The organism is Flavobacterium sp. AC105, from assembly GCF_979258495.1.
On record NZ_OZ409860.1, the window covers coordinates 3,517,329 to 3,978,701 of the forward strand.

The 461,373-nt window shown below is 33.2% G+C and carries 390 protein-coding genes and 4 pseudogenes (2 of these 394 running past the window's edge); 209 read left to right on the plus strand and 185 right to left on the minus strand.

The features are described from left to right. The 6 genes from ACZ0AH_RS14370 to ACZ0AH_RS14395 form a co-directional block, all read left to right on the plus strand. A protein-coding gene (locus ACZ0AH_RS14370) for a hypothetical protein (protein ID WP_463476482.1) crosses the window boundary here: on the plus strand, positions 1–111 show its end. 213 nt of this gene lie to the left of the window's left edge; the window shows 111 of its 324 coding nt (coding positions 214–324); its start codon lies beyond the left edge, outside the window; its stop codon occupies positions 109–111. Between the two features lies 1 nt (position 112). Next, positions 113–559 carry a hypothetical protein gene (locus ACZ0AH_RS14375; RefSeq protein ID WP_463476483.1) on the plus strand — a complete coding sequence of 149 codons (447 nt, stop codon included), beginning with the start codon at positions 113–115 and terminating at the stop codon, positions 557–559. A gap of 77 nt (positions 560–636) precedes the next feature. Beyond that, positions 637–1,428, plus strand: coding sequence for an arylamine N-acetyltransferase family protein (locus tag ACZ0AH_RS14380; protein ID WP_463476484.1), 792 nt, complete (start codon positions 637–639; stop codon positions 1,426–1,428). Between the two features lie 280 nt (positions 1,429–1,708). Further along, on the plus strand, positions 1,709–2,527 hold the full coding sequence (kdsA, locus tag ACZ0AH_RS14385; protein WP_072971167.1) for a 3-deoxy-8-phosphooctulonate synthase: 819 nt from the start codon (positions 1,709–1,711) through the stop codon (positions 2,525–2,527). Between the two features lie 17 nt (positions 2,528–2,544). Next, positions 2,545–3,450 carry a hypothetical protein gene (locus ACZ0AH_RS14390; protein WP_463476485.1) on the plus strand — a complete coding sequence of 302 codons (906 nt, stop codon included), beginning with the start codon at positions 2,545–2,547 and terminating at the stop codon, positions 3,448–3,450. Positions 3,451–3,663: 213 nt separating this feature from the next. After that, positions 3,664–4,347: a YiiX family permuted papain-like enzyme gene (locus ACZ0AH_RS14395; protein ID WP_463476486.1), complete on the plus strand. Its 684-nt coding sequence runs from the start codon at positions 3,664–3,666 to the stop codon at positions 4,345–4,347. Positions 4,348–4,464: 117 nt separating this feature from the next. Here ACZ0AH_RS14395 and ACZ0AH_RS14400 read toward each other — a convergent pair whose 3' ends face one another. The 13 genes from ACZ0AH_RS14400 to dnaK all read right to left on the minus strand — a co-directional run bounded on the left by ACZ0AH_RS14400 (position 4,465) and on the right by dnaK (position 27,502). Continuing rightward, positions 4,465–5,856, minus strand: a complete 1,392-nt coding sequence (locus ACZ0AH_RS14400) for a M20/M25/M40 family metallo-hydrolase (protein WP_463476487.1) — start codon at positions 5,854–5,856, stop codon at positions 4,465–4,467. Positions 5,857–5,950: 94 nt separating this feature from the next. Beyond that, positions 5,951–7,876: a discoidin domain-containing protein gene (locus tag ACZ0AH_RS14405; protein WP_463476488.1), complete on the minus strand. Its 1,926-nt coding sequence runs from the start codon at positions 7,874–7,876 to the stop codon at positions 5,951–5,953. A gap of 48 nt (positions 7,877–7,924) precedes the next feature. Beyond that, positions 7,925–8,710 carry a glycerophosphodiester phosphodiesterase family protein gene (locus ACZ0AH_RS14410; RefSeq protein WP_463476489.1) on the minus strand — a complete coding sequence of 262 codons (786 nt, stop codon included), beginning with the start codon at positions 8,708–8,710 and terminating at the stop codon, positions 7,925–7,927. Positions 8,711–8,785: 75 nt separating this feature from the next. Continuing rightward, the gene (bglX, locus tag ACZ0AH_RS14415; RefSeq protein WP_463476490.1) at positions 8,786–11,086 is read right to left on the minus strand and encodes a beta-glucosidase BglX; all 2,301 of its coding nucleotides are present in this window, start codon (positions 11,084–11,086) and stop codon (positions 8,786–8,788) included. 10 nt (positions 11,087–11,096) lie between these two features. Then, positions 11,097–11,810: a carboxylesterase family protein gene (locus ACZ0AH_RS14420; protein WP_463476491.1), complete on the minus strand. Its 714-nt coding sequence runs from the start codon at positions 11,808–11,810 to the stop codon at positions 11,097–11,099. Between the two features lie 10 nt (positions 11,811–11,820). After that, positions 11,821–13,191, minus strand: a complete 1,371-nt coding sequence (locus ACZ0AH_RS14425; protein ID WP_463476492.1) for a glucoamylase family protein — start codon at positions 13,189–13,191, stop codon at positions 11,821–11,823. A 69-nt stretch (positions 13,192–13,260) separates the two neighbouring features. Beyond that, entirely contained in the window at positions 13,261–14,721 is a 1,461-nt protein-coding gene (locus ACZ0AH_RS14430; RefSeq protein ID WP_463476493.1) for a RagB/SusD family nutrient uptake outer membrane protein, read from the minus strand. Positions 14,722–14,725: 4 nt separating this feature from the next. Next, positions 14,726–17,728 (minus strand): SusC/RagA family TonB-linked outer membrane protein, encoded by a 3,003-nt coding sequence (locus ACZ0AH_RS14435; protein WP_463476494.1) that lies wholly within the window; start codon positions 17,726–17,728, stop codon positions 14,726–14,728. 255 nt (positions 17,729–17,983) lie between these two features. Beyond that, positions 17,984–20,728 (minus strand): helix-turn-helix and ligand-binding sensor domain-containing protein, encoded by a 2,745-nt coding sequence (locus ACZ0AH_RS14440; protein ID WP_463476495.1) that lies wholly within the window; start codon positions 20,726–20,728, stop codon positions 17,984–17,986. Positions 20,729–20,827: 99 nt separating this feature from the next. Then, a complete protein-coding gene (locus tag ACZ0AH_RS14445) occupies positions 20,828–22,012 on the minus strand; it encodes an acetate/propionate family kinase (RefSeq protein ID WP_463476496.1) in 1,185 nt (394 codons plus the stop codon). A 142-nt stretch (positions 22,013–22,154) separates the two neighbouring features. Further along, positions 22,155–24,248, minus strand: a complete 2,094-nt coding sequence (gene pta / locus ACZ0AH_RS14450) for a phosphate acetyltransferase (protein WP_463476497.1) — start codon at positions 24,246–24,248, stop codon at positions 22,155–22,157. 62 nt (positions 24,249–24,310) lie between these two features. Then, positions 24,311–25,381 carry a magnesium/cobalt transporter CorA gene (gene corA / locus ACZ0AH_RS14455; protein WP_463476498.1) on the minus strand — a complete coding sequence of 357 codons (1,071 nt, stop codon included), beginning with the start codon at positions 25,379–25,381 and terminating at the stop codon, positions 24,311–24,313. A gap of 237 nt (positions 25,382–25,618) precedes the next feature. Continuing rightward, positions 25,619–27,502, minus strand: coding sequence for a molecular chaperone DnaK (gene dnaK, locus ACZ0AH_RS14460; RefSeq protein WP_042564297.1), 1,884 nt, complete (start codon positions 27,500–27,502; stop codon positions 25,619–25,621). 374 nt (positions 27,503–27,876) lie between these two features. Here dnaK and ACZ0AH_RS14465 point away from each other — a divergent pair, with 374 nt between their 5' ends. From ACZ0AH_RS14465 to ACZ0AH_RS14515, 11 genes are all read left to right on the plus strand, one after another. After that, positions 27,877–29,142 (plus strand): Na+/H+ antiporter, encoded by a 1,266-nt coding sequence (locus ACZ0AH_RS14465; RefSeq protein ID WP_463476499.1) that lies wholly within the window; start codon positions 27,877–27,879, stop codon positions 29,140–29,142. 367 nt (positions 29,143–29,509) lie between these two features. Beyond that, complete coding sequence (locus ACZ0AH_RS14470) at positions 29,510–29,980, plus strand: hypothetical protein (protein ID WP_463476500.1); 471 nt, start codon at positions 29,510–29,512, stop codon at positions 29,978–29,980. 13 nt (positions 29,981–29,993) lie between these two features. Next, complete coding sequence (locus ACZ0AH_RS14475; protein WP_463476501.1) at positions 29,994–30,584, plus strand: hypothetical protein; 591 nt, start codon at positions 29,994–29,996, stop codon at positions 30,582–30,584. Positions 30,585–30,904: 320 nt separating this feature from the next. Continuing rightward, positions 30,905–31,342 (plus strand): acyl-CoA thioesterase, encoded by a 438-nt coding sequence (locus ACZ0AH_RS14480; protein ID WP_463476502.1) that lies wholly within the window; start codon positions 30,905–30,907, stop codon positions 31,340–31,342. Positions 31,343–31,446: 104 nt separating this feature from the next. Further along, positions 31,447–32,298, plus strand: coding sequence for a mechanosensitive ion channel family protein (locus tag ACZ0AH_RS14485; RefSeq protein ID WP_463476503.1), 852 nt, complete (start codon positions 31,447–31,449; stop codon positions 32,296–32,298). A gap of 164 nt (positions 32,299–32,462) precedes the next feature. Beyond that, a complete protein-coding gene (locus ACZ0AH_RS14490) occupies positions 32,463–33,455 on the plus strand; it encodes an alpha/beta fold hydrolase (RefSeq protein WP_463476504.1) in 993 nt (330 codons plus the stop codon). 111 nt (positions 33,456–33,566) lie between these two features. After that, a complete protein-coding gene (locus tag ACZ0AH_RS14495; protein ID WP_463476505.1) occupies positions 33,567–33,956 on the plus strand; it encodes a DUF1398 domain-containing protein in 390 nt (129 codons plus the stop codon). 35 nt (positions 33,957–33,991) lie between these two features. Continuing rightward, positions 33,992–34,855, plus strand: coding sequence for a ThuA domain-containing protein (locus ACZ0AH_RS14500; RefSeq protein WP_463476506.1), 864 nt, complete (start codon positions 33,992–33,994; stop codon positions 34,853–34,855). A 2-nt stretch (positions 34,856–34,857) separates the two neighbouring features. Beyond that, positions 34,858–35,700: a sulfurtransferase gene (locus tag ACZ0AH_RS14505; RefSeq protein WP_463476507.1), complete on the plus strand. Its 843-nt coding sequence runs from the start codon at positions 34,858–34,860 to the stop codon at positions 35,698–35,700. A 59-nt stretch (positions 35,701–35,759) separates the two neighbouring features. After that, positions 35,760–37,001, plus strand: coding sequence for an ABC transporter ATP-binding protein (locus ACZ0AH_RS14510; protein WP_463476508.1), 1,242 nt, complete (start codon positions 35,760–35,762; stop codon positions 36,999–37,001). A 9-nt stretch (positions 37,002–37,010) separates the two neighbouring features. Next, positions 37,011–37,625 (plus strand): hypothetical protein, encoded by a 615-nt coding sequence (locus ACZ0AH_RS14515; protein ID WP_463476509.1) that lies wholly within the window; start codon positions 37,011–37,013, stop codon positions 37,623–37,625. A 126-nt stretch (positions 37,626–37,751) separates the two neighbouring features. Here the strand turns inward: ACZ0AH_RS14515 and ACZ0AH_RS14520 are convergent, their stop codons facing one another. Beyond that, positions 37,752–38,792 (minus strand): RluA family pseudouridine synthase, encoded by a 1,041-nt coding sequence (locus ACZ0AH_RS14520; RefSeq protein ID WP_463476511.1) that lies wholly within the window; start codon positions 38,790–38,792, stop codon positions 37,752–37,754. Next, positions 38,782–39,405 (minus strand): PASTA domain-containing protein, encoded by a 624-nt coding sequence (locus ACZ0AH_RS14525; RefSeq protein WP_463476512.1) that lies wholly within the window; start codon positions 39,403–39,405, stop codon positions 38,782–38,784. Before ACZ0AH_RS14525 ends, ACZ0AH_RS14520 begins: the two co-directional genes overlap by 11 nt. 652 nt (positions 39,406–40,057) lie before the next feature. Here ACZ0AH_RS14525 and ACZ0AH_RS14530 point away from each other — a divergent pair. The 4 genes from ACZ0AH_RS14530 to ACZ0AH_RS14545 all read left to right on the plus strand — a co-directional run bounded on the left by ACZ0AH_RS14530 (position 40,058) and on the right by ACZ0AH_RS14545 (position 43,293). Then, positions 40,058–41,029, plus strand: a complete 972-nt coding sequence (locus ACZ0AH_RS14530; RefSeq protein ID WP_463476513.1) for a D-alanine--D-alanine ligase — start codon at positions 40,058–40,060, stop codon at positions 41,027–41,029. A 236-nt stretch (positions 41,030–41,265) separates the two neighbouring features. Beyond that, a complete protein-coding gene (locus ACZ0AH_RS14535; RefSeq protein ID WP_463476514.1) occupies positions 41,266–41,958 on the plus strand; it encodes a DUF421 domain-containing protein in 693 nt (230 codons plus the stop codon). A 126-nt stretch (positions 41,959–42,084) separates the two neighbouring features. Then, complete coding sequence (coaD, locus tag ACZ0AH_RS14540) at positions 42,085–42,543, plus strand: pantetheine-phosphate adenylyltransferase (RefSeq protein ID WP_463476515.1); 459 nt, start codon at positions 42,085–42,087, stop codon at positions 42,541–42,543. Between the two features lie 171 nt (positions 42,544–42,714). After that, on the plus strand, positions 42,715–43,293 hold the full coding sequence (locus tag ACZ0AH_RS14545; RefSeq protein WP_463476517.1) for a PhnA domain-containing protein: 579 nt from the start codon (positions 42,715–42,717) through the stop codon (positions 43,291–43,293). A 195-nt stretch (positions 43,294–43,488) separates the two neighbouring features. Here the strand turns inward: ACZ0AH_RS14545 and ACZ0AH_RS14550 are convergent, their stop codons facing one another. Further along, entirely contained in the window at positions 43,489–43,938 is a 450-nt protein-coding gene (locus ACZ0AH_RS14550) for a hypothetical protein (RefSeq protein WP_463476518.1), read from the minus strand. A 350-nt stretch (positions 43,939–44,288) separates the two neighbouring features. Beyond that, positions 44,289–45,638: a DEAD/DEAH box helicase gene (locus tag ACZ0AH_RS14555; RefSeq protein ID WP_463476519.1), complete on the minus strand. Its 1,350-nt coding sequence runs from the start codon at positions 45,636–45,638 to the stop codon at positions 44,289–44,291. A 245-nt stretch (positions 45,639–45,883) separates the two neighbouring features. Between ACZ0AH_RS14555 and ACZ0AH_RS14560 the strand changes: the two genes are divergently transcribed. The 4 genes from ACZ0AH_RS14560 to ACZ0AH_RS14575 all read left to right on the plus strand — a co-directional run bounded on the left by ACZ0AH_RS14560 (position 45,884) and on the right by ACZ0AH_RS14575 (position 49,126). Continuing rightward, entirely contained in the window at positions 45,884–47,611 is a 1,728-nt protein-coding gene (locus ACZ0AH_RS14560; protein ID WP_463476520.1) for a M14 family metallopeptidase, read from the plus strand. A gap of 165 nt (positions 47,612–47,776) precedes the next feature. Further along, positions 47,777–48,121 carry a cyclic-phosphate processing receiver domain-containing protein gene (locus ACZ0AH_RS14565; RefSeq protein WP_463476521.1) on the plus strand — a complete coding sequence of 115 codons (345 nt, stop codon included), beginning with the start codon at positions 47,777–47,779 and terminating at the stop codon, positions 48,119–48,121. 33 nt (positions 48,122–48,154) lie between these two features. Then, positions 48,155–48,757 (plus strand): hypothetical protein, encoded by a 603-nt coding sequence (locus ACZ0AH_RS14570; protein ID WP_463476522.1) that lies wholly within the window; start codon positions 48,155–48,157, stop codon positions 48,755–48,757. Between the two features lie 18 nt (positions 48,758–48,775). Further along, the gene (locus ACZ0AH_RS14575) at positions 48,776–49,126 is read left to right on the plus strand and encodes a hypothetical protein (protein ID WP_463476523.1); all 351 of its coding nucleotides are present in this window, start codon (positions 48,776–48,778) and stop codon (positions 49,124–49,126) included. A 194-nt stretch (positions 49,127–49,320) separates the two neighbouring features. Here the strand turns inward: ACZ0AH_RS14575 and ACZ0AH_RS14580 are convergent, their stop codons facing one another. Next, a complete protein-coding gene (locus tag ACZ0AH_RS14580) occupies positions 49,321–49,923 on the minus strand; it encodes an NUDIX hydrolase (RefSeq protein WP_463476524.1) in 603 nt (200 codons plus the stop codon). A gap of 7 nt (positions 49,924–49,930) precedes the next feature. Between ACZ0AH_RS14580 and pyrE the strand changes: the two genes are divergently transcribed. From pyrE to ACZ0AH_RS14595, 3 genes are all read left to right on the plus strand, one after another. Next, entirely contained in the window at positions 49,931–50,578 is a 648-nt protein-coding gene (gene pyrE, locus ACZ0AH_RS14585) for an orotate phosphoribosyltransferase (RefSeq protein WP_463476525.1), read from the plus strand. 193 nt (positions 50,579–50,771) lie between these two features. Then, positions 50,772–51,164 carry an SRPBCC family protein gene (locus ACZ0AH_RS14590; protein ID WP_463476526.1) on the plus strand — a complete coding sequence of 131 codons (393 nt, stop codon included), beginning with the start codon at positions 50,772–50,774 and terminating at the stop codon, positions 51,162–51,164. A 257-nt stretch (positions 51,165–51,421) separates the two neighbouring features. Then, positions 51,422–52,078, plus strand: a complete 657-nt coding sequence (locus ACZ0AH_RS14595; protein WP_463476527.1) for a hypothetical protein — start codon at positions 51,422–51,424, stop codon at positions 52,076–52,078. Between the two features lie 170 nt (positions 52,079–52,248). On the opposite strand, the gene ACZ0AH_RS14600 is transcribed toward ACZ0AH_RS14595, so the two are convergent. Then, complete coding sequence (locus ACZ0AH_RS14600) at positions 52,249–52,986, minus strand: biotin--[acetyl-CoA-carboxylase] ligase (protein ID WP_463476528.1); 738 nt, start codon at positions 52,984–52,986, stop codon at positions 52,249–52,251. A gap of 93 nt (positions 52,987–53,079) precedes the next feature. On the opposite strand from ACZ0AH_RS14600, the gene rsfS reads away from it, so the two are divergent. From rsfS to ACZ0AH_RS14635, 7 genes are all read left to right on the plus strand, one after another. After that, the gene (gene rsfS / locus ACZ0AH_RS14605) at positions 53,080–53,451 is read left to right on the plus strand and encodes a ribosome silencing factor (RefSeq protein WP_042564267.1); all 372 of its coding nucleotides are present in this window, start codon (positions 53,080–53,082) and stop codon (positions 53,449–53,451) included. Between the two features lie 15 nt (positions 53,452–53,466). Further along, entirely contained in the window at positions 53,467–55,392 is a 1,926-nt protein-coding gene (ftsH, locus tag ACZ0AH_RS14610; protein ID WP_463476529.1) for an ATP-dependent zinc metalloprotease FtsH, read from the plus strand. A 115-nt stretch (positions 55,393–55,507) separates the two neighbouring features. After that, a complete protein-coding gene (locus tag ACZ0AH_RS14615) occupies positions 55,508–56,113 on the plus strand; it encodes a lactate utilization protein B/C (protein ID WP_463476530.1) in 606 nt (201 codons plus the stop codon). 1 nt (position 56,114) lies between these two features. After that, positions 56,115–57,005 (plus strand): phosphatidate cytidylyltransferase, encoded by an 891-nt coding sequence (locus ACZ0AH_RS14620; RefSeq protein ID WP_463476531.1) that lies wholly within the window; start codon positions 56,115–56,117, stop codon positions 57,003–57,005. After that, entirely contained in the window at positions 56,995–57,648 is a 654-nt protein-coding gene (locus ACZ0AH_RS14625; protein ID WP_463476532.1) for a phosphatidylserine decarboxylase family protein, read from the plus strand. The genes ACZ0AH_RS14620 and ACZ0AH_RS14625 overlap by 11 nt, the downstream gene beginning before the upstream one ends. Then, entirely contained in the window at positions 57,649–57,918 is a 270-nt protein-coding gene (locus ACZ0AH_RS14630; RefSeq protein ID WP_463476533.1) for an acyl-CoA-binding protein, read from the plus strand. A gap of 8 nt (positions 57,919–57,926) precedes the next feature. Continuing rightward, positions 57,927–58,706: a superoxide dismutase gene (locus tag ACZ0AH_RS14635; protein ID WP_463476534.1), complete on the plus strand. Its 780-nt coding sequence runs from the start codon at positions 57,927–57,929 to the stop codon at positions 58,704–58,706. 101 nt (positions 58,707–58,807) lie between these two features. Here the strand turns inward: ACZ0AH_RS14635 and ACZ0AH_RS14640 are convergent, their stop codons facing one another. Further along, positions 58,808–60,679 carry an alpha-amylase family glycosyl hydrolase gene (locus tag ACZ0AH_RS14640; protein ID WP_463476535.1) on the minus strand — a complete coding sequence of 624 codons (1,872 nt, stop codon included), beginning with the start codon at positions 60,677–60,679 and terminating at the stop codon, positions 58,808–58,810. 388 nt (positions 60,680–61,067) lie between these two features. Between ACZ0AH_RS14640 and ACZ0AH_RS14645 the strand changes: the two genes are divergently transcribed. The 7 genes from ACZ0AH_RS14645 (at position 61,068) to ACZ0AH_RS14675 (ending at position 70,658) form a co-directional block, all read left to right on the plus strand. Beyond that, a complete protein-coding gene (locus tag ACZ0AH_RS14645) occupies positions 61,068–62,741 on the plus strand; it encodes an OstA-like protein (protein ID WP_463476536.1) in 1,674 nt (557 codons plus the stop codon). 162 nt (positions 62,742–62,903) lie between these two features. After that, positions 62,904–64,097: an aspartate aminotransferase family protein gene (locus ACZ0AH_RS14650; RefSeq protein ID WP_463476537.1), complete on the plus strand. Its 1,194-nt coding sequence runs from the start codon at positions 62,904–62,906 to the stop codon at positions 64,095–64,097. Positions 64,098–64,392: 295 nt separating this feature from the next. Then, positions 64,393–65,790 carry a tetratricopeptide repeat protein gene (locus ACZ0AH_RS14655; protein ID WP_463476538.1) on the plus strand — a complete coding sequence of 466 codons (1,398 nt, stop codon included), beginning with the start codon at positions 64,393–64,395 and terminating at the stop codon, positions 65,788–65,790. Next, positions 65,790–66,539 (plus strand): shikimate dehydrogenase family protein, encoded by a 750-nt coding sequence (locus ACZ0AH_RS14660; protein WP_463476539.1) that lies wholly within the window; start codon positions 65,790–65,792, stop codon positions 66,537–66,539. The genes ACZ0AH_RS14655 and ACZ0AH_RS14660 overlap by 1 nt, the downstream gene beginning before the upstream one ends. Positions 66,540–66,604: 65 nt before the next feature. Next, complete coding sequence (locus tag ACZ0AH_RS14665) at positions 66,605–67,354, plus strand: lipid A phosphoethanolamine transferase (protein WP_463476540.1); 750 nt, start codon at positions 66,605–66,607, stop codon at positions 67,352–67,354. A 304-nt stretch (positions 67,355–67,658) separates the two neighbouring features. Next, positions 67,659–69,650, plus strand: a complete 1,992-nt coding sequence (locus ACZ0AH_RS14670) for a DUF349 domain-containing protein (RefSeq protein ID WP_463476541.1) — start codon at positions 67,659–67,661, stop codon at positions 69,648–69,650. A gap of 588 nt (positions 69,651–70,238) precedes the next feature. Beyond that, entirely contained in the window at positions 70,239–70,658 is a 420-nt protein-coding gene (locus ACZ0AH_RS14675; RefSeq protein WP_463476542.1) for an OsmC family protein, read from the plus strand. Positions 70,659–70,722: 64 nt separating this feature from the next. Here the strand turns inward: ACZ0AH_RS14675 and ACZ0AH_RS14680 are convergent, their stop codons facing one another. Both ACZ0AH_RS14680 and gyrA read right to left on the minus strand, forming a co-directional pair. Beyond that, positions 70,723–71,994, minus strand: coding sequence for a tetratricopeptide repeat protein (locus ACZ0AH_RS14680; protein ID WP_463476543.1), 1,272 nt, complete (start codon positions 71,992–71,994; stop codon positions 70,723–70,725). 49 nt (positions 71,995–72,043) lie between these two features. After that, positions 72,044–74,686: a DNA gyrase subunit A gene (gyrA, locus tag ACZ0AH_RS14685; RefSeq protein WP_463476545.1), complete on the minus strand. Its 2,643-nt coding sequence runs from the start codon at positions 74,684–74,686 to the stop codon at positions 72,044–72,046. Positions 74,687–74,943: 257 nt separating this feature from the next. On the opposite strand from gyrA, the gene ACZ0AH_RS14690 reads away from it, so the two are divergent. The 3 genes from ACZ0AH_RS14690 to ACZ0AH_RS14700 all read left to right on the plus strand — a co-directional run bounded on the left by ACZ0AH_RS14690 (position 74,944) and on the right by ACZ0AH_RS14700 (position 79,617). After that, on the plus strand, positions 74,944–77,490 hold the full coding sequence (locus tag ACZ0AH_RS14690; RefSeq protein WP_463476546.1) for an ATP-dependent Clp protease ATP-binding subunit: 2,547 nt from the start codon (positions 74,944–74,946) through the stop codon (positions 77,488–77,490). A gap of 141 nt (positions 77,491–77,631) precedes the next feature. Next, positions 77,632–79,005: a 30S ribosomal protein S6--L-glutamate ligase gene (gene rimK, locus ACZ0AH_RS14695; protein WP_463476547.1), complete on the plus strand. Its 1,374-nt coding sequence runs from the start codon at positions 77,632–77,634 to the stop codon at positions 79,003–79,005. Positions 79,006–79,098: 93 nt separating this feature from the next. Then, positions 79,099–79,617, plus strand: coding sequence for a DUF421 domain-containing protein (locus tag ACZ0AH_RS14700; RefSeq protein ID WP_463476548.1), 519 nt, complete (start codon positions 79,099–79,101; stop codon positions 79,615–79,617). Between the two features lie 85 nt (positions 79,618–79,702). Here ACZ0AH_RS14700 and ACZ0AH_RS14705 read toward each other — a convergent pair whose 3' ends face one another. The 4 genes from ACZ0AH_RS14705 to hutH form a co-directional block, all read right to left on the minus strand. After that, the gene (locus ACZ0AH_RS14705) at positions 79,703–80,335 is read right to left on the minus strand and encodes a hypothetical protein (protein WP_463476549.1); all 633 of its coding nucleotides are present in this window, start codon (positions 80,333–80,335) and stop codon (positions 79,703–79,705) included. Positions 80,336–80,565: 230 nt separating this feature from the next. Next, positions 80,566–81,900, minus strand: coding sequence for an anion permease (locus ACZ0AH_RS14710; protein ID WP_463476550.1), 1,335 nt, complete (start codon positions 81,898–81,900; stop codon positions 80,566–80,568). A 32-nt stretch (positions 81,901–81,932) separates the two neighbouring features. After that, positions 81,933–82,577, minus strand: coding sequence for a DUF47 domain-containing protein (locus ACZ0AH_RS14715; protein WP_160374816.1), 645 nt, complete (start codon positions 82,575–82,577; stop codon positions 81,933–81,935). Positions 82,578–82,625: 48 nt separating this feature from the next. Further along, a complete protein-coding gene (gene hutH, locus ACZ0AH_RS14720; protein WP_463476551.1) occupies positions 82,626–84,140 on the minus strand; it encodes a histidine ammonia-lyase in 1,515 nt (504 codons plus the stop codon). Between the two features lie 649 nt (positions 84,141–84,789). Here hutH and thrA point away from each other — a divergent pair. The 6 genes from thrA to ACZ0AH_RS14750 all read left to right on the plus strand — a co-directional run bounded on the left by thrA (position 84,790) and on the right by ACZ0AH_RS14750 (position 92,027). Beyond that, positions 84,790–87,237: a bifunctional aspartate kinase/homoserine dehydrogenase I gene (thrA, locus tag ACZ0AH_RS14725; protein ID WP_463476552.1), complete on the plus strand. Its 2,448-nt coding sequence runs from the start codon at positions 84,790–84,792 to the stop codon at positions 87,235–87,237. Positions 87,238–87,386: 149 nt separating this feature from the next. Further along, positions 87,387–88,322 carry a homoserine kinase gene (locus tag ACZ0AH_RS14730; RefSeq protein ID WP_463476553.1) on the plus strand — a complete coding sequence of 312 codons (936 nt, stop codon included), beginning with the start codon at positions 87,387–87,389 and terminating at the stop codon, positions 88,320–88,322. A gap of 318 nt (positions 88,323–88,640) precedes the next feature. Continuing rightward, on the plus strand, positions 88,641–89,930 hold the full coding sequence (gene thrC / locus ACZ0AH_RS14735; protein ID WP_463476554.1) for a threonine synthase: 1,290 nt from the start codon (positions 88,641–88,643) through the stop codon (positions 89,928–89,930). A gap of 260 nt (positions 89,931–90,190) precedes the next feature. Then, positions 90,191–90,490, plus strand: a complete 300-nt coding sequence (locus ACZ0AH_RS14740; RefSeq protein WP_463476555.1) for a hypothetical protein — start codon at positions 90,191–90,193, stop codon at positions 90,488–90,490. 231 nt (positions 90,491–90,721) lie between these two features. After that, complete coding sequence (locus tag ACZ0AH_RS14745; protein WP_463476556.1) at positions 90,722–91,297, plus strand: hypothetical protein; 576 nt, start codon at positions 90,722–90,724, stop codon at positions 91,295–91,297. A 76-nt stretch (positions 91,298–91,373) separates the two neighbouring features. Continuing rightward, the gene (locus ACZ0AH_RS14750) at positions 91,374–92,027 is read left to right on the plus strand and encodes a hypothetical protein (RefSeq protein ID WP_463476557.1); all 654 of its coding nucleotides are present in this window, start codon (positions 91,374–91,376) and stop codon (positions 92,025–92,027) included. Positions 92,028–92,123: 96 nt separating this feature from the next. Here ACZ0AH_RS14750 and ACZ0AH_RS14755 read toward each other — a convergent pair whose 3' ends face one another. Beyond that, a complete protein-coding gene (locus ACZ0AH_RS14755; protein WP_463476558.1) occupies positions 92,124–92,519 on the minus strand; it encodes a helix-turn-helix domain-containing protein in 396 nt (131 codons plus the stop codon). A 247-nt stretch (positions 92,520–92,766) separates the two neighbouring features. Between ACZ0AH_RS14755 and ACZ0AH_RS14760 the strand changes: the two genes are divergently transcribed. Next, positions 92,767–93,315 (plus strand): HutD family protein, encoded by a 549-nt coding sequence (locus ACZ0AH_RS14760; protein WP_463476559.1) that lies wholly within the window; start codon positions 92,767–92,769, stop codon positions 93,313–93,315. 191 nt (positions 93,316–93,506) lie between these two features. Here ACZ0AH_RS14760 and ACZ0AH_RS14765 read toward each other — a convergent pair whose 3' ends face one another. From ACZ0AH_RS14765 to ACZ0AH_RS14775, 3 genes are all read right to left on the minus strand, one after another. Beyond that, complete coding sequence (locus ACZ0AH_RS14765; RefSeq protein WP_463476560.1) at positions 93,507–93,890, minus strand: DUF3037 domain-containing protein; 384 nt, start codon at positions 93,888–93,890, stop codon at positions 93,507–93,509. Further along, positions 93,880–94,662, minus strand: coding sequence for a HipA family kinase (locus ACZ0AH_RS14770; RefSeq protein WP_463476561.1), 783 nt, complete (start codon positions 94,660–94,662; stop codon positions 93,880–93,882). The genes ACZ0AH_RS14765 and ACZ0AH_RS14770 overlap by 11 nt, the downstream gene beginning before the upstream one ends. Before the next feature lie 377 nt (positions 94,663–95,039). Beyond that, positions 95,040–95,888 (minus strand): NAD(P)H-hydrate dehydratase, encoded by an 849-nt coding sequence (locus ACZ0AH_RS14775; protein ID WP_463476562.1) that lies wholly within the window; start codon positions 95,886–95,888, stop codon positions 95,040–95,042. A 391-nt stretch (positions 95,889–96,279) separates the two neighbouring features. On the opposite strand from ACZ0AH_RS14775, the gene gcvT reads away from it, so the two are divergent. From gcvT to ACZ0AH_RS14805, 6 genes are all read left to right on the plus strand, one after another. Further along, on the plus strand, positions 96,280–97,362 hold the full coding sequence (gcvT, locus tag ACZ0AH_RS14780; RefSeq protein WP_463476563.1) for a glycine cleavage system aminomethyltransferase GcvT: 1,083 nt from the start codon (positions 96,280–96,282) through the stop codon (positions 97,360–97,362). A gap of 235 nt (positions 97,363–97,597) precedes the next feature. Further along, positions 97,598–99,628 carry a S41 family peptidase gene (locus ACZ0AH_RS14785; RefSeq protein WP_463476564.1) on the plus strand — a complete coding sequence of 677 codons (2,031 nt, stop codon included), beginning with the start codon at positions 97,598–97,600 and terminating at the stop codon, positions 99,626–99,628. Positions 99,629–99,913: 285 nt separating this feature from the next. Continuing rightward, positions 99,914–100,627, plus strand: coding sequence for a YebC/PmpR family DNA-binding transcriptional regulator (locus ACZ0AH_RS14790; protein WP_059118580.1), 714 nt, complete (start codon positions 99,914–99,916; stop codon positions 100,625–100,627). A gap of 228 nt (positions 100,628–100,855) precedes the next feature. Then, on the plus strand, positions 100,856–101,227 hold the full coding sequence (locus ACZ0AH_RS14795) for a hypothetical protein (RefSeq protein WP_463476565.1): 372 nt from the start codon (positions 100,856–100,858) through the stop codon (positions 101,225–101,227). 22 nt (positions 101,228–101,249) lie between these two features. Then, complete coding sequence (locus ACZ0AH_RS14800) at positions 101,250–101,759, plus strand: hypothetical protein (RefSeq protein ID WP_463476566.1); 510 nt, start codon at positions 101,250–101,252, stop codon at positions 101,757–101,759. A gap of 10 nt (positions 101,760–101,769) precedes the next feature. Next, positions 101,770–102,201 (plus strand): SMI1/KNR4 family protein, encoded by a 432-nt coding sequence (locus tag ACZ0AH_RS14805; RefSeq protein ID WP_463476567.1) that lies wholly within the window; start codon positions 101,770–101,772, stop codon positions 102,199–102,201. Positions 102,202–102,332: 131 nt separating this feature from the next. On the opposite strand, the gene ACZ0AH_RS14810 is transcribed toward ACZ0AH_RS14805, so the two are convergent. Continuing rightward, complete coding sequence (locus ACZ0AH_RS14810; protein ID WP_463476568.1) at positions 102,333–103,091, minus strand: hypothetical protein; 759 nt, start codon at positions 103,089–103,091, stop codon at positions 102,333–102,335. 430 nt (positions 103,092–103,521) lie between these two features. Here ACZ0AH_RS14810 and ACZ0AH_RS14815 point away from each other — a divergent pair, with 430 nt between their 5' ends. After that, positions 103,522–103,716: a hypothetical protein gene (locus ACZ0AH_RS14815; RefSeq protein WP_463476569.1), complete on the plus strand. Its 195-nt coding sequence runs from the start codon at positions 103,522–103,524 to the stop codon at positions 103,714–103,716. A gap of 124 nt (positions 103,717–103,840) precedes the next feature. On the opposite strand, the gene ACZ0AH_RS14820 is transcribed toward ACZ0AH_RS14815, so the two are convergent. From ACZ0AH_RS14820 to ACZ0AH_RS14835, 4 genes are all read right to left on the minus strand, one after another. After that, the gene (locus ACZ0AH_RS14820; protein ID WP_463476570.1) at positions 103,841–104,755 is read right to left on the minus strand and encodes a LamG domain-containing protein; all 915 of its coding nucleotides are present in this window, start codon (positions 104,753–104,755) and stop codon (positions 103,841–103,843) included. A 406-nt stretch (positions 104,756–105,161) separates the two neighbouring features. Beyond that, on the minus strand, positions 105,162–106,040 hold the full coding sequence (locus ACZ0AH_RS14825; protein ID WP_463476571.1) for a LamG domain-containing protein: 879 nt from the start codon (positions 106,038–106,040) through the stop codon (positions 105,162–105,164). A 303-nt stretch (positions 106,041–106,343) separates the two neighbouring features. Beyond that, positions 106,344–107,384, minus strand: a complete 1,041-nt coding sequence (locus ACZ0AH_RS14830) for a PLP-dependent cysteine synthase family protein (RefSeq protein ID WP_463476572.1) — start codon at positions 107,382–107,384, stop codon at positions 106,344–106,346. Between the two features lie 70 nt (positions 107,385–107,454). Further along, complete coding sequence (locus ACZ0AH_RS14835; RefSeq protein WP_463476573.1) at positions 107,455–109,515, minus strand: S9 family peptidase; 2,061 nt, start codon at positions 109,513–109,515, stop codon at positions 107,455–107,457. 142 nt (positions 109,516–109,657) lie between these two features. On the opposite strand from ACZ0AH_RS14835, the gene ACZ0AH_RS14840 reads away from it, so the two are divergent. After that, positions 109,658–109,978: a YbaB/EbfC family nucleoid-associated protein gene (locus ACZ0AH_RS14840; protein WP_463476574.1), complete on the plus strand. Its 321-nt coding sequence runs from the start codon at positions 109,658–109,660 to the stop codon at positions 109,976–109,978. Positions 109,979–110,062: 84 nt separating this feature from the next. Here ACZ0AH_RS14840 and ACZ0AH_RS14845 read toward each other — a convergent pair whose 3' ends face one another. Then, positions 110,063–111,082: a threonine aldolase family protein gene (locus ACZ0AH_RS14845; RefSeq protein ID WP_463476575.1), complete on the minus strand. Its 1,020-nt coding sequence runs from the start codon at positions 111,080–111,082 to the stop codon at positions 110,063–110,065. A 361-nt stretch (positions 111,083–111,443) separates the two neighbouring features. Between ACZ0AH_RS14845 and prfB the strand changes: the two genes are divergently transcribed. From prfB to lpxD, 3 genes are all read left to right on the plus strand, one after another. Further along, a protein-coding gene (gene prfB, locus ACZ0AH_RS14850) for a peptide chain release factor 2 (RefSeq protein ID WP_463476576.1) occupies positions 111,444–112,542 on the plus strand; the annotation gives its coding sequence in 2 pieces (ribosomal slippage) (positions 111,444–111,506 and positions 111,508–112,542; 1,098 coding nt in all). A 116-nt stretch (positions 112,543–112,658) separates the two neighbouring features. Next, the gene (msrB, locus tag ACZ0AH_RS14855) at positions 112,659–113,105 is read left to right on the plus strand and encodes a peptide-methionine (R)-S-oxide reductase MsrB (RefSeq protein ID WP_463476577.1); all 447 of its coding nucleotides are present in this window, start codon (positions 112,659–112,661) and stop codon (positions 113,103–113,105) included. Positions 113,106–113,748: 643 nt separating this feature from the next. Then, complete coding sequence (lpxD, locus tag ACZ0AH_RS14860) at positions 113,749–114,747, plus strand: UDP-3-O-(3-hydroxymyristoyl)glucosamine N-acyltransferase (RefSeq protein ID WP_463476578.1); 999 nt, start codon at positions 113,749–113,751, stop codon at positions 114,745–114,747. 74 nt (positions 114,748–114,821) lie between these two features. Here the strand turns inward: lpxD and ACZ0AH_RS14865 are convergent, their stop codons facing one another. The 4 genes from ACZ0AH_RS14865 to ACZ0AH_RS14880 all read right to left on the minus strand — a co-directional run bounded on the left by ACZ0AH_RS14865 (position 114,822) and on the right by ACZ0AH_RS14880 (position 116,489). Next, positions 114,822–115,028, minus strand: coding sequence for a hypothetical protein (locus ACZ0AH_RS14865; protein WP_463476579.1), 207 nt, complete (start codon positions 115,026–115,028; stop codon positions 114,822–114,824). Between the two features lie 31 nt (positions 115,029–115,059). Next, a complete protein-coding gene (locus tag ACZ0AH_RS14870; protein WP_463476580.1) occupies positions 115,060–115,368 on the minus strand; it encodes a DUF3817 domain-containing protein in 309 nt (102 codons plus the stop codon). A gap of 4 nt (positions 115,369–115,372) precedes the next feature. Then, positions 115,373–115,831, minus strand: coding sequence for a hypothetical protein (locus ACZ0AH_RS14875; RefSeq protein WP_463476581.1), 459 nt, complete (start codon positions 115,829–115,831; stop codon positions 115,373–115,375). Positions 115,832–115,898: 67 nt separating this feature from the next. Continuing rightward, positions 115,899–116,489, minus strand: coding sequence for a TetR/AcrR family transcriptional regulator (locus tag ACZ0AH_RS14880; RefSeq protein WP_463476582.1), 591 nt, complete (start codon positions 116,487–116,489; stop codon positions 115,899–115,901). A gap of 351 nt (positions 116,490–116,840) precedes the next feature. Here ACZ0AH_RS14880 and ACZ0AH_RS14885 point away from each other — a divergent pair, with 351 nt between their 5' ends. The 5 genes and pseudogenes from ACZ0AH_RS14885 to hemN all read left to right on the plus strand — a co-directional run bounded on the left by ACZ0AH_RS14885 (position 116,841) and on the right by hemN (position 121,545). Continuing rightward, positions 116,841–118,469, plus strand: a complete 1,629-nt coding sequence (locus tag ACZ0AH_RS14885; RefSeq protein WP_463476583.1) for an acyl-CoA carboxylase subunit beta — start codon at positions 116,841–116,843, stop codon at positions 118,467–118,469. Positions 118,470–118,588: 119 nt separating this feature from the next. Then, positions 118,589–119,011: a DoxX family protein gene (locus tag ACZ0AH_RS14890; protein ID WP_463476584.1), complete on the plus strand. Its 423-nt coding sequence runs from the start codon at positions 118,589–118,591 to the stop codon at positions 119,009–119,011. Between the two features lie 121 nt (positions 119,012–119,132). Further along, positions 119,133–119,480, plus strand: coding sequence for a hypothetical protein (locus ACZ0AH_RS14895; RefSeq protein WP_463476585.1), 348 nt, complete (start codon positions 119,133–119,135; stop codon positions 119,478–119,480). Between the two features lie 105 nt (positions 119,481–119,585). After that, positions 119,586–120,056 (plus strand): hypothetical protein, encoded by a 471-nt coding sequence (locus tag ACZ0AH_RS14900; protein WP_463476586.1) that lies wholly within the window; start codon positions 119,586–119,588, stop codon positions 120,054–120,056. 125 nt (positions 120,057–120,181) lie between these two features. Then, positions 120,182–121,545, plus strand: a pseudogene (hemN, locus tag ACZ0AH_RS14905) (oxygen-independent coproporphyrinogen III oxidase). On the opposite strand, the gene ACZ0AH_RS14910 reads toward hemN, so the two are convergent. From ACZ0AH_RS14910 to ACZ0AH_RS14945, 8 genes are all read right to left on the minus strand, one after another. After that, positions 121,542–122,243 carry a sulfite exporter TauE/SafE family protein gene (locus ACZ0AH_RS14910; protein ID WP_463476587.1) on the minus strand — a complete coding sequence of 234 codons (702 nt, stop codon included), beginning with the start codon at positions 122,241–122,243 and terminating at the stop codon, positions 121,542–121,544. The pseudogene hemN and the gene ACZ0AH_RS14910 overlap by 4 nt on opposite strands. Positions 122,244–122,722: 479 nt before the next feature. Next, entirely contained in the window at positions 122,723–123,172 is a 450-nt protein-coding gene (locus ACZ0AH_RS14915; protein ID WP_463476588.1) for a FixH family protein, read from the minus strand. An 11-nt stretch (positions 123,173–123,183) separates the two neighbouring features. Then, positions 123,184–124,602, minus strand: a complete 1,419-nt coding sequence (gene ccoG / locus ACZ0AH_RS14920) for a cytochrome c oxidase accessory protein CcoG (protein ID WP_463476589.1) — start codon at positions 124,600–124,602, stop codon at positions 123,184–123,186. Positions 124,603–124,607: 5 nt separating this feature from the next. After that, positions 124,608–125,549 (minus strand): cbb3-type cytochrome c oxidase N-terminal domain-containing protein, encoded by a 942-nt coding sequence (locus ACZ0AH_RS14925; RefSeq protein WP_463476590.1) that lies wholly within the window; start codon positions 125,547–125,549, stop codon positions 124,608–124,610. A gap of 18 nt (positions 125,550–125,567) precedes the next feature. Next, positions 125,568–125,744, minus strand: a complete 177-nt coding sequence (locus tag ACZ0AH_RS14930) for a CcoQ/FixQ family Cbb3-type cytochrome c oxidase assembly chaperone (protein ID WP_463476591.1) — start codon at positions 125,742–125,744, stop codon at positions 125,568–125,570. Between the two features lie 7 nt (positions 125,745–125,751). Then, positions 125,752–127,938 (minus strand): cytochrome-c oxidase, cbb3-type subunit I, encoded by a 2,187-nt coding sequence (gene ccoN / locus ACZ0AH_RS14935; RefSeq protein WP_463476592.1) that lies wholly within the window; start codon positions 127,936–127,938, stop codon positions 125,752–125,754. A gap of 3 nt (positions 127,939–127,941) precedes the next feature. Beyond that, positions 127,942–128,133: a cbb3-type cytochrome oxidase assembly protein CcoS gene (gene ccoS / locus ACZ0AH_RS14940; protein WP_463476593.1), complete on the minus strand. Its 192-nt coding sequence runs from the start codon at positions 128,131–128,133 to the stop codon at positions 127,942–127,944. Positions 128,134–128,245: 112 nt separating this feature from the next. Beyond that, positions 128,246–130,633: a heavy metal translocating P-type ATPase gene (locus ACZ0AH_RS14945; protein ID WP_463476594.1), complete on the minus strand. Its 2,388-nt coding sequence runs from the start codon at positions 130,631–130,633 to the stop codon at positions 128,246–128,248. 204 nt (positions 130,634–130,837) lie between these two features. Between ACZ0AH_RS14945 and ACZ0AH_RS14950 the strand changes: the two are divergent. After that, positions 130,838–131,519: pseudogene (locus ACZ0AH_RS14950) on the plus strand (Crp/Fnr family transcriptional regulator). Here the strand turns inward: ACZ0AH_RS14950 and mazG are convergent. From mazG to def, 3 genes are all read right to left on the minus strand, one after another. Continuing rightward, positions 131,520–132,290, minus strand: a complete 771-nt coding sequence (mazG, locus tag ACZ0AH_RS14955) for a nucleoside triphosphate pyrophosphohydrolase (RefSeq protein WP_463476595.1) — start codon at positions 132,288–132,290, stop codon at positions 131,520–131,522. Between the two features lie 101 nt (positions 132,291–132,391). Further along, complete coding sequence (locus tag ACZ0AH_RS14960) at positions 132,392–132,877, minus strand: DUF5606 family protein (RefSeq protein ID WP_463476596.1); 486 nt, start codon at positions 132,875–132,877, stop codon at positions 132,392–132,394. A 67-nt stretch (positions 132,878–132,944) separates the two neighbouring features. Further along, positions 132,945–133,535, minus strand: coding sequence for a peptide deformylase (gene def, locus ACZ0AH_RS14965; protein WP_463476597.1), 591 nt, complete (start codon positions 133,533–133,535; stop codon positions 132,945–132,947). Positions 133,536–133,735: 200 nt separating this feature from the next. Between def and ACZ0AH_RS14970 the strand changes: the two genes are divergently transcribed. Next, on the plus strand, positions 133,736–135,958 hold the full coding sequence (locus ACZ0AH_RS14970) for an FUSC family protein (protein WP_463476598.1): 2,223 nt from the start codon (positions 133,736–133,738) through the stop codon (positions 135,956–135,958). Positions 135,959–135,994: 36 nt separating this feature from the next. Here the strand turns inward: ACZ0AH_RS14970 and ACZ0AH_RS14975 are convergent, their stop codons facing one another. The 3 genes from ACZ0AH_RS14975 to ACZ0AH_RS14985 form a co-directional block, all read right to left on the minus strand. Beyond that, on the minus strand, positions 135,995–137,491 hold the full coding sequence (locus ACZ0AH_RS14975; protein ID WP_463476599.1) for a malate:quinone oxidoreductase: 1,497 nt from the start codon (positions 137,489–137,491) through the stop codon (positions 135,995–135,997). Between the two features lie 122 nt (positions 137,492–137,613). After that, positions 137,614–138,030: a Holliday junction resolvase RuvX gene (gene ruvX, locus ACZ0AH_RS14980; RefSeq protein WP_089352364.1), complete on the minus strand. Its 417-nt coding sequence runs from the start codon at positions 138,028–138,030 to the stop codon at positions 137,614–137,616. A 131-nt stretch (positions 138,031–138,161) separates the two neighbouring features. Next, a complete protein-coding gene (locus ACZ0AH_RS14985; protein ID WP_463476600.1) occupies positions 138,162–138,395 on the minus strand; it encodes a hypothetical protein in 234 nt (77 codons plus the stop codon). Positions 138,396–138,753: 358 nt separating this feature from the next. Between ACZ0AH_RS14985 and ACZ0AH_RS14990 the strand changes: the two genes are divergently transcribed. The 3 genes from ACZ0AH_RS14990 (at position 138,754) to ACZ0AH_RS15000 (ending at position 141,520) form a co-directional block, all read left to right on the plus strand. Continuing rightward, the gene (locus ACZ0AH_RS14990) at positions 138,754–139,569 is read left to right on the plus strand and encodes a 2,3,4,5-tetrahydropyridine-2,6-dicarboxylate N-succinyltransferase (protein WP_026982140.1); all 816 of its coding nucleotides are present in this window, start codon (positions 138,754–138,756) and stop codon (positions 139,567–139,569) included. Positions 139,570–139,676: 107 nt separating this feature from the next. After that, the gene (locus ACZ0AH_RS14995) at positions 139,677–140,753 is read left to right on the plus strand and encodes a glycosyltransferase family 9 protein (protein WP_463476601.1); all 1,077 of its coding nucleotides are present in this window, start codon (positions 139,677–139,679) and stop codon (positions 140,751–140,753) included. Beyond that, positions 140,750–141,520 carry a glycosyltransferase family 2 protein gene (locus ACZ0AH_RS15000; protein ID WP_463476602.1) on the plus strand — a complete coding sequence of 257 codons (771 nt, stop codon included), beginning with the start codon at positions 140,750–140,752 and terminating at the stop codon, positions 141,518–141,520. Before ACZ0AH_RS14995 ends, ACZ0AH_RS15000 begins: the two co-directional genes overlap by 4 nt. Here the strand turns inward: ACZ0AH_RS15000 and ACZ0AH_RS15005 are convergent. Next, positions 141,517–142,287: a Kdo domain containing protein gene (locus ACZ0AH_RS15005; protein WP_463476603.1), complete on the minus strand. Its 771-nt coding sequence runs from the start codon at positions 142,285–142,287 to the stop codon at positions 141,517–141,519. The genes ACZ0AH_RS15000 and ACZ0AH_RS15005 overlap by 4 nt on opposite strands. Positions 142,288–142,366: 79 nt before the next feature. Here ACZ0AH_RS15005 and ACZ0AH_RS15010 point away from each other — a divergent pair, with 79 nt between their 5' ends. Beyond that, positions 142,367–143,443 carry a glycosyltransferase family 4 protein gene (locus ACZ0AH_RS15010; RefSeq protein WP_463476604.1) on the plus strand — a complete coding sequence of 359 codons (1,077 nt, stop codon included), beginning with the start codon at positions 142,367–142,369 and terminating at the stop codon, positions 143,441–143,443. Here the strand turns inward: ACZ0AH_RS15010 and ACZ0AH_RS15015 are convergent. Then, entirely contained in the window at positions 143,440–144,324 is an 885-nt protein-coding gene (locus ACZ0AH_RS15015; RefSeq protein WP_463476605.1) for a hypothetical protein, read from the minus strand. The genes ACZ0AH_RS15010 and ACZ0AH_RS15015 overlap by 4 nt on opposite strands. Before the next feature lie 566 nt (positions 144,325–144,890). On the opposite strand from ACZ0AH_RS15015, the gene glf reads away from it, so the two are divergent. The 3 genes from glf to ACZ0AH_RS15030 are packed head-to-tail and all read left to right on the plus strand — an operon-like array spanning position 144,891 to position 147,323. Further along, positions 144,891–146,003 carry a UDP-galactopyranose mutase gene (gene glf / locus ACZ0AH_RS15020; protein WP_463476606.1) on the plus strand — a complete coding sequence of 371 codons (1,113 nt, stop codon included), beginning with the start codon at positions 144,891–144,893 and terminating at the stop codon, positions 146,001–146,003. Next, positions 145,996–146,760: a DUF4422 domain-containing protein gene (locus ACZ0AH_RS15025; RefSeq protein ID WP_463476607.1), complete on the plus strand. Its 765-nt coding sequence runs from the start codon at positions 145,996–145,998 to the stop codon at positions 146,758–146,760. The genes glf and ACZ0AH_RS15025 overlap by 8 nt, the downstream gene beginning before the upstream one ends. 2 nt (positions 146,761–146,762) lie before the next feature. Continuing rightward, positions 146,763–147,323, plus strand: coding sequence for an L-threonylcarbamoyladenylate synthase (locus ACZ0AH_RS15030; protein WP_463476608.1), 561 nt, complete (start codon positions 146,763–146,765; stop codon positions 147,321–147,323). 200 nt (positions 147,324–147,523) lie between these two features. Here ACZ0AH_RS15030 and ACZ0AH_RS15035 read toward each other — a convergent pair whose 3' ends face one another. Further along, complete coding sequence (locus ACZ0AH_RS15035; RefSeq protein WP_463476609.1) at positions 147,524–148,648, minus strand: cysteine desulfurase family protein; 1,125 nt, start codon at positions 148,646–148,648, stop codon at positions 147,524–147,526. 86 nt (positions 148,649–148,734) lie between these two features. Between ACZ0AH_RS15035 and ACZ0AH_RS15040 the strand changes: the two genes are divergently transcribed. After that, on the plus strand, positions 148,735–149,706 hold the full coding sequence (locus ACZ0AH_RS15040; protein WP_463476610.1) for a hypothetical protein: 972 nt from the start codon (positions 148,735–148,737) through the stop codon (positions 149,704–149,706). Positions 149,707–149,852: 146 nt separating this feature from the next. Here the strand turns inward: ACZ0AH_RS15040 and ACZ0AH_RS15045 are convergent, their stop codons facing one another. Next, the gene (locus tag ACZ0AH_RS15045) at positions 149,853–150,404 is read right to left on the minus strand and encodes a Smr/MutS family protein (protein WP_463476611.1); all 552 of its coding nucleotides are present in this window, start codon (positions 150,402–150,404) and stop codon (positions 149,853–149,855) included. After that, positions 150,394–150,579 carry a hypothetical protein gene (locus tag ACZ0AH_RS15050; protein ID WP_463476612.1) on the minus strand — a complete coding sequence of 62 codons (186 nt, stop codon included), beginning with the start codon at positions 150,577–150,579 and terminating at the stop codon, positions 150,394–150,396. The genes ACZ0AH_RS15045 and ACZ0AH_RS15050 overlap by 11 nt, the downstream gene beginning before the upstream one ends. Before the next feature lie 106 nt (positions 150,580–150,685). Between ACZ0AH_RS15050 and ACZ0AH_RS15055 the strand changes: the two genes are divergently transcribed. Further along, a complete protein-coding gene (locus tag ACZ0AH_RS15055) occupies positions 150,686–150,970 on the plus strand; it encodes a DUF2752 domain-containing protein (protein WP_463476613.1) in 285 nt (94 codons plus the stop codon). Between the two features lie 24 nt (positions 150,971–150,994). On the opposite strand, the gene ACZ0AH_RS15060 is transcribed toward ACZ0AH_RS15055, so the two are convergent. Further along, positions 150,995–151,696 (minus strand): DUF1003 domain-containing protein, encoded by a 702-nt coding sequence (locus ACZ0AH_RS15060; RefSeq protein WP_463476614.1) that lies wholly within the window; start codon positions 151,694–151,696, stop codon positions 150,995–150,997. Positions 151,697–151,885: 189 nt separating this feature from the next. Between ACZ0AH_RS15060 and epsC the strand changes: the two genes are divergently transcribed. The 4 genes from epsC to ACZ0AH_RS15080 all read left to right on the plus strand — a co-directional run bounded on the left by epsC (position 151,886) and on the right by ACZ0AH_RS15080 (position 155,229). Then, the gene (gene epsC / locus ACZ0AH_RS15065; protein ID WP_463476615.1) at positions 151,886–152,677 is read left to right on the plus strand and encodes a serine O-acetyltransferase EpsC; all 792 of its coding nucleotides are present in this window, start codon (positions 151,886–151,888) and stop codon (positions 152,675–152,677) included. 1 nt (position 152,678) lies between these two features. Further along, on the plus strand, positions 152,679–153,566 hold the full coding sequence (gene cysM, locus ACZ0AH_RS15070; protein ID WP_463476616.1) for a cysteine synthase CysM: 888 nt from the start codon (positions 152,679–152,681) through the stop codon (positions 153,564–153,566). Positions 153,567–153,723: 157 nt separating this feature from the next. Further along, the gene (locus tag ACZ0AH_RS15075; RefSeq protein ID WP_463476617.1) at positions 153,724–154,710 is read left to right on the plus strand and encodes an aldo/keto reductase; all 987 of its coding nucleotides are present in this window, start codon (positions 153,724–153,726) and stop codon (positions 154,708–154,710) included. A 117-nt stretch (positions 154,711–154,827) separates the two neighbouring features. Further along, positions 154,828–155,229 (plus strand): hypothetical protein, encoded by a 402-nt coding sequence (locus ACZ0AH_RS15080; RefSeq protein ID WP_463476618.1) that lies wholly within the window; start codon positions 154,828–154,830, stop codon positions 155,227–155,229. 47 nt (positions 155,230–155,276) lie between these two features. Here ACZ0AH_RS15080 and ACZ0AH_RS15085 read toward each other — a convergent pair whose 3' ends face one another. Beyond that, positions 155,277–156,326, minus strand: a complete 1,050-nt coding sequence (locus ACZ0AH_RS15085; protein WP_463476619.1) for a sensor histidine kinase — start codon at positions 156,324–156,326, stop codon at positions 155,277–155,279. A 158-nt stretch (positions 156,327–156,484) separates the two neighbouring features. On the opposite strand from ACZ0AH_RS15085, the gene rlmD reads away from it, so the two are divergent. The 3 genes from rlmD to ACZ0AH_RS15100 are packed head-to-tail and all read left to right on the plus strand — an operon-like array spanning position 156,485 to position 159,273. Beyond that, positions 156,485–157,897 carry a 23S rRNA (uracil(1939)-C(5))-methyltransferase RlmD gene (gene rlmD, locus ACZ0AH_RS15090; RefSeq protein WP_463476620.1) on the plus strand — a complete coding sequence of 471 codons (1,413 nt, stop codon included), beginning with the start codon at positions 156,485–156,487 and terminating at the stop codon, positions 157,895–157,897. A gap of 13 nt (positions 157,898–157,910) precedes the next feature. Continuing rightward, positions 157,911–158,480: a DUF6452 family protein gene (locus ACZ0AH_RS15095; RefSeq protein ID WP_463476621.1), complete on the plus strand. Its 570-nt coding sequence runs from the start codon at positions 157,911–157,913 to the stop codon at positions 158,478–158,480. Continuing rightward, the gene (locus ACZ0AH_RS15100; protein WP_463476622.1) at positions 158,452–159,273 is read left to right on the plus strand and encodes a DUF6048 family protein; all 822 of its coding nucleotides are present in this window, start codon (positions 158,452–158,454) and stop codon (positions 159,271–159,273) included. Before ACZ0AH_RS15095 ends, ACZ0AH_RS15100 begins: the two co-directional genes overlap by 29 nt. A 92-nt stretch (positions 159,274–159,365) precedes the next feature. On the opposite strand, the gene ACZ0AH_RS15105 is transcribed toward ACZ0AH_RS15100, so the two are convergent. The 3 genes from ACZ0AH_RS15105 to ACZ0AH_RS15115 all read right to left on the minus strand — a co-directional run bounded on the left by ACZ0AH_RS15105 (position 159,366) and on the right by ACZ0AH_RS15115 (position 161,923). Then, positions 159,366–160,058 carry an aspartate/glutamate racemase family protein gene (locus tag ACZ0AH_RS15105; protein WP_463476623.1) on the minus strand — a complete coding sequence of 231 codons (693 nt, stop codon included), beginning with the start codon at positions 160,056–160,058 and terminating at the stop codon, positions 159,366–159,368. A gap of 266 nt (positions 160,059–160,324) precedes the next feature. Then, a complete protein-coding gene (locus tag ACZ0AH_RS15110; protein WP_463476624.1) occupies positions 160,325–160,561 on the minus strand; it encodes a hypothetical protein in 237 nt (78 codons plus the stop codon). Positions 160,562–160,759: 198 nt separating this feature from the next. Next, on the minus strand, positions 160,760–161,923 hold the full coding sequence (locus ACZ0AH_RS15115) for a THUMP domain-containing class I SAM-dependent RNA methyltransferase (RefSeq protein WP_463476625.1): 1,164 nt from the start codon (positions 161,921–161,923) through the stop codon (positions 160,760–160,762). Between the two features lie 134 nt (positions 161,924–162,057). On the opposite strand from ACZ0AH_RS15115, the gene ACZ0AH_RS15120 reads away from it, so the two are divergent. Both ACZ0AH_RS15120 and ACZ0AH_RS15125 read left to right on the plus strand, forming a co-directional pair. Continuing rightward, complete coding sequence (locus tag ACZ0AH_RS15120; protein ID WP_463476626.1) at positions 162,058–162,822, plus strand: class I SAM-dependent methyltransferase; 765 nt, start codon at positions 162,058–162,060, stop codon at positions 162,820–162,822. Positions 162,823–162,918: 96 nt separating this feature from the next. Next, on the plus strand, positions 162,919–163,587 hold the full coding sequence (locus tag ACZ0AH_RS15125) for a ZIP family metal transporter (RefSeq protein ID WP_463476627.1): 669 nt from the start codon (positions 162,919–162,921) through the stop codon (positions 163,585–163,587). 426 nt (positions 163,588–164,013) lie between these two features. Here the strand turns inward: ACZ0AH_RS15125 and ACZ0AH_RS15130 are convergent, their stop codons facing one another. Continuing rightward, on the minus strand, positions 164,014–166,401 hold the full coding sequence (locus ACZ0AH_RS15130) for a TonB-dependent receptor (protein ID WP_463476628.1): 2,388 nt from the start codon (positions 166,399–166,401) through the stop codon (positions 164,014–164,016). Between the two features lie 154 nt (positions 166,402–166,555). Continuing rightward, the gene (locus tag ACZ0AH_RS15135) at positions 166,556–167,701 is read right to left on the minus strand and encodes a helix-turn-helix domain-containing protein (RefSeq protein WP_463476629.1); all 1,146 of its coding nucleotides are present in this window, start codon (positions 167,699–167,701) and stop codon (positions 166,556–166,558) included. Positions 167,702–167,861: 160 nt separating this feature from the next. Between ACZ0AH_RS15135 and murQ the strand changes: the two genes are divergently transcribed. The 10 genes from murQ (at position 167,862) to ACZ0AH_RS15185 (ending at position 174,253) form a co-directional block, all read left to right on the plus strand. Continuing rightward, positions 167,862–168,674: an N-acetylmuramic acid 6-phosphate etherase gene (gene murQ, locus ACZ0AH_RS15140; protein WP_115847656.1), complete on the plus strand. Its 813-nt coding sequence runs from the start codon at positions 167,862–167,864 to the stop codon at positions 168,672–168,674. 272 nt (positions 168,675–168,946) lie between these two features. Then, a complete protein-coding gene (locus ACZ0AH_RS15145) occupies positions 168,947–169,168 on the plus strand; it encodes a DUF6095 family protein (RefSeq protein ID WP_316634153.1) in 222 nt (73 codons plus the stop codon). A 27-nt stretch (positions 169,169–169,195) separates the two neighbouring features. Next, complete coding sequence (locus tag ACZ0AH_RS15150; protein ID WP_463476630.1) at positions 169,196–169,426, plus strand: hypothetical protein; 231 nt, start codon at positions 169,196–169,198, stop codon at positions 169,424–169,426. Then, the gene (locus ACZ0AH_RS15155; RefSeq protein WP_463476631.1) at positions 169,411–169,728 is read left to right on the plus strand and encodes a type II toxin-antitoxin system RelE/ParE family toxin; all 318 of its coding nucleotides are present in this window, start codon (positions 169,411–169,413) and stop codon (positions 169,726–169,728) included. Before ACZ0AH_RS15150 ends, ACZ0AH_RS15155 begins: the two co-directional genes overlap by 16 nt. After that, the gene (locus ACZ0AH_RS15160; RefSeq protein ID WP_463476632.1) at positions 169,716–170,288 is read left to right on the plus strand and encodes a pentapeptide repeat-containing protein; all 573 of its coding nucleotides are present in this window, start codon (positions 169,716–169,718) and stop codon (positions 170,286–170,288) included. The genes ACZ0AH_RS15155 and ACZ0AH_RS15160 overlap by 13 nt, the downstream gene beginning before the upstream one ends. Before the next feature lie 90 nt (positions 170,289–170,378). Continuing rightward, positions 170,379–170,954, plus strand: a complete 576-nt coding sequence (locus ACZ0AH_RS15165; protein ID WP_463476633.1) for a DUF1572 family protein — start codon at positions 170,379–170,381, stop codon at positions 170,952–170,954. Continuing rightward, the gene (locus tag ACZ0AH_RS15170; protein WP_463476634.1) at positions 170,951–171,136 is read left to right on the plus strand and encodes a hypothetical protein; all 186 of its coding nucleotides are present in this window, start codon (positions 170,951–170,953) and stop codon (positions 171,134–171,136) included. The genes ACZ0AH_RS15165 and ACZ0AH_RS15170 overlap by 4 nt, the downstream gene beginning before the upstream one ends. Positions 171,137–171,239: 103 nt before the next feature. Further along, entirely contained in the window at positions 171,240–171,611 is a 372-nt protein-coding gene (locus ACZ0AH_RS15175) for a DNA topoisomerase IV (RefSeq protein WP_463476635.1), read from the plus strand. A 93-nt stretch (positions 171,612–171,704) separates the two neighbouring features. Next, positions 171,705–173,624 carry a DUF294 nucleotidyltransferase-like domain-containing protein gene (locus ACZ0AH_RS15180; RefSeq protein WP_463476636.1) on the plus strand — a complete coding sequence of 640 codons (1,920 nt, stop codon included), beginning with the start codon at positions 171,705–171,707 and terminating at the stop codon, positions 173,622–173,624. A 2-nt stretch (positions 173,625–173,626) separates the two neighbouring features. Continuing rightward, complete coding sequence (locus tag ACZ0AH_RS15185) at positions 173,627–174,253, plus strand: 3'-5' exonuclease (protein WP_463476637.1); 627 nt, start codon at positions 173,627–173,629, stop codon at positions 174,251–174,253. Positions 174,254–174,260: 7 nt separating this feature from the next. Here the strand turns inward: ACZ0AH_RS15185 and ACZ0AH_RS15190 are convergent, their stop codons facing one another. The 10 genes from ACZ0AH_RS15190 to ychF all read right to left on the minus strand — a co-directional run bounded on the left by ACZ0AH_RS15190 (position 174,261) and on the right by ychF (position 186,915). Further along, entirely contained in the window at positions 174,261–174,593 is a 333-nt protein-coding gene (locus ACZ0AH_RS15190) for a peptidase associated/transthyretin-like domain-containing protein (protein WP_463476638.1), read from the minus strand. A gap of 176 nt (positions 174,594–174,769) precedes the next feature. Continuing rightward, entirely contained in the window at positions 174,770–177,490 is a 2,721-nt protein-coding gene (locus ACZ0AH_RS15195) for a DNA gyrase/topoisomerase IV subunit A (RefSeq protein WP_463476639.1), read from the minus strand. A gap of 73 nt (positions 177,491–177,563) precedes the next feature. Beyond that, complete coding sequence (locus ACZ0AH_RS15200) at positions 177,564–178,751, minus strand: hypothetical protein (RefSeq protein WP_463476640.1); 1,188 nt, start codon at positions 178,749–178,751, stop codon at positions 177,564–177,566. Positions 178,752–178,755: 4 nt separating this feature from the next. Beyond that, positions 178,756–180,624, minus strand: coding sequence for a DNA topoisomerase IV subunit B (locus tag ACZ0AH_RS15205; protein ID WP_463476641.1), 1,869 nt, complete (start codon positions 180,622–180,624; stop codon positions 178,756–178,758). A gap of 162 nt (positions 180,625–180,786) precedes the next feature. Beyond that, positions 180,787–181,962 (minus strand): nicotinate phosphoribosyltransferase, encoded by a 1,176-nt coding sequence (gene pncB, locus ACZ0AH_RS15210; protein ID WP_463476642.1) that lies wholly within the window; start codon positions 181,960–181,962, stop codon positions 180,787–180,789. Between the two features lie 97 nt (positions 181,963–182,059). Then, positions 182,060–183,040, minus strand: coding sequence for a transglutaminase domain-containing protein (locus ACZ0AH_RS15215; protein ID WP_463476643.1), 981 nt, complete (start codon positions 183,038–183,040; stop codon positions 182,060–182,062). Positions 183,041–183,043: 3 nt separating this feature from the next. Continuing rightward, the gene (locus ACZ0AH_RS15220; protein ID WP_463476644.1) at positions 183,044–183,568 is read right to left on the minus strand and encodes an NADPH-dependent FMN reductase; all 525 of its coding nucleotides are present in this window, start codon (positions 183,566–183,568) and stop codon (positions 183,044–183,046) included. Next, a complete protein-coding gene (locus ACZ0AH_RS15225; protein ID WP_463476645.1) occupies positions 183,565–184,524 on the minus strand; it encodes a YihY/virulence factor BrkB family protein in 960 nt (319 codons plus the stop codon). Before ACZ0AH_RS15225 ends, ACZ0AH_RS15220 begins: the two co-directional genes overlap by 4 nt. A 292-nt stretch (positions 184,525–184,816) precedes the next feature. Next, entirely contained in the window at positions 184,817–185,494 is a 678-nt protein-coding gene (locus tag ACZ0AH_RS15230; protein ID WP_463476646.1) for a TIGR02117 family protein, read from the minus strand. Between the two features lie 326 nt (positions 185,495–185,820). After that, entirely contained in the window at positions 185,821–186,915 is a 1,095-nt protein-coding gene (ychF, locus tag ACZ0AH_RS15235; protein WP_463476647.1) for a redox-regulated ATPase YchF, read from the minus strand. A 317-nt stretch (positions 186,916–187,232) separates the two neighbouring features. Here ychF and ACZ0AH_RS15240 point away from each other — a divergent pair, with 317 nt between their 5' ends. Beyond that, on the plus strand, positions 187,233–189,899 hold the full coding sequence (locus tag ACZ0AH_RS15240) for a TonB-dependent receptor (protein ID WP_463476648.1): 2,667 nt from the start codon (positions 187,233–187,235) through the stop codon (positions 189,897–189,899). A gap of 186 nt (positions 189,900–190,085) precedes the next feature. Here the strand turns inward: ACZ0AH_RS15240 and ACZ0AH_RS15245 are convergent, their stop codons facing one another. Continuing rightward, positions 190,086–191,249, minus strand: coding sequence for a peptidase associated/transthyretin-like domain-containing protein (locus ACZ0AH_RS15245; RefSeq protein ID WP_463476649.1), 1,164 nt, complete (start codon positions 191,247–191,249; stop codon positions 190,086–190,088). 180 nt (positions 191,250–191,429) lie between these two features. Continuing rightward, positions 191,430–191,780, minus strand: coding sequence for a 4Fe-4S dicluster domain-containing protein (locus tag ACZ0AH_RS15250; protein WP_463476650.1), 351 nt, complete (start codon positions 191,778–191,780; stop codon positions 191,430–191,432). A gap of 150 nt (positions 191,781–191,930) precedes the next feature. Here ACZ0AH_RS15250 and ACZ0AH_RS15255 point away from each other — a divergent pair, with 150 nt between their 5' ends. From ACZ0AH_RS15255 to ACZ0AH_RS15280, 6 genes are all read left to right on the plus strand, one after another. Further along, on the plus strand, positions 191,931–193,004 hold the full coding sequence (locus ACZ0AH_RS15255; protein WP_463476651.1) for an acyl-CoA reductase: 1,074 nt from the start codon (positions 191,931–191,933) through the stop codon (positions 193,002–193,004). Positions 193,005–193,097: 93 nt separating this feature from the next. Beyond that, positions 193,098–194,168 (plus strand): 3-phosphoserine/phosphohydroxythreonine transaminase, encoded by a 1,071-nt coding sequence (gene serC, locus ACZ0AH_RS15260; RefSeq protein ID WP_463476652.1) that lies wholly within the window; start codon positions 193,098–193,100, stop codon positions 194,166–194,168. Positions 194,169–194,281: 113 nt separating this feature from the next. Further along, positions 194,282–195,232 carry a D-2-hydroxyacid dehydrogenase gene (locus ACZ0AH_RS15265; protein WP_463476653.1) on the plus strand — a complete coding sequence of 317 codons (951 nt, stop codon included), beginning with the start codon at positions 194,282–194,284 and terminating at the stop codon, positions 195,230–195,232. Between the two features lie 99 nt (positions 195,233–195,331). Continuing rightward, positions 195,332–195,895, plus strand: coding sequence for a hypothetical protein (locus ACZ0AH_RS15270; RefSeq protein WP_463476654.1), 564 nt, complete (start codon positions 195,332–195,334; stop codon positions 195,893–195,895). 194 nt (positions 195,896–196,089) lie between these two features. Next, positions 196,090–196,530 (plus strand): DUF6146 family protein, encoded by a 441-nt coding sequence (locus ACZ0AH_RS15275; RefSeq protein WP_463476655.1) that lies wholly within the window; start codon positions 196,090–196,092, stop codon positions 196,528–196,530. A 33-nt stretch (positions 196,531–196,563) separates the two neighbouring features. After that, the gene (locus tag ACZ0AH_RS15280; RefSeq protein ID WP_463476656.1) at positions 196,564–196,866 is read left to right on the plus strand and encodes a DUF6787 family protein; all 303 of its coding nucleotides are present in this window, start codon (positions 196,564–196,566) and stop codon (positions 196,864–196,866) included. Here ACZ0AH_RS15280 and ACZ0AH_RS15285 read toward each other — a convergent pair. After that, complete coding sequence (locus tag ACZ0AH_RS15285; protein WP_463476657.1) at positions 196,863–197,168, minus strand: hypothetical protein; 306 nt, start codon at positions 197,166–197,168, stop codon at positions 196,863–196,865. The genes ACZ0AH_RS15280 and ACZ0AH_RS15285 overlap by 4 nt on opposite strands. 270 nt (positions 197,169–197,438) lie before the next feature. On the opposite strand from ACZ0AH_RS15285, the gene ACZ0AH_RS15290 reads away from it, so the two are divergent. From ACZ0AH_RS15290 to ACZ0AH_RS15325, 8 genes are all read left to right on the plus strand, one after another. Further along, positions 197,439–198,107: an ABC transporter ATP-binding protein gene (locus ACZ0AH_RS15290; protein WP_463476658.1), complete on the plus strand. Its 669-nt coding sequence runs from the start codon at positions 197,439–197,441 to the stop codon at positions 198,105–198,107. Positions 198,108–198,226: 119 nt separating this feature from the next. Then, positions 198,227–198,991 carry a TIGR02757 family protein gene (locus tag ACZ0AH_RS15295; RefSeq protein ID WP_463476659.1) on the plus strand — a complete coding sequence of 255 codons (765 nt, stop codon included), beginning with the start codon at positions 198,227–198,229 and terminating at the stop codon, positions 198,989–198,991. 71 nt (positions 198,992–199,062) lie between these two features. After that, a complete protein-coding gene (locus ACZ0AH_RS15300) occupies positions 199,063–200,124 on the plus strand; it encodes a HEAT repeat domain-containing protein (RefSeq protein ID WP_463476660.1) in 1,062 nt (353 codons plus the stop codon). After that, on the plus strand, positions 200,121–201,557 hold the full coding sequence (locus tag ACZ0AH_RS15305; protein WP_463476661.1) for a glycosyltransferase family 2 protein: 1,437 nt from the start codon (positions 200,121–200,123) through the stop codon (positions 201,555–201,557). Before ACZ0AH_RS15300 ends, ACZ0AH_RS15305 begins: the two co-directional genes overlap by 4 nt. A gap of 130 nt (positions 201,558–201,687) precedes the next feature. Then, entirely contained in the window at positions 201,688–202,827 is a 1,140-nt protein-coding gene (locus ACZ0AH_RS15310; RefSeq protein ID WP_463476662.1) for a YaiO family outer membrane beta-barrel protein, read from the plus strand. A gap of 8 nt (positions 202,828–202,835) precedes the next feature. Continuing rightward, entirely contained in the window at positions 202,836–205,043 is a 2,208-nt protein-coding gene (locus tag ACZ0AH_RS15315; protein ID WP_463476663.1) for a DUF4838 domain-containing protein, read from the plus strand. A 9-nt stretch (positions 205,044–205,052) separates the two neighbouring features. Further along, entirely contained in the window at positions 205,053–205,421 is a 369-nt protein-coding gene (locus tag ACZ0AH_RS15320) for a response regulator transcription factor (RefSeq protein ID WP_463476664.1), read from the plus strand. 110 nt (positions 205,422–205,531) lie between these two features. Continuing rightward, positions 205,532–206,884 (plus strand): DEAD/DEAH box helicase, encoded by a 1,353-nt coding sequence (locus ACZ0AH_RS15325; RefSeq protein ID WP_463476665.1) that lies wholly within the window; start codon positions 205,532–205,534, stop codon positions 206,882–206,884. A gap of 195 nt (positions 206,885–207,079) precedes the next feature. Here ACZ0AH_RS15325 and ACZ0AH_RS15330 read toward each other — a convergent pair whose 3' ends face one another. After that, on the minus strand, positions 207,080–208,192 hold the full coding sequence (locus ACZ0AH_RS15330; RefSeq protein ID WP_463476666.1) for a lactonase family protein: 1,113 nt from the start codon (positions 208,190–208,192) through the stop codon (positions 207,080–207,082). Positions 208,193–208,465: 273 nt separating this feature from the next. Between ACZ0AH_RS15330 and ACZ0AH_RS15335 the strand changes: the two genes are divergently transcribed. The 4 genes from ACZ0AH_RS15335 to ACZ0AH_RS15350 all read left to right on the plus strand — a co-directional run bounded on the left by ACZ0AH_RS15335 (position 208,466) and on the right by ACZ0AH_RS15350 (position 212,923). Beyond that, entirely contained in the window at positions 208,466–210,394 is a 1,929-nt protein-coding gene (locus ACZ0AH_RS15335) for a BatA domain-containing protein (protein ID WP_463476667.1), read from the plus strand. Positions 210,395–210,472: 78 nt separating this feature from the next. After that, entirely contained in the window at positions 210,473–211,729 is a 1,257-nt protein-coding gene (locus ACZ0AH_RS15340) for a dihydroorotase (RefSeq protein WP_463476668.1), read from the plus strand. 5 nt (positions 211,730–211,734) lie between these two features. Beyond that, positions 211,735–212,061: a hypothetical protein gene (locus ACZ0AH_RS15345; protein WP_463476669.1), complete on the plus strand. Its 327-nt coding sequence runs from the start codon at positions 211,735–211,737 to the stop codon at positions 212,059–212,061. 217 nt (positions 212,062–212,278) lie between these two features. Then, positions 212,279–212,923 carry an alpha/beta hydrolase gene (locus ACZ0AH_RS15350; protein ID WP_463476670.1) on the plus strand — a complete coding sequence of 215 codons (645 nt, stop codon included), beginning with the start codon at positions 212,279–212,281 and terminating at the stop codon, positions 212,921–212,923. A gap of 73 nt (positions 212,924–212,996) precedes the next feature. On the opposite strand, the gene ACZ0AH_RS15355 is transcribed toward ACZ0AH_RS15350, so the two are convergent. The 3 genes from ACZ0AH_RS15355 to ACZ0AH_RS15365 are packed head-to-tail and all read right to left on the minus strand — an operon-like array spanning position 212,997 to position 214,740. After that, positions 212,997–213,419 carry a hypothetical protein gene (locus ACZ0AH_RS15355; RefSeq protein WP_463476671.1) on the minus strand — a complete coding sequence of 141 codons (423 nt, stop codon included), beginning with the start codon at positions 213,417–213,419 and terminating at the stop codon, positions 212,997–212,999. 40 nt (positions 213,420–213,459) lie between these two features. Then, on the minus strand, positions 213,460–213,963 hold the full coding sequence (locus ACZ0AH_RS15360) for a hypothetical protein (RefSeq protein ID WP_463476672.1): 504 nt from the start codon (positions 213,961–213,963) through the stop codon (positions 213,460–213,462). 12 nt (positions 213,964–213,975) lie between these two features. Further along, the gene (locus ACZ0AH_RS15365; RefSeq protein WP_463476673.1) at positions 213,976–214,740 is read right to left on the minus strand and encodes an MBL fold metallo-hydrolase; all 765 of its coding nucleotides are present in this window, start codon (positions 214,738–214,740) and stop codon (positions 213,976–213,978) included. A gap of 90 nt (positions 214,741–214,830) precedes the next feature. On the opposite strand from ACZ0AH_RS15365, the gene ACZ0AH_RS15370 reads away from it, so the two are divergent. Then, positions 214,831–216,291, plus strand: coding sequence for a TonB-dependent receptor (locus tag ACZ0AH_RS15370; RefSeq protein ID WP_463476674.1), 1,461 nt, complete (start codon positions 214,831–214,833; stop codon positions 216,289–216,291). Positions 216,292–216,563: 272 nt separating this feature from the next. Here ACZ0AH_RS15370 and bcp read toward each other — a convergent pair whose 3' ends face one another. Next, the gene (bcp, locus tag ACZ0AH_RS15375) at positions 216,564–217,016 is read right to left on the minus strand and encodes a thioredoxin-dependent thiol peroxidase (protein ID WP_463476675.1); all 453 of its coding nucleotides are present in this window, start codon (positions 217,014–217,016) and stop codon (positions 216,564–216,566) included. Positions 217,017–217,459: 443 nt separating this feature from the next. Here bcp and ACZ0AH_RS15380 point away from each other — a divergent pair, with 443 nt between their 5' ends. Beyond that, positions 217,460–218,116 carry an endonuclease III domain-containing protein gene (locus ACZ0AH_RS15380; RefSeq protein WP_463476676.1) on the plus strand — a complete coding sequence of 219 codons (657 nt, stop codon included), beginning with the start codon at positions 217,460–217,462 and terminating at the stop codon, positions 218,114–218,116. A gap of 31 nt (positions 218,117–218,147) precedes the next feature. Here the strand turns inward: ACZ0AH_RS15380 and ACZ0AH_RS15385 are convergent, their stop codons facing one another. From ACZ0AH_RS15385 to ACZ0AH_RS15425, 9 genes are all read right to left on the minus strand, one after another. Next, entirely contained in the window at positions 218,148–219,212 is a 1,065-nt protein-coding gene (locus tag ACZ0AH_RS15385; protein ID WP_463476677.1) for a tetratricopeptide repeat protein, read from the minus strand. Positions 219,213–219,790: 578 nt separating this feature from the next. After that, entirely contained in the window at positions 219,791–219,934 is a 144-nt protein-coding gene (locus ACZ0AH_RS15390; protein ID WP_463476678.1) for a hypothetical protein, read from the minus strand. 51 nt (positions 219,935–219,985) lie between these two features. Then, positions 219,986–220,570: an RNA polymerase sigma factor gene (locus ACZ0AH_RS15395; RefSeq protein WP_463476679.1), complete on the minus strand. Its 585-nt coding sequence runs from the start codon at positions 220,568–220,570 to the stop codon at positions 219,986–219,988. A 331-nt stretch (positions 220,571–220,901) separates the two neighbouring features. Then, on the minus strand, positions 220,902–221,660 hold the full coding sequence (locus tag ACZ0AH_RS15400; protein ID WP_463476680.1) for a glycoside hydrolase family 16 protein: 759 nt from the start codon (positions 221,658–221,660) through the stop codon (positions 220,902–220,904). Between the two features lie 83 nt (positions 221,661–221,743). Further along, on the minus strand, positions 221,744–223,402 hold the full coding sequence (locus ACZ0AH_RS15405) for a family 16 glycosylhydrolase (protein ID WP_463476681.1): 1,659 nt from the start codon (positions 223,400–223,402) through the stop codon (positions 221,744–221,746). Between the two features lie 57 nt (positions 223,403–223,459). Then, entirely contained in the window at positions 223,460–225,061 is a 1,602-nt protein-coding gene (locus tag ACZ0AH_RS15410; protein WP_463476682.1) for a hypothetical protein, read from the minus strand. 12 nt (positions 225,062–225,073) lie between these two features. Continuing rightward, a complete protein-coding gene (locus tag ACZ0AH_RS15415) occupies positions 225,074–226,567 on the minus strand; it encodes a RagB/SusD family nutrient uptake outer membrane protein (RefSeq protein WP_463476683.1) in 1,494 nt (497 codons plus the stop codon). An 11-nt stretch (positions 226,568–226,578) separates the two neighbouring features. Beyond that, the gene (locus ACZ0AH_RS15420) at positions 226,579–229,617 is read right to left on the minus strand and encodes a SusC/RagA family TonB-linked outer membrane protein (protein ID WP_463476684.1); all 3,039 of its coding nucleotides are present in this window, start codon (positions 229,615–229,617) and stop codon (positions 226,579–226,581) included. A 240-nt stretch (positions 229,618–229,857) separates the two neighbouring features. Continuing rightward, entirely contained in the window at positions 229,858–232,659 is a 2,802-nt protein-coding gene (locus ACZ0AH_RS15425) for a triple tyrosine motif-containing protein (RefSeq protein WP_463476685.1), read from the minus strand. A 112-nt stretch (positions 232,660–232,771) separates the two neighbouring features. Here ACZ0AH_RS15425 and ACZ0AH_RS15430 point away from each other — a divergent pair, with 112 nt between their 5' ends. After that, positions 232,772–232,933, plus strand: a complete 162-nt coding sequence (locus ACZ0AH_RS15430; protein ID WP_463476686.1) for a hypothetical protein — start codon at positions 232,772–232,774, stop codon at positions 232,931–232,933. A 93-nt stretch (positions 232,934–233,026) separates the two neighbouring features. Continuing rightward, positions 233,027–235,822 (plus strand): excinuclease ABC subunit UvrA, encoded by a 2,796-nt coding sequence (uvrA, locus tag ACZ0AH_RS15435; RefSeq protein ID WP_463476687.1) that lies wholly within the window; start codon positions 233,027–233,029, stop codon positions 235,820–235,822. 144 nt (positions 235,823–235,966) lie between these two features. Here the strand turns inward: uvrA and ACZ0AH_RS15440 are convergent, their stop codons facing one another. The 6 genes from ACZ0AH_RS15440 to ACZ0AH_RS15465 form a co-directional block, all read right to left on the minus strand. Further along, a complete protein-coding gene (locus tag ACZ0AH_RS15440) occupies positions 235,967–236,308 on the minus strand; it encodes a hypothetical protein (protein WP_463476688.1) in 342 nt (113 codons plus the stop codon). A 183-nt stretch (positions 236,309–236,491) separates the two neighbouring features. Beyond that, on the minus strand, positions 236,492–238,144 hold the full coding sequence (locus tag ACZ0AH_RS15445) for a mechanosensitive ion channel family protein (RefSeq protein WP_463476689.1): 1,653 nt from the start codon (positions 238,142–238,144) through the stop codon (positions 236,492–236,494). Positions 238,145–238,239: 95 nt separating this feature from the next. Continuing rightward, complete coding sequence (locus ACZ0AH_RS15450) at positions 238,240–239,709, minus strand: oligosaccharide flippase family protein (RefSeq protein WP_463476690.1); 1,470 nt, start codon at positions 239,707–239,709, stop codon at positions 238,240–238,242. A gap of 46 nt (positions 239,710–239,755) precedes the next feature. Then, entirely contained in the window at positions 239,756–241,045 is a 1,290-nt protein-coding gene (locus tag ACZ0AH_RS15455; protein ID WP_463476691.1) for a glycosyltransferase family 4 protein, read from the minus strand. Between the two features lie 465 nt (positions 241,046–241,510). Further along, the gene (locus ACZ0AH_RS15460) at positions 241,511–243,958 is read right to left on the minus strand and encodes a YfhO family protein (protein ID WP_463476692.1); all 2,448 of its coding nucleotides are present in this window, start codon (positions 243,956–243,958) and stop codon (positions 241,511–241,513) included. Positions 243,959–244,009: 51 nt separating this feature from the next. Continuing rightward, positions 244,010–244,342, minus strand: coding sequence for a DUF4834 family protein (locus ACZ0AH_RS15465; RefSeq protein ID WP_463476693.1), 333 nt, complete (start codon positions 244,340–244,342; stop codon positions 244,010–244,012). Positions 244,343–244,430: 88 nt separating this feature from the next. Here ACZ0AH_RS15465 and ACZ0AH_RS15470 point away from each other — a divergent pair, with 88 nt between their 5' ends. Beyond that, a complete protein-coding gene (locus ACZ0AH_RS15470; protein ID WP_463476694.1) occupies positions 244,431–245,408 on the plus strand; it encodes a transporter in 978 nt (325 codons plus the stop codon). 46 nt (positions 245,409–245,454) lie between these two features. Further along, the gene (locus ACZ0AH_RS15475; protein WP_463476695.1) at positions 245,455–246,573 is read left to right on the plus strand and encodes a GTP cyclohydrolase; all 1,119 of its coding nucleotides are present in this window, start codon (positions 245,455–245,457) and stop codon (positions 246,571–246,573) included. A gap of 285 nt (positions 246,574–246,858) precedes the next feature. Here ACZ0AH_RS15475 and ACZ0AH_RS15480 read toward each other — a convergent pair whose 3' ends face one another. Then, positions 246,859–247,341 (minus strand): hypothetical protein, encoded by a 483-nt coding sequence (locus ACZ0AH_RS15480; RefSeq protein ID WP_463476696.1) that lies wholly within the window; start codon positions 247,339–247,341, stop codon positions 246,859–246,861. A gap of 121 nt (positions 247,342–247,462) precedes the next feature. Further along, positions 247,463–248,725, minus strand: a complete 1,263-nt coding sequence (locus ACZ0AH_RS15485) for an aminotransferase class I/II-fold pyridoxal phosphate-dependent enzyme (protein ID WP_463476697.1) — start codon at positions 248,723–248,725, stop codon at positions 247,463–247,465. Between the two features lie 288 nt (positions 248,726–249,013). Here ACZ0AH_RS15485 and ACZ0AH_RS15490 point away from each other — a divergent pair, with 288 nt between their 5' ends. Continuing rightward, the gene (locus ACZ0AH_RS15490) at positions 249,014–249,796 is read left to right on the plus strand and encodes an NYN domain-containing protein (protein WP_463476698.1); all 783 of its coding nucleotides are present in this window, start codon (positions 249,014–249,016) and stop codon (positions 249,794–249,796) included. Between the two features lie 33 nt (positions 249,797–249,829). Further along, positions 249,830–251,341 (plus strand): FMN-binding glutamate synthase family protein, encoded by a 1,512-nt coding sequence (locus ACZ0AH_RS15495; protein ID WP_463476699.1) that lies wholly within the window; start codon positions 249,830–249,832, stop codon positions 251,339–251,341. A gap of 53 nt (positions 251,342–251,394) precedes the next feature. Here ACZ0AH_RS15495 and ACZ0AH_RS15500 read toward each other — a convergent pair whose 3' ends face one another. From ACZ0AH_RS15500 to ACZ0AH_RS15515, 4 genes are all read right to left on the minus strand, one after another. Beyond that, positions 251,395–251,829 carry a hypothetical protein gene (locus ACZ0AH_RS15500; protein ID WP_463476700.1) on the minus strand — a complete coding sequence of 145 codons (435 nt, stop codon included), beginning with the start codon at positions 251,827–251,829 and terminating at the stop codon, positions 251,395–251,397. 206 nt (positions 251,830–252,035) lie between these two features. Then, positions 252,036–252,440 (minus strand): hypothetical protein, encoded by a 405-nt coding sequence (locus tag ACZ0AH_RS15505; RefSeq protein ID WP_463476701.1) that lies wholly within the window; start codon positions 252,438–252,440, stop codon positions 252,036–252,038. A 6-nt stretch (positions 252,441–252,446) separates the two neighbouring features. Continuing rightward, on the minus strand, positions 252,447–253,634 hold the full coding sequence (locus ACZ0AH_RS15510) for a glycoside hydrolase family 88 protein (RefSeq protein WP_463476702.1): 1,188 nt from the start codon (positions 253,632–253,634) through the stop codon (positions 252,447–252,449). A 222-nt stretch (positions 253,635–253,856) separates the two neighbouring features. After that, the gene (locus tag ACZ0AH_RS15515) at positions 253,857–254,459 is read right to left on the minus strand and encodes a transposase (RefSeq protein WP_463476703.1); all 603 of its coding nucleotides are present in this window, start codon (positions 254,457–254,459) and stop codon (positions 253,857–253,859) included. Positions 254,460–254,680: 221 nt separating this feature from the next. Here ACZ0AH_RS15515 and ACZ0AH_RS15520 point away from each other — a divergent pair, with 221 nt between their 5' ends. Further along, positions 254,681–254,992, plus strand: coding sequence for a ribosomal maturation YjgA family protein (locus ACZ0AH_RS15520; RefSeq protein WP_463476704.1), 312 nt, complete (start codon positions 254,681–254,683; stop codon positions 254,990–254,992). A 77-nt stretch (positions 254,993–255,069) separates the two neighbouring features. Here ACZ0AH_RS15520 and ACZ0AH_RS15525 read toward each other — a convergent pair whose 3' ends face one another. After that, on the minus strand, positions 255,070–256,848 hold the full coding sequence (locus ACZ0AH_RS15525; RefSeq protein WP_463476705.1) for an ABC transporter ATP-binding protein: 1,779 nt from the start codon (positions 256,846–256,848) through the stop codon (positions 255,070–255,072). Between the two features lie 84 nt (positions 256,849–256,932). Here ACZ0AH_RS15525 and ACZ0AH_RS15530 point away from each other — a divergent pair, with 84 nt between their 5' ends. From ACZ0AH_RS15530 to ACZ0AH_RS15545, 4 genes and pseudogenes are all read left to right on the plus strand, one after another. Beyond that, complete coding sequence (locus ACZ0AH_RS15530) at positions 256,933–257,511, plus strand: non-canonical purine NTP diphosphatase (protein ID WP_463476706.1); 579 nt, start codon at positions 256,933–256,935, stop codon at positions 257,509–257,511. Between the two features lie 204 nt (positions 257,512–257,715). Then, positions 257,716–259,645: pseudogene (locus ACZ0AH_RS15535) on the plus strand (DEAD/DEAH box helicase). Between the two features lie 249 nt (positions 259,646–259,894). Beyond that, positions 259,895–260,668, plus strand: coding sequence for a carboxypeptidase-like regulatory domain-containing protein (locus tag ACZ0AH_RS15540; RefSeq protein WP_463476707.1), 774 nt, complete (start codon positions 259,895–259,897; stop codon positions 260,666–260,668). 203 nt (positions 260,669–260,871) lie between these two features. Further along, the gene (locus ACZ0AH_RS15545; protein WP_463476708.1) at positions 260,872–262,182 is read left to right on the plus strand and encodes a TIGR00341 family protein; all 1,311 of its coding nucleotides are present in this window, start codon (positions 260,872–260,874) and stop codon (positions 262,180–262,182) included. Between the two features lie 254 nt (positions 262,183–262,436). Here the strand turns inward: ACZ0AH_RS15545 and ACZ0AH_RS15550 are convergent, their stop codons facing one another. After that, complete coding sequence (locus ACZ0AH_RS15550; RefSeq protein WP_463476709.1) at positions 262,437–263,897, minus strand: aminoacyl-histidine dipeptidase; 1,461 nt, start codon at positions 263,895–263,897, stop codon at positions 262,437–262,439. A 263-nt stretch (positions 263,898–264,160) separates the two neighbouring features. Here ACZ0AH_RS15550 and ACZ0AH_RS15555 point away from each other — a divergent pair, with 263 nt between their 5' ends. From ACZ0AH_RS15555 to ACZ0AH_RS15565, 3 genes are all read left to right on the plus strand, one after another. Next, complete coding sequence (locus ACZ0AH_RS15555; protein WP_463476710.1) at positions 264,161–265,222, plus strand: DUF3810 domain-containing protein; 1,062 nt, start codon at positions 264,161–264,163, stop codon at positions 265,220–265,222. A 147-nt stretch (positions 265,223–265,369) separates the two neighbouring features. Beyond that, entirely contained in the window at positions 265,370–265,864 is a 495-nt protein-coding gene (locus ACZ0AH_RS15560) for an RNA polymerase sigma factor (protein WP_068843197.1), read from the plus strand. An 8-nt stretch (positions 265,865–265,872) separates the two neighbouring features. Beyond that, the gene (locus ACZ0AH_RS15565; protein ID WP_463476711.1) at positions 265,873–266,505 is read left to right on the plus strand and encodes a hypothetical protein; all 633 of its coding nucleotides are present in this window, start codon (positions 265,873–265,875) and stop codon (positions 266,503–266,505) included. An 86-nt stretch (positions 266,506–266,591) separates the two neighbouring features. On the opposite strand, the gene ACZ0AH_RS15570 is transcribed toward ACZ0AH_RS15565, so the two are convergent. Then, positions 266,592–267,422 carry a lysophospholipid acyltransferase family protein gene (locus ACZ0AH_RS15570; RefSeq protein WP_463476712.1) on the minus strand — a complete coding sequence of 277 codons (831 nt, stop codon included), beginning with the start codon at positions 267,420–267,422 and terminating at the stop codon, positions 266,592–266,594. A 134-nt stretch (positions 267,423–267,556) separates the two neighbouring features. Then, on the minus strand, positions 267,557–268,198 hold the full coding sequence (locus tag ACZ0AH_RS15575) for an NUDIX hydrolase (protein ID WP_463476713.1): 642 nt from the start codon (positions 268,196–268,198) through the stop codon (positions 267,557–267,559). Between the two features lie 133 nt (positions 268,199–268,331). Between ACZ0AH_RS15575 and ACZ0AH_RS15580 the strand changes: the two genes are divergently transcribed. Next, positions 268,332–268,769 (plus strand): DUF4268 domain-containing protein, encoded by a 438-nt coding sequence (locus ACZ0AH_RS15580; protein ID WP_463476714.1) that lies wholly within the window; start codon positions 268,332–268,334, stop codon positions 268,767–268,769. A gap of 109 nt (positions 268,770–268,878) precedes the next feature. On the opposite strand, the gene ACZ0AH_RS15585 is transcribed toward ACZ0AH_RS15580, so the two are convergent. Genes ACZ0AH_RS15585 through mnmA form a run of 5 tightly spaced genes read right to left on the minus strand, consistent with a single transcriptional unit; the run spans position 268,879 to position 273,586 of the window. Continuing rightward, complete coding sequence (locus tag ACZ0AH_RS15585; RefSeq protein ID WP_463476715.1) at positions 268,879–269,304, minus strand: hypothetical protein; 426 nt, start codon at positions 269,302–269,304, stop codon at positions 268,879–268,881. Positions 269,305–269,358: 54 nt separating this feature from the next. Next, the gene (locus tag ACZ0AH_RS15590; RefSeq protein WP_463476716.1) at positions 269,359–269,769 is read right to left on the minus strand and encodes a hypothetical protein; all 411 of its coding nucleotides are present in this window, start codon (positions 269,767–269,769) and stop codon (positions 269,359–269,361) included. A gap of 20 nt (positions 269,770–269,789) precedes the next feature. Then, positions 269,790–270,734: an NAD(P)H-dependent flavin oxidoreductase gene (locus ACZ0AH_RS15595; RefSeq protein ID WP_463476717.1), complete on the minus strand. Its 945-nt coding sequence runs from the start codon at positions 270,732–270,734 to the stop codon at positions 269,790–269,792. 12 nt (positions 270,735–270,746) lie between these two features. Then, positions 270,747–272,354, minus strand: a complete 1,608-nt coding sequence (locus ACZ0AH_RS15600; protein ID WP_463476718.1) for a S8 family serine peptidase — start codon at positions 272,352–272,354, stop codon at positions 270,747–270,749. 44 nt (positions 272,355–272,398) lie between these two features. After that, entirely contained in the window at positions 272,399–273,586 is a 1,188-nt protein-coding gene (gene mnmA / locus ACZ0AH_RS15605; RefSeq protein ID WP_463476719.1) for a tRNA 2-thiouridine(34) synthase MnmA, read from the minus strand. Positions 273,587–273,728: 142 nt separating this feature from the next. Here mnmA and ACZ0AH_RS15610 point away from each other — a divergent pair, with 142 nt between their 5' ends. After that, a complete protein-coding gene (locus tag ACZ0AH_RS15610; RefSeq protein WP_463476720.1) occupies positions 273,729–275,606 on the plus strand; it encodes a PEP/pyruvate-binding domain-containing protein in 1,878 nt (625 codons plus the stop codon). 133 nt (positions 275,607–275,739) lie between these two features. Here ACZ0AH_RS15610 and ACZ0AH_RS15615 read toward each other — a convergent pair whose 3' ends face one another. The 18 genes from ACZ0AH_RS15615 to ACZ0AH_RS15700 form a co-directional block, all read right to left on the minus strand. Next, complete coding sequence (locus tag ACZ0AH_RS15615; protein ID WP_463476721.1) at positions 275,740–276,297, minus strand: DUF4956 domain-containing protein; 558 nt, start codon at positions 276,295–276,297, stop codon at positions 275,740–275,742. Between the two features lie 125 nt (positions 276,298–276,422). Then, a complete protein-coding gene (locus ACZ0AH_RS15620; RefSeq protein WP_463476722.1) occupies positions 276,423–277,139 on the minus strand; it encodes a toxin-antitoxin system YwqK family antitoxin in 717 nt (238 codons plus the stop codon). A gap of 92 nt (positions 277,140–277,231) precedes the next feature. After that, complete coding sequence (gene yidC, locus ACZ0AH_RS15625; RefSeq protein ID WP_463476723.1) at positions 277,232–279,139, minus strand: membrane protein insertase YidC; 1,908 nt, start codon at positions 279,137–279,139, stop codon at positions 277,232–277,234. A 79-nt stretch (positions 279,140–279,218) separates the two neighbouring features. Next, positions 279,219–280,832: a CTP synthase gene (locus ACZ0AH_RS15630; protein ID WP_463476724.1), complete on the minus strand. Its 1,614-nt coding sequence runs from the start codon at positions 280,830–280,832 to the stop codon at positions 279,219–279,221. A 411-nt stretch (positions 280,833–281,243) separates the two neighbouring features. Further along, the gene (locus tag ACZ0AH_RS15635) at positions 281,244–281,480 is read right to left on the minus strand and encodes a DUF3820 family protein (RefSeq protein ID WP_463476725.1); all 237 of its coding nucleotides are present in this window, start codon (positions 281,478–281,480) and stop codon (positions 281,244–281,246) included. Positions 281,481–281,699: 219 nt separating this feature from the next. After that, positions 281,700–283,628: a glucosamine-6-phosphate deaminase gene (nagB, locus tag ACZ0AH_RS15640; protein WP_463476726.1), complete on the minus strand. Its 1,929-nt coding sequence runs from the start codon at positions 283,626–283,628 to the stop codon at positions 281,700–281,702. Between the two features lie 459 nt (positions 283,629–284,087). Next, positions 284,088–285,464, minus strand: coding sequence for a Gfo/Idh/MocA family protein (locus ACZ0AH_RS15645; RefSeq protein ID WP_463476727.1), 1,377 nt, complete (start codon positions 285,462–285,464; stop codon positions 284,088–284,090). Between the two features lie 56 nt (positions 285,465–285,520). Beyond that, on the minus strand, positions 285,521–286,618 hold the full coding sequence (locus tag ACZ0AH_RS15650) for an acyltransferase family protein (protein WP_463476728.1): 1,098 nt from the start codon (positions 286,616–286,618) through the stop codon (positions 285,521–285,523). A 190-nt stretch (positions 286,619–286,808) separates the two neighbouring features. Then, on the minus strand, positions 286,809–287,681 hold the full coding sequence (locus ACZ0AH_RS15655) for a PKD domain-containing protein (protein WP_463476729.1): 873 nt from the start codon (positions 287,679–287,681) through the stop codon (positions 286,809–286,811). A gap of 26 nt (positions 287,682–287,707) precedes the next feature. Continuing rightward, a complete protein-coding gene (locus ACZ0AH_RS15660) occupies positions 287,708–289,069 on the minus strand; it encodes a DUF4832 domain-containing protein (RefSeq protein ID WP_463476730.1) in 1,362 nt (453 codons plus the stop codon). A gap of 69 nt (positions 289,070–289,138) precedes the next feature. Further along, positions 289,139–290,611 carry a RagB/SusD family nutrient uptake outer membrane protein gene (locus ACZ0AH_RS15665; RefSeq protein ID WP_463476731.1) on the minus strand — a complete coding sequence of 491 codons (1,473 nt, stop codon included), beginning with the start codon at positions 290,609–290,611 and terminating at the stop codon, positions 289,139–289,141. 10 nt (positions 290,612–290,621) lie between these two features. Beyond that, positions 290,622–293,873, minus strand: coding sequence for a SusC/RagA family TonB-linked outer membrane protein (locus ACZ0AH_RS15670; protein ID WP_463476732.1), 3,252 nt, complete (start codon positions 293,871–293,873; stop codon positions 290,622–290,624). A gap of 627 nt (positions 293,874–294,500) precedes the next feature. Beyond that, positions 294,501–295,883 carry a phosphoglucosamine mutase gene (glmM, locus tag ACZ0AH_RS15675; RefSeq protein WP_463476733.1) on the minus strand — a complete coding sequence of 461 codons (1,383 nt, stop codon included), beginning with the start codon at positions 295,881–295,883 and terminating at the stop codon, positions 294,501–294,503. Between the two features lie 362 nt (positions 295,884–296,245). After that, positions 296,246–298,174 (minus strand): glucosamine-6-phosphate deaminase, encoded by a 1,929-nt coding sequence (gene nagB, locus ACZ0AH_RS15680; protein WP_463476734.1) that lies wholly within the window; start codon positions 298,172–298,174, stop codon positions 296,246–296,248. 607 nt (positions 298,175–298,781) lie between these two features. After that, on the minus strand, positions 298,782–300,155 hold the full coding sequence (locus ACZ0AH_RS15685) for a sugar MFS transporter (protein WP_463476735.1): 1,374 nt from the start codon (positions 300,153–300,155) through the stop codon (positions 298,782–298,784). 50 nt (positions 300,156–300,205) lie between these two features. Next, complete coding sequence (locus tag ACZ0AH_RS15690; RefSeq protein WP_463476736.1) at positions 300,206–301,132, minus strand: NAD-dependent epimerase/dehydratase family protein; 927 nt, start codon at positions 301,130–301,132, stop codon at positions 300,206–300,208. A gap of 5 nt (positions 301,133–301,137) precedes the next feature. Next, positions 301,138–302,241 carry a phosphotransferase enzyme family protein gene (locus tag ACZ0AH_RS15695; RefSeq protein WP_463476737.1) on the minus strand — a complete coding sequence of 368 codons (1,104 nt, stop codon included), beginning with the start codon at positions 302,239–302,241 and terminating at the stop codon, positions 301,138–301,140. Position 302,242: 1 nt separating this feature from the next. Further along, positions 302,243–303,151: a sugar phosphate nucleotidyltransferase gene (locus ACZ0AH_RS15700; RefSeq protein ID WP_463476738.1), complete on the minus strand. Its 909-nt coding sequence runs from the start codon at positions 303,149–303,151 to the stop codon at positions 302,243–302,245. A 318-nt stretch (positions 303,152–303,469) separates the two neighbouring features. Here ACZ0AH_RS15700 and ACZ0AH_RS15705 point away from each other — a divergent pair, with 318 nt between their 5' ends. Continuing rightward, entirely contained in the window at positions 303,470–304,510 is a 1,041-nt protein-coding gene (locus ACZ0AH_RS15705; protein ID WP_463476739.1) for a LacI family DNA-binding transcriptional regulator, read from the plus strand. 577 nt (positions 304,511–305,087) lie between these two features. Here the strand turns inward: ACZ0AH_RS15705 and ACZ0AH_RS15710 are convergent. From ACZ0AH_RS15710 to guaA, 6 genes are all read right to left on the minus strand, one after another. Further along, a complete protein-coding gene (locus tag ACZ0AH_RS15710; protein WP_463476740.1) occupies positions 305,088–305,723 on the minus strand; it encodes a carbohydrate-binding family 9-like protein in 636 nt (211 codons plus the stop codon). 77 nt (positions 305,724–305,800) lie between these two features. Then, positions 305,801–307,660 carry a T9SS type A sorting domain-containing protein gene (locus ACZ0AH_RS15715; protein WP_463476741.1) on the minus strand — a complete coding sequence of 620 codons (1,860 nt, stop codon included), beginning with the start codon at positions 307,658–307,660 and terminating at the stop codon, positions 305,801–305,803. A gap of 534 nt (positions 307,661–308,194) precedes the next feature. After that, complete coding sequence (locus tag ACZ0AH_RS15720) at positions 308,195–308,596, minus strand: OsmC family protein (protein WP_463476742.1); 402 nt, start codon at positions 308,594–308,596, stop codon at positions 308,195–308,197. Then, the gene (locus ACZ0AH_RS15725; protein ID WP_463476743.1) at positions 308,596–310,695 is read right to left on the minus strand and encodes a PBP1 and LysM peptidoglycan-binding domain-containing protein; all 2,100 of its coding nucleotides are present in this window, start codon (positions 310,693–310,695) and stop codon (positions 308,596–308,598) included. The genes ACZ0AH_RS15720 and ACZ0AH_RS15725 overlap by 1 nt, the downstream gene beginning before the upstream one ends. Before the next feature lie 95 nt (positions 310,696–310,790). Then, positions 310,791–312,707, minus strand: coding sequence for a LysM peptidoglycan-binding domain-containing protein (locus ACZ0AH_RS15730; protein WP_463476744.1), 1,917 nt, complete (start codon positions 312,705–312,707; stop codon positions 310,791–310,793). A 61-nt stretch (positions 312,708–312,768) separates the two neighbouring features. Then, the gene (gene guaA, locus ACZ0AH_RS15735; RefSeq protein ID WP_412041782.1) at positions 312,769–314,298 is read right to left on the minus strand and encodes a glutamine-hydrolyzing GMP synthase; all 1,530 of its coding nucleotides are present in this window, start codon (positions 314,296–314,298) and stop codon (positions 312,769–312,771) included. Positions 314,299–314,575: 277 nt separating this feature from the next. Between guaA and ACZ0AH_RS15740 the strand changes: the two genes are divergently transcribed. Together ACZ0AH_RS15740 and ACZ0AH_RS15745 are read left to right on the plus strand one after the other, a co-directional pair. Beyond that, positions 314,576–315,103: a hypothetical protein gene (locus ACZ0AH_RS15740; RefSeq protein WP_463476745.1), complete on the plus strand. Its 528-nt coding sequence runs from the start codon at positions 314,576–314,578 to the stop codon at positions 315,101–315,103. 442 nt (positions 315,104–315,545) lie between these two features. After that, entirely contained in the window at positions 315,546–317,282 is a 1,737-nt protein-coding gene (locus tag ACZ0AH_RS15745; RefSeq protein WP_463476746.1) for a thiamine pyrophosphate-dependent enzyme, read from the plus strand. A gap of 84 nt (positions 317,283–317,366) precedes the next feature. Here ACZ0AH_RS15745 and ACZ0AH_RS15750 read toward each other — a convergent pair whose 3' ends face one another. Further along, on the minus strand, positions 317,367–318,083 hold the full coding sequence (locus ACZ0AH_RS15750) for a hypothetical protein (protein ID WP_463476747.1): 717 nt from the start codon (positions 318,081–318,083) through the stop codon (positions 317,367–317,369). A 472-nt stretch (positions 318,084–318,555) separates the two neighbouring features. On the opposite strand from ACZ0AH_RS15750, the gene ACZ0AH_RS15755 reads away from it, so the two are divergent. From ACZ0AH_RS15755 to ACZ0AH_RS15835, 17 genes are all read left to right on the plus strand, one after another. Continuing rightward, positions 318,556–319,683, plus strand: coding sequence for a sialate O-acetylesterase (locus ACZ0AH_RS15755; protein ID WP_463476748.1), 1,128 nt, complete (start codon positions 318,556–318,558; stop codon positions 319,681–319,683). 221 nt (positions 319,684–319,904) lie between these two features. Next, positions 319,905–320,786 carry a sialate O-acetylesterase gene (locus ACZ0AH_RS15760; protein WP_463476749.1) on the plus strand — a complete coding sequence of 294 codons (882 nt, stop codon included), beginning with the start codon at positions 319,905–319,907 and terminating at the stop codon, positions 320,784–320,786. A gap of 73 nt (positions 320,787–320,859) precedes the next feature. Beyond that, complete coding sequence (locus ACZ0AH_RS15765; RefSeq protein ID WP_463476750.1) at positions 320,860–321,783, plus strand: DnaJ C-terminal domain-containing protein; 924 nt, start codon at positions 320,860–320,862, stop codon at positions 321,781–321,783. Beyond that, positions 321,776–322,081 (plus strand): chaperone modulator CbpM, encoded by a 306-nt coding sequence (locus ACZ0AH_RS15770; protein WP_463476751.1) that lies wholly within the window; start codon positions 321,776–321,778, stop codon positions 322,079–322,081. Before ACZ0AH_RS15765 ends, ACZ0AH_RS15770 begins: the two co-directional genes overlap by 8 nt. A gap of 153 nt (positions 322,082–322,234) precedes the next feature. Further along, entirely contained in the window at positions 322,235–322,618 is a 384-nt protein-coding gene (locus tag ACZ0AH_RS15775) for a RidA family protein (RefSeq protein ID WP_463476752.1), read from the plus strand. Between the two features lie 172 nt (positions 322,619–322,790). After that, entirely contained in the window at positions 322,791–324,050 is a 1,260-nt protein-coding gene (locus ACZ0AH_RS15780) for a voltage-gated chloride channel family protein (RefSeq protein ID WP_463476753.1), read from the plus strand. A 374-nt stretch (positions 324,051–324,424) separates the two neighbouring features. Beyond that, the gene (locus ACZ0AH_RS15785) at positions 324,425–325,429 is read left to right on the plus strand and encodes a DHH family phosphoesterase (protein WP_463476754.1); all 1,005 of its coding nucleotides are present in this window, start codon (positions 324,425–324,427) and stop codon (positions 325,427–325,429) included. 6 nt (positions 325,430–325,435) lie between these two features. After that, entirely contained in the window at positions 325,436–326,122 is a 687-nt protein-coding gene (gldI, locus tag ACZ0AH_RS15790; RefSeq protein WP_463476755.1) for a gliding motility-associated peptidyl-prolyl isomerase GldI, read from the plus strand. Between the two features lie 15 nt (positions 326,123–326,137). After that, on the plus strand, positions 326,138–327,214 hold the full coding sequence (locus ACZ0AH_RS15795; RefSeq protein WP_463476756.1) for a peptidylprolyl isomerase: 1,077 nt from the start codon (positions 326,138–326,140) through the stop codon (positions 327,212–327,214). A gap of 40 nt (positions 327,215–327,254) precedes the next feature. After that, positions 327,255–328,385, plus strand: a complete 1,131-nt coding sequence (locus tag ACZ0AH_RS15800; protein ID WP_463476757.1) for a peptidylprolyl isomerase — start codon at positions 327,255–327,257, stop codon at positions 328,383–328,385. Between the two features lie 227 nt (positions 328,386–328,612). Further along, a complete protein-coding gene (locus ACZ0AH_RS15805; protein ID WP_463476758.1) occupies positions 328,613–329,509 on the plus strand; it encodes an EamA family transporter in 897 nt (298 codons plus the stop codon). 87 nt (positions 329,510–329,596) lie between these two features. Next, positions 329,597–329,953, plus strand: coding sequence for a DoxX family protein (locus ACZ0AH_RS15810; protein WP_463476759.1), 357 nt, complete (start codon positions 329,597–329,599; stop codon positions 329,951–329,953). Positions 329,954–329,983: 30 nt separating this feature from the next. Continuing rightward, positions 329,984–330,691: an aquaporin Z gene (gene aqpZ, locus ACZ0AH_RS15815; protein WP_463476760.1), complete on the plus strand. Its 708-nt coding sequence runs from the start codon at positions 329,984–329,986 to the stop codon at positions 330,689–330,691. A 40-nt stretch (positions 330,692–330,731) separates the two neighbouring features. Continuing rightward, positions 330,732–330,974: a GlsB/YeaQ/YmgE family stress response membrane protein gene (locus ACZ0AH_RS15820; RefSeq protein ID WP_463476761.1), complete on the plus strand. Its 243-nt coding sequence runs from the start codon at positions 330,732–330,734 to the stop codon at positions 330,972–330,974. A gap of 143 nt (positions 330,975–331,117) precedes the next feature. Further along, positions 331,118–331,945: a sterol desaturase family protein gene (locus ACZ0AH_RS15825; protein ID WP_463476762.1), complete on the plus strand. Its 828-nt coding sequence runs from the start codon at positions 331,118–331,120 to the stop codon at positions 331,943–331,945. A gap of 119 nt (positions 331,946–332,064) precedes the next feature. Further along, positions 332,065–332,343: a DUF2805 domain-containing protein gene (locus ACZ0AH_RS15830; RefSeq protein WP_213297686.1), complete on the plus strand. Its 279-nt coding sequence runs from the start codon at positions 332,065–332,067 to the stop codon at positions 332,341–332,343. A 101-nt stretch (positions 332,344–332,444) separates the two neighbouring features. Further along, complete coding sequence (locus ACZ0AH_RS15835) at positions 332,445–334,304, plus strand: M61 family metallopeptidase (RefSeq protein ID WP_463476763.1); 1,860 nt, start codon at positions 332,445–332,447, stop codon at positions 334,302–334,304. 210 nt (positions 334,305–334,514) lie between these two features. Here ACZ0AH_RS15835 and ACZ0AH_RS15840 read toward each other — a convergent pair whose 3' ends face one another. Both ACZ0AH_RS15840 and ACZ0AH_RS15845 read right to left on the minus strand, forming a co-directional pair. Then, positions 334,515–334,958 carry a hypothetical protein gene (locus tag ACZ0AH_RS15840; protein ID WP_463476764.1) on the minus strand — a complete coding sequence of 148 codons (444 nt, stop codon included), beginning with the start codon at positions 334,956–334,958 and terminating at the stop codon, positions 334,515–334,517. Positions 334,959–335,218: 260 nt separating this feature from the next. Further along, positions 335,219–337,561 carry a GH92 family glycosyl hydrolase gene (locus ACZ0AH_RS15845; RefSeq protein WP_463476765.1) on the minus strand — a complete coding sequence of 781 codons (2,343 nt, stop codon included), beginning with the start codon at positions 337,559–337,561 and terminating at the stop codon, positions 335,219–335,221. 176 nt (positions 337,562–337,737) lie between these two features. On the opposite strand from ACZ0AH_RS15845, the gene ACZ0AH_RS15850 reads away from it, so the two are divergent. Next, entirely contained in the window at positions 337,738–338,361 is a 624-nt protein-coding gene (locus ACZ0AH_RS15850) for a M949_RS01915 family surface polysaccharide biosynthesis protein (protein WP_463476766.1), read from the plus strand. 241 nt (positions 338,362–338,602) lie between these two features. On the opposite strand, the gene ACZ0AH_RS15855 is transcribed toward ACZ0AH_RS15850, so the two are convergent. The 4 genes from ACZ0AH_RS15855 to ACZ0AH_RS15870 all read right to left on the minus strand — a co-directional run bounded on the left by ACZ0AH_RS15855 (position 338,603) and on the right by ACZ0AH_RS15870 (position 343,673). Then, positions 338,603–339,205: a GNAT family N-acetyltransferase gene (locus ACZ0AH_RS15855; RefSeq protein WP_463476767.1), complete on the minus strand. Its 603-nt coding sequence runs from the start codon at positions 339,203–339,205 to the stop codon at positions 338,603–338,605. Between the two features lie 368 nt (positions 339,206–339,573). Further along, complete coding sequence (locus ACZ0AH_RS15860; RefSeq protein WP_463476768.1) at positions 339,574–339,930, minus strand: hypothetical protein; 357 nt, start codon at positions 339,928–339,930, stop codon at positions 339,574–339,576. 82 nt (positions 339,931–340,012) lie between these two features. Next, positions 340,013–341,191, minus strand: coding sequence for an AIR synthase related protein (locus ACZ0AH_RS15865; protein ID WP_463476769.1), 1,179 nt, complete (start codon positions 341,189–341,191; stop codon positions 340,013–340,015). 292 nt (positions 341,192–341,483) lie between these two features. Further along, positions 341,484–343,673 carry a glutamine synthetase III family protein gene (locus tag ACZ0AH_RS15870; RefSeq protein WP_463476770.1) on the minus strand — a complete coding sequence of 730 codons (2,190 nt, stop codon included), beginning with the start codon at positions 343,671–343,673 and terminating at the stop codon, positions 341,484–341,486. Positions 343,674–344,098: 425 nt separating this feature from the next. Here ACZ0AH_RS15870 and ACZ0AH_RS15875 point away from each other — a divergent pair, with 425 nt between their 5' ends. Together ACZ0AH_RS15875 and ACZ0AH_RS15880 are read left to right on the plus strand one after the other, a co-directional pair. Then, on the plus strand, positions 344,099–345,112 hold the full coding sequence (locus ACZ0AH_RS15875) for a glutamine synthetase beta-grasp domain-containing protein (RefSeq protein ID WP_463476771.1): 1,014 nt from the start codon (positions 344,099–344,101) through the stop codon (positions 345,110–345,112). A gap of 303 nt (positions 345,113–345,415) precedes the next feature. Beyond that, the gene (locus ACZ0AH_RS15880) at positions 345,416–346,384 is read left to right on the plus strand and encodes a TerC family protein (protein WP_463478114.1); all 969 of its coding nucleotides are present in this window, start codon (positions 345,416–345,418) and stop codon (positions 346,382–346,384) included. Between the two features lie 74 nt (positions 346,385–346,458). Here the strand turns inward: ACZ0AH_RS15880 and ACZ0AH_RS15885 are convergent, their stop codons facing one another. The 4 genes from ACZ0AH_RS15885 to ACZ0AH_RS15900 form a co-directional block, all read right to left on the minus strand. Beyond that, complete coding sequence (locus ACZ0AH_RS15885; protein WP_463476772.1) at positions 346,459–346,980, minus strand: hypothetical protein; 522 nt, start codon at positions 346,978–346,980, stop codon at positions 346,459–346,461. Between the two features lie 103 nt (positions 346,981–347,083). Next, positions 347,084–347,953, minus strand: a complete 870-nt coding sequence (locus ACZ0AH_RS15890) for an alpha/beta hydrolase (protein WP_463476773.1) — start codon at positions 347,951–347,953, stop codon at positions 347,084–347,086. A 371-nt stretch (positions 347,954–348,324) separates the two neighbouring features. Continuing rightward, positions 348,325–350,361 (minus strand): M13 family metallopeptidase, encoded by a 2,037-nt coding sequence (locus ACZ0AH_RS15895; RefSeq protein WP_463476774.1) that lies wholly within the window; start codon positions 350,359–350,361, stop codon positions 348,325–348,327. Between the two features lie 216 nt (positions 350,362–350,577). Further along, complete coding sequence (locus ACZ0AH_RS15900; protein WP_463476775.1) at positions 350,578–351,450, minus strand: AraC family transcriptional regulator; 873 nt, start codon at positions 351,448–351,450, stop codon at positions 350,578–350,580. A gap of 448 nt (positions 351,451–351,898) precedes the next feature. On the opposite strand from ACZ0AH_RS15900, the gene ACZ0AH_RS15905 reads away from it, so the two are divergent. The 4 genes from ACZ0AH_RS15905 (at position 351,899) to ACZ0AH_RS15920 (ending at position 354,947) form a co-directional block, all read left to right on the plus strand. Beyond that, on the plus strand, positions 351,899–352,312 hold the full coding sequence (locus ACZ0AH_RS15905; protein WP_463476776.1) for a T9SS type A sorting domain-containing protein: 414 nt from the start codon (positions 351,899–351,901) through the stop codon (positions 352,310–352,312). A 540-nt stretch (positions 352,313–352,852) separates the two neighbouring features. Continuing rightward, positions 352,853–353,257, plus strand: coding sequence for a T9SS type A sorting domain-containing protein (locus ACZ0AH_RS15910; RefSeq protein WP_463476777.1), 405 nt, complete (start codon positions 352,853–352,855; stop codon positions 353,255–353,257). A 524-nt stretch (positions 353,258–353,781) separates the two neighbouring features. After that, positions 353,782–354,186, plus strand: a complete 405-nt coding sequence (locus ACZ0AH_RS15915; protein WP_463476778.1) for a T9SS type A sorting domain-containing protein — start codon at positions 353,782–353,784, stop codon at positions 354,184–354,186. A 374-nt stretch (positions 354,187–354,560) separates the two neighbouring features. Then, on the plus strand, positions 354,561–354,947 hold the full coding sequence (locus tag ACZ0AH_RS15920; protein ID WP_463476779.1) for a secretion protein: 387 nt from the start codon (positions 354,561–354,563) through the stop codon (positions 354,945–354,947). A 300-nt stretch (positions 354,948–355,247) separates the two neighbouring features. Here the strand turns inward: ACZ0AH_RS15920 and ACZ0AH_RS15925 are convergent, their stop codons facing one another. Next, the gene (locus tag ACZ0AH_RS15925) at positions 355,248–355,661 is read right to left on the minus strand and encodes a helix-turn-helix domain-containing protein (protein ID WP_463476780.1); all 414 of its coding nucleotides are present in this window, start codon (positions 355,659–355,661) and stop codon (positions 355,248–355,250) included. A gap of 193 nt (positions 355,662–355,854) precedes the next feature. On the opposite strand from ACZ0AH_RS15925, the gene ACZ0AH_RS15930 reads away from it, so the two are divergent. After that, positions 355,855–356,178: a hypothetical protein gene (locus ACZ0AH_RS15930; protein ID WP_463476781.1), complete on the plus strand. Its 324-nt coding sequence runs from the start codon at positions 355,855–355,857 to the stop codon at positions 356,176–356,178. 166 nt (positions 356,179–356,344) lie between these two features. Beyond that, positions 356,345–356,860, plus strand: coding sequence for a hypothetical protein (locus ACZ0AH_RS15935; protein ID WP_463476782.1), 516 nt, complete (start codon positions 356,345–356,347; stop codon positions 356,858–356,860). A gap of 147 nt (positions 356,861–357,007) precedes the next feature. Here the strand turns inward: ACZ0AH_RS15935 and ACZ0AH_RS15940 are convergent, their stop codons facing one another. The 4 genes from ACZ0AH_RS15940 to ACZ0AH_RS15955 all read right to left on the minus strand — a co-directional run bounded on the left by ACZ0AH_RS15940 (position 357,008) and on the right by ACZ0AH_RS15955 (position 362,929). Next, positions 357,008–357,484 carry a hypothetical protein gene (locus tag ACZ0AH_RS15940; protein ID WP_463476783.1) on the minus strand — a complete coding sequence of 159 codons (477 nt, stop codon included), beginning with the start codon at positions 357,482–357,484 and terminating at the stop codon, positions 357,008–357,010. Positions 357,485–357,633: 149 nt separating this feature from the next. After that, positions 357,634–358,776: a DUF3800 domain-containing protein gene (locus ACZ0AH_RS15945; protein ID WP_463476784.1), complete on the minus strand. Its 1,143-nt coding sequence runs from the start codon at positions 358,774–358,776 to the stop codon at positions 357,634–357,636. Between the two features lie 179 nt (positions 358,777–358,955). Next, positions 358,956–359,276, minus strand: a complete 321-nt coding sequence (locus ACZ0AH_RS15950) for a hypothetical protein (protein WP_463476785.1) — start codon at positions 359,274–359,276, stop codon at positions 358,956–358,958. A gap of 212 nt (positions 359,277–359,488) precedes the next feature. Next, positions 359,489–362,929 (minus strand): methylmalonyl-CoA mutase family protein, encoded by a 3,441-nt coding sequence (locus ACZ0AH_RS15955; protein ID WP_463476786.1) that lies wholly within the window; start codon positions 362,927–362,929, stop codon positions 359,489–359,491. 315 nt (positions 362,930–363,244) lie between these two features. Between ACZ0AH_RS15955 and ACZ0AH_RS15960 the strand changes: the two genes are divergently transcribed. The 6 genes from ACZ0AH_RS15960 (at position 363,245) to purU (ending at position 368,539) form a co-directional block, all read left to right on the plus strand. After that, complete coding sequence (locus ACZ0AH_RS15960) at positions 363,245–364,855, plus strand: L,D-transpeptidase family protein (RefSeq protein ID WP_463476787.1); 1,611 nt, start codon at positions 363,245–363,247, stop codon at positions 364,853–364,855. A 182-nt stretch (positions 364,856–365,037) separates the two neighbouring features. Beyond that, positions 365,038–365,370 (plus strand): hypothetical protein, encoded by a 333-nt coding sequence (locus ACZ0AH_RS15965; protein ID WP_463476788.1) that lies wholly within the window; start codon positions 365,038–365,040, stop codon positions 365,368–365,370. Between the two features lie 156 nt (positions 365,371–365,526). After that, on the plus strand, positions 365,527–365,949 hold the full coding sequence (locus ACZ0AH_RS15970) for a cytochrome c oxidase assembly factor Coa1 family protein (RefSeq protein ID WP_463476789.1): 423 nt from the start codon (positions 365,527–365,529) through the stop codon (positions 365,947–365,949). Positions 365,950–365,953: 4 nt separating this feature from the next. Further along, on the plus strand, positions 365,954–366,511 hold the full coding sequence (locus tag ACZ0AH_RS15975; protein ID WP_463476790.1) for a hypothetical protein: 558 nt from the start codon (positions 365,954–365,956) through the stop codon (positions 366,509–366,511). 352 nt (positions 366,512–366,863) lie between these two features. Continuing rightward, on the plus strand, positions 366,864–367,583 hold the full coding sequence (locus ACZ0AH_RS15980) for a DUF4197 domain-containing protein (RefSeq protein ID WP_463476791.1): 720 nt from the start codon (positions 366,864–366,866) through the stop codon (positions 367,581–367,583). 101 nt (positions 367,584–367,684) lie between these two features. Then, entirely contained in the window at positions 367,685–368,539 is an 855-nt protein-coding gene (gene purU / locus ACZ0AH_RS15985) for a formyltetrahydrofolate deformylase (RefSeq protein ID WP_463476792.1), read from the plus strand. Positions 368,540–368,940: 401 nt separating this feature from the next. Here purU and ACZ0AH_RS15990 read toward each other — a convergent pair whose 3' ends face one another. Then, positions 368,941–370,434: a catalase gene (locus ACZ0AH_RS15990; RefSeq protein WP_463476793.1), complete on the minus strand. Its 1,494-nt coding sequence runs from the start codon at positions 370,432–370,434 to the stop codon at positions 368,941–368,943. A 601-nt stretch (positions 370,435–371,035) separates the two neighbouring features. On the opposite strand from ACZ0AH_RS15990, the gene ACZ0AH_RS15995 reads away from it, so the two are divergent. Further along, entirely contained in the window at positions 371,036–372,046 is a 1,011-nt protein-coding gene (locus ACZ0AH_RS15995; RefSeq protein WP_463476794.1) for an aldo/keto reductase, read from the plus strand. Positions 372,047–372,138: 92 nt separating this feature from the next. Further along, a complete protein-coding gene (locus ACZ0AH_RS16000; protein WP_463476795.1) occupies positions 372,139–373,059 on the plus strand; it encodes a helix-turn-helix domain-containing protein in 921 nt (306 codons plus the stop codon). Between the two features lie 163 nt (positions 373,060–373,222). Here ACZ0AH_RS16000 and ACZ0AH_RS16005 read toward each other — a convergent pair whose 3' ends face one another. Together ACZ0AH_RS16005 and pyrF are read right to left on the minus strand one after the other, a co-directional pair. Then, positions 373,223–374,023 carry an ABC transporter substrate-binding protein gene (locus tag ACZ0AH_RS16005; RefSeq protein ID WP_463476796.1) on the minus strand — a complete coding sequence of 267 codons (801 nt, stop codon included), beginning with the start codon at positions 374,021–374,023 and terminating at the stop codon, positions 373,223–373,225. Positions 374,024–374,223: 200 nt separating this feature from the next. Next, the gene (pyrF, locus tag ACZ0AH_RS16010) at positions 374,224–375,066 is read right to left on the minus strand and encodes an orotidine-5'-phosphate decarboxylase (RefSeq protein ID WP_463476797.1); all 843 of its coding nucleotides are present in this window, start codon (positions 375,064–375,066) and stop codon (positions 374,224–374,226) included. A 262-nt stretch (positions 375,067–375,328) separates the two neighbouring features. Here pyrF and ACZ0AH_RS16015 point away from each other — a divergent pair, with 262 nt between their 5' ends. From ACZ0AH_RS16015 to ACZ0AH_RS16065, 11 genes are all read left to right on the plus strand, one after another. Next, positions 375,329–375,802, plus strand: coding sequence for a Dps family protein (locus ACZ0AH_RS16015; RefSeq protein ID WP_463476798.1), 474 nt, complete (start codon positions 375,329–375,331; stop codon positions 375,800–375,802). Positions 375,803–375,909: 107 nt separating this feature from the next. Further along, complete coding sequence (locus ACZ0AH_RS16020; protein WP_463476799.1) at positions 375,910–376,095, plus strand: CsbD family protein; 186 nt, start codon at positions 375,910–375,912, stop codon at positions 376,093–376,095. A gap of 158 nt (positions 376,096–376,253) precedes the next feature. Next, on the plus strand, positions 376,254–376,805 hold the full coding sequence (locus ACZ0AH_RS16025; protein ID WP_463476800.1) for a helix-turn-helix domain-containing protein: 552 nt from the start codon (positions 376,254–376,256) through the stop codon (positions 376,803–376,805). 21 nt (positions 376,806–376,826) lie between these two features. Further along, positions 376,827–377,276, plus strand: a complete 450-nt coding sequence (locus ACZ0AH_RS16030) for a response regulator (protein ID WP_463476801.1) — start codon at positions 376,827–376,829, stop codon at positions 377,274–377,276. 12 nt (positions 377,277–377,288) lie between these two features. Beyond that, positions 377,289–379,073: a sensor histidine kinase gene (locus tag ACZ0AH_RS16035; protein ID WP_463476802.1), complete on the plus strand. Its 1,785-nt coding sequence runs from the start codon at positions 377,289–377,291 to the stop codon at positions 379,071–379,073. A 336-nt stretch (positions 379,074–379,409) separates the two neighbouring features. After that, positions 379,410–379,910 (plus strand): DUF4142 domain-containing protein, encoded by a 501-nt coding sequence (locus tag ACZ0AH_RS16040; protein WP_463476803.1) that lies wholly within the window; start codon positions 379,410–379,412, stop codon positions 379,908–379,910. Positions 379,911–379,949: 39 nt separating this feature from the next. Continuing rightward, positions 379,950–380,597 (plus strand): porin family protein, encoded by a 648-nt coding sequence (locus ACZ0AH_RS16045; protein ID WP_463476804.1) that lies wholly within the window; start codon positions 379,950–379,952, stop codon positions 380,595–380,597. Positions 380,598–380,635: 38 nt separating this feature from the next. Then, a complete protein-coding gene (locus tag ACZ0AH_RS16050; protein ID WP_463476805.1) occupies positions 380,636–380,788 on the plus strand; it encodes a lmo0937 family membrane protein in 153 nt (50 codons plus the stop codon). A gap of 51 nt (positions 380,789–380,839) precedes the next feature. Further along, entirely contained in the window at positions 380,840–381,136 is a 297-nt protein-coding gene (locus ACZ0AH_RS16055) for a YtxH domain-containing protein (RefSeq protein WP_463476806.1), read from the plus strand. 34 nt (positions 381,137–381,170) lie between these two features. Beyond that, positions 381,171–381,560 (plus strand): hypothetical protein, encoded by a 390-nt coding sequence (locus tag ACZ0AH_RS16060; protein WP_463476807.1) that lies wholly within the window; start codon positions 381,171–381,173, stop codon positions 381,558–381,560. Between the two features lie 24 nt (positions 381,561–381,584). Next, positions 381,585–381,953, plus strand: a complete 369-nt coding sequence (locus tag ACZ0AH_RS16065; protein WP_463476808.1) for a hypothetical protein — start codon at positions 381,585–381,587, stop codon at positions 381,951–381,953. A gap of 747 nt (positions 381,954–382,700) precedes the next feature. Here ACZ0AH_RS16065 and prfA read toward each other — a convergent pair. Further along, a complete protein-coding gene (gene prfA, locus ACZ0AH_RS16070) occupies positions 382,701–383,777 on the minus strand; it encodes a peptide chain release factor 1 (RefSeq protein WP_026981929.1) in 1,077 nt (358 codons plus the stop codon). Positions 383,778–384,252: 475 nt separating this feature from the next. Between prfA and ACZ0AH_RS16075 the strand changes: the two genes are divergently transcribed. From ACZ0AH_RS16075 to ACZ0AH_RS16090, 4 genes are all read left to right on the plus strand, one after another. After that, positions 384,253–384,912, plus strand: coding sequence for a hypothetical protein (locus ACZ0AH_RS16075; RefSeq protein WP_463476809.1), 660 nt, complete (start codon positions 384,253–384,255; stop codon positions 384,910–384,912). Between the two features lie 213 nt (positions 384,913–385,125). Beyond that, positions 385,126–386,499 (plus strand): hypothetical protein, encoded by a 1,374-nt coding sequence (locus tag ACZ0AH_RS16080; RefSeq protein ID WP_463476810.1) that lies wholly within the window; start codon positions 385,126–385,128, stop codon positions 386,497–386,499. Between the two features lie 306 nt (positions 386,500–386,805). Then, on the plus strand, positions 386,806–387,174 hold the full coding sequence (locus ACZ0AH_RS16085) for a hypothetical protein (protein WP_463476811.1): 369 nt from the start codon (positions 386,806–386,808) through the stop codon (positions 387,172–387,174). 234 nt (positions 387,175–387,408) lie between these two features. After that, a complete protein-coding gene (locus ACZ0AH_RS16090; RefSeq protein ID WP_463476812.1) occupies positions 387,409–387,783 on the plus strand; it encodes a superinfection immunity protein in 375 nt (124 codons plus the stop codon). Between the two features lie 65 nt (positions 387,784–387,848). Here the strand turns inward: ACZ0AH_RS16090 and ACZ0AH_RS16095 are convergent, their stop codons facing one another. The 3 genes from ACZ0AH_RS16095 to ACZ0AH_RS16105 all read right to left on the minus strand — a co-directional run bounded on the left by ACZ0AH_RS16095 (position 387,849) and on the right by ACZ0AH_RS16105 (position 390,409). Beyond that, entirely contained in the window at positions 387,849–388,433 is a 585-nt protein-coding gene (locus ACZ0AH_RS16095; protein ID WP_463476813.1) for a hypothetical protein, read from the minus strand. Positions 388,434–388,437: 4 nt separating this feature from the next. Continuing rightward, entirely contained in the window at positions 388,438–389,886 is a 1,449-nt protein-coding gene (locus tag ACZ0AH_RS16100; RefSeq protein ID WP_463476814.1) for a hypothetical protein, read from the minus strand. 190 nt (positions 389,887–390,076) lie between these two features. Beyond that, complete coding sequence (locus tag ACZ0AH_RS16105) at positions 390,077–390,409, minus strand: hypothetical protein (RefSeq protein WP_463476815.1); 333 nt, start codon at positions 390,407–390,409, stop codon at positions 390,077–390,079. A gap of 201 nt (positions 390,410–390,610) precedes the next feature. On the opposite strand from ACZ0AH_RS16105, the gene ACZ0AH_RS16110 reads away from it, so the two are divergent. The 8 genes from ACZ0AH_RS16110 (at position 390,611) to ACZ0AH_RS16145 (ending at position 399,161) form a co-directional block, all read left to right on the plus strand. Beyond that, complete coding sequence (locus ACZ0AH_RS16110; RefSeq protein ID WP_463476816.1) at positions 390,611–391,408, plus strand: PhzF family phenazine biosynthesis protein; 798 nt, start codon at positions 390,611–390,613, stop codon at positions 391,406–391,408. A gap of 72 nt (positions 391,409–391,480) precedes the next feature. Next, on the plus strand, positions 391,481–392,041 hold the full coding sequence (locus ACZ0AH_RS16115) for a YdcF family protein (RefSeq protein ID WP_463476817.1): 561 nt from the start codon (positions 391,481–391,483) through the stop codon (positions 392,039–392,041). 386 nt (positions 392,042–392,427) lie between these two features. After that, entirely contained in the window at positions 392,428–393,456 is a 1,029-nt protein-coding gene (locus tag ACZ0AH_RS16120) for a hypothetical protein (protein ID WP_463476818.1), read from the plus strand. A gap of 7 nt (positions 393,457–393,463) precedes the next feature. Beyond that, positions 393,464–394,384 carry a hypothetical protein gene (locus tag ACZ0AH_RS16125; RefSeq protein ID WP_463476819.1) on the plus strand — a complete coding sequence of 307 codons (921 nt, stop codon included), beginning with the start codon at positions 393,464–393,466 and terminating at the stop codon, positions 394,382–394,384. Continuing rightward, a complete protein-coding gene (locus tag ACZ0AH_RS16130) occupies positions 394,385–395,620 on the plus strand; it encodes a hypothetical protein (protein ID WP_463476820.1) in 1,236 nt (411 codons plus the stop codon). Further along, on the plus strand, positions 395,613–395,867 hold the full coding sequence (locus ACZ0AH_RS16135; protein WP_463476821.1) for a hypothetical protein: 255 nt from the start codon (positions 395,613–395,615) through the stop codon (positions 395,865–395,867). The genes ACZ0AH_RS16130 and ACZ0AH_RS16135 overlap by 8 nt, the downstream gene beginning before the upstream one ends. Positions 395,868–396,076: 209 nt before the next feature. Then, positions 396,077–398,380, plus strand: a complete 2,304-nt coding sequence (locus ACZ0AH_RS16140) for a DNA topoisomerase 3 (RefSeq protein ID WP_463476822.1) — start codon at positions 396,077–396,079, stop codon at positions 398,378–398,380. A 304-nt stretch (positions 398,381–398,684) separates the two neighbouring features. Beyond that, entirely contained in the window at positions 398,685–399,161 is a 477-nt protein-coding gene (locus ACZ0AH_RS16145) for a DUF6265 family protein (RefSeq protein WP_463476823.1), read from the plus strand. A 470-nt stretch (positions 399,162–399,631) separates the two neighbouring features. Here the strand turns inward: ACZ0AH_RS16145 and ACZ0AH_RS16150 are convergent, their stop codons facing one another. Continuing rightward, entirely contained in the window at positions 399,632–400,792 is a 1,161-nt protein-coding gene (locus ACZ0AH_RS16150) for an MFS transporter (protein WP_463476824.1), read from the minus strand. 197 nt (positions 400,793–400,989) lie between these two features. Here ACZ0AH_RS16150 and ACZ0AH_RS16155 point away from each other — a divergent pair, with 197 nt between their 5' ends. The 4 genes and pseudogenes from ACZ0AH_RS16155 to ACZ0AH_RS16170 all read left to right on the plus strand — a co-directional run bounded on the left by ACZ0AH_RS16155 (position 400,990) and on the right by ACZ0AH_RS16170 (position 409,185). Beyond that, on the plus strand, positions 400,990–401,715 hold the full coding sequence (locus ACZ0AH_RS16155) for a hypothetical protein (RefSeq protein WP_463476825.1): 726 nt from the start codon (positions 400,990–400,992) through the stop codon (positions 401,713–401,715). Between the two features lie 246 nt (positions 401,716–401,961). Then, a pseudogene (locus ACZ0AH_RS16160) lies at positions 401,962–404,215 on the plus strand (TonB-dependent siderophore receptor). Between the two features lie 219 nt (positions 404,216–404,434). Beyond that, a complete protein-coding gene (locus ACZ0AH_RS16165; RefSeq protein WP_463476826.1) occupies positions 404,435–405,754 on the plus strand; it encodes an APC family permease in 1,320 nt (439 codons plus the stop codon). Between the two features lie 515 nt (positions 405,755–406,269). Then, positions 406,270–409,185: a S8 family serine peptidase gene (locus ACZ0AH_RS16170; protein ID WP_463476827.1), complete on the plus strand. Its 2,916-nt coding sequence runs from the start codon at positions 406,270–406,272 to the stop codon at positions 409,183–409,185. A gap of 85 nt (positions 409,186–409,270) precedes the next feature. On the opposite strand, the gene ACZ0AH_RS16175 is transcribed toward ACZ0AH_RS16170, so the two are convergent. Further along, positions 409,271–411,907, minus strand: a complete 2,637-nt coding sequence (locus tag ACZ0AH_RS16175) for a valine--tRNA ligase (RefSeq protein WP_463476828.1) — start codon at positions 411,905–411,907, stop codon at positions 409,271–409,273. 272 nt (positions 411,908–412,179) lie between these two features. Between ACZ0AH_RS16175 and ACZ0AH_RS16180 the strand changes: the two genes are divergently transcribed. After that, the gene (locus ACZ0AH_RS16180; protein WP_463476829.1) at positions 412,180–412,560 is read left to right on the plus strand and encodes a DUF1573 domain-containing protein; all 381 of its coding nucleotides are present in this window, start codon (positions 412,180–412,182) and stop codon (positions 412,558–412,560) included. A gap of 128 nt (positions 412,561–412,688) precedes the next feature. On the opposite strand, the gene ACZ0AH_RS16185 is transcribed toward ACZ0AH_RS16180, so the two are convergent. From ACZ0AH_RS16185 to ACZ0AH_RS16205, 5 genes are all read right to left on the minus strand, one after another. Beyond that, positions 412,689–413,171, minus strand: coding sequence for a hypothetical protein (locus ACZ0AH_RS16185; RefSeq protein ID WP_463476830.1), 483 nt, complete (start codon positions 413,169–413,171; stop codon positions 412,689–412,691). A gap of 98 nt (positions 413,172–413,269) precedes the next feature. Then, the gene (locus ACZ0AH_RS16190; protein ID WP_463476831.1) at positions 413,270–415,369 is read right to left on the minus strand and encodes an OmpA family protein; all 2,100 of its coding nucleotides are present in this window, start codon (positions 415,367–415,369) and stop codon (positions 413,270–413,272) included. A 10-nt stretch (positions 415,370–415,379) separates the two neighbouring features. Further along, positions 415,380–416,315 carry a PorP/SprF family type IX secretion system membrane protein gene (locus tag ACZ0AH_RS16195; protein ID WP_463476832.1) on the minus strand — a complete coding sequence of 312 codons (936 nt, stop codon included), beginning with the start codon at positions 416,313–416,315 and terminating at the stop codon, positions 415,380–415,382. Between the two features lie 32 nt (positions 416,316–416,347). After that, positions 416,348–418,978, minus strand: coding sequence for a T9SS type B sorting domain-containing protein (locus ACZ0AH_RS16200; RefSeq protein ID WP_463476833.1), 2,631 nt, complete (start codon positions 418,976–418,978; stop codon positions 416,348–416,350). Positions 418,979–419,139: 161 nt separating this feature from the next. Further along, the gene (locus ACZ0AH_RS16205) at positions 419,140–420,465 is read right to left on the minus strand and encodes a PDZ domain-containing protein (protein WP_463476834.1); all 1,326 of its coding nucleotides are present in this window, start codon (positions 420,463–420,465) and stop codon (positions 419,140–419,142) included. A gap of 122 nt (positions 420,466–420,587) precedes the next feature. Between ACZ0AH_RS16205 and ACZ0AH_RS16210 the strand changes: the two genes are divergently transcribed. The 6 genes from ACZ0AH_RS16210 to lgt all read left to right on the plus strand — a co-directional run bounded on the left by ACZ0AH_RS16210 (position 420,588) and on the right by lgt (position 432,441). Further along, on the plus strand, positions 420,588–421,784 hold the full coding sequence (locus tag ACZ0AH_RS16210; protein WP_463476835.1) for a pyridoxal phosphate-dependent aminotransferase: 1,197 nt from the start codon (positions 420,588–420,590) through the stop codon (positions 421,782–421,784). 332 nt (positions 421,785–422,116) lie between these two features. Beyond that, on the plus strand, positions 422,117–428,653 hold the full coding sequence (locus ACZ0AH_RS16215) for a T9SS type A sorting domain-containing protein (RefSeq protein WP_463476836.1): 6,537 nt from the start codon (positions 422,117–422,119) through the stop codon (positions 428,651–428,653). A gap of 239 nt (positions 428,654–428,892) precedes the next feature. Then, complete coding sequence (gene folE, locus ACZ0AH_RS16220) at positions 428,893–429,564, plus strand: GTP cyclohydrolase I FolE (RefSeq protein WP_463476837.1); 672 nt, start codon at positions 428,893–428,895, stop codon at positions 429,562–429,564. A 141-nt stretch (positions 429,565–429,705) separates the two neighbouring features. Beyond that, complete coding sequence (cysS, locus tag ACZ0AH_RS16225; protein ID WP_463476838.1) at positions 429,706–431,184, plus strand: cysteine--tRNA ligase; 1,479 nt, start codon at positions 429,706–429,708, stop codon at positions 431,182–431,184. 19 nt (positions 431,185–431,203) lie between these two features. Then, positions 431,204–431,443, plus strand: a complete 240-nt coding sequence (gene yidD, locus ACZ0AH_RS16230) for a membrane protein insertion efficiency factor YidD (protein WP_463476839.1) — start codon at positions 431,204–431,206, stop codon at positions 431,441–431,443. A gap of 65 nt (positions 431,444–431,508) precedes the next feature. Beyond that, complete coding sequence (lgt, locus tag ACZ0AH_RS16235; protein WP_463476840.1) at positions 431,509–432,441, plus strand: prolipoprotein diacylglyceryl transferase; 933 nt, start codon at positions 431,509–431,511, stop codon at positions 432,439–432,441. A gap of 663 nt (positions 432,442–433,104) precedes the next feature. On the opposite strand, the gene secDF is transcribed toward lgt, so the two are convergent. From secDF to ACZ0AH_RS16285, 10 genes are all read right to left on the minus strand, one after another. Continuing rightward, complete coding sequence (gene secDF, locus ACZ0AH_RS16240; RefSeq protein WP_463476841.1) at positions 433,105–436,074, minus strand: protein translocase subunit SecDF; 2,970 nt, start codon at positions 436,072–436,074, stop codon at positions 433,105–433,107. Between the two features lie 227 nt (positions 436,075–436,301). Continuing rightward, positions 436,302–437,237 (minus strand): malate dehydrogenase, encoded by a 936-nt coding sequence (gene mdh, locus ACZ0AH_RS16245; RefSeq protein ID WP_463476842.1) that lies wholly within the window; start codon positions 437,235–437,237, stop codon positions 436,302–436,304. A 101-nt stretch (positions 437,238–437,338) separates the two neighbouring features. Further along, positions 437,339–439,279, minus strand: a complete 1,941-nt coding sequence (gene gyrB / locus ACZ0AH_RS16250) for a DNA topoisomerase (ATP-hydrolyzing) subunit B (protein WP_463476843.1) — start codon at positions 439,277–439,279, stop codon at positions 437,339–437,341. A 300-nt stretch (positions 439,280–439,579) separates the two neighbouring features. Next, on the minus strand, positions 439,580–442,315 hold the full coding sequence (locus ACZ0AH_RS16255; RefSeq protein ID WP_463476844.1) for a M16 family metallopeptidase: 2,736 nt from the start codon (positions 442,313–442,315) through the stop codon (positions 439,580–439,582). A 242-nt stretch (positions 442,316–442,557) separates the two neighbouring features. Continuing rightward, a complete protein-coding gene (gene asnB / locus ACZ0AH_RS16260; RefSeq protein ID WP_463476845.1) occupies positions 442,558–444,174 on the minus strand; it encodes an asparagine synthase B in 1,617 nt (538 codons plus the stop codon). 306 nt (positions 444,175–444,480) lie between these two features. Continuing rightward, positions 444,481–446,157 carry an asparagine synthase B gene (gene asnB, locus ACZ0AH_RS16265; protein ID WP_463476846.1) on the minus strand — a complete coding sequence of 559 codons (1,677 nt, stop codon included), beginning with the start codon at positions 446,155–446,157 and terminating at the stop codon, positions 444,481–444,483. Between the two features lie 719 nt (positions 446,158–446,876). Beyond that, positions 446,877–447,326, minus strand: a complete 450-nt coding sequence (locus tag ACZ0AH_RS16270) for a hypothetical protein (protein ID WP_463476847.1) — start codon at positions 447,324–447,326, stop codon at positions 446,877–446,879. Positions 447,327–447,494: 168 nt separating this feature from the next. Then, entirely contained in the window at positions 447,495–449,246 is a 1,752-nt protein-coding gene (locus tag ACZ0AH_RS16275; protein WP_463476848.1) for a TonB-dependent receptor, read from the minus strand. 118 nt (positions 449,247–449,364) lie between these two features. Then, positions 449,365–450,228, minus strand: coding sequence for a PhzF family phenazine biosynthesis protein (locus ACZ0AH_RS16280; RefSeq protein ID WP_463476849.1), 864 nt, complete (start codon positions 450,226–450,228; stop codon positions 449,365–449,367). Between the two features lie 108 nt (positions 450,229–450,336). Next, on the minus strand, positions 450,337–453,351 hold the full coding sequence (locus ACZ0AH_RS16285) for a tetratricopeptide repeat protein (RefSeq protein ID WP_463476850.1): 3,015 nt from the start codon (positions 453,349–453,351) through the stop codon (positions 450,337–450,339). A 310-nt stretch (positions 453,352–453,661) separates the two neighbouring features. Here ACZ0AH_RS16285 and ACZ0AH_RS16290 point away from each other — a divergent pair, with 310 nt between their 5' ends. Both ACZ0AH_RS16290 and ACZ0AH_RS16295 read left to right on the plus strand, forming a co-directional pair. Continuing rightward, positions 453,662–454,345, plus strand: coding sequence for a cell division ATP-binding protein FtsE (locus ACZ0AH_RS16290; RefSeq protein ID WP_463476851.1), 684 nt, complete (start codon positions 453,662–453,664; stop codon positions 454,343–454,345). Further along, on the plus strand, positions 454,345–455,208 hold the full coding sequence (locus ACZ0AH_RS16295) for a glycosyltransferase family 2 protein (protein ID WP_463476852.1): 864 nt from the start codon (positions 454,345–454,347) through the stop codon (positions 455,206–455,208). Before ACZ0AH_RS16290 ends, ACZ0AH_RS16295 begins: the two co-directional genes overlap by 1 nt. A gap of 115 nt (positions 455,209–455,323) precedes the next feature. On the opposite strand, the gene ACZ0AH_RS16300 is transcribed toward ACZ0AH_RS16295, so the two are convergent. The 3 genes from ACZ0AH_RS16300 to ACZ0AH_RS16310 are packed head-to-tail and all read right to left on the minus strand — an operon-like array spanning position 455,324 to position 457,912. After that, positions 455,324–456,415 carry a glycosyltransferase family 4 protein gene (locus ACZ0AH_RS16300; RefSeq protein ID WP_463476853.1) on the minus strand — a complete coding sequence of 364 codons (1,092 nt, stop codon included), beginning with the start codon at positions 456,413–456,415 and terminating at the stop codon, positions 455,324–455,326. Further along, positions 456,412–456,816, minus strand: coding sequence for a sugar 3,4-ketoisomerase (locus ACZ0AH_RS16305; protein ID WP_463476854.1), 405 nt, complete (start codon positions 456,814–456,816; stop codon positions 456,412–456,414). The genes ACZ0AH_RS16300 and ACZ0AH_RS16305 overlap by 4 nt, the downstream gene beginning before the upstream one ends. A 4-nt stretch (positions 456,817–456,820) precedes the next feature. Then, positions 456,821–457,912, minus strand: a complete 1,092-nt coding sequence (locus ACZ0AH_RS16310; RefSeq protein ID WP_463476855.1) for a glycosyltransferase — start codon at positions 457,910–457,912, stop codon at positions 456,821–456,823. Between the two features lie 165 nt (positions 457,913–458,077). Here ACZ0AH_RS16310 and ACZ0AH_RS16315 point away from each other — a divergent pair, with 165 nt between their 5' ends. After that, positions 458,078–458,767 (plus strand): glycosyltransferase, encoded by a 690-nt coding sequence (locus ACZ0AH_RS16315; RefSeq protein WP_463476856.1) that lies wholly within the window; start codon positions 458,078–458,080, stop codon positions 458,765–458,767. A 336-nt stretch (positions 458,768–459,103) separates the two neighbouring features. Here the strand turns inward: ACZ0AH_RS16315 and ACZ0AH_RS16320 are convergent, their stop codons facing one another. The 4 genes in view from ACZ0AH_RS16320 to ACZ0AH_RS16335 are tightly spaced (at most 3 nt apart) and all read right to left on the minus strand, a layout consistent with a single transcriptional unit that may run on beyond the window. Then, a complete protein-coding gene (locus ACZ0AH_RS16320; protein ID WP_463476857.1) occupies positions 459,104–459,850 on the minus strand; it encodes an acyltransferase in 747 nt (248 codons plus the stop codon). Then, on the minus strand, positions 459,837–460,376 hold the full coding sequence (locus ACZ0AH_RS16325; protein ID WP_463476858.1) for a hypothetical protein: 540 nt from the start codon (positions 460,374–460,376) through the stop codon (positions 459,837–459,839). The genes ACZ0AH_RS16320 and ACZ0AH_RS16325 overlap by 14 nt, the downstream gene beginning before the upstream one ends. After that, on the minus strand, positions 460,327–461,337 hold the full coding sequence (locus ACZ0AH_RS16330; RefSeq protein ID WP_463476859.1) for an oligosaccharide flippase family protein: 1,011 nt from the start codon (positions 461,335–461,337) through the stop codon (positions 460,327–460,329). The genes ACZ0AH_RS16325 and ACZ0AH_RS16330 overlap by 50 nt, the downstream gene beginning before the upstream one ends. A 3-nt stretch (positions 461,338–461,340) precedes the next feature. Next, positions 461,341–461,373, minus strand: partial view of a DegT/DnrJ/EryC1/StrS family aminotransferase gene (locus ACZ0AH_RS16335; protein WP_463476860.1) — the 3' end only. The gene runs 1,110 nt beyond the window's last position; only the last 33 of its 1,143 coding nucleotides appear in the window; its start codon lies beyond the right edge, outside the window — the gene reads right to left on this strand; it ends in the stop codon at positions 461,341–461,343.

The following is a 461,373-nucleotide window of genomic DNA, read 5'->3' on the forward strand; positions in this document are numbered from 1 at the left end:
ATGGGAATATTGGGAATAATTGCATTTTCTTTGCTTTTTACTGTAATACTTATTATAGTTATAATTGCACAATACTTCATAAAAAGATCTTACGAAAAAACTCAAAAATAGTATGATCCAAACAAAAACAGCTTTTATATTTTTTGCACTTTTATCGCTAATTCTATTTCCTTATTACATTATATATCTCAATTCAGATATTTTATCTTCAATAGTTCCTGGCTGGAACACCAATATTGTTGGTATTCGAGTAGTTTCAAACTTAATCAAATTTATAATTCTGGGTGTTGTTAGTTTTTATTATTGGAAACTTTCTAAAAATACTGAAAAGGTAGATTTAAAGAAATTTACAATTCATTTATCGCTAACACTTCCAGCTGTTTTTGCTGCAAATTTTAATGTATATAAATTTGTCGAACTGAATTTATATAATTCTGAAAGTTTTTTGTCTCAAATTCAGATGGTAATTTATATTACTACTTTTATCAATATTCTATTTTTTATCGGACAGGTTTTCTTTGGGATTTTTTATGTAAGAATCAATCGCTCGCGTCAGTGAAAAATAAGTTAAATTATCTCTTTCCTTACATAAATGCCTTAATTTTGATTGTATTGATATAATACAAAAAAATTAAAATGGAACAATTAAAAAACAATCATAAAATTAAAGCTTCAAGTTTTGATTTACAGCAATATTTAAAGAGAATTAATTTTGAGGGAGAAATTCAATTGAATTTAAAAGGGATCAAAAAATTGATGCAAAGCCAGATATTTAATGTGCCTTTTGAAAATATTGATGTACAGGCAGGTAAAGCTATTTCCTTAATTGGTGATGATATTGTAAACCAAATTGTCACTAAAAATCGTGGTGGTTATTGCTATCAAATTAACGGTATTTTTTCGTTAATGCTTCAGGAAATTGGTCTTCCGCATTATTATATTGCCGTTCGGCCTTTGGTTAATCCTGATCCTAATGCTAAAACTCACCTGGCAATAATTGCTAACATCGAAAACGAAGAATATCTGATTGATTTGGGGTTTGGCGGAAATAGTATTAGAGAACCTTTAAAACTGAGCGAAATTGGTAGTGAGATTCAACATGATTGGGACACTTTTACTTTGGTAAAAACAGAAGAAAATGAGTTTTTATTGCAAATCCTGATCGGAAAAGAATGGATTAATTTATATTCGTTTGATTTGAATCCTCAAAGATGGATCGATTTTAAACCTGCCAATTATTATAATTACTCCAATCCGGATTCGGTTTTTACCCAAAAATTAATTGTGGTTTTGCAAAATCCGTCAGGTAAAAAAATATTATCAAAAAATTCGTTAAAATCTGTAGCAAACGGTATTGCCGAAATTATCTCTTTTGAGGATAATCAACTGGATACTATTTTGAAAACAGAATTTAATTTGAAGGTATAATTTGAAGTTTTTTGAGGAGATATTCCTCATGAAATTCATAATTCCACTACAGTTTTAGCCCTGATAGTAACGGAAATCCTTTTTTGAGAAAGCCTGTTTTTTCTGGCTTTTGCAGAGCGACCAACGGAAGCTCCTGCAAAGGTCAGAAAAAAAAGGATTTGGAGAAAAAGATTGTAGCGGACAGGAGTCCCGATAGCAATCGGGATTCTTAAAAAAAACTTAAATCTTAATCTGCTATTCATAAATCATGACTACCTTTGCACTGTCAAAAAATCATATTATGAACATACAACATATTCCACAAATTAAGCATACTGATAGTGGTAATTTCTTTTTGCTGGCGGGACCTTGCGCTATTGAAGGAGAAGAAATGGCTCTCAGAATTGCTGAAAAATTAGTTGGTATTACCGACAAACTTCAGATTCCTTATGTATTTAAAGGATCATTTAAAAAAGCAAACCGTTCCAGAATTGATAGTTTCTCTGGAATTGGTGATGAAAAAGCATTAAAAATTTTAAGAAAGGTTTCTGAAACTTTTCACGTTCCAACTGTAACGGATATTCATACAAATGAAGATGCTGATATGGCAGCGCAATATGTAGATGTTTTGCAAATTCCTGCTTTTCTTGTGCGTCAGACTGACCTTGTTGTCGCTGCTGCAAATACCGGAAAAGTGGTAAACCTGAAAAAAGGACAATTTATGAGTCCGGAAAGCATGAAACATGCTGTTCAAAAAGTGTTAGATTGTCATAACGAGAATGTTATGGTTACAGATCGTGGTACTATGTTTGGCTACCAGGACATGATTGTTGATTTTAGAGGTATTCCTACTATGCAGCAATATGCTTCTACGGTTCTGGATGTTACGCACTCGCTGCAACAACCTAACCAAACTGCCGGTGTTACGGGCGGAAGACCTGATATGATTGAAACTGTTGCCAAAGCGGGTATTGCTGTGGGTGTTGACGGTATTTTTATCGAAACTCATTTTGACCCTGCTAATGCAAAAAGTGATGGTGCTAATATGCTTCATTTAGACTATTTTGAAGGTTTAATGACGAAGTTGGTTGCCATTAGAAAAACAGTTAATTCATTCTAATTTTTAATACTAATTCATTGAAAAAAAATATTTTACTTTTCTTCTTTTTGTGTTTTTCAATACACACTTTTGCCCAGGAAGAAATAGCAGTAGAAAGATACACAGCACATAATAAAGGTAAATTTTTTGTTTCCTGGGGAGGAAACAGAGACAGTTATACAAAATCTGATGTAAATTTCAGAGGAAAAGATTACAACTTTACAGTAGCAGACATGAAAGCGCATGATAAGCCAAAAGGATATCATATTGATTATATAAATCCTGCAAACATGACAATTCCGCAAACTAATTTTAGAATGGGGTATTTCATTAACGATCATTACAGCGTTTCTATTGGTTGGGATCACATGAAATATGTGATGACTCAAAATCAAACGGCTAATGTTACGGGTTATATTAATTTACCTGCTGATCAGGCCGGATCTATTTACAACGGAGATTATAATAATAGACCTGTAGATATGTCTCAAGGTGGTGCTATTGAAGGTGGTTATGATAAAGGTGTTACTAATCCAAATGGTACTGCTTTTTTAATGTACGAACATACAGATGGTTTGAACTATATTAATACTGAGGTTTCCAGACATGACGATATTTCGAAATTGTTTGGTTTGCCAAATACAGATAAAGTTCAGATTAACTTAACTGAAGGTTTAGGAGCCGGAGTTTTATACCCAAAAACAAATACAACTTTATTAGGAATGGAACGTCATGATGATTTTCACGTTTCTGGTTTTGGTGTATCTGCAAAAGCAGGGATTAACTTTACTTTCTTCAAGTATTTTTATTTGCAAGGAGAACTAAAAGGCGGTTACATCGACATGAAAGATATTAGAACTACGGTAAGCAATGATGATAAAGCGACTCAACACTTTTTATTCTTTCAAAGAATTATTGCTGTGGGTGGAATTTTCAGAATCTAATATTTCTTAAAAATATATTTAAAAATAGCTATCATTTAGGTGGCTATTTTTTTTGCCCTTTATTTGCTGGAATTAATTATTTGCCCACGGATTTTACGGATTAAACTGGTTTTCGCAGATTCTTTTTTTTGCAAATATGCGGTTATTAAAAAAATCTGTGGCAATCTGTTAAACCAGTTAAATCCGTGGGCTATTTTTATTTAAATTTAAACCATGAAAAAGACTAAATATTTATTTCCGGTTGTTACGTTTCTGTTGAGCTTTTGTTGTGCGTTGTTTGTGGCTGTAAAGGTTTTTCCGAACAATCCGTTTTCGAATACAAAAACAAAACAGGAAACTGCTTTATTAGATAAAATTCAGGATGCTGATATGATTTTTCAAACTTCAGAATCCAGTCAATGTGAAGCAGTTCGGATTGCGACTAATTCTAAATTTTCTCATTGCGGAATTATCTATAAAATAAATGGAAACTGGTTTGTCTTTGAAGCTGTTCAGCCAGTAAGACTGACTCCGTTAAACGATTGGATCAATCATGGAAGAGATCATAAATTTGTCGTGAAAAGATTGAAAAATGCAGCTACGGTTTTAAATCCTGCGACACTTCAAAAAATGAAAGATTACAGTCAGCAATTTATGGGCAAAGAATATGATGCTTATTTTGAATGGGATGATACCCGAATTTATTGTTCTGAATTAATCTGGAAAATATATAAAAACGGAGCTAATATAGAATTGTCTAAATTGAAACAATTGAAAGATTTTAATTTAAGTGATGCAAGGGTTCAGAAAATAATAAAAGAAAGATATGGAGATAATGTTCCGCTTGACGAGAAAGTTGTTGCGCCTTCTGATCTTGTTGATTCTGATTTATTAAAAACGGTGATCGATACTTATTAATTTATTGCCCACGGATTTTACGGATTGAACGGATTTACACAGATATGTTTAAATAAAAAAGCGATGAGTAATTTTAATTTTACTCATCGCTTTTTTAATATTTGCTTTTTTTATAACTTAGTTCGTCGCTGTTGGAAGAACAATTCCGTTTTGATCTATTAAATAGATTAATGATGTCATTGTTGCAGCTCCAAGTTCTAATTCTCTTTTATTAATAGCATCAAATTTATCATTTGCCGCATGGTGGTAATCGAAATAACGTTGTGAGTCTGGCATTAAACCTGCTTTAACGATCGTTTTAGACGTGATATGCTCAATATCTGAACCGCTATGCCCTTTTATAAAACTGTTAACGAAATAAGGTTCAAAAAAGTCTTTGTATCCTTGTATTTTTTTAACGTTTGCATCATCAGCTTCTAAAGTAAATCCTCTTGGTGTAAATCCGCCTGAATCGCTTTCCAGTGCAAAAATATGATTTTCGTTATTTTGTTTTGAAACTTCTTCATATTTAGCTCCGCCTTTTCCGCCGTTTTCTTCATTCATGAATAAAACCACACGAATTGTGTTTTTTGGTTTATAGTTTAAGTTTTTAAGAATACGAACGACTTCCATACTTTGCACAACTCCTGCCCCATCATCGTGCGAACCATCAGCTAAATCCCAGGAATCTAAATGACCTCCAACCACAATAATGTTTTCCGGAGTTACCGTTCCTTTCAATTCTCCAATTACGTTGTGTGATAATACGTCTGGTAATGTTTCGCAGGATTGTTTAAAATAAAATTTTAATGTTGGATTATTTTTCAATACTTTACTCAATAATTCGGCTCCATTTGTACTGATCGCAGCAGCCGGAATGTATTGTTCTTTTGGCAAATCGCCATAACTTTGATTTCCTGCATGCGGAAAATCATCCAGACGTAAGTTCAAGGAACGAACAATTGCGCCAACTGCACCAAGTTTAGCGGCTTCTTGTGCACCACTTCGTCTTTGATCTCCTGCTTCAGAATAAGAATCAAAAGTTCCAACATTTTCAGGATTCATGGGTCTGTTGTAAAATACAATTTTGCCTTTTACTTTATCCCCTAATTCTTTCAGTTCCTGAATACTTTTAACTTCAATAACCTCAGCTGTAATTCCAGTTTTAGGTGTTGCAACTGATGCGCCTAAAGCGCAAATTGGCACAACAGTTTTTACTTTTCCATCTAAAATATAAGCGGTTTCTTTTTCGCCACGAACCCAATGCGGAACCATAACATCCTGCAAATATACTTTGTCCAGTCCTAATGTTTCTAATTGTCTTTTGGTATATTGTACCGCTTCTTCAGCAGTTGCAGAACCTGATAAACGGCTCCCGATATCGTTAGACAAATATTCTAACCAGGTATAACATTTCGCCTCGGTCAGGGCTTTTTTGTAAAATAATTTAATGTTTTTTTCATCGTTTGACTGCGCAAAAGATGTAAATCCGTTTAAGGCTAAAAGAGTTAACAGAATCGTTTTTTTCATGGTTTTTTTATAGCATTTGGGTTGTCCTGCAAAGGAACAAAATTCTTTAGAACTGCGATAGATTTTTTGTAACCTTTTCTGAAATAAATCAGAATTATTTTACCTCTTTTAACTTGTTCTTTGCACCAATTCCGTTCTCATTAAACGCTTCAATTGTAAAGTAATATTTTGTTCCTTTATCCAGCCCTCTAAAATCATACGAACTTTCGTCATATACCATTATGCTGTTGTATAATTTATCCGGGGCAATTCCGTAATAAATATTATAACCAATTGCATCAGCCTGTTTTTTCCATGAAATCATGGCATTACGTGAATCCTTTGCATTTCTTGCCACTTTGAAATCTGAAACCGGTTTTGGTTTTTCCAATAATCCATTTCCGAAAATTCTAAAATCAGAAATCGCAAATAATCCGGAAGCATTGTGAATGTTTACCATTCTGACAAAACGTGCTTTTATTGATTTGGTCAATTCAACATAATCATGCGGAACATCTTTTGCATTTTGAGATTTATCAACTACCAAAGTCCAGTTTACAGCATCATCAGACATGAAAATTTTATATTGGTAATAAATATCCATCGCCTTGTTGTATTGCGTTGCTTTGTGATCTGCATAATTAATCTGTAATGCTTTTATTTCCATTTGTCTGCCTAAATCAAGCTGCAGCCATTCTCCGGGTTTATCTGTTTTTGCAGACCAATAGGTTTGGATATTCTCATCTGTCAAATTTGATGAATTGTAACAAAATTTCTCATAGACTTTTTTTCCGCCATTATCCATTCTGTGGGTTTCAACTTCCATACATTCTTCAGATGAAGAAACAGTAACGGGTTTTTTATACGAAAGCAGCATCCATCCGGAAGAAGCTCCTTTTTCCTGATTGCGTTCTGCTGTTGGCAATACTATCGGAAAATCTCCGTAAGATGTTATCGAATACATGACATCATCTTTATCAAATCCGGCAGGAAACATATCGATACGACGTTCGAAACGGTCTTTTATAGATATTTTACAAGTTCCTGTATTCCAGTAATTGCCGTAATTATCGGCAAAAGTATTTCCGTGTCCGGCACCAATTACAAATCCGCCCGGTTTATACGACATTGGATTATGCTTTTGATACACAAAAGGCCCTAATGGATTATCTCCAACATGAACACCATTTGCATACCCTTTAAATTCAGTTGCAGGCGCTCCGTATTGCATATAATATTTTCCGTTGTGTTTGGTCATCCAAGCTCCTTCAATAAAATTTCCCCAAGGCGCTGGTTCCATATCATTATTGGGTCCAAAACGTTCCCAACCATGATTTGCCGGATCTAAAATAGCTACTTCTTTTATCTGACCGTACGGACGTTGAATATCTTCAACTTCTGTGGCTTGGTATAATTTTTCATAATCGGCCTGATTTCCTTTTGGAAGCCATGTATTGTAATCTACCTCAACACCAACAAGAGGCAATTTTCCGCTGGAACCGTAATACATATATACTTTTTTGTCATCATCCTGAAAAATCGCAGGATCCCAGGTTGGAAGCATTGCCTTATCTACATGTCGCAGCCATTGACCTGATTTTGGATCGGCAGTTTTCCAGATTGGATGATCTCTATTCCAGGTTGAACCCACATAAAACAACGTATCATTTACCACCCATGCAGCTGGTGCACACTGGTCGTCATCCGCAGGTTTTCTTTGAAAACTTCCGTAAACAAATTTCCAGTCAGACATGTCTTTACTCCAAAAAAATCCAGCCTGATTGGTTGCAAATAAATAATATTCGCCTTTAAAAGTAATGATAACCGGATCTGCACTTGAACGGCGGGATTCAGGGATTCCGTTATGATTGAGTGTTGTATAATTGTATCCAATATTAATGGGATTACAATATGTTGTAGCCGGTTTATTGGGATCAAACCATTCCGTTTTTCCGGGAACTTTAGTTTTTTGTGCCCATGTATTACACACAACAAAAAGCAGCAAAAAGGCTACTAAAAACAGTTTATATATATTTTTCATAATATCATTTTTCATTTATAAACAAGATTTATTTTAAAAACTAAAAGGCTATTTTTTATTCTTTATTCTCTCTTTTAGTAATTCAGGTTCATTGGTTGTGATGTAATCAAAATTATTTCCAATAATCCAATCCATCACCTCAGCATCATTAACCGTCCAGACGTTTAGCGTGATATTGTTGTCTTTTGCGATTTTTATCCATTCAGGATGTTTTTGAAAAACCGAATAATGGTAATCAACGCCCGTAATATGATCTAATTTTACCTCATCCGGAGACTTATTGCCTTCCAGATATTGTAAAGAAGTTTTAGTGTCAACTTCTCTAATTTGTTTTAGGATTTCATAATCAAAACTGATGTACGAAGTTATTTTATCTGCTTTAAGCTTCTTTATCGTTTCAACCGTTTTTAGGGCTGTTTTTTTTCCTCTTTCTTTACTTATTTCTGAAGGTTTTATTTCACAAACCAAAAGAGTGTGTTTGTTATTTTTTTTGCCTTCTGTAATATACTCGTATAAGGTTGGCAGCTTCTCTCCGTTTGAAAGTTTAAACTTTATAAGGTCAGCATAATTTGTTTCTTCGATTAGCAATTTGTTATAATGCGCATCGTGATTAATGACAAGCGAATCATCAGCTGTTCTCCAAACATCAAATTCTGAACCGGCCAATTTTAAATCAATCGCATGTCTAATAGAGGCGATTGAATTTTCAGGGAGATTATTTTTCTTCCAGGCTCCGCGATGTGCTACAACAGCATTTTTTTCAACATGACAAGAAGAGAAAATAACTAGAGGTATTATAAAAATAAATGCACGAAATGTTTTAATTGTATTCATTTTATAGAAATTAAAAGTTATAAAAAAGCCCTTCGTCAACCAATTACGAAGGGCTAATTACAATAAATAAACCAACTATTTAGTTAATTCAAAACTAACTTTCTTGTCTGCATTTGAATTTCCGCCAACGAAAACATCAAACTGTCCAGGTTCTGCTACGAATTGTAAATCAGAATTATAAAATTTTAAATCTTCAACTGTGATATCAAATGACACAGTTTGTTTCTCTCCTTTTTTAAGTGTTATTTTTTGGAAATTTTTCAATTCTCTAACTGGTCTTGTTACGGATCCAACTAAATCTCTAATGTATAACTGAACGGTTTCTTTACCGTCATAATTTCCTGTATTGGCAACATCAACAGTAACTTTTAATTTTCCGCTGAAATTCATTTTATCAGCTGAAATTTTCACATTTGAATATTCAAAAGAAGTATAGCTTAATCCGAAACCAAATGGAAATAATGGCTCATTTCTTTCGTCGATATAATTAGATCTGAATTTTTCAAATTTACCTTCTGTGTTAGAAAGTGGTCTTCCTGTATTTTTGTGTGCGTAATAAATTGGTAATTGTCCAACGCTTCTTGGGAAAGTTGAAGTCAATTTTCCTGAAGGATTTACATCTCCAAATAATACATCTGCAATTGCATAACCTGCTTCACTACCTGCAAACCAAACGTTTAAAATAGCCGGAACAGTTTCATTTTCAGCTTTTATCACTAACGGACGACCATCAAATAATACTAAAACAACTGGTTTTCCTGTTTTTAATAACGCATTTAATAAGTCTTTCTGAGCTTGTGGAATTTCTAAATTTGTACGGCTGCTGGATTCTCCACTCATTTCAGCAGATTCTCCAAGTGCAGCAACAATTACATCAGATTGGTTTGCCACTTTCAAAGCTTCTGCCAATAATTCTTCTTTTGAACGACCATCGCGGTGTAAGGTTTTACCAAACATTGTTGCGTTAGTTTCAAAAGTTTCGTCGTAATCTAAGTTGCTTCCTTTTGCATATAACACTTTCGTGGAAGTTCCTGCAACTTCTTTAATTCCTGCTAATAATGACGTAGCATTTTCCATTTTTGTAGCTACACTCCAGGTTCCCGGCATGTTTTCTTTGGCATCAGCCAATGGTCCGATTAAAGCAATTGTTCCTGATTTTTTAAGCGGCAATACCTGATTTTGATTTTTTAATAAAACCAATGATTGAGCCGAAATTGATCTGGCTTCTTTTCTGCTATTTGCTGTAAAAATTTCTGTTTTTGCTCTGTTTTCATCACAATATTTGTACGGATCCTGGAACAATCCTAAATCGTATTTTGCTTCTAAAATAAGTTTAACAGCATTATCAATTGTTTCGATTGTTACTTTTTTCTCGTCAAGAGATTTTTTCAAGGTTCCTAAGAAACCTTCACCAACCATATCCATTTCAACACCTGCATTTAATGATAAAGCCGAAACTGCCTGTAAATCGCCCATTCCGTGTTCGATCATTTCAGGAATTCCGGTAAAGTCAGTTACCACAAAACCTTTAAAACCCCATTGTTTTCTTAAAACATCTGTCATTAACCATTTATTTCCAGTTGCAGGAATTCCGTCAATTTCATTGAAAGAAGCCATAACCGAACCAACTCCTGCATCAACAGCAGCTTTGTAAGGAGGAAAATAATCATTAAACATTCGGATGTGACTCATATCTACCGTATTGTAATCACGTCCTGCTTCCGGCGCTCCGTATAAGGCAAAGTGTTTTACACATGCCATAATCGAATTATTTTTCGAAAGATCGTGTTGTTGGTAACCATTTACCATTGCTTTTGCAATCTGGCTTCCTAAATACGGATCTTCTCCTGAACCTTCAGAAACTCTTCCCCAACGAGGATCACGAGAAACATCAACCATTGGAGAAAATGTCCAGTTGATTCCGTCCGCACTTGCTTCCTGAGCAGCGATTTGCGCACTTCTTTCGATTAACGCCATATCCCACGTACAAGATAATCCTAACGGAATTGGGAATGTTGTTTCGTAACCGTGAATGACATCCATACCAAAAAGCAATGGAATTTTTAAGCGGCTTTTTTCTACAGCAATCTTTTGTACCTCTTTAATTTTTTGAACAGATTTAATATTGAATAAACCTCCTACCTTACCTTCAGCAATATTTTTAGCCACATTAGAGCTATTTGCCTGACCTGTAGTAATATCTCCAGAAGTTGGCAAATTAAGCTGCCCTAATTTTTCATCTAACGTCATTTTCGACATTAATTCTGCTACAAACTCTGATTTTGGTTTAATTTTTACTGTGTTTTTAGTGGTCTTTTTTTGAGCATAACCCAAAACAGCGCATCCTAAAAAAAGTAAGACTAATTTGTTTTTCATTCTACTGTATTTATTTGTTCGTATTCTCTTTATTCTGTTTAAACATCCAGTCATAAATTTCAGGATTGTCATAAACTCTTGTCCAGCTATCGTGGCCTGCATCATCAAAAATGGTCAACTGAACATCCTTTGCATTGCATTTTTTTAATTCTTTGTAAATGGTAATCGCATAATCAACTTTTACAACATCGTCTAATAATCCGTGAAAAATCCGGGTTGGAATAGTCGCAATTTTACACGCACTTTCTAACTCAATCAAATCAACAAAACCCGAAATTGGCACTATGGCCGCAAACTTATCCGGATATGAAAGTGCTAAATTCCATGCTGCCCAGCCTCCTGAACTTAAACCTGTAACATATATTCTGTTGGGATCTATTTTGTTCTCTTTTTGAACTTTTAAAATCAATTCGTTAATAGATTCGATATCCCAATTTTCATCTTCTTTGCATTGCGGAGCCAAAACGTAAGCATCTAAGGCATGTGTTTTAAGATATTTTAAAGGGCCGTGAATTTTTACTTTTTCAATGTCTGTCCCTTTTTCTCCATCACCCGAAATAAAAACTATTAATGGCTTTTTCTCTTTTAGATTTGCCGGTTTATGCAATGCATATCCTAATTCATGTTTTACCATGACCACGGTTTTTATTGTTCCTGTTGTTTCGCTTTGAGCAAAACAAAGTGAAGAAAATAAAAGAATTAATAGCGTTATTTTATATTTCATTTATTGAATATTAGAATCCGTATTTTCCTGATTTAAATCCAAGTTTCACTAAACCTTGTTTTACTTCTGGAGCATTCATGAATAATTTCCATAATAAACCTGTGCGATAATTTTCGATCATAACTACTTCCGGTCCCTGATCGATTGCCAAATAGCGTTTTGCTACCCAATTATTATTCTGCAAACTTAAAGCATCATAAAAACCTGCATTACCCCAAGTTTCTTTTTTATGATTATCGTATAAATTACGTATTACGGCCATCGATTCTTTTGGTGTATACACAATTGAACTTATTGCAGCCGTTGGCGAAATAACGCCCTGATCGTTGCTTGGCATATGGGCATTATATCCTATTGATCCGTCTGGATTTCTGGAATAAGATGCTGTTAATCCCCAGTAATCCGGTCCGTAACCTTTCTTTGCATTTTCTATACAATATTCATAATTGATTTTGGTCTGATTTACATTCAAATCCCAATAGTTAGCATATTTATCTGTTAACTGAGTTGGATCAAGTCCTACATAAGAATAATGCGCCCAAAATAATGGTCCGCCAAATTCTTCTGCTCCGTTGTGTTTTAAAATTAACGGAATATTGTATTTTGTTTTTGTTGAAACAATTCCACCGCTTCTCGCCCAGCCTTCGTGATACGCTTTTGCATCAATTGCATGCGTTGGCGAAGATGCTGCCATTACATATGTAATCAAACATTCGTTGTATCCTTCAAGCGGAAAATTCATTTGCCAGTCGTATGTTGGCGACCAGTGCCAATATAAAACATTTTTATTATTGGTAAACCATTTCCATTCAACGCCTTTCCAAAGTGCATCATATTTTTGAGCAACCACTTTTTCTTTTTCAGAACCATCTTTAAGATATTCACGAACTGTAATCATTCCCGCAACCAAAAATGAAGTTTCGACTAAATCTCCACCATTATCCTTGGTTCCAAAAGGCTTTACTTTTCCTGTATTTCCGTCAATCCAATGTGACCATGCTCCGTGAAAACGATCAGCTTTGCCTAAAAAATCTGCAATTTTGTTTAGTCTTTCAACACCTTGATCTTTTGTTATATATCCTTGAGACATTCCTGAAACAAGAGCCATTAATCCAAAACCAGAACCTCCTGTTGTTACAATATTCGAATCATTTTCAGGATAAACTCCATCCGGATGATACCTTTCTCTTGCCAATCCTGAATTAGGTTCAGCATAATCCCAGAAATACTTAAAGGTTTGTTTTTGCACTACATCCAAAAGCTGCTCGTCTGTTAATTTTGCAGCAGAAGTATTTTCCGCAACTTCACCTTTTGATTTATCGGCATTCGAACCACAACCAAAAAAAGTAAAAACTAGTAATAAAACTGAAATTCTAATCATTATAAAAAATTTAAACTATTAATAAAATCACTCCTTTCTTACTTGAAAGGAGTGATTTTGAAATCTTAATTAATAACCACCAGGATTTTGTTGTGAAAGTCCTGCTGCTTGTTGCATAAAAGAAGATGGAATTGGAAACAATTCATGTTTTCCTACTACAAAAGTTTTACCATCAGCTTTCATAGCCGCTTCAGCTTGTCCAGTTCTAATAAGGTCAAACCATCTGTCATGTTCAAATGCAAGTTCTACTCTTCTTTCTTTCCAGATTGCAACTTTGATATCTGCCTGAGATGAGAAAGTAGTATTTGGTAAACCAGCTCTGTTTCTAACCTGATTTAATAAAGGAATAGCTGTAGATGTTTGTCCTAATTCATTCAATGCTTCTGCTTTCATTAATAAAACTTCAGCATATCTTAAATATCTAAGGTTTGTATCTGTAAATTCAACATTATAGAAAGCTGATGAATATGCTTTATAATTGTATCTTGGATTACTTACTGTTGAAGGTACTTCTCTACCGTCGTACAATGTTGTACCTCTAAAAATAATTGTTGCATTTTTTCTGACATCTCCTGCTTCATAAGCATTAGCCAGGCCTTCAGTTGGTGTATTAAAACCCCAACCCCAGCCTCCTGCGCCTCTTGGTGCCTGAGAAACAGTATAATTTCCGATTCCGAATCCTGGTGAAGAAGTTGTACCTACTCCATTAATTTCAAAAATTGATTCATCGCCAAATTCTCCTTCTTTTTTAAATTGTAAAGAATAATCTGAAACTAGAGAATAGCCTGTTACTTTATCACAGTTATCAACAACTTTTTGCCAGTTTTTTTGATATAAATATACTTTCGCTAATAGGGCGTAAGCTGACCCTTGAGAAACTCTTACTTTATCTGCGCCAGTATAAGTCGATTTTAGCGGCAACAACTGTGCTGCATCATTTAAATCACTTTCTATAAAAGCATAAACTTCTGCCGGTGTTTTACGAGTTAATTGCATAATTCTATCCGCATCATTTCCAGGAATTGGCAAATGATCTACAATTGGCACTCCTCCATATCCTTTTACCAGGGTAAAATACATGAAAGCTCTTAAAAACTTTGATTCTCCTTCTAATCTTGTTTTCAATGCAGGTGTTACTTTATCTAATTTTGGTAACATTGCCAACGCCTGATTACATCTGTTTATTCCAGCATAATTATAATCCCATATACTTTGAAATGAAGGTGTTGAGGCGTTATAAGTCAAGGCATCGATAACATCCTTATCAGTACCAGTATCTCCCGGATCTGAACCTTTATCTGCATCATCAGAAATGATACTAGTAACTGCGTTCCAGGCAAACGAAGACATGTCCCAATTTAAAAATATATTGTAAATCCCGTCTACCATTTTTGTTGCCTGCTCATCGGTATTAATTAGTTCCGGATCAGCAGGAATAGATGAAGTTTGGTCCACATCTAAAAAATCATCTGAACATCCAGACACAAACAATGCTGAAAGTACAAATAGTGATATATATAATCTTTTCATAATATTAAAATTTTAAATTAGCCCCAATAACAAATGTTCTTAATGTTGGATAAGCATCCAACTCAACTCCTTGAGTTCCCGTAACCAATTCTCCATCTCCTAAAACCTGAGGTGAAAATCCTGAGAATTTTTGAGTAATAAATGGGTTCATCGCATTTATATAAATTCTACAATAGCTGATAAAACCTTCTTCTTGAAGTGGTAATTTGTACCCTAAAGTAATGTTATTAATTCTAAAGAAATCTGCAGATTCCAAATAGTAAGTAGAAGCTACAGGAACTTGATTAAATGGTGCTGGATTTGTTGCCGTAGTGTTAGCTGGTGTCCAGAAATTAGTAGCCAGAGAAGCTTCTATGTTTTCACCATAAAAACGTTGTGCTTTTTTACCATTATAAACTTTTGCACCCCCAGTACCATAACCATCAACAGAAAAATCAATGTTTTTATAGTTTAATCCTAATGTAACTCCGTAATTATTTGTTGGTAATACTGAACCTACATATTTTCTGTCTTTAGTTTGATCTAAAGCATTTTGCGGAACTTTTGTTCCCGCAGCATTGTAGTATAACATTTGTCCATTTGCAGGATCTACACCGGCATATTCGTACATATAAAAACTACCCAACGATCTACCTACTGATGTATTATCCAGTATTTTTGTAGTTTGCCCATTTCCTAATGAGCCGCCGTTGGTTGTGGCTAATACAACATTTTTAAGACTTGTAAGTTCGTTTTTGTTGTGTGAAAAATTTCCTCCAACCCAGTAACTTAAATTATCAGTAATTTTATCATCCCAGCGTAATGCAATTTCATATCCTTTATTAGAAACTTCACCTACATGAGTTGGTGATTCTTTTGTAATTCCAGAAGTTGAATAAGGTTTAACGTTCAAAATTGTATTTGTTGTATTTTTATCATACACATCAAAAGATCCTTTTAATCTATTAGCCAATAATTCAATATCAAAACCTACAGAAGTTTCTTCTACAATTTCCCAGCTTAAATTAGGGTCAATTTGTGAATTAATTGTTATACCTGAACCTCCGTTATAATCTAACCCGGAAGTAAATGATTGGGTATTAAGAGGCACATCCTGATTTCCTAATTTACCCCATGAACCTCTTAATTTAAATAAATCTAAACCTTTAATATCTGATAAAAAGCTTTCTTTAGTTACAATCCATCCTAAACCAACTGACGGGAATGTTCCCCAACGTTTATCTTTAGCAAATTGAGATGATCCATCACGTCTTACGGTACCAGTAAGTAAATATCTATCCATCAACTTATATTGAAAACGTCCAAAATAAGATGCTAATCTTCTTTGATTAAGTGCCTCATCTTTATAACCAGTTACGGTAGAAGCAACGTTAACACCTTCTAAAGACCAATAATTAGAGTTTGGATCTACATTTTTTCTATCAATCGTTAATTTTTCTCTCGTACCTTGCACGTTAGCCTCAATACCAGCAGTAACTTCGATATCATGAATTTCTCCAAAAACTTTATTATAAGTTAAATAATTTGATAAATTCCAATTAAAATATTCATCTCTGCTTCTTGTCAATGTATTCTTATTCAAACTATTCGTATCATAACCTGATTCTACTCTTGTAGGGTCAGCTGCTAGCCAAAGAGCTAAATTATCTACATAATTATATTGTTTGTAAGTATAAAATTCTCCATTGAACTGTGACGTAAATTTTAATGATTTAATGATATCATAATCCAATTTTAATCCACCTTGCAATGTCACGCTTTTTTGTTGTTCATTATTATAATCTAAAGCAACTACAGGATTACCAACTGAATTAAAAGAATCTCCGCTTTCAGATACAACTCCATTTGATTCGAATGGAACACCATATTTTCCGTCCGGAAAACGTACAGGAACTAGTGGAGATTGTCTATATGCAGAAGTAAATGCGCTTAAAGGTTTAGGCGTGTTTTTTATAGAACTCACACTGAAATTTTGAGTTAATCTTAGTTTATCCGAAATTTTGAATTCGTTATTATTTCTAAATGTAGTACGTCCATAATCTGTACCATTCAAAATTCCTTTTTCTTCATAATTACCAGCACTTAAAAAGTATTTGATATTTTCTGAAGACCCTGAAATCGAAATATTATTTTGGGTGTAACTCCCTGTTCTTGTTATTTCATCAAACCAATCCGTATTGTAAGGTTGATTTTGAGAAAATCTTCCTGCAGGAAATTGACTTATAGAAGCCGCATTACTATACTGAACATATTGATCAGCATTTGCCATTTTAACTTTTTTAAGAGGCGTTCTAAAACCTGCATAACTATCAATATCAACAGTCATTTTTCCTTTTCCTGCTTTGGTCGTAATCATGATTACGCCATTCGCTCCTCTTGTACCATAAATAGCAAGAGCAGAAGCATCTTTAAGAATTTCATATGAAGTAATATCATTAGTATTGATATTATTGATGTTATCAGTTGGCATACCGTCAACTACATATAAAGGATTTCTACCTCCTAATGCTGTTCCAACACCTCTAATTACTACCGAAGGTTTACTTCCCGGTGCATCAGACGTAGATACCTGAACCCCTGCAGCTTTACCTTGTATTGCCTGGGAGGCATTCATTACTTTCATTTTTGTAATTTCTTCTGACTTAATTGAGCTAATAGCAGAAGTATTATCGACTTTCTTTCTGGTTCCGTAACCAATAACGACTACTTCTTTCAAAGCAGTATCACCTGCTTCTTTTAATGTAATTGTCATAGGAGCAGCAGTTGCCGGCACAGAAACTGCGTCAAAACCTAACATTGAGATTTTTATAATCTCTCCCTCTTTGGCATTAATTGTAAAATTTCCGTCGAAATCAGCATCAGCAGATGTTCGGGATTGTGGAGCACTAATAACTGCTCCGGGAACTCCCATTCCGCTACTGTCTACTACTTTTCCTTTAATTGCTTGTCCAGACATATAAGCTGGAAGAAGCAAGAGCGCTAAAAAGCTAAAAATAAAATTTTTCATACAGTTTGTAATCGTTTAAGTTAGTGCGACCAAATTAAACAATTACAACGTTGTAGTACATCAATCACTACTACTACACGGCTACATCATTATGTTAAAAAACTTACATATACTAATGATTATCAGCACGATAAATGTTAATAATTATTCATTAACATAACATTATGATGTAGTAATGATGTATTGAAATTATATAAAATCAAACCTGAAAAGATATAAAAAGATATAAAATATGCAAAAAAATACCTACAAATATTATAAGGCTAACAAAAATTTAGAAAGATTATCGTCCTGAGAGAGATTTAGCTTCTTTCTTAAACGATATCGGTGTAGTTCTACACCTCGAAAAGAGATATTCATCATTGGAGCAATTTCCTTCGAAGAAAGGTTCATTTTAAGATAAATGCATAATTTTATATCTTTTGGAGTAAGATTTGGAAACTTCTTAGAAAGATTAATAATAAACTCATTATGAATTTGATTCAGATTGGTTTCAAAGGTTTCCCATTCGTGTTTATTCACTTCATTTATCTTAATTGCTTTTTTGATTTCGCTTTTAAGTTTATTGAAATCTTTTTCGGAATCCAGAATACTCTGAATGTTTTCAATCATTTCACTTTGTTTTGCAATTGACAATGATTTCCCGGCAACTTCAGATGATTTAGTCTGCAGTTCAAGTTCGAGAATATGTTTTTCGTATTCCTGGATGTTCAATTCATTCTCGGCTTTTAATTCCATTTCAAGAATTTCACGCTGATGTTTTAATTCTTCTGACTGCAATCTTAATTTTTGCAAATAGCGAAGTTTATTCCATTTATAATAGAAAAACAATACTGCGCCTACAATTAAAATATAAAGCAAAATCATCCAAAAAGAAAAATACCAGGGTTCAGTAACTTTAAAATCAAAACTGGATACTTTTTCATAATTTGCGCCATCATGTTTATATATGCTAACTGAATGATTGCCACTGCTTAAATTGTTTAATACAACTAATCCATTAGAAATTGGAACAAAATCTGTGCTGTTATTAAGTCTGTAAAATAGATTAGGTTTGCTGGCGCCATAAATTCCAGAAATCACATTAATTTTTAATTCTGTATTGTATTTAATTTTAGATTCAGCCGGAACAAGGCTTCCCTCATTAAAGGCTTCAACCTTCACATCTGATTTTTGTTTATTTTCATATTTTAATTGAAGCGAAATAAATCCATCATCAAGATTTAAGAGATAATGATTTTGAGTTTTAAAGATTCTTATATTATCATTAATAAGCTTTCCTTTATAGTATTTCTCCTGAATAATATTCCATAAAAATTTATTTCCATTAGCATATATGTGATACAAAATTCCATTTTGCAGTACTATAAAATGGTCCTCATCAATTGAAACTACATCTGTAATATTTTTAAAATTGGTATTAAACAATTCATTTTCTTCCAGTTTATTGGTAAGAGAATTATAAGTGTACCATGAATTGTTAATTAGAAAAAGAATTTCACTTCTGAATTCAAAAATCTTAACTCCAAAATCATTTTTTATTTTGCTTTGCTGCGTAATATTTTCAACTTTTTTGGTTTTATAGTCGTCGGTAAATAAAACGCGGTACAAACCACGATAATTATCTGCGGCCCAAATTTCATTTTTTTTGTTCTGAGCTACATATTTTATTGGTTTTGAAAGATCCTGAATAACTTTATAATGTGTTAAATCTGAGGGATTATCGTAAACCAAAACACCACTGTAAGTCGATTGAAAATAGGTATTATTAATACTGCTTTTTGATAAATTCCAGCCTCCGCTTATCGTATTGATTTTAGCCAAAGAACCATTTTCATAAGAAAAAGTTCCGTCGTTATGACCTATAATATATTGATTATCAATTTTTGTAATATTCCAGCCTTGCCCCTGAGTATTGGGCATCATGGTAAATTTACCCGAATAAAACTCATAAATACCGTGATTAGAAGCAATCAAATATCCTTTATTTGTTGTTGCAACAGCATAAACAGATCCTAGAATTCCGGAATTATCATAGAAAAATGATATTGGAGAATTTACTTCAACATGTGCAATACCATTATCCAAACCAAGCCATAAATCATTTTCATTGTCAACACCAATACTTAAAACAGAATTATTCATCAAGACATTATTCCTGTCGATGTTTTTATAGGTATTTGTATTAAAATCATAAATAAAAACGCCTCTGTTTCCTGTTCCTACAACCAATTTATTTTTTTTAATAAATTTTGCTATATTGATTGTGGCTGCTTTAAAAGTTTCATTTAAAGGATTATTCCAGGATTTTAAACCTCCGTTTTCAACAATAAAAATCCCTTTTTTCTGAGTGAATATATACGTCTTGTTTTGATACTTTTCAATCGAATGAACTACGGTCTTTTTTAAAACATCCCAACCTTTTGGGTTCGTTATTTTTGAACCATTCATTTTGAAAACGCCTTTTTCGACAGAAGCAACGTAAAGATTGTTATCGACTACAAAACAATAAGAGATTAAAAATGGGAATTTGATCTTTTTAATCTGTTTTCCATCATAAATAAAAACATCATTAAAAGACTGAAAATATAATGCACCATTAAACCTGAAAATTTTCCAGATTTCTTCGTTATCCTTTTCATCAAATAAACGTAGATTTTTGGTAATTGAAACATAATGCATCTTGCCATTTTTCCTGTACCAGTAACCAAATTCCTTATAAGAACCGGAATAAATTTTATCACCTTCGATTAAAATTGATCTGATAATGGTTTTATTTGGTAAACTATATTTCTCCCAAACAACACCATCGTATCGCAATAAATAATGATTATTAGCAAAATACATGGCATTATCATTTCCCTGAACGACATTCCAAATTTGATTATCTCCCTGATAATCAGATTTATTATAATTTTCAACAAATGGAAGTAATTCTTGTGCCTGAATTTGAAAAGCAATGAAAAAGAAAAAGAATGTTTTTAGAAGTATCGATCTCAAAGTATGATATTTTATATTCAAAGATACTGACAAAAATTTAATTTCTAAACGTAAAAAAGCCTCTCAATTGAAAGGCTTTCTATAGATGTAATGTCAGAATTAGTGGTGAAGCAAATGATAAACCTGATTTGCAATTTCATATTCTTCATCTGTTGGTACAACCAAAACCTTCGTTTTCGAATCTGGTTTATTAATTTCCCTAATTTCTTTAGAGCGAACCTGATTTTTCTCATCGTCTATTTCAATTCCAAAATAATCCATATCAGTACAAACTAATTTGCGCATATAAGATGAATTTTCGCCAATTCCGGCGGTAAAAACAATAGCATCAAGACCGTTTAAAACTGCCGTATAAGAACCAATGTATTTTTTAATTCTGTAAGCATTCATCAATAATGCCAATTGACACTCTTTATTTCCTTTTGCAGCTTCTGATTCTATATCTCTTAAATCGCTATAACCTGTAAGGCCAAGCATTCCGCTTTGTTTCAATAAAATTGAATTTACGTCATCTGCTGAATATCCAAGGTTTTTAATCATATAAAAAATCACAGACTGATCAATATCTCCTGCGCGGGTTCCCATAAGTAATCCGTTTGCCGGCGAAAAACCCATTGTATGATCGATACTTTTTCCGTCTTTTACAGCGGTCATACTACATCCATTTCCGAGATGAATCGTGATTATTTTAGAACTTTTTTCTAAATAAGCTATTGCTTTTTCAGAAACATATTTGTGACTAGTTCCGTGAAAACCATAAACGCGTACTTTATTCTCTGTTAAAAGATAATTTGGAATCGCATATTTATAAGCCTCAACCGGAATTGTCTGATGAAAAGCAGTATCAAAAACAGCCACTTGTTTTGCATCTGAAAAAATTTCTTCGGCAACATTTATTCCCACTAAATGTGCAGGATTATGCAAAGGCGCCAATTCTGAAAGCTCTTTTATTTTTTCTTTAACCTCATCCGTAATAATAGTTGTATCAGAGAAATAACTTCCGCCATGAACCACGCGATGTCCGACAGCCGTAATTTCTGAAGTCGATTTTATAACTCCTTTTTCCGAATCTAAAAGCATTTCGGCTACTTTTTGCAAACCTACTTTATGTGTCGGAATTGGTAATATTTCTTCAATTGAATTTGAAGGTGTTTTGAATGATACATTCGAAGTTTCTAAACCAATTCTGTCAATCATGCCGGAACAAATTACTTCGTTTGTTGGCATAACCATTAATTGATATTTTATTGATGAACTTCCTGAATTTATAATTAATATTTTCATTTTTTTAAAGTTGCTAAGGTACTAAGTCTCTAAGTTGCTGAGTTTTTTTTAATTTATTTTATAGAAACGTTAATTTGAACGCGGATTAAAACGGATTTGATATAATCAATTAATAATTTATAATTCACAATTAATAATTAATTTAAAGTCCCTGCGCCTGAATCGCGGTAATTACAACTGTATTTATAATATCGTCTACCGTACAGCCTCGGCTTAAATCATTTACAGGTTTGTTTAAACCTTGTAACATTGGGCCAATTGCCAGAGCTCCGGTTTCTCTTTGTACAGCTTTATAGGTATTATTTCCCGTATTTAAATCCGGAAAAATAAGCACACTCGCCTGCCCTGCAACTTCAGAATCGGGCATTTTGCTTTTTCCTACTGCACGATCTACTGCGGCATCATATTGAATTGGGCCTTCAATTTTTAAATCGGGACGTTTTTGTTTTACAATTTCTGTTGCAGTTCTTACCTTATCTACTTCATCACCTTTTCCTGATGCTCCGGAAGAATAGGAAAGCATTGCAATTTTAGGCTCAATTCCGAAAGCTGAACTTGATTCTGCAGATGAAATAGCGATTTCTGCCAATTGTTCTGCAGTTGGATTTGGATTAATCGCACAATCGCCAAAAACCGAAACACGATCTTCGAGACACATAAAAAATACAGATGAAACTACAGATGAATTTGGTTTAGTTTTGATGAATTGTAAGGCGGGTAAAATCGTATGCTGCGTTGTATGAGCAGCTCCGGAAACCATTCCGTCAGCGTGACCTTTATACACCATCATTGTGCCAAAATACGAGACATCTTCCATTAAATCCTTTGCCATTGTAATACTTACATTTTTGGCTTTTCGAAGCTCATAATACGTATTTGCATAATCTTCGTAAAGTTCAGATTCTATTGGATTGATGATGTTAACTTTCGAAAAATCAAAAGTAATTCCAAGCTCCGTAACTTTACTTTCGATTTGTTTTTTATCTCCAATAATCGAAATATCAACCACATCCATATCCAATAATCTTGAAGTGGCGATGATAATTCGATCATCATTTCCTTCAGGCAAAACGATATGTTTACGATGCTGTTTGGCTCTTTTTACCATATTGTACTGGAACATTTTTGGCGTCATTCCTTCCGGCACAAAAGTGATTAATCTTTCGGATAATGCATCATTGTCAACATATTTTTCGAACGTACTTATCGAAGTTTCAATTTTATGGGTATTATTGGCATAGATTTTAGATTTTATAGCGCCAATTTTATTGGTAATATGATACGTTCCGCCATCAACAGCAATGATGGGTACGATGGCCGAAAGTCCTTCAATAAGTTTTAAAATACTTTCTTCCGGAACAATATTTCCGGTTAAAATGATGCCTGAAATTGTTGGATAATTAACAGATTCATTTGCCTGCAAAGCACCTAAAATAATATCAGAGCGATCTCCGGGCGTAATTACAAGCGCATTATCATTTAAGTGAACAAGATAATTGTGTAACTGCATGGCACCAACGCTAAAGTGTCCGATTTCATTATTGAGATAATTTTCTCCAAATAAAACCTTCGCATCCAATTCGTTAACAATTTCCTGCATGGTTGGATTATTCAAACTAGAAATTATCGGAATGGTATTAATCAAAACATTGCCTGGTAAACTTTTCTGCAATCCTTGTGTTACTAATTCTATATTTTCCGGCTGTACTTTATTGGCAAAAACCGATAAAACTTCGACCTCTTTTACTTTAAAGGAATCGTAAACCAAGTAAAGACTGTCTACCAATTCTTCTAAGGTTTTCCCAACTCCTGAACCAATAATAATAGTTGGAATTCCGAGGTTTTTTGCTATCAAAACATTCAAATCCAGTTCAATTGAAGTTCCTTCTCCGGTAAAACTTGTTCCTTCTACCAAAACAAAATCAAAACGCTCTTCAAGCTTTTTATATTTCTCAATAATCAAGTCTAAAACCTCTCCTATTTTACCTTTATTTTTCTTCTTGATCAGTTTGCTTTTTGTAATGGCAAACGCATCTTCAAACTTAATATCAAGATTAAAATACGATAAAACTGTTTCAATATGATTGTCTAATTCTCCATCAACAAAATCTTCTACAATTGGCCTAAAATAACCAACTTTAGCCGTTTTACCAATCAAAATACTCATCAAACCAAGTGTAACAATTGATTTTCCGCTATTTTGATCGCTGGTGGCTATATATATCGCTTTACTCATAATTTATGTTTTGAAAGTAAACAAATGTACTTTAAATCGTAATTTTTAATGGGAAGCAAACGTTAAAACCAACGTCTCTTCTTGAAATAAATAATCAGGGCAATTACCAATAAAATCATGCCGCCCATGGTAATAAAATAACCATTTTTTGCATGAAGTTCCGGCATGTATTCGAAATTCATTCCGTAAACGCCAACAATAAAAGTAAGCGGAATAAATATTGCCGAAATAATCGTCAGGGTTTTCATAATCTCATTCATTTTTCGGCTTTGTTCCGAGAAATAAAAATTAGAAGCGCTTTCTAATGAACTCATATCCGAATCGATTTGTTCTAAAAGTTCCAGACTTTTTTGATGCAATCTAATAAAGAAACTAAACGTCTCTTTCTGGATTCCATTATAAGTATCATCATCTTTAATAGTTTTTAAATAATACAGCGAATCGCGAAGCGGAATAATAGAACGTTTTAAAAAATTAAAATTATCACGGTGATTTTCAATTTTTTCCAAAATAACAGGATCAGCTCCTTTTTTCGTCAAATTGATTAATTCTTCAATTTTTTCTTCTTCATCTTCAATCGTAATGTAAAAATTCTCCATTACGGCATCTAATAACAAATACAGCAAATAATCTACTTTTTTAGTTCGAACAATTCCTGCATGCGTGCGAAGGCGTTCCCGAATATGAGTAAAAAAATCGCTTCGTTTTTCCTGAAATGAAATTAAAATTCCATCTTTCAAAATAAAACTAATTTGCTCTACACTAACACTGTCTGAAACTTCAGAAGGCAAAAGAGATTTGATATTAAAGAACAGAACATTTTGCTGTTCTTCCAGTTTAGTTCTTTTTGTAGTGTTTAAAATATCTGCTAAAAGAAAATCATCTAAGTTAAAATGAGTCCCAATAGTTTTTATTAAATCAATATTGTTTAATCCGTGAATATTCAGCCAGTTGTTTTTTGTATAATCAATACAACTATTTAATGATTCTACTCTAAACTTCTCATATTCAACAACGTCATTGTTATCATATGTAAAAAGCTGCATTTCCGTTTTGTGCGGTTTTTGTGTGCCGGTATATTCTAAAGTGGTATGTTGAAGCTTGCGGCCTTTCTTGTATTTTATCTTTCTCATTCAAAAATGATTTATATAGTAATATTACAAAAAAGAATCTGAATGGGAAATGACAATTGTCATTTTGATAAAAAGATTTATAAAATACGATTGTTTTATTTGTAATATTTTTACTATAATTAATTAAACCCGACAGGTTTTAAAAACCTGTCGGGTTTAATTTCAACAACGCAAAAATAACCCACAAAAAAACCGGACTATTTCTAGTCCGGTTTTTTATTATAATTTAAAGAAGAATTATTTTACTTCTTCGAATTCAACGTCTTCAACATTGTCACCTTGCGATTGCTCTTGTTGTGGAGCTGCTTGTTGACCTTGATCACCTTGAGCATACATAGCTTCTGTAGCTGTTTTCCAAGCTGCATTGATGTTGTCAAGAGCCGTTTGAATAGCTGGAATATCTTGAGATTGGTGTGCCATTCTCAATTCAGTTAAAGCGTACTCTACAGCAACTTTGTGGTCGTCAGCAAGTTTGCTTCCTAACTCTTTCAATTGACTTTCTGTTTGGAAAATCATGCTGTCAGCTTCGTTTAATTTCTCAGCTCTTTCTTTAGCTATTTTATCAGCGTCAGCGTTAGCTTCAGCATCTTTTTTCATTTTTTCGATTTCTTCAGCTGTTAATCCAGAAGAAGCTTCGATACGGATATCGTGAGATTTTCCTGTTCCTTTATCAGTTGCAGAAACTTTGATGATACCATTTGCATCGATATCAAAAGTAACCTCGATTTGAGGAACTCCTCTTGGTGCTGGTGGAATACCATCTAAGTGGAAACGACCGATAGTTTTGTTATCAGCAGCCATCGCTCTTTCTCCTTGCAATACGTGAATTTCAACAGATGGTTGAGAATCAGCAGCAGTAGAGAAAACTTGTGATTTTTTTGTTGGAATAGTTGTGTTAGACTCAATTAATTTAGTCAATACACCACCCATAGTTTCGATACCTAAAGAAAGAGGTGTTACGTCAAGTAACAATACATCTTTTACATCTCCAGATAAAACTCCACCTTGAATAGCAGCTCCAATAGCAACAACCTCATCAGGGTTAACGCCTTTAGATGCTTTTTTACCAAAGAATTTTTCAACTTCGTCAGCAATTCTTGGCATACGAGTAGAACCTCCAACAAGGATAACTTCGTCGATATCAGATGTAGATAAACCTGCATCTTTTAATGCTTTAGCAACTGGCTCCATAGAACGTTTTACTAAAGTATCAGATAATTGCTCAAATTTAGCTCTAGATAATTTTTTTACTAAGTGTTTTGGTCCTGAAGCTGTAGCCGTTACGTAAGGTAAGTTGATTTCAGTTTCAGCAGAAGATGATAATTCAATCTTAGCTTTCTCTGCAGCTTCTTTCAAACGTTGCAATGACATTGGATCTAAACGTAAATCAATTCCTTCTTCAGATTTGAATTCGTCAGCTAACCAGTCAATAATAACCTGGTCAAAATCATCACCACCTAAGTGAGTATCACCATTTGTAGACAATACTTCAAATACACCGTCTCCTAATTCAAGAACAGAGATATCAAAAGTACCTCCACCTAAATCGTAAACAGCAATTTTTTGATCAGTTCCTTTTTTATCTAATCCGTAAGCAAGTGCAGCAGCAGTTGGCTCGTTGATGATACGCATAACTTTAAGACCAGCAATTTCACCAGCTTCTTTAGTAGCCTGACGTTGTGCATCGTTAAAGTAAGCAGGAACAGTAATAACCGCTTCAGTTACAGTTTGACCTAAATAGTCTTCGGCAGTTTTTTTCATTTTTTGAAGTGTCATTGCAGACAACTCCTGAGCAGTGTATAAACGACCGTCAATATCCACACGTGGTGTATTGTTGTCACCTTTTACAACACTGTAAGGAACTCTTTTTGCCTCTTCCTGAGTCTCAGCAAAAGTGTGTCCCATAAAACGTTTAATAGAAGCAATCGTTTTTGTAGGATTCGTTACTGCTTGTCTTTTTGCAGGATCACCCACTTTAATTTCTCCACCTTCAACAAAAGCGATGATAGATGGCGTTGTTCTTTTTCCTTCTGCGTTAGGAATAACAACTGCTTCGTTACCTTCCATTACAGAAACACAAGAGTTCGTCGTACCTAAGTCAATTCCGATTATTTTACCCATTTTTTATATATTTAATTTTTGATATACATTTTAATAACTCAGGTGGCATAAGTCAACATTTATGCCAATATAAAAAACCAAAGTAAATTGTCAGTTTTACTGTCGGCACTATAAAAATCATCTGACAACATGACATTTTCAAAACCTGACAATCGTGGCATATCAGTACTTTACGTGTCATTATCAGGAGCTGTTTCCTGCTGTCCTTCCAATCTTTTGTGCCGCCGCGGCGGACACAAAAGGATTTTCCCTCCCATCAGGGCTAGGGCAACTGTTTCCAAAAGAAATTCATCTTAATCTAACGGTTTTATGTCTTTCTTTATTTTCAGTTAAGCCCGAAATACTTAAATTAGCATCTTTCTAAACCCTTTTTAATGGAAAACTACAGCATCATTATCTTTATACTCGCCATCGTGATCGGACTTTCTGCCTTTGCCGAAAAAGCAAAATTACCGTATCCGATACTTTTAGTTATTGTTGGAATTGCAATTGGTTTTATTCCCACAATGACCGAAATAGAGATAAATCCCGAAATTATTTTCCTGATATTTCTTCCTCCATTATTATATGATGCTTCTTTTAATATTTCACCCAAACATTTCAAAACCAATATCAGTACAATAAGCACTTTGGCAATTCCATTGGTTTTTCTAACCACATTCTGGATTGCTGTAGTTTCGCATTATTTAATTCCGGGAATGAGCTGGTCATTATCTTTTGTACTCGGATCCATACTTTCGGCTACAGATGCAGTTGCAGCGGTAAGCATCACAAAAGGCCTCGGAATACCCAAAAAAACCATTACCATACTCGAAGGCGAAAGTTTGATTAACGATGCTTCTGCTTTGGTTGCATATCGTTTTGCAGTCGCAGCAGTAATGGGGTCAGCATTTATCATCTGGAAAGCAACACTGCAATTTGTACTATTATTAGGCGGCGGATTTCTGGTTGGTTTTATAATGGCAAAAATTTTAGCATTCATTCTCGAAAGAGTCAAAAAAAATGTAAACGTAACCGTTAGTTTCATGTTATTAATGCCTTTTGTAACGTATCTGGTTGCAGAACATCTTCATGTTTCCGGAGTAATTGCAGTTGTATTTTTAGGTTTGGCTATTTCGCGTTTCAGTAATAAAATCTTTCCCGAAAACTTAAAAAACAATTCAAAAAATCTTTGGGACGTTATTATTTTTATCCTAAACGGACTCATCTTTATCCTAATCGGACTCAATTTCAGATACATACTTAAAGATATCGACAACGATATGATTTTACCTTATATAGGTTACGCGGTTATTATAACCATTGTCGCATTATTAACGCGAATGGTAAGGATCTTTTTTCAGAAAACTAACCTGCAGAAAAAATTTCTGAGCCCTAAAACAAAAGGACGAAAAGTAAGCGAACATGCACTGCTCGATACCAAAAACAGTTTTATAATCAGCTGGTCGGGAATGCGCGGAATTGTTTCTTTGGCAATCGCCCTCGGTTTACCCAAATTACTTCCGGATGGAACGCCTTTTCCAGAACGAAATTCCATCATATTTATTTCTGTCGCCGTTGTACTTTTAACCTTAATCGGACAAGGATTAACACTTCCGTGGATTGTAAAAAAATTAGATCTTAAAAAAGAAGAAGAATAATCAGGAGCTGTTTCCTGCTGTCCTCCCAAATCTTTTGTGTCCGCCGCGGCGGACACAAAAGGATTTTCCTTCCCATCAGGGCTAGGGCACTCGTTTTCATTAAATTATTTAGGTATAAATATTTTGGAATAACATATTTATAGAAAATTAGAATTAATCCATCACATGCCATTGGGCCAAAATATTCAATTGTATCGTACAAATATGTCGCTCCGCTGGAGCTCAAACGTCACTCATGCTAAAAATTGCTATAAATATAACGCTCCTACAGAGCTTAATCATAATTTGCTTCTATAATACAGATCTATTTATCAATGATAAAAATTTAATTTATATTCGTTGATCAAAACCAAGAAAATAAAAAAACATGGACCAGGAATTAGAAAGTAAATTTGACGAATTTGACAAACCAGAAATTATCAGAAGAAAACTTCTTCCATGGTGGATTAAAACCTTCTGTTGGATTTTTATGATTATGGGAATTTGCGGTTTAGGCGCAATACCTTTTAGCTTTTTTACATCGAATACAAACTTATCTATTTACGGTTTTTCAAGCAATACAGCACTTTCCGGAATTGGCATTTTCATAATTGCTATTATAACATTTAAAGCATACACCGGTTATTTACTTTGGTTCGAAAAACCCAATGCAATCTCAATTGGTAAAATTGATGCAATTGTTGGTATTGTAATTTGTGTGGCTTCTATGTTTGTTCTGCCGTTTATTAATGATGCAAATGAACATTTTTCGTTGCGATTAGAACTTATATTACTGATTCCATATTATTTGAAATTAAATAAAATCGAATACGAATGGGATAATCTGGAAACCATTTAAATCACTCGAAAAAATGACAAAATTTATATCGCTGTTTTTCTTATTCTTTTCCATAACATTATTTGCCCAAAAAGACCATTTCAATAAAAAAATCACTAAAGTAAAAGGCGACTTAAACAAAGACGGTTTAATAGATTATGTACAGGTTTTGCAAGATACTTTAAGCGACACAGCGCCTTATAAACTCGAAATTTATTTTGCTGATGCCAACGGAAAATTCAAACAAATACTTTCATCAGTAAAAGCGATAGATCCGGCTTTTCCTCAAGGCAAAAACGGTTATAACAGCGGAAATGCTTTCTCTGAAATCACGATCTCTAAAGGAATTCTAAGCATTAATAATGAACTTTTACGCGGTCATTATGAACATAAATTCAGATTTCAGAATGGAAACTTTGAACTCATTGGTTTCTCTGAAGTTTATTCTGACGGACAAGGAACTATGGGAACAATCGATTTTAATCTCTCGACCGGAATCCGAATCAAAAAAACTGAACCTTATGGCGAAGATGATTTTCCGGTAACGAATACCAAAAAGAAAATAGTCTTAAAACCGTTGCCAAAACTACAGGATTTTGCGCCTTTCAAAACAGATTATTATTAAAATAAATCTGTTGGGATAATTTAAAGTGTAATTAAACACTTAGAAACCTAGATATTATTTTGAGTAAAAGATTATGAAAAGAAACTCGTTTCTCACACATAGTCCCAATAGTTATCATTTTAAACACAAATTGCACGAATTTGCGCTAAATTAGTGGCAATTAGTGAAGTAAGTTTGTGTTTGTTTTTTGTTTTTGTTAATGCAAGTGAAACGACTTTATTCATTTTATAAGCTATGTTTCTATGTGTTAAAAAATTATTGCATCCAACGGTTTAAAATTTTATTTGTAATTTCGATTTTCATAAAATTATAAATAAAAAATGGCTTCATTTATCAAAGAATTATCTTTTCGCTGGTCTGATCTTGACCCAAATTTTCACGTTCGTCATAGTGCTTATTACGATTTTGGCGCACAGCATCGTATCGAAATCCTTGAAGAATTAGGCTTAACTTTAAAAGTGATGCAAACGCAAGGTTTTGGACCTGTTTTATTTAGGGAAGAATGTATTTTTAGAAAAGAATTAAAACTTTCAGATAAAATTTTTCTTCATACCAAAACTTCAAAAATGAAAGCCGATGCTTCGCGCTGGTCCATTATTCACGAATTTAGACGAGAAGATGATACACTTTGTGCCGTAATCACGGTAGACGGTGCCTGGATGGACACAAAATTGCGCAAATTAGCGTCTCCAACTCCTGAAATTGCTATTGAAGCTTTGAGTATTTTCCCAAAAAGCGATGATTTCGTTGGGCTGTAATTCAAAATAAATGAGGTATTTTAGAATTTAATTTGAGAAAAGTAAACGGTCATTGGTTAATTGAATCTGTTATTTCACATTAAATAAAAAAAATTATAATACGTATGATCAACTTCTCAAATGACTTCAGAATCGTTATCATTATCGCTATAATTGCCTTTACAACATTTGTTTTGGGCGCTGTGACCAAAAAGATGCTTCGCTATTTTTTGTATCGCAAATTAACAGATAAAGAATATGATGCAACCGGATTACGGTTTTTAAAACATTTGATTATAACCGTAATTTATATTTTAGGATTTGCTTTTGCATTGATACAAATTCCTGAATTCAAGATTATTGGTCATTCGTTTTTAGCCGGAGCCGGAGTAATTTCGTTAGTTGCTGGTTTGGCTTCTCAACAAGCATTAAGCAATATTGTCAGCGGAATTTTTCTGGTCATTTTTAAACCTTTCCGTATCAACGATAAAATCACCATTAACAATTTTATTGGAACAGTTGAAGATATTAATCTGAGACAAGTTGTGTTGAAAGACGCCGAAAACAACCGAATTATCATCCCAAATTCAGTAATAAGCAATCAGATTATCGTGAACACGAATATGCACGATACCAAATGCTGCAAGATTATCGAAATCGGGATTGGATATAAATCTAATGTCGAAAAAGCATTAGAAATTATGCAGGATGAAATCGCCAAACATCCTATGTTTATTGATACGAGAACAGCAGAAAGCAAAAAACAAAAAACACCTTTGGTCGTTGCCAGAGTTGTTGCATTGGCAGATTCAAGCGTAAATTTAAAAGCGTGGGCGTGGGCAAAAAATTCAACAGATGGTTTTGTGATGTATTGTGATTTACTGCAAAGCATCAAAAAACGTTTTGACGAAAATAACATTGACATCCCGTATCCGCAAAGAGTAATTACAATAAAAAAAGATAACGCTGATTCCTGAAAAATAAAGCAAAAAATAAAAAAATCCGCAAAATACGTTTAATCCACAAAATCCGCGGGCAATTGTTTACTATATTTTTTCTGATAAATTTAAGACTATAATTTTTGCATTTCAAAATGCATAACGGTAAATTTATAGTTCTTTAATCTAAAATCTTTCAGAAAATGAAAATAACAAAGCTCCTAATCCTGCTACTTCCTGTTTTTTGTTTTTCGCAAGAAGGAAAAATAAAAGATCTTGATATTAATTTAACGAATTACGAATATCCTTTTCCTGTAAAATTTATAGAATTCAGCAATCAGCGCCAGCTTTTAAAAATGGCGTACATGGATATTAAACCTGATAATTACAACAATAAAAATATTGTTTTGCTTCACGGAAAAAACTTCAATGGTGCTTATTGGGAAACTACCATAAAAGCATTGACAAAAGAAGGTTTCAGAGTAATTGTTCCCGATCAGATTGGTTTTGGAAAATCAACAAAACCGGAAAATTTTCAATATACATTTCAGCAATTGGCTGAGAATACCAAAAAATTATTAGATCATTTAGGAATTCAGAAAACAACAATTCTCGGGCATTCTATGGGCGGAATGTTAGCCACAAGATTTGCGTTAATGTACCCCGAAACAACAGAAAAATTAGTGCTCGAAAACCCAATTGGTTTAGAAGACTGGAAACTCGTTGTGCCATACAAACCAGTTGATTGGTGGTACGAATCTGAATTAAAACAAAATTACGAAGCCATCAAAAAATATCAAATGGCGAATTATTATGATGGAAAATGGAATGCTGATTTCCAAAAATGGGCTGAACTTGGTGCCGGCTGGACAACAGCTCCAAATTATGACAGAGTTGCCTGGAATTCGGCACTTTTATATGACATGATTTTTACGCAGCCTGTTTTATATGAATTTAAAAACATCAAAAGCCCAACACTTTTAATCATCGGAACAAGAGATAAAACAGCTTTAGGAAAACAACTTGCAGCTCCCGAAGTTCAAAAAACTATGGGAAATTATCTGGAACTCGGCAAAAAAACGCAAAAAGCAATTCAAAATTCAAAATTAGTTGAAGTTCCAAACACAGGACATTTGCCGCATATAGAATCTTTCGATCAATTTATAAAACCATTAATCGTATTTTTGAAACAATAAAAATTATTTTTTTCACCACGAATTCACGAATTTTATTCATAGATTATTTTAATAAATTCGTGAATTCGTGGCGAAAAAACTTTACTTACTAATCTAAAAACTCTAAATACTATGTTTACAATCGAACAAATAAAGGAAGCACATGCTAAGGTAAAAAGCGGTGCTGATTTTCCAAATTATATACAAGACCTGATTATTTTGGGCGTAAAAGGATACGACACTTTCGTACATGACGGCCATGTTGAATATTATGGCGTAAACAATTATAACGTGACTTCTGATGAAAAATACGATGAAATAAAAGTGGCACCAATTGTCAATAAAGAACGTTTTATTGAATTTTTAGTCATGCATCAAAGTGGAGAAACGGATTATTTAACGTTTTGTAATCACGCTGCACAATGCGGAATTGCGAAATGGAGAGTTGATATTATCGAAATGACCTGTACCTATTATGACCAAGCAGCTAATGAAATATTAATCGAAAAAATCCCTGATTAATCCCAAAAAACTAACTAACCAAAAAACCACTATAAATGTCAATTTTCAATCAAAAAACGAATTCTATTACATTAAAGAGTATTCTGATTTTGTTTTTTTTAGCTTGTTTCTTAGGATATTCTCAAGATAAAAAACACAAATCAAAGTTTAAAGTCATTGCTTTTTATACGGCAAAAAACGATCAGGCACATATTAGTTTCGTTCATGAAGCCAATAAATGGTTTCCAAAAATAGCGCAGGAAAATCATTTTGAATATGATTCAACCAGCAATTGGGATAATTTAAACGCAAAATTTTTAGCAAAATATCAGGTTGTTTTATTTTTAGATACAAGACCAGAAACACCAAGCCAGCGAGAAGCTTTTCAGAAATATATGGAAAATGGCGGCGGCTGGATGGGATTCCATTTTTCAGCTTTTGCTTTAAACAATTCTGATTATCCTCAAAACTGGGATTGGTATCATAATACGTTTTTAGGTTCAGGAGAATATGGCAGCAATACATGGCGACCAACATCGGCCGTTTTGCGAGTTGAAAACCAACATCCTGTTACAAAAAATATTCCTAAAACATTTTCATCAGCACCAAACGAATGGTACAGATGGAGCAATGATCTGACGAAAAATCCGGATATAAAAATTCTTTTAGCGATTGACGAATCAAGTTTCCCATTAGGAACCGGGCCAAAACCGCATGAAATTTGGCATAGCGGTTATTATCCGGTCGTTTGGACGAATAAAAACTACAAAATGGTGTATGTAAATATGGGTCATAATGATATTGATTATGAACATGGAACTAATAAAACGCTGTCGTACACTTTTGAAAATAAAGTAGAAAGCCAGGTAATCCTGAATGGATTGCTTTGGTTAGGAAATTCTGAAAAAATAAAAAAATAAAAATGTCAAAACTTTCTCCAATCATAAATCCAGAAGCACTTTTAAAATTAAAAGATTCGATGATTTTAATTGATGCCAGAGCCGGAATTAATGCCGAAGAAAATTATAAAAACGAACATTTAAAAGGTGCTCGTTTTGTCGATTTGAATCGAGATTTGGCAACTGTAGAAACTGATCCTGCAAACGGAGGAAGACATCCTTTGCCTTCGTTTGAGAAGTTTTCTCAAGTGCTTTCAAAACTCGGAATTTCTCCTGAAAGTCATATTATAATTTATGATGATAAAAACGGATCAAACGCTGCTGCCAGATTCTGGTGGATGTTACGCGCAATTGGTCACGAAAAAGTTCAGGTTTTAAACGGAGGTTTGCAAGCGGCGATAAAAATTGGTTTTCCGATAAGTTCAGAAACTGAGCATTTTAAACCAGCTGAAAAGTATCCGGTTTCTGAATGGAAATTGGCTTTGGCCGATATTGAAGAAGTTGAAAAAGCCCGAAACAGCAACCACAATATAGTAATTGACGTAAGGGATAAAAATCGTTTTGACGGACTTACAGAACCACTGGATTTAATTGCAGGACATATTCCGGGAGCCATAAATGTTCCGTTTAGCGAAAATTTAAATGAAGAAGGCTTTTATAAATCGGCTGAGGTTTTAGCAGAAAAATATTCGGAAATAATAGGCAATAAAAATCCTGAAAATATAATCATTCATTGCGGTTCAGGCGTTACAGCTTGTCACACTTTGCTTGCAATGGATTATGCCGGAATTGAAATCCCGAAACTATATGTAGGATCCTGGAGCGAATGGTCCAGAAACGATCGCGAAATGGCGACAAAACAGTAAAATTAAACATATAGAAACATAGAAGAATAGAGATAACGGTTTAAAATAGAAATACAAAAATGCAGCATTGGGATATACTTTTATCGAATCAGGTAAACAAAAAAGCTTTTATTGATACTTTACTTTCCGGCGAAGCCAAAGGAGAATTAGCCATTTTTAACAATCAAAAAGGAATTCTGTTTTCTGACATTGCTATCGAAAAATTCATCGAAAAAGAATATCAATATGACATTGTAGAAGCTTCTCCGGAATCGCACAGACAATTGCGTACTTTTTCGTCTGGCGAACGTAAAAAAGAATTCCTGAAATACTGCATCAACCAAAATCCTGATTTTATAATTTTCGATAATCCTTTCGATCATTTAGATCAGGCTTCGCGTGTCATTTTAGTAGAGTCCTTAAAAGATTTAACGGATGAAATCGCGATTATTCAAATCGTAAATCGTGTGGTCGACTTATTGTATTTTGTTGAAAATAAAGCCCAAATCAGAGATAATTCTTTTGAATTACATCCCATTTCAAAAACCGAAAATCATTTTAAAACCTTAAATTCATCAGGAATTCCAAAGGCTTTAGAACCGCATTCCTTTCACGAAAGTGTACTAATAAAAATGAATAATGTTTCGGTAAGTTATGATGATCGCAAAATCGTCGACAACATTTCATGGACGATAAAACAAGGCGAATTCTGGCAATTAATTGGACCAAATGGTGCCGGAAAAAGTACCATTCTTTCTTTAATTACAGGAGATAATCCAAAAGGTTTTGGTCAGGATTTATTTTTATTCGGAAGAAAAAAAGGAAGCGGAGAAAGCGTTTGGGATATCAAAAAACAAATTGGAATCTTCACGACTTCTATGACGGATTTATTTCAGAAAGGACACACTTTAGAACAAATGATCCTTTCTGGTTTCTTTGATTCCATCGGATTGTATAACGAACCAAGCAATTTGCAAAAACAAACCGTTGCACAATGGCTTGAAGTTATCGAGATGAGTTCTTTGGCTAAAAAACGTTTTATCGATCTTTCTATCGGTCAGCAAAGAGTTGCGCTGATTGTTCGCGCCGTTCTAAAACATCCGCCTTTATTGATTCTGGACGAACCTGTAGAAGGTCTGGACGACGAAAATGTAGATTTGGTCATTCAGCTTATCAATACCATAAAGCAAGAAACAAACGTGAGTATTTTATACGTTTCGCATCGTATCGAACCTGGCCTCGCTCCTACTTCTGTATTTGAACTTTTACCAAATCCATCAGGATCAATTGGCAATATTAAATACCATTCGGAGTTAAATTAAAAAATGAAAATGAAAATTAAATATATTACATTATTAGTTTTAGTGCTAATAATGATCTCGTGTTCAGGCACAATTTCAACTTCCAATAAGGAATACAAAATAACGAAAATCGGTCAATTAAAATCAGATTGGATTTCGAACCCAAAAGAATGGTTTCTGCAAAAAGATACGTTAACAGGAACTGGAGGTCCAATGCATTGGGGCGTTATCGAATCTAAAAAAATGCTTCCAAAAAATTACGAAATCAATTTTAAAGTAAACATGACCAAAGAATCTTTATTTGAGGTTATGCTTAATATAGATAATGAGAAATACATCAGGACATATTTGTATCAAATTGATCAAAATATCGTAATCGGAAACGGAACATATAATAAAGGAAGTGACGAATATGGCAAACGCGGCGGGCCAAGTTTATTTACCAAACCTATGAAATTAGAAAATAATAAATGGTACGCGATAAAAATCCGGGTTAGAAATAACCAATTATATTTCTCGGTAAATAACGAAACTACATTAGAATGTTCGCTCGAAAAAAGCAATCTGAGCCAACAAGGAAAATTAGGGTTTATAACAAATGGAGAAGCAAAAATAATAGACTTAACGATTAAAACTATTAAATAAAATAAGATTCATTTGAACTGAATTAAAACATAAATTCCACTAATTTACACGAAAATTAATCCGTGTAAATTAGTGGAATTCGTTATATAAAAAATTATCTAATTTTCTAATTGACAAATTATCTAATTAATTCTCATCTTCCATATTATGCGACTTTCCGTAGTTGCGCCATTTTTCGATACAATCCTGAAAATCCTGCGGAAGTTCCGTATCAAAACGCATCATTTCGCCCGTTGTTGGATGCACAAAACCAAGCGTTTTAGCATGCAGCGCCTGACGTGGCAAAGCCTTAAAACAATTCTCTATAAATTGTTTGTATTTTGTAAACGTAGTTCCTTTCAAAATCAAATGACCACCGTAACGTTCATCATTAAACAACGGATGACCAATATGTTTCATGTGCGCACGAATCTGGTGCGTTCTTCCGGTTTCTAATTTACAGGAAATCAAAGTTACATAACCAAAACGTTCCAAAACTTTATAATGTGTAATCGCAGGTTTCCCAATTTCAGGATCAGCAAAAACCGCCATTTGCATGCGATCTTTTAAATGTCTGGCAAGGTTTCCTTCAATCGTTCCTTCTTCCTCGGCAACATTTCCCCAAACAAGAGCAATATATTCACGTTCAGAAGTTTTAGCTTCAAATTGTTTCGCCAAATGCGTCATTGCCGCTTCCGTTTTGGCCACAACCAAAAGTCCGGATGTATCCTTATCGATTCTATGAACCAATCCCGGGCGTTCGCTGCTGTTCATAGGCAAATTATCAAAATGATGCGCCAAAGCATTTACCAACGTTCCGGTATAATTTCCGTGACCCGGATGCACAACCATTCCCGGTTCTTTATTAATCAACAAAAGTGCATCATCTTCATACACAATATTCAACGGAAGATCTTCCGGAAGAATATGATTTTCAAAGGGCGGATACGTCAACATAACCGTCACGACATCAAACGGTTTAACCTTATAATTTGATTTTACGGGAATATCATTTACAAAAATATTTCCTTCAGTAGCGGCGTTCTGAATTTTATTTCGCGTCGCATTCTGAATTAAATTCATTAAATATTTGTCAATACGCAAAAGCGCCTGACCTTTAGGGACTTCAAACCTGAAATGCTCGAATAATTCGTCTTCCAGATCTAAATTTTCATTATTATTGTTCATCTTTTGGGGTTTCAGTAGTTGGCGCAGCTAAACTGTCTGTCGCCTGACTTTCATCTACATAAGTTGCTTTTCCGTCACCTAAAACCAAGTCGATTTTAGAAGCTTTCAGCACGCGGTCACCTACTTTTAAGTTTCTGCCTTTATAACGCATTTCCAAAACCATGTCTTTTCCAAGGTTCGGAATATAAGTAATCGTTCCTTGTTCAAGCCCTAAAGCCTTCAAAGTCGGAACCGCTTCACGATACGTTTTCTCAATTAAATCAGGAATTCTAACAGATGAAAATCCTGATGCATTAATTTTAATATATATTTTTCTTCCCACTTTTACCTTCGTTCCCGGCAACGGATCTTGCTCAACAACACTGTATTTAGGGAATTCACTTCTGTAATCAACACTATCCAAAAGCACGTAATCCAAGTCTAATTCATCTAATTTTGCTTCAACCTGCTCTTCAGTCAGTTTAGCTAAATTCGGAACAGCAATTTCATGACCGTGATCAGTCGTAAAAGTCAGCCAATGCATAAACAAATAACCTAAAACGGCAATAATAGCAATCGCTCCTAATACTTGTAAAAAAAACACTCGGCTAGTTAAATACTTACGTAAACTCATAAATTTATTTTTAGTTGTGGCAAAGATAAAGCTATTTCGTTTCAAAAAAAATGATAATTTTGTTTTAAGCAAGAAACTAAGCTGATTGTCATCCTGAGCGAAGTCGAAGGAAGATTTTTGGAATATGGAATTTAATTTTTCAGGAGCTATTTCCCGCTTTCGGCTATAGCTTTTTTAGCGCGATGAAAAATCGCCCAAAAAAAGGATACTGCCTCTATCGGGGCTAGGGATTTAGGTTTCATAAGAAGATTTTTTTTTAAAACACCATTTTGTCATCCCGAGGAACGAGGGATCTACGTAAGCAGTTCGACAAAGATTGGCGATTTTGATTGTGGAGTTTCTTGTGGAGATCCCTCATTCCTCGGGATGACAAACTGAAGGAAGTTCAATTGTCAGACTGAACGACGCTCAACTGTCAAACTGAATGAAGTTCAACTATCAGACTGAGCGAAGTTCAATTGTCAGACTGAATGAAGTTCAATTGTCAGACTGAGCGAAGTCGAAGTCCCGCAAAGTGATTTAGCATACGGGACTTCGACTTCGCTCAGTCTGACAAGCAAAAACGAATAAAAAAATTCGGGAAAATTCGAGGAATTCGTGGCAAAAAAAACGATTAAACAAATACACAAAATAAACGATTAAACAACATAAAATGAAAAACATAGCCATTATCATGGGCGGATATTCAAGCGAATATAAAATCTCTCTCATCTCAGGAAACGTCGTGTACCAATATTTAGATAAAACAAAATACAACGGATTCCGTATTCATATTTTCAAAGAAAAATGGGTTTATGTAGACGAAAAAGATGCTGAATTTCCAATTGATAAAAATGATTTCTCAGTTACTGTAAGCGAACAAAAAATCACTTTTGACTGTGTTTTCAATGCCATTCACGGAACTCCGGGCGAAGACGGATTAATGCAGGCTTATTTTGAATTGTTAGGCATTCCGCAATCATCCTGTGATTATTACCAATCAGCACTTACGTTCAACAAACGTGATTTATTATCGGTTTTAAAACCATACGGAATCAAAACGGCAATTTCATATTACCTTAATAAAGGTGATGTAATTAATACAGACGAAATCGTTAAAAAAGTAGGTTTGCCATGTTTCGTAAAACCAAACAAAGCCGGTTCAAGCTTCGGAATTTCAAAAGTAAAAACCGCTAACGAACTTCCAATTGCGATTGAAGTAGCCTATAAAGAAGACAACGAAATCATCATCGAAAGTTTCCTTGACGGAACTGAAGTTTCTGTGGGAGTAATTAATTATCAGGGAAAAGTTATCGTTTTACCAATTACAGAAATTGTTTCAGACAATGATTTCTTTGATTATGAAGCAAAATACGAAGGAAAATCACAAGAAATCACACCAGCCAGAATCTCTGACGAATTAACACAAAAAGTGAGTGAAGTTGCAAAACGCGCTTATGAAGTCCTGAAAATGAAAGGTTTTTCAAGAAGCGAATTCATTATCGTAGACAACGAACCGTATATGCTTGAAATGAACACCATTCCGGGATTAACAACCGAAAGTTTGATTCCGCAACAAGCCAAAGCAGCCGGAATATCCCTTGAAGATTTATTCACTAATGCTATTGAGTTAGCGCTCGTTTAAGACACTAAGGTTCTGAGATTCTAAGTTACTAAGATCTCAGAACCTTATTTTTTGAAGTCATAATTCATCATCTTGTCATTTCGACGGAGGAGAAATCACATAAAATGAAGACACACAGTTCGTCGCTATCTGGATGTGATTTCTCCTCCGTCGAAATGACAAAAAACTCACAATCTTAGCTCCTAAAAGAAAACCTTAGTAACTTAGAACCTTAGCAACTCAGAACCTCAAAAAAAATGAAAGAAATCTTCGAATGGAATAGAGTTTTTTACAATGATTTGCCACAAAATTTTGCTTTGGAAGTCATTTTTCGTTCCACTGTGATGTTTGTCATTTTATTGTTAACATTGAAATTAGCCGGAAAAAGAGGTGTTAAACAATTGTCTATTTTCGAAACCGTAATCATTATTGCATTAGGTTCAGCGGCCGGAGATCCTATGTTTTATGAAGATGTAGGTATTGTTCCTGCAGCGATTGTTTTTACCGTAATTATCATCTTATATCGATCTGTAACCTGGTTAACCGGAAAAAGCAAAAAATTCGAAGAATTTATAGAAGGCAAAACCGAATGTTTAATAAATGACGGAAAATTTTCTATTGCAACATTCAAAAAAGAAAGTCTGGCGCAAGATGAATTTTTCTCAGAACTTCGCATTAAATCAATCGAACATTTAGGTCAGGTAAAACACGCCTTTATAGAAACCAGCGGAGAAATAAGTGTATTTTTCTACGAAGATAAAGATGTAAAATATGGTTTGCCAATTTTGCCGGGCTTGTTTAATGACAAAAGCAAAATCATAAAAAATAATGGGATTCACGCCTGCACTTTTTGCGGCCATACCGAAGAACAAAAATCAGGAATGGCAAAATGCGAAGTCTGCCAAAAAGATGAATGGGTTCCTGCAATAAAAACCCTTAGAATAACGTAAAAAAATAAATTCCAATTCCAATAGTTATTGGGATAAATTCCAAATTCCAAAAGCTTCAAAACATTTTAATTTATTAAAATAAAACTTTGAACCTTTGCAACTTTGAACCTCTGAACCTTAAAAAAAATGAGAAAAGCCATATTCCCCGGATCATTTGATCCCATTACACTTGGTCACGAAGATATTATCAAAAGAGGAATTTCACTTTTTGATGAAATCGTAATCGCAATTGGTGTCAATGCCGAAAAAAAATACATGTTTTCACTCGAAGAAAGAAAACGTTTCATCGAAGAAACCTTCAAAGACGAACCTAAAATTTCGGTTATCACTTATGAAGGTCTAACCATAGATTTAGCTAAAAAATTAAAAGCCAATTTTATTTTAAGAGGCTTGCGTAATCCAGCCGATTTCGAATTTGAAAAAGCAATTGCACACACCAACAGACGCCTTTCTAAAATTGAAACTGTCTTTTTATTGACCGCTGCCAAAACTTCTTATATCAGCTCAAGTATTGTTCGCGATGTATTGCGAAATGGCGGCGAGTATGAAATGCTAGTTCCGGATGCGGTTCGGGTGCAAAAATAATCGCAAACAAAGTCATTGCGAGGAACGAAGCAGCCACACTAACAAAAAGCAAACGTGACAAACTACGTGAGATTGCTTCGTTCCTCGCAAAAACTAAAATCCGCCTCAAAACATAAACTTGCAAGCGAAGCAAATTATAAGTAATTTCGCATTTTTAAAACAAACCAAATAATGAGCATCGAAAGAGAATTAAACAAACGCAGCGGATCTAAATGTGAGCTTTGTGGCGCCGAAGAAAACCTAAAAGTATACCAAGTATTGCCAACTCAAAAAGGCGGACTTGACGAAAGTATTTTAGCGTGTAATACCTGTATTGACCAAATTGAAAATCCTGATAACGCAGATTTAAATCACTGGAGATGCCTTAACGACAGTATGTGGAACGAAAATGTTGCCGTACAAGTTGTTGCGTGGAGAATGTTAAGCCGCTTGCGTGCTGCAGGCTGGCCACAGGAATTGCTTAATATGATGTATTTAGACGAAGATACGCTTACATGGGCACAAGCAACAGGCGAAGGAGAAGATGATGAAAACAAACTTGTTCACCGCGATAGCAATGGTGTCGTTTTAGAACACGGAGATTCGGTAGTTTTAATTAAAGATCTAAAAGTAAAAGGATCAAGCATGGTTGCCAAACAAGGAACTGCTGTGCGTAACATTCGTTTAGATCATGAAAATGCCGAATATATTGAAGGAAAAGTAGACGGTCAGCAAATTGTAATTATCACGCAGTACGTGAAGAAAATATAGTTTTTTTTGAGGTCCAAAGGTTCAGAGAGGCAAAGTGACAAAGGTTTTTTTAGCTTCTAAGATTTTTAATTTTTGTGTAATTTTTGAACTTTGACAAAGATTTCAGCCCAACAAACCTGAAACAAAGAAAACCTGAAACAAAAAAAAGGCTATTCAAAATCTGAATAGCCTTTTTTAATGCTTATTTAAAGTAAATTATTTTTGGAATAATTTATTAATCTGATCTTTTACAAATGGCTCAGAAACACTACTTGTAGCTGCAGAAGCTTCTTTAGTCGAAACCATGAACTGAACTGTTGCTTTCTCAGGAATAACACTTCCTGTGTAGTGCAGCCAGATAAAATTGTTAGGCAATTCTAATTTGATATCATACAAAGGATTTGCTGTAAACCCATTCATGATGATACTATAAAGACTTGCGTAATCATTATTAACATTTTTAAATGTAAATTTTCTCATTGGAGAAGCAGACTCATCATCATTTTGAATACTTGTATAATATACAGTATATTCATCTCCAATTTTTTGAATGTAGTTGTTATTTACTTTTCCTAATTTCTCAACTGGTACAGTCTCAAGAACCTTAATTTGTGCAAAAGACACAAAACTAAACAACAAAACGGCAATCGTAATAATTCTTTTCATAACTAATTTGGGGTTTACTATTTACGACTACAATAAACGCAGAATTTATGATAAATTAAAGTCTTAATCATTAATTTATTAACACTAAAGCTAAATTGTTGTTTACAATTCTCTAAAAGTCAAAACAATAACAATATAAAACATTGAAATTCAACAAAATAAACTCCATTTAAATACTGATATTCACGAATAAAACAACCAAAATTCAGTATTATAGAAGGGTATTATTACACAAAAAACAGAAAAATTTTACTACAAATTTCCGTTTTAAACTTCAGTTCAGTTCTATAATTTAGTATCAATTTTCACCAAAAAAAGCTGAAAGTAAAAGTTGAGGTATAAAAAAAACCTTATTTCTCCTCCTCTTTCTTTACCACTTTGCGGGCAACTTCAATTTTAAATCTCTTGCCTTTCATTTTTTCGTCTTTGATATTCTTAAGCAAATCTTTTACTTTATTGTATTTTACGGCTGCAAACGAAATAAAATCTTTAACCTCAATTAAACCTAAATCCCCTTTTTCCAGTTTCCCTTTTTGAGAAAAGAATCCAACGATATCAATTTTATTTAGTTTAGTTTTCTTCCCGCCACTAATATAAATGGTTTGATATTCTGGTGGTTTTGGTAAAGTTGTTGCATTTTCGACATTTAAAACATCCATGCCATAATCAATATAATCGAGTTGTTTTTCACTTTCGTGGATGATAATATACGCCGTTCCGGTGGCTTGCATACGTGCCGTACGACCATTTCTATGTGTAAATTCATCTTCTTTAAGAGGCAAATGATAATGAATTACGTGTTTCATTTCCGGAATATCCAATCCACGCGCCGCTAAATCGGTTGTGATTAAATAACTCACGCTTCCGTTTCTAAACTGAATCAAAGCACGTTCGCGTTCGTCCTGATCCATTCCGCCATGATAATAAGTTGCGTAAATTCCTTTTTCATTTAAGGTATCACTAATACGTTCTGCGGCATCACGGTGATTACAAAATATAATAGCCGATTCTGATTTCAACGAACAAATCAGGTTGAATAAACTTCCCAATTTATCTTTGGAAGGCGAAACAACCATTTTCATCGAAAGATTTGCTTTTTCTTCTTCCTCCGGAATAAAATCTAAAATGGTTGGATTAACAACTCTCGTGTATCTTGGAATTTCAATATCTGAAGTAGCCGAAACCAAAACCCTCTTATTTAATTTGGTTAATTTTCCAATAATAAAAGACATTTGCTCATGAAAACCCAATTGCAATGATTTATCAAATTCATCCAAAATTAAGGTCTGAATTTTATCTAAACGGAAAGTTCCTCTTTCAATATGATCCGCAATTCTTCCCGGAGTTCCAATTAAAACTGCTGGTGGATTGCTTAAATTTTTGATTTCAGTATCAATCGAGTGTCCGCCGTAGCAAATATTTACTTTATAATCGGTTCCCATTTTTTTCCAAACCTGCTCGATCTGCAATCCTAATTCGCGCGAAGGCACTAAAATTAAACATTGAACCGAAAGAATTTCAGGCTGCAATAATTCTAAAACTGGTAATAAAAATGCTAATGTTTTTCCTGATCCTGTTGGAGAAAGCAATAAAACATTATTATCGTTTAAAATAGCATCCTGCGCTACTTCTTGCATTTCGTTCAGGCTCTCAATACCTAAATTCGAAAGTATGTTATTGGAATGGTGTTTTTTATTCATTTTGCAAAAGTAATTAAAAGGTTTCAAGTTTCAGGTTTTCTTTGTTTCAAGTTTTACTCGCAATGTTTGCGAAAATTTTCTTTCACGCAGATTTTGCAGATTCAAGCAGATTAAAAAATGGATGTTTTTTATATCTAAATAAAAATCTGCAAAATCTGCATGAAACTAATAACCACAAAGTTCATGAACTTGAAACCTCAAACAAATAAAACTTTATATTTGATTTTTCTATTAAAACTTAAATCATGAAACTTTTAACCATTTTCATTTCACTCTTTACCATCACCATTTTCGCTCAAAACAATAAAAAATACGATACTTTTTTTGAAAAAGGAAATGGAAATCAATCCGCTTCGTACGAAGAAACTATAAAGTATTACAAGCTTTTAGCGAATGATTTTCCAACGATTCAAATCAAGGAAATGGGTTTGACAGATTCCGGAGAACCTTTGCATATGGTGGTTTATAATCCTGAAAAGGAATTTGATTTTGATAAAATTCAGAAAAACAAAGCGGTTCTTTTTATCAATAACGGAATTCACGCCGGAGAACCTGACGGAATCGACGCAACAATGCAATTCTACAGGGATTTAGCAATTGGAAAACTAAAAACGCCTAAAAATACGGTTTTGGTTACGATTCCGGTTTATAATATTGGCGGTGCCTTAAACCGAAATTCGACTACAAGAGCCAATCAGGATGGTCCGGAAATTTACGGTTTTAGGGGAAATGCCAGAAACTATGATTTAAATCGTGATTTAATGAAATCCGATACCCGAAACACAAAGAGTTTTGTTGAAATTTTTCAGAAGATCAATGCCGATGTTTTTATGGATAATCACGTAAGTAATGGTTCTGATTATCAATATAAATTGACATATATAATGACTCAGCATAATAAGTTAGGAACCGTTTTGGGCGATTTTATGAATACCGAAATGATGCCGGCTTTGGTCAAGGATTTACAACAAAAGAAAATCGAAACCACGCCTTATGTAGATTCTTTTAAAGATACGCCGGACAAAGGTTTTGGCCAGTTTGTAGATAGTCCGCGCTATACAACGGGCTATACTTCGCTGTTTAACACGATTGGTTTTGTGGTTGAAACACATATGTTGAAAAAATATGCTGAACGTGTAAAAATGACGTATGAATACACAAAATCCGTTTTAGATTTTACCGATGCGAATTACTTAAAAATCAAAGAACTGCGAGTTAAAAACCTGGAGCAATATCAGCCTAAAAAGCCATACACTTTGCAATGGGAACTGGACAGTACAAAAGCAACTACTTTTTCGTTCTTGGGATATGAAGCCGGTTACAAAAAAAGCGAAGCCACAACCGGAAATCGTTTGTATTATGACCGAAGCAAACCATACAAAAAAGAGGTTCCGTATATCAAAGAATTCAAATCGCTAAAAGACGTTGTTATTCCTTCTGCTTATATCATTCCGAGAGGGTATTGGAATATTATTGAGCTGCTGAAGAACAATAATATTACTTTTTCTCAACTTAAAAATGATACAATTATTGAAGTTGAAAGTTATAAAATTGCCAATTTCAAAACGGTTTCAAATGCTTACGAAGGACATTATTTACATTACAATACAACCGTAAATTCTAAAGTTATAAAAATGGCTTTTGCCAAAGGCGATTATCTGGTTCCAACAAATCAAAAAGGTGTAAAATACTTAGTTGAAGCTTTTGAACCGGAAGGTGTTGATTCGTTTTTTAATTGGAATTTCTTTGATCCTGTTTTACAGCAAAAAGAACATTACTCAGAATATATTTTTGAAGATACGGCTGCGAAATTGCTAAAAGAAAATCCAACTTTAAAAGCTGAACTAGAAGCCAAAAAACAATCTGACGCAGAATTCGCTAAAAATCCTGATGCGCAATTAAACTGGATTTACAAACATTCGGTTTATTATGAAAAGGCGCATTTGCAATATCCTGTTTATCGTATTTTGTAGTTTATTTAACCGCAATTTTTTTAACGCAAAGCGAAGTTTTTTATTTTACTTTGAATGCTTTGTCCGGACCTTAGGATCGCAAAGCTTTACGTATAGAACTTTGTCAAAGTTTAAAACTTTGACAAAGTTAAATTAGATTCAAAATACATTTTTACATTACAAATTATGGCATATAAACTTTTTCTGGACGACATTCGAGATGTAAATATGGTTTACAAAAAGCTTACTAACGAGGATTTCGTTGTGGTTAGAAATTTTCATGATTTTAAAAACGTAATTCTTGAAAAAGGGCTTCCGGAACTAATTAGTTTTGATAATGATTTAGGATTAGATGAAAATGACATTGTCGCCGAAGATGGTTACGCCGCTGCAAAATGGCTAGTTTATGAATCCGGATTTGATTTAGAAAATCTAAAATTTAATGTACATTCCGCAAATCCGGTTGCAGCGCAGCAAATTCAGGGATTATTAGACAATTATATTAAACATTTGAAAAGTTTGAACAAATAATTTTTAAACCTAAATCATAAAAATTACCAAATTATGAAGAAACTTTTATTGCCTTTTTTGATGCTGCTTTTTTCGAATTTATCATTTGGACAAAAATTAATTTCGGGTGAATACGACTCCGGAATGAAACTTTCGTATGATGCGTCTTCTAATATGCTGACCGGTTATTTTGAAAGTTATACTGGTTTGGATGAAGAAACACAAAATCCTAAGTTTTCCTGTATTTTTTATATCGAAGGAAAAGCAACCGGAAAGAAATTCTCGATAAAAACCTATTATCCGGAAGACAAAAAAGACGATATTATTTCGGGAACAATTGAAATATTAGATCCTAAAACCATAAAAATCAAACTTCCCGAAGAACACGGAGGTTGCTGGAATGTACAGCATTTTGCTGATCAACCCGAAGAATTTGGCTTAGAGAAAAAAACAAATTGGACGCAAATTAGATATATCGACAAACCAAAATCTTATTTTTATAAAGACCAATCAAATGCTAATCAAACGAAAATATATTTACTTAAAGGCGATATTATTTGTGTTGATAAAATAGAAAACGGAAAAGCTTTTTGTTCTTATTTTGGAAAAAAAATAACGAAAGGCTGGATTAATATTAGTGATTTGAATAAACTTTAAAAATCAATATCGATGTCAATGATCAAGATTCTAAAACCAATATTGATTTCAATAATTCAAATTGTTGTATTAATAATCATTCATGATGTTTTTTATCATTTTTATCCAATACAACATAGATCGGTTGCATTTGGATTGACTATTTTTTATACTGGAATTGTTTTTATAGTATCAATTTTGAGTTTTAATTTTTATCTGGAATTTTTCGAAAAGAATATTTATTTGATTGGATTTTCTCTTTTGATTCTTGTTAGTATTTTTCCGTTAGAAGCACTTGACGAAAGACCTTTGAGAGGTTTGTTTTTAATTTTGCTTGCTACATGCGGATTTTTATCTTCTATATTACTGGCGCGAGCGCAATGTCATTAAATTAGGCTTTTAAAAAATAAAATTGCAAATCAAATCCGTTTTTATCCGCGTTTTTACGAAGTAAATCTGTTTTATCCGCGTCAAAATTAGACGCTGATTTTACTGATTCGCTAAAGTGAAAACGCTGATAAAAACGGATTTTTCTAATTACTTTCTTAATTAAAGATTGAGATTGCTATTAATTTTTGAAATTGTTATTTCAATTGATTCTCTTCTTCAAACAACAATTTAATATTTTCGTAAGAGTTTTTTAGGGCTTCCTTGATTTGTTCTGGATTTAACCAGGCAACTTTTTCGATTCCTTCTTCGATTTGACCGTGTGGAGTTCCTTCAAAATCAGATTGCATTTCGAACCAATGCGTGATTTTGAGTTTATATTTTCCGTTGCGTTTAAAAACGTGATAGGTTTTTTGGAGTTTATCTGTAATTCGGAGTTTACCAACGCCGGTTTCTTCCTCGACTTCGCGCATTGCGGTATCCTCGATCTCCTCGCCTTTCTCGATTCCGCCCTTTGGCAAGTCCCATTTTCCGTTTCTGAAGATAAATAAAACTTCTCCTTTTTTATTGTATACAAAGCCTCCACCCGCTTTACTTACAGGAATTTTAGCTTTTAGCGTTTTCATAATTTCCTTTTCATCAGGATGATATAAATATGCCTTTTGAATTTTATTTTGAAAAATTTTCACTATAAGCTGCTCGATATCAATACTCTCTAACAAGAATAATTGAAAATTAGTCTCTCTTGAGATTTCATTTGTCAAAAAAAGTGGTTTGTCGTTCACAAAAACTTTATACATTTGTACTATGATTTTTAATAAAGATACTGCCGAAAAAACAGCCGAATTGCTTTTGCAAATAAATGCAATTAAATTGAATCCAGAAAATCCTTTTACATGGGCTTCTGGCTGGAAATCTCCTATTTATTGTGATAATAGGTTAATTCTTTCATTTCCGATCATCCGAAACTACGTTCGTGATGAGTTCGCGAAAAATATTGAGAAACAATTTGGGAAACCAGATGTCATCGCCGGTGTTGCTACCGGAGCTATTGGAATTGGGATTCTTGTTGCCGAAAGCCTTGGATTGCCGTTTGTATATGTGCGTCCGGAAGCGAAAAAACACGGAAGACAAAACCAGGTTGAAGGTTTTTTGCAAAAAGGCCAAAATGTGGTTGTCGTTGAAGATTTGATTAGCACAGGAAACAGCAGTTTATTGGCTGTGGAAGCTTTACGCAATGAAGGTGCTAATATTAAAGGAATGGCGGCGATTTTTACCTATGGTTTTGGCGTTGCCGAAGAGAATTTTAAAAATGCTAATATCGATTTGTTTACGTTAAGTAATTACGAAAATTTATTGGATTTAGCGGTTCAAAAACAATATATCACCGAAGATCAACAGTCGACTTTGCAGGAATGGAGCGAAGAACCATCGACATGGATGCAGGAGGAATAATTTTAGATTTTAGAAAAATCGCTACGATCTTTTTTTTGGAATTTGGTCCCGAAGCTTCGGGATAAAAATTGGAAGTTTATTAAGATTCAGCGTTGCGAACTTTTTATTCATAAAGATTTACAATCAAAAATCAAAAAAACCTTGCGCTCTTTGCGGTAAAAAACAATTATTAGATACTATAAAAAAATAAAATATGAACTTAGAAAGTCCAAAAGTTACTGTTCAGAAATCAGCTCAGGATTTATTTGATTTGTTGGCTGATGTTAAGAATTTCGAGAAATTAATGCCGGATAATATTGCTAAATTTGAAGTAACTGGCGAAGATGCTTTTATTTTTGGATTAAAAGGTATGCCGGAAATAAAACTAAAAATGAAGGAGAAAACAGCACCAAACAAAATCGTTTTGGGAGCTGCTAGTGATAAACTTCCGTTTACTTTGGTTTCAAACATTGATAGTGTTTCAGATTCATCAAGTGAAGTACAACTTTTATTTGAAGGAGAATTCAATGCAATGATGGCGATGATGATCAAAGGACCAATTAGCAAATTTATTGAAACGTTAGCAACTAATATGACTAAATTATAATTGTGAATTATTAATTATTAATTGTTAATTCGTGATTTACATAAAATTTAAGCCTGATTTAATTATCGGGCTTTTTTTTTGACTTGCCACAAAGGCACAAAGACGCGAAGAAAAATAAAACTTTGTGACTTTGTGCCTTAGTGCCTTCGTGGCAAATCCCCGCAATTCATCCATAAAAAACTACAGTTCAGAACTATAAATTATTCTGCCTTAAATTATTAATCGAAGTTTGATCCATAAAACTAAAACAAACCAAAATGGAAACAACTATTAAGATTTTAATTTATATCCACGCATTTTTTGGCGGAATTGGATTAATTACCGGAATTGGAAGTATCATGGTCAAAAAAGGCGGATTATTACACAAGAGAATGGGAAACTTATTTTCTATTGGTATGATTACGAGTTCTCTTATTTCTGTTCCGATTTGCTGGATGCCAAATCATCAGAATATCTTTTTATTTCTAATAGGTTTATTTACCATTTATCTGGTTATTTCAGGAAATAGAGCTTTAAATTTTAAACGCAAATTGAAAGCTGATTTTATGGATAAATTAATTTCAGGAAGTATGTTGTTGTTTTCGGTTATAATGATCGGAATCGGATTATATTGCCAATTCAATACTATTGGAAATGGTATTTTATTTACCTTTTTTGGAGGTTTTGGATTTTATATGACATTTAAGGATTTTGTTTTCTTTAAAAATTTATCAGAATCCAATAATCCATGGCTTTCTAAACATATCGGAAAAATGATTGGAGCTTTAATTGCATCAATAACAGCTTTTATCGTTGCCGGAATTGGCCTTGGGAATGTTATTGCCTGGATGTTGCCTTCTGTTTTAGGAACATGCTACATTATTTATTGGAATAGAAAAATTACTCCAAAAACAGAAAAATTAATAAAAACTTAAAATTAGTTTTGGAAAAATGGCACGCGGATTTTACAGAATAAACGGATTTATGCGGATTATCTTAGTTTAGCAATCATTTTAAGCTGGGAATCTGCAGCAAAAAACAGATATTATCAGAACAGGTTAGACGCATTGCCGTGCGCCTCTACATAAAAACCTAAGAACCTTCTTCAATAAAGCATTTGAACTTCTTTGATATCAAATTCTGAAACCGAATCATCTTCTAGTAAAATTTGTATTTTTCCGATAGGTGAAACGCCCTGAATGATTCCCATGAAGTTTTGGGATGTTTCGGAGTTGAGGTTTTTAAATGGCATTGGAACTCCTTTTCGGAATAAAGAGTTGTAATATTTTTTCCAAAGACGATCAGATTCCGTTTCCCATAATCCGATTTTATGCTTCATTTTTTCGACGATTAAAGCCGGAAAAAGATCTTTATCAAAAGTACTTCCTGAAATTACTGCCAGCGAAGATGCATTAGGCAATTCGTCAAAATTTGTCTGATTGACATTAAGTCCTAATCCGACAACTGACACAATCCTGCCATCGCTTTTTATGGTATTTTCGATAAGTATGCCACCAATCTTTTTATTGTATGACATAATGTCGTTTGGCCATTTTATACTTAAATCACGAATTTCTAATGATTTTAATACCTCGATTACGGCCAGTGAAACTATAATGCTCAGGTTAAAAACCTGTACATTATCAAATACAAAATCCTTTACCAAAACACTCATAATTAAGTTTTTACCTGACTCTGACTGCCATTTCGAGCCCATTTGCCCCTTGCCTTTTGTCTGATTTTCAGCCGTTACCACCGTAAAATTATCAAGTTCATCCTGGCTTGACAATGATTTTAGGAAATCATTTGTAGAATCTATGGCATCGAGTTTGATTAGTTTCATCTAAGTAATTTAAATAACTTAATTTAATATTTTGTTAAGGTTCAAAAATAATCACAAAATTTGGTAACTTTACAAATTCATATAAAATAATTCATGGCGAAAAAGACGATTAATAATGATGTTCTATTGGCGAACATAATCAAAGGGATTGAAGAAGTAAAAGGAAATGATATCGATATTCTTGACTTAAGAGAAATAGACACGGCTGTTTGTGACTATTTTGTCATTTGCAACGGAAATTCAAATACCCAAGTTAACGCCATTGTAAACTCAATTCAAAAAACAGTATCCAAAGACCTAAAAGATAAACCGTGGCACGTAGAAGGAACCGATAACGCTGAATGGGTTCTGATGGATTATGTGCATATTGTGGTACATGTTTTCCAGAAACACATTCGTGAATACTATAATATCGAAAGCCTTTGGGGTGACGCCAAAATAACTACAATCGAAAACAAATACTAAAGAAAATTTCTTCTAATGGCTAAAGATAATAATCCAAATCCGAGTAAATTTAAAATAAGTCCTTGGTTAATATATACCGCAATACTTTTAGTTTTTTTATTTATAAGTTTTGCAACCGGAGGATCAAACTTAAGCGAACCTGCTCAATTAACCTCTTCTAAATTCAATGTTTTATTAGAAAAAGGTCAGATTGAAAAAGTTATCGTGTACAATAAAGCTGAAGCTGAAGTATATTTAACTGCTGCAGCTCTTAAAGATCCTGCCAATAAAAAAGTGTCTAAAGATATTTTTGAAAGAGCTAATAAAGGTCCTCATTATACTTTAGAAATTGGTAACGATCAAATTTTTCAAACTAAATTAGAAAAAGCAGTTGGCGAAGGAAAATTGAAAGATTTTAACTTTCTTCAAAAAAATAACTGGACTGATATCTTAGTTAGTTTGCTTCCTATTATCATCATTATTGGTGTATGGATTTTCATTATGCGTAAAATGTCAGGCGGCGCAGGTGGCGGTGGCGGACAAATTTTTAATATTGGAAAATCTAAAGCTAAATTGTTTGATGAGAAAACGGATATCAAAACTACTTTTAAAGATGTAGCAGGTTTAGAAGGTGCAAAAGAAGAAATACAAGAAATTGTAGAATTTCTTAAAAACCCTGAAAAATATACAAATCTTGGTGGTAAAATTCCAAAAGGCGCCTTACTGGTAGGACCTCCGGGAACTGGTAAAACATTACTGGCAAAAGCAGTTGCAGGAGAAGCTCAGGTTCCTTTCTTTTCATTATCAGGTTCTGATTTTGTTGAGATGTTTGTAGGAGTTGGTGCTTCACGTGTTCGTGACTTATTTAAACAAGCTAAAGAAAAATCTCCTGCTATTATCTTTATCGACGAGATTGACGCTGTTGGTAGAGCAAGAGGAAAAAGCAATATGTCAGGCGGAAATGACGAGAGAGAAAATACTTTGAACCAATTATTGACAGAAATGGACGGTTTTGGTACAAACTCTAACGTAATTGTTCTGGCTGCAACAAACAGAGCTGATGTGCTTGATAAAGCGTTAATGCGTGCTGGTCGTTTTGACAGACAAATTTTTGTTGACTTACCGGACATTCGCGAAAGAGCTGAAATCTTTAAAGTTCACTTAGCTCCTATTAAAAAAATCGAAGGTCTTGACTTAGATTTCTTAGCGAAACAAACTCCGGGATTCTCTGGTGCTGATATTGCTAACGTTTGTAACGAAGCTGCCTTAATTGCTGCGCGTAACAATAAAACAGCCGTAGACAGACAAGATTTCCTTGATGCTGTTGACAGAATCATTGGTGGTCTTGAAAAGAAAAATAAAATCATTACTCCGGAAGAAAAAAGAGCAATCGCTATTCACGAAGCTGGTCACGCGACTGTAAGCTGGATGTTAGAGCATGCTGCACCGCTTATTAAAGTAACTATTGTACCTCGTGGACAAAGTTTAGGAGCGGCTTGGTATTTACCTGAAGAAAGACAAATCGTAAGAACAGATCAAATGTTAGACGAAATGTGCGCAACTATGGGCGGAAGAGCTGCTGAAAAAGTAACTTTTGACAGAATTTCGACTGGTGCATTAAGTGATTTAGAAAAAGTAACACGTCAGGCTCGTGCTATGGTAACGATTTACGGTTTGAATGATAAAATCGGAAATGTTACGTATTATGATTCAAGCGGACAAAGCGAATACAATTTCTCTAAACCATATTCTGATGAAACTGCTAAAGTAATTGACAAAGAAATTTCAGAATTAATTGAAGGTCAATACCAAAGAGCGATTCAGATTTTACAAGAAAACAAAGACAAGCTAAATCAATTGGCTGACATCTTAATTGAAAAAGAAGTTATTTTTAAAGATGACTTAGAAACTATTTTCGGAAAACGTACTTTTGACAAAAATCTGGAAGAAGTGGTTTCGTAAATAATACAATAAATATGTAATATTTTTTAAAATCTTAATTCAAAACAGCCTTTTGAATTAAGATTTTTTTATCTTTGAACGTTTTCAATTAACATGTAAAGTATTTCATATAAAAATGAATTTTTTCAAAAAAATATTTGGTTCCAGCGATTCTGCTTCTGATGAAGAAAATGAAAGTGAATATGCGGGCAATTCTATTCAGGATAGTCATTTGTCTATAGACGAAAGGTTCATTTTTAATTTTAAGAAAAATGGCGGTAAATTTTTGTATTGTGAAAACAAACAGGAAGTGGCCGAACAATTTGAAAATATCTTAGAAGAAAACGACTGGTTTGAAAGTGAAGTTTTATGTTACGAACCAGGGCTTTTTCATTTATTAGAAGAAAACAAACTAATTTATACCGCACCTGTAAGACCAAAATTTTTATTGGCAAGCTGCGAAAATTTAATTGCAGATGAAGGATCAATTTTATTCTCATCCAAACAAATTAGACAAAATAAACCAAACGAATTACCCGCAAATATTGTTATAATAGCAACCACAAGTCAAATTTTATCTATAAAAAGTGATGGTTTGAGCGCTATTAAACGCAAATACGAAAGAGATTACCCAACTAACATTACCACAATAAAATATTTCGAAAAAGCAAAGGAAGAAGATTTTACGCAATACGGAAGCGTTGCCAAAAACCTTTATTTATTGCTCTTAGAGGACCTTTAAGATGAATGAAACACTCAAGAGGACCATTTCTGGTGCTGTTTATATTGCTTTATTATTAACTGCAATTTTGTTTTCTACCGAAAGCTTTATTATTCTTTTTGGCATTTTTCTTGTTATTACAATTTACGAATTCAGCAGTTTAGTAAATCTTAATAAAGTGTTTTCAATTCTGTTTGGAATTGCGTTATATGCGTCGACAATATTAGTCAGCAATTATAACCAGCAAACTGCTTCATTTTTAAACCATACCTTCAACTCAAATTTAAGCTTAAACGTCAATATTCAACAGTTGGATCTTGTACTTCTTGCTGTTACTATTGTTGTATCTATTAAATGTATTTTGTTTTTATTTTACGATTCCATTCAAAAAATAAGCACTTCTTCAAAATACTTATACCTTTTAGGATATGTAACATTGCCTTTTATCTTTATAATCAAAATTTCATTTGGTACCAATGATTACAATCCAAAAATTATTCTTGGCTTATTTATCCTGATCTGGACCAATGATACTTTTGCTTATCTGGTTGGTAAATCTATAGGAAAACATAAATTATTTGAACGTGTTTCTCCTAAAAAAACGATCGAAGGATTTCTTGGCGGAGTTGTTTTTGCAGCTTTTGCCGGTTTTTTAATTTCAAAATTATACATACAGCCCAATCCTGAATTTAGCAGTAAATCTATTTTAATATGGACAATTATTGCTTTAATTGTAAGCATTTTTGGAACAATTGGAGACTTGATTGAATCAAAATTTAAACGAATTGCCGGCGTAAAAGACAGTGGTTCAATAATGCCGGGACACGGAGGTATTTTAGATCGATTAGATAGTGTTATATTTGTAGCACCAATTATATTTTTATTTTATCAAATTTTATATTATGTTTCATAAAGAAGGAGGACCATCCATTTTACTAGGTACTGTTTTTGCAGTTGCTGTGCTTTTAATTGCTGACAAATTCATTGATATCACCTGGCTAAGAATGCTGGTACAAATTGCCGGCGTAGTAGTTTTGATTATCATTTTGCAATTTTTTAGAAATCCTAAAAGAATCGCAATCAGAAACAACGATCACATTCTTGCTCCGGTTGACGGAAAAGTGGTGGTTATTGAAGAAGTTTATGAAGGTGAATTTTTTAAAGACAAACGTTTACAGGTTTCTATTTTTATGTCGCCAATAAACGTTCACGTAACGCGTTATGCAATGGACGGAATTATAAAATTCAGCAAATACCATCCTGGTAAATTTTTAGTTGCATGGCATCCAAAAGCAAGCGAAGAAAACGAAAGAACAACTGTTGTGATTGAAAATGAAACTTTTGGACAGATATTATACAGACAAATTGCTGGTGCATTAGCACGCAGAATTGTAAATTATGCCCAAGAAGGAATGCAGGTTGTTCAGGGAACTGATGCAGGTTTTATAAAATTTGGTTCAAGAGTAGATTTATTTTTACCTTTAGGTACTCCAATTAATGTGGTATTGAACCAAAAAGCAATTGGCGGAAAAACAATCATTGCTACAAAAGCTTAAATGACCAAAAAAGATTTAGATACTCGTTTTTTAGAGGCTGTAGAAATTGCTTTGAAAATGACTCAGGCCTCGCTGCCACAAGATGTGCAGTTAAGGCTTTATGCCTATTATAAACAAGCAACCTTTGGGACCGCAGTCTATAATCAATCTGAAAATTTTGATCTGCGAGATGCGTTCAAAACAAATGCCTGGATGCAAATAAGCCATATCTCTATTGATGAGGCTAAAGAAAGTTATATTGAAATCATAAATTCACTAACATTAAAATAACATACGTTATGAAGAAAAACATTGTTCGATTCAGCATTTTGACTTCATTTTTAGTATTATTTTCTTGTAATGATAATAAGCTAACTGAAGTTGTAGAAGTCCCGTTACCAACAAAAGAAGAAAAAATAACTATTGGCTCGCCAGATGATGTAAAAGCCGATCAGGGCTCTTTTGGCCTTACAAAACTTCCTTTTGCCTACGATGCGCTTTCTCCCGGTATACGATCACTTACGATGGAAACGCATTATTCTAAACACTATTTAACGTATACCAATAATTTTAATAAAGAAATTGTGTCTACTGAATTTGAAAATATCCCTATTGAAGATATCCTGAAAAAATTGGATCTCAATAATGCAAAACTTCGTCAAAATTCAGGTGGATATTACAACCATACGCTTTATTTCAACACTTTAACACCTAAAGAACAAACTCCAAAAGATACTTTGGCAAGTTCTATTGATAAAGAATTTGGTTCTTTTAATAACCTTACCAAACAATTTAAAAGCGAAGCTACCAAACAATTTGGTTCAGGCTGGGTTTGGCTTTTAGTTGATAAGGTTGGGAAACTGCAAATTAGCACCACCGATAATCAGGATAATCCATTAATGAAAAACGCATTGATTCCAGGGACTCCAATTTTAGGAATCGATTTATGGGAACATGCTTATTATTTAGATTATCAAAACAGAAAAGGCAGTTATATCGATGCTTTTTACGAACATATTAATTGGGAAAAAGTAAACGAAAATTATGTTGAGGCTTTAAAGAAAGTCAAAAAAGTATAAAACAAAAAAGCTAATACAAATTAAGTATCAGCTTTTTTAGTTTTAGATGTTTGTTACGCTTCGCTAAACCTGTCAGGTTTGCATCGAGAACTGAACAATCATTACTTCAATTGATAAATAAACGACTCTGAAGGCATTATTTTAATTCTTGCCACTCCTGCTCCATTATTTACTTTTAACTCAACTGAATTCTTTTTATACAATTGATCTGTCAATTGATATTCACCATCTTTTAAATTCCATTTTGAAATAATATCAGCAGGGATTTTCAAATCAAATTCGCTTGTTTTTTCGGAAGAAAAATTAGTCACAATAACTAATTTTTGATTTTCTGACCAACGCACATAAGAATAAATTAATTCATCATAACCTTGATTGTTCTGACGGTTTACAGATTGAATTTCCTGAAAACTTCCCATCAAAGCTGAACTGTTAATCGAAAAATTTAATACTCGTTTGTAAAAATCACGCAGGTGTTTCTCTGATTCCGAAAGTTTTCCTCCATCAAATTTTCCCTCATTCATCCAGCGTTGATGATTTGGAACTCCGATATAATCAAAAATTGAAGTTCTGGAATGTGTTCCAAAACCTGCATTTTCTTTTCCGGCCTCTCCCACTTCTTGTCCAAAATAAACCATTGTAGGCGAAGTGCTGATTGTAGTTGAAACCACCATTAAAGGTTTTCCTCTTTCCGGCGTTCCTGCAAATTCAGGACTTGCCAAACGCTGCTCATCATGATTATCTAAAAAATGAAGCATATGATGTTCAATGTCAGCCATTCCTTTTTGAATATCTGATAATCCGTCAGGCGAAGATTTTCCTTTAATAATATCTTTCAGCTTATCGTATGTCTCTACTTTATCATATAAATAATCCATTTTTCCTAAACGGATATAATTGCGATATTCATTTGGGTTGTAAACTTCTGCCAATAAAAAAGCGTTTGGATTTTTCATTTTAATGGCTGAATTCATATAACTCCAAAATTCATACGGAACCATTTCGGCCATATCATAACGAAAACCATCAACACCTTTTGCTGTCCAGTATAAAGCAATCGATTTAAACTTTTTCCAGGAATCCGGAACGTCTTTATCCTGCCAAAATGCAAAATGTTCGACATACGATTTCTGATCAAATCCAGCCGGAAGTTCAGGAAAATCTTTAGAACCATCCGGACGAATTCCGTAATTTACTTTTACGGTTTCGTACCAGTCATTCTGATCCGGTTTTACTTTACGAGAACCATTTCCTGTCCATTTTGCCGGATTTTCATCAAATAAGCCATCAATCATTGGATTTTTTTCTCCGTTTAACGGAATATCTCCATCCGGAATTTCAAAATGAACTTTCGGAATATAATAGAAATTATTATTTCTGCTGTATTCTACATTTACATCATCATCGGCACCAAAATCCCTAACACCTTCAGGATTGCTTTTTCCTTCGTATTTACGGGCAATATGATTGGGAACAATATCTATAATTAGTTTTAAACCGGCTTTGTGTGTACGTGCAATTAAGGCTTCAAATTCCTGCAATCTATTCGCCGGATTTACCGCCAAATCAGGATTTACATTATAATAATCTTTTACGGCATAAGGCGATCCGGCTCGGCCTTTTACCACTTCAGGATCATCATTTGAGATTCCGTAAGCGGTATAATCGTGAACCAAAGCATGATGCGGAACTCCGGTATACCAAATATATGTAACGCCTAAATCTTTAATTTCATGAAGTGCTTTGTCTGTGAAATCATTAAATTTTCCTACTCCGTTTTCTTCAATTGTTCCCCAGGGTTTGTTGGTTGTATTTTTATTGCCAAATAAACGTGTAAAAACCTGATAAACGACAATTTTCTTATCAGTAGAAACTTCTTCTTTTGCTGTATTCATTTTTAAATCTTTTGTTTTACATGCTGAAAACAGCAATGTTGCGGCCATTCCTGCAACAAAAATTCTTTTATTTATCATATTCATTTTTATAAACTGTTTCGTATAAAAGAAAATCCAATATTTTAAATTTCATATTGGCTTATTTTATAATAAACAGAAACCATTTTCTAAATTTAGGCTAATTTTTAAAACTCAAAAGAAACAAAAATCATTTTACCATAATTCAATTTCAAAAACATAAACTACAACGTAATAGTTATCTATTTTGTTGGTAACTTAAAAAAGGTTCAAAGTTGCAGAGGTTCATAGGAACAAAGACTTTTTAGACCAATTTAAATTCAGAAATGGGAAAAACCTTTGAACCTTTGTAACTCTGAACCTCTGTACCTTTATAAAAATTATAATTTAATCCTAATATCCGTAAAGGTTCTAACCTTTTTCATAAATTTGACAAAAATTTAATCAATTGAAGAAATCACTCTTTTTCATATACTCTTGTTTGCTTTTACTAAGTGTACAATTTATTTTTGCGCAGGCACCAAAAAAAATTATCATTGAAAATGCCGATGATTCTCAGGTAAATGAAGAATTAATTCCCGGCGGTTTGTTATTAAGCGGAAATGTAAAAATAAACCATGATGGTGTTGTACTGACTTGTAATAAAGCTTATTTTTTTCAAAAAGAAAATTATTTAAAAGCCTTTGGAAATGTACAATTGGTGCAAGGTGATACTTTATATTTAAATAGTAAATATGCCGAATATAGCGGAAATGAAAAAAAAGCTTTTGCGACAGGAAATGCAGTAATGACTTCTCCGGACGCCACTTTACAAACAGATACTATTAATTTTGACCGAAATATTCAGCAGGTTTTTTACAACACAAAAGGTACAATCGTTAATAAGGATAATACGCTGGTAAGTAAATCCGGAAGGTATTTTGTGGCAAAGAAAAAGTTTCAGTTTTTGACGGAAGTAACGCTGACGAATCCTAAATATGTTGTGAAATCAAATCATTTAGATTATTACAGCAATTCCGGCCACACTTATTTACTCGGGCCATCAACCATAACGAGCAAAGCCAATTATATTTATACCGAAAAAGGTTTTTATGATACCAAGAAAAACCTCGCACATTTTCTGAGGAAATCTTATATAAAATACGACGACCGACTCATAGAAGGCGATAGTTTATATTATGATCGAAATATTGAATTTGCATCGGCAACACGAAATGTAAAAATCACTGATTCAATCAATCGCGGTATTGTAAAAGGGCATTATGCTGAGGTTTACAAACTAAAAGATTCTATGTTTGTGACCAAAAGAGCGGTTGCGATTAACCTGGTAGAAAATGATTCGGTTTACATTCATGGAAAAAAATTAATGGTTACCGGAAAAGAAGGCGAACGTATTTTGAGAGCATATAATAATGTTCGTTTCTTTAAAATTGACATGAGCGGAAAATGTGATTCGATTCATTCGAATTCTAAAACCGCTTTGACAAAATTGATTGGAAATCCGATTTTATGGAATGGCGATAATCAAATTACGGGCGATGTCATGCATTTAATTGGTGATAATAATACCAAAAAACTAGATTCGTTAAAAGTCCTCAATAATACTTTTCTCGTCTCCCGGGATACACTCGGAACCGGTTATAATCAGGTAAAAGGACTCAATTTATTCGGAAAATTCAAAGAAGGAAAACTTCATGATGTCGATGTTATTAAAAATACCGAGGTGATTTATTACATGCGGAATGACGCGAATGAACTCATCGGAATCAATAAAAATGTGAGCAGTAAAATCAACCTTATTTTAGAAAATAATGCCGTAGAAACCATCACGTTCTTCAATAAAGTAGACGGAGATATTTATCCCGAAGCTGATTTACCAGAAAATGCCCGTAAATTAAGAGGTTTAGTCTGGCGCGGTGACGAACGAATAAAATCGAAAGATGATATTTTTACCGCAGAAGAAAATGAAATGAATGATAAATTAATCCAGGAAGGAAAAGACGATGAAGCGAAGGATAAAGATGTCCCGATGAAAGTGAGGAAAGAAACTTTAGATTACGATAAAAAGAAACCCATAGCTAATCCTTCTTCGGCTAAAGCCAAAACAAAAGCTAAGAAGTAGTTTTTAGTCACAGTTATAGTTTCAGTCCAAAGCTTTGTGAACTTTGCGTATCCCGATAGCTATCGGGATTGGGAACTTTGCGCTAAAAATAAAACCGAAATTTTCAGTTCCAAAACCTGAACTATAAATCTTAGAAGCTTAGCAACTTAGAACCTCAAAAAAATGAATCCAGATTTTATAAAATATCAGGCACAAACCTCTCCTTATCCTTTAGGAATGGAAGTTTCGCATGCCATTGGCTCTTATATTTACGATACAAACGATAAAAAATATTTAGATTTTGTTGCCGGAGTTTCGGCTTGTACACTCGGACATCAACATCCAAGAGTAAATCAAGCGATTAAAGATCAGTTAGATAAATATTCGCATGTCATGGTTTATGGCGAATATTCGCAAAGTCCGGCCGTTCAATATTGCAAATTATTAGCTTCTCTCCTGCCGGAATCTTTAAATAAAACTTATTTGGTAAATTCAGGAACAGAAGCTATCGAAGGTGCTTTGAAATTAGCAAAAAGAACAACAGGCCGCAGTCAGCTTATTTCGTGTCATAATGCATATCATGGCAACACAATGGGTTCGATGAGTGTTATGGGTTTTGAAGAACGCAAACAAGCGTTTCGTCCTTTGCTTCCGGATGTTGATTTTATCACATTTAATAATGAAGCAGATTTACAAAAAATAACCACCAGAACAGCTGCCATACTTTTAGAAACCATTCAGGGTGGCGCAGGATTTATTCAACCTGAAAATAATTATCTGCAAAAAGTCCGTAAACGCTGCGATGAGGTTGGGGCAATGATGATTGTCGACGAGATTCAGCCTGGATTTGGCAGAACCGGAAAACTTTTCGGGTTTCAAAATTATGATGTTGTTCCCGATATTGTGGTTATGGGAAAAGGAATGGGCGGCGGAATGCCAGTGGGAGCTTTTACCGCTGCTGCTGAAAAAATGGACCTTTTGACCGAAAATCCAAAGTTAGGACATATAACCACTTTTGGTGGGCATCCTGTCATTGCGTCAGCTTGTTTAGCGACTTTGCAGGAATTAACTGAAACTAACCTGATGCAGGAAGCTTTAGACAAGGAAAAACTATTAAGATCGCTTTTGGTACATCCTTTGATAAAAGAAGTTAGAGGAAAAGGACTGATGCTGGCCGCGATGACCGAGACTGCCGAGATAACCAATCAGGTTATTTTAAACTGTCAGGACAAAGGGCTTATTTTATTCTGGCTGCTTTTTGAAGGCTGTGCGATACGAATAACACCACCATTAACCATTTCTGAAGAAGAGATAAAAGAAGGCTGTGCCATAATTTTAAGTGTTATGGATGAAATACTAAAACAAAGCAAAAATTAGAAACAAATTCAATTATATACTATCTTTGTCATTTTCAAAGAGATATCAATCTTAAAAAGCTTTAAAATAAGTTTGATAAAAATGTATGATGAAATATCCGGAGATAGATTCCGGGTTAAAAGTAAAATTTAAAATAATAATCAAAGTAATCTCCCTTTTAGGAGATTATAGCTAAAACAGAATCGAAATTCTGTCCATATTGTTAATTAAATTGTTCAAAACAATTAATTCTCTTTCCACTCACAAGAATATGGTTGCCTAAATTTATAACAGGCTAATTTCAAATAAAGACAGTATGCAATTAAGCAACGAAGAAGAAGATTATAACCTATCCCTATCCAAATTTGAGTCTATGTTAAAAACTAACAAAGTACTCTTTTTTGATTCTGAAGAATTTGAAGAAATTATTCTTCATTATTTAGATATAGGTAAGGCTAATTTAGCAAAAAAGGCCTTAAAACTTGCATTAGACCAGCACCCAAAATCTACGGGCTTAAAATTAGTACAAGTAGAAATGTTGGTTTATGATGACAAACTTGAAATCGCTGAAAAGCTTTTGAATGAGTTGTATGCAATTGAACCTAATAACGAGGAAATTTACATCCAGAAAGCCAATATTTGTTCTAAGAGAGACCAACACGAAAAAGCGGTAGAATTACTTAAAATTGCCTTGCAATATACAGATGACTACGCTGATGTGTACAACTTGATTGGAATGGAATATCTATTTATGGATAACCTTGAGATGGCAAAAGACAGTTTTATCAAATGTCTTGAAGAAGATTTAGAAGATCAATCTGCCTTATATAACGTGGTTTATTGTTTTGAATTTTTAGATCAAAACCAGGAAGCCATTGTTTATCTTAACGATTATATCAATAAAAACCCATACAGCGAAATCGCCTGGCATCAGCTTGGCCGTTTGCACTATGGCGTAAAAGAATATGAAAATGCTATTCGTGCCTTCGATTATGCAACCCTGATCGACGATGAGTTTTTAGGTGCTTTTATGGAAAAAGCGAAAGCTTATGAACGCCTGAAAAAATACAACGAAGCAATTGAGAGCTACAACCGCACCATCGAATTAGACGATGCAACTTCATACGCTTTATTGCGTATTGGAAAATGCTACGAAAAACTGGGAAACTCAGTAAAAGCTCTTCAATATTACAATCAAACTGTACATGAAGATCCGCTTTTAGACAAAGGTTGGATTGCGATTACCGATTTTCACGTTCGCCAGAAAAACTTTCAAAAAGCATTATTTTTTGTCAATAAAGCATTAGCAATCGACAATCAAAATCGTTTGTACTGGAAGCGTTATGCAACGATCAATAAACAAATGAACTTTTTTGAAGAAGCTGAATTTGGTTATAGAAAAGCAGTAGAATTTGGCGATTATGCCTTAGATACCTGGTTATTTTGGGTTGATATTCTTCAGTTTTTAGGCGAATTCGATAGTGCTATCCAGACATTATTGCAAGCTTCAGAATATTTTCCGGAAGAAAATGAAATCGAATATCGTTTGGCCGGATTATACTTTATGGTTCAGGACAATACAAAAGCTAAATTCCATTTAAGCAACGGATTACGTTTAAACTTTGATAATTACATTTTGATCGAAGATTTATTTCCGGTAGTCTGGACAAAGAAAACTGTTAGAAATTATATAGAAAAACATAGAAAACAATAATGATTGATATTTTAAGAAGGCGTTTTGGCTTATTGGGCCGTAATATTAGTTACTCTTTTTCTAAAGGATATTTTACTGAAAAATTTAGCGATGAAGTTTTTGCCGGCAACAGCTACGAAAATTTCGATATTGCTGAAATAAATCATTTGACAGGTTTGCTTAAAAACAATCCTGATTTAAAAGGTTTAAATGTTACAATTCCGTACAAAGAGCAAGTAATTCCTTTCTTAGATAAATTATCAAAAAAAGCAGCTTTAATTGGTGCTGTAAACACGATTAAATTTACCAAAAATGGAAAATTGAAAGGATACAACACCGATTATTATGGCTTTAAAAAATCATTAAAACCATTATTAGAGCCACATCATAAAAAAGCATTAATTCTGGGTACTGGCGGCGCATCAAAAGGTGTTGCTTTTGCACTTGAAGAACTTGATATTCCGTATACTTTTGTTTCAAGAGAAGCCAAAGAAAACATTATCGATTACAACTTAATAAATGCTACTACTTTTGATAATTTTCAAATTATAATCAATTGTACGCCAGTAGGAACAAGTCCAAATATTGAAGCTTGCCCAGACCTGCCATATGAGTTTTTCACAGAGAAACATATCGCCTACGATTTAATTTATAATCCGGCAGAAACCCAATTTTTAAAAAACGCTAAAGAAAAAGGCGCCGTGATAAAAAATGGATATGATATGCTTATTTTTCAAGCAGAAAAAGCGTGGAAAATCTGGAACAAATAAAATTCTTTGACAAGTAAATTCTGAATCTAATTTTCGTAACTTAGACTATTCATTAATAGCTAGTTATGAAAATAAAATTACTATTTTTTATACTAAATTTATTCTGCTGCTTCATTCAGGCTCAAGACACAATTAAGGCCGATAAAAATCCTTATACTGAGGCACGATATCATTATTACCTAAAAACGATTTTACTTTTTAATGAGTATTTAGATACTGACACCGGATCGTTTAACACGACCCAACTTCGGTTTTTGCATCCTATTGCCAATAAAGCCTGGAATCTTAGGGTCGATCTTCCTTTAATATCTACAAATACAAATTCAATAAACAAAACAGGCTTAGGCGATATAGGTGTTGGTATAAGTTATATTCCGTACTTAGAAGAAAAAAATGGAGGAATTGCTTTTCGTGCACGCGTCATATCAAATTCAGCTGTTGATCCTGCTCTTGGAACGGGAAAATGGGTCTTTGCTCCTGCCGTCTTTTATGGAAAATATTTAAAAAGAGAAAAACTGTTATGGATTTCTTCTTTAGAAAATCAAATTAGTTTTGCCGGCTCTGACAATCGAAACGATTTAAATATCACGGCCTTAGAGAATTATTTCATGTACATCATCGGAAAAAACTGGATCGCGGCTGATGCTGCTTTCAGATATAATGCCACGAATAAAGGATTCCCTAATAATGCATTCTTAGAATTTGGAAGACGAATTACAAAAAATGATATGGCTTATATTCATCCAAGTGTCGCTTTTGGAAATCATAAAACCTATAATTTTGGTATTGAAGTCGGAATGCTTATTTTGTTTTGATTCTTAATTTTCTATATCAAAATCTTATCCTGTAAATTTATTTGAATGTAATTAAATTGAAGAAAAAATAAATCTCTTACAATTGAAATACATATTCTCAGACATTTCTCTTAAAAGAGTATTTATTTCAAATTTGAATTTACTTCAAAAGAAATAACAAAAAAAGCGATATCATATTCCGAAATAACCATAAAAAATAAGAATTTCATCGTAAAATAGCGTATAAACAAACGATTTATTTTGTATTTAGAAACACCTTTACTATCTTTCGCTCTGATTAAAACAAAAACCTTATACATTTAAAATGTTAGAAGAAAAGAATGATAACCTGCAAGAAGCAGACGGAAAATTAGAAATCGAAATTAACGATTCTACACAGGAAAATGCAATTGAAACACCGGAGACAGAAACAGCTGCTGAAAATTTAACTTCAGAAACTGAAACTGAGGTAGAAAATACCGCTGAAACTGAAGAAACCGATCATCAAATTGCGTTAGATGCGATAACAAATTCGAACGCCGAAGAAAGTGAAGATGAAACCCTAAAAGAGCGTCATGACATTCCTATGCAGGATTATGACACTTTTACGCTGGATGCCCTTGTTGATGAATTGAAAAAATTGGTCAACGATGATAAAGCAATGACTGTAAAGGATCATATCGAAGAAATTAAAAAAGCGTTTTTATTACAATACAACCATCTTTTAGAGGAGAAAAAAGAAGAATTTAATGCTTCTAAAGAAGATCCGAACGAAGAATTCGAATATCATTCTCCATTAAAATCTAAATTTGATGAATATTATAATGTTTTTAGAGAGAAAAGAAATGCTCATTTTAAACATTTACAAACCAATCTAAAATCGAATTTAGATAATCGACTTGCTATAGTTGAGGAACTAAAAGAACTGATAAATCCGCAGGAAAACATAAAAGATACGCTTAAACATTTTAATGATTTAAGAGAAAGATGGAAAAATGCAGGAGCAATTCCAAAAGACAAATACAATCACGTTTGGAATAATTACCACTTTCATGTAGAGAATTTCTATGATTATCTGCACTTAGATCGTGAAGCAAGAGATTTAGATTTCAAATACAATTTAGAACAAAAGCAAAAAATAATTGCTCGTGTTGAAGAATTGGTAAATGAAACTGATATCAGCAAAGCATTTCGTGAATTACAAGATTTACATAGAATCTGGAAAGAAGATATTGGACCTGTTTCTAAAGAACACCGTGATGTGATCTGGAATAAATTTAGTGAACTGACTAAAAAAATTCATGACAAAAGAGAAGTTTTATTCGAAAGCCAAAGAGCAAACGAGCAGGCTAATCTTGAAGCTAAAAAAGAAATCATTGCTAAAATAGAAGTCTTAGGTACTGAAAAAGTTAATTCTCACTCACAATGGCTGGTTCAGATCCAGAAAGTAGAAGCGCTTAGAAATGAGTTTTTCGCTGCCGGAAAAGTCCCATCAGATGTAAACGAAGAAACATGGGCTGCATTTAAAACTGCTGTTAGAAACTTTAATTCTTTTAAAAATTCATTTTATAAAGACATTAAAAAAGATCAGAACGACAATTTAAACAAAAAAATGGCTCTTGTTGCAAAAGCAAAAGAGTTACAAGAAAGCACAGATTTTGGTGCTACAACTCCTGTAATGAAGCAAATTCAGGAAGAATGGAAACAAATTGGTCACGTTCCTAAAAAATATTCGGATAAAATCTGGAAAGAATTTAAAGATGCCTGTAACCATTATTTTGATAAGTTAAAAGAACATAAATCTGAAGAAAATGGCGATGAGGTTGCTGCTTTTGATAACAAAAAAGCATATCTGGACATTTTGAGAGCTTACCAATTGACCGGTGATCACAAAACGGATCTTGATGCTATAAAACAACATATTGAAACCTGGAAAGGTTTTGGAAAAGTGCCTTTTTCAAGACGCCATATCGAAGGAAAATTCAATAAAATTTTAGATGCTCTTTTTGAAAAATTAAGTTTGAGCAAAAAAGAAACCGAAATGATGCGTTTCTCTAACCGAATTGATTCTTTATCAGAAAGTAATGACACTCGTAAATTAGATAACGAAAAGATTTTCTTAATGCGCAAAATTGAGGAAGTTCAAAACGAAATATTCCAATTAGAGAATAATATTCAGTTTTTTACGAATACAAAAAATGCTAAAAAAGAGAATTCAATTGTTCTTGAAGTCCGTAAAAACATTGCAATACACAAGGAAAGTCTTGAAGTTTGGAAAGACAAATTGAAACAATTACGTAATTTAGGCCAGGAATAAACTTAAGTTATATAAAATAATTAAAGGAGTAATGATATTTTCATTGCTCCTTTTTTGTTTAAGTTCATTTTACCGCAAAGCACGCAAAGTTTTTTAGTTTGAAGTTTTTATAACACTAAGTTCGCAAAGCTTTGTGTTGATGCAGATCTTTTTCAAAGTTTTAAAATCCGATCAAGATCTGTAGACAATTGTTGACAGACGATCTTGTCATGCCGAGGAACGAGGGATCTTCGCAAGAAGCCCGGTAAGCAAAATCGCCAATCTTTGTGGAGCTAAAAACGGAGATCCCTCGTTCCTCGGCATGACAAGATTGTCAATTATAGTTGCCACAAAGAACAAAGCTTTGCGAACTTTGTGTTTTCTAACCTTAATACAAATAAAACCTTAGCGCACTTTGCTTTAAAATTAATATTTCTAATAGCAACGGGCTTCGACTCCGCTAAGCCTGAGAAACCTTGAAATTTTAAACCTCAAACAAAAGAATATCAATGTGAAACTTAACATTCTATTTAAATTCCATAAAACTATTCTGTAAATTATTGATTATATTTGAGTATCAAAAGATTATAAACCTTAATATTTTATAAAATGAAATTTACAAGAAAAGCAAATGCCAACTGGCAAGGAACCGGTATGGAAGGAAAAGGAACTATTAGTACACAAAGTACAACATTAGATAAAGCTCAATTATCATTTAAAACCAGATTTGCAGACGGAGTTGGAACAAATCCGGAAGAACTTGTTGCTGCAGCACATTCGGGTTGTTTTACGATGCAATTAAGTTTTTTATTAAACGAAGCAGGTTTTACTGCTGAAGATTTAAATACAGAAGCAACCGTTACTTTTGAAGACGGAACAATTACTTTAATTCATTTGGATTTAAAAGGAAAAGTTCCTTCAATCTCTGCAGAAGAATTTGAGAAAACTGCGGCAAAAGCTAAAGAAATCTGTCCGATTTCTAAACTTTTAAACACAACAATTACATTATCAGCTACTTTGGTGAGCTAATAAATTTCAGGCATAAAAAAAATCCCGCTTTAGGCGGGATTTTTTTATATAAATCAAAGAATGATTAGTTCATGGTAGCTTTTAACGCTTTTGCTTCTGCAGTCATTTCAAGTGCTTTGTAAACACCTAATAATGTTTTAGCAACATCTTCGTTTTTAGGATCTAATTCATTCGCTTTTTTAAGGTAAGGAATCACTCCTTTAAAAACGCTTTCTCTTTGTGCTTTCAATACATCGTAACGTTTCATATCTTTTGCAGAAGTACCCAATTTATTCATTTCATCAATGATTGGTTTCTCTGCTTCTAATTTTAACGCTGCAAGATTAAGGTAAGCATTTGTATAGTTTGGATTGATTTCAATCGCTTTCAAATAATATTTTTCAGCATCAGCAGGATTTTTAGCATTAGCGCTAATTACTCCTAGGTTGAAGATTAAATCAGCATTATTTGGATCTTTTTCCAAAGCTTCACCTACTAATTTTTTATAAGTGTCAAAATCTTTAGTTTCGAGATACAAATTAGCCTCAGAAAGAATTAAAGATGTATCATCCGGATTCGTTTTTCTTGCGTCAGCGATTGCTTTTTTAGCATCTTCTGTACGTCCTTTTTGCATTAGGATTAAAGCTAAGTTTTTGTAGATTTCACCTCTTTTAGAAGGAATAGCTTCTGTTTTAGGTTTTTCGTGAGTTCCTAATTTTACAGCTAAATCTCTTTCGCTTGCAGTATTAAAACCATCTTCGCTACCTGATGCTTTGTTTAAAGCGGTGTAAGAAGTTCCTTTTCCTGAGTAATTTAATTTTTTTAATTCTTCATACATTGGCAACGCAGCATCGTAATCCTGAGAGTTTACTGCTGTAGAAGCTGCATAGTATAAATTGATAGTATCTTTTTTATCTAATAAATAAGCATCATACAATTTTTTTGCTCCATCTGCGTGTTTACCTGATTGTGTATCAGCAATTGCCGAGTTAATCAATTTTCCTTTAATTTCAGTAATTGAAGCTGCTGCCTGAGTTGAATATTTAAGTTTTCCAGACGCTTTTTCAACATCAATTAACTTTTTATAGCTTTCAGCTGCAAGAGATAAGTTTTTACTTTCTTCTACTTTTTTGTTTGCTAAATCTAAGAAAGCATTTCCTTGTACAAAATAGTATTGAGCCTGTTCAACATCTTTGGCATTTACTACCAAATTTTCTGCATCTTTTAATATTGTAATTGCTCCTTGAGCATCTCCGCTTTTTAAAGCTTTTTCAGCGCTTTTAATCTGATCTTTTTGAGCAAAAGTAGCTACTGAAATCAATAAAGCTGACGCTAGTATTACATACTTACTTTTCATAATATTCAATTTGTGTATTTAATTTTAATTATTCCTGTGTTAAATTTTACTATTCTTCAGATTCTTCTTCTTCAGAATCATCTTCATCTTCAATTACTTCGTCAGAATCATCATCTTCGTCTTCTTCGACAGTACCATCATCTTCAAGAACTTCTAAATCCGGTTTAACTCTTTCGATAACCGATTCGATAACATTTCCGTCTTCGTCAACTACAACTTCTGCAACGTCATCTTTCATAACTTTTGTAACAGCAGCAATAGAATCCTTACCTTTTAGGTTAATTAAACGAACACCTTGCGTTGCACGACCCATTACACGTAAATCTTCAATAGCCATTCTAATTGTTAATCCGGATTTGTTGATAATCATTAAATCATCAGCATCTGTTACAGCATTAATCGAAATAAGTTTTCCTGTTTTCTCCGTGATATTAAGTGTTTTTACACCTTTTCCTCCACGGTTTGTAATTCTGTATACATCTTCACCATCGTCGTCAACTAATTTAGTACGTTTACCGTATCCGTTTTCAGTTACAACTAAAATTTGCGAATCGTTTACATTTTCTTTGTCAACAGTAACCATACCAATTACTTCATCAGTATCATCTTTTAAGGTAATTCCGCGAACTCCTGAAGCCGTTCTTCCCATCGGACGTGTTTTGGTTTCTTCAAAACGAACCAATTTACCAGACTTCACAGCAAGGATAATTTGACTTTCTCCGTTGGTTAATTTTGCTTCAAGTAATTCATCACCTTCTTTAATCGTAATGGCAGCAACACCATTTACTCTTGGTTTAGAATATTTCTCAAGAGAAGTTTTCTTAACCTGACCTTGTTTTGTTACCATTACAAGGTTATGACTGTTGATATAATCTTTGTCTTTTAAATCTTGTGTACAAATGAAAGCTTTTACTTTATCATCGCTTTCAATGTTTACTAAGTTCTGAATTGCTCTACCTTTTGCGGTTTTACTTCCTTCCGGAATTTCGTAAACACGCATCCAGAAACATTTTCCTTTTTGGGTAAAGAACATCATATATTGGTGATTGGTCGCAACAAACATATGTTCAAGGAAATCCTGATCTCTTGTTCCGGCACTTTTTTGTCCAACTCCACCTCTATTTTGAGTTTTGTATTCGGTTAAGTTTGTACGTTTGATATAACCAGCGTGCGAAATTGTAATAACCACATTTTCATCGGCAATTAAATCTTCGATACTTACATCCCCACCAGAATATTCAATTTGAGAACGACGCGCATCTCCGTATTTCTCACGGATTTCTTCCAGTTCTTCTTTGATTAAGTTCGTTCTTAAATCAACATCTGCTAATAAAGCTTTCAAATGCTCAATTAACTTCATTAATTCGTCATATTCAGCTCTTAACTTATCTTGTTCCAGACCTGTTAACTGACGCAAACGCATTTCTACAATTGCACGCGCCTGAATATCAGATAAATTAAATCTTTCAATTAATTTCTCACGAGCTTCTTCTGTGTTTTTAGAACCTCTGATTAAGGCAATTACTTCATCAATATTATCAGAAGCAATAATTAAACCTTCTAAAATATGTGCTCTTTCTTCTGCTTTACGCAATTCAAAACGAGTTCTTCTAACTACAACATCATGACGGTGCTCAATAAAATAGTGAATCATATCTTTTAGATTCAACATTTGTGGGCGTCCTTTTACAAGTGCAATATTATTTACACTAAAAGAGGATTGTAATGAAGTGAACTTATATAAGGTATTCAAAACTACGTTTGGTGTAGCATCACGTTTCAGGATATAAACGATACGCATACCGTTTCTGTCAGATTCGTCACGAATATTCGCAATACCTTCAATTTTTTTATCGTTAACCAAATCAGCCGTACGTTTGATCATTTCGGCTTTGTTAACCTGATATGGAATTTCGGTAACAATAATACATTCTCTTCCGTCAACTTCTTCAAAACCAACTTTTGCACGCATTACAATACGTCCTCTTCCGGTTTTAAAAGCTTCACGAACTCCTTCATAACCATATATTATACCGCCTGTTGGAAAATCAGGAGCTTTAATATAGGTCATTAATTCGTCTATTTCAATATCATTATTATCAAGGTACGCTAAAGTACCGTTGATAACTTCTGTTAAATTGTGTGGAGGCATATTTGTAGCCATACCTACAGCGATTCCTGTTGCTCCATTAATCAATAAAGTAGGAACTCTGGTTGGCATTACTTTTGGCTCATATAAGGTATCGTCAAAGTTCAATTGAAAATCAACTGTTTCTTTTTCGATGTCTGCCATAATATCTTCAGAGATTTTACGCATTCTGGCCTCAGTATAACGCATTGCTGCCGGACTGTCACCATCAACAGATCCAAAGTTACCCTGACCGTCCACTAATAAATATCGCATACTCCATTCCTGAGCCATACGTACCATTGCATCATAAACAGAGGTATCTCCGTGTGGGTGATACTTACCAAGAACCTCCCCTACGATTCTCGCAGATTTTTTGTGGGCAGATCTTGAGGTTACTCCTAAATCATACATTCCGTAAAGAACTCTTCGATGCACTGGTTTCAAGCCATCTCTAACATCAGGAAGTGCACGCGATACGATTACTGACATCGAATAATCGATGTAAGCTGATTTCATTTCATCTTCTATGTTAATAGGAATTAACTTTTCTCCTTCAGACATAAGTTGTTATATTAAATAATTATATTAGTTTCAAAGCGTGCCAAGATACGTTTTTTTGAAATTTTTTCACCTATTTACTTACACTTATTTCAATGATTTATTAACAACTTTATTTGATCTTTTAGTTAATAAATTAAGCGTATTTTAACGCTTTTATTGTTATTTTTTTTGTCTCTTAGCTGTCAGGAGTTCCTTAAGGGTATGGTTTTTGTTTTTCAAACACTAATTCACTAAATTTACAATACCAATTATATATTATGGATGATAATTTTTCACCAAGAGTAAAAGATGTTATTACATACAGTAAAGAGGAAGCCTTACGCTTAGGCCACGACTTTATTGGTACTGAACATCTCATGCTAGGCATTTTAAGGGATGGAAACGGAAAAGCTATTCATATTCTTAATAACCTTGCAGTCGATCTAGATCATTTACGCAGGAAGGTAGAAATACTGAGTCCCGCCAATCAAAGCGTTGAAGTAAATGCTGAAAAGAAAAATCTTCATCTTACCCGACAGGCAGAAAGAGCCCTGAAGACAACATTTCTTGAAGCTAAAGTATTTCAAAGCTCGTCGATTAGCACGGCGCACTTGCTTTTATGCATCTTACGAAACGAAAACGATCCAACAACCAAGCTGTTGAATAAACTAAAAATAGATTATGACATAGCTAAAGAACAATATTTAAATATGACTCCAAACGAAGAAGAATTCTTAGAAAACTTGCCAAGAAACGAATCGTATAATGACGATTCAGGACAAGATGACAGTCTTAAAGAAAGTAGTTTTAACAATCCAGCCAATAAGTCAAACAAAAAATCAAAGACTCCGGTTTTAGATAATTTTGGGAGAGATTTAACAGAAATGGCCGAAGAAGGAAAACTAGATCCGGTAGTAGGACGCGAAAAAGAAATTGAACGTGTTTCGCAAATCCTAAGCCGTAGAAAAAAGAACAACCCGCTACTTATTGGAGAGCCCGGAGTTGGTAAGTCTGCTATTGCAGAAGGACTTGCACTTCGCATTATCCAAAAGAAAGTATCCCGTATTCTTTTCCACAAACGTGTCGTAACGCTTGATCTGGCTAGTTTAGTAGCCGGAACAAAATACCGCGGTCAGTTTGAAGAAAGAATGAAAGCCGTAATGAACGAGCTTGAAAAAAATGATGATATTATTCTTTTTATTGATGAAATTCACACTATTGTAGGCGCTGGCGGAGCAACAGGTTCTCTTGATGCTTCAAACATGTTCAAACCTGCTTTAGCAAGAGGCGAAATCCAATGTATTGGTGCTACAACTCTTGACGAATACAGACAATATATTGAGAAAGACGGAGCTCTTGAAAGACGTTTCCAGAAAGTAATTGTTGAACCAACTTCTGTTGAAGAAACAATTGCAATCTTAAATAACGTAAAAGACAAATACGAAGATCACCACAATGTAACCTATACGCAGGAAGCAATTGAAGCTTGTGTTAAATTAACAAACAGATATATGTCTGAGCGTTTCTTACCGGACAAAGCTATCGATGCTCTTGACGAAGCAGGATCTCGCGTACACATTACTAATATTGATGTTCCTAAACAAATTCTTGATTTAGAACGTCAGTTAGAAGAAGTTCGCGAAAACAAAAATATGGTAGTCAAAAAACAAAAATATGAAGAGGCTGCCAAACTTCGTGACGATGAAAAACGTATCGAAAAAGATCTTGCAATTGCACAAGAACAATGGGAAGAAGATTCTAAAAACAACAGAATTGAAGTTACAGAAGATAATGTAGCCGACGTTGTTTCGATGATGACCGGAATTCCTGTAAACAGAATTGCTCAAACAGAAAGTAACAAACTGGCTAAATTACCTGAATTAATTCAGAACAAAGTAATTGGCCAAAACGAAGCAGTTTTAAAAATTGCCCGTTCTATTCAACGTAACAGAGCCGGACTTAAGGATCCAAACAAACCAATTGGTTCGTTTATTTTCTTAGGTCAGACAGGAGTTGGTAAAACACAATTAGCGAAAGTTTTAGCAAAAGAATTATTCGATTCTGAAGATGCGTTAATCCGTATCGACATGAGCGAATACATGGAGAAATTTGCCATTTCTCGTTTAGTTGGAGCGCCTCCGGGATATGTAGGATATGAAGAAGGTGGTCAATTGACTGAAAAAGTGCGTAGAAAACCATATTGTGTTGTCCTTTTGGATGAGATCGAAAAAGCGCATCCGGATGTATTTAATATGATGCTACAGGTTCTTGACGATGGTTATTTGACAGATAGTTTAGGTCGCAAAATCGACTTTAAAAACACTATCATTATTATGACATCAAATGTTGGAGCACGTCAATTAAAAGATTTTGGACAAGGTGTAGGATTTGGAACTGCTGCAAAAGTGGCTCAAGCCGATGAAAACTCAAAAAGCATTATCGAAAATGCATTGAAAAAAACCTTTGCTCCTGAATTCTTAAACAGAATTGATGATGTAATCGTATTCAACGCATTAGAAAAAGGTGATATTGATTTGATTATCGAAATCGAACTTGCAAAACTTTATTCACGTATTGCAGATTTAGGATACAAATTAAACCTTACTGATAAAGCAAAAGCATTTATTGCTGAAAAAGGCTTTGACAGACAATTTGGAGCAAGACCTCTAAAAAGAGCGATCCAGAAATATGTTGAAGATTTATTGGCAGAAGAAATCATAACTTCGAAAATACATTCAGGTGATGAAATCTTAATGGATCTTAAAGATGACTCTCAGGAACTTTCAGTAGAAATACATAAAGCCGAAGAGCCGACTAATCAATAAATTAGTTTAAATTTATAACAAAATTAAAATACCCGTTACGTTTTCATAACATAACGGGTATTTTTTTTATATAATTTACTATCTTTAGTAAAAGCAAATAGCTATTTTTGACTATTAAATTCTTATAATATAAAACAACGTATGCTTCAAAACAAAGTCATTTTAGGTAGCGAAGAATGGTGCTCATTTCCAGAACTAGGAATCCCAACAATCAAGGCTCGTGTGGATTCTGGCGCTAAAACTTCGGCAATGCACGCCATAAACATAGCTCCTTTTATAAAAAATGATGCCAATTGGGTAAAATTTGATATTAATCCAATTCAGAATAATATTAAGACCATCATTCATTGCGAAGCTCCGTTGGTTGATAAACGAATCGTAAAAAGCTCAAGCGGTTTCAGGGAACATCGTTATGTAATCCAGACCAGCATTAAACTTGGCGAAATAAAATGGCCAATCGAAATGACTTTGACGAATCGTGACTCAATGGGTTTTCGTATGCTTTTGGGGCGCGAAGCCATGAGCGGTCGCGTACTGGTTGATCCTGAAGAAAAATACATGTTAGGACAGCCATCGCCTGAAACCTTAAAAGAATTATACCAAAACTCTGAAAAAGCAACTTCTGGTTTACGAATTGGACTTTTGGCCAGTAATCCTGAATTGTACAGCAATAAAAGAATTATGGAAGCGGGCGAAATGCGTGGCCATGAAATGCATTTTTTGAATATCAAAGAATGTTATATGAAATTAGATGCTAAAACCCCAGAAATTCATTATCGCGGCGGAAAAATATTAAATCAGTTTGATGCTATAATTCCTCGTATCAGACCAAGTATTACCTTTTACGGATGTGCTTTAACGCGTCAGTTTGAAGCTTTGAAGGTTTTCGTTTTAAATTCGGCTACAGCCATAACGCAATCACGTGATAAATTATATTCATTACAATTGCTTTTGAATAGCGGAATTGATATTCCGACAACCGGATTTGCGAATTCTCCTCTTGATACAGACAATTTAATTAAGATGGTTGGAGGTTCGCCTTTAATTGTAAAATTATTGGAAGGAACACAAGGAAAAGGAGTCGTTTTGGCCGAAACAAAAAAAGCTGCAGAAAGTGTTATCAATGCTTTTAAAAGTTTAAATGCCAATATTCTTGTTCAGGAATTTATCAAAGAAGCCAACGGAAAAGACATTCGCTGTTTTGTAATTGACGGAAAAGTGGTTGCCGCAATTCAGCGTGAAGCAATGCCGGGAGAATTCAGAGCTAACATTCACCTTGGCGGAACTGCATCAGTAATAAAAGTGACTGCCGAAGAGAAAAAAATAGCGATAAAAGCCGCAAAAGCAATGGACTTAAAAGTAGCCGGAGTTGATATTATTCGTTCTTCAAAAGGTCCATTATTGTTAGAAGTGAACTCTTCTCCGGGACTTGAAGGAATCGAAGGCGCTACAAACAAAGATGTTGCCGGAGAAATGATTAAAGCGATTGAAAAGAATTTCAAAATAATTAGTTAGTTCATTCTAACTTAATAATCCATATCTAATTTAGCAGCTTTGTCAAAGTTTTAAACTTGACAAAGCTTTTTTTAAATTTAAACCCTAAAAAAAATGGCGCTATATTCCTATCTAGACATTCTTTTAAGAAGTGTCGCTGTCTATTTTTTCATGACAATTGCCCTGAGAATTTTCGGCAAAAAAGAACTTTCCCAATTAAATACTGCCGATATTATTCTGATATTATTAATTAGTAATTCTGTTCAGAATGCAATGGTTGGTCCTGACACCAGTCTTTCAGGAGGTTTAGTTGCAGCTTTGGTTTTATTTGTAATCAATTTTGTGATCAAAAAACTAACACACAAATACAAAATATTAAACGATTTACTATTAGATAAACCGGAGATTTTAATTCATGATGGAAAATTAGACTTTGACGCCCTGAGCAAATTAGACATTTCACACGACGAATTAAAAGAAGCTATGCGTGAGCATGGTTTGGAACATTTTACTGATGTAAAGCTTTGTATGTTAGAAATTGATGGTACAATCAGTGTTATTTCAGAAGATAAAAACCATCTGAAACAAACACATTACAAACGAAAACACAATCATAAGAATTTAAGAAAATAGTTTTTCTTAAATTTCAATAAAAAAATCCAAATTCCAATCGAGTCAAATCTTTTGGAATTTGGATTTTTTTTATTGGAATTTCACCTTATCTTCTTGCACTAATTCTGGAAGGAAGATTTGATACTTTTTTAAAGATCCAAAACAAACACCATACTTGCAATAAAACCGTTAGTATTAAAATAGGATAACATCCTATAAATTTCAATGTTTTTTCGAACAAATAAAAATAGCCGTTTACAATTGCGGTTTGTGTTAACTCATAAGATTCAAGTTCATAAGCAAACCACGTGAGCAAACTTCCTGCAACAGCGATAATCACAGTAAATAGTATCGGAAAAGTTGCTGCTTTGACTGGTGTAAGTTTTTCTTCTTTTCGTTTAAAACCCAATTGTCTAAACTGCTCCATAAAAGAGATTTCAGCTTCTTTTGTAGTTTCAGCATCTTTAAAATCAATAGTAACATAACTTGTTCCGGTAATATTTTTTATACCAAACGTAATATGCGAATCGCTTCCGGGTTTAAACTTATAGGCAAAAACTTCCTTAATTTTTACAATAGATTCAAAGCGCGAAGTATTTAACAAACCTTTGTCAATTCCTTCAATACTTAGATCAGCAATTTCCTTTTTAATATTTCCAATTATATATTTTGAATACACTAAAACTACATTGTCTTTTTCTCCATTTAAGATTAGTGGTTTTTTAAAAATTGCTTCCATTTACTTAATCTTTACTAATTATTGTTTATAGATTTATCTTCAATATTTTTTGCAAAGATCTGTTTATACAATTGTAAAATCAGCCCGTAAAAATTTTAAAACTTTTATCTAAGGACATTTTTTTTAAGTAATATTAAAAAACAAAAAAGCTGGTTTCAATAAAGAAACCAGCCTTTTTTATGTCGATAAAATGTGATCAAAACCTCTCACATTTCACAAAAATCATTTTACTAGGAAATAAAAACGCTCAATATAAAATAAACTAATCCTGCTAATATTGCTGAAATCGGAATCGTTAATATCCAAGCCCAGATCAAACTTACAGTTACTCCCCAACGAACGGCAGAAACACGTTTCGTTAATCCAACCCCAATGATAGAACCTGTAATCGTATGTGTTGTACTTACCGGAATTTTTAAATGTTCTGTAAAATAAAGCGTTAAAGCACCAGCAGTTTCAGCAGCAACACCTTCAAATGAAGTTACTTTTGTGATTTTAGAACCCATTGTTTTCACAATTTTCCATCCACCACTTAAAGTTCCTGCAGCAATAGCAGAATAACACGCTAACGGAATCCATCCCGGCATTACTCCTTTTACGCCCATATCATCATTTGGCAAAACAACATCTAACCAGGAAGCCATGTGAACACCTGGATTTGTGTGAATATATACCGCTACAGCAGCAGCAATAATACCCATTACTTTTTGAGAATCGTTACCTCCGTGACCTAAACTAAAAGCCGCAGAAGATAATAATTGCATTTTTTTCAAAGCAGCATCTGCCTGATGAAGATTCAAACTGCTGAATATCAAACAAAATAAACTAACTGTTAAGATAATAAAAGCAACTAAAAACCATTTAATATTATGCGGATCAAAAGCTACACTCCAAAAATGAGAATCAAATCTGGGTTTGTCAATTTCTGAATATGGAACCATTAAACTGCTAACAACCCAAACTGTAGCAATCATTAAAGCAACAGTAAATATTTTAGGAAAAATACTTTTACGAGAAGCGTTTAACAGCCAAATCGAAATTAAATACGAAGCAAGTGCTCCCAGCAATGGCGCTAAAACAATGAAAGCGATAATGATAATAACTCCCGAGGGCATTCCGCCATCTTTTCCGGCTTTGTACCAACTTACGATTTCATACCAATAATGAGTAGCTCCATCTTCGCCAATATAACCTGAAAAACCGTGTACAGCAATTGCGTGAGCTACAGCAGCTCCTGCAAAACCACCAATCAAAGTATGTGATGAACTTGAAGGAATTCCTAACCACCAAGTCAATAAATTCCAACAAATTGCAGCGATAACACCGGCAAGAATAACAACCAGGTTAATCTCCATAGTATGCGCTGTTTTTGCAACAGTATCCGCAACACCAAATCCGAAGACCCAATACGCCAGAAAGTTAAAAAATGCTGCCCAAAGAACGGCCTGAAAAGGCGTTAATACCTTTGTAGCAACAACGGTAGCTATAGCATTTGCCGCATCGTGAAAACCATTGATGTAATCAAAAATTAAAGCTAATACTATAATAATTATAAGTAGCGTCATAAAATTATAACTTCAGAATGAAATAAATTGAATTAAGAATGTTTTACAGAAATAGATTCCAGTATGTTCGCAACACTCTTACATTTGTCTGTTGCTGATTCTAAAACAGATAACACTTCTTTATATTTAATAATATTTTTAGCGTCTGTTTCGTTTTCAAAAATTTCAAAAACTGCTTTATTATAAACGTTATCAGATTTGTTTTCCAGTTTATTAATTCTGGCACAAGCATCCTTAATAACATTCATGTTTTTTAAATTACTCAATTCTTTTACCGCACTATCAATATTCTGACAAGCTTCAAGATTGATTTCTGTCATTTTTCTGATCGATTTTGTAATCTTATCAACCTGATATAATCTCATTCTGCTTGCTGCACCATGAAGGTAATCAGCAACGTTATCTATAGACGTAATTAATGTGTGAATATCCTCTCTATCAAACGGAGTAATGAAGTTTCTGCTCAATTCAAGATTGGTCTGACGGGTAATGTCTTCTCCTCTTTGCTCTAATTCGTCAATTTTTTGAAAAAGAACTTCTCTTTCTTTCAATGGAAGATTTACAGCTTCGTGTAAATTAGAAGCTAATTCAATTAAATTGCTTGAAGCTTCTTCAAAAAGTGGAAAGAATTTCTTGTCTTTCGGCACTAAAAATTGGAAAATACTGTTTATTGACATTTTTATATTTTTGATAGTGCAAAATTACTTCAATAATATTCTACAATGTTAAGCCATTGTTAACAAATCGTTTTCTATTTGGAAACTGTCCAGAAACGAAACTGTGTTTTCAATATCATAATGAAGAATTCTGTCTTCCTTAACCAAAGGCACAACTTCTCTGTAACTGCTCAAAAACATCTCAATAAAATCACTTGATTTCAAAGGCTCTCTATAAGCGATTGCCTGAGAAGCATTTAACAATTCAATTGCCAGAATTCGCTCTAAATTATCCATAACTCTCAGCGCTTTTGTTGCTCCGTTTGCGCCCATACTTACGTGATCTTCCTGTCCGTTACTTGATACAATACTGTCCACACTTGATGGCGTCGCCAATTGTTTGTTTTGACTTGCAATGCTTGCAGCGGTATATTGCGGAATCATAAATCCTGAATTTAATCCCGGATTATCAACCAAAAATGCCGGAAGATTACGCAATCCTGAAATTAACTGATACGTTCTTCTTTCAGAAATACTTCCTAATTCAGCCAAAGCAATTGCCATAAAATCTAAGGCTAAGGCCAAAGGCTGACCGTGGAAATTTCCTCCGGAGATTATCTGATCTGCTTCAATAAATATATTGGGATTATCGGTAACAGAGTTAATTTCGGTTTTGAATACTTTTCGAACATAATCAATCGCATCTTTTGAAGCACCGTGAACCTGAGGCATACATCGGAAAGAATACGGATCCTGAACGTGTTTTTTCTCTTGTTCAATGATTTCACTTCCTTCTAAAAATTCATTAATGCGTTGTGCCGTAACAATCTGACCTTTATGAGGGCGAATAAAATGAATCAATTCGTTGAAAGGTTCGATTCTTCCGTCAAAACCTTCTAATGAAATAGTTCCTATTAAATCTGCTAAATACGAATATTTATAAGCTTTTATTAAAATATGAGCTCCATAAGCACTCATAAATTGAGTTCCGTTTAACAATGCCAAACCTTCTTTTGACTGTAAAACGATTGGTTCCCATCCAAAATGTTTCAAAACTTCGGCAGAAGCTACTTTTTTTCCTTCAAACAAAACTTCTCCTTCTCCTAATAAAGGCAAAGATAAATGTGCCAATGGCGCTAAATCTCCAGAAGCTCCAAGTGATCCTTGTGTATATATTATAGGTAAAATATCATTGTTGTAAAAATCAACTAAGCGGTTTACCGTTTGCAATTGAATTCCTGAATATCCGTAACTTAAAGACTGAATTTTAAGAAACAGCATTAATTTTACAATTTCGGCAGGAACTTCTTCGCCTGTTCCGCAAGCGTGTGACTTTACCAGGTTTTCCTGAAGTTTTGATAAGTTTTCGTTCGAGATTTTTACACTATAAAGTGATCCAAAACCAGTATTTATCCCGTAAATAGGTTCTGAATGTGTCGCCATCTTTTTATCTAAATAATCACGGCATTTCTGAACGTTTACTTTTGCTTCTTCCGATAATTCAAGTGTTTTTTGATTAACGATTATTTCCTGTAAAGCTTCTAAAGTTAAGGTTTCAGTACTTATATAATGGATCTCTCTCATGTTGTTTGTAATTTAAGACGTCAAAATTCAGCAAATCAATATTAAAAAGCAACATTTGTTCATAATAATTAAAATTTAAACAATTTAAATTCTTCCGTTTTATCTATTTCATAATCCGAATCAGGCAAAATCCAGTCGTTTAGGTTCATTTAAAAAGAGTTTATTTTTTAAGATTTGAAGATTTAAGCAAAAAAGTAATTCCTAGTTATCATATAGATTAATAGTGTGTATTTACTACTATTTTTATTTAAAATCAGATCATTAACTTTCATCAACCACAATAAAAACAAGCCTAAATATACGAATACATCAATTTAAGAGATTCAAAGCTGACAAAAACTCAATATTAAATTCCTAAGATTTAAATTATTAAAATATTCGTAAAAAGAAAATTTGAGTTTTTAACTTTTAGAAAAAACTGTACTTTTGAAAAATCAAAAATGAAAAGTAACAGCGCAAAATATCAATCTACAATGATAGCTCAAACAAGAGTTACAATTGCTGCTACAACTATTTCTACTACAACAACTACTACCCCTTAGGGGTATACATTTTACATATAATCCTGGTTATCTATACTTTTTTCTAAAAGAAGAAAGGCATTGGATACATAAAAATATTTGCATAAAAAGAAAAAAAAATCATCAAAATGAAAGTATTAAAATTTGGCGGAACTTCGGTTGCCAATGCACAAAATATAAAACTCGTTCTCGAAATAGTCAATCAAAATTCTAAACAAGATAAATTAGTTGTAGTTGTTTCTGCTTTAAGCAAAGTGACGGATTTATTGCAATTAGCTGCTTCAAAAGCCGCTGCAAACGATGAAAGTTTTAGGGATATCGTTGCCGAAATCGAGAAAAAACACCTTGATACCTTAAAAGAACTTATTCCGGTTAGCGAACAAAGCAGCTTATTAAGCCACGTAAAAAGAATCATCAACCATTTAGAAACTTTATTGGATGGCTGTTTTCTATTGGGCGAATTATCTCCAAGAACTGCTGACACTATTTTAAGTTTTGGAGAATTGCTTTCGTCTTATATTATTGCTCAGGCGTACCAGCAAATTGATAAAAATGTTGCTTATAAAGACAGTCGCGAATTAATTAAAACCAATAATAATTTTGGTAAAGCGGTTGTAAATTTTGAAGTTTCAAATAATTTGATTCAGGAATATTTTACCGAAAATCAATTCAGAATCAATATTTTGCCTGGTTTTATTTCTCAGACTCTTGACGGAATTACAACAACTTTAGGCCGTGGAGGTTCTGATTATACTGCTGCAATTATTGCGGGAGCGCTTGATGCAACACAATTAGAAATTTGGACTGACGTAAACGGAATGTTTACTGCAAATCCTAAAATTGTAAAACAAGCACAGCCAATTGCAAATATTTCCTATCAGGAAGCGATGGAATTGTCGCATTTTGGTGCGAAAGTGTTGTATCCGCCAACAATTCAGCCGGTTTTAAGAAAAAATATTCCAATTTTAATCAAAAACACTTTTGAGCCTGAAGCCGAAGGAACTTTGATTTCTGATCAGGTCTCGTCTAAAAATTCGGTTGTAAAAGGAATCAGTCATATCGATAATATTTCGCTTTTAACACTAGAAGGTCCCGGAATGATTGGAGTTGCAGGTTCATCAAGACGTTTGTTTGAAGTATTATCTCAGGAAAAAATCAATGTTATTTTTATTACTCAGGCTTCTTCTGAACATTCAATTTGTATCGGAATTTTAAATTCAGATGCAGATAATGCAGAAGCTGCAATCAATAAAGCTTTTGAAGTTGAAATTCTTCAAAATAAAATCGATCCATGTATTGTCGAAAAAGACCTTTGCATTATTGCTTTGGTTGGAGAAAACATGAAAAACCATCAGGGTTTAAGCGGAAGAATGTTTAGTACTTTAGGAAAAAATAACGTAAACATTCGTGCCATTGCGCAAGGTGCATCTGAACGTAATATTTCGACTGTTATCAACGAAAGAGACGTTAAAAAAGCCTTGAATACATTACACGAAAACTTCTTTGAAGAAAACACCAAACAATTGAACTTGTTTGTAATGGGTGTTGGAAATGTGGGCGAAAAATTCATCGAGCAAATTCACAATCAGAAGAAATTCTTAAAAGATAATTTGAAGATTAATGTTCGCGTAATCGCTTTGTCAAACTCCAGAAAAATGCTTTTTGACGAGGACGGAATCTCATTAAAAGAATGGCAGGCAGATTTAGATAAAGGTGAACCGGCAAACAAAGAAGCTTTTATCGAACGTGCCAAAGAAATGAATTTACGTAACAGTATTTTTGTTGATATTACAGCAAATGCAACAGTTTCTGAAACTTACGAACAGTTTCTGAAACAAAGTATTGCCGTTGTAACTTGCAATAAAATTGCGTGTTCATCTGCGTATGACAATTACAAAAAATTAAAAAACTTATCACGTCAATATAATGCCCCATTTTTATTTGAAACCAATGTTGGTGCGGGATTGCCTATTATTGATACGGTAAAAAACTTAATTGCCTCTGGTGATAAAGTGCATAAAATTCAGGCTGTTTTATCAGGAAGTTTAAACTTCATTTTCAATAATTTTGATGAGAACAATTCTTTCCACGATGTTGTAAAAGAAGCCGGAGTTCAGGGATTTACAGAACCAGATCCAAAAATCGACCTTAGCGGAATAGACGTTGCCCGCAAAATCCTGATTTTAATTCGCGAAAGCGGTTACGAAATGGATATTGACGCCATCGAAAACGAATCGTTCCTTCCTGCCGATTGTTTGGCAACAACCAACAACGAAGATTTCTTTGCCTCATTAACAAAACATGCAGCGCATTTTGAAGCTATTTATAAAGAAGCATTAAGCAAAGATTCAAGATTGAAATACGTTGCACAATTCGAAAACGGAAAAGCAAGCGTTGGCCTTCAATTCATTCCAAAAGATCACCCGTTTTACAATCTTGAAGGAAAAGACAATATCGTACTTTTCTACACAGATCGTTACGTAGATCAGCCGTTATTGATAAAAGGCGCCGGAGCCGGAGCAGCAGTAACTGCCTCAGGAATTTTTGCGGATGTAATTCGAATTGGAAATATCTAATGAGGTACAAAGGCTCAAAGGTGCAAAGGGACAAAGCAAAGAACCTTTGAACCTAACGACCTTTGCCCCTTTGAACCTTAAAATAAAAAAATATTAAGTAGCAAAAACCTCTGCACCTTTGAGCCTTTGCCACTTTGAACCTATAACAAATGACACAAATTAAACTATTTTGCCCGGCAACTATTGCGAATCTTTCGTGCGGATTTGACGTACTTGGACTTTGCTTAGACAATGCGGGCGATGAAATGATTGTTCGGAAAGTAGAACAAAAAGGAGTTCGCATTACTAAAATTGTGGGTGCCGATTTGCCTTTGGAAACTGATAAAAATGTTTCGGGCGTTGCGGCTGTCGCAATGTTAGAAGCTTATGAAAGCCATTTTAATCCGATTGATTTTGGATTTGAAATCGAAATCTACAAACACATCAAAGCCGGAAGCGGAATTGGAAGCAGCGCCGCAAGTTCTGCCGGAGCGGTTTTCGGGATAAACGAATTATTAGGAAAACCGTATTCCCGTAAAGATTTGGTGCAATTTGCGATGCAAGGCGAAAAATTAGCCAGCGGAAACGCTCATGCTGACAACGTTGCCCCTGCCCTTTTGGGAGGTTTTACTTTGGTAAGAAGTTACGCTCCGCTTGATATTATCAGAATTGATAGTCCGGAAGAATTGTTCGCAACGGTTGTTCATCCTCAAATTGAGTTGAAAACATCTGATGCGCGTTCGGTATTAAAACAAACCGTTTCCCTAAAAAGCGCGATTATGCAATGGGGAAATGTGGGCGGATTAATCGCCGGACTATATACCAAAGATTACGATTTGATTGGAAGATCGCTTCATGACGAAATCGTAGAACCTTTAAGAAGCGTTTTGATTCCGGGATTTGATTTGATCAAACAAACGGCGCTAGAAAACGGCGCTTTAGGTTCCGGAATTTCAGGTTCTGGTCCGTCGATTTTTGCTTTAAGCAGAGGAAAAAATACCGCAGACCAAATTGCCAAAGCCATGAGCGATGTTTACAAAAAAATGAATTTGCCGTATGAAATTCACGTTTCGAAAATTAATCCGGATGGAGTTAGAATTCTTTGAAAGAATTAAAAATTTATAATTAAAAATTAAAAATTATACGCCACGCTTGTCAGACTGAGCGAAGTCGAAGTCCGCGCAAAGTATAGCACGAACAGTTTGTCATTTCGACGAAGGAGAAATCACACGAGTGAAGACACACAGTTGGCGAATACTGGATGCGATTTCTCCTCCGTCGAAATGACAAAAAAGACGCAAATAATATAATTATTGGAATTTGGTCCCGAAGCCTCGGGATAAAAATTGGAATTTGATCTTAAGAAAAGTCTATTTTCTATACTCTATTCTCTTTTTTCTAAAATCTAAAATAAAAAGTAAAAAATGAAATACTATAGTTTAAACCATAATGCTCCGGAAGTTTCTTTTAAAGAAGCCGTAATTCAAGGATTAGCGAGTGATAAAGGATTATATTTCCCTCAAAATATTACGCCATTAAATCCTGCATTTTTTAATGTAATCGAAAATCTGACTCATAACGATATTGCTTTTGATGTGATTCAGCAATTTGTGGGCGATGAAATTCCTGAGGACAATTTAAGAGAAATTATAAAAGAGACTTTATCTTTTGATTTTCCGGTTGTTGAGGTTGAAAACGGAATCTATTCGTTAGAATTATTTCACGGACCTACAATGGCTTTTAAAGACGTTGGAGCGCGGTTTATGTCCCGTTGTTTGGCCTATTTTAATAAAGACAAAAAAGACAGTAAAAATACCGTTTTGGTAGCCACTTCCGGAGATACAGGCGGAGCTGTTGCAAGCGGATTTCTTGGTGTTGACGGCGTTGATGTCGTGATTTTATATCCGTCAGGAAAAGTGAGCGATATTCAGGAAAAACAACTGACGACTTTAGGAAAAAACATTAAAGCACTTGAAGTGGATGGCGTTTTTGATGATTGTCAGGATATGGTTAAAAAAGCGTTTTTAGATGAAAGTCTTGCACACAAAAACCTGACTTCGGCGAATTCTATCAATATTGCACGTTGGCTGCCACAAATGTTCTATTTCTTCTTTGCTTACAAAGCGTTGAAAAGCCAAAACAAACCATTGGTTTTCTCTTGTCCAAGCGGGAATTTCGGGAATATTTGCGCCGGAATTATGGCAAAGAAATTAGGTTTGCCAATTGAACATTTTGTTGCGTCTACAAACGTAAACGATACGGTACCAAGATTTTTAGAAAACGGAAAATACGACCCAAAACCTTCTAAAGCCACTATTTCTAACGCTATGGACGTTGGAAACCCAAGTAACTTTATTAGAATTCAGGAATTATACAACAATGATTTAAAAGCTTTCGAAAAAGATTTCTCTTCTTATAGTTATACGGATGAAGAAACTTTAGAAGCTTTAAAAAACATTTATAAAGTTGACGGTTACATCGCAGAACCACACGGCGCTGTGGGTTATTTAGGTTTGAAAAAAGAACTGCAAAAGCATGAGAATGCGATTGGAGTTTTCTTAGAAACGGCTCATCCTATTAAATTCCTTGATGTTGTTGAACCTGCTTTAGGAATTACATTACCGATTCCAACACAAATTGAAAGTGTAATTAATGAGGAAAAAGTGAGCGTGAAGATTAAGACTTATGAGGAATTGAAGAGTTTCTTGGGGTAAAAAACATATACAAAGATATTTGAGCGAGTAAAAAAAATTACTCGCTTTTTTTATTGCATAACCCCTAATAAATATTTCAACTACGGAAATCAGTAAAAATTAGCAATTAAAAATACTTATATTTGAAAATAAGAAAACGAAACAAACATTTGCTTATCTACCCGATTTTAGATGTACATGCGAAAGTTTGTTTCGAATATAAATGATTTATAGCGTATTATCACACGAAACTTTAATTGAGAACTACTAAAAAAAATATTATGGAACAAAATATCAAGAGTAAAATCAATTTCCATTTGGAAGGTCACGGAAAGCCTTTCTCTAGTACTGAAGACTACGAAACTTTGAAAAGGTTCTTTTTTATAGATGAGGATTCAAAATATGAAACTGAAATAAATGAAGTTATCGTTGACGATGAAAAGTACGAAATTGTTAATATTAAATTAAGCATTTTGAAAGAAACCGCAGATTCACATTTGAAGTATGGAATAGACTTATCGTTGGAAGGAAATCCTATGCCGTATAATTTTAGAGTTTCTGTATATGTAAAGAAGAAATAACGCGATATAACAGCAGTTTGGCGAGATTGGGGTTTTAGGCTGAATTTAAAGATGGTTTTGTATTTGGAAAATTAGTGCTTAACCGAAACATAAATCTTAATTTAGTCCCCACTAACGTGAGCGTCTCGCTCGTGAACATAAAGAAATTCAAAAACCAATTAGAGCGGACTCAACTAAGGCGCTCGCGCTAGATAAGCAATTTCCTAATATGAAATAAACTTTTTATTTTTTATGATTAATCAACTAGAAACAATAACTTATTTTCCATTTGATGCTGAAATATGGGGAACAATATCAGATTGGATAATGATCTTTGTTACAGCTTTCACTGCACTATATCTTGTAAAAACTTTTAGACAACAAAATACCGCATTAAAAATGGAAAGATATAGATTTTCAATATCTATTCTCCCTTCATTTTCTGCAAAAATTAGGTTATTAGAGCCTTTCATTCAATTAGGTAAAGAAGATATGATTAAGGTAAATCTGGAAATTAAAGTCGAGAATCACAGAGCTTTAATGGAAAAAATTGAAGTTGAATTAAGTCATAACATAACTCCTGAGAATTTGCATCGACCATTCAGAGGTAATCGTTGGATGGAAGCAGGTTCTTTGTGGAATGTACCTTTTACTTTTTCTGAACAAGAAAAAATAGGAGATGGATTTCTTCTGCCAGTATCTCCTTCAATTTATGTATATTTTCAAGATATCGAACACAGGAAATTTAAGCAATTAATTCATCTTAGAACAAAACCTGAGTTAGAATTATATGTACATCCTCCAGAAGAACTGATAGAAAAAGAATAGATAATTTATCCTTCAGCTTAACGCTAGAAGAAAGAAACTCTCAACAGCAAATAAACCATAAAACCATACCTAAACAATGTTTGAAAAAATACCATCTTTAAAGGATTTTATAATCTATTTTATTCCTGGAGTTTTAACATCTTATTTTGGCTTATTCATTTTTGAACACGATTTCAAATCTGCAGTAATAAAAACAGAAGAAATTTCAAAAGATAACACATTGACATTTATTGGAATTGTTTTTTCTTTTTTGATTGGTTTTATGTTATCTCAAATTCAAATAATTTTAGTAAATAGATTACTTCGAAAAAGATTAAAAAAAATGAGGACTATCAAAAAATCATTTGAAAAGGAACTAGCCAAAGAAACTTTAATTACAAAAGTTATTGAATTTTTCAATTTACCTTCAAATGATAGAAATTCAATAGAAAAAGATAATTTAATTGTGTTCTCCTGTCTTAATGTAATAAAAATAAAAGGATCAGCCGAAACGAATTTCTTTTTGGATAGAATGAGTAATCTTTCATCATTTGCATCTGCATCTTTTATTCCTATAGTTTTGGGTTCATACTGTATGTTGCTGAAATTTAACTTATCAGATTGTCAACGAATAATAATGTTGTTTATCGAAAGTATTTATCTAATTATAATTCTCAGAAAAATAATCATCAACTACCGTGATGATTGGTTCAAAAATATTTATCGTCAGTTTTTAATTCTAGTTAATTGAAAAATAACCCCGCTCGGAACACAAAAAAACAAAATTCATAGAATAAAAAAGAGATCTAAAAAGATCTCTTTTTTATTAATATATGTTTAAAAACGTTTATTTCCCATTCAATAATTTCTCCAAATACTCAACTTTATCTTTTTCAGCTTGCACCAAACGTTCGTAAAGTTCAACTACTTTATCTAAAGGATTAAAAGTGCAATTAAAATTACCTGTAGTAGTTGAAAGCGTACCGTTATCTTGAATAGTATTTCCAATAATATTAAAAACCGCTTCTTCCGAAAAGTTTTTAATTGCTTCAACTGAAACTTCCAGAGCTTTTGCTATCTCAATTAGTTTTTGCTCGTCTACAGTTTCGCTGTTTTCAATAGCCGAAATCGTCTGCTGACTTATTCCTAAAGCCTGTGCCAGTGCTTCCTGTTTCATATCTTTAAGCTCTCTGATACGGCTTATATTTCTGCCGATATGTTTTGGTTTTATTGCTGTACTCATAATTCAAAGATATTTAAAATTCTCAAACGAAAATAAATTTCAGTAAAAAACAAACTGTTTTTGTAAGATACTATTTTCATAATTAATATAAATTGGCAAATTCGGCTTTAGCTAAAAAACACAAATCATTTGGCTAAAGCCATTTTGTAATGTAATTTTGTTTCCCTTACTTGTGCAAACGTCCCGTTCGTGAACGCAGGGAGAAAAACTTACCAAATCCCAACATTCATTTTAAAATATTCAATAAATGAACATAAGTCTTTTGCCTAAAAAAGATACCAAAGTTTCTATTTGGAGCGGTGGATTAACATATGAATATATGATCTATCCGGAAACTGCAAATTATAGCGATAGAGATTTTGTATTCAGAATAAGCAGTGCTACAATAGAGAAAGTACCTTCGGAGTTTACCAAATTTAAAGGCTTTTACCGATATCTGGTTATGCTTGATAATTGCTTAGATATTGAGGTTAACAAAGAAAAAAAAGTATATGAGAAATATGAAATCATGGAATTTAATTCGGATGATGAGGTGACTTCTTATACAAAAGGTATTGATTTTAATTGGATGGTTTCTGAAAAAACAGGCCATCACCAACTAAAAATAACGAATGGTGATCAGAATTTTAATGAGCAAATGATAATTTTATTTTCTTTAGCTACAACCGTTATTAAAATTAATGAGAAACCATACGATCTAAATCCTTATGATTTATTAGTCATTGAAAATCCAAAAAAGGAAAATATAATGCTTCATTTTTCTAATGAATGTCTTTGTGGAATATTGGATTTTTAATTCGATCATTACTGATTTTACCGCAGAGATTTGCTAAGTTTTTTTTAATCGCGCAAAGACGCAAAGACGCATAGAAAAATAATTAAACAAAACTTTGCGACTTTGCGACTTTGCGCGATTTTTTAAACAATTATGAAGTCGGTCTACAGAAAACCTTTGGACCTTTGTTACTTTGCCTCTTTGAACCTCCTTTAAAGAACTAATTCTTCAAATAAACGCTGAATTGTTTTTTCTAAATCCTGACATAATCCTGAATGTGGTCTTGAGGTTTGTATCGCTGAACTTCGAATTGCTGTTAACCAACGAAAACGTTCCGGAATTTCCATTGTGCCAATTGGTCCGCCATCTTTGTCTCCGGCTGCGATTTTTTTTAATGCTGTTATGTTGCAGTGCAATTGTTCAATATCAAAATCGTTTGAAAGAACTGCAACTTTCGCATCGTCAATATGGGCTAATACTTTTATAAACTTCGCTTTTTTGCAAAATAAAATGATTCCGATATTTAGGAATTCTTCGCGCTCCACTCTTGGTACTACGCGAATTACGGCATACTCATATAAGTGACTATCTTGCATTGTGGGCTTGGTTTACGAAGATTTCGGAATTTAATAATCTAGTTTGCAAAAATTGTAAATATACGTTTCGCAACGCTTCGGGAGTTTCATCTGTATCCTCCCAATGCAGCCATTCTTCTGGAATTGTGTTTACAATATCTTCAAGAATTTCTGGTGTTAAAAGTGTTTTATATTCGGCGTCAACTTCTTTTAAAAGTGCGGCTTGCGGCAATAAAACGTGATCTTTTATTAACGCGAACGGGCTTTTGGCATGTTGTTCCCAATTGTTCCATGAATGATGAAAATACAAACACGCGCCGTGATCGATCAGCCATAATTCCTTATGCCAAATCAACATATTGGTGTTTCTAAAAGTACGATCGACATTTGTAATGTAGGCGTCTAACCAAACAATTTGCGATGCTAATTTGGCACCAACCGTGGTTACAACGGGATCGAAAGTTATGGCACCCGATAAAAAATGAAGCGCTAAATTTAATCCCTGGCTTCCTTGCAGTAAATCCTGAATTTCTTCGTCGCCTTCGCTTCTTCCAAATGCTTCATCAAGATTGGCAAAAACCAATTCCGGAAGCTGCAATTTTAAAGCTTTTGCTATTTGTCCGCCCACTAATTCGGCAATCAGCGCTTTTACGCCATGTCCGGCTCCTTTAAATTTTAAGACATATTTAAAATCGTCGTCGGCTTCTGCCAAAGCGGGTAAAGAACCGCCTTCGCGCAAAGGTGTTATATATCGCGTAACATTTACGGTTCTGAGATCGAAATTGTTTTTCATATTTATAAAATGAAATACAAACTTACTAATTTAGATGGTTAGATTTTTAGAGTTGCCTAGACTTCTTAATTTTTTGCTTGTTTAACGTAAGGTGCGCAAAGTTTGCTATAGCCTGATCAAAATTTCAATTTAAAAATTCCAAATTCCAATTATCGTCATTTTTGTCATCCTAAGCGAAGTCGAAGGCGTGCCAATTGGAACGTGGGCTTCGACTTCGCTCAGCCTGACATTAAGACTTGGTTAAAAACAATGACTAATTTTATATAAACTTTAGTCTATAAACAAAAGTCTATAAGCAAATTTTATGAGTTTGTGTCCTAATTAATTGCCACATTTTCTAATTATCTAATTGCCACATTTTCTAATTGTCACATTTTCTAAGCTTCCAATTCCAAAAAAGCTTTTCCCAGATTTTCTATAATATCTGATGCTATAAAGGACTGATATCCTGTTTGTGGCAATGCAATATCTGCGGTTAATCCGTGAAGGAAGACGCCTAATTTTGCGGCATATTTGGGTTCATAACCCTGAGCGAGAAAACTTGTTATGATTCCGGTTAAGGTGTCTCCGCTTCCGGCGGTTGCGAGTGCGGCGTTTCCGGTTGTGTTTTCGTAGATTTCGGTTTGGTTGATAATGTAGGTTGGCGCGCCTTTCATGACGATTATCACTTTATATTTTTGAGAAAATGCAATTGTTTTTTGAAATTTTTCGGATTCTGAATTCCATTTGCCTATTAAGCGTTCGAGTTCTTTGGGATGAGGTGTCAAAATGGTGTTTTCGGGAACTAACTCTAACCAGGTTTGGTTTTGTGATAAGATATTCAGCGCGTCGGCATCGAGAACTAATGGTGTTTTATTGATTCTTAAAAATTCGAATAGTGCTTTTTGTGTGCCTAACTCCTGCCCGATTCCTGGTCCGATGCCAATGGCTTGCGGAATTATCGGCAAATGTATATTGGTGATAAAATTGGCGTTTTCATCGGTTACGACCATAACTTCGGGAATAGTGATTTGCAGGATTTGATATCCGCATTTTGGTGTAAATGTGGTTACGAGTCCGCAGCCTGATTTTAAACAGGATTTTGATGCGAGAACGGCGGCTCCTATTTTGCCGTAACTTCCGGCAATAATTACAGCATGTCCTTGCAATCCTTTGTGTGTATGAGGATTTACGGGTTTGTAAAATTTTAGTATATCTTCTTTTGTGATTAAAAACGGGTCTTTCATTTGGCGTATTTTCTATTGTATTATTTTAAATTTTTGATTGCTTTTGGATTGTGGATGGTTGTAACGCGGATAAAACGGATTTACTTCGTAAAGACGCGGATAAAAACGGATTTTTTAATTTCACAATGCCCTAAATTCTACCTTAATTTTAAGTAAGAAGAAAAAAATCAATGACTTAAAGTTACATAAATTTCGAATAAAAGAGTGCTTCTTTTGACCGTAAATTCCTAGCCCTGATAGGAGCGGTATCCTTTTGGTTTTTTCTTTAAAAACAAAAAGATATAGCGGATAGCAGGAAATAGCTCCTGATTATTGCGAAATTTATAATTTAGACTGTCATTTTTAGATATTTTTTGAATAAATTTGCGACACAATTTTATAAAACAACACAATGAAAAATACTGCGCTTACGCACATACATGAGAGTTTGGGAGCGAAAATGCTACCGTTTGCTGGTTATAATATGCCTATTACTTATGAAGGAATTAACGCTGAACACGAGACGGTTCGTACTGGTGTGGGTGTTTTTGACGTTTCTCATATGGGCGAATTTTTGTTGACGGGTCCAAATGCTTTGGCTTTGATTCAGAAAGTGACTTCGAATGATGCTTCGACTTTGACTATTGGAAGAGCGCAATATTCTTGTTTACCAAATAATGATGGCGGAATTGTAGACGATTTGATTGTTTATAAAATGAAAGATGAGCAATATTTACTGGTTGTAAATGCTTCGAATATTGAGAAAGACTGGAACTGGATTTCGGCTCAAAATGATTTGGGTGTTGAGATGAAAAACCTTTCTGATGATTATTCTTTATTGGCAATTCAGGGTCCAAAAGCGGTTGAAGCAATGCAGCCTTTGTCTTCTATAGATTTAGCTGCGATTCCGTATTACCATTTTGAAGTGGCTGATTTTGCGGGAATTGAGCACGTAATTATCTCTGCTACAGGCTATACGGGTTCTGGAGGATTTGAAATTTATTGCAAAAACAGCGAAGTTGAACAGGTTTGGAACAAGGTTTTTGAGGCTGGCGCTGCTTTTGGGATTAAACCTATTGGATTGGCTGCTCGTGATACTTTGCGTCTGGAAATGGGTTTCTGTTTGTACGGAAATGATATTAATGACACAACTTCTCCGCTTGAAGCTGGTTTGGGCTGGATTACGAAATTCAATAAAGATTTTACCAATTCTGAAGGTTTGAAAAAACAAAAGGAAGAAGGTGTTTCTAAAAAATTAGTGGCTTTTGAAATGCAGGAACGTGCTGTGCCAAGACATGATTACGAAATTGTTGATGCAGAAGGTGCGATAATTGGTGTTGTAACTTCTGGAACGATGTCGCCTTCTATGAATAAAGGAATTGGTCTGGGATATGTTACGGTTGCAAATAGCGCTGTTGACAATGACATTTTTATCAGAATCAGAAAAAATGATGTTCCGGCTAAAGTGGTAAAATTACCTTTTTATAAGAAATAGTTTTAAGATATAAATTGATAGAAAATGCGTTACTCAAAAAGTAGCGCATTTTTTTTGCCACAAATTCACGAATTATTATCAAACAAATTCGTGAATTCGTGGCTTTTTTTTCTGCACAAAGCGTCTGTGATAATTTGTTAAAATAAATCACTTTGATGTAAGAAATTTTAGAAAAATTGTAACTTTTTATCAAAAAATAAAATGTAATTTTAATGTAAACGATGAGTTTATATCTATGAAAAAAATATTAGTAGTATTTCTGTTCACTACCAGTTTTCTATTTAGTCAAAATAGCGACCCTGCATGCGAAATAGTAAACAAAATAAATGCCCTTATTCAAGCCGAACATATACGCCCAAAACCGGTAGATGATAGTTTGTCTATTTTTGTTTTTGATAATCTTATCAATGAATTAGATCCTTCCCGAAATATCTTTTTGAAGACGGAATACGACGATATGGCGAATAAATACCGCACGAATTTAGACGATTTAATTCTGGAAGATGATTGCCGTTTTCTGACTGATATTTCTTCTACGTATAAAAATGCTCTTTTGAGAACGAAATCTGTTCTGGAAAAAATTGATGCCGGAAATATTGATTATACTATAAAAGATACGATTCGGTTTTATAAAAAAGCATTTCCTTTTTATCTTAAAAAAGAGGGGTTGGAAAAAGCCTGGACGAAAAAACTTCGTTATCAGATTTTAGATGAAGTTGCGGAAACGAGTGATAATCTGGATTCGCTTAAAGCGAATTTTAAATCGATAGAATCTGCTTCTAAAAAAATGATTTTATCTAATGAAATCTGCCGAATAAACACGCTTTTGGAAACTAAATTGAAACAGGAAGAAAACTTCTATAATTTTTTCTGTACGTATTTCGATCCGCATACGGCTTATTTTAGCGATGATTCTAAAAATAGTTTTGTGGCTTCGTTATCTAAGGAACATTTATCATTGGGAATGAGCGTGAATCTAAATGAGAAAAACGAAATTATTATTGATGAAATCGACCCAAATGGCCCTGCTTATAAAACGGGACAAATTAAAAAAGGCGATCAGATTGTTTCGATATCCAACCAAAAAGAGACTTTGCAGGTTTCGTGTTCTTCGTTAGAATCTATTTCGACGATGATTTTATCAGAATCTAATAAAAGTATTACGCTTACGCTGAAACGGAATTCGGGTAAAAGTTTTGATGTTTATATTGAGAAACAAGTCATGAAAGATGAAGATAATTCGGTTTTTAGTTTCATTATTGGAAAGGATAGTAAAATTGGATATATTAAGATTCCGAGTTTCTACGCTGATTTAGACGGAAATAGCCGAAAAGGCTGTGCCGATGATGTTGCGCGCGAAGTTATAAAACTGGAACGTGATAATATAAAAGGTCTTGTTATTGATTTGATTGATAACGGCGGCGGATCGATGGAAGAAGCGATTAAACTGGCCGGAATGTTTATTGATTATGGTCCGATTTCGATTGTTGTCGATAATAAACAAGGAACTTCTGTTATTAATGATCCTTATAAAGGTTTGATTTATAAAGGTCCAATTGTGATTTTGGTGAATAGTAATACGGCTTCGGCAAGTGAATTTTTTTCGGCCATTTTGCAAGATTATAACCGCGCTTTGTTATTAGGAAGTACAACGCTCGGAAAAGCTACAATGCAAACGATTCTTTCGCTTGACGAAAATAAAAATACTGACTTTTTAAAAATCACTATTAATAAGTTTTACAGGGTTACGGGAAAAAGCCACCAATTTGTTGGCGTAACTCCTGATGTTGTACTGCCTGAATTTTATGAAGGTGTTTATCAAAAAGAAAGTGATTTCCCTACGGCGATTAAAAACGATAGTATTCAGCCGTTTTTAAAATACAGACCTTATGTAAAAAGAGTTCTTATTGATAAACTGGCAAAAAATAGTTCGGCAAGATTGGCCAATAACTCCTATTTTAATGATATCAAAAAGATTAATTTGAAAATTGATCAATTAGTAAATAAGCCAAAAGCAGAGATTCCGATGACTTTAGACGCTGTTTTTAAACAGAAAAAAAACGTGAATTCTCTTTGGACAGAAATCAATACTTTTAACAATGAGAATAATCCGCTGGATGTTTATAATTCTACGGTAAATCAGTTTCTATTGGGCGTTTATCCAAATGAAAAGACGATAAATCAATATCAGATCGATAATCTAAAAACAAATCCGTACCTGAATGAAGCGGTAAATGTCATCAATGAATTTAATGCAGCGAAGTAAAGTTTTTTGTTTCACGTTTCATGTTTCACGTTTCAGGTTAACCGTAAATGCGTGAAGTTTTGTCATTTTATGACGAGATTGTCGGTTATAATGGCGATAATTTGAGTTGGAATTTGGATTTTTTTTATTGGAATTTTTCAATAAAACCAATCTTCTTTTGCACCAAAGTTAAGCAAACCTGAAACCTGAAACTTCAAACTTGAAACAATTGAAAAAAGAATAGAATTGATTTTGCAAAAATAAGGAATAACCGTATTTTTGCATCACAAAAATAAAAAATCAGTAATGGGAAGAGCGTTCGAATTTAGAAAAGGAAGAAAAATGAAACGTTGGTCAGCAATGGCTAAAACATTTACCCGAATTGGTAAAGATATCGTTATGGCGGTTAAAGAAGGCGGCCCTAACCCAGATGCCAATTCTAGATTAAGAGCTGTAATACAAAACGCGAAAGCGGCTAACATGCCTAAGGACAATGTGGAGCGCGCGATAAAAAATGCAAGTAATAAGGATACTGCCAATTATAAAGAAATTTTGTTTGAAGGTTATGCGCCTCACGGAATTGCGATTTTGATTGAAACTGCATCTGATAATAATAACAGAACCGTTGCGAATATTCGCAGCTACTTTAACAAATGTAATGGTACAATGGGAACTCAAGGTTCTGTTGAGTTTATGTTTGATCATACTTGTAATTTTAGAATTGCAAAAGGTAATCTTGATCCTGAAGAACTGGAATTAGAACTTATTGATTTTGGTGCCGAAGAGGTTTTTGAAGATGAAGACGGAATCTTAATCTATGCTCCTTTTGGAAGCTTTGGTGCTTTGCAAAAAGAATTAGAAAACAGAGGTCTTGAAATTTTATCTTCTGGTTTTGAACGTATTCCGCAAATCACTAAAGAGCTTACTGAAGCTCAAATTGCTGACGTTGAAAAACTAATCGAAAAAATCGAAGAAGATGATGACGTTATGAACGTTTATCATACCATGCAAGAAGCATAATATTTTTTTTATATAAAACGAAAGCTCTGAATTTTTCAGGGCTTTTTTATTTGCTTAAATCGTGAAAAAAGACAACAAAGGCTTAATTCTTTAACTATTGAAGAATTTGAAAAAGTAAAAAACGATCAAAAAAAATCAACTTTTAGAGGTAATCTTTTACAACAAGAATTAGATTCTATTTATTTAGAAAACAAAAAGAAATAAAGAGAAATAAACAAAAATCGAATTATGAATAAAATTCACCTTGTAAAAAAAATACAATTAGGCGAAAATAGTTTTGCTGCTCAAAATCTTTATTCGAAATTAAGTTTTAGTTTTTATTGTGAAAAAGGCGGCATTAAACATCAGGTAATTTTATCATTTGAGACTTCTTTTTTTCTGAATGACATAATCGAAAACGGGCAAATAACTATTGATACTTTAGTAAAACATCAGGTTAATAAACTTGAAAATCTGAAAAATCTGGAAGAACGTTATTTATACCGATATCAATTATTAGAACCTAAAGACTGTAATAATACTTATCTAATAATTTTTGGCATTGATGAATATCGGGAATATTGGAGTTTTAATATTTATGGTGTATTCAAAATTGAGTAACTTACAAATTGAAAGAAGATAAATGCGATTAATAGAAGACTTTTATTGTACTGAATATGAAATACAGGGCAATGGAAATGAGAAATTGCTTTCAGCGGGAATTTGCAAAATTAAAAGTGAATTGGTCAGACCGGAAATTTCTCTTCTGCTAAATGGAAATAAAATTAGGTTTAACTATCATTTTAATGAAATATTAAAAGAAAATCCATTTACTCAGGAAGAATTATTTTTTTTCGGAAAAGTATATAATGTTAAGCTAATAACTAATAAAGTATTTCCATCGAGATTGACTACGGATAACTCTTTTATAAATAAATTATATGATTTACCCGCCAATATTGTTTTGTTTGAAGATACAGAATCAAATAAAAATTATTTATTAATAGAGTTTCGCCGTTGGCAATATGATTATCAGCCAAGGGGTGCCGGAGAAGATAGTTTAGGAGAAGATATAAGCTACATTCATGGGATATGGGAAGATCCGTTGTTGACAGATGAAATAATGGCAAAAATTAAGATGACAGATAAATAAAAATGAGAAGATGAGAAAGTTAACATTAAGCGATAGGTTTTTATCACATCAATACATGAGAATTGAAAATGAAGTTGGCATCAAAATACCTCATACTATTAAAGATTTTATTTCCGAATATGCTGATTTGTCTGTAAAGGAAAATAAGTTTAGAAATAATGATGGAAAGTTATTTATAATTTCACAATTTATAAATTATAGAATGATGTATGATTTTACCAAAGAATTCAAGGAAGAAAACTTAGGAAAAAAACTGCCGTTTGCTATAGATAATGGAGGTTGGGTATTTTGTATATTATTTGATGAAGAATCTATGGATAAAATCTTTTTATATCAAATGGAAATGGAGTGGAAAACAAAAAATGATGCTTTTGAATTAGTTGCCAATAGCTTTGAAGAATTTATAAATGGCTTACAAGAGGAAACTGTCAACGATCTCTAGAAATTATCAATTTATAAAACCCCGACCGCAGAAGTGTCTATTGATACAAATTTATAATTTATCAAAAGCCTTCTGACTAATTCAAAAGGCTATTATTTATAACAATATTTCAACTTCTAAAATTGATTATTTCAAATCTCCTTACTCCCTTTTTTATCCACATAATTTACGCCTATTCCTCCCAACATATAAACTTTATTCAATTCTTCTTTTGTCTCAATAATAATATCTTGCAAAAGAATATTTCCTTTTACGGAATTACTATCAAAAGGTATTGTTTTGGATAAATAATAATCGCGGCTTTGAATATTAATCTCCAAGGTTTTAGCGTTTTTTAAAACAATTACCGGAATAGAAAATTCACCTGTTTTTGGATCTACTTTTACTGAATTTGGCAAATTATTAATGTTAATCATTAAGTTCGAATAGGTTTTAGAATCTAAAGGTTTATTGGTTTTACTATCTAATAATTTTCCCTGAACTAGTATCGAAATTTCTTCTTTAAAATTTTGATTATAAGCAATTTTACCCACTATATGATTATTGAGTTTCGGACTATTTATTTCCGTTTCCACCGGCACTTTTTCTTGTGCAACCACACTCGATGTTAGTAAAACCGAAGCTGCAATTGCAGCATATTTAAGGTTATTGATTTTAGAGATTTCATTGTATTCGAATTCTTCTTGTAATTGCGTTGTTTTTAGTCGGGCACAAATATTTTTGTCATTAGATTCTACAATAAATCTGGCGATTTCAGCATTTGATTTTTTACTTAAATCGATTACGTTTTTAGCACAAGAATCACAAAATGAACCTTTTGAATTTGGAATCATTTTATCAAAATTTTCAGAACAGGGAGTTGCTATTTCTAAGGTGAATTTCTTTTTCATACTATATATTTTTAAGTTAAAATCATTCAAAAAATGATTACTAATTATATAGAGTACATTTTGAATAAAAAGGTTGGGAAGTAATTTCTTTTTTTTTTTTAAAATCTAAAATTGAGATGTTTTTTATATAATATTTGAAAGAAATTTACTTCAATTAAAATAAACTATTATATTTGCGCGTCTCAAGTTTAATTTTAAATAAATATATTATGCAAACATCTAAATACACAAAATTCGCCGTAATTATTCTGGTCATTTTATTTGTTGTGATTAGCGTTATAAGTTAAGAACATACCTATCAGAAATAAACAAAGCGCTGTAGATTCAGCGCTTTTGTTGTTTTTAACGATTTTAAACTAGTGTGAAAAATAAGTAAATTTCATAGTAACAATTATATTTGTGCTAACTTGAATAAGCAAAAAAATAATTTATGAAAACATCTAAACACATCAAATTTGCCGTTGTTACTATGGTAATTCTGTTTGTTGCTATTAGCACAATAAGCTGTAGTACACATACATACACTTCAGGCAATTCAAATAAAATCCCTCCGGGTCAGGCTAAAAAAATGTCCGGCAGCAAAAGCGCCAAAGCTTATGCACCAGGACAACAAAAAAAGCATTAGAAAACAAAAAAGCCTTTTGAAAAATCATTTTCATAAGGCTTTTTTTCACTGTTCCAAAAATTTAATGCTTACTAAACAAGGTAAAAAACTAACTAATTATTTTATATTAACCAGATCTTAATTTTTATTTTGAAGTTATTTTTTTTGATGGGTTATTCGTTATTTTCAATAAATAAGTTCCTTCCGGAAGATTATTTATACTCATTAAATTATTTCCTATTATTTTTTGTCCTTGCGAATAAACCTCAACATTCTTAGAAATTTCATTTATATCAGCTGTCGCAATAATAGTATTTGATGGTGCAGATTTTGTTGCTGCTTTTACTTTAGCAGTTTTTGTAGTTTTGGCAACCGCAACAGTTTCTGGTGCTGCAATAATTGCGGGTTTAGAACTGTCGTAAAGTTCTATGATTTGTTCGTCTGTCAGGGCAACATCATATATCTTTAAATCGTCTATATCTGCATTGATGCCAATAGTAGTATTGATTTCTCCTAATCTAAAAATATTTCCTTTGGTAGAACGTGTAATTCCGTTTACAGATTTCAATAATTTCCCGTCAAGGTATATTTTAGAAACTTTTCCATTATATGTTATCGCGTAATTGTACCAAACCTCTTTTGCAATTGGCGTTGATACAATAACATCGTTCGTGGCACCCCAGCCTGCTAAATTAAGATCTGAATGAGAAGAATTTGTGCCTTGCTGCAATAAACCACAATATTGTGCATTATATGCTGTTCCGTAACCCCAAATGTAATTTGCTGCAGAAATGTCGTTTAATTTAACCCAAATACTTACTGTCCTCGCACTATTTCCCTGAGGAAGATTGGTTATAATCGCTTCCATACCTTTCTTAACCAGTCTTTGTGCACTATTTATAACTCCATTTCTGTCAGGAACAAAATTTTCTGTGCCCATAAACGAAGTTGTATTTTTAGTATTAACCAAACTTTCATTAAAATTAAATTCCTGAATAGGACTCTGAGCATTAGCATTTAAATAACTTACAAACATTAATGTGAGTAGAAATTTTTTCATAATAATAGATTTAGGACATTAAAACATGGTGTCATTTTAACATTGCTAAACTATATTTTTAAGCATTTGGTCGAAAATTTTTTCGATAACTAACCTAAATAATCGTTTAAATAACCAAAATTGATGATTTTAAACGCTCAATTGTATTTATTTATACTTTTAATAATATTATTAAAAGTATAAATTTACTTCAATGAAACACATACATTCTTACGTATAAATACGGTATTTGTAATTAAAATACAAAAATCAACATTCGCCCATAAACCAAAATATTCAGAAATTAAATCATATAAAATCTATAGATTTACAAACAATTCGAAAAAAAAACTCCATTCGCAAAAACGAATGAAGTTTCATATTTTTAAAAGCAACAATGTTAACGGTTATTCATAAAAGGCAATTTTTAATTTTGACCGTTTGTTATTTTCAATAAATAAGTTCCTTCTGGTAAGTCGGTAATATTTGAAGCATTGGTTCCAATTATTTTTTTTCCCTGAGAGAAAATTTCCACCTTTTTTGCAACTGCTATATTTGCAGTTGGTACTGGGGTTGTATTTCTTATATCAGTTTTTACTTCTGTATTGCCTTTTTTTACTACTGCTTTTTCTGCAACCACAGGAGCTAAAGGTTTAGAACTGGTATAAGATTCCATAACCTGCTCATCTGTCATTGCAACATTATATATTTTAAGGTCGTCTATATCAGCATTAATCCCAACATTGGCATTCATTTGTCCCAATCTTAAAATATATCCTTTTGTTAAGCGGGTAATTCCGCCCAATGATTTTAATAATTCACCATTACGATATATTTTAGAAGTTGTTCCATCATAAGTTACACTATATTGATACCAAATGGCTTTTGCAAGCGGAACTGATACTACTACATCATTTGCAGCACCAAAACCTGTCAGACTTAAATCAGAATTGGCTCCTGCTGCACCTTGCTGCGTCAAACCAAAATATTGTGCATTTGCCGGACTTCCATATCCAAAAATATAATTTGCTGAAGCAATGGTATTAAATTTTACCCAAATCGATATTGATCTTGGTTTATTATCTTGCGGAAGATCGCCTACAACAGTCTGCAAAGCCTTATTGGTAAGTCGTAAAGCGCCATTGGCAACTCCCATTCTGTCAGGTACAAAAATAGAGGTTCCTAAAAAGGAAATTGTTTTATCGATATTACTCATGTTTCCATTAAAATTGAATTCCTGAACAGGATTTTGAGCATTCGCATTAAAAAAACTTACAAACATTAATGTCAGTAACAATTTATTCATATTGACAGATTTTAGGGTATTTAAAACGGTATTCATGTAATAATAGCAGGTAAGTTAAATAATCAAAACTGATGGTTTTAAATTCTTAATTAAATTTATTTATTCATCCATTAATTTTGTTAAAACTATAAATTTAATTCAACTTTACAAAACAGTATTTAAGTATTAATACGGTATTCTCATAAAATTCACACTCTGTAGCACTAAAAAACATTTATAATAGGTATTTGTAAATGCATTTTTACAAAAAAAAACTCCATTTGCTAAAAACAAATGGAGTTGTATATTTTTAAAAAGCAGTTACTACTTTACAAATTCAATTTTTTGAACTTCTTCTTCATTGACACTGTCAAAGAATCCTTGTTCGTTCATCCAGTCATCACTAAATACTTTACTCATATAACGAGAACCGTGATCCGGGAAAATAGCTATTATATTGCTTTCTTTTGTAAATTCTCCTTCTTCTGCATATTGTTTAATTGCCTGCATTACAGCTCCTGAAGTGTAACCTACAAACAAACCTTCTTTTCTGGTGATTTCTCTTGCGGAGTGGGCACTTTCTTCATCGGTTACTTTCATGAATTTATCGATAATATCAAAATCTGTAGCTGACGGAATTAAGTTTTTACCTAATCCTTCAATACGATATGGATAAATTTCTTTGTTATCGAATTCTCTTGTTTCGTGATATTTCTTTAAAACTGATCCAAAAGCATCAACACCTAAGATTCTAATATTTGGATTTTGTTCTTTTAAGAATTTTGCCGTTCCTGAAATCGTTCCTCCAGTTCCGCTACATGCAATAAGATGCGTAATTTGTCCTTTTGTCTGTTCCCAAATTTCAGGACCTGTAGAGTTGTAGTGGGCATCAATATTTAGCTGGTTAAAATATTGATTGATATATACTGAGCCTTTTGTTTCTTCGTGCAAACGTTTGGCTACGTTATAGTATGATCTTTCATCATCTGCTGAAACGTGCGCCGGACAAACATATACTTTTGCGCCTAAACTCCTCAGCATGTCAATTTTATCTTTCGATGATTTTGAACTTACAGCCAAAATGCAATTGTAGCCTTTGATAATGCTTACCATTGCCAGACTAAAACCTGTATTACCTGATGTAGTTTCTATAATGGTATCACCTGGAGATAAGATTCCTTTTTTCTCGGCTTCTTCAATAATATATAACGCTATTCTATCTTTTGAGGAATGTCCTGGATTAAAAGCTTCTACCTTTGCATAGAAATTTCCTTCTAACTCTTCGGTAATTTTATTTAGCTTAATAAGTGGGGTATTACCTATTAACTCTAAAACATTATTATAAGCGTTTATTTCTTCTTTCATAAAAAAATAGTTAATCAAAGGTATTTTTAAATAACCCTGATAGGTTGCAAATTTAACAAAAAATTTCTAATTAGCTTTTAATTTTCTCTAAATCTAATAAAAAACTAAATTCCTTTGCTAAGTCTTTCAAAGCCTCAAAACGTCCTGAAGCTCCACCATGTCCGGCATCCATATTGATATCTAAAAACAATAAATTATTATTTGTTTTTACATCTCTCAATTTGGCTACCCATTTAGCTGGCTCCCAATATTGTACCTGCGAATCATGCAATCCTGTAGATACATACATGTTAGGATAATTTTGCGCTTTTACATTATCGTACGGTGAATACGATAACATATAATCGTAATATTTTTTATTATTTGGGTTTCCCCATTCGTCATATTCTCCTGTTGTAAGCGGGATGCTGTCATCCAGCATTGTTGTAATAACATCTACAAAAGGTACCTGTGCGATGACTCCGTTATATAATTCAGGCGCTTCATTTACGATAACACCCATCAAAAGTCCTCCGGCAGATCCTCCTTCTGCATATAAATGTTCAGGAGATGTATATTTTTCGTTAATTACAAATTTAGAGCAATCGATGAAATCTGTAAAGGTATTTTTCTTTTTTAACAGTTTTCCATCTTCATACCATTGCCTTCCTAAATCCTCTCCTCCTCTAATATGTGCAATGGCGTAAACAAAACCGCGGTCTAACAGCGAAAGTCTTGTCGATGAAAAATAAGTATCCATAGTAATTCCATATGAACCATAGGCATAAAGCAGTAACGGATTCTTGCCATTTTTCTGTAAGCCTTTTCTGTAAATCATAGAAATTGGCACTTTTATTCCATCAGTTGCAGTTGCCCAAACGCGTTCTTCAACGTAATTATTTTTATCAAATTTTCCGCCTAAAACCTGTTGTTCTTTTAAGATTTCTTTGGTCTTGGTTGTCATATTAAAATCAATTACAGACGATGGCGTTGCAAGCGATTGATAACTGTAACGCAAAACATCTGTGTCAAAATCAATATTTGTTGTGGTGTAAGCATTGTAGGTTTCGCTGCCAAAAGGCAAATAATAATCCGGCTCGCCATTCCACGGCATAATTCTGATATGATTCAATCCGTTTGATCTTTCTTCAACCACTAAATAGTTTCTGAAGATTTCGATATCTTCCAACAAAACATCTTCGCGATGCGGAATAACATCAACCCAATTTTTCTTTCCTGTTTTATTTTCAGGCGTTTTCATCAGTTTAAAGTTCGTCGCCTTGTCTTTGTTCGTTAAAATATAAAACGAGTCTTCGTAATGCGAAATACTGTATTCTAAACCACGAACACGAGGCTGAAACACCACAAATTCTCCGTCCGGATTATCAGAGTTTAGAATTCTGTATTCAGTCGTTAATGTGCTTCCTGAACCTATTACAATATATTTTCTTGATTTTTCTTTGCTTATCGAAACATTAAAAGTATCATCTATTTCATTAAAAACCAAAATATCAGCTGCAGAATCGGTATTTAATTTATGTCTGAAAACTTTATCAGCTCTTAACGTAACTTCATCTTGTTTGGTATAAAAAACAGTTTTATTGTCATTTGCCCAAACCGATCCTCCTGTGGCATTTTCGATTTTATCTGATAAAATTTCTCCGGTTTCTAAATTTTTAAACTGAATGGTGTAAATTCTTCTTCCAACAATATCAACTCCAAAACTTGCAAATTTGTTATCCGGACTGATGCTCAAACCTCCTAATTTAAAATAAGCATGTCCTTTTGCCAATTCATTACAATTGAACAAAATTTCTTCTTCTGCCGAAAGGCTTGCTTTTTTTCTGGAAAATATCGGGTAATCCTGTCCGGTTTCAAAACGGGTGATATAATAATATCCATTATAAAAATAAGGAACAGATGAATCATCTTCCTTAATTCTGCCTTTCATTTCTTCATATAAAGATTCCTGCAGTTTTTTTGTATGCTCAGTCATACTCTCATAATACGAGTTTTCCTGATTTAAATAATCGATAACTTCAGGGTTTTCGCGGTCGTTAAGCCAGAAATAGTTATCAATCCGGGCTTCTTTATGTTTTTTAAGTGTTTTTGGAATTACTTTGGCTTTTGGAGCCATTATATCGTTTTGCATTGATTAAGCATTAGTTTTTAAATACGAAGGAGCAAAAATACTACAAACCCAACAGAACCAAATTATTTTTTTCATAAAATATTCTATTGATTTAATACAGCAATATACTAATTTTGTCTGAAATAATTTAAAAATCAACAAAATGGATTTAATGGGAATGATGGGCAAACTTAAAGAAACCCAACAAAAAATTGAAGATACAAAAAAGCGTTTGGATACCGTTTTAATCGACGAACAAAGTGCTGATGGATTATTAAAAGTAACATTAACGGCTAATAGAAAAGTAACATCAATTTCTATTGACGATTCTTTATTAGAAGACAAAGAACAACTTGAAGATTACTTAATTGTAACCCTGAATAAAGCGATTGAAAAAGCAACAAACGTAAACGAAAGAGAACTTGACGCCGTTGCAAAAATGGATATGCCAATGATTCCGGGAATGGATGATCTTTTTAAGTAAAAGTTTAATTTGTTTCAAGTTTCAGGTTTCAAGTTATACATCGCGTAAACTTGAAACCTGAAACAAAATAAACTGAAACAAATTTTAGAATTTCGTAAGCGTTTCAATTACATACGTATGCATTACTTCCTTATAATCTAAATGCATTACGATTCTTAGCTTATTGTGTCCTAATGAACTGATTAAAATGTTTTTTAGTTTTAATTTTTCTATTAAAAGCTGGTCGCTGTAACCTTCTGCCAATGAGAAAATCAAAATATTGGTTTCTACAGGTTCTATGGCAGAAACCCAGGGTTTTGTGCTTAAAATTGCGGCAATTTCTTTTGCTCTTCGGTGATCTTCGGCTAATCTTTCGATGTTGTGTGCCAAAGCATATAATCCGGCTGCAGCCAAATAACCAACCTGACGCATTCCGCCGCCTAATATCTTTCTGATTCTCAACGCCCTGTGAATATCTGCTTTACTTCCTAACAAAACAGAACCTATTGGAGCGCCTAATCCTTTTGATAAACAAACCGAAATAGTATCGAAAATAGCTCCAAATTCTTTCGGGTTTTGTCTTTTGGCAACCAATGCATTCCAAATTCTGGCTCCATCAAGGTGGAATTTCAAATTATTGGCATCACAAACCTTTTTTATCTCTTTTAAATCTTCTAATTCATAACAAGCGCCGCCGCCTTTATTGGTCGTGTTTTCGACACAAACCAAACTCGTTAACGGACTATGATAAAACTCAGGATCGTTAATTGCTGCTGCAACCTGAGACGCCGTTATCATACCGCGGTTTCCGTCTAATAAACAGCATGAAACGCCGCTGTTAAACGAAACTCCTCCTCCTTCATAATGATAAACGTGTGCGTATTTATCGGCAATTAATTGTTCTCCGGGTTGTGTATGTAATTTTATAGCAGCTTGGTTGGCCATGGTTCCTGATGGAAAAAAAAGTCCTGCCTCCATACCAAAAAATTCTGCTACTCTGGTCTCTAGTTCGATAACTGTAGGATCTTGTTTGTATACATCGTCGCCAACTTGGGCGTTAAACATATACTGCAACATTTCGTATGTAGGTTTGGTAATGGTATCGCTAATTAAATTTATTTCCATATAAAACTTATATCTTTTTGGATAGCAAAATTACGTATTACAGTTTGTTATTAATCGCAAGTTTTAATAAATTTTAACTTGCAGACTACTTCTGAACCAAATTAACGCAATATTTCTAAAAAACATATAAAACTACTATTAATAAATCTAATTTCGACCAACGATTTTAAAAACTATTGGGTTTACCGAAAAAAATCGTATTCCTATAATTATTGAATCGTATTGACTTCGTATATTCTTTTTTTCTTCTGTTAAAATTATTTCTGTTATCTAAAAACTATATCTTATTTTTGTAGCAGAAAATTACGCTTATGAACTTTATGAGCCTAATATTTAAAAACATAAAAACTACTATTAATTTATGACAACTACCGAACAAATAAAAGGTATTGTGGAGCGCCTTGGTGCGTTGAGGAGGTATCTTTGACGTTGATGCCAAACTAATTGAAATTGCCAACGAAGAAGAAAAAACCTTCGCACCCGACTTCTGGAATAATGCAAAAGAAGCCGAAGTGATTGTAAAAAACCTTCGAAACAAGAAAAAATGGATCGAAGATTACAACAAAGCCATCGAACTTACTGATGAATTGCAATTAGCGTATGATTTTTATAAAGAAGGAGAACTTTCTGCAGAAGAATTAGACGAACATTACAATACTACTCAGGCTCATATCGAAAACATCGAATTCAAAAACATGCTTTCTGATGAAGGCGACAGTTTAAGCGCTGTTATTCAGATTACTGCCGGAGCCGGCGGAACTGAAAGCTGCGACTGGGCCGGAATGCTGATGCGTATGTACATGATGTGGGGCGAAAGTTATGGCTACAAAATAAAAGAACTAAACTTTCAGGAAGGTGAGGTTGCCGGAATTAAAACGGTCACTTTAGAGTTTGAAGGAGATTATTCGTTTGGATATTTAAAAGGAGAAAACGGCGTACACAGATTAGTCCGAATTTCGCCTTTTGACAGTAATGCCAAACGTCATACTTCGTTTGTATCTGTTTATGTTTATCCGCTTGTTGATGATAGTATCGAAATTGACATTAATCCTGCCGATATCGAAATTACAACTTCTCGTTCCAGCGGAGCCGGAGGACAAAACGTAAATAAGGTTGAAACCAAAGTGCAATTGGTACACAAACCAACCGGAATTCAGATTCAATGTTCTGAAACGCGATCTCAACAAGACAACAGACAACGCGCCATGCAAATGTTACGTTCTCAATTGTATGAAATCGAGTTAAAAAAGCAACAAGCGCAACGTGCTGATATCGAAGCCGGAAAAATGAAAATCGAATGGGGTTCGCAAATACGTAATTATGTAATGCAGCCGTATAAATTAGTAAAAGATGTTCGTACAGGCTATGAAACCAGTGATGTTGATGGCGTTATGAACGGAAATATCGATCCTTTCCTAAAAGCATTTTTAATGATGATGGGACAAAAAGAAGAGGAATAATTTTTAGTATTAAGTCTCAGTTTACAGTCTCAGTTAAACTGTATAAACTGTAAACTGAGACTGAGACTGAATACCGTAAACTGAGACTGCAAACTGTAAACTAAAAAAATAAAGTTATGATCAAATGGGCAGATATTATTCGTTATACCAATAAAGGAAATCCAATTCCTGAAAAAAGAGTTGAAAAAACAGCCGAAGAATGGAAACAAATCTTAACGCCTGAAGAATTTCAGGTAACGCGTTTAAAAGGAACTGAAAGATCTTTTAGCTCTGAACTTTGCAGTCTTTTTGATCCCGGAATTTATGAGTGCAAATGTTGCGGAACTTTACTTTTTGATGCTTCCGAAAAATTTGAATCCGGAACGGGATGGCCTTCTTTTACACAGCCTTTAAAAGAAAATGCAATTGCTTATCATGCAGATAAATCATACGGAATGATTCGTGTTGAGGTAGTTTGCAATACTTGTGATGCACATTTAGGACACGTTTTTCCTGACGGACCTGAACCAAGCGGTTTGCGTTATTGCATTAATGCGATTTCATTATCTAAAATAAAGGAATAGCATTTCAGACACAAGAGATTACGTTTTAAAACAATTTAATAGTAAGCGATTTATTTTTGAGAAAAAATGAATCGCTTTTTTTGTCTGTTATTTTTAAAATACAACATTTGTATTTATCCTGCGTTAATATATTTTATAAGATATAACGCACTAAAATAAATTTGCATTCAAAATAAATTTTCAAATATTTAAAAACAGCTTATTGATTGTCAATCATTTGCTAATATTTTTCTGTTTTCGATAATTCCAAATCCGAATTTCATCTTTTTATATTGAATCCTTAAAAAATCAAAAATATTATGCACGCCTAATAAAATCAATAGTTTTAAAACGAAAGGTGCTGCCAGACTTTTTATTTCAAATCAGAAAATATGTTATATAAGAAGAAAATATTACTTTTTTGAATAAAGTTACCTGAAAATCAAAAGCTTATAAAACACAAAAAATGCCATTAATCAAATTTTTAAACTTTAGACAGAAATTCAAAAAGTAGCAATATTTTAATAGGTTTTATGTTAATTTTGTAATATTTAAATTGTTATTTTAAACACTACATAAAAAAGTTCAAAATAAGATTAGGTAATTTAAATCTAATTGATTTTATTTGGCAAAAAAATAACCCTAAGTTAATTAAATTTACTCAATGAAATCCTATTCAATTCAAGAAATCAATGAAGTTATAAATGGCGTAATTTACGGCACTACTTCACAAAGTATAACTGCGACAGAGCAATTAGAAAAAGCCACAACTTCAGAAATTTCATTTATAGGAAATAAAAAATATGAAAAATTTTGGTCGGCTTCAAATGCAGCAGTTGCAATAGTTAACGAAGATATCTCGATAGAACCAGGTGAAAATCGTGCTTTTATTAAAGTAAAAAACGCTGATTTGGCAATGTCTCAAATTTTAGCTCTTTTTGCCCCTCCTACTCCTATATTTCACAATCATATTCACAGAACGGCAGTTATTGATGAAACAGCCATTATTGGCGAAGGCGCAAGAATTGGTGCCGGCTGTTATATTGGTCCTAAAGTTGAAATTGGCGCGAATGCAACTATTTATCCAAATGTGACTATTCTGGACGAATGTACGATTGGTAAAAACACAATCATTTGGTCAGGAACAGTTGTTCGTGAGCGTTGTCATATTGGAAGTGATTGTATTATTCACCCAAATGCAACAATTGGAGCTGATGGTTTTGGATTCCGTCCATGCAGTGAAAAAGGTTTGGTGAAAATTCCACAAATTGGGAATGTAATTATCGGAAACGGTGTTGAAATTGGCGCAAATACTTGTGTAGACCGCGGAAAATTCAGTTCAACAGTTCTTGGCGATGGCTGCAAAATTGACAATTTAGTTCAAATTGGACATAATAGTAAATTGGGTAAATTTTGTATTATGGCCGGAAATAGTGGTTTAGCCGGATCTGTAACTTTAGGAAACGGAGTTATCATTGGCGGAAGCGCTTCTATTAAAGATCATACAACTATTGGCGACGGAGCTGTTGTAGGAGCTGGTTCTGGTGTAACTGGTGATGTTCCTGCTGGAAAAACAATGTTAGGTTATCCTGCAGTTGAAGCTCGTGATGCCTTAAAACAATGGGCGATTCTAAAAAGAATGGTTTGTGATTCTAAAAAATAATCAAATATTTAAAATATAAAAAAAACAGAAGTTTAGCTTCTGTTTTTTTTTGCGCATTTCGTAATTGAAACTTTCTATAAAGCTTCACATTCAAAACCAATAATTTTCATCAGGATAATTACTTCCTTCATAATATTATTATCCGACTCAAATCGTAAAATATTATCACAATCTTCAAGGTCAAAATTCCATTTTGCTTTTGGAAATAACTGATTCAGTTTTGGAGCAATACGCTTTACTTTCGAAAGAGAATTGACATTTGTTTTAAATACTAAAACCATTCTAAATTCTTTTTGAGTTATTTATTTTCAGTTACGCCTTTATTTTACTTAAGATCTTAGCATCAATATAAAAAGTTCCAAACGGAATAATACAAGCCAAAAGCACTCTCCAGGTTGTATCTCTAAACTTCCAGTTTTGTTCTACACCTACGCTTAACGTGTTAAAAATAAAAAGCAAAAATAAGGCGCCATGAATAGTTCCCACAGGTCTTGTTAGAAATGGCATTCCAAAAATATATTTTAAAGGAACTGCAATAATAAGCAAAGTCAAAAGTGAAATTCCTTCTAAAAAACCAATAATTCGTAATCTTCCGGTATTTGTTTCAAGTAAATGTTTCATAGTTTTATCTAAAGTAAGGTCTGTTTGCAAGAGGTGAAAATGGCCACGGAATGGCTATAAAAATGACAATTAAAGCGAGAGAAAACCAAAAAAGAATGGTTTTGAATTTATCACGATCATTCTGTTTTCTTTTGGCTAAAGCCGAACCAATCGTAATTAAAATAATTGCTGTTAACATTAACAGAATATGGATTATGCCAAAAAAAGCGATCTCCGTATTTTGGATACCTTCTTTAAAATTTTTCCAAAAGTATTTTACTATCGGACTTTGCGCATAAATCAGAATTCCAAAAATTAATTGGATATGAGCAATAGTTGCTGTCCAATGCCGGACTAAATTATCTGTTTTACTAAAAGGCAATTGTAAAGAATAACCTTTATAAGCCCGAAAAATGGAATAAAATAAACTGATTAAAACGAGCCATCTCAGGTAAGAATGGCAAAATAGAAGTGATTGGTACATTGTTTTTGATTTAGACAATGCAAATATATTCAAAAACATACTAATTAGTATGTTTTTGAATATTATTTTATTTCAGGGAATTCAAGTAATTCCTAAACTCCTTTAAATAAACAAAATAACATGAATTATCATCTTGAAGTTTTCCAAAATTACGTATTCCCCAATATCCTGACATGATAAAAAAAGCAACCTGTTTTCCGTCGACGTCTTTTCGGACTAATCTTAAATTTTGGGCATTTAAAATTCCTTTTTCAATCGTCATCATCCATTCATTTACAAGTTCAGACAAAACTTTACTAAACTGATTGTTCCAAGGTGTCATTTCCTGAGTTAAATTTCCAACAGGGCAACCATATTTTACCTGCAAAAAAGGATCATCGAGCAATAAATAAGAAATCATATTGTAAAAATCTTCAATTGGATTTTGCGAATTTTCTATCGGATTTATAAAACTTCCCATCATTGTAGGTTTCAAAATCTCTTCAATAATAGCAACTCCCATTTCGTCCTTATTTTTAAAATGGTAATAAAAAGCGCCTTTTGTAACCTGTGTAGTCGCAATAATATCGTCGATACTTGTCGTTTGATATCCTTTTGAATAAATTAATTCAAATGCTTTATTAAGAATTGTAAGCCTTGTGTTTGCTGCTTTTGACATAAAAGATACTAATTGGTATGAAATTACAAATTAAGGCAAAATAAATGAGTTACATCTAAAATTTCAAATAGTAACAAATCCATTCTATTAAAAAAATAAATGAAGATAATTTGAGTATAATATTTTAACACATAGAATTATCGAATTAAAAAAGGGTTTTCACTTACATTGACAAACATAGTTATGTGTGAGAAACGAGTTTCTTTTGATTTACTTTTTTAAACACATAAAATCTATGTTTCTATGTGTTTAATTAAATTTGACATACACGCCAACGGATTAATTTATTATGCCAGTTTCAATTGATTTTGTAAATTAGCCAACACTATTTTGTAAAAACATCAATTTCTTATGGATTTAAACTTCAATAAAAACGAAGATCACAATAAACTGTTACTTTCTGATTTAAAACAAAAATTTGCCAAAGTAAAATTAGGCGGAGGAGAAAAACGTATTGCCAAATTACATGCCGAAGGTAAAATGACGGCGCGTGAACGCATTAATTATTTATTGGATGAAAATTCGAAAAATATTGAAATTGGAGGTTTTGTTGGTGAAGGAATGTACGCTGAACATGGCGGTTGTCCGTCTGGCGGAGTGGTTATCAAAATAGGTTATATCAAAGGCAAACAATGTATTGTTGTGGCCAATGATGCTACCGTAAAAGCCGGCGCCTGGTTCCCAATTACGGGAAAGAAAAACCTTCGTGCACAGGAAATCGCGATGGAAAACCGAATTCCAATTATTTATTTAGTAGATAGTGCGGGTGTTTATTTGCCGCTTCAGGATGAAATTTTCCCTGACAAGGAACATTTTGGGCGTATTTTCAGGAATAATGCCCAAATGAGCAGTATGGGAATTACACAAATTTCAGCAGTAATGGGCAGTTGTGTTGCCGGTGGAGCTTATTTGCCAATCATGAGCGACGAAGCTTTGATTGTTGATAAAACCGGAAGTATTTTTCTTGCCGGAAGCTATTTGGTAAAAGCAGCTATTGGCGAAACTATTGATAATGAGACTTTAGGCGGTGCAACAACACATTGCGAAATTTCAGGTGTGACCGATTATAAAGCTAAAGATGATAAAGATGCTTTAGACAAAATTAAAAATATTATAGACAAAATAGGCGATTATGATAAAGCGGGCTTTAGCCGAATCAAAGCCGAAAAACCAACTTTAGAACCTAAAGACATTTACGGAATTTTACCAAAAGCCCGAAATGAGCAATATGATATGATGGAAATCATCAATCGTTTGGTCGATAATTCAGAATTTGAAGCGTATAAAGATGGTTATGGTCAAACGATAATTACCGGTTATGCCAGAATCGATGGCTGGGCGGTTGGTATTGTTGCCAACCAGAGAAAAGTAGTAAAAACCAAAAAAGGCGAAATGCAGTTTGGCGGTGTTATTTATTCGGATAGTGCTGACAAAGCCACGCGTTTTATTGCCAATTGCAATCAAAAGAAAATTCCATTGGTTTTTCTGCAAGATGTTACCGGTTTCATGGTTGGATCAAAATCTGAACAAGGCGGAATCATAAAAGACGGTGCAAAAATGGTAAATGCCGTAAGTAATTCGGTTGTACCGAAATTTACAGTAATTGTTGGAAATTCATACGGAGCAGGAAATTATGCCATGTGTGGAAAGGCATATGACCCAAGATTAATTTTTGCCTGGCCAAGCGCAGAACTTGCCGTTATGGGCGGAACTCAAGCCGCAAAAGTATTGGCACAAATTGAAGCTTCTTCGCTTAAAGCGAAAGGGGAAATCGTAGACGAAGCCAAAGAAGCAGAGTTATTTGCCAAAATAAAAGCACGTTACGACGAACAAACTTCGCCTTATTATGCTGCTTCAAGATTATGGACAGATGCTATTATTGATCCGTTAGATACCAGAACCTGGATCTCAATGGGAATCGAAGCTGCAAATCATGCACCAATTCAGAAACCATTTAATTTAGGGGTAATTCAAGTCTAGATTTCATAATTCATTAAAATTGTTAAATAAATAACAAAAATCTCATTTTAAAGCACTTACAAATACATATATCATTAAAAATTAGTAACTTAGTATGTAATTTTTAATCACGTACTATTATGGAAAATGTAAAAAGCTTAAATAAATGGGCAAATGCGCACACTTATTTACCAGTAGATTTAGTTCGTATTGTTTTGGGTGTTTTTTTATTTATGAAAGGAATTTCGTTTGTAACCAACATTCAATATTTGCATGATTTAATTTCTCCAATTGACCAGTTTGGAGGCGGAATGTTTCTTTTACATTATATCGCGCCGGCACACATGATTGGAGGTATTATGATCGTTTTTGGGCTACTGACCCGCTGGGCAATTGCAGCTCAATTACCAATATTGTTTGGTGCAGTTCTCGTAAATTTTATGGGACATATGCACTCAGAAAGCTTAATTCTCGCAATATTTGTATTATTAATGTGCATTTTCTTTTTATTTTATGGAGGTGGAAAACATTCAGCTGATTATTATTTCAAAATGCAACAATAACTTTCTTTTATCCTCAACATTTTAAAGATAGCGTTGAGGATAAAACAATAGCATCTTATTGGAACGTTAATTATTGCCTCAAAATTTCTTTAATTGTCATTTATGAATTAAATTCGCCACCATGAATTGGATTCGTAAAGCCATTATTTTTGTATCACTTTTGATCATCGCTTTTTTTGCTGCTCAGGCAAACGAATTTGGTGTACAAAAAATTGAAAATCAAAAAACGGATACCACTTTCTCTATCGATAGTGCTGATTCACTAGCTTTTATACAACCTCAGGCAAGCTATCAATTTGTTGCCACTGCAAAAACCAGCTATCCAATTTTAACCAAATGGTTTGAATCTTTGTTGGAAGTTATACCACAGCATCAAACCGAACAATCTGTATCAAACTTTGCAAATCAATTTGCAAGTCATCGTAAAAAAGTCTTATTACTGCTCTACCCTTTCCATAATTTTTGGTAGATAAATCAATGAAATCCTAGTCTGAAGATTTATTTCTTCTAAACAATAAACTGTTTTCATCCGGAAACTGTTTACTATTTCATATAATTTATCAATTAAAACAAAATGGATACAAGTGTAACTATTATTGGTATTGTGATTGCGATCATAGTAGCCATTCCCGTATATTTTTCTGCACGAACGAGCGCTGCAAACAAATCAAAAATTTTAAACATAAAAAAGAAATTCAATCCTGCACATCCGGAAGATTTTGATCTGACTGAATCTCAAAGCAACAAAACGCTGACGATAGATCAAAAAAACCGAAAATTTATAGTAATGAATTTCAATCCAAAACAACAAGAATCAACATTTGTAGATTTAAAAAGTGTTTCTTCTTGCAAATTAGTTTTGACTTCAGACGGAAATTCAGATACAATTTTAAAAATTGATTTCGAATTTCAGGAAAAAGAAACAGCCAACAAAATCATAATTCCGTTTTATGATTTTGATGACGATCGTATCAAACAAATCAGTGCGTATCAAGATCACTTATTTGCAAAAAAATGGCTTAAAATCATTCAGGATTCTATTTAGTGTTAGTTATTTTAATTCACGGAAGAGGCTCATTTTGAGTCTCTTTTTTTGTTATATACATGATATTTGTCATTTTATATCCTGATGTGAAAATCTAATTTTGAGTAAAATTAAATCTTCATTCTATGAAAATATCACTGACTCAGAAATACAATGTTCCCGGACCAAGATACACAAGCTATCCAACAGTTCCGTATTGGGAACAAAACAGTTTTACGGAGCAAAAATGGGTCGGATCTTTTCAGAAAGCTTTTTCAGAAAGCAATTCACAAAACGGAATTAGTTTATACATTCATTTGCCTTTCTGCGAAAGCATGTGCACTTTTTGTGGCTGTAACAAACGCATCACTAAAAATCATTCGGTTGAAGAAACTTACATTCAGGCATTATTAAAAGAATGGAGTTTATATTGTAAATTATTATCGGAAAAACCATTTATAAAAGAAATTCATTTGGGTGGCGGAACTCCAACATTTTTTTCGAAAAACAATTTAGAACACCTGATCAATGGTATTTTTAGTTTTGCCAATAAAGCCGAACATTATGAATTTAGTTTTGAAGGTCATCCTAACAATACTACTTATGAGCAGCTTCAAAAATTATACGAATTAGGCTTTCGCCGAGTAAGTTTTGGCGTTCAGGATTATGCTGAAAAAGTACAAAAAGCAATTCATAGAATTCAGCCTTTTCACAATGTTGCAAAAGTTACTTTTTGGGCAAAAGAAATTGGATATACATCAATAGGACATGATATCATTTTTGGTTTGCCTTATCAAAACTTAGAAGATGTAGTTGATACTGTCGAAAAACAAACTCTCTTAAACCAGACCGATTAGCATTTTACAGTTATGCGCATGTCCCGTGGATAAAAGGAAACGGACAACGCGGGTTTAATGAAGAAAACCTTCCTAAAGATGCTGAAAAAAGACAACTTTATGAAGTAGGGAAACAAATGCTTTCTAAAAATGGTTATCACGAAATTGGAATGGATCATTTTGCTTTGGAGTCTGATAGTTTGTACAAAGCTTCACAACATAAACAATTACATCGAAACTTCATGGGTTACAGTGCTTCAAAAACGCAGCTTATGATTGGTTTAGGTGTTTCTTCTATTAGTGATAGCTGGTACAGTTTTGCTCAAAACACAAAGAATTTAGAAGATTATTACCAATTATTAGAATGGAATAAACTGCCTGTTGTAAAAGGACATATTTTAACCGATGAAGATTTAATTATCAGAAAACATATTTTGAACCTAACCTGCGAACTTGAAACTTCCTGGACAAAAGAATCGCTTTATTTTAAAGAACTTCCGAGTGTTTTATTAGATTTGAAAGAACTGGAAAACGATCAATTGGTTGTAATCGAAGAAAATAAAATTACCATTACAGAAGCCGGAAGGCCTTTTGTTCGTAATATTTGTATGGCTTTTGATTTACATTTAAAAAGAAAATCACCGGAAACTAATTTGTTCTCGATGACTGTTTAATGGCAATTAGGGGCTTCCTGTACAAACAAACTCATATTTGATGGGGAAATATACGGAATCCCTAAACCTAAACCTCTCAGAATAAACAAAACTCCAATAATTACAGCTACATACGGAATTGCTTTTTGAATTTTATTTCTAAACGGAAGTTTTATTAATGAATTAACATATACCACAACTGTCATTAAAGGCACGGTTCCTAAACCGAATAAAATCATATAGAAAACCCCAAAGCTGGCACTTTGCATGGCGACTGCTCCAAATAAAGCGATGTAAACCATTCCGCACGGAAGAAAACCATTTAATAACCCAATTGTATAAAGTGATTTATAACTCTTGTTTTTAAATTGATTTCCTAAACTTGATTTTATTCCTGAAATAACTTTGTAAACCGGTTTTGAAAAGTTATATTTTGAAAAAACTTTCTCCGGAATCAAAACTACAAGAATCATGGCTAGACCAATGAAAACAGACATTTTTTGCTGTAATCCTGCGAGGAAAAAACCTCTGCCTAATAGGCCGAAAATTAATCCAATTGTAGCATAAGCTGACAATCGGCCTAAATGATAGGTTATAATTTGGGTTACTTTTTTAGCTTCGTTTTGGCGATCTACAGGCAACATCATAGCAATTGGACCGCACATTCCTATGCAGTGAAAACTACTTATAAGACCTAATATAAAAGCGGAGTATAACATTTGCTTTTTATTTTTTGTACAACTCCCGATAGCTATCAGGATAAATGGATTAAAAATGATTTTTAATTCAATAAGTGTAATATGTAGTCCCTACGGGACAAAAATGGGCAGATGAATTCTATTTTCTACCGACATTTAACTCCTAACGGAGTATATTATAGGGATTAAACATTTTATGTAATATAATGTCATTAAACTATATCTCGTGGAGAGTACATGTTGGTAAAACAACAACACACTCGTTTTGTCCCATAAGGACTATATGTTTTTTATAATAATCAAATTAACATGGTGTAGCCCTTCGGGCATTTTTTCCACTGCTGCTTGTTTTTTTTACCGACATTTAAATCCTAACGGATTATATTATAGAAATTAATCATTTTATATAAATGCTAACAAAGTATATCTCGTAGAGATTAAATGTCGGTAGAAAAAATAAATACATCTGACCATTTTGTCCCGTAGGGACTACACAATCATTAATTCACATAAATTACTTCTTTCGACAAATAGCTTTTGCCATCATATTGCCATTCCATATTGACATCCCAACGTCCTTTTACTAATTTGTTTTTAGGAACTAATAAAGACGAATTTATCAAGGTGATTTGTGTATCAAAATCAAATTTCTTGTTTGAAGGTCTGTATAATAATACATTTCCTTTAATTTTTTCACTTTCAAATGTTTTTGGAAAAGTAATCCTTACACCTTCTTCTGTATAGGTTACTGAAGGTTTTTGCTGTAGATCATGCGCATTTTGAATGCGTGCCATTTCTTCCTGAAAATGCGAATCGTGTTTATAGTATTCTTCTACAACTAAGTCATTATCGTACTTACTATTCGATTGCACTTCAAAAACAAAATATAAAATGAATGTCATAAAAAGCGCAAATGCAATTACAATTCCGGTTCCCCAATTAATTTTCATGGTATTTTCTTTTAATTAAAACTTCGTGGTCCTAAAAAGTTTGTTGTAGTAGATTCGAGTAACTCTTTGCCATTATAAACCCCAATTTCAACTTTGGTTTTATCACTTTCTAAAAGCACTTTTTCTATTTCTATGAATAAGGTTCCTTGCGAAATCCCTTCTTTCTTAACTTTAAAATGTTCCTTACCTACATTCTTAATTTGCCCTTTTTGATTAATTAATTCAAAATGAATGTCATTGTAATCTTTCATAGTTTTATTGACAATTTTATACGTATAAACATTGCTGATTCTATCACCTTTGTGCTCAAAAAGCTGTCCTGGCAATCTTAGAATTACGGCTTGAACATTTGTCCGTAAAAACAGCATTCCGATAAAAACACTTAATAAAATAAATAAAACTGCTGTGTAACCTTTCATTCGGGTTGTGAATTTGAAAGGTTCTTTTTTAGCGATTTCATCCTCAGATGCATAACGAATTAGTCCTTTTGGCAAACCAACTGTTTCCATTATAGTATCGCATTCATCGATGCAAGCGGTGCAATTGGTGCATTCTAATTGTGTTCCGTTTCTAATATCAATTCCCATTGGACAAACATGTACACATTGATGACAATCGATACAATCCCCTTTTCCCGTTGTTTCCCTATCTTCTTTTTTATTGAATTTAGCACGTCCTGTTTCTTTTTCTCCACGTACAAAATCATAAGCTACATTAATGGATTTATTGTCTAAAAGTACGCCTTGCAATCTTCCGTAAGGACAGGCAATTATACAGACTTGTTCACGAAACCAAACAAAAACAAAATAAAAAACTCCTGTAAAAATAAGCAGTGCTGTAAAATTACTCGCTTGCTGAAAAGGTCCTTGTTCTACCATTAAAAGCAAAGCATCGCTTCCTACCAAATAAGCTAGAAAAACATTTGCGATACCAAAAGAAATCAAGAAAAAAACAACCCATTTGATTCCTCTTTTTCTAATTTTTTCGGCGTTCCATTCCATTCTTGCCAATCGCGACTGAGCGCCGCGATCACCATCAATCCAATATTCTATTCGGCGGAAAACCATTTCCAGAAAAATAGTCTGTGGACAAATCCATCCACAAAAAATCCTTCCAAAAACAACCGTAAACAAAATTATAAAGACAATACCAACAAGCATTGATATTACAAAAAGATAGAAATCCTGTGGCCAAAACGGGAATCCAAAAATATTGAAACGACGTTCCATAACATTGAACATCATAAATTGATTTCCGTTTACTTTTATAAACGGATTTGCAATTAAAATAGCCAATAAAACATAACTAACTATTTTTCGATATTCATAGAACTTACCAGACGGTTTTTTGGGGAAAATAAATTTTCGATTACCGCCTTCATCAATAGTTCCGATGGTATCCCTAAAAGCTTCGTCTGGTAAATTTGACATGATTATTATTTTTTAACTTCGGTATTATCTGCTGTTTTATTCTCTGCTGCATCTTTTTTAGGAGCACTTTCGTCTACCCAAATTTCACCTTCTGCAGCTTTAGGTTCTTTTGGATTACTGCCTTGTAGAGACAAAATATAACTGGCCACTTTTTGAATTTCTTTTGGTTTTAAACCATTGGTTTTCCAGGATACCATTCCTTTTCCGTCACGTCCTCCGTTTGTAATCGTGTGAAAAACATTTTTGATTCCTCCGCCCAAAATCCAATGATCATCGGTTAAGTTTGGTCCAATTTGTCCTCCGGCATCAGCTCTGTGGCAGGCAGCACAATTTGTTGTAAAAATTTCTTTACCCACTGCCAGATTCTCAGGATCAGTTAATAAAACAACTGATTTCTCATCCATTAAATCCGGAGCTGTTTTTAGATATTCTTCTACATCAATTTTTGCCTGCGCCATTTCGATCTTCAATTCAGATTCCTGATCATTTCCTCCAAAAACTTCATAACGGGCAAAATAAATTATTCCAAAAACAATTCCGATATAAAATAAATATACCCACCAAGGCGGTAAATTATTATCAAGTTCCTTAATTCCGTCATAATCATGATCCATTAACAAATCGCCTTCATTTTCGATAGGCTGTGTTTTGGTTAATTTCTGCATTAGGTCTTTGTACCAGGTGCTTTCAGTTAAACTCAGACTATTTTCGTGTTCTAATTTTGCTTTTTCTTCCGGAGACATTAATTGATACATGACACGATTAACGGCACTCATTGTAATTTCGATAGCAATCAAAACAAAAAGGAAGACAAACAAAAAGACAGAAACCATTGGGTATTTTATAAAAGCAGGTCTGTCACCTGAATCAATAAAGTATTCCATCAAAGCAAAAACGACAAAGAAAATCAGCGGTATTCTTAAATATACTGGGAAAAATTTTTTCATTTTAAATATCTTTTGAAATTATACTATTCCTTCATCTAAAGGAATTTCACTCATTTCCTGAATTTTTTCTTTTTTATAGGAGAATACCCAAAAGCCTAGACCTACAAAAAAGAAGAAAAATATTAAGAGAGAAAGAATCGGGTAAATTTCTATACCCGATATATTCTCCATATTGTGTTTTATTTGTTCAAACATGATGTTGTTATTTAGAAGTATTTTTCACTTTGATATCAGTTCCAAGTCTTTGTATATAAGCAATCAGGGCAACAATTTCTCTTTCATTCATAGGAACAAATTTTTCGCCTTTTGCAGCTGCTTTTTTCTTACTGTCCTCATAACTTTTTACATAATCAGGATCATTTTCTAAGCTTTTTTCTATTGCAAGAGCTTGGGTTCTTAATGCTTTTTGCGCATTTGCAACTTCAGCTTCAGAATAGGGAACTCCAAGTGAAACCATGATTTGCATTTTCTTTTGCGTTAATGAAACATCCATCGCTTTATTATCAAAAAGCCATTTGTAACCTGGCATGATTGAACCTGCAGAAATACTTTGCGGATTCCAAAAGTGATTAAAATGCCAGTTGTCATTATACTTTCCTCCTACTCTTAATAAATCAGGACCGGTACGTTTTGATCCCCAAAGAAAAGGATGATCGTAAACAAATTCCCCAGCTTTTGATTGTGGTCCGTAACGTTCTACTTCACTTCTAAAAGGACGGACTGATTGGGAGTGACAGCCTACACAACCTTCTCTAATATATAAATCACGACCTTCGAGTTCTAAGGGAGAATAGGGTTTAACACTTGAAATGGTTGGAATATTAGATTTTACCATAATTGTTGGTACTATTTGAATAATACCTCCAATTAAAATCGCAACTGTTGCCAAAATGGTTAACTGAATTGGTTTTCTTTCTAACCAGGAATGGAATTTTTCTCCGCTAATTCTACTGCTGCTAATTCGCTGTAAAGCCGGAGCCTGAGCCAATTCATCTTCAATGGTATCACCTGCTTTAATGGTCATAATGATATTATAAACCAAAGTCAGCATTCCAATTAAATACAAAGTACCTCCAATGGCTCTCATCCAATATAATGGCATAATTGCAGTAACGGTTTCAAGAAAATTTCCGTAGGTTAAAGTTCCGTCAGGATTAAACTGTTTCCACATAGAAGCCTGTTGAAAACCTGCCACATACATTGGCAACGCGTATAAAATAATTCCTAAAGTACCAATCCAGAAATGGAAATTGGCGAGTTTATTTGAGAATAATTTACTTTTTGTCATTCTTGGAATCAACCAATAAATAATACCAAACGACATAAATCCGTTCCAGGCCAAAGCACCAACGTGTACGTGTGCAATAATCCAGTCTGTATAGTGTGCAATCGCATTTACATTTTTAAAAGAAAGCATTGGTCCTTCAAAAGTTGCCATTCCGTAACCTGTAATTGCAACTACAAAGAATTTCAAAACCGGCTCTTCACGAACTTTGTCCCAGGCTCCTCTTAAAGTCAGTAACCCATTGATCATACCTCCCCAGGACGGAGCGATAAGCATTACTGAAAACGCTACACCTAAATTTTGTGCCCAGCTTGGTAAAGCTGAATACAATAAATGGTGTGGTCCTGCCCAGATATAAATAAATATTAAAGACCAAAAGTGGATAATCGATAAACGATATGAATATATAGGTCGGTTGGCAACTTTTGGAATAAAATAATACATTAAACCTAAAAACGGAGTGGTCAAGAAGAATGCAACCGCATTGTGTCCATACCACCATTGCACCAATGCATCCTGAACTCCTGCGTAAACAGAATAGCTTTTAAGTGCTGAAACCGGAATTTCTATATTATTAAAAATGTGTAAAACAGCTACAGTAACAAATGTTGCTAAGTAAAACCATATTGCTACATATAAATGACGTTCTCTACGACGCAACATTGTACCAATCATATTGATCCCCATTACAACCCAAATAAGTGCAATAGCAATATCTATTGGCCATTCAAGTTCAGCATATTCTTTTGATGAGGTATAACCAAGAGGGAGTGTAATAGCTGCTGCAACAATAATAAGCTGCCAGCCCCAAAAATGCAAGTTGCTTAAAAAATCACTAAACATTCTGGCTTTTAGCAATCGCTGCAGCGAATAATACATACCTGCAAAAAATGCGTTCCCTACGAAGGCAAAAATAACCGCATTAGTATGCAAAGGCCTTAATCGGCCGTAACTAAGCCATGAAATCCCATCTGTCATATTGGGAAAAAGGTACATAACCGCTAAGGTTAGCCCCACTAACATACCAACTACTCCAAAAAGGATGGTGGCATAAATGAATTTTTTTACAATTTTGTTGTCGTAATAAAACTGTTCCATTTCCATAATTTATACTTGTTTTTCTTCGGTTGGTGAAATATTGTTTTGAGGAGTAATTTTGGTCTCATCATCAAAAAGCATTCTGACAGACGGTGTATAATCATCATCGTACTGTCCTGATTTGACCGCAATGATAAAAGCAATAAAGAAACCGATTGCAATGAAAATACTTACTGTAATTAGTAGATAAATAACACTCATACCTTAAATTTATGTTAACAAAATTAGCAGGTTACAGGCGTATAAAATATGATAATTATCATGTGGTAGGGAATGATAAATGTAAGAAAAATATGCGTAGTTTTATTTATAATTAATTTAAATTACTCTTGCTGAAATAGTTAGACATTAAAGTCACAAAGCTTACAATTGTAATTGTACTTAAAGGCATAATGATGGCCGCAATTAACGGAAGCAAATTTCCGGTAACTGCAAAAGAAAGTCCTGCTATATTATAAAGGAGGGATAAAACAAAACTCATTTTGATTATCGCAATTGATTTATGAGATAATTTTAAAAAATAATTTAGTCTTGAAAATTCGCTTGCATCTAAAATTGCATCGCAAGCGGGAGAAAAAACGTTGACGTTTTCAGAAATTGAAATTCCAACATTACTTTGTGCCAAAGCTCCGGCATCATTTAAACCATCGCCAACCATCATCACATTTTGCCCGTTTTCCTGAAGTTTTTTAATGAAATCGAGCTTTTGTTCCGGTTTTTGATTAAAAACGAGTTCTGTATTTTTGGGTAATATGGATTCAAGATTAATTCTTTCGCCATCATTATCTCCGGAAAGTACTTTTATCTGATAGCTTTTACTTAAGGTGAAAAACAACTTTTCTAGTCCTTCGCGATATTGATTCTGAAAAGTAAATTTGCCATAATAGACATCATTAATTTTTATATGAAGTGCTGTTTTTTCAATTTCGGATACATCCGAAACAGATGTCCCAACAAATTCAGCAGAACCTATTTTAATAGTTGTATTTTCTATTGAAGCCTGAATTCCTTTTCCGGTTATTTCCTGAAATTCATCAATTTTAATTTTCTTTGATATTGGTAAAAAGTCATATAACATCCTGCTTAATGGATGATTTGATGCCCGAAGTACATTTTTTATTACATTATAATTTTCATCAGAAAGTATATTTCCTTTGTAAACAATAGTCGCTTTTTTATGCGTTGTAATCGTTCCTGTTTTATCAAAAACTATGGTATCTACTTTTGCTAACTGCTCAATTACCAATGCATTTTTGAGATATAGTTTCTGTTTTCCCATTATTCTCAAAATATTACCAAAGGTAAATGGCGCCGTAAGTGCGAGTGCGCAAGGACAGGCAACAATCAAAACTGCCGTAAAAACATTAAAAGCGGTATTGGCATCGATAAATATCCAATACGCAAAACCTGCAAAAGCAATGAGTAATAATATAGGTGTAAAATAGCGGCTAATCTTATCGGTTATTGTTTTGTGTTTTTGAAATACTTTTTTCTGAAATATCTCATTACTCCACAATTGCGTCAGATAACTTTGTGATACGGAATGCAAAACTTCCATTTCGACTACTTTACCAATTTGTTTTCCTCCGGCAAATACTTTGTCGCCTGATTTTTTTGTGATCGGAACTGCTTCTCCTGTTACAAAACTATAATCAATTTCGGCACTTTCACTAATAAGAATTCCATCAACTGGAATCAATTCCTGATTTCTGATTAATAGTCTGTTGCCTTTTAAAATATCATAAACAGGAACACTTTCCTCTGATGCATCTGAGTTTATTCGGGTAACGGCAATTGGAAAATAGGATTTAAAATCTCTTTCGAAACTTAAAAAACTATAGGTTTTAATTTGGAACATTTTTCCGAGCAGCATAAAGAAAACCAAACCGGTTAAACTATCAAAAAAGCCTGATCCGTAATTCATTACAATATCAAAAGTACTGCGAATAAACATCACGATAATTCCTAAAGCAATTGGAATATCAATATTCAGCATTCCGGATCTGATACTTTTATAAGCCGAAACATAATAACCGCTTGCCGAATATAAAAAACTTGGCAAGGCTAAGACAAAAATCAGAATCCTAAAAAATGGTTTGTAATTATCCAGCCAAAACTCCTTTATTTCAAAATATTCCGGAAATGACAATAGCATAATATTTCCAAAACAAAAAAAAGCGACACCCAATTTATAGGTTAAACTTCTGTCTACATTTCTTTTGCCGGTTTCGTAATTTTCGAGACTTATATAAGGTTCATAGCCAATAGAACTTAGCATATAAACAATTGTTTTAAGAGAAACTACATCTGAATTGAAGGTAATTCGAACTCTTTTTTCGGGAAAATTAACTTGTGAAATACTGATTCCCGGTTGAATTCTATTCAGGTTTTCAAGAATCCAAATACAGGAACTACAATGAATGTGAGGAATGTTTAATGATATAATGGCGGTATTCCCTTCCTGAAATTCTAATAATTTTGACAGAATTGCTTCATTTTCCAGAAAGTCATATTTACCTTTTATATCTTGTGGAGTGGCACCCGGGGATTTTTCAAAATCATAATAACAGGTTAAATCATGAAGACTAAAAATTTCATAAACCGTTTTGCAACCGTTACAACAAAACTTTTTTTCATCAAAATTGATCTCTTCATTTTTAGCAATGGTTAACCCACAATGAAAACAACTTTGCCCACTCATAAATTTGTTTTTTTAATCGAACAAATATGGAAATAACATGAGATTATAAAAATGATATTTATCATATTATAATGACAGCCGTAATCTAAATTTACTGAATTAAAACAGGCAAATGACAACTATGGCTTTTTTCTGTACTTTTTTAGCGATTTATAGCACCTTGAAACGCTAATATTGGTTAATTTTGCAGTAAATATTTTTGCTATGAATAAATGTGATCAATGCATCGTACGACAACTTACTTCGCTAAAAGCGCTGAATAAGGATGAAGTCATAAAATTGGCGAATAGCAAATCTACCTACAAAATAAAAAAAGGTGAATCGATTTTTGAAGAAGGCGAAATTACCAATGGTGTTTTTTGTGTGAAAGACGGCGTTGGAAAACTCTCTAAACTTAGTGCAAACGGAAAAGACCAGATTATTAAACTGGTAAAATCAGGCGAACTGTTAGGACAGCGTTCTATGATTAGCAATGAACCTGCTAATTTATCTGCAAAAGCAGTCGCTGATATGGAAGTTTGTTTTATTCCGAAATCTGAAATTTTAAACTTCTTTAATAACAACAACCAATTCTTCGATGAATTTAATGCAATCTGTTTGCGAAGATTTAAAAGAATCTGAAAACGATAAAATTGCATTGGTTCAAAAAACGGTAAAACAGCGATTGGCTGAAACTTTGCTGTATTTGCACGATTCTTTTGGTGAAAATACGGATCGAACTTTAAAAGTTCAGCTTACACGAGAAGAATTAGCGGGTATGATTGGTACGGCTACAGAAAGCTGCATCCGGTTATTATCAGATTTTAATAAACTGGATTTAATAGAATTGATTGGTAAAAAAATTGTTCTTAAAAACGTAAAGGCATTAAAAAAATTAGCCGAATAATTATAGTTTTTTCGCTTCATTCCAGAATATATCCATTTCTGCCAAAGTCATATCCATTAAAGGTTTTCCTAATTCACCGGCTTTACTTTCCAGATATTGAAAACGTTTGATAAACTTTTTATTCGTGCGTTCTAAAGCATCTTCTGGATTTACATTTAAAAATCGGGCGTAATTGATCATCGAAAATAAAACATCGCCAAATTCAGCTTCTATTTTATCCTGATTTCCAGAATTTACTTCTACTTGCAATTCTTCGAGTTCTTCCTGCACTTTATCCCAAACCTGATGCGGTTCTTCCCAATCAAAACCAACACCTTTTACTTTATCCTGAATTCGGCTTGCTTTTACCAAAGCCGGCAAACTTTTAGGAACACCTTCTAAAACAGATTTTTTACCTTCTTTAAGTTTTAGTTTTTCCCAGTTTTGTTTTACTTCTTCTTCATCTTTCACCACAGTATCACTGTAAATATGCGGATGACGATGAATTAATTTTTCGCAAATTTCATTACAAACATCTGCAATATCAAAATCATTGGTTTCGCTGCCTATTTTGGCATAAAAAACAATGTGCAAAAGCAAATCTCCCAATTCCTTTTTAACTTCGTTGAGGTCATTGTCTAAAATGGCGTCTCCTAATTCGTAAGTTTCTTCAATGGTTAAATGTCTTAGCGTTTGCAGGGTTTGCTTTTTATCCCAAGGACATTGCTCACGAAGTTCATCCATAATTATCAATAATCTTTCGAAGGCTTTAAGCTGAAGTTCTTTGCTCATTTTTTGAAGTTTTTTTGGTTGTCACCGAAGTGTAAAAGTAAAAAATCCTGTCAAGAAAAACATCTCAACAGGATTAATATATTTGAATATAGAAAAAATTACTATTCTTCTTTTTTAGCTTTTGCTTTTTTAGCAGCCGGAGCTTTCTTAGGTTTTTCTTCAACAACTGGAGTTTCTTCCGGAGCTTCTTCAGCAGCCGGAGCTAAATCTGTAACTAAACCTTTTGCCTGAAGTGAATTATACCAGCTTAATACTTTTTTAATATCAGAAGGATATACTCTTTCTTCATCATAATCAGGTAAAATTTCTTTAAAATAAGCTGCTAAAGTAGCGTTATCTTCTTTATGCGAAATAGCTTGTCCTTTGTTTTCTTTAGCTGCAATACGCTGCATAACTTCAGTCAACGGTTTTTCGCCATCGTACGTATAAATTGAAATTTCTGATAATAAACTTACATTACTTTTTAAGTTTACTGTGATTTTTTTTCCATCTAATAATGATTCTGCCACAAAACCTGTACGAGTTTGTACTTTCAATACATATAAACCTGGTTTCCCAGAAATGGCTAAAATTTTCTCTAAATTCATGTTTATTAAAATTAGTATTAAGAATTTGATTTATTATATTTTGTTGATTCTAAATATTTTAGAATACTTATCTCCCTTTTTTAGCCGCAGCAAATTTCATTCTGTATTCCTGAAAAGTTTTACCCTCAGTAATATTTTTCAATTTCTTCTGAATCAAACGCTTTTTTAATGAAGATATTTTGTCTGTAAACAAAACGCCTTCGATATGATCGTATTCATGCTGAATAACTCTTGCAATCAAACCATCAAAAACTTCCGTTTTCATTACAAAATCCTCTTCACAATATTCGATCGTAACGGTTGGTTTTCTATAAACATCTTCGCGAACGTCCGGAATACTCAAACAACCTTCGTTAAAACTCCACTCCTCACCTTCTTCTTTAACAATTTTAGCATTGATAAAAGTTTTCTTAAATCCTTTTAAATCCTTTTGTTCATCTGATGGCAAATCTTCGTCATCGCTAAAAGGAGTCGTATCAATAACAAACAAACGAATTGCTATGCCTACCTGCGGTGCAGCAAGTCCAACACCGTAAGCATTGTACATGGTTTCATACATGTTTGCTATTGTTTCTTTTAAGTTTGGATAATCTGGCGTAACTGCCACACCCACTTTTCTTAAAACAGGATCCCCATATCCCACAATTGGTAAAATCATTTGTATTATTTTAATGTATTATCTACTGAAAACCCTGAATTTAGTTCCTCCTAAATCAGGTCGCAAAAATAGTAAAAAATAGTCAATGAATAATTCTAAAGCTATATTATGTGCATTTTTTGCTCACTACTTAAAATCTCATCCATAATTATGCCAAAATAATTCGTACAATTCTTACCTTTGCTGGTAAACCAACCCATATGTTTGATCGAGTCTCGAAATTTACCAACAGCACCTCTTTTTTAAATGCCTCAAAAGTAACCATTGCTTCTGTTGTTCCTGTTATAATTTTGAACTTTCTTGGGCATTTCGAAATTGGTTTTACAATTGCTTTAGGGGCTTTTTATACCTATCCGAGTGATATTCCGAGTACTTTAAGTCATAAAATTAAAGGATTAATTGTTGCTTCCTTTATTGTTTCAGGCGTTAATTTATTAGTAAACCTCGCTTATCCGTTTCCGTATTTATTTTATCCTTTTTTGGGGTTTTTATTATTTATATGTTCGATGATTTCAGTTTACGGACAACGGGCAACTTTGGTTTCTTTTTCTGCATTATTATCGATTTCACTTTCTTTTGGTCATTTGCATGAAGGAATGGAAGCTTTTGAATATTCCGGTTTTATTTTTATTGGCGGTATTTTATATTTAATTGTATCTGTAATATTTCATTTTGTACAACCTTATAAATATGTCGAATTACAAATTGCCGATGGTATCAAATTAACGGCAAAATACCTGAAATTAAGAGGTGATTTATGGAGTCCGGAAGCCAACCGACAAGCTATAATCGAAAAACAACTCGCCGTTCAGGTTGATTTAAATTTGATTCATGAAGATTTAAGAAAAGTTTTGATCGGAAACCAAAATAGTTCTGCAGCTACAAGTCAAAACCGAAAAATGCTTTTGGTTTTTATTACGCTGGTCGAAATTCAGGAATTGGCTTTATATACTTCGTTCGATCATAGTAAACTTCACGAAAAATTTGCCAGACATCCGGAAGTCCTTCGAACGTATCAAAATGTAGCTTATAAACTGGCTTCGACTTTAAAAAAACTTTCTAAAAACGTGCATCATATTGCTGTTTATGTAGACAAAAATGATTTGAAAAATGAACTTGACGCTCTGGAATTTGCCATTTTTGATTATGAAAAAAATTTAGGAAAAGAAGAAGCTGCCGAAGGTGTTTTGATGTTGACCAATATGCTGAAATATGCTAAAAATCAAGTTGGGAAAATCAAAATTATTCAGCGTGCTTTTTCACTTGCCATGCAATCTTATAAACTGAAAGATAAAGACAAAGAGCTGGAAAAGTTTTTAACGCCACAATATTATCCGTTACGTACTTTAATAGAAAACTTAAGTTTTTCGTCCTCAATTTTCAGGCATTCATTGCGCTTAACAATTACGATATTATTGGGTTTATGCATTGGAAATTTTCTGCCTTTTCAAAACTCTTATTGGATTTTACTGACCATAGTCGTAATCATGCGTCCGGGTTATGGCTTAACAAAAGAACGATCGTACAATAGAATTTTCGGAACTATTTTAGGCGGAGTTATCGCTTTCGGAATTGTTTCTTTGGTTCAGAATCATGTTGCTCTAAGTATATTTTCTATTGTTTGTATGCTTTTGGGAATTTCATTTACACAAATCAATTATAAAATCAGTGCGACATTTGTAACGATGTATGTCGTTTTTATTTACGGAATTCTGACGCCAAATGTTGTTGAGGTTATTCAGTTTAGAATTTTAGATTCGCTTGCCGGAGCAATTTTGGCTTTTTTGGCCAATCAGTTTTTATGGCCTGCGTGGGAATTTATCAATACGCCCATTCATATTGAAAATTCGATTCGCGCCAATAGAAATTATCTTAAGGAAATAGCTGATTTTTATAATAAAAAAGGAGAAGTTCCAACGTCTTACAGATTGGCGAGAAAACAATCTTTTGTCGAAATTGGGAATTTAATGACGTCATTTCAACGCATGATGCAAGAACCAAAATCGAAACAAAAAACGCTGCCAATAGTAAATAAATTAGTGGTTTTAAATCATTCTTTACTTTCTGCTTTGGCATCATTATCAACTTATATTCAGTCTCATCAAACAACATCAGCCTCAGATTCATTTAATTATATCATCAAAACAATATTATCAAATCTGGATAATGCCATTTCTATATCCAGAAATGAAACTATTATTACGGATACTTTTTTTGATAAGGAAGATGTGACTTTGCAATTTGAAGAACTCAAAAGAAGAAATTTTGCCCGTTTAGCAACAGATGACGAATTGGATAAAGAAACCCGTCAGGCAAAAATGCAGGAAGCTTCAATGGTTATTGAGCAGCTAATCTGGATGAGTAATCTGGCAGAAAAAATTCTGAAAAACACGAAAGATTTTAAAGCAACAAATCCAGATTAATTCATCTGGATTTGTCGTTTACTATATAAAATGAGCTTAGTTATTTAATTTTAAAACTTCAGAAGTATGTTTTCTAAGTTCTGCCAAAAGCTCTGGTTTATCATTTAAAGTCTGACCGTAAGAAGGAATCATATTTTTCATTTTTGCTTCCCATTCCGGTGTTTTAATCTGATTGGTAAAACATCTGCTAATCAAATCAATCATAATCGCAACTGCAGTAGATGCTCCCGGAGAAGCTCCTAATAAAACTGCTAAAGTTCCGTCGTGTGTATTGATAACTTCTGTACCAAACTCTAAAACCCCGCCTTCTTTTTCATCTTTTTTAATTACCTGAACACGTTGTCCGGCTCTTTCCAGTTTCCAGTCTTTAGAACGTGCTGTTGGCAAATATTCACGAAGTGCATTCATTCTGTCTTTTGGAGATTGACGAACTTGCTCGATCAAATATTTTGTTAATGGAATATTATGGAATCCCGCTGATAACATCGGAATCAAATTATTTGCTTTTATAGATAATGGTAAATCTAAGTAAGAACCATTTTTTAGGAAACGTGTAGAAAATCCTGCGAAAGGTCCAAAAAGTAATGCTTTTTCGCCATCGATTACACGAGTATCAATATGCGGAACTGACATTGGAGGTGCTCCAACACTTGCTTTTCCGTAAACTTTTGCCTGGTGTTTCGCAATAACTTCCGGGTTTGTACATTTTAACCATTGTCCGCTTACCGGAAAACCGCCGTAACCATTTCCTTCAGGAACATTTGCTTTTTCTAACAATGGCAATGAACCGCCACCAGCACCAATAAATACGAATTTAGGATATGCTTTTCTTTTTTGACCCGTTGCCAAATCCGTAATTTTAATTCTCCATGATTTATCTTCGCGCTGTCTTAATTTGGTTACTTCATGGTTAAAGAATAAAGAAACGCCGTCAAGTTTTTCAAGATAATTAAACATGCTTCTGGTTAAAGCCCCAAAATTAACATCGGTACCAATTTCCATGTGGGTTGCTGCCAATTTTTCGGTAGCGTCCCTTCCCTCCATAACAAGCGGCATCCATTCTTTTAGTTTCTCAAAATCAGTACTGAATTCCATTTGAGAAAAAATTGGATTACGCTGTAAAGCTTCGAATCTCTTTTTAAGATATTCTACATTTTTTTCTCCCCATACAAAACTCATATGAGGGACACTTTTAATAAAATTATCCGGAGATGGTATCTTCTTTTGTTCTACTAAATACGACCAGAACTGTCGCGAAATCTCAAACGATTCTGCTATGCTTATTGCTTTTTTAGGATCAATACTTCCATCAGCCTTTTCCGGAGTGTAATTTAGCTCACAAAAAGCGGAGTGCCCTGTTCCGGCATTATTCCATGCGTCAGAGCTTTCGGCTGCAGCAACATCAAGTCTTTCGTAAATTTCAATTTTTATATCAGGTTGCAGCTCTTTTAAGATTAATCCAAGAGTTGCACTCATAATTCCAGCTCCAATAAGCACTACTTCACTATTGGAACGTATTGTATTGTCAGGCATAACAGTAATTTGTTTTTAAAGTGCAAAGGTACTTTTTTAATTGCAAAAAAAAACTAATTTTTACATGATAAAAGTTATGTTTTTCTAAAAAAAAGCAGGAATTGTGATAAATAAAAAAAAATCTAAAATCTTTTAGAAGAAAGATAATCCTGAAGCATTATAGTAGCCGAAATTTCGTCAATCAAACCTTTGTTTTGACGTTGTTTTTTACTTAGTCCGCTATCGATCATGGTTTGAAAAGCCATTTTTGAAGTAAATCGTTCATCAACGCGAACCACTTTCATATCCGGAAAAATATTCGAAAAATGAGTAACAAATCCCTTAACAATTGAAGCACTTTCAGAAGGCTGTCCATTCATTTGTTTCGGTTCGCCAATTAAAACTGCCTCGACTTTTTCTTTTGCGAAATAATCTTTCAAAAAATCAATTACAGTATTTGTTGGAATCGTCGTTAAACCAGATGCAATAATCTGCATTTCGTCAGTAACAGCAATTCCGGTGCGTTTTTGTCCGTAGTCTATGGAGAGAATTCTTGGCATTTTTGAATTTTTATTCAAAGGTAAAAGGAAAATTCACAAACCTAAACAGAATCTCTATATTTTATGAATCAAAATAATAAAATATACATTGCTTTTGAACTTATTAAACATGAACAGGATCTTCATTAAAACTAATCTTCGTATTTAGAAATTTCTTTTTCTAAAATTTCATCAACTTCATCTAACGTATATAATTTCGTATTGCCACTTTTTAATTTCTCATATGCTTTTTGCACTTTTCTTTTATCCTTCTCAAAATCAGAATCTTCATAAATAATTTTCAATTCATCAGAAGAAAATGAACTTAAAATCTTTAATAATTCATCTTTAATCTCAGGCACAAATTCTAATCTCATCACTTCCATAATATAACATTTTATAACACAAATATAAACTTTTACATAAGTAATTTCTGATATAAAATTTAATAAAGTCCTATATTGATATAAAAAAATCCGCTTTGAGAATTAAGGTTTTTTTAATTTCAAACTATCATTGTGAAATGTGAATCGAAATCAATTAGGAGTAAATTACAAATTTGATTTTTGTCGTATTATGATATTAAAAAAACTTTTAGAGTAAATTTAATCTTCATTTTATCAATATAAAGAAGCATTTTTATTTATCAAATTAAAAACAAAAAGTTAAATCTGTAACATTTTACAAAGGTTTTACTTTTTTGCTTTTGCTCAAATACGCTATCTTTGCCAAAAATTAAAACTTATGAATTCTTTACAGACTATAATTGAACAAGCTTGGGAAAACAGAGCTTTATTACAAGAAACTACTACAACTGATGCTATTAGAGAAGTTATCGAATTGGTTGATGCAGGAAAATTACGTTGCGCTGAACCAGTTGGTGACAAATGGCAGGTAAACGAATGGGTTAAGAAAGCGGTTGTAATGTATTTTCCAATTCAAAAAATGGAAACATGGGAATCTGGTATTTTCGAATATCACGATAAAATGTTGCTAAAAAGAGGTTATGCTGAAAAAGGAATTCGTGTAGTGCCAAATGCTGTAGCACGTTACGGAGCTTACATTTCGAGCGGAGTTATTTTGATGCCAAGTTATGTAAACATTGGTGCATATGTAGACGAAGGAACGATGGTTGACACTTGGGCAACTGTTGGTAGCTGTGCGCAAATTGGTAAAAACGTTCACTTAAGCGGTGGTGTTGGTATTGGTGGTGTTTTAGAGCCTTTGCAAGCTGCTCCGGTAATTATCGAAGATGGTGCTTTTATTGGTTCCCGTTGTATTGTTGTAGAAGGAGTTCATGTTGGTAAAGAAGCTGTTCTTGGCGCTAACGTTTGTTTGACTGCTTCAACAAAAATCATTGATGTAACTGGCGATGAGCCTGTTGAAATGAAAGGTTTTGTTCCTGCCCGTTCTGTTGTGATTCCTGGAAGTTATACCAAAAAATTCGCAGCCGGAGAATTTCAGGTTCCATGTGCCTTGATTATTGGTACTCGTAAACCATCTACAGATTTAAAAACGTCATTAAATAATGCACTTCGTGAATACGATGTTGCTGTTTAATATATTTAAATAAACGAAATTAAAAAATCCAAATTCCAATCTTATCAATTGGAATTTGGATTTTTTTTGCTTCAATTTGTATCTTATAAAAAGATTCCGCTTTCTCTATGAAGATACTTGTAATTCAGCAAAAAATGATTGGCGACGTTTTGGTCAGCAGTATAATATGCAATAATTTGCGTGCTGCTTATCCGGATGCTCAAATAGATTATTTGGTTTACGCCTCGACAACTCCCGTTTTAGAAGGGAATTCAAGTATTGATAATGTTATTTTATTCGAAGAAAAACATCGAAAAAGCAAGAAAGAATTATTAAATCTTGGTTTGCAAATCCGAAAAGAAAAGTACGATATATTAATCGATGCGTATTCAAAATTAGAAAGCTGGATTTTGGTTTTATTAAGCAATGCCAAACGAAAAATCTCGTATAAAAAACCCGGAAGAACCTTTTTATATACTGATAATGTTCCGTTTGAACCTTTCCCGAAAACTAATTTAGGTTTAGCCATCGAAAGACGACTTTCGTTATTAGAACCTTTAGATCTAAAAATAAAAACAGATCCAATTCCGAAATTATTTGTTTCTGAAAAAGAAAATCAGGAAGCCATTGCACTTTTTGAAAAACATAATGTTCGAAAAGATCGAAAAACGGTTATGATCAGTCTTTTGGGAAGTGAAAAACTAAAAACATATCCTTTAGAATTCATGTCTAAAATTGTGGATTATGTTGCTGACAATGCTGACGTAAATATTCTTTTCAATTATTTTCCGAAACAAAATGAAGAGGCAAAAACTGTTCTCAATCACTGCAAACCTTCAACTCAGGAAAAAATATATTTTGATTTATTAGGCGGGGATTTACGTTCTTTTATTGGTTTAGTCAATCAATGCGATTTGATTATTGGCAATGACGGCGGCGCAATTAATATGGCGAAAGCACTTGAAAAACCTTCGTTTATTATTTTTTCTCCCTGGATAGAAAAGAAAATCTGGGCCACTTTTGAAGACGGAATTCATCATCTTTCGGTTCATTTAAAAGATTATCGTTCGGATTTGTTTGAAGGTAAAACCGAAAAAATGCTCAAAAAAGAATCTTTATCTTTATATCAGGAATTTAAACCTGAATTTTTCAAGGATAAAATCGAGTCGTTTCTAGATCAAAATCTTAGTACTTCGGCCAAATGATTTTAGCAGAAAAACAGCTTTTAACGGCGTTGGTAATCACCTATAATGAAGAGCAAAATATAAAAATTGTTCTCGATGATTTGGCTTTTGCCGATGAAATTATCGTGGTTGATTCTTTCAGTTCAGACAAAACTTTTGAAATTGCTTCTTCTTTCAAAAATGTAAAAGTTGTTCAGCGCATTTTTGACAATTTTGCAGCTCAACGTAATTATGCTTTAAGTTTAGCATCAAATTCATGGATTCTTTTTCTGGATGCAGATGAAAGAATAACACCGGAATTGCAACAGGAAATTAGCTCTGTCATCAATCAAAAAAATAGTGCTTCGGCGTATTTTATGCGTCGTAATTTTATGTTCGAGAATAAAAAATTACGCTTTAGCGGATGGCAGACTGATAAAATTATTCGCCTTTTCAGAAAAGAAACTGCCAGTTATAATATCAAGAAAATCGTTCATGAAAAATTAATCGTAAACGGAAAAATCGGAAAACTAAACAACAGGCTTTTTCATTATTCGTATTCGAATTATGAAGATTATAAGCAAAAAATGATTTTTTACGGGCAATTAAAAGCTCAGGAAGAAATCCTGAAGAAAACAACTCCCAATTTTTTTCATTTTTACATTCGTCCTGTTTACCAATTTTTAAATCAATATATTGTTCGTTTTGGTTTTCTTGACGGAAAAAAAGGAATTATAATTTGTTATTTAAATGCTTTGAGCGTTGCCGTACGTTTTCAGGAACTTAAAAAAATCAAAGCCAAAAACTAAGCTTTTTTCCAGAACTTAAGTTTCTTTTTAAGCCTTTTCTTTTTTGCAAATGCTTCCTGAAAATCAGAAGTTGCCTGCCACATTTTTGCAGCAATTTCAGCTTCTGTTTTCGAGGTGTAAAACTTTGAATATTCGTTGCTCATTACATCAATCATTCCTTTTTGAGGCGTTAAGCGACTAAAGTTGTTCATGCGCTGCTCAAAACTCATTGCATCATGAAAATTCATTCGGTTTAAATCGACCAAAAAGAATTCATATTTATGGTCAGCAACGTTTTTAATTAAAGTATTTCCCGGAGAATGATCCAGAAACTCCACTCCTTTTTCGTGCAAATCAAAAGTAAATTTTGTAAATTGTCTTAGAATATTGTCGTGATCCGGATAATCAGGAATTTCAACTAACTCGCGATATGTTAATGCTGTTACTAAATGTTCGCTGGCATAATAGCTGTCTTTTAATCCCACTAAATTAAAATTCTCCAGAAATGCAATTGGTTCCGGCGTTCCAATTCCTTTTTCTAATAAAAGAGTAGCATATTCAAACGAACGTCTGGCTTTAGATTTTCTAAAATATTTGTAAGCAATTTTGTTTACGATATTCGGAATTTTAAATGATTTAATATTGATTGTCTTTCCGTTAAGATCAAACAGTTTAATCTTATTACGATCTCCATTTCCAAATAATTCTCCAGAAGAATTAAACGTTTTAATTTTGTCAAGAATTGACACCGTACTATTTTCGAAAATGGGATTTACTTTAAAATTCATCAGTTGATTTTTATAACCAACAAAAATACACATACAATTTAAGACTTCAAATTAATATTGTATTTTCGTAAAAAAAAGAATGTCGCATCAAAAAAGTGTTTTTTTAGAAACTCATAATATAAACAACAGGGCAAGTGGTCTGGGAACTTTTAATTATGAATTAATTAAAGGATTGTCTGCATTAGATTTTAATGGTTTAGAATTAACTTTAAATAGCTCAAAACCAGAGCTTCTTAAAGACGAATTTAAAGATAAATTCAAGTACCATAAATACAGCAGCCTTTCGAGACATCCGTTGTTTAGAATTCGAAAAAAATACGATTTATGGCATTCTGTAAACCAAAATATTAAGGTTGAACCTTTTCGTACCAATAAATATTTGCTTACAGTTCATGATATTCACTTTGTTGAAGAAGTTTCTGCAGACAAAGACCATAGACTAAACAAGCTTTTTAAGGCAAAACTAGAAAGAGCTACTGCAATTACTTACATCTCAGAATTTGCAAAAAAACATACGCACGAACATTTTGATGTACCAAATGTTCCGGAATATGTTATTTATAACGGAAACCCGATTTCGACACTTTTAGATACTTCAAATTTTAAAAGTATTATTCCGACAGACAAACCTTTTTTTTATACGATTGGAGATTTTATTGAAAGAAAAAATTACGGTTCAATTATTCTTATGATGAAACTAATAAAAGATTTCAACTTAATTATTTCCGGAAATAACAATAAAAAATACGGTGAAGAAATCAGAAAATTAATTGATGATAACGGTTTGGGCAATCAGGTTTTTTTAACCGGAAAAATATCTGATGAAGGAAAACAGTTTTACATGAAAAACTGTACCGCCTTTCTTTTCCCGTCAATTCGTGAAGGCTTTGGGCTTCCGCCAATTGAAGCGATGAGTTTTGGCAAACCTGTATTTTTATCCGATAAAACTTCATTGCCTGAAATTGGAGGCGACGTTTCTAATTACTGGACTAATTTTGATCCGGAGTATATGAAAAATGTTCTTTATGACGGATTAAATCATTTTGATGCCAATAAAAACGAGTTAGAAACTCTTTTGAAAAAAAGAGCTGCAAGTTTCGATTGGAAAATTGCAGCTGCTCATTATTTAGATGTCTATAAACAAATTCTGTTTTAAGGCTTAATCTTTTTTTTCATAAGAAATTTAAACCATTGTCCAAAATTCTTTCTTAACAAAAAGAATTTTCCAACATTAATTTTATTCGTTAATTTAAAATTGCTTAATAATTCCTGAAGAGATTTTCCTTCCATGAATTCTACTGTTTTCCAATGCATTGGCTCTAAATAGAAAAAACCACGAATGTCTTTATAATTAGAAGCCGAAACGGAATCCCATTTGCTCATAAATTCAGTTTTATTGATCTCGTCATTATGACCCCAATTATCCAATTTTTGAACCAAATCTTCTCTTGATCGGGACAAACAATCGTGTAAAGCAACAGAATCTGTGTAAATAGAACGGCATTTAGCGTGTCTTCCTACTTTATAATTTGGATAGTTTGTTGCAATCATAAACTTGTCCAGTTTATCGACATACAAAACGCCCTGATCTACATATTTATACAAATTAATTTTAAAACCACAGATCTGAACCAGTTTATCCTGAGGATTTACCAAAAGATCATTTTTTGATTTTAGAAAAGAAACGAACTTGCCAAAGTCATAAAAATATTCATCAGAATCGAGTTGAATCAACCAGTTTCCAATTCCCATTTTATGAGCAAGCATTTTACGCTCTCTAATTTCGCATTCCATTGCAGTTAGCTCCGGAATATAGAATTCTTCCTCAAATAAGACGATTTTTTTTTGAACATCAAATTCTTCAATCCATTTAAAAAAGTCCTCTTTAATTTCTATAGTCTGGCCTTTCCATGTCTTTCTATTACTGTCAATTGCTAAAAATATGGTATCTGCCTCCTTATAAACGGTGGGAATCGCATTTTTTAACAATTCGTAATCATATGAAACTAAATATCCTACCTGTATCTTTCCTGTCATCAAATTCATTATAAAATTCGCCGCAATTTAGTATTTTATCTCTATTTATGTTAAAAAAAACTTAATTTTTATTTTAGTACATTTTAGACGCAAAATTCTTCCAATAATTGTTTTTTTATTCTTTTACCCATAAGATGTTGAGGATTGTTTGCTGTAAGATTGGCTTTTTGATTGTTAATTTACAAATTCCGTTAAGAAATATAATCTAAAACAATCAAAAGTGCAATTTTGAAGTAGCGTTAATATGTAAATTATACTTTTTTTAATTCTATTCTTTTGGATGATAGTCAATTTTGATCCTAAAAAAGATTTCAAAAAGTTACTGCTTTTTTATCGATATCAAAGCCAAAATTCTGTCAAAAAAGGTCAACAATAAAAACCATTTTGTTTCAGGTTTTTCTGTTTATCAATAGCAAAAAAATATCAAAATCTTATTTTTGTTAAATAGAAGTTTTTTAGGAATTCTAATCAAAAACGATACCAGATACTTCAACTTGTATTTTTTCTGTCATTGATGCTTTTGTATAATTTATTGCAATTTACTAATTAATATCTATTTTTACGCCATGAAAAAGCAATATGATTATTTAATAATTGGGTCAGGACTCTTTGGAAGTGTGTTCGCTCATGAGGCTAAAAAAGCAGGAAAAAAATGTCTGGTAATTGATAAAAGAGATCATACCGGAGGAAATGTATATTGCGAAAATATCGAAGGAATTAATGTTCATAAATATGGTGCACACATCTTTCATACGAACGATAAAGGGTTGTGGGACTATGTAAATCAATTTGTTGAATTTAATCATTTTACCAATTCTCCGATGGCATTGGCAAAAGGAAAATTATACAATTTGCCTTTTAATATGAATACTTTTTATCAGCTTTGGGGCACAATTACGCCTGCAGAAGCTAAAGCCAAAATTGAAGAACAAGTTGCCATTTACGGCGTAGAAAACCCGCAAAACTTAGAAGAACAAGCTTTAAGTCTTGTTGGAAAAGATATATACGATAACTTTATTAAAGAATATACCGAAAAACAATGGGGAAGAAAAGCCACTGAATTACCGGCTTTTATCATAAAAAGACTTCCGGTTAGGTTTACATTCGATAATAATTATTTTAATGATACGTATCAGGGAATCCCGATTGGTGGATATAACAAACTGATTGAAGGGCTGCTAGAAGGAATCGAAGTGGTAATAAACACGGATTATTTTTCGGAAAGGGAAAAATTTAATGAACTTGCTGACAAGATCGTTTATTCTGGTAAAATTGATGAATATTTCGATTATAAATTAGGTGTTTTAGAATACAGATCGCTTCATTTTGAGAATGAAGTTCTGGATACAGACAATTTTCAGGGAAATGCTGTCGTTAATTATAATGATGCCGGTTATGATTTTACAAGAATAATCGAACACAAGCATTTTGAGTTTGGAAAACAAAACAAAACGGTTATTACAAAGGAATATCCGCAGGAATGGAATCCGTCAAACGAAGCTTTTTATCCTATCAATGACGATAAAAACCAGGCATTGTTTGAAGAATATAAGAAACTATCTTTACAGGAAGAAAATGTAATATTTGGAGGAAGATTATCAGAATACAAATATTATGACATGCATCAGGTAATTGCTATGGCTTTAACAAGAACTAAAAAAGAATTTAAAAATGATTAAAATTTTTGTGGTTACCCATAAAGAAGATCCTTTATTAGCAAATGAAGTACTTGTCCCTATTCAGGTTGGAACAAATGAGCCTATTACAGCAGCTATTTTAAGAGATAATACGCTTGATAATATAGCAGCAAAAAATGGCAATTATTGCGAACTAACGGCAGCATACTGGATTTGGAAAAATGAAAAAGATGCAGATTATGTTGGTATTTGCCATTATAGAAGGTATTTGAATTTTTACAACGACTGGTACAATTTAAAACCGTCTTCGCAGAAAAAAATCAAAACTGAGGATTTTAAAAACACCAAATTATACAATGCCCCTTCTGAAGAATTAGAAAAAAAAATCGCTTCTGTTCTTTCAGAATATGATGTCATTATGTGCAAACCATACACATTTAAAGACACCACTTTGACCAAAAATTACTGCGACGATCACCGTCCGGAAGATTGGGATTTGACTAAAAAAACAATTCTGGAAAAATATCCGGAATATAAAGATAGTATTGTTTCGTTTTTAGATGAAGGAACAACGTTTCATATTGGGAATATGATGATTTCTTCAAAAGAAAAATTTGATGCTTATTATACGTGGCTGTTTTCGATTCTTTTTGAACTTGAATCCCGAATTACAATTCCTGAAGATGCGTATCAGGCCAGAATTTTTGGTTTTATATCAGAAAGACTGATTAACCTTTATATGTATCACAACAAATTTAAAATTAAAGGAGTTCCATCCTATAAAATAATAGATTTATAACAATGAACGAAGAAATAATCAACGCTTACGAAGTCATCAAAGAAGGCGGAATCATTCTCTATCCTACTGATACTGTGTGGGGAATTGGCTGCGATGCTACAAATCCCGAAGCTGTTGCCAAAATATATAAATTGAAACAGCGTGCCGAAACACAAAGTATGATTGTATTGATGAACGGCGAAAAAATGATGTACAATGTATTCAAAAACATTCCTGAAGTAGCCTGGCAGATTTTGGATTTATCTGAAAAACCAACAACTTTGATTTTAGACGAGCCCAGAAATGTGGCTAAAAACATTATTGCAGCCGATAATTCGCTTGGAGTTCGTATCGTAAAAGAACCTTTTTGTTTCAAATTATTAGAAAGAATGAAAAAGCCTTTGGTTTCGACTTCGGCTAATATTTCGGGACAGCCAACTCCAATTGCTTTCAAGGATATTAATCCTGAAATCATTAAAGGAGTTGATTATGTAGTGAAATTAAATCAGGATAAAGTTGCCGGAAAACCTTCGACAATTATCAAATTAACGAATGATTCTCAGGTGAAAGTAATACGTAAATAATTATAAATTATTAATTGTAAATTATTAATGCCTCAACTTATCTAAAAAGAACTTAGAAACTCAGAATCTTAGCAGCTTTCAAAATTGACTTCGACTTCGCTCAATCTGACAAAAGATTTAAATGTCTTTCTGAGCGAAGTCGAAGAATCTTCAAGAAAAAAACTTAGAAACTTAGAATCTTAGCAACTTTCAAATCTCTTTTAAACCGTCTTTAAAGACTCAATTAACCAATCGATATCTTCTTTTGTGTTGTAATGACTAAATGAAATTCGGAGATTTGGTAATTTTAAATCAGTCTCCGATAACATTTCTTTCAGCACATGCGATGGTTTTATACTTCCGGACTGACATGCGCTTCCTCTTGAAACTGCAATTCCTTTCATATCTAAACTAAACAAAAGCATGGAAGTTTTATCTGATGAAAACGGCAGGATTATATTAATGATATTGTAAAAATCATCTTTTTTTCCGTTGATTCTGAAACCAGGAAAATAAATTTCTAATTGCTCAATCAAATACATTTTTAAGTCTGAAATGTATGTTCTTTCAAGATCTAAATTCTCGTATGAAAGAGACAAAGCTTTTGCCATTCCGGCAATTTGATGTACAGCTTCTGTTCCAGCGCGAAGTCCTTTTTCTTGTTCTCCACCAAAAATCAAAGGCTGTAAACCAGAATTTTTTCGGATAAAAGCAAAACCAACTCCTTTTGGTCCGTGAAATTTATGCGCACTTGCTACAATAAAATCAACTGAAGTCTTTTGCAGATCGATTTCTGTTTTCCCAACAGATTGTACAGTATCTGAATGAAACAGCACATTATATTGCTTGCAGATAACACCAACTCTGTCGAGGTTCAGAATAGTTCCGGTTTCGTTGTTTACGTGCATCAAACTAACGATTGTCTTTTTTTCTTCGGATAATAAATTCGATAAGTGAGTTAAATCGATAGTTCCGTCAGGGCTAATATTAACATAATCAACCTGAATATTATAATCAGATTGTAATGCTAAAACAGCGTATAAAACCGCATGATGTTCGATTTTTGAAGTAATGATTCGCTCGACTTTTAGATCTTCAACAGCTGAACGCAGAATCCAGTTATCAGCTTCAGTTCCACCGGATGTAAAAATAATTTCCTGTGCAGTACAATTTAAATGCTTTGCAATGCTTTTTCTTGAAAGTTCTAAAATTGTTTTTCCATTGCGCCCAAAGCTATGCGTAGAAGACGGATTACCAAAATCTTCTGTCATAACTTTAGTCATTTCCTGAATAACTTCAGGGCGCATTGCGGTTGTAGAGGCGTTATCGAGATATACTTTTTTCATTGCTGCAAAGTTATGAAATATCAATTGTCAAATCTTGAATATCATTTGCCAAATTTTTCACTATTTTTGACCCAAATAAAATTACGATGAAAAAATATGCATGCCTTATAGTATTTGCACTTTTATTAAACGGTTGCGATGATGGCGATTTAACAGTAGACAAAATAGAATTTGAAGACGTTAATTCTACGGCTTGCGATGCCACTACAAATACTTTGATTTATAAACTTAAAGACCAGGAATCATTATTATTGCAATTGGCTCCAAACAGCCTTATAAATGATCCAACAGCTTCAGATACATTAGAATATCCTATTGATAATGACAGTCAGTTTCGCGTCGTTTACAGAGCTTATGACGGCAAAGTGGCTACAACAAATATCTGCGGAACTATCCCGCCTAAAACACCTAATGTAACAGAAGAATGGCTGGGAACAGATGGAATAATCCAGATTGTTACGTCACAAATTACTTCGGCGCCAGATCCTACAACCGGAAGTACAAGAATTACAGGTTATAATCACAATATTGTTTTTAAAAACATCACCTTTCTAAAACCTTCCGGGCCACAGACTCAGGAAGAATATGTTTTTGGAGATTATAATGTTACGGTTGCTGCGCCTAATTTTACTTTTTCTTCAGAAGATGCGCATCAATGTGATCCAAAACAGGTTTACAATTACAATACATCGTTCTCATTAACGGTTGAAAATCTTGATCCAAGTCTATTGGTAAATACGCCAACTCCGGCAGGACAACCAAGAACAGGCAATATTACTGCTACAACAAATAATGTTGTTTATCGTACCTTTATTGGTACATTGACTCCTGATTATTTTTGTGAGTTACCCGTACCTACAAACCCGGCCATTAAGGATGTATGGAATGGTGTGAACACAGACAAAGCTCCGGCAGCGACAATTGAAGTTTCTACAGAGGTCTCAGCTAATATCGTAATCCATACAATTGTCCTGAAAAATGTAACGCTTAAAAAAGGAAACAGCACCTTTCGTTTAGGAAACAATTTCCTTTTAGGAAAAATAAAAAAAGCAATATAAACTGCATCGAAAAGACTTTAAAAATTTATTTTTAATTCTTACAAAAAACGTCCGTTTTTCTAAGCTGATTGAAGTACAAAATCAGAAAGAAAAACGGACGTTTTTTTGTGCGTTATAATGATCAGTTTCCGACCTGAAAAATAGTTTTATTTTGTGTTTTGCCTAAAATAAACTTCGGTTGCTCCCAAGCCATATTTTTGATAATTGGCATCCTGAAAATCTACTCCGTCGTAACGGCCCAATAAAAAATCAAGTTCAGCTTTTAAAATTCCTTCACCAACTCCGTGAATAAAAACAATTTTAGGAATGCGGTTTCTGATCGCAAATTCAATGTGTCTTTTTGCTGTTTCAGTCTGCAAAGTCAGAATATCATAATTTGACATTCCGCGTTTATTGGGAACCAGTTTTTCGATATGCAAATCAAATTCCGGAGCCGAAATTTCTCGCTTATCTTTCTTTTCTTTTACAAAACTTCTTGCTTTTGGTTCTTCTTTCTCTTTAGTAACCGTATCTAAATCTATTCTTTTAATAGAATTCATTAAATTACTGGAATCCTGAATTTTAATCAATTCATTGACAAAAAATGTCATCACGAATCCTTCTTCAGTTTCAATCAAAACTTCATTGTTTTTTACTGAAACTACTGTTCCGTTTATGGCTTCGTCCAGGACAGAAACCTTGTCTCCTTTATTCAACATCCTGTTCCTCTTTATCTTGATTTTTACTTGGTGTTTTTGCACTCAGCTGCATCATTCCATACATGAAAACTGCAATTGCAATTACCATAATATAGATATTTTTTTCTGCTGAAACCTGCTCATATAACGCAATCGAAATGGCAAGAATCATGATTATAATTTTAAATGCTTTCATGTTTTAAAGTATAAGATTTCAAAAGTATGAAACTTTAAAATAGCAGTTCCCTACTCTTGAAATGTTATTCGGTATTTTTTTTGTAAAATTGTAAAAAATAACTGCTTTGAATTTAGAGAAATATATGATCCCGTGCCTCTTCAAAACCTTCTTCGGAGTTGAGTGTTTGGGCTGTGGTTTTCAGCGTGCTTTATTCTTACTTTTTAAAGGCGAATTTTCAGCAGCTTTTCAAATGTATCCGGCGGTATTTTCTACCCTTTTATTCTTTGTTTTTGTTGCCTTATTTTTTTTGGATAAATCCAGAAATTATAAAAAAATAGTTTGGAATGTTGCGCTCCTAAATCTCGTTTTTATGCTTGGCGGATATTACTACAAACATTTTTATCTTTAAATTTTAGACTCGAAATTACCTCAATTATTTCTTAATCTGGTTCAGAATATCATTCATCATTTCGATTTGCACTTTCTGAATTTCGATTAATTCCTGTTGCTGATGCATGATCAAATGATCAATTTTATCGTGGATCATTCTGATTTCTAATTCTGATTTCAGGTTAATCATATAATCTTTTTTGGCACGATTTCGATCTTTTTCTTCCTGACGATTTTGGCTCATCATAATTACCGGAGCCTGCAATGCAGCAATACAAGACAGGATTAAATTAAGTAAAATAAACGGATACGGATCAAAACCTTTGTTGACCAAAATATAAACATTTGCGCTAATCCAGATAACAATAAACAGTAAAAATGAAATAATAAAAGTCCAGCTTCCGCCGAAATCAGCAACATTATCAGCAATTTTTTGACCAAAACTTCTGATTTCTTCTTCGTCTTCGACAATGTTAACTATCGATTTATCTTCTTTTAAAGATTCTATTACACTTTTTTCAAGATCAGAAAGTGTCCCAATTTCTGCAGATAAATAGTTCGAAACATATTTTTGACGGTAATCATTTAACTCTTTAACGGCAATAAAGTCACTATCACAAAAAGAAGGATGATCCTTAACTATCAATCCTAAAATTGGATCATGAATGGATTTTCCTGAAACTTTCTCTTTTGCAGGAAAAGACAGATTAGAAATAGCGCTTTTAAAAGTTTGATCATTTTTCATTTTTATAAATTTTACGGGCTAATTTACGCATTTAACTTCTTAAGAATCATATAAAATACAAGCAAATATGTTTCCTTTTTTTATCACAAATAGAATTCTCAAAACAAAATTTCTTTAGACATTTCGTGCCCTTATTTACAAAAAACGCCTTACTTTTAACGTTTTAAAAATTCAATCAATTTTACAATTGTGACTAAAGATACTATCATACAAAATATCAAAGCTTTAAAAAGCCATTCGAATATAAATTACGGAATCAAGACCAAAACCGAAGATTTTACCGAGAAGCTTTTTTATACCTTATTTGATTCAAATGCGCCTTTAGACCAAAGTATCGACGAACTTGAAATCAGGTTTAAGGAAATCGCTGTTTTAGCCTGCAAAAAACCTGAAAATTTATGCGAATCAATTTGGGACAGATATCTGGAAAAACTTCCGGGAGTTTTGGAAAAGCTAAATCAGGATGCCGAATATATTCTGGAAAATGATCCTGCATCAAACAGTATTGACGAAGTTTATTTGGGTTATCCCGGTTTTTTTGCCATTGCCATTTATAGATTAAGCCACGAATTATATCTTCTGGATTTATTATTATTCTCCAGATTAATGAGTGAATATGCGCATCGAATTACCGGAACAGATATTCACGCCGGCGCCCATATTGCATCACCTTTTTTTATTGATCACGCAACGGGAATCGTAATTGGTGAAACTACGGTAATCGAAAAACATGTAAAAATTTATCAGGGCGTTACGCTTGGAGCATTGAGCGTGAGCAAGGAAATGAAAAACGCAAAACGTCATCCTACGGTAGAAAAAAATGTTTGCATTTATGCGAATGCTACTATTTTGGGAGGCGAAACTACTATTGGCAAAAATAGTATTATTGGAGGAAATGCCTGGGTAACCAAGTCGATTCCCGCAGATTCTATCGTATTGAATACCACTACAACTGAAGTTAAAATAAAAGAAAAAAAATAAAATGGGTCCACAGAAATTGCTAAACCTAATTGGAAATACACCATTGATGGAAACAGTCAATCTGGTTAAAAATAAAAACGTAAAACTTTTACTGAAACTGGAAGGAAATAATCCTGGCGGAAGCGTAAAAGACAGAGCGGCATATAACATGATTGCATCGGCTCTTGAAAGAGGCGAAATTAAGAAAGGTGATAAACTGATCGAAGCTACAAGCGGTAATACGGGAATCGCTCTTGCCATGATTGCACAATTGTTTCAAATTGAGATCGAATTGGTTTTACCGGAAGATTCTACAAAAGAACGAACTCAAACGATGCGCGCATATGGCGCTACAGTGATTTTAACGCCTGCTAGTGAAGGAATTATTGGTTCGCGCGACTATGCCGACAAAAAAGTGGCTGAAGGCGGTTATATCATGCTAAATCAGTTTGCGAATGACGACAACTGGAAAGCACATTATAAAACCACAGGCCCTGAAATATGGAATGATACTGATGGAACTGTAACGCATTTCGTTTCGGCAATGGGAACAACGGGAACGATCATTGGAACTTCGACTTATTTGAAAGAAAAAAATCCTGCCATTCAAATTGTGGGCGCACAGCCAAGCGACGGATCTCAAATTCCGGGAATTCGTAAATGGCCGCAGGAATATTTGCCTAAAATTTTTGATGCTTCAAAAGTTGACACTATCGTTGATGTAAGCGAGGAAGAAGCCAGAAAAATGACAAAAAGATTAGCGCTTGAAGAAGGCGTTTTTGCCGGAATGAGCAGCGGAGGCTCTGTTGCCGTTGCCTTAAAAATTGCCGAAAAATTAGAATCAGGAGTTATTGTAGCCGTGATCTGCGATCGCGGTGACAGATATTTGTCTTCGGATTTATTTGACTAAGGAAGGTCCAAAGATACTGAGATCCTGAGTTGCTAAGATTATAAGTTTTTGCTTTGAGTGTAAAATCTTAGTATTGAATGTTAGTATCTTAGAATCTTAGCCTCTTTAAAAAAAACTTAGAAACTCAGAATCTCAGCAACTTAGAACCTTAAAAAAAATGAGCTACAGAAAACTAGGAAAAACAAACTTTAATATATCTGAAATCTCACTTGGCACCTGGCAGGTTGGAGGAAAATGGGGATCTGCTTTTGATAATAAAACGGCAGACGAACTTTTGAATACTGCAATAGACAACGGCGTGAATTTTATTGATACTGCCGATGTTTATGAAAACGGATTAAGCGAAACTGCTGTTGGGCGCGTTGTTCGTTCGCGATCTGAACGTGTTTATGTGGCTACAAAATGCGGGCGTTTTATTAATCCGCATGTTAGTGAAGGCTATCAGCCAAAAGTGCTTCAGAAATTTGTTGAAGACAGTTTAAAACGAATGGGATTAGAAACTTTGGATTTAATTCAATTGCACTGTCCGCCATCAGAAGTTTTTTACCGACCTGAAATTTTCGAAATGTTTGATCGTTTAAAAGATCAGGGCAAAATTTTGAATCTCGGCGTAAGCGTAGAAAAAGTTGAAGAAGGTTTAAAAGCAATCGAATATTCGAATGTTACGACGGTTCAGATTATCTTTAATTTGTTTCGTCAGCGTCCGTCGCAATTATTTTTCTCAGAAGCCAGAAAGAAGGATATTGGGATCATTGCAAGAGTTCCTTTGGCAAGCGGACTTTTAACGGGTAAATTTGATGCAAAAACTACTTTTGAAGCAGATGATCATCGTAATTTTAATCGTAACGGAGACGCTTTTGATAAAGGTGAAACTTTCTCAGGAATTGATTATGATTTAGGATTGGAAGCCGTTGAAAAACTAAAAGCATTATTTCCTGAAACTACAAACCTTGCTCCTATTGCTTTGCAATGGATTTTGAGTTTTCAGGATATTAGCTGTATTATTCCCGGAGCTTCGACTAAGAATCATGTATTGTCAAATTTATCGGTTTATGATTTGCCAAAATTGACGCCTGAAAAAATTTCGGCAATGAACAAAATTTACGAAGAATATATAAAACCAGCTGTTCATCAGCTTTGGTAGATTTTTTTAAGGTTCTGAGATTCTGAGATGCTAAGTTTCTGAGTTTTTTCTGATTCTTACGCAACCATTTGCGATTCATTCCATCTAATAATAAAATTAACTTTTTAATCACTAACCATGAATAAAATTACTTTTATTATTCTCGCCTTTTGTTTGGCGTTTACTTCATGTTCCAGCGATGAGAATAACGTAAAGGATAAAGAATATGATTCTAAGGAATTAGAAAAAATGTATCAGGAGATTATTACAGCTTCTTTAGTCAATTCAGAATCATGTACAGATTCAAAAAATTGGGATTTTACTGCTATTGGCACGAAATCATGTGGAGGTGTTGCGGATTTTATTGCTTATTCTAAAAAAATAGATAAAGCTGCATTTCTCGCTAAAGTAAAAGTTTACTCAGATGCACAAACAGCATTTAACATAAAATGGAATATATTTTCGACCTGTAATATTTTATTACCTCCAACAAGTATTGAATGTGTCGACGGAAAACCCAGACTAATTTATAATCGCTAACTATATTATAACTCGTTTTATTTTTATCTTTAAAAAAAGCAAATAAACTATAACTCAAACTCAATTTTGAATTCGGCGCCTCTATTTTTACCTTCACTAGAGGCGCTTAATCTACCTCTGTTTCTTTCGATGATTTTTTTGCACAAATACAATCCAATTCCTGTTGACGATTCGTTTGCAGTTCCTAATCGTCCCATTTTGGTGAATTTCTTAAACAATTCATCAATCTGAGTTTTATCAAAACCAATTCCTTTATCTGCAACGGTAATAACTAAAGCTGTATCTTCTCTATAGATTCTCATTTTAATTTCACTATCAAAATAAGAGAATTTCACGGCATTGCTTATCAAATTTACCAAAACCTGAATCAGCAGACCTTCATCAATTTTAAGCATCGCAGTCTCGACTTCGACATTTAGGCTCAAATTAATATTCTTATCTATTAATCGCTGCTCAACCTGCTCATTAATATAAGGCAAAATCGCAGAAAAAATAACTTTTTTTGCTTCCTGATTTACTCTTACGACCTGATCTTGTTCTTTTAATAGTTTGATGAAATTTTCGATGTATCGGAATTGCAAATTGGTCGATTCACAAATTAAATCGGCTAAATGCTTAACGGAATCTGATGTGTCTTCGCTAATAATTAGTTGCGCTAAACCTTGGGGATTTCCGGCAAAATTTTTCAAATCGTGCGAAAGCATATAAATCAAATCCTGTTTTTCGTTTATAAAACTTTCCGATTCATAAATAGATTCCTGGATATTGCACATTAACAAACCGGCTTCGTCAGTATATTCTGTCGGTAAAACAGATAATTTTCTGCCATTTCTATAATCATCTAATGATTTTGACGCCAAAACGATGGGTTTTATCAATTCTTTTAAGACCAAAAGTGTGAATATTGTCGCCAATAACGTCATAATTAAGGCGAAAATCAAAACTGAAACAGGCGAAATATCATGATCGTAATAAAGTACAAAACATAAAATCCCTATTAATGGTATATGAATACCTATAAAAGCTACAAAAAGAAATTTAGACGTATAACTTTTCTTTAAAAAGCTAATTTTTGAAAGATTATGATACAACTTCATAAAAAAATAACAATACTCTAGGTTAAAAATGCAGCATTTGGGGTTATTGCTGAAACAAAGTTAGCTTTTAAAGTCAATTAAACTATTAAATTGAAAAATTTGATAAAATATTTTAAAAATTAAATTTATAAAAGTTTACAAACCCTTATTTTTGCGCTATGGGAAGAAAAAATACAGACAAAGTTGTCTTTCATCAAATTCAGGTTCTTGATGCCGGAGCAAAAGGAGTATCAGTAGCAAAGGCGCCTGACGGAAAAGTAATCTTTATTCCGAATGTGGTTCCGGGTGATGTAGTTGACGTACAAACTTTCAAAAAGAGAAAGGCCTATTATGAAGGCAAAGCAGTAAAATTTCATGAATTTTCAGAACATCGCATAGAACCTATTTGCGAGCATTTTGGAGTTTGTGGAGGTTGTAAATGGCAAAATATGAAATACAGCCAACAGTTGTATTACAAACAAAATGAAGTAAAAAATCATTTGCAGCGTATAGGAAAAGTTGAACTTCCTGAATTTGAAACTATTCTGGGTTCAGAAAAACAATTTTTCTACAGAAATAAAATGGAGTTTTCGTTTTCTAACGCTCGTTGGTTAACCGAAAAAGAAATTGAAAGCACAGAAGATTTAGGAAACAGAAATGCATTAGGATTTCATATTCCGAAAATGTGGGATAAAATCCTTGACATTCAAAAATGTTATTTGCAGGAAGATCCTTCAAACGCGATCAGAAACGAAATTAGGGATTTTGCCAATGAACATAATTTAGCATTCTTTAATCCAAGAGAACAATCCGGTTTATTGAGAACCTTCATGATTCGTACAGCTTCAACTGGCGAAATAATGGTTTTGATTCAGTTTTACGAAAATGACAAAAAAAATCGTGAATTGATTTTAGATCATTTATACGAGAAATTTCCGCAGATTACATCATTACAATATGTTGTAAACTCAAAACAAAACGATACCATTTACGATCAGAATATCAAACTATATAAAGGCAGAGATTATATCCTGGAAGAAATGGAAGGTTTGAAATTTAGTATTAATGCTAAATCTTTTTATCAAACCAATTCGGATCAGGCATATGAATTATACAAAATAACACGCGATTTTGCCGGACTTTCCGGTAACGAAACCGTTTATGATTTATATACCGGAACTGGAACTATTGCGCAATTTGTTTCTAAAAAAGCAAAAAAAGTAATTGGTGTAGAAAGTGTTCCAGAAGCCATTTTAGACGCTAAAGCAAATGCAGAACGCAATAATATTACGAATTGTGAGTTTTTTGTTGGAGACATGAAAGTCGTATTTAACGAAAGTTTCATTGCACAACACGGAAAACCTGATGTTATCATTACAGATCCGCCAAGAGATGGTATGCACAAAGATGTTATTGATCAAATCTTGAAAATTGCTCCTGAAAAAGTAGTTTATGTAAGTTGTAATTCGGCAACACAAGCGAGAGATTTAGCTTTAATGGATGAAAAATACAAAGTAACACGTGTTCGTCCGGTTGATATGTTTCCGCAGACACACCATGTCGAAAATGTTGTACTTTTAGAACTTCGATAACACAAAATTATAAATGAAAAAAATAATCTCTCTTTTATTACTCTTTACTTTTGGTTTATCAGGCTGTGAGAAAGATGATATTTGCGATCCAACTACGGCAACTACGCCTCGATTGGTAATATCGTTTTATGATATTGCTAATGCAACGCTGCCTAAAAAAGTAACCGATTTGAAAGTAGTAGGAAAAGATGACAAAGGTAATGATCTGCCTACAGGAATTATTTTTAACGAAAGCGGCACTGATACAAACAAATATTTTGCAAATGGCACGACCATTTCGATTCCTTTAAAAACAAACGATACCGCTACAACTTATAGTTTTATTTTTAATGCATCGAGCACGGATCCTGCTTTAACAAATACGGATGTATTACGATTTAATTATAAACATCAGGATAGTTATGTTTCAAGGGCTTGTGGTTTTAAAACTACTTTTACTCTGGATCCGATATCGAATATTGATCCAATATCAAATCCTTTTATTTTAAGTCCGGGAACAGATGGAGCCTGGATGCGAGTAGTTAATGTAACAGAATATAACATTGAATCTGAAAATGAAACACACATTGAAGTATATTTTTAGTTTTTGCTTATTGTTTTCAATGTTTTTAGCTCAGGCTCAAGACACACCGACTACTACTGAAACAAAAGAAATTGTTCAGCCAAAGCCAAAAACAAAAACTGAGAAACCGGCTATTCAGGAAACTAAAACCGATAGTGTCCCTAAAACAGATCGTTATGGTTTGCGTGTTGGTGTAGATTTATACAAACTAACCCGTGGTTTTTATGATAAAGATTATAAAGGTGTAGAATTTGTTGGAGATTTCCGTTTAACGAAAAAATATTATCTGGCTGCCGAACTTGGTTTTGAAGACAAAACTACAGACGATGACAGATTAAACTCAACTGCAACGGGCACGTATATTAAAGGAGGTTTTGATTATAATACATATCAAAACTGGCTTGATATGGAGAACCTGATTACGATAGGATTACGTGGAGGATTTAGTGCTTTTAGCCAACAATTAAACAGCTATAAAATTTATAACGCAAATCCGTATTGGGGAGAACAGCCGGCAATTATAAAAGATCAAAAATACGATGGACTTACAGCAGGATGGCTAGAAGTTGCAGCGGGCATTAAAGCAGAAGTGTTTAATAACGTATTTGTAGGTTTTGGTGTTCAGCTAAAACTTTTGGTTATGAACAATAAACCAAGTGGTTTTGACAATCTTTATATTCCCGGTTTTAACAGAACTTACGACGGAAGTTTTGGAGTTGGTTTCAATTATACCGTTTCTTACTTTATCCCTTTGTACAAGAAAAAAGTAATTATACCGGAAACAACTAAAAAAGAAGCTGCTAAAAAGAAATAGTTTCAAATATTTAAATAAAAAAAGCCACGAATTCACGAATTAAAACTAATAATTCAGGAATTCGTGGCTTTTAATTTTTATGTTTTATGTTTTTAAGACAATTGAAATTCAACTGCGGCTTTAGAATGTATCAGAGTCGTATCAAAAATAGGAACAGCAACATCTCCGGGCAAAATCACCAACGGAATTTCGGTACAACCTAAAATTATTCCTTCGGCACCGTTTTGAATCAATTGATTTGCAATTTGTAAATAACGTTTTTTAGTTTCATCGGTTACAATTCCTCTTCCAAGTTCTTCAAAAATTGTGGTGTGAATAAAATCTTTATCATCTTCATTCTCCGGAATTATAGCTTCAATTCCCTGTGCCAGAAGTTTGTCTTTAAAAAAATCAAGTTCCATTGTAAACTTAGTTCCTAACAAACCTACTTTTTGAAGATTTTGTTTTTTAATTTCCTTAGCCGTTTCTGCCGCAATATGAATGATTGGCAAATCGATTGCTTCTTCAAGTCGGTCAGCAATTAAATGCATGGTATTCGCACACAAAATAATGGCTTCTGCTCCACCCTGTTTTAAAAACTCACAACCTTTTAAAAGCATTTTAAAAGTCGAATCCCAATCATTGGCTTCGTTATTTCTTTTTATATCAGCATAATTAAAAGAATAAATCAAGCATTCTGAGAAATTTAAATCGCCCATTTTCTCATTTATTCCCTGATTTATAAGTTTGTAATAATCAGCCGTAGAAACCCAGCTAATTCCGCCTATAAGTCCAATTATCTTCATAAATAACTATTTAATAATCTAATTATTTTTTAACGCAGAGAACGCAATCCCGATAGCTATCGGGATTCGCAGAGTTCACTAAGATTTAAGTTGTGTTTCACAATCTAAGTCCGCAAAGCTTTGTGAATTTTGTGTTTCCTCGGATTTTAGAATAGATCCATTTAAGCAAATTTACGCAGATAATTATCTAAATTTTAATCTGCTTAGATCTGCTCAATCTGCGTGAAAAAAAATCTTTATAATCCTTTAATCTGTGGCTAAGTAAATTATCCAATTTCTCTAATTCCTTTTATAAAAATCCATTTCATAAAAAGCTTTTCTCCGTCTTTGGTTTTTACCGCCTGAAATTTAGGCGAAATTAAAGTTGCCACAATAAAAGACGTCATCGGAATCCAAAGTCCTGTTAATTGTGTGTAAGTTGCAACGATGTATCGTCCTAAAATAAACAGAATCGCGAAACATCCTAATTGGTATAAAAAAGCTCTTACTTGTAGTTTTGACATTTTTTTTAGAGTTTCTAAGGTTCTGAGATGCTAAGATTCTAAGTTTTTTTCTTTTAGAACTTAGCTTCCTGAACCTTAAATTATTATTTTTAAAAATTGCTGAGATGCTAAGTTTCTAAGATGCTAAGTCTTTACATCATATAAGTAATTAAGCAAGCTAAAAAACTTAGCATCTTAGTATCTTAGAAACTCAGAACCTTATTCAGAGACCTGAAACTTCGTTCTCTTACTTCCTTCGTACATTTCGTATTTCACCAAACGTGCTTCAAGGCTAGCATTGAAAAGTTTGATTTTTCTTGAAGGTTTTAAACCCACAAATTTCAAGGCTTCAAGATTTGCTGTAATAAACCAGGCGTTTGTTCCCGGATAGCTTTTCTTTAAAGTATCTCCAATATTTTTATAGAATTCTTCCATATGAATGTCTAAACGTTCATCATATGGGGGATTAAAAACCATGTGAAGCTTTCCTTCTACTGCTTTTTCAGTATCAAAAAAGTTTTCTTCCTGAACGGTAATATAATCTTCTAAATTAGCATTTCTAACATTGTCTTTAGCTTTGTTTACTGCACTTGGCGCTTTATCAAAACCTTTTATTGTATAATGAAATTCTTTTGTTTTTTTCATCAGACTGTTTACTATCTGTTCGAACAAATCATTATCCCAGTCTTTCCATTTTTCAAAAGCAAATTCTTTACGGTTAATATTTGCCGGAATATTGCAGGCAATCATCGCCGCTTCGGCCAGAAAAGTTCCGGATCCGCACATTGGGTCCAAAAAGTGACTTTGACCTTCCCAACCTGATAATAATAAAATTCCTGCTGCCAAAACCTCGTTAATAGGCGCAATATTAGTTGCCGTTCTGTAACCACGCTGATGCAGTGAATTTCCTGAAGTATCCAACGCTACAGAAACCTGATCTTTATCAATATGAACGTTGATTCTTAAATCCGGAAAAGCCTTGTCGATACTTGGGCGTTGTCCCGTTCTCTCTCTAAACTGGTCAACAATAGCATCTTTACATTTTTGAGAAACAAACTCAGAGTGGTTAAAATAAGTTGAATGCACGGTTGCATCAATAACAAAAGTCTGGTTTGCATTTAGCAATTTAGACCAGTTTACACCTGAGATTCCTTTATATAATGCTTGTTCATTATTGGCCCTGAATGAGTAAATAGGTTTTAAAACCTTAAGAGCCGTACGCAATGATAAATTAGCTTTGTACATAAAACCTTTATCACCTTTAAAGCTCACCATTCGCACTCCTTTTTCTACATCCTGAGCACCAAGATCACGCAATTCTTTTTCTAATATTTCTTCAAAACCAAAAAAACATTTGGCAATCATTCTAAAATTTTCTTCCATCTTTATTTTTGTTTAAAAAAACAACTCCGATCGCATACACACATCCGAATTATTCAGGTATCGCCACGAAATAGTTATTTTTCGGCAAAAATACACTAAATTTGCGGTACTTTGAATTAATTGAAATAGAATAAATGTCTGAAGCACCAAACTCATCAACACCAAATCAGGAGCGTAACACCGAAAACTGGTTCACTTCATGGTTTGATACTCCGTATTATCACATTCTTTATAAAGACCGAAATTACCGAGAAGCACAGATTTTTATGGATAATCTTACACATTATCTAAACTTGCCTGAAAAAGCCAAAGTATTGGATTTAGCTTGCGGAAAAGGCCGTCATTCTATTTATTTAAACCAACTGGGATTTAATGTCTTAGGTGCTGATTTATCTGAAAACAGTATCGCCGAAGCCAGCAAAAACAGCAACGAAACCCTTCATTTTAAGGTACACGATATGCGTGAACCTTTTGAAGAAAAATTTGATGCCATTTTTAATTTGTTTACCAGTTTTGGCTATTTCGAAAGTGAACAGGATAATCTTACAACCTTAAAAGCAATCAAAGAAAGTTTATCTGAATATGGTTTTGCCGTGATTGATTTCATGAATGTGGCAAACGTAATCGAAACATTAGTTCCTGAAGAAGTAAAAACCGTTGAAGGAATTGATTTTAAAATTAAAAGATATCTGGAAAACGGACATATTTTTAAAGAAATAGATTTTGAAGATCAAGGTCGAAAGTATCATTTTACCGAAAAAGTAAAAGCCTTAACCTTAAAAGATTTTGAAGAATTAATGGCCGAAGCCGGAATTTTTCTGTTAGATATTTTTGGGGATTATAAACTTAAAAAGTTTCATAAAACCGAAAGCGAACGATTAATCATGATTTTTAAATAGGTTTAATTGGTAAACCGTTTTATTGTTTAACCTTTCAACCGGATTAAGCAAACACAACGATTAAACAATTCAACAACAAAAACGATTAAACAAAAAATGAACTATCTTTTACCCTTATTTTCTGTACTTTTAGGATATATTGTGGCTTTGTTTTTAAAACCTCAAAACAAAACCAATTTAAAATTATTACTCGCTTTTAGCGGTTCATTTTTATTATCGTTAACCGTAATGCATTTGCTGCCGGAGGTTTACGAATCGCACAATCATAATATAGGTTTGTTTATAATGGTCGGGATTTTATTCCAGATTGTGTTGGAATTCTTCTCAAAAGGTGCAGAACACGGACACGTTCACGGACATGCGCAAATGTCTCAAATTCCGTGGTTATTATTTATAAGTCTTTGTATTCATGCCTTTTTAGAGGGTTTCCCCGTTAGCCATCATCATGATTTAGCCGTTGGGATCGCGATTCATCATTTGCCAATTGCCGTGATTTTAACCACTTTTTTTATTAATGCAAATCTGGATAAAAAAGCCATTTTTGCCTTCATGATTACCTTTGCAATTATGACGCCGTTAGGCACAATTGCATCCGAATATTTATCTTTTTTAAACGATTATTACACCGAAATAACCGCTGTTGTAATTGGTATTTTATTCCATATTTCGTCGACTATTATTTTTGAAAGCAGCGAAGGACATAAATTCAATATTGCAAAAGTTTCTATGATTGTATTAGGAATTTTATTGGCATTCTTTATATAATTTATAATTATTAGGGCGTGATTATATCCCGATGTCATAAGTTAAGAGAAAATCTATAATGTCAGGTGAATAGATGTCTCACAAAAAATCGAAGATTTTGTCATTTCGACGCAGGAGAAATCTCCGTAAGTAACTCCGCAACGCAAATCCAATCTATGTCGAGCTTTTCGCGGAGATTTCTCCTGCGTCGAAATGACAATATTGTGTTTAAACTTTTTGCCTTAGCGCCTTAGCGAGATTAATTCATTTTCTAAAAAGCTTAACTTAATGACATTGGCTCCTAGCCCTCACGTAAACCAAGAAATTCTCTTATTCAAAAAATACCTAACAGGTTTTAAAACCTGTCAGGATATATTTTTATTTAACTTGTATTGAAAATTAAATTTTACAATTATCTAATTTTCTAATTGACAAATTATCTAATCATTAATTCCCCGTTCTCTTTCTTTCATCCTGATTTCCAAAATTACGTTCCTTCACATTGATTTTTTTATTTCCAAAATTATAAACCACAGACAAGCGCACGAATCTATTGCTTTCATTATTGCTATAAACCTGTTTAACACCATTTACAACCGAAGTAAAATCTTTTAAATAAGAAGTATTAAAGATATCATTGGCCAAAAACGCAATTTGCATCGTTTTATTAAACAAATCCTGCTTGAATCCTATATCAAAACTAGACGCATAACCTACCTCATACAAACCACTTTTAAAAGGCGTAGTATACGAAAAATCAATTTGCAGTATTGTTGTTTTGCCTAATACAAAAGTATTGTTTGTAGAAAAATCAATTTGTAAACTGTTAGATGGTGTTGCATTGATATTTTTAATAAAATCGGTTTTTGCACCTAAAAAATACAATGAATTTTCACTCTGCCACCATTCAGCCAAACTTGCCGAATATGTTTCTCCAATACCGTAATTTAAACTTTTAAAATAATTATCACGTGTTATAATCTGTGTATTTGTTTCCGGGTTTGAAGTAAATAAAACACCGTAACCATTTGTAACCACATTTAAGAAAACACTTGTTCTCAAGATTTCTTTATAAGAATGAGCAAACTCAAAATTATCGCTAAAAGAAGGTTTCAAAAACGGATTTCCTTCTGAATAACTATTACTGCTGATGTAAATACGGAACGGATTCAGCAAATCAAAACGGGGTCTGTTGATTCTTTTTCCATAATTCAGACTAAAAGTATTATTTTCATTTTTCTTGTAAGAAGCATAAAATGTTGGAAATAATTTCAAATAATTATTTTCTGTCTCTTGGTTTAACGTTTCCGAAAATCCATTTGTTTTGGTGTTTTCAAGACGCAATCCCAATTGAAAATTCCATTTTTCATTGATTTTTTTATCTGCATTAATATAAACTGCCTGATTATTTTCCGTGTATTTAAATCTGTTCGATTGGTTAGGATCTAATTCCGGAGTTCCTGAAATCGTATTGTAATAAACCACATCACTATTGCTGTTTGTAAAACTCATTTTAGCGCCATAAGATAAATTTAAAGCCTGAAGCGGATGTTCCATATCAGCCTTGAAACTCCAGTTGTCAATATCCTGATTCGAAATATTTCTTCCGGCTTGATTCACATCCACAAAACTTCCATCTGATAAATAGTTGTTTGCGATAAACTCACGATCAAATTTTGAATTGTAATTAAAGTAATCCACATCAAAAGATAATTTTCGGTTTAGCGTATCCAGTTTGGTAATCAAATGTGCATTATAAGTTTGATTGCCCGATTCTCTGTTGGCAAAACTATTATTGGTCGTATAATTTTGCAATTGATTTTGTGTGTTGTATTTATTAATTAAAATATCAGATTGAAAATCCGGATTATTCCTGTCATTTACAAATTGAAAACCAATTGTTGTTTTTTCTGAAAAATCATAATCCAAAGCTAATTTTCCTGATAGGTTTTCATTTTTTACTTTTGTTCTCGCATTCATGCTCGAAAGTCCGTCTTCAAAATACACATCCGAAACTTCGTCTACATTTTTATAGCCTGTTTTTCCGTTAACGCTTGCAGAAAAACGAAACTTATTTTTGCTGTAAAAGAAATTATCCCTTAAAGTAAAAATGCCATATTTATTTTGATCGTAAGAAGCCGTAGTCGTGTTTTTCCAGGAATCACGAGTTCCTTTTTTCATAATAATATTAATCAATCCGCCAGTTCCTTCAGCTTCATATTTCGCAGGCGGATTGCTTATAATCTCGATATTTTTGATATCAGCCGCAGAAATTGATTTCAGAAAATTATTCAATTCTTCGCCGGTTAATTCGATAATTCTTCCGTCGATCATCACTCTCGAAGTTCCTTTTCCTAATATATTGATCGTGTTATTTTGTACCACAACGCCAGGCGCGGTGTTAATGGCGCTCAAAGCATCACCGCCAACATTGGTAACATTATTTTCCAGATTATAAACCAAGCGGTCTGTTTTCTGTTCGATTGTTTTCTTTTTAGTCTGAACAACAACTTCTACCAAATTTGTTGCGTCTTCTTTCAGGATTATTGTCCCCAGATCAGTATCATTTTCTATTGTAATCTCTTTTTCATAATCTGTAAATCCCAAAAGACTGATTCCAATTTTATACGATCCTTTTTTAAGATTGATTTCAAAAGAACCATCTTGTTTAGTAGTAGTTCCGTCAATAATTTTTCCTTCTGAATTTAATATGGAAACATCTGCCCATTCTAAAGCAGCTGTTTCGCTAACTGTTTTTCCTTTTAATTTTAATGTCGATTGCGCTAAACAAAATAATGGCAATACTAAAAAGATAAGGAGGTTTGCTTTTTTCATGATTTCTGGTTTTTAAACTTGTTCGATTAATTTGAAGCAAAGTTGCCATAGAAATTCTCAGGATTCGACCGACAAAAAAAGTCGAACCAATTTCTGATCAGGAAATTGGTTCGACTTTATAAGGCATGAAGTACGACTTTTTACAAACCGTTAATTATGAAGCGTTTCGGTAAGCTGTAGGCGTAAGATTCGTATGTTTTTTAAAAGAAGTATTAAACGAAGATTTCGAGTTAAAACCTACTTCGTACAAGATTTCTAAAACAGTTAAATCTTTTTTTGAAGGGTTTTTTAAAATATCCATTGCTTTTTGAATGCGATATTCATTTACAAAATCAAAAAAATGCTGATTCATATGATGGTTAATCAAAATGGATAAATCACGTACCGGAGAATTAAATTGATTGGCGAGGTCCTGAATCGTAAGCGAAGGATCAAGATAAGGTTCCTTTTCTGCCATATAATTTTTTAATGCCGAAATTTGTGCAGCAATAACGGTATCTTCGACATTTATTGTTTCAGTTACGTCCTCGTTTTCTTTAGAAAGAAACTCTTTTGTTAATTGTAATTTCGAATTGATCCCTCTAAAAAGTTCCGGATGATTCAACGCTTTCATGACAAACCAGCATATTACACACAAAGCCATAATTACCATAAAAACATTTCCCCACAGAAAAGTATCTCGCGAAGCCGTGTAACGCAATAAATTTTTTGAAGCCGTAATAGAATGCATCACTAAAAAAACGCAGTTCATCTGAAAAAGCCATTTGTAGGTAGAAGTACTGGGATTGGTGTAATTTTCGAGATAAATTATTTTGTATTTTTTTAAAATTAAAAATATACTGATAATATAAAACCAATATTGAAATTCGATCAAAATCTGAAAAAAATAAATTTCAAACATTGTACTGAAATTATCTATAAAGTATTGTTTTTCAGCACCCGATTTCAAATAAATTCTTGGCATAAAAACCAGATTTACAATTATAAAAGGAAGTGTATATATTAAATGCTTCCATTTTAATCGAAAATCAGAATAACAAACCGCCAAGACATACAAATAAATCAAAGGCATTTCGAGCAAACACATTGTGCTTCTAAAAAACTCAATATTCATATATTCCAAAGGAAATGAATACGCTAAAAGTCCACTGAAATCAATTGCCGAAAAAATAATAAAGCAGGCAAATAGTCTGTTGGCTAATTTATTTTCCGTTTTTACTGTGAGTAAAAAAATTGCCAGTAATAACGAAACAAAAACAGCGATACGTGCAACGCTATCCAAGAAGCCTAATTTATCCATTCGTTTTTTTGATTATTCAACAAATATAATATTTTAGTTCATTTAACAAGAATTGAAATGAACAGGAATAAAAAGAAATTAAATCTTTATCTGTTTGCTTTTCAAATTTCGGGATTGCAATAAAAAAGAGTAATTTTGGGCAAGACCAATTATACGAAAAATGACGTTTACAAAAACCACAGAACAAGCATCAAAATACGAACATTTAGAAAAAATGTCAGTTCATGAATTGCTTACCAATATCAATAATGAAGACAAAACTGTTCCGAATGCAGTTGAAAAAGCGATACCACAAATTGAAGCTTTAGTAGCTCAGGTTGTTGCCAAACTAAAACTAGGCGGACGAATATTTTATATCGGAGCCGGAACTTCAGGGCGTTTAGGCGTTGTTGATGCTTCAGAATGTCCTCCTACTTTTGGAGTTCCTTTTGATCTGGTTAACGGAATTATTGCCGGTGGCGACACTGCAATTCGTCGCGCGGTAGAAAATGCCGAAGACAATGCAACACAAGCCTGGATCGATTTGCAAGCGAATAATATAGGTGCAAATGATGTCGTTATTGGTATCGCAGCCTCAGGAACCACTCCGTATGTTATTGGCGGTTTAGAAACCTGCAATCAAAATAATATCCTTACGGGATGTATTACTAATAATGCGGGAAGTCCGTTGGCATTAACAGCTCAATTTCCTGTTGAAGTTGTTGTAGGTCCGGAATTCGTTACCGGAAGTTCAAGAATGAAAGCTGGAACAGCGCAGAAATTGGTTCTGAATATGATTTCGACTGCAGCAATGATTCAGCTTGGAAAGGTAAAAGGAAACAAAATGGTCGATATGCAATTGAGTAATATTAAATTGGTCGATCGCGGTGTAAAAATGATTATGGGAGAAATTCCTGTTTCGTATGAAGAGGCATCAGAATTATTGAAAAAATATGGCAGCGTTAGAAATGCTGTTGATAATTATAATAAGTAAAAAGTTTTTTTTTGTGAAATGTAAGATGTGCTTAACTGTTTGATTTTTAAAGCAAAGTCACAAAGCTTTGATTGAAAACAAGTTTTTTAAGATCGCAAAGCAGCCACCATTTTGTCATCCCGAGGAATGAGGGATCTCGGCAAGTAGCTCGACAAAGATGGGCGAATTACTATACGAAGTTTCTTGTGGAGATCCTTCCTCCGTCAGGATGACAAAATGCGTATAAGAAAACCTGAAACTAAAAAAACCTGAAACTTGAAACAAAAATAAAAATGGCAACAAATAAAGAATTATTAGGAAAAGGGATTAAATATTTAACGGGTTCATTGCCTTTATTGTTTATAGGACCTTCACTGATCTATAATGCTTTTATGAACCAACATACAAACTGGCATTATCTGGTTTTAGGAATCGGGATTGTGGCTTGTTTGAGTGCTATGTTTTTGATTTTTTATGGATTGAAAACTATTATGAAAGGTTTGTTTAATGACTAATTTGTATCTTTACTAAAATTCACAATCATGGATATTCAAGCAGAATTAAACTGGATTCATCAGGAAATTGATAAGGTAAAAGATCCTTCTTTTGTAGAGAAATTAAAACATCTTTTGCAATCAATCAACAATTCTACAGTTGACTCAGACGCAGCTTATAATTTAGATATTGAAAATGCCTTAGAAAATATCAAAAAAGGTAATTTTTATACTGAAGATCAAGCAAAAGAAATTGCGAAAAAATGGGGAAGAAAATAATTTGGTCAAGCGATGCTCTAGATCAATTAGAAGACATACATTTTTACATTTTTTTTGAAAGTAAATCAATTACAATTGCAGATAAAGTAGTTAACACAATTTTTGACAGCACAGAAATACTCAAAACACAACCAGAAATATATAAATTCGACAAACAAAAGGCCAATAATGATGGTACTTTTAGAGTTTATACTGCTTATGATTATGCTATTTCTTACCAAATAACAAGCAACGAGATTATTTATATTCTTCGAGTACGTCACAACGCTCGAAAATCAAAAAAACATTCATGGAAAGCCTAATTCACATTCAGAAAACATTCGACAAAGTCGTTTATATTGACAAAAAAATAAACAATCGGGAGTTTGAGGATTGTGTTTTTAAAAACTGTGATTTTTCTAATAGTAATTTCGCTTACAACACTTTTTTAGACTGCGAATTTGTCGATTGCAATTTGTCAATGACGAGTTTATTTAGCACAAGCTTGAAGAATGTTACCTTCAAAAACTGCAAACTTCTTGGAATTGCTTTTAACGAATGTGATGATTTTTTATTTCAGGTTTATTTCGAAGAATGTACTTTGGATTACGCCATTTTTTCGAATAAAAAAATGCCTAAAACCAAGTTTATCAATTGTTCTGTGAGAGAAGTTACTTTTATAGGGACTAATTTAACCAGCTCGGTTTTTGATAATTGCAATCTCGAAGGTTCCATTTTTAATGATACACAATTGGCTTCAGTAAATTTTAAAACTGCCTATAATTATAAAATTGATCCGGAATTTAATCCGATGAGAAAAGCGCAGTTTTCGAATGACGGAATTGTGGGTCTTTTAGATAAATATGATATTAAAATTGTATAACTAAAGATAAAGCCACGAATTAAAATTTAATCGTTCCATATGAAGAATAAAATTCGTGAATTCGTGGCGAAAAAACTCTAAAAATTAATTATGAAATCTAATGAATCTTATTTAGAAAGCGTTAAAAAACAATTTTTATATTATAAAATGCTGGGCGAAAAATCCATTGATCAATTAGAACCGGAACAGCTTTTTATTTCTATAAATGAAGACACAAATAGCATTGCAACGATTATCAAACACATTTCGGGGAATATGTTATCGCGCTGGACAGATTTTTTAACTTCTGATGGGGAAAAAGAATGGCGTAATCGCGATGCTGAATTTGAAAATGACTTACAATCTAAAGAAGAAGTTTTAGACATTTGGAACAAAGGCTGGAATTGCTTTCTTGATGCATTGAATAGTCTAAAACCAGAACAACTTTCAGACATTATTTATATTCGGAATGAAGGTCATACGGTTATTGAGGCTATAAATCGTCAATTGGCGCATTATCCGTACCACGTTGGTCAAATTGTTTTTTATGCCAAACAATTGAAAAACAGCAGTTGGAATAGTTTATCGATTCCGAGAAATAAATCCGGAAATTACAATGCCGAAAAGTTTGCCAAGGAAAAAGAAATTAAGAACTTTACCGATGATGAACTAAAGAGATTAAAATGATAGAATTTCATGCTGATTTAGGCGGACTTGGCTGGTGGATCCTGATTAAATTTTGTCAAACAAAATTATCTGACGAACAAGCCGATGAAAACAGAAGACGAAATTTATTTTTCCTGAGTTTTCTTAATATCATTTTAGCCTTAATTGTAATGATATTTCTTGTTTATCCGAAACATTTCTAGCCCTGATTGCAATGGAAATCCTTTTTGTTTTTTTCTTTAAAAAATAAAAAGATTGAAATGGAAAGCAGGAAACAGCTCCTAAAAAATAAACTTAAATTTAAAAATGAAAAAAATTATATTCCTTTTACCGTTAATCACATTATTCTCCTGTTATGATGCGGAACACAATTGCAAAGACTTTAAAACCGGGAAATTCAAATTTGAGTTTGAAGTAAATGGCGTAAAAAAAACAACCCTTTTTGAACGTAAAGACAATATCGAAATTGAAACTTTTGAAGGTAAAACAGATACTTCTACAATACGCTGGGTAAGCGATTGCGAGTATGTTTTGCAAAAGAAACACCCAAAAAACATGGCTGAAGAAAAAGCTATCAGCATGAAAATTTTAACGACTTCTAAAAATTCTTATACTTTTGAATTTGGAATGGTAGGTTCTGATCAAAAACAACGCGGAACGGTATATAAAGTTGAATAAACAGACTATTAATTCTGCCAGAAAGGCACAAAGACGCATTTTTTTATATCTTAGTGTCTTTGTGCCTTTCTGGCAAAACGCAAATCTAATCTAATGAAAAATACGATTTCGCAAAGAGTTGCTGACTTTTTAAAAAACTTCCCTCCTTTTAGTTTTTTACATCAAAAGGATTTAGAAAAATTATCGGAACAAATTTCTATTGTTTACAAAGATAAAGATGCTGTTATATTTGCTGAAAACGATAAAACACACGATTCTTTTTATGTGGTTCATAAAGGTGCCGTTGCTTTAAAAAAGAGCCCCAAAAATACTGTTTTGGATATGTGTGACGAAGGTGATATTTTTGGATTGCGTCCGCTTTTGGCACAGGAAAACTATATTATGGAAGCCGTTGCTTATGAAGAAACTATTTTATACGCGATTCCGATAGCGGTTTTTAAACCTTATGCGCTTGAAAACAGGGCTGTTGGTAATTTTTTGATTGAAAGTTACGCTTCAAATACCCGAAATCCGTATTCTGATATTCATAAAGATAAATTATATGGCGATGATTTAATGCATGAAACATCGCATTCTCATAAAGATTCATTCGATTTACAACCTATAAAATATTCTAAGAAAATTGTGACGTGCAGTCCGTCAACTACTGCAAGGGATATTGCCAAAATCATGAATAAAAAGAAAGTTGGCGCGATATTAATAGTTGATGAAATGCTGCCAATTGGTATTATTACCGATAAAGATTTGCGTAATAAAATTGTTACCGGCGATTTTTCGATCATGACAACAGCGGAAACTATTATGACCAAACCGGTTATTACTTATCCTAAAAAGATGACGGTGACGGAGGCGCAAATGGCAATGATGAAAAGTAATATCAGCCATTTATGCCTAACTAAAGACGGAACTATAAATACTAAAGCGGTTGGGATTTTATCGAAACATGACGTAATGGTCGCCCTGGGAAATAATCCTGCTGTTTTAATAAAAGCTTTAAAAAGAGCTAAAAAGGTTAAAGAAATCAAACCTATCAGAGCGAGAATTATGCAATTATTGCAAGGATATTTAGACCAAAATATTCCGATGACTTTGATTGCTAAAATCATAACGGAGCTTAACGAAGCTTGTACGAGCCGTGTTATCGAAATGTCGATAGAAAAAATGAGCAGTCCACCGCCTGTAAAATTTGCCTGGCTGGCTTTAGGAAGTCAGGGAAGAAGCGAGCAAATGCTGCATACGGACCAGGATAATGCGATTGTTTATGAAAATGTATCTGAAGTTTTTAGAGATGAAACCAGAATCTATTTTCTAAAATTTGCCGGTCTTGTTAATAAAGGTCTTTTTGAAATTGGCTATGATTATTGTCCGGCCGAAATGATGGCTTCGAACCCAAAATGGTGTATGAGTCTGGATGAATGGAAAAATCAGGTGCATCACTGGATTACAAATCCGGGTAAAAACGAGGTTTTATTATCTTTTATTTTCTTTGATTATAGTGTAACTTATGGTGATACTGAAATTGCCAGTGAACTATCTGATTCTATTTTTGAAAACGTAAAAGCGAACCCTATTTTTTATGTTCATTTAGTGAGCGGTGCTTTGCAAAGTCCTTCTCCAACTGGGTTTTTCAGGCAATTTTTAGTCGAACAAGACGGAGCCAACAAAGACAATTTTGATATTAAAAGACGTGCTTTAATGCCATTAACAGATGCTGCCAGAGTTTTAATTTTGTCACATTCCGTAAAATCGATTAGCAATACTGCAGAACGATTCGAAAAATTAGCCGAATTAGAACCTAATAACAGGGAATTGTATTTATCGTGTTCGTATTCGTTTAAGGCTTTGTTGAAATTTAGAACCAAACAAGGTCTTTTGCACAATGATTCCGGACAATTTATTGCGTTGGAATCTTTATCTAAAATGGAAAAAATCAAGTTGAAAAGAACTTTTAAAACTATTAAGGAACTTCAGGAATTGATTAGTGTAAGATTTAATGTTTCAAATGTGGTATAACTATGGGTTTATTTAATTTTTGGAAGAAAGAAGAAAATCTTTTCGATGAGAATATCAGTATTGAAAAAACTCGTTTTGTTGTTTTAGACACTGAAACTACTGGTTTCGATTATGAAAATGACCGAATTTTGTGCATTGGCGCATTGGTTTTACAAAATGGAATTATTGCGATTCAGGATAGTTTTGAAGTTTATATTGAACAGGATCATTACGATAAATCGACCGCTCAGATTCATGGCATTTTGAAAGCTTTTATAATTCAACGCCCGAGCGAATTAGAAGCTTTAGAACAATTCTTAACTTTTTTAGGAGATTCGGTAATTATTGCACATCATACTGTTTTTGATGTTACGATGATTAATAAAGCGTTAGAAAGAAATGGTTTGCCGGAATTGAAAAACAAACGATTAGACACGGCAATTTTATATAAAAAGACCTTAATAAAGTCTCATTTATTTGAACGAAAAGATCATTACACTTTAGATGATCTCGCCGATAAATTTGATATTTCTAAAAAAGACCGTCATACTGCATTGGGAGACGCCTATATTACAGCGATTGCTTTTTTGAAAATTGTAAAAAAACTGAAAGAGAAAAAAGAAGTCAATCTGAATTCTTTGTTTAAGTAAACAGGATTCAATTTTTAATAAAATCACTTTCTTTTGTAAACAAATACAATCTATTGTATTTCAAGCTTTTTTGTGAAAATTTCCCGAGAGAATCTGCTTTGCGATATATTATTTTGGTGAGATATCCTTCTTTTTGTAAGATCATTTTACACATTGTATTTGAACTTACTTCCAAACAAAAATATCCTGTGCTGTCTGTTTGGGTTTTATTTCCATTAATAACTACATGAACATTCTGAATCGGTTTTTCGGTATCATAATCATATACATGTCCGTTAAATTCATTGGTATTAGTGCAGCTGCAAAATAGTAATAGTATAAAAATTAGTTTATTTTTCATGCTTCTCCTTTAATTTGTAATTCTTTAGCTGAAACAAATTTAGGTTGGCAATCTTCAATAAAAAGTCTACTATAAATTATAAAAACATAACTATAGGGCTTTTAACTAAATAAAAACATACATATTTATAAGTAATAAAAAAAGCGCTAAGAATATCTTAGCGCTTTGGTTTTATATTAATCCAGAACCAAACCTATTTGACCATCGTCATCTAATTCTGTTTCAACCGGATCATCTTCTGACAATTCTGGTTTTTCCGGAACTTCCTCAACCGGCTCTTCATAAGGCAACGGATCTAGTAAATTAACTTGCTTTAATTTCTCTGTTGTCAATTGATTTCCTAAAGCTTTAAATCCTTTTACAGCAATAAAATCCTCAACATCTATATGTAAATCTTCTTTTTGAACTCCTTTTACTTTTGCAAAAACCAATTGTGCCACCGGACGATAATCTGTTGATACAATTTCTAATTGCGAATTTGGATGTTCTGTAATAAAACTTTCCTCTTTTCCTTCATTTTCAACCAGAAAACGTTTCAAATAATAACGCTCTTTTTCTCCGTCATAATAAATCGCCGAAATTGGTTTCTTTGGATTCCATTTTTCCAAAATAATCATATCTTCATCAAAATGAGTCGATAACTCCGGAATAATAACTTTCAATTTACCGCTTTGGTTTATGATTAAGATTTTATCACTTGGTTTAAATTCTCCTAATAATTCTCCTCTTGCATCGACATTTAGACGTTTTACGGTGTCATCAAACCAAACTTTTCTTGGTAATAAAGTCGAAATTCCTTTTTCTTTTAATTCAATTTTCTTGATTGGATATTTCGTAACTAAATTTCCTTTTGAAGCACGTCCTTTAATCGCTAATTTGGCAAAATCAATATCGAATTTCAATTTTTTAATTGTTCCAACCTGGCGCAATAAAATCGTGATTACCTCAGCTTCTCCATTCGGATTATGTGAAAAATAAACAACTTGTGAACCGGCAGTTTCATTCGTTAAATCATACGGTTTATCACGCGTTACGCCCGAAACATTGAAACGTTTGATATAAGATGGACCTGATTTTCCGTCACGGTACATCATGTTGTAAATCGTACGCTTATCGCTCTTATCAAAAATAGCAACGTGAATAATATCTTTTCCAACGAACGTTTTGGCATCTACTTTTGTTACCAGCATTTTTCCGTCACGGAGAAATACAATAACATCATCAATATCAGAACAATCGGTAAGATATTCGTCTTTTTTAAGTGAAGTTCCAACAAAACCTTCTTCGCGGTTTACGTACAGTTTTGTGTTTCTTAAAACTACTTTTGTAGCTTCAACATTATCAAAAACACGAAGTTCTGTCTGGCGTTCACGGCCTTTTCCGTATTTCTCTTTTAATTTGGTAAAATAAGCAATCGCAAAATCGGTTAAATGTTCCAGATTATGCTCGACCTCTTTCATTTCGTCTTCTAACTTAGCGATAAAATCATCGGCTTTATCAGAGTCAAAACGCGTAATACGAATCATCGGAATTTGAGTCAATCGTTGCAAATCATCATCTGTAATTTCTCTAACGAATGATTTTTTGAAAGGCTCAAATCGGTCATATAAATATTTATAAAGCGATTCTCTATCAGAATATAATTTGAAATCAATGTACATTTCTTCACGAATGAAGATCTTCTCTAAAGTAGAGAAATGCCATTTATTTTTTAATTCTTCTAATTGAATTTCTAATTCCTGACGCAATAAATCTACTGTTCTGTGTGTCGAAATTTTCAACATTTCAGAAACTCCGATAAACAATGGTTTGTTATCTTCAATCACACAACCTAAAGGTGCTACAGAAGTTTCGCAAGCTGTAAAAGCAAACAATGCATCAATAGTTTTATCTGGAGAAACTCCAGGAAACAAATGGATTAAAATCTCAACATCGGCAGCAGTATTGTCTTCAATTTTCTTGATTTTGATTTTACCTTTATCATTGGCTTTCAAAATACTGTCAATCAAAGTTGTTGTATTGGTCGAAAACGGAATTTGCGTAATCACCAATGTATTCTTATCTAATTGACCAATTTTAGCACGCACGCGTACACGTCCGCCACGAAGTCCATCATTATAATTAGACACATCGGCAATACCTTGTGTCATGAAATCAGGATATAATGTAAAGGCTTTTCCTTTTAAAATCTTGATCGAAGCATCAATTAACTCATTGAAATTGTGAGGCAGCACTTTAGTCGAAAGACCAACTGCAATTCCCTCTGCTCCCTGCGCCAATAGCAACGGAAACTTTACCGGAAGATTGTTTGGTTCTGCACGACGACCATCGTAAGAAATACCCCAATCGGTGATTTTTGGAGAATACAAAACCTCCAAAGCAAATTTAGATAAACGTGCCTCAATGTAACGAGAAGCCGCAGCTCCGTCGCCTGTTAAAATATTTCCCCAGTTTCCCTGGCAGTCAATTAATAAATCTTTCTGGCCAATTTGAACCATAGCATCACCAATACTTGCATCTCCGTGTGGGTGATACTGCATGGTGTGACCTACAACATTGGCAACTTTATTATAACGACCGTCATCCAACTCTTTTAAAGAGTGCATAATACGACGCTGAACGGGTTTAAAACCATCTTCAATCGCCGGAACCGCACGTTCAAGAATTACATAAGAAGCATAATCCAAAAACCAGTCTTTGTACATTCCGGTTACTTTCGTAATAACGTCTTCTCCTTCTTCTTCCTGATTTTCGTAAAAATGCTGTCCTTCAAATTGTTTAGCATCTACGTCGATAATTTCATCGTCTCCTTCCTGATTTTCGTCAAGCGGATTTTCATCTGAATTAGTATCGTCTTCGTTGTTTGGAATGATGTTATCGTCTTCTTCGTCTTTCATTTATTTATATTCGAAAATTATAAATTGTATTTTTGTTTTGATAAAATTTGATTTTACTCAAGTTTAGTCTTTTTTAATTCGAATTGTATTGATCTAAAACTGTGTTTTTCAAAATAAAGGGTTTTAATTCTTCATAACTAAAAAAAGCATTCATTTCTCCAGATTCTAAACCAATCAACTCATCCGGCGTATAAGAAAAAACAATTCCTGTGGGCAAAATATAAAAACTATCGGTCATTACTATTTTATCCCCTAATACTTCATTGGCAAAGTATTCTTTAATTCTACTTTCATATAAAGCGATAAAATTTTTATCCTTTGTGTTTATTATATTTCCTATAGCGATACCTAATCCCGTTTTTACATCATAATTATGATATTCTGTGCGAATAAAACCATGTGCTCCTCCCGTATAACGGTATGAAAAATTAGAAACAGCGTAAACATTAGAGTCTATAAAAATTGGTAATACAACGGTCAAATTCTCAGAGCTAAAATTCTCATCATCATTTTTTGATTTTTCAACCTTAAAACTATGCTTCCATTTTTTATAATTCTTAATGCTTACAGAATCTGTATTTAAATACTTTAATTTTGTTTCGAGCATATCAAAACCTGCATCATTTGAAAGAATTTCAGCAAAAAAATTATAATCTCTCGATGGCGTGAATTCACTTGGTGCTTCTTCTTTTTTAAAGGCCTCTCTGGAATCAAATAGTGTATAATCTATTTCATCATAACATTTGTATGTTGGAAATGTTTTACTTGGATATATTTTAAAACTCTTTTTACCCAATAAAATTTCTATATACATTTCTTCTGTTGACAGCTTAAACAATTTAAGCTTACATGCTGCTTTATTATCATCAATACTATCAATGGTTGCCGTATAATAATCCTGCTTTTTATCCTTAGTAAAATAGCAGTTAAATATATCTTCTGCTCCATCGATATAAACAGTTGCCGTTTTTGAGTATCCTCCGTATTCGATTTCTAATTTGTTCGAAAGATGCAGCTGTATCTTTTTATTATCATTTATTGTTCCTTCAAAAGAATATATAAATGGACTTTCTAACTTTAATGTATCCTGGTCTATTACAACAGTATTTTCATTTATCTTGTAAATTAAACTATCGCTATTTTTCTCAATTTTAATTTCACTTACAGGCTTAGGAGCAATTACTGATTTGTTATCATCACTTTTTGACTGACACGAAAAAAACAACACCATTATCAATAAACTCAGAATAGTTTTTCTCATAAATTTAAACTTCTTCAACCGCATCCAACTCCACCTTCAAATTCTTGATAATAAACTCTTGTCTGTCCGGCGTATTTTTTCCCATATAAAAAGACAACAATTGCTCAATCGAAGTGTTTTTATCCATCATAATTGGGTCAAGGCGAATCGTTTCTCCAATGAAGTTTTTAAACTCATCCGGCGAAATCTCTCCCAAACCTTTAAATCGGGTGATTTCCGGTTTTGGTTTTAATTTTTCGATCGCATCTCTTCTTTCTTCGTCTGAATAACAATAGATGGTTTCTTTTTTATTTCGAACCCTGAAAAGCGGTGTCTGCAAAATATATAAATGTCCTTCTTTAATTAATTCAGGAAAGAATTGCAAAAAGAAAGTAATCAACAACAAACGAATGTGCATTCCGTCGACATCGGCATCAGTTGCGATTACGATGTTGTTGTATCTTAATTTTTCTAAACCATCTTCGATATCTAATGCGGCTTGCAGTAAATTGAATTCTTCATTTTCATAGACGATTTTCTTCGTCATTCCATAGGAATTCAACGGTTTACCACGCAAACTAAAAACGGCTTGTGTATTTACGTCGCGTGACTTTGTAATCGATCCGGAAGCCGAATCTCCCTCGGTAATAAAAAGCGTACTTTCTAAGTTTCTAGGGTTTTTGGTATCAGGAAGATGCGCGCGGCAATCTCTTAATTTTTTATTATGAAGATTCGCTTTCTTAGCACGATCTGTTGCCAGTTTTCTAATTCCTGATAATTCTTTTCTTTCGCGTTCGGCTTGCAGAATTTTACGTAATAAAGCTTCTGCAGTTGGCGGGTTTTTATGTAAATAATTATCAAGTTTGTTTTTGATAAAATCATTTACAAAAGTACGAACTGAAACCGGCGGCGTTCCGTCATCAGAACCCATATCTGTAGAACCTAATTTGGTTTTGGTCTGAGACTCAAAAACCGGTTCCATAACCTTAATACTAATCGCACTTACAATCGATTTACGAACATCAGAGGCTTCGAAATTTTTATTGTAAAACTCACGAATGGTTTTCACAATTGCTTCTCTGTAAGCCGCTAAGTGCGTTCCTCCTTGTGTGGTGTTCTGACCGTTTACAAATGAGTGATATTCTTCGCTATATTGTGTTTTACTGTGCGTTAAAGCGATTTCGATATCATGATCTTTTAAGTGAATAATTGGATATTCAAGATCTTCTGCACTAATTGTTTCTTCTAATAAATCACGAAGACCATTTTCTGAAATATATTTTTCGCCATTAAAAATAATTGTCAAACCATTGTTTAGGTAACAATAGTTTTTAACCATTTTAATGACATATTCCATACGGAATTTGTAATTTTTAAAAATAGTTTCATCTGGCGTAAAAGTTACTTTTGTTCCTTTTCGCTTTGTTGTTTCAACTATATCTTCTTCTAAAACCAAATTTCCTGCAGAAAATTCAGCTCCTTTTTGTTTATCATCTCGAACAGATTCTACCCTGAAATAGTTTGAAAGTGCATTAACGGCTTTTGTTCCGACACCATTTAAACCTACTGATTTCTGGAAAGCTTTAGAATCGTACTTTCCTCCTGTATTCATTTTTGAAACTACATCGACTACTTTTCCTAACGGAATTCCACGTCCGTAATCACGAACTGAAACCGTTTTGTCTTTGATAGTCACCTCAATAGTTTTTCCCGAGCCCATTACGAACTCATCGATACAGTTGTCTAAAACCTCTTTTAGAAGAATATAAATACCATCATCCGGCGAAGATCCGTCTCCCAATTTTCCGATATACATTCCGGGACGCATACGGATATGTTCTTTCCAATCGAGTGATCGAATATTATCTTCGGTATATTGATTTTGCTCAAGCATAAAGTAAATTGGATTTTTGGCTAATGTACCATTTATAGCTAAAAAATAAAAGCGTATTTCTTTTTTGTTATGAATAATAACACCTTTGAATCCTATTTAAATTGATTTTAAAAAAATATGACCGTTAAAAATATAAAAAAACAGTTCTAAAACAAAAAATTACTATTTGATTCCCAGCACTTCTTTGGCTAAAGCAATCATTTCGGGCGTTCCCGTATTTTTATTTTTTTCGTCAGAAAGTTTTACAACTCCTTGCCAATGTATATTATCCGGTTTTGTATCCGTAAGTTTTATAACCATATTCATTGCCGGAAGACCAACATCATTGGTAAAATTAGTTCCGATACCAAATGACATTTTGATTTTGTCTTTACAAAAGTCGGCTATGATTTTTACTTTGTCAAAATTGAGTGAATCTGAGAAAACTATGGCTTTAGATTTTGGGTCAATTCCCATTTTGGTATAATGAGCAATCACTTTTTGGGCAAACTCAACCGGATCACCGCTATCATGTCGAACTCCATCAAAAAGTTTGGAGTATTTTTTATCAAATTGATTAAAGAAAACTTCTGTCGTATAAGTATCTGTTAAAGCAATTCCGAGGTCGCCGCCGTAAACTTGTGTCCAATGTTCGAGACTTATTGAATTCGCCATTTTAAAACCGTATTGCGCGGCATGAAACATAAACCATTCATGCGCATGCGTTCCCAAAGGACGTTTATTATTGACCATTGCAAAATGGACATTACTGGTTCCGATAAAACTTTGACCTCCAAAAGTTCGTAAAGTTTCATTTACCAAAACATGGACATCATAAGAATGACGGCGTCTGGTTCCGAACTCTAAAACCGAAACTCCCAGTTTATTGTAATTATCAATTTTATTTTTGGTGAGTTCTTTTATTGCTTCATCGTTTAAACGAATTAAAAGATTTGATTTATAAAAAAGTTCCGAAATCAAGGCCATCAGCGGCACTTCCCATAAAATAGTACGGTACCAAAAACCTTCAACCGTAACTTTTATTTCTGAACCTTCCTGCGTAATCTGAACTTCTGACGGATCATAACTATATCCTTGCAAAAAATCTAAATAAGTGGGATCGAGATAAGGACAATAATGCGATAAATAATTCTTTTCATCTTTTGTCAAACGTAAATCAGCCATTGCATCTACAGATCGCCTAAGCAGATCCGCAAATCCTGGCGGAAAAACATGTTTTCCACGATTGATAAAACCATAACGCACTTTTGCCTTTGGAAAAAGTCTTATTACGGCATGCTGCATCGTAAATTTATAGAAATCATTATCTAAAATAGATTTCAGGAAAGTCGTTTCCATACCCTGGCTGCTATAATTATTTTAATCCTTGATTGCTAAAGATACGGCAATTCGATAAAATAAGAAAATGATAAAAGTCAACTTTGTAGAACAATTCTTATTTCGGAATTATTTTAAATGAAGCAATGCTATTTCCATTCAGAAAAAAAGTAATATAACCGCCTAAGTTTTTATTATAAGTCACTTGAAACTCCAAACCACCTTTTTTTTCTTTTGGTTCTTCCACTTTTACGGGTTGATTTCTTTTAGTCAGATAAAAAAGCTGATCTGATTTTGAAATATTTTTTATCAAAAATTTGATTTTATCGCCATTTTTAACTTCGACAATACCAGATTTTGGTGCGATGATTTTATTATTTCCCTCGATGGTTTTATTATAAATTAAAGGTCCATCCAAAAAATCATCTTTATCTAATTTATCACTCAGATAAGTTCCCGAATCCGGAAAATGTTTGGCGAAAAAGTAATCAGGATCTGCATCAAAGTATATGCTTGTAAATTCTTTTACCAAAGCTCCTTTTCGGTCATCATAATAGCCTTGTCCCCACGTAACATCAATTAATCGCCATTTTCCGTCTATTAAAACGGTATTCCAGGCATGATTTGATGTTGTATTTTTTCTGCCAATATCAACTAATCGTGTTTTGGAATCGCCCCGAATTATTTCTGATTTTAGTCCCACTAATGAAGCCAAATTATGAAACAAAATTGTATATCCTTCGCAAACTGCTTTATGGGATTTAAATGCTTTCTCAAGGATTTTATCATTCAACTGTTGAATTTTCTGCTGTTTTTCAGACTGTGTTCTGTAGGAGAAACTTTTGGGTGGTGAAGGATTTAGATATTCAGGCAAATCATAATCAACGTTAAAGGCAATCCAACTGTAGATTGCTCTTGCCTTATCATAATCAGAACTAAAATCTTTTTGAATTTTCTCTGCTAATTCTTCTGTTGTATCAAATTGTTTTGGATATTTTAAAACAATCTTATCGACGGCATTATACTTTTGTGAGTACGATAATTGCAGAAAAATAACATTCAGAAAAAGGAATATAAAAACGAACTTTTTTATTGACATGGATTAAAAACAAGATTTAATAATATCCTTCAGTTCTTTATCTAACTCTGCATTTGATATTTTATTTTCCTCTAAATCAAAATTTGCATTAAAAGCAGGCAATGAAAAACTAGCTTTTATATCAGCTCCGTATCTTGGCAACGCATTGCGTCCAATCTCTAAAACAGAAGCTCCTCCTCTTGAACCAGGAGAAGTTGCCAATAATAACATTGGTTTTTGCTGAAAAACTTCTTTCGTAATTCGGGAACTCCAATCGAAAATATTTTTAAATGCTGTAGAATAGTTATTATTATTTTCGGCTAAAGAAACAACCAAAATATCTGCGCTTGCAATTTTAGCCAAAAATGCTTTTGCGAGTTCATGCTGACCGATTTCTTTTTCAAGATCAACGCTGAATAATGGCATTGCATAATCATTTAAATCTAAAATTTCAATTGCGGCATTTTCGAATAAACTTGCGGCATATGTGGCAAATTGTTTATTGATAGAATGCTGGCTGTTACTTCCTCCAAAGGCGACTATTTTCATGGTTTCTCTTTTTGTAATGTTTCTTCTATTGGTTCTTTTTTTGGCTGGTCAATTTCATAAATCTCTTTTGCTATTTCTACAGAATATTCGTTTGGATATATTTTCCCTCCATACGATTTAGCATAGACTTTTGTAAATTCTGCTCCAAAATACAGAATTATTGCCGAATAATAAACCCAAACCAAAATAATAATTACAGAACCTGCCGCACCATAAACTGAGGCAACTGTAGAACTCCCTAAATAAAAACCGATGGCAAATTTACCAATCATAAAAAGTACAGCTGTAACTCCTGAACCAATAAAAGCATCTTTCCATTTTATTTTTCCGTCTGGTAATGTTCTGAAAATTATAGCAAAAAGAGTTGTAATACTCGCCAGCACAATAAGTATATTAACCACATAGAATAAATAAACGGTACTCTCCGGAAAATATACTTTTAAACGCGAACTAAGCAAGTCTAAAGTTGTACTTATAAAAAGGCTGACCAACATTAAAAATCCAACCGAGGCAATCATAGAGAATGACATTAATCGGTTCTGAATAAATTTCTTAATCCCTTTGTCTGGTTTTGCACGCAATCCCCAAATAAAATTTATAGAGCTTTGTATTTCAGCAAAAACTCCAGACGCACCAATCAATAACATTACGATTCCGAATACGGTTGCAAAAACATTATCGCCGGATAACTGTACATTTTTTATAGCTTCCTGAATTTGACTTGCTGCGCCATTCCCTACCAAACCATTAATTTGTCCGTATAATTCTCCTGTTACCGCTTCTTCTCCAAAAAAGAAACCACAAATTGTAATGACAATAATCAATAAAGGCGGTAAGGCAAATATGGTATAATAAGCCAATGCTGCGCTTAGTTTAATTGCATTATCATCGTTAAATTCTAAAAAAGTGTTTTTTAGAAGAAACCAGGTTTTGGAGAATATATTTTTAATTTTCACGATATTTCAGTTTTTTAGATATGCTCTCAAATTTACGGATTTATAAAAAAATTAGATTCTTGTTTTTTGGAGGAATCTTATATTTTTTCCATGTTATTAAAATTATTTTTTTGATTTTAATGCGTAGGCCCTACGGGACATTTTCTGGGGATTTATTCTTTTTTCTACCAACATTTAACTCCTAACGGAGTATTCATTTGTAGATATATCTCATAGAGATTAAATGTCGGTAGGAAAAAACATCTATATCCTCAATTTTGTCCCGTAGGGACTACATAATTATAAACCAAGTTTATTGATAATGACAAAAAATCCCTTTATCATAAACCGTCCACAAACTCGCTTTTTGGTTCGCGGCTTTTAGGGCGCAATTTGCCCAGGTATTACAGGTGTAAAACAAACTATAACTTCCTTTGGCTTCGTAAAAAGCATCTTTTTTTCCGTAACTATAACCTTGAATCCACTCTGGATTTGTTGGATTATTAAAACTTTCTGAAATATAAGACACTAACTTTTGATAGTTTTCTTTTGAAATTATAATGCGTTTACAATTTTCACCTTCGGATAATTGTTTAAAAAATGTAGTATGCATTGCAGATGAACTTACTCCGAAAGCTGCTTTTAAAGCCGTACTCGCTTTTAAGTCTGACCATTGTGGTGTATGCAGATAAAAACCTTTATCGCCCCAGCCAAAAGCTACAAATTTCATTATACTATCTTTTGATTGTGTCTGACTGAATTGAATTTCTTTTCGCCAATCCTTAATTTCGTTTGTAATTGGAACTACAATATCAGTATGAACTCCGTTTGAAAGAATATAAATCGGAATGCCGTCTTTTTCATCAACTTTTGCAATATCTGAATTGACGGTAATTTTAGAAATCAGATAAACTGATATTATATACAAAATAAGAAAAGTAACAATTCCGAGGATAGTCCAGCCTAGAAATTTGAAGGTTGTTTTTAGCATTGGTTTAAATTAGTTTTAGGTTATTATAAAAGTGCTTTTTTGTAGTAACCAATTTTTGAGCCAAAAAAATAATGGAACGCATATGATACGGATTCGCTTATGCGAAAGCGCGGATTTACACGGATTTTTTTTATGCTTTGTTATTTTTTTTCACGCAGATTGAGCAGATTTATTTTCTTTTTTGTCGCCCTGAGCGAAGTCGAAGGACCCAACGGGCTTCGACTTCGCTCAGCCTGGCAACCAAAATATTGAAACATAAAAAAACTGCTGAATTTCTCCAGCAGCTCTTGGTTCTATTTTCTTGATTCTATTATCTCAAAAAAAAATTAAACGTTAAAACGGAAATGCATTACATCACCATCTTTTACGATATATTCTTTTCCTTCAACTTTGAATTTTCCTGCTTCTTTTGCTTTTGCTTCTGAACCGTACTGAACGTAATCTTCGTATGAAATAACTTCTGCACGAATAAATCCTTTTTCAAAATCAGTGTGGATAACTCCGGCTGCCTGAGGCGCTGTAGCTCCAATGTTGATGGTCCATGCACGAACTTCTTTTACACCAGCGGTAAAATAAGTTTGTTGTTTAAGTAATTTGTAAGCTGCACGAATTAAAACTGATGCTCCAGGCTCTGTTAATCCCATATCTTCAAGGAAAACCTGACGTTCTTCGTAGCTTTCTAATTCTGTAATATCTGCCTCTGCTCCTACTGAAAGAATAATAACTTCAGCATCTTCGTCTTTTACCAATTCACGAACCTGATCTACATATTTATTTCCGTTTACAGCTGAATTTTCATCAACATTACAAACATATAATACTGGTTTTGCAGTAATTAATTGAAAAGATTCCATTAAAACTTCTTCGTCATTACCTTGAGGAATAATAGTACGAGCCGATTTCGCCTGCAATAATGATTCTCTGATTCGGTCTAAAAGTGCTTTTTCTGTCTGCGCTTCTTTGTTTCCGGTTTTAGCGGCACGATTTACTTTTTCCAAACGTTTTTCAACCGTTTCTAAATCTTTTAACTGCAATTCGATATCAATCGTTTCTTTGTCACGAATTGGGTTTACATTTCCGTCAACGTGAACAATATTATCATTATCAAAACAACGTAAAACGTGAATAATAGCATTACACTCTCTAATGTTTCCTAAAAATTGGTTTCCAAGACCTTCACCTTTACTTGCACCTTTTACCAAACCAGCGATATCAACAATATCAACTGTTGCCATTTGTACACGCTCTGGTTTTACCAATTCTTCTAATTTGTTGATTCTTGGATCCGGAACGTTTACAACACCAATATTAGGTTCGATTGTACAAAACGGAAAGTTCGCACTTTGCGCTTTTGCATTAGATAAACAATTAAATAATGTTGATTTTCCAACATTTGGTAATCCTACAATTCCTGCTTTCATCTGTTGTTTCTATTTATTTTTTATGTAATCCTGAATCTCTCAGGTTTTACCATTAAATCTTCTACCTTAATATATAAGTGATTCGTTTAACGGATTATAATTTAATTTTTAAAATTTTGTTTCTGCCAAAATGATATTTTTTGGCTTTAAAATTTTGCAAATATAAGATTTAATAGCTCGTAAGTGAAGTAAAAATGACGATTAATGTTTTTTAAAGGTTTCTCTTAAAAAAATTTAAACTTTTTATTAAGTTTTTGTTAAAAAATACTACTTTTATCAGAATTCAAAACAAACATTAAACCAAAATCAACCAAACCATGAAAAAGATTGTATTATTATTACTACTATTAAATTCGGTCATACTTTTTGCCCAAAAAGAAGTATCCGGTATTGTAAAAGACAAAACCGGAACTCCTTTGCCAGGCGTTAATATCCTTGAAAAAGGAACAACAAACGGAGTTTCTACAGATTATGAAGGAGGTTACAGTATAAAAGTAAAAGAAGGCGCAACATTAGTTTTTAGTTATGTTGGTTATTCTACAATAGAAAAAAAAGCTACAAGTGATAAAATCGAAGTTACATTAGACGAAAGCGGCGGACAAATTTTGAATGATGTTGTCGTTGTAGGTTCCAGAAATGCCAAAAGAACCGTTGTAAATTCGGCCGTGCCAATTGATGTTATTAATGTTAAAGATGTTACGACACAAAGTGGAAAACTGGAAATTAATGAATTACTGCAATATGTTGCCCCATCCTTTAATGCCAATAAACAATCCGGTTCTGATGGTGCAGATCACGTAGATCCTGCTTCTTTAAGAGGAATGGGTCCTGATCAGACTTTGGTTTTGATTAACGGAAAAAGAAGACATCAATCGTCTCTTATCAATTTATTTGGAACTCGCGGACGTGGAAATACAGGAACCGATTTAAATGCAATTCCGGCTGCGTCTATTAAAAGAATTGAGATTTTAAGAGATGGTGCTGCTGCACAATATGGTTCTGATGCTATTGCCGGCGTTATTAATATTGTTACCAATGATAATGTAGGCGAATTAAACGGAGCTGTAACGTACGGTGTTTTTAATACAAACGCAAAAGGGGATTTTTTACCCGGTACTCCAAATACTGACGGTTTTAGATTAGACCAAAAAGGAAACGGAAATTCATACGGAAAAGACAAATCTTTTGACGGTGGTTCTGTAAAAGTAGCTGCAAATTATGGTGTTGCTGTTGGATCAAAAGGTGGTTATGCCAATTTTACGGGAGAATTTATAAACAAAGATAAAACGCTTCGACCAAGTTATGATTTTAGAAAAGGTTTTGGTGATGCACAAATTAAAGGATTGAATTTCTTCGGAAACTTTGCTGTTCCAATTGCTGATAAAACTGAATTATATGCTTTTGGAGGAACAAATTTCAGAGACACAGATGCTTACGCTTTTACAAGAAATGATGGTGAAAGAGTGGTAGAATCGGTTTATCCTGGTGGATATACGCCTAGAATTACATCAAAAATAAATGACAATTCTATCGCTGCAGGAATTAGAACGGAAACTTCCGGCGGATGGAAAATGGATTTGAGCAATACCTTCGGAAAAAATAAATTCCATTACAATATAAAAGGAACAATCAATGCTTCTCTTGAAGAAAAATCTCCACACGAATTTGATGCCGGAGGACACAGTTTGCTTCAAAACACAACCAATTTTGATATTTCTAAAAACTACGGTTCAGTTCTTAAAGGTTTAAATATTGCTTTTGGAACAGAATTCAGAGTTGAAAAATTCGAAATTTTTGCCGGTGAAGAAGGTTCTTATACTACTTATGATACAAACGGACAGCCAATTACAGATCCTACAACGCAAAGTGCACCAACAATTCCTAATCCAGATTATGATCCTACAGATCCTACTTCATCACCAACTATTGCAAGACCAGGAAGTTCTCAGGGATTCCCGGGATATAGTCCTGCAAACGAAGTAAACGAAAGCCGTACAAATTTCTCTTTATATACTGATGCTGAATTAGATGTTACTGATGCTTTCATGGTAAGCGGTGCGGTTCGTTTTGAAAATTACAGCGATTTTGGAAGTACTGTAAACGGAAAATTAGCGTCAAGACTTAAAATCACAGATCACATTAATGCCAGAGGATCTATTAGTACAGGTTTCCGTGCACCATCTTTGGCTCAGGTTTATTATAATTTGCGTTTCACCAATTTTAATTCAAGCGGTGCAACTGAAGTGTTATTAGCTCCAAATGACAGCCCTGTTACAAGAGCTTTTGGAATTCAGAAATTAAACGAAGAAAAAGCCGTGAATGCTTCATTAGGTTTGACCGGAACTTTTGGAGATTTCACCGCAACAGTTGACGGATATTATATTAAAGTAAAAGATCGTATCGTTCTTACCGGATATTTTGATGCAAGCGCTTTAAACCTTGGCGTTTCTGAAGCACAGTTTTTTGCTAACGGAGTTGATACAAGTACACATGGTTTGGACTTAGTTTTTGCATGGAAAAAAGCATATGATTTCGGAAATATCGGAGTAACTTTAGTTGGAAACATTAACGATATGAAAATTGATAATGTAAAAAATGGTTCTCTTGATGCTGATACTTTCTTCGGAAAACGTGAAAAAGCATTTTTGCTGGCTTCTGCACCAGACAGCAAATTTGGTTTGAATTTTAATTATTCTAAAAATAAATTTGATGCCGGTTTAGCTTTCACCCGTTTTAGCAAAGTAGTTTTGGTAGATTATGCTGACGAAGATGATGTTTATAACCCAAGATTAATAACTGATTTAACATTAGGTTATAAAATAACTAAAAACTTAAAACTAAGTCTTGGAAGCAATAACTTATTCAATGTATATCCAACAAAACAAGACGAACAAGGAAATACAGAAGCCGGAGGATATTGGGATGCTGTACAAATGGGTTTCAGCGGAGCTTATTACTATGCAAGAATCGGATTTACTTTCTAAATAATTTAAAGTCTTTCTTTTGTCTTCCTGAGCGAAGTCGAAGGATTGTGCAAATACAAATTTCATCTAACAAACGGGACTTCGACTTCGCTCAGCCTGACAGATGAGAATACAAAACAAAAAAATCCTGAGTTTCAAGCTCAGGATTTTTTATAGACATTACATCTCAAAATTAACAATTAACAATTATAACTTATATTCTAACGAACTTATAATTGCTTTTTCTTCGTCAGTTGCTGTAAATCCTGAAATATCCCAGTAATTGGTTAGAATTTTATTTTGTTTATTAAACAGTGTTTTTTCTTTGAAAACATCGCTTTCTCTATAGGTAAAATTTTGTCTGTTGAAATTGGTCGTCACAAAACTATTCCGAACCTGAATATTTTTGACTTTATCTTTTAAAGCGACATCATAGGTAATTTCTTCATTTGAACTCTGTAAATAATAATCCTGAGCATCTAATCTGTAACCTACTTTTATAAATGATCTTGTAACATTTTTGGCTCCTATTGCTAATTTTTCTTCAATTTTATCTGAATTTCCCTGAGTGACATCAAAAGTAAATTCTATAATCAGCTTTTTTTCCGGATCGTAAATAATTTCAAAATTGTCAAGTTCTTTTTTAGATTTATCTACCGGACTTATGGTCATCACATAATAATCAACATTTTTGTCATGCCTTTTTATAACATAGTCATATTGTTTTTTGGCCTTTGGATCACAAACATGCTGGAAATACTTGAGATTAGAATAGTTTTCCATAATCTTATTCAAATTATATCCCACTAAATCGGGACTTACATCTGTTTCTAACAAACCGTAAGATCTATTTTGTTCGACTAATAATGTTGTCGCTGCAGTTTTTTTATTGGGAGCAAACTGAAAATTTACAAGTCCGTCATTATAATAAGAATATTTATTATCGAGCATAAAAAATTCTCTTACATACACTTTTAGTCGATAAGACGTGGCTAATTTTTGTCTGGAATTAGAAACAATTTTCTGAAGTGTTTTTTGCGGAGCTTCTTTAGAAACAATAATTTCATCTAGTTTATTGTTCTTATTTTTAAGGTAAACTACAAACTCATTTTCTTTTAAAACTGTCCATCGAAGTGTCAAATTCTCATAATTCATTTCAGAAACCTGAACGTTCGAACCGCCATTCAGCATAAAAGTCACTTTACCATCTTCATTGCTTAATAAAACCTGCTTGGTTTTCATAATCAGCACCGTTGCATTTTCTATAGGCAATTGCGTTTCTATATCTTTTACAACAATAGAATATTCTGTCTTTTGAGCAAAAACACTTACATTAATGAACAAAACCAATAAAAGTATAAGTCTTTTCATAGGCTATTGGTAAAATTTCAACTAAAGTATTAAATTATTATTAATAAATTAAATTTTACACCATAAAATGTTAAATACTGACACAATATACAACGTAAAGAATCAGAGAAAAGTTAAATGAAAAAAAAATCCTGAGTAATCAAACTCAGGATTTTATATATTTAAATGTTAAATACTTATTTATTCGCCATGTAAAAACGCCTGTCTATTCAACAAGGTTTCTTCATCTTCGACGTGATTATCATCTGGTACACAACAATCTACAGGACATACAGCAGCACATTGAGGTTCATCATGAAACCCTTTACACTCTGTACATTTTCCCGGAACGATATAATATACTTCGTCAGAAATTGGAGTTTGAGCATCATCTGCATCAACTTCAGTCCCGTCAGGTAAAATTATTTTTCCCGAAAGTCTGGTTCCATCTTTATATCTCCAATCATCAGCGCCTTCATAAATTGCTGTATTTGGGCACTCTGGTTCACAAGCCCCACAGTTTATGCATTCGTCAGTAATAATTATTGCCATTTGTTTTTAGTCTTAAAGTTAAAAGTCTTAAGGTTACAAGCCAAACAAACAAAAGACATTTTTCTTTTGACCTGATGACTTTTGACTTTCGACTTATTTATGCTTATTTTTGTGCAAAATTACAATCAAAACTCTTCATAAACAAACATTATGACATTAGAAACAAAAAAAAGTATTTTTGTTGAATTAGGAAAATTTTTAAAACAATTTTCTGAAAAGGATACAATTAAAAAATCGGATGTTTTACATAACGATTTATTTTTTGATGATTTCGAAAAACTGATACATTTATCACAATCTCATAATGGCTGGTATACGCCTGAACAAGTGTATTTTGCAATTAAATCATGGGCAGATGCGCTGACTGAAGAAAACATTGATAAATGGCTTTCAAAATATTCAGCTGATTTTTCTCAGAATAACAGAAAAGAAAAAACTGTTGCTTTAATATTAGCAGGAAATATTCCGTTAGTGGGTTTTCATGACTTTTTATCCGTATTAATTACCGGCAATAAAGCCTTAATAAAAACTTCGTCTAACGATCAGCATTTGTTGCCATTTTTGGCCAAATATTTAATTGCTGTTGATGAAAGCTTAAAAGATAAGATCACTTTCGTGGAAGGCAAACTGGAAAATTTTGATACCGTAATCGCCACCGGAAGCAATAATACAGCCCGTTATTTCGAATATTATTTTAAAGACAAACCTTCGATCATTCGAAAAAACAGAAATTCGGCTGCCGTTTTAAACGGAAAAGAAACCAAAGAAGAATTAGAAGCTTTGGGCGAAGATATTTTTAGATATTTTGGATTGGGATGCCGCAATGTTTCGAAACTTTTTGTTCCGAAAGACTATTCGTTCGTTGCTTTTTTTGAAACTATTTTTAAATATCAGGACGTTATTCATTACGAGAAATACGCTAATAATTACGATTATAATAAAGCCGTATTTTTAATGAGTAATTTCAAATTATTGGATAATGGCTTTTTGACCCTAAAAGAAGATCCAAGCTACGCCTCGCCTATTTCGAGTGTTTTTTACGAATTCTACGAAAATATCGAAGATTTGCAAATGCGTCTTCAGGCTGATGCTGAACAAATTCAGTGCATCGTGAGCAATGATTTAATCGAAAATAGTATCCCATTTGGACAGACTCAAAATCCTCAATTGTGGGATTATGCAGATAACATAGATACTATAACGTTTTTGTTAACAACAAAGTAAAAATATGTTTAATTATTTCGAATAATTTATCGCTTTTTCAGCTCCTATTGCCGAAATTTGCGTCTTTAAAATTTTCGACTATTAACAAAAACCATGAAAAAACACAACTACAGCGCAGGACCAAGTATTTTACCTCAGGAAGTTTTTGAGAAAGCATCAAAAGCAGTTTTAAACTTTAACGATTCAGGATTATCGATTCTTGAAATCTCCCACCGAAGCAAAGATTTCGTTGCAGTTATGGATGAAGCCCGTTCCCTTGCTTTAGAATTATTAGGACTTCAGGGAAAAGGATATCAAGCCTTATTTTTGCAAGGTGGTGCAAGTACTGCATTCTTGATGGCTCCTTATAATTTAATGAAAGAAAACGGAAAAGCTGCGTATTTAGATTCAGGAACCTGGGCAACTGCCGCTATAAAAGAAGCAAAATATTTTGGAGAAACTGTTGTTGTAGCTTCTTCAAAAGAAGAAAATTACAACCATATTCCAAAAGGTTATACCATACCAAGTGATGCTGATTATTTTCACTGTACAAGTAACAATACCATTTTTGGAACTCAAATGAAAGAATTCCCAACAACAAATGTACCTGTTGTTTGCGATATGAGTTCTGATATTTTTTCCCGCAATTTAGATTTTTCTAAATTTGATTTAATCTACGCCGGTGCTCAAAAAAATATGGGCCCTGCCGGAACAACTCTTGTTGTTATTAAAGAAGAAATCTTAGAGAAAAACGGAAGAACGATCCCAAGTATGTTAGATTATGCTAAACATATTAAAGCAGAAAGTATGTATAATACGCCGCCTGTTTTTGCTGTTTACGTTTCGTTATTGACCTTACAATGGATTAAAGAAAAAGGCGGAATTGCTGCTGTTGAGAAATTAAACGACGCAAAAGCTGATTTACTTTATACTGAAATCGACAGAAACCCATTATTTAAAGGTGCTGCAGCGGTTGAAGATCGTTCTAAAATGAATGTGACTTTCTTATTAAACAATGCTGATCATACAGAAACGTTTGACGCATTATGGAAAGCTGCAGGAATTTCAGGATTGCCAGGACACCGTTCTGTGGGTGGTTACAGAGCTTCTATTTACAATGCTATGCCTATCGAAAGTGTTCAGGTATTGGTTGATGTAATGAAAGCTTTGGAAACAAAGATTTAAAAATTATAATATTGAATGATTTAAAGATTTTCTTTAGCAATCATTCTATTTATTCAAAATCCAGATTGAATATTTAAATAATTAAATTTTTCAATCTTTAAATATCAAAAAAAATGAAAGTATTAGCAAATGACGGAATTTCTAAAAGTGGAATTCTTGCTTTAGAAAAAGGTGGATTTGAAGTTATAACTACAAAAGTAGCTCAGGAACAAGTAGCTAATTTTGTGAATGAAAATAATGTAGACGTAGTTTTAGTGCGTAGCGCAACTAAAGTTCGTAAAGATATTATCGATGCTTGCCCGGGACTTAAAATTATTGGCCGTGGTGGTGTTGGTATGGATAATATTGATGTTGATTATGCTAAAAGCAAAGGAATTCACGTAATTAATACGCCGGCTTCATCATCAGAATCTGTTGCTGAACTGGTATTTGGACACTTATTTTCTGGTGTTCGTTTCTTACATGATTCTAACAGAAATATGCCTCTTGAAGGAGATTCAAACTTTGACGGTTTGAAAAAAGCATATGCAAACGGAGTTGAATTAAGAGGAAAAACTTTAGGAATTGTTGGTATTGGACGTATCGGGCAAGCTACTGCAAAAATGGCGCTTGGTTTAGGTATGAAAGTGATCGCTGCAGATAGTTTTATTCCGAAAGTAGATATTAAAGTGGAATTTTTTGATGGGCAGTCAATTACTACAACAATCGAATCTCAATCATTAGAATCTTTATTTAAAGAAGCTGATTTCATTACATTACACGTTCCTGCTCAGGATGGTTACATCATTGGTGAGAAAGAATTTGAAATCATGAAAGATGGTGTAGGAATCGTAAACTGTGCTCGTGGCGGTGTTATCGATGAAGTGGCTTTAGTTAAAGCTTTAGATTCTGGAAAAGTTGCTTTTGCAGGTTTAGACGTTTTTGAAAGCGAACCAAAACCAGAAATGGCAATCTTGATGCATACTAAAATTTCACTGACTCCGCACATTGGAGCTGCAACTAACGAAGCACAGGACAGAATTGGAACAGAATTGGCTTCACAAATTATTACTTTGTTGAGCTAAGTAAATAAAAAAAGAGTAACTTTAGAGGGATTTATTACAAATTTGTAGTAAATCCCTTTCTTTTTGTGTAAATTTGTCGTCTAATTTAAATCTAAGATTATGTTTGAACAATTAACCCAATTAGTGCAGCAATACGGAGGTAGCGCTGTGGTAAATAACGCTGCTGTCCCAAATGAACATAATGAAGCCGTGATAAGCGAAACAAGCAATTCTATATTTGCAGGATTGCAAAAAATTGCTTCAGAAGGCGGTGGTGAACAGCTTGCCAGTTTATTTAGCGGCAAATCTTCTATAGACAGTTCTAATCCTGTTGTGCAGCAAATTACACAACAATTAACAGGAAGTCTTGGAGAAAAATTTGGATTAAGCAGCGGTGCAGCTTCCGGAGTTGCAGCAAGCATGATTCCGCAAATTTTAAGTTCTCTTGTAACCAAAGCAAAAGATCCAAACGATAGCAGTTTCAACATTACAGATATCATAAGTTCCATTTCCGGGAATGGCGGACAAGCATCCGGAATTATGGATACGATTTCTAAATACGGAATGCAATTTGGCTTAGACCAAAACGCTGACGGAAAAGTAGATGTAGCCGATGTTCTTGTAGTAACCAAAACCAAAGGCGGAATTGCCGGATTTATTGGAAAATTGTTTGGAAGCAAGTAAATAAGGTTCTAAGTTGCTAAGACTCTAAGTTTCTAAGTTTTTTTTTAGCAGCTTTAATAAATATTAAAAGCCGTTTGCTTTATGTAAACGGCTTTATTATTGTCGAATATAAGTCTCAGAAACATAGATTCTCAGAACTTTACAGTTTGTTTTAAAAAAAATATTTTGTAACTTTAAAGGTGAAAATAAAAGTCATGAAAAAATGTTTCTGCATATTAATCCTTTTGTTTACAATAATAGCTTGTTCTACTGCATCAAAAAACAGTAGTGCAATAAATCCTGTTGCTGCGCCAAAAGTTGCTGTAAATGATACAGTAAGAATTGCAAACGATTCCCTGGAATATGAAGTGATTATTATTGATAACGGTTTTAGCACCTGGTTAAATACAAGAGCGCTTCCCAGAAATTATTACGGACTAAACTATCTTGAAACTAAAAATCAGTTTTACGTAACCGAATGGAACATCAGAGCTTCGCAGCCACAACGTTACAACCCAAATTTATATGAAATGCAAATTGATTACAGCCCGTTTATTCATTACGGATACGAAGTAAATTACCTTATTTATAACTATATGATTTATTTTCAAAATACATACAAACAAAAGCTTGGGGGATATGTTCCTAACCGATAATCTTGTTATATTTGTAATCGTTATAAATAGATAATGAATAAACTAAAAGAGCGTTGGGGCATTACCTCAAATCTACAAGCCATAATTATAATTGTTGTTTTTGCCATCACCGGATCGGCATCTGCATGGCTGTCTAAACCTTTTTGTGTGTTTTTAGGCATCACCAAAGAAGATTTTGGCGGATGGTTTACTTTAATCCGTTTATTGATTATTTTTCCAATTTATCAGGTTTTATTGGTGGCTATAGGAACTGTTTTTGGACAATTTCGATTCTTTTGGAATTTTGAAAAGAAAATGCTCAAAAATATGGGACTTGGTTTCCTGTTTAAAGATTAGATTTCCTTATTACTTTTTTGAAAATAATACGTGTAAATCCACGTAAGTGTAAATGACGGAATTATATCCGTAAAAGGCAATACTTCTTCAACAAAGGTTAAAATACTGGCCACTCTCCCCACTCTTCCTTTATACATTCTGGTCATTATAAAAGCTGCAACCGGCGCCCAGATTACATCTGAGAATTCTCCCAAAAACGGAATCGTAAAGGATATCATTCCAATTCCATCCAGCAGCAAACCCAAAAGGAGTTTTCTGGTTCTGTCATCTTCGTTTATTACTTTCACTTCCTGCATTTTCATTTCAATTTAGATATTATTCGAATTTATAAAGAATTGATTAAAAGAAACTTATTTCTTAGCTTAAATTTCTTTCTTAATTTCCATATCAATAAATATACCGATTTGAATTTTAGATTTTAGACTTAAGATTTTAGATGCACTATTGTCCTCCTGAGCGAAGTCGAAGGATTAATCACAACGTTTGGAATTTCAGATTTAAATCTCGGAATTTTAAAAAATTGTAATTTGATTCTAATCAGAATCTTTGTTTCTTTGTAAAAACAGTTTCAAATGATACACGCAAAAAATATACATAAATTCTACGACCAGCTTGAAGTTTTAAAAGGAGTTGATTTACATATTAAAAAAGGCGAAATTGTTTCGATTGTTGGCGCTTCCGGTGCCGGAAAAACAACATTATTGCAAATTTTAGGAACGCTTGATAAACCTTCAAAATCAGAAACAGAAACTTCATTGACCATAAATGGAGAAAATATTCTGAGTTTTAATGATAAAGCCTTATCAAAATTCAGAAATTTAAATTTAGGTTTCATATTTCAGTTTCATCAGCTTTTACCTGAATTTACCGCTCTGGAAAATGTTTGTATTCCTGCTTATATTGCCGGTAAAAAACCAGCTGAAACAGAAGCCGAAGCTAAAAAATTATTGACTTATTTAGGACTTTCCCATAGAATCAATCATAAACCAAACGAACTTTCGGGCGGAGAACAACAGCGTGTTGCCGTTGCCAGAGCTTTAATCAATAAACCGGATGTTATTTTTGCCGATGAACCTTCAGGAAATCTCGACACACATTCTGCCGAAAATTTACACCAATTGTTTTTCCAGCTTCGCGATGAATTCGGTCAGACTTTTGTAATTGTAACGCATAATGAAGAATTGGCCAATATGGCGGATAGAAAGCTGGTAATGGTCGATGGATTAATTAGTACTAATTAGGAGCTATTTCCTGCTGTTCCTTCCAAACGAAGTTCACTGAACTCCGATTAAAATAAATATAAAGGATTTTCCCTCCCGTCAGGATTATGGCACTCGAATAATAAGAACATTCATTTAAAATGAACCAAAAAGAACTCAAAGACTTCCTTGACGAAAAAGTCATTCAATATAATAATCAGGATTTTATCGAAAGTGATCCCGTACAGATTCCGCATTTGTTTTCTCAAAAAGAAGATATTGAAATTGCCGGTTTTTTAAGCGCTACAATTGCATGGGGAAACCGTAAAATGATTATCAAAAACTCACATCAAATGATGGAATTAATGGGAAATACGCCTTATGATTTTGTCATGTCGCATTCTGATGAGGATTTAGAACGATTAGAAAATTTTGTCCATCGTACTTTCAACGGAAAAGATTTTGGCGGTTTCATAAAAGGATTACAGCATATTTATAAAAATCATAATGGTCTGGAAGCTGTCTTTTCTAAAAATCAAGAAAATAATAGTTTGCAAAAAAGCATTCACGAATTCAAAAAGTTATTTTTCGAAATCGATCATTTGCCACGAACCCAAAAGCACATTTCAGATCCTTTGAATAATTCGGCAGCAAAAAGAATTAATATGTATTTGCGATGGATGGTTCGTCAGGATGCAAAAGGCGTAGATTTGGGAATCTGGAAAACCATTTCTCCTGCATTATTATCGTGTCCGTTAGATGTACATTCTGGAAATGTTGCCCGAAAATTAGGCATTCTTACCCGAAAACAAAATGACGGAAAAGCTTTGGCCGAATTAGATTTAAAACTTCGAGAAATGGATGCAGAAGATCCTGTAAAATACGATTTTGCACTTTTTGGATTGGGTGTTTTTGAAGGATTTTAGCTACAAAAAATAAAAATACATTTAGCTTTTCTCCTTTTATTTTCGTAATTTTACCATATAAAAGCCTTTGTATGGAACATTATATAGGAGATTTAAAATATTATGTAATTCCGTCATTTTTAATTATAGCGCTGTCTTTAGCCGTACTTTTAATACTAAACAGAGTCTATTATCAATACAATTTGCCTTATAGACATCGTATTATTCGCAAATCCGAAAAGTTTTTAACTGAAATTACGTTATCAAAACCAGATAAAAATACCTTAAAATACAAAATAGCAAAATTCAAATCTGAAATCCCGATACATCGTTCCTGGTGCAAAGAAATGCTCATTGATGACATGATCAGGATGAAAAGCAATTTGAAAGGAAAAACGGCCAAAAACATTCTTGTTATTTACAAACAGCTGAATTTAAATCATTATTCGGCCAGATTAATTCGTGACTTTAGAAAATATAAAAAATACGAAGGCATCTATCATTTTCAGGCTTTGGGATACAAACCCGGAGTTTCGCTTATAAAAAAATACTTATTTCATCCCAACAAAATAATTCGTTCAAACGCTAATATTGCTTATTTGGCGTTAACTAAAGGAGATTGGCAGGCCATTGACAAACTTCCAATTAAAATTTCCATCATTACAACAATAAAAGTGATGGACGTATTGCATGCAGAAAAAATACCAATGCCTCCGGAAATAGACCTTTGGATAGCATCTAAAAGTCCGACAATTTTGAAATTGGCCGTTATGACAATGGTTTTTTATAATTACAGAAACAAAGCCGCCGAAATAATAAAACTGCTGCACCATGAAGATAAAGCCTTAAAAATTGATATTATAATTGCCATTCGGGATCTTTATTTAGATGAAGCCGAAGATGAATTACTGTCTTTATTCTACAGCGAAAGCATCGAAATTCAATTAAAAATGCTAGAAGCGCTTGCCGTAATTGGTTCTGAGAAAACAATTGAATTTTTAAAATCCGAAATTGCTAAACAGGAATTCAAAGATCTAAAACTTCAAATGGTTTGTTCTTTAAACAGTCTGGATCCGGATGCTTTGGATTTCTTAGGAACGCAAGATGCAGACACTCAAAAAATGATTAATCACACTAGAAAATTACAATTATGATGCACGATTTTCTATCTTACCTTATTCGTGTTTATGATGTTTTTATAGCGATCTTTTCGTTGGGCTATCTGTTGTTTTATGTTATGCTTTCGATTTTATCTTATTGGGCCATTATAAAACATTTAAAATATCAGAAATATTTAGAAGAAGAAGTTTTAATTCGTTCGAATCATATTCTGGGCGTTTCAATCGTTGCTCCCGCTTTTAATGAAGGGGTAAATATTGTCTACAATCTAAAATCATTACTTTCGTTAACCTACCCGAAATATGAAATTATCATTGTAAACGACGGAAGCACCGATGATACTTTAGAGAAATTAATCGCCGAATTTAGCCTGGTCAAAATCGACTTTTATTATCAGGAAAAAATCATCACACAACCAGTTCGCGGACATTATAAATCTACAAATCCGGTATATTCTAAATTACTTATCGTCGATAAAGTAAACGGAAAAAGCAAAGCTGATGCCTCAAATGCCGGCATAAATTCATCGCAATATCCGTTGTTTTTATGTACCGATGTTGATTGTATTTTAAAAAGAGACACCATCTTAAAACTCGCAAAACCATTTATGGAAAACGAAACCCGCATTATTGCAAGCGGCGCCGGAATCAGGATTTCGAATTCGTGCGATATAAAAGAAGGTTTTTTGCATAAAGTTCATTATCCAAAAGAATGGTATCCGCGGTTTCAGGAATTAGAATATGTGCGTTCTTTTTTATTTGGAAGAATGGCCTGGAGTCAAATAAACGGCTTGCTTTTGGTTTCTGGCGGACTCGGAATGTTTGATAAGGATATTGTTATAAAAGCCGGTGGATATTGGCATCAGTCTTTGGGCGAAGACATGGAACTTATTACCCGAATGCGAAAATACATGTACGATACAAACGAAAAATTCCTGATTAAATATATTCCTGAATCGCTTTGCTGGACAGAAGTACCAAGTACGAGAGAAATATTTTTGCGACAGCGCATTCGTTGGGCAAGAGGATTGATTCAAACGCTTTATTTACATCGAAAAATGTTTTTAAATCCGAAATACGGACAAACAGCATTTTTAGTTTTGCCGTTCTTTTTCAGTTTTGAATTTCTGGTGCCAATTATTGAGTCTATTGGAATTATCACTTTAATTTCAAGCTTTATTTTTGGATTAATAGATTTTCAATATCTGTTGATTGTAAGTGCTTTTGTATACTTATTTTATCTCTCAATAACCATTATATCCATTTTTATTGATGAAATATTATATAAAAGTTATGCCAATTATAAAGAACTCATTACACTTATTGGCATGGCTATTATTGAGCCTTTTGTGTTTCATCCCATAACGGTTTATGCTTCATTAAAAGGATATTGGCAATTTTTTACAAAAAAAGAACAAAAATGGGGCGTTATGGTTCGTAAAGGTTTTGATACACCAAATAAAAAATAATTTGATGATGAATTACGCTAAAACTTTAAATATAGCCAAATTAATTTTCTGCTTTTTTATATGCTGCAATCAAAATATAAAAGCGCAAAAAATAGATACTGATAGTCTTTTAAATGTTGTAATTAAAGACATGAAAAATATCCGGCCCAATTACAAACTTAATATTGAGAGATCATTATTAGGCAAAAAACTGGCGCCTGAGTATCTCGATTTTTATTTGGTTTTAGGCCGTAATTATGATTTAACCAAAGTAAAAGACAGCGCCAGATATTATTATAATTATGTAATTGATAAAAATCCAAGATACGAAGACGCTTTTCTATATCTGATCAATATGGATTTAGAGGATAAAAACTACGATGAAGCGCTAACTTTAACCCATAAAGCCATTGCATTATATCCGGATAACAAAACGTTCCGGCTTAAGAGAATTGCGATTTATGCACTTCAAAACGACACGCAAAATGAGGCAAAATATCTTAAATCTATCAGGGCCAAATTTCCGCATGATGCCGATATTGAGCAGCGTCTTTTTGCCTTATATTCCCAAACAAATATCGACAGGATTGGCGCATATTATAACGTAACAGCAATTGATCGCAAGGGTGTTGGTCCGTGGCATTTGGCGAGTGTCGATTATATGCGGCAGCGCACATGGGGAAGTTTGATTGGAAGGGTGAGTTATGCTAAACGTCTTTCGTCTAGTTTAGTACAAGCGAGCGGTCTTCAGTTTGAAGTGGAATCTTACCTTTTTGCCAAAAAAAATAATTATTCGTATCTTGATATCGCTTACAGCCAGGATGATGCTTTTCCGGAATGGAGATTGGGATATTCTTATTTTCATAATTTTAGTAAAGGATGGGAAGCTGATTTAGGAGTACGTTATATTAAAATGCAGGATAACAGCGATTTAAAAACATTAAATATCGGACTCGGAAAATACTTTGGATCGTATTGGATTAATTTGAGGTCTTATATTCAAAAAGACAGTCCTTCATTTACGCTGACATCCCGATATTATTACAAAACAAAATTTGATTATGTAACCTTAATTGCAGGTTACGGAACTTCGCCGGACGACAGAACAAGATCTGCAGAATACAATACCAGAATGTCTTTAAGATCGTATAGAATTAGTGGCGGATTTTATAAATTGATAAAAAACCATTATATTTTTGGAGTTCTCATAACGGATAATGAACAGGAATATACGGCAGATAAATTTCAAACCGAATTGGATTTTGCCTTTTTACTTCAGTATAAATTTTAAAAAATAACATGAAAAAAAAGCAATCCATATATTTTCAACTTCTCTTTTTTCTCTTGTTTAGCTTCAATATGATGGCACAATCTGAAATTATTATATCCGATAAAAACAACATAATTGCGAGTTCTGAAAGTACTCAGGAAGCTGCAAAAATCCTAAAGACTTATTTGGATAAAGCTTTTTCGAAATCCTTTCAGATTGAATCAAAAAGTAAAAACATCTCATCTGAAATAGTTTTAGAAATTTCAAATACGGAAAAACTAAAACCAAATGAATTTATCATTAAATCCGATTCAAAATCGATTTATTTAATGGCGCCAAATCAAAAATACCTGCGTTATGCCGTTTATACTTTATTGGAGATTTGGGAGTTTAGAAAATTCACTGCTTCAGAAACATATATTCCTAAAATAACGCAGCTTTCATTTGCACAAAATTCCAAAAAATTATACCAGCCTTCGTTTGATTACAGAGCTTTATTTTATCCTGATTGTTATGATGAATCTTTTAGGGATTGGCACAAACTCGATTGGCAGGTTGATGATTTTGCCAATTGGGGACATTCTTTTAGCACTTTGGTTCCTGCAAAAGAATATTTTAAAAGTAATCCAAAACTTTTTGCTTTATATCAAGGCGAACGAAATACAGAATCTTTGTGCATGACAAATGACACTGTCGTGGATTTAGTCGAGAAAAAAATGACCCAAATTATTGCCAAAAATCCCAATGCGCAATTTTATTCGGTAAGCCAAAACGACGATGTTGTGTATTGTGAATGTGCCGAATGCCGAAAATTAAACGAGAAATATGGCGGTCCGCAAGGCTCTTTATATTATTTTCTGAATAAAATTGCGGCTCATTTTCCGAAAACAAAAATTACAACTCTCGCCTATCTTCACACGTTTAAACCTCCGGTAAATTTAAAAATAGCGCCTAATATTTACACTATTTTTTGTCCGATTGAATTAAACCGGGGAAAAGCAATTACGCCACAAAATGCATCTTCATTTGTAAAAATACTCGGAAACTGGAGCGCAACTTCGCCCCATTTATTTCTTTGGGATTACACCGTGCAGTTTTCTAATTATATGTCGCCTTTTCCAAATTTGGAAGCTTTTCAGAGCAATTATAAACTCTTTCAAAAAAACAAGGTAAAAGGATTATTTGTACAGGGATATGCAGATATTCCCGGAGATTTATCTGAATTGAGGCAATATCTTTTGGCTAAATTATTATGGAATACAGATATTGATATTGAAGCCGTAAAAGCAGATTTTCTTAGAGGATTTTACGGAAAAGCAGCGCCATTTGTAAATGATTATTTAAATCTTTTAGCAGAATATCAAACCAAAAGCAATGCGAATTTAGATATTTATTCTGGTCCGGTTCAAGCCCGAAATACTTTTCTAACGCCTGAAGCGATGAATCAATACGATCAATTATTAGAGAAAGCTTCTGATGCTATTGAAAATGATCCGGTTTTAAATTTACGGGTTCAAAAATTACGTTTGGCATTGGAATATGTGTTTTTTGAACAATCGAAATTTTACGGGAAAAACCAACACGGAATGTTTGTCGTAAATAATAAAGGTGAAAAAGAAGTTCGAGAAGGTTTGACCGAAAGAGTCCTGAAATTTACAAAATCCTGTAATAATCTGGGAATTTATGAGTTAAGTGAAGACGGGCTTTCTCCGGATAATTATTATAAGGAATGGCTGGAAATCTGCAAAAACACAACCACGCATTTAGGAGAAGATTTGAAGGTGAATTTTATAACAGAACCTTCGAGTGATTTTAAAGGAAAAGGAAGTTATAGTCTGGTCGATGGAAACAGAGGTTACAAAGATTTTAATATAAACTGGATTGGCTGGTATGAAAACAATGCGGAAATTGAGATTGAAACGAAAAATACAGATTTTAATACTTTAAAAATAAATTTTCTGAATGATCAGCGGCATTGGATTTTTTTTCCAAAGAAAATAAAAATCTACGGCTTTAAGGATCAGAAATGGAAACTTTTGCAAGAGAAAAATTGTGATCTTTTAACAGAAAGCTATGAAAATACAACAAAATCATGGGAATTTTTAGATACAGACTTCCCTAGTTTTGTCAGGATAAAAGTTGTCGTAGAAAACCAAACAGAATTGCCGGTTTGGAGAAAACGAAAAAATAAAAAACCAATGGTAATGCTGGATGAAATTGAATTATATAAAAAATAAAAATGGCAAATGAACACCAGTGACAAAAAAATCATGATCATCGATAATGATGAAATGACGATTGAGATTCTAAAATTCATTCTTAAAAAAGAAGGTTATAAAATAAGTATAGCAAAAAATGGTATTAATGCCATAGACAGAATGCCAACCATTATGCCTGATCTGGTTATTACAACGATAATTATTCCGCTAAAATCCGGACTGGAAATTATCAGTCATATTAAAGAAAATTATAAAGATATTCGCGTTATTGCGCTTTCATCACTTGGCGAAGAAGAAAATACGGTTGAAGAAGCGTTTGAATTAGGCGTTGATGATTTTATTGCAAAACCCTTTAACCCAAACGAACTTTTATTGCGAATAAAACGATTATTATAGCATTTCGAGTGTTGTTTTTGAGAAAAACGAATACCTAATTCTAGCGTAATTTATAAGAAACACCAATTTTTCAGCTATTTATAGCTATCTTTGCACAAAATTTAATGCAAATGAGCACTTTCGAAAAATTCAATCTTCCAAAATCACTACAAAAAGCAATCGACGAATTAGGATTTGTTACGCCTACTCCTATTCAGGAAAAATCCTTTTCAGTGATTATGTCTGGACGAGATATGATGGGAATTGCGCAAACCGGTACCGGTAAAACATTTGCCTATTTATTGCCTCTTTTAAAATTATACAAATTTACACCTACCAATACACCTAAAATTGTAATTCTGGTTCCAACTCGTGAATTAGTCGTTCAGGTTGTTGAAGAAATCGAGAAATTAACCAAATACATGTCTGTTAAAACACTTGGCATTTTTGGTGGGGTAAACATCAATACACAAAAAAAAGCGGTTTACGAAGGAGTTGACGTTCTGGTTGGAACCCCTGGTAGAACAATGGATTTAGCGCTTGATGCTGTAATTCGTTTTGATGAAACTCAAAAATTAGTTATTGATGAGTTTGATGAAATGCTAAATTTGGGTTTCCGTACGCAATTAACAGCACTTTTGGCAATGATGAAAGCCAAACGTCAAAACATATTATTCTCTGCAACAATGACCGATGAAGTTGATGCAGTTTTGAATGACTTTTTTGATTTTCCGGAAGAAGTTACACTTGCCGCTTCAGGAACTCCGCTTGAAAATATTACTCAAATTACTTATAATGTTCCAAACTTTAATACAAAAGTAAATCTGTTAAAACATTTATTAGAAACAAACGAAAGCATGGAACGTGTTTTGGTTTTTGTGAATAATAAAAAGATTTCGGACATGCTTCACACCAGAATCGAAGAAAATTTTGAAGGTCAGTTTGGAGTAATTCACTCCAATAAATCTCAAAATTACCGTTTGAGCACCATGGCAGAATTCCAGGAAGGAAATCTTCGTGGTTTGATTACGACAGATATTATGGCGAGAGGTTTGGATATTTCGAACATCTCTCACGTTATCAACTTTGAGCTTCCCGAATTTCCTGAATTATACATGCACAGAATTGGTCGTACAGGTCGTGCAGATGCTACAGGAACTGCAATAAGTTTTATCACGCCACGTGAAGAAGAATTTAAAGTAGAAGTAGAAGTTTTAATGAATCAGGAACTTGAAATTGCTGAATTTCCTGAAGAAGTTGAAGTTTCATCAAAATTAATCGAGCCTGAAAAAGACAAACAGCCTATTAAGTTTTTAATGAAAAAGCAAACCCTAAAAGGTGACGGTGCTTTTCATGAAAAAGATAAAAAGAATAAAAAAGTAAACCTTGGAGGACCTTCTAAAACCAAGAAAAAAACCCACGGCTCTGTCAATCGAAACATGTTAAAAACGAGAGACAAGAAGAGAAAAGATAAGAATAAATAGTTTTTTTTAAGGCTCAAAGGTTCAGAGGAACAAAGGTTCAGAGGAACAAAGGTTCAAAGTATAAAAGAAGGCTCAAAAATGTAGAATTAAGTTTAATAACTTGAATACATTTTTGAGCCTTCTTTTTATCTTATAAACTTTTGTCTATATAAAAAACTTTGAGCCTATGTTGCTTTGTTCCTATGCATCTTTAAACTAAATTTTCGTAAAAACCAATCCAACCGGTGAACACAATTCGATTCTTTTTGTGGTATCAGTAAGTTTTCCAGTCGTTTTATCTCTTTTAAAAATAACAATGTCATTGGTGTATTGATGTCCAACTAAAAGATAATTTCCTGTTGGGTCAATGGCAAAATCTCTTGGGCCTTTTCCTAAAGTACTTACTTGTTCTACCAATTCAATTTTTCCGTTTTTAAGGATTTTATAAACTGAAATATTATTAGCATCCACACGATCAGTTACATATAAAAAGTTTCCGTCAGGCGAAATTTTTATAGCTGCCGCACCAGTTCCTCCTTTAAAATCTTTTGCAAGAATACTGGTTTCTGCAATTAGTTTTAAACTTCCTGATTTATCATAACTAAAAGTCGTTAAAGTAGCATCTAATTCCTGAATCAAATACACAAATTTACCGTCTTTACTGAATGTTAAATGTCTCGGGCCGCTTCCTGCTTTTACATCTACGCTACCTTTTAAAGTCAGCATTTCATTCTTAGAATTTGGATTGTATTTATAAATAAAAACCTTATCCAGGCCTAAATCATTAGACAGCACAAACTTTTTATCCGGCGAAAAACAAACCATATGAACGTGTGCTTTTTCCTGACGCGCTACATTTGGTCCTTTTCCTTCATGCTGAATTATTTGTTGTACAGGCGTAATACTTCCGTTTGGGCTTTTCTTGAAAACAACAAGACTTCCGCCTGAATAATTCGCCACGATAACATTTTTATCGTCGTTAATCAGGTGACAAGGATCGGCTCCTAAAGCATCATTTTTATTTAAAAAAGTAACTTTTCCTGATTTTGCATTATATCCAAAAGCACTTACCGTACTTTGAGTCCCGTTTTCGTTTACGGCATAAATAAATTTATTATCGGCAGAAACGGATAAATAACTTGGGCTCACCACATTTTCAGAAGAATTCTTGAATTTAAAATCACCAGAATTAGCATCGAATTCATAAACGTAAATTCCTTTACTCTGACAAGTATTGGTATAAGTTCCTATCAATAAATTAAATTTATTCTGGGCCTGAGAAGTTGTAAAAGCTAAAGCTGAAAAAAGCAGCATATATAATCTTTTCATAAGTTTAAAATGTTTTTTGAATCTGCTAAAATACTCAATATTATCAATAGAAATTAAAAATTTTGTTACAAATGAATTGCCAATAGTTACATTTTTCAAACCTATTTTCAGTAATATTTAAACCATATAAGTGATATAAGTTCATTTAATTTTGCCTAACTGCAATCTTACTTATAATCTCTTACATTACTTATTTGGTTTGACTAAAAATTTGTATTTTTGACCAGCATCTTCACGAAAAATCAAACGTAGTGAAGTAAACCCGAACTCATAATGCATTTTAAACAACCCGAAATTCTATACTTTCTGTTTTTATTGATTGTTCCAATTTTGGTTCATTTATTCCAATTACGTCGATTTAAAACTTCTTATTTTACGAATGTTCGTTTCTTAAAAGAACTTGTTGTTCAGACTCGTAAAAGCTCAAAAATTAAAAAAAGATTATTATTGGCAACACGTTTATTGTTGCTGACGTGTATTATTTTAGCTTTTGCACAGCCTTTTTTTGAAGCTAAAGACAGCAAAAATGCATCCAATGAAATGTATATCATTTTAGACAATTCATTTAGTATGCAGGCCAAAGGAAAAAAAGGGGAATTACTAAAACGTGCCGTTCAGGAATTATTAGAAAATACTCCGGAAACCGCTCCGTTTTCATTATTAACCAACACCGAAAATTACTGGAATACCGACATAAAATCATCAAAAAGCGCTTTACAAAACCTAAATTATAGTGCAACCCCATTTGAACTTTCGTCTATTATAGCAAAGATAAAAGCACATAAATCGGCACATAAAAAAGATATTGTTGTTATTACAGATGCTGTTGGTTTAACACAGAAAGATGTTGCAACTATTGATGCTGAAGAGAAACCTTATTTTATAATTCCGGAAGCTGAACAAAAAAATAACATTGCAATTGACAGCGTTTTCATCAATCAGACTTTAGAAAATTTTTACGAAATAAGTGTCAATTTATCAGCTTACGGAGATGATTTAAAACCAACTTCGATGGCATTGTACAATCAGAATAAACTAATTGCAAAAACAATTATCAATTTCGAAAACAAGAAAAAGAAAATCAATTTTACGATTCCAAAAGAAGCTTTTCACGGATATGTTTCTATTGAAGACAATGGTTTAACGTATGATAATAAGCTCTATTTTAGTATTTCGAAAACCAAAAAAACGAATGTTATCAGTATTGGAGAACCTGAAAAAAGCAATTTTTTATCCAGAATTTATACTCCCGCAGAATTTAATTATAACAATTATTCTATTAGCAGTTTAGATTATAATAGTTTAGAAAAACAAAACACCATTATTTTAAATGAATTGATTGAGATTCCGCAAGCTTTGCAAACTACTTTAAAAGCATTTGTATCAAAAGGTGGAAATTTAGTTCTAATTCCTTCTGAAAAGGCTTCAATTACAAATCTGAATACTTTTTTAGCCAATTTTGGTCAGCTTCAATTTAAAAATATTGAAAATAAAAGTAAGCAAATTACCAAAATAAATTTCGATCATCCTTTATTTTCGGGTGTTTTCGAGAATAAAATAACGAATTTTCAATATCCAAAAACAACTAATTCATTCATTATTTCAAGTCCATATCCTGCGGTTTTATCTTATGAAGATCAAAGTGTATTTGTAACTATGATTCAGAATCCGGTTTCTGGAATAACTGTTTTTTCTGCACCAATAAATGCAGAAAATTCAAACTTTCAGCAATCGCCTTTAATAGTGCCGTTGTTTTACAAAATGGCACAAAACAACCAAAAAACAGGCGTAAATGCATTAACAATTGGCAATAATAAACCCTATTTTGTAGATGCTTTATTAACTAAAGATGCTATTCTGGAAGTAAAAGGAAATGAAGATTCATTTATTCCGATTCAGCAAATATTGAATAATAAAGTAAAATTAACCTTCAATGATTTTCCTGAAACAGCAGGAAATTATAGTGTTTTTGATAAAAAGGAATGGGTTGAAAATCTGAGTTTCAATTACAAACGCAGCGAAAGCGATCTAAGTCAGGTTAATACCAGCGTAGTTTCTGATTTTAAAACGGCCGATACGATTTCGACCATTTTTAATACGCTACAAACTGAACGAACTGACAGTCAAATTTGGAAATGGTTTGTTATCTTTGCGCTGTTATTTTTAGCATTAGAAATGGCAATAATCAAGTTTGTAAAGTAAAGGTTAGTTTGCTTTAGAGCATCTTACTTTTTACAAAAATCATTTTACGATTTAAGTACAAAATAAATTTATCTACATATGAAAATAATCATCAGAAGCGCCAAAATTATCGATTCAAAAAGTCCGTTTCACAACCAGACTGTTGATCTTTTAATTGCAGATGGTTTAATTGAAAAAATAGGAACTTCAATTCTTGATATCGATGATTCAACCGAAGTAAAATTTGATAATCTGCATCTTTCTCAAGGCTGGTTCGACAGCAGTGTTTCGCTTGGAGAACCAGGTTACGAAGACAGGGAAACCATTGCAAACGGATTGAATGTTGCGGCAAAAAGCGGTTTTACCGCAATTGCCTTACAGCCCAACTCCTACCCTGTTATCGACAATCAATCGCAGGTAAATTTTGTAAAAAATAAAGCAAATGGTTTTGCAACCGAACTTTTCCCAATTGGAGCTTTAACCAAAGCCAGCGAAGGAAAAGATATGGCAGAATTGTTTGATATGAAAAAATCCGGAGCAATCGCTTTTGGAGATTATAATAAAAGTATCGATAATGCCAATTTGTTAAAAATCGCTTTGCAATACGTACAGGATTTTGACGGTTTGGTAATTGCTTATTCGCAAGATCCCAATATAAAAGGAAATGGTGTTGCAAATGAAGGAATCGTTTCAACCAGATTAGGTTTAAAAGGAATTCCAAATTTAGCAGAAGAACTACAAGTAGCGAGAAACTTATTTTTATTAGAATACACGGGAGGAAAACTACACATTCCGACCATTTCTACTGCAAAATCTGTCGAATTAATTAAAGAAGCAAAAGCAAAAGGATTACAAGTAACCTGCAGTGTTTCAGTCCATCATTTGGTTCTTACCGACGAAAAATTAGAAGGTTTTGATACCAGATACAAAATTACACCACCTTTACGAACTAATGATGATAGAAAAGCTCTTCTAAATGCTGTTTTAGACGGAACTATCGATATGATTACTTCAGACCATAATCCAATTGATATTGAATTCAAAAAAATGGAATTTGATACAGCAAAAAACGGAACAATTGGTCTGGAAAGTGCTTTTGGAGCTTTATCAACTATTTTTCCCTTAGAGATTGTAATTGACCAACTAACATCAGGAAAAGCTGTTTTTGGAATCGAAGAGAATTCAATTGCCGAAGGTTCAAAAGCTAATTTTACTTTCTTTAATCCTGAAGGAAAATCGACTTTTACAAAAGAAAATATTCTTTCAAAATCTAAAAATTCTGCTTTTTTAGGAACCGAAATTAAAGGTTCTGTTTACGGAATTTTAAATCAAAATAAACTTGTTATATCTAAATAATTAAAATGAATAATTCAATAGAAGAGGGAAAATCAATCGCAATTACCAGTTATATTTTAATCATTGGTGTTTTGATTGCGATGTCGATGAACTCTGAAAATAAAAATAGTTTTGCTTCTTTTCACATCCGTCAGGCTTTAGGATTGTCTTTGACTTTTATTTCTTTCGGAGCCATTATCAGTAATTTCGACAGCTTTATGATCACTTTTCCAATGTGGATTTGTATTTCAATTTTATGGACTTATGGTATTTTTAGTGCTATTCAGGGACAGACAAGACCAATTCCGTTACTTGGAGCGCTTTTCCAAAAATGGTTTAAATCGATTGGATAAAAGTTTAAATTCCAAATTTTTTATCCCGAAGCTTCGGGACCAAATTTCAAAAAAAAGAAATCCGTTAATTTGCGTATTAATTTTGAACACGGATGACGCAGATTAGCAAGCAAAAACGCAGATAAAACAGATTTTCAGCCTATAAATCTTTGTCAAAGTTTGAAACTTTGACAAAGTTGAAAAATTCATAATTCATAATTTACAATTCACAATTAAAATGAATCTATCTTTAGAATATAAAATACAAGAGCCTAAAGTAATTTTAGATAAAAATCCTGTTTTGCTTTTATTACACGGATATGGCAGCAACGAAGCTGATTTATTTTCTTTTGCTTCTGAACTTCCTGATAATTATTATATCATTTCTGCGCGTGCGCCTTATGATTTACAATATGGAGCGTATGCTTGGTATGCGATAAATTTTGACGCGGATCAGAATAAATTTTCGGATAACGAACAAGCAAAAACTTCACGTGATTTAATTGCAAAATTCATAGATGAATTGATAGCAAATTATCCAATTGATTCAAATAATGTGACTTTGATTGGCTTTAGTCAGGGTTCTATTTTAAGTTATTCGGTTGCACTTTCTTATCCTGAAAAAATTCAGAGAGTTGTGGCAATGAGTGGTTATTTTAATGAAGAAATCATCAAGGAAGGTTACGAGAATAATGACTTTAAAAACTTAAAAATATTCGCTTCTCACGGAACGGTCGATCAGGTGATTCCGATTGACTGGGCCAGAAAAACGCCTGCAATTTTGGAAAAACTAAATATCCCGATTACTTATAAAGAATATCCTGTTGGACATGGCGTTGCTCCGCAGAATTTCTTTGATTTTAAGAATTGGCTTTCAGTATAAAGAGTAAAAATTGAGATGTAAAATGGCAAAACCAGAATACATCTCACTTTTCTATTTTTTACTTTTTACTTAATTATTCTCCTGTATAAATAATCTTCTCCCCTTTTTTCAGAACATAACCTTTCCAGGGAATTAATTGCAAATCGCCTTTAATCCAGGCTTCGCCTTCATGTTTTCTTTCTAAAAGAATCGATTCTTTTTGAGTATCCAGAAAAAGTTCTGCTTTGTTTCCATCAAAAATTACGTATGCAGCTGTTGTATATGTTTTTCCATCATCTGTATGAGATAATTTTGTTCCTTCAAAAATGCGAATACATTCTTTTTTAAGCGAAGACCAACTATAACCTGCGGAAGCTTTGCAGCCATGAGTATCTGTATCAGCTCCCACAACTATTTTTTTTGTTTCTTGTTTTGTAGTTTTATTTTCCTGAGATACTTTTTGGGCACAAGAAAATGACAGACTAATAATAACTGAAAATAAAAATACTTTTTTCATAATCCTAAATTTAATATTACAAATATAGGATTATTCTTTCTTATTTTTGATATAACCAAGTCTGATTTACTTCGAAAGTAATTTTTTCATCCTGATCAACAAAGTATTTCAATAACACTTCTCCCCATAATTCTCCGTTGCTGTAATCTGCAATGATCCATCTGTGGTTTAAGATCTTGATTTTGTTGATGATAAATTTGTTTGGTCCAATTTTATCTTGTCCTGTATAAGGATTTCCGTTTGGATTTGCATTTAGATCCAATAATTTTTCGGTTACAACCGGAATCAATTTTTCGTATAAAATTACTTTTCCTCCAGAAGCGCTGTTGTCGAAGTAATTTTGCGCATTTTCGTCATGTTCTAAAGAAAAATAGTCTGCATCTGCCAATTTTGTTGACACTAAATTAATACTGTCTCTTAGCTTTTTAGTAGTTTTATCGTATCTGTCCTGCTCAAATTTTACTTCACGACTATAAAACATATAAGTAAAAACATTCATTAATATCGCAAGGATAAAAAGATAAAGCATTAAGGATTTTTTCATTTTGTAGTATAATTAAATTGTAATTTGTAAGTTATCGTATGCCAGAAAAACATTTTTCGGCAATTGTTTCTGCACTTCTTCATGAAAGCCTAAAACGTGGCTAATGTGCGTTAAATAAGCTACTTCGGGCTTGACCAGATTTATAAAATCCAGTGCTTCCTGCAGATTGAAGTGTGTGTCGTGCGGTTCTACACGCAAAGCATTCACAACTAAAACTTTAAGATTTTTTAGTTTTTCAACTTCGACTTCGTCAATAGTTTTTACATCGGTTAAATAGGCAAAATCATCAATACGATAACCAAAAACCTGCAAATCGCCGTGCATGACATTTACCGGAATTGCCATTTTATCTCCAATGGCAAAAGGTTTGTCGTTGATTACTTCGATAGTTTTAACGCTTGGCGCGCCGGGATATTTATTGACTGTCTCGAAAACATAATCAAAACGACGTTTTAGATTGTCAATTACACGCTGGTGTGCATAAACAGGAATCTCGCCTTGTCTGAAATTAAACGGACGAATATCATCTAAACCTGCGGTGTGATCAGCATGTTCGTGTGTAAACAAAATGGCATCGAGCCGCCTGCATCCGCAAGAAAGCATTTGCTGCCTGAAATCAGGTCCGCAATCGATAACGTAAGAATGCTCATCCCACGTGATCCAGATGGACACACGGAGCCTTTTGTCCTTAGCATCAGTGCTTTTGCAAACGGGATGATCGACCCCGATAATCGGGATACCCTGGGAAGTACCTGTACCTAAAAAATAGACCTTCAATTGAACTTAATTTTTTTACAAAAATAGGATTATTTCTCTTTCATTAGAAGCCTAATTTGCTAACTTTGTAACAAATCTATTTAAAATAAAATGGGTACAGAAATAAAACTCAAAGGTGACAAGGTCATCGAACAGATTCCTTCTATAAAAGACAAAGCGTTACGCATTAATTTAAACGAGAATATTTACGGAACATTTGCTGAAATTGGTGCTGGACAAGAGACTGTTAGGCATTTTTTTAGATCCGGAGGTTCATCGGGAACAATTGCAAAAGCAATGTCTGCCTATGACAAAGATTTTAGTGATGCCGTTTACGGAATTGAAAGTGATGGTCGTTATGTAACCGAAGAACGACTGAAAAAAATGTTAACTCTGGAAGGCCAAATTATCGAAGAACGATTAAGCAGAGAGAAACATCCTACCAAACTTTTCTTTAGTTACGCTAATACGGTTGCAACTATAGATTTTGCCAAACAATTTAAAGGTCACGGCTGGGTTGGAATTCGGTACCAAATTGAACCTGACGAAGCTTATAACGAAATTATCCTTCACATTCGTTTTAAAGAAACTGATGCACGACTTCAACAAGAGACACTGGGAATTTTAGGTGTAAACTTAATTTACGGTGCTTTTTACAAATACAACGATCCGAAACGATTACTTCGTTATTTATACGATCACTTAGATAAAGACCAACTCGAAATTGATACTATTAACTTCTCAGGACCTCGTTTTGCTGATGTTGATAACCGTTTAATGAGTTTACAGCTGGTTAAAAACGGAATGACTGATGCCGTAATGTTTAACCCTGAAGGAAAAAATATTCTGCCTGCTGCCATTTTATACAAAAAGAACCTTCTTGCCTTAAGAGGAAGTTTTCGTCCGGTTACGAAAGTAAATATGGATATGTATGAGAAATCATTGAAGATGTTTCTTGAAGAAAATAAGGTTGAAAAAGACAATACTTTGGTTGTTTTTGAAATTACACTTTCGAATTTACGTTCGGATGGTGAAATTGATGAACGCGATTTTATGGACAGAGCCGAATTGCTATGTTCGTTGGGTCAGACCGTAATGATTTCGAATTTTCAGGAATATTATAAAGTGGTTGAATATTTTGCTAATTATACCAAAGCCAGAATGGGATTGGCAATGGGCGTAAACAATTTAGTTGATATTTTTGATGAGAAATACTATCGCCATTTAAGTGGTGGAATTCTGGAAGCATTTGGAAAATTATTCTACAGAGATATGAAAGTTTTCTTGTATCCGATGTTAGATGATAATGGCGTTTTGATGAATTCGAACAACTTAAAAGTGCATCCAAGAATGAAAGAATTGTACAAATTCTTTAAATTCAACGGAAAAGTAGTTGATATTGCTGATTATGATCCGAATAATCTGGAGGTTTTCTCTCGCGAGGTTTTAAAAATGATCAATCAGGGAAAACCAGGCTGGGAACCTATGCTTCCGTCCGGTATTGCCGAAATTATAAAAGAACACCATCTTTTTGGCTATCATCCGCAGAAAGAATTAGAACAGAATGCTTAACATAAAAAATCCCAAAAAAGAAAGTTTTCTTTTTTGGGATTTTTTTTTTAAATGTTTGTTTCAGGTTTCAGGTTTGTTTTGTTTCAGGTTTACTTTAATCTTTGTAGAGTAATGGGTGCAATTTCCAAGTCGAAGTATATGATGCCCTTCGACTTCGCTCAGGGTGACAATTGTTTCGTTTAATCTTTGTCAAAGTTTTAAATTTTGACAAAGCGTTACTCACAAACTTGAAACTTTGAAACCTGAAACTTTAAACCTGAAACAAAAATTTTTTATTTCAAAATTTGTGCGGCGTGTTCTTTGGTTTTTACTTGGGAGATTACCTCATCGATAATTCCGTTTTCGTCAATTACGAATGTTGTTCTGTTGATTCCGTCGTATTCTCTTCCCATGAATTTTTTTGGTCCCCAAACGCCAAATGCATTAATTACAGATTTGTCTTCGTCTGCTAATAACGGAAAAGGAAATTCGTATTTATCTCTGAATTTTGATTGTGCTTTTTGACTGTCGGCACTTACGCCCAGAAGTTCATAATTATTGGCTTTAAAACGCTCAAAATTATCTCTTAAATCACAAGCTTCGGCTGTACAGCCTGGCGTGCTTGCTTTTGGATAAAAGAAAACTACTAATTTTTTTCCGGCGTAATCTGCCAGTTTATGTGTTTTTCCGTCCTGATCTACTCCGGAAAAATTTGGAGCTTTATCGCCTTTTTGTAATGTTACCATTTATTTAGATTGTTAGATTATTAGACTTCTTAGATTGTTAGACTTCTTAGATTTCTTAGACTTCTTAGATTTCTTAGATTTCTTAGACTTCTTAGATTTTAGATTTTAGATTTTAGATTTTAGATTTTAGATTTTAGATTTTAGATTTTAGATTTTTGGATTGCGCATAAAAATTGCATTTATAACTTATAATTCACAATTTATAATTCACAATTTATAATTCATAATTAATAATTCATAATTATTTTGTCCCAGATTGTCGTGGAAACCCCGGAATTCTGGCAGCTTATATTTTTTGTGTTTACAAAGTGACTCCCGAAGCTTCGGGAGAAGCTCTTGTAAACGCTTAAAAATGTCGCTGACTGAATGAGGAGTTGAAGCAGAAAGCTGGATTAGGCACATCATTAAAATTATACTATTTTTGCGACTCTAAAATTACGGAAATGAATAAAGAAGCTCGCGTTGCATTTGTTATAAATACGTTAAAAGAACTCTACCCTACTATCCCTGTTCCTCTTGACCATAAAGATCCTTATACGTTGTTGATTGCTGTTTTGCTATCGGCGCAATGTACGGATGTTCGTGTGAATCAGATTACACCTATTCTTTTTGCAAAGGCTGATAATCCGTATGATATGATTAAAATGTCGGTTGAAGAAATCAAGGAAATCATTCGTCCTTGTGGTTTGTCGCCTATGAAATCGAAAGGAATTCACGGTTTGTCGCATATTTTGATTGACAAATATGATGGAAAAGTGCCACAGAGTTTTGAAGCTTTGGAATCGTTGCCTGCTGTTGGACATAAAACTGCAAGTGTGGTTATGTCGCAAGCTTTTGGTGTTCCTGCTTTTCCGGTCGATACACACATTCACAGGCTGATGCACAGATGGAATCTTTCGAATGGAAAAAATGTGATTCAGACTGAGAAAGATGCTAAACGATTATTTCCGAGAGAGATATGGAACGATCTGCATCTTCAGATTATTTGGTACGGACGCGAATATTCGCCTGCAAGAGGATGGAGTCTGGACAAAGATATTATTACGAGAACTGTTGGAAAAAAGTCATTAATAGAAGAAGCTGCTAAAAAGAAAATCTAGCAGCTTCGTTCTTAATTTTTTCAATTATTTTCTACATACCGCTTTTTAGCGCATTGTATTCGTTTGTCATATCCAGCGATCTGTAAACACCTAAAAGTGTTTTTGTTGCGTCTTCATTTTTAGGCTCGATAGTTAATACTTTTTTAAGGTATGGAATTGCACTGCGGGCAATATCATCTTTTTTGGCATTTAACTTATCATATTTCTGCATTTCTGCCGGTGTAGTTCCTAAAGATGATATTTCATCTGCTAAATCTTTCTTTTGCTGTAATTTAAGGTAAGCCAGATTAATATAAGCGTCAATATAATTAGGATTTAATTCTAAAACATAATTATAAATTTCTTCTGCTTTAGGATAATTTTTATTTTCCATGTAAGAATAAGCGAGGTTATTGTTAACCTCTATTTTCTTTGAAGCAACTGTTTCTGTTCTTGGTTTTTCATAAAATCCCTGATCAATTGCTGATTGTCTGGCTTTTGGTGAAACGAAAACATCTTCTTCTTTTGTTTTCTTGTTTGTAGCAAAATACAAAACTCCTTTGCCGGAAAAATTAATCTTTTTTAGACGTTCATAATATTTAATTGCCGACTCGTAATCTTTGGCATTTACAGATGAAGATGCAGCGTTAAACAAGTTTAGTGTATCTTTTTTGTCAAACAAATACACTTTATAACTTTTATCTGCACTTTCTTTAAATCTACCTGCATTAAAATCAGACATTGCGCCATTAACAAGACTGGATTTCAGTTCTTTTAAGGCTGCATTGGCTTTAACCGTAAATTTAAATTTACCGGATTCATTTTCATACAAAAATACATCCTGATAACATTGTGATGCGAGTGTGAAATTATTAGCGGCATCTACATCTTTTCCGGCTAAATCTTTTAGGACATTTCCTTTTAAGAAATAAAAATCAGATTTATCTTCATTAGGCGCATTAAGTATTAGATATTCTGTTTTATTTAAAATTACCAAAGCTTCATCGCTTTTTCCTTTATCAAATAAAGATTGCGCTTCTTTTATCTGGTCTTTTTGAGCAAATGCTCCAATACTCATCAATAGTAGGAATGATAGTATTCTAAGGTTCTTTTTCATTTTTCGGTTTTGTTTAGTTAGTTAAATAAATTTGGAACAAAATATTTAAACAGAGCAAAATCTCTTTTTTGCCCAGATTTAATATTTCAGTAAAAAAATACTAATGGTCGTAATATTTTTATCTAACATTATGACACACAACAAACAAAACGAAATAAGATAGTGTAATTTTTCTTCATAGGTGATTGGGTATTTTGGTTAAACTTTTGATTTTTGGATTTTATACTGGTAAATTATTATCTATTTTAATGTTTTAATACGAAAAACTTCTCAATTAACTATTTTAGTTGAATAAAAAATTATTTTTTAACCAAAATAAAACTAATTATTGAATAAATAAATAAAAACCAAATAAAATATTAAATTTTAACATAAGCAGCCTAATAACCTGATCTAATTACCAAGAAAACAGAACATTAGAATATTATATTTTACTAAAAATAAAAATATAAAAAACTGAATTTACCTCATAAAAAAAACTCACTACTTGTATTTGCATACAAATAGTGAGCTTTTAACCAAAACGACCATTTGGTTTTTTCTTTCGAAATAAACATCCGACAATAGTAGTGGGCTGTTTAATTAGCTATTATTTCAAAACTTTTATCCTCGATTTTCACAATTGTTAAAGCTTGTGAATAACTTAATAAAAAAGAAACAACTTCTTTTTTTGGCTTTAAGTTTTTAGCAGCTAATGCCTTTTTAGAGTAAATTTTCGCCATACTATCAAAATGTTTTATAACAGTATAACGAGCTAATATTCAAAATAGTATTTAGTTAGTCAAAATAATTTGATGTTTATCTATTATTTTTCTTAAATTCATGAGTGCATAACGCATTCTGCCTAATGCTGTATTAATACTAACGTTTGTAAGTTCAGAAATTTCCTTAAAACTCATATCCTGATACATTCGCATTACTAATACTTCTTTTTGATCTTCGGGAAGTTCTTCGATTAATTTTTTTAAATCAACTTCGACCTGATCAACGATCATTTTGCCTTCGATGGTTAACGAATCATCTGACATGATAGAAAAAATCGAAAACTCTTCGGTTTCTCTGTACATTGGCATTTTTTTGGTTTTGCGGAAATGATCTACAATCAAATTGTGAGAAATACGCATAACCCAAGGCAAAAATTTACCTTCTTCGTTATAAGAGTTACTTTTAAGTGTTTTGATTACTTTAATAAAAGTATCTTGAAAAATATCGTTTGAAATATCTCTATCCGCTATCTTAGAATATATAAAACCATATATTTTAGATTCGTGTCTTTTAATTAATGTCGAAAGAGCACTTTCGTTCCCTTCAACATAACTTTTTACCAATAGAGCGTCTGGAATATGCAGATCAGCCATAATACTATCTTTTTAGTTTCTGTGTAAAATTTTTAAGTAATTTTTTCTAAAAAGTAGTTTTATTGTATAGGCGTCTCTTTTATTTTTTGTTATGTTAATAATGTGACCAAATTTAACAAATAATTCTTTTAAAAAGCAAATAAAAAGAACAATAATTAACATGAAAATGTGATTTTACATAAAATAAACTTAAAGTTTACATTTAAAACATTAAATATATGTAAAAACCCATGTTTCTTTAACATACAAAAAACAGATGTAAATACCTTACAATTAAAGGATTATACGTTAAAAACTGCCCGAAATCAAACTCATAAAATTGCTTTTTATTTTATTGGTAAACACGAACATAATCAACATAATATTTTTGTGGAAAAACGGTATCATCCACTTCAGGACCTCCAAAATTTCCTCCTATGGCTAAATTTACAATAATATAGAATGGTTTATTAAAAGGCCATGTATCTTCGTTTTTTACCTGAGGATTAAAGGTATAAACGGATGTTTTATCTACAAAAAATTCAATTTTATCCTTATTCCACTCGATTGCATATACGTGATATCCTTCTTCGATATTAGGGAATGCTGTTCTTTTTGTATTAATGGTATTTCCGTGGCTGTCTTGTGTGTGCAGGGTTGTATAAACCATATGCGGATCTCTGCCTATGTACTCCAGAATATCAATTTCGCCTGTTTTTGGCCAGTGTACCTCATCAATATTGGCGCCTAACATCCAGAAAGCAGGCCATAAACCTTGCCCAACGGGTAATTTTGCTCTGGCTTCGATTCGGCCATATAGAAATTCTTTTTTTCCTTTGGTTGTAATTTTTGTCGAAGTATATTTCGTTCCTTCTTTTCTGGCTTCTATTATTAAATTTCCGTCTTTGATTTCGTGGTTTGTTTTGGTATAAACCTGTCTTTCGTTATTTCCGAAACCACAAAGATTTGGACAGCCGTCTCCGATTTCGAAATTCCAGTTCTTTTCGTTTATTTCTTTTTTATTAAAATTTTCTTCCCAAACCAGTTTTCTTTTTACTTCTTGTGCAAAACAAAAACTTGTAATCATTAACAAGACAACTACTTTTTTCATAGTATCATTTTTAAATTTCTAAAAATTAAGAAGGCCAGCCTAAAACTGACCTTCTTACTCATTCTTACTAATTAATTTGTATTCTATTGATAAACTCTCACGTAATCAATCTCCATAGAAGACTGGGTAAAAGCAGGATCAATATTACCGCCCAGATTACCGCCCATTGCAACATTCAAAATTAAGAAAAAGTCACTGTTAAATGGAAGAGAACCGTCATTTGCTACTGAATGAATTAAAGTATCATCTACATATATTTTTACTGATTCAGGACTCCATACTGTTTTATAAATATGGAATTCTGTTGATACATTTGGAATCGTTTTAGAACCTGTATTACCGTTTCCGCCTGAATGTCCAGGATAATGAAGCGTTGCCAAAATCACGTTTTGATTGTTACCAACATGTTCCATCATGTCTATTTCTCCACAAGCAGGCCATGGTTTCGTTGCATAATTTTGTCCCAGCATCCAAAGCGCCGGCCACGTTCCTGCTCCAATTGGAAGTTTTGCTTTTATTTCGACTTTTCCGTAAGTGAATTTAAATTTACCATCGGATTTTAATCTTGCCGAAGAATAATCAAATCCGCCAGAAGCTTCTTTTTTAGCTGTAATTTTCAGGTTTCCTCCTTGAACTATCACATTTGTTGCTGAGTTGGTATAATTCTGTTTTTCATTATTTCCCCAACCGCTTGTACCATTTCCTAAATCATATGTCCATTTTGCTGCGTCTGGTGCTCCATCTGTATTAAACTCATCTGACCAAACTAAATTTGTATAGTCAGTTACCGGATTTTGATTTGGAGGTGTTGTCGTAAAAATATGATACCAGGCTAATGCAGGATTTCCTCCCATTACGGCTCTAACCACCATTCTGTTTGCTGTAATAGACAAGATTTCGTATGAACTCTGACCTATATAATACCCCATGAAACCTCCACCTGAGAAACTCATTGTTGTACCTCTTGTTTGTGTTGCATGATTAGGATTTGACATTACAACAGATTCTGAAGGGCTTAACGAAACTGTTTTTACTCCGCTTGCATCATAGGCCAAACAAGCATCATCTGGTCCGCTTCCGCCTGCTACACTTTTAAAATCAGCATTAAAGAACGTTGAACCTCCATTGTCTAATTGATATTTCAATTGATCTCCGTCTACAGAGAATGTTAATACGTTCTCGTATAAACAGCTGCTTGTTGGTGAAGCTGCTTTTTCAAAAGCACCTGCCATATAATAATTGGCATAATAGTTTTTAGTAGCATCTCCGTCATTTTGACCTACTCCTAAATGTCCTGGCTCAGAAGCTGACCAATACCATTTTTTAGAAGTTCCGCCAGTTAAAAGCTGAACCGCTTCATCATCTCTAAAATTACTTACTACTGTTACATCAATTGTTGTATTAGATGCTACGCCTCCTTTTCCTGAAGCAATTATGGTTACAGTATAGGTATTTACGCCTGTTTTGGTAAAACGTTTCGTGAAAATTCCGCTTGGAGAATTTTCTGAAGTTCCGTCGCTAAAAACATATTTATAGGATATAGCATTATCAGCTGTTGCGACAAGCTTTACCATTCCTGATCCGTCCCCGTTTGGAGCATCGGCAGTTTTTCCGATAATCTCGGCTGTTACTTTCAAATTAGCCGGTGCTGCTAAATCACCAAATGCATAATCATCTTTTTGGCAACTTATTGCTAATACCAGTGCAAAAAGCAGTACGAAGTATTTATTATATTTTTTCATTTTGATTTTTTTTATAAAATGTAAATTCATTTTAATCTATCAATAAAATTCTATTTTCTATTTATGAAAATAAACGTTATCAATATATATAGTATGTGATCCGCTAGGGTTTCCTGAATAAATCAACTGTGCAATATGAGCACGTGTTGTTAATCCTGTAAAATCGCTTAAAGGAATATCTAAACTTACCCAGGTTCCTTGTGCCGGAGCTGTAAATTTAAGTTCATGCTCGACATCATCACTTCCTGCTCCGTTGTAAACACCATTAACTCCAAAATCAACTAATTTTATTCTGAATTCAGTAAAGTCAGAAGACCAGACATCTACGTGGAAATAAGCCATTCCGGATGCATCAATTGGAGAAACCGGTTCGATACCCACAAAATTTAAATCTGAGTATTTTTTTACCGCATTTCCTGCTACAGCTGTTTCTTCTAAAGTTGCAGCTGACCAGTCTGTACGCCATGTTGCTACAGCTACATTTGTATAAGCATCGCTAAACATAGAGATAACGTCAGAAGCTGCTTTTGTTGGTGTTGGTGCCGGAGTGCTTAATGATTCTCCATCTTTATAGAAATAAATATTGTCTATGAAAACATTTTTACCTGCAGGGTTTCCAACTAATTTCAATTGGAAAATATCTGCTACTGTAAATCCTGTCTGACTTGTAAATGCCGAGATTGGAATATCAATACTTGTCCATTGGTTTGCCGTAAGATCTCTTGTTACTGGTCTTTCTCCATTTGATTTACTGATAAGTGAAAGTTCTAATTTTGGCAAATCTGCTGTCCAGACATCCATGTGAATATAATCCATACCAGATGCATTAGCGGTTACACCGTCTGCAAAAGCAATTCCTTCATAATTTAAATTTGTATAACTTAATATTTTATCTCCATTTAAATCAAATTCTGAATATCCGGTTGATTGTCCCCAATTTGGATAAAAATCTGTTCCTGCAAGGTTTGTATATTTTGAACTGTAAACAGAAATTACATTTCCTGCCGTTCTGTTAGGTGGCGTTGGTGCTGAACTAGTAGGATTAAGTACTAATACTGCTGTAATTTGTTTTGTAAATTCAGTTGTTTTGATCGCAGCACTTTTTGCCACTACACGAATCGTATAAACTCCTGCTTCCTGATACGTATAAGAAACTGATGCTCCGTTATTAGCCGAAATAGGATCCGGTTTTCCTGTTTCTCCAAAATAAACATCATAAAACAAGGCAAAATCTGCAGTTGCTTTTACGGTTACTTTTTTAGAAACTGTTAAATCATTTGTGATTACAACCTGTAAATTTTCAGGCGCTCTAAATGAAACTACAACTTCCTGATCCACTTCGGTTACTTTTCCGCTTATTCCGTATCCTTTAATTTTTGCGTGATACGTTCCTTCTGAATAAACGTGCGTTGTGGTCCCTCCGGGAGATAAAAACTCTGAATCCGCGCTTCCGTCTCCGTAGTTTATTTTGTATTGGGTAACACCTTCTCCTTTAGGTAAAAAAGTAACTTTACCCGTGTTATCTTGTGTTACAGTGGTCAAAGCAGATATGTTTGCCGGTGCGCTAACACCATCTAAATCAATATTGCTGTCATCATTTGAACAACCCAGAAGTATTGCTAAAACGAAAAGACTTATAATAAAATGTAATTTTTTCATAATAATGTTTTTTTAATATCCAGGGTTTTGTTTCCAGTTTCCGTTTGCGAATTGAATTTCTTCAATTGGAAGTGGAAATAATTCGTTTTTATTTGCTGTAAAACCAGGTATTTTTCCAGCTGCTTTTCCTGTTCTTACCAAATCAAAGAAACGATGTCCTTCTCCAAATAATTCTACTCTTCTTTCTGCCCAGATAAAATCTGTAAGTGCTGCTCCTGAAGCCGAAATGTCATGATTATTATCTCCAAAAGCACGTCTTCTTACCTGATTTAAATATGTTCTTGCTTTACCATCATCAATTCCGCCACGGTTATACGCTTCTGCCGCCATTAATAAAACATCTGCATAACGTATTGCTCTGTAATTATTTGGGTTTGTTAAATTCAAATCTCCCTGAGCATCTGAGCTTCTTTTTCTTGGTAAATATTTTCTGTTAAAGAAACCTGTATCTTCATTTCCTTTTCCAAATGTTACACCTTTTCCGTTATCGTAAGCTGTATTTGCTGCTGCAAAGGCTGCGATATCCAAAATAGCAACATCTTTACGTTTGTCGCCAACTTCAAAAGCATCTGCTGATTCCTGAGTTGGAATATTGAAACTATATCCTGAAGAGAAAAGTGGTCCTGAAAAATTTCTGATTCCATTGAAACCAACTCCAACGTTTCCTTCACTACATTGTAAACATCCAAAACCTGCCCCTTCAACATCTGTATATTGTACTTCAAAAACAGATTCTGCTCCGTTTTCTCCTGCCATTTCAAACATCGAATCATAATCAGAAACTAATGAATATTTTCCTGAAGTTATTACAGCATCAAGTGCCGCTGCGGCTTGTGTATATTTATTTTGATATAAATACGCTTTTCCTAATAAAGCCTGAGCTGCTCCTTTTGTTACTCTTCCTTTTTGAGATGCCGTTGGAGATAAATTTTCAGATGCATAGATTAAGTCTGCTTCAATTGAGGCATAAACTTCTTCCACTGATGAACGTGGCACTGTTTTTTCATCTCCAATTTTAAATCGCGCATCTCCTTTCATTGGGATTCCACCAAACCATTTAACTAACTCAAACTGGTAATATGCTCTTAGAAAACGTGTTTCTGCAAGTAGTTGGGTTTTTCCCTCAAAATCGGTTTTATCTTTAAATTCAAGAATATAATTGGCTCTTTGAACTCCTGCAAACATCCAATTCCAGATATCTCTTAAATTGCTGTTTGTCTGCGTATGAATCATATCGTCGATTTGTTGAAAACCAATAACGTCTGTTGGGCTTTCTCCTCCGGCCAATGTATTATCCGAGGCAATTTCGCCCAATAAAACATTAACATAAGAAGACTGAAGCAAATCATATGCTGCAATTAAGGCCTGATCGTAATCTGCTTTAGAGTTAAAGTAATTTTCAGAATCTATCGAATATTCTACTTTTGGATCTACGAACTCGTCTGAACAAGAAATTGTCGAGAACAGAGCTAGCGTTATAATGGTTGTAAATAAATATTTTTTCATTTTAATTGAAATTAAAAATTAATGTTTAAGCCCAATAAAAAGGTTCTTGGAACAGGATAAAATCCGTAATCAATTCCTCCTCCAATTGGTGCTCCGCTTGAAGCTCCCGGATCAAAACCTTTATATTTGGTAAATGTGTACAAGTTATTTACTCCTGTATAAAGTCTTAACTTTGTAATTCCGGCTCTTTGAGATATGTTTGGGTTAAGCGTATATCCTATCTGAACATTCTGAATTCTGAAATACGAAGCATCTTCTACAAAATAATTGGAGAAAACATTATTTGCCGTTGCTCCTGTTGTAACTCTTGGTGTTAAATTGCTGGTACCTTCTCCTGTCCATCTGTCTAACACATAATCTAAACGATTTGCATCTGATAATGTTCTTTCGTAGTTACGAACCATATCATTGCCAATTGAAGCAAAAGTATATACTGCAAAATCAACATTTTTGTAGTTTAACTGCAAATTGAATCCCATTGTAGCTTCCGGAATTGGATCTCCAATATTGGTTTTATCTTTCGTATCAATTACACCATCGCCATTTACATCAACATAACGAAGATCTCCGGGAGCAGCATTTGCACCTAAAGCCAATTGAGATGGATGTGCATCAACTTCTGCCTGATTTTGAAAGATTCCGTCTGTTTTATATCCGTAGAAATAACCTAATGGTTTTCCTACTTCCATTCTTGATGGCGCAGGCTGACCTACTCCAAAAGCTCCTCCTTCGATAAAACCAGTTCCGTTATTTACTTCTAACACTTCATTTTTAAGAAAAGTTACATTGTAACCTACGGTAAAAGAGAAAGAATCAGAAAATTGCTCTTTGTAATTAACTGCAAATTCAAGTCCTGAATTTCTAACCGATCCTGCATTTAATGTTGGCGCGCTTGCACCCGGAGCTCCAATACCTGTAATTCCTGAAACTGGAATATTAGGAATCAATAAATCTTTTCTGGTATCGATAAAATAATCTGTTACAAAAGATAGTTTGTCGTTTAATAAATTGAAATCTAAACCAACGTCAAATTTCTTTGCTTCTTCCCATTTCAAATCCGGGTTTGGCACTTGTCCTGTTGCAGTTCCGTTTACCAAAGTTCCATCAAAAACATACGTTGCTTCTCCTGTTAAAAGTCCTAAATAACCGTAATTAGGAATCTGGTCATTTCCTAAAGTTCCGTAACTCGCTCTTAATTTCAAGAAACTAATTGCTTTAGATTCTCCAAAGAAACCTTCTTTCGAAATTACCCAACCTCCTGTAAAAGATGGAAAATATCCCACTTTATTTCCTGGTCCAAATTTGGTAGAGGAATCACGACGAAGCATCGCTGATAATAAATATTTTCCGCTGTAATCGTATTGAAGTCTTCCAAAATAAGATAATCTTCTTTGGTCGTATACGTATGAGCTGTTTGTTAAAGTTGAAGAAACTCCTTTAGTTAAAGAAATATCTGCAAAATCCCATGAGTTATTTGGCACATCAAAACCAGTTGCCGAAAGTCCGTTACCCCATTCTTTGAAAATAGTTGTACCAACAGTTCCAACAAAATTGTGGTTTTCACCTAGTTTCCCTGTGTAAGTTCCATATAAGTCAAATGAATAATTGTTATCATTTACAGTTCCCTGAGTAACTGAACTTCTTTGAACATCAAAAACTTTTCCGCCATAACTAATTTGTTTACCAAATGATTTTGATTCGCTGTTAGAAGTATTAAAACCAATTGAACTTGAAAGTACAAATCCTTTGAAGATTTTATAATCCAAACCAAAATTTCCATTCAGTTTTTTATAGTTGTAATCGTTATAAGTATTTGCGATTTGCGCTAACGGATTAATAATCTCGTTTCCTAATCCTGTTGTATTTGGTACTAAAGTAAAATTACCATCAGCATCATAAGGCTTAAGTGTTGCAGGAACGTTCAAAGCGTTAAATAAAACAGAACCTAATCCGTTTTCATTTAATGTATTTCTGGTGAAATAAGTATAGATAACGTTTGTTCTCAATTTGAATTTATCACTCAAATCTGCCGTTAAACCTAATCTTGCTGTGTTTCTTAAGAAACCAGATTTGTCTCCACCAACAATTCCTTCCTGATCTAAATGTGAACCACTCACAGAGTAAGCAATTTTTTCACCACCTCCGGAAATTGTTAAATCATTACTGATAATAGGAACTCCTTCTTTAAAAACCTGATCTTGCCAGTTTGTACCATTTCCTAAACCACTGGCATTTGGATAAGGAAGTGCTTTTCCTCCATTTGCATAACTTTCGTTTAATAAAAGGGCATATTCTGTAGCGTTTAACGTTGGCAATTTTCTGGATGTTTCCTGAAATCCTGTATAGCTGTTAAAAGAAACTTTAGTTTTTGAATTCTTTTTACCTTGTTTGGTTGTCACCAAAATAATTCCGTTTGCTCCAATAGTTCCGTAAATAGCGGCTTGAGCATCTTTTAAAACGGTGATTGTTTCAATATCATTAGGATTTAGTAAACCTAAGTCTCCCACATAACCATCAATAATAGTAGTTGGTCTGTTTTCACCATTTGTGGCTATACCACGAATACGAATATCCAATGGCGCGCCCGGTGCTCCGGATTGTGTAGTAACATTTACCCCTGACATTGTACCTTGTAAAGCTTGCTCGATTCTTGCTGGTTTCAAGAGATCAAGTGTTTTACTGTCTACTGTAGAAACGGCTCCGGTTACTTCTCTTTTCTTTTGAGTACCGTAACCAATAACCACAACTTCATCAAGCGATTTGGCATCATCGCTCATTTTAACTGTTATTTTGGTTCCTGAAACCACAACTTCTTGTGTTTTAAAACCTATATAACTGAAAACAATTGTTGTTCCCTTAGGAACGGCTGATAATTTAAACGATCCGTCGAAGTCTGTGGTTGTACTTTGCGACGAACTTTTAACTTTTACATTTACTCCTGGTAATGATAAACCGGAGCCATCCAGTACTGTACCGCTAACATCAAAAGACTGCGAAAACGCATAAGATGTAAACAGCATTAGTACAATTAGTAATAATTTAGATTTCATAATTAGTTAGTTTTTATTGAAAGATAAATTTATCTGATCCGATTAGGAAAACGATAATTTTAACCTCAACAAAAAACATACATCACAAAAAAAATATTACTATATTCAATATATCTCAAAAAACATCCCTATTTAATCACAAATTCAGAATGTTAATTTTTTAACAGAAACACTACAAAAGCACAACAAAACGTTAATGTTGAGGTAATGTATAGTTTTTTAAAGCTGATTTTTTCTGTACTATACAGCCAGGATATATTCAACTAAACCGTTTTCGTGCTGCAAATCCATTTTTTTACGCAAACGATACCTTTTTATTTCAACACTTCGAACCGAAATATTGAATAAAGGTGCAATTTCTTTCGATGAAAGATTAAGACGTAAATACGCACAAAGTCGCAAATCATTTGGGGTTAACAGCGGATGAAGCTGTTTTATTCTTTTCAGAAAATCCTTATCGGCACTATCAAATGCTTCTTTGAATACATTCCAGGAATCCTCTTCGGTTATGTTTTTATTAATAGTACTAATAACTGATTTGATGTTGAGGCTGTCATTTTGATTTGTCTTCTTCAAATCTTCTTTAATGAAAGCCAGCAATTCATTTTTGCTGTTCAAACTCATCGTAGAAACTGCCAATTCCCGATTTTTATTATCCACATCCTGCGAAAGCTGTTCGTTTCTTAACTTCATTAATTGCTGCTCATTTTCTAATTCTTTTATTTCAAGCAAAAGATTATTCTCTTCGATTAATTTCTCTTTTTGTTTTCTATAATAATTAGTATACGCCTTATTGATAAAATAAGCCAATACAAACATTAATGACAAATATATAAACCAAGCCAAATTAGTTAGATACCACGGTTTTAACACAACAAATGTATAGGTAGCCGTATTTTGTAAAATGGTATTTGCATATTTCGCCCTTACTTTAAATGTGTATTTTCCCGGCGACAGGTTTTTAAAATTCACCGTTGCTTTTGTACTCCACTCACTCCAGTCATTCTGAAAACCTTCTAATGAATACTGATATTCTGAATTAATATATTTGTTGTATTCCGGAACTGTATAGTTTAATGTAATATTGTTTTCAGTTGATTTAAATTCGCCTTCATCCTGAATTGCAACATTTTTTAAGGTTTCATTTTGTTTATTTATAGTTATATCCGTTATCAAAACAGTATAATTTTTAAAACTCAAATCATCAATATTCAATGTATAATATCCATCGGTTGTACCAATTAAATAGGTTGATTTCGAAATTTGAGTTATATTTTCAAAACCTAACATCGAATTGGTTAAAGACGACGGAATTGGAATTACATTTTGTTTTAATTGATTGCTCAGTTTGCTGGCAGAGAAATAATGAATGTAATTTTTTGAAAACAACCAGATTTTATTCGAATTATCGACAATTAATTTTCCGGAAGTATACTCGTCTTTTTCGAAAATAGAGCTCAGTAAATTATCTTTTTCAAATTGTTTTGAAGTTGGGTTTAATTTAAAAATTCCGCCTTTATAAGCGTAATAAATTTGATTGTTGAATTTGGTCAAACTTGCATTTTTCCCTTTTTGTGGAGATTTATAAGCATAAAAACCATTCGTTTTGGTTAAAGATTTATCTAATTTCAATCTGAAAATCCCTTTATATTCATGGCTTATATAAACTTCAAAATTATTTGTAATTTCAAAATAACGGGACGAATAACCAAAACCCTGAATTTTGTTTTTAAAAACCCATTGATTATTTACTTTTTCCAAAACCGAAATTCCATAATAATTCCCCTGAAGCAATTGATTTTTCGCATTCGGAACTTGTTCAAATTTCCAGGTTCCAGAAGCCGAAAATATACTTCTGGCGGAATCATTCGTAACAATAAAAGTTCCCGAATCATGTCCGCAGAAAAGCGTATTATCGTATACAAATAAAGACCAAACCTGACCTTTTGTTCCGTTTATGAACTTAAATTCTGAATTGCTCTGAATGCTTTTACAAAATAATCCCTGATTCGTTCCCACATACAAAATTCCGTTAAAAGTTGCAGAAGCATACACAGTTCCTAAAACGCCCGTATCATCTGTAAAACTATGCACTGGCGAATTAATATTAATACAATTGATACCGTTATCAAGTCCTGCCCATAAATTTTGATCTTTATCTTCAAAAAGTGACAAAGCGGTATTATTGCTTAAACCTTTGCTTTGCGAAATATGATATTTTAGTTTTCCGGTATCCGATAAAATAAAAATTCCGTTAGAAACTGTTCCCAAAGCAAAACTTCCGTCCTGCAGAAGCTGGCTGCTATATACAAAACTTGATTTCAATTCGGCATCAACATCCGTTGAAAAACGAGTTAAACTGTTTCCGACTAACTTATAAATACCGTCTAATTGGGTCTGAATCAGCAAACCATCATCTGTGGTAAAAACATTGACAATCGTAAATTTTTTAAGAATAGGATGATCCGAAACTAATTTGGCTTTTCCGCTTTCAATTTCAAAAAGTCCTTCTTTTATGGTTTGGAAATAAATAGCATTTTTTGGCGCAAACGACTTTATAACACCATTTTTAGGCGCAATAATTTTAAATTTTCCGGTTTTGGTATCATAAATATAAATTCGGTTCAGGGATTGAAATAATATCCATTGATCGTATTTCAGAATATTCCAAAATTGTTCGTCGTCTAATATTTTATGTTTGATGGTGTCACTTAGCGAAGTATATTTCAATTTACCGTTTGTCTGCCTCGTCCAATAGCCAAAATTCATGTAACAACCTGTATAAACCTTATTCCCAATCACTTTTACAGATCGAATAATAGTTTCATTTGGAGCCGGATATAATTGCCACGTTGTACCATTATATTCTAAAAGTCCGTCGTTATTGGCAAAATACAAATAGTTTTGATCGTCCTGCGAAATCATCCAGCTCTGATTTCCTGCGCCATAAACAGACGATGAATATTTAACAATTGGTGGAAACTCCTGCGAAAACAGCAGGAAACCCATCAAAAATAGCAGTATAGAAAGTTTAGTTTTCAAATTTGGAATTGTTTAATTTGGTGGAAAAACAGTTCTAAAATAGGGTATTTTATATTGAAATAACAAGTTGAGCGCAATTATTTTTAACATCTAAAATCTATATTAAAAAAACATGCCACAGATTAAAATCATTAAAATGATTGCTTTGGCTGGCGCTTTTTTTTGCCACAAATTTCACAAATTATCACAAATTGAATTGAGGCAAATTATTGTAATTCCTTGCGAAAAAGAATTAGTGGAAATTCATGCAATTCGTGGCGAAAAAAAAATCTAATCCGTGTACTAAGAAATTAGTTAAAATTTGGAACAATCTCATTAACAGAACTCAATTCAAAATTGATTACTTTTGTAAAAATTGACTTTTTTTATGCAAATCGACCTTTCGACACTCGACCCAAAACATAATATTATAATTAAAGGAGCACAAGTACATAACTTAAAAAATGTAGATGTTGCAATTCCCAGAAACAAACTTGTTGTTATTACAGGTCTTTCGGGATCAGGAAAATCAAGTTTGGCATTTGACACTTTATACGCCGAAGGACAACGCCGTTATGTAGAAAGTTTGTCTTCGTACGCGCGTCAGTTTTTGGGACGTCTTGACAAACCAAAAGTGGAATACATAAAAGGTATTGCGCCGGCAATTGCCATTGAGCAAAAAGTAAATACAACCAACGCCCGTTCGACGGTTGGAACTTCTACTGAAATCTACGATTACATTAAACTGCTTTTCGCCAGAATTGGGCGTACGTATTCGCCAATTTCAGGACAAGAAGTTAAAAAAAATACAGTTACAGATGTTGTTGCTGATGTAAAAAACCTGGAGTTAGACAGTAAATGGATGTTGCTTTCGCCTATTCATCTTGAAGAAGGACGAAAACTCGAAGACAAACTTAAAGTACTTTTACAGCAAGGTTTTGCACGTGTTTTAGTCGATAACGAAATGGTTCGTTTAGATGAATTTACGCCTACAGAACTTCATAAATTAGACAATAAAGACATTTTATTGGTCATTGACAGAATTGTTGTTAAAGATGAAGAAGAGTTTTACAATCGTCTGGCTGATGCGGTTCAAACTGCTTTTTTTGAAGGAAAAGGAATTTGTTATTTACAAGAATTAAACTCCGATAAAAGATTCACGTATTCAAATAATTTTGAATTAGACGGCATTACATTTCTGGAACCTAACGTTCATTTATTCAGTTTCAACAATCCTTACGGAGCTTGTCCGGTTTGCGAAGGTTACGGAAATATTATTGGTATTGATGCTGATTTGGTTGTTCCAAATACATCATTATCGGTTTTTGAAAGCGCCATTTATCCTTGGCGAGGCGAAAGCATGAGCTGGTACAAAGACGAATTGATAAAACACGCCTATAAGTTTGATTTCCCAATTCATAAACCCTATTTCGAACTTTCAGAAGATCAAAAAGATTTAATCTGGAAAGGAAATCAGTATTTTCAGGGTTTAAATGGTTTCTTTAAAGAACTGGAAGAAAAAAATTATAAAATTCAAAACCGTGTCATGTTATCCCGTTACCGCGGAAAAACAAAATGTCACGCTTGCCGCGGAAAACGTTTACGCGTTGAAGCTTCATACGTAAAAATCAACGGTAAAACAGTTTCTGATTTAGTTGATTTACCTATTAAACATTTGGTTACTTTTTTCAAAAACATCGATTTAAATGTTTACGAACAACAAATCGCCAAACGTTTGATGGTTGAAATTAACAACCGTTTGTCATTTTTAACAGAAGTTGGTCTGGATTATCTGACTTTAAACAGAAATTCGGCAACACTTTCAGGAGGAGAATCGCAGCGTATAAATCTTGCTACTTCGTTAGGAAGCAGTTTGGTTGGTTCGATGTATATTCTCGATGAGCCAAGTATTGGTTTGCACCCAAAAGATTCTGAGCGATTAATTAAGGTTTTGCTTTCTCTCCGTGATTTAGGAAATACGGTTATTGTCGTAGAACATGACGAAGATATCATGAAAGCCGCCGATATGATTATTGATATTGGTCCTGAAGCCGGAACTTTTGGCGGTCATTTAGTAGCGCAGGGAACTTATGAAGAAATCCTAAAATCTGATTCTTTAACGGCAAAATATTTAAATGGAGATTTAGAAATTTCTGTTCCAAAGAAAAGAAGAAAATTCAAAAACCATATTGATATTATTGGTGCAAGAGAAAATAACTTAAAAAATATTAATGTTACGTTCCCATTAGATGTTTTAACTGTAGTTACAGGAGTTTCAGGAAGTGGAAAAAGTACGCTAATCAAAAAGATTTTATTTCCTGCCATGCAGAAAAAACTGGAAAATGCTGCTGAAAAAGCAGGCCAGTTTAGCGATATAAAAGGTTCTTTTTCGCAAATAAAACATATTGAATACGTTGATCAAAATCCAATTGGGAGAAGTTCTCGTTCAAATCCGGTAACTTATATTAAAGCGTATGATGATATTCGTGAATTATATGCCAAAGAAAAATTATCTAAAATAAGGGGGTATCAGGCTAAACATTTTTCTTTTAATGTTGATGGTGGCCGATGCGAAACCTGTAAAGGAGAAGGCTCTATAAACGTTGAAATGGTATTTATGGCCGATGTTTCGCTGCCATGCGAAACTTGTGGTGGAAAACGTTTCAAAAAAGAAATTTTAGAAGTCAATTTTGACGATAAAAACATCAACGATATTCTAACGATGACTATTGATGATGCTATTGCGTTTTTCGATAAAAATAAACAAGCAAAAATTACACAGAAATTACAGCCGCTTCAGGATGTTGGTTTGGGATATGTACAATTAGGGCAATCTTCTTCTACGCTTTCAGGCGGAGAAGCACAACGTATTAAATTAGCTTCGTTTTTAGTAAAAGGCGCTACAAAAGACAAAGCTTTGTTTGTTTTTGATGAGCCAACAACGGGTTTACACTTTCATGACATCAAAAAATTATTAGCTTCATTTGATGCTTTAATTGAAAAAGGACATTCGATAATCGTTATTGAACATAATCTTGATTTGATAAAATGTGCCGACTGGATTATCGATTTAGGCCCTGAAGGCGGAGAAAACGGCGGACACTTATTAGCTGTAGGAACTCCTGAGGAAGTTGCCAAAGAAAAGAAATCGGTAACGGGGATTTATTTAAAGGATAAGCTTTAGGAAATAGGTTCTGAGCTTCTGAAAAAAGAAATATTTTTTTTTACAGAGTTTCTTCCCGGGATAATTATAAATTAAAAAATTCCAAATTCCATGCGATAATAGCAATTGGAATTTGGAATTTTTTTAATTTGATTTTTTAATCTCTTATGCTACTAAGCATCTTTCCTCAAACGGAAATCCATCTTCATCTATAGCAACCAATATCTTTTTTTGTTTTGATGCTTCTAACGTAAGATATAACCATGCAAATGACCACAATCCTAACGTTAAGCAAAAAATCATAAAATTTAAACTATGGTTGACTACTTTTCCTCCTTTAGAAAGTACAGCAAAAAGCAATACATCGTTTCTTTCTTCCAACGTAAATCCGTTACGAACTTTATTCGATATCATATTAGAAAAAACCTGTATGCTTTGTTCCGGACTAAGTTGATTGTTTTTCATAATCCTTGATTTAAAATTATTCCAAATACTTCTACTTCCCATTGATAATTTTTTCTGTAAAATTATTCAATACAATAAAACTTCACAATACCCACTTTTAGTGATTTTTAGCTTATTTACTAATAAAGTATTATTAAATTTTTATATAAAGTTAATTTTTATAAACTAAACTTCAAAGTAAACGGTTGTTAAAATTAAAAAACTTAACTCCTAAATATCAATAACTTAACTTTTATTCTTAATATTAAAAGCTGGAGATTCATAATTTTTGTTCAAATAATTTTCAGGAATTGTAGTTGTGTTCCCATCACGCAGTGCATTATAATGCGGCGACATAATCTCGATTCCGGCAGCATTAAATGAATCCTGAATATTTTGATGTAAGGACGAATATATTCTGGGCTGTTTGGTTGGTTCTTTTGTATAAACATTGATCTGATACGAGACATAAAAGTCATCCAAACTGGTTTGCAGAACAAATGGCGGCGGTGTCTGCTCAACCATTTCGGTCTTTAAAGCTGCATCTATCAAAGCTTTATGAATATCCTTCCAAGGTACATCATAACCAATTGTAACAGTGGTATGAATCAATAAACCATTGTTAGCCTGTTTTGTATTTGCTGAATAATTAGTCGATGTACTGGATAAAACTGTTGCATTTGGGATTGTAATATCTTCAAATTTTGGTGTTCTTATTCGGGTAACCAAAGCTGTTTTTTCAATAACTTCTCCGCTTACATCGCCAATTTTAATAAAATCGCCAATCTTAAACGGACGCATATAGGTAATCACTAATCCGGCAACCATATTAGCAATTGCATTTGAAGATCCTAACGAAAATAAAACACCAACGAAAACTGAAACTCCTTTGAAAATTGGAGAATCTGATCCTGGCAGATACGGAAAAATAATTACGACCATAAAAGCCAACAATAAAAAGCGGATTATGTTGAAAGTTGGCATCGCCCAATCGCTGTAGAAACCGTCAATTTTAATATTTTCTTTTTTAATTTCATCAAAAAAGAACCTTATTACTTTTATAGAATATTTAAAAATGAAAAAAATAACAATTATAGTTACCAAACTCGGCAAGAAGCCAACAAAACCCATTACGGCTAATTTTGCCGGTGTTAGAATCCATCGTAATAATGTTGTTGTATAAACTTCTGTAGCGGGAAAAATACTGAACAAAAGTGGTAACGAGAGGTAAACAATCAGGATTAAGACGATCAATTTTATGAAGCCAAATAACCGCATCAGTAAAATTTGCTGCCTTTGTGGCGTGAGAATATTGATATTATTATAATTAAACCCTTTAAAATATTTGTCGCTGTTTTTTAAAATATACAATCTTATTCGGTTAAAGACTTTTCCAACAAAATATAAAATAAGTCCAATAATTAAAATCAGCAATGCTGTATATCCAAGTCTTTTTGGGAGCATTGAATAATTTTCATTCTGATAAATTATAGCTCTTTTTATTTGTCCTAAATTTCTATTGGCAATATAAGCCGCAGTTTGATTTTCAACTTTTCCATCAATATCCAAAACTGACATGATTACAAGATCATTCTTATATATAATATCCTGAGAAATATCTGAAGGAACAACCGAAATCGAATCTTTTTCAAAAAAAGAATCTTCGTAAAGTTTTCTGATTTTTTCTGTTATTGCTTTTGCCCTGTTCTCTGCAGAAAAAGAACCTACTTTATTGTAAACATAAAAAAGTGTATCTTTAAAAGGACTTACAGGATACCCTTTTAATTTTAATTGATTAACATCCGGTTTTATAGTTGGCTGATTCTCGGTTTGAGCTAAAACAGTTTGAGAAAACAAAACGATGAAGAATGCAAAAAAACAAATTAATTTCTTTTTCATACGCTGCTAGAAATAAGTTAGTTATCCTTTCTAACAAATATAAAAACAAAATACTTCGAATTTACATTACTTTTTGTTTTCTCAATAAAATCGTATTAAATTTTGATTCCTATTTTTCTAAATAGACTGTCAATTACTTTATTTATATCCGGAGAAATATTAAACCTATAATTTAGATATATGTACAAAATTGTAACCAGAACAGATTTTAAAGCGATACTTATTAGCTGATAAAAAGGGAATTCCCAAAAGTAAAACACCAGAAACAAAGCAAATGTTAACAGCATTGAAGAAATGGTTTCTTTTGTAAAAGGGTACAAATGCAGCTTTTTTACAACAAAAAGCAACTTTGCCAAACTATACAAGGTTATCGACAAAAGTGTGGCAAATGCTGAACCCTTAATTCCAAAAATTGGAATAAAAATCATATTTAATATTACTGTCAAAAACACCAAAAGCAATCCTAAATACAAGACCATTCGGTAGTATTTTGTATTGAAAATAATGGCATTATTATTTCCTAAAATCAAATCGAAATATTTAGACAATCCAATCATAAATACAACGGAGATTCCGCCACTGTATTCTTTTGGAACCAATTCATACAATTGATTGATATTAACAAAAATGCACAACATTACAAATCCGCCTACCATTTGTAAATTGATTGATGTTTTTTTATATAATAAATTCAATTCATCGTGCTTATTATCGTGCATCAATTTAGCCGTAATTGGATATACAATTTGATGCATCGCACGACTTGGAACTGAAATTACCAAAGCAATATAAGTCGCCACCGAATAGTAGGCAATATTCTCGATTTTCATGTACTGATTCAGCATCAGTTTATCTCCGTCTAAAAGTAAATTGGCAACACTTCCTGATAAAATAATGAAAAAAGTATATTCCATTACATCTTTTACATTCTGCGGAATATTAATTTGAAATTTAGGCTTTTTGACATAAAAAGCATAGAACATAGTTACTATAAAAGCTACAAAATAAATTCCTGCCGTAACATACACAAACTGAATAAGTGTCATCCAGTTAAAATATAAACCGACTAAAGCAACAGTCGAAAATAGTCTCAGACCAACTTCCTTAATGAAATTGCCGAAAACAGAATGCATATGAACTCTCGCCCAGGCATAAAATATTTCGAAATAGGCCATACAAATCCCGATAAACGGAATTAAAAACATAAACTCTTTTACAACAGGATTTTTCTTGGTTACAAATGCTGTAATATCATCAAAAAAGAAGATTCCTATTATTCCCAACGGAATACACATTAATATCGGAAATAGTGCCGTAAAAGATAAAAACTGCTCTCTTTCGTCTTCGGTTTTATATTGCGAATAGAATTTGACTAAAGTATTTTGCATCCCGATCGCAAACAAAGGCATAATAACATTTGCTGCCGAAAGTATATAGTTTGTTAACGCATAATAAGTAGCGCCCAGATAAATTGGATAGAGATAAAGTGTATTAATAGCTCCTATTGCAAAGCCTATATAAGTTATAATTGTATTTTTGAAAGACTGGTTTAAAACAATACCCATTTGTGGATTTTAGATTTTAGATTATTGATTTTAGATTATTGCAATCTTATGATTCGCTAATCAATTGTGCTAATTGTTTGGTGAGGTTTTTTCTTGAATATTGTTGTAAACCAACGCCATTAGCCTGTAATTTTCCTTCCAAAAACTGATTATAAAAGCCCAAAATTACACTTTTTAGTTTCTCTTTTTCAGAATAATCAAAAAATACTCCTGTATTCGTTTCTTTTATAATATCTGCAAAATCAGAACCTTGCGGGCCAATTGCGATTATGGGTCGATTTGAGACCATATATTCAAACAATTTACCCGGAATAATGCTTTTCGTATCTTCAGAATTTATCTCTATTAAAAGTAAAACCTGCGACTTTTTTTGATGTGCAATTGCTTCGTGATGTGAAACATACCCAAGAAGATTCAAATATTGATTGAGATTAAATTCTGATACAGAATCCAGAACTTCCTGACTTACGGCGCCTATTAGTTTTATTTCTAAATGCAATTTAAAATCCGGAATTTCCTGAAGTAATTCAACCAGACATTCCCATAAAAATTTAGGGTTTCTATCTGATAAAAATGAACCAATATGCGCCAAAGTAAATTTGGTGTCTAAAGTCTGTTTTTCGACATTTTCGATATCATAACCGTTTGTAATAACCGAAATTGGTTTATTGGTAATGGCCTGAAATTCTGTTTTAGTTGTTTTGCTTGTCACAATAATTGTGTCAGCCGTATTCAGTACTTTATACTCTAATTTTTTATGTTTTTTATCTGCATAACCAGATAAGCGTAATGCTTTGTGATAACCAATTGTTGTCCACGGATCACGAAAATCTGCAAACCATTTTACGTTTAGTTTTTCTTTTAATTCTAAACCAATTAAATGCAGACTATGCGGCGGACCGGAAGTTACAATCGTATCTATATTATTTTCTTTAATATATTTTTCAAGATATGCTACAGAAGGTTTTACCCAAAAAACACGCGCATCTGGAATAAAAAGATTGCCGCGAACCCAAAGAAAGGTTTTATCTAAAAATGTCTGCTTTTTCTTTTGTGGAAAAATTCCTGAACTTATTTTCTTCGTTTTATTCTTAGAAAAAATGGAAGCTAACTGATAAGGTTCCCAAATTTTAGTTTTAAGAACAATTACTTTATCTGAAATTTGACTAACCAAACCTTCGTCAATTATGGGATAAGTTGGATTTTCCGGAACATAAACAATAGGCTGAATATTAAATTCAGGCAAATACTTTACAAATTTCAACCAGCGCTGAACACCTGGTCCTCCAGCTGGTGGGAAATAATACGTAATGATTAAAAGTTTTTTTTGTTCCAAGAAAATTGGGTTTATTTTTAAAGTGCAAATTTAGAAGTTATTTTGAACTTTTATAGTTTTTTAAATGGAATGCTATTAACAGTATGCAATGTATAAGAAACTTCAATAATTATCATCAATCTTTCAAGATAAGAAAGTGACTTTATTTCAGTGAATCTTATTTGTTCACTATTCTTTGAATTCAATTCAATTGCCTTGTTGATATTCATTTTAGATTTCTTCTTTTCTTAAAAATTACAAATAAGGCATAAAACAAAATTAAACAGTTTAAAACAATCCAAAAATTATAGAAAATCCAAACCACTTTATATTGGGTTTGCATGCTTGAAAGGCTAAAATATTCCCCCTGACTTTCATCATAAAAATCATCATAGCCCATCATATAAATTCCACAAAAAATAAATACTAATAAATCAAAAATGACAAATAGAATTATTTTTAGAATCTTTGATAGCATTTAAAAATCTAAACTTTAAATTCACTTTTATTATCGCTGCGATTTTTTCTCTCAAAATAAATTCCACCAATCAAAAGTAAAAACATTCCAATAGAACTTGCCAAAGCAATTGTTCCTCCTGTTTTAATTACCTGAGGCTCAAATTTAAATTCAATGGTGTGTTTTCCACTGGGAACTTCCATTGCCCTTAAAACATAATCAACCGGGAAATGATCTGTTAATTTGCCATCAACATACGCATTCCAGCCGTTTTTATAATACATTTCAGAGAATACTGCCAAACCATCTTTTCCGTTATTAGATTCGTATTTAATGTAGTTTGGTTTATATTCAATTACTTTAATCGTTCCAGTTGTATCCCAAGCTTTTTTCATTCGGGCATTGTTGAATTTGTTTTCATATTCATGAACATTAAAAACAGCAACTTCCTTAGTATCAATATGGTTTAAAGCTTTCATAACATCATCCGGCTTGTTTACCAATTTTACAGAACTTACAAACCATGCATTTCCGTTAGCGGCAGGATTTGCTACAGGAATTTCTTTTCCTTCTTTATCAGTCTGGATTACATACTTAACATTTAGCATATTAAGCACTTCAATATTACCTTTCATAACTTGATAATCCATAAGCTGCTGCATTCTTCTGGGTCTTACAGCACTATATCCTCCAATTGTTTTATGAAAATAAGATGATCTTCCCTGCAATTGTCCTTGTACGTCAAATACGCGGTAAATTGATTTATCTTCCAGAATTTTTGCATCTACAGGTGTTTCCTGAAATGGCGCTGCAATTTCTACCGGACTTATAAAATCCTTAGCCGAAACATATCTCTTATCGACAAAGAACAAATCGAAAATCATTAAAATACCAACAATAATCAATGTTGTATTTTGAGCCAGTTTATTTTTAATAAACAACCACAAAACGCCAAAAGTAATTACGATGAAAAAGCCTGAACGCAATAAATCAGCAGAATATAAACTCATTCTGTCTTCTTTTAGAGCATCAACAAACGCTGGTCCGTAACTTTGCATGAAATAGTTATCGCTTGATCCTGTAAAATGGAACATGCTTTTGGCAAAAACTAAAATTAACAAAACCCCAAGACCAAAAACTCCTGTTTGTACCAAAGCTTTTTGCTGTAATTTTGGTTCATCTTTGGCTTTAAAAAACGATTGTAATCCCATAACGGCAAGCACAGGGAAACATAATTCTAAAATAACCTGAATAGAAGAAACCGCCCTGAATTTATCGTACATTGGAATGTATTCGATAAAAAAGTCAGTTAAAAGAGAGAAGTTTTTCCCCCATGAAAGCATTAATGTAAACAATGCTCCTGCAAGAAATACGTATTTTATTTTTCTGTCATCAATAAATAAAGCCAAAACAGCCAAAAAGAAAACCACAACTCCTATATAAGCCGGAGCCGAAACAATAGGCTGATCTCCCCAATACGTTGGCATTCCTGAAACAAAATCTGCAGCTTGAGAGGACGGAACTCCTTGCTCAAGCATAAAGGAATACATACGACTGTCTGTACCTACATTTTCATGGCTTGAACCTCCAAAAATTCTTGGAGCAATTAAGTTCAGACTTTCTGCAATTCCGTAACTATATTCTGTGATATAGTCTGTTGTCATTGCAGCAGTTGTTGTATTTTTAGATCCGTCAGGATTAAAAGTCAATTCGCTTTTATCACGAATACTGTATTTTGCATATTCGCTTGTCGCCATTAAATTAGTCGCATTTGCACCAATAGCAACAATTCCGGCTACAGCCAAAACGCCAATCGAAATTAAAAGCGGCTTGTATTCTTTTTCTTTTATAAAATTAAAAACAAAATAACCTGACAATATCAATAAGAAAATTAATAAATAATAGGTCATTTGAAAGTGGTTCGCATTAACTTCTAACGCAACCGCAAACATGGTGAGCAAACCTCCCCAAATATATTTTTTCTGAAAAACCATTATAAATCCGGCAATAACAAGCGGCATATACGCAATTGCGTGCGCTTTTGCATTATGACCAACACCAAGAATAATGATTAAATAAGTAGAGAAACCAAAAGCAATTGCTCCGATAAATGCTTTTAATGGATCTGTTTTTAAAACTAAAAGCAAACCATAAAAACCTAAGAAGTATAAAAATAAATAATCTGCAGGACGCGGTAAAAAACGTAAAATATCGTCTAAATGTCCCACAAAGTCATTAGGATAATTTGCTCCTAACTGATAGGTTGGCATTCCGCCAAAACCAGAATTTGTCCAATAAGGCTCAGAATGCTCTGTTGCTCTAAAATCATTTTGCTCTTTGGCCATTCCGGTATATTGAGCAATATCAGACTGGTAGATTTGTTTTCCCTGCAAAACAGGATAAAAATAAATTAAAGAAACGAGAATAAAGCCCAATATAACAAGGGCATGCGGATAGAACTTATTTACTATTTTCAATTTAGGCTGGTTTGGGTTAAATGATGAATCCTGCTAATCTAGGACACAAACTTAATCTATTTCTTCGTAATCAACATAATCGCCAACCTTTTTGGTTTCGCGGGGATTTTTTGCATTAGCCGTATTGATGATTATCTCATCGTTATTTGTACGTGTTTTTTGCCATGAATTATCCTGACTATATTGTTGTTGTTTCGAAAAATTTTCTCCTGCTTTTTCAACTGCTTTTTCAACTGCTTTTTTTACCAATACAGGCAAAAAGATTCTGGCTAAAAATTTAAAAATATAATAAAATGCTACCATGTAGCATATCGCTTTTATTAAACCTGTAAATGATGCTTCTTGCATAATCGTATAATTTTTTTCCAAAATTAATAAATCCATTGTTTAAAATTAAAATATCAATCTTAAATAAATAATAAAATATAGTACATTTGAAATGCGTTATTACTTTTTAATCAAAAAATACATTATGTTAAAAATTAAAAACTTATTTATTACAGCTCTTTTTTTTGTTCCGCAAGTTTTTTTCGCACAATATACTGATGTCATCAACTCCAATCGTCCCGGAGAAACAATGTCTGCTTATGCAGTTGGAAAATCAGTCATTCAGGCTGAAATTGGTGTTTATGGCATTAAGGAAAAACACGATTTACTGGATTATGACGGAAGCGGTTTTGGTACCGATCTGACATTGAGATATGGTGCTTTTCTTGAGAAATTAGAATTTATCCTCGATTTGCAATATCAAATGGAAAATTTTAATACGCCATATACCAGTTATAAAAAAAATAACTTCAGACAAACCGTTTTAGGCGCTAAGTATTTAATTTATGATCCTTATAAAAGTTATAAAAAAACGGAAAATATATACAGTTACAAAGCCAATCATGGTTTTGACTGGCATTCTTTAATTCCGGCAGTTTCATTGTTTGCCGGCGCAAATTTTGTTGGCGCCGATAATCCTTATTATTTTTCCCCTCAATCTGCTATTTCGCCAAAAGTAGCTTTGGTTACCCAAAATCTTTTTGGAGGCGGAAAATGGGTTTTCGTAACCAATATTATTGCCGATTATATTGGTACAGATTACCCAAGTTATGGTTATGTATTAACTTTAACACACGGATTCAATGATAAATGGTCTGGTTTTGTTGAAAATCAAGGCTATAAAAGCGATTTTTACAGCGATGCCATTATTCGTGGCGGTGCGGCTTATTTAATCAATTCCAATCTACAGGTTGATGCTTCTTTAAGTACTAATTTTAAAAATACGCCTTCTATTTTTTATGGAGGAGTTGGTGTTTCCTGGCGTTATGACGGAAGTTATAAAGAGAAACAAATGGAATTTAAAAGCAAGGATAAAGCCAAAAAGAATAAAGATAATGAGATGGAACAAAGAGAAGTCGATTATCAGGAAAAAGAAAGAAAACGCAAAGCTAAATACGAGTAAGAATTAAACAAACTTCTCAAAAAGAAACACTTATAATACCATTTTAATGATTACAATTAAAGAAGCCAAAACCAAAAAGGAATTAACGGACTATATTAAATTTCCTTTTTCATTATATAAAGACAATAAATATTGGGTTCCGCCCATTATTGCCGATGAATTAGAATCGTTTGATAAAACCAAAAATCCTGCCTTTGATAGCGCTGAGGCGTATTTTTATCTTGCTTATAAAGACAACGAAATTGTTGGCCGAATTACAGCAATTATAAATTGGGCCGAAGTAAATAATCAGCATAAAAGGAAAGTTCGTTTTGGATGGTTTGATGTTATTGATGATATTGAAGTCACAAAAGCATTGCTTGATAAAGTTTACGAATTAGGCAGACAGCACAATCTGGAGCATGCTGAAGGTCCAATGGGATTCTCAAATCTTGACAAAGTTGGTGTTCTTACAGAAGGTTATGACCAAATGGGAACCATGATTACCTGGTATAATAATCCATATTATGTAACTCATTTTGAGCAGTTAGGTTTTCAGGTTGAGAAAGAATATATCGAAAGTATTTTTCCGTTTTCGAATGTTAAACCTGAATTTTTCCTCAAAGCTCAGGAACTTATCAAAAAAAGATATGGTTTACGCGCACTGACTTTTACAAAAACAAAAGACATTATGCCGCATGTCGACAAAATGTTTGATTTGTTTAATGAATCTTATGCAAATCTGGCTTCGTTTGTAGCAATATCAGATGTTCAGAAAGAATATTTTAAAAAGAAATACATCAGTTTCATCAATCCGGAATATATTAAATTTGTGGTTGATAAAGACGATAATTTAGTTGCTTTTAGTATTGTTATGCCAAGTTTTTCTGAGGCTTTACAGAAGGCAAAAGGAAAATTATTCCCGTTTGGATTTATTCATTTATTAAAAGCCCGAAAAAAGAGTAAAGATGTTGTTTTTTACCTTATCGGAGTTCATCCTGATTATCAAAATAAAGGTGTTACAGCAATTATTTTTGATGAATATTTTAAAACTTTTTCAGAAAAAGGAATTCAGAATTGCATCAGAACACCTGAATTAGCTGAAAATACAGCGATTCATTTACTTTGGAAAAACTTTGACCCAAAAATTCACTGCAGAAGAAAAACGTTTTTGAAATATCTTTAGAAAAGTAATTTGGAAAAAAGCAAAATGAACGTAAAAGTTTGTGATGAATGCAAAAGTGAATTCTATAAAGATTCCTCAGAAATGCAAAATTTATGCCCCGAATGTTCAAATATTTTATACGGATATAAAAATTGTAAACATGAATTTAATTTGTAAATCAGCGTTGTATAAAATGCTATTGGAACGGAAATTCAAGTGAATATTTAGATAAAATTAAAAAACAACACTAAATAAAAAAATCCATTCGCCCCAACGAATGGATTTTTTCTTAATTAGCAGAATTTGTTATTCTACTTTACAATCAACTTTAGTTAATGTATTTTTTTGATCAAATTTCAATTTTGCCTTATCTTTAAAGGTTACTTTATCATTTGCCGTAACAACATCTCCGTATCCTTCGATAAAAGTACCTTCTCTTTGCAGAAAAGCAACTTCTCGTACTGATGAAACCCCTTCAGACATAAAAGTATAATCGGCGATTAAAGTATCTCCTTTCATATTTCCAATCAAAGTTCCTTCATTTCTATCTTTTCCTACCAGGTTGTAGCTTAATTTTCCATTTACTTCCTGATGCGAGTTTACATTAAAGCTCATGTCAATGACACTGCCATTTGATTTCCAGGAATAACATTGGTTTCCTGCAGGTTCAACAATTTCAGCTTCTTTAGGGGCGCTTGCCGGAATTACGACTGGTTCAGCCACCTGATCTTTTTTACAAGAAGTCAAAAGACTTATTATAATAATTGTAATTGCTAATACTTTTTTCATGCTTTTATTTTTTATGATTTAGAATTATAAAGTTAGTTGTAATAAAAAAAATCCACTCGTATAACGAATGGATTCTTTTATATAATTCCCACGTACGGAAATTTATTCTGAAACGTTGCGATTAAGCATCTAAATCAACTGTAGTTCTACTAGCAATTTCTTTATAAGTTCCGTTTTCTAATTTTTCACGAATGGCTTCAAAAGCAGTTAACGTTTCGTCAATATCAGATAATGTATGTGAAGTTGTCGGGATCATTCTCAACAAAATAATTCCTTTTGGAATTACAGGATAAATTACAATCGACAGGAAAATACCGTAGTTTTCTCTTAAATCGTTTACCATTACCATTGCTTCAGGCACACTTCCTTCTAAATAAACTGGTGTTACACAAGTATTTGTATCGCCAATATTGAAATTTCTTGAACGTAATCCGTTTTGTAAAGCGTTTACGTTTTCCCAAAGTTTATCTTTCAATTCCGGGTGATTACGCAATAATTCTAAACGTTTCAAAGATCCAATTGTCTGAATCATTGGCAATGCTTTTGCAAACATCTGCGAACGTAAATTATATTTTAAATAATCAATAATATCCTGATCGGCCGCTACAAAAGCACCAATATTAGCCATTGATTTTGCAAAAGTGGAAAAGTAAACATCGATACCGTCCTGAACTCCCTGCTCCTCACCTGCTCCGGCTCCAGTTTTACCAAGAGTACCAAAACCGTGTGCATCATCAACTAATAAACGGAAGTTGTATTTTTCTTTTAAGGCAACAATTTCTTTTAATTTTCCTTGTTGGCCGCGCATTCCAAAAACACCTTCGGTAATAAATAAAATACCTCCGCCTGTTTCAGTAGCCATTTTTGTAGCACGCTGCAGGTTTTTCTCCATACTTTCAAGATCATTGTGTTTGTAGGTAAAACGTTTACCCATATGCAAACGAACTCCATCAATAATACAAGCGTGAGAATCTACATCATATACAATAATATCGTTTTTAGTAACCAGAGCGTCAATAGTAGAGACCATTCCCTGATAACCAAAATTCAATAAATATGCAGCTGGTTTCATAACAAACTCAGCCAATTCGTTTTCTAATTGTTCATGATATTTAGTGTGTCCTGACATCATACGAGCTCCCATTGGGTAAGCTGCTCCAAATTGAGTTGCAGCATCAATATCGGCCTGACGAACCTCAGGATGATTTGCAAGTCCTAAATAATCATTCAAACTCCAGTTTAAAATATCTTTTCCGCCAAATTTCATTCTTGGACCCAATTCTCCTTCTAATTTTGGAAATACAAAATAACCTTCTGCTTGTGATGCCCATTTTCCTAATGGCCCTTTATTGTTTTGAATTCTTTCGAATAAATCTTTTACCATAATATATTTGAAGTAATATTTTTATTTAAACAGCGAGCAAAAATAAATATTTATTCTATGGTATCATAATAATTTAAAAATGATTCGGATTCAAAATCAATGTTTAATAAAAAAAAATGCGTGAAATACCTATAAATATCATAAATTTCGTAATAAAATAAAATACCAAATTTGCAGTTTATTAATTTATACCTGTTATAAATTCGGGTCAAAAGGCCGTATTTGTTTTATTTTTTATTAATTTTAAATGCATTTTAAAAAATTGAATACAATTCTAACAACTGAATAATGGCTTTAAGCACCTCAAAAGATTTAAAATTAGCCGTTCTTATTGATGCCGATAACGTACCTTATAGTAATGTAAAAGGTATGATGGAAGAAATAACAAAATTTGGAACCCCAACCACAAAGCGGATTTACGCAGATTGGACCAAACCAAACGCCAATGGCTGGAAAGCCGTTTTACTGGAACATGCTATTACCCCAATCCAACAATACAGCTATACTGTTGGTAAAAACTCATCAGATTCTGCCCTGATTATAGACGCCATGGATTTGCTTTATTCAGGCAAATTAGACGGGTTTTGCATCGTTTCGAGCGATAGCGATTTTACACGCCTTGCCATCAGGCTAAGAGAATCCGGCATGAAAGTGATTGGTATTGGAGAAAAGAAAACCCCAAACTCTTTTATCGTTGCCTGCGACAGATTTATCTATATTGAAGTTTTAGACGGCGCAATCCAGAAGAAAAAACCTAAAACTGCCGCTACAGCAGATGCTAAAAAACCTGTTGAAAAACCTGCAGAAAAAGCATTACATAAAATTGACAAACAAACTATTGAACTTATCGAAGCCACAATTGAGGACATTGAAGATGATGACGGCTGGGCGTTTTTAGGCGATGTTGGAAATCTCATCGTTAAGAAAAAACCTGAATTTGACCCTAGAAACTACGGCTTTTCTAAGCTTACGCCGATGTTAAAATCCTTAACTGATATTCTTGAAATAGACGAAAGAGAATCAGACAAGAAAGGAATTAAACATGTTTACGTACGCTTAAGGTTCAATTAATTATCAAACTATTACCATTAATTATTTAAAAACATGAGAAAAAAATTCTTTATCTACGGATTCTTATTGTTTCTAATTGTTGCAACAATTTACTATTATTCTGATCGTGGTTTTTTACTGGTTATCATTATACCAATACTTTTGGTTGTTGGTGTTTATAATACGATTCAAAAGAAACATGCTATTTTAAGAAACTTTCCGGTTTTGGGATATTTCAGATATTTATTTGAAATGATTGCTCCTGAAATCCAACAATATTTTATTGAAAGATCGACTGACGGAAGGCCTTTTTCCAGAAATCAACGTTCTTTAGTGTACCAAAGAGCCAAAAATATCGATTCGAATACGCCTTTTGGAACACAGCAAAATCTAAATCATGATAGTTACGAAGGGATCAAACATTCTATTTTTCCGGCAAAAGTAAACGAAGAATTGCCTCGAGTATTAGTGGGAGGAAAAGATTGTAAACAGCCTTATTTAGCGTCTTTATTGAATATTTCGGCAATGAGTTTTGGTTCGCTAAGCGAAAATGCCGTTCGTGCCTTAAATATTGGTGCAAAAAAAGGAAATTTCTACCAAAATACAGGCGAAGGCGGTTTAACCGATTATCATCTTGAAGGCGGCGGAGATATTACCTGGCAAATAGGAACCGGTTATTTTGGCTGTCGAAATGCAGAAGGGAATTTTGATCCTGAAAAATTTTCAGAAAAAGCAAATCTTCCCAACGTAAAAATGATCGAAATTAAACTCTCACAAGGTGCAAAACCTGGTCACGGAGGTGTACTTCCTGCTGCAAAAAACACGGTGCAAATTGCCAAAATAAGAGGCGTTGAACCCCATACTTTAATTCTTTCTCCTCCTAGTCACAGTGCTTTTTCAGATCCGAAAGGATTGGTTCATTTTATTGCGAAATTGCGTGAATTATCAAACGGAAAACCAATTGGATTTAAATTATGTATTGGAAGTACTGCCGAATTTGAATCGATTTGTCACGAGATGATTGCCGAAGATATTTTTCCGGATTTTATAACCGTTGATGGTGCCGAAGGCGGGACCGGTGCTGCACCGCTGGAATTTGCTGATGGCGTTGGAATGCCTTTTGAACCTGCTTTAATCTTCGTAAACAAAACTTTAATAGGTTTGAACATTCGTGATAAAATGCGCGTTATTGGCAGCGGAAAAATCATTTCGGGTTATTCTATTTTACACGCTGTTGCCCTTGGCGCAGATATGTGTAATAGTGCCCGTGGTTTTATGTTTTCATTAGGCTGTATTCAGGCGCTGCGTTGTCATAATAACGAATGTCCAACCGGAGTTGCCACACAAAATAAAATGCTCATGAAAGGCTTGGTTGTAACCGATAAATCAGATCGTGTGTATTATTTTCATAAAAATACTTTGCACGCTGCAAATGAACTTTTAGCAGCTGCAGGCAAAAAAAGCTTTGCAGATGTTGATCCGAATATTTTTATGCGCGGAGACGAATTCGGAAATCTCTCAGATCGTTATTTCCCGGATATTTTAACGAACGTTACCAAACATTAAAACTAAAAAAGCCTCTTTATAATTTATAAAGAGGCTTTTTTAGTCTGACTTAATTAAAGCTTTGCAGTTTCTTTATTGTCCTTAGAACTTCCGTTTTCTAAAGCCACCAATTCTTCTTTATTAACTAATTTCTGGGCAAGGATAATATTATTATACGATAAAAAATACACATCAAATGTTACTCCTTCTTCAACTAATTCCGGAGAAATTTGGTTGTTTTTGATCATTTCTTTCAGCAAACCAGGAAATGATGTATTAGTTGCCGCCTTATTTGCTTCTGTTCCTTCTAAATTAGTTTCAATTCTTATTTCAATTTTATTATCATTTAAAAATGCTTTAGCACTTGTACTTACAACATTATTGCCTTTTATTGAAGACGAAACATTATAATTACTCACGTGTTCCTGAATTTTTTGCTTGGTATTTTTACAGCTTACCAGCAACAGTAAAACGGAAAAAGCAAATACGATTTGGGTAATTTTTTTCATAATTTTTTGGTTTTTAGGTTATTTTTTAACTCAAACATAACAAACTTTTAACACAAAAACAACATTCAATAATAAAAACGAAAAATGTAAATATTTGGTCACAAATTAATTATGAAAATGTAAATCGAATATGTTTAAATAATTAACAAATTAAAAAACCTCTTTAAATCACTTTAAAGAGGCTTTTTTTAGACATATATTTTGAATTATTTCTGAAATTCAGTTATCGATTCTTTATTAATTAATTCTTTTACTAAAACAGTATTATCATCGGCCAAAAAATAAGTATCAAACTGAACACCTTCTTCAACTAGTTCTTTCGGAATCTGATTTTTATTGATCATTTCTTTCAACAACTTAGGAAATGATGTATTTGCTGAAACTTTATTAGCTTCTTTTTGTTCTAAATTGGTCTCAAATCGCAATTCAATTTTGTTATCATTTATATAACCTCTCGCCGTAGTAAGCGTAACATTATCTGCCTTAAAACTTTTAGCTGAAGCATTATAAGTTGTTACATATTCCTGAAGTTTTTGCTTGGTATTTTTACAGCTAACCAATATCACAATAATGAAAATTACAGATAAAATTTGGCTTATTTTCTTAATCATAATCTTTTATTTTAGTTTCTGAAGTCTTAAAAGTGCTTCTAAATAATAATAATCAGCATAATTTATAGAACAGTCGATTTCGCTTCCGGCAGGTTTATGTCCGGTTGAATGAAGTAAAAATGCCGAATTTACATCATGACTTTGATAATCGTTAGAAAGTGATTCGATCATTTTCTTAGATTTTGTCAGATATTCGTTTTTTATGGTTTTATCTTTAGTATAAGAACTCAATTCAAGAAGAGCCGAAGATACAATTGCCGCCGCCGATGCATCTCTTGGCGCGTTTGGAATATCCGGAGCATTAAAATCCCAATAAGGAATCAAATCTTTTGTAGTTAATCTATCCAAATATACACGGGTTACTTTATGCGCAAAATCTAAGAATTTAGGATCTTTTGTTTCTCTGTAAACCATTGTAAATCCGTAAATTGCCCACGCCTGACCTCTCGCCCACATACTATCATCGCTATATCCCTGAGCTGTTTGTCCTTTTATTTTTTTACCGGTTTCAAAATCATAAATTACAACATGATATGAGGTATAATCAGGTCTGAAATGATTATTCATTGTCGTTTCGGCATGTTTTACAGCAATGTCATACAGTTTTTTATTTCCGCCATTTTTAGAAGCCCAAAACAACAATTCTAAATTCATCATATTATCGATGATCGTATTATGACCGCCCATTTTATTATGTGGCCAGGACTGAATAGTTCCTACTTTTGGATTAAAAAGCGTTGCCAGAGTATCGGCCGTTTTTAAGATTATTTCTTTATATTCTTTGTTTTTTGTCAAACGATATCCATTTCCGAAGCTATTAAAAACCTGAAAACCTAAATCATGATCGCCAGCTTTACTTACAGATAAAGGCGTTAAAAAACGAGTGAATTTATCTGCTTCTTTTTCCCATTTTTTATCTCCGGTTGCTTCATACAAAAACCACAATTCTCCCGGCCAAAAACCACTTGTCCAATCTTTATAACCAACAAATTTCCATTCCTTGCTTCCGTTCGAAACTGTTCTTGGCGAAGTTCCGTCATTTGGAATAACAGTTAAGGTTTTTGAAGCTTGTTCGGCACAATATTCCAGTTGTTTTTTGATGTTAAATGAATTATTTTTTTGAGAATAACCTTCATTTCCAGAAAGAAATAAAGCTACAATCAGAGTAATAAAAAGGGATAATCTTGCATTCATGTGGTTATATTTAAAAGGTGTAATAGTTTACTATATTTTAATAGAATCGATAAAATTATAAAATAAAGTCAACGTATCCGAATCTTTGTATTTTTGTTTACCTAAAAAAGTACTAATCATTCTTATTGAAATTAATCCTCGTAATCCCTAAAAATCCATTAACCTCTTTGTCAAAGTTTTAAACTTTGACAAGATTTCTTCAATATTCATAACCAAAAACATTCAAAATTTGAAGTCAATTAAATGATGATGACAGAATATAAAATTTTCTAAATCACCAAATAACTCAATTACTTCCTTTCTCCTCACATTAGTTTTTAAAGACGATAAAACCGCAGGATAAGATGAAAATTTATAGCTTTTAAAATCTCCTTTTATTTCCATTGGATTTTGATGAATATAAATTATTACATTTTTTAAATATTGATCAGAATCAATTTTCTTTCTTTTAAAAGGTGATTCGAATAATGGTCCATGTCGATTATATACTTTATTATAAGATTGCGTATAAGAACTTATAAATTTACTAATTTGCTTGCTTGGTAAATTCTGAATAGAATGCAAACCCAAACCTTTATTTAATTTTGATTTTTCATGAACAAGATTTTGCAACTCTACATTTGACTTTATCTTAATTAAAAGATGAAAATGATTTGGCATCAAACAATAAGCATAAACATTGCAGATATTTTTTAAATATTTTAAAATCTGATTCATAAAAAATATATAATTATCTTCTTCTTCAAAGATTTTATCACCATTAACACCTCGATTATAAATGTGGTAAAAACAATCTGGTTCTAAATTTTGAATTCTGATATCCATTGAAACTTAATTTTATTTCAAAAGTAAAACAAAAATAAGATTTTTCCTTCTTTTTTAGAATTGTAATAAAACAGGAATCTTTGTCAAAGTTTTGAACTTTGACAAAGAAGCGAACATTCAATTCGTCGTAACTTTGCTTTTCTAATACATAAAATTCAAATTTGAAAAAATACAGACTTCATTATTTCATCCTATTATTACTGATTATTTTTCTTGGAATCATGTCTAGAAAAATTTCAATAATTCCGCTATTTACAGGCGATTTCCTTTATGCTGTAATGATGTATGTTTTTATCCGAATGATATTAATAGAGAAAAAAGCTATTCAAATCTTAATTCTTTCATTATTGATTTGTTACGGAATTGAGTTTTTTCAGCTTTATCAGGCTCCGTGGATTATTGAAATTAGAAAGACTCTCTTTGGCAGATATGTTTTAGGGCAGGGTTTTTTATGGAGTGATATTGTTGCTTATACTTTTGGAGTTTTGGTGGTCTTTCTAATCGAAAAAAAATATTACAAGAAACAGTTATAAAACGTCTGCATAATTTTATTAGCAACGCTATCTTTGTCAAAGTTTTAAACTTTTACAAAGATTTCAGACATTCATAATTAATCAAACGTCTGCGTAATTTTTTCAATGTTTAAGCTGTTTGCCATTGCCATAAAAATATGATAATAAGTACCTTTATTATCATACAATTCATCGTGTGTTCCTTTTTCTACACATTTTCCCTGTTCCAGAACTACGATATTTGAAGCATCTATAATTTGAGAAATACTATGCGATATTATAATCACGGTTCTGTCTCTTTTAATGGCATCTAATGATTTTTTTATTTGTTCGGTAGCAATTGCATCTAAACTGGCAGTTGGCTCATCTAAAAAAATAATGGGCGGATTTTTCAGAAATAATCTCGCAATGGCAATTCGTTGCTGTTGTCCGCCTGAAAGCAAATGAGCATCAGAATCATACCCTTTTGGCAATTTCATAACTTGCTCGTGAATATAAGCCTGTTTGGCAGCGTCTATAATTTCAGATTGCGAAGCATCCGGATTTCCATATAAAATATTTTCAGCGATTGTACCTTTAAATATGTGGTTTTTCTGCAATACTAATCCAATGTTTTTACGCAGAAAATCAGTATTATAATCGTTTAAGTCTACTCCATCTAAATAAATTTTTCCGCTTGACGGCAAATAAAATTTATCCAATAAATTAATAACAGTACTTTTTCCCGCCCCGCTTAATCCAACCAAAGCAGTTGTTTCGTTTGGTTTTATAGTGAAATTGATATCCGAAAGCGCTTTAGTTCCGTTTGGATAAACAAAATCAACATCTTCTACTTCAATAAGTCCTATGATTTTTTCAGGAATATAGTTTCCACTGGTTTCTTTTTCATTTTCTGATTCTAAAATATCAAAGAAACCTTCAGAATAAATCAATGCATCGTTTACTTCATCATAAATACGGTGCAATTGCCTGATTGGCGACGAAACGTTATTAAACAACATAATATGAAACATGATTGCACCAATTGTCATCGTATTATTCAGAACAAAATAAGCGGTTAGAATAATGATAACAACGACTCCTATTTGTTCGATAAAACCTTTGATGCTTTCAAAAATAAAACTGGTTTTTCGGGTTGCCAATTGATTTTCGGTCATTTCAAACTGAATTTTTTTATGACGATCCGCTTCCATCGGTTCACGAACAAAAGATTTTATAACGGTTATCGATTCAATCAAACTAATGATTCCGTTATTCTTCGTTTCACGATAATTACGCATTCTTCGTCTAAAACCACTTAATTTATTCGCTTGTAACTGACTTACATAAAAATAAATGGGAATAATACATAAACTCACTAATCCAACATAAATATTGGCGTAAAACATAAGTACTAAAGCAACGAGAGAATTTGCAAACAAAGGCAGAATATCAATAAAAAAGTTCTGGACTAATTTTGTTAAACTGCTAATTCCCAAATCGATCCTGGTTTGAAGTTTTCCGCTTTCATTTTCATTTGAAGTGTAAAACTCCATTCTATAACTCAGGATTTTTTCGACTATTGTTTGCGAAATATCACGGGTTATAAAAATACGCAGTTTTTCTCCGTAGAATTTTTGTCCAAATTGCACCACTGAATACACCAATTCTTTCGAAAGCAGCACCAGACTTATAATACCTAATAAATGAAATCCTTTTGACAAAGGTTCATGAGCAACCATTAAATTACTAATTGTATCAACGGTATATTTTATAATTAAAGCATTTACCTGCGCGGCGAACGAGCCCAAAAAAGTAAGTAATAAGGTAGCGATTACCATTTTTCTATATGGCTTAACAAAAGGTGTTATTTTTTTATAGAGAACCGATAACTGCATTTATTTTTATTTTATGTAATATATCAAATATAAGAATTCTAAATTTGTGTTTTTAAAATACTCCTAATTATTAAACGCACAATTATGAAACTTGTTTTCGCTTCGAACAACCTTAATAAAATCAAAGAAATTCAAAGTATCTTAAACGGCTCTATTCAATTATTAAGTTTGGAAGATATTGGCTGTTACGAAAAAATTCCGGAAACTGCAGATACAATTGAAGGAAATGCGATTTTGAAAGCAAATTATGTAACTGAAAAATTTGGTTATGATTGTTTTGCAGATGATACAGGTCTGGAAGTTGCGGCTTTAAATGGAGAACCCGGCGTTTATTCGGCCAGATATGCTGGAGAACAGCGCAATGCCGATGATAATATGAATAAACTTTTAGGAGCTTTATCAGATAAGGAAGATCGCAGCGCCCAGTTCAAGACCGTTATTGCTTTAAATTTAAACGGAAAACAATATTTATTTACCGGAATTGCAGCAGGAAATATTGTTTTGGAGAAAAAAGGAAATCATGGTTTTGGATATGATCCGATTTTTCAGCCAAAAAATTATTCAGAAACTTTTGCGCAATTATCTTCGGATATCAAAAATAAAATTAGTCATCGCGCAAAAGCAACTCAGCAACTAATTGATTTCCTGAACACAACCAAATAATTGTTTAAAATACAACATTTTAAAGGCGAAAATTTATATTTCGCGGCGTAATTTTGCTTAAAATTCTTCGATTTTAGATCAAAATGATTTTACGATAAACATAACTTTTTGATAATCAAATCATAACAAATACATAATTCTTAAAATAGCATTAGTATATCTGAATAATTAACAGTAATTTTGCACCCTATTTTAAAAATATATATGAACAAATTTGAACAATTAGGATTGAATGAATCGTTACTGAAGGCGATTTTAGATCTAGGATTTGAGAATCCGTCAGAAGTACAGGAGAAAGCGATTCCCCTATTATTGGAAAAAGATACAGATATGGTTGCGTTGGCTCAGACAGGGACAGGGAAAACGGCAGCTTTCGGTTTTCCGCTAATTCAAAAAATTGATGCTGACAACAGAAATACACAAGCATTAGTTTTATCGCCAACACGAGAACTTTGTTTACAGATTACCAACGAACTTAAAAACTACGCAAAATACGAGAAAGGTATTAATGTGGTAGCAGTTTACGGCGGGGCTAGTATTACAGAGCAAGCTAGGGACATTAAGAGAGGAGCACAAATTATTGTGGCTACTCCGGGGAGAATGCAAGACATGATCAACAGAGGTCTGGTTAACATTAAAAATATAGATTACTGTATTCTTGATGAGGCTGACGAAATGCTGAACATGGGATTTTATGAGGATATCGTATCTATATTATCCGATACTCCAGATCAAAAAAGTACATGGTTGTTCTCTGCAACTATGCCACAAGAGGTTGCCAGAATTGCAAAACAATTTATGAGCGACCCGGTTGAAATTACTGTTGGAGCTAAGAACTCAGGTTCTGCAACAGTTTCTCACGAATTTTACTTAGTAAATGCACGTGATCGTTACGAAGCTTTGAAACGTTTAGCCGATGCTAATCCGGACATTTTCTCTGTGGTTTTCTGTCGTACTAAAAGAGATACACAAGCTGTAGCCGAAAAATTAATTGAAGATGGATACAGCGCTGCTGCATTGCACGGAGATTTATCTCAGGCGCAACGTGATGGTGTAATGAAATCTTTCCGTGGAAGACAAATTCAGATGCTTGTTGCTACTGACGTTGCTGCACGTGGTATTGACGTTGATAATATTACTCACGTAGTAAATTACCAACTTCCTGACGAAATTGAAACTTACAATCACCGTTCAGGACGTACTGGTAGAGCTGGAAAATTAGGAACTTCTATTGTAATTGTTACAAAAAGTGAGTTGCGTAAAATTTCTTCTATCGAAAGAATCATCAAACAAAAATTTGAAGAGAAATCTATTCCATCAGGAATCGAAATCTGCGAAATTCAATTGTTGCACTTAGCAAACAAAATTAAAGATACTGAAGTTGATCACGAAATTGACAACTATTTACCAGCAATCAACAATGTTCTTGAAGGTTTATCTAAAGAAGAATTGATTAAGAAAATGGTTTCAGTAGAATTTAACCGTTTTATTGCTTACTACAAAAAGAACAGAGATATTTCATCTCAATCTGGAGAAAGACGCGAAAGAACGGATTCTGAGCCAAGAGAATTCAATAATAATGGAGCAGTTCGTTATTTTGTAAACATCGGTTCAAGAGACAATTTCGATTGGATGACTCTTAAAGATTACTTGAAAGAAACATTAGACTTAGGTCGACGATGACGTTTTCAAAGTAGATGTAAAAGAAGGTTTCTCTTTCTTTAACACTGATCCTGAACACACTGATAAGGTAATGGAAGTATTAAACAACGTACAATTAGAAGGACGTCGTATTAATGTTGAAATTTCTAAAAATGATGGTGGCGGAAGACGTGACCATAACGGACGTTCTGGTGGCGGAAGAAGTTCTGGAGGACCAAGAAGAGAAGGTTCTGGCGGAGGAAGTTTCGGACCAAGACGTGAAGGTTCTGGTGGCGGTAATGGTTTCAGAAGTGACAGAAGCTCAGCTCCAAGAGAAGGTGGTTTCAGAAGCGACAGAAATTCATCTGCTCCAAAAAGAGAAGGTGGTTTTAGAAGTTCTGCTCCAAGAAGCGAAGGAAGTTCAGACAGAGCTCCAAGACGTTCTGAAAGCTTTGGTGATTCACCAAGACCAAGAAGACCAAGAAGAGACTAATAAGTCAATTATCTTAAATATAAATCCCAAATTCCAGATATCATTGGAATTTGGGATTTTTTTTACGAAGAATCTTTCTTTTAACTGATAAGATTATAACTCAAAATCATTTAATTTAAATCTCGTTATCCCTTTTTAGTTAAATACTAAAAGCAATACTTTTACCTTTGTTAATTTTCTGATAATTATATTCGAAGACTACGAAATATTTAATCCCGATTTACTACTTTTAGAGCTTTAAATAAGGATATGAAATATTTCGCCGTTTTCTTTTTTACTCTACTATCTACTATTGTTTTTGCACAAGACACTGAGTCTACAGCGCCACAAAGAGTGTCTGGTTATATTATTAATGACAATAGTAAACAGCCGCTTCCTAATGTAAATATTATTAACACAAACAAAGTACGTGGTGCGATGTCTGATGCTAAAGGATATTTTGAAATTGATGTGCAGGTAAACGATACACTTCATTTTTCTATTTTAGGATTCCAATCTTTGAGAATCAGAGTAACAAATGACTGGATAAAAAATAAAGTAACCCGAATTCAGCTTACCGAAAAAGCAATTGCACTTGAAGAAGTTGTTATTGCTCCTTTTAATCTGACAGGTTATCTTGAAATCGACTCCAAATTAATTCCAACAAAAGAAAACTACCGTTATAGCATTTCAGGCCTTACACAAGGTTATGAAGCCGGGGAATATTCGCCAAATGCTTTTGGAAAAGTATTGGGATCTATTTTTAATCCTGCCGATGTACTGTATGGTTTCTTTGGGAAAAATGGTAGAGAACTCAAGAAATTAAAGGAAATGCGAAAGGATGATACCGTTAGAAATCTTTTAGAATCTAAATATGACCGCGAAACTGTCTCTGTACTTTTAGGCGTAAGCAAAGACGAAATTCCTGAAATTTTACAGCGTTGCAATTATTCGGATTCATTTATTCAATCAGCAAACGATTTGCAGATTATGGATGCAATTAGTGCTTGTTATGAACAATATAAAGTATTAAAGCGAAACTAAAATCTACTTTTATAAAAAAATATAGATCCTCAATTTTTTAAAGTTGAGGATTTTTTTATGTCTTTTAAAATCGTTAATCAATAAAGGTGTTGATTATTTATTTGTTTCTAAAGTTAAAATATAGGCTTTCACATTTTTTTTGATTAAATTAGACTTTCTACTTCTGCTGAAAATTTAGCTTTTCTTTTTAAATCAAGAATGAAATGACAAATACCACTCAAAAAATCCTAAACTTCATCGATCTTCATAAAGGCGAAGAAAATAAAAAATCGGTTATTGAAAATATAACCGGCAATGTATCTTTTAGAGGTTCTAATATTTGGATTTTAGCCTGCGCCATTATCATTGCTTCTGTTGGTTTAAATGTCAATTCGACTGCAGTTATTATTGGTGCTATGTTGATTTCCCCTTTAATGGGACCAATTATGGGCGCGGGTTTTGGTTTAGGAATGTATGATTTTGAACTATTAAAAAAATCTATTAAAAATTTAGTCATTGCAACAGGAGTAAGTTTGACCACTTCAGCCATTTATTTTTATATAAGCCCTTTTAAAGAAGCACAATCAGAATTATTAGCCAGGACTTCGCCTAATATTTATGATATTCTAATTGCTTTTTTTGGCGGTCTGGTTGGTGTAATAGCCGTAACACGTGTAGAAAAGGGAAATCCAATTCCCGGCGTTGCCATTGCAACTGCTTTAATGCCTCCACTTTGTACAGCAGGTTATGGTTTAGCTTTAGGAAATTATCTTTATTTTTTTGGTGCTTTATATCTTTATACCATCAATTGTGTTTTTATTTGCATTGCGACTTTTTTGATTGTAAAATACTTAAAATATCCGGTTGCCAAACAATTGAATCCAAAACACGAAAAAAGAGTAAAATATGTAATCTCAATTTTAATTTTATTCTTAATCTTACCAAGTGTCTATTTCGCATATCAATTATACAATCAGAAAAGTTATAATTCGAGAACAGAAATTTTTATTCAGAAACAATTTCTCGACAATGATTATCCTATTATCTATAAAAAAATCAGGTATAATACAGATCCAAAAAGAATTGAATTGGCTTTTTTAACTAAAAAATTTAATGACGCCGAAATTGACAGTCTCAATAAAAAATTGATTAATTATGATTTACCCAACACCAAATTGATTATTAGACAAGACACAGTGAATTTAAGAAAAGATATCATGAACCAGATCAATAACAGTCAAAGTGTAGTCGATCAAAAAGATATTATGATTAATGATTTACGAAATCAATTATCACAATATCAATTCAATAACAATCAAATTAATGATGAAGTGAAAATATTATTTCCAACAATAACTTCTCTGAAAATCGGAAATTACACTATTGAAAACAAAGAAAATAAGTCCAGAATAATACCAATTATTCTCTATCAAAGTAAAAAATCAATCGATTTGCAGACGCAGCAGAAAATGAAATTGTGGCTAAAAGAAAGACTACAAAAAGATTCTATTGAAGTATACAAGCAAAATAATTAATTTAACTCAAAAATAGAACTTATATTTACTTTAAAAATAAGTAACAATCTAAATCAAAAATATCATGGCAAAGAGTCAAGACGCTAAAAAGACAGTGAAAAAAGAACCGTTAAAAACGGCTAAAGAGAAAAAAGAAGAAAAAAGAGAAAAGAAAAACAGTCCTAAAAGAGACTAAATCTTAGTTTTCAGTCGCAGTCGCAGTTTTTTCAGTTCTATTGTGACTGAAAACTGCGACTAAAAACTGATTACTTGCTTTATTTAACCGGAATATTCGAAAGAATTTCTAATACAAATTTCCAATATTTTTGAGCCGAAGAAATACTTGCTCTTTCGTCTGGAGAATGCGCTCCGTGAATAGTTGGTCCAAAAGAAATCATATCCATATCCGGATAATTTGTTCCTAAAATTCCACATTCTAAACCAGCGTGACAAGCTACAACTTTTGGTTTTTCGTTATTTTGTTTTTCGTAAATTCCAACCAAAGTATCTAATATTTCAGAGTTTACATTTGGAGTCCAACCTGGATAAGAACCTGAAAGTTCCACTTCGCAGCCTACTAATTCAAAAGCAGAACGCAATGCGTTAGCCAGGTCAAATTTTGAAGTTTCTACAGAAGAACGTGTCAAACATCCAATAGATATTTCGCCATCTTTTACAATAACTCTGGCAATATTATTTGAAGTTTCAACCAAGTCATCCATATCAGCGCTCATTCTGTAAACACCATTATGAGCGGCATAAATAGCGCGAATAATTCCTTCCTGAACGCCTAAATCCATTACTTTTTCCGGCAAATCGCATTTTACGATTTCGATAGTAAGGTTTGGTTCCGTAGTTTTATATTCAGCTTTAATATCATTGATGATTTCCTGCATATCAAAAATATAGGCTTCATCAAACATTTCAGAAATAATTACTTTCGCAACGCTTTCTCTCGGAATTGCATTTCGTAAACTTCCTCCGTTAATTTCAGCCACTTGTAATCCGAAGTTTTCAAAAGCATCAAATAACAAACGGTTCATGATTTTGTTGGCATTTCCTAAACCCTTGTTGATATCCATTCCTGAATGACCACCATTTAAGCCTTTTACGGTAATAATATGTCCAACTGATCCTTCCGGAACTTCTTCTTCATGATACGTTCTTGTAGCCGTTACATCGATTCCACCAGCGCAGCCTATGTCAATTTCATCATCTTCTTCAGTATCTAAATTCAAAAGAATCTGACCTTGTAAAATTCCACCTTTTAGGTTTAAAGCACCTGTCATTCCTGTCTCTTCATCAATTGTAAACAAAGCTTCAATTGCCGGATGCGGAATAGCTGTACTTTCTAAAACAGCCATAATTGTCGCTACTCCTAACCCATTATCCGCGCCAAGCGTTGTACCGCGAGCGCGAACCCAGTCACCATCTACATACATGTCAATTCCCTGCGTATCGAAATCAAAAACAGTATCTGCATTTTTTTGGTGCACCATATCAAGATGCCCCTGCATAACAATTGCTTTGCGATTTTCCATTCCGGGAGTTGCAGGTTTTCTGATGATTACATTTCGGATTTCGTCTTCAAAAGTTTCTAAACCTAAGCTGTTTCCAAAGTTTTTCATAAACTCGATTACACGTTCTTCTTTCTTTGACGGACGTGGAACGGCGTTCAAATCGGCAAATTTATTCCAAAGTGCTTTAGGTTCCAGATTTCTTATTTCCTGACTCATTATATTTTGTTTGAAGTTTAACAATTAAGAGTTCCAAAGTTACAAAGTTTAAATGCTTTTTACGTTGAGAAACAGATTTAAAATTTTCTGCCACGAATTCACGAATTAATCAAATCAATATCAGTTTTAAGCTTAATTCAAAAATTAAGCAATTATAAAGCACCAATTTTTTTAATAAAAATTCGTGAATTCGTGGCCAACTTTTTAAATCTTTGTTTTACTATTAATATTGTAATTATATTTACGTATCCAAAATTTAAACTGTGAAATCAAAATACATTTTACCACTATTTCTTCTTCTACAAATCATCATTTTAAAGATTCTTCGCTTTTTCCCGGAATTTATCGAAAGCTTTTACAGTAACGGATTATACATCTGGATTTCACATTTCTCAAGAAACGTTTTAGGCAAAATTCCTTTTTCTGTTGGTGATTGTATTTATTCTATTTTGATACTCTTTTTGATTCGATGGTTTTGGAAAACCAGAAAAACCTGGAAGTTACAGTGGAAAGATAATCTTCTAAAGGCACTAAGTGCATTATCTATATTCTACTTTTTCTTTCATTTACTTTGGGCATTAAACTATTACAGAGAACCTCTTTTTGAAAAAATGAATATTAAAAGAGAATATACTGATGCCGAATTGCTCATTTTTACAAAAAAAATAATTGCCAAAACAAATGAAATTCAATTTCAAATCACAAAAAATGATAGCGCAAAAATTGTTTTTCCATACTCGCAAGATCAGGCTTTTCAGATGAATTTAAATGGTTATAAAAATCTTGCAGAAGAACATCCTTATTTTACTTATCAAACTTTGAGCATTAAAAAATCGCTATTTAGTTTACCTTTAACTTATATGGGATTTGGAGGATATTTAAATCCGTTTACAAATGAAGCTCAGGTAAATGATTTATTACCAATGTATAATTTCCCGCTTACAAGCTGTCATGAAATGGCGCACCAAATGGGTTTTGCCAGTGAAAGCGAATGTAATTTTATTGGTGTTTTGGCATCAGTAAAAAACGATAATTTATATTATCAATATTCCGGATATAGTTTTGCTTTACGTTATTGTTTAGGAATCTGGCAGTTTAAAAATGAAAAGATTTTTAATCAATTAAAGAAAACTGTTCACGTTGGAATTTTAAAAAACTATCAGGAAAGTCAGGATTTCTGGAAACAATACGACACTTTTATAGACGAAGGTTTTCATTTTCTTTATGATAATTTCTTAAAAACAAACAATCAAAAAGACGGAATGGAAAGTTACAGTAAATTTATAGATTTGATGGTGAATTATTATAAGAACCGACAATTATAAAAGTTTACCACGAATTACACTAATTTTCACGAACTAAAATTGAGTATAATTTAAGGTTTCAAAATAAAAATTCGTGAAATTATGTAATTCGTGGCAAAAAAATAAAACAATCTGTAACAAAATTGCTTTCAATACTACTAATATATTATGAGCGAAAACCTAGAACAATCATTTGTTGCGCAATTACAGGCAAATCAGAATATAATCCACAAGATTTGTAGATTATATACTGCCGGCGAAGATGCACATAAAGATTTGTTTCAGGAAATAACAATTCAGCTCTGGAAAGCGTATCCAAAATTTAGGGGCGACAGTAAATTTTCGACCTGGACGTATCGCGTTGCCTTAAATACCGCCATTACCTTATACCGAAAAACCAAAAGAACCGTATCGACAGTAGAATATGAAAGTCATCAGCATTTTGTAAAAGATGTTGATTATAATTATGAAGAGGAAGAACAGATTAAATTGATGTATAAAGCTGTTTACCAGCTTAATGATATCGAAAAAGCATTAGTTTTTATGTATTTAGAAGACAAAGATTATCAAGAAATAGCCGAAACCTTAGGAATCAGCGAAGTGAATGCGCGCGTGAAAATGAACAGAATTAAAGGGAAACTTAAAAAAATACTAAATCCTTAAAAATTATTATGAAAGAACTGGATTTATTAAAAAAAGACTGGAAAAAGAACTCAAATTCTTTTGAACAAATTTCAGAAACGGAAATTTACAAAATGATTCATAAAAAATCATCTTCAATTGTGAAGTGGATTTTAATTATCAGCATTTTGGAGGTTTCATTCTGGACTTTTTCAAACTTATTTATTAATACTGATGATGTTTTGCAAAAAATAAATCATCCGGAAATTGTATTAGCTCTTGAGTTTTTGACCTACTTTAATTATATTGTTGTACTGATTTTTGTTTTTATCTTTTATAAAAATTACAAAACAATTTCGACTACAGTTGCGACAAAATCATTAATGGGCGCCATTTTAAAAACCAGGAAAACGGTTCAGTATTATGTGTGGTATAATTTAGGAATGATTGTAATAACAGCTATATTAAGTTTTTTTGTTGCTTTTGTGTACAATCCTGATATGGCTTTTTTAAGAGATAAATTAGCCGCAAACGGAAGAGCAATGTTTGTTACAATCGGAATTTTATTCCTCGTAACATTGGCTTTCTTCGGAATATTCTGGTGCTTTTACAGATTGCTTTACGGAACGCTGTTACGACGATTATATGCAAATTATAAGGAATTGAAGAAGATAGACTTTTAAAAGTTGCTAAGTTTATGAGTTGCTAAGTTTCTAAGTTTTTTTAACTTGAAACATTAAACTTGAAACCTGAAACAAAAAATTAAAATCTAATAGTCATTTTCCGGCCCCTTATAACTCCATCTTCTCATTTCGTTAAGTTCTTCTTCAACTTTGATTGCTTCGGCTGGAATAACTTTTAAAAATGATGGATGCTGCTCAATTGCATATTCTACTTTTTCTACGATTTCCTCAATGGTATCATTTTCATAATCAATATCAAGAGGTTCTTTGATGATAAACGATTGCAGAATTCCTTTTTTCTTCATTCGTAATCCTTTTTTATCAAACGAACGACGGAAACCGTCAATTACAATTGGAATTACGATTGGTTTATGCTGTTTGATAATATGTGCGGTTCCTTTTCTAACTGGTTTAAACGATTTTGTTGTTCCTTGCGGAAACGTAATTACCCAGCCATCTTCAAGCGCAATTCTGATATTTTCAGTATCATTTGGGTTTACGTCACGTTTTTCAGTCACATCAACACCTTTTGCACGCCAGGTTCTTTCAACCGTAATGGCACCAACATATGCTAAAATTCTTGGCAGTAAACCGGCTTGCATGGTTTCTTTGGCAGCAACATAATAAATATTCATTTTGGGCTGCCACAAATAACCAATGTTCTTAATCGTATCTTGACGTCCGCTTAAACTTGCGTTAAAGACATGAAACATAGCCACAACATCAGCAAAGTAAGTCTGGTGATTTGATATAAACAAAACATTTGTATCCGGCAATGTTTTAATGATTTCTGATCCTTCAATCTGCAATTCATTGAAACCCCTATATCTTCTATGCGTCATGGCACCCAAAATACGGATTAACCATTTTTTGATGAATAATATATGTCCGAAAGGATTTCGTTTAAACAATCCCATAGCTGTTTATTGTGTTTTTTTGTTAGGACGCAAACATACAAAAATTATTCTTTTAGCGATACTATTAAGCAATTTCGGAAATAAATTGTTATTATAATGAATATCAAATTGTTAATTTTCTGTTTTTATGAAATTTAGTCAAAAGTTGTTTTCAAAACATCTCTTAATTCACTTAATATCATTGCAGTTGCTCCCCAAACAATGTGATTTTGAATACTAAACGCCGGAACTAGAATATTATTTCCGTAAGAAGTTGACAATGTGGCTTCGATGATAATTTCATCACTTAAAAAGGTAGATAATGGCAATTCTATAATAGCCGCAACTTCTCTGGCATCCGGATAAAAGGAAAGTTCTTCTTTTGAAATTCCCAAAAAAGGATGTACCAAAAAATTACTCGGCGGAATATACATGGGCGAAAAATGCTTAATTACTTCTATTTTTTCCTGTAATACTCCTATTTCTTCGTGCGTTTCCCTTAAAGCGGTTTCTTCGTAATTGGCATCCGTGGTTTCAAATTTTCCACCGGGAAAAGCAATTTGTGAAGAATGAACGCCATTATAGGCATTTCTGACTATTAAAACCAAATGTGTTTCTCTATTTTTTGGATAAAACAACATCATTACAGCAGCAATCCTTGGATTTACGGCTTCCAAATCAAGATTTTTTAAGGCTTGTACTCTTTCTTTTGGGGCCATTTTTATATGCGCCAATTCGGCCGGTAATTCAACTGGAATTAAATTAGGAACATATTTCAAAAAATCTTGGAAATTCATAATCTAAGCTTATTTTTGTACTTTCAAATTCTGTTTAAAATATGAAATATAAAATTTCAACAGATTTAAATAAAATATAAATATAGTCCAGAAAACGCGGTTCTACAAGTTTTCTAAAACCAAAGCCATAAAAATGTACAGCAGAGAAGAATCACAAAAGTTAAAAAGGGAATTTTGGGTGGCTTTCGCCGAAAAATATCCACGCAAATGGGTACTTTATGATACTAAAATTAAAGATTTTTCTTTTAAATTTTATGTTGACAATAAAAAGGCCCAGGTTTTAATTGATATCGAACAAAGAAGCGATGAGAAACGAACTGCTTATTTTGAAAAATTAGAAGCCTTAAAAAATATTCTGGAAGAAGAATTTGTAAAAGATCTGGTTTTCGAAAAAAATTACACATTGGAAAGCGGCAAAACCATTAGCCGAATCTGGACCGAAAAACAAGGCGTAGGTTTTAGCAACCGCAATAACTGGGATGCTATTTTTGATTTCTTTTTCGAAAAAATGAATGCATTAGAGATGTTTTATCTCGAATACGATGATTTTATTAAGGATATTGATTCTTAAAAGACGTTAAGTTTCTGAGAGATTAAGTTTTAAGATTTTTATACAACAAACCCGACAAGTTTTGAAACCTGTCGGGTTTGCTATATATATTTGGTTAAAATTTAAATATTTACATCGAATAAATCATTGCCAATACAAAAGGTACAGTTATTATTATAGAAATAATTAATGCTTTCCAGATGGCTTTCTTTTCAAATTTATCTTCATCAGGAAAATACTTTTTTTGAAAATAATAGGATAAAACTCCACCTCCAATTAAATTACACAAAAATGGTAAATTAGGAATTTTTATATTAGAAAAAGTTACAATTAGAAAAGTCAGCAACGTTAGCAGAATAGAACTTATCAAAACAAGATTTGCTTCCTTTTTTCTATTCGTATCTTTTAAATTTTGCATCAATAAAATGCCACCAAAAATTGGCGAAAAAACCACAGAGAATCCCCAAATTGCTTTTGATGAATAAATCTTTGGATTTTCAAACTCAGTAAATTCATTAGTTTCGTTAAGTTCTTCCTTAACACTTTCGTAATTCATATTTTTTATTCGTATTTGAATTGTCAATCTTTACGCTCTATTTATAAATAATACCTACACACTAAAAATATTATACATAATAATATGATCGTTGTAATTGATATAAAGCTGTTTGCGGTAATCTTGTTTTTTGCGGGTTATGATCGAAAGTTTACAATCTACACCATCATTATCTTTACACATAAAAGAGTATACAATATCTGTATCGTTTTCTTCTCTTTCGATATAATCTTCAATATTAAAAAGCTGGATTTCCTGCGAATACACAACAATCCTATGTTTATTGGTATCTAAAATCACCGAAAGATTCACCAAATCAAGATTTGACCATTCGCCCCATTTTCCTTTTTCATTTTTTTCTAAAACACTAAATCCCGATGTTTTAAATTGATAAGACTGGCTTTGAACTTGTTGCGATCCAAAAACTAAAAAAAGAAATAAAATAGAAATGCGTATAATATTCATAATCGTATTCTTGCAGGTAATTAAAACTCAAATTTAGCCTTTTCTTGGCAAGCAACTTCAAAATCGGTCATCATTTGTCCAATAATTTGTTCAACCGGTAATATTTCATGAATTATTCCGGCAATTTGTCCTATTTCTAATTCTCCTTCTTCCAGATCGCCTTCAAACATCCCTTTTTTAGCTCTTGCCCTGCCTAAAAGCTGTACTAAATCTTCTTTAGAAGGACTTTTTTCATATAAAGCCTGAACATCATTATAGAACTTATTTTTTACCAATCGAACCGGCGCTAATTCTTTCAATGTCAATTGTGTATCACCTTCTTTAACATTTACTATTGTTTGCTTGAAATTATCGTGCGAAGATGATTCTGTCGAAGCCGCAAAACGACTTCCAACCTGAACGCCATCAGCACCTAAAATCATTGTGGCAAGCATGCCTCTTCCTGTTGCAATTCCGCCCGCAGCAATAATCGGAATTTGAATTTTTTCTTTTACCATCGGGATTAAAGTCAGCGTTGTTGTTTCGTCGCGTCCGTTATGACCGCCAGCTTCAAAACCTTCGGCTACAATGGCATCAACTCCCGCTTCCTGTGCTTTTAGGGCAAAAATACTGCTGCTCACAACATGAACAACCGTAATTCCTTTTTCTTTTAAAAAAGAAGTCCATGTTTTAGGATTTCCCGCCGATGTGAAAACGATTTTAACGCCTTCTTCAACCACGATATTCATGATTTCTTCAATATTTGGGTATAACATCGGAATGTTGACACCAAACGGTTTACCAGTCGCTTTTTTGCATTTCTGGATATGTTCCCGTAAAACTTCCGGATACATCGATCCGGCGCCAATAAGTCCTAAACCGCCTGCATTACTTACGGCCGATGCTAATTTATAACCACTGTTCCAGATCATTCCGCCTTGAATAATTGGATATTTTATATGGAAAAGCTGTGTAATTCTATTCATTCAAAAATGCTGTTATTGTTTGATAATCTTTCCTGTTTTGTGTAAACCTTCGGCATCAAAAGCATAAAAATAGAGTCCACTTTTTAAAGACGCCACAGAAAGAATTGGGTTTTGATTTGTAATTTGCTTTTCGATTACCTTTTGTCCTAAAACAGAATAAATCGAAACCGAGGCATTATAATTTTCATCAGAAAATGAAAAAGAAACGGTTGTCTGAGCCGGATTTGGATATACTGAAAAAACAGAAAGTGAAGACAGGTAATCTTCAACTCCTAAAGTCGATCCAAAATTTGGGATTCCGTAACCGTAATTATTATTTGGTGTCGAATATTTATCAGCAGATTCTACGAGCATTTTCCGAATTTCCTTATTTGTTTTTGACGGGAAAGCCTGCCATAAACACGCAATCATTCCAGCCATAACAGGACATGAAAATGAAGTTCCGTTAGCCGTTTTTATGTTTCCGGAAGGATCTGAAACCACAGTTGCAGCACCCTGGGCCATAACATCAGGTTTTATTCGGTTATCAAAACTTGGCCCTATAGAACTGGAAGCAGCTTTTACTTTTGAAGCGTTAACAGAACCAACCGTAATTACCGAAACAGCATCAGCCGGTGCGCCAATATGTGGTTCTGCCGTATTACCTTCATTTCCTGCAGAAGCGACAACGATAATTCCTTTACTAAAAGCAATTTCAGCTCCACGGGAAATAAAATTTGTCGTTCCGTTCATATCGTTATAAGTGTGGCTATAATTCGGATTATCGAAACCAAAATATCCCAGAGAAGTTGTAATAATATCCGCGCCATAATAATCTGCTTTTTCAGCAGCTTCTACCCAAAGAGATTCTTCAACAGGATTCTCAGACGCATCATTTTCTGTAATAAACAAATAATAAGATGCATTTGGAGCAGTTCCTACCAATGCATTTTCCTTGTAACCTCCCATTGTAGAAAGCACCATTGTACCGTGATCATCCCCGGCATAAAAATTTTCGCTTCTGGATACAAAATCATATCCGCCTAAAATTTGATTATTAGCGATAAGATTCTGGAATGGCTGAGCCGTATTTACACCCGGAAAACCAGCATCTAAAACAGCAATTATTTTACCGGAACCTGTAAAATTCTGCTGGTGCAAAACCTGACCATTTAGCATCTGAATCTGATTTGCTGACGTGCCGTAAGCATAATCAATAGTGGTTTCGAGTTTCTTTTCTATTTTGGAAATCTTATTTTCAGAAACTTTTTTTGAAGTTGTATTTAAAGTTTTATCTGCAAAAACAATTTTATCAACAAATGAAAGTAGTTTTAGTGCTAAAATATCAGTTTGAGTTCCGCGAATATGAAGCGCATTCATCCATTTAGATTGTGCCATTGTCACAATTCCTGTAGCTGATTTTATCTGATTTACATAAGTTTCTTCCAAAGGAACATCAGTAAGATCCAGAGAGATATTTTGATTACTTCTTCGTTCTAAGGCGCGTGCCGAAAGCATTTCGGAAGGATTATCTAAAAAGTGCTGCCCATTTGGTTTATCTTTAAAATATACCCAGGCATCTTCCTGCGAGAACATCGCAATTGAAAAAATCAATAAAAAAAATGTAAAATAGTGCTTCATAGTTTACTTTTTTAAAGGCAAAACCTTTGTAAAAAAGTATAAAGCTAAGAAATTACTCCCGAACCAACTAATTCATTATCGAAATACCACGCTGCGAACTGACCTTCGGTAATTGTTGATTGTGGTTCGTCAAAACTCACATACATTCCGTCTTCAAATTGGTGTAAAGTTGCTTTTTGCAAAGGCTGACGGTAACGAATTCTCGCCATTACTTCCATCGTTTCTCCTACTTTTAAAGCTAAATCAGTACGAATCCAGTGTACTTCTGATTTTTCGATAAATAAAGCTTTTTTAAACAATCCGGGATGATTGCTTGTTAAGCCTGTATAAATTGTATTGGTTTCAACATCTGTAGCGATGATAAATAACGGATCTGTTGTTCCGCCAACGTTCAATCCTTTTCTTTGTCCGGTTGTAAAATAATGGGCACCTTGATGTTTTCCAACCACTTTTCCCATTGTTGGAAGATAATCACGCTTTTTAGCATCTAATTTTAAATCTTCTTCTACTGATAAATCAGCAGGTTTTTCGGTATTATAAATGGGATCGTTTTTGTCAATCTGAACAATTTTACCTTCTTTTGGCTGCAATTTTTGCTGTAGGAATTCCGGTAAGCGAACTTTTCCGATGAAACACAATCCTTGAGAATCTTTCTTTTCAGCGGTTACCAAATCCATTTCAGCAGCGATTTCACGCACTTCCGGTTTGGTTAAAGCGCCAATTGGAAACAATGATTTCGCCAATTGCTCTTGAGATAACTGACATAAAAAATACGATTGATCTTTATTATTGTCTGCTCCGGCAATTAATTGATAAACCGGTTTTCCGTCCACTTCAATTTCATTTTTTTGACAATAATGTCCCGTTGCCACATAATCAGCACCAAGACTCATGGCGATTTTCATGAAAACATCAAATTTGATTTCGCGATTACAAAGTACGTCAGGATTTGGAGTTCTCCCTTTTTCGTATTCATTGAACATATAATCAACGATTTTTTCTTTGTATTCTTCGCTTAAATCAACAGTTTGAAACGGTATTCCTAGTTTTTCGGCTACTAATAAAGCATCATTACTATCCTCTAACCACGGACATTCGTTAGAAATAGTAACCGAATCATCGTGCCAATTTTTCATAAAAAGCCCAATAACTTCGTAGCCTTGCTGTTGCAATAAATAAGCCGCAACACTAGAATCTACTCCACCAGAAAGTCCAACAACTACACGTTTCATTCTAAATCCTTTATAATTTTATAAGGGTGCAAAGATAAGTCCTATTTTTGATAATTGTGGTAGTTTTAATTAGTTTATATAATGCCGTGGTAGATAAAACTTATTGTTTATTTAATTATATTTAATCAACAATTAAAATACCATGCAAAAATACATTTACAGCTTTATATTCGTTTTTCTAATAACCACTTTAAGTGCTCAAAGATTCACTTCATCTTTACCTAATTATGAAGCGTATAAAGCATTTAGAGGCAAACCTTTATCGGATAAATTTTCGAATATCGAATCTGTAAAAGTTATTTACGATCTTAAAAAACAAAAAATGTATTACTTCAACAGCAGTTTGATTTTATTGCATTTTGATTTCGTAACGGGTTATTTAGATTATAGTCAGGATTTGGAAGTTTTTAATAATGAAAATTATAGCGACACTTTAAAAGACAGGGATTTTTTTCTGGGAAACCTGAATCACATCAAAGGAACTGAGAAATGGATTTTTGAATTAGCTGCCTCAGATCATATGCCGGTTGAATCAATTGAGCGATTTTATAATTTAATCGTACAATCGACTTTTATTGGATCGAAATTAAAATTCTACTTAAATAATCCCACTCAAATGGAATGGTTCCAACAGGGAAAATTTAAAATTCCGTGTGTAAAATCAGATTATATTTTTAATGAAATTAAGTATCAGGAAGTTGTTGCAGGAACTAATGTTGGTATTTTAAAACAATATAAAATCAAAGATTTAGAAACTACAAAACCAAATCCTGATGAAATTATTATTTTGGATGGAACACCAGATATTTTGCCTAACGTAAGAGGAATTATTGTCAATGAATTGCAAACGCCTTTAAGCCATTTAGTGCTTTTGGGTAAAAACAGAAAAATACCGATAATGGCTTACACAACTGTGCTACAAGACAATAATATCAAGAAATTAATTTCGAAGAAAGTAGAGCTAAAAATTGCAATTGATACTTTTTACATCAAAGAAAGCAACAAAAAAATCGTTCAAAAAGACAATAGCAAAAAGAAAAAATTAACGATTGATAATAGCATCACTGATTTGGTAGATTTGTCTAAAATCCCGAAAAAAGGAATTAATTATATTGGAGCAAAAGCTCAAAACATGGCTTATTTAATCGCCATTTCAAAAGAAATTCCGTTTAAAACGCCCGAAGATGCGCATGCAATTCCGTTTTATTTTTATACCAGACATATTCAGAAAAATTCTATTTCGCCTTTAATCAATGAACTTTTGGCTTATCCGCATAAAGATTCTACACTTTGGGTAAATAATCAGTTAAAGAAAATTCGCGACGCGATTAAAAAAGAACCTATCGATCCTGAATTAATTACCAAATTGAATCTCACTTTTAAAAATGCGGCTTTTAAAAACTTTAGATTTCGATCATCGACAAATGCCGAGGATTTAGATGATTTTAATGGAGCTGGATTGTACGATTCTAAAACAGGCATTTTAGGAGACAGCATTAAAACTTTTGAAAAAGCGATTAAACAAGTTTGGGCAAGTGTCTGGAATGAAGCTTCTTACAATGAAAGAGAGCTTTTTGGAATCGATCAGCATAATATTGCAATGGGCGTTTTAGTGCACCGCTCTTTTCCGGATGAATTGGCAAATGGTGTTGTCATTACCAAAAACATCTTTAGAAAAAATTTCCCCGGAATTACTGTAAACATTCAAAAAGGTGAAAATTCAGTTGTAAAACCTGAAAAAGGTGAAATCTGCGAACAATTTGTCGCTTATCATTTTAATTCAGGAACTGATGATACGGATTTTGATGTTGATTATACATCGAATTCAAATCTAAATAATAATGAACCTTTATTAAGCAGAAAAGAAATGAGCCGACTTTATCTTGTCAGTTCAAAAATTGAAGAGAAAATGTACCGTTATTGGAAGAAAAATCAATTTCATCCTGTTGATATGGAATTTAAAATTGTAGGCGAAAACCGAGATTTATACATCAAACAAGTTCGCCCTTTTAACGAGTAATCAAGCTATTTTCAATTATTAAAGCATTGTTTCCTGCAAGGTTTTTTTCAACCTTGTAGGTTTTAAATCTTAAATCATACCTAGAAGGTTGAAAAAAACCTTGCAGGAATATAGACATATAATCAAACATTCATTAATAAGATACCAAAATATCAATTTCATTTGAAACTGTATTTACACTGATAATTTTAAAATCGAAATCGTGAATATTTATTTTTTCCTGAATAGATTTTTTAATAGTTTGATAATCTAAAGAAAAGTTACTTTCCAGAGCAATTTTGACATTAACAGTATTCAGATATTTTGAAGCTTTTCTGTTAACTAAAATAGAAGCCAGAATATAAAATCCGATGATAATGATTTGAAAAAATAAGAGCACTTCTATTTTTTCATATGGATACATAATATCCAAAATAGAAAGTGTAATCGTGGCGAACAGGAAAATAATTGCGTTTACAGTAAACGATTGTGTTCTGAATCTTAAAATAGAAAAAATAGCAAACAATCCGAAGCCAATCCCTACTCCAATTTCAATTTTGGTAAACAAATAACAAAGAGAAAAAGTACAAAGACCAACAATAACCATTAAAGGATTTATGGTTTCATTATCTTTTCTGTTAGAGAAAAAATACAAAATCAGAATTGAAAAAAACAACAATAAAAATCGTCCTGAAAGCTCGTTTAAATCCATTTAGTTAAAGTATTTGCAAATCAAATTTAAACAATTAGAAAAACAAAGCCACGAATTCACGAATTTATTTTAAAACAAAAATTCGTGAATTCGTGGCTAAAAAACTTAAATAAGAATATCTTTAATTATTGAGTTTTAGGTTTTGAATCTGCCTGATAACTGCTTTTTGGGTCACTCATATTCACTTCTTTAGTCAATTTTCCTTTAAGATAAAACTGCCATTTTCCGGCTTTTTTCCCGTTTATAAATTTTCCTTTAGAGGCTACAGCCCCATCAGCATCATAGAAAACGGCTTCACCATTATATTGGTCGTTAACATAAGTTGTTTGCTCCAGAAGAACTCCGTTTTGTCCGTATTTTTTATAAATGCCTTCTTTCAAACCATTTTTATAGGTCATTTCTTCAGCGATTTTAGCATCCGGATAATAAACAGTTCTTGGTCCTTCTAACTTTCCGCTTTTATAGTTTTCAAGCGTCATAACTACTTTCGAAGCTTTATGATAATACTTCCATTCACCTTCATTATTTTTTCCTATGACTTTTCCTTCGCTTACTTTGTTTTTATTCTGATCGTAAAAAATATTGTAAGCGCTTCCGTCATTTGCAGAAAAATCACGAGTTGCCAAAACATCACCTTTTTTAGTATCGTCAAAATATTTGAACATTCCAGTTTCTTTTCCGTGACTGAAAGTTCCTTCGTAACGCGGACGTTTTGAGACTTCGTAAGTTCCTTTCCAAACACCATCTTTTTTTCCGTTAGCATCAACTTTATTAAAATCCTGTGCAGAAACTAAAAAGGCATTTAAGAAAAGTAATCCAATTATTATTTTTTTATAAATCATATTATATTCGATTTTAGACTTTAACGAAAATGCTTTTGATAAAGTATATTTCAGGTATAAAAAAATCCCGATAAATCGAGATTTTTTTATTCTTATTTCTTTTTATTCTGAGCTTTTGTAGCTTCTTGTTGTTCCATTACTTCCTGAAGACGTTGTTGAAACTTGCTTTGTTTTTTAGGCTCTTTTAATTTGTTCTCTTGAATCTGAGCATGAATTTTATCTGTATCAACAATATAGTTTTTGATTACAAACATAATTCCAATCGTAATTAAATTGGAGATAAAGTTATACAAACTCAAACCTGCACCATAACTATTGAAGAAAATTAACATCATTAATGGTGAAACATAAATCATGATTTTCATCATTTTTGCCATATCCGGCATACCTTCTTGTTGAGGCGCTGCCATTTGCTGATCTCCGGAAGTCATTTTCATATAGAAGAAAATCGCAACTGCTGCCAAAATTGGGAACAAACTGATATGATCTCCGTATAACGGAATGTGAAATGGTAATTTAATAACAGAGTCAAATGAAGATAAATCGTCTGCCCAAAGGAAACTTTTTTGTCTTAACTCAAAAGCTGACGGGAAAAACTGGAATGACGCATACATAAACGGAAGCTGAATCAATGCCGGGATACATCCTGCCATTGGGTTTACTCCTGCTTTGTTATACAACTTCATTGTTTCCTGCTGTTTCTTCATTGGGTCTTTTTTGAATTTTTCTCCCAACTCTGTAATCTCCGGACGTAAAACTTTCATTTTAGCCTGTGACAAGAATGACTTATAGGTAATTGGCGACATGGCCAATTTGATTAAAATGGTAAAAACGATAATCGCAATTCCGTAAGCGATATAAGAGCTTAAGAATCCAAATAATGGAATAAAAATCCATTTATTGATCCATCCGAAAATTCCCCAGCCTAGCGGGATAATTTTTTCGAAGTTTTTATCGTATGATTTTAATACTTTATAATCAGATGGTCCAAAATACCAGTTCATTTTATAATCAATCTCTCCATTAGAGAATGCCAAAGGAACTGTTGCTTTGAATTGTTTAGTAAAAACGGTATCTACTTTTTCATCCTTAACTAAATCATCAGATTGTAATTTAGAAGTTTCAAAAGGTTTGTCTGTCAATAAAATACTTGTGAAAAAATGTTGTTTAAAAGCTACATATTTTACTTTTTCAGGAGTTTCTTCTTTTCCCTGACCATGACTGCTTACTGAATTGAATTTTTCATCTCCATATTCATATTTAACTTCAGTAAAACGATTGTCATACGCAACGCTTTTTTCGTTTCTGTACGTTTTTAAATCCCATACTAAATCTAATGGCTTAGATGAATTTAAAACTTTATTCAATCCCTGAGAACGAATATCAAAACCAACTAAATAATCATTTGGTTTCAATACATATTTGTATTCTAAAAATTCATTAGCTCCTGCTTTCAAACGCATTGTCAGGATTTGATCCGCTCCGTTTTTAGTCAACGTTGGTTCAAAATAAAGATCTTTAGAGTTTAAAGTTCTGTTATCTGTCGTTTGTAATTGAACGTTTAAATCCGCATTATTGTCTTTGATCAATTGTACTAATTGTCCTGAATTTTTCTCAAATCTTTTGAATTCTTTCAATGTAGCTTCCACTATATAACCCCCTTTGTTGGCGATTTTTAGTATCATCTTTTCGTTTTCGATTGTTGTAAAAGATTCTTTAGCAGAAGGGAGTGTAGCTGAATAAGCAAAACCTCCTAATGTTTTTTGTAATTGTGCCAACTGAACCGTATCTCCGGGAGTTGCAGCTGCAACTGGCAAAACTGCCGTTTTAGCTTTATCAACCTGAGCCTGAGCTTCTTGTTTAGCAACTAATTCTTTCTTAGCTTTTTCAGCAGCGATCTCTTTATCAGAAGGCTGATTTTGGTACATAATCCAAATCAAAATTCCGAATATCAATACAAAACCAATTATTGAATTAAGATCAAATTTTTTTTCTTCCATTATTGTTTAAAAAAGTTACTCGTTTAAGGGTATTAGTCTGATTTCAAATCAAACGTTACATCCTTTAGAATATTAATTATTATTTTTTATGCGCATTTACTGCAGCAGCCACAAAGTTTACAAAAATCGGATGTGGGTTTGCCACTGTACTTTTGTATTCCGGGTGGTATTGTACACCTATGAAAAACGGATGATTTTCAAGTTCTATAATTTCGACCAATCCTGTGTCAGGATTTACTCCGGAAGCAATTAAACCAGCCTTTTGCAATTCATCAGCATATTTATTATTAAACTCATAACGGTGACGGTGACGCTCTGAGATCGTTTTTTGACCGTAGATTTTATGTGCTAAAGTGTTTGGTTTAATATCACATTTCCAAGCACCAAGACGCATTGTTCCACCTTTATCTGTAATAGTTTTTTGCTCTTCCATTAAATTCACAACCGGATGAGGCGTTTTCTCGTTCATCTCTGTTGAATTTGCTTCCGTATAACCTAAAATAGTACGGGAATATTCAATAACCGACATTTGCATTCCTAAACAAATTCCGAAAAACGGGATGTTATTTTCACGTGCAAAACGAACAGCTTCGATTTTTCCTTCAATACCTCTTTCACCAAATCCCGGAGCAACTAAAACTCCGTCAAGACTTCCTAGTTTATCTTCTACATTATCAATATTGATATGCTCTGAATGGATAGAAATTACGTTTACTTTTGTTTCATTTGAAGCTCCTGCATGGATAAACGCCTCTAAAATAGATTTGTAACAATCCTGCATTTCTACATATTTCCCAATCAAACCAATATTTACGGTATGTTTTGGATTTTTTAATCTGCGTAAAAAAGTATTCCAGTTTTTTAAATCCGGAGCGGCTTTTTTAGGTAAATCTAATTTCTTTAAAGCCACAACATCTAATCCTTCTTCAAGCATTAAATTTGGAACTTCATATATTGTCGACGCATCAATAGACTGAATTACTGCTTCTCTTTTTACATTACAAAACAATGCTAATTTATTACGCAACTCATCAGAAAGCTCATGCTCCGTTCTACAAACCAAAATATCAGCTTTGATTCCGCTTTCCATTAATGTTTTTACGGAGTGCTGTGTAGGTTTTGTTTTTAACTCACCCGCAGCAGCCAAATAAGGAACCAATGTTAAATGAATAACAATTCCGTTATTTTCTCCCAATTCCCAAACCAACTGACGAACAGACTCTATATAAGGTAAAGACTCAATATCACCAACAGTTCCTCCAATTTCAGTAATTACAATATCATAATCGCCGGATTTACCTAGCAATTGCATTCTGTCTTTGATTTCATTTGTAATATGAGGTACAACCTGAACCGTTTTTCCTAAAAATTCTCCTCTTCTTTCTTTTTCAATAACCGAAAGGTAAACTCTTCCTGTAGTAACGTTATTAGCCTGAGATGTAGGAACATTCAGGAAACGCTCGTAGTGACCTAAATCTAAATCTGTTTCTGCACCATCATCTGTTACATAACATTCTCCATGCTCATACGGGTTTAGTGTCCCCGGATCCACGTTAATATACGGATCAAATTTTTGAATAGTTGTACGATACCCTCTTCCTTGTAACAATTTTGCTAAAGATGCTGCGATAATTCCTTTTCCTAAAGAAGAAGTCACACCGCCTGTAACAAAAATATATTTTGTTTGATTCATTCTGTTGTTGTTTGTATTGTAGTTGTGTAAAAAACTTGGCAAAAGTACAAATTTAATTAGATAATTTGGCAATTCGAGAATGAGATAATTTGCAAATTTTTAATTAGAATGATTACTTGGTTTTGTAATCGATAATTTTAAGGTTTTATTAGGGATTTTTTTGAAGAATGTCTTTAAATGAGACTGTTCATCTTCCAAATATAGTGGTGCAAAAAGCCTTAATGTAGAAAATTAATGACATTACAAGAATATTTTTTGACATAAAAAAAATATTATAATCTTAAAACACTGACTTGTACACATTTAATGATTCAGTCTTGAATCTTGTGGTATCACTTTGTTTTAGAAATTATAATATTTTTGTATTTCAAACTTAAATAAAAAAAATGAAATAGCAAAAGATTTTTCTTACTATTTTACAGATTTAGGATATTGCTTCTTAATATTCCTGATTAATTCTTCTAAACCGTTTAGTTTTAGCTCGTAAACAAGCGCTAATTGCTGGCCTAATTCTCCGTTTGGAAAACCTTTATTATGGTACCAAACTACGTAATATTCAGGTAAATCGATTAAAAATTTTCCTTCGTATTTCCCGAAAGGCATTTTGGTGTGGGCTAATTTTATGAGAAGTTTTTTGTCTGGTTCCATTTTTTTTAGAAGAAAGAAGCAAGAAAACAGAATATAGACATTCTCTTTCTTGCTTCTTGTTGGCACAAAGCTATTATTTTTTTGCCACTCCCGATAGCTATCGAGATAAAAGAATTTAAATGATTTCGCCACGAATTCACAAATTATACTTAAAACTAATTCGTGAATTCGTGGCGAATATTAAAACTTAGAATCTTAGAACCTCAGCAACTAAAAAACTTAGTAGTGCCATCTCACGAAAGCTTCCATTGCAGCATACGTTGCCAAACCTAACTGCTGGTACAAAGCAGCTGTTTCGTGGTTTCTGTCTTCAGCTCTTTGCCAAAATTCTCTTGCGTCGGTTCCCTGGAAAACAACTCCGTCTTTTTGAGATTGGTGTTTGAAAATTCCGTGGCGTTTTGCCAGAACCTGATCCGGGCTCATGGGTACGACCATTTCAACCTCATCAATTCCCCATTCCTGCCATGCTCCACGGTACAACCATAACCAGCAATCATCCATAAATGGTTTTGGTTTCAAGGCTTTTACAGCTTCAAAAATAGCATCCAGACAAACTTTATGCGTTCCGTGTGGATCTGCTAAATCTCCCGCCGCATAGATTTGATGTGGTTTTATTTTTTCGATTAAATCCATCGTCAACTGAATATCTTCTTTACCAATTGGTTTCTTTTCGATTGTTCCGGTTTCATAAAACGGCAATTCCATAAAATGAATCTGATCATCGGTTAAACCTACGAAATGGCTTGTTGCTCTCGCCTCGCCTTTTCTGATCAGTCCTTTGATGTAACGAACTTCGGGAATATCAATTTCACTGTTCTTTTTATTGGTTAAAAAAGTTGCCGCTTTTTGGTAAATATGATCTGCTTCAGCACTTTTGATTCCGAATTTTTCATTGTAATCAATCACGAATCTTGCAAAACGCAACGCTTCATCATCCGCTACAGCGATATTTCCTGAGGTTTGATAGGCAACGTGAACTTCGTGTCCCTGCTCCTGCAAACGCATGAATGTTCCTCCCATGCTAATGATATCATCATCAGGATGCGGACTAAAAATCAATACACGCTTTTTGGCTGGTTCAGCTCTTTCGGGTCTGTTAGAATCATCGGCATTTGGTTTTCCTCCTGGCCAGCCCGTGATTGTATTTTGTAGTTTATTGAATATTTTGATGTTGATGTCGTATGCCGGACCTGAATCTGCTAATAAATCGCTCATTCCGTGTTCGATATAATCAGCATCAGTCAACATTAAAATTGGTTTTTTAAGCTGAAGCGCTAATCCTAAAACCGCTTTACGAGTTAATTTATCCGTCCAGATTACTTTTTCTACTAACCACGGTTTGTTGATTCTGGTTAGTTTTGAAGAAGCTTCCTTATCTAAAATAAAAACAGCATTATTATGTTCCTGTAAAAATGAAGCAGGAACACGATTCGTAACCTCATCTTCTACTGATCTTTTGACAACATTTGCTTTTCCTTCTCCCCAAGCCAATAAGATTACTCTTTTGGCTTCCATGATTTTTTTAACTCCAAGTGTAATCGCTGTTCTTGGTGTATTGCTTAATCCGAAGAAATCTTTACTTGCGGCAACTCTGGTGATATGGTCTAAAGCAACCAAACGCGTTTTTGAGTTTTGAAGTGATCCGGATTCATTAAAACCTATATGTCCGTTTCCTCCAATTCCAAGAATCTGAAGATCAATTCCGCCAAGGGCTTCAATTTTAGCTTCGTAATCGTGGCAATAATCGGCAATTTGTTCTTTTGTTAAAAGTCCGTTGGGAACATGAGCGTTTTCTGGTAAAATATCGACATGGTCAAACAGTAATTCTTTCATGAAACGAACATAACTGTTGATCGAATTTGGTTCCATTGGATAATATTCATCCAAATTAAAACTGATTACATTCTTAAAACTCAAACCTTCTTCTTTGTGCAAACGAACCAATTCTGCATACAATCCTTTTGGGGAAGATCCTGTTGCAAGTCCTAAAATACAAGGTTTGTTTTCCTTTTGTTTCGATTGAATTAAAGCTGCAATTTCCTGAGCAACCGCTTTTGAAGCATCGGTAGAATTTTCGAAAACAACGGTATTGATGTTTTCAAATCGTTTCTCAAAACCTGTCGCTTTGTCTATTTTACTTTTTAACATGATATAGTTTTTTTTAATTCTTCTCTTTTAACTGTCTCCATAAGAATGATAACAGTATTTTGCAGTAATTGGTTTCCGCTTTTCGAAACTCCCTGATTACAGGAATTGTAAGGTTTGCTATTTCGCTAACAAAATTAACTTTATAAATTTGTTATGACGAGAAATAATAGTCAAAATCTCACTTTATTTCTTTTTTGCGTTTTTTACGCAAATATTTGCATTTTTTTTGCAAAACAAAAGTACTATTTTAAGTTGTACTTCTTATTATCTAAGGTATCAATTTTTTGTTAATTTTTTTTAAACTAATAGTTCAAAACAACATTTCATTATGTAATGAAAGTTATACTTCTTTTAAAGTTAAAGTATTTAAACATAAAAATATAAAAAGCTTCTGTCACCACAACAGAAGCTTTAAATCTAACAACTAAATAAACTAATGAATCATTAAAACCGCTTTTTTTATTTTGAAAACTCAACTGTATTCAATTTTTGCCATCCTCCACGAGTGAAATCAGGTATTTCAACAGGAGCAGAATTGTGATCTAATGAAATTTCTGTTAACGGACTTAGACAAGACCATTCGGCTAAATCGTAAACATCCATGTCTAATGGGAGTCCTTGTTGTAAACAATGGAACATGCGATAATCCATTATAAAATCCATACCTCCGTGACCTCCTACTTTTTTGGCCATTTCTTCAATGTCTTTTACGATTGGATTTTTATATTTTTCCATTAATATCTTCTTCACATCTTCAGATACAAATTCCTCCGCATTTAGGTTTTGATAATCTTTAGAGATTTCTGCGCCAGCTTCTTTGGCATCAATTGCATAACCTTCAACCGGATATTTATTGGCAAAACCTTTCGTTCCTGTTAATTGATACATTCTGCTATACGGTCTTGGACTTGTAACATCATGCTGGATCTGGATTGTTTTTCCTTTTTCGGTACGAATCATCGTCATTGTGTGATCTCCATTTCTAAAATCAGTCACGACTTCGCCTGTTTTTTCTTTGATGTAAGCCGGATTTCCAACTGCTTTTGTATCCATTGAAACCAAGAAATTCATTTTATCACCTCTGTGAATATTCAAAGCTAAACATGCCGGTCCCATACCGTGAGTTGGGTAAATATCGCCTCTGTGTTTTCTGTTATAATCCATACGCCAGTTGTTCCAGTATTCTCCCCAATAAGGCTGAAGTCCGTGAATATAAGAACCTTCGGCATGCAGGATTTCTCCAAACAAACCTTGCTGTGCCATATTTAATGTTGTCAATTCAAAGAAATCATACACACAGTTTTCCAGCATCATACAGTGTTTACGTGTTTTTTCTGAAGTATCAATAATATCCCATATTTCTTTCATTGTCAAAGCTCCGGGAACTTCTACAGCTACGTGTTTGCCATCTTTCATGGCCTGAACTGCAATGGGTGCATGATGTTTCCAGTCGGTCACAATATAAACCAGATCAACATTTTTAAGCGCCGTTACTTTTTTCCAGGAATCTTCGCCAAAAAACACTTCTGCTTTCGGGAATCCGTGTTTTACTAAGGTATCATTTGCCGCTTTTGTTCTGTCTTCTAACATATCGCAAATTGCCACAATTTCTACTCCCGGAATATGTGTAATTCTTGCTACGGCACCTGTACCGCGCATTCCTAAACCAATAATAGCCACATGAACAACTGGAATTGGTGGCGTCGCTAAACGTAATACATCAGTTTGTCCTTTGTCTCTTTTGGGTGCTTTTGTTTTTATTAGTTGTGCCGATACATCGCAAACTTTTAATAGCAAAAATGCTATTAGTAAAAATTTTAAACTGGAACTTTTCATTTTTTTGTATTTAAATATAATTTATTGAGGTGAGTTACTCGTCACTATTTGTTTGCTTATACTTTTATATAAGTCTTGTTTTTATGCATGTACCAAAGTATGAAATAAAGGATTCCGAAACCTGTTAAATCGCAAAATGCATCATAATAAGCTCCTGTAAATTGCTCAAAGCCAAAGAAAATTTGTTTGGCGATCAAAGAGAAATTTAAAACATGTGAACCCACATAGGCCGCGATGGCATTAAGACCAATAACCCGAAACGGATAGGCCCATTTTGTATACCCTTTTACATCTACAAGCCAATAAAATAAAGCCAGCAAAACAAAGCTTATTCCTGATGAGAATATTACAAAGGAACTCGTCCATATTTTTTTGATGATGGGGTGCCATAATCCTATAACTAATGATAATCCTATTCCAACTATACCAATAATAGCAAGATACAGCGCTATTTTTTTTCTTGATAAAGAAGACAGCAGCAACTCTCCGGCAAATAATCCCGACATGGTTGTAGCCGTAAATCCTAATCCTGTTAATAACCACGAATATTGTGTCTGATCATAGAAACGACCAAAAACCTGCTGGTCAATATAAATAGGAAGGTTTTTATTGGGTAATAATTCGAAACTATGCCCGAAATAATTCGGAATTGATAATAATACCGCATATAATATAAGGCAGAATATGAAGAATATATAACGTCCTTTTTTGGATAAGTTAAGATAGGCAATGCAAGAAAATAAATAACCTACCGCAATAGCCTGAAGTGTATTACTGAATATCTGAAATTTTGAAAGGTCTAAAAACAGCAGATTGCCCTGAACAATCCATCCTAAAATAAAGAGAATTACAAATCGTCTGAAAATATGAGCATATACTTTACGGTCTGATCCTGATTCCGTACTTCTTTTTCCCAAAGAAAAAGGAATAACGACACCAACCACAAACAGAAATAAAGGCATTATAACATCATACAAATGAAATCCTATCCATTCCGGATGCTCAAACTGGTCGGCCAAAGTCTTTGTGAAATCGGTTTTTGCAGCTGTATTTAAATTGTAAAAAAAGCGGTCTGCCACTATTATCATTAATAAATCAAATCCTCGCAGAACATCTACAGACATTAATCGGTTGTGGGCTATGATTTTATTCATTTTGGATCTTTATATTCTTTTTAATTGGAATTTTGATGAAATAAATCCGGGCATTTTTCTTGTCTAATCAAAATACCCGGAATTACTTTTACTTATATTGAATCGATAGCTTATGCCATTGGACTTATAAAAAATTAATCTTCAAAACTATTTGTCTAATGGCATATTTTGACCGGCTATCGACGACAAACTACAATTCTAGTGTAGAAAACTTTGGTCCTTCCGGGAAGTTTGCAACAGCTGCCCATCCGGAAGTCATTTCGGTAATTCCAATACCAATTGAACTTCCTAAAGTTCCTAATTGCGATTTCGGAATACTAAATTCTATAGCATTTGTGGTATCATTAATACTAACAATTCCTGATGCTTTTAAGTTTACCCCAGAACCTGCGATACCAGCCCAACCCCAGCCTCCGTTAGGATCTGTATGGTTATAAAATTGTCCCCAGCCATCACTTACTACCGGACCTTCAAATAAAAATTCAGCTCCGGAACCTTCTGGCCAGTTACTGTGTAAAAATCCTGTTTTGGTATTGCCATCTGTGTTGATATACATATCTACCAATTCCATTAGCATTTTTTTATTTCCTTCTAAATAGACATTTACATTTGGACCTCCAGCCCAAATTTTAATTTTTTGGATAGAACCATTTCCTGATGTATTTTGGTCTGTAACCGCTACATCATCCCAATCTGTAAACTTACCGTCGATTTTAATGTCTATAATTATAATTCTAGGTGCGGTTATGGTTTTTGTGATGAAAGATTCTTCGCCTGCATCATTTGTAACGGTTAGCGAAACTTTAATTTCTCCTCCTATTTTATACGTATAAACAGGATCTTTTTCGTTTGAGAGATAATAAAGATCTCCAAAATCCCATCTGTATTTCGTTCCATTTTTAGAAAGATTAGTAAACGTAAAAGTGCTTCCATCATTTGTAAATGAAAAATCTGCTACAGGTTTTGTTGCTGAATCCGAAGATGCACTGTCGCTCGAACAAGCTGTTACCAATAACAATGCCATCAGGATTGTCAGGTATTTGGTTAATTTTAGTTTTTTCATGGTTTTTGGTTTAAATGTTTTTATAACTATTTAATGGTAACCGTTTGTGATAATTTATTGAACCCGGTAGTTGCTTCCCATAAACCTGTATTGGCAAGACGAATAGCATAATCAGGTCTTTCGCTCAATTTTGTAGCGCTGTCTTCTATTTTCAATAGCAATTCATAAGTACCTGCGGGAACCTCTGATAAACTCACCGATTCTTTTATTTCTAAGGATACTTTTGGCACTACTTTTCTAACATCAAAGCTTAGTTTTTTCTTGTAAATTGTTCCGTTTGCAGTTGATCTAAGAATTAAATAAGCATTTTTAGAATTATAAACAGGAGCAAAACCGGAATTGTTAATCAATGCATTGAATTCTAAAGTTCCGTTTAAAGCTGCTTCTTTTTTTACAGAAGAAGTAGCCAATGCCAATCTGTAACCCAGTTTTCTTTCAAAATCTGTAAAACAATTATTGTTTCTCCATTCCTGCAAAACCGGACCGTAATAATCAAGGTTCAGATAGGTCCATTTTAGCATGGTCATTTCTTTTTCGGCAATGCTGCAGCTTGCCACCGGAACATCCGTTGGCGGACATGTTTCACCTCCTGTTGGGACAAAAAGGGCTTCATTACTTATATATGTTTTTTCGGCCGTAACATTTATGTAGGTACCATAATCATCAACACTTGCCATAAAACAATCGTTGTGAAAACCTAAACGTGCCGTATTCGAAGTTCCGTACCCTACCGTTGCATCCATAGCAGTTGTTGTTGCTACAAAATCTTGTTTGATTTTTGGCGTTCTTACCTGAATTTTAACTTCTTTAGGGAAAGTCTCTAACAGTTTATCTAATATTATTTTTTTATTAGCCGCTGTAGTAAGTTGGTTTGTAGTATAATACCATTCTCCCCAAGCTCCCACAAAACCAGCCTGTACAAAAGCAATAACATCTTTGTTGTCTTCTAAAATTGGTTTTAACTGATCTAAGTGTCCTGAAATTACGGCAACAGAAGCATCTGTACCATCTTGTGCATCTGTGTAAGCAAAACGTAAAACACATTTTAAACCTGATTCTCTTAAACGGGTAAAATCGGTTTTAATAAGATCTAATTCTGCCTGACTTAAAGCTGTCGTTTTAAATTTCTCTAAATAATACAAGCGCAAAATAAGGCTTACATTTTCTTTTTTTAGATTGTTTAAAGAAGCTGCTGTCATTGCTGCACCTTCAGAATTAACCTGCCAGGTGTGCATAAATCCGCGTTCCGGATTCGCAAACACATCGTTAGATGCTGTATAAGTAACTTTTTCCGGATTATTTGTTTCTTCATTATTGCTTCCGCCATCACTCTGACAACTTGATACAACATTCAGAAAAAAACAAAATAGTATTAATAAATTTTTCATTTTTTTATAATTAAATTATCTGATTAATCCTTTTTTCATTCACAAAAGTGATTTCCTTCTTAAAAGAAATTAATTATATCCCGGATTCTGAATAAATTTACCTTTCCCTTCACTTATTCTGTCTAATGAAAATGGCATCAATGCTTTGTAAGGAGCACTTTGACTTGCCGAACCATTCAATTGTAACGCATGTTCTGTATATTTTCCGTGTCTGATTAAGTCTGAACGATATTGTCCGTTTTCACACCAGTATTCATGTGATCTTTCTAAAAGAATCATATCATTGAATTTTGCCAGTGTTGCGTAATTGCTTAGTAATATTTCACTAATTTTTGCTCTTCTTCTCACGATATTTACCAAATCGATAGCCTCTTGTGTTGGCGTACCGGTTTTGTTTGCTAATGCTTCTGCTTTTGATAATAATACATCAGCATAACGATACACGATAATATCTACGGTTGTTAATGCGGTTGTTCTGGCAACGTCTGGATCTATTTTTAAAGGAATTGGGCCTAATTGCATATAATTAGCCGGATTTTGTCTGTTGTAAGTAATACCATCTGTACCTGTAAACTCAGCAATTAAGGCTGTTTTACGAATATCAGTTGCTTCAAAAGAATCATAAAAACTCCATGAACTCTGAATTGTGCCATAACCTCCTCTTCCAGGATAATTATTTGGCAAACACATTAATTGCCATTGATTTTCGCTGGTTCCTGCATAATCTGCCGGAACAGCCCAAATTACTTCTTTGCTGTCAACTGGCGCTTTTATATCCCATAAACCAACATAATTTGATTCTAAAGCATAATAATTCATAGCTATAATTGCTGAAGCTTGTTCGTCAACTTCTGCCCATCTTTTTTCGTGCAAATACAATCTAATCAGTACCATTCTCGCCATACCGTTGCTAAATCTTCCGTAAGGCGTTTCGGCAGGAGATTTCAAATCTGCAGCTGCAGCTTTAAGGTCATTTTCTATAAAACTTACCATATCAGCATTTGAAAGTCTTGCCAATGGTTCTTCTTTAAGCGGGTTTTGAAGTACATCAAGAGGTGCTACTACAAGCGGTCCGTATAAATCAAATAATTCATAAGCCAATAATCCTCTCGCACATTTAATTTCAGCAATGGCTTGCTTTTTTATCAAATCATTTACTTTTGATTTTTCGATTCTGTCAATGCTCAAAGTCATTCCGCTAATTTTGTTATAAAACACATCATAAAAACGTGTAAAAGCAGTAGATGTCGCTTTGTAACTGTGCAGTGATGCTTCTTGCTGAACACCGTAAGGTCCCTGAAGAATTTCGGTTGTAGCGTCTAACATGAACATCAATCCATTTTCTGATGTACTGTGAATTCCGTTTCCGTAAGAACCTCTAAGCGGGTAATATGCCGAAGCTACTATTGCCTGAATATCTGCCTCTGAACTCGGAAAAATACTTGGATTAATCTCATCATAATTGATAGATTCTAAATCACTACTACAGCCTGAGAAAATTAGTAATAGTAAAACTATTGTATAATATTTTAAATTTTTCATATCTTTTTTATTAGAACTTAAGATCAATTCCTACTGTGTATGTTTTTACATTTGGATATGCTGCTGCATATGCATCTGTTTCAGGATCAATACCATCATATTTTGTAATGGTAAACAGGTTTTGTCCATCAAGTCTAATAGCCGCACCCTGCATGTATTTTCCAAACCATTTTTTTGGAAAATTATAACTTAGCGATACACTTTGCAAACGAACAAATGAAGCTTCCTGCATAAAGAAATTACCTGATCCGTATTGTGTGTATCCAAAATTGGAACCCGGACGTGTGTTGGTCGGATTATCCGGCGTCCATCTGTTGTAGATAGCAGTTGTAGCGTTTCTTCCGTTTTGAGCAACTCCTACAGCTGTTACACCATAAGCGAAATCTGTCTGATCTATAATATGTCTTCCGAACATTCCGTTAAATTGAAAATTCAATTGAAAGTTTTTCCAGATAATCGTATTTCCTAATCCCATCACAAAATCAGGATCTGCTGAACCTAGCAAAACAGTATCTGCTTCGTCAATTTTACCATCGGCTGCGCCTGTTCTTAAAAATACTCCTTTTGAATCTGTCATTGGGTTTCCGGCAGCATCTCTGACAAAACCATTAACATCTTTTATTTTTATTTGTCCCGGATATAAATCAGGTTGTGCCGGAACAACTTCGCCAATTTGCATGACACCATCAGCTATCTGGCTGTATTGTGCACGAACAGGATCGTTATAACTTTCATAAACTGAAGGTTTCCAGTCTGGAGCTCTTTCTTTCCAGTTGGTTTTAAATTTTGAATAGGTTAATGAACTTCTCCATTTAAAATCAGGCTGATCAACATTTAAAGTATTGATGGTAAGTTCAAGTCCTTTACTTTGTGTGCTTCCAATATTAGCCCAAACCATGTTGATTTCCTGGTAACTATTAATTGGTTTTAAAGTCAATAAGTCTGAAACCACTCTGTCATACACCTCAAATGATCCTGAGATTCTTCTGTTTAATAATTCGAAATCGACACCAAAGTTTTTCTCTGTAGTCGTTTCCCATTTCAAATCAGGATTTTCAAGTCTTGAAGGAAATACACCTATCAATATGGATTCGTCAGGATTTAAATAAGCCGGCTGTGCGTAATAAGCTCCAAAAGCGCTTCCTCCAATTGAGGCATTACCCGTTTGACCGTAACCAAATCTAAATTTAAGTTGCGAAACATAATCCTTAACAGAAGTCATAAATGATTCCTGAGAAACATCCCAACCCACTGCAACGGATGGAAATAATCCGTATTTATTGTTTTTTGCAAATACACTCGCTCCATCACGACGAATCGTAGACGTTAAAATATATTTGTCTTTATATGAATAATTAAATCTGGTAAAATAAGAGATGAAATTATTTTCTGATTTTGAAGAACCTGTTACTTTTGTTCCCGCTCCTGCATTCATATTATTCCATAAAAATGCATCAGTAATAAAGTTACTGTTTCCTACTGTTGCTCCTTCTGTTCTATAGGTTTGTTGTGAATAACCTACCATTAAACCAAAAGTGTTGTCCTCTAATAACTTTTTAGTATAATTTAATGTAAAGTCATATAAGTCATCATTTTTTCTTTGGGTATTAATAGATGCTTTACCATTTTCTAATGCACCGTACAAAGTAGTTCTTGGCAAATACGTGCTTCTGCTTGAATTTCCCTGGTCGAAACCTGCCTGAAATCTGGCTGTTAAACCTTCTATTGGTTTTACCTCCGCATAAAAGTTAGTCAACGATCTGTCTATAACTCCTTCATCTGAAATAGTTAGCAACGAATACGGGTTTGGTTCTAATGCATTGTCCGGATTGATTGGGTAATTTCCGAATTCATCAATAGGTAAAATATTAGGACCTTGTTGTATCGCTGATCTGATAATTCCTGAATTTTCAAATTGATCTCCCCCTAATTGAGAGTTCTGATTCTTGATTCTACTTTTGGTCATGTTCATCCCAACGTTAATAAAATCTGTTATTTTTTGATCAATACTAAAATGCACCGTCGTTCTTTTTAATCCTGAATTTTTAATAACTCCGTCCTGATTAAATAAGTTTCCTGACAAAAAGTATTTCGTTGATTTTGTTCCTCCTCTTAATGATAAGTTGTTTTGCTCAACTTTTCCGTCTCTGGTTACCAATGATAACCAATCAGTTCCTTTTCCGGCATTTCTAATCTGATCATCTGAGTAAAATCTTTTAAAAGGAATTCCGTTAACTGGCGCAGCATTTGCCTCAGCTTCTGTTTTTGGAGAATAAGGATATACTTTGTTTATAAAATCCCAATTTTCTTTTGCAGCATCATTTCGCAATTGCATCCAGTCCTGCAAATTCAGTACGTGATAGCTGTCATTATAAGCCTGATACGAATATGAACCTGAATAATCTACTCTTACGTCACCTTCTTTTCCTTTTTTAGTTGTAATTAAAATAACACCATTTGCCGCTCTTGCTCCATATATCGCAGTAGAACTCGCATCTTTCAACACCTCAATAGACTCGATATCATTTGGGTTGAATGAATTTAAAATACTTTGTGTACCTCCGTCATAACGATTTCCTGTACCTGGCTGCGAAAGATCTGTAATTGGAAATCCATCGACTACAATTAAAGGCTGATTGCTGGCATTTATAGAACCTGCACCACGAATCTGAATATTAAATCCTCCTCCTGGCTGCGCACTATTTTGAGAAATTTGTAAACCTGCTACTTTACCCTCAAGGGCTGTCAACACTGAAGGTGCAGACGATAATGTCAGTGTTTCTCCTTTTACAGAAGAAATGGCACCTAACAAATTCTTTTTCTTTTGAGTTCCGTAACCTACAATTACAACCTCATTCAAACTTTTTGATACCGGTACCATTGATACGGTTATTTTGGTTTTGTTTACTATCGAAACCTCTTTTGTATCATATCCTACATAAGAAAAAATCAAAGCTTCTGTATTTGAGGAAACTGAAATTGTAAATGTTCCGTCAAAATCTGTAGTTGTACCTCTTGCTGATCCTTTTGGAACAATTGTAACACCAATCATTGGCTGACCAAGTTCGTCTAAAACGACTCCTTTTATGGTAATATCCGCTTCTGATTTTTTATTGACAATTTCTAATGTGCTGCTGCCCGTGGATGCCGCTGCGTTTACTTTAAAAACAGATACTATCAAAATTAAAACAGTAATTATTGCCTTTAAATTAAATTTTAATTCCTGATAGTTACTGTTGAGTAACTTGTTACTTTTTTTCATATTATTCTGGTTAGTTTAATTGGTTAATGTGAAAAGCTACTTTGCGTGAGTAAAAATTGGTTAGGTCTTTTTATAAACACAAAGTAAAAATGGGTCGGTTATGTTTTTTTTGATTTCATAATTTTTGTCTGTTTTTTGTTTTTTGTTTTGTTTGGTTATTTTTTGTTTTATTTTTTCTTAATAATCAGTTGCTTATCTTTTTTGAAACTTATTTTTTCAAAATCTCTTTTCTTTTTTTTGAGTTTAAAAATTGAATTTTCCAGCTTAAAAAATTTGATAAAAAGAAGCTCTTTTTTTCCTTCCTTGGGGCTAAACTAAATAATATTTTTTAATAAACAATGGTAAAATCAAAAAAATGTGTTCGTGCACATAAAAAAAGTGTTTTCGAGCACATTTTTTAGAAAAAGTATTACTAAATTCTTATCGTTTTTAATTATTTAGGTTGTAAGAATTTAAAAAATTGTCGAAAAAATTTTATTATAATTCAAAAAATAAATGATTTGTTTTGATATTCGTTTAATTAAAAAATGCAATAAAAATTGATTTTTCTATATCTAAATCAGCGGTTTAATCTTATTTTGAATCCATATTCACAATTGAAAAATTCAAATTTCATATGATAATAATTTACACGAGATCTTTAATTTCAACAATGAATTTTTCGGCTAATGCATCAGCTTTTTTCTGCGAAATACTTTCGGTATAAATTCTAATAATGGGTTCTGTGTTTGATTTTCTCAAATGCACCCATTCTGTATCAAAATCAATTTTGATTCCGTCAATACAATTTGGTTTTTCACTACTAAATTTATGCGCTATTTTTTCTAAAATTCCGTCCACATCAATTTGCGGTGTCAGTTCAATTTTGCTTTTACTCATATAATAATCCGGATAACTTTCTCTCAGCTTTTTACAGGAAATTTTAGCGTGCGCCAGATGCGATAAAAACAAAGCAACACCTACTAACGAATCTCTGCCGTAATGTGCTTCCGGATAGATAATACCGCCATTTCCTTCTCCGCCAATAATGGCATTTGTGGTTTTCATTAATTCTACCACATTTACTTCGCCTACGGCACTGGCTTCATATGTACCGCCATGTTTTACAGTAATATCTCGTAAAGCTCTTGAAGATGATAAATTAGAAACCGTGCTGCCTTTTGTTCTTCCTAAAACATAATCGGCGCAGGCTACAAGCGTATATTCTTCGCCAAACATCGAACCGTCTTCGCAAATAATCGCCAATCGGTCGACATCAGGGTCAACCACGATTCCAAAATCAGCTTTTTCTGTTACAACCAATTCTGAAATATCCGTAAGATGTTCCTTTAAAGGTTCCGGATTATGCGGAAAATGCCCATTTGGTTCGCAATACAGTTTGACACATTCTACGCCCAATTTCTCCAGCACGGCTGGAATTGCAATTCCTCCCGTTGAATTTACGGCATCAACAACTACTTTGAAATTTGATTTTTTAATGGCTTCAACATCTACCAAAGCCAATTTTAAAACCTCTTCGATATGTCGGTCTATATATCCTTCTTTCTTTTCGTATTTCCCTAAATGATCCACTTCTGAAAAGAAAAAATTTTCTTCTTCAGCAATTATCAGAATTTTTTCTCCTTCAACAGCGTTTAAGAATTCTCCTTTATTATTCAATAATTTTAAAGCATTCCATTCTTTCGGATTATGACTTGCCGTGATAATAATTCCGCCATCAGCTTTATCCAATGTTACGGCAACCTCTACAGTTGGCGTAGTAGATAAACCAATATCTATTACATTAATTCCTAAACCTGTCAGTGTATTAGCCACCAGATTGCTGATCATTTCTCCCGAAATCCTCGCGTCTCTTCCTAAAATGATACTTAATGACGAATTCGAATTTTGTCCTTTGAGCCACATGCCATAAGCAGCGGCAAATTTTACGGCATTCACGGGAGTTAAATTTTCATTTACAACTCCTCCAATGGTGCCTCTTATTCCTGAAATTGATTTTATTAAAGCCATTTTTATATACTAATTATTTATGTCGAAAAAATTTAACCGCAAAGTCCACAAAGTTTTACGCAAAGTTCGCAAAGTTGTTTGTAGCTGAATTTTAAGTTCAAAGACAGCAAAGCTTTGTCTGTCAAATAGCTTACGATTTAACTGTGATATGCTAGTAATTTTTTTTGCCACAGATTAAAGGATTAAAAAGATTTTTTTCCGCCACGAATTCACGAATTTTAATTTTGCATGAATAAATATTACATCCATTCGTGAATTCGTGGCGGACAAATCCAACATATAAAATCATTTTAATCTTTTAATCTGTGGCTAACTTTTTTTTAAAAAACTTAGAATCTTAGCATCTCAGAACCTTAGCAACTTTAAAAATGCCATCTCACAAATGCCTCCATAGCCGCGTAACTTGCCAATCCCATTTGTTGATACACTGCCGCGGTTTCTGCGTTTCTGTCTTCAGCTCTTTGCCAGAATTCGCGGGCGTCGGTTCCCTGGAAAACAACTCCGTCTTTTTGAGATTGATGTTTGAAGATTCCGTGGCGTTTTGCCAAAACCTGATCCGGGTTCATTGGTACAGCCATTTCAACCTCATCAATTCCCCATTCCTGCCATGCTCCACGGTATAACCATAACCAGCAATCATCCATAAATGATTTTGGTTTTAAGGCTTTTACGGCTTCAAAAATAGCATCCAGACAAACTTTGTGTGTTCCGTGTGGATCTGCTAAATCTCCTGCAGCATAGATTTGATGTGGTTTGATTTTTTCGATTAAATCCATCGTTAGCTGAATATCTTCTTTTCCGATTGGTTTCTTTTCGATTGTTCCGGTTTCATAAAATGGCAATTCCATAAAATGAATCTGATCGTCGGTCAATCCAACAAAATGGCTTGTGGCTCTCGCCTCGCCTTTTCGGATTAATCCTTTGATGTATCGAACTTCCGGAATATCAATTTCACTGTTCTTTTTATTGATTAAAAAAGTTGCCGCTTTTTGGTAGATGTTATCTGCTTCGGCGCTTTTGATTCCGAATTTTTCATTGTAATCAATTACGAATCTTGCAAAACGCAAAGCTTCATCATCCACTACAGCGATATTTCCAGAAGTCTGGTATGCCACGTGAACTTCATGTCCCTGCTCCTGCAAACGCATAAACGTTCCCCCCATACTGATAATATCGTCATCAGGATGTGGACTAAAAATCAAGACACGTTTTTTGGCAGGTTCTGCTCTTTCAGGTCGGTTTGAATCGTCGGCGTTTGGTTTTCCGCCTGGCCAGCCCGTGATTGTATTTTGTAGTTTGTTGAATATTTTAATGTTGATGTCGTATGCCGGACCAGAATCTGCCAATAAATCGCTCATTCCGTGTTCGATATAATCAGCATCAGTCAACATTAAAATTGGTTTTTTAAGCTGAAGCGCTAGTCCTAAAACCGCTTTACGGGTTAGTTTATCCGTCCAGATTACTTTTTCTACCAGCCAAGGCTTGTTGATTCTCGTTAGTTTTGAAGAAGCTTCCTTATCTAAAATAAAAACAGCGTTATTGTGCTCTTGCAAAAATGAAGCGGGTACACGATTCGTAACCTCATCTTCTACAGATCTTTTTACAACATTTGCTTTTCCTTCTCCCCAAGCCAGTAAGATTACTCTTTTGGCTTCCATGATTTTTTTAACTCCAAGCGTGATTGCGGTTCTCGGTGTATTGCTTAATCCGAAGAAATCTTTACTTGCGGCTACTCTTGTAATGTGATCCAATGCCACTAAACGCGTTTTAGAGTTTTGAAGTGAACCTGATTCGTTAAAACCTATATGTCCGTTTCCTCCAATTCCCAGAATCTGAAGATCAATTCCGCCTAGGGCTTCAATTTTAGCTTCATAATCGTGGCAATAATCGGCAATTTGTTCTTTTGTTAAAAGTCCGTTGGGAACATGAGCGTTTTCCGGTAAAATATCGACGTGGTCAAACAGTAATTCTTTCATAAAACGAACATAACTGTTGATCGAATTTGGTTCCATTGGATAATATTCATCCAGATTAAAACTGATTACATTCTTAAAACTCAAACCTTCTTCTTTGTGCAAACGAACCAATTCAGCATATAATCCTTTTGGTGAAGATCCTGTTGCAAGTCCTAAAATACAAGGTTTGTTTTCCTTTTGTTTCGATTGAATTAAAGCTGCAATTTCCTGAGCAACCGCTTTTGAAGCATCGGTAGAATTTTCGAAAACAACGGTATTGATGTTTTCAAATCGTTTCTCAAAACCCGTTGCTTTGTCTATATTACTTTTTATCATTTTGAAATATATTTTGTTATTTTTTTCTTTAATTTTTGAATTGCCTTTGCGATAAAAAAAGGCATAAGTTATGCCTGAGCACGTTCAAATATGGTATTTGAGTGCTTGATTTTTATCTTGAATAAAATGTTGTGTTTATCTAAGCTTTGTCAAAGTTTACATCCAGTTTTGTCATCCTGACGGAGGAAGGATCTTCGCAAGAAACTCCGCAAAAAAAATCGCCAAGGTTTGTCGAGCTACTTGCTTTCCAGAGATTAAAATCCCTGGCTACAATATAAATCATTCCTCTGGAATTTTACCAAGATTTCCGTAGGAACGGGTCATATTGTAGGGATGGATTTTAATCCGTCCTCCGCAAATAAAATCGCTAATCTTTGTGGAGCTACTTGTTTTCCAGGGATTAAAATCCCTGGCTACAATATAATCGTTCCTCCGGAACTTTCGAAAAGAGCCAGCGGCTCGAACAATTTTGTAGGGATGGATTTTAATCCGTCCTTCGTAACGTAATCGCTAATCTTTGTGGAGTTTCTAGTGTGATTTTTCGTTCCTCGAAATGACAAACTTTGGGAGAAAACCTGAAACTTGAAACCTGAAACAAAAAAAACGTTTACCAGCTTCTGTATTTATGCCCTTTGAAAGCAAAAAACACGATCATAAAATAGGCTGGCAAAAGGATTAAATACGCTATTTGATTACCGCTTTTTGCTGTTTGGGCAATTCCGGCTGCTATGTTTGATGTATTAATATGATCAGCCAATAAACCATAAAACAAAGGAAAAACGGCACCGCCTATAATTCCCATAATCAGGATTGCGCCTCCTATTTTTGTAAATCCACCCAAGTCCTGAAGTGCCATTGGCCAGATTGCCGGCCAGCAAAGGGCATTCGCCAATCCTAAAAGTGCCACCAAAAGAACAATTAAAGGCAATTGGGGAATTCCAGGTAACTGAATCATTATTTTTGGAGAAAGTATTACGATTAGTGAAACTAAAAGAATCCCTAAAAAGCCGGATAGTTTTAAAGCAAAAACCTGCGAAACATATTTAGGAATTAGTGTAATTCCTAAAACATAACCTATAACCATTGCCGTCATGGTGAAGGATGTTAATTTGAGATAAAATGAACCATTTTCGCCAAAAACGCCCAATTGTTTTCCGAAACCTCCAATAGAATCTCCTGCCAAAACTTCGGCAGCGATGTACACCATCAAGGTAATGACTCCAAAAACCAATTGCGGATGTTTGAAAGCTTCTTTGATTTGTTTAAAAATACTCAAATGTTCTACTACTCCTTCATTGTCTAAGTTGATTTCGGGAAGTGGAGAAAATTTTACCAAAACAGCCAAAACCAACATAATTGCCGCCATGTAGATATAAGGTGTTTGCAATTGCAAAGCCAATAAATCTAGTGCAGTTTCTTTTTGAGCGGAAGACATCACGGCGATTTTATCTGCTGAATAATCGCCAATATTTGATAACACCAATGCGGTCAATAATAACGGAGCCAGAAATCCTGCCAGCTTATTGGCAATTCCTAAAACGCTGATTCTTGCCGCCGCACTTTCACGCGGACCAATTACGACAACATACGGATTTGCAGCGGTTTGCAAAACGGCCAAACCGGTTCCCATTACAAATAAAGCAATCAAAAAGAAACTAAAAGTTCGTGTAGCCGCTGCGGGATAAAACAATAATGCGCCAACCGCAATAACCAGTAATCCTAATGAAATTCCGTTTTTGTAGCCTACCTTTTCTATTAAAAATGAGGACGGAATTGCCATGACGAAATAAGCAATATAAAACGCAAAAGTCACAAAATACGATTGTGATTCGGTTAGTTCACAAGCTAATTTAAAAAACGGAATTAGTGGTCCGTTTAGCCAGGTTACAAATCCAAAAATAAAAAATAAGGACGTTAAAATAACCATTGGAATCAAAGTACTGCTTTGTTCTTTTTTTAAAGTAATATCGATTTCTGACATGTTTTTGGTTTTGTTTTTTGGTTAGTGTTCTTGTTAGTGTGTATTTTTTTTTATTTGCTCACTAATTCCTGCTCATAAAAAAGAATCGTTTCTTCTAAAGCTTTATCGATTGTGTATTCTGGTTTGAAACCCAATTGGTTGAATTTTTCGGGATTGGCTTTTGAATGTTTGATATCTCCCGGTCTTTCTTCGAGAAATTTTATCTGTGATTTTGAGTTGGTGATTTTTATGATTTTTTCGGCTAGTTCTAAAACCGAAGTACTGTATCCCAGCGCGACATTATAAGTTTCATTTCCTTTTTGCGAAGCGAGAATATTGGCTTTTACCACATCTTTTACATAAATAAAATCTCTGGTCTGTAATCCGTCTCCGTAAATAGTGATTGGTTCGTTTTGAAGTGCTTTATTAATAAAAATAGGTACTGCCGCCGCATAAGCTGATTCGGGATTCTGGCGTGGACCAAAAACATTAAAATAACGCAAAGAAGCTGTTGGAACCTGATATTGATCGAGATACATTTTTAAATAATATTCTCCATCCAATTTCGTAATAGCATATGGCGTCATTGGTTCCGGAAACATGGTTTCTACTTTTGGTAAAGCAGGATTGTTGCCGTAATTTGCCGCAGAAGTTGAAAGTACCACTTTACAATCTGCATTGTTTTTTGCAGCTTCAAGAATATTGATTGTCCCAATGGTATTGATTTCAATACATTCTTTAATTTTCAAAAGCGATTCAGGAACACTCACCAAAGCTGCGAGGTGAAAAATTCCTGATGCTCCACTTACTAATTCATTTACTAAATTCTCGTCGCGAATGTCTCCTTTTACAAAATCAACATTTAACCCGTTTAAGTTGTGTTCAAAACCGGTTCTCAGACTATCTAATATGGTAACCTGATGCCCTTCTTTTGATAAATGTTCGGCAATGTGGCTTCCTATAAAACCTGCACCACCGGTAATTACATATTTTTTCATTTTTTTTATTTTAATGATCCAATGAAATTCAAATTATAATCTTCCATTTCCCTGAATTGTTCTGATAAACTTTCAATCAGTTTGAATTGATTTTTAGAACGATCCAGATTATGTTCCGGATATTCTGTTTTATAATAAACATCATCATTCAAAAAGTCTGTCAAAAAACGCAATGCCATAATAAACACCATCGTTTTGGCGCCAAGCGGTAAATATTTGATCTCTAATAATGAAAGAGACGAATTTGTTTTTTCCAGAAAACCCTTTACATAGGCTTTATAATATTGCAGATTAAAATTGACAAGATCCAGCTCTTTTTCGTCCTCAGCCGCTGTATTGCAAATGGTTCTTATGGCATCTCCAAAATCATAATGAATAATTCCGGGCATAACCGTATCTGTATCAATTACACAAAGTCCTTTTTTATTGGTATCAAAAAGTGCGTTTGAAATCTTGGTATCGTTATGCGTAACTCTTAGTTTAATTTTTCCGGCATCTTTTAGATTCTGCAAAACATGCATTTCTTCTTTAAGCTCGTGAACGAGATTAATGTATGTTTTTGCCTGCTCAATTCGTTGTACCGATGCTTCTTTTAAAGATGTATCAAACTGCGAATAACGAAAAGCCATGTTATGAAAATTCGGGATTACTTCTACCAGTTTTCTGGCGTCAAAATCACTGGTCAGGTTTAAAAATTCACCAAATAACTTTCCTCCTTCATAAGCAATTTCTTCGTTGTTTACGGTTTCAAAAGTCAGGCTTCCTTCAATATAAACCATCATATTCCAGAAATTTCGATCCTTATCCTGATAATAGAAAATACCTTTTTTTGTTCCGATAAAAGTTAAAACCCTGCGTTTTAGTTCGTCTTCAGATAAATGTTTTAATTTTTTCTGCAAATGTTTGCTCACACTAACCTTATTGGCAATAAGGCCGGGAACGTCTTTAAAAACGCCATCGTTAATGCGCTGCAAAATAAACTGTTTACGACTATCAGTTGTTACCAAATAGGTATCATTGATATGACCTGAGGCCAGTTCTTCAAAATCTTTGAAAACCTCTATGTGGTCAAACTGGTCGAATATAAATTTTAAATGTTCCGCTACCATATTACCAGAGATTTGTTGGATAAACTTTTTGGGCTCTTAATTTTTCAATTTCTTTTTTTACAATTTCCTTATCTTCTTTGTAGGTAACGCCAAACCATTTGGCATTTGACTGAAGCACTTCGAGAGATGCGTTATCAGATTTTAGAATTTCATTTACAACAGATGTAATAAAAAATTCCGCTTTTAAATCGTGTTCGTTTTCTTTTAGAAATTCCTCAAAAAGGGCGCCTCCAAACTCAAAACATTTTGGCGTAAAGCCCCAGAAATTCATCGATACTATTGTATTTTCATCAATCGGAATAAATTCGCCGTTATCATCTTTGCGCATCAGTTTTCCGTCTATTTTTTCGATGTGCGTGCGTTCGGTAACATCCGTCAGATAATTATTTTCATCAACCTGACATTCTCCTCTTGAAACAAAACCATGATCAGAAACGGTGTTTTTAAGCAAATACGCCATCATATTAAAATGATACGATTCTTTATCCATATCGGTTAAAGCTTTTGCCATGATTTCGAAAGCTTCTTTTCCGTAAAAATCATCGGCGTTTATTATGGCAAAGTTTTCGGTTACTTCATCTTTTGCCATCAATAAGGCATGTCCGGTTCCCCACGGTTTTTTTCTTTCCGGATTTTGGTATTTTGCCGGAACGTTATCGATTTCCTGAAATACATATCCTACTTCTGCTTTTCCTTCGAGTTTTTTATTAAAAATTTCTTTGCACTCTTCTTCTATGTTTTTGCTTATAATAAATACAAATTTTCCAAAGCCTGCCTGTAATGCATCATATATCGAAAAATCCATAATGGTATCTCCTTCGGGAGTAAATGTATCTAACTGTTTTAATCCTCCATATCGACTTCCAATACCTGCCGCCAAAATCACGAGAGTAGGTTTACTTTTGCTCATTTAAATAGTATATTAATGGGTTTATTATTTTTATTCTTTTGGTCAATTTTCCTTTTTCAATGCTTTAAAAAAAATCAATGTTTTAAAAAATCATCAGCCATTGAAAACTTCTCTTATAAATTGAAAAATAACTATTAATCTGACAATTTTTACGTTAATATCATAAACTATATGATTAATATTCGGCTAAAATATATATTAATATTCTATAAAAAAAGAAAATAGTGTTAAAATGTGCTCGAACACAATTAAAATGTTTTCGAACACATTAAATTTAATATTTTAAGATATTTGATTTTTATATATATTTGTTTCAATATGGAAAAAATTTATACAATTAAGGATATTGCAGAACTTGCAGGAGTTTCTAAAGGCACTGTAGACCGTGTTTTGCATAAAAGAGGAAAAGTGTCTGAAGATGCCTTAAAAAGGGTGAATGAGGTTTTGGATAAAATCGACTATCAGCCCAATTTAATGGCCCGAAGTTTAAAGAAGACACAAATTTATTCGATATGTGTTTTGCTTCCTGATTCTAAAAATGATCCATATTGGCAGCCGTGCATTGACGGAATCAATGATGCAAAAAAAGAATTTAAATCTTTTAATGTTAAAATAGAGATTTTTCTTTTTGACGCTACAAGCACTGAATCGTTTGTAGAAACGAATAAGGCGGTTTTAAATGCATCGCCGGATGCTGTTTTATTAGTGCCGCTATTTCATAAAGAAGCTCTTGATGCAATTGAAACTTATAATTCAAAAGGTATTATTTCGAGTATTTTTAATAATCAGCTTAAATCCAGCGCTATAAAAAGTTTTGTGGGTCAGGATTTATTTCAAAGCGGAAGAATTGCAGCAAGATTACTGGATCTACTGCTTCAAAAAGGCACAATCGCCATTGTTCATATTGATGAGGATTATGAGAATGCGATTCACATGCAGGAAAAAGAGAAAGGTTTCAGGGATTATTTTGAAAATCTGGACAATAAAAAATTCGAAATCAAGACTTTCAAAGTTAAACATCCTCAGTTTAAAACTACACTTAAAGAATTTTTAGAATCAAATCCTCAAATTCAGGGACTTTTTGTTACGACTTCAAAAGCGTATCAGGTTGCAAAAATTATTGCCAAAAATCCGGAAAGAAAAATTGCTCTTGTGGGTTATGATTTATTAGAAGATAATCTTGAATACTTAAATAATAAAACCATTGACTTTTTGATTCATCAAAATCCAAAAAGACAAGCGTATCTGGGAACAACAAGTTTAATCGAGCATTTTATTTTTGAAAAGGAAATCAGCGCTCAAAAGCTTTTGCCAATTGATATTATCAATACTGAAAACGCTAAGGATTATATTTTATAGGCCTTGTGATTTTGTTTCACGCAGATTTCGCAGATTAAGCAGATTTACTTTTCTGTATTATTTCATTTTCAATACCTAGAAAATATAGATTTTTATATCTCAAAAAAGAGGCATAAAAACATGTGTTTTTCGCACAGCGTATTAAAAGATTTGCTCATATTAAATTCTTAGAACAAAAAATAGAATCTGCTCACCCGAGCAAACAGCCCAAGCAATCACGAATTTAATTAGAAGAAAATAATTTGCAAAAATTTGTGTAATTTGTGGTAAACTTTTTTTGCACTATCAATTAAGTTACCAGAATCTTAATAGCATATTAAAACAGGAATTAGTATTTTCATTCCTGTTTTTATGCAATATTTTTTCACCACAAATTCCACAAATTTTCGCGAATTATTTTATCTGCTTGATCTGCAAATCTGCGTGAAACTTATTTTTTTTAGCATTACCCGAGATAGCGAACAGGCGAAGCAATCTGCCAAATCTGCGTGAAAAAATTTAAACACATAGCTATTTGAAAAATCCTGATTATATAAACTTCAAATTGAATTTTTAATTTTTAATTCTCAATTTTTAATTATTCCAAAGTCAAAGTTCCAAAAGAACTGGCAATATGAAAATTTGGTGTTTCCGTATTTGGGTTTACCCATGTAATCCAGGTTGGTTCATAGAGATTATTGGACTGTTTTTTATATTTTGCCCTGAAAAGTCCTGCTTCAATGACATTGTCTTTAATTAAATGAAAGTTTTTTAAAGACTGAATGCTAATGGCTATTTCTACAACAAAATGATCTTCTTTGATATTTGATTTTACTATGATATCATTTTCAGGCCAATTCCAGTCAAAGTCAAATTTTTTAGCGGGAGATGCTTTAAAATCCATGATTCTGGATGTTGGATCAATTTCGATGCAATAATAAGGATTCAGGTTTTCATCAGTCCTGAAAAAAATTTCTACCCTGTCAGATTCTCCAATGCTGTCAATAGAGTCATCTTGTGCATCTATGTGCACAATGGCATCATAAACTTTATAGCAAAAAAAGATGTTTTTGCTATCCCATAAAGCTCTAAATTCAATTTTATCGGGATTTACATCATCCCAGGGAGAAACAAAATCAGTTAAAACCGCTGCATTACTCCAAAGCGGATTATCTCCTAAACCATTTATTTGCAAAATGTTTTCTTCGATATGATTTACTGTATAATTTTTCATTCTAAAAAGGTACGGAATTTTAAAAATAAAAAAAAGGAGCAAAAGAGAAAATCTCCATTGCTCCCAAAAAGCTTTTTTTATTTTAGGTATATTTTATTATTTGTTAATTCATTATCAGCATTAATCTGAAGAATAACCAATTGTGATTTTTTCAAATCAGAAACATTAATGGTTGCTGAATTTACTGCATTATATTCTCCTTTTAAAAGTACTCTGCCGTTTAAATCTAACACAGAAACGGTTGCTGTTTTAATCTCTTTTCCAAAATTAACTGTAATTATATCTGAAGCCGGATTAGGAAAAACAGCAAAACCTGGGGCAATTTCTTCAGCAACTTCTGTTGAAGGTGCTTTTTTTGATGTAGAACCTGTCTGTAATTCTGAGCATCCAATATCTATGCGTCCATTTCTCTTGCGAATGTCATCATCAAAATCTAATGTTCCTGAATACGTACTGTTATAAGTTGGATCTCCTTTATCTGCAGCAAAAGCTCCTGTCGCCAGCGTAAAATTAAAAGCTGCAGCATTTGTAAATCCTGGCAATCCTACTACAGAATTTACGTCCTGACCTGTTGCTGTTGCAAATGTCGTCGGATTATAAGATCCTGTTGTTGTACTTCCATTGAAACTTACTCCCGTTAAATCGATGGTAAAATCTGTTGTACCCTCTCTGTAAAACAGATTATAGTTGGATACAAAACTCGAAACCGTATATCCAGAAGAGGCCAAAAGTAATTTTTTGCTATTTGTAGCATATAGAATATTGTTTTTGAAGGTAATTCCCGAACTGTTTTGAAGATGTACTTCACCTCCGTAAATATTAGCAATTGTACTTACTGCCGTACCTGCAATAGTAGTTACGCCATTGATAGTCGCACCGGTTCTATTTTTATAAAAAGTGTTATTAAAAATTTTGGTATTGCCAACGCTTGTGGTGTAACCGCTGCCAATAACACCTCCAAAAATGGCTCCTGTAATGACATTATTGTAAACTGAATTGTTGTTTACAATATGACCAGTAGACTGACCGCCATTTCCTGTTGCCGTATTTTGCTCAGATCCTACAGCAATTCCCACTCCACATCTGTAAACTTCATTTCTTTGCACGGTAACATTTAAAGCACCGTCTACATAAATACCGGCACTATTGGCAACTGCACTCATACAATTAAAAACTTCATTTGATGCAATGACTCCATTTCGTGCCTGATTGTTGCTTATTGCTCCGGTCGAAGTATAATTTCCGGCAGCCACAATACCAATATTCGCAATATTATAAACTGTATTTCCGGAAACCGAAAACCCGTTTACGTTTCCTGTCACCGTTACCGCTTCTCCCCAACCCGTAGCGCAATTGCTTACTTCATTATTATCAATTTTTACATTGGTAATGGCGTAAGTTCCGTTTCCTGCATCTACTTTTATGGCGTTTGCAACAATTCCGCTATTGGCAGGGATTGAAGAAAGATTATTACTAATCCACCCGATGTTTGAGACAACACAATTTTTGATTGTAATGTTGTTGAGATTGGCTGTTGCGCCGGAATTTGCCAGAATCCAAATTCCTTTACTTCCGTTACCAATTTTATTTGATATCGTTAAACCATCAATGGTAACGCTGCTTGTATTTACAATTCCTAATACATAAGTATCTGTACTTGTCCAGCCCGAAGCATTGACAACCACAGCACCCGAACCGCTTTTTTGTATTGTTAATGGTTTTCCAACATAAATGGGCCCCGTTACAGGATACGTTCCTGAAAGCACTAATACAGTTCCTCCAGACGGAGCTGCCTGAACTCCTTTTACAATAGTTTTAAATGGTAAAGCGGCTGTACCTGTACCACTTGTATCATTTCCGGTTGTAGAAACATACGTCTGGGAAAAACCGTGTACAAAGCAAAATAAAATAATAAATGTAATTTTTTTGACTTTCATAATTTTGATATTTTGGATTAATAGTTAAAAAAAATATATAATTAAATATTGCAATATTTCTATATAAAAAAATGAAGCCTGATTGCTGTTTAGATTTCTAAAATCAAATAGTACATTGTTTTTTATTAATGTTAAATTGTTGATTAAAAAACTGTTATTTCAATAAAAAGCAAAACATAAACTGGCTTATTTCTGACTAAAGTAAATAATGTATTTTAAGTGACAATAAAAAAATTAAAAAATATGTGTTCGAACACAAAAAATATGAAAATTTTAATTTTTTATACTATTTTTCCTATAGTAAATTTCATAAATAATCAATTTTACCAAATGTGTTTGAACACATTTAGAAAAAATACTACATATTGAAAATTAAGAAGTTAGCAAGAAAGAAATTTCATAATGGATTATAAGCTAATTTATTACTTTCAAAAACAGTAGAATTAGAGAGTCTGGCTTACGATTTAAACGAATTTCAGGGCATAAAAAAAGGCACTTTAAAAGTGCCTTTTTCGTATTGTATATTTTAAAAAATTACTTCCAGTTAAAAGTAATATTTTTATCAATTTCTGAACTTAAACTCAAAAATACCGGACAAGTCATTGCCGCACGTTCCAGAATTGTTCTGTTTTTTTGATCTTCAACACCTTGCATGTCAAAAACAATTTCGATAGCGCCAATTCGTCTTGGTTCAGCATTCATTATTTTAGTTACTTCGGCTGTGGAACCAACGAAATCTGCATTCAAATCACGCGCTTTGATACCCATGATAGTCATCATGCAGCTTGCTAAAGCATTGGCAACTGTATCTGTTGGAGAAAAAGCCTCTCCTTTTCCGTTATTATCTAGTGGCGCGTCAGAAATGATTTCGCTTCCTGATTGCACATGAATTGATTTTGTTCTTAAATCGCCTAAATAGGTTACTTTTGATGTCATTAATTTGCTACTTTTAAAGTTAAATCGGTGTCGTAATATAAAATGTAAACACCTTTATTAGCGTGTCCGCCGTCTTCTTTTTTATAAAATTGAAATTTATTGTCAACTTGTTCTGTTGTCATTAAATCTGCTGTTTCCTGATATGTTTTTCCCTGAACCAAACGCATCATCGTATCAAAAGTTACATCAAATCCTCTTGTTGCATACGTATTTGGGTTCACTTTGTTTTTCAGTCTGTATTCTTTTTCAAAAATTAAAACAGGCTGTTCGTCACTTTCTCTGGTCACTGACGGATACATTAATTTCAATTTTACTAAATTTTCAAAACTAATTTCATCCGTATCAAGTGTGCTGTTTGGTTCTAAAATTACCAATTGAACCTGACATGTTTTTTGCGAATCCAATAAAGCCTTTATGGTTGTTTTAATCATCGCAGTATTAGCCGTTTCCATTACAACATAATTCATTCGGTTTGGCAATAACAAACTTTTCAGGTTTGCTACATCAAGACCTCCGGTTTCTGATAAAGCAGCAAATACAACTCCTTTTTGATTTTGTTTGATGTAATTAACAACAGATTCTTTTTTCTTATCTACAACTGCTACAATGTTTCCATTTTTAGAACGCATGTAATCGAAAACCGCATTTTTAACCACATCGTTTGATGGAATGGTCTGATATAAATTATCAATTGGATTTGCAGAATCTTTTGATAATGGCGAAATTACAGGAACATTATACAAACGTAATGAGTTTGCTGTGGCTTCGGCATTACTTTGATAAAATGGTCCAACAACAGCATCAGCATCCTGCAATTTATTTATTAAACCCGAAATATTCGAATTACTTTTAGTTTCCTGAGAATCATAAATCGAAACATCTATTGGCAATTTTAAAACTTTTGCCGAATCGATTGCCATCATAGCTCCTGAATAAAAATCAAGCGTCATATTCAAAAACTTATCATTTTTAATTCTGTTGGCAGCACTTGTGGTATCATTTTGCATTTTTGCCAGGTTAAAAGGCAACAATAAAACTACTTTTTTACGTTCTGTCTGACCTCTCTTTTTTGTCAATTCTACTACTTCAGGATTGGCAGAAACAGTTTCAGATTTCACTTTATCAATAATTTGTATACCTCCTGTATTCGTTCTTTCAGCTGGTTTTTCAATTGCCTGTTCTGCAGGTTTTTCAACAGGTTTTGCCTGAGGAATAATTGGAGCCGGGGCTAAATATCCTGCCGGAACTTTTAAAACCATTCCTTCTTTTACGCCTTCAGAAAGTTCCGGGTTTAAAGCCGTCAATTCTTCCTGACTGATATGAAAAGTTCTTCCTAAACTATAAAAAGTTTCTTTTGGCTTCACCTGATATTCCATATAAGAAATTGCTTTTTTAGGACCATCAGTCGGTTTTTTAGTTTCGGCCGGTTTAGCAGCATTTGTAACCGTTTGAGCCGAAGTTTCTGTTTTAGGCGCTGTTCCTTTTATAGTCAAACGATATCCAATAGGTAAATTTGCCACAATTTCCGGATTGCGTTTTTCCAAATCTTCAATTGTAGTATTGTATCGTTTTGCAATTGAATACTTGGTTTCTTTTGCAACAACATCATGATAAATGTATTTTTCCTGTGTAGGTTTAGCTGTTTTATTAACTGCTGAAACCGTTTTTGGAGCTGAACCTTTTGCCGGAATCACCAATTTTTGTCCAATTTGAACACCGTCTTTTTCAAGAAAAGGATTTGCCGCTTTTAAAGCTTCATCAGAAATACTGTATTTTTTTTCGATACTATAAAAAGTTTCTTTTGGCTGAACCTCATGAATAACTTCTTTTGTATTTCCAGTTTGTTTCGCTGCCGCAACTTCTGATTTAGATGCAGCTTTAGAAGCATTTGTCGGAATTAACAAAACCGTGCTAGGTTTTACTCCATTTCGTGCATCCGGATTTAAGGAATAAATATCATAAGGCGTAACCTTAAATTTTACAGCAATTTCGTTAATCGTTTCTCCTTTTGCAACCGTGTATTTCACCACTTTTTCCTGTGAAAAAGCAGAACAGGTAATAAAAAAAACAAGACACAATAATGTTGAATAATATTTCATAGTAGGGTTTAAACAATTTAATTTCTAATTCAAAAAACAAGTTACTAATTTCTGTTCAAAACAAAATTCGAGCCACTAGTTAATTCTTTGCTAATTTATTCTCTCAGATCAATTTCTGCTTTAGCAATAATTATATTTTTATATAACTCATCTTCTTCCTTTTTCTTGCATTGATATAAAACTTCTTCCATATTTTGATACTTATCTGAGTAAACATAGTAAGAAAGACTATTAATATTAAAGAAAAAACTAGCGTTAAAATCGCCTGAATCAATAAGTTTGATAATCAACTGATCTCTTAGAGATGCGTCTGTAAATATACCTAAAACTAAGTAATACCCATTTGAAACTTCTTTAAGATTATCAAAAACTTCAACCTTTATTGTTTTGCCATTTTTAAGCGGGTTTTCCTTTAGTTCACGCTTCATTTCTTCTAGCGAAATTGTTTTTGAAACCTCAGCAGAATTGGCTTTACTTTGATTTTTAACGGCCTCATCCTGATACTTTTTCAATTTTATCAGAGCAACTTTATCATCAAATTTTCTGGCTTCCATACTATAAAAAGAAGCTTTGCTGATATGTCTTTTTACCTCAATTTGTTTCTGTGTATCCAGCGAATCAATTTTAGCAATCAAAAGCTGGTTTTGTGCATCTCCCTGCTCCTGTTCTATTTTATATTGTTTAATATCTTCTAAAAAAAGACGTTTCTGCAATGAAACTGACGGTTTATTTTTCTCGTTTTCGCGGACTTTTTTCTTGTATTCCTGATTTTCCTCAACGGCAATTTTTTCTACTTTGTTCATTAAACCGGCGTATGCTTTTCGGTTTTCAGCCAATTCTTTCTTTAATTGAGATGATAATTCGTTGGTTTTCCCGATGCTTTCATACGATTGTTTTTCTAAACGTTTTGATTCATCGACATTCAAAACGTCCATTCTTTTTAAATCAACTAAATCATTATTCATGGTATTGACTAACGAATCTAATTTTGCCATTAAAATATCCTGTACATTTTTATTGGCTTCCAGAACCAAACGCAGTTTTTCAACCGAGTTTTCTTTAGAACCGTTCATGTCATTCAGATTGACTTTCAAATCATTAATTTTTATAATTTTCTGATTCATTTCTTTCTGTACAACCAATCTGTCTTTCAAATCATCAATTTCTACGGTTTTAGCTTTTCCTTTTTCAACCACAACTTGTTTTTCGGCAAGAGCCAACATTAGTTCTTCGCTTTCGTTTATGGGTTTAATTTCTTTGGTATTAATGGCTAATTTATTCCCAACCACTAATCCGTTTACGATTTCAGGGTTTTGAGATTCTAACTGATCGATTGAAATTTCGTATTTTTTGGCAATCGAAAATTTGGTTTCTTTTGGTTCAACCACATGAAAAATTGTTTCCTGATTAATTACACGAACTCTTCCGTCAAGGGTTTTTCTTTTGTTTGGAATTGAAATCGTCTGACCAATCTGCAATCCGTTTTGAAGAAGATCTTTATTGAGATTTTCCAAATCCTGAACCGAAACATTATATTCCCTCGCAATACTAAATAGCGATTCTTTAGCAACAACCTGATGGGTCACTTTTGAAGAAGCTGTACTTTCTGTTTTGGAAATATTTGCAGTTTTTTGCGGAATACTTAATTCCTGATCAATTTGAAGTCCGTTGGCAAGAACTGGATTTGCATCTTTAAGGGCTTCGACCGTAACTCCGTATTTTTTCGAAATGCTATAAAGCGTTTCTTTCGCAACAACAATATGAGTATTTTGTTGGTTTGAATTTTGTTTTTCTGCAGCGTGAACCGGAATTTTAATAATTTGATTGTCTTTGATTCCGTTTTGAGACTCGGGGTTGAGTTTGTAAATTTCATCAACCGAAACTTTATACTTTTGGGCAATAAAATAAGCGGTTTCTCCTTTTTGAATTTTATGTTCAATAATTGAATCTTGCGCAGTTATTCTGTTAAAAGACAAAATAAAGACAAGAGAAATCGTTAAAAAGTCTCTCATAAATAGTAGGTTTAAAAAATTAAGGCATTACAAATGTAACGCCTTAATTTGAAAAACAATACTATTCCCACTCAATTGTTGCTGGTGGTTTTGAGCTAATATCGTAAACCACACGGTTCACGCCTTTTACTTTATTTATAATGTCATTTGACACTTTCATCAAGAAATCATAAGGTAAATGAACCCAGTCAGCCGTCATACCATCTGTTGATTCTACAGCTCTAAGCGCTACTACTTTTTCGTAAGTACGCTCGTCGCCCATTACACCAACACTGTTTACCGGAAGCAAAATTGCTCCGGCTTGCCAAACTTTGTCGTATAATCCCCAGGATTTTAATCCGTCGATAAAAACAGCGTCAACATCCTGCAAAATCTGAACTTTCTCCGGAGTAATATCTCCTAAAATTCTGATTGATAAACCTGGTCCCGGGAAAGGGTGTCTTCCTAATAATTCAGGATCTATTCCTAAAGTAGCTCCAACTCTTCTTACTTCATCTTTGAAAAGCATTCTAAGTGGTTCTACAATTTTTAATTTCATATAATCCGGCAATCCACCCACATTATGGTGTGATTTAATGGTAGCCGATGGTCCTTTTACAGATACTGATTCGATTACGTCAGGATAAATAGTTCCTTGCGCCAGCCATTTTACGTCTTCGATTAAGTGTGATTCATCATCAAAAACTTCGATAAATACACGCCCAATTGTTTTACGTTTGGTTTCAGGATCACTGATTCCGGCTAATTCGCTTAAGAAACGATCTCCGGCATCTACTCCTTTTACGTTCAATCCCATTCCTTTGTATTGATCTAATACATTTTGGAATTCGTTTTTACGAAGTAAACCGTTATTTACGAAAATACAGTATAAGTTTTTACCAATGGCCTGGTGTAATAAAACTGCCGCTACAGTAGAATCTACTCCGCCTGACAATCCTAAAACTACTTTATCGTTTCCTAATTTCTCTTTTAATTCTCCCACCATTTCTTCTACGAAAGCGTTTGGTGTAAAGTTTTGAGGAACTTCGGCAATATCTACTAAAAAGTTTTTCAGCATTTTTGATCCATCTGTAGAATGGAAAACTTCCGGGTGATATTGAATGGCATAAGTAGTTTCGCCATCAATTTTATAAGCAGCATATTCTACGTCATGCGTGCTTGCTAATTTTACCGCATTTGTTGGCAAAGCCTTGATACTATCGCTATGACTCATCCAAACCTGGCTATTTTCTGAAACTCCGTTAAAGAAAGTTTCACCTTCTTTAATATAAGATAAATTAGCTCTACCATATTCTCTGGTGTTCGAAGCAGCTACTTCACCTCCACTAAAGTGGGCTAAATATTGTGCTCCGTAACAAACTGCCAACATAGGTAGTTTGCCTCGAATTTGAGATAAATCAGGATGTGGAGCGTCTTCTGCACGAACAGAAAATGGGCTTCCTCCTAAAATTACGGCTTTATAAGGTGATAAATCACTAGGAAAGTGATTGTAAGGGAAAATTTCGCAGAATATATTTAATTCGCGAACTCTACGCGCAATAAGCTGTGTATATTGCGATCCGAAATCTAAAATAAGTACGTTGTGTTGCATGCGCAAAAATACTTTTTATATTCGAAATTGAAAAATCGGAACGGTGAAAAAAATATTTTTTTTCACCGTTCCGATTTTTAGGTACTAAGGTTCAGAGTTACAAAGGTTCAAAGGTTTTAAAAATTTGTGATTTTATTACTGCTTTTCTTTATTCTATACTTTTAAAAGTTAGTACCTTCAAAAAAAACTTTGTCCCTTTGAACATTTCTCCCTTTTAACCTCAAAAAGAAAAAACCAACCTTCAAATAAAAACGTATTTTAAGGAAAACCCCATTTTATGAAATCAAAAATAATTGCCCTTTCTCTTTTCTTGTCTTTATTCTTAAATTCTTGTAGTGCTGTTGATGATTTATTGAGCTTTACTATCTCTAACGAAACCTCAATTCAGATAAAAAGTACTGCTCCTATTAACTTACCAACTGAAATTATTACGCCTGACGTAACTACAAATTCATCGGCTGAATTTGCAAACAATAAAACCAAGGCGAGTTTAGTGAAAGATGTAAAACTAAAATCACTGAAACTAACGATTACAAATCCTGCTGACAAAACATTTACGTTTTTAAAATCTATTCATTTGTATATTTCAACAACTGATTCTGACGAAATAGAATTGGCGTATCAGGATAATATAACCGAAACTACTAATATGATTGATTTGGTTTGCACCGATAAAAGACTTGATCAATACATTAAAGCAGATAAATACAAAATCAGAACTCAGGTTACTCTAAAAGAAACACTTACCAAAGATGTAACTGTAAAAGCAGATATGAAGTTTAGAGTTACTGCGAATCCGTTTTAGTCTAAGATGCTGAGACACTAAGATGCTAAGATTCTGAGTTGCTAAGACTCTAAGATTAAAAAAGGTTTAAGAAATAAAGTTTTACACATTATTTTTTAAACCTTTTTGCTTTGAATTTAAAATAAAAAACTTAGCAACTCAGAATCTTAGCATTTTAGTACCTTCTATAAAAAAAACTTAGCAACTCAGAATCTTAACATCTTAGTACCTTCTTTTAAAAAAAAACTTAGCAACTCAGAATCTTAGCATCTTAGTACCTTCTTTTAAAAAAAACTTAGCAACTTAGAACCTTAGTCCCTTAGATTTCCTTAAATTTATAGACACATACCAAAATCGCTTTTACATCCTAACCAAATGTATTTTAAAATGTAATCATTAAAGAAAGTAAACTATCATAACCAATGTTTATACGATCTCAATATTAATTTTAAAAATACAATCGATGAGTAAAATAGTTGCAGAACAATTAGTTGATATGTTGGTAGAAGCTGGGGTAAAACGCGTTTATGCCGTTACCGGTGATAGTTTAAATCATTTTAATGATGCCATTCGCAGAAACGGAAAAATAAAATGGATTCATGTTCGCCATGAAGAAGTTGGTGCCTATGCCGCAGCTGCCGAAGCCGAATTAGATGGTTTTGCGGTCTGCGCCGGAAGCTGCGGCCCGGGACATGTGCATTTAATTAATGGTTTGTATGATGCGCATCGCTCGCATATACCTCTGTTAGCCATTGCATCGACAATTAATACGAGCGAAATGGGAATGGATTATTTTCAGGAAACCAATACGACCAAGCTTTTCGATGATTGCAGTTGTTATAACCAAATGATTATGACGGCTGAACAAGCACCCCGAATTATACAAACGGCCATTCAGCACGCATTGGGCAAAAAAGGTGTTGCCGTAATTGGTTTGCCCGGCGATGTTTCGGAATTAAAAGCGGTTGAAAGCAATATCTCTACCCAATATTTTCATTGTAATCCAGTTATCAGACCTTCTGATTTTGAATTACAACAATTGGCAAAAGCTATAAATGAAAGTACCAAAATAACTTTATTCTGCGGAATTGGAGCAGAAAAGGCACACGATCAGGTGGTGCAATTATCCCAACACATTAAAGCTCCTGTAGGATATTCTTTCCGTGGAAAAATGAGCATTCAGCCTAATAATCCTAACGAAATAGGAATGACGGGTTTACTTGGTCAGCCTTCTGCTTATCATAGTATGCACGAATCACATTTGGTTTTATTGTTAGGAACTGATTTTCCGTATGATAAATTCATGCCTACAGACAATAAAATCATCCAAATCGATACAAGCACAGAACGTTTAGGCCGAAGAGCTAATCTTTATATGGGATTATGTGGTGATGTGGCTGATACTATAGAAGCTTTATTGCCATTATTAGACACCAAAACAGATGATAGCTTTTTACAGGCACAGCTTAAATTCTACGAAAGTGTAAAAGAAAATATGAACATTTATATTGATGATAATGGCGGAGAAGACACGATTCAGCCAGAATATGTGGCTCATATCATTGATAAATTAGCCAATAAAGATGCGATTTTTACGGTAGATACCGGAATGACCTGCGTTTGGGGAGCCCGTTTTATTAAAGCTACCGGCGAACGAAAAATGCTGGGTTCCTTTAATCACGGATCAATGGCAAATGCAATGCCAATGGCAATTGGTGCAGCTCTGGCACATCCTGAAAAACAAGTTATTGCGATGTGTGGCGATGGCGGATTGTCTATGTTATTGGGTGATTTGGCGACTATTCATCAATATAATATTCCTGTCAAAATTATAGTTTTTAATAATCAGGCTTTGGGAATGGTTAAACTTGAAATGGAAGTAAGTGGTTTACCCGATAACGAAACGAATATGGTTAATCCTGACTTTGCTTTAATTGCTCAGGCAATGGGTTTTCAGGGTGTAAATGTTCATAAACCGGAAGAAGTCGAAGCTGCAATTGAAAATGCTTTTCGACATAATGGTCCGGTTTTACTAAATATTTTTACAAATCCGGATGCACTCGCAATGCCACCAAAAGTAGAATGGAAACAAGTTGTTGGTATGGCAAAATCTATGACAAAATTAATGCTTGGCGGTAAAATGGAAGAAGTTTTAGATACAGTTAAATCTAATTATAAACATTTGAAAGAAGGTTTATAAAAAGGTTCTGAGATTCTGAGTTGCTAAGGACCTAAGATTTTAAACTTAGCAACTCAGAACCTTAGCAACTTAGTATCTTAAAGATTACTCTTTCGTAACTATTATTGAAGCTTTAAATCCGGCAGCAAGATTGTCCCAATAATCATTGGTTACTAATGCGCCTTTATCGTCGTAAACCTGAATTTCTGCAGTGTTGCCTCCTAATGTTCCAATATTCAGGGCTTCAAAATCTAATTTATTAAAACCATTTACGAGTACTATTTTTACATCTTTAAAATTAGAATCTAAAAATAATTGCTCTTTTATAACCTGATCGTTTGAAGATACTTTTACTAAATCGCCATCGATTGCCCCAAAATCACGGAATTTTACAATAAAATATTGCGACTTGGTTTTAAATTCTCCCAAAGAAATATTTTTCTTGACTAATTGTCCGCGGCCTTCTCTTAAACCTGCATCTTTTAAAGCTCTGTCTACATCTTTTTCCATTTTAGCGACATAACGATCGCCGGGATTGGCAAAATCAGTTTCTGTAGACATTGTAAATTTACTTTTTTCTGCTCCTACCTGAAGTTGTGATTTAGGCATAATGTTCGTCGTGTTATCAAAAACATTTGGTGTGTTGATACTTGGAACATCCAGATTATCTGCCTGAGGATCTTTGACCTCGGGAAGTGGTGTCTTTTTCGGTTTTGCGCTAAACTTTGGCGCAGGAATAGACTTGAATTTTGTACTAAATTCTGTCTGTGCTGATACTGTTACAGCTGTAAAAAGTAATATGAAAAATAAAATGTGCTTCATTGAAAAAGTATTATCGAAATCGGCTTTTATAATTTTATAAAATCTAAAGTATAGCTTCGCAAAAATAACATAATTTAATTAGGCTGTACGACTTTAAGACTTTTATAACAATATATTAGCTTAATTTTTTGAAGCAAAAAACTTGCCAAATTAACTACTACTCCCTTAAAGCCCAAAAATTGATTTTTTTTAAATAAAGAATAACATTTCAACTATTTAATAAACAATAGTTTAACGAAAAACCTTCCATTAAACATTTTGTGCGGTTAAATCCATTTTTATTAACAGACCAATACGTTTAATCATTATTAAGATAAGACTTTTCTTTTCCTTAGAAGAATATTTTAGCAAAAAATAAGAAAAAACCGAAATTAAAGAATTTACCTTTGCAAAAAATATCACACTTTATTTACAAATCTATTTCAGATTTAAATGGTAAATGAGATTTTTAAGACAACTAAATAAAGAATTAATGAAGAAGAAAACTACACTATTATTTTTTACAATCCTGTTAACTGTTTTGGGATTAAGGACAGCTGTTGCACAAACTACAAAAGTTCCAACAGATGCCAATGATGTTTCGTATGATGTAATTTTGGTTGCCGGTCAATCAAATACTCATTATGGCTACCAACTTAACAAAGCCATAGACACTGTAAGTTCTAGAGTATATGCTCTGAACAGATTTGACGGATTAGATTATAGAATTGCGCCTGCAAAACCGGCATTGGATTTCTGGACACGAGCAACTGACAGAGTTGGATTTGTTACTACATTTTCTAATCTTTATGCAAACGATATTTTAAAGAATTCAAAAAGAAGGGTTTTAATTATTCCTTGCGGTTATGCCGGAAGCAGTATATTAAGCTGGACAAAAGGTCAGAACCTATATACAGATGCCATGCAACGGGTAAATTACGTTTTACAAAATGTTCCGGGAAGTAAGTTAGTCGCTATACTTTGGCATCAGGGCGAAGCGAATGTTGGCTGGACCGATTATCAAAAAACACTTGATAAAATGATTGGTGACATGCGATCTGATATTGTTCAAAAAAACATTCAGGAAGTTCCATTTATATTAGGCGGCATGGTTCCGTATTGGGCTAACTATACAGCTGACAGAAAAAAACAACAGCAAATTATTAAAAGCACTCCTGGCAGAGTACAAAATACAGGATATGCTGATTCAGAGTTTCCAAGGGTAATCTCAAAACCAAATAATAATTTTGATGATATTCATTTTGATGCCGCTGGCCAAAGAGAAATGGGATCAAGATATTATAATGAATTTCTGAGAATGACTGTCAAAAATGATGTAACAGCTCAAAAAGTGAGTACATCAAAAATGATTGAACCAACAATTGAAACAGAAAATGTATCAATTTATCCAAATCCTGCAATTGATGATATCACGGTATCTGCAACATCAAAAATTAAAAGTATCGCTATTTATAATCAAAGTCAGCAATTGGAATTTCAAAATCAATATGACGAAAATGTGGCTGTAATATCAGTAAATCGTTTTCAAACAGGAATTCACCTTGTATCAGTAACACTTGAAAATAATGTTGTTGAGCAATTAAAAATTATTAAAAAATAACAAAATGAAATATATAAAACTACTATTATTACTTTTTTGTTTCCAAATATCAACAGCACAAAATAATACAAATTCCGGCTTAGAAAATAATGAAGGATATGATATCATTTTAGTTGCTGGTCAATCGAATACACATTATGGGTATCAGCTTAATAAAGCGATCGATACTGTAAGCACAAGGGTTTATTCTCTTAACAGATTTGACGGACAAGATTACAAAATTGCACCTGGAAAACCAGCATTGGATTTCTGGACAAGAGCAACCAACAGACAGAGTTGGTTTTGTTACTACATTTTCAAACTTATATGTAAATGATGTCCTTAAAAATTCAAAAAGGAAGGTTTTAATTATTCCTTGTGGTTATGCGGCAAGCAGTATTTTATACTGGACAAAAGGTCAGAACTTATATACAGATGCGATGCAAAGGGTAAATTATGTTTTGGATAATTTTCCAGGAAGCAGATTATCGGCTATACTTTGGCATCAGGGTGAAGCGAACGTTGGCTGGGCCGATTATCAAAAAACACTTGATAAAATGATTGCAGATATGCGTAGTGATATTCATCAGCAAGATATTCAGGAAGTTCCGTTTATACTTGGCGGTATGGTTGCGTATTGGGTCAATAATACCGGAAATGCAAGAGCACAGCAGAATATTATAAAAAACACTCCAAACAGAGTATTAAATACAGGTTTTGCTGATTCAGAATTTCCAACGGTGATTTCAAAATCTAACAATAATTTTGATGCCATACATTTTGATGCAGCCGGTCAAAGAGAAATGGGTGCAAGATATTATAACGTATTCAAAAAAATGCAAACTGTTACGTTGGGACTAATGATTAACAGATATCATGAAGTTGAATATCTGGTTGATGCATCAAAATCTATTGCCGTTGATAAAATCGATGTTACTGCGAATAAAACCTTAAAATCGGCTATTGTATACGATAGCAACCAAAATAAAGTACTGACCGTGAGCAATATCACTGGTAATTCATTTTATGTTGATGTTGATAAATTGCCTTTAAGTGAAAAACCATATAAATTGGAAATTATAGATATGTATGATCATATACATGATTACAATTTCTTTCGCTAGATTGGATTTTATATCCTGATTACGCTTTCATAAATCCATTATTTTGTTTAATTTTAGTAAAAATAGCAAAGTAATGGATTTTATTGATTATTATAAAACACTAGAGATCACCAAATCAGCAACTGAAGCTGAGATAAAAAAGGCGTATCGAAAAGCAGCCCGAAAATATCATCCGGATTTGAATCCGAATGATAAAGAAGCTGAGAAAAAATTCAAGGAAATAAATGAAGCAAACGAAGTTTTAAGTAATCCCGAAAATCGTAAAAAATACGATAAATACGGAAAAGACTGGAAACATGCTGATGAATTTGAAAAAGCAGGTTACGATCCTAACCAACAACAATATTCGAGACAACAGCAAGACAGCAATCAGGATTTTTCCGGTTTTGGCGGAGGTGATTTTTCAGGAAGTGATTTTTCTGATTTTTTCAATTCTATGTATGGATCCGCAGGAAGAAGTTCGAGAAGTCAGGCTAAATACAGAGGGCAGGATTTTAATGCCGAGCTGCAATTGGATTTAGCATCAGCTTATACTACGCACAAACAAAATTTAACTGTAAACGGCAAAAATATCCGAATTACAATTCCCGCCGGTGTAGAAAACGGACAGATTATAAAAATTCCAAATCATGGCGCACCTGGTGCAAATGGCGGTCCAAACGGAGATTTATATATTACTTTTTTAATTGATAATAATTCTGATTTTAAACGAGAAGGCAATAATCTTTATTCAGATGTGGAGCTTGATTTGTACACCGCAATTTTAGGTGGAGAAATTTACGTAAATACTTTTGACGGAAAAGTAAAAATTAAAGTTCCTGCAGAAACTCAAACCGGAACTAAAGTTAAGCTAAAAGGAAAAGGTTTTCCGATTTATAAAAAAGAGAACCAATTTGGAGATTTGTACATTACTTATACTTTAAAAACGCCAACAAAATTATCCGCAAAAGAAAAAGAATTGTTCCAGGAATTAGCTAAATTAAGAAATCATGAATAGTAAAAACTTAATCCAGATAAAACAATTTTGTGTGTATCATGAAATTGAAAATACCTTTATAACAGAGCTGAATAATTATGGTTTGGTTGAGATTATTATTCAGGAAAATGATGAATATCTGCATCCGGAACAATTGCCTACAGTCGAAAAAATGATCCGAATGCATTATGATCTTAAAATTAATTTAGAAGGTATTGATGCCATTTATCATTTATTAAATAAGATCGAAGTTTTGCAGCAAAACCTTATCGTTACTAAAAATAAACTACGCCTCTATGAAGGAAATCAAATAGAATAGTACTTTAGAAAATATCACAAAAAAGAATATTTTACAGTTTGATTTCAAAGAATTTTATCTTCTTTTCAGTTGCATATTTTTTAAATTGCAGCGAAATTAACTAACCCGAATTTGTTCTTATACATTCAGAACAAATTCAAAAAAACAAAAAAAATGAAAAGAGAGAATATCTTAACAGGATCACCGTGGGAAGACAAAATGGGCTATTGCCGTGCCGTAAGAATTGGCAATATCATTGAGGTTTCAGGAACTGTAGCGATTGTCGATGGCGAAAAAGTAAAAGCTGACGATGCGTATGCACAAACTTATAATATTCTTGAGCGTGTTGAAAAAGTACTGGAAGATTTAAATGTTGGAATGAAAGATGTTATCAGAACCAGAATTTTTACTACCAATATTGCTACTTTTGAAGACGTTGCAAGAGCACATTCTGCCTTTTTTAAAGATGTAAAACCTACAACCGGTTTTTATGAGATAAGCAAATTGGTTGCACCAGAATATTTAGTTGAAATTGAATTTACTGCTGTTGTGCAATAAATGTTTTTTTGCCATGAATTTCACAAATTAGATAGAATTATTTTTTTGCCGGAGGTTAAAAGATTTAAAAAGATTATTTTTGGTGAACCTTTAAAAAATTTCAATTTTTATCTAGCTTTTTTAATTTGTGAAAATTTGTTAAATTTGTGGCTAATTTTTTTCTAAATAATTAATGACATCTCAAAAACTAAAAGAAATATTCCTGACAACTTTCAAATGGATTCTCATTTGTATTTTGACAGGTATTTTGTCCGGATCTGCATCAGCATTTTTTTTAGTTTCACTGGAATGGGTTACGCAATTTAGAATTCATCACGATTGGATTATCTGGTTTTTACCTTTTGGGGGATTATTGGTTGGTTTGAGTTATTATTATTGGGGAGAATCTGTAACAAAAGGCAATAATTTATTGCTCGAAGAATACGAAAATCCTAAAGAAACAATTCCGTTTAAAATGGCTCCTTTAGTACTTTTAGGAACCTTACTTACACATTTATTTGGAGGGTCTGCAGGCCGTGAAGGCACAGCCGTACAAATGGGCGGCGCAATTGCAGATCAATTTACAAAGATTTTTAAATTAGACAATTCTGAAAGAAAAATTTTAATCATCCTCGGAATCAGTGCTGGTTTTGCTTCTGTTTTTGGAACTCCGCTAACGGGCGCTATTTTTGCTTTAGAGGTTTTATATTTCAGTAAAATCAATCTAAAAAGCATTGTTTTATCTTTTCTGGTCGCTTATACAGCTTATTTTACAGTAGAATTTTGGCAAGTAAAACATACACATTACAGCATTCCTGTTGTTCCTGAAATTAGTATTTCAACATTAGCTTATGTTATTATAATGGGTATTTTATCTGGTTTTGCTGCTTTATTATTTTCAAGAAGTACTCATTTTTGGGGTTCACTTTTTTCCAACATTAAATATCCGCCGTTAAGACCTTTTATTGGCGGAATAGTTTTAGCGATTGCAATTGCAGGTTTTGGGTTCACAAAATTCTCCGGATTAGGCGTTCCTGTGATTGTGGATTCTTTTTCGAATGTAAATCCGTGGTATGATTTTTTACTCAAAATACTATTTACTGGTTTTACTTTAGGAGCCGGATTTAAAGGTGGCGAAGTAACTCCGCTATTTTTTGTAGGAGCCACTTTAGGAAGTGCTTTATCGTTAATTATCCCGTTGCCAATAGCATTTTTGGCCGGTTTAGGATTCGTTGCCGTATTTTCGGGCGCGACCCACACTCCTATCGCCTGCACGATTATGGGAATGGAATTATTTGGAATCCAACCCGGAATTTTCATTGCTATTGCGTGTACTGTTGCTTACTTTTCTTCTGGTTCTGTTGGTATTTATAAATCGCAGATTGTATCGAAAAATAAATTCCAGTTTTTTAAACTCCAAACCCTAAAAGCAAATAGAAATTTCAAAAAATAAAATTCCAAATTCCAAACGCATAAATCATTATTTTCAACGGATTAAAATTAGTTGCTACAAAATAAATTATCTCCCGACTATTGAGCTTCAACTGAATTAAAAAATCCGTTGAAATCCCCGTTTTCGCTTGCAAATCCGTTTTATCTGCGTAACGATTCACAATTCAAATCAACAAATTTTAACCAAACAATCAACGAATTAAAATCCGTTGCTACAAAATAAATCGTTCCTCCGGAACTTTAAAACCCAATTCAAATCATTCAGTAATAAATTTCAAACCCATAATTCATAACTAATAACTTCTAACTTATAAAAGTGTGTTAATCTGTAAAATGATTTCAACATTACATTAAAAAAATGTAAATTCGCACACTATGAAAATACAAGATATTCAAGCGATACAATTATTACTCGCAACTCCAAAGAAAATCGCTATAATACCGCATAGAGGCCCTGATGGTGACGCCATGGGTTCTACATTAGCTTTATACTATTTTTTATTAAAAAATAATCACCATGCAACCGTGATTGCCCCAAATGATTTTCCTGATTTTTTAGCCTGGCTGCCAGGTTCTGAAACCGTGAAAATATTTGAAAAAGACAAAGAAAACTGCACTAAAATATTAGAAGAGGCCGAATTAATTTTTACCCTCGATTTTAATGCTTTTCATCGTACAGGCGAGATGGAACATACTCTTGCTAGATTAACGGCTCCATTTATCATGATCGATCATCATCAAAAACCTGATGATTATGCCGCTTTTATGTATTCTGATACTTCGTTTGGATCTACCTGCGAAATGATTTATAACTTCATTTTATTTTTGGATAAAAAACAAGACATCGATAAAAATATCGCAACTTGTATTTATACCGGAATATTGACTGATTCCGGTTCTTTTCGTTTTCCGGGAACAACAGGAAATACACATAGAATCATCGCAGAATTAATTGATTTAGGCGTAGAAAATACTGAAATTCCGGTTTTGTTATTTGATAACAGTTCTTACAGCCGCCTGCAATTATTGGGTCGTGCTTTACAGAATATGAAAGTTCTTGAAGACCATAAAACTTCTTATACTTCGCTTACTCAGGAAGAACTTGATTCTTTTAATTATGTAAAAGGAGACACGGAAGGAATTGTTAATTATGGCCTAAGTATAAAAGGTATTGTTTTTACTGCTATTTTTATCGAAAATAAAGATGAGAAAATTATAAAAATATCTTTCCGTTCACAAGGAGGATTTGATGTAAATCAGTTTGCCAGAGATTATTTTAATGGTGGAGGCCATAGCAATGCAGCTGGCGGAAGATCAGAAACTTCAATGGAAGAAACCCTGAAAAAATTTGAAGATTTAGTAACAAAACTAAAAATATAACCAAATATGAACTTAAAACTAAGCATTTACACTCTACTTTTTGCTGTTTTATTGGTTAGCTGTAAGCAACACGAAGAAGCGAGAAGACCTATTTCTCAGGCTTCCGGTACTTTTATGAAGAAATCAATTGACAGAAATAAAAAATTAATAGGAAGCGAAGAAGATGTCATTAAAAAAATCATCAAAAGCAGTCCGAAAATAAAATATTACGCGACAAGAAAAGGATATTGGCTGTATTATGACGAAAAAAATTCAACTGATCTTTCAACTCCAAAAAAAGGAGATATTGCCTATTACAATTTAGAAGTAAAAGATATAAATGGCAAAATCATTTATTCTGAAGCAGATCTTGGTCCGCAGACTTATTATGTAGACAAACAGGATATTATGATGGGACTTCGTGATGGTATTAAATTAATGCATAAAAACGAAACCGTAACATTCTTGTTTCCATCGCACATCGCTTACGGATATCACGGAGACAATAAAAAAATAGGAACCAATCAATCCTTAATTTGCACGGTGACGCTTCGTAATTTTGTTCCTGATCCGGCAGCTCCGCAAACGGCAGCTCCCGCAGGACAAACAACTGCAGTTGCGCCAGCAGTAGTGGGCCAAACTCCAAAACCTCTAACACCAAGATCTGCAGCGGTAAAACCAGCAGTTCCAACTAAAAAAGATACAATAAACTAAAAAACCATTTTAAAAATGAAAAAAAGTGTTTTATTATTACTATTAGCCGTTACCTCATTTTATTCTTGTAAAGATGAACACAGCAATTTGCCTGATGGTCTGTATGCGGATATTGAAACCAACAAAGGACATATTATTGTTGAATTAGACTATAAAAAAGCACCTATTACTGCTGCTAATTTTGTAACGCTTGCTGAAGGTAAAAATGAATTTGTAACTAAAGATTACTTAAAAAAGAAACCTTTTTATGACGGATTAAAATTTCACAGAGTTATTGAAGATTTCATGATTCAAACCGGAGATCCGGAAGGAACTGGTTCTGGAGATACAGGATATAAATTTAAAGATGAAATTACGGATTTAAAATTTGACAAAGCAGGTGTTCTGGCAATGGCAAATAATGGTCCCGGAACAAACAGCAGCCAATTTTTTATTACACATGTTGAAACGCCATGGCTAAACGGAAAACATACCATTTTTGGTCACGTAGTCGAAAAAGGACAAGAAGTAGTAAATCAGGTAAAACAAGGCGATACTATTGTTTCTGTAACGATTATTAGAAATGGTGAAGCTGCTAAAAAGTTTGATGCCGTAAAAGTATTTCACGATTATTTTTCAGAAATAGCAAAAGAACAAAGCAAATACGCAGGAATTCAGAAAGAAAAAGCAGCTGCTCTTGCCGCTTTAAAAGCAAAAGCAACAAAAACCAATAGTGGCTTACAATTTGTAATCACTGAAAAAGGTTCTGGTAAAAAACCAGCAACAGGAACTCAGGTTTATATTCATTATTCAGGTTTCTTAGAAGATGGAACTTTATTTGATTCAAGTGTAGAAGAAGTAAATAAAACTTTTGGAAAATACGATGCAGCGAGAGCTGAAGCAAAAGGATATCAGCCAATTCCATTTACTGCAGGAAGCAAACAAGGTCTGATTCCTGGATTTATCGAAGGAATTGAACAGCTTTCATTTGGAGACAAAGCAACAATATTTATTCCGTCTCACCTGGCATATGGAGCAACAGGAGCCGGAGGCGTGATTCCGCCAAATGCTAATATTATTTTCGAAATTCAATTATTAGAAAAACCACAATAGTATATTTATAAAACTAACATAGACTTAAATTCGAAACAAAATGAAGTTTAAATTTCTATTTTTATTTTGCTTGGCGATCGTAAATATTCAAGCACAAACGACAAAAAAACCTGTTGCAAAGCCTAAAGCTGCAACAACAACGAAAACAGCTGCTGCAACAAATCTTAATGAAGGTATTTTTGCAACTATTGCAACAACAAAAGGCAATATTGTTTTATCATTAGAATATGTAAAAGCTCCTGTAACAGTTGCAAACTTTATTACTTTGGCAGAAGGTAAAAATCCTTATGTAAAAGTGGAAAAACTTAAAGGAAAACCTTTTTATGACGGATTAAAATTTCACAGAGTTATTAATGATTTTATGATTCAGGGTGGAGATCCGCAAGGAAACGGTTCCGGAGATCCCGGATATTCATTTAAAGATGAATTTGTTCCTGAATTAAAATTTGATAAAGGCGGAGTTCTGGCAATGGCCAATTCAGGACCTGCAACAAACGGAAGCCAATTTTTCATCACACATAAAGATACACAATGGCTTAACGGAAAACATACCATTTTTGGTCATGTAGTTTCAGGAATGAGCGTTGTTAATAAAATTGTTCAGGATGATATTATCACAAAAATCACCATTACACGCAAAGGTGCTGCTGCCAAAAAGTTTGATGCTGTAAAAGTTTTTACTGATGATGTTAAAAAACAAGAATCTAAAAAAGCAGAAAGTCAAAAAGTAGCAACTGATAAAGCAGCTTATTTTGCAACTGCAAAACCTAATGCTGTAACAACTGCGTCTGGTTTAAAATATGTGGTAACTCAAAAAGGAAATGGTGTAAAACCAGCTGAAGGATCTACTATTTATTTTCATTATGCAGGATATTTTGAAGACGGAAATCTTTTTGACAGCAGCAAAGCCGAAGTTGCAAAAGCATATGGTAAATATGATGCAAACAGAGATGCTCAAAAAGGATATCAGGCTTTTCCTTTTACAGCAGGAAAAAAAGACGGCATGATTCCTGGTTTTATCGAAGCTTTGGATATTTTAACTGATGGAGAAAAAGCAATTTTCTATCTTCCTGCTAATTTAGCCTATGGTGAAAAAGGTGCCGGAGGCGTTATTCCGCCAAATGCAACTTTGATTTTTGAAATCGAAATGTATCAAAATCAACCCAAATAATTCTTTTATAAAATAACGAACAGAGTAAGAGAATTATTCTGTGAGACATTATAAAACCATCAAAATCTAATTTTGATGGTTTTTTTATTCTGTCAAATTCTCATTTTGAAGTATAACAGAAACCCAAAAACACTATTAATAATAACGTTTACTGCTGTTTTCTATTAAATCTTAAATAAAATAGACTATCTTTGCCGGCTTTAATTTTTTAAAACAAACAAGTTAAGATGTCACAAAATAATGTATTAAAAGGAGTATTTTTAGTTGCAATAGGAGCCACAACTTATGGAATGTTAGCCACTTTTGTAAAAATGGCTTATTCAGAAGGATATACAACTGCCGAAGTAACAACATCTCAATTTGTATTAGGAATTATTGGTATTTTAATAATCAACGCTTTCCAGAAAATAAAACATAAAGAAAATGTTGTAAAAGCAACATCAAAAAACATATTCAGTTTAATGCTTGCCGGGACTTCTTTAGGAATGACAAGTTTGTTTTATTATTTGGCTGTAAAATATATTCCCGTATCTATTGGTATCGTTCTATTAATGCAAACCGTTTGGATGGGTGTTTTGCTTGAAATGATTTTAGAAAAAAAACTGCCTTCCAAACAAAAAGTAATAGCTGTTTTCATTGTACTTATTGGTACTGTTTTAGCAACCAATATTATTCATAATGATGTAAAACTGGATTGGAGAGGTCTTGTTTGGGGAATTTTGGCAGCAGCTTCATTTACTACAACAATGTTTACTGCAAACCGCGTAGCAACTAAAATTTCATCTGCACAACGAAGTTTATATATGCTTTTAGGCGGTGCTATAATCGTATTTTCATTCGCATTTGCAACTCAGGCTGGATCATTTAATCTTGAAATTTTCATGAAATGGGGAATTGTCCTGGCTTTATTTGGTACTATTATTCCTCCGATGTTAATGACTGCAGGTTTTCCGTTAACCGGAATTGGTTTGGGAAGTATCGTTTCTGCACTTGAACTTCCTGTTTCTGTAATGATGGCTTATTTCCTTTTGAATGAAAAAGTTATCTTTTCTCAATGGGTTGGAATCGTTTTAATTATTTTTGCCATAATTATTATGAATGTAAATTTTAAGCCTAAAAAGTAATCCTTTTTGCCAAGAATTAAAAAAAATACCACTGTAACACAGTAATTGTTAATTTTTTTATAAATTCGTGATAAACAATAACCTATCATGAATTTACCCTGGCATTTGTACGTAATGGCTTTTCTTTATATAATTGCCGGATTTAATCATTTCAGAAGTCCCGGAATGTATATCAGAATCATTCCGCCAATATTTAAAAACCCCAAATTAATTAACCTTTTAAGCGGAATTGCCGAAATAATATTGGGCATTCTCCTTACAATTTCCTACACCTCAAATTATGCTGCCTGGGGAATTATAGCATTGCTAGTTGCTATCTTTCCTGCGAATTTATTTATGTTTCAAAATAAAAAAGCAAGTTTCGGCTTGCCAAAATGGATTTTATTTGTACGTTTGCCCTTACAAATTGTTTTGATTCTATGGGCATACCAATATACCCTTTAACAATCAAGTATTAATTAAACTATTTTTATTATGAAAAAATTATTTGCAGAGTTTTTCGGAACTTATTGGCTAGTTTTTGGAGGTTGTGGAAGTGCAATATTTGCAGCGGGAATTCCTAATTTAGGAATTGGATTTGCTGGTGTTGCTTTAGCTTTCGGTTTAACGGTGCTGACAATGGCTTATGCTGTTGGACACATATCTGGCGGACATTTTAATCCGGCAGTTTCATTTGGTCTTTGGGCTGGCGGAAGATTTCCGGCAAAAGATCTTGTACCTTATATTGTTGCTCAATGTATTGGAGCTGTCGCTGCTGCGGGAACTTTATATACAATTGCATCAGGAAAAGCAGGTTTTGTAATTGATAATACTAAAGCCGGCGCTTTTGCATCAAACGGATTTGGAGCATTTTCGCCTGACGGATATTCTTTAGGTTCTGCTTTTATTGCCGAATTTGTATTAACATTGTTCTTCTTATTAGTAATCTTAGGCGCAACAGATAAATTTGCAAACGGAAGATTTGCCGGTATTGCAATTGGTTTAGCCTTAACATTAATTCACTTAATCAGTATTCCTATTACAAATACTTCGGTTAATCCTGCAAGATCATTATCACAAGCTATCTTTGTTGGTGGAGAACCATTATCACAAGTTTGGTTATTTTGGGCAGCACCTATTTTGGGCGCTATTGTAGCCGGATTTATTTACAAGTCCTTATTACAGAATCACGATGAAGCATAATTTCTCAAAATAAATCAATAACCAATAAACAACTTTAAATATGGAATTTTTATATTTTCTACTTATAGGCGCCATTTCAGGATGGTTAGCAGGTCAAATTTGGAAAGGCGCAGGTTTTGGATTAATTGGCAATATCATCGTCGGAATCATTGGCGGAATTATTGGTGGCTGGATTGCGGGTAATCTTGGTATTGGCGGTGGCGGTTTGCTTTGGCAGATCCTGATTGCCGTAGGTGGTGCCTGGGTATTATTATTCTTAATTAGCCTGATCAAAAAAGCATAAATACTTAGTTAAGTAACTTATTTTGAAGAGAAAATCTTATATTTATATTAGATTTTCTCTTTCTTTTTTTCACCAAATTCGGGTTACATTAAATTTTATAATAAAAAAAAGAAAGCCTTTGTCTGCTTTAATCTATATTTATTATGAATCAAATTATAGCTTATTTTAGTACGATTCCGTCTTCGCACCGAAGTTTAATTTTGGTTGGAGGAATAACTGCTTTTTGGTTAATCGAAAATACTTTTCCGTTATTTCAGATGAAATACAGAAAATGGCATCATGCAGGAATCAATTTCTTTCTCACTTTTACCACAATAATTGTCAATTTTGTTTTGGCTTTTATTTTAATTAAAACTGCCGGTTGGACAACTGAAAATCATTTTGGTATTTTGCAATGGCTTCCTTCAATTCCAATTTGGCTTTATACTATTCTCGGATTGCTTTTGTTAGATCTAATTGGCGCTTATTTGGCGCATTTTATTCAGCATAAAATAAAATTTTTATGGCGTTTTCATATTGTTCATCATACGGATACCTGGATTGATACAACCACTGCCAACAGGCACCATCCGGGTGAAAGCATAATCAGGTTCGTATTTACAACTCTTGGCGTTTTGATAGCAGGAGCTCCAATGTGGATGGTATTTCTGTACCAGTCCTTATCCGTTATAGCTTCACAATTTAATCATGCAAATATTAATATGCCCGTTAAACTGGATGTTTTCCTGAGTTATTTTATCGTTTCTCCAAATATGCATAAAGTTCACCATCATTATGTTATGCCTTATACAGATAGTAATTACGGAAATATATTTTCAGTCTGGGATCGCCTTTTTGGCACTTTTACCACGTTACCAAAAGAAAAATTAATATACGGAGTTGATACTCACATGGCTTTGGAAGAAAACAATAAATTGAAAAATTTATTAAAAATTCCGTTTCAAAAAACCAGATCTGCAAAAAACAGTTAAAAACATAAAAAAAAACGTACTCGATCGAACCAACTAATTATTTTTTTTATTAATATTGATACTTAAATTGAAAATCAATCTATTAATCATTAACCCCTATTTGAATTAATTTTCACGTGATGAAAAAGAGTAACCGTAAAGAATTGAATTGGGAACAAACTGAAAAACTTGTTTCGTTAGCCTTAGAAGAAAAAAATCCATTTGAAATCATAAAAAAAGAATTTGGATTGGCAGAAAAAGAAGTTCTGGAGATCATGAAGAAGAAGATGCCACTTGAAAAATTTGAGATGTGGAAAAAAAAGGCAGTTGCAAATAAACCGAAACCAAAACCCGTTAAAATAGATGATTTTGATGAAGATTTGGATGGTAAATATTATATAAAAAACAAACTAGACTAAGATTAAAACTCCTGCGTTCAGGAGTTTTTTTTTTATATTTTAAATTTTCTGTAACTTTTTTACAATTTGTAAGTCAAATACAAATAACTAAACACAAACAAATGAAAAAAATATTTTACACTTTAGCTCTTGCAGTAACACTTTGGAGCTGTAAAACGGGTAGCTCAGCGGGTGCTGCAAAAAGCAATGTCGTAAATGTCAACATCAATCTTGTCGATGTAAAAGATGACAAGGTTCTGGTAACGGTTACACCTCCACAAATAAAAACGGACGAAGTTATTTACAGCATTCCTAAAACAGTTCCGGGAACTTATTCTACGGATAATTATGGTAAATATTCAGATGGTTTTAAAGCTTTTGATGCTAAAGGAAATGCCTTGACTGTAAAAAGAATTGACGATAATTCGTGGTCGATTTCTAATGCAAAAACATTAAAAAAAGTTACTTATTTAGTTGGAGACACTTTTGATACTGAAAAAGGAACAGGATTTGGTAATGATGATGTTTTTTCGCCTGCAGGAACTAATATAAATGCCGGAATTAACTTTATGGTTAATACACATGGCTTTGTTGGTTATTTTCAGGATAAATTAGATGTTCCTTACAAAGTTACGATCACGCATCCTGAAACACTTTGGGGAGCAACTTCAATGAATGATGAGGATGCAAGCAAATCAAGTGACGTTTTTACAACGCCTCGTTATGCCGTTTTGGTAGAAAATCCAATTATGTATTCTAAACCTGATTATACTACATTTAACGTTAACGGAATGGATATTTTGATTGCTGTTTATTCTCCAACAGGAAAATTTACTGCTGAAAGTATTACTCCGGAAATGAAAACGATGATGACAGCTCAGAAAAACTTTTTAGGAAAAGTAAATGCTACTAAAAAATATACTGTTTTATTATACTTGTCAAGTATGGCAAAAGATGATGCACACGGTTTTGGAGCATTAGAACATCCAACTGCAACTACAGTTGTTTTGCCGGAATCTATGCCAAAAGAAAAATTGGTAGAATCTATGAAAGACGTTGTTTCGCATGAGTTTTTTCATATCGTAACACCATTAACTGTTCACTCAAAAGAAATTCAGTTTTTTGATTATAACGATCCAAAAATGTCTGAACATTTATGGATGTATGAAGGTGTAACAGAATATTTTGCAAACCTTTTCCAAATCAATCAGGGCTTAATTAATGAATCTGAGTTTTATACTCGTATTGCCGATAAAATTGAACAGGCAAAAGGTTTAAACGATACAATGTCATTTACAACAATGAGTAAAAATGTTTTAGTACAGCCTTATAAAGACCAATACTTAAATGTATATCAAAAAGGTGCTTTAATTGGAATGTGTATTGATATTATTATTAGAGAAAAAAGCAACGGAGAAAGAGGGATTCTTGATTTAATGCATAAATTATCAAGTGAATATGGTATTGAAAAACCATTTAATGATGATGAACTTTTTGCTAAAATTACACAATTAACGTATCCTGAAGTTGGTGAGTTTTTGACTAAATATGTATCAGGAACAACTCCAATTCCTTACGATTTTTATTTGGCAAAAGTTGGTGTAACAAAATCATCTGAGAAAAAAGCCGGAGCAGTTTTCATAAAAGGACAAACTCCATATATCTCAGTTGACAAACAAACTAAAGAAATTGCTGTTCGTTCTGATATTGAATCAAACGAATTCTTTAAAAACTTAAATTTAAAAGGCGGTGATATTATTTTATCTGTAAACAACAAGCCATATTCGTTGACTAATATTTATGACTTGATTACAGAAAGTGAAAACTGGAAAGAAAACGATCCTATCACGCTTCAAATAAAACGTGCTGGTAAAGAAGAAACTATAAAAGGAACTGTAAAATTACCATACGAAGAAACAGAAACTTTTAAAGCAACTGATGCTTCAAAAGAAAAACTTAAAAATGCATGGTTAAAAAGATAATATCTTTTAACGAATAACATAAAAAAACCGACAAGTGATTGTCGGTTTTTTTTTGTTTTGTCTTTGCGAGGAACGAAGCAATCTCATCTCGAATGTCTCTTTTGATTAGATAATTTACTTATTTTAGTGCGGTTGCTTCGTTCCTCGCAATGACTTTGCGCGCGTATATCTTTGTCAAAGTTTTAAAGTTTGACAAAGGTTTCTCAATTATTATTTCTTAACTGGGAACTTCCAGTCAAATTCGTCTTTTTCATTGATGATCGCACCAACTTCAAATTTCACTACTTCATCAAATTCGGTTTGAAGGATAAACCAGTTATCTTCGTTAAAGTAATTCTCGAAAGTATCAAAAGTTTCCTGAGTGTATTTTGTAATTCCTTTGGTAGCTAAATCTTTCTTTACATCAGCAATTTTTTTTCCGATAAGTTTGAACCCAAAAACTTCCAAATCATTGCTTGAAGCTACTAAATAACCTAATTTCAAGTCTTCTTCCTGATAAAATGTCAATCTGATTTTTTGTGCATTGTACACAAAAATCACATTATCATCTTCGTCTTTATAATTTTTATCAGGTTTTCCTAAAGCAGCCGTTACATCGTTTTGCTTCATTCCGAAAAGCAATTTATCAATTCCTGATTTTAGATTTACTTTCATATTTACTTGTCTTTATTTGAAGTGCAAATTTCGGGAAGTTTTTACAAACTACGTTATGATTCTTTTTATTTTTCTTCCGCCACAAATTGCACGAATTATCAAGAATTTTAATACTTGATTAATCCAGCTTTACAATCTGAGAGTCCTGCAAGGTTTTCAAAACCTTGTAGGTCTTCGTATTTGTATGCGTGAAGAAAACATACCTACAAGGCTTTGAAAACCTTGCTGGAACTCGAAATCAAAAACCTGATAAGTTTAACTCATAGAATTTGATAATTCTTCTTATTTGGTTTAGCACTCATATAAAAAGTAATTTTCCCGCCATTGATAACATCTGCATGTTTCAGAAATGGCTTATCCAATTGTTTTCCGTTTAAAAATACTTTGCTCACAAAAACATTTTTATCCGATTGATTCACAGTTTCAACTTCGAATTTCTTTCCGTTTTCTAAATTAAAAACAGCATTTTTAACCAATGGACTTCCCAAAGCATATTCATCAGAACCGGGCGCAACAGGATAAAATCCTAAACTGCTGAAAATATACCAGGCACTCATTTGCCCGAAATCGTCATTTCCACCTAAACCATCAGCACCATTTCGGTACATTTTTTTCAGGATCATTCTGATTTTGTCTTGTGCTTTCCAGGGCGAATTTGTCCAGTTGTATAAATAAACCACGTGATGCGAAGGCTCGTTTCCGTGAACATAATTTCCAATGATTCCTTCTCTTGTAATATCTTCTGTGTTTTCAAAATATTTGTCCGGTAAATGCATGCTGAATAACGAATCTAACCGAACATTAAATTTGTCGTTTCCGCCCATCATCTTAATCATTTCAGCTGGATCTTGCGGAACATACAAACTGTAATTCCATGAATTTCCTTCGATAAAACCTTGTCCGTGTGTGTCCAGAGGATCAAATTCTTTTTTGAAAGTTCCGTCGTTTAATTTAGGACGCATAAAACCTGTTTTAGCATCATAAACGTTTTTATAATTTTTAGACCTTTCGATAAATTCATTATAAATTTCGGTTTTGCCTAATTTCTTCGCAGCCTGAGCAATCGCCCAATCATCATAAGCATATTCTAAAGTTTTTGAAACCGAAGAACCGTTTTTATCTTCAGGAACATAACCCATTTTCATATAATATTCCAATCCGTCATAATACGGTACTTTAGCGGTATTTACGCAAGCCTGAAGCGCTTTTTCAGGATCGAAATTAGTATTTCCTTTTACGATCGCATCTGCCACTACAGAAACGGAATGATATCCAATCATACACCAATTTTCATTGGCATAATGCGACCAGATTGGCAGCATTTTATGCACACTTTGGTCCGAATGCGCCAACATGGAACTAATCATATCTGAATTTCGCGTTGGCTGAACCAAATTAAATAAAGGATGCAAAGCCCTGTAAGTATCCCATAACGAATAACTTGTGTAATTTTTAAAGTTTTCGGCTTTATGAACATTCATATCCAGGCCTTTATAATTTCCGTCTAAATCCATGTATTCTGTTGGACCTAAAAAAGCATGATACATTGCCGTATAAAAATTGACTAAATCTTCTTTTTGAATGGTTTCTATCTGAATTTTATTCAATTCTGTATTCCAAACTTCCTGACTTTGCTTTTTTACTTTTTCGAAATCCCAACCCGGAACTTCTTTCTTCATATTTTCGAGTGCTCCGGCAGAACTTACTGGCGAAAGCGCCATTTTTATTTTGATTTTTTCTCCTTCTTCGGTATTAAAATCAAAAAACAACTTTAAGTTTTGACCTGCCATTTCCGGGAAATTTTTAGTTTGATCGAATCTTCCCCAAAAACCTCTGTACACGCTTTTTTCCTGCGCTGCTTGTCCGTAACTTTTGATAGGTTTGCTAAAAGACATCGCAAAATAAACCGTTCTGGTTCTCGCCCATCCATTTGTTTGGCGATATCCTGTAATCAAAGTATCGTTTTCTACGCGTACAAATGTCCATACATTTTTTTTGTCGTAATTGTAAATTCCAGAAGTTAAATCCAAAATAATATGTGCTTCATCTGATTTCGGAAAAGTATATTGATGCATTCCTACGCGTGTTGTTGCGGTAAGTTCGGCTTTGATTTTATGATCTTCCAGAAATACACTGTAATATGCTGGTTCTGCTTTTTCGGTTGTATGAGAAAATGCTGACCTGTAACCTGATAATGGTTTTGAAGCCACTCCGGGATTTAATTGTAATTTTCCGGTTGTTGGCATAATTAGAAAATCACCTAAATCAGAATGCCCTGTTCCGCTAAAATGCGTGTGACTAAAACCTACAATCGTTTTATCGTCATATTGATATCCGGCACAATATTTATAGACATCTCCATTGTATTTTCCGTTTAAACTGTATGCAATTGTATCGGTTTCCGGACTTAACTGCACGCTTCCAAACGGAACTGTTGCGCCAGGATATGTATGTCCCATTTTTGCTGTTCCGATCATTGGATCAACGTATTGAATTAGATTTCGTTTTTCAGTTCCTTTTTGCTGCGCGCTAATTTTATTGGTAAAACCAAACATTAAAATGGATAATCCTAAGAGAAAACCTTTACTTTTTACAATATTCATCAGATACTTTTTTATTATTATTTTACGCCTGCAACATTATCAGCCGATTACTAAAACGATTTAATGCTGTTTTTAGTTCAGAAAATTACAATAAAATATGCTTTTTAAAAAATATAAAAAAATTTAAGCTAAAAAGGTTTTGAATATCTTTGAGTTATAAAAACACATTCGATAAAATGAAAAAATATTTTTTGTTTCTGCTGCTTTCTTATTCGATATTCAGTTTCTCGCAAAAAGTAGAAAGTTATAAATTAACTAAGGAAGAAATAACGGAAAGAGAACTAGACGGCGTTTCGGATTTTCCTATTTATAAAGCATTTGAATATTCAGATAAAGGCGGCGTTTATGAATTGCTTTTGTGCGAAAATCAAAAAAATATTTCTAAAAAAGACACTTTAAATACCAAGATTCAGGCGGTTTTGGTAGTAAATGATCATGGCGGTTTTCTTGAAAAATGGAGAATCAATGACTTACTCGAAAATACTGAACCAAAAGAAACTACTATCTGGTTCTGGACAAAATATTGCAGCAATAAAGATATTGATGGCGACGGTTATATTGACCCTATACTTATTTACGGAACCCGAAATGAAAATGACGAAATAAGACGCGTAAAAATTATTACGGTTTATAAAAATAAAAAATATGCAATTCGTGCCATCGAATGTGATTTAGACGATTGCAGAAGTTTTAAGAAAGATCAAAATTGGAATTCTTTACCTCCGAAAATAAGAACGTATGTTAATCAATTAATTGTGAAAATTAGAAAAGATCAGGGTGTTTTATTGAAAGATGGATAGAATTAAATTTTAAATTTCAATAAAGTCTCGTAGGGACGATTTATATTGTAGCAACGGATTTTAATCCGTTGAAATGATTTGCATGGATTTTTATAAAGTCCCGTAGGGACAATATATATTGTAGCAACAGATTTTAATCCGTTGAAGATTTTTTTATGTATTGGCTATATTCTCTTTGTTAAACTGGATTAAAATCCAGCACTACAATATGGATCGAGGCCGATGGCTCTTTTTTGGCGATTTAAAGCTTTTGCTTTAGGTTTTCTTTTACTTCGTTAAACCATTCATTTTTTAGGATACTTAAAATAATCGAATTGCGACGAACATCACCATTTCTGGTTGGCATATGGCTGCGCAAAACACCTTCGACTTTACAGCCGATACTTTTCATCGCCGCAATACTTCGTTCATTGTTATTATCGGCACGGAATTCTACACGCTCCATTCCTAAGGTTTCGAAAGCAAATTGAAGTAATAGAAACTTGCAGTGTTTGTTCATTCCTGTTCCTCTAAAAGCTGAACCATACCAGGTGTATCCTAATTGTACCGTTTTATATTCAAGTTGAATATCGTAAAAACGTGTTGAACCTGCGTATTTTTGAGATTGTTTATCGAATACTATAAACGGAAATTCTTTTTTATTTTCTCGCTCTTTTATTGCAGACTTAATATAATTAATTAGGTTTTCTTTTCCGTCGGCGCCAACTAATGAATATTTCCAGGTTTCAGGTTCGTTGATTGAGATTTCTAATAAATTATCGACGTCAGATTCTTGTAACGGGCGTAATAAAACCAAGTCGTCTTCTAAAATAACATTGTCTGAGAAACTGAAACTTGTATTCATGGGTTTTATTTTTTTTTGCCACTCCCGATAGCTATCGGGAAATGATTTTTATTTTATGATCAATGTGTAGTCCCTACGGGACAAAATGCTTTTGGGTTTATCAATGTATTTCTACCGACATTTAATCTCTACGAGATATTATATGTTCTTGATATATCTGTTAATTGCTAACATTAAATCTCTCGAAATATTTTAATCTGTTTGATTACTCCGCTAAGAGTTATATGTTGGTAGAAATAAAAAAACGACCAATAAAAAATGTCCCGTAGGGACTATACTTTTTGAGAATCTCTGTGAAATGTTTGTGCAACTTTGTCGTATAATTATTCCGCAGAAATTCACGAAAATAATCACGAAGGTTAACAAATTTATTCACTCATTTCATCATAACGTTCCGGAACTTGCGGATCATACAACGGACATTTGAATTCTTCCATCACCTCAACCAGTTTATTCATGGTTTTACCTTCGGTTCCGTAACAATCGATTTTGACGCTTTGTGGAGTTGTTATAACCTGAAAAGCGCCTTTTCCTGAAGTATTTTGCCAGCTGTTTTCATCGACTTTTTCCCATTGAGAAAATACCGAAGCGATTCGGTTCATGATTACCTCAACTGGAAGTTTTTCTAGTCCATCCACTTCTTCTTTTTCTACAAGAGCTTCATAAACTTCGTGGTGGTTTAGGTAAACTTCTTCTAAATATCTCCAAAAAAGTAATTCGTACATAGCTGATGGTGTTTTTAAACACAAATTTCACCAATTTTCACGAATGAATCTGTGTAAATTTATAAAATTCGTGTTTATAATTCTAATAATTGAATGTTCCGTATTCGCTGGTAATGGTTAGTTTTTTAGCATCTGCTGCTTCTACTCTACCAACGATTTGTGCATCGACATTGAACGATTTTGAAATCGCGATAATGTCTTGTGCAATGTTTTCTGGAACGTAAATTTCCATACGGTGACCGCAATTGAAAACCTGATACATCTCTTTCCAGTCGGTTTTTGATTGTTCCTGAATTAATTTAAACAATGGCGGAACCGGAAATAAATTGTCTTTTATAATGTGTAAATTCTGAACGAAATGTAAAATTTTAGTTTGCGCTCCTCCACTGCAATGCACCATTCCATGGATTTCGTTTGGCGTGTAAGTATCTAAAATTTTCTTGATAATTGGCGCGTAAGTTCTGGTTGGTGAAAGTACCAACTGACCTGCGTTTATTGGACTGTTTTCTACTTCATCTGTTAAATTAACCTGACCTGAATAAATCAATTCTTCCGGAACAAGAGCATCGTAACTTTCAGGATATTTTTTAGCTAAATATTTCCCGAAAACGTCATGGCGGGCAGATGTCAATCCGTTACTTCCCATTCCGCCATTATAGCTTTTTTCGTAAGTTGCCTGACCAAAAGAAGCCAAACCAACAATGACGTCACCTGCTTTTATATTGGCATTATCTACAACATCACTGCGTTTCATGCGTGCTGTTACGGTAGAATCTACAATTATGGTACGAACTACATCTCCAACATCAGCCGTTTCTCCACCTGTTGAATGAATGGTTACACCAAAAGTTTTTAATTCGTTGATTAATTCTTCGGTTCCGTTGATAATTGCCGAAATAACCTCTGCGGGAATTAAGTTTTTGTTTCTTCCAATGGTTGATGAAAGCAAAATATTATCGGTTGCGCCAACACATAATAAGTCATCAATATTCATGATTAAAGCATCCTGAGCAATTCCTTTCCAAACTGAAATATCTCCGGTTTCTTTCCAATACATGTATGCCAAAGACGATTTTGTACCCGCTCCGTCAGCATGCATAATTAAGCAATGATCTGAATCCTGAGTTAAATAATCAGGGACAATTTTGCAAAATGCCTGAGGAAATAAACCTTTATCAATATTTTTTATGGCGTTGTGTACGTCTTCTTTTGATGCCGAAACACCTCTTTGTGCGTACCTTTTGCTAGAATCTGAACTCATGAAAATTAGTTTGTGTTGATGTGGTGCAAAGATAATCCCTTTTTTTAATTCTTTGAATGATTCCTTATATTGATTGTGAAAATTTTTTTGCCGCGAATTACACTAATTTTCACTAATTAAAATTATTTTATGGATTAAGGGATTAAGCTCGATTATTTACCACAAATTACACAAATTAGCACAAATTTTTATAACGCAAAAATCATCCTTAGCGGATGATTTTTGTTTATGATTATTGAGAAAAAATTCAAAATAGAATTTGTGCTAATTTGTGTAATTTGTGGCAAAAAAACTATTTCGTAAATAACAATTCTCTGTATTTAGTAAGCGTCCAGCTTTCGTCATCAACTAATAATTCCAATTTATCACAGTGATTACGAATGTCTTCAAAATAAGGTTTTACTTTATTGCAATACGCTTCAGCCATTTTTTGAGCATCAGTCAAATGATTCGCTGTTTTTCTTTCGTTTGTCATCGCCAATACTTTAGAATTAATTCCTTCAATATGACCTGAAATTTCTTTAATTAAAACGATTTGCTCTTTTGCAATGGTTTCAAATTCCTTCCCGAAGATTTCTTTTAATCCTTTTACATTTTCGATTAAAGTATTTTGGTAACGAATTGCAGTTGGAATCACGTGATTTCTGGCAATATCTCCTAAAACCCTTCCTTCAATCTGAATCTTTTTAGTGTATTCTTCCAATTCAATTTCGTAACGTGCTTCTGCTTCCACATGATTAAAAATTCCTAATTCAGAAAATAACTCCAAAGCTTGTTTAGAAATTTTAGCTTTTATAGCTTCCGGAGTCGTTTTAAAATTACTTAAACCTCTTTTAGCCGCTTCTTTTTCCCAGGCATCACTGTAACCGTCACCTTCAAAAAGAATCTTTTTTGATTGTTTGATGTATTCTCTTAAAACATTAAAGATGGCATCATCTTTTTTCATGTCTTTCGAGTCAATCAAATTATCCACTTCTATTTTAAAATCTTTCAATTGTTTGGCTACAATTGCATTCAAAGTAGTCATGGCGTTCGAACAGTTAGCATTTGAACCAACGGCTCTGAACTCAAATTTATTTCCTGTAAAGGCAAAAGGCGAAGTTCTGTTTCTGTCTGTATTATCAAGAAGTACGTCCGGAATTTTTCCAACAACGTTCAATTTTAAATCTGTTTTTTCTTCAGGAGATAATTTTCCTGTTGTAACGCTTTCTAACTCCGATAAAACTTTAGTCAATTGTGCCCCGATAAAAACCGAGATAATGGCCGGCGGTGCTTCATTTGCTCCCAATCTGTGATCGTTGCTTGCTGTTGCGATAGAAGCTCTTAATAAAGTTTCATAATCATTAACTGCTTTTATGGTATTGATAAAGAAAGTCAAAAACTGTAAATTACTCATTGGTGTTTTACTCGGACTCAACAAGTTAACTCCTGTATCTGTTGCCAGTGACCAGTTGTTGTGTTTACCTGAACCGTTTACGCCTTTGAATGGTTTTTCGTGAAATAATACTTTAAAATCATGACGTTCAGCCACTCTCTGCATTACATCCATCAATAAGGAGTTGTGATCTACGGCAAGATTAGTTTCTTCAAATATTGGTGCCAACTCAAACTGATTTGGCGCTACTTCGTTATGGCGCGTTTTTACAGGGATTCCAAGCAACATACATTCTTGCTCTAAATCTCTCATATACGTTAAAGCACGTGTTGGGATAGACCCAAAATAATGATCGTCAAGTTGTTGTCCTTTTGCAGAAGTATGTCCTAATAGAGTTCTTCCTGTCATCATTAAGTCAGGACGAGAATTCGCTAATGCCTTATCAATCAGAAAATATTCTTGTTCCCAGCCTAAAGTTGCCGTTACTTTTTTGACATTTTTATCGAAATATTTACAAACTTCCGTAGCAGCTTCATCCATTGCTGATAAAGCTCTTAATAACGGAATTTTATTATCTAAAGCTTCTCCCGTATAAGCGATAAAAACGGTCGGAATACATAATGTTGTTCCGTAAATAAATGCCGGAGAAGTTGGATCCCAGGCCGTATAACCTCTGGCTTCAAATGTATTTCTGATTCCGCCATTCGGGAAACTTGATGCATCCGGTTCCTGTTGTACTAATTGTGCCCCGCCAAATTTTTCTACAGGATCACTTCCGTCATAAGAAATATCAAAAAAAGCATCGTGTTTTTCTGCTGTTGTTCCTGTAAGCGGCTGAAACCAGTGTGTATAATGTGTAACACCTTTTGATAACGCCCATTCTTTCATTCCCATGGCGATATAATCTGCCAGTTTTCTGTCTATTTTAGTTCCGTGCTGGATTGCGTCTCTAACTCCTTTTAAAGCATCTGAAGTTAAAAATTGCTTCATCGCTTTCTCATTAAACACATTTGCACCAAAAATGTTAGATTTTCTGTCTATTTCTTCAAAATGTACCGGCTTTCTTGTAGAAGCTTCTTTTAAAGCTTGGAAACGTAATGTTGACATGTATATAAGTTTAAAATTTGTAATAATTTTTACTAAAAAAAGAGGAACAAATATAAACAATAAAAACCCCTTTTTGAAAGTTCTATTTTAGAAATTATACGACGATTTTTCAACAGAAGATGCTTTTCGTAAAGAATAATGAATTCGATTTAAAGAAATGTAACAAAATACATCAGTATTATTCATTAAATAAACATTTTTTCATAATTTCTTAACCCTGATATTTAAAAATCGTCTGTATTTTTTACGAATTTATTTTTTTAAGGTGTTAAAAATTGCTTTTTTTAAAATATACCCCTCTCAAAATTGCGCTTATCCAAAAAATTATAGTCGGCTAAACAAAACAGCCCCCTAATTTTTACGGCTAAAAAAATAAATCTATATTTGACCCAACGAAAAAAACAAAAAAATTAATTTATATTATTATGGCTAAAATTAAGTTAGAGTACATTTGGTTAGATGGATATGAACCAACTCAAAATCTTAGAAGTAAAACTAAAGTTGAAGAGCATGAAAATTTCAAAGGAACATTAGAAGAACTTGGAAATTGGTCATTTGATGGTTCGTCAACAAAACAAGCTGAAGGTGGATCTTCAGACTGTTTATTAGTTCCTGTTGCAATTTATCCTGATCCAACTCGTATTAATGGATATTTAGTAATGACAGAAGTTATGTATGCTGACGGAACTCCGCACGCTTCTAACGGTAGAGCCACTATTGATGACGATGGTGATTTCTGGTTTGGTTTCGAACAAGAATATTTCATCATGGATACTAAAACTTTATTGCCATTAGGTTTCCCTGTTGGAGGTTATCCTGCTCCACAAGGTATGTACTACTGCTCTGTAGGTGGAAAAAACACACACGGAAGAAAATTAGTAGAAGAACATGCTGATTTATGTATCGCTGCCGGAATTAACTTTGAAGGTATTAACCAAGAGGTTGCTTGCGGACAATGGGAATTCCAATTATTTGCTAAAGGTGCTAAAAAAGCCGGAGACGAAATCTGGGTTGCTCGTTACTTATTAGATCGTTTGACTGAAAAATATGGTTACTATATAGAATATCACCCAAAACCACTTGGAGATACAGACTGGAATGGTTCAGGTATGCATGCTAACTTCTCTAACGAAGTGTTAAGAACATGCGGAGACAAAGCTACTTACGAAAGAATTTGTGAGGCTTTCCGTCCTGTTACTGCTGAGCACATCGCGGTTTACGGAGCTTACAACGACCAACGTTTAACTGGTAAACACGAAACTGCATCTATCCACGATTTCTCTTACGGAGTTTCAGACAGAGGTTGTTCAATCAGAATTCCTTTAATGACTGTTCAAAAAGGATGGAAAGGTTGGTTAGAAGACAGAAGACCAGCTTCAAACGGTGATCCATACAAAATCGCTGCAAGAATTATCAAAACTGTAAAATCAGCGCTATAATTCGAAGCTTAAATTATATTTAGAAAGTGCCATCTTAATTGATGGCACTTTTTTTTTGACTTTGGGTTGTCATTCTGGGAACGAGGGATCTCCGCAAGAAACTCGGCCACAACCTTGGAAAAGCCTTTGTCAAAGTTTAAAACTCTGACAAAGGTCGATACGCATAATAAAATCCAACAGGTTTCTAAAACCTGTCGGGTTTAAAACTCCACATATTAACGAAAATTGAAAGTAATTTTCTAATAATTAATTTTTAAGTTAAACTTCAAAACTTATCTTTGTAAATCATTTAAAAAATATCTTATAATGGTTTGGATTTTCTTTTTATTAGCCGTCGTACTTATTCTTGCTTTAGATTTAGGAGTTTTTAATAAAAACCCTCACATTATTTCTACAAAAGAAGCAAGTAAATGGACCCTTATCTGGGTAACAATGTCATTCTTGTTTTCCGGAGTAATCTATTGGCTTTATACTACAGATTATATTGCAAATCCGGATAGTCTGAAACCGGCAGCTGCTTCTATGAAATTCATTACAGGTTATTTGATCGAGTTATCTTTAAGCATAGACAATATTTTTGTGATTGCTATTATTTTTGCTTCTTTCAAAATACCTCAAAAATACCAACACCGCGTTTTATTCTGGGGAATTTTAGGTGCCGTGGTTTTCCGCGGACTAATGATTTTCTTTGGTGTTATGTTAATCAATAAATTTACCTGGACGACTTATTTATTTGGTGGTTTCTTAATTTTTACCGCACTAAAAATGTTATTCTCAGGAGAAGATGAAGATTTTCAGCCAAAAGATTCTTTTGTATATAAAACGTTAGGAAAAGTTATCCCGATTACCGCTGAAATGGATGGTGAGAAATTTTTCATCAGCACAAAAACAGCCAAAAAAGCAGCAACACCTTTATTTGTAGCTTTAATTGTTATTGAGGTTATGGATGTTCTTTTTGCAGTAGACAGCGTTCCGGCAATTCTGGCTATTACATCAGATCCGTTTTTAGTATTCAGTTCTAATATTTTTGCTATTTTAGGATTACGTTCTATGTATTTCTTTTTGGCAAATATGCTGGCAAAATTCAGTTATCTGGAATATAGCTTAATTGCTATTTTAAGTTTCGTGGGATTAAAAATGATTCTTCACGATTTTATTCACGTTCCGGAATGGGCTTCTTTAGGATTTATAGCGCTTTCACTTTTAGTTGGAATCCTGGTTTCACTAAAATTTGGAGAAGAAAAAGAACTTACAGATTCTGATGGAGAATAATATTTTTGGAATATATAAAGCATAAAAAAAGGAGATCTAAATGATCTCCTTTTTTTATTTCAACTTAATAATGATTAATTCAATTCCTTAACGTTACTATCGTCAATATTATACTTTTTAATAACTGCATTATAATCTGAGTAATCAGGTTTATTCACTGATTTATTTGAAAATGCCCCAGGTACAATTACAATTCTAAAAGTTTGCCCGTTTATAAATTCAGGTGTTAAAGCTAAATCATAATTTCCACCTGCATAAATTGTAAAATCTTGTTTAGTAAAATCAAAATCATAATCAAAATCGCCTTTTGAAGTATAAACAGTTTTTGGAATTTGTTGCCAAATTGGAGTCGTTGCGTTAAGAGTTCCTGTCAATCTATAAATTAAAACTACATCAGAATCAAAAATTGATGGTGTCAGTTTTTGATAGATATTATATCCGTCAGTTGCATTATAACTAAAGTTTATATTTCGAAGTTCAAAAACTTCAGCAACTGGACCTTCTGGCCCTTGAGGTCCGATTGGACCTTCTGGTCCTTCACAACTAGAAAACACAGTTAATCCTATGATCGCGAAAAGCGTAAGTATCTTTTTCATGGTATTTGTGGTATTATTTGTTTTTAGATTATCTTATATATAAAGATATCCCAAAAATTAAACCAAAAAAAATATTTCTTACCGTTTTCGTTAAAAAAAAATATTATTTTTTCGCAACTACCTGATTTTTAAGCAGAATTTTATTAAAAAACAACACATGATAAGGCAATGAATTTTCCCAATAATCCCAAGTGTGCGCTCCCGGACGTTCGGTGTAATCGTGTTCTACTTTATTATAAACCAATCTTCGATGTAATTCTCTGTTTGGTTCAATTAAAAAATCGTCAACTCCACAATCGATAATCAAAGGCAATTTATTTGCTTTTATTTTGTCCAGCATATTGATAACCGCATATTGTGCATACATTTCTGAACTGTCGCTTTTATCTCCAAAAACAGGCTGCATTAATTTTACAACTTGTGCCGAAGATTCACGATTAAGCATCGTACTCATATCTACAGCACCGCTCATGCTTCCGGCGGCACAAAATAAATCAGGATGTTTAGCCGACAAATACAAGGCGCCATGTCCGCCCATAGAAAGTCCCGTTATTACACGACCATTTCTGTTGCTTATGGTTCGGTAAGTTTTATCTACTTTCTGAACGACTTCCTGCGTGATAAAAGTTTCAAACTGACTTTCTTTATTTACAGGACTATCCAGATAAAAACTGAAAGTTTCGCCTTCAGGCATTACAATTATAATATTATACTGATCAGATAATCCCTGAACTAATTTTTTATTCGGCGTGTTTTTTAACCAATCGCTAAAATGTCCGTAAGCTCCATGCAGCAAATACAGCACCGGATAAGCGGTTTTGCTTTTTGCATATGAATTTGGCAATACAACTGCGGCCTTATAGGTTTTGCCCATAGCGGTACTCGCAACTTGTAAAGTATCTACTTTTGCTGCGTAAGTCATTGACGTAGCGAACAAAAGAACAGCAAATACTAAAATTTTAAAGTTTTTCATAGTTATATTTTCGATTAAGGATTGTAAATATACCTTTTTTCCCAATAGACTATATGAAAAATCCCACCAGTTTTTTTCTGCTCAGATTATCTATTTGTGATATTTTTTGACACAGAATTATTTATTTAAAAAAATATTCGCCACGAATTTCACGAATTCACACGAATTATATTTACCAATAATTATTGCGTTAAAGGCTACAGATTAAAAGATTTTATAGATTATCGCCTCACAAATTACTATAATTTAATTCGTGTGAATTCTTGTAATTCGTGGCAAAAAAAATCATTTCAATCTGTGCAATCTGTGGCTAAAAAACAAAAAAACCATTCGCCGCAACGAATGGTTTCTAATTTAATAAGAATTTATTTTTACCAGATTACCACACGTAAACTATCCGGCTGATACATTTTATCTCCTTTTTTGACATTAAATGCCTTCTGAAATTCCGGAATATTACTCATTGGTCCGTTGACCCTGAATTGTTCCGGCGCGTGTACATCTGTCATTATCAGATTAATTTTAGATTCCTCTCTTCTGTTAATCATCCAGGAGTAAGCGTAAGCCAAAAAGTAACGTTGTTCTGGCGTTAATCCGCTAATTTTTTCCTTGTCTTTATATTGTTTCGTTTTCTGAAACGCTTCATAACCCATAATTACGCCACCTAAATCAGCTATATTTTCACCTTGAGTCGCAGATCCGTTTACATGTTTCCCCTGAATAGAAAATTTATTATACTGATCAACTATTAATTGCGTTTTTGCATTGAATTTCTTCAAATCTTCTGCTGTCCACCAATTGTTTAGATTTCCTTTTTCGTCGTATTTACTTCCCTGATCATCAAAACCATGTATGATTTCATGTCCAAAGAAAGAGCCTCCAATTATTCCGTATAATACCGCATCGTCAGGCATACGTCCTTCATAACCAGGCGCTATAATATTACAAGCCGGAATTACAATTTCGTTATTACTTGCATTATAATACGCATTATAGGTTTGCGGGTGCATCTCCCACTCGTTTCTGTCTACAGGTTTGCCAAACTTATTGATCATGTAATTATAATCCCAGATATTTGCTTTCATGACGTTTCCGCAATACGATTTTCTGTCTATCGAAAGCTGGCTCATATCTTTCCATTTATCCGGATACCCCAATTTCATTACCATTTTGCTTAACTTGTACAATGCTTTTTGTTTGGTTGGTTCGCTCATCCAATCTAACTTTTTAATATGCGAAGCAAATACATCACGGATATTGTTTCCTATTTCCAACAATTTCTCTTTCACTCCTTTTGGCATATAATCGGTAACATAAACCTGACCAACTAATTCTCCTAAAGAGTCATCTGTTTTTTCTACTACTCTTTTCCAACGTGGTTTTTGACTTGAAACGCCGTTCATTACTGTAGAATAAAATTTGAAATCTTGTTTTTCGATGGCTTTCGTTAAATATGGCGCATAAGAATTTACAATATTCCACTTAAGATAGGTTTTCCAATCTTCGATTGTATAACTTTTAAGAGCCGAATTTAGCGCTTTGAAGAATTCAGGCTGACCAACAATAACCGAATCTGCTTTTGTAATACCTAAAACCGGCAATACTTTTTTCCAGTCGATATTTGGTGTTGTGGCACTAAACTCATCAACTGAAAGTTTATGGTAATTGGATAACGGATCGCGAAGATCTTCTATTTTTCGGGATGCTTTTGCCAATTCTGTTTCAAGTTTCATAATCGTTGCGGCATTTTTTACAGCAACCGATTTTTCGTCTCCCATAAATTGCATCATCACCTGAAGATGAGATAAATATTGTTTACGAATTTCGACATTTCGTTTATCCGCATCGAGATAAAAATCTCTTTGTCTCATTCCTAAACCGCCCTGAATAAAAAACAGAGCATATTTTGTACTCATTTTATCGTCCTGAGAAACATAAAAAGAAAAAGCCGGCGATGCTCCCACAGTGTGCAAATGTGCAATTGTATTTACCAATTCCGGAACATCCTTAATTTCGTTGATTTTTTTAATTTCAGTATTTAAAGGAGATAACCCTGCTTTTTCAATGGCAATTGTATCCATTCCGGAAGCATAAAAATCACCTATTTTTTGTTTGTTACTTCCTTTGGCAGCCGATTCATCTTTGGCCGAAGTTTCGCAAATATTTTTAATTTGACCATTAATAGTATCAACAATAGTTCTAATTATTCCGTTATTACTATCGCTTGGCAGAATAGGATTTTTTTTGAACCAGCCATTATTGGCATAATTAAAAAAATCTTCGCCAGGACTTACGGTTGTATCGCGGTTGGTAATTAATGGATCTGAAAATGCAACTTCTTTTTTGTTACAGCTAAAAAAAGTCATTCCGATAAGAAGGAATATAAGAGGTTTTCTAAATAAATTCATTCAGTTATAAAATTAGTTAATAGAATTATTTCTACTCTTGTTATGATTCGAGACTAACAAGTATGTAAATATAATTTTTATAACAAAATGAAGGGGGAAAAATTCCAAATTTTAAAATACAAATTCTAAAACTTGAAATTTGTACAGGCTTCGACTCCGCTCAGCCGGACATAACAAGATTATGAATTCAGACTCAAGGCAGAGAAATATATTTTATTAGCTAATAATAATTTTATGTTCGTGACGGTATTGAGACGCACTTTTTCCTGTGTATTGTTTAAAGGATTTACTAAAGTGGCTAAAATTATTAAATCCGCTTTCGTAACATACTTCATTTATACTCATTGGTTTTTCGGCCAAAAGTTTTGACGCGTGAACCAAACGATATTCATTCACAAATTCTGTAAATGTTTTATTAGAGATTTTTTTGAAATAACGACAAAATGAAGGCGTTGTCATGCTTACCAAATTCGAAACCTCATCTATTGCAATAGATTCCTGAAAATGATCTTTTACATAATTAAAAACCACGTTTATACGATCGCTGTCCTGAGTTTGCAATTCTAACGAAAAACCATCGGCGTTAAGAACCGTATAATCTTCAGAAGAATCTAATTCGTCCAGAATACTCAAAAGCGTCAATAAACGTTCAAACGGAAGTTGGGTTTCCATCATTTCGATTTTCTTCCCTATATGTTTTTTAGTTTCACCACCAAAAGCAATTCCGCCTTTAGCCTGACTAAAAATATTCTGAACCTTTCTCATTTCCGGTGCAACAAAAAAATCGTTTCCTAAAAATTCAGGTTTAATATGAATTACGGTTTCGTTTTTGTTTCCGGTTTGCTCATTTGTAAAACCACAATGTGGCAAATTCGCACCTATTAATATCAAATCACCATTGGTATAATAAGAAACATGGCTTCCTATTTGTCTTTTGCCTGCACCACCGTTTATATAAACCAGTTCAATTTCCGGATGATAATGCCATAAATGAGCTTTACTATTGGTCTTTTCGGCGTGTTTCGTGTAGGTAAAAGAACTTCCATATGAGTTGGATATCACTTCAAGAGCTGGGGCAATTGGCTTCATGATAAAATCTTTAAATAATAATAGCAAATTTAACAAAAACGCCTCATAAACTTTAAATTTTAACCTATAACGCTTTCGTAAATGAGAATTTTGCATAAAAACTATCAAAAAATAAAGCGGGATTTTACTCTAAATCAGGTATTTTTTAAAAGACCCGTTTTTTTATCCTTGATTTTTTAAATATATCGTATTTAATCCTGCTATTTTTAAGTAAACACTATTTTTTGTAAGAATATTGGATAATTCAAAAAATGTTAATAATTTGAAATGATTAAAAAATAGTAACTGAATTAACAAAAACACCTCATATAATTCAAATTTTAACCTATAACGGTTTCGTAAATGAGAATATAGCATAGAAATAGGAAAATATAGTTGTGTAAAAAAACATACATCCAAAGTAATTTAGCATCAGAAAATTAGAACTAAAAATTTAAAAACGATAATCATGAAAAAGATCTTAAAATTAAGTTTAGTATGTGCAGTGCTTTTTACAGGAATGAGTACTTATGCAATTGATGGTAATGATAATGGAAACGATTTTAACCTTCATGTATTAAAAGGAAACGGAAGAGTAATTACGTTTGCTATGAATCAGGTTAAAAAAGCAAGTTTAAGTATATATGATAAAGATGGTACTTTACTTTATTCTGAAAATGCTTCGGGTAAAGATGGTATTTTAAGAACTTTTAGCTTAGAGGAATTTCCAGCAGGAACTTACTTCTTAGAAGTTGAAGACAATGCAAAAAAAGTAAGACATGAAATTACAATAACTGATGATGCAACTGTATTATCAACAAAAGCAGTTTCATCAGTTTATAAAGCAGATTCTGCTAAAAATACAAGCGTAGCAGTACGCTAAAAAAGTTTATACTCGCATACAGTATAAAAGTGAGGTTAGATAGTTAGTAAAGTTTAAAAACTGAAAGGTTTTAAAAACAGCTCTTTGTGGTTATTGAGCTGTTTTTTTTTGCGCTATACTTTTTTGAATTTGCCACGAAGCACTAAGACGCAAAGTTTTTGTTTTGTCTAACGCAAAGGCGCAAAGTTTTTTATGCCAATCTATAAACGCAAAGTTCGCAAAGCTATATCAAAAACAGCTTTGCGAACTTTGCGTTATTAAGCACAATCCAGGATAAAAAACCTTGCGCCTTTGCGTCAAAAATTCAAAATGTATTTGTAAGAAAGATAGATTATTTTACATTCTATTAACCCAAACAAAACGTTGAAAAATAATAACCTAATTAACAAATACGATAAATATAATTCAAATTTTAACCTATAACGGTTTCGTAAATGAGAATACAGCATCGAAATAGGAAAACATAGTTGTGCTAAAAAACATACGCCTAAAGTAATTTAGCATCAGAGAATTAGAACTATTAATTTAAAAACGAATACCATGAAAAAGATCTTAAAATTAAGTTTAGTATGTGGAGTACTTTTCACAGGAATGAGTACTTATGCAATCGACGGGAATGAAGATTTTAATCTTCACGTATTAAAAAATAATGGGAAACTAATCACGTTTGCTATGAATCAGGTAAAAAAAGCCAGCTTATCTATTTATGATAAAGATGGAACTTTAATCTATTCTGAAAACGCATCTGGTAAAGATGGAATTTTAAGAACTTTCAGCTTAGAAGAATTTCCGGAAGGAACTTATTTCTTAGAAGTTGAAGACAATGCAAAAAAAGTAAGACACGAAATTACAATAACTGATGATGCAACTGTATTATCAACAAAAGCAGTTTCTTCAGTTTATAAAGCAGATTCTGCTAAAAATACAAGCGTAGCAGTACGCTAAAAAAGTTTATACTTCTCATAAAGTATAAAGTAAGGTTAGATAGTTAGTAAAGTAAAAAACTGAATAGTTTTAAAAACAGCTCATTGTGGTTATTGAGCTGTTTTTTTTGCTCTATACTTTTTTAAGGTTGCCACGAAGGCGCAAAGGCACAAAGCTTTTTTACATTACAAGATTATATAAACGCAAGTTCGCAAAGCCAGATCAACATAAAGCTTTGCGAACTTTGCGTTTACTATGCGCAATTCAAAGTAAAAAATCTTTTGCGCCCTTTTGCGGTTAAATTTTTTAAACTCATTTTTTGTAAGAAACACAGATAACTTTACTTTCTCTTAATTTAAAGGAAACGTTGAAAAATAATAATCTAATTAACAAATAAGGTAAATATAATTCAAATTTTAACCTATAACGGTTTCGTAAATGAGAATACAGCATCGAAATCAGCAAATAGAGTTGTGAGAATTTATTTATATCATAAGTAATTTAGCATCAGAGAATTAGAACTATTAATCTAAAAATTAAATACCATGAAAAAGATTTTAAAATTAAGTTTAGTATGTGCTGTACTTTTCACTGGAAGTACTTATGCAATCGACGGGAATGAGGATTTTAATCTTCATGTAATTAAAACAAATGGAAAACTGATTACGTTTGCCCTTAATCAGGTAAAAAAAGCCAATTTGACTATTTACGACAAAGATGGTACGCTGATTTATACTGAAAGTGCTTCAGGTAAAGAAGGAATTTTGAGAACTTTTAGCCTAGAAGAATTTCCGGAAGGAACTTACTTTTTAGAAGTTGAAGACAATGTAAAAAAAGTAACGCATGAAATTACAATAACTGATGAAACAACTGTTTTATCAAAAAAAGCAGTTTCATCAGTTTACAAAGCAGGTTTTTATGCTAAAAATTCAAGCGTTGCAGCACGCTAAAAAGTTATCACTCACTCAAACCTAAATATGGAGGTTTGATGTGTTTAAAAAACGTTAAAAATGATTGTTATGAGAACAGCTCTTTGTCGTTATGGAGCTGTTTTTTTATGCCCAATTTTTCCAAAAATACAATTCAATATTTTTTTTGAAAAACTATTCTTAATAATTATAAAAGAGTGATTGCTACACTATTAAAAAATATTCATTGCGAAACATCCGAGAGCCCAGTATTTACGTACATAGTTCAGGTAAAGCGCAGAAACATCTTTAATTCAGCAATTTAGGTATTGAAAAAACTACTTTTTTTGCATAAAATTAAATTTCTATTTGTAGTTTTACGTGTTCCAAAATTAGTAATAAACAATTAAAAAAACATGACAAAATTTACCAAAATGGGCCTAGTTGTTGCCTTATTCTTAACAACAATTTTTACCTACGCAGTTGATGGAAAAGGTGATTATATTTTGCATATAATTACTGGAAACGGAAAAGTAGTTAGTTTTACTTTAAACACCGTTGAAAAATCAATTTTTTCTATTTATGATGAAAGCAATAATTTAGTTTACAAAGGAGATTCTGCTGCAGACAAATTAGAGATTTCAAAAACTATTAGTTTAGAAGGTTTTCCTTCTGGAACTTATGTATTAGAAGTTGCAGAAAATGGTAAAGTTGAAAAGCATGAAATTAAAGTTGCTGCTAAAAAAATTAAAGCAGCTAAACTTGACGAATCAGTAAACGAAAGTCCTGGTTTCCGTCGTTAATTGTTTTTTACACCTACATTAAAAGCATCAACCGCGGTTGATGCTTTTTTTTGTTTAATTCTTTCGCACCAAGTTTGTTTCACATAGTATGTGTTCCAAAAAATTTGTCATAAAAATGACATATAATTGCGATTATAATCGTACTGAATGGATTAAAATCCATCCCTACAATATATTTTGTTTCTCCGAAACGCTTACAAACAAAACCGAATACCCCTATTCACTACAGTAATGCTTAAAAATAGAAAAGCACCAACCGAGGCTGATGCTTTTTTTATGAATAAACTTCTTCAGGGAATATTATTTTCCTGCCAGTAATTTTTCTAAATATTCAATTTTGTCTTTTTCAGCCTGAAGCAAACGTTCGTACAGTTTTTTATTTTCTTCTACTGTTTCCATTAATTTATCTAATGGATTGAAAGTACAATTATTATTATTTCCAAAATGGCTATTATTTACAGCTTCATTAAAACTATTGAAATAATTAATCGCAGCTTCTTCCGAAAAATTCTTAATAGCATCAACCGTTACACCAAGTGCTTTCGCAACTTCAATCAATTTTGCATCATCTATGGTTTCGCTATTTTCTAAAGCCGAAACAGCTTGTTGGTTCGTTCCTAAAGCCTGTGCCAAAGCTTCCTGCTTCATATCTCGAAGTTCACGAATACGGCTTATTTTTCGTCCTATATGATTTGGTTTTGTTAGTGTGCTCATAATTCAAAGATAATAATTAAGTGTGAAAAACTTCAACTGGTAAAAAACTTATTTAGACTGTAGGATACCAGCCAAAACGGTTTGGTACGATACAATCTATTTCTTTCTTCGCCGAATCAAACAAAAGTACGATTTTTCTTTCTATAGTAAATTTTGAAAGTGAAATTGACTATCAATTAAAAAAATACTCGCCATGGAAAATAAAATTAAAATTATAGAAAATCTTAAAATATTAACTGCCAGATACTGCAACACTTTGACGCCATCTATTGACAAAAAAGGAACTTATACGGCTAAAATAAATATGCTAAATTATTATGAACTTGCAACTACAATTACCGAAATTTTAAAATTATGTATTGTAGCACTAGATTATGAAGCGCATAAACCGGGAACTACAAAATATTCACCTATTAATGTCGGGCTAATTTTAGAAATGGTATTAGAAATGTTTCCGACAGATGAATTTGAATTGATAACTGAAATCAATGAAGTGCTTAGTAGGGAGTTGGAGTGATTGGAAAATTCTTTAAATTAAGTATTCTCATAGCGAGAATATATAGCTAAAAGTATTCAACAAATTAAAAATCTTTTGATGAGCTGTAACAATTATCTATATATTTGGTGGCTTTGTATAATTTTGTCATACATAGATACAAGTTAACAGTAATTTGAATAAGTATATGGTAATTAACGAAGATGAATTAACACAGACAAAGTTATTGGAAAATTCAATTCGTTTGTTTTCCGATTTCATGAATGTATTGTCAGACGGATATAATCCGACAATTATCGACATAAGAATTAGCATTGACAAAAAATTCAATGATCGGGATCGATTTATATCTTCCTATCCAAACAGTAGCGATATGGAGATTATTTTTGCAGACAGAATTCAACCAACAAGAAAAGATATTGCTAACATCAAAGAGAGAATAAATGAGAACTTTTCATGGTGTATTGATCATTTAGCCACATTCAACCAAGCGCCTGATATATTCAAAAGTAATTATCATATTGACAATCTAAATCAATTAGTAGAAAAAGTAAAAAGAACCATTTTTGATCTGACCGACTCATGGATCGTAACCAGTTATGAATATTTGATTGATACAAATGATGGAAGTTTAGTGAGAGTTCTTTTTATCCATTCTGACAATAAATCATTGATTTTAGACTTTGGAAATTATATTCACTAAAAACTATCGCAATCGTTGTGCGAAGTCTCCTGACTTTGCACACTTTGTTATATTCTGTTCCAATTTTTTTGATTCTCTTTGTAGATTATTGGAATTTTACGATTCGTTTGCTTAGATATCCGGTAACGTTCGCTGGGAATGCAATATTTAGAAAGGATTATACCCTTTTTTAACCATATTTATATGAACTTCAATAAAGTAGGATAAAGTACTTTCTAAAATTGTAAAAGGTAAAATATCATTTCTGGTTGGCAAGTGGGCTTGGTACACTGCAGGGTCATCACCTTCATCTAAGTAAACATATAAAAATTGTTCGCCAGGATTGTGAGCATCAATAGCAAAAAAAGGTCTTGTTATAATTCTATCAAAATTTGACAACCATTCTCTAACATCTGTTTGTAACTCTTCTTGAGCATCACCCGCATAGTCTAAGACATAACAATAGCTACCTGCTAAAAAAAGTAATTCGCGTAAAGCCTTTGGAAAAATATTGCCATTATTATATAATTGTTCTAAAGATTCAATCTCTTGTAAGTTGATACCCACAATAGTACCTTTATAATCTACATCATTTGGATACTCAGATGGGTAATTTTTTAATTGTTCTAAAAATTTTATTTCCATAATTTGTTTCCTTCTTAATTTTTTATAAAAATATGTAAACTTTTTTCAGGACGATACAACAACTTTGGGTTCACGAGCGGGACGCTCGCGCTAGCAGAAGGTAGTAATGTCGACAGCAAGACTATCAAGATATTATTCCATAGTTCTTATCACTTATCAATTATTTTTTTTAATTCAGCAAAAGCTTCTTTATCCAAAATATCTAATTCATTAGATGTTGCAAGTTTAATAGCTTCTCTAGCTTCTGTAATTCTATTAAGCATAGGCAAAACAATTCTCTTTCCTAAATTTATAAAATTATCAAGATCTTTCGAACTTGATGGAATTTTATAACCGTTTCTTCCAGAAGCAATTAATATTCCTTGATCTCTTAAATTTCCAATAATTTTACTGCGAAAGTATTCTTGTTTTAAAACTTCGTGTCTACTTGGGTTTAAGTGACTAAAAATTTCTCTTGTAGAAATATATCTATTTTTAACATTTGCACGTTGAAAAAGTAATAGCAATTTCAAAAGATTTATTTGATCTATTTTTTGCTGATCTGTTCCTTTCTCCGTTTCTAAAAATGTTTTTATTCTTTGATGACAAACTGAAGCAATTTTAGGATCAAAATCTTCATCAATATTTGTATCAAGTAGCTCCTTAAACGAATAATCATTTGGAAAAAAATCTAAACTAGCAATTTTTGGCGCTAGCAGTTCTTGAAATTTTCTACTACTTGCTGACTTTTTGTTTTCATCGAAAATGTATCCTAACGTTCCCGCAACAAAATCTGCTAACTGGATAAAATAGCTTTGTTTACTATTCTGAATGTTAAATTCAGAACCCGAAAACAAATTCATTTCATGATTTTTTTCAATATATTTTTTAAACTCTCGCATAAAGTCATTTCCTCCATGCTCATCAACATATAAATCAAGTTTAGGAAATGTTCTAAAAAGTTCTTTATATACCAAATTATTCAAGTATTTATAAAACGACTTTTTAATAGAAAATCCTTTCCCATTAAGTTTTGTCTTATCAACTATTACAGCATAAATCGTAATATCCAATTTTGCTATATCTTCCAACACTCGGATTCTTCTTAAATGATTTGGACCAACTCCACTTGATTTCATTTCACCTGTTTGAAAACCATGCTTTTTTCTTATTGCATCTATATCGGTTTGTAGTTTATCTAAATTCTCTTTTTTACAAATCACTGTCGCAATAATAAAATGAGTTCCCTGAGTTTCAAATTCAAAAGAATTATTTCCAAATTCATCAGCAAACGCTATAATATTTTTTTGCATAATTAATATTTATTTTAGGTAAACTAATTAAATATAGAATCCCCATTTACTATAACTTCCGAATATAGTAAATTTACACGTATAAAAAACTAACTTACTAGAAACAAATGTTTTGGATACAAAATTATAAAAACACAAAATATCCGCTTTATAATAGACAAACAAGAGATTCCTAAATTTCACTTTGATAGTTTTTGAATTATACTAGATAAAATATTGATTTCTTCTAATTTTTCTAAATTGGTTAAGGTCGGTAAATTATTATTTTCATATTTAACATCCCTTACTTTGACATAATCGAAAATATAAACTAACTCTTTTAAAGCTTCATCCGTTGTAAGATCATTAGAGAAATTAGCTAGTGCCGATGCTCTATTTATTACAGCTCTTAAAGGGTACCATTTATTGTTATAACAAAAAGCTCTATTATTCCCATTATTAAAATTTATTAAGCCAGCATCGCAATCCAAAATTGCCTGAATGATATGTTCTATTGTCATATTCTACCTTTTATTTAAATTTATATTTATATGTCCTTAATTATTTTAATCAAATTATCTGTAAAATAAAACTCAGACTAATTAATTAGTTTTAACTACCACTAAAGTATAAAAACATTCAGTTTAAAAATTGAGGAAAACCATAAACTGAATAAACAAAAAAACCTCCCATTATCTGAGAGGTTTTCCATAAAATATAAAATCCTAAAATTCTACATATTCCTTCTATATTGCCCGCCAACTTCAAACAATGCCGAAGTAATCTGACCAAGCGAACAAACCTTTGTAGCTTCCATTAAATGGTCGAATAAGTTTTCGTTTTTAATAGCGGCTTCTTGTAGTTTGTTTAAATGCTCGTTTACTTTTGCTTCGTGAAATTGATGTAAATTATCCAGCATCGTAATTTGATATTGTTTTTCTTCTTCGGTGGCGCGAATTACTTCTGCCGGAATTACCGTTGGAGAACCTTTTGAACTTAGGAAAGTGTTGACACCCACAATTGGGAAATCTCCGTTGTGTTTTAAGGTCTCATAATACAAACTTTCTTCCTGAATTTTAGAGCGTTGGTACATGGTTTCCATTGCGCCCAAAACTCCGCCACGTTCCGTGATTCGGTCGAATTCTTGTAGAACGGCTGCTTCTACCAAATCCGTTAATTCTTCGATGATAAACGATCCCTGAATTGGGTTTTCGTTTTTCGCCAAACCTAATTCTTTATTGATAATCAACTGAATCGCCATGGCACGACGTACAGATTCTTCTGTTGGTGTTGTAATCGCTTCGTCATAAGCATTCGTGTGCAATGAATTACAGTTATCATAAATGGCATACAAAGCCTGCAAAGTGGTTCTGATATCGTTAAAATCAATTTCCTGTGCGTGTAACGAACGTCCGGAAGTCTGAATATGATATTTTAGCATTTGCGCTCTTTCGTTGGCTCCGTATTTGTTTTTCATGGCTTTCGCCCAAATTTTACGTGCCACACGACCAATAACTGAATATTCAGGATCTACTCCATTCGAGAAGAAGAACGATAAATTAGGTCCAAAATCGTTGATGCTCATTCCGCGGCTTAAGTAATATTCCACGTAAGTGAAACCATTAGAAAGCGTGAATGCCAATTGCGTAATTGGGTTCGCTCCTGCCTCAGCAATATGGTATCCTGAAATCGAAACCGAATAAAAATTACGAACGTTTTTGGTAATAAAATATTCCTGAACGTCGCCCATTAATCGCAACGCAAATTCGGTTGAAAAAATACAGGTGTTTTGCGCCTGATCTTCTTTTAAAATATCGGCCTGAACCGTTCCACGAACTTGCGATAAGGTTCTTGCTTTTATTTCGTTATAAACTTCCTGAGGCAAAACTTCATCTCCGGTAACACCCAAAAGCATTAATCCCAGACCATTGTTTCCTTCCGGTAAATCGCCTTGGTATTTAGGTCTTTCGATTCCTTTTACTGCGTATATTTTGTTGATTTTCGCGTCAACTTCTTTTTCTAAATCATTGTCCTTAATATAATACTCACATTGCTGATCGATTGCTGCATTCATAAAGAAACCTAACAACATTGGCGCTGGCCCGTTGATAGTCATACTTACAGAGGTTAAAGCATGAACCAAATCAAAACCGGAGTACAGTTTTTTAGCATCATCCAAACAACAAATTGAAACTCCGGCATTTCCAATTTTCCCGTAAATATCAGGTCGAATATCAGGATCGTTTCCGTATAAAGTCACACTATCAAAAGCGGTCGAAAGACGTTTTGCCGGCAATCCCGCACTCACATAATGAAAACGTTTGTTGGTTCTTTCCGGTCCGCCCTCGCCCGCAAACATTCTTGACGGATCTTCGCCTTCACGTTTAAACGGATATAATCCTGAAGCAAACGGAAATTCTCCCGGAACATTTTCCTGTAAATTCCAACGCAGAATATCTCCCCAGGCTTCGTATTTAGGCAAAGCAATTTTCGGAATCTGAATATGTGATAAACTCTCGGTATGTGTCGCGATTTTAATTTCTTTATCACGAACTTTAAACGTATAAACCGGATTTTTGTATTTATTTACTTTCTCGTCCCAAGTCAGGATAATTTCCCAATTGTATGGGTCTAAGTCCATTTTTACTTTATCAAACTGGTTCAGTAAAAGATTAAGGAAGATTCTGTTTTCATCATGTGCTTCGGCTGCACCTGATAAAACAGTCGAATCATCAATTCCTGCTTTATTAATTTGTGGAAGTTTCCCAGAAACCGATTCTATGGTTTTAAAAATTCCGTATAATTTCTGTGCTACTTTTTGCTGTGAAAGCGCACTTTCATCATAAGATCTGTTATTCTCGGCAATTTCAGATAAATAACGGGTTCTGTGTGGCGGAATCACGAAGATTTTCTCGCTCATTTCGCGTGTGATTTCAAAAGTCGATTTTAGATCAGAATCTGTTTTTTCGACAATTTTATCCATGATCGCTTTATACAGCGTATTCATTCCCGGATCGTTAAACTGCGAAGCAATGGTTCCGAAAACCGGCATATCATCCGGATTTTTATCCCAAAGATTATGGTTTCTTTGATATTGTTTTTTAACGTCACGAATCGCGTCAAGAGCTCCTCTTTTATCAAACTTATTCAAAGCTACCAAATCAGCAAAATCAAGCATGTCGATTTTTTCTAATTGAGTCGCTGCTCCAAATTCCGGTGTCATTACATATAAGGATACATCAGAATGATCCATAATCTCAGTATCTGATTGCCCAATTCCTGAAGTTTCAAGGATAATCAAATCGTATTTTGCGGCTTTTAAAACCTGAATCGCTTCGGCTACATATTTAGATAAAGCTAAATTAGATTGACGTGTTGCCAATGAACGCATATAAACACGAGGATTATTTATGGCATTCATTCTAATTCTGTCTCCTAAAAGTGCCCCGCCTGTTTTACGTTTTGAAGGATCTACAGAAATTAATCCGATCGTTTTTTCCGGAAAATCAATTAAAAAGCGACGAACCAATTCGTCAACCAAAGAAGATTTTCCTGCTCCGCCAGTTCCTGTAATTCCAAGAACCGGAATTATAGAATTGGCGTTATTGGTATGTATTTGGTCGAAAACCGGTTTTGCAATTTCAGGGAAATTCTCCGCTGCCGAAATTAAACGGGCAATTGCGGTTGGAATTTTATTTTCGATATGATCGATTTCTCCGTTTAGTTTATCACCAATCGGGTAATCAGCTTGTTCAACCAAGTCATTAATCATTCCTTGTAAGCCCAAAGAACGGCCATCATCCGGCGCGTAAATTCGGGTTATACCATATTCATGCAGTTCAGCAATTTCGCTTGGCAGGATTACTCCGCCTCCGCCTCCAAAAATCTTGATGTGTCCCGCTCCTTTTTCATGCAGCAGGTCATACATATATTTAAAGTATTCATTATGTCCGCCTTGATACGATGTCATCGCAATTGCATTTGCATCTTCCTGAATTGCGGTGTTGACTACTTCTTCAACACTGCGGTCATGCCCCAGGTGAATTACTTCGACTCCGGTTGACTGAATAATACGTCGCATAATGTTTATTGCAGCATCATGTCCGTCAAAAAGAGAAGCGGCAGTAACAATTCTTACTTTATTTTTAGGAATATATGGTTTTTGTTGTTCCATTTTATGAATATGATAATTTTAAGGGAGCAATTTACAAAATATTTTAATATTTGGTTATCCTTGCCGATTTATGTTAATAAAAAAACGAGTCAGTCTTATATATTTTTTTGATTATAAAGGTAACATTTTTGACAACTATCGTATTTATCTTATATAAGTCTTATAAAAATGTTAATAACATGGTAATCTTGAAAGATTTAGATTGAATACAACAACCTGTTTCCCAATGTACTGAACTAATTTAGCAGTGTAGAAAAGCCCCAATTTTTACCACACTTTTACAACCTTAATAGTAACGTAAAAATTAAAATGAAAATGAAAACATTATATCCATTAAGCCTAATTTTAGTCGCAAGTTTTTTTGCATCTTCTTTTACTGTTATAGAAAATGATTATACAAAAAAAGCAAATCTGACTAACACCAATATTTCAACTTTAAATGAAAATGACATTAAAGTAGATAGTGAAATTTTGACAGACTTTTTCAAAAGATATTCTGATTTAAAAAAATACCAAAACGAAGTCATCTCTTTATACAAAAACAGATCTTACGGAACAATTTGGTATGAAAATGGAAAAATAACTGAATTTGGAAATTTATTGTATAAAAAAATAAATAACGCAGATCAGGAAGGAATAAAAATAGAATTCCCGTACAAAGACGAAATCGATCAGATCTTTGATAAAAAATCTACAGATAAACCTTCAAGATCAGATTCGGATATGTTATTGAGTTCTGTTTATATTATTTATGCAAATCGTGCTTATGAAGGCATTGATGCTGAATCTGTTAAAAAAACCGGATGGCTTTTGCCAAAGAAAAAAATATCATATGACACTTTATTAGATTCTTTAATGGTTAAACCTACATTATTAGAGAAAAACCACGAAGTGCTTTATGATCAATATTATAAACTTCAGGATGCTTTAAAACAATACAAAAAAATAGAGCAGGAAAATACCTGGAAACCAATTACAACAGAAACTCCTTATAAAGATTTAAGACCTGACGCAAAATCGATTACGATTGCTCAGATCAGAAACCGATTATTTGTAATGGGCGACCTAAAAAATGATTCTAAAAGTGATGTTTACGATCAGGAATTAATGGATGGTGTAATGAAATACAAATTACGTAACGGATTGAAACCAAATTACATAATTTCTGAAGATCATATTAAAGATTTAAATACACCTATCGAAGATAAAATTAAAACCTTGATGCTTAACATGGAACGTTGTCGCTGGATTTCGCCACAACTATTGAAAGATAAAGAATATATCATGGTCAATATTCCATCTTTTGAATTGGTTTATGTAAAAAATGGTAAAGTAGAATTGGTTTCTAAAGTGTTTGTAGGTTCTCAATTGACTAAAACAACAATCTTTAACGGAAATATCGATAAAATCGTTTTCAGCCCATATTGGACAGTTCCTCAAAGTATTGTTGACAATGAATTGAAATCAAAAATTGCTGCAGACAAAAATTATTTGGCAGAACATAATATGGAAATGGTAAACGGTCAGGTAAGACAAAAACCAGGTCCTGATAATTCATTGGGATTAGTAAAATTTATTTTCCCAAACCCGGACGATATTTACATGCACGATACGCCAGCAAAAACTTTATTCGATTTTGAAAAAAGAACTTTTAGCCACGGTTGTGTGAATGTAAACAAAGCAAAAGAATTAGCTGTTGCAATGCTAAAAGATTATCCGGAATGGACACCAGAAAAAATTGATAAAGCGATGGAAGGTAAACAAGAAACAACTTTTAAATTACCTAACAAAGTGCCTATTTACATTACTTATTTTACTTCATGGGTAAAAGAATCAGGCGAAGTTAGTTTCTTTCAGGATGTTTATGACAGAGATGGAGAATTGGATAAAATTATTTCTGACGAAAATACTTTTGCAAATCAATAAATAAAATTCAAATTAAAATATAGAAACTGTACAGAAAACTAATCTTTTCTGTACAGTTTTTTCATTTTCAAAAATACCTTAACTTATTAATTTTAAATCTTTTAAAGGCTAAAAAAACTTCAAAATCATAAGATCTTTGCATCATAATAATACCACTAATTTTAATTAAAAGATTAATTATCATGAAAACAGAGAATATAGAAGGATTAACAATATTTGAAATAAACTTATTGATTCAACAAGGCGGAAAATTTATTAAATTTCCGTACATGAAGAAATTTAAAAAATCAAATATTTATTTTGTTCGTCCGGAAGAAAAAGCATTCAAATATGCTTTGAAATATTTTTTTACAAATTTAGAATGGCGTCAACTTCCTTTAGCACCATTTCATATCATAAAGTCTTTATTTTATCTTGCTGTTGGCGGTATCGATTATACACATGCAATGCTCAGCGATTTAAAACAAAACAATCCGGTTTATAATCCCAATATTCATTACTTACAATACGCATAAATTTTAATTATATATTCTTTTCAATAAATAAAAAGCGAAATCTTCTTTTAGATCTTCGCTTTTTTTTATTTGGAATAAACTCTAAATGAGATCAAAAATTTCCATAATTTTAACTGTATATTGCAGTACCAAAAAGCAAATTCAATTTTAAAAACTATGGAAGATTCAAACGAATTAATTGTTAGAAAAAGTTGGTGGGACAGAAACTGGAAATGGCTTGTACCTACAGGCTGTTTAAGCCTTATCATAATTGTGGGATTATTTATTGCCGCAGTTTTCTTCGGAATTACTTCTATGATAAATGATTCTGATGCTTTTAAAGGCGCCATGACCGAAGTTCAGCATAATAAAACTGCCATAGAAAAACTTGGAAACCCAATTGAAACCGACGGAATAACATCCGGAAGTATCAATATGCCTAATAATACCGGAAATTGCGATTTACAAATCCCCATAAAAGGCCCAAAAGGAAAAGGAACTGTTTTTGTCGTTGCCAAAAAAAGAGGCGATTGGAAATACAGCGAATTATCTGTTTATATTGAAGCTACAAAAGAAAAAATTGATTTGCTGAAGAAGTAATTTTATGAGTAGATATATTTTATGCTTTTGCCTTTTTCTGATGATTTGTAATACAGCAGAATCTCAAAATAAATATAATATTTATGTCAATAAAGTAAAGCAGTTTTCAAAACCTGCTAAAATTTTATATAACAATATTGATGCAAGTGGAAATGGTTCGATCGAATTTACAAATGCTAAAAAACAAGTACTCCGTTTTCGTTTACTAAATCAAAAATTGCAGATTCTTCACGGCGATATTGCATATCAGCTTTTCTATTATAAAAACAATTACCTGGAAAGAATTGAAACATTCGACAATAAAGGAAATTTTGCCGGAGAAAAAGAGTCGAATAACGAAGCTGCAGTAACTTTTATAATCGAAAAACCAGCTTTATATTTAAAGAAAAAGAAACTAATTGATGCCGCAGAAGGAAACATTGATCTAAAAGATGATACCAGCGAAAAAATCATCAGAATACTATTGTACGACGAGAATAATCTCCCTATTGATAAAATGCAGCCCAACTACATTTCAAGCAAAACCTATTGGAATTATAATATTAGAATGTATTGGCCTTGAAAAAGTTACTAAGCTGCTAAGTTTCTGAGATACTAAGTTTTCTTTTGTGTTATTTCGATTTCTATACTATTTTTTTTTCAGAAGCTAATCCCGCTCCCGAAGCCTCGGGACGTTCTAATCTTTTGCTCCATTTCATTACACAAAAGGATTTCCACTTCTATCAGGGCTAGGGCGTCATTTTCAAAAGAATATTTTCGTTTATTTTCAAACCTTAGAACCTTAGCAACTCACAATCTCAGAGCCTTGAAAAAACAAAATGTTAAGTATGAAACAAAATGTTTATGCTCCTGAAATAAAATTGTGGCTTTGTTTTTGAATAAGTAGTATTTTTGAACTTATAAAACCCCTACTAATGAAAAAGATTTTCCTTTTAGCACTTACATTTTCACTTACTTCATGTGCAGAAATGCAACAAACCCTAAATCAGTTTCCTCAAATATCTTCGCAACTTCCAGGAGTTGGCGGTGTTGATATCGCTTCCGGATTAAAAGAAGCCTTAAACAAAGGAATTACGCAACAAGTGAGTAAATTAACCGCAGTTGATGGCTTTTATAAAAATGAAGCTGTAAAAATCCTGATGCCAGCCGAATTACAAAAAGTAGATGCTACCTTGCGTAAAGTTGGTTTATCATCTCTTGCCGATGAAGGTATTAAAGTATTAAATCGCGCTGCAGAAGATGCTGTAAAAGAAGCGACTCCAATATTTGTTACAGCAGTTAAAAATATGTCGTTTACAGATGCCAAAAATATTTTATTAGGAAATGACAGTGCCGCAACCAGTTATTTGCAAAGCAGTACAACTACAGCTTTATACGCAAAATTTAATCCGGTAATCAAAAGCTCTTTCTCAAAAGTAGGTGCTGATGTGGTCTGGACAAACATTATAAACAAATACAACACGATTCCGTTAGTAAAAAAAGTAAATCCAGATTTAACTGATTATACAACGAATCAGGCTTTGGCAGGAGTTTTTAAAATGATTGCTGTCGAAGAAAAAGATATCCGTAATAATTTAAGTGCAAGAACAACGCCTTTATTAAAAAGTGTTTTTGCCATGCAGGACGGAAAATAATATTTTTTTAAGACTCAAAGGCTCAGAGTTGCAAAGGTTCAAAGTAATTTTTGTCGCTTTGAACCTTTGCAGCTTTGTCACTAACCAAAATAAACCAAAAAATGCAAAAAATTACCATTCTGATTCACTGCAAAGACCAAAAAGGAATTATCGCCGCCGTGACTGCTTTTATCGCTAAAGTAGAAGGAAATATTACCTACATCGATCAGCATGTTGATGTAGAACAAAATGTGTTTTTTATGCGATTGGAATGTGAATTAACCAATCATAATATTACGCCTGAAAGCTTAAAAACTGATTTTGACCAAACTATTGCCGCCGATTTTGAGATGTCATGGGATTTGTACAATCAGGAACAAAAACCAAAAATGGCTTTGTTTGTTTCTAAATACGATCATTGTTTGTTTGATATTTTAGGACGTTACAGCGCAGGAGAATTAAATGTTGAAATCCCGGTAATTATTAGCAATCATAACGATTTGCGATCTATTGCAGAACGATTTGATATTCCGTTTCACTGCGTTCCTTTTACAAAAGACAACAAAGAAGAAGGCGAAGCCAAACAAATTGAATTATTAAAAAGATACCAAATCAACTTTATTGTTTTGGCGCGTTATATGCAAATTATTACACCAAAATTAATTTCGCTTTACGAAAATAAAATCATCAATATTCACCATTCGTTTTTACCTGCTTTTCCGGGAGCAAAACCGTATCATTCGGCTTTTAAACGCGGCGTAAAAATTATTGGCGCAACAAGCCATTATGTTACCGCCGAATTAGACGAAGGTCCCATTATCGAACAGGATATTGCCCGTGTTTCGCACATACATTCCGTAGATGATTTTATCATGAAAGGCCGTGATTTAGAACGTATTGTTCTGGCTCGTGCCATTAAATTACATGCCGAACGCAAAACAATGGTATATAGCAATAAAACAGTTGTTTTTTCTTAGTTGCTAAGATTCTAAGCTACTAAGTTCTGAGTTTTTTTAAGCAAAATAATAAACCCGACAGTTTTAAAACCTGTCGGGTTTATTATTGAAAATCTTAGAAACTTAGCCACTCAGAACCTTTGAAACTATTTCTAAGCCTTTGAAACTTTTTTAAATAATCAAACCCGCCACGTTTTAAAAACATAAGTGTTCGGAAGAAGAAATCTCCTCTAAAAATGTCTTCATAAAGATGGGGTTTTTAAAGAAATAGTGGCGATCTGTGATGGAAAACCAAATAAATGATCCCAATTTTAATACTCAATCAACTCTTCCGAACACTTATGTTTTAAAAACCTGGCGGGTTTATTATTTAAATTCTTAGAATCTTAGCTGCTTAGAAACTTAGCAACTCAGAACTGCAGCTATCTCACCTCGATCAACAATCTTGGATCGGAAAAATTATTTACCTGTTCCATTGTTAAGCCCAAAGCGTTTGCTACACCTTCACCATAAGCAGGATCTGCTTTATAACAGTTTCTGATATGACGAATCTGAATAAAAGGCTGTGCTCCTCCTACTTGTCCGGCTGTATTTTTGAACAAAAGCTGTTTTTTCTCTTCTGTCAATAAACGGAATAACAAACCTGGCTGTGTAAAATAGTCATTATCATCTTCTCTGAAATTGTGCGCATACGCATCTCCGTGAAGTTTTAATGGCGGTTCTTTAAACTCAGGCTGTTCCTGCCATTCTCCAAAACTATTTGGTTCATAATGTTTACGTCCTCCGTTATTTCCGTCGACACGCATTGCGCCATCTCTGTGAAAAGTATTATACGGACATCTTGAAGAGTTTACCGGAATTTGATAATTGTTCACGCCTAAACGATATCTGTGTGCATCTCCGTATGAAAACAAACGCGCCTGAAGCATTTTATCCGGTGAAAAACTAACTCCCGGAGGAACGTGCGCCGGATTAAAAGCTGCTTGTTCTACTTCGGCAAAATAGTTTTCCGGGTTTTTATTTAACTCGAATTCTCCAACAGGAATTAACGGAAAATCACCTTTTAACCAAACTTTGGTCAAATCAAAAGGATGAAAACGATAAGTCGCAGCTTCTTCTTCACTCATGATTTGAACGAACATTTTCCATTTTGGGAAGTTTCCTTCTTCAATAGCATCAAATAAATCACGCTGGTGACTTTCTCTGTCGTGACCCACTAATAAAGCAGCTTGTTCATCAGATAAATTCTCGATTCCTTGTTGCGAAACAAAATGAAATTTCACATAATGTCTCTCATTTTGAGCGTTTAGGAAACTAAAAGTATGACTGCCAAATCCGTGCATTTCCCTATACGATCTCGGAATTCCGCGATCACTCATTACAATCGTAATTTGGTGTAAAGCTTCCGGTAATAAAGTCCAAAAATCCCAATTGTTGTCAGCACTTCTTAAATTGGTTTTTGGATCACGTTTTACAGCATGATTCAAATCAGGAAATTTCATCGGATCACGGAAAAAGAAAACCGGCGTATTATTTCCTACCAAATCCCAATTTCCTTCATTGGTATAAAATTTCAGGGCAAAACCACGAATATCCCTTTCGGCATCAGCAGCACCTCTTTCTCCGGCAACAGTTGAAAAACGGGCAAACATTTCTGTTTTTTTTCCAATTTCCGAAAAAATATCCGCTCTTGTATATTTTGTAATATCGTGAGTCACCGTAAAAGTTCCGTAAGCACCAGATCCTTTAGCATGCATTCGTCGTTCCGGAATAACCTCACGATCAAAATGTGCCATCTTTTCTAAAAACCAAAAATCCTGTAATAAAACAGGTCCTCGCGGACCAGCTGTTTGAATGTTTTGATTGTCTGGAACAGGAGTTCCTGTTGCAGTTGTTAATTTTTTGTTTAATTCCATTTTGCTGATATTTAATATTTTATCAAATATACACAGTAATACCTGCGATATCCATAAGCAAAATCGATTGTTATTATATTTTAATAACCATAAGTTATTTAACACTATAGAAAGCTCAAAACGCAGTCTTTAAAAATCTTAACTTATGTCCAACAAAGTAATAACAAAACCTTAACAGCGAAACATTCATATATATCTGATCTTTGTAGTGTAATAAACTGGTTATTTATTATTTTGGTTTTGGTTAGTTAAATGATGCCGGCGTCTTCGAGATGCCGGCATTCTTTTTTTATATACTTTTTGTTTATTTTTGTTTCAGGTTCCAGGTTTCACGTTACTATACTTTGAATATAATTTTACCACAGAGTTTCACAAAAGTTTGCACAGAGTTACACGAAGTAATTTTAAAAAACTTTGAGAATCTGTGTGAAACTCTGTGGTAGAAATCGGAATTAATTACACACAATCCAAAACCTGAAACAAAGAAAACCTGAAACTTTCCTTCCCTTCAATTTGGATACAACTACAAGGGATTTGGCTACTTTATAACTTTATTCTTAACGGATCTTTGTAATATAATTTAAACACAAAGCAAAAAGTTATGGATACAATAAAAAAGATACATTTAGGAAATCAGGGACTTGTGGTTCCTAACATTGGTTTAGGCTGTATGGGAATGACGCAAATTGCCGGAATGGATATTTATGGCAAAGCCGATGAAAAAGAAGCAATTGCCACAATTCACCGTTCACTTGAATTGGGCGGAAATTTTATGGACACCGCAGATCTATACGGACCTTTGCATAACGAACGCCTAATTGCAAAAGCCATTAAAGACAATCGTAACGCTTACATTATTGCAACTAAATTTGGCTATGAAATCGATGATAATGAGCAGTTAACCTGGAATTTTAATGGCAAAAAAGAATATGTAAAAAAAGCAGTAGAACGTTCCCTGAAAAATTTAGGAACAGATTATATTGATCTTTATTATTTACACCGTCTTGATCCCAATACACCCATTGAAGAAACAGTTCAAGCCATGTCCGATTTGGTAAAAGAAGGAAAAGTGGGTTACATCGGATTATCTGAGGTTTCATCAGAGACGATTCGTAAAGCACATAAAATTCATCCTTTAACTGCTGTTCAAACGGAATATTCTTTATTTGAAAGAACAGTCGAAGAAGCCGGAATTTTAGAAACCTTAAAGGAATTAGAAATTGGATTTGTCGCTTATTCCCCACTTGGAAGAGGATTTATCTCCGGAGATATTAAAACACCGGACGATTTTCCTGAGAATGATTTCAGAAAAGCTATTCCGCGTTTTCAGGGCGAGCAATTTTATAAAAATATAGAATTAGTCCATGAAATTACAAAAATGGCAGCAGCAAAAAACATCACAGCTTCGCAATTGGCACTTGCGTGGATTGCTACAAAAGGTATTTTATCGATTCCCGGAACGAAACGTGTAAAATACGTAGAGCAAAATATAGCGGCGGCGCAAATGGTTTTAACTCAGGAAGAAATGAATCATTTAGAAACCATCATTCCGCTTGGTACTCAAACCGGTGCGAGATATGATGCTGCAAATATGGCCGGAATCGATCAATAATTTAGTAAACTAATTGTTTTAATTACTTTAAATTGAGAAAAGTTATCTTTACGGTAGCTTTTCCTCTTTTATATCGCTTTAACTATTTTGCCATGAAAAAAGAAGTTCATATTCCGTATACGATTCAGTCTATTTCAGAATTGCATTCGATGCTAAAAATTCCAAAACCGGAACATCCTTTAGTAAGTTTTGTCGATTTAAGCAAAATCACCTGCCATTTTGATGATAACCTTAAAAGTGTTGTATATTCTTTTTATACGGTTTGCATCAAAAAAGGTTTTACGGGAAAAATGAAATACGGACAAAATTTTTATGATTTTGATGAAGGCGTAATGACGTTTATGGCGCCGGGTCAGGTAATTTCTACCGAGGTTTCGGTTGATAGTGCCGTTTATGGCGCGATGCTGGTTATTCATCCTGATTTTATTCAGAATTATGCTTTAGCAAAAAACATTAAGGATTTTGGTTATTTTTCGTATGCAGTTAGCGAAGCTTTGCATCTTTCTGATAAAGAACAAACTATGATTACGGGAATCATGAAAAATATCGAACAGGAATATTGTTCTTCAATCGACGCTTTTAGTCAGGACGTTATGGTTTCGCACATTGAACTGCTGCTTAATTATTGTAATCGCTTTTACAATCGCCAGTTTATTACCAGAAAAAGTGCCAACAATACGCTTTTAAGTAAATTAGAAACGTTGCTGGATACTTATTTTGAAGGCGATCAGGTACAAAAATTTGGATTACCAACCGTAACGTATCTTTCGGAAGAATTAAATGTTTCTCCCAATTATTTAAGTGATATGTTACGCGCCTTAACCGGACAAAGCACGCAGTATCATATTCAAAATAAAATTATCGAAAAAGCAAAACAACTGCTAACGACAACTTCTTTGAGTGTAAGCGAAACCGCTTTTCAATTGGGGTTTGAATATCCGCAGTCTTTTAATAAATTGTTTAAAAGCAAAACAAACGTATCACCTTTAGAATTTAGAAGTTCGTTTAATTAAAGTGGCTTTGTTTCAGGTTTCAGGTTTCAGGTTGGGTGACTTTGAACTTAATTTCTACTACAGAGATTTCACAAAGATTCACAAAGGATAATAATTTACTTTGCGAATCTTTGTCAAAAAACTTTGTGAATCTCTTCGGTAAAATCAACACAAAAATTGGAATTTAACTCCTCAATCTTTCGTGGAGTATTTTAAAATACTGAAAAGCTTTTAGAAGTCTGCTGCCGTGCCAGGAGAACATTTCGCCATCGACAAAAATAGTTTTGGCGTGATGTGTAAATCTTCCAATTTCGAAAGCATCTTCTTCTTTAAAAGGATACGGTTCTGATGAAAGAAAAACCAAGTCAGGATCGCCTTCTAATCGCATTTTTTTAAGTTCGATTTCAGGATATCGATTTTTGTCTGCATATATATTATCAAAATGATTTAGTTTTAATAATTCATTTATATAAGTATCATTTCCGGCAACCATATAAGGATTCTTCCAAATAAAATAAGCTGCTTTTTTTACAGGAATATCCTGAATGTATTTTTTGAAATCGCTTAAAGCAAAATTTAATTTGTCATTCCATTTTTGAGATTCTGTTCTGCAATTAAACAATTGTCCAAAATCTGAAATCATCTGAAAATTATCTTCTACAGCAATAATATTCGTAACCCAAACCGGGCAAATTGTACTTAATTGTTCGACAATCTCAGCCGTGTTTTCTTCTTTATTGCAAATAATGATATCAGGCTGTAATAATTTTATTTTTTCAAAATGGATTTTCTTTGTACCACCAACCATTTTCTTAGTTGATTTTAAATGATACGGATGCACACAAAACTTGGTTATCCCAATGATTTTTTCTTCTAAACCTAAATCATACAATAATTCCGTTTGAGAAGGCACTAACGAAATGATTCGTTTTGGAGCACTTTCAAAAGAATGGATTTGGCCGATTTGATCTGTGAATTGTTTCATTTGAGTTTTGTTTCAGGTTTTCTTTGTTTCAGGTTTCAAGTTTTCTGGGATTGTGTTTTTTTTACCACAGAGTTACACAAAGTTTTTCACAGAGATTCGCAAAGTTTTTTTTAAACAATTTAAAATTATCTCCGTGTAACTTTGCGAAACTCTGTGAATCTCTGCGGTAAAATTATGTTCAAAGCAAGCAACCTGAAACTTTAAACCTGAAACTTTAAACTTAAAATCTCTTCCATTTCCTGTTGTACTTTCAATGCTTCTTCTCTCGCCTTTTCTGCAAAATCAGTTCCTTTTGAGGCGTAAATAATGGCTCTTGCCGAATTTACTAATAGGCCAACTTTATCATTCATTCCGTATTTGCATACTTCAGATAAACTTCCGCCCTGAGCGCCAATTCCCGGTACTAATAAAAAACTATCCGGAACAATTTTTCTGATTTCTGTAAAATATTCCGCTTTTGTAGCGCCAACAACGTACATTAAGTTTTCGCTGTTTTTCCATGTTTTAGAGGTTTCCAAAACTTGTTTGTATAATTCTTTAGCTTCGCCTCGGGTTCCGTTTATCGTTAAGGTCTGAAAATCAAAAGCACCTTCGTTAGACGTTAACGCTAACATAATGGTATGTTTGTTTTCGAAAGCCAGAAAAGGTTCAACCGAATCTTTTCCCATATAAGGTGCAACGGTTACACTATCAAAATTTAGATCTTCAAAAAAAGCTTTCGCATACATGCTTGATGTGTTTCCGATATCGCCGCGTTTTGCATCGGCAATTGTAAAAATTTCTGGAAACTTTTCATTTATATAATTGATTGTTTTTTGCAGTGACAGCCATCCTTTTATTCCATAAGCTTCAAAAAATGCTGTATTTGGTTTATAACCGACCGTTAAATCATGTGTTGCATCGATTATGGCTTTATTGAATTCGAAAACAGGATCTTCGGTTTCTAATAAATGAGGCGGAATTTTTGTCAGATCAGGATCTAATCCAACGCATAAAAATGATTTTTTTTGAAGAATTTGTTCGTGTAGTTGTTGTGTTGTCATATTGTATTTTGCTAGTGCGGCAAAATTACAAATAATATTATTGGGTTTTTACCGCAAAGCAAGCAAAGTTTTTTTATAATATTGTGTTACGCAATAACTCAAATCTAAATCAAGACATAGCTTATTTCAATATTGATTTTCACTTTTAACTTTCTAACTTTTCACAAATAACATTGAATTCATATAACATCTTGTCAAAATTATATAAGAAAAAAGGCGTAGTCATTAATTATTTTTGCTACGAACCTTAAATCAGAGAATTATGACCCCAAATATCGGAATTACGACACAAAATCTTAAGAAGAGTGCCTCTATATTAGCTACTATTTTATCTAATGAAATGACTTTGTATGTTAAAACCAGAAAGTTTCATTGGAATATTTCAGGTAATAGCTTTATGGAACTTCACAAGTTATTTGAAGATCAATACCGAATTTTGGAAGCTAATATTGATGAAGTTGCCGAAAGAATAAGCCAGCTTGGCGAAAAAACGATTGGCACAATGAAAGAGTTTATTGAAAATTCGACTCTTAAAGAATCTCCAAAAGAATATGCATCTCAAAAACATATGCTGGAGGAACTTTTAGAAAACCACGAACAAGTAGCTACTGAATTAAGAGATTATATTCCTGTTTTTGAAGATGATAACCACGATGTTGGGTCAGCTGATTTTATAACCGGTTTATTGCAGGAACATGAAAAAATGGCCTGGATTTTGCGCCGTTATCAGGCTTAAAAATCAATAAATGTGAATTATGCAACGCTTTGCTAAATTGATGTAAGACATACTTAAGCGCAAATTTGCAACTTTACATTACTATTAATACATAAAAAAACAAGGTTATGAATACCACTGAAATAAAAGGAAATTGGAATGAGTTGAAAGGGAAACTAAAACAACAATATGCTGATTTAACAGATGACGATTTGATGTTTGCAGAAGGAAAAGAAGACGAAATGTACGGAAAACTTCAGCAAAAATTAGGTAAGACAAAAGAAGAAGTTCGTCAAATTATCTCAGATTTGTAAAACCCTAGCACTCAGTCAAAAATACCGTCTAATACAAACATTAGGCGGTATTTTTTTGAAAATTTTATTTAAATTTATATAATGTTTCTGCACGTTAAAGAAGCATTAAACTCTGTAACCAAAAATAAATTAATTATCTTTAACCAAATTTCTATAAAATGAAACTATTTATAAAGTTCGATATTAATACGATCTGCTCTCTTTATCTTAAACAAAACCTGGAAGAACAAAACATAAATTTTACCACTTTAGGGTTTGGTGAGATCGAAATTGCGGATAATCTTGATGCTGAAGCACTCGAAACTTTAAAAAATAATTTGAGTCCGTGTGGTTTTGAAATTGTTGAGAACCAAAAAAGTGTTTTGGTTCAAAAAATAAAAGATGCCATTATTGAACTTGTTTTTATGGATGACAGTAATAATTATAAAAGTTCTGTATTTTTAGCTGAAAAACTAAATCATAGTTACGGTTATTTATCGAATGTGTTTTCGGAAGTAACATATTCGTCTATAGAAAATTTTATCATTTTACAGAAAATAGAAAGAGCCAAACAACTAATTATTATCAATGAAATGAGTTTGACCGAGATTGCTTTTTTACTAAATTACTCCAGTGTTGCGCATTTGAGTACGCAGTTTAAAAACACTACCGGAATTACGCCATCGGCTTTTCAGAGGATTATTAAGAAACGCAGAGAAAATTTAAAATAAAAACCTAAATACCATACTAAAATGCAAAAAAACGCATTGTACATTTTATTAGCTGATGATGATGAAGACGATCGTCTTTTTTTTAAGGATGCCTTCGAAGAGATTAAAATACAAACAAAAGTAGATTTCGTTCATGACGGAATGCAGTTAATGGATCATTTGATGGATCCTAATAACAAATTGCCTGATATTTTATTTCTGGATTTAAATATGCCTAAAAAAACAGGTAAAGAATGTTTGATCGAAATTAAAAAAACGGAGCACCTTAAAAATATTATTATCGCCATCTACTCGACTTCATCATCTGAAGAAGATATTGAGGATACTTTTATTCAGGGAGCTAATATCTACATTAAAAAACCAAGCGATTTTAATACCCTTAAAAAAATAATTAATGAAGTTGTTACGGTAAACTGGCACTATCACACTTCAGGATTAAACCGTGATAATTTCTTGTTGCGACTAAAATAATTTATATGCCAAATGAAATGGATACCAAATTTTAATTCTTCAAACTCTTTGAGAGTTATTTTTGTGCTCGCAGTTTTCATTCTGTTATTTCTGTCTTCAATTGCTTACAAACACAACCAGGATTTAAACGAATCCAGTAAAGTAGTAATGCATACGTATGAAATTAACATACAACTGGAACGTTTAATGTCTGCTATTAAGGATGCCGAAACAGGTCAGCGCGGTTACATCATTACACGCAATGCCCGATTTTTAACTCCATATATTCATTCGCGAGACAAGGTAAACACTTCATTTATTACATTAAAAAAATTAACTGCTGATAACCCTATACAGCAAAAAAACCTTCAAAAGTTATTTAAACTTATCACACAGCGATTTGTTTCTTTTGAGAATTGCCTAAAATACAGTGACCCCAAAACATATGATAAACGAAAACTCGACAATCATATGTTTGGCGGTCGAATTTTGATGGAAAATATTCGGTTTCAGGTTGATGAAATGAATGACATCGAAAAAAATTACTTATCAGAAAGACTTAAAATCTACGCTGCCGAAATTTCTTTAAGCCCAATTTTTTCTATTACGTTATTCTTAGCGGCATTGAGTTTTATATTATTGGCTTACAGACAAATTAGCCGTGATATTGAACGCCTGAAAATCTTCAATAAAAAACTTTTGATTTCTAACGGGTTAATCGCCGAATCTGAAATTATAGGTAAATTTAGTACCTGGCAATGGGATTTAGACAGCAACAAAATCGATTATTCAGACAATCAATATCGTTTATTAGGTTTCGAACCCAATGCTTTTGTTCCTGTAAAAGAAACTTTTCTGGATTTTGTTCATCCTGACGATAAAGAAACTGTTGCAAAATCTATGGAAGGTATTATCAATAAAAGACAATTGCCTTTTGTTTACTATAAAATTATGCTTCCAAGTCACGAAATAAGATATTTTAAATCAACAGGGAAGTTATTGACGGATCAGCAGGGAAGCAAAATTTTACTGGGAATTAATTTTGATATTACCGATGAGCATTTACTAAATATCGAACTTCAGGAACGTAACAGGGAATTAGAAAAGAGCAATAAGGAATTAGCTTCTTTTAATCATGTTGCAAGTCACGATTTGCAGGAACCTTTAAGAAAAATCCAGACATTTATTTCCAGAGTTTCAGAAACTGATAAAGCACTTATATCTGAGAGTGGAAAAGATTATATAAATAAAATAGAAGTTTCGGCAAAAAGAATGCGTGTTTTAATTGATGATCTTCTTTTATTTTCAAGAACAAATACGACCAAAAAAGAATTCATTAAATCAAACTTAAATGAATTGCTGGAAAATGCCCAATCTGAATTAACGGAAATCATCGACGAGAAAAAGGCGGTTATTAAAGCAACAAAATTGCCAAAGCTTTCTGTTATTCCGTATCAAATTGAACAGTTATTCATTAACCTGATCGGAAATTCTTTAAAATACAATCAGCCAGATTCTATTCCTGAAATTACGATTGAGAGCGAAAAAGTAAATTCGGCCGATTATCCTGAATTTTTAGAACAGAATATAAAGAAGTTTCATAAAATAACTTTTTCTGATAACGGAATGGGATTTGATCCACAGTTTAAGGAAACCATTTTTGTATTATTTCAGCGTTTGCATTCGAAAACAGATTATCCAGGAACCGGAATTGGTTTGGCGATTTGTAAAAAAATTGTAGAGAATCATAAAGGTCATATTTTGGCTGATAGCACTCCTGGAAAAGGATCTGTTTTTACGGTTTTTCTTCCGGATTAAATCTTACAATTTTAAAAGCAAAAAATTACTGCTCAAAAAAATCCATTCTTACATTTTAAATATAAAAGTAAACCACAGATTTGTCTGTGGTTTTATTTTTTTTATACCATACGCAAAAAACTTTTACTTCATAAATCCTATATAAATCAAGCCTTTACAGTAAATATAAATTCATTATGGGAATTATATAACGTTTCTTTTTTATGCTGTAAAGAAAAATGTTTGTTTCGTTAGCATCTTTGTAATGTAATACTTTATGAAGTAATAATGAAAGCAATGCCCCCACTAAAAGCAACAATTTTTAGAGTAGTTTTTTTATTGATAATCTTAGTTTGTATGTCATCATGCAAAAAAAATAATCTGATAGAAAACTCATTAAAAACTGAAACTTTTAACAAAAATGAAAAAGAAGAAATAGAAGCCTTTTTTTTTATCGCAACGGCAAATGTTAGTCAGTCCATTATTTCGAAAAGTCAAATTGCACAACAAAAAAGTTCTGAAAATAAAATACTGGAATTAAGCACAAAAATTGAAAGTTATCAAAATCAGGTATTAGATGAAGTAACAAAAATGGCAAATCAAAAGCTCATTATTATTACAGAAATTAATGCGACTCACAAAAGAGATTTATATGATTTGATTGATGCAACAGATGCCAATTTTAAAGATGCTTATGTAGATTCTATAATAGAGTCTTTAAAAGAACAAATTGGGTTGTTTGAATCTGTTTCGAAACAAACAAACGACAAAACAATCCTGAAATTTGTTTTACAGTATTTACCGGGACAATACGAGCTTCTTAGGGAAACCGAGAAACTAAAACAAGTAATTAATTAAATGCCTTATATATATTATTATTAACTAAATTTTTTAACTATGAAAATGCAATCAAATTTTTTATGCGCCTTAACTCTTTTTCTAACAGCTTCATTTGGAATGCTGCACGCTCAGGACAATAATGTAAATACAGAATTCGGTGTAAAAGGAGGATTTAACATGTCTAATTTTTTATCAGACAATAATGAAGCAACTGACAAAAATGTGCTGTATGGTTTTAATGCCGGTGTTTATGCCACATTACCTATTTCAGATTTTATCGCAATTCAGCCAGAGATTTTATTTACAACAAAAGGTGCTGAATTAGAATACGATAATGCTTTTGCAAGCGGAAATACAAAATTCAGATTAAACTATATCGAAGTTCCTTTATTAGTAAGAGTTAATATCACTAAAAATTTCAACGTTCACGCCGGTGGTTACGCATCTTACTTAGTAAGCTCTAAAGTTACAGGTGACGGAACATTTAATTTTGATGAGGATGTTGATCCAGATGATTTGAACAAATTTGATGCAGGTTTATCTGCAGGTGTAGGTGTAGATTTTGCTCCAATCAGTATTGGTTTAAGATACAACTACGGATTAACAACTATTGGAAAAGAAAGAACTGTTGCTGGAACAACTTATACTTTTCCGGATGCTAAAAACAGCAACCTGAGTTTATACCTTTCGTATAAGCTAAACTAAAAAATAAAATTAATTATTAACCATAAATATATAAAACCATGTCAAATTTATTATATACAGTTGCAGTAATTCTGGTTATTCTTTGGGCCCTTGGGTTCTTTGTTTACAGCGCCGGAAGTATCATTCACATATTATTGGTAATTGCAATTATCGCAGTACTATTCAGACTTATTAAAGGTCGAGAAGTTTAAAAAAATCAAACAATTATTAAAAATTTTATATTAATCACTAAATCAAATATTATGAAAACGAGTAACACAATTTTAGGAATTTTAGGAGCTGCAGCGGCAGGAGCATTTTTAGGAGTATTATTTGCACCGGATAAAGGTTCAAATACAAGAAAAAAAATCTCAGATAAATCAAAAGATTACGGAGATAATTTAAAAGGAAAAGTTGATGGAATCCTAAGCACAATTACTTCAAACAGTAAAGATATTATTGAAGAAGGAAAAGCAAAATTCAATCAGGTAAAAGATGAGTTTAATGCTGCAAAAGATGATGCTAAAAACACCGCAAACGCTGTTAAGACGAACTACTAAGAGTGAATTTTTTAAATCATAAATACCCTATATCATGGAATCAAATGCAACAACAAACGAGAACTTAAATCTTTATGAGAAAGCAGAAAACTATACTAAAACGAGTTTAGAATTATTTAAACTTAAAGCAGTATCAGCAGCAGCGGATGTTTTATCGACATTAACTTCTAAGATAGCAGTTGGAGCTGTTGTTGCATTTTTTACCTTGTTCCTGAACATTGGGCTTAGTTTATGGATTGGAAAAGAACTTGGGGAATATTATTTTGGCTTTTTTATCGTGGCGCTTTTTTACTTAATTGTTGCCATTGTAATGCACAAAGCACAACATTCGCTTATTAAAACACCAATTGGAAATATGATTATTTCCAGCATTTTAAAAGAAACTAAAGAAGAGGAAGAAAAAGCTAAAACTGATTTAAACTAATTGATAAAATTAAAAAAGACTGTTATGGAAACTATTTACACTATTGATGCCTTAAATCAGAATATTAAACGCTTAGAGTTACAGCAAGATCAGGAATGGTGCTCAATAAAAGATGAAATTGATGAAATCAAGCATAATCTAAAACCACTTAATCTCATTAAAAATACGGTTGCAGAAATTAACGAAACTGTTGGTTTCAAAGGCAATTTGGCCCAATCAGCAATTAGTATTGGTATAGGTTATTTAGCGAAAAGATTCGTAGTTGGCAAATCCGACTCGACTGCCAAAAATATCTTTGGATCACTATTGCAGCTTGTAGTAACTAACTTAGTTTCTAAAAAACAGGAACCTTCACACGAAGATTCCTTACATCACGAACCATCAAGAGAGTAATTGTATAACTATTAAATAAAAGTATTATGGAAAAGATCACAGATATAGTATTGAAAAATGGTGTATATGTTTACTCGAATCTATATAAATGTTTTGAATTTACAAGAGTATTTCTAGGTATCTAACTCGCTTTATACGTTTTATAAACAAACGGTTAAACAGTTAATATCCTTCACTATATATCTTAAGGTTCTGAGGTTCTAAGTTACAAAGGTGCAAGGGTTTCTTTGCAAGCCTTTTTTAAGGTTCTGAGATACTACGGCACTAAGTTGTACAGTTTCTTTGCAAGCCTTTCTTAAGGTTCTGAGATACTAAAGCACTAAGGTGCAAAGGTTTTCTTTGCAAGCCTAAAACAACTTAACCTGAACCAAAAAAGAGACTGTTTCAAATGTGAGACAGTCTCTTTTTCTTTTTAAGGTACTGAGAATCTGAGATGCTGAGTCTCTAAGTTGCTAAGATTCTAAGTAAAAAAAGAATCAGATTTAAAACATTAAAATCCGTTTGATGTCATCGCATTCCACATAGCCCAAGGTTTCAATCTTTGGATACCGATCATCGATGTAATAATACATGGCAATAATATATTGTGACAAATATTGCGTCCCAACGGTTGAAACCGTTGGCTATGTTTTATTATCCTGATGCTGGAATTGTATTTCAAAAAAAATATCCCGTTTCACGATTAGTGAAACGGGATATTTTTTATAATCTAAGAAGTCTAACAATCTAAAAATCTAGAAGTCTAAATTAGAAAACTTCCGAAGCTTCTTTTAATTTCTCCATATTGTTTACCAATTGTAATTCGGCAACAATTTTCTGAATGTCACCATTCATGATATTTCCTAAATCGTATAAAGTCAAACCAACTCTGTGATCTGTTACACGACCCTGAGCGTAGTTGTACGTACGAATCTTAGCCGAACGGTCACCAGAACTTACCTGAGACGTACGTTTTGTAGCATCTTCAGCTTCTTTCTTAGCCAATTCCTGTTCGTATAAACGAGAACGTAAAACGTTCAATGCCTTATCTTTATTTTTGTGCTGTGATTTCTGATCCTGACATTGCGCCACCAATCCGGTTGGAATGTGCGTTAAACGTACAGCTGATTTCGTTGTATTTACCGATTGTCCTCCAGGTCCTGATGAACAGAAGAAATCCACACGAACATCGTTCATATCAATTTGTACATCAAATTCTTCCGCTTCCGGTAAAACCATTACTGTTGCTGCAGATGTATGCACACGACCTTGCGTTTCTGTCTGAGGAACACGCTGTACACGGTGAACACCAGCTTCAAATTTTAAAGTTCCATAAACATCTTCGCCGGAAACCTCAAAAATAACCTCTTTAAAACCACCGGAAGTACCTTCGTTCATATCTACAACCGAAGTTCTCCAGCCTTGGTTTTCACAATATTTCGTATACATTCTAAACAAATCTCCTGCAAAAATACTAGCTTCATCCCCACCCGTTCCGGCGCGAATCTCCACCATTACATTTTTAGCATCTTCTGGATCTTTAGGAATCAACATAAATTTGATTTCTTCCTCAAGTTCCGGCAATCTTTCTTTTGCTTCATCTAGCTGCATTTTGGCCATTTCGGTCATATCTGCATCACTTCCATCCGCAATAATTTCGTTTGCCTCATCTATATTAGCCATCAAAAGCACATATTCATCACGCTTTTCAGCCAATGCTTTCAGGTTTTTGTACTCTTGATTCAATTGCACATAACGTTTTTGATCAGAAATAACATCCGGCTGGATAATCAAATCCGAAATCTCGTCAAAACGCTGTTTTACTATTTGAAGTCTATCTAACATTTTCTAATTCCTTTTATTGGAGTGCAAATTTACGAAATTTTTGTTGAAAATTCTAGTATTGATTTTTTGAGTTTTTTATGGGTGGTTTTGATGAGACGTTTAATTATTTTTGGAGCTGTTTCCTGCTCCCGAAGCTCGGGACGTTTTAATCTTTTATGCCGAACACCGGCACAAAAGGATTTTTACTTCTATCAGGGCTAGGGATTTTTAGGTTTTTAATTGGCTTTTATGGATTTCCGTAAAATTGTTGAATTAAAGGGATTTACTTTTAGAGAAAAAAATCAGGTATTTTTACTTGGTGATTAGTTTAAATTAAAGACGATGTTTGTTTCTTAAGAATTCAATTATTCACTATGATTTATAAAATGATAAAATTCATAAAATTAAGCATCTAGATAGCACTAATATATCTCAGTCTAGATAAAGAGGATACAATTTGTAATCAGAAAAACAACTCTTAAAACCCTCATACTTAATGAAAGTAGATACTTTGCAAATCGATATAATTTTAAAAATTGTACAAATATTATTTTATTTAACTGCAGCGGTTATTGCTATATTGACCTATTTAAGTGCGAAAAAAGGCTTATTGAATACCGTTAACACTGAATATCACAAAAGAGCTTTTGATAAAATAGAAAGTTTATCTCAAGAATTACTATCTGAATTTGATCCTAAATCAAAAGATTGGTGGGCAAAAGATGATCCTCTAAAAAAATTTCTAAAGGATAGACATAAAATTTTTGAAAAAAATAAAGATGCAATTCTAAAAGCAAAAGAATTTAATTCTGGAGTTCCATCACCAAAATCCTTTGATAGACTTGTTGGAATTGTTAGAAGAATAAAGTCTGACCCTTTTATTCCTAAAGAAATACGAGATAATGTTATTTTACATCTTGAGAACAGATCAAATAAAATGCTTGATATTCAAATCCAAGAAATAACCAAATATTTAAATGAATTAGCAAATGGAAAACATGGTGATGATTACGAATTAAATTCCGCAATTGTACATAATCGAATAAATGACAGGCTTTATAAAAATAATTGTGGTATATCTCAAGTCGAAACACAAGTCCATGAAATTAGACTTTTTATTCAATTATATTTAGAAAAGTTTGATCCATTAAGATAATTAATTATGTTGCTTGTTATATCTTTTAAAGCAAACCTTGTTTCAGTTTGCTAATTTATTACAATAACGCATTCATTTTCAAAAGATTTTTTATAGTTTTTTGTAAAGAATGTGTTTGTACTAAATTTATATATTAGAATAATAAATACCTTTAAAATTAGAATATTAAAAAAATAAAATTTCATATAAACTAAAGAATAATTAAAGTAACATATGAATTTAGAACACATCTCACTTTTAATGGAATTCTTAAAGAGCCCGATAAGCCCTTTAAATGGTGAGTTAATAAATACTGTGAATGTTAGCAATATTAAGAAACTAACAGAAAAGTTAGATATAAAAAATGTTAGAATTTATATCTATAACACTGCTGGAAAAAAACTTCGCGAAAAACAGATCATCGGTGATTCTGCAGAATGGAAAATAGCTGATATCTCTAAATTAACTCAAGAAGTCGTTGTTTTTAAAAAACTTCACTTTATTAGAATATTTTACACAACAAATGAAGGTAGACCAATTACCATTGGATATTTAGGCATTCATCGAGAGAAAATCCTGAATAATAGTGAACTTGGGTTAATGCAATTATTTTGTCGTCTATATGGTGAACATATAAGAAAAAGGATTTCACTTACTATAAAAAGCAAAACATTATTACAACTTCAAAACATTTCAAGCGTTGCAAATAGTTCTGAATTGCCTGGTTCTAAAATTTCGAAAATACAAGATAGTTTACATAGAGCAACAAATGCTTATACTAGTTATTATTGTGTTATTGATAACAACGCCGTTATTGTTGATTATGTAAAAAGGTCAAATAGAGATAGTACATTTTTTCCTCAAACAAGACCTATTCAAACTTCAGATCAATTTATTAAATCATTAGATAAAACGTCAATTGTATATAAATCTAACGACAAACAACTTATACCTCTTTTTAACAATTTTAAAAGATACGATTCTTCTTTAAATGAAAATTTTTTAATTTTCTTCTATCCAACAAAATACAATAACATAATAATTGGTTGTTGGATTTTTATATTTTCAGACAGACAATTTTTTGATAAAGACGAAGTCAGCACTCTTGTAGAGGTTTCAGATTCATTAATAAAAATCAATTACAAATATTTATATCAACGAAAAACTAAAAAAATGATAGTCGAACCAATTTTTAAAAACAGAGACACTAAAATTAATAATAAAAAAATTTTTGTTTTAATGCCATTTACTTTAGAATGGTCAAATCGAATATGGCAAAAAATGATTAAACCAACTATTGAAGAAAATGGTTACGATGCAATGCGTGCTGATGACTTGTATGGACAAGATATTATGGAAGATATTTGGAGTAGCATTTTGTCAGCCCATTTAATAATAGCAGACATAACCGATCGTAATGCTAATGTTTTCTATGAACTTGGAATTGCTCATACCTTAGGAAAAAAGGTTATTTTATTAGCTCAAGACACAAAGGATATTCCTTTCGATTTAAATCGATACAGACATATAATTTATCAAGATAATTTTGATGGATACGAAATATTAAAGAATAAACTTGAAGGAGCTATAAAAGATCTTGGTCGATAATTATTCCGCTTTTCGAAGTGTTCTATTATCGCAATCGCTGTGCGAAGTCTCCCGACTTCGTACCCGTTCCAATAAGCAACAATGTAGATTAAATGCATTATACATAAGAATTGAATTTTTAACAGAAAATTTACTTAAAGGATAATAATTGCGGGTACGAAGTCGGGACACCCCCTCAGCTTTCCGAAGTGTTTTTAATGTTACAAAAATATTTTACGTAATTTTATTGTCTTAAAAACTAAAAATATAATAAAAGTCTCCTGATTTTTTTACGAATTATTTCAAAACAATTATGAAAATACAATTATGAAAAAAGCATATTTTTTTCTTTTATTTGGTTTACTTTTTAACATCGGTTTTTCTCAAGAATCAAATTGTGAAAAATTTAAAATTGGAAAATTTCTTTACACTAGTGAAGGGCTTCCAAATATAACTGTAATCCGAACCGAAACAATCCAAACTGAAATTATAAAAGAATCAACCGAAGAAATTCAAGGTACAATTGTTTGGAAATCAAATTGTAATTATGAATTTACCTTTTCAAAATGTCCTAAAAAAGAGTTTTTAGGAAAAACTATGTCTGTTGAAATATTTGATGCAAAAGGAAATATTGCAAAAGGTAAAGCTCTGTTTGAAGGAGTTAACATTAATTTCAATATAGAAAAATTAGATTAATTAAGTATAATTGATATTATTTAAATAAGTAAAAGTGTTCTTCTGACATACTACACAAATATTCCCCGCTCCTCGAAGTGTTCACATCATCGCAATCGCTGTGCGAAGTCTCCTGACTTCGTACCCGCTCGTTAAACGCAATCTAAAGAACTTAAAAAAGACGCTCACATTAGCCAAGAAAATTTACACATATAATCACTAAAGACAAATATTAACTAATCAAAATAAACATTTATGGGAAGAATTGGAGCAACAGAATTACTCGTACTTGTAATTCCTTTTTTAGCAATTTATTTTTTACCATCCTTTATTGCACTGAGTCGCAAGAAAACTAATCGTACTTCAATAATCTTATTAAATTTATTTTTGGGCTGGACATTCATTGGTTGGATAGTTTCATTAGTATGGGCTTGCACAACAAATAACGAACCTCAAACAATTGTAGTAAACAATAATTCCTATCCAAAAGAAGAAAATTCCTCTGATTTACAAAAGAATGATTATGATGAAAAATTAAATAGTTTACAAAAACTAAAAGAGTTGTTAGATTCTGGTGTTTTATCTCAAGAAGAGTTTGAACAGCAAAAATCAAAAGTTTTGACTTTATAGTTTTCCGATAATTCTATAAATTTAAAAAGCCTGTCTTAATTTAATATTGGCAGGCTTTAAAAAAATTAATAATAAATATAGTCTCCTATAATCCTATCGACAACCCATTTCTCTTTTTCTTTTTTCATTATCACAAGTCGTGGTTTAGAACTACCAAAGAAAGTATAGATGTTGACATAAAACAAAATGTATTTTTCATCCATGTAAAACATAGGCTCGGAAAGTGTAATAACTGTATCTATTTCAGTGTTCAGATATTTTTCCATAAAATTAGCTCCGAGTAATCCTTTCCTGTTTTCAAGAACGAAATTATAATCGGAAAAATCTGCTTTTTTCCAATATTTTTTAATTGTGTCTTGGGAATATTTCTTATACATTATTTTCCAATACTTTTCTACAAATAAACCTCTTGTATAGTCAATAGTATCCGTTTTATCGATAATATGTTCGGCTCCTTCGCCACGATTAAAAAGTCTTAAAGCTTCGGTATTATTTATTTTGTCGCGCTGTAAAATATACTTTGTCCCTTTTTCTATTTTTTGTGTTTCCAAGAAAACACCTATAGGCTCATAGTTTTCTACATACTGAGCACTTGCACATGACAAAATAAAAAATGGAAGTAATAGCAATGTTTTTTTTAAATGTTTCATGGTTTTATTTTTTACAAGGTGTTCCTACTGGAGTATTTACGCCATAAACAGTACCAAGTCTTTCTGTGTTAAGTCTTGCAAAAATTCTCACACGGTCTTGGTAATTTTTATCGTTTGGATCATTAGGATAAGTTTTATTAAATTGAGTTGTTCCTGTCAATCCTCCCCATGCCAAATCCAGATAGATTTGTTTTGGAAAATCAGCTACAACAGGTTGCCCCGTTTGAAACTCTTCGATCGTTGCTGCAATTGCATATACGTACTGACTAGCAATTAACTCATGATGTGCTTCAGGAAGGATAGATGGGTCTTTTGAAATTTGTTGTTGGACATAAGCTTCATAAATAGTTGGAAAATCGAATGTACCTGACGCTCCGTTAGAATTGTAATCTTGGAGTTGACTTATTAAAAATGCATGAATTATTTCATGTGTCATCGTAGCTGCTACAGATAAATCAGTAGGAGGGGATAAATTACCTGTTCCGTTAATATAATCTTGATTAAAAATCATACTAACATCTAAAGGAAAATCTTTGACAGGTCTTGTTTGTGCATAAACATTTGGATCATTATTTTGTACTTGACCAGTGGACATAACTAAATTAAAAACAGATGCCGGCGGAAGGAAGCGCGCAATCATCTTAGCAATATCTGCATTTTTTAGATTTTTAAGTCTGTCTAATACCGCTTTAGTGCAAGGGTCTAATTGATCAGATTTTATTTGTCTTTCAATCCTTTGAGCCACTGATGCAAGACCACCACCGCCTGAACTTCCGCTCCCACTACCAGTCCCGTAGCCTGGTCCTGGTGTTCCGCTTCCCGGGATTGTTGGCGGTTTTGATCCTCCACCGTAACAAGCTACTTCATATAATGCCTCAAAATGTCCGTCTTCATACCAATAACCATAATAAACACAAACTTCTTCGTCATATCTTAAAGGTACAGGTATTGAGCGTTTTGTTTTTTTGTCTGCTTTAAACTCCAGTTTACTTCCTATATTCGTTGCTAATTCTTGCACAAGAATTTTACCATCGAAATTATCTTTAATATTGTAATAATTAATATCCTTACTTGAACCTTCTTTTGAAAATATCTGAACATAAAACAATTGATAGTCACTTTCGTTATTTTTTATAAACATTAAACGATGATGATCATTGTATAAGTTAGCTTCTTTATTTGCAGAACTCAAATTGGCTGAAAGTGTAAAAGGTACTTCAATAACTTGCCCGATATTCCCGTTAGATATAATAGCATTTTTCCAATCAATTTCGCTTATATAATTTAAAACAGTTGCATTATAATCGTTTTTATTAGCATCAAACCAAATTTTAGGATCAATAGAAGACTGAGCAATATTATTTTGCCCAATTTCTTCTGTGGCACAATTTGTCATTAATAACAAAATACTTAGTATGAAGAAGTTTTTAAAAATTTTTGTACTTTTTTTCATTCAATTGGTTACTTTTTTTGCTAAAATAAAATTATTAAATTATAACAAAGCGAAAAAACTTATAAAATATGCATTACACCAAAAAAAATAAAATATCGTTCCGATAGCCAACGTAATCTATATAAATAATACAACCGAAAAGTAGGCACTAGCAATATGCTCGCGATAGGAGTCGAAAACTTATATTACATCAAACCTGCAAATGAATTTCATGCAAATCATCCAAAACTTCCATTTCATCTTCTGGTAAAAGTTGCAAAGCAATTTCAAGCAAAGTCATTACATTATGATCAGCTTCATTAAATGAAAAACAGGCCTGACTTCGGGCATCGTCATTAAGCAAAATAATACTTGCTTTTAAAAGACTTGAAACCATTAAATTTAATTCGTTATAACCAGATACTTTTAGGTTTACGCTAAACGAATTGTTATTATTATTCTTTTGTTTTAGCTTTTTGAATTTATTTATTCTTGTCATTGATTCCAGAAATTCTGTGACTTTTTCTTTATGTTTTATTTCCATGATTTTGTAGTTTTTCTCTTGAAACAAAATTATAAGTAAAAGATTTCTTTTAGGTGATTGTATACAATCGGTTGTATACAACTGTAATTTTTTAAAACATACATAAAAAACCAAATGACATAAATAATTATAAGTTTAAACAAGTAAATCTTTAAATTTGATTAAAATAATACAGTTCTAAACTTATATAAAATTTAAAAAATGAAAACATATTTTGTAGACTCATTTACAAATCAAAAATTTAAAGGAAATCCGGCTGCGGTTTGTTTACCCGATACAGAACTTGATAGCAAAACCATGCAAAGCATTGCAATAGAAATTGGATTTTCTGAAACTGCTTTTATAAAACAAATCTCAGACAACGTTTACAGCATCCGGTTTTTTTCGCCAAAAACGGAAATTCCGCTATGCGGTCATGCTACATTGGCTTCATCAAAAATTATTTTCGATACGACTTCATTTGAAAGTATAAAATTTATCAACTATGAAAATGTGGAACTGTTTATTGAGAAAGTAGGAAATAAAATCAAAATGCAATTTCCTGTTTACGACACTGAAGAAACAGAAGTGCCTCAAAAAATGATAGATGCACTTGGAATTTCTGAAATTGTAACCAAAAGATACAGTCCTAAAAATAAAATCATTTTAATCGAAATCAAGAGTGCAGCCGAACTGGCAAATTTGAAACCTGATTTTACCGCTTTGGTAAATTCACATACCGGAATAAGCGGTGTTTTAGTAACTGCAGTTTCTGACAGTGAAACTTTCGATTTTCATTACCGATATTTTTGGCCTTGGGCAGGCACAAATGAAGATCCTGTAACGGGCGGTATTCAAACTTTTTTGACTAAATATTGGGCAGGAAAACTGAATAAAACAAAACTAAATGCGTATCAGTCTTCATTAAGAACAGGAACGATGCATACAGAACTTTTAGATGACAAAGTTTTTATTCTTGGAGAAGCAGTGACGGTGTTAGAAGGGGAATTTATTTTATAATTCCAATCTTGAAGGATTTCGCTCTTCCCAACAAATCTTTAATAAAGCCCTTGAAACATTCTAAATCATTCTATGAAAAACTGGAAAAAAGCATTTAAATATCTTCTTATTCTATTTTTAATATGGTTTATGGTGCACACCATATTTATAACAGTTGATGGTTTGCACGATAACGGACAAAATGCTGATGTTGCTGTTATTCTGGGCAATAAAGTAAACGAAGACGGAACGTTATCTGAACGTCTTGAAAAGCGCTTACAATGCGGACTAAATCTATATCGAAATAAGCGTGTAAAAAAAATTATTGTAAGTGGCGGTTTTGGCAAGGAAGGTTTTTATGAAGGAGACAAAATGAAAGATTTTTTAGTTGCCCATAAAGTTCCTGATACTGCAATAATTGTCGACAATTTGGGAAACAATACACAAGCAACAGTAAGGAATACACTTAAATTAAAGGATAGTTTGCACTTTAAAAGCATAATTGTAGTATCACAATATTATCACGTAACGAGAACCAAAATGTTATTTAAAAAACAAGGTTTTCAGCATGTTAGCAGCGTAAGTCCAAACTATTTTGAGATTCGGGATTTATATTCCATTTTAAGAGAATTTGCAGGTTATTATACGCAATAAAAGTACTTTAAACTGTCAAATCAACTCTAAAAAACCATTTACAAAAGCAATAAATGCGCAAAAGTCTAAAAGACATTTGCGCATTTTTTATAAGAAGTTTTCCTTAAACTATATTTTCTGAATACTTAATCTTTCTTTCAACCATTGCTAAACACTAATAAAGTTTAGTCATTTTATCCAAAGCATTTTTGCTAATAAAGAGCAATTACGGATTTCCGTAAAATTTAAGAATCATAAGACGGTAGTTTTGAAGTATTATTTATCACAAATAGTTATTTCATAATGGTTTGTCACGATTTTTTTCTGCTATACCTGAGTCAGATATTTTTTTTTCGAACCACAAAAAACTAATTAAAACCAATTATTAATTCTAAATTTTAACTACAATGAGTAAGAAATCAATTCAGGCAACCGACCTTTTTTTGGCAGTACTTGCCTTTTTATTAATTAGTGTAAGTTTTTATCAAACCTGGCTGGGATTGGATCAGATTTTTGGTCCGGCATCTTTTATAATTGCCTTGGTCCTATCGCTTTTATTATTGTTTTTAGTCTGGATGCTTCGGGTTGCCAAAGTAGAAGGGCGTTCGACTTCAAGCCTGGTGGGAATTTATGTTTTTATCGCCTCTTTCTGTTTTATGGCCAATTTTAATGCTTTATATACCAGATTTATGAGAACCGATATTTACACAAGCGAATTAAGAGATATAAATGAACGTTTTAATAATCTGGAATCAGATGTTCAATCGAAATTAAGTTATAAATATAACGGGGCAACTGCTCAAAATATTGAGATTAAGAAAAAGCAGATGATGGAACAGATAAAAGATCCGGGAAATAAAGGAATAGGAACAAGGGCACAATCATTAATAAGGGATATAGAACAATTAACGGGACAAAAAGTTGATTTTCTAACTCCTGTCCGAAACGATTATGATGATTTGGCCGAAAGAATGGGACACCAGATAGACAATATGATTTCTGATCTTTCTCCGGAAGAAAAAGATTTAAAAACCGACATAAACAATGCGGTCTTAAAATGGAATAAAAAAATTCAGGATTTATTGCTGCTTTCCAAAAAAGAAAAAGATGACATTTCACAAGGATTAATTGACGAATCACTCACAGAATATAACAAGTTGGGCAATCGCGCACATACCGTTTTGGGCGAAGATAAATTTAAATTCACGCCCGAAGTTTCAAAAACACAAGACGTTGGCAAAATTGGATTTGCTTTCGAGCACGCTATTAAAAACTTCGGAATGTATCAATTTGTGGTATTAATGGGATGTATTTTATTAGATTTTGTGATTGTTATAATTGTATTATTAGTGACTCCCGGCAATGGAAGCAGCAGTAATTCGAGTGTCTTTAATGGCAATAAAAGAAATGGTAAAGTATTAATTGCAAAAAACTAAAATTAAGATGATTAACGATAACAACGATTTAAAGCCTTTATCATTTGATGATGAAAAATTAAAGCCCATTTCATTTGATACTACAAGTGAAACAAAAGCTGCCTTTGTTCCTTTGGCAAATGCAAGTACGAATGAGATCAAAAATAAAGACAGTAATTTTGTTTTCTTTTTTGGTGTTGGAGAATCTGGCAAATCAGTTATTCTTTCTTCAATGCTATATTATTTAAGTTCACAAGCCGGGGTCTTGCGCCCAAAATTAGGAACTCCAAATTCAAAAGAAGCACAAGTTTTACTGGCTGATTTTTTTGAAAACATCCGACAGGGAATTCTTCCAAACCGAACAACGCGTGATCAGGTAACCCGATTAGATTTGATATTTGAACCTAACAATAAATCGAAAAGGGTCCCTCCTATTAACTTGACTTTTCTGGAAACATCGGGAGAAAATCATAAAGATATTAGCCGTGGCGGAACCTATCATAGTAGTATTGAAGCGTATTTAAATGCCAATATTCCGCTGACTTTTATAATTGTTACCAGCTTTGATAACGCACATCTGGAAGATACACTGATAAACGAATTTCTGGATGAACTGGAAAGAAAAGGGAAAAATTTGAAATATATAAATGTGATTTTAGTAGTTTCTAAATGGGATAAATCCGGCAGAACAGATGTTTCAAATGAAGAGGAATTAGAAAACTTTATTAACGAAAGATTACCCAGAACGAACACGAGAATAAACTCGTACGAATTAAATAAAACATATTTTACAATTGGCAGTATTGAAAACAACGGAAACGGAGAGCGAATTACACTTTTAAACTTAGCTCCTGCCGAAATTTTGTCGAATTGGCTTTATGAAAGTATAGTGGGTTATCCGCTAGATTATGAAGGTACTTTTTGGGAACGATTAAAATTTAGCTTTTAAATGGAACAAAATATATACTTATTAGCATTTGGAACATTTGGAAACCCGTATGGTTTTAGACAGACATTTTTTAAAATTGGAAATCAAAATGTTGCAAAGTCAATTAAAACATTTGACTTAAATACGAACGCCATAAAACTATTTGAAAACAGTACATTATATGCTATCCGGAAAGAAGTCGCAAACGGATTAAATTCAATTGCATATTCTAAATACTCATTTGCAAAAGAGCAAAACTCTGACAGAGGCGGAACTTTTATTGGTGCCAGTATTTTTTTTACAAATGAAATTGCCGAAGATCATCTTACTATTACGAAACTAGACGAGTTTCATAAAATATTAGTGAGCAAAAATGTCGATGATAAAACGATTATGGTAAATCATTCGGACAAGTTTTCTGTTGATTTACCTCAGGATTTTGACAAACTTGGTTTTAATCTTAAAAGTTTTAATGAACCGTCAAATTTCAATTTATCAAATACGAGTTTAGTTGTTTATTCTTCGATAGACACCAATAAATTACAACAAAACCTTAAAAAATCATTAGAGTTATTAAACGGTTTTGATACCATTTTTTTTACTGACAATGAAGACATTGCAAAATTCACGCACAGCAAAGGCCTTTATAAAACAATAAATGAAGAAGGATTTGATAATGAAATACAAGTTTTAAGAGAGGAAAAAAAGAAACGATTACAAATAATGGTAAACGATTTCGAAAAAGAAATAGCTGAACTTGAAGAAAACAAAAGAATAACAATTAAGGCTTTTAAAGAAAGTATTGAAGAAAACTCGAGATTGCACCACGAAAACGGCAGAAAAATTGAAGAGTCTAAAAAACAAATTCATGTTCTGGAAAATAAATACGCTGAGTTTTCAAAAAAAATAAAAGAAGCCATAAGTTACGTTTATTCAAATAAAAAAATTGAAGATATAAAATCATTTCACAATGAAAACAAACGAGAATTTATAAATTTTGTCAATGAGAATACGAAACCTCAATATTTGAATAACCTGAATAATATTCAGTCAAAAACAAGTTTAAGAAGCCCACATTCTTTAAACCACGATTCGTCATCATCGTATTTTGAAATTAAGGACAGAGAAAAATCAAAAGGAAAGAAACCATCTAAAATTTTCCAATTTCTTTCGGTTTTATTTTTTGTTTTATGGGTTTTAACGTTGTCTTATTTTTTGTTTTTTAAAGATGCTTACAACTTTTTAATAAATGAATAGTAGTCTTTTTTATATAATTCTATTTGTTTTGATTTTATCAACAAATGAAACTTTTGCAGGCCGATGCACGGGCTCAGGCAGTTGTAAAGCATGTACAACATGTAGTTACTGCAGATATTGTAATAGTGGAGGAAGTTGTGGCGTTTGCGGAGGCGGAAGTGGTTTTGGAAAACTACTATTATTTGGCGGAGGCATTTTATTTATGTTTTGGCTTTTCAATGATAATTCTAATAAAAACAAAAAATAACTATTAATAAATCAGAGGATTCATTAATTTCAAAATATCATAAGCAAGAAAACTTTCGTAAAAAGAAAGAAGCTCGTTTCAGTTTCAAAAACCAACGACAAATAAAACTTTGCCTCTAGCGCCTTCGTGGCAAACCTAAACCTTAGTCGCAAAAAATTTCGATACCAACTTCTAAATCGCTAATTTCGCCTTTAAATTAGAAAGAGAAAATGAAGGTCTGTATTGCCGAAAAACCAAGTGTAGCACGAGAAATCGCATCCGTTTTGGGAGCCAATACCAAGCATGATGGATATTACGAAGGCAACGGTTATGCCGTAACCTACACTTTTGGACATTTATGCACCTTAAAAGAACCTAACGATTACAAACCGCACTGGAAAAGCTGGGATTTGAACAACTTACCCATGCTTCCTGAAAAATTTGAAACCAAAGTGGTAGAAAATTCAGGAATTCAAAAGCAATTTAAAATCGTAAAAAGTCTTTTCGACAAAGCCGAAGTTGTCATAAACTGCGGGGATGCCGGGCAAGAAGGAGAACTCATTCAGCGTTGGGTGATGAACGAAGCACATTATAAAGGCGAAGTGCAGCGCTTATGGATTTCGTCTTTAACAACCGAAGCCATAAAAGAAGGTTTTGAAAACTTAAAACCATCAGCCAATTACGACAATCTATTTTACGCAGGATTTTCAAGAGCTATTGGCGACTGGTTATTGGGTATGAATGCCACGCGTTTGTATACCGTAAAACATGGCGGTTACAAACAAGTATTGTCTATTGGCCGTGTGCAAACGCCAACATTAGCAATGGTTGTTGACCGTTGGAAAGAAATCGAAAACTTTAAACCTCAACCTTATTGGGAGCTTCAAACTTTATACAGAGAAACACTTTTTAGTTATGAAGAAGGCCGTTTTTTAAATAAAGAAGACGGACAACTTTTAGCGAATAAAGTCAAAGAAAGTGAGTTCGAAATTGTTTCTGTCGAAAAAAAGAACGGAAATGAGTTTGCACCAAAACTCTTCGACTTAACGGGTTTACAAGTATATTGCAATACAAAATTTGGATTTTCGGCAGATGAAACGCTTAAAATTGTTCAGACTTTATATGAACAAAAAGTAGTCACTTATCCCAGAGTTGATACTACTTTTTTACCCAATGATATTTATCCGAAAGTACCGGGAATTCTGCAAAAATTAACCCATTATGCCGAATTAACACAACCTCTTTTAGGAAAAAAAATAAAAAAATCGCCTAAGGTTTTCAACGATAAAAAAGTAACGGATCACCATGCGATTATTCCAACGGGAATAGAAAGTAATTTGCAGCACAATCAACAGCAAGTTTACGATATTATTACAAGACGTTTTATTGCCGTTTTTTATGACGATTGTTTGGTTGCAAACACCACAGTTATAGGAAAAGCTGCTGATGTAATGTTTAAAACTACCGGAAAAGAAATCTTAAAAAAAGGATTCCGTGTTGTTTTTGAAGATCCAAATGCTAAGGAAAAAGAAGCCGATTTATTACCCAGTTTTGTTGTGGGGGAAAAAGGTCCGCATGAGCCTTCTTTTTTAGAAAAAGAAACTAAACCGCCCAATCAATTTACGGAAGCAACTTTATTGCGTGCAATGGAAACCGCAGGAAAACAGGTTGATGACGAAGATTTACGCGAATTGATGAAGGAAAACGGAATCGGTCGTCCTTCAACGCGCGCTAATATTATCGAAACACTTTTTAAACGCCAATATATTGTTCGAAACAAAAAACAGGTTTTGCCAACACCAACGGGAATTCAGCTTATTGATACGATTCAAAACGAATTAATCAAGTCGGCTGAACTTACAGGTTCTTGGGAAAAGCAGTTGAAAGATATCGAAAAGGGAACTTTTACCGCCGCCGCATTTATCAGAAATATGAAGCGAATGGTTGAAGCTTTAGTCACCGAAGTAAGAAGTGAAACCCGACACGCCAATATCTCGCATGCAGCCACGACTCAAAAAGAAGTAATAAAAGTAGAGAAAAAGAAAGCAGCCGGAATTTTGGCAGAAACCTGTCCGAAATGCCAAAAAGCTACGCTTATAAAAGGAAAATCGGCTTACGGATGCGGTAATTATAAAGCCGGTTGTGACTTTTTATTGCCTTATACTTTTGCAGACAAAAAAATATCCGAGAATCAATATTTAAGATTAATCCAAAAAGGATCGACCGTAAATATAAAAGATTTTAAAAATGATGGCGAAACGGTTGAAGGTTTGATACGTTTTGAAGAAAATTATAAACTCAAATTAGAACCCAAGAAAGCGACTCCAAAAGCAAAATCAGAAGCCAGTTCTGATTCATTAACTTGCCCGAAATGCAAAAAAGGAACAATTCTAAAAGGAAAAACAGCTTATGGTTGTGGAGATTATAAATTAGGCTGTGATTTTAAAGTTACTTTTGATGATGTTCGAACGAAACTAAAAGATCAAAAACCAACAAAAGAACTGGTTTATTCTATATTAAGTGACAGCATTTAATTTTTTTTTTGGAACGGCTTTTTTGCCACAAATTACACAAATTAGCACGAATTTTTATTTCACGCAGATTTAAAAAGATTTAAGCAGATGCTCGCAGATATATAATTTCTAAATCCAATTAAATCTGCCCTAATCTGCCGAATCTGCGTGAAGCAAAAATCATTTTAATCCTTTATCCCGATAGCTATCGGAGTGGCAAGTTTTGCGCCCTACAACTTCAATAATAATTCGTAAAAATCATGAAATTCGTGGCAAACTATTTTATAAATTAGCCATTCAATCTAACACGAAAATATCTATACATATGTTTCAAAAAATTACTCTTATATTACTTTTAGTAGCCATCGTTTCTTGTCAAAAAAAGGAATCTGTAGAAAAAGATAAAATCAAAATTGCAGACTGGCTTATCGGAAACTGGGAAAACGTTTCACCAGATGGCGTATTATCTGAAAACTGGATCAAACTGAACGACAGTACTTTTAGTGCTGCATCTTACTTTATAAAAGGAAAAGATACACTTCATTTCGAAAACATAATTTTAGCACAAAAAGGTGAAACGCTAACTTATATCGCAACCGTACAAGGTCAAAACGATGATAAACCGGTTTCTTTTCCTTCAACTGCAGAATCTGATAAACAATTGGTTTTCGAAAATCCGCAACACGATTATCCTCAAAAAATCACGTATACAAAAAGTGCGAATAATAGTTTGACTGCTGAAATTTCTGGGAAACTGAATGGAAAAGTTAGCTCTGAGAAGTTTGTTATGACAAAGAAGTAATGAAGCATCATTATGGAGATTTTTAGATCGAGAAGGCAATTATTGGACTATTGTACCAAATAGGGATCGTTATTCTTATTCTTCAAATGAAGAAATTTTAGATACGAATTCTGTAAAAATAATTACAATTTCTAAAAATCATAAATGCTGGAAACAGGTATTTAATCTTGAAAATTTAGAAGAACTTACTTTGTACGAACCTAGTAAAGAACAAGTAGAATCTTTGTCAAAATTAACTCAATTAAAGAGATATTTTCGTATATTATTGATAAACAAAACTGGAAAGATTATCTTAAAGAAATAGAGAATTAATTATTATAAAATTTCATGATTTTCAACGGATTAAAACCCGTTGCTACAAAATAATTCATTCCTACGGAATTTTACAACAACAAAAAAGAACCATCGGTTCGACCAATTTTGTAGGGCTGGACTTCAGTCCAGCTATACGCGCAGCAAAAAACCATGAATTATTCCTTCTCCCCGATCTTATTCACCATTAAAATCATCAATATACCTAGGATCGCCATGATCAAAAATGCCCATTTCATACTTAGATATTCCGATATGAAACCCACCATTGGCGGAACAAGTAAAAACCCAAGATAACCAATTGTAGATATAGATGTCAATGCAGAACCACTGCTTAATTTTGATGATCTGCCGGCAATGCTAAATACTAAGGGAACGACACAGGAAACGCCAACTCCAATTAAAACAAAACCGAAAAAAGTGGGATAAATAAAAGGCAATAAAAAACAAATCGAAAATCCTAACGTGATCAAAATTCCGCTGTAAAGCAGGATTCGCTTTGTACCAAATTTCATTACGCCATAATCTCCAAACAAACGTCCTAAAGTTACCGCTGTGGCGAAAAATACGAATGCTGCACTGGTTAATTTTGGAGAAGCATGTAATATATTTTCAAAATAAATACCACTCCAATCGTACATCGTATTTTCGCAAGCCATAGAGACAAAACAAATCACGGCGAACTTAATCAGATTTTTTTCCGGCATCGAAAAGAACTTCTTTTTAACCGGTACAGGCTCAGTATGAATACTTAACGGATAAAAACAAGCGGTAAGCCCCATCATAAAAATGCTTACTCCCAATAAATGATGTGCCGGCGCAATATGTTGCGTTACCATAACATAGCCTAAACCAGCGCCTGAAAAAACGGCAATACTCCAAACGGCATGAAAACGGGTTATGATCGATTGTGTATATAATTTTTGAACTTCCAGCGATTGTGCATTAATCGACAAATTAAAAATATTTCGGGAAGCGCCAAAGATTAAAAGTATAATGACCAACTGCCATACAAAAGCAGCAAGACCTGGCAAAGACAGCACAATATTAAACATGATTGCTCCTAACAGCATGATATAACGGCTGCTGTATTTATTTAATAATCTTCCTGTAAAAGGCATTGTTAGCATCAAACCAATTGGAAAAGCAAATAAAACAGTACCAAATTGCGCTTCAGATAAATGCAGCTGTGCTTTGATATGCGGAATTCGAGAAACCCACGAAGAATATCCAAATCCGGAGAGGAAAAAAAATACAGTGTTAGCTATTCTATATCCTTTGGGCGAATCTTGATATTTCTTTAAAAAAGGAAGAATCATTTTAGTGTGTCAATTATTTGACCGCAAAATTAAGCCTTTTGAAGTGTAAATTCTATCCTTTTTTACCTTTTTCAAATAAATTCCGCGTAATCTTAAATATTAATTTTTATTCAATTTTATATTAAATTATTTTTAATCATTCTAAATAAATACTAAGTTTGTAGCATAATTATTTAATAAAACTTAAACCTCATCTTATGAAATCTAAAACTTTAAAATCAATAACATTTTTACTTTTAATGTTAGTTGCAAGTCCACAATTGTTTGCGCACGCACTTTGGATCGAAACTAAAGCAACCGGAACAAAAGGAAAAGCACAGGAAATTTCAATTTTCTTCGGAGAATTTTCAGATGATGATATTACGCCTTCTGCAAAATGGTTTTCTGATTTAAAAGATTTTTCATTGGTTGTAATTAGTCCTTCCAAAAAAGAAATCAAACTTACAGCAACAGCTTTAGACAATAAATACCAAGCTTTTTTTACACCAGATGAAGATGGCGTTTATACCGTTGTAATGCATCATACTGTAAAAGATGTTTACGGAACAATGAAGTTAGATTATAACTCAAGTGCTACGGTTACAGTTGGTAATGCTGCAAAAGGCAATGAAGCTGCTGCAAATTCAAACATTATTAGTTTGTTTTCTAAAGATGCGATAACTGCCAAACAAAAAACAAAAGTAAACGTAAACGCTTTGTACGAAGCTAAAGCCGCCAAAGAGCAAAAAATGAAAGTAATTGCTCCTAATGGCTGGGAAAAAGAATTGTGGAGCAATGAAAATGGTGAAATCTCTTTTACGCCAATATGGCCTGGAAATTACATGCTCGAATTTGCTTATACAGAAAAAACTGCCGGAGAACACAATGGTAAAAAATATGAAGAAATCTGGAAAATGGCAACTTATTTAATTACGGTAAAATAATTATATCATCAGAAATTTCACTTTAAAAAACCTTGCTTTTCCAGCGAGGTTTTTTTGTTTTAACTTAAAAAACAATTCATTTTTTTTTAAAATTAAAAGATTTTTCTTGCTTATTTAAAAAATAAACAATTAACATATAGCTAGTTATAACATTAACGATAATTAATCTAAATAAACTTTGTTAAAGAACCTATACCTATTTATATTTGCAAAAAATTATTTTTAATTATTCTTAATAAGATCAGCATGAGGTATAATTTACTACTTATTTTATCATTTTTAAGTTTTGCATCATATAGTCATGAGTATTCAAGTGCCGAAAACACTTCGACTGTAAGTGATACTGTAAAAAACAAAAAAGGAGAAATTCTTAATGAGGTTTTGATTACGGCAAATAAACCTAAAAAACCAATCGAGGCAGCTCGTTCCGGTATCAAAGTAATGGATTTACCTCAAAGTGTTCAAATCATTGGCAATGAAATAATCGAACAGCAACAAGCCATCAGATTAAGCGAAGTGGTAAAAAACATGAATGGTGTTTATGTATCATCTGCCCGTGGCGGTGCTCAGGAATCTTTCTTTTCAAGAGGATATGACATGTCTGCCAACAATATGTTTAAAAATGGATTCCGTTTTAATAGTGGTTCAATTCCTGAAGTTTCTTCTTTAGAAAAAGTTGAATTTTTAAAAGGAAGTGCCGCTTTATTATACGGAAATGTTACTCCGGGTGGAATTTTAAACATGGTTACCAAAACTCCAAAATTTACATCAGGCGGAGAAATTTCGATGCAAATAGGAAGTTATTCGTACTATAAACCAGCTATTGATTTTTACGGTCCTTTAAATAAATATATTGCGTATCGTTTTACCGGTTCTTATGAAAATTCAGAAAGTTTTAGAAGATGTAGTTAAAAACGAGCGTATTTATTTTAATCCATCTTTTCTTTTTAATGTAACAGACAAAACGCAAATTACAGTTCAGGGAGATTATTTGAGTGCTGACTGGACTCCTGATTTTGGAACCGGAATTATTGGAAAAGAACTGGTAGATGTACCACGCAACAATTTTTATGGGGCGCTTTGGTCAAACGGAAACACAAAAACAGCAAGTGCTTCTGTATTAGTAAATCATAATTTTAATGATAATTGGAAACTGAATTTCAATTCTTCTTTTCAAAACTATGACAGAACTTCTAAATCTACTGCTCAATTAGCAACTATTGATGCTAATGGTAACTGGACAAGACCTTTAGTTCAAAATCAAAATTTAGAAAAAATATTTGGAGATCAGTTAAGCTTGCAAGGTATATTTAAAACAGGAAGTATTAAACATCAGGTTTTTACCGGAGTTGATTACGAGAATTCATATGCAACAGCTTATACTTACGGTTTTTTTACTTCGCCAACTTCTAACACAGTTGCGAATTACGATACTATAAATCTTTATACTTTTGATCCTGCAAACCAAAGAACAGACGAACCAAATTCAAGAATTACCGCAATTGCAAATACAAAAACAGAACGTTTTGGAGCTTATGCACAAGATTTGATTTCGTTTACAGATCAAATAAAACTTTTGGCAGGTATTCGTTGGTCCTGGCAACAGTCACAAGTAATTACAGATAGTTATAAAGTAAATCCAACTTCTGTAACTACTACCGAAGCTGCAAAACGTATCGATAAGGCTTTCTCTCCAAAATTAGGTCTGGTTTATCAGCCAACAAGAAATACGTCTTTATTTGCCAGTTACTCTAACTCTTTTACACCAAATAGCGGACTTACAGTTGATGGTAATATAATCGAATCATCCATCATTGATCAATATGAAGCGGGTATTAAAAAAGATTTCTTTAGCGGATTATTGAGTACAAACGTAACTCTTTATCAAATTACCAATAGTAATTTAGCACAAACTGCACCATATCAAGCTGATGGTGTTACACCAAATTCTGATACCAACATCAAAATGCTGGGTGGAGCAACAAAAAGCAAAGGTATCGAAGTAGATATTACGGCAACTCCTGTTGAAGGTTTAAATATCAATGCCGGTTACAGTTATAATGATATGCGTTATACTAAAACTTCAGGAACAAACGGGAGTTTTATTGAAGGTGATCGTGTAGCCAGAACTCCTGCAAACACAGCGAACTTGAGTTTTTTCTATAAAATACCAAACGGATTATTTAAAGGAGTGACTTTTGGAGCTATCGGAAACTATATTGGAGAACGTTTGGGAGGATGGAATGATGATTATTTGTGGACTGCTGTTAAACCGGCAACTACGCCGCCAACTTACGTAGTAACAATCAGAGACCGTGATATTCCGCTTGACGGATATACAACAATAGATGTTTCAGCTGGTTATGAATGGAGAAAATTCTCGATTTTATGCAGACTTTCAAACATTACAAATGAATTGAATTATACGGTTCACGAAAATTATAGTGTAAACCCAATCGCACCTCGTCAGATTATGGCAAGTTTGCGCTACAAATTCTAAAGTTTGAATTAGATTTTTAATACCAAAAAGCTTTTTCTGCATCCTTCATTTTTGAAAAGCAGAAGAGGTTTTGGCTTTTAAATTCAAAACAAAAAAATAGTTATTAAGCCTCGTTTAGCAATAAATGAGGTTTTTTATTTTAAAACAAAAAGTGATTGAATTATAGCTATTTTTGTTGAAGTCAAATTGTAAACTTAAATAAAAAACAAAATTCCAAATATGTCAGATTCCCCAAAAAACCAATTAAAAAAGAGTTTAGGATTAAGTTTTAATATCGCCGTATTAATTGGAGGAACAATAGGAGTTGGAATTTTAAGAACACCGGGGTCAATTGCAGGATTATTAGATAATTTCTGGCTCATTATTGCTTCCTGGCTTTTTGGCGGATTATTTGTCTTAATTGGCGCAACTTCATACGCAGAACTTGCTACAATGATTCCGAAAGCCGGCGGATCATACAATTATATCAAAAGAGCTTTTGGAGAATATGCCGGTTTCCTTTCGGGTTGGTTTGATTATATTACAAATGCAATTCCGCCCGCATTTTATTGCATTGTAATCAGCGAATATAGTATTATTTTGTTTCCAAGTCTGGCTAATTATTCAACCGTAATTGCCATTTCATTATTATTAGCCTTTGTATTATTACACTTAAGTGGAATAAAAAACGGAAGCGCCATTCAGCAAATTACCAGTTTTATTAAAGTAATTTGTTTTGTTTGTCTGGTTGTGGCTTGTTTTATGTATTCGGGCGTAAAAGTTGCTCCTATTCAAAAAAATAGTTCTCTTTTTCAAATCGGACTTATATTTGGGTTTTTCAAATCGCTTCAACTTATTATTGGCACTTATAACGGTTGGAATAGTGTTTGCTTTTTTGCAGAAGAAAACGAAAATCCCGGCAAAAATATTCCGAAATCATTGTATAGCGGTGTTTTGCTTGTTATAGCAATTTACATCTTAATTAATGTTGCTTTTTTCTATGTGCTGCCAATCGAAACTGTAGCAAAATCTAATTTGGCTGCAGCCGATGTTGCCAATATTATTTTTGGAAAAAACGGAGCTATTATCGTTACTGTTATTTCGATTTTTTCTTTAATCAGTATTTTGAATGCTTTCATGATGATTCCGCCAAGAATTTTATACGGATTAAGCCGCGATGGTTTTTTTACCAAAAAAGGAACAACCGTTAATAAAGGCGGAACTCCAATTGTGGCACTTTTGGTTTCTTCTTTATTCAGTTTATTTTTGATTTGTATCGGTTCTTTTGAAGTTTTATTCTCTTTTGCAGCCTTTACTTCTATTATTGTTTGGGGATTGGCATATTGTTCTTTACTAAAACTCAGAAGTTCAGAACCGGATTTACCAAGACCGTATCGTTCTTTTTGGTATCCATGGAGTACGATAATTGCTATTGTAGCTTCACTCGCTTTATTAATTGGTTTTGTTTACAGCGATCCAAAAAGCTTTTTGATTATTCTGATTATTACGGCAATTTCTTATCCTTTATTTTTGGTTTTGAGAAGAAAAGGAAAAGGATAAAATCATCTGAAAAAGAATTGTATCATATTCTTTATCATCATGTAATATGTATTATATTTAAAGAAAACCGTCTCAATTATTAAATTGGGACGGTTTTTTTATGTTTTTTTTACCACATCCATTTTAAACCTTACTTCTCAAAACGATTGATGTTACTTGTGCTTTCTGTGGTATTTTACTATCAAATTGAATTAATTTTTTCTGTGATTCCTGATTTTTTTCCTACAAAAAATTCAATTATTTAAAAATCAGGTATTTATACGGTATTCATCTTCACAAACTTTAACGAGATTTGTTTTGTTTAAGTAAAATTCATACAAAATATAAATTATTTGTAAATAAAATTACAAAAACTGTTTTTCAAAAGTATTTTCTATTAACCTTTTAATACTCACAATTATGAAAACGAAAACCCAATTGCTTTATGAATTTCCCCGAAATATAAATGACCGGAGTCCGCCCTTTCTTCTGAAAAAAACTATACTAAAAAATAACCCCTTAATAATCAAAACTATATGAGAAATTTTTACAAAATTATTTTCTTTTTTGTATGTGGAATGATGTATTCCCAAACTCAAAATGATATTGAAAAGATTAAATCTGAAACAAATGTCGCAGAACTGGAATCTTTAAGTGTACGATACAGAGATGAAGCCGTGAAAAATAAGGAAAGGGCAATAAGTCTTGCACGGACTAACGGCTGGAGTCTGACATTTATTAATAAAGATGGTACACAAAGTGAGTTAATGGATGTTTCAGCGGACGGAAAATCTCCAATTTATTTTACCCCAGAGAATGCCGATGCGGCAAAATCAACCCGAACTAATTATTTAAATTCCGGCGGTGGTTTAGGGCTGGCTCTTAACGGACAAAGCATGACCGCTTATGTTTGGGACGGAGGTGCCACGCTTCCTACTCACAACGAATTTGGCGGAAGGGTTTCTATTTTAGATGGTGTCACCACTATTATTACCACAAACAACAATAGCCAGCATGCCAATCATGTTACGGGTACTATTGCTGCTGCAGGTTTGATTGCTCAGGCAAAAGGAATGGCTTATCAAGCAAATGTAAAAACCAATTATTGGGATTTTGATGTAGCCGAAGCCACAACAGCCGCTGCAAACGGAATGTTGATCTCTAATCATTCTTATGGATGGACGCTAAGAAATGCTTCAGGTGCAGTTATTATGGCACCATGGCGATTTGGAGCTTATGAAACTTTTGCAAGAGATTGGGATGTTATCATGTTTAATGCACCGTATTATTTAATGGTAAAAGCTGCCGGAAATGATGGGACTGATAATACTGCGAATCCAAGTCCGTTAGGAGGTTTTGCCAGCTATGATAAGCTTACAGGGTATGCAACCGCAAAAAACAATCTTGTAATTGCTAATGCTAATGATGCTGTAATTAGCAGTACCGGAGCATTAACAAGTGTTACCATAAATAGTTCGAGCAGTCAGGGGCCTACAGACGATTTAAGAATAAAGCCTGACCTTACAGGAAACGGTACTGCTCTTTATTCGACTGCTGCTTTGACAAATCCAATAACTCCTTTAGCAAATAACAGTTATGGAAATGCAACCGGAACTTCAATGGCGTCTCCTAATGTTACCGGAACATTGCTTTTGCTGCAACAGCATTACAAAAACAAAACCGGTGGATTTATGCGTGCCGCAACCTTAAAAGGATTGGCTTTGCATACTGCAGATGATGCTGGAATACCGGGTCCTGATGCTATTTTTGGATGGGGTTTACTGAATGCCAAATTTGCAGCCGAAACCATTACAAAAAAAGGTACGAATGCTATTATCGACGAAAATACCTTAAATAATGGAGCCAATTATAGTTTTACAGTAACTTCTGACGGTGTAAATCCTTTAATTGCTTCTATTTCCTGGACAGATCCGGCGGGTGCAGCTAATCCTGGAAGTATTGTGAATGTTAGTACTGCGAGATTGGTAAATGATTTGGATATTCGCGTAACCAATTCAGCGGGAACTACTTTTCCTTATAAATTATTAACAGCTACCACAAACGGATTGGGTGATAATACCAGAGATCCGTATGAAAAAATCAGGATCGTTGGAGCTTCCGGCACTTATACGGTAACTATTTCTCATAAAGGAACTTTGGTTAACAATCTTCAAAAATATTCTGTTATTGTTACCGGAATCACTGCTCCGTTAGCTAATCTTTATATAAAAGACAGACCATACGATATTGGATTGGAACCAAATCCGGATTCAGGACCTATGTGGATAAGTGATGATATTTGGGTACGCCAAAATACTGATGGAGGACTTGTACATGAAAACCCGGAATATAAAACAAGCTCACCAAATGCGGTATACATCAGAGTTTATAACAAGGGAACTGCTACTAATTCTGCGTCAAAAGTAAAACTTTATTTTGCCAAAGCTTCTACAGGGCTAACATGGCCTACAAACTTTGTTAATTTTACTGTTGGACCTCTGGTATATGGTGATTTTATTGGCGAAGTAAATATTCCGGCCATAACAGCGGGCAACAGTGCAATTGTTATGATTCCGTGGTATCCGCCAAATCCAAACGATTTTGGATCTGATCAGCACCACTTTTGCTTAGCAGCCAGAATTGAAGCTTTTGGTGATCCAATGTTTAATGAAGTAAACAATATTAGTATTGGTGCAAATGCTAAAAACAACAATAATATTGCCTGGAAAAATCTAAGTGTATATAATTTAAATACTACCGATGCTGTAGCACCAACAGCTGTTTTTATTAGAGGAATAAAATCTAAATCTGTAAATATTAAATTCACAGATAAAGGATTTAATGAAGAACTCAAAAATAATTTCTTCGAATTGGGCGGAACAATAGAAGCGACACTTGATCCGAGCTTATTTGAAAGAGCGCAAGCAAATGGAAGCTTGCGAAGTGTAAAAATTATCGATAAAAATAAAATTCTTATTGATTCCAGAGATGCGGCAATTACGAATTTACCTATCGATAACGGAGAAACTTTTGCTATAGCATTTGATTTTAGGGTAGCGAAAGATTTTTCTGCTAACGAACAAATTACTTTAGATGTAATTCAGGAAGATGCCATAAAAGGTGAATTGGAAGGCGGCGAACGTTTTGCACTTGTAAAAGCTGACAAAGCTAACACCAGAACAACTGAAATAGCACTTAAGGAAACTGAGGATTCCAGAGTATTTACTATTTATCCTAATCCTACAAACGGAATATTTAAAATAAGTATTAACAATGAGGAACAGGGAACTTTGAAAATAACAAGCTTTTATAATAGTGTCGTTTTTGAAGAAAAAACCAGTAAACAGAAAGAGTTTAATATAAACATATCCAATCAAAATGCTGGAATTTACATTGTTCAGTTTATTTCTGAAAATGGAACTGTAACCACCAGAAAGATTATTAAAAATTAATCTCTGAGTTTCAGATTATGGTAAAAAAAATCCCAATACTTAAAATTAAGTATTGGGATTTTATATTTAAAAGTAAATCTGAATTTTATTTCAACCCAGCAATACTTTGCTCGATTGTAGCAATTTTTGCTAAAGCATCTGCTTCTTTTTGTCTTTCGTTAGCCAAAACTTTTTCTGGTGCTCCGCCAACGAATTTTTCGTTCGACAATTTTGCCTGAACAGATTTTAAGAAACCTTGTGTATAAACTAACTCTGCAGTTAGTTTTGCAATTTCAGCTTCAACATCAATATTTCCTCCAGAAATTGGAATGAAATATTCATTTGATTTTACACGGAAAGATAATGCTCCGTCAACTTTAGCCGAAACATATTCGAAAGCTGAAATATTACCTAATTTCGTTACGATTGTATCAAAATAAGTCGAAATATTCTCGCTGTTGATTGCTTTTAATTCGATAGTATCTTTAAAGGGAATATTTTTATCTTTTCTAATGGTTCTTATTCCTGAAATTACTTCGATTGTGCTTTCAAAATCAGAAATTAAACTTGCGTTAAACGGTTTTAATTCTGGCCATGTTGAAACAATTAAAGCTTCTTCCGGAGTTCTGTCAGCAATTAAATGCCAAATTTCTTCGGTTAAGAAAGGCATAAACGGGTGAAGTAATTTCAAGTTACTTTCCAGCATTTCGATTGCTTTATCAAAAGTTACTTTATCAATTGGCTGTTGGTACGCCGGTTTAATCATTTCTAAGAACCAAGAACAGAAATCATCCCAAACTAATTTATAAATAGCCATTAACGAATCTGAAATTCTGTATTTCTCAAAATTATCTTCGATGTCAACCAAAGTTTGCTGTAATTTCGCTTCAAACCATTCGATGGCTACTTTTGATGATTCCGGTTGCGGAATAGTTTCAGAAACTTCCCAACCTTTAATCAATTTAAAGGCATTCCATATTTTGTTAGAAAACGCTTTTCCTTGGTTACATAATTCTTCATCAAACATAATATCGTTTCCTGCAGAAGCACTTAAAAGTAATCCTACACGAACTCCATCTGCACCAAATTTTTCGATCAAGTCTAAAGGATCAGGAGAATTTCCTAATGATTTAGACATTTTACGACGTTGTTTATCACGAACTAAACCAGTTAAATATACGTTTGTAAACGGTTTTTCACCTGCATATTCGTAACCTGCAATAATCATTCTCGCAACCCAGAAAAACAAGATATCCGGACCTGTAACCAAGTCATTAGTTGGATAATAATATTTATAATCTGCACTTTCCGGATCCATGATTCCACCAAAAACGGACATGGGCCAAAGCCAAGATGAAAACCAGGTATCTAAAGCATCAACATCTTGTCTTAAATTATTAATTGTTAATTGTGGATTGTTCGTTTTTTCTTTAGCTAAAGCTAGCGCCTCTTCGATGTTTTCTGCAACTACAAAATCTTCTTTTCCGTCTCCGTAATAATAAGCAGGAATTTGTTGTCCCCACCATAATTGGCGAGAAATATTCCAATCGCGAATATTGTTTAACCAATGCGCATACGTATTTTCGAAACGTTTTGGGTGTAATTTAATTTCTCCCGTTTCTAAAACCGATTTGATTGCCGGTTTTACTAAATCTTCCATTTTCAAAAACCATTGATCTGATAATCGTGGTTCGATTACGGCTTTGGTTCTTTCTGATGTTCCTACTTTATTCAAATGGATTTCGGTCTTCGCCAAAGCTCCAATTTCTTCTAATTCTTTTGCAATTTCGGTACGAACCACAAAACGATCTTTGCCTTGATAATGCAATCCAAAACTATTTAGCGTAGCATCTTCATTAAAAATATCAACTATTTCAAGATTATGCTTCTCCCCAAGTGTTTTATCGTTCATATCGTGTGCCGGAGTTACTTTTAAACATCCGGTTCCGAATTCTACATCTACATATTCATCTTCGATAATCGGAATTACTCTTCCACAAATAGGAACGATGGCGCTTTTACCTTTTAAATGTGTAAAACGCTCATCATTCGGGTTGATACAAATTGCTGTATCTCCAAAAATAGTTTCAGGACGAGTTGTGGCAATGGTCAAAAATTCCTCAGTTCCTTCAATTTTATAATTTAAGAAAAATAATTTCCCTTGTTGTTCTTCATAAATAACTTCCTCGTCAGATAAAGTTGTTTTTGCTTCAGGATCCCAGTTTACCATTCGGTAACCTCTGTAAATTAATCCTTTATTGTATAAATCTACAAATGACTTAATTACAGAAGCTGACATGTCAGGATCCATCGTAAATTTGGTTCTTTCCCAATCACAAGATGCTCCTAATTTTTTAAGCTGATCCAGGATTACTCCACCATATTTATCTGTCCATTCCCAGGCGTGCGCTAAAAATTCTTCGCGTGTTAAATCGTTTTTATTGATTCCTTCTGCTTTTAATTTTGCTACAACCTTAGCCTCAGTCGCGATTGATGCGTGATCCGTTCCCGGAACCCAACAAGCGTTGAAACCTTTAAGACGCGCTCTACGAATTAAAACATCCTGAATTGTATTGTTCAACATATGTCCCATGTGCAAGACTCCTGTGACGTTTGGTGGCGGAATTACAATTGTATAAGGTGTTCTATGATCTGGTTCTGAATGAAAATAATTATTTTTCATCCAGTAATCATACCATTTGTTCTCGATCGTTTTAGCGTCAAACTGTGCTGGAATTGTCATTTTAGGTTGTTTAAATCGTTGATTTGTTTAACTGTTTAATTGTTTTTTTTTGAAACTGTTTAATTGCTTTTCTGCTTAATATTATCATTTATAAATCAATCAATTGATTAAACGAAATGACAATTAAACAATCAAACAATAAAAGTGGTTCAATTTTTGTAATTATAACTGACAGCAAAAGTAAATAATTAAAGACACTATAAAAAGCGAATTAATAATTTGTGTGTTAATTAAAAGAATGTATATTTACTTACAACTTAAAATAATTTCAAATGAAAAATGTTGCCTCTTTTATTGCAATCGTATTGTTTAGTGCAATGGGTTATGCCCAAAACGGCCCTAAAATTGAATTTGCGGCCCAAGACAATACAATTGATTATGGAAAAATTTCTAAGAGTGATAATGCAGTTCGTTCTTTCGAATTTACAAACACTGGAGATGCTCCGCTATTGATTACCGGTGCAGAATCTACAGTAAGCACTATTATCGTGACAAAACCTGCATCTGCTATTTTGCCTGGAAAAAAAGGAAAAATTGATGTGAAATACAATATGGCTTCGGGACCAATTCGTAAAACAATTACCGTTGAGTCTAATGCAGTAAATTATCCTGACGGCCGAGTTGCCTTAAAAATTAAAGGTGAAGTTTTATAAAAAAAATCTAAAAATAGTAAAAGCCGTTTCTTTAATAAGAAACGGCTTTTTTTATGCTTAAAAGTTAGATTGTCAAATCTTTGTCAAAGTTTAAAATTTTGACAAAGATAATTATATGTAATTAAAATTTACTTTTCAGCACATTCTACAGCAGCAAATTTATATTTAACCTTTTCAAAATCAATAGGTTTATCTTTTACTAAATAAGTAACACCCATTGTAGTTTGCATCGTTCCGTTTCCTAGAATAAGTTGATTATCACGTTTTAAAAATGCCATTGGGTTTTTAAATTTTGTGCTTTTATTGGCTGTATCAACAAAAGTATAATCTACAAATAGTGTATCGCCATGGAATTCTCCTGCAACCTCACCGGTTCTTTCTGGCGCATTAGCAACTTTCATGACCATATCTCCGCCAATTTTTCCATTTTTCAGCGTATTCACTTTTAGATTAATTGTATCTTTTTCATAAATCGCTTTATAACATTCCGTCTTTACAACCTTCTCATCTTCAGATTTGGTGGCTTCAAGTTCTTTCTGTTTTTGATCATTTTTACAACTTTGAAATGCAATGCAAGCAAAAAGCAAGCAAAATGTGATATGGTTTTTCATGGGTTAAATATTTTAAAGTTTATTGTTATTTTATAAAATTAAATAAAAAAGAAGCCAAAAAAAAGGCTTCTTTAAAATTATATTTTTAGAAATGAATTTTATAAATTCTTAATTACAAATTCGCTTCTTCTGTTCAATTCGTGCTCTTCTTCTGAACACGCATCATCTGTTTTGCATTTTATAATTGGCACAGATTCTCCGTAACCTTTGGCAGAAACTCTACTTGCATTTATACCGGACTGAATTATAAATTCTCTTGTTGAATTGGCTCTTTTTTGAGATAAATCTTCATTGAATTTTGCATTTCCACGAGAATCTGTATGTGAACCAATTTCGATTACCATTCCCGGATATTTCTTCATTAAAGCCACAACTCTGCCTAAAACCACTTTAGATTCTTTACGAATATACCACATGTTGTAATCAAAATAAATAGGATCTGTTTTTATAATTAATCGGTCTTTATCATCTTTTACAACATCTTTTTCCTGTTTTAAAATTTCAGCAACTTTCTCTTTTTTCTTTGCTTCTGTCGCTTCTACCAAAGCAATGGCAGCTAAAGCTTCTTTTTTCTTATTCTCTTCTTCTATAATAATTTCCTGCTTTCTCTTGTTTTCTGCATTTTGTTTTTCTTCCAATTTAATTGCATCTAAAGATTTAAGCGCCAATGAACCATCATTTGTTGCGTACCTGACTTTTCCAATCTCTAAAGTTTTCGATTCGTTGGTATATTTTTCTTTAAAAGCAACAATTGTATACGAGCTTTCGCAGGCAACTGTAAAACTGAATTTTCCATCTGCAGGAGTTGTTATTGTCTCTAATGTTTTTTTGTTTGAATCCTGCAACATTACGGTCGCATTTTCCAGTGCTAAATTGGTATCAATATCTGTAATTGTTCCTGCAATATATTGTTTACAATCTTCGACAATTAAATCTTTTGTTTCTTTAAATTGATAGATATCATCGTTTCCTTTTCCGCCTTCTCTATTTGATGCGAAATAGCCTTCTTTGGTATTTGAATCAATATTAAATGAAAAATCATCTAAATTAGAGTTTAAAGGCAATCCGATATTGACTGCTTTTGAATACTCATTTCCGTTAATATCCGATACAAAAACATCGAGTGCGCCGTAACCCAAATGTCCATCAGAAGAAAAATAAAGTTTATTATCTGCAGAAGCAAAAGGGAATTGTTCTCTTTTATCTGTATTAACATTTGGACCTAAATTTTTTGGTGTATCAAATGCTCCTTTATTTACGTTTACCGAAAAAATATCCAAAGAACCTAATGTTCCCGGCATATCAGAAGCAAAATACAATATTTTTTCATCAGCACTTAAAGCAGGATGTTCTACAGAATAATTTGGACTATTAAAGGGAAGTGATGTTATATTTGTCCACTTTCCATTTACCAATTCAGCTTTAAAAATTTGAAGATTCGAGATTTTCTGATCGTTTTTTTTCTTTTTTCCGTTTTTAGAATTATTACGCGTGAAATAAATTGTTTTTCCATCTTTGGTAAAAATGGCATTCGATTCGTGCATTCCGGTTTTTAATTCATCAGCAAAATAACTTACAGTTGCTTCCTGAGAATTGATATTGTTAATGGGCGTTGTAACTAAATTTAAATACGTTTCATTGTCCCATTTGAACTTTTTATCAAATAATCCCGGTTTCAATTTTACTCCGGCAAAAACTAAATTGTTGTTGTATTTTACAGCTCCAAATTCAGAATTTGGCGTATTAATAGCAAGATTTTTAATTTCAAATCTTTTTCCGATTGCCGAAACATTTTCTAATGTTTTGATATCTCTTTCAAAATTAGCAAGATCTTCACTATTTGCAGATTTAGAATAATACTCTCTTAAAACAGCATTTGCATCATCATAACTATTAGTAGCTTTTAGCGTTTGTGCATATCTAAAATAATATTCTTTGTTTAAATCGTTGCTGTAGTTTTTAACCAAAAGCCTGTAATAACGCTGTGCTTTTACAAGGTCATTTGTGTAATAATAAGAATCTGCCAGATTTTTAATTACTTCTTGTGAAGGCTTTTCTTCGGCAAGTTTTTCATATAAAATAATAGCTTCACTGTAATATGTTTTATCAAAGAATCTTTTGGCTCTGATTAATTCCTGATCCTGAGCATTTATAAACTGTATTGAAAATACGAATATAATAACGAGTAGTTTTTTCATATTTTTCATTTTAGAAGAATCTTGGTGATTTGTCATATCCTTTTCCTAATAAATCTAAATCGAAAAGCAGTATAATTTCGTGTGTCCCTGAATTAAACTGACCTAAATTTGAAAGGGTATAATCATAAGCATAACCTACTCTCAAAGTTGGTGTTACGTTGAAGTTAGCCAAACCACTTACGGCATCGTTAATTCTGTAAGCAACACCCAATTCAAACTTATTATTATATAAAACGTTTGCCGTTAAATCTACAGAAACGGGAGCTCCTTTAACAAATCTTGACATCACAGCGGGTTTTAACTTCACCATGTCTGTAAGCTGAAAAACATATCCCGCAGTTAAAAAAGTATGAATTGATTCAGCGCCAAAAGCATTTATACCTGATTTTTCTTCGATATATTTCGCTTTTAGTAAGTTTGGAGCTGATATTCCGACGTATAAATTATCTCTAAAATAATAAGCCCCTACTCCAATATTTGGTTTTGTAGCATTGATATCTTGTGCAAAAGCGGCATCTGTGGCGGCATTTCCACTTTGTAAAAGGAATCCGTTAAAATTAGACTGCAATGATGAAAATCCAGCTTTTAATCCTAATGAAAGTTTATTTTTTCCTCCTAAATTTAAAACATAAGCAAAATCAGCGTAGACGTTGTTTTCTTTTTTAGCACCATCTCCAATATCATCTGATAGTAATGACAACCCTACTTCGACTTTTTCAGATATGGCCGTGTGTCCAAAAAACGTAAATGTTTTTGGTGCCCCAACAGCTCCAACCCATTGTGTTCTGTATAATCCTCCAAAATTCATCATGGCTGGAGTTCCGGTCGCATAAGCAGGATTCACGACGCTCATATTATACATATAATGCGTGTATTCAGGATCTTGCTGCGCTGAAGCCGATATGATGTAAAAGAGAAACGTTATATAGAGTATTATTTTTTTCATTTGAAAATTATATTAAATAATGCAAAAAAGAATTATCGATTTAAATAAAGTCGTCCTTGCTTAGGAGGTTTATTGTCTTTATTAAAATGAATAATATAAAAATAAACTCCATTTGGCGCTATTCCACCATTAAGCCCTTTGTTCTCATAATTTATTCCGTCCCAGCCTGGTTTATCTTTTCCGCCTTTATACATTCCGTTTCCATATCTGTTAAATATTTCGATGGTATAATTTGGATATAAAAATTCAATATTCGTAATTTCAAAAAGATCGTTTACACCATCACCGTTTGGAGAAAATCCGTCCGGAATAAAAAATGGATATTCAGGAGAATTACAATCAATTAATGAGACCGTTACCGGAAGACTTTGCTCAGAATAACAATTTGTCGTTGTCGAAAAATCAAATCCATAATAAATAACTCTATTCACTAAAGGTGTTGTTGCAGGCAACAAGTTTCCGTTATTTGCAGCATCATACCAAACTACTGTCGAAGGTGAATTTGTTTTATTAGATAAATCTGAAATCGTAGGATTATCTAAACCGCAGAAATCAGCAGTATCAGTTAATTCAGGCGCTGGCGCATCGTTTATTGTAACTACAACCACCGAAGGTTGTGATGTACATCCAGCCGGAGAAGTTTGTGTAACGTAATAATTTCCTGATTGTAAAACATCTGTATTAGCAAGAGGAGTGGTTGACGTTGCTGAACTATACCATTTATACTGAGTTCCTAGTGGTTGTAAATTGGCTACTGTCGAATTGTCTACCTTACAAAAAGGCTGATCGTGAACAATTGGTGGTGCGGGAATAGGATTTAGTATAAAAGGGTCGGATAAACCATTCACAATATCGCCACAACCTGTAATATTATTTTTTAGAAACGTAACTGTTGCTGTTGTTGTTCCGGCATTTAAGAGTAAAACTGCAGGAATATCAAAAGTTGCATTTCCTCCGGAAGGATTTAATATAACCGTTTGTAAAGTTGATGTGTTAGCTCCAGAAAGGATGTACGATAATGTTACATCCGTTAATGTTCCTAATCCTGAAACGGAAACATGAACAGTTTCTCCAAAACAAACATTTTGAATTTGCATTCTTAAAGTCGTTGTGTTTGGTAAAGGATTTATAAGAATGTCCCCTTTTAAATTAGCTGAATTCACACATTGTGAAACGACATGGGTAATTGCTGTAATAGTAATAGTTGAAGTTCCGCTTTTTTGATTTAATATTCCCGGAATAATAAAGTTATTTGAAATACCGCCAATAAATTTTAATCTTGCAATTTGTGATGTGGCATTGTTGACTCCGGAAAGATTATAGATAATATCATAATCACCATCCGCAAGTTTTGCAGCATCTGTAATCTGAACAGTTGCATCATCATTTTGACAAACGGTTGCCGGAGTTATTTTTGCACCTGTTAAATCTGGTATAGAATATATAATTAGATCATCTGACAGATTATTTATAACATTCTTACAGGCTTTAAAACTATTAGTACTAATAATATCTATTATTGTTATTGTAAAATTTCCAACTTGTTGAAAATATTCTGGTTTTAGTGGAAATATAAGGACTCCATTAGTGAAATTTCCTGTAATTACTTCTGTTGCTGCCCTTGGTCCTGAAACATGAAATGTTACATAATAACTCCCGTTTGGTATACTTGCAGCACCTCTGGTAATAGTAACCGAATAGTTTGCTGTTGGAATTTCAGTTTCACATATATCCGAATTCACCTCAACTATTGCTCCTGTAAAATCAAGTTTTTCTTCAAGTCTTATTGTTACAGTTGCCTGATCTGCAGGACAAATTGGATTATCCGATGGAACTCTGTAAGTAAACCCGAAAGTGCCATCTCCTAATCTGTTATATATTTTTTCAATATCAATAACGTGATCTCCGGCAAAAGTTAACTCTCCCGTATTATTATTATCTCTCCAGGTACCTCCGGGATCCTGCCCTGATATTAAACTAAACAAATCCACATTAGTATAAGCTGACAGACCATCGCTTGCACATAACAAAAGAGATCCTGCAGCTCCTGCTTCGGGCGCTCTAACGACACTAACAACAGCTGTTGAAGACATTGCTGGGCAATTCCCTATAGCAGGCATTGTGTAAGTATATTGAAAATCGCCTTCTAAATGCTCAACATTTATAGAAGATCCCACATTTTGACCTGTGGTATCGTTGTGCCATTGTCCATTGAATTGAGGTCCCAAGGAAAGACCACTAAAAGCATTAAATAGATTATAATTTATATTAGCACTACAAACCGTTACATTAGGAGATGTAACTCCTGAATATCCGCCAATTGTAACTTCAATAGTAGCTGAATTATCAGTACAACCAGCTACACCAGTAACTGTATAGGTATAATGAAAAATACCACTTTCGTGGATAAGTTGCGCATTTAAAACCCCTGTTGTTTTATTTAATCCTCCTGTTCCGTCATCATCTGTCCAGATTCCTCCTGCGACAGGTGAACCGCCTAATTGGGCAAATAAGGATATTGTTTTACTGCTTGCATTTGGAATATCACAAACTTCTAATTTATTATCATCGCCTGCACATTGTGCATAAATTGTTGTGGGTAAAATTGAGATAAATATAAAAAATAAAAATTTTCGTAAGAAATTATTGTATTTTTCAGCCATAAACTATTATTTTTCGATAAACTTAATAAAATAATAACGCTATTTGAGCAAAAAATTCATTTTAACAATCAATTTTTCACAAAACTCAAACAATTTAAAAAAATATTACTGAAAACCATCATTTTTAACTTAAAAAAATTAATTTATTTCAATTGCAATTTTTAAAGTTCATCTTCTAATCTAAATCTGAATTTTAATACCAAACTATTTCTTTCAACTTCCATGTTAATCCAGACATCTTCTTCTGATTTCAATAGTGTATTGATTTGTTGCAAAGAATATTTATAAGGCAAAACACCATTTATGCTCACGATAACATCACCTTTTTGAAGCCCGCATTTTTCGGCAGCAGAACTTTTACGAATATTTACTATTTCATAAACTGGCTTTAGTAAAAATTTATATCTAAAATTGCCATCTCTTTTATCTTTTGTATCGATTTCATCAACTGATGAAGCTACCTGAATAGTTTCTAAGTGAACTGTTTCCTGAACCCATTGTAAACCATTGTGCTGAACCGTAATTCCGCTTTTATTATAAGTAAAAGGTTCTGAAAATCTACTGTTTTTTCTAAGGTATAATTTTCGATCTGCGTAATCGAGAATAAGTGTAAATCGTTTTAAAACTTCTCCTCCAACAGAACCAATTCTATCCGGAACCATTTTTACATTTCGAATGGATGCTGAATCTGGAAAAGAAACAATTGGCTTTTTAAAATCAAATTCATCAATCGAAAACTTATCAATTTTGGCACGATGACCTTCAATATCTCCACTAAAACCTTTTCCTAAAAAATCAGGAAAATTCTTTTTAGGCAGCTTAATTTTAGGGTTTTCAAAAATCCAAAAAGCATCACTATTACCAATATCTATTAAAAGTTTTGCAGGAATATCAATATTATCAACAACCGCAGTTGTATAAATATATGGTTTAGATTTTTCGATGGTTATCGGAACCATTTTAAATTTTTTATCCAGTTTCTTTTTTAATTCTTGAGTGTTTGAATGAACAATAATTTTCTTTTTTTGATAGTTTACTTCAACTAAATTATTTTTAAAAAATTTATATCCAATAATGCCATTTACAGGAATTCCGATATGCGAAGACAAATTAAAACTTTGATCCAAAATAATAAAAACCATATGATTATCTGATTTCAAACCATGGGTTTCTAAAGTATTATTTGTAGATTTTAGTCCTTCAATTTCATCTTCACTTCCTAATCCTCTAAGTCGGATTTTCTCTACATTTTTAAAACTGACTTCTTGTTTTTCTTCCATGCTAAATAAAATAGTTTCTTCAACTCCTGAATCTAACAAGAAATTTAGTTCTATTCCGTTTACTTTAATGGGAATAAAAATAAGATTGTTAATCAATTTAAAAGGAATTGAGACACTTTTGCTATTGCGTTCAATAACAAAATCAGTTTGAGCTTGAAGTGAAAAAGCTATCAAAAGCCCAAAAAACAACATAAAATATTTTTTCATTGATAATATTTTATGATAAAATTACTAAAAATATTGATAATTGTTACATTTTAATAAGTACCTGTAATGTTTACGTTAAATTCGAAAAAAAAATGCAAATTTGCACTTCAATAATAAAACACATGCCAACAATTTCACACAAAGGCAGAAACATGCCCGAATCTCCGATACGTAAACTTGCTCCTTATGCAGATCTTGCAAAACAAAAAGGACATAAAGTGTATCACTTAAACATTGGTCAACCGGATATCAAGACACCCGAAGTGGCCATCGAGGCGGTAAAAAATATTGATTTAACTCTTATTGAATATAGTCCATCTGCAGGATATGAAAGTTATAGAAAAAAATTAGCTAAATTTTACCAACGCCAAAATGTAAACGTTAACTTAGAAGACATCATTGTTACTACAGGTGGTTCTGAAGCCTTATTGTTTGCACTGGCCACGATTACAGATCCTGGGGATGAAATCATTATTCCGGAACCTTTTTATGCTAATTACCATGCTTTTGCATCATCAACAAGTGCAACTGTAATTCCTGTAATTTCTACAATCGAGAGCGGTTTTGCTTTGCCAAGCATTGAAACTGTTGAAAAATTAATTACACCAAAAACCAAAGCCATATTAATTTGTAACCCTGGAAATCCAACTGGTTATTTATATTCAGAAGCTGAAATAAAACAATTGGCAAGCCTGATCAAAAAACATGATTTATATTTAATTGCTGACGAAGTTTATCGTGAGTTTTTATATGATGGAGATGATGTTCATTATTCAGTAATGAATCTTGAAGATGTAAAGCAAAATGTAATTATGGTTGATTCAGTTTCAAAACGTTACAGTATGTGTGGCGCAAGAATTGGCTGTCTGGTTACTAAAAATAAAGATGTTCTGGCAACGGTAATGAAATTTGCTCAGGCACGTTTGAGTCCGCCAACAATAGAACAAATTGCTTGTGAAGCCGCAATTGATACACCTCAAAGCTATTTTGATGAAGTAATTTCAGAATATAAGGAACGTCGTAATACTTTAATTACTGAATTAAACAAAATTGAAGGTGTAATAGTAACAAAACCAAAGGGTGCTTTTTATTGCATCGCTCAATTGCCAATAGAGAATTCTGAAGATTTTGCGCAATGGCTTTTAGAAAGCTATAATCTTAACGGAGAAACTGTAATGGTTGCACCGGCTGCCGGATTTTATTCAACTCCGGGAATGGGACTTAACCAAGTAAGAATTGCTTACGTATTAAATAAAAAAGATTTGATTACTGCTGTAAACATTTTAAAAGAAGCACTTTTAGTTTACAACAAGAAATAATCAAAAAATAATATTCACCCCTTTAGCCGGGAATTCAAAATTAAACTGATTTTAATTTTGAATTCCCGGCTAACTTTATTTATGGCAAAATTTGATTCATAATTCTGAAACAAATTGGTACACTACACCAGTTATAAAATCTAATTAATCTTCTGCATATTTAGCTTTTTAGCTATATAACTACCTCATTTACTGCGTTTTTCAAAATTTAAAAAAGTGATATAATAAAAACTTATTGAGGAAATTGAACCATAAACCTATTCATACATTTGCACGGTTTTTTTAAACTTCCTTATAATAACTTGATAATAATATATTAAATACACCATATCGTGAAAAAAAAATTACAGTTTTTTCTTGTTTTACTGTCATTTATTGGCAGTTATTTGAATGCACAGCAAAAAACACAGCTTCCTATTAATAGCAGTTACAACGATGTTGCCATAACTACATCATCTAATGCTGTAAACTATACAAATACGAGCTTATATTTAGAAGGAGGAACTACTTCTGCTCCTACCGAAACATACATCCGTTTCCAAGGAATTTCATTACCGGCAGATGCTGTCATAAAGAGTGCTAACCTTATATTTTATGGAAGAACAGCCAGTACGCTGGGCACAACTGTTAGTCTATTTGGAGAAAAAGGCAATTCAGATGCATATCCTGCTTCTACTGCTTTGACCACCGCTGCTTCAATAAGAGGACGAAAATATACATCTGGTTCGATAACTTGGGATACTCCTATTTGTGTTCCAAATAAAGAATACACAACACCAGATATAACAAATTTGCTACAAGAGATGTTTCCTGCTGGTGTAGGAAATGCCAATATATCTTTTAAACTGACCGGAAATCAAAAAGGCTCATTTATTATGTGGTCATATGACGGAAGCGCAGCTATGGCTCCTAAGTTACAAATAACTTATACATCAGCTTACGGCACTTTTACAACCACCGTATTGGCCAGTACTGATGATGGGCATGAAAATACCAATGGATCAATGTATCTCTCGGATGGTTATATCAATTTGGGAGGAAGACCTGATTCAGGTACTAGTGCCGTAAGATTTTCCGCTGTTGAAATACCTGAAAAAGCAGAAATATCAGAGGCTTACATAGAATTTTATTCCTATGGAACAAGTCCGGCAAGCACAGTAAATATCTATACAGAGTTAGCGAATGCCGCTACATATGCTACTACTTCAGGCAGTATCACTAAAAGAAATTATTCTGCAAACTCGGTTAATTGGTTTACCGAATCTTGGATTGTTAATAATAAACAATATAAAACACCTGATCTTAAAAACATTATTGATGCAACCCGTCTATCAGGATGGAAATCAGGAGATGCAATAGGGTTTAAATTTGTTGGAAATTTGCTTAATAACGGAGCTACTGCATGTACCAACGAAATGGGCGACTTATACAAACCACGCCTTGTAATAAAATACAAAACAGAAGGAAATGGACCTAATGTGGAAACAACTTCGCTGAATGGAATTTCGGCAAGCGTTGTAGCAACCGGAAATGATGATGCAAGAGAATATACAAACGGAAATGTGGCGTTGGGAGATGCTTACATGCATTTGAGCGGACGTACTGATGGCAGCGACACCGGTTTTGTTTTTCGAAATACCCAAATTCCGGCAAATGCAGAAATCAAAGATGCTTATATCGAATTCTATGCTTATGCCACAAGCCCTGCCACAACTGTAAATATATATGCTGAGAAGAGCCAGGCATCAACTTACACCTCTAATCTTAAAAACATTACGGCTCGTCAGTATACCAATAATATAATTCACTGGGCAATCGAAAACTGGACTACTGATCTTGCAAAAAACCGAACTCCTAATCTAAGAAATATTATCGACGAAATTCGTTTAAATGGATGGAAATCAGGCGATAATATTGCGTTTAAATTTAACGGACAAGCTTTAAATGATGGAGCGAGAGCTTATGCCTATGAGGGATCAATACTTTATAGACCACGCCTTGTGATAGAATATGTAAATAACGGTGCCGGGCCAAGTATAGTAACGGTTGACCCAAACGAAATACAAACCTATACCTCGATTGTAAATACTGGAAATGATGACGGAAGAGAATATACCAATGGTAATATGGCATTGGGAGACGGTGCTCTATTTTTAAGCGGACGTACCGATGGCAGTGATAGCGGTTTTATTTTCCATAATACCCAAATTCCGGCAAATGCTGAAATTAAAGAAGCTTATATTGAATTCTATACTTACGGTACGAGTCCTGCTTCAAGCCTAGATATATATGCCGAGACAGGCCAAACATTACCTTATACGTATAATCCTAAAAGTATTACGGCTCGCCAATATACCAAGAATAAAATCAACTGGGCAACCGAAGCCTGGACTACCGATCTTGCAAAAAAACAAACTCCCAATCTGAGAAATATTATCGACGAAATTCGTTTAAACGGATGGAAATCAGGCGAGAATATTGCATTCAAATTTAATGGGCAAAGCTTAAACGATGGCGCAAGAGCTTATGTATACGAAGGATCGAATCTTTATAGACCACGCTTGGTAATAAAATATGTTAACAACGGTGCAGGGCCAAGTATCGTAGTTGACCCGAACGAAATACAAACCTCTGCCTCGATTGTGAATACCGGAAATGATGATGGAAGAGAATATACCAACGGCAATATGGCTTTAGGAGACGGTGCTCTATTTTTGAGCGGACGCACTGATGGCAGCGACAGCGGTTTTATTTTTCACAATACTCAAATTCCTGCAAATGCAGAAATTAAAGACGCTTATATCGAATTCTACGCTTATGCTACAAGTCCTGCTACAACCGTAAATATATATGCTGAGACAACCAAAACGTTGCCTTACACCTATAATCCAAAAAGTATTACGGCTCGTGAATACACCAATAATATGATCCACTGGGCAACTGATCCCTGGACTACCGATCTTGCAAAAAACCGAACTCCCAATCTGAGAAATATTATCGACGAAATTCGTTTAAACGGATGGAAATCGGGCGACAATATCTCGTTCAAATTCAACGGACAAGGCTTAAATGATGGAGCGAGAGCTTATACATACGAGGCATCGACACTTTATAGACCTCGATTGGTGATAAAATATGTTAATAACGGTGCAGGACCAAGTATAGTTACGGTTGACCCGAATGAAATCCAAACCTATACCACGATTCTGAATACCGCAAATGATGACGGAAGAGAATATACCAACGGTAATATGGCTTTGGGAGACGGTGCTCTATTTTTGAGCGGACGTACGGATGGCAGCGACAGTGGTTTTATTTTTCATAATACTCAAATTCCGGCAAATGCAGAAATAAAAGATGCTTATATCGAATTTTGTGCTTATGCTACAAGTCCTGCTACAACGCTGGATATATATGCCGAAATGAATCAAAAAACACCTTACACATATGATTCTAAAAGCATTACAGCTCGTCAATATACTAATAATAAAATCAACTGGCCAACTGAAGCCTGGACGACCGATCTTGCAATAAACCGAACTCCCAACCTGAGAAATATTATCGACGAAATTCGTTTAAACGGATGGAAATCGGGTGACAACGTAGCATTTAAGTTCAATGGCTTAGGTTTAAACGATGGCGCAAGAGCTTATGCATACGAGGGATCGAATTTTTACAGACCACGCTTGGTAGTAAAATATGTTAACAACGGTGCGGGACCAAGTATAGTCACTAACGCGAACGAAACTCAAATCTATACCAATATTGTGACTACCGGATACGACGACGGACGCGAGAATACTGATGGAAATATGTATTTGGGTGACGCTTATTTATCGTTAGCCGGACAATCGGATTCTTATAAAACGGGTGTTCGTTTCCAAGCTGTTGAATTCCCTTCTAATGCCGAAATAACAGAAGCATTTATCGAATTTTATGCCTATGGTTCGAGTAATGCAACTACTGTATCTATAAAATCAGAGATAGGCGATGCACAAATTTATTCGCCAGTAAAAAATAATATATCCGGTCGTACTTATTCTCAGAATACAGAATTATGGAATACGGATACACATAATGATTATGCACAAAATCGCACGGTGGATATTAAAAAACTAATTGATGAGAACCGTTTGAGAGGATGGGAATCAGGACAAAATTTAGCTTTCATATTCGAAGGAAAAGGTGTATCGTCTAATTTTGCCCGTGTACGTTCTTACGAAGCAGGTAATATGTACAGACCTCGCTTAGTAATTAAATACAAAGACAATCAAAAAGGACCAAATGCAGCGGCAGTAATCAGTACACTAGATAAAGTAATAACAGACCCTTCGCAAATGAACGGACTTGTTATTAACGAAGTATCTGCACAAGGTACTGTTGCTCAAAAGGAAGACTGGATCGAAATACATAACAGTCTCGATAAGGCAATCCTTATCGACAACAATGTGTCTATATCAAATAAAGACACTAAAAAAGACCTTTGTGTGCTAAAAAACATTCTTATTCCTGCTAAAGGATTTGCTGCACTGATAGCAGATAAAAAACCCGAAAAAGGAAGCTTTCATCTTAATTTTGATTTAAAAAATACAGGATCTGTTTATTTATCCACTTTGACAGGTAAAAAAACATCTGCATTGGATGAATTGAAGTACATCGAAATTCCATATAATACAAGTTACGGACGAAGTATAGACGCAGCAACGACTTTAACACCTTTTATCAATCCTACATACAATTTACCTAATAATATAGGACAACAAGGATTGGCGCTGTCATTCAGTAAAGAAAGGGGTGTATATCCAACGGGCTTCGATGTGACTATCACAGCTCCTACAGGTACTACCGTTAATTATACATTAGATGGTAAGTTCCCTTCAAAAACAGTCGGAACCAAATACACCGCTCCTATTGCTATAAAACAATCATGTGTACTTAAAGTATATGCTTATGATGCAACTGGTAATTCTGGCGTGATATCCCATACTTATATATTGCAGGACAACTATAAAAACGAATTACCTGCCAATTATGCACAATGGGCTAATAAATCTTATATATTGACAGCAGACGAATATTCAAAAGCAATTGCTGAGCTGCCTATTGTTTCTATATCAACAGATGCCGATTTGACTCCACTTTGGGTTCAGGGATCATTTGAGTATTTAGATAAACATATTTATAGCGACCATACCAACTTTTTCTCAAATTCTACTACGAAGCAGTTTGGACAGGCAAGTTTAGCACAATATAATGGCGGAGTTAAATTTAAATTCAATAAAGATGCATCCGTTAAAAAAGCAAATTACCCTTTCTTTGATGCCCGTCCTGATGATGTTTATCCTACTTCAAACAAAGTACAGGTTCTAGAGTTGAAAGAGGGAGAAGATGGACCTCAAAATAATGTTTACAATACGGGTTACTTACGTTATGATGAGAAAATGACAATGAACTTATGCAAAGAAATAGGCAAATATGGCCTGGACACTCGCTATGTAAATTTCTTTGTAAACGGTAAATACAGAGGAGTTAAAACTATAAGAAACGAATTTAGTCCCAACAACTTAGAAGAAGTATTTGGAGATAATGCAGATAATTACACAACTATAAATCTACAGGATGGTAATTTTCCGGGAGGAATTGTAGCCGAAGGCGATGGTAGTGCGGCTATTTGGCAAAATATAAGAAAATTGGCAGCAGCCAAAGATTTTCAGGGTTTTAAAAATTGGGTAGATGTTGAAGACTTAATCAAATTCCAGATTATGTTTATGTTTACTGATACCGAAAACGAAGCAATAGCCATAATACACAACTATGCGCCGAACTTTATGAAAGTTAAAATGAATATCAATGACACGGATGGTGCATTTTTTGGAGGATTTACAGCACCTACTTCATCAGTAACAATGCCAGCTTTGGGCTTTGCCGGCGGCGGAGGTAATTACAAACAAAAATGGATTTTAAATGATTCCAGATTGGGACCTGGCGGTTTGTTTGGTAATTTTATGGGCTCAAATACAAATCAAACTACGGGTAACCTCGAATTTAAAACACTCGTAAAAGATTACGTACAGGCAGCATTTGGCGACTCAAAAAGTACAGTTGCAGCACCTCTTTCTGTAAGCAACGTGCAAGGAATGATCAAAAATGAAATGAATGAACTTAATGATGTGTACAAACTAGATGCGGCTTACATGTCTTATGATAGAGATGTATACAATTATTGGAAAAACATAGATGGTCCGAGAGTGTTAGCTCAAGTACCTGAAAGAGTTTCCTATTCATTGCAAAAATGGCAAGAGTACAACATGGTTCATACCTTATTGGCAGCACCATTTAATACGACTGCTGCAGATAAAATTACAATAACCAATCCTAACGCAGGAACGCAGGCCTATTATACAATTGACGGTTCTGATCCTATGGGTAAAGACGGTGTTGTATCACCATCGGCTCTTCAGTATGATTCGAGTAAAGGTATCGTACTTCCTTCGGGTACATATTCGTTAGTGTCTAGAGCTTTCACTATCAATAACTGGGGACCTTTGTCTAAAGCAGATGTAAACGGTAAAATAATGACCAAACGTTCGGCAGCAAATATTTCGGAAGAATTATTGAATACCGAAGCTAAAAATGTAATTATGTACCCTAACCCTGCTTATGACGAAATTAATATCAATTTAGAAAATAGCGATTCAGTAAATTCAAAAATGAGTATTTATGCTATCGATGGAAAACTGGTACAGAATAATACTTTAACCAGTCAATCTAATACGGTAAATATTTCAAATCTAAGCACGGGATATTATATCATAAAAATCATGAACGATAAGGGCACTGTAAGTACTCATAAGCTGATTAAAAAATAATAATATTTTCTCTTAATGAGAAATCTATAAATGAAGAAAACCTCTCTGATTAAATTCAGGGAGGTTTTTTTCTAGCTAAAATAATATTCCTGTTTATGAACTACTACCATATTTTAGCATAATATAAATTATATCCAAAAAGTAACCACTAAATAGTAAAAACGATAGAAAAGGTTTGCTTTTTATTAATTATCTTTACCGCCTTAAAAAGATATACCCATTAATAATAGAAGTTTTTAATGATAAATAACGAAGATTTTTTAGACGAAATAGGAGACAATCATTTTAGCAGCAACGCACAAAATCCTGTAAGACAGGATGCTTTTGACTTAAGTGATGACGAAAAAATAGAAAGAATTAAAAAAGATGTCGAAAACATTCTCCAAACTCTTGGAATGGATTTGACAGACGACAGCATAAAAGGTACTCCAAACCGAGTAGCAAAAATGTTTGTAAAGGAGATTTTTGGTGGTCTTAATCCTTCAAAACAACCAAAAGCTTCAACTTTCGACAATAATTACAAATATGGCGAAATGTTGGTAGAGAAAAATATTACTGTTTATTCTACCTGCGAACACCATTTATTACCAATTATTGGTAGAGCACACGTAGCCTACATTTCGAGCGGAAGAGTTATTGGTTTATCTAAAATGAATCGTATTGTAGAATATTATGCAAAAAGACCTCAGGTTCAAGAGCGTTTGACTATGCAAATTGTTCAGGAATTACAAAAAGCTTTAGGTACAGAAGATGTTGCCTGCGTTATCGATGCAAAACACCTTTGTGTAAATTCAAGAGGAATTAAAGACATCGAAAGCAGTACAGTAACTTCTGAATTTGGTGGAAAATTCAAAGATCCTCAAACTAAAAGAGAATTTTTAGACTATATTAAATTAGAGACCCAGTTCTAGTTTTACACAATATTTCTATTACATTTATGGTCTAGCCCTGATACAAGCGGCATCCTTTTATGGTGGTACCGAAGTCTCGGGAACAATAAAAGATACAGCGGATAGCAGGATTAGCTCCTAAAAACATCAATAAAAACAAATATGCCTTTATATACAACGCAGCCTCTAAAAATATACAATTCACTTTCAGGTGAAAAAGAAAATTTCAAACCAATCCATGAAGGAAATGTTGGAATGTATGTTTGCGGACCTACAGTTTATAGCAATGTACATCTAGGAAACGTAAGGACTTTTATGTCTTTTGACGTGATATTCAGGTATTTTTTACATCTTGATTACAAAGTGCGTTACGTACGTAATATCACTGATGTTGGACATATCGTTGACGACGTTGATGAAGGTGAAGATAAAATTGCCAAAAAAGCACGTTTAGAGCAACTTGAACCTATGGAAGTTGTGCAACGCTATACGGTAGATTTTCATGATATTTTGAAATCTTTCAACTTTCTCCCACCTAGTATTGAGCCAACCGCTACAGGACATATTATCGAACAAATTGAAATCATCAAAAAAATCATTGACACCGGAATTGGTTATGAAGCCAACGGATCGGTTTATTTTGATGTTGTAAAATATAACGAAACCAACAATTACGGAGTTTTAAGTGGTCGAAATATCGAAGATATGTTAGCCAATACACGTGATCTTGATGGTCAGTCAGACAAAAGAAATCCACAGGATTTTGCACTTTGGAAAAAAGCCGAACCAGAACATATCATGAGATGGCCTTCGCCGTGGAGTGATGGTTTCCCGGGATGGCACCTTGAATGTACTGCAATGAGTACCAAATATCTTGGCAACCATTTTGACATTCACGGCGGCGGAATGGATTTAAAATTCCCGCATCACGAATGTGAAATCGCTCAAAACGAAGCTTGTACAGGTCAATCTCCGGTAAATTACTGGATGCACGCCAATATGCTTACTTTAAACGGAAAGAAAATGGCAAAATCTACCGGTAATAATATTTTGCCAGGTGAGATTTTAAGCGGGAACAATAATATTTTAAGCAAAGCTTTTTCAGCTTCTGTAACACGTTTTTTCATGTTACAGGCGCATTACCGCAGCATTTTGGATTTTTCTGATGATGCTATTGTTGCTGCCGAAAAAGGGTACAAAAGATTGATGGAAGCTGTTGATGCCTTATCAGGTATTTCAGCGAGCGCGACAAGCTCAATAGATATTGCATCCTGGAAACAGTTGTGTTACGATGCTATGAATGACGATTTTAACACGCCAATTTTAATTGCGCAGTTATTTGAAGCCGTTCGTTATATCAATTTATTGAAAGAAGGAAAAGAAACTATTTCAGCTGAAGATTTAACAACATTTACAGCCGCAATTAGTGCTTTTGTTTTTGATGTGTTAGGTTTAAGCGACGAGAAAGCTGCCGACAGCAATAATGATAAATTAGAAGGTGTTGTAAACATGCTTATCGGAATGAGAAATCAGGCCAGAGCGGATAAAAACTTCGCCCTTTCAGATCAAATTCGCGATCAGTTAATTGCTTTAGGTATTCAGTTAAAAGACGGAAAAGAAGGCACTAGCTTTTCGATATAATCAATCATTTTCTAATAATATGAAAGCAATTACCCCATTCGTTTTATTAGTTCGGTTTTATCAAAATGCGATTTCACCTTTTACGCCGGCTTCATGCCGATTTGAGCCAACATGTTCCAGTTATATGATCGAAGCCCTGCAAACGCACGGACTTTTTTACGGAGGTTACTTAGGAACAAAGCGAATTTTGAGTTGTCATCCATGGGGAAGAAGCGGTTATGATCCTGTTCCCGAAAAGAAATGTTCACACAAACATTAACTTTTTATAAAGATGAACTCTTCATTAAATATTTATTTTTACAAATACAAAAACACTTTTAATATATGACACACGCCTTAAATATCATTTGGAATCCTTCAGAAGGAATCGATTTAGGATTTTTTATGATTCGTTATTACAGTTTAATGTTCGTAATCGCCTTTGGTTTAGGATGGTTTCTAATGAAAAAGATTTTTGAACGTGAAAATGAATCAATCGACAAATTAGATTCTTTATTTGTCTGGACCGTTTTAGCAACTTTAATCGGTGCACGTTTAGGACATGTTTTCTTTTATGACTGGGAATATTTCAGAAATCATTTACTTGAAATCTTTTTACCTTTTAAATTCGAACCAAAATTTGAATTCACAGGATTTCAGGGATTAGCAAGTCATGGTGCTGCAATTGCAATCATAATTGCCATGTATTATTATAGCAAAATGATCTTAAAACGTCCTCTTTTATGGATATTAGACCGTGTTGTAATTCCGGTAGCAAGCGGGGCAATTTTTGTTCGTTTAGGTAATTTCTTTAATTCTGAAATCATCGGACATGAAACTACATCTCCATTCGGAATTCGTTTCTTACACGACCAGTTCAGTAAAACCGAAGCTGCAAATGCAACTCAAATCGCAAATCCTAAAGAAGCTTATAATGCGATTGTTACAGATCCTAAATTTGCTGATTTATTAGCTCAGGTTCCGGCAAAACATCCAACACAATTGTACGAAGGATTCTGTTATATCTTTGTATTTGCTATTTTGTTTTTCTTATACTGGAAAACAAACGCAAGACTTAAATCAGGATTATTATTCGGATTATTTTTAGTGTTATTATTTGTGGTACGTTTCATCGTAGAATTTGTAAAAGAAAGCCAGGGCGGAATCGAAGAAGAATTAGGCTATTTCTCAACCGGGCAATGGTTAAGTATACCTTTCATCATTATTGGCCTTTTCTTTATCATTAGAGCACAAAGAAACCCTCTGGCAACATCATAATCTCTTTAGTATCATATATAAAAACGCCCAATACTTTATTGTATTGGGCGTTTTTTTTAGCATTAGATATCGAATCAACAGTTCTAAATTATTTCACATCTTTATTTTTAGGAGCAGGAACTTAATCGTTTCATAATAACTTCAGTCCCGCTGTACACTATATCTTTTTCCTGCTAAAGAAGCAGAAAAAAGGATAACGCTCCCATCAGGGCTATACTACACCTCTATTTTTCATAAGAACTTTTTCTATTTCTTTGGAATTCATATTTAGGAATTCTGATAGGCAAATATTTCTATAACTAAAGAAATATTTTATTCTCTAAATAGCAAAAAAAATAAAAAGATACATAATCACAAACATCAATTCGATTAATCATTCAGCGTTCTAGCCCCAACGGGGTGACATATTTATAGAATTTTCATTTCACTCACAGAACCTCATCGGGTGACATATTTGACAATTAACAGGATATCGCTTCGCTGGAGCTAAATCAACACAATGTTTGAATTGGCTGTAAATATGACACTCAGATGGAGCTTTTCTAATGAAAAAAATATAATTGATTTTTGTATAGATTAGTTTATAAGAGATCATTCAAAATTTTATCCAAAAAAAAAGATCCAGTTTTCACTGGATCTTTTTTATATAAAACTGGCTATTAATTAACCATTGTGTTTTTCTTCGATTGTATGTTTATCATCTTTAGAAATCGTGTCAACCAATACTGGTGTAGCGATAAATAATGAAGAATAAGTACCTACAACAATACCAATTAACATGGCAAAGATAAATCCTCTAATTGATTCTCCACCAAAGATAAACATTGTCAATAATACAATGATCATCATTAATGACGTATTCAACGTTCTTGATAATGTAGTATTAATAGAAGCGTTTACGATATCTTCAAAAGATCCTTTACGGTTTCCGATGATGAACTCTCTAATTCTGTCAAATACAATTACAGTATCGTTCATCGAGTAACCAATTACGGTAAGGATTGCAGCGATAAAGTGCTGATCCATTTCCATGTGGAAAGGCATGAATTTATAACATAAAGAATAGATTCCTAATACAAAGATAACGTCATGCGCAACAGCTGCAATCGCACCTAATGAATATTGCCATTTACGGAAAGAAATCATTAAGTATAAGAAAATAACTGCCATCGCACCAAGAACTGCCCAGTATGAGTTAGTTTTGATGTCCTCAGAGATAGAAGCTCCAACTTTAGAAGATTGTAATACTCCAACTTTTTTACCGTCAAAAGTATTCGTGAATTTCTCATAAGTAACATTAGGGAAATATTTCGCCAATGCATCATATAATTTTTTGTTCACTTCTTCGTCAACAGCAACACCATCTTCTTTAATTTTATATTTAGTTGTGATTTTCAATTGATCATCATCACCTAAAATTTTAGCTTCAACCGGAGTTCCAAAAGCAGCAGATAATTCATCTGATACTACAGTAGCATCTACTGGTTTTTCAAATTTCACCTGGAATGTTCTTCCTCCAACAAAATCAACACCTTCATCTAATCCGTTTACGAAGAAAATAGAAATTAAACTTACTACAACTACAATTGAAGAGAAGATATAAGTGAATTTTTTGATTTTAATAAAGTCAAAGTGGAAATTAGTAAACCAGTTTTTAGTAATGTTTGTAGAGAAAGTCAAATCACCTTTTCCAGCAATATTTCTGTCAATGAAAATTCTTGCAATAAAGATTGATGTAAACAATGAAGTTACGATACCAATAAGTAATGTTAAAGCAAAACCTTTAATTGGTCCTGTTCCAAAAATGAACAAGATTGCTCCAGTTAAAACGTGTGTTACGTTCGCATCAATAATAGAACGCATTGCTCCGTGCCATCCGTAAGAAGCAACAACTGCTTCAGATAAGGATTTACCTTCACGTAATTCTTCTTTTGCTCTCTCAAATATAATGATGTTCGCATCTACCGCCGTACCTAATGTTAAAACGATACCTGCAATACCTGGCAATGTTAATACAAAACCAAAACTTGCCATAATTCCGAACAAGAAAAGTAAGTTTAATAATAATGCTAAGTTAGCATACCAACCTGCTTTACCATAATAGAATACCATCCATAAACAAACTAATAAGAATCCTAATACAGATGAAATTGTACCTGCATCAATTGCAGCCTGACCTAAAGATGGTCCTACAACAGTTGATTGAATAATATCTGCAGAAGCTGGTAATTTACCTGCATTCAAAATGTTAGCTAAATCTTTAGTTTCAGCAACGTCAAAAGAACCTGTAATTTCAGATCTTCCTCCGGCAATTGGTCCGCTGGTAACTCCAGGAGCAGAATAAACTACGTTATCAAGAACAATAGCAATATAACTTTTTTGAGAAAAAGCTCTCCCTGTTAATTCTTCCCAAACTTTAGCACCCTGGCTGTTCATTTGCATAGAAACAGCTGGTTTTCCTAATTGGTCAAAAGTATCTTTTGCATCAGTTACAACACCACCACCCATTGCAGGAATGTTATCTCTGTTTCCTTTTAAAGCATATAATTCTACTGCTTCAATATCTTTTTGTTTAGCATCTTTAATAGTTGTTGGTTTACTCCAAACAAATTTTGCATTGTGTTGGTCAGCAGCCAATAAGATTCTAATATCTTGTCTTTTTAAATATCCATTGATAACAGCTGTATCTTTTGGAGCAAAATAACCTAAAACTGGTCCACCACCCTGACCGATCATTTTGTCAAATAATGGATTGTTTCCTTTTTTAGTATCAACAGAATCTTTAGCATCAGTTAATAAAGCATTCAATGAATCTTTAGCAACTGTTTTAGTTTCTGTTTTTTTGATTTCAGTCTTTTTCAAAGCTTCGTTAGCAGAAACTAAGAAATTTCCAACTTCTTCTATTTTATAAGTTTCCCAGAACTCTAATTGAGCTTTTCCACCTAATAATTTCTTAATACGATCTACATCTTTAGCACCTGGAAGTTCTACTAAGATTCTTCCTGTTTCTCCTAATTTTTGGATGTTTGGCTGAGTAACACCAAATTTGTCGATACGTTCTCTTAATACTTTATAAGCACTTTCAACAGACTCGTCAACTTTTCTTTTGATTACTTTTTGAACTTGAGAATCTGACATTTGAAAATCAATTCCACCTTCTCCTTGTAAACTTCTGTTTGCAAAAATATCTGGCGAAGCTAATTTTGTATTTCCGTTTGAATTTGCTTCAAAAGCTTCAAAAAACTTATTTAAATAGGTTTTGTTTCCTTCTAAATTTGCACTTGCATCAGCTAATGATTTATTAAATACCGGATTTTTAGAATTGTTTGCTAATCCTTTTAAAACATCTTTAATAGAAATTTGAAGAATAACGTTGATTCCTCCTTCTAAGTCAAGACCTTTATTAAGTTGTTTGTTTTTTACTTCGTTATAAGTAAAATCCGTAAACCCAAGATTGAACACACTTACTTTACCAATAGAATCTAAATATTTTAGCTCTTTATCAGGATTGTCTCCTGCAAAAGCTTTAGCCTCACTTTTGACATTATTTGCCACAAAAGTGAACGAAAGTTGGTAAATACTTACCAATGCAAATAGAATTGCGAAAAATTTAATAAGTCCTTTATTCTGCATTATTACTAAAAATTAATTATGTTTTATTGTTTGTTTTTGGTTTCAAATTCCCTAAAAATAAGCCCTGACATGAGTTTCTAAAACTAAAAAATCGAGATCACGAATTACAGCATTTTTTTTAAACCGAGCAAATATATAATTCTCGAAATGATTAACCAATTTATTTATTAATTAATCTTAAAAAAAAGACTGCAAAAGTGCAGTCTTCTCCTTTTTTTCGAAAATCGTTATACTAAAATCGATTTTAAGGCATCATTCATACCACGAACTGCATCTGCACTTTTAGCAAATAAAGCCTTTTCGCTGTCGTTTAATTTGATGTCTAAAATTTCTTCTACCCCGTTTTTACCTATTATACAAGGCACTCCTATACATATATCATTTTGACCATATTCTCCTTCTACGAAAACAGAACAAGCAATCATTTTCTTTTGATCATTTAAAATACTGTCAACTAAATAAGCTACAGAAGCTCCTGGCGCATACCAGGCAGATGTTCCTAAAAGACCTGTAAGAGTTGCTCCTCCTACCATAGTATCAGCAGCTACTTTCTGCAAAGCTTCTTCAGATAAGAATTCTGTTACCGGAATTCCGTTATAAGATGCTAAACGTGTTAACGGAATCATAGTTGTATCACCGTGACCACCAATAACCATTGCCGAAATATCGTTTGCAGGTTTATCAAGAGCTAAAGAAAGATAGGTTCTAAAACGAGAACTATCTAACGCTCCTCCCATACCAATAATTCTATTTTTTGGCAATCCGGTTGCTTTTAAAGCCAAATATGTCATCGTATCCATAGGATTAGAAACTACAACTATTATAGTGTCCGGAGAATGTTTCAATACGTTTTCAGCAACTGTTTTTACAATTCCTGCATTTATACCTATTAATTCTTCACGGGTCATTCCTGGTTTTCTTGGAATTCCTGATGTAATAACCACTACATCACTTCCGGCAGTTTTAGAATAATCGTTGGTTACTCCAGATACTTTGGTATTAAAACCTGTATTTGTAGCACATTGCATAATATCCAATGCTTTCCCTTCGGCAAAACCTTCTTTAATATCCAACAACACTACTTCACTTGCAATTCCTCTATAAGAAATAACATCTGCACATGTAGCTCCAACATTTCCTGCTCCCACAATAGTAACTTTCATATTTTTTACTTTATCGGTTATTAGTTTATTTTATAAATCAACAATTCGTTTAATTGTTTAGTAAATTTAAACAATTAAACGAATTATAGTGTTAAAATTTATTAGGCATCGATATTTGCATAAACTGCATTTTTCTCGATGAACTCTCTACGTGGCGGCACTTCATCTCCCATTAACATAGAGAAAACTCTATCGGCCTCAGCCAGACTATCAATTGTTACCTGACGTAAAGTTCTAAAGCTTGGATCCATTGTAGTTTCCCACAATTGCTCCGCGTTCATCTCTCCAAGACCTTTATAACGCTGGATAGCTGCGCTTCCTCCCATTCTCTCATTCGCCTGATCACGTTGAACGTCATTCCATGCGTATTCTTTTTTATTTCCTTTTTTAACTAAATATAAAGGTGGAGCTGCGATGTAAACATGACCTTCTTCGATCAATTCTTTCATGAAACGGAAGAAGAACGTTAATATTAAGGTAGAAATGTGGCTACCATCGACATCGGCATCACACATGATGATTACTTTATGATATCGTAGTTTTTCAAGATTTAAGGCTTTACTGTCTTCTGCAGTACCAACGGTAACTCCAAGAGCGGTAAAGATGTTACGAATCTCTTCGTTTTCGAATACTTTATGATGCATCGCTTTCTCCACATTCAAAATCTTACCACGTAATGGCAAAATAGCCTGAAAGTTACGGTCACGACCTTGTTTTGCTGTTCCACCAGCCGAATCTCCCTCGACAAGGTAAACCTCACATCTTGCAGGATCCTGCTCAGAACAATCTGAAAGTTTTCCTGGCAATCCACCACCGCCCATAACGGTTTTACGCTGTACCATTTCACGCGCTTTTTTAGCAGCGTGACGTGCCTGAGCAGCCAAAATTACTTTCTGGATAATGATACGGGCATCATTTGGATTTTCTTCCAAATAATTCTCTAACATTTCTCCAACAGCCTGAGAAACCGGAGAAACTACTTCTCTGTTTCCAAGTTTTGTTTTCGTTTGTCCTTCGAATTGTGGTTCTGCAACTTTTACCGAAATAATCGCTGTTAAACCTTCACGGAAGTCATCTCCCGCAATTTCGAATTTTAATTTATCCAACATTCCGGATGCATCTGCGTATTTTTTAAGGGTTCTTGTCAAACCACTTCTAAAACCTTGTAAATGCGTTCCTCCTTCGTGTGTATTAATGTTATTTACATAAGAAAAAATATTCTCTGTATAACTTGTATTGTAAATCAAGGCAACCTCAACAGGGATTTCACCTTTTTCATTATCCATGCTGATAACGTGAGAGATAATTGGCTCACGGTTACCATCTAAATAACGAATATATTCTTTTAGACCTTCGTCTGAATGAAAAACTTCAACTTTAAATTCGCCTTTTTCATCAACTTCTCTTTTATCTGTAAAAGTAATTGTGATTCCTTTATTTAAGAAGGAAAGCTCACGCATACGAGCTGATAAAGTATCATAAGAGAACTCTGTAGTTTGAGTAAAGATCGTATCATCAGGATAAAAAGTCTGGCGTGTACCTCTTTTATCGGTTTCACCAATTTGTTTAACGGGATACATTGCTTTTCCTCTTTCGTATTCTTGTTCGTAGATTTTACCGTCTCTGAAAACAGTAGATTTCATATGAACTGAAAGGGCATTTACAACCGAAACCCCAACACCGTGCAAACCTCCGGAAACTTTATAAGAATCCTTGTCAAATTTACCTCCGGCACCAATTTTAGTCATTACTACCTCAAGTGCCGAAACACCTTCTTTTTTATGTAAATCAACTGGAATACCACGACCATTATCTTCAACTGTTACTGAACCGTCTTCGTTAATTGCAACACCAATAGTATCACAATGTCCGCCCATCGCCTCATCAATAGAGTTATCAACAACCTCATAAACCAAATGATGCAGACCTCGAACCCCCACATCTCCAATATACATCGATGGACGCATTCTTACGTGCTCCATTCCTTCTAATGCCTGAATACTATCTGCTGAATAATTGTTCTTCTTGATTTCTTCGCTCATATAATTTATTCTAAAAAATGTAATTATTGTCTAACACGCAAATATATAAAAACGCAAATTATATATCCGTTAAAATACGATTTAAAGCGTTTAAGTTATTAACATATTGTCAAAAAAAGCCAATTAAAAAAGGAACAATCAATTTTAAATTCCAAATTTTTAAAATTCTAAATTCCAAAACCTGATTATGCAAAAAAACCGAAATAAACATCGTAATGTCATTTCGGTTTTTGAAGTCTTTATTTTATAATTTTAAACTCCAAATTGGAATTTGGAATTTTAAAAAGTTTGGAATTTCTTTTATAGTTTTTTATTAAAATCTCCCGCATAAACAGAAGTCATTTTATCTAAACTTAAATATTTTTTCAAAACAGCATTTACTTCTTCGACTTTTAATGCTTTGACTTTATTTTCTAAGTCATCATAATCTTCTAAAGGAACTCCGTATTGCAAATAAGTATTCACAAGACTCATTAAGGTATCATCAGTGCCCAGTCTTGTTTTTCTTTCATTCTGCCAGCTAACTAAGTTTGATTTTAGTTCATCTGCCGTGAAACCATCTTTTAATGCTTTTGAAATTTCCTCTTTTGCAGCAGTTTCAACTGCCGTCTTTTTAGTTGGATTTAAAAAAGCATAATACGACCATGAAGCCACATCGCTTGTAATTGGCACATCAATAAACGAACCTGCTCCGTAACTTATTCCCTCTTTTTCTCTAAGTCTCATCGGAATTCTTGCGCTTAAGAAACCTCCGCTTCCTAATATTTCATTAGCCATTACAAATGCAGGATAATCTGCACTGCTTCTGGTCATTTTAAAACTAATTCTACCAATCGCTACCGCATTTTCTTTATCCGGAGTTATAAAATCCTTATCCAATACTTTTGTTTCAAAATAAGTAGGTTTAGCCAATTCATATTTTGATTTTGAATTCCATTTTCCAAAAGTATTTTCTAAAATCTGGACTGTAGATTTTGCTTCCAAATCTCCTACTACACTTCCAACACCATTGTTTCCACCAAGTATGTTTTTATAGAAATCTACTATTTCAGTTTGCTTGATTTTTTTAAATGCATCTATTTGTTCCTGAATTGTTGGTGTATAAAAAATACTGCCTTTAGGATAATTTGTTGTTTGTCTTGAAAGTTCTGTAAAAGCAACGGATTGCGGATCATTCAGATTTGATTCTAAATAGGTATTATATTCGCTGATTGTCTTTGTTAATTCATTTTCCGGAAAAGTAGCATTAACAAGCAAATCATTCAGAATCTCCATTACTTCTTTAAAACTTTCTTTATAAGTATTTACATTTATCGCTAAAGTTTGTCTTGAAAAATTAAAATAAATACTTGATTTTAATTGATCCAGACGATCACTAATTTGTTCTTTGGTTCTGGTTTTTGTTCCTGTTTTTAACAACTGAGCCAAAATTCCTCCTGTATCTGATTTCCCTGTTAAATCTTTTTCATTACTTACCGGAAATTGAAAACTAGCCTGAACTTTTCCTCCTTTTATTTCTTTTTTGATCAAACCGTATTTTGCACCGTTGCTTAATTTTCCTTCAACAAAATTTTGCTTTAAATTTTTTATCGAAGCTTCAAATGCAGCCGCTTCTTTTTCCAAAGCTTTTCCTTTGTAATCTTTAGTTACAGTGGCCAATTGCTCATCTGTATATTCTGTAGGTTTTACCCTTTGTTCCTCTTTCGACGGAATAAAGATTCCAATTGTTCTGTTATTGCTTCTAAAATATCTTTCGGCAACTCTTTGAACATCTTCTTTCGTCAGGTTTTCAATTGCATCTCTGTACAAAAATCCCAATTTGTAATCACCGGCCGCAATATTCTCGGTCAGATTTATAGCGTATGAAATCGTATTGTTTTTTGTACCTTCAATTTGTTTAATAAGTTTTGCTTTAGCGCGGCTTACATCTTCATCGGTATATTTAGTCGTTCCTATTTTATCCAACTCTGTTCTTACCAATTCCTTCGTTGCTTTAATATCCTTATCATTAGGAACCGCTACGCCAAAATACATAAAACTTGCATCTCTTGTCGTTGGCTGCCAGGCATAAATGCTGGATGCCTTATGTGTTTCTACCAAAGATTTATACAAATATCCTGATGGATCAGAAGTCAAAATTTCGCTTAAAGCATCAATTGCAGCATAATCTTTATCAACAAAAGCAGCAGTATGATATAATGCACCAATATTTTTGCTGTCACCGGCTCTGTTAAGTTCTACAGATTTTTCTCCGTCTTGTGCCGGTTCTATTGTATAAGTCTGGTTTAAAAGTCTTTTAGGTTTCGGAATAGCTCCAAAATATTGCCCCACATATTGCAGTGCTTTTTGCTCATCAAATTTACCTGCAATAATTAAAGTCGAATTATCAGGCTGGTAATATTTTTCATAAAAAAGTCTAAGTGTATTCGCTTTTACTCTTTCTATATCTTCTTTACTTCCAATAGTACTATTTCCGTAATTGTGCCAAAGATAAGCAGTTGAAATAATTCTTTCCTGCAAAACAGCATCCGGATTATTTTCTCCAATTTCAAATTCATTTCGTACTACAGAAAATTCTTTTTCTAAATCAGTCTGCAAAATGGTAGAATTTATCATTCTGTCCGCTTCCATTTCGATACTCCATTTTAGATTTTCATCGCTTGACGGAAAAACTTCGTAATAATTGGTCCTGTCTAACCAGGTAGTTCCGTTAGCGTTTCCTCCTTTATCAGAAAGCATTTTTTTAATATCGCCTAAATTCTTGGTACTTTTAAAAAGCATGTGCTCTAATAAATGTGCCATCCCTTTTTCGCCATAACCCTCATTTCTTGATCCAACTTTGTAAACAATATTTACGACCATATTACTTTGGGAAGCATCTGGAATCAAAAGAAGTTTTAATCCATTATTTAAAGAATATTCTTTTACGCCTTCAACATTGGTAATGTATTTTGGCGTTTCAGATTTTTGTGCATAAACTGAACTCAAAGAGACAAATGAGCAGTACAAAACTCCACTTAGCAATAAGTTTCTCATAGATTTTACTGAATTATTAATTGGCTTAATTATTTTTCTGGTAATCAAATATAGTATTATTCCTAGTCAAATTGAACCGAAATTAACTTAGTTTTAATAATTTACGGAAAACCTCAATTCAAATTTTAACCACAAAAAAATCCGAAACGAACATTCTAAATGTTGTTTCGGATTTATATTTTATTATTCAGTTTTAAAAACTAAATTGGAATTTGAAATTTAAAAAATTGGAATTTCTATCCCTAAACTGCTACGCCGGATTTTGCTGTTTCGAAATTTCCTTCTAAGTGAGCTGCATTTGCTCTTCCGCTCGGATCTTGGTTTTCCTGCCATTTCGGAATCCATTTTCGAACGGTTTGTGCAGCGCTGATTTGTGGATAGAATTTATGAAAAATGGATCTGTAAAAATAAGCTTCTTTTGTAGTTGGCGAATTATATGGAAATTCTGCCGCTGCTCCCGCCAATTGTTCATCTGTAACCTGTGCAGCACAATATTCAATCAATTCATCAATCCAGTTATAGCCAACTCCATCAGAAAACTGTTCTTTTTGTCTCCATAAAATATCAGTTGGCAAATACGGGTTTTCAGGAGTTTCAAATGCTTTTCGTAAAATATATTTTTCAATTCCGTTGTATGCTTTTGGCTGTTTTTCTTCCGGCTTGATGCGAATGGTAACATCCAAAAAATCTTTATCTAAAAACGGAACTCTGGTTTCAATACCATTTGCCATTGTAGATTTATCGGCACGCAGCAAATCTGCAGTAAATATTTTCTGAACTCTTTCAATTGTTTCTTTTTGAAATTCTTCTGTTGATGGCGCATTTCTAAAATACAAATGACCACCAAAAATCTCATCCGCACCTTCTCCTGAAAGAATAACTTTCACACCTTTTTTGGCTATAGCTTTCGAAAGTAAATACATCGGCACGCTCGCTCTTACTGAAATAATATCGTAAGTTTCGATATGATAAATTATTTTTTCTAAAAGCTCAATTCCTTCTTCAATCGAAAAGTGAATTTCGTGATGTTCCGTTCCTAAAAACTCAGCTGCTTTTCTCGCCGCTTTAGCATCCGGCGCATTTTCATCTAAACCAATCGAAAATGTCTGCAGTTTTTTTTCGCTTTCAGAAAAAATTCGGGAAGCAATTGCTGCAATTAAAGATGAATCTAAACCACCTGAAAGCAATACACCAAGCGGCGCCTCGCTCATCAAACGCTTACGGGTTGCTGCTATAAATGTTTCTCGTATTAAGTCCAGATCAAGATCCTGATCTGCATTTTCATAATCTTCATATTCAGGTCTGTAATATTTTACAAAACCTTTTTTAGGGGTATAATAATGTCCCGGAGGAAAAGTCGAAAATGTTTTGCACTGATCTGCAATAGGTTTCATTTCAGACGAAAAATAAATTCTTCCTCTTTCATCCAAACCATAATACAAAGGTTTTACACCAATTGGATCTCTGCCGGCAATATAATTATCACCGTCAATAACTACAAAAGCAAAATCGCCGTCGAGCATATTACAAAAATCATTTCCAAATTCTTCGTACAAATGCACAATAACTTCCGAATCTGATTTTGTTCTAAACGTATGATTCTTTAGAATCCCATCTTTTAATTCCTGATAGTTGTAAATTTCGCCATCATGAACCATCCAGGCTTTATTAGTTCCCTGAATAGGCTGTTTCCCAGATTTTAAATCTATAATCGACAAGCTTTCATGGCTAATAATGCTGCCATTTTCCATAATATGCAAATCATTTTCATCAGGACCACGATGTAACATTCTTTTAGAAAGCTCTTTTACGAGTTGCGGGTCTTTTCCTTTACCTATAACGGCTAATAATCCAGACATACTAATCTTTTTTTTATTTATTTTTTTAATGACGTGAAACCTTCTTACAAAAGTCTAAATCATCACAATCTATAATTTGTTGAAAAAAAACCAAACTTGAATTATTATTCTTCTGATTTGAAAATAATAATTCAAACGATTAAACTTACTTTTCTGGGGAATGTCAAATATAAAAAAGAAAGTTAAATAATTACCGAAAATTCTATTTAAGTGATTGAAATAATATAATTTAACATTTTAAGACGCGAAAAACGCTCCCGGTTAGAGAACGTCTTTCAAAAAATATATACTAATTCTAAATAATTCTTATACTTTAGCGTAAGCGTCGTCATGTACACTTGCAACCGCTCTGCCAGAAGGATCGTTCATGTTTTTGAAAGCCTCATCCCACTCCAAAGCGATTTTTGTACTACAAGCAACACTTGCTTCCTGAGGCACACATAATGCAGCCGCATCACTTGGAAAATGTTCTGCAAAAATCGAACGATAATAATATTCTTCCTTAGAAGTTGGTGTTTGCAATGGGAATTTATATTTCGCATTTGCCAATTGTTCGTCTGAAACTTCTTTAGCTACCACTTCTTTCAAAGTATCAATCCAGCTGTATCCTACTCCGTCAGAAAATTGTTCTTTTTGTCTCCATGCCACACTTTCCGGCAACATATCTTCAAAAGCTTTACGAACTACCCATTTTTCCATAGGATGTTCTTTGTTGATCATTTTATCTTGTGGGTTGATGCGCATGGCAACATCCATAAATTCTTTATCTAAGAAAGGCACACGACCTTCAATTCCCCACGCAGCCAAACTTTTGTTCGCACGCAAGCAATCGTACATATGAAGTTTTCCTAATTTACGAACGTTTTCTTCGTGAAATTCTCTTGCGTTTGGCGCTTTGTGGAAGTATAAATAACCTCCAAACAATTCATCTGCACCTTCACCAGAAAGCACCATTTTGATTCCCATTGATTTAATAACTCTCGCCATTAACCACATTGGTGTTGAAGCTCTTACCGTAGTTACATCATACGTTTCTAAGTTATAAATTACATCACGAACCGCATCTAAACCTTCCTGAATCGTGAATTTAATTTCGTGGTGAATTGTTCCGATATGTTTTGCTACAATTTGCGCAGCAGCTAAATCAGGAGAACCATCCAATCCTACTGAAAAAGAGTGTAATTGCGGATACCAGGCATCTGTAGTATCATCCGATTCAATACGTTTTTGTGCAAATTTTTTGGCTACAGCCGAAGTAATAGACGAATCTAAACCTCCTGAAAGTAAAACTCCGTAAGGAACATCACTCATTAATTGTCTGTGAACCGCTGCTTCAAGCGCTTCTTTAATTGCAGGAATACTTGTTTCGTTGTCTTTTACAGCATCATATTCTGTCCAGTCTCTTTTGTACCATTGTACAAATTCGCCATCCTGACTAGTCATATAATGTCCCGGAGGAAACAATTGGATTTTTGTACAATATCCTTCCAAAGCTTTCAATTCAGAAGCAACGTAAAAAGTCCCGTTTTGATCCCAGCCAATGTATAATGGAATAATTCCCATGTGGTCACGAGCAATAAAATACTCATCTTTCTCAACATCATAAATTGCAAATCCGAAGATTCCGTTCATTTCATCTACAAAATGAGGTCCTTTTTCCTTGTAAAGTGCCAAAATAACTTCGCAGTCACTTTCAGTCTGAAAGTTATATTTTCCTTCAAATTGTTTACGCAATTCTCTGTGGTTATAAATCTCACCATTTGCAGCCAGAACTAATTTTTTATCTTCTGTAAATAAAGGTTGTTTTCCTGAAGCTGGATCTACAATTGCCAAACGCTCATGAGATAATATTGCTTTATCATTGCTGTAAATTCCGCTCCAGTCCGGTCCACGGTGACGAATGATTTTAGACATTTCTAATACTTGAGGTCTTAAGGTTTCGGCTTTTTGTTTTAGATCAAAGGCACATACGATTCCACACATAACTATATATTTTTATTTTTAAATTTTATTTTGATAAGGCAAAGATGCGGTATTGGTTATAATTGAAAAACATAAAATGTAATTTCAGTTATAATTTTAAATCATAATTTTGTTTTTACATATAAAATGTAAAATTTTAACACAAAAAAAAGCTCCAAACTTGAAATTTTCAATTTTGGCCTTAAAGAAAGCACAAAACACAAGGTTTTAAAGAGATCTTTGAATTAAATTTTATGATATTTAAGAATCGTTGAAAGATTCACAAAGACAAGGACACAAGCTGTTCAGAAATTGTTGTTTTAATGGAAGCAACGAAGAAATGGCACGCAGATTTTCGCAGATTGAAACTGATTTATTTTCGTTTTTTATTCTGAAAAGCAAAGGATATCTACAATATTGTCAGACTGAGCGAAGTCGAAGTCCCGCAAAGTGGTTCAACTAAAATCCGTTCCTCGCAACGATTTTTCACATGTAGACTTTTGTCGATATTTTTTATCACATAGTATGTCATCCCTCGTTCCTCGGGATGACAAGATTGTATGGAATTTATTTATTCATAATCTCGTGTAGTCCCTACGGGACAATTTTATCATGTTATCATTCTTTTTTCTACCGATATTTAACTCCTAAAGGAGTATATCTCGTAGAGATTAAATGTCGGTAAAAAAATAACCATGGGAATAAAATTGTCCCGTAGGGACTACACAAAAAATCAAACCTTACAAAACACTCTCAATAGTATAATGTGTCTTATTAATTTCAAAAGTAAATCCAACTTTATTCCCCATTAAATGAGAACCAAGAGGAGATTGCGGAGAAAGCGCAATAACATTTACACCATCAATTGAAATTTTAGGAAGCGCTACACTTACATACAAATGAATTCCGTTTGCTTTTACCAAACTGCCCGAAATGATATTTTCAGTAGTTTTTGAAGCATCAATTTTGTCTAAAACAGCTTTTTGAGTAATCGCTTCTTTCAGTTTATTGGTTAGTTTTTCCTGCTCAATATGCATCATCGATAAAGCCGTTTCGTGCTTATCGCCAGCCGAACCTTTAGCATCGTTTTTAGAATCTTCGGTCAAAGCCGAAATCATGTCCCTGAAAACATCTATTCGGTCCTGAACCATTTGTAAATAATGAGAATGTATTTTTTGTTTGAATTCCATTTTTTTTTAAGGTACTGAGGTTCTAAGTTACAAAGGTGCAAAGGTTTTTTCGCTGCTCCAAAAAAGTTAGCCACGAATTCACGAATTTAGTTAAAAATTAATTCGTGAATTCGTGGCTAAAAAACTTAAAAAGACTTTGTGCCCTAGCGCCTTCGTGGCGAATATATTTTAAAAATCGAATTTATAATTTCCTCCCACTAAAACCTGGAATCCCTGCACAGGATAATTCAGCCATTTTTCGTAAGCCTGATTTCCGATATTATTCAATTTCAGGAAGAAAGTTAAACGTTCGCTGTATTTGTATCCTAAATGTGCATTGGCATCAAAATAACTTTTTAGTGTTACAATAACCGGATCAGTTCCTAAATCCAGATTTGATTGCATATCCTTACGTTCTCCCACAAAGAAAACATTTAAACCTGCGTACCATTGTTTTGTAATGTTTACATCAAGATTTGAACTGATTTTCATCGATGGTAAATTCCAGGCTTCCAATCCATCAAATTTATAACTATTAAAAGTTCCGTTGATTCCAAAAGAAACGTTTTGAGAAAAATCAGCTTTTAATTCTCCGTAAAAACGAAACGTTCTCACATCATCATAAACAACTCCGAATGAGTTTCCGTAAGCATAATTTTCATTATCAAAATCTTCTGTATAATCATTGCTTTTAAACAACGCTTTGTCTTTTTCGTTTAAGTATGAACCCGTAACATTATAACTTACATTATTCGCTAATTTACCTTTTAATCCGGCAAAAACAGTATACTGATTACTCGTTGGTCTCATATTTAAAGTTGGTGACAAAAACGGATTTTCGGTTACAAAATCAGCATAAGAATTCTGGTTTAAAGCACCATAAACACCCGTGTAGAAAATCATTAAATCGCCCACTAATTTATACGAAGCATTTACCTTTGGATAAATATAAAATTTGTTTCCGCTGTTTTCAGAATCTAAACCATAAAACAATCCGGCACCTAATTCTAATGTCCAGTCATTTTCATGAATGACAAAACTTGGCTCAATTCCAAAATTAGTTAAACTGTATTTTAACGGTTCCGTATTATCTCGTGCATAATTATTTTCAAAAGAACCGCTTACGTGATCAATAATAACATTCGTGTTTATCGATTGATCCATTACGTCTACTTTGAAAGTAGGTTTTAGATAAAAACGATTTTCAGAAGAAGAAAAACTATCTGAAAAATGCGTGAATTTTGTAGCTACTTTACTAAAAATGCCTTCTGTAAAATCTACATTCCCACCAAGAGAAATGGTGTTATAAGAATGGTTTGGATTAATTCCTCTTATTAAATCTTCTTGCTGCTCTGCCGGCAAAGTCATACCGAAATCAACTGGCAAACCATACCAATTGTAGACTTGATTTTGGTAACCCAAATCTATATTCCAAGACATATCGCGATTGTTTACGCCATAACCAACATTTAAAGCTGTGTCATAAAATTCATCATTCAGGTTTACATCTTTAATTCCGCCTTGCGATGAATGGTGACGAAACATTCCGGCAACATAATCGTTGTTTCCTAAATCCTGTGTTACAAACAACTCAGCATTTAAAGTTCCGTAATTCCCCACTCCCAAAGTGGCATAATTATTAAACAATCTTTCTTTTTTAGATTTATCCACACCTTGTGCATTTCCTTTTGAAGGTGTAAAAGTCGATGCAACCGGAACCGACAAAATACTATACTTGATCGTTTCTTTTGGCTGATTTCCTGTATCGTCAAGCGAAGGCGTTTCTTTCACCTTAAAAGCATCTGAAATAGTTGGCGAATATGGTTTTACCACATTTACCGTTTCGGTTCCGATGCTTTCATTTTTCTTCTGCGAAAACGAAAGCTGAACTACAAACAATACGAGTAAAACGATGATTTTATTCTGGCAATTAATTTTCATATTTCTTCTTTTAAAGAGAAAAGAGTAAAGAAGAAAGACTTCTCTCCTTTTCTGAATTTTCTCTATATTTTTTTATTCTATTTTCTAATATCTTTCTTCTTTGTTCTATTTTCCTGAACTAAGCTTCCCATTCCCCTTTAGCAACAGATTGCGCTTCTCCGCCAATTTTAATATCAAACTGATTATCCGTTAATTTTCCTTTGAAATAAATCTGAGACGGACGACCTATATAATCTCCCTGATAATTAATCAATTCAAATTCAGGTTTATGGTATTTTAACAAAAATGCCTGCAGACAAGTACTTGCGCTCCCTGTTGCTGCATCTTCTATCAATTGATTGTGTTCAATACATAACATTCGACTAAACAATTTTGAGCCTTCCAAATAATAAAAATACAAAGCTCTATGCGATGTTTTACAATTCTTTTTCAGCCATTCATCTGTTTTATCTTTATCTAAAACCAAATTTTCCAGTGCTTTTTTACTGCTTAATCCAACCATTACAAAAGCACTTCCGGTTGTAACTTCCTGAATTGGAAATTGATTTTCAAAATCATGACTTTTCAGGTTACTAAAAAATGTAATATCCTCTTTTGAAAAAATATCCCAAAACTTCGGCTGTGCTGCTTTTAGCCAAATCAAACCTTCTGACTGATTAATTTGGATTGGCCCAATAGGAACATTCAATGTTATATTCTCAGGCGAATTTTCAAATATTTTATGAATCAAAACCCATGAAGTTCCAATTATAGGATGACCCGCAAACTGCATTTCCTGAGATGGTGTAAATATTTTAATCTCTGCCTTATTATTTTCTCTATCCAGTTTGGTAATAAATGTGCTTTCGGCGAAATTTATCTCGCGTGCAATCTGCTGCATTTCTTCCGAACTTAAATTTTGGGCCTCTAAAAAAACTGCCAGCTGATTTCCGGTATATTTTTTATCAGCAAAAACATCAACTATATAAAAAGGTAAACTCATTTTTCTTAAAAGATTTTAAGAGAATAGAATATAGAGAACAGACTTTTCAATCTTTGCTCTTATATCTATTTTCATTTTTCTATATTCTATATTCTTTATTCTTTATTCTTACTTATTAATAGACGAATTCGTTTTAGATTCTTCTGCTTTTATCGCAGCTAATTCTTTTTTAGCTTCTTCGACCACGTCCGGATAATCGGTAAAATTGTTGATCACGTTATCCAAAATATAAGTGGCCTGATAACTGTCTTTTAATCCGTAGAAGTTTTTTGCCATTAAAACCAAACTCTTCGCTCCGTAATATTTAAAAGCCGAATAATTTTTAGCCAGTTTTTGAACGGACACATTTGATGCATCAAATTTGCCTTCTTTCGTTTTGAAATACGCATCATAATACAATGCTTCTGCAGCCAATTCCCCTTTTGATGTTGCTGATAATTTAGCATAAGCAGCCTTTGCTTTATCTTCGTCGCCGGTTTGCATCGCCGCACGCGCTACAATAATCTGCGCATCTGCTTTTACGTTTGTATCTGCTTTTGCATTTTGCAATACTTTGTCAGCATAAACTACTGAATTATCATAATCCTTTTTGTCATAATAACATTTCATCAAATTGGCTTGTGCAAAACTTTTGTTTTGGGCCGAATCAGATTCATCATCTAAGCGTTTCAACACCGGAATCGATTTGTCACAATCTTTTGCTTTTAAGAAAATCTGCGCTAATTTCATTAAAGATTGCTCTGTAAATTCATTTCTTGGCTGAGCACTTACATATTGATAATTGGCAACAGATTTCGTTTCTGAACCTTCTGCATAATACAATTGTCCCAGATAAAAATTAGCTTCAAGAGCATGCAATCCTGTTGAAAATTTACTTACATAACCCGCAAAACCTGTAATCGCCTGTTTGCTGTTATTTTGGCTGTATTGTTTAAAAGCGGCATCATACGTATCATTATCCAATTCAGCATCAGTAACCGAAACAAAGTCAAGCGTACGAACCCAAGTTGCATATTCATCAACTTTTCCCGAATCAACATAAATTAATCTTGCTGTAGAAACGGCTTCAAGAGCTTCCGGGCTTTTTGGAAATTCGGCCGCCACTTTTTTAAATTTAACCAAAGCCTGATCATCACGATCTGAGTTGTAATAAATCAAACCTTGCTTTAAAATAGATCTTGAAGTAAATGCTCCGTTTTTATATTCAGAAATTAACTGATCGTACGTTTTAATCGCCAGATCATTCTTTTTCTCCGTCACATAAGTATTTCCTAACTCGTATAAAGCATCATCACGATATTCCGATTTTTTATACATCAAAAGAAAATTATTCAGCTCATCCACTTTTTTGTCATTTTTAGACATAAAACCGTAAGAAATCGCTTTTTGAAATTGCGCATAATCAGCATCAACACCTTTTCCTTCAATTGCTTTTGCGTAAGCTTCGTTTGCAGCGGTATATTTTGAATTTACAAATCTCGAATCTCCCAAACGTAAATACGAATCATTCAAACGAACTTTATCTGCCGCAGCATTATCGATTTGCGCCTGAAATGAATTCGCCGCCTGATCGTAATCTTTCAGTTTAAAATACGTATATCCAATATTATAATTGATGTTTTTATATTCGTCAGTTGTTTTGGCAGCAGCCAAACCTGCAAATTGTTTATAGGTCAATAATGCATTCTGAAAATCATCATTTAAATATTCCGTTTCGGCTTTCCAGAAAGTGGAGCGAGCTGTAAACTCAGGTGTTTTTTGTTCGCTGATCGCACTTTTAAACATTTTTCCGGCTTCCTGATAATTCGATTCATTATACAATTCTAAACCTCTGTAAAAAAGCACTTTTTGGTAAGCTGCTTTATTTTCAGGCGATCTGTTTTTCTCTAATAAAACCAAAGCTTCTTTGTAATTTTTTGTCGAAATATAAGAATCTACCAATAATTTTTCTATTTCAGATCGGCTTGAATTGTTTGGGTATTTTTTTAAGAAATCAAGTAAAATTGCAGGAACGGTTTGATAAGCATTTCCGATATCATAACTCACTTTCGCATAATTTAAAGCGGCATCTTCCTGAATTTGTGCATTAAAATCCATTTCAGAAGCATTTTTAAAAGCATTTAAAGCTTCTTGTTTTTTGCCCGTATTCAAATAACTCAAACCTAAATGGTAATACGCATTTTGAGCTACAAAATCTTTTCCTTCAATGATTTTATTGAATTGAGAAATCGCTTTATCATATTCTTTCTGCTCATAATAAGCATATCCCAATTGATAGAAATCCGTATTATTCCACTTTCCTTTTTTACCCGCATATTGCTCTAAAAACGGAATTGCTTTATCGTATTGCTTTAAATTGAAATAACTTTCTCCGATAATTTTATTCAATTCAGATTTTTCAAGAGCATTTGATTTGTTCATGGCGGTTTGCCCCAAATCAATGGCTTTTTGGAAATTTCCCAGCTTAAAATTCATGTCAGCCTGATAATACGAAAGCTTTTCTTTGTATTTTTCCTCGCCTGAAACTTCATCAAAATATTTGGTTGCTTCCTTATAATCATCGCCTTCATAAGCCATAAATCCTAAATAATATTTGGCCTGAGAACCAAAATCAGGAGAATTCACCACTTTATTAAAATAAGTAGTGGCTTCTTTCTTCTTTTTAGCCGTAAAATAACTGTATCCTTTCTGGAAATTAAACTTATCCGAATCAGATTTACTCATATAACTTTCATCCACTTTATCAAACCATTGCAAAGCTTTTGGGTAATTTCCCTGCTCAAAGAAAAACTGGGCAACCTCAATATAAGCCTGGTTTTGTTTGGTACTTGTTGGATAATCATCGACGAATTTTTCCATCAAAGCATCCGCATTTGGCTGATTGGTTCGAATGGCACAATTGGCGATATAATAAGCACAATCTGATTGCACTTCCTCAGTCGTTGCGTTATTTTTTACATACTCAAAAATATGTTGTGCCGAGGCGTATTGTTTATCATTATATAAAGCCAGCGCTTTGTCAAAATCCTTTAAATCGTAAGTATAAATAGCTGATTTTTGTGCCGAAACTATGGTCGAAAAAAGGACAATATGGAGTAAAAAGAACCAGGAAAGTCTACGCATTTTAATTATATTTAGTATTCAAATGTATCATTTTATACCGTTTATAACGAAACGATTCGGGCTTTTATTATGAACATTTTTTTAAATTCTTTTTATTTTACAGCTTCCGGCACTAGTAAATTTAACGCTATAAGAGAGATAAGTTATTATAAGCTAGAAGCTTTACCCACAATTTACTCAAATGAACTTATATCACTTATATCGTTTAAAATTTCATTTGGGCATTTTAATGTATTTTCTTCAGAAATCATTCAAATTTATTTTGAATCCAAGCGTTATCTTATTACTTTTACATTCAAATCAATTTATTATGTCACAAATCGTACTGTCTCTTAAAGAAGTAACTATATATCAAGAAGGAAGAAAAATTTTATCTCACATTAATTTAGATGTTCAACACGGTGAATTTATCTATATAATTGGAAAAACAGGTTCCGGAAAAAGTAGTTTCATGAAAACTTTGTACGGTGATTTGCCTTTAACTGAAGGTGAAGGTCATATAGTTGAGTTTGATTTGGCAACTTTAAAAGAAAGTGAAATTCCGTTTTTGAGACGTAAAATCGGAATCGTATTTCAGGATTTCAAATTGCTTCCGGACCGTTCTGTAAAAGACAATATGCTTTTTGTTCTAAAAGCAACCGGCTGGTCTGAAAAAAACGAAATGGAACACAAAATTGATGAAGTTCTGGACAAAGTTGGTATGAAAGATTTCGTAAACAAAATGCCGCACCAGCTTTCAGGAGGAGAACAGCAGCGTGTTGCCATTGCAAGAGCTTTGCTTAACGATCCTGAATTTATCCTTGCAGATGAACCTACCGGAAACCTTGATCCTCAAACAAGTTCTGAGGTTCTTGAAGTATTAAAAAAAATCAACGCTAATGGTAAAACCGTTATCATGGCGACTCACGATTATGCTTTGTTGATGAAATTCCCGTCTAAAACATTAAAATGTGAAGATGAGAGAATTTTTGAAGTAGTGCAAAGAAGCGTGTAATGCTTTCTGTTTTAATTCCGGTTTATAATTACAACGCCTTACCGCTCGTTAATGAACTTGTAAAGCAATGTAATTTTATTGGAATTAATTTTGAAATTCTTTGTCAGGACGACGCATCCAATTCCGCAGAAAATACTTTAAATCAAGAAATTAACCTTATTTCTAATTGTTCCTTTTTTATAAATGAAATCAATTTAGGAAGGGGAAAAAACATCAATTCGTTAGGTCAAAAAGCAAAATACGATTGGTTGTTGATTTTAGATTGTGATACATTTCCGTCCCAAAATAACTTTATAAAAAAGTATATTGATACCATTTCAGATTTGAGAAATAATATCATTTTTGGAAGAATTATGTATGAAGATAAAAAACCTGAAAATCAGAAACTTTTACGTTGGATTTACGGTCAGGAACGAGAAACAAAAACCCTTTTAACTTCTAATTTATTAATCAAAAAAGACGTTTTTGTGAAATATCCTTTTGATGAAACTATTACAAAATACGGATATGAAGATCTGTGTTTTTTCTCCGTTTTAAAAGCAAATCATTTTGAAATTTTACAGATTGAAAATCCAACTTTTCATCTGAATTTAGAAACTTCCGAAGTATTTTTAAAGAAAACCAAAACAGCTTTAGAAAATCTTGTATTCCTTTATAATTCGAATAAAATTTCTAAAGAAGAAAGCAAAATTATAACTTCATTTGAACTTCTGAAAAAACTAGGATTAGTTCCATTTTCCGCTTTTATTTTCAGAAAAAATGAATCTAAAATCAAACGAAATTTACTTTCAAAAAAGCCTTCTTTATTTTTATTTGACCTTTATAAATTGGGGTGTTTCTGCGAATTAAAATCAATTCAATAAAGCCTCAAGTTCCGTTCCTGCAAGGTTTTCAAAACCTTGTAAGTATAATTTTTATTTTAGTAATATCTGTAAACAATTCAAGACCTGCAAGGTTTTGAAAACCTTGAAGGATAAGCTAAACTTTGATCAGACTTTCCAAAAAAACTTTCCATCCTTGCATCACTTTATCAATATTAAAATTCTTAGAAGTCTCTTTTGCATCAGCACCAAATTTCAATCTTATTGCTTCATTTTCTATTAAAAAAGAAAGTTTATCGACAAACATTTCGATATTATCATCCGGAATCAAAAAACCGTTTTCAGCGTTGGTAATAATCGATCTTGGTCCAATCGGGCAATCATATGCAATACAAGGCAAACCCGAAGCCATTGCTTCCAGCAAAACCATCGGAAATCCTTCTGTTCTGGAAGTCATCACATAAATTGAAGATTCTAAGTATTTGTCTTGGATATTTTTAACAAAATTGAAATAATTTATACCTGATTTTATTCCTAAATCAAAAGCTGATTTTTTTAAAGAATCCACATCATCCGTATAAATATCTAAAGTCCAATCCGGATGTTTTATCGTTATTTCTTTCCAAATTAAAAGCAATCGATCTAAGCCTTTTTCATATGAATTTCGGGCAATTGCAATTACTTTTTTATTTTTTAAATCTGATGTTATTTCCGTTTTTATCCAGGACGGATTCGGAATTATTGCTCCATTTGAAACATTCCATTCTTTTAGACTTTCGTCAGATAAAGCAATGAATTTGGTAAATTTATTAACGCTAAAATCCTTAAATCTATATTTTAATTTTTGAATTGTTTTCGATAAAAAGTTTGTTTTTTCACTCTCTTCAATAAATTTTGATCCGTGACATTCAAATACGATTGGAGTTTTAGTTTTAACTATAAACGGAATCGTAAAAGCTTTTAAACCATTATCCGCAACCAAAATTACATCAGGATTTATTTCTTTAATATTTTGATTTATTTGCTTTCGAAATGAATTAAAAAAGCTAAAAACATTTCCTTTTAAAATCATATTATTAAATCTAATTTCAGAATTTAAATCATAAAATGATAATTGATTTTCTTTATTTTGAGATAAAATATAAACTTCATAATTAAAATGCTCTACAAAATAATTGGCTTTTATTGCCAAAACCCGGGCAACTCCGCCAGCATTTTTTACTTTGGGAACAATGTAAAGCAATTTCATTTTTTTGAATTCAAAAAAGCATCATAATCCCGAATATAATCGGATTCTTCAAAAACATCCGAAGCAAAAACCAAACAAACAGCGCCGGAAGAAAAGTTTTCCAGTTCTCTCCAAATCCCTTTTGGGAGATGTAAACCAATATTGGGTTTATTCAGTAAATAGCTTTTTTTGCTGGTTCCGTCGTTTAAAGTCACTTCAAAACTTCCGCTTAAAGCGATTAAAACTTCATGTTGCTGAATATGAGAATGTCCACCGCGAAAAGCACTGCTTGGCACATCAAAAAGATAATAAACACGTTTGAATTCAAATGGTAAAATCTCATTTTGAATGAAAGCCAAATTGCCGCTTATATCTTCTATAACCGGAATTTTAAGTAATTCTATATCCTGAATTGTAGTCATAATTTTAATTCACTTTCATCAAATTTAACCATTGTTGCCCAATTTTTTCCAATAAAAAAGGCTGAATGCTTTTCAAGGCATTTTCTTTGCACTTTTGATATAAAATTTCATCAGAAATAAACAAATTCATAGCGCTGGTAAGTTTTTCCCAGTTTTGATTTTCTACTAAAATACCATTTTCTAAATTCGTAATTATATCTCTTGGTCCAAAATCGCAATCAAAAGATAGAACTGGTGTTTGGCAGGCTAATGATTCTAAAATAACATTCGGGAAACCTTCATTTTTACTGCTTAAAACTAAAAATTTAGCTCTGCTCAGATATTTAAACGGATTGTTTTGATAGCCTAAAAGATGAACAAAATCTGCCATATTATTTTCTGAAATTACTTTTTTAAGTTTTGATTTATCGCCATTTCCAACAATAACCAAATGTATTTCTTTTTGAGACAAATCAGATTTTGAGTAGCTCGAAATCAGCTTATCAAATTGTTTGATTTCGTTTTCGTATTGTCCAACGGCAATAATAAAATCGAAATCGAAATCAATATTATCATTCTGCTTTTCTAAAATTTCTTCGAGGTAAATTGGATTATGAATCGTAACTACATTTTGCAATTTATGCTTCGTTTCAATCAAGGTTTTCATTTCGTCTACAATTGCGGCATTAGCATAACAATTATTGTACATTAATCGCGTAAGCCATGAATTATCAGGCATATAATGATCGATTAAAAAACTGTGAACCGTAAAAATAGTTTTGGTATTATAAATAAATCTTGCCAGAATAAGTTCCTGAATAATCTTGGTCCGGAAACGGAAATCGATAATAAAATCGAATTTATTTTCGTTTAAATATTTCCGCAAAGCCGCCAATCTTTTGACTTTATTGAATAATCCGTTGCTTTTATTTTTTAGCAATCCCAGATTCACCAATTTCCCGGAATACGGAAAACTAACTTCATCCAAAACAATAATAATATCGACTTCAAAACCCTGGCTTTCAAAAAAAACAGACAAATTTGCCATCACTTTATCGCTTCCGCCTCCGCTTAAGCGATAACCAATTAAAGCAATTTTATTTTTTTTGTGAGACAATATCATTCGTGATTTCTTATTTTCGTATCAAATATATAACTCTAAACTGTTGAGTAATTAAAAAATGTATTTTTTAATACATAGTTTTTTTGCCACAGATTACAGGATTAAAATGATTTAATCTTTAGAATCTTTTAATCTGAGGCATAAAATTAAATAAACAATATGCTTGATAAATCATTAGTGACTATTATTTGCTTGTGTTATAACCACGAAAAATTCGTTGTAGAAAGTTTGCTTTCCGCAATTAATCAGGATTATCCTTTTATTGAATTGATTGTTGTAGATGATTTTAGCATTGATAATTCAAGAGAAACGATACAAAAATGGCTTATTGATTATCCTGAAATTCAATTTATTGCAAACGAAACGAATTTAGGCAGCACAAAATCTTTTAATAAAGCCTTAAAACTGGCAAAAGGCGAATTTATTATTGATTTGGCGGCAGATGATATTTTGTTGCCCAATTGTGTTTCGTTACAGCTAAAAGCATTCGAAGAAACCGAATTTAAAAATCTTGGCGTTGTTTACGGAAATGCGGAATTAATAAATGAAAAAGGTGATTTCTATTTTTATTATTTTCCCGTTGATGCTTCCAAAAAAACAATTGAAAAAAGAGAAACCGGAGATATTTATTTAAGCGTTCTTTCTGGCGGAAATAGTATTTGTTCCGTTTCATCAATAGTAAAAAAAGCTGTTTTTGATGATTTACAAGGTTATGACGAAAATTTGGCTTACGAAGATTTAGACCTCTGGATTCGGGCTTCGCGCAAATATGATTTTGATTATATTGATAAAATTTTAATCAAAAAAAGAATTTCAACCACTTCTTCTAGGAACTCATTTTTTTATTAAAAACGATGCAAGATCCAGAAAAATAAATTATTCTACTTATTTGATTATTAAAAAAGCCATTCAATTAAACAGAACAAAAATTGAACATCAAGCAATTTTAAAAAGAATGCATTTTGAAATGATTTTAGCGTATAAAACGGCTGATTTTAAATTGTTTCTGAAATATATTCTGCTTGAAATAAAACAACGTTTCCGCATAATAAAAGAACGCGGATGACACGGATTTACTTCGTAAAGACGCGGATAAAACGGATTTTTTTTGATAATTCATTTTAAAAAATCCGTTTTTATCCGCGCTTTCGCTTTAGCGAATCCGTGTCATCCGTGTGCCATTTTTCAAATCGTCAAAAAATCGTCTAATTGCTGTTTTTCTCCTTGCCAGTCTCTCGAAATATTATTGCGGATTAATTTCGCCGGAATTCCACCAATCAGGATATTTTCGCCTAACGTTTTATAATCTTTTGTACACAAACTATTTGAAGCAATGGTACAAAAATTAGGCGTTTGCGTTCCTTTAAGAATCGAAACGCGATTGCTTACAAAATTGTAATTTCCGATAAAAATTGGAGCTGATTTCTCGAGTTTTTCTCCCGTTTGGGTATCAATTAAATCATGAAAATTGGTATCGATAATTTGAGCTTCAGAACCAAAACGTGCATAATCGCCCAGAACAATTTTTTCGGTACAGATTATTTTTCCGTTTGACGCCATCGAAGCCATATTTCCTAGTATTAAATGTGCCTTTTCTCCAACAAAAACAAAGCAATCTTTCCCGAATTGAAATTTGCCTTTAAACGTTAGTTTTCCTAAAATAAAGATTTCTGCAATGCCTTTATGCGCTTTATTTAATTCGTAAGGCTGACCAAAACCAATCATTCCTTTTTGGATATTTCCGTCAAGCTGAATATCTCCAGTTATCGAAGTAAATTTTATTTTGCCATAAAAGAAAACAGGCAGTTTTTTAGCCGTTTCAAATGGGAATTTCTTAAAATTAAAATACAGCGTTTTGGTCCAGTTTACTGAATAGTAAAATTGGAGTTTATGATAAAAAGATTTACATTTTCGATAACTATTCCGGATCATTTTTAGTTCTTTTATTAGCAATTAATGACGCAAATGTTTCTTTTAAATTCATTTTTTTATTGATTTGATACAAACTAAAACTCAAAGAAACAACAATCATTAAAGTCATTAAACTGTATTTTAAAATTGGGATTTCGATATATCGAAGTAAAAAAGTGCTCACACAAATTACAAAACAAATGAAATATATTTGATAAAAAGCTACATCAAAATAAAAATTATATCGGTTTTTGGTAATGATTTTTAATCCAATAAAATGAACCAAAAAATACAAACAAAAACTAAAACCCAAACCTTCTAATCCATAAAAATAATAGCCTAAAACATTCATGATTACGGACAAAATATTAAACCCAATTGCGGTTTTTATAAACATTTGAGAATCGCCTTTGGCTATCAAAATAAAACCCATTGCCCATGAAACGGCACGAAATAACATTCCTAAAATCCCGAAACAAACCATTGGAATTATGGCATTAAATTTTGGTGTATAAATAAGCTGAATTACGATCGATATAAAGGTCAAAAATAAAACAATAATTGGCGTTATTATGATTATCGAAATAAAAGCCTGCTGCACAACACTTTCTTCTAACTTTTTCATTATCAGAATTTACAGAAGCTAATTTCGGGAAATAATCTGTGCTCATCACCGTAAAAATAATCCCAACATAAGAATTCAATAATGTAAAACCGGCGTTGTAATAACCCACTTGTTCTAAACCTCCATTTTTACCGATGTATATCTGAATTAAATAAGTTGAAAAAAGCGTTAAAACACTGCTGATTGTCAACATAAAACCTAGTTTTACAATCGATTTTCCTTCTGTAAAAAAGGCTTCTTTTGAGATTTTTTCTTTTTCAGTTTTAATTTTATTCGAATAATAAAAAGAGAAAATCAAAGCAGATAAAGAAGCAATTATAATAGTCGGAATTATAGCATCGATCCGTAAAAAATAATACAACGGAATCGAAAATAGCAATCCAAATAAATTGCCATACAAATTGGCTTTTGCCAAAAATCGCATTTGCCTTAATCCTTGTAAGACGGCCAATTGACCTGTAGATAATTGTTTAAATAAGAGGGTAGTGGCAAGAAAAATAAACGAATAGGTTTGACTTGAATCTCCAAAAGTAAGGATACTTAATGCTTTTGAAAAAAGGATCGTCAATAACATTCCGAATATTCCGGTAAAAAAAACAATCTTTTTTATAATGTGGATTGTCGAAGAAACTGTTTTTAAATCCTCATTTTTATAGTTTTCAGAAATATTTTTTACGCCGCTGGTTTCCATTCCAAAACCTGAAATTCCGCTGATTAAACCTAAAGTCGAATTCAATAAAGCGATAATTCCCATTCCGGTGGGACCAATAAAAACGGCAATTAATTTGGTTCGAATAACCGAAATTAAGATCGAGAAAAACTGGACGCCTCCAAAAAGTGAAGTCGTTTTTAGAATTTGCTGATATGTTTTACTATCAGACACGAATTAGTATTTATTTAAAATTTCGATGATAAAACT

What these genes read in the sequence shown, in the direction of transcription:
- ACZ0AH_RS14375 (WP_463476483.1), top strand. Translation starts at nt 113, where the DNA reads ATGATCCAAACAAAAACAGCTTTTATATTTTTTGCACTTTTATCGCTA.
- ACZ0AH_RS14380 (WP_463476484.1), top strand. Translation starts at nt 637, where the DNA reads ATGGAACAATTAAAAAACAATCATAAAATTAAAGCTTCAAGTTTTGAT.
- kdsA (WP_072971167.1), top strand. Translation starts at nt 1,709, where the DNA reads ATGAACATACAACATATTCCACAAATTAAGCATACTGATAGTGGTAAT.
- ACZ0AH_RS14395 (WP_463476486.1), top strand. Translation starts at nt 3,664, where the DNA reads ATGAAAAAGACTAAATATTTATTTCCGGTTGTTACGTTTCTGTTGAGC.
- ACZ0AH_RS14400 (WP_463476487.1), bottom strand. Translation starts at nt 5,856, where the DNA reads ATGAAAAAAACGATTCTGTTAACTCTTTTAGCCTTAAACGGATTTACA.
- ACZ0AH_RS14405 (WP_463476488.1), bottom strand. Translation starts at nt 7,876, where the DNA reads ATGAAAAATATATATAAACTGTTTTTAGTAGCCTTTTTGCTGCTTTTT.
- ACZ0AH_RS14410 (WP_463476489.1), bottom strand. Translation starts at nt 8,710, where the DNA reads ATGAATACAATTAAAACATTTCGTGCATTTATTTTTATAATACCTCTA.
- bglX (WP_463476490.1), bottom strand. Translation starts at nt 11,086, where the DNA reads ATGAAAAACAAATTAGTCTTACTTTTTTTAGGATGCGCTGTTTTGGGT.
- ACZ0AH_RS14420 (WP_463476491.1), bottom strand. Translation starts at nt 11,810, where the DNA reads ATGAAATATAAAATAACGCTATTAATTCTTTTATTTTCTTCACTTTGT.
- ACZ0AH_RS14425 (WP_463476492.1), bottom strand. Translation starts at nt 13,191, where the DNA reads ATGATTAGAATTTCAGTTTTATTACTAGTTTTTACTTTTTTTGGTTGT.
- ACZ0AH_RS14430 (WP_463476493.1), bottom strand. Translation starts at nt 14,721, where the DNA reads ATGAAAAGATTATATATATCACTATTTGTACTTTCAGCATTGTTTGTG.
- ACZ0AH_RS14435 (WP_463476494.1), bottom strand. Translation starts at nt 17,728, where the DNA reads ATGAAAAATTTTATTTTTAGCTTTTTAGCGCTCTTGCTTCTTCCAGCT.
- ACZ0AH_RS14445 (WP_463476496.1), bottom strand. Translation starts at nt 22,012, where the DNA reads ATGAAAATATTAATTATAAATTCAGGAAGTTCATCAATAAAATATCAA.
- pta (WP_463476497.1), bottom strand. Translation starts at nt 24,248, where the DNA reads ATGAGTAAAGCGATATATATAGCCACCAGCGATCAAAATAGCGGAAAA.
- corA (WP_463476498.1), bottom strand. Translation starts at nt 25,381, where the DNA reads ATGAGAAAGATAAAATACAAGAAAGGCCGCAAGCTTCAACATACCACT.
- dnaK (WP_042564297.1), bottom strand. Translation starts at nt 27,502, where the DNA reads ATGGGTAAAATAATCGGAATTGACTTAGGTACGACGAACTCTTGTGTT.
- ACZ0AH_RS14465 (WP_463476499.1), top strand. Translation starts at nt 27,877, where the DNA reads ATGGAAAACTACAGCATCATTATCTTTATACTCGCCATCGTGATCGGA.
- ACZ0AH_RS14470 (WP_463476500.1), top strand. Translation starts at nt 29,510, where the DNA reads ATGGACCAGGAATTAGAAAGTAAATTTGACGAATTTGACAAACCAGAA.
- ACZ0AH_RS14475 (WP_463476501.1), top strand. Translation starts at nt 29,994, where the DNA reads ATGACAAAATTTATATCGCTGTTTTTCTTATTCTTTTCCATAACATTA.
- ACZ0AH_RS14480 (WP_463476502.1), top strand. Translation starts at nt 30,905, where the DNA reads ATGGCTTCATTTATCAAAGAATTATCTTTTCGCTGGTCTGATCTTGAC.
- ACZ0AH_RS14485 (WP_463476503.1), top strand. Translation starts at nt 31,447, where the DNA reads ATGATCAACTTCTCAAATGACTTCAGAATCGTTATCATTATCGCTATA.
- ACZ0AH_RS14490 (WP_463476504.1), top strand. Translation starts at nt 32,463, where the DNA reads ATGAAAATAACAAAGCTCCTAATCCTGCTACTTCCTGTTTTTTGTTTT.
- ACZ0AH_RS14495 (WP_463476505.1), top strand. Translation starts at nt 33,567, where the DNA reads ATGTTTACAATCGAACAAATAAAGGAAGCACATGCTAAGGTAAAAAGC.
- ACZ0AH_RS14500 (WP_463476506.1), top strand. Translation starts at nt 33,992, where the DNA reads ATGTCAATTTTCAATCAAAAAACGAATTCTATTACATTAAAGAGTATT.
- ACZ0AH_RS14505 (WP_463476507.1), top strand. Translation starts at nt 34,858, where the DNA reads ATGTCAAAACTTTCTCCAATCATAAATCCAGAAGCACTTTTAAAATTA.
- ACZ0AH_RS14510 (WP_463476508.1), top strand. Translation starts at nt 35,760, where the DNA reads ATGCAGCATTGGGATATACTTTTATCGAATCAGGTAAACAAAAAAGCT.
- ACZ0AH_RS14515 (WP_463476509.1), top strand. Translation starts at nt 37,011, where the DNA reads ATGAAAATTAAATATATTACATTATTAGTTTTAGTGCTAATAATGATC.
- ACZ0AH_RS14520 (WP_463476511.1), bottom strand. Translation starts at nt 38,792, where the DNA reads ATGAACAATAATAATGAAAATTTAGATCTGGAAGACGAATTATTCGAG.
- ACZ0AH_RS14525 (WP_463476512.1), bottom strand. Translation starts at nt 39,405, where the DNA reads ATGAGTTTACGTAAGTATTTAACTAGCCGAGTGTTTTTTTTACAAGTA.
- ACZ0AH_RS14530 (WP_463476513.1), top strand. Translation starts at nt 40,058, where the DNA reads ATGAAAAACATAGCCATTATCATGGGCGGATATTCAAGCGAATATAAA.
- ACZ0AH_RS14535 (WP_463476514.1), top strand. Translation starts at nt 41,266, where the DNA reads ATGAAAGAAATCTTCGAATGGAATAGAGTTTTTTACAATGATTTGCCA.
- coaD (WP_463476515.1), top strand. Translation starts at nt 42,085, where the DNA reads ATGAGAAAAGCCATATTCCCCGGATCATTTGATCCCATTACACTTGGT.
- ACZ0AH_RS14545 (WP_463476517.1), top strand. Translation starts at nt 42,715, where the DNA reads ATGAGCATCGAAAGAGAATTAAACAAACGCAGCGGATCTAAATGTGAG.
- ACZ0AH_RS14550 (WP_463476518.1), bottom strand. Translation starts at nt 43,938, where the DNA reads ATGAAAAGAATTATTACGATTGCCGTTTTGTTGTTTAGTTTTGTGTCT.
- ACZ0AH_RS14555 (WP_463476519.1), bottom strand. Translation starts at nt 45,638, where the DNA reads ATGAATAAAAAACACCATTCCAATAACATACTTTCGAATTTAGGTATT.
- ACZ0AH_RS14560 (WP_463476520.1), top strand. Translation starts at nt 45,884, where the DNA reads ATGAAACTTTTAACCATTTTCATTTCACTCTTTACCATCACCATTTTC.
- ACZ0AH_RS14565 (WP_463476521.1), top strand. Translation starts at nt 47,777, where the DNA reads ATGGCATATAAACTTTTTCTGGACGACATTCGAGATGTAAATATGGTT.
- ACZ0AH_RS14570 (WP_463476522.1), top strand. Translation starts at nt 48,155, where the DNA reads ATGAAGAAACTTTTATTGCCTTTTTTGATGCTGCTTTTTTCGAATTTA.
- ACZ0AH_RS14575 (WP_463476523.1), top strand. Translation starts at nt 48,776, where the DNA reads ATGATCAAGATTCTAAAACCAATATTGATTTCAATAATTCAAATTGTT.
- ACZ0AH_RS14580 (WP_463476524.1), bottom strand. Translation starts at nt 49,923, where the DNA reads ATGTATAAAGTTTTTGTGAACGACAAACCACTTTTTTTGACAAATGAA.
- pyrE (WP_463476525.1), top strand. Translation starts at nt 49,931, where the DNA reads ATGATTTTTAATAAAGATACTGCCGAAAAAACAGCCGAATTGCTTTTG.
- ACZ0AH_RS14590 (WP_463476526.1), top strand. Translation starts at nt 50,772, where the DNA reads ATGAACTTAGAAAGTCCAAAAGTTACTGTTCAGAAATCAGCTCAGGAT.
- ACZ0AH_RS14595 (WP_463476527.1), top strand. Translation starts at nt 51,422, where the DNA reads ATGGAAACAACTATTAAGATTTTAATTTATATCCACGCATTTTTTGGC.
- ACZ0AH_RS14600 (WP_463476528.1), bottom strand. Translation starts at nt 52,986, where the DNA reads ATGAAACTAATCAAACTCGATGCCATAGATTCTACAAATGATTTCCTA.
- rsfS (WP_042564267.1), top strand. Translation starts at nt 53,080, where the DNA reads ATGGCGAAAAAGACGATTAATAATGATGTTCTATTGGCGAACATAATC.
- ftsH (WP_463476529.1), top strand. Translation starts at nt 53,467, where the DNA reads ATGGCTAAAGATAATAATCCAAATCCGAGTAAATTTAAAATAAGTCCT.
- ACZ0AH_RS14615 (WP_463476530.1), top strand. Translation starts at nt 55,508, where the DNA reads ATGAATTTTTTCAAAAAAATATTTGGTTCCAGCGATTCTGCTTCTGAT.
- ACZ0AH_RS14620 (WP_463476531.1), top strand. Translation starts at nt 56,115, where the DNA reads ATGAATGAAACACTCAAGAGGACCATTTCTGGTGCTGTTTATATTGCT.
- ACZ0AH_RS14625 (WP_463476532.1), top strand. Translation starts at nt 56,995, where the DNA reads ATGTTTCATAAAGAAGGAGGACCATCCATTTTACTAGGTACTGTTTTT.
- ACZ0AH_RS14630 (WP_463476533.1), top strand. Translation starts at nt 57,649, where the DNA reads ATGACCAAAAAAGATTTAGATACTCGTTTTTTAGAGGCTGTAGAAATT.
- ACZ0AH_RS14635 (WP_463476534.1), top strand. Translation starts at nt 57,927, where the DNA reads ATGAAGAAAAACATTGTTCGATTCAGCATTTTGACTTCATTTTTAGTA.
- ACZ0AH_RS14640 (WP_463476535.1), bottom strand. Translation starts at nt 60,679, where the DNA reads ATGATAAATAAAAGAATTTTTGTTGCAGGAATGGCCGCAACATTGCTG.
- ACZ0AH_RS14650 (WP_463476537.1), top strand. Translation starts at nt 62,904, where the DNA reads ATGAATCCAGATTTTATAAAATATCAGGCACAAACCTCTCCTTATCCT.
- ACZ0AH_RS14655 (WP_463476538.1), top strand. Translation starts at nt 64,393, where the DNA reads ATGCAATTAAGCAACGAAGAAGAAGATTATAACCTATCCCTATCCAAA.
- ACZ0AH_RS14660 (WP_463476539.1), top strand. Translation starts at nt 65,790, where the DNA reads ATGATTGATATTTTAAGAAGGCGTTTTGGCTTATTGGGCCGTAATATT.
- ACZ0AH_RS14665 (WP_463476540.1), top strand. Translation starts at nt 66,605, where the DNA reads ATGAAAATAAAATTACTATTTTTTATACTAAATTTATTCTGCTGCTTC.
- ACZ0AH_RS14670 (WP_463476541.1), top strand. Translation starts at nt 67,659, where the DNA reads ATGTTAGAAGAAAAGAATGATAACCTGCAAGAAGCAGACGGAAAATTA.
- ACZ0AH_RS14675 (WP_463476542.1), top strand. Translation starts at nt 70,239, where the DNA reads ATGAAATTTACAAGAAAAGCAAATGCCAACTGGCAAGGAACCGGTATG.
- ACZ0AH_RS14680 (WP_463476543.1), bottom strand. Translation starts at nt 71,994, where the DNA reads ATGAAAAGTAAGTATGTAATACTAGCGTCAGCTTTATTGATTTCAGTA.
- gyrA (WP_463476545.1), bottom strand. Translation starts at nt 74,686, where the DNA reads ATGTCTGAAGGAGAAAAGTTAATTCCTATTAACATAGAAGATGAAATG.
- ACZ0AH_RS14690 (WP_463476546.1), top strand. Translation starts at nt 74,944, where the DNA reads ATGGATGATAATTTTTCACCAAGAGTAAAAGATGTTATTACATACAGT.
- rimK (WP_463476547.1), top strand. Translation starts at nt 77,632, where the DNA reads ATGCTTCAAAACAAAGTCATTTTAGGTAGCGAAGAATGGTGCTCATTT.
- ACZ0AH_RS14700 (WP_463476548.1), top strand. Translation starts at nt 79,099, where the DNA reads ATGGCGCTATATTCCTATCTAGACATTCTTTTAAGAAGTGTCGCTGTC.
- ACZ0AH_RS14705 (WP_463476549.1), bottom strand. Translation starts at nt 80,335, where the DNA reads ATGGAAGCAATTTTTAAAAAACCACTAATCTTAAATGGAGAAAAAGAC.
- ACZ0AH_RS14710 (WP_463476550.1), bottom strand. Translation starts at nt 81,900, where the DNA reads ATGACGCTACTTATAATTATTATAGTATTAGCTTTAATTTTTGATTAC.
- ACZ0AH_RS14715 (WP_160374816.1), bottom strand. Translation starts at nt 82,577, where the DNA reads ATGTCAATAAACAGTATTTTCCAATTTTTAGTGCCGAAAGACAAGAAA.
- hutH (WP_463476551.1), bottom strand. Translation starts at nt 84,140, where the DNA reads ATGAGAGAGATCCATTATATAAGTACTGAAACCTTAACTTTAGAAGCT.
- thrA (WP_463476552.1), top strand. Translation starts at nt 84,790, where the DNA reads ATGAAAGTATTAAAATTTGGCGGAACTTCGGTTGCCAATGCACAAAAT.
- ACZ0AH_RS14730 (WP_463476553.1), top strand. Translation starts at nt 87,387, where the DNA reads ATGACACAAATTAAACTATTTTGCCCGGCAACTATTGCGAATCTTTCG.
- thrC (WP_463476554.1), top strand. Translation starts at nt 88,641, where the DNA reads ATGAAATACTATAGTTTAAACCATAATGCTCCGGAAGTTTCTTTTAAA.
- ACZ0AH_RS14740 (WP_463476555.1), top strand. Translation starts at nt 90,191, where the DNA reads ATGGAACAAAATATCAAGAGTAAAATCAATTTCCATTTGGAAGGTCAC.
- ACZ0AH_RS14745 (WP_463476556.1), top strand. Translation starts at nt 90,722, where the DNA reads ATGATTAATCAACTAGAAACAATAACTTATTTTCCATTTGATGCTGAA.
- ACZ0AH_RS14750 (WP_463476557.1), top strand. Translation starts at nt 91,374, where the DNA reads ATGTTTGAAAAAATACCATCTTTAAAGGATTTTATAATCTATTTTATT.
- ACZ0AH_RS14755 (WP_463476558.1), bottom strand. Translation starts at nt 92,519, where the DNA reads ATGAGTACAGCAATAAAACCAAAACATATCGGCAGAAATATAAGCCGT.
- ACZ0AH_RS14760 (WP_463476559.1), top strand. Translation starts at nt 92,767, where the DNA reads ATGAACATAAGTCTTTTGCCTAAAAAAGATACCAAAGTTTCTATTTGG.
- ACZ0AH_RS14765 (WP_463476560.1), bottom strand. Translation starts at nt 93,890, where the DNA reads ATGCAAGATAGTCACTTATATGAGTATGCCGTAATTCGCGTAGTACCA.
- ACZ0AH_RS14770 (WP_463476561.1), bottom strand. Translation starts at nt 94,662, where the DNA reads ATGAAAAACAATTTCGATCTCAGAACCGTAAATGTTACGCGATATATA.
- ACZ0AH_RS14775 (WP_463476562.1), bottom strand. Translation starts at nt 95,888, where the DNA reads ATGAAAGACCCGTTTTTAATCACAAAAGAAGATATACTAAAATTTTAC.
- gcvT (WP_463476563.1), top strand. Translation starts at nt 96,280, where the DNA reads ATGAAAAATACTGCGCTTACGCACATACATGAGAGTTTGGGAGCGAAA.
- ACZ0AH_RS14785 (WP_463476564.1), top strand. Translation starts at nt 97,598, where the DNA reads ATGAAAAAAATATTAGTAGTATTTCTGTTCACTACCAGTTTTCTATTT.
- ACZ0AH_RS14790 (WP_059118580.1), top strand. Translation starts at nt 99,914, where the DNA reads ATGGGAAGAGCGTTCGAATTTAGAAAAGGAAGAAAAATGAAACGTTGG.
- ACZ0AH_RS14795 (WP_463476565.1), top strand. Translation starts at nt 100,856, where the DNA reads ATGAATAAAATTCACCTTGTAAAAAAAATACAATTAGGCGAAAATAGT.
- ACZ0AH_RS14800 (WP_463476566.1), top strand. Translation starts at nt 101,250, where the DNA reads ATGCGATTAATAGAAGACTTTTATTGTACTGAATATGAAATACAGGGC.
- ACZ0AH_RS14805 (WP_463476567.1), top strand. Translation starts at nt 101,770, where the DNA reads ATGAGAAAGTTAACATTAAGCGATAGGTTTTTATCACATCAATACATG.
- ACZ0AH_RS14810 (WP_463476568.1), bottom strand. Translation starts at nt 103,091, where the DNA reads ATGAAAAAGAAATTCACCTTAGAAATAGCAACTCCCTGTTCTGAAAAT.
- ACZ0AH_RS14815 (WP_463476569.1), top strand. Translation starts at nt 103,522, where the DNA reads ATGAAAACATCTAAACACATCAAATTTGCCGTTGTTACTATGGTAATT.
- ACZ0AH_RS14820 (WP_463476570.1), bottom strand. Translation starts at nt 104,755, where the DNA reads ATGAAAAAATTTCTACTCACATTAATGTTTGTAAGTTATTTAAATGCT.
- ACZ0AH_RS14825 (WP_463476571.1), bottom strand. Translation starts at nt 106,040, where the DNA reads ATGAATAAATTGTTACTGACATTAATGTTTGTAAGTTTTTTTAATGCG.
- ACZ0AH_RS14830 (WP_463476572.1), bottom strand. Translation starts at nt 107,384, where the DNA reads ATGAAAGAAGAAATAAACGCTTATAATAATGTTTTAGAGTTAATAGGT.
- ACZ0AH_RS14835 (WP_463476573.1), bottom strand. Translation starts at nt 109,515, where the DNA reads ATGCAAAACGATATAATGGCTCCAAAAGCCAAAGTAATTCCAAAAACA.
- ACZ0AH_RS14840 (WP_463476574.1), top strand. Translation starts at nt 109,658, where the DNA reads ATGGATTTAATGGGAATGATGGGCAAACTTAAAGAAACCCAACAAAAA.
- ACZ0AH_RS14845 (WP_463476575.1), bottom strand. Translation starts at nt 111,082, where the DNA reads ATGGAAATAAATTTAATTAGCGATACCATTACCAAACCTACATACGAA.
- msrB (WP_463476577.1), top strand. Translation starts at nt 112,659, where the DNA reads ATGATCAAATGGGCAGATATTATTCGTTATACCAATAAAGGAAATCCA.
- lpxD (WP_463476578.1), top strand. Translation starts at nt 113,749, where the DNA reads ATGAAATCCTATTCAATTCAAGAAATCAATGAAGTTATAAATGGCGTA.
- ACZ0AH_RS14865 (WP_463476579.1), bottom strand. Translation starts at nt 115,028, where the DNA reads ATGGTTTTAGTATTTAAAACAAATGTCAATTCTCTTTCGAAAGTAAAG.
- ACZ0AH_RS14870 (WP_463476580.1), bottom strand. Translation starts at nt 115,368, where the DNA reads ATGAAACATTTACTTGAAACAAATACCGGAAGATTACGAATTATTGGT.
- ACZ0AH_RS14875 (WP_463476581.1), bottom strand. Translation starts at nt 115,831, where the DNA reads ATGTACCAATCACTTCTATTTTGCCATTCTTACCTGAGATGGCTCGTT.
- ACZ0AH_RS14880 (WP_463476582.1), bottom strand. Translation starts at nt 116,489, where the DNA reads ATGTCAAAAGCAGCAAACACAAGGCTTACAATTCTTAATAAAGCATTT.
- ACZ0AH_RS14885 (WP_463476583.1), top strand. Translation starts at nt 116,841, where the DNA reads ATGGATTTAAACTTCAATAAAAACGAAGATCACAATAAACTGTTACTT.
- ACZ0AH_RS14890 (WP_463476584.1), top strand. Translation starts at nt 118,589, where the DNA reads ATGGAAAATGTAAAAAGCTTAAATAAATGGGCAAATGCGCACACTTAT.
- ACZ0AH_RS14895 (WP_463476585.1), top strand. Translation starts at nt 119,133, where the DNA reads ATGAATTGGATTCGTAAAGCCATTATTTTTGTATCACTTTTGATCATC.
- ACZ0AH_RS14900 (WP_463476586.1), top strand. Translation starts at nt 119,586, where the DNA reads ATGGATACAAGTGTAACTATTATTGGTATTGTGATTGCGATCATAGTA.
- ACZ0AH_RS14910 (WP_463476587.1), bottom strand. Translation starts at nt 122,243, where the DNA reads ATGTTATACTCCGCTTTTATATTAGGTCTTATAAGTAGTTTTCACTGC.
- ACZ0AH_RS14915 (WP_463476588.1), bottom strand. Translation starts at nt 123,172, where the DNA reads ATGAAAATTAATTGGGGAACCGGAATTGTAATTGCATTTGCGCTTTTT.
- ccoG (WP_463476589.1), bottom strand. Translation starts at nt 124,602, where the DNA reads ATGTCAAATTTACCAGACGAAGCTTTTAGGGATACCATCGGAACTATT.
- ACZ0AH_RS14925 (WP_463476590.1), bottom strand. Translation starts at nt 125,549, where the DNA reads ATGAAAAAATTTTTCCCAGTATATTTAAGAATACCGCTGATTTTCTTT.
- ACZ0AH_RS14930 (WP_463476591.1), bottom strand. Translation starts at nt 125,744, where the DNA reads ATGTTTGAACAAATAAAACACAATATGGAGAATATATCGGGTATAGAA.
- ccoN (WP_463476592.1), bottom strand. Translation starts at nt 127,938, where the DNA reads ATGGAAATGGAACAGTTTTATTACGACAACAAAATTGTAAAAAAATTC.
- ccoS (WP_463476593.1), bottom strand. Translation starts at nt 128,133, where the DNA reads ATGAGTGTTATTTATCTACTAATTACAGTAAGTATTTTCATTGCAATC.
- ACZ0AH_RS14945 (WP_463476594.1), bottom strand. Translation starts at nt 130,633, where the DNA reads ATGAGTGGGCAAAGTTGTTTTCATTGTGGGTTAACCATTGCTAAAAAT.
- mazG (WP_463476595.1), bottom strand. Translation starts at nt 132,290, where the DNA reads ATGAGCAAAGAACTTCAGCTTAAAGCCTTCGAAAGATTATTGATAATT.
- ACZ0AH_RS14960 (WP_463476596.1), bottom strand. Translation starts at nt 132,877, where the DNA reads ATGAATTTAGAGAAAATTTTAGCCATTTCTGGGAAACCAGGTTTATAT.
- def (WP_463476597.1), bottom strand. Translation starts at nt 133,535, where the DNA reads ATGATTTTACCAATTGTGGGATATGGGGATCCTGTTTTAAGAAAAGTG.
- ACZ0AH_RS14970 (WP_463476598.1), top strand. Translation starts at nt 133,736, where the DNA reads ATGTTTGATCGAGTCTCGAAATTTACCAACAGCACCTCTTTTTTAAAT.
- ACZ0AH_RS14975 (WP_463476599.1), bottom strand. Translation starts at nt 137,491, where the DNA reads ATGCCTGACAATACAATACGTTCCAATAGTGAAGTAGTGCTTATTGGA.
- ruvX (WP_089352364.1), bottom strand. Translation starts at nt 138,030, where the DNA reads ATGCCAAGAATTCTCTCCATAGACTACGGACAAAAACGCACCGGAATT.
- ACZ0AH_RS14985 (WP_463476600.1), bottom strand. Translation starts at nt 138,395, where the DNA reads ATGGAAGTGATGAGATTAGAATTTGTGCCTGAGATTAAAGATGAATTA.
- ACZ0AH_RS14990 (WP_026982140.1), top strand. Translation starts at nt 138,754, where the DNA reads ATGAATTCTTTACAGACTATAATTGAACAAGCTTGGGAAAACAGAGCT.
- ACZ0AH_RS14995 (WP_463476601.1), top strand. Translation starts at nt 139,677, where the DNA reads ATGAAGATACTTGTAATTCAGCAAAAAATGATTGGCGACGTTTTGGTC.
- ACZ0AH_RS15000 (WP_463476602.1), top strand. Translation starts at nt 140,750, where the DNA reads ATGATTTTAGCAGAAAAACAGCTTTTAACGGCGTTGGTAATCACCTAT.
- ACZ0AH_RS15005 (WP_463476603.1), bottom strand. Translation starts at nt 142,287, where the DNA reads ATGAATTTTAAAGTAAATCCCATTTTCGAAAATAGTACGGTGTCAATT.
- ACZ0AH_RS15010 (WP_463476604.1), top strand. Translation starts at nt 142,367, where the DNA reads ATGTCGCATCAAAAAAGTGTTTTTTTAGAAACTCATAATATAAACAAC.
- ACZ0AH_RS15015 (WP_463476605.1), bottom strand. Translation starts at nt 144,324, where the DNA reads ATGACAGGAAAGATACAGGTAGGATATTTAGTTTCATATGATTACGAA.
- glf (WP_463476606.1), top strand. Translation starts at nt 144,891, where the DNA reads ATGAAAAAGCAATATGATTATTTAATAATTGGGTCAGGACTCTTTGGA.
- ACZ0AH_RS15025 (WP_463476607.1), top strand. Translation starts at nt 145,996, where the DNA reads ATGATTAAAATTTTTGTGGTTACCCATAAAGAAGATCCTTTATTAGCA.
- ACZ0AH_RS15030 (WP_463476608.1), top strand. Translation starts at nt 146,763, where the DNA reads ATGAACGAAGAAATAATCAACGCTTACGAAGTCATCAAAGAAGGCGGA.
- ACZ0AH_RS15035 (WP_463476609.1), bottom strand. Translation starts at nt 148,648, where the DNA reads ATGAAAAAAGTATATCTCGATAACGCCTCTACAACCGCAATGCGCCCT.
- ACZ0AH_RS15040 (WP_463476610.1), top strand. Translation starts at nt 148,735, where the DNA reads ATGAAAAAATATGCATGCCTTATAGTATTTGCACTTTTATTAAACGGT.
- ACZ0AH_RS15045 (WP_463476611.1), bottom strand. Translation starts at nt 150,404, where the DNA reads ATGTTGAATAAAGGAGACAAGGTTTCTGTCCTGGACGAAGCCATAAAC.
- ACZ0AH_RS15050 (WP_463476612.1), bottom strand. Translation starts at nt 150,579, where the DNA reads ATGAAAGCATTTAAAATTATAATCATGATTCTTGCCATTTCGATTGCG.
- ACZ0AH_RS15060 (WP_463476614.1), bottom strand. Translation starts at nt 151,696, where the DNA reads ATGAAAAATGATCAAACTTTTAAAAGCGCTATTTCTAATCTGTCTTTT.
- cysM (WP_463476616.1), top strand. Translation starts at nt 152,679, where the DNA reads ATGGGTCCACAGAAATTGCTAAACCTAATTGGAAATACACCATTGATG.
- ACZ0AH_RS15075 (WP_463476617.1), top strand. Translation starts at nt 153,724, where the DNA reads ATGAGCTACAGAAAACTAGGAAAAACAAACTTTAATATATCTGAAATC.
- ACZ0AH_RS15080 (WP_463476618.1), top strand. Translation starts at nt 154,828, where the DNA reads ATGAATAAAATTACTTTTATTATTCTCGCCTTTTGTTTGGCGTTTACT.
- ACZ0AH_RS15085 (WP_463476619.1), bottom strand. Translation starts at nt 156,326, where the DNA reads ATGAAGTTGTATCATAATCTTTCAAAAATTAGCTTTTTAAAGAAAAGT.
- rlmD (WP_463476620.1), top strand. Translation starts at nt 156,485, where the DNA reads ATGGGAAGAAAAAATACAGACAAAGTTGTCTTTCATCAAATTCAGGTT.
- ACZ0AH_RS15095 (WP_463476621.1), top strand. Translation starts at nt 157,911, where the DNA reads ATGAAAAAAATAATCTCTCTTTTATTACTCTTTACTTTTGGTTTATCA.
- ACZ0AH_RS15100 (WP_463476622.1), top strand. Translation starts at nt 158,452, where the DNA reads ATGAAACACACATTGAAGTATATTTTTAGTTTTTGCTTATTGTTTTCA.
- ACZ0AH_RS15105 (WP_463476623.1), bottom strand. Translation starts at nt 160,058, where the DNA reads ATGAAGATAATTGGACTTATAGGCGGAATTAGCTGGGTTTCTACGGCT.
- ACZ0AH_RS15110 (WP_463476624.1), bottom strand. Translation starts at nt 160,561, where the DNA reads ATGTCAAAACTACAAGTAAGAGCTTTTTTATACCAATTAGGATGTTTC.
- ACZ0AH_RS15115 (WP_463476625.1), bottom strand. Translation starts at nt 161,923, where the DNA reads ATGGAAGAAAATTTTAGAATGATTGCCAAATGTTTTTTTGGTTTTGAA.
- ACZ0AH_RS15120 (WP_463476626.1), top strand. Translation starts at nt 162,058, where the DNA reads ATGTCTGAAGCACCAAACTCATCAACACCAAATCAGGAGCGTAACACC.
- ACZ0AH_RS15125 (WP_463476627.1), top strand. Translation starts at nt 162,919, where the DNA reads ATGAACTATCTTTTACCCTTATTTTCTGTACTTTTAGGATATATTGTG.
- ACZ0AH_RS15130 (WP_463476628.1), bottom strand. Translation starts at nt 166,401, where the DNA reads ATGAAAAAAGCAAACCTCCTTATCTTTTTAGTATTGCCATTATTTTGT.
- ACZ0AH_RS15135 (WP_463476629.1), bottom strand. Translation starts at nt 167,701, where the DNA reads ATGGATAAATTAGGCTTCTTGGATAGCGTTGCACGTATCGCTGTTTTT.
- murQ (WP_115847656.1), top strand. Translation starts at nt 167,862, where the DNA reads ATGACGTTTACAAAAACCACAGAACAAGCATCAAAATACGAACATTTA.
- ACZ0AH_RS15145 (WP_316634153.1), top strand. Translation starts at nt 168,947, where the DNA reads ATGGCAACAAATAAAGAATTATTAGGAAAAGGGATTAAATATTTAACG.
- ACZ0AH_RS15150 (WP_463476630.1), top strand. Translation starts at nt 169,196, where the DNA reads ATGGATATTCAAGCAGAATTAAACTGGATTCATCAGGAAATTGATAAG.
- ACZ0AH_RS15155 (WP_463476631.1), top strand. Translation starts at nt 169,411, where the DNA reads ATGGGGAAGAAAATAATTTGGTCAAGCGATGCTCTAGATCAATTAGAA.
- ACZ0AH_RS15160 (WP_463476632.1), top strand. Translation starts at nt 169,716, where the DNA reads ATGGAAAGCCTAATTCACATTCAGAAAACATTCGACAAAGTCGTTTAT.
- ACZ0AH_RS15165 (WP_463476633.1), top strand. Translation starts at nt 170,379, where the DNA reads ATGAAATCTAATGAATCTTATTTAGAAAGCGTTAAAAAACAATTTTTA.
- ACZ0AH_RS15170 (WP_463476634.1), top strand. Translation starts at nt 170,951, where the DNA reads ATGATAGAATTTCATGCTGATTTAGGCGGACTTGGCTGGTGGATCCTG.
- ACZ0AH_RS15175 (WP_463476635.1), top strand. Translation starts at nt 171,240, where the DNA reads ATGAAAAAAATTATATTCCTTTTACCGTTAATCACATTATTCTCCTGT.
- ACZ0AH_RS15180 (WP_463476636.1), top strand. Translation starts at nt 171,705, where the DNA reads ATGAAAAATACGATTTCGCAAAGAGTTGCTGACTTTTTAAAAAACTTC.
- ACZ0AH_RS15185 (WP_463476637.1), top strand. Translation starts at nt 173,627, where the DNA reads ATGGGTTTATTTAATTTTTGGAAGAAAGAAGAAAATCTTTTCGATGAG.
- ACZ0AH_RS15190 (WP_463476638.1), bottom strand. Translation starts at nt 174,593, where the DNA reads ATGAAAAATAAACTAATTTTTATACTATTACTATTTTGCAGCTGCACT.
- ACZ0AH_RS15195 (WP_463476639.1), bottom strand. Translation starts at nt 177,490, where the DNA reads ATGAAAGACGAAGAAGACGATAACATCATTCCAAACAACGAAGACGAT.
- ACZ0AH_RS15200 (WP_463476640.1), bottom strand. Translation starts at nt 178,751, where the DNA reads ATGAGAAAAACTATTCTGAGTTTATTGATAATGGTGTTGTTTTTTTCG.
- ACZ0AH_RS15205 (WP_463476641.1), bottom strand. Translation starts at nt 180,624, where the DNA reads ATGCTTGAGCAAAATCAATATACCGAAGATAATATTCGATCACTCGAT.
- pncB (WP_463476642.1), bottom strand. Translation starts at nt 181,962, where the DNA reads ATGGAAACGACTTTCCTGAAATCTATTTTAGATAATGATTTCTATAAA.
- ACZ0AH_RS15215 (WP_463476643.1), bottom strand. Translation starts at nt 183,040, where the DNA reads ATGTCAATAAAAAAGTTCGTTTTTATATTCCTTTTTCTGAATGTTATT.
- ACZ0AH_RS15220 (WP_463476644.1), bottom strand. Translation starts at nt 183,568, where the DNA reads ATGAAAATAGTCGCCTTTGGAGGAAGTAACAGCCAGCATTCTATCAAT.
- ACZ0AH_RS15230 (WP_463476646.1), bottom strand. Translation starts at nt 185,494, where the DNA reads ATGCTAAAAACAACCTTCAAATTTCTAGGCTGGACTATCCTCGGAATT.
- ychF (WP_463476647.1), bottom strand. Translation starts at nt 186,915, where the DNA reads ATGAAAGCAGGAATTGTAGGATTACCAAATGTTGGAAAATCAACATTA.
- ACZ0AH_RS15240 (WP_463476648.1), top strand. Translation starts at nt 187,233, where the DNA reads ATGAAAAAGATTGTATTATTATTACTACTATTAAATTCGGTCATACTT.
- ACZ0AH_RS15245 (WP_463476649.1), bottom strand. Translation starts at nt 191,249, where the DNA reads ATGAAAAGACTTATACTTTTATTGGTTTTGTTCATTAATGTAAGTGTT.
- ACZ0AH_RS15250 (WP_463476650.1), bottom strand. Translation starts at nt 191,780, where the DNA reads ATGGCAATAATTATTACTGACGAATGCATAAACTGTGGGGCTTGTGAA.
- ACZ0AH_RS15255 (WP_463476651.1), top strand. Translation starts at nt 191,931, where the DNA reads ATGACATTAGAAACAAAAAAAAGTATTTTTGTTGAATTAGGAAAATTT.
- serC (WP_463476652.1), top strand. Translation starts at nt 193,098, where the DNA reads ATGAAAAAACACAACTACAGCGCAGGACCAAGTATTTTACCTCAGGAA.
- ACZ0AH_RS15265 (WP_463476653.1), top strand. Translation starts at nt 194,282, where the DNA reads ATGAAAGTATTAGCAAATGACGGAATTTCTAAAAGTGGAATTCTTGCT.
- ACZ0AH_RS15270 (WP_463476654.1), top strand. Translation starts at nt 195,332, where the DNA reads ATGTTTGAACAATTAACCCAATTAGTGCAGCAATACGGAGGTAGCGCT.
- ACZ0AH_RS15275 (WP_463476655.1), top strand. Translation starts at nt 196,090, where the DNA reads ATGAAAAAATGTTTCTGCATATTAATCCTTTTGTTTACAATAATAGCT.
- ACZ0AH_RS15280 (WP_463476656.1), top strand. Translation starts at nt 196,564, where the DNA reads ATGAATAAACTAAAAGAGCGTTGGGGCATTACCTCAAATCTACAAGCC.
- ACZ0AH_RS15285 (WP_463476657.1), bottom strand. Translation starts at nt 197,168, where the DNA reads ATGAAAATGCAGGAAGTGAAAGTAATAAACGAAGATGACAGAACCAGA.
- ACZ0AH_RS15290 (WP_463476658.1), top strand. Translation starts at nt 197,439, where the DNA reads ATGATACACGCAAAAAATATACATAAATTCTACGACCAGCTTGAAGTT.
- ACZ0AH_RS15295 (WP_463476659.1), top strand. Translation starts at nt 198,227, where the DNA reads ATGAACCAAAAAGAACTCAAAGACTTCCTTGACGAAAAAGTCATTCAA.
- ACZ0AH_RS15300 (WP_463476660.1), top strand. Translation starts at nt 199,063, where the DNA reads ATGGAACATTATATAGGAGATTTAAAATATTATGTAATTCCGTCATTT.
- ACZ0AH_RS15305 (WP_463476661.1), top strand. Translation starts at nt 200,121, where the DNA reads ATGATGCACGATTTTCTATCTTACCTTATTCGTGTTTATGATGTTTTT.
- ACZ0AH_RS15310 (WP_463476662.1), top strand. Translation starts at nt 201,688, where the DNA reads ATGAAAAATATCCGGCCCAATTACAAACTTAATATTGAGAGATCATTA.
- ACZ0AH_RS15315 (WP_463476663.1), top strand. Translation starts at nt 202,836, where the DNA reads ATGAAAAAAAAGCAATCCATATATTTTCAACTTCTCTTTTTTCTCTTG.
- ACZ0AH_RS15320 (WP_463476664.1), top strand. Translation starts at nt 205,053, where the DNA reads ATGAACACCAGTGACAAAAAAATCATGATCATCGATAATGATGAAATG.
- ACZ0AH_RS15325 (WP_463476665.1), top strand. Translation starts at nt 205,532, where the DNA reads ATGAGCACTTTCGAAAAATTCAATCTTCCAAAATCACTACAAAAAGCA.
- ACZ0AH_RS15330 (WP_463476666.1), bottom strand. Translation starts at nt 208,192, where the DNA reads ATGAAAAGATTATATATGCTGCTTTTTTCAGCTTTAGCTTTTACAACT.
- ACZ0AH_RS15335 (WP_463476667.1), top strand. Translation starts at nt 208,466, where the DNA reads ATGCATTTTAAACAACCCGAAATTCTATACTTTCTGTTTTTATTGATT.
- ACZ0AH_RS15340 (WP_463476668.1), top strand. Translation starts at nt 210,473, where the DNA reads ATGAAAATAATCATCAGAAGCGCCAAAATTATCGATTCAAAAAGTCCG.
- ACZ0AH_RS15345 (WP_463476669.1), top strand. Translation starts at nt 211,735, where the DNA reads ATGAATAATTCAATAGAAGAGGGAAAATCAATCGCAATTACCAGTTAT.
- ACZ0AH_RS15350 (WP_463476670.1), top strand. Translation starts at nt 212,279, where the DNA reads ATGAATCTATCTTTAGAATATAAAATACAAGAGCCTAAAGTAATTTTA.
- ACZ0AH_RS15355 (WP_463476671.1), bottom strand. Translation starts at nt 213,419, where the DNA reads ATGAAAAAAGTATTTTTATTTTCAGTTATTATTAGTCTGTCATTTTCT.
- ACZ0AH_RS15360 (WP_463476672.1), bottom strand. Translation starts at nt 213,963, where the DNA reads ATGAAAAAATCCTTAATGCTTTATCTTTTTATCCTTGCGATATTAATG.
- ACZ0AH_RS15370 (WP_463476674.1), top strand. Translation starts at nt 214,831, where the DNA reads ATGGGTACAGAAATAAAACTCAAAGGTGACAAGGTCATCGAACAGATT.
- bcp (WP_463476675.1), bottom strand. Translation starts at nt 217,016, where the DNA reads ATGGTAACATTACAAAAAGGCGATAAAGCTCCAAATTTTTCCGGAGTA.
- ACZ0AH_RS15380 (WP_463476676.1), top strand. Translation starts at nt 217,460, where the DNA reads ATGAATAAAGAAGCTCGCGTTGCATTTGTTATAAATACGTTAAAAGAA.
- ACZ0AH_RS15385 (WP_463476677.1), bottom strand. Translation starts at nt 219,212, where the DNA reads ATGAAAAAGAACCTTAGAATACTATCATTCCTACTATTGATGAGTATT.
- ACZ0AH_RS15390 (WP_463476678.1), bottom strand. Translation starts at nt 219,934, where the DNA reads ATGGCGAAAATTTACTCTAAAAAGGCATTAGCTGCTAAAAACTTAAAG.
- ACZ0AH_RS15395 (WP_463476679.1), bottom strand. Translation starts at nt 220,570, where the DNA reads ATGGCTGATCTGCATATTCCAGACGCTCTATTGGTAAAAAGTTATGTT.
- ACZ0AH_RS15400 (WP_463476680.1), bottom strand. Translation starts at nt 221,660, where the DNA reads ATGAAAAAAGTAGTTGTCTTGTTAATGATTACAAGTTTTTGTTTTGCA.
- ACZ0AH_RS15405 (WP_463476681.1), bottom strand. Translation starts at nt 223,402, where the DNA reads ATGAAAAAATATAATAAATACTTCGTACTGCTTTTTGCACTGGTATTA.
- ACZ0AH_RS15410 (WP_463476682.1), bottom strand. Translation starts at nt 225,061, where the DNA reads ATGAAAAAATTACATTTTATTATAAGTCTTTTCGTTTTAGCAATACTT.
- ACZ0AH_RS15415 (WP_463476683.1), bottom strand. Translation starts at nt 226,567, where the DNA reads ATGAAAAAATATTTATTTACAACCATTATAACGCTAGCTCTGTTCTCG.
- ACZ0AH_RS15420 (WP_463476684.1), bottom strand. Translation starts at nt 229,617, where the DNA reads ATGAAATCTAAATTATTACTAATTGTACTAATGCTGTTTACATCTTAT.
- ACZ0AH_RS15430 (WP_463476686.1), top strand. Translation starts at nt 232,772, where the DNA reads ATGCCACAGATTAAAATCATTAAAATGATTGCTTTGGCTGGCGCTTTT.
- uvrA (WP_463476687.1), top strand. Translation starts at nt 233,027, where the DNA reads ATGCAAATCGACCTTTCGACACTCGACCCAAAACATAATATTATAATT.
- ACZ0AH_RS15440 (WP_463476688.1), bottom strand. Translation starts at nt 236,308, where the DNA reads ATGGGAAGTAGAAGTATTTGGAATAATTTTAAATCAAGGATTATGAAA.
- ACZ0AH_RS15445 (WP_463476689.1), bottom strand. Translation starts at nt 238,144, where the DNA reads ATGAAAAAGAAATTAATTTGTTTTTTTGCATTCTTCATCGTTTTGTTT.
- ACZ0AH_RS15450 (WP_463476690.1), bottom strand. Translation starts at nt 239,709, where the DNA reads ATGGGTATTGTTTTAAACCAGTCTTTCAAAAATACAATTATAACTTAT.
- ACZ0AH_RS15465 (WP_463476693.1), bottom strand. Translation starts at nt 244,342, where the DNA reads ATGGATTTATTAATTTTGGAAAAAAATTATACGATTATGCAAGAAGCA.
- ACZ0AH_RS15470 (WP_463476694.1), top strand. Translation starts at nt 244,431, where the DNA reads ATGTTAAAAATTAAAAACTTATTTATTACAGCTCTTTTTTTTGTTCCG.
- ACZ0AH_RS15475 (WP_463476695.1), top strand. Translation starts at nt 245,455, where the DNA reads ATGATTACAATTAAAGAAGCCAAAACCAAAAAGGAATTAACGGACTAT.
- ACZ0AH_RS15480 (WP_463476696.1), bottom strand. Translation starts at nt 247,341, where the DNA reads ATGAAAAAAGTATTAGCAATTACAATTATTATAATAAGTCTTTTGACT.
- ACZ0AH_RS15485 (WP_463476697.1), bottom strand. Translation starts at nt 248,725, where the DNA reads ATGGTAAAAGATTTATTCGAAAGAATTCAAAACAATAAAGGGCCATTA.
- ACZ0AH_RS15490 (WP_463476698.1), top strand. Translation starts at nt 249,014, where the DNA reads ATGGCTTTAAGCACCTCAAAAGATTTAAAATTAGCCGTTCTTATTGAT.
- ACZ0AH_RS15495 (WP_463476699.1), top strand. Translation starts at nt 249,830, where the DNA reads ATGAGAAAAAAATTCTTTATCTACGGATTCTTATTGTTTCTAATTGTT.
- ACZ0AH_RS15500 (WP_463476700.1), bottom strand. Translation starts at nt 251,829, where the DNA reads ATGAAAAAAATTACCCAAATCGTATTTGCTTTTTCCGTTTTACTGTTG.
- ACZ0AH_RS15505 (WP_463476701.1), bottom strand. Translation starts at nt 252,440, where the DNA reads ATGATTAAGAAAATAAGCCAAATTTTATCTGTAATTTTCATTATTGTG.
- ACZ0AH_RS15510 (WP_463476702.1), bottom strand. Translation starts at nt 253,634, where the DNA reads ATGAATGCAAGATTATCCCTTTTTATTACTCTGATTGTAGCTTTATTT.
- ACZ0AH_RS15515 (WP_463476703.1), bottom strand. Translation starts at nt 254,459, where the DNA reads ATGGATATCAGAATTCAAAATTTAGAACCAGATTGTTTTTACCACATT.
- ACZ0AH_RS15520 (WP_463476704.1), top strand. Translation starts at nt 254,681, where the DNA reads ATGTCTAGAAAAATTTCAATAATTCCGCTATTTACAGGCGATTTCCTT.
- ACZ0AH_RS15525 (WP_463476705.1), bottom strand. Translation starts at nt 256,848, where the DNA reads ATGCAGTTATCGGTTCTCTATAAAAAAATAACACCTTTTGTTAAGCCA.
- ACZ0AH_RS15530 (WP_463476706.1), top strand. Translation starts at nt 256,933, where the DNA reads ATGAAACTTGTTTTCGCTTCGAACAACCTTAATAAAATCAAAGAAATT.
- ACZ0AH_RS15540 (WP_463476707.1), top strand. Translation starts at nt 259,895, where the DNA reads ATGAAATATTTCGCCGTTTTCTTTTTTACTCTACTATCTACTATTGTT.
- ACZ0AH_RS15545 (WP_463476708.1), top strand. Translation starts at nt 260,872, where the DNA reads ATGACAAATACCACTCAAAAAATCCTAAACTTCATCGATCTTCATAAA.
- ACZ0AH_RS15550 (WP_463476709.1), bottom strand. Translation starts at nt 263,897, where the DNA reads ATGAGTCAGGAAATAAGAAATCTGGAACCTAAAGCACTTTGGAATAAA.
- ACZ0AH_RS15560 (WP_068843197.1), top strand. Translation starts at nt 265,370, where the DNA reads ATGAGCGAAAACCTAGAACAATCATTTGTTGCGCAATTACAGGCAAAT.
- ACZ0AH_RS15565 (WP_463476711.1), top strand. Translation starts at nt 265,873, where the DNA reads ATGAAAGAACTGGATTTATTAAAAAAAGACTGGAAAAAGAACTCAAAT.
- ACZ0AH_RS15570 (WP_463476712.1), bottom strand. Translation starts at nt 267,422, where the DNA reads ATGGGATTGTTTAAACGAAATCCTTTCGGACATATATTATTCATCAAA.
- ACZ0AH_RS15575 (WP_463476713.1), bottom strand. Translation starts at nt 268,198, where the DNA reads ATGAATTTCCAAGATTTTTTGAAATATGTTCCTAATTTAATTCCAGTT.
- ACZ0AH_RS15580 (WP_463476714.1), top strand. Translation starts at nt 268,332, where the DNA reads ATGTACAGCAGAGAAGAATCACAAAAGTTAAAAAGGGAATTTTGGGTG.
- ACZ0AH_RS15585 (WP_463476715.1), bottom strand. Translation starts at nt 269,304, where the DNA reads ATGAATTACGAAAGTGTTAAGGAAGAACTTAACGAAACTAATGAATTT.
- ACZ0AH_RS15590 (WP_463476716.1), bottom strand. Translation starts at nt 269,769, where the DNA reads ATGAATATTATACGCATTTCTATTTTATTTCTTTTTTTAGTTTTTGGA.
- ACZ0AH_RS15595 (WP_463476717.1), bottom strand. Translation starts at nt 270,734, where the DNA reads ATGAATAGAATTACACAGCTTTTCCATATAAAATATCCAATTATTCAA.
- ACZ0AH_RS15600 (WP_463476718.1), bottom strand. Translation starts at nt 272,354, where the DNA reads ATGAAGCACTATTTTACATTTTTTTTATTGATTTTTTCAATTGCGATG.
- mnmA (WP_463476719.1), bottom strand. Translation starts at nt 273,586, where the DNA reads ATGAAACGTGTAGTTGTTGGACTTTCTGGTGGAGTAGATTCTAGTGTT.
- ACZ0AH_RS15610 (WP_463476720.1), top strand. Translation starts at nt 273,729, where the DNA reads ATGCAAAAATACATTTACAGCTTTATATTCGTTTTTCTAATAACCACT.
- ACZ0AH_RS15615 (WP_463476721.1), bottom strand. Translation starts at nt 276,297, where the DNA reads ATGGATTTAAACGAGCTTTCAGGACGATTTTTATTGTTGTTTTTTTCA.
- ACZ0AH_RS15620 (WP_463476722.1), bottom strand. Translation starts at nt 277,139, where the DNA reads ATGATTTATAAAAAAATAATAATTGGATTACTTTTCTTAAATGCCTTT.
- yidC (WP_463476723.1), bottom strand. Translation starts at nt 279,139, where the DNA reads ATGGAAGAAAAAAAATTTGATCTTAATTCAATAATTGGTTTTGTATTG.
- ACZ0AH_RS15630 (WP_463476724.1), bottom strand. Translation starts at nt 280,832, where the DNA reads ATGAATCAAACAAAATATATTTTTGTTACAGGCGGTGTGACTTCTTCT.
- ACZ0AH_RS15635 (WP_463476725.1), bottom strand. Translation starts at nt 281,480, where the DNA reads ATGGAACCAGACAAAAAACTTCTCATAAAATTAGCCCACACCAAAATG.
- nagB (WP_463476726.1), bottom strand. Translation starts at nt 283,628, where the DNA reads ATGTTAAAAAGTAAAATAGACAAAGCGACAGGTTTTGAGAAACGATTT.
- ACZ0AH_RS15645 (WP_463476727.1), bottom strand. Translation starts at nt 285,464, where the DNA reads ATGAAAAGTTCCAGTTTAAAATTTTTACTAATAGCATTTTTGCTATTA.
- ACZ0AH_RS15650 (WP_463476728.1), bottom strand. Translation starts at nt 286,618, where the DNA reads ATGAATAAAATCATAGCCCACAACCGATTAATGTCTGTAGATGTTCTG.
- ACZ0AH_RS15655 (WP_463476729.1), bottom strand. Translation starts at nt 287,681, where the DNA reads ATGAAAAAACTAAAATTAACCAAATACCTGACAATCCTGATGGCATTG.
- ACZ0AH_RS15660 (WP_463476730.1), bottom strand. Translation starts at nt 289,069, where the DNA reads ATGAAAAATTTATTAATACTATTTTGTTTTTTTCTGAATGTTGTATCA.
- ACZ0AH_RS15665 (WP_463476731.1), bottom strand. Translation starts at nt 290,611, where the DNA reads ATGAAAAATTTAAAATATTATACAATAGTTTTACTATTACTAATTTTC.
- ACZ0AH_RS15670 (WP_463476732.1), bottom strand. Translation starts at nt 293,873, where the DNA reads ATGAAAAAAAGTAACAAGTTACTCAACAGTAACTATCAGGAATTAAAA.
- glmM (WP_463476733.1), bottom strand. Translation starts at nt 295,883, where the DNA reads ATGGCTTTAATAAAATCAATTTCAGGAATAAGAGGCACCATTGGAGGA.
- nagB (WP_463476734.1), bottom strand. Translation starts at nt 298,174, where the DNA reads ATGATAAAAAGTAATATAGACAAAGCAACGGGTTTTGAGAAACGATTT.
- ACZ0AH_RS15685 (WP_463476735.1), bottom strand. Translation starts at nt 300,155, where the DNA reads ATGTCAGAAATCGATATTACTTTAAAAAAAGAACAAAGCAGTACTTTG.
- ACZ0AH_RS15690 (WP_463476736.1), bottom strand. Translation starts at nt 301,132, where the DNA reads ATGAAAAAATATGTAATTACCGGTGGTGCAGGTTTTATAGGAAGCCAC.
- ACZ0AH_RS15695 (WP_463476737.1), bottom strand. Translation starts at nt 302,241, where the DNA reads ATGGTAGCGGAACATTTAAAATTTATATTCGACCAGTTTGACCACATA.
- ACZ0AH_RS15700 (WP_463476738.1), bottom strand. Translation starts at nt 303,151, where the DNA reads ATGAGCAAAAGTAAACCTACTCTCGTGATTTTGGCGGCAGGTATTGGA.
- ACZ0AH_RS15705 (WP_463476739.1), top strand. Translation starts at nt 303,470, where the DNA reads ATGGAAAAAATTTATACAATTAAGGATATTGCAGAACTTGCAGGAGTT.
- ACZ0AH_RS15710 (WP_463476740.1), bottom strand. Translation starts at nt 305,723, where the DNA reads ATGAAAAATTATACAGTAAATCATATCGAAGAAAACATTTTGCAAATA.
- ACZ0AH_RS15715 (WP_463476741.1), bottom strand. Translation starts at nt 307,660, where the DNA reads ATGAAAGTCAAAAAAATTACATTTATTATTTTATTTTGCTTTGTACAC.
- ACZ0AH_RS15720 (WP_463476742.1), bottom strand. Translation starts at nt 308,596, where the DNA reads ATGACATCAAAAGTAACCTATTTAGGCGATTTAAGAACAAAATCAATT.
- ACZ0AH_RS15725 (WP_463476743.1), bottom strand. Translation starts at nt 310,695, where the DNA reads ATGAAATATTATTCAACATTATTGTGTCTTGTTTTTTTTATTACCTGT.
- ACZ0AH_RS15730 (WP_463476744.1), bottom strand. Translation starts at nt 312,707, where the DNA reads ATGAGAGACTTTTTAACGATTTCTCTTGTCTTTATTTTGTCTTTTAAC.
- guaA (WP_412041782.1), bottom strand. Translation starts at nt 314,298, where the DNA reads ATGCAACACAACGTACTTATTTTAGATTTCGGATCGCAATATACACAG.
- ACZ0AH_RS15740 (WP_463476745.1), top strand. Translation starts at nt 314,576, where the DNA reads ATGAAATCAAAAATAATTGCCCTTTCTCTTTTCTTGTCTTTATTCTTA.
- ACZ0AH_RS15745 (WP_463476746.1), top strand. Translation starts at nt 315,546, where the DNA reads ATGAGTAAAATAGTTGCAGAACAATTAGTTGATATGTTGGTAGAAGCT.
- ACZ0AH_RS15750 (WP_463476747.1), bottom strand. Translation starts at nt 318,083, where the DNA reads ATGAAGCACATTTTATTTTTCATATTACTTTTTACAGCTGTAACAGTA.
- ACZ0AH_RS15755 (WP_463476748.1), top strand. Translation starts at nt 318,556, where the DNA reads ATGAAGAAGAAAACTACACTATTATTTTTTACAATCCTGTTAACTGTT.
- ACZ0AH_RS15765 (WP_463476750.1), top strand. Translation starts at nt 320,860, where the DNA reads ATGGATTTTATTGATTATTATAAAACACTAGAGATCACCAAATCAGCA.
- ACZ0AH_RS15770 (WP_463476751.1), top strand. Translation starts at nt 321,776, where the DNA reads ATGAATAGTAAAAACTTAATCCAGATAAAACAATTTTGTGTGTATCAT.
- ACZ0AH_RS15775 (WP_463476752.1), top strand. Translation starts at nt 322,235, where the DNA reads ATGAAAAGAGAGAATATCTTAACAGGATCACCGTGGGAAGACAAAATG.
- ACZ0AH_RS15780 (WP_463476753.1), top strand. Translation starts at nt 322,791, where the DNA reads ATGACATCTCAAAAACTAAAAGAAATATTCCTGACAACTTTCAAATGG.
- ACZ0AH_RS15785 (WP_463476754.1), top strand. Translation starts at nt 324,425, where the DNA reads ATGAAAATACAAGATATTCAAGCGATACAATTATTACTCGCAACTCCA.
- gldI (WP_463476755.1), top strand. Translation starts at nt 325,436, where the DNA reads ATGAACTTAAAACTAAGCATTTACACTCTACTTTTTGCTGTTTTATTG.
- ACZ0AH_RS15795 (WP_463476756.1), top strand. Translation starts at nt 326,138, where the DNA reads ATGAAAAAAAGTGTTTTATTATTACTATTAGCCGTTACCTCATTTTAT.
- ACZ0AH_RS15800 (WP_463476757.1), top strand. Translation starts at nt 327,255, where the DNA reads ATGAAGTTTAAATTTCTATTTTTATTTTGCTTGGCGATCGTAAATATT.
- ACZ0AH_RS15805 (WP_463476758.1), top strand. Translation starts at nt 328,613, where the DNA reads ATGTCACAAAATAATGTATTAAAAGGAGTATTTTTAGTTGCAATAGGA.
- ACZ0AH_RS15810 (WP_463476759.1), top strand. Translation starts at nt 329,597, where the DNA reads ATGAATTTACCCTGGCATTTGTACGTAATGGCTTTTCTTTATATAATT.
- aqpZ (WP_463476760.1), top strand. Translation starts at nt 329,984, where the DNA reads ATGAAAAAATTATTTGCAGAGTTTTTCGGAACTTATTGGCTAGTTTTT.
- ACZ0AH_RS15820 (WP_463476761.1), top strand. Translation starts at nt 330,732, where the DNA reads ATGGAATTTTTATATTTTCTACTTATAGGCGCCATTTCAGGATGGTTA.
- ACZ0AH_RS15825 (WP_463476762.1), top strand. Translation starts at nt 331,118, where the DNA reads ATGAATCAAATTATAGCTTATTTTAGTACGATTCCGTCTTCGCACCGA.
- ACZ0AH_RS15830 (WP_213297686.1), top strand. Translation starts at nt 332,065, where the DNA reads ATGAAAAAGAGTAACCGTAAAGAATTGAATTGGGAACAAACTGAAAAA.
- ACZ0AH_RS15835 (WP_463476763.1), top strand. Translation starts at nt 332,445, where the DNA reads ATGAAAAAAATATTTTACACTTTAGCTCTTGCAGTAACACTTTGGAGC.
- ACZ0AH_RS15840 (WP_463476764.1), bottom strand. Translation starts at nt 334,958, where the DNA reads ATGAAAGTAAATCTAAAATCAGGAATTGATAAATTGCTTTTCGGAATG.
- ACZ0AH_RS15845 (WP_463476765.1), bottom strand. Translation starts at nt 337,561, where the DNA reads ATGAATATTGTAAAAAGTAAAGGTTTTCTCTTAGGATTATCCATTTTA.
- ACZ0AH_RS15850 (WP_463476766.1), top strand. Translation starts at nt 337,738, where the DNA reads ATGAAAAAATATTTTTTGTTTCTGCTGCTTTCTTATTCGATATTCAGT.
- ACZ0AH_RS15855 (WP_463476767.1), bottom strand. Translation starts at nt 339,205, where the DNA reads ATGAATACAAGTTTCAGTTTCTCAGACAATGTTATTTTAGAAGACGAC.
- ACZ0AH_RS15860 (WP_463476768.1), bottom strand. Translation starts at nt 339,930, where the DNA reads ATGTACGAATTACTTTTTTGGAGATATTTAGAAGAAGTTTACCTAAAC.
- ACZ0AH_RS15865 (WP_463476769.1), bottom strand. Translation starts at nt 341,191, where the DNA reads ATGAGTTCAGATTCTAGCAAAAGGTACGCACAAAGAGGTGTTTCGGCA.
- ACZ0AH_RS15870 (WP_463476770.1), bottom strand. Translation starts at nt 343,673, where the DNA reads ATGTCAACATTACGTTTCCAAGCTTTAAAAGAAGCTTCTACAAGAAAG.
- ACZ0AH_RS15875 (WP_463476771.1), top strand. Translation starts at nt 344,099, where the DNA reads ATGGCTAAAATTAAGTTAGAGTACATTTGGTTAGATGGATATGAACCA.
- ACZ0AH_RS15885 (WP_463476772.1), bottom strand. Translation starts at nt 346,980, where the DNA reads ATGAAAAAGATACTTACGCTTTTCGCGATCATAGGATTAACTGTGTTT.
- ACZ0AH_RS15890 (WP_463476773.1), bottom strand. Translation starts at nt 347,953, where the DNA reads ATGAAAAACTTTAAAATTTTAGTATTTGCTGTTCTTTTGTTCGCTACG.
- ACZ0AH_RS15895 (WP_463476774.1), bottom strand. Translation starts at nt 350,361, where the DNA reads ATGAATTTATTTAGAAAACCTCTTATATTCCTTCTTATCGGAATGACT.
- ACZ0AH_RS15900 (WP_463476775.1), bottom strand. Translation starts at nt 351,450, where the DNA reads ATGAAGCCAATTGCCCCAGCTCTTGAAGTGATATCCAACTCATATGGA.
- ACZ0AH_RS15905 (WP_463476776.1), top strand. Translation starts at nt 351,899, where the DNA reads ATGAAAAAGATCTTAAAATTAAGTTTAGTATGTGCAGTGCTTTTTACA.
- ACZ0AH_RS15910 (WP_463476777.1), top strand. Translation starts at nt 352,853, where the DNA reads ATGAAAAAGATCTTAAAATTAAGTTTAGTATGTGGAGTACTTTTCACA.
- ACZ0AH_RS15915 (WP_463476778.1), top strand. Translation starts at nt 353,782, where the DNA reads ATGAAAAAGATTTTAAAATTAAGTTTAGTATGTGCTGTACTTTTCACT.
- ACZ0AH_RS15920 (WP_463476779.1), top strand. Translation starts at nt 354,561, where the DNA reads ATGACAAAATTTACCAAAATGGGCCTAGTTGTTGCCTTATTCTTAACA.
- ACZ0AH_RS15925 (WP_463476780.1), bottom strand. Translation starts at nt 355,661, where the DNA reads ATGAGCACACTAACAAAACCAAATCATATAGGACGAAAAATAAGCCGT.
- ACZ0AH_RS15930 (WP_463476781.1), top strand. Translation starts at nt 355,855, where the DNA reads ATGGAAAATAAAATTAAAATTATAGAAAATCTTAAAATATTAACTGCC.
- ACZ0AH_RS15935 (WP_463476782.1), top strand. Translation starts at nt 356,345, where the DNA reads ATGGTAATTAACGAAGATGAATTAACACAGACAAAGTTATTGGAAAAT.
- ACZ0AH_RS15940 (WP_463476783.1), bottom strand. Translation starts at nt 357,484, where the DNA reads ATGGAAATAAAATTTTTAGAACAATTAAAAAATTACCCATCTGAGTAT.
- ACZ0AH_RS15945 (WP_463476784.1), bottom strand. Translation starts at nt 358,776, where the DNA reads ATGCAAAAAAATATTATAGCGTTTGCTGATGAATTTGGAAATAATTCT.
- ACZ0AH_RS15950 (WP_463476785.1), bottom strand. Translation starts at nt 359,276, where the DNA reads ATGACAATAGAACATATCATTCAGGCAATTTTGGATTGCGATGCTGGC.
- ACZ0AH_RS15955 (WP_463476786.1), bottom strand. Translation starts at nt 362,929, where the DNA reads ATGGAACAACAAAAACCATATATTCCTAAAAATAAAGTAAGAATTGTT.
- ACZ0AH_RS15960 (WP_463476787.1), top strand. Translation starts at nt 363,245, where the DNA reads ATGAAAACATTATATCCATTAAGCCTAATTTTAGTCGCAAGTTTTTTT.
- ACZ0AH_RS15965 (WP_463476788.1), top strand. Translation starts at nt 365,038, where the DNA reads ATGAAAACAGAGAATATAGAAGGATTAACAATATTTGAAATAAACTTA.
- ACZ0AH_RS15970 (WP_463476789.1), top strand. Translation starts at nt 365,527, where the DNA reads ATGGAAGATTCAAACGAATTAATTGTTAGAAAAAGTTGGTGGGACAGA.
- ACZ0AH_RS15975 (WP_463476790.1), top strand. Translation starts at nt 365,954, where the DNA reads ATGAGTAGATATATTTTATGCTTTTGCCTTTTTCTGATGATTTGTAAT.
- ACZ0AH_RS15980 (WP_463476791.1), top strand. Translation starts at nt 366,864, where the DNA reads ATGAAAAAGATTTTCCTTTTAGCACTTACATTTTCACTTACTTCATGT.
- purU (WP_463476792.1), top strand. Translation starts at nt 367,685, where the DNA reads ATGCAAAAAATTACCATTCTGATTCACTGCAAAGACCAAAAAGGAATT.
- ACZ0AH_RS15990 (WP_463476793.1), bottom strand. Translation starts at nt 370,434, where the DNA reads ATGGAATTAAACAAAAAATTAACAACTGCAACAGGAACTCCTGTTCCA.
- ACZ0AH_RS15995 (WP_463476794.1), top strand. Translation starts at nt 371,036, where the DNA reads ATGGATACAATAAAAAAGATACATTTAGGAAATCAGGGACTTGTGGTT.
- ACZ0AH_RS16000 (WP_463476795.1), top strand. Translation starts at nt 372,139, where the DNA reads ATGAAAAAAGAAGTTCATATTCCGTATACGATTCAGTCTATTTCAGAA.
- ACZ0AH_RS16005 (WP_463476796.1), bottom strand. Translation starts at nt 374,023, where the DNA reads ATGAAACAATTCACAGATCAAATCGGCCAAATCCATTCTTTTGAAAGT.
- pyrF (WP_463476797.1), bottom strand. Translation starts at nt 375,066, where the DNA reads ATGACAACACAACAACTACACGAACAAATTCTTCAAAAAAAATCATTT.
- ACZ0AH_RS16015 (WP_463476798.1), top strand. Translation starts at nt 375,329, where the DNA reads ATGACCCCAAATATCGGAATTACGACACAAAATCTTAAGAAGAGTGCC.
- ACZ0AH_RS16020 (WP_463476799.1), top strand. Translation starts at nt 375,910, where the DNA reads ATGAATACCACTGAAATAAAAGGAAATTGGAATGAGTTGAAAGGGAAA.
- ACZ0AH_RS16025 (WP_463476800.1), top strand. Translation starts at nt 376,254, where the DNA reads ATGAAACTATTTATAAAGTTCGATATTAATACGATCTGCTCTCTTTAT.
- ACZ0AH_RS16030 (WP_463476801.1), top strand. Translation starts at nt 376,827, where the DNA reads ATGCAAAAAAACGCATTGTACATTTTATTAGCTGATGATGATGAAGAC.
- ACZ0AH_RS16035 (WP_463476802.1), top strand. Translation starts at nt 377,289, where the DNA reads ATGAAATGGATACCAAATTTTAATTCTTCAAACTCTTTGAGAGTTATT.
- ACZ0AH_RS16040 (WP_463476803.1), top strand. Translation starts at nt 379,410, where the DNA reads ATGTCATCATGCAAAAAAAATAATCTGATAGAAAACTCATTAAAAACT.
- ACZ0AH_RS16045 (WP_463476804.1), top strand. Translation starts at nt 379,950, where the DNA reads ATGAAAATGCAATCAAATTTTTTATGCGCCTTAACTCTTTTTCTAACA.
- ACZ0AH_RS16050 (WP_463476805.1), top strand. Translation starts at nt 380,636, where the DNA reads ATGTCAAATTTATTATATACAGTTGCAGTAATTCTGGTTATTCTTTGG.
- ACZ0AH_RS16055 (WP_463476806.1), top strand. Translation starts at nt 380,840, where the DNA reads ATGAAAACGAGTAACACAATTTTAGGAATTTTAGGAGCTGCAGCGGCA.
- ACZ0AH_RS16060 (WP_463476807.1), top strand. Translation starts at nt 381,171, where the DNA reads ATGGAATCAAATGCAACAACAAACGAGAACTTAAATCTTTATGAGAAA.
- ACZ0AH_RS16065 (WP_463476808.1), top strand. Translation starts at nt 381,585, where the DNA reads ATGGAAACTATTTACACTATTGATGCCTTAAATCAGAATATTAAACGC.
- prfA (WP_026981929.1), bottom strand. Translation starts at nt 383,777, where the DNA reads ATGTTAGATAGACTTCAAATAGTAAAACAGCGTTTTGACGAGATTTCG.
- ACZ0AH_RS16075 (WP_463476809.1), top strand. Translation starts at nt 384,253, where the DNA reads ATGAAAGTAGATACTTTGCAAATCGATATAATTTTAAAAATTGTACAA.
- ACZ0AH_RS16080 (WP_463476810.1), top strand. Translation starts at nt 385,126, where the DNA reads ATGAATTTAGAACACATCTCACTTTTAATGGAATTCTTAAAGAGCCCG.
- ACZ0AH_RS16085 (WP_463476811.1), top strand. Translation starts at nt 386,806, where the DNA reads ATGAAAAAAGCATATTTTTTTCTTTTATTTGGTTTACTTTTTAACATC.
- ACZ0AH_RS16090 (WP_463476812.1), top strand. Translation starts at nt 387,409, where the DNA reads ATGGGAAGAATTGGAGCAACAGAATTACTCGTACTTGTAATTCCTTTT.
- ACZ0AH_RS16095 (WP_463476813.1), bottom strand. Translation starts at nt 388,433, where the DNA reads ATGAAACATTTAAAAAAAACATTGCTATTACTTCCATTTTTTATTTTG.
- ACZ0AH_RS16100 (WP_463476814.1), bottom strand. Translation starts at nt 389,886, where the DNA reads ATGAAAAAAAGTACAAAAATTTTTAAAAACTTCTTCATACTAAGTATT.
- ACZ0AH_RS16105 (WP_463476815.1), bottom strand. Translation starts at nt 390,409, where the DNA reads ATGGAAATAAAACATAAAGAAAAAGTCACAGAATTTCTGGAATCAATG.
- ACZ0AH_RS16110 (WP_463476816.1), top strand. Translation starts at nt 390,611, where the DNA reads ATGAAAACATATTTTGTAGACTCATTTACAAATCAAAAATTTAAAGGA.
- ACZ0AH_RS16115 (WP_463476817.1), top strand. Translation starts at nt 391,481, where the DNA reads ATGAAAAACTGGAAAAAAGCATTTAAATATCTTCTTATTCTATTTTTA.
- ACZ0AH_RS16120 (WP_463476818.1), top strand. Translation starts at nt 392,428, where the DNA reads ATGAGTAAGAAATCAATTCAGGCAACCGACCTTTTTTTGGCAGTACTT.
- ACZ0AH_RS16125 (WP_463476819.1), top strand. Translation starts at nt 393,464, where the DNA reads ATGATTAACGATAACAACGATTTAAAGCCTTTATCATTTGATGATGAA.
- ACZ0AH_RS16130 (WP_463476820.1), top strand. Translation starts at nt 394,385, where the DNA reads ATGGAACAAAATATATACTTATTAGCATTTGGAACATTTGGAAACCCG.
- ACZ0AH_RS16135 (WP_463476821.1), top strand. Translation starts at nt 395,613, where the DNA reads ATGAATAGTAGTCTTTTTTATATAATTCTATTTGTTTTGATTTTATCA.
- ACZ0AH_RS16140 (WP_463476822.1), top strand. Translation starts at nt 396,077, where the DNA reads ATGAAGGTCTGTATTGCCGAAAAACCAAGTGTAGCACGAGAAATCGCA.
- ACZ0AH_RS16145 (WP_463476823.1), top strand. Translation starts at nt 398,685, where the DNA reads ATGTTTCAAAAAATTACTCTTATATTACTTTTAGTAGCCATCGTTTCT.
- ACZ0AH_RS16150 (WP_463476824.1), bottom strand. Translation starts at nt 400,792, where the DNA reads ATGATTCTTCCTTTTTTAAAGAAATATCAAGATTCGCCCAAAGGATAT.
- ACZ0AH_RS16155 (WP_463476825.1), top strand. Translation starts at nt 400,990, where the DNA reads ATGAAATCTAAAACTTTAAAATCAATAACATTTTTACTTTTAATGTTA.
- ACZ0AH_RS16165 (WP_463476826.1), top strand. Translation starts at nt 404,435, where the DNA reads ATGTCAGATTCCCCAAAAAACCAATTAAAAAAGAGTTTAGGATTAAGT.
- ACZ0AH_RS16170 (WP_463476827.1), top strand. Translation starts at nt 406,270, where the DNA reads ATGAGAAATTTTTACAAAATTATTTTCTTTTTTGTATGTGGAATGATG.
- ACZ0AH_RS16175 (WP_463476828.1), bottom strand. Translation starts at nt 411,907, where the DNA reads ATGACAATTCCAGCACAGTTTGACGCTAAAACGATCGAGAACAAATGG.
- ACZ0AH_RS16180 (WP_463476829.1), top strand. Translation starts at nt 412,180, where the DNA reads ATGAAAAATGTTGCCTCTTTTATTGCAATCGTATTGTTTAGTGCAATG.
- ACZ0AH_RS16185 (WP_463476830.1), bottom strand. Translation starts at nt 413,171, where the DNA reads ATGAAAAACCATATCACATTTTGCTTGCTTTTTGCTTGCATTGCATTT.
- ACZ0AH_RS16190 (WP_463476831.1), bottom strand. Translation starts at nt 415,369, where the DNA reads ATGAAAAAACTACTCGTTATTATATTCGTATTTTCAATACAGTTTATA.
- ACZ0AH_RS16195 (WP_463476832.1), bottom strand. Translation starts at nt 416,315, where the DNA reads ATGAAAAAAATAATACTCTATATAACGTTTCTCTTTTACATCATATCG.
- ACZ0AH_RS16200 (WP_463476833.1), bottom strand. Translation starts at nt 418,978, where the DNA reads ATGGCTGAAAAATACAATAATTTCTTACGAAAATTTTTATTTTTTATA.
- ACZ0AH_RS16205 (WP_463476834.1), bottom strand. Translation starts at nt 420,465, where the DNA reads ATGAAAAAATATTTTATGTTGTTTTTTGGGCTTTTGATAGCTTTTTCA.
- ACZ0AH_RS16210 (WP_463476835.1), top strand. Translation starts at nt 420,588, where the DNA reads ATGCCAACAATTTCACACAAAGGCAGAAACATGCCCGAATCTCCGATA.
- folE (WP_463476837.1), top strand. Translation starts at nt 428,893, where the DNA reads ATGATAAATAACGAAGATTTTTTAGACGAAATAGGAGACAATCATTTT.
- cysS (WP_463476838.1), top strand. Translation starts at nt 429,706, where the DNA reads ATGCCTTTATATACAACGCAGCCTCTAAAAATATACAATTCACTTTCA.
- yidD (WP_463476839.1), top strand. Translation starts at nt 431,204, where the DNA reads ATGAAAGCAATTACCCCATTCGTTTTATTAGTTCGGTTTTATCAAAAT.
- lgt (WP_463476840.1), top strand. Translation starts at nt 431,509, where the DNA reads ATGACACACGCCTTAAATATCATTTGGAATCCTTCAGAAGGAATCGAT.
- secDF (WP_463476841.1), bottom strand. Translation starts at nt 436,074, where the DNA reads ATGCAGAATAAAGGACTTATTAAATTTTTCGCAATTCTATTTGCATTG.
- mdh (WP_463476842.1), bottom strand. Translation starts at nt 437,237, where the DNA reads ATGAAAGTTACTATTGTGGGAGCAGGAAATGTTGGAGCTACATGTGCA.
- gyrB (WP_463476843.1), bottom strand. Translation starts at nt 439,279, where the DNA reads ATGAGCGAAGAAATCAAGAAGAACAATTATTCAGCAGATAGTATTCAG.
- ACZ0AH_RS16255 (WP_463476844.1), bottom strand. Translation starts at nt 442,315, where the DNA reads ATGAGAAACTTATTGCTAAGTGGAGTTTTGTACTGCTCATTTGTCTCT.
- asnB (WP_463476845.1), bottom strand. Translation starts at nt 444,174, where the DNA reads ATGTCTGGATTATTAGCCGTTATAGGTAAAGGAAAAGACCCGCAACTC.
- asnB (WP_463476846.1), bottom strand. Translation starts at nt 446,157, where the DNA reads ATGTGTGGAATCGTATGTGCCTTTGATCTAAAACAAAAAGCCGAAACC.
- ACZ0AH_RS16270 (WP_463476847.1), bottom strand. Translation starts at nt 447,326, where the DNA reads ATGGAATTCAAACAAAAAATACATTCTCATTATTTACAAATGGTTCAG.
- ACZ0AH_RS16275 (WP_463476848.1), bottom strand. Translation starts at nt 449,246, where the DNA reads ATGAAAATTAATTGCCAGAATAAAATCATCGTTTTACTCGTATTGTTT.
- ACZ0AH_RS16280 (WP_463476849.1), bottom strand. Translation starts at nt 450,228, where the DNA reads ATGAGTTTACCTTTTTATATAGTTGATGTTTTTGCTGATAAAAAATAT.
- ACZ0AH_RS16285 (WP_463476850.1), bottom strand. Translation starts at nt 453,351, where the DNA reads ATGCGTAGACTTTCCTGGTTCTTTTTACTCCATATTGTCCTTTTTTCG.
- ACZ0AH_RS16290 (WP_463476851.1), top strand. Translation starts at nt 453,662, where the DNA reads ATGTCACAAATCGTACTGTCTCTTAAAGAAGTAACTATATATCAAGAA.
- ACZ0AH_RS16295 (WP_463476852.1), top strand. Translation starts at nt 454,345, where the DNA reads ATGCTTTCTGTTTTAATTCCGGTTTATAATTACAACGCCTTACCGCTC.
- ACZ0AH_RS16300 (WP_463476853.1), bottom strand. Translation starts at nt 456,415, where the DNA reads ATGAAATTGCTTTACATTGTTCCCAAAGTAAAAAATGCTGGCGGAGTT.
- ACZ0AH_RS16305 (WP_463476854.1), bottom strand. Translation starts at nt 456,816, where the DNA reads ATGACTACAATTCAGGATATAGAATTACTTAAAATTCCGGTTATAGAA.
- ACZ0AH_RS16315 (WP_463476856.1), top strand. Translation starts at nt 458,078, where the DNA reads ATGCTTGATAAATCATTAGTGACTATTATTTGCTTGTGTTATAACCAC.
- ACZ0AH_RS16320 (WP_463476857.1), bottom strand. Translation starts at nt 459,850, where the DNA reads ATGATCCGGAATAGTTATCGAAAATGTAAATCTTTTTATCATAAACTC.